Here is a 452,115-nt window from a genome sequence, read left to right as displayed (position 1 = left end):
GGTGTCAGAGGCCTCGCCAGGCGGTGAAGTTCCAACTCACGCAGGCCCTGGCTGCCGAGGCGTGATCCGCCGTCGTCAGCTGCTGGGCAACATCGTACGCTATGCGGTGGAGTGTGCCGGGATTGAGCTCTCTGTCGATGCCCTCAACCGAGGCAGCCGCCATCTGCTGGCCGAGGAGAGCGAGGTGCTGGTGTTTGTCGACCTCGATGAGGTTCAGGAGCTTGAGGAGTGAGTATGTCTTGCAGGGCAATGCGCCTGGCGCTGTTCGATCTGGATGACACCCTGCTCGACGGGGATATCACCGGGTACTGGAACGAGTGGTTGATCGAACAGCGCTGGATCCCGGATGCCGCCGAGTATCGCAGCACCTGGGATCTTCATATGGCCGACTACGCGGCAGACACCCTGGATATGGAGGCGCATCTGGCCTTTCTTCTCGCTCCCTTGGCAGGACGCGAGGTCCAGGAAGTGGCCGAGCAGGTCGAGGTCTTCCTGGATAGTCGCATCATGCCGCGGCTGTTCCCGGGAGGCCTGGCGCAGGTGGCTTGGCATCGCGAGCAGGGGCATACCACCGTCGTCATCTCCGCCTCGACCGCCCAGCTGGTGGTGCCGCTCGCCAGCCGTTTAGGCTGCGATGCGGCACTGGCAACGCAGCTCGAGGAGCAAGCCGGGCGCTATACCGGGCAGGCTCGCGGTACCCGCACCTTCAAGGAAGGCAAGCTTCACGCACTCCGGGAGTGGCTGGGGGAGACGCAGCCGGCGGAAACCTGGGGCTACTCCGATTCACGAAACGACCTGCCGCTTCTCGAAGCAGTGGAGAGACCGCACGCCATCCATCCGGACCCGGTGCTCGCCGGTATCGCGCGTGAGCGGGGCTGGGCGATGCCCTCGTGGCGGTGAGGCTACCGCTCGACGTTTATCCACGCTTCTTGTAGCAATCCCCAGCGTTCACCCCACTTAGCTGTTGATATAAGCTGAGTGCAGAGAAACGAGACCGCCCTCAGGCGGCCGGGGAACTGCAGGGAGCCGCACCATGGAGATCATCGATAACGTCAGCCGGCTACTCGGCGACGATCTGAAAGACACCCTGCGGCCCGGCGCCCGGCTCAAGATCGCGGCCTCCTGCTTCTCGATTTTCGCCTACGAGGCGCTGAAGGAGGAGCTGGAGGCGTTGGACTCGGTCGAGTTCATCTTCACCTCGCCCACCTTCGTCCCGGACCAGGCCAGCGATAAGTTCCGCAAGGAGCACCGCGAGTTCCACATCCCCAAGGCGGAGCGCGAGCGAAGCGTCCACGGCAGCGAGTTCGAGATCCAGCTCAAGAACAAGCTGACCCAGCGGGCCATTGCTCGTGAGTGCGCCGACTGGATGCGCCGCAAGGCCCGCTTTCGCTCCAACCGTGGCCAGGCGGCCATGCAGCCCTTTGCCGGCGTTGCAGCCACAGGCGGCGATACGGTCTATATGCCCCTGCAGGGCTTCACGGCGGTGGATCTGGGCTACCAGCAGGGCAATGCGGTCTCCAATTTCGTCACCCGCTTCAGCGAGCCGGGCCACACCTCTCAGTTCATGGCCCTCTTCGACCAGCTGTGGCAGGACGAAGAGAAGCTCGAGGATGTCACCGAACGGCTGCGCGAGCATATCGCCTCGGTCTACCGGGAGAACCCGCCGGAGCGGATCTACTTCCTAATGCTCTACCACATCTTCCACGAGTTCCTGGAAGACATCAGCGAGGATGTGCTGCCCAACGACCGCACCGGCTACCAGGACAGCGTCATCTGGCAGAAGCTGTTCAACTTCCAGCGTGACGCGGCCACCGGCGTCATCAACAAGCTGGAGGCCTACAACGGCTGTATCCTGGCCGACAGCGTAGGGCTCGGGAAGACCTTTACCGCCCTGGCGGTCATCAAGTACTACGAGCTGCGTAACCGCTCCGTGCTGGTACTGTGCCCGAAGAAGCTCGCCGACAACTGGCTGACCTACAACCGCAACCTGACCACCAACGTGCTGGCCCAGGACCGCCTGAACTATGACGTGCTCTGCCATACCGACCTGCAGCGCACCCGCGGCGAATCCTTCGGCATGCCGTTGGATCGCGTCAACTGGGGCAACTATGACCTGGTGGTGATCGACGAGTCACACAACTTCCGCAACAACGACGTCTACAAGGACCGCGAGACGCGCTACCAGAAGCTGATGAATCAGGTGATCCGTGCCGGGGTGAAGACCAAGGTGCTGATGCTCTCCGCCACGCCTGTCAATAATCGCTTCACCGACCTGAAGAACCAGCTGGCCTTGGCCTACGAGGGCGAGGCCGAGAACCTGACTCGCCATCTCAGCGGCGCCAAGGACATCGAGGGCACCTTCCGCCGCGCCCAGGCCACCTTCAACGAGTGGTCGGCCCTCCCGCCGGAGAAGCGCACCACGGGCGCCATCCTGCAGGCGCTGGATTTCGATTTCTTCGAGCTGCTAGACAGCGTCACCATCGCCCGTTCACGTCGGCATATCGAAACCTTCTACGACACCAGCGATATCGGCAGCTTCCCGGAGCGCCGCAAGCCGCTCTCGTTTCACTGTCCGCTCACTAACCGAACCGATGTGATCGGCTTCAACGAGATCTTCCAGCAGCTCTCCCAGCTCAAGCTCTCCGTCTACGCCCCGATCAGCTACATCCTGCCCAGCCGCCTCAAGAAGTACGAGGAGATGTACGACACCGAAGTGTCCAGTGGGGGCGGTAGCTTCAAGCAGGTGGACCGGGAGAAGAGCCTTCAGGCCCTGATGACGACCAACCTGCTCAAGCGCCTGGAGAGCTCGGTGGCGGCGTTTCGCCTGACCCTGGAAGGACTGAGGGATAGCTACCAGTCCATCTTGGATAAAATCGGGGCCTTCAAGAAGACTGGGCGTTCGGAGAGCTTCGCGGATATCACCGCGTCCTTCGAAGACGCCGACCCCGACGACGACAGCATTCCCATGCCGGGCGATACCACGGTGGGCAAGAAGGTCCAGATCAGCCTGGAGGACATGGACCTGCCGTCCTGGGAGCATGATCTGAGCACCGACCTGGTGTGGATCGAGCTGCTGCTGGAGGAAATGGCCAAGGTCACGCCGTCCGACGATGCCAAGCTGCAGCACCTCAAGACGCAGATCGCCAGCAAGTTGGCCTCGCCGATCAACCCAGGCAACCGCAAGGTGATGATCTTCACCGCCTTCGCGGATACCGCCAAGTACCTCTACGACAATCTGGCGCCTGCCCTGCTGGAGAGCCAAGGAGTGCACACCGGCCTGGTGACCGGCAGCGACGTCCCGAAATCCACCATCGGCGCCATGCCTGGCAGCCGCCAGCACTACGACTTCCAGGGCCTGCTGACGCTGTTCGCCCCGCAGGCCAAGAGCAAGGCCATGGTGTACCCCAATGAATCCCGCGAGCTGGACATCCTGATCGGGACCGACTGCATCTCGGAAGGCCAGAACCTGCAGGACTGCGACTACCTGATCAACTACGACATCCACTGGAACCCGGTGCGCATCATCCAGCGCTTCGGGCGCATCGACCGCATCGGCTCGCCCAACGTCAGCATCCAGCTGGTCAACTACTGGCCGGACATCAGCCTGGACGAGTACATCAACCTCAAGGAGCGCGTCGAGAACCGCATGGTGATCGCCGACGTCACCGCCACCGGCGACGATAACGTCCTCAATGCCCAGTCCAACGACGTCGCCTACCGGCGCGAGCAGCTGCGCCGGCTGCAGGATGAAGTGGTGGAGATGGAAGACCTCAAGTCCGGCGTGTCGATCACCGACCTGGGCCTTAATGAATTCCGTATGGACCTGCTGGGCTACATGAAGGAGAACGGCGACCTGAGCCGTATCCCCAACGGCCTGCATACCGTGGTGCCGGCCCGGCCCGAGAAGGGCCTGCAGCCCGGGGTCATCTTCACCCTGCGCAATCTCAATCAGCGGGTAGGTCACCAAGGCAGTGGCCTGCAGCAGTCGAACCGCCTGCACCCCTTCTACCTGGTCTATATCAGCCATACCGGCGAAGTGATCAGCGACTACACCGAGGTTAAGCGCCTGCTCGACCTGGCTCGCACCGCATGCAAGGGACTGAGCGAGCCCGTCGAGGCCGTCTATCGCCCCTTCAACGAGGAAACCCACGATGGCCGAGAGATGCACGCCTATTCGGCGCTGCTGGATCAGGCCATTCGCTCGATGATCGAGGTGAAGGAGGACAAGGACATCGACAGCCTGTTCAGCGGCGGCGAGACCACGGCGCTGGTCGATACCATCGAAGGGCTAAACGACTTCGAGCTGATCACCTTCGTCGTCATTCGTGACGCGGGCTCGACCATAAACACAGGCTCGGGCACGGAGCGCCATGCGGTCAGCAGGGAAATCGAGAGTAAAGCACCATGACGGTACCGCTCTACCAGTACCCTGCCAAGGCGCTGCTCGGTCGAGTGGTGGCCAAGCAGCGCATCCTGGCGCACGTGAGGGCCACCGCCACCCTCAGGGAACGCCTGCGGGATGAGGTCGGCCAGATCACCTGGCATGCCAAGCTCGCCCATAGCACGCTCAACCTGCCAGGCACCGACGAGGTGCCGGAGCTGCAGGTCTTCGTGATCACCCTCAAGGGCGAGGACCTGCACCGAGACGTGCTGCGGGCCATCGACCGCGCCATTCCCTTTCCGATCCTGTTCGAGCTCCACGGCGCCCGCGGCATCCGTGTCACCGCCGCCTACAAGCGGCCCAGCCAGGCCGACCCCAGCAAATGGGTGCTGGATGACCACTACGCCAGCAGCGACTGGCTGCCGGCCGAGACGCCTCGGCTGCCGCTGCCCACGGCCATCGACCTGAAGCAGCTCTACCAGCAACTGCTGCGCAGCTTGCTTCCCGCACCGGCGCGTCAGGGCGAAGCCTTACCGGATCAGCTGGAGCGCTTGAGGGCCCTGGAAGCCCTCAAGAAAGACGCGGCTGCCCTCGAGAAGCGCCTGCGCAACACGAAACAGTTCAACCGCAAGGTCGAGATCAACGCCGAATTGCGCTCGATCCGCGAGAAAATTGCCGACTATGACACCTGATCACGACCACCGAGGTCCGGAGACACGCGACACCATGGACAAGCTGAAGATGCACTCGCCCAACCTGACCGAGGACAGTATCGCCAAGCTGGCCGAGCTGTTCCCAAGCTGCGTCACCGAAGTGCGGGATGAACAGGGGCGGATGAAACAAGCCATCGACTTCGACCAGCTGCGCCAGGAGCTCTGCGATCATATCGTCGACGGGCCAAAGGAGCGCTACCACCTCAACTGGCCCGGTAAGCGGGAAGCCCTGCTGGCGGCCAACGCGCCGATTGCTAAGACGCTGCGTCCGTGCCGGGAAGAGAGCGTGGACTTCGATACCACCAAGAATCTTTTTATTGAGGGGGATAACCTTGAAGCCCTGAAACTTCTTCAGGAAACTTACTTGGGCAAGGTCAAGCTGATTTATATCGATCCGCCCTACAACACAGGGCGTGAATTTATCTATGACGATGACTATCGCGAGTCCTTTGAAGACTATCTAGATTCATCAGGGCAGCGCGATGATCAAGGTAGTCGATTAGTTGCCAATACCGAGTCCAACGGCCGGTTCCACTCGGACTGGCTGTCCATGATGTACCCGCGGCTGCGGCTGGCAAAGAACCTTTTATGTGATAATGGCGTGATCTTCATTTCCATTGATGATCATGAGGTAGACAACCTTAGAAAGTTGTGTGATGAAGTTTTTGGCGGTGAGAATTTTATTGCACAAATCATCTGGCAAAAGGTTTACGCACCGAAGAATTCAGCTTACTGGTTCTCAGAGGACCACGACTATATTCTAGTCTATGCCAAAGATAGGGTCTCATGGAGGCCAAACAAGCTGCCGAGAACGGCAGAGATGGAAGCGCGTTACAAAAACCCAGACAGCGACCCACGTGGCCCGTGGAAAGCTGAGAACATGTCTGCAAGGAATCGCTATGATGCAGGCATCTATCCAATTACGTGTCCTTCGGGGAGAGTTATTGACGGGCCGCCCAGAGGGGCCTACTGGCGTTATAGTGAGAAGAAATTCAAAGAGCTGAAGGAAGACAATAGAATCTGGTGGGGTGAAGATGGAAATAATAGCCCGGCGGTAAAACGCTTTTTGAATGAAGTTTCTTCTGGCCGAACACCTCAAACAATCTGGCCTTACAAAGAAGTGGGGCACACTCAGGATGCCAAAAAAACGCTATTGAAGTATGTTGATTTCCAAGAGACGGAAAATGTCCTCAACTCGGTCAAGCCAGTTGAGCTGATACAGAGGATATTGCAGCTATCCACATCGCCAGATGGTGGCGATATTGTGCTTGACTTCTTTAGTGGAAGCGCATCGACAGCCCATGCAGTGCTAAAGCAAAATTATGACGATGGGGGAGCCCGCCGCTTTATCGGAGTGCAAATTCCCGAGCCGCTTCCCAAGCCTGAGCCCGAGCTTGGCTCAATCTTTGAAATGGGGGCTATGCGTATTAAAAACTACGCTAAAGAGCTCTCATCAGAAGTAGATAACCAGAAGGCAAGCTCTCTTGATCTTGGCTTTCGCGTCATGAAGATTGACTCGTCAAATATGCGCGATATCCACTATTCGCCGGACGCACTTAGCCAGGACCTGATCTCGGAGAATATCGATAATATCCGTGAGGGCCGGAGTTCAGAAGACCTGCTCTTCCAGGTCCTGCTTGACTGGGGCGTAGACCTGTCGCTTCCCATCTCCCGCCAGGAGCTTGATGGAAAAACCGTCTTCTTTGTCGATGGAGACGAGAAGCATATGGCCCTGGCCGCCTGCTTCGACCTCGATATCGACGAGGTATTCGTCAAGCAGCTCGCCGAATACGAGCCGCTGCGCGTGGTATTCCGCGATGCCGGCTTTGCCAGCGACAGCGTCAAGATCAACGTCGAGCAGATCTTCGCCCAGAAGTCGCCCAACACCGAGGTGAAGGTGCTATGAGCCAGGATAAGCGCCCACAAGAAGGTAGCCAACTGATTCGCAACAGCACGGCGGAGTTTCTCATCTTCACTGGGCAGAGTGGTGAGCAAAGCATCGAGGCCCGCTACGAGGATGGCACCATCTGGCTCTCGCAGAAGCTTATCGGCGAGCTCTTTGATGTCACCAAATCGACCATCAGCGAGCATCTCAAGAATATTTATGCCGACGGTGAGCTCGACCGAGAGGCAACTGTTAGGAAATTCCGAACAGTTCAGCAGGAAGGTCAGCGCGAGGTCTCCCGTTCGGTGGAGCACTACAACCTGGATGCCATCATTTCTGTAGGCTATCGAGTCAATTCGATCCGCGCCACGCAGTTCCGACAGTGGGCAACTCAGGTGCTCAAAAAGTTCGCTGTGAGGGGCTATGTCATTGACAAGCAGCGGATGGAGAACGGCAGCTTTCTGGGAGCAGACTACTTCGAGCACCTGCTGGCCGAGATTCGCGAGATCCGGCTCAGTGAGCGCCGTTTCTATCAAAAGATCACCGATATCTATGCGACCAGCGTGGATTACAATTCCGCAGCGCCTACCACCAAAGAGTTCTTTGCCAAAGTACAGAACAAGCTCCACTTCGCCATCCACGGCCATACTGCTGCCGAGCTGATCAAGGCCAGGGCGGATAGCAGCAAACCTCATATGGGGCTTACATCGTGGGGCAACGCTCCAGATGGGAAGGTTGTCAAAACGGATGTGGCTGTTGCCAAGAATTACCTGACGCAGCAGGAGCTGGAGTCGCTGGGTCGAATCGTCAACGCCTATTTGGACCTTGCTGAAGAACGCGCTCGCCGTGAGATCCCCATGACCATGGAGGATTGGGCCAAGCGCCTGGATATGTTCCTGGAGTTCGATGATCGCGAGGTGCTTCAGGATAGCGGCAAGGTAACCGCAAAACTCGCCAAGGCATTTGCGGAAAGCGAATTTGAGAAGTTCCGTATTCTGCAGGATCGCCTATTCGAAAGCGATTTTGACCGCATTCTCAAGGGCGGTGATACGGAACAAGGCGGGGAGGATGAAACATCATGAAGCTCAAGTTCAAGACTCAGGAGTACCAGACGCGGGCTGTCGAGGCGCTGGTGGACTGCTTTGCTGGCCAGCCCTTCAGTAGCGGTATCCGCTACCGCATCGATCCGGGCGAGGCCGCGCCCCTGGCGCAGCCGATGCAGCGGGATATGTATGCTTCGCCAGACCCTGACGACGCCGGCTTCAAGAACGCTGCGCTGGAGCTGTCTGAGGTTGAGATTCTAAGCAATATCAAGGCGGTGCAGCGTCGCCAGAATCTGCCGCTCTCTGATGGCCTGAAGAAGGATGACAAGACCGGCTGCTCGATCAATCTAGACGTGGAGATGGAGACCGGCACCGGCAAGACCTACGTCTACCTGAAGAGCATGTTCGAGCTGAAGCAGCGCTACGGCTGGAGCAAGTTCATCGTGGTGGTACCCAGCATCGCCATCCGCGAGGGGGTCTACAAATCGCTGCAGATAACCGCCGACCACTTCCTGGAGAGCTACGGGGAGAAGGCGCGCTTCTTTATCTACAACTCGAAGCAGCTGCACAATGTAGAGAATTTTTCCTCGGATGCCGGCATTAGTGTGATGGTCATCAATGTTCAGGCTTTCAATTCTCGCAGTGCCGATAACCTCCGCATCTATGATGAGCTGGATGACTTTCAGTCGCGGCGACCGATCGATGTCATCAAGGCTAACCGACCTATTGTGATCGTCGATGAGCCCCAGAAAATGGGGACCGATACTGCATTGAAGTCATTGGGAAAATTCAACCCGCTTTTCATCGCGCGCTACTCAGCCACCCACAAGACGACCTACAACAAGATCCACCGCCTTGATGCCCTGGACGCCTACAACCAGAAGCTGGTGAAGAAGATCTCGGTGCATGGTGTCACCACCAAGGGCCTCACCGGCACCGATGCCTACCTCTACCTGGAAAATATCGAGACGGCGAAGAACAAGCCTCCTGTGGCCTGGGTCGAGTACGAGGAGAAGTCGGTCAGCGGCGTGAAGCGCAAGCGCCGCAAGCTGGGCAAGGGCGACAACCTGCATGAGTTGTCGGATGGGCTGGACCAGTACAAGGGCTTCGTCGTCTCGGATATTGATGCCAGGATCGATCAGCTCAGCTTCACCAACGGCGTCGAGCTCACCGCTGGAGAGGTCACCGTCGATGTCACCGAGAAGGCGCTGCGCCAGATCCAGATCCGCGAGGCGGTCAAGGCCCATTTCAAGAAGGAGCAGCTGCTATTCTCCCAGGGGGTCAAGGTGCTCACACTGTTCTTCATCGATGAGGTGGCCAAATACCGCCAGTACGATGAGAGCGGTGAGGTGCTGGGTGAGTACGCCCGGATCTTCGAGGAAGAGTACAACCACCAGCTCAACCAGGTGCTGACCCTGGAGGACAGCGAGTACAACCGCTACCTGAAGGGCATCAGCGCCTCGGACACCCACAATGGCTACTTCTCCATCGACAAGAAGTCCAAGCGCCTCGTCGACCCCAAGACCAAGGCTCGCTCGACCGAGACGGACGATGTCGATGCCTACGACCTGATCTTGAAGGACAAGGAGCGCCTGCTCTCCTTCGATGAGCCCACGCGCTTCATCTTCTCCCACTCCGCACTGCGTGAGGGCTGGGACAACCCCAACGTGTTCGTCATCTGCACGCTGAAGCACAGCGACAACACCATCTCCCGGCGCCAGGAGGTCGGGCGTGGCCTGCGCCTGGCGGTCAATCAGCTGGGGGACCGCATGGACGATCCCATGACGGTGCACGACATCAACGAGCTGACGGTGGTCGCCAGCGAGAGTTACAAGGATTTTGTCACCGCCTTGCAGCGCGATATCAGCAATGACCTCTCCGAGCGCCCGCGGGTCGCCGATGAGGCCTACTTCACCGGCAAGCTGCTCGTGTCGGAGGAGGGTGAGGTTGAGGTCACGCCCGCCATGGCCAAGGAGATCTACCGCTACCTGCTCAAGCACGACTACACGGATAACGCCGACCACATCACCGAGGCTTACCACCAAGCCAAGGAGGACGGCACCCTGGCCGAGCTGCCGGAGGCGCTGCAGCCCCATGCACAGCAGGTCTTCCAGCTGATCGACAGCGTCTTCAGCAACGCCCAGCTGCCGCACATCGAGGACGGCCGCAAGGCCAAGCTGAACCCGCTCAACGACAACTTCCACAAGAAGGAATTTCAAGAGCTCTGGGAGCGCATCAACCGCAAGGCGGCCTACTCGGTCAGCTTCGACTCGAACGAGCTGATCAAGAAATGCGTGGGCTATCTGGAACTGAAGCTCAGCGTGAAGCGCCTGGAGTATCAGGTGGAGCGTGGTACGCAGAAGGCCGAAGCCAGTTACCAGGACATGACTAGCGGGCAGGCCTTCACCGTCAACGAGAGCGAGCGGGTCAAGCATGATGGCTCGCTTCACTCGGCGGTCCAGTACGACCTGATCGGCCGCCTGGCCGAGGCCACGCAGCTGACGCGGCGTACCGTGGCGGCGATTCTCTCCAAGGTTCAGCCGAAGACCTTCAAGCAGTACCAGATGAACCCCGAGGACTTCATGGCCCAGGCTGCCAGGCTGATCAACGAGCAGAAGGCCAGCATGGTAGTCGAGCACATCAGCTACGACCCCATCAACGAGCAGCACAGCCGGGAAATCTTCACCATCGAGAAGCCTGAGAACCAGCTGAATCGAGCCTACAAGGCCAACCGCCACGTCTACGACTACGTGGTGACCGATTCCAAGATCGAGCAGGACTTCGTCGAAGAACTCGACACTGGCAAGGAGGTGGTGGTCTACGCCAAGCTGCCGAAGAGCTTCTTCATCCCGACGCCGGTGGGCAACTACAACCCCGACTGGGCCATCGCCTTCAACGAGAATGATGTCAAACACGTCTACTTCGTGGCCGAGACCAAGGGCAGTATGTCATCGCTGGAGCTGCGTGAAATCGAGCAGGCCAAGATCAAGTGCGCCACGGAATTCTTCGACACCATCGCTACGGCGAAGGTGAAGTATGACGTTGTGGACTCGTATGATAAGTTGATGAATTTGGTGAGGTAGCTGTTGATAACGAAATGCAGACTTCCAGGTTGGGAGTCTGCATTTCAAGAGGAACAATGTGGTGGCGCTACTGTACAATGGTTAAGGATGGGCGCCTAAATCTCGTATACCATTCTTGAGAGAGCTCATTGTCTGGGATTTCGGGCAGCACATTTGCCAGAAGCTCTGGCTGTACGCCTATTTCCGCAGCAAGGTCGATCAGGTTCATTCCGAAATGCTCATGCAAAACTTTGAATGACTTTATCAGTAGCTCTGCTTGCTCTTTCTTTACAAGGTGATCCTCATTTTCTCTCTTGCTTTGCCCGCTGTTTTTTAGGTAAATCACTCCGCCTTTATAGGTTTGCTCGGTGAGCATTCCTAGAGACTTGGCTCTATATAAAATAGCTGCTTTAGAGGCTCCGAACTGCATTTTGATTTCAGTTATGCATTGCCAGTCCAAGCGCCTTCCTTTCAAGCGAAATACTTTAGCAAACGTAGCCCTTGGGAGGAGAAAAGCCGATGCAAAGCGGTTTGCTTCGGTTTCGGTTGCTCTATCTCCCGTAATTATTCCTTCGTGTAATATTAGATGTGCCATCTCATGGGCAATGTCGAAACGCTGCCTGAAGGGGCTTTCTTTAGCATCGTTTCTAACAATTATGGGCCTTGATGCTGGGATTGATAGGGCATCAATTTCCGTTGAGGCGTCACGAAAAAATGTCACTAATGCCCCTGCATGCTCAACGACGCTTACCATATTGTCGATTGGGCCTAATCCTAATCCCCAATAGCTTCTGGTGCGCTCGGCGGCACGCTCAATTTCTTCAAAACTCACCGCTCCAGAGAAATCCGGAAAGTCTACATGAGGCAAAGCGACGCGCCTATCAATATAGTTGGCAAGATGGCCGAAAATGGTCCCCCTGGCTAGCACCTTCAATCGTGTGCTTACCTTGGTAGAGGATAGCCGGCGGAAGTGCGCCTGATCCTCAGAGGGGCCGGGTGGAGTTTGCTTGTAAAAAAACTCAGGTGTTACTTTAAGGCACTTGCTGATTAGCTCAACCGTATCGCTGCTAATGTTTTTCCCTGCTTTTCCATTCTCAATTTGAGAGATGTACTGTCTCGTTTTTCCGATCTCTTCAGCAATTTCGCTTAACGTTTTCCCCCAGTAGTGGCGAGCAAGGCGAAGCTGGCTTCCTTCAAACTGTGCCATCGTGTGACTTCTGGATTTCATGGGTTTCATCTTCGACTAAAATATCTCGGCGAGGCTCGAGGTTGATCGGCGGAAGCTTGGCAGCAGCAGGTATTTCTTCACTTGAAGAAACAAAGGTTTTTATGGCTTTGTTAAATTGCCATTTTGCGATTGCTTGCTTTAGTCCAGGTTTGTATTTTACGCAAAAAACTTCATGCTCGTCATCCTCTTCAATTGCCTTTCTGATCATGAAGCGCCAGAGTCCGTCAGGTTCCTCTTCTTCATGCGCATCTTCAAATAAAGGCAAAGTGATATTTGAGGATTCTGCTTCGGTTGGCGTTAGCGCGAATTTCTTTTTTGGGCTTTCGGGGTCATCGCAAAAGAAGCGGAATACTGTGGTATCGCCTATTCTAAACTGGATGTCGTTACCTCGGTGAACAATTCTTAACCAAGAGAAGCGGGTTTCATTTTCTAGAATTGCTTTTCTCACCCAAGCCCAACCTCTAGAGCCTTGAGTATAGGCATCATCGTATTTGTGCTGTGTGCTGGAAATTGCCTCGGAGTAGACGTCTAGAATGAGCCGTGCAAAATCATGTAGGCGATCTTCAGTCAGCTCTGGGTCAAGTGCAGAGGGGTGGGCTGCTTGCGGCATGTGAATATTCCATTAGGTCACTTTGTAAAGAGCATGATTGTTCCTTTTCTGAGATTTGTCAAGCATCCGGATCAGCCGTCGGTGGTGTACCCTGATGCCATCGCTTCTGCCACGCCGAGCCACTCATGAGCCAGTCCACCTATCGCCACTATCCCAGCTTCACCCGCCGCTATGTGCGCTCGGTGATGAAGATGATGGGCTTGCCCAAGAAGCCCAAGGTCGAGGCCGAGGTCTTCGCCAGCATGCTGCAGGATCAGGAGCTTGCGCTCTCCATCAACGGCGAGGTGCTGATGCTCGAGTGGCACCACGCCCGCGAGGGCAGGGTGGTGGTGCCGGAACCGACCCTGTCGCAGTGGCTGCAGACGGTGAAGCTCAGCCAGGTGCAGGGCGATGCCTGGTCGTGGCCCTGGGAGTTCTGCACCCTCTCGTTCCCGACGAGCCAGACGTTCCATGGCCACCCGGTGGACGGTGCTCTGGTCACCTGGGTGGACTCCACCACGCTGCCCGGACGCTACGAGAGCTTCCTGGGCGCCCATGGCAATCCCAACGGCGTCGATATGCTCGGCATCGGCGAGCCGTGGCTGATGGTGGCGATCCACAATCCGCTGGACACCCAGCCGAGCGTCAACCCGACCATGCTGCGCGGGGCTTTCTCGCCTCATCAGATCAGTGACTTCATCAACCGCGAGGCGATCGAGCATGCTGGCGGTCGCGCCGCCCCGCTGGCGGACGAAGAGGGCATGATCCTGCGCGAGGTGGTGCGCTATGTGCTTTCGCTGGGTATGTATCTCTCGGCCTATCCCGAGGCGCAGTCCAGCGGCGTGCCGTCCTGGATGAAGAACAAGCATCCGGAGGGGAAGAAAGGCGTTCCGTTCGCTCAGGTCGGTGTCGACCGCGAGGATCGCGAGCTCTCCCTGGCGATGACCGCTCCGCGCTCGGTATCGCCCTACTGGCGACAGCTGCGCGACGAACGTTTCTATCGCGGCAAGTGGGCCGATCACCGGCGCGGCAGCCGCTACGTGCTGGTCAGTGGCTACGAGGTGGGGGCGGAGAAGACGGTGGGGGTGGAGTCGGTAGATCCATGACCGTGACAGAGTCGCACTCACGTTGGGAAGGCTGCCTGTTGGGCCTGGCGGTGGGGGATGCCCTGGGGGCTCCGCTGGAGTTCCATCGCCGTGAGCGCATCACCCGATCACTGGAATGATCGAGGGCGGCAAATTCCGTATGCGTCGGGTTGAGTGAAAGAAAAGGTTTTGTTCATTCTCCGCGCTCAACGATGGCCCTGGCAGTCTCATAAATCTCGGCCCGCCAGGCCTCAGGTTCAAGGATCTCCACGTTGGCGCCCATGCCCATCAGCCACCACAGGGTCTGCTGGTCGTCGGGTACCTTCGCCTCCAGCCGTTGCCAATCGCTGCCGGGTAGCGGCGTAAGCCGTTGTTCCTCGGACAGTGGTGTCTCGCTGAGCAGCCAGGCCACCTGGGGTGCGACATTGGCTACCAGCGTTACGGGTAACTTGCTCTGCAAATAGCCGAAGGCGCCGCCCGCGATGTAGTCGTCCAGGTCGAAGTCCCCGGCGTCATGCCAGGCAGCCTCGCTGAGGCGTGCCTCCTCGATGCGGTGCAGGGCGAATTGGCGTACATCCGTGTAGTCGTTCACCGTGGCCAGCAGGTAGGTCACGCTGTGGCGGCTGACCAGCCCCTGCGGGTGCAGGGTGAAGTGCTTTTCTTCCTCGGCACTACGCGACAGGTAGGTGACATCGATGGCGCGCTGGCTCAGCAAGGCCTCGGACACTGTCTGCCACGTCGCCGCGCTGAGCGGTGCCGGAATCAGTGCCTTGCCGTTGGGTATGGCACGCACCCGCCGGGCCCACTGGCTCAACCCGTTCTGATCTAGGTCATCCAGTAGCTGGCGGGCGTCGCGAAACTGCGGGGCCAGCTGGTCGACCACCACCGGCGGCAGCAGGCCTTTCAGGTACTCCTCGGCCAGCACCAGGGTGAGGGCGCTGGGGATGTCCAGGGCCGGCAGGCTGCAATGGAAGTCGCGATCGAAATACCAGCGGTAGGGCTTCTGGCTGTCGTCACACACCAGCGGGAAGTGCAGCGAGAGGCGGTCGCGCAGGTCGCGCTGCAGCGAGCGGGTATCGATCTGGAACCCTCGCTCCTGGAGCTTCTCCAGCAGCACCGGCGTGCTGATGCGGCCCGGGCTGCGCGGGATCAGCTGCAGCATGGCCAGGTAGCGGAACAGGGTATCGCGAATCTCGGACATGGACGTTCCTTGTCGGGGTGCTGGACTCACTCTGCCAGCCTAAGGGAAGTGAAGCGACAAATCACACGCGCGTGAGGAGCCACGCGGCCACATCGTCCGACAGCCAGCGTGTGCCCAGGTAGTGCTTCACTGCTGCCCGGAGATGCCGCTGCCATTCGACCCTGAGCTTCTCGAGGTCGTGGAGTGCCGGGGCGGCGTCGATCTGGCCGTATAGCTGATCCGCGGGATGCTCGGCCTCTGGCCAGGGATGGTCAGCCAGCCAGGCGTAGACCTCTTCACGCCCCAAGGTAATCGCGGCCGGGAACAGCACTGCTTCTGCAGGCAGGGGCGCCCCCAGCTGCAACAACTGGGCATTGATGGCGTGATCACAGGCCAGATGCCAGCGGTGGGGCGACTCATGGTGAGAGGGCCGGTAGTCACCGGCGGCCGCATGCCACACCAGGTGCTCCTGAATCTGGCGACGCTGCGGTTCCTCGAGGCCCGTGCTCCAGGCAGGCTGAAACAGCAAGCGTCGGCCATCGGTGGTGGCCGTAGTGAGCCACGGCTCGTCCACGGCCACGTTCTCCAGCGGCTCCGCCAGTGCCGCGCTGATCGGCCGCTGTTCTGCCCACGCCTGACGATCCTGCCGCCAGGCCGCCACCTGTTCGGCGGCCATGGCCGCCATCACTCCGTGACTCGTAGCGAGTCTCTCGTCCCGTCGCATGTCTCTCCCTCCTGGCTCGACCTGGCTCATGCTCGCCCGGTAAAGCGACATGCCGTGTCGCATGCCTAGGTCACCCTGGATGTATCACGCTGAACAGGAGGTCGAGGCGATGCAGACACCCCCTATAAATCCGGCACGTCGGGATGCCCTCGCGGAGCGCATCTCCCGCTGGCTCTTCACCCAGGATCCGATGCACACCTGCTGTGTCGAGAACGATGCCGTCGATGAGTACGACGCCGTGGCGCGCTACCTGGTCGATCGGCTGACACAAGGTGACGCCCCCGCCGTGGCGCTCCATACCACGCTGGCCGTGTGGTTCGGTGACGAGCTGGTGGACCAGGCACGCCTAAGGCCCCTGGTGCGCTCGCTGGGTGAGCTGCTGGATGCCGAGCCTCTCGATGGAGGAGACACCCATGAGTGATTTGCCGCAGCAGATCAAGCAACGCGCGAAGTTCCGAGCGGAGGATGACCTGCTTCGCCAGATGGGCTACGCCAAGCCAGGCCGTCGTCACCGTGAGCGCCTCGCCATGGTGCTGGCGGATCCGGCGCTGGGGCTGGGGACGCCCATGTATGATTTCGTTCATGGCCGCCGTGACTTCCTGCGTGCCCTGTGCCGCGCCTTGCGCATCCCCGAGCACAGCTGCCGGGCATTCATCGCCGAGCGTGATGCGCTCGAGAAGGCCGAACGCCAGGCCTACCCGCCGTGGCTGTTCGTCGATACCGGCTTCAAGCGCGCGGATCGCCCGGGGATGCCAATCTTCATCCTGGCCATGATCGAGTCGAAACGCCGACTCCCTCTACCCCCGGATACCTTCCGGCTGCCCTGGGAGGAGCAACTGCAGACTGCCCAGCAGACGGTACGTCAGCACATAGCTGATACCGGAGGCGAGTTGAAAATTTGGGGACGCATCCAGCGCTACCTCTTCTGTTACGCTGAGGATCACCAGCTGGAGATCGCACCGAGCGGCGAGGTGCGGGGGGAGGCCTCGGGAAGGGGGCTGTCTCAAGCCAGTATGACCCTCAAGGGCAAGCCAGTCTCCCTGCTGAGTGATGACAAGGATGATGCGACATGAAGTGTCGTATCAGGCCGTCAGACTGAAGGCATCGGGCCTTCGCGGTCCCTCGAAACGACAAGGAGCCAGTCCATGCCTGCCATGCCGACCCTGCAGGAACGTTTCACCGGCTGTCTGCTCGGGGGCGCCGTCGGCGATGCCCTGGGCGCGCCGGTCGAGTTCATGAGCCGCCAGCGAATCCACCAGCAATTTGGCCCGCAGGGCATTGCTGACTATGCACCGGCCTTCGGCGGGCTCGGTGTGATCACCGACGACACCCAGATGACGCTGTTCACCGCCGAAGGGCTATTACGTGCCGATGTGCGCGGCAGCATGCGCGGCATGTGTCATCCGCCCTCCGTCATCGCCCACGCCTACCTGCGCTGGCTGGTGACCCAAGGGAGCGAGCCGACCCCGGAAATCCGCGAAGGGCTGCTGAAGCACAGCCTGGAAGAGGCGCCAGGGTGGCTGATCCAGCATCGCGAACTGCACCACAGGCGTGCCCCGGGGAATACCTGCCTCTCGGCGCTGCAATCCATGACGCTCCTCGGTGACAAGGCCATCAACAACAGCAAGGGCTGCGGCGGAGTGATGCGGGTCGCCCCGGTGGGGCTCTACCTCTGGCCCAGCCACGATATCTGGCCCGCCTTCGAGCTGGCGTGTGAATCGGCCGCGATCACCCATGCTCATCCTTCGGGAATCCTGCCGGCCGGCGTCCTGGCGGCACTGATCCTGCAGCTGCTGCATGGCAACACCTTGCGCGGTGCCCTCGAGCTGGCCATGGAGGAGCTGAAGACGCACGCTGACCATGAAGAGACATCGCAGTTTCTGATCACCGCCATCGAGCTGGCCGACTCGACGCTTTCCCCCGAGCAGGCCATTGGCTTTCTCGGCGAGGGCTGGGTGGCCGAGGAGGCGCTGGCCATTGCCGTCTACTGCGCGCTCGTCGCCGAGGGTTTTCGCCATGGCGTGATGTTGTCCGTCAATCACGACGGCGACTCCGACTCCACCGGTGCCATCGCCGGCAATCTTCTCGGCGTGATGTATGGGGTCAACGCCATCCCCAGCGCCTGGCTGGAGCCCCTGGAGCTTCGCGAGGTGATCACCGAGGTGGCCCAGGACCTGCTGGCTGTGAACGATTGGGATGTGGATGAGATGGGCGGCAAGGATAACGACTGGGTATGGGAGAAATACCCGGGGTTCTGAGCGCACACGCATTGTCAGTAACGGGCACAGGAGGCCTGCATGTATGACCTGATTGGCGATATCCATGGGTATGCCGAGCCACTCAAGCGACTGCTCGACACCTTGGGCTACCGGGAAACCGACGGTGTCTGGTCACATCCCGAGCAGCGACGGGTGATCTTCCTCGGTGACTTCGTCGACCGTGGCCCACACCAGGTCGAGACGGTGCAGATCGCCCGCGCCATGGTCGAGGCCGGCACGGCACTGGCCGTGATGGGGAATCATGAGTTCAATGCCGTGGCCTGGGCCACGCCGGACCCTGAGCACCCCGGCGAGCACCTGCGCACGCACAACGACAAGAACCGCGGCCAGCACCAGGACTACCTGGAGCAGGTTGGTGAGGGCAGTGAGCTGCATCGCGAGCATATCGCCTGGTTCAAGACGCTGCCGCTCTATCTCGACCTGGAGGAGCTGCGCGTGGTGCATGCCTGCTGGCACCTCCCGTCCATCGACACCCTCGAGGGCTTTGTCGATTCACAGCAGCGCATCCTGCCGGATGCCTGGCCCGATCTGGCCCGCAAGGACGGGGCAGGCTTCGAGGCCCTGGAAACCCTGCTCAAGGGGCTGGAGGTGCCTCTCCCCACCGGATACGAGTTCTCCGACAAGGATGGCAACCCGCGCCACCACATCCGCACCCGCTGGTGGGAGCTGGAGCGCCTGACCTATCGCGACCTGGCCATGGTGCCGGCGGAAGCCATCAATGACATCCCGCATAAGCCGATTCCCGAGGATGTGCTGCCCGGCTATGCCGGTGACAAGCCGCTGTTTGTCGGCCACTACTGGCTGACCGGCACGCCCGAGCCGCTCAATCGCTATATCGCCTGCCTGGATTACAGCATCGCCGGTGGCCATCACCGCAGCGACGACCCGAACAAGCTGTGCGCCTACCGCTGGAATGGCGAGAGTGAGCTGACGGCAGACAACATGGCCTGGGTATGCAGCACTAACACCTGACACTTCTTCAAATGCAACACAAAACCAGGGAAGACATAATGACGATCGAAAAGATTGAAGCTTGCAGCGCAATCATGCTCGAAAAAGGCTGGGCTACTGATCAGTCCACGATCTCTCCTTCCATGCTGAAGGATCTCAGCGAGGAAGAGGCGACCACGCTCGCTGGGAAGAAAATGACGCTGCCGCTCGACTGGCGCAAGTTCAAGAGCAGCTTTGTCGAGTCGCAAGCCGAACTCGGATTTGAGTGGAACGCCGGGCAAGGACATGGAGGACCTTTGGAGCTCAACGAGGTTCGCTTCCCGGAAGCAGTAGGCGTTGAGCTTGCTACCGGTCTGATGAAACGAAAAATTACAACTGGGACTCTTGCCAAGGCAGTGTCAGATATCCTCCCCAAAACTCAGGAGTTTGTTGAAAAATCCGGCGCGCAGCTTGAGCTTGGGGACCTGAGGAAAGGCTTCAAGGACCATGATGCCTCTGGTTACAGCTACAGATTTTCACCGGGAAGAGGAAGTCGTCGCTTTACTTTGTCATTGGATATTTACAAGTACCAAGGAGGTAGTAGAAGCTCGCGAAAGCGTGAAGAGGAATTCGGAGAAGCCATCGAGGAGCATGTAAAGTCGCTCTTTGATCTTGACGAAAAAGATCACGCACAGCGGAAGCGGAAAGGAAGGCGTTACGAGAATGCTGATATTGTCGGGTTCCGGATATCCCGGAGAATGGAGGGTGATAAATTCATCATGTACAGTTTTGAGGTGAAGCCTGCTAATGACATTGGCAGCATCTCTCAAGCCATCAGCCAGGCAGTGAATTACCGTTCTCGTGCCAACTACACTTATATCGTGATCCCACAGATGGATTACAGCAGTTTTCACGACAACGACCGCCTAGCAGACCTGCTGAGCATGTGCCGAGACAATGCCATTGGTGCTTTGTCGGTAAACATGGATACCGACACACATGAAGTATTGGATGTTGTTGAAGTGCAGTCTGCTATTGATACCGGTTTGGACGACACAGAATGGCTTTCCAGCCTAGTAGACGCTTCAGATTTCGAGCACTGTCCATTGTGCAGAAAAGTTGTGAACAAGAATACCCGGACTTATTGTGGATGGAGTTTTTACAAAGATATACAAAGCAAAGGCAGCAAGGATGATGGTGAGAAAGTTTGTATGAAACTGGCGATGGAGAGTCAGGTAAGAAACAGCTAATCTATAGTCCATGCACTCTGTCTCACGGTAAACAATCCGGTGAGCCAGTTCACCGGATTTATAAAACCAAACCAGAGTTACCTGCACCGTTGACCGCTTCAAGCTTCAATGGGTGATTAGCGACGGCAGATTATGACCCCTTCAGGAGGAAATCGCAAGGAACCCAAGCGTCTACAGGATATTCCGCCGTGGCTACCGCCGGATCAGAAATAGAGCAGCTTTGGTGGGTCGGTGAGTCCTCGGGCGAGTGAATCCAGACGCCCTCTATTTCGACTGTTTTCCCTACGAAGCGACAACGCCGACGAGCTGTTCTTCGTTAATGACACCGATGAAACCCTTGCGCACGTTGCCGCTTTTACGGGGGGCTTCATCACAGCGGATGACGATGCCTTGTCGCTCGAGGGGGCCAACCTCGTCTATCACGATGTTTGTCCTGGCGAAGGGGTCAAGGTCGAGGCGTTCGATGGCTACTACGACCTCGACTATGTCTTTCAGCTCAGCTTCGAGGTCGCTTGTGGTCAGGGAACTTGGCGCATCCTCACTCGAGCTCAGAAGGGGAGCATTGCCGCACAGGAATTGCTGTGGGATGACGGGAGCCCGGGTAGGCATGTCAACGCCAGCCTGCGTTCCGGATAACTCCTAGAATCGGTACGTGGCATTACGCAAGACACCAGGAGGTCTGCCACCATCACTGCAGGGGTGCGCCTTAGGGGCCATACTCTCGTGACACCCACAATCTCAAGGAGGAGACCGTCATGTGGATGACCCACTCGCATCTAAAGGCTCGCCAGCGGGCCGAGCGCCATCAGCACGCCGAAGGCATCGGCCTGCGTATCCATCGGGCACTGAGCTGGCTGCTGCGCTCGGAGTTGTGCGATGACGACGACGGCCGCTTCATCTTCCTGTGGATCGCCTTCAACGCCGCGTATGCCAACGACCTGGGTGAGATGCGCGTGCCCGAGAGCCGCCTGCTGGGAGAGTTCCTGCAGCGCCTGAGCCAGCTGGACCACCACGACTACCTCTACCAGCTGGTGTGGAGCCGCTACCCCGGGGCGATCCGCGTGCTGCTCGACAACCGCTACGTCTTCCAGCCCTACTGGGACCATCAGAATGGCCTCCCCGGCAGCGAGGACTGGGAGGAGCGCTTCGCCTCGGCGCGTCAGGCGGCCCATGCGGCGCTGGCCAATCACGACACCGGCACCGTGTTGAGCATCGTCTTCCAGCGGCTCTACACCCTGCGCAACCAGCTGATCCACGGCGGCGCCACCTGGGGCAGCTCGGTCAACCGCGAGCAGCTGCGCGACGCCAACAACATCATGGGCGAGGTGGTGCCGGCCATCATCGCCATCCTGCTGGACAATGCCCACCGCCACTGGGGCGATGCGTGCTATCCGGTGCGCTGACGGAGAAGAGGAGGTCACATGCAAGCCAGTGCCTGGCGAGGTGGATCCAGCGCAAGACCCGTCTACGGCATCCGCGTGGGCCGCCCCAACCGTGACGCCCACTTCGACCGTGCTTGGTCGTCGATTGAGGTGGAGATGGATGGCCGATGGGAAACCTTCCAGCTGACCCCGGGCTTCTGGAATCAGTGCACCGAGTTTCGCGACAGAGGCTCACCGCGCATTCGGGAATGGCTCGAGCGGCATTTCACCACCGATTGGCCCAAGGGCTGTCCGCCAAAGTTTCGTCTGGAGGTGCTGGGTGGTGGACGGTTCCGGCTACGGTCTGATGTGTGAGGAGGGTGGCGTGCCATCGGTCATCGACGACGACTTCATGGTCTGCACCGACTGCCTGATGATCATCGCCAACGACGATACCAGCGGGCTGGACTATTCGCTGGGTGAGGAGGAAGCCGAGGCCCGGGAGCGGGAGATTCGCGAGGCCATCGCCGAGATCCAGCGTGAGGAGGGGCAGATCGCGGTAGGCGATAGCGACAGGGACGAGGAGTTCTCCTCGAGCCCCTGCGCCTGCTGCGGCACACGCCTGGCGGGGGGGCGACACCACTGTGTGATCCTGGGAAACAACCGGGAGCGGTAAGCTCCCGGCCGGGGAGGGAGCGTCTTACTTGCCTGCCATGGTCTTGGCGGCGTCGTACTCGGCATCGAGACCGGACTGGGTGTCCAGCGACGGATCGATCTGCTTCAGGCCGACATGCATCATCGACAGCAGCTGCAGGCCGGAGAAGTCGCCGTCCAGGCTCTTGAGCGTGTAGCGCTTGTCCGGGTCGTTGATGGAGAGCCCGCTCTCGCCCAGCTTGGCGATCTCGAAGACCACCTTCGCCAGCTCCTGCTGTTCCATGTTCGCGAAGGTCTCGAAGGCGCCAGTCATGTACATCACCGCGTCCATGCGCAGGCCACCATCGGCCTTCTCCTTCATGGAGCCCTGGGCCAGGCGGCTCAGTGCCTTCTTGGCCTCGGTGGCGATCGGTGAGTTCGGCTCCAGCTCGATGATGCGCTGGTAGATACCGATGGCCTGCTCGTGATTCTGCGGGCCGAGCTCCTCCAGGTTCAGCGCCAGGCCGTACAGGGTGGCGACATCCTTGGGGTTGGCCGCCAAGGCACGCTCGAAGTAGGGCTTGGCGTCTTCATGCTTGCCGCGCTTGGCCAGCAGGCCTGCCAGATTGCGGTTGATCCACAGGTCGTCGGGCAGCTTATCGGCGGCATTGCGCAGGGTGGCTTCTGCCTTGTCCAGCTCACCGAGCTTCACGTAGGAGAAGCCCAGGGCCGCGTGGGCATGGGCATACTCAGGTTCCGCCTTGGTGCAGGCCTTGAGCGGCGCCACCGACTCTTCTGCACGTCCCATCTCCGACAGACAGACGCCGTAGTTGTAGAGGATCTCGGGGTCGTCGGTCATCTCGGCCATGACCTCGAGTGCCGGCAGTGCGTCCTCCAGGAAGCGATGCTCGAGCAGGCCCAGAATGTACTGCTTGGGCTCGACACCCTCCTGCGCGCCACCCCCAGCACATGCCCATCCTGGACGACGATCGCCGCGGTGTAGCCCTTGGCGGCGTACTGCAGCGTGATTGTCTGCAGGACAGCATCCTCGAAGCCCGGGTCATCTCGCGGCGGCAGGCCATCGAGCTTGAGGTCGTCGAGGCTGCGTTTGAAGATCTCGGGGGCTTGCGGCATTGCGTCACCTGCGGGCGTCGATTGAGTGTTGTCGGCAATGGTATCAAGGAATGTGGCGGGCGTTGGAGAAGATGGCGAGTCTCCACACGGGGCCGCTCACTTGGCCAGGCCCTGCCACTCCGCCAGTTGCTGGTTGGCCTTGAGTCGCTGACGCTGCAGCAGCACGCTGTCGTATAGCTGGGTCAGGTCCGCACCGCTGGGCAGGAGCGGCAGAGAAGCCTGCGCTTCGTCGCGGAACTGGCTGGCGAGGGTAGGTTCTGCGTCCAGGATCTCCCACCAGGCCAGGATGTCCTGCCTGGCATACTCCATTAGTGCAGCAGCGGGCAGGCGGTCGGACTTAGCGGCGTTGGCCCGCTCGGTGGCTGGCAGCAGATTCCAGAGATCGTTGTTCTGCCAGCGTGACCACGGAAAGCAGTGGTCCACCGCGTAATGGTGGCGGTGCAGATCCTGGTGGGACCACACGCAGTGCAGCGGTGCCGGCCGGATCAGGTGCCTGGCGATCAGTCGGCGAACCTTGTGCGTTTCACGCCGGCTCTCCGGCCAGGTTAGCGCCCGGTGTAGCAGACCTACATCGGCCTGCGGGTTGTAGTCCTGCATCAGCTGCACCCACTCATGCGTGATCGCGGGCTCCAGCCAGCAGGCATAGCGGCTCATGTAGTCCCACAGCGCAGTGGGCACCCGGTACTCGCCGAACGCGGCCAGCATTTGGGTATCCAGCCGGACGGGCCGGCCGCTGATCCTGATTCCCCGGCGCTGACCGGCAGAGATCAGACCTACACTTCTTGGGCAGATAGTATATTATTTGGTTTTGGGCGCACCCAATGAATTGGGATACATCAACAATCTTTAAAAAATATTGAGGTGTGTTGGACTCAAAGAATTTGTGTTGTAAGGTGCGATATAAATAAACTATTCCATAAAGGTGTGTCCCCTATTGATTTTTCAATTTTTATGGACTGGTTTCTGTCTGACTGCTGCGGATATTGCAAGGCGATAATGAATTAATCGGAAGAGGGCGTTATTCTTTTGGCAAAGGATGTTCAATAAAGCAGTTTAATGAACATGGTGTGCGGTTTTTTTACATGGAAAGTATTTTTTATTAAGGTGTGATAAATGTTGAATTTGCGGCAAATCGAAGCTTTTCGTGCACTAATGATATATCGGACCGTTACTCAAGCAGCCAAAGCAATGCATATTTCGCAGCCTGCCGCAAGCAGGCTTATATCAGATTTGGAATATAATGTTGGTTTTTCTTTATTCCATAGAGATAAAGGCAGGCTGCTTCCAACTCCAGAAGCAATGGCCTTTTTTGATGATGTGGAAAAAGTTTTTACTGGTCTTGATAAAATTGCCGAATCAGCAAAGGAGATTAAGGATTTTAGAACTGGGAGATTGTTTGTTGTTGGGATGCCTGCAATAGCTCATTGTTTGCTCCCCGAAGCGGTGAACAAGTTTTCAGTAAAAAATGATGGCATTACAATAACACTCCAGTCTCACAGCTCTCAGAAAGTTTTAGACTGGATGGCAACACAGCAATGTGATATTGGTTTTATAGGCCTTAAGATTGAAGACCCATCAGTAAAAGTTATACATTTAAAGTCTAGTCCTATGAAAGTTGTCATGCCAAAGAATCATTGGATGGCAATGAAAGATACTGTAAGCATAGATGATTTTGAGGGAGAGAATTATATTTCTTTTGGGCAGAATCAAGACTCTCGCCCATTTGTTGACAAGATTTTTTCAGATAACAAAGTGCAGCGTAAAATAAGGCTGGACACACAACTTTCTAGTGTCGCGTGCGAGATGGTGTTGAACGGTGGTGGGGTTTCTATAGTGGACCCTTTGACAGCCAATTTATATGGTGAAAGAGGGTTGGTAGCAAAACCATTAAGTGAAGTAATCGAATTTCACTATAGTGCAGTGTTGCCGGGTTATAGGCCACCGTCAATGCTAGCTACTAGCTTTCTCGACCTTGTGACAGCGATGTTAAATGAAGAGCTGGATTAATGCATTCGGATTTTCGGATGTTATCGTGAAATAGGCAGCCCGGGATATTTATGAGGCAGACCTGGAAATGGAGATGGCGAATAGTTTTATCTTGGAATCAAGAGGTTGTATGAACTTGGTTCAAGAGGACTGCTCGCCATTGTTGAGTCCCTAACGACTTGGTCGCCCTCGTGCAGCGGCTCTGGGTGTGTCCATCGGAACGGTCAGTGTACGACCAGCGACAGTGGTGCCTTGCTGCTGCGTGAAGCCTTATACAACAACGGCGAGGTCGAGAGGCTCGAAGACAATCTTGTCAACCCACACCACTCGCAGCTTATTCGCCACGTGCTGGTCAGTAAGGTGCGTTATCTGGTGCTGTAGTGGGCGATGGATTGGATTGATCACAGAGATACCGCCATGTTGCGCCGTGTCTCGCTCTGGCAGCTGGTCTGCAGTGATGTAGAGACGTTTCCCCCGGCCCAGGAGCGGCCGTCTCAAGCCATGATGTCGCGGCTGCTGACATGACTGGCCGTAATGACAAGACAGCTGCCTTGCACGAAGGCCTGCTGCGGCTGATGGTCCGGTGCTGCCGTCGCTGAAGAACGGAAAGTCACCCAAGCAACGGATGCTAGACATCGACTACGTGCCGATCGAGGTCCACGGCCATCAGGGCGGTTCGGCCTTCCTCGGCTATGTCAGTACACGGATCTACTCACCACTGGTCGGCTCGTTTGCCGAAACCGGCGACATGGTCGGCGATCTATTGTGCGAGGGCAACCCCGGCTCTGCCAAGAATGCCGACACCAGGATTCCACATCTGGTGCTGTTGCTTAACGAGAGCACTGGCGTCAGGGGCCGAATGCGTGATTAAGAAACCACTGACCAGTCACTTCAGGGGGGCTAATCAAGGTTCTTCGTCGTTTCATGTGGATTTGGCCTGATCGAACAGACGGCCCACCGGGCTGCCAATCAGGTAGATCATGGCGATGAAGTTGGCCTCGTTCCGGTAACCCCGTGCGCGTGACCTCGCCGCCTGAAACAGGCCGTTCATGCCTTCCAGACGTGCGTTTGTCAGTCCCGAGATCCACCTCCTGACCACCGCATCGGCATGGCGCTCCAGCGTCGCCAGCGCTTTTCCCATCGGCTGTTAGCAGTGGCTTCACCGCGACCGCCGCCTTCATGACCTTGAGGTAGTTCGTGATGCGCCACCGAGCCGCGCGTGGCGTCGGCGCCTTCTGGATCCAGCGCAGCTTCTCCTTGATCACCCAGGCATCGGACGTGGCGCTCTGGTCAGCCACCAGCTCCTGGAGCGCCGCCAGCTGCTTGGGCGTCAGGTTCTCGTTGTCCAGGCTCTTCAGCAGGGCCCAGCGCAGCGACTTGGGGTGTTCCTGCTCGCGGCGCTCCTTCTTGCGCACCTCGTCTAGCCGCTTGGTGAAGGTCTGCACGATATGGAACCAGTCGACTGTGACCTCGGCCGTGGGAAGGTGCTCGGCCACGCCGCTCAGGAAGGCGTGTGACATGTCGCAGACGACCTCGACCACGTTGTCCGGATCGCCGCCATGGGCCGCCAGGAAGGCGCTGAAGGCCTTGATAGCGTCCTTGCCGTGGCCGGGGACGGCGAAGATCACCGGCTCCTGCTTGCGCTGCATATCGAGGAACACCGTCACATAGCGCTGACCGCGCCGAGAGGCGGTTTCATCAACACCGACGGTGGCCACGTTGCTCAGATCCAGCTCCCCCAGCATCCGGCCGACGTAGTGGGGCACGATGCGCCACAGCCGCTTGTCAGAGATTTCCAGCTGCCGGGAGACGGCCAGCACTGGCATCTCCTTGACCAGCGACATGGCGGCTTGCTCGAACAGCAGGGTGAAGTCGCTGCCCGGCCGCGCCCAGGGCACCTCGATGCGCTTGATGCCATGCTCGGGGCACTTGGTGCGAGGCACGCGGGCATGCAGGTAGCAGTGATGCTGGAAGAAGTTCAGGTGCCGCCACGTCTTGTCAGCGAAGTCATGAGCCGGACAGGCCTCGCCGCACTCAGGACAGGGGTAGAGGCTGCCACGCTCGGCCTCGACATAGAGATCGAGGCGGTGGGGCGACACGGAGGTATCCAGGTGCTGGTCCTTGAGGATCCAGGGCGCTTCCAGGCCCAGGCCGAGGGTCAGAATCTGGGTGCCGTCCATGCCATGCCTCCTGTCGTCGTGGAGGTCATATCCTGGCCCAGCTCAGGGGGCGAATTCCACACCCAACGACGAAGAGCCCTAATCAAGGCCCTCTTGAATGAGGCGGGTCAAACACTAGCAGCCCAGTGGTTTCCGCGAGATGGGGCCTCCTTGCGGCGTAGCTCTCTGGAGCTTCTGGTTCTCCTTTTGGTTTTCAGTTGATTCTAGATGACATCAATCCGGTCGTTGGTTCCTTCGCAGATTGCGCGCTAGCGCTGGATCCCCTCAGGACAGAGGCCGCACTACCTCAATACTCTGCATACACAGCCTCACTTATGACCGCCGATCCAGTACGGCCTGGAATTTGGCCTGCAAGCTCCGGCCCTCGGGAGCATGACTCTGTTGAGGCAGGAGAATGCTCGCTTGCCGAGCCTTCTTATACCTGTTGTACAGCGTCGCTGCGGAGATCCCCTTCTTCCTGGGGCATCTCCGCTACCGTGCAATTATGCGACGGGCGATGCTTATTGAGAATGGCGATATTACATTCTGCAGGGTAAAGCACGTTGATCACCTATCAATCCGTTCAAGTGACAATTCCTTTGATGCATAGGGGGGCATCCAGGTGGCTAGATTTTAACCCATAGCAGACTGCTCTCTTTGATTAGATTATTGTTATAACTCACTTAATTTTACAAGAGGATGCCATCTGGTTCTTCGTTTCAAGGAGGTACTCATGTATAATTTTTACTCAATGCCGTAAAAAGCAACTCTATTTAGCCTATAAAATATTTAGTCTTTCTTTTTATTTTTTCATATTTGGTTATTAGTTATTATATTTAATATTCCAGTTAAGCAAGTAGAAAAAGAGGTGAGTGATTCGTAGAAGAGGTATAATGTTGGCGCATAGGCTCTGCATCAAACCGTATTGGACCAATGTAGCGTAGCAATGCTAGCTTTAAATTTGTTAATAATAAATTTAGGAAAAATGCGATGTATAAGTTGAAGCTAAAAAAAGTCCAAAACTTCATGATGAGGCTCTGATGAATACCGCAGCAAAGATAATATTGACTTCACTATTAGTAGCTGTTGCTGGGCTGCAGTTTTCTCAAGTAATCACCAGGTATGTCTTAGGAATTTCATTCATGGGGATGCAGGATATGTTGATGTATCCTGTTTTATGGCTATATATATTGGGCAGTGTAAATGCATCTCGAGAAGACCAACAAATAAGAGCGAACGTTTTGGAGATATTTCTCAAAAGCGATTGGGCAAAAAAGGTCCAGCTAATTATATCTGATGTGGTCAGTTTGGCAATAGCTTCATGGCTTACTTTTTGGGCTTGGGATTTCTTTATGTACTCTCTAAAAACGGAGAAGATGAGCCCCGTTCTGTATTGGCCAACAATTTACTCAGATGCGGCACTATTCTTAGGGCTTCTTGCAATGAGCTTGTTTACGGCGATTAATATAGTGACGCGCTTTGTTAGCTTGAATGAAAAGAAAGGGGCGCTTAACAATGCTTGAGTCAGCAGCAGTTGCACTTGGTGTGCTTGTATTCCTGTTAACTATTGGGGTGCCTCTACCCTATTGCTTTGCTGGCGGTATGCTGGCCATGGTGCTGATGGGCGATGCTGTGATGAACGGCGTTATGCTTTGGGGCTATGCACAGATTTCTTCACCTGTTCTGCTTGCAATACCTCTGTTTGTTTTTGCTGGCACCATAATGAGTGTGAGTGGAATTGCTGAAGCTCTGCTAAAATTAGTTAACGAATTTGTTGGAAGAATTAAAGGTGGTTTGGGTGTTGTTGCCACAGTCAGCTGTGGCATTATTGGCGCAATTTCTGGGAGTGGTTTGACTGGAGTAGCTGCTGTCGGACCTGTGCTTATTCCAGAAATGGAAAAGCGAGGTTACCCTAGGTCTTTTGCTGCGGCTCTCATAGCTAATTCATCCGTTCTAGGGCTTTTGATCCCCCCGAGTGTTACCATGATAATATTCGGCTGGGTGACAGAGACATCTATACTTGCAGCCTTCTTGGCAACATTAGGCCCTGGTCTGTTGGTCGCCTTTCTTTTATCTGTTGTTAATATTGTTATGTCGCGTAAGTTTGATCTTATTCTTGATGATCCGTTGCCACTTAAGGAAAAGGTTAGTTCTGTAGCTAAGAGAAGTTTTTCAGCTACGCCTGCTCTTTTAATGCCGGTGATTATACTGGGTGGGATTTATGGCGGAATAATGACTCCTACAGAGGCTGCTGCTGTTGCAGTGATATATGCCATGCCGGTTGGCTGGCTCATTTATAAAGGATTAAGCTTCAAAAGCTTGCTTTCGGCAGGGAAAGAGGCAGGTACATCTGTTGGCGCCATACTTATCATGATTTTCTTTAGCTTGATTCTTAGTCAGATGTTTGTCATGAATGGTGTGCCGCAGGAATTAGTAGATGCTGTTTTTTCAATATCCGAAAACAAGTATATCTTGTTGCTGTTAATTTGTTTGATGTTGTTCGCGCTGGGCATGGTTGTTAACGATATTACTGCAATTATCCTCGTCGCTCCGCTGCTTATGCCATTAATGCAAGCTATGGAAGTGAGTCCTATTCAGTTTGCGGCGATAATTGGTGTTAGTACAGCAATGGGCGGTGTTACGCCTCCATATGCAAGCATTCTTTACTTGGCTGCCAGGGTTGGTAATACTAAGTTTTCTGAAATTATCAAGCCTGCAATGATTATGCTGTTTTTTGCCTACATACCGGTAGCGCTTCTAACAGCATATTGGCCCGGTTTGTCAATGGCCATTCCGGGCCTATTCGGCTACTGAGTAGTAGCTAAATTCCGGTGTTGAATAATTAAAAACCAGGGGTAACTCATGAAACTTAAAACAACTTCCGCAATTTTTTTGGGTGCTATTGTTTCTCTCGACGTAACTAGTGCTATGGCTAGCACGCTAAAAATATCTCACATTAGACCGCAAGGTACTGAGCATGATCAGAATGTGAAAGCTTTAGCGGAGTCTGTTACATCTAAAACTGATGATGTGGACTTTAGGGTTTTTGCTGCAAGCTCTTTGGGTGATTACACCACAGTTCAGGAGAGGGTGTCTGTAGGGGCCGTGGAAATGGCACTTCAACCAATTTCCAGCAGTGCTGATAAAAAGCTACAAATTGGGCTTCTGCCCTATCTCGCATCTGATTGGGATCAAGCAAAGGAAGTATATGGCTCAGGTTCCCCTATCCGCGAGGCAGTTGCTGAGCGTTATGATGAGCAAAATATAAAAGTATTGGCAGGCTATCCTGTCTATTTTGGTGGGATCTCTTTGAATAGGGAGCCTGTCGAAGTGGAAAGTGTTAGTGACAAAGGTGGGGTGAAACTCAGGGTGCCCCCATTTAAAACATTCTCCCTTCTAGGTGAGGCATTGGGTTATATTAGTTCTCCGCTCCCATTCTCTGAAGCATTTACTTCTATTCAAACTGGTGTTGTTGATGGAGCTATAGGTGCCGGTGCCGAGGGGTATTATAACTCATTGAGGGATGTTACTCAGTATTACATTCCTCAGAATACTCATTTCGAGTTCTGGTACCTGTTGGTCAATGAAGACACATTTGACAACCTTAGTAGCGAGGCTCAGTCAGCTCTTCTGAGTGCTGCGGAAAATTTTGAGTCACAACGTTGGGAGCAGGCCGAGTCTTCACAAGAGTTTAATGAAAAGCGCCTGTCTGAGTCCGGGACAGAGGTTGTTGAAGTTTCTAACGAATTGCTTGAAAAAAGTGCAGAGGTAGCAAGAAGTCAGGTATGGCCTGAGATAATTTCTGATATGGGGGAAGACTGGGCTACACCAATTTTGGAAGAAGCTGTAGGGTACTCTGCTAAGTAATTTTCGAATCACCCTGGGGCGTTATTTCTTTAACGCCCCAGGCTTTTCAGTATTTCCATATTGATAACTCTATTATGAAAAAAAAGAACGTCGTAGTAATTGGTGCTGGGATAGTCGGTAGCTGTTGTGCACTGCGGATGGCCTGTGAAGGTTACTCTGTTACCTTGTTGGATAAACTTAAGCCAGGCAATGGTTGTTCATTTGGTAATGCGGGTGGTATTAGCTCTGCTTCCATAATCCCAATGGCCATACCGGGTATTTGGAAAAAAGTTCCTGCTTGGTTGTTTGATAGTGATGGTCCACTATCTGTTCGCTGGAGGCACTTGCTTAAAGTTTCTCCGTGGCTGTTAAGGTGGATAATGGAGTCAGGTGAAGAGCGCTCTACATATTCATCTAAAGCGCTTAAAGATTTAAGTCACGATGTTTTAAGCCAGTATAAAAAAATGCTTGGAACAGTAAATTTTAATAATCTTATTAGGACTACTGGACATCTTCATGTTTTCAAGCAAAAGCCCAGCTCTAAAGGGGATTTTTTTGTTAAACGAATTCGCGAGGAGGCAGGGATTTGTTTTGAGGAGTTTTTTGATAGAGATGTTAATGTTGTCGAGCCATCTCTTTCTAAAGAAGTAAAATATGCGATTTTGATAAATGATGCTAGCTACACTGTGAGCCCTCATCGCCTTGTCAATACCTTGGTTGAAGCTTTTGAAGAGATGGGTGGCAACTTTGTTCAGGATCATGCTAAAGAAGTAGTCGCTTCAGAGTATGGAGTTAAAGTAAATACAAGGTTGAGCGCGTTAGAAGCTGACTACGTGGTCATTTGTGCGGGAGCTTTGTCTAAAGAGTTAATGAAAAAAGACCTGAGCAAGGTTAAGCTTGAAAATGAAAGAGGCTACCATGTTAATTTGGTGTCGCCAAACTTTATGCCTAATTTTCCTATAGTCTCAGGGGATTATAAGTTCTTTTCTACCCCTATGGAAGATGGCCTTAGGCTAGCAGGGACAGTGGAAATTTCTGGGCTTAGAGCTCTCCCTGACTGGTCAAGGGCAGATATATTGTTGAGGAATGCTAAGCGAATTTTTCCTGATCTTTCTGCATCTGGATCTGAAGTTTGGTTTGGCGATAGGCCATCTTTTCCTAGCAGTATTCCGTTAATTGACGTATCTCCTGTTCATGAAAATATCTTTTATGCATTCGGTCATGGACATTATGGGATGTCAGGTGCTCCAGGTACTGCTGAAATAATTACCAACATGATTAAGGGGAAGCCGCAAAAAGTTGATATTTCACCATTCTCTTACTCTAAGCATATCTAACCCCTGAACCATTGAAATCGGCCCCTCAAATGCTTCTAACTGTAGGGTCCTACTGGTTGTTCCGAGTAGTGAGTAATCTGCGCTTTGGTGTGCGAGGTGATGAGCTCGCTTGACTCTCCATGCTCGTGTCGTAAGCTCAATGATGCCAGCGCTGCCGTTGGCAGCCCGGTGGTCTCGACCGGCACCAACCGAGGCACCCCGGCACCCAGGCGTTTCAAGGGTGCGCCGCTTGGCGGTACGCCATCTCCCAAGGCCTCGCGCATCCCGAGACGAGGCCGCCCGTCAGGGCTGGATGCAGCATTTCTTCCTCGGCACCCATGTGCCACCACCCACCAGGGGATCCACATTCCCCGGTGGGGAAAGTGTGTCCCCTGTGTGCACTACCGCAGGAGATCCACCATGAAAACCTACGACATGACGTCTCTGGCTCGTGAGCAAGGTTTTGTGGGCAAGGTCCGCATCAGCGAACGAGTTATGGATGACTGGATATACGTCGCAGCGCAGGTGGTATCGGACTATGGGATCACTCCCATCGAACGATTACAGCTGCTGCTTCAGGACGTAGCCTATCAGCTGAGCCAGTACCCCGGAGGAACGCAGGCGGTACGGCTGACCCACTTTCGTATCCCGCCTAGCGGGAGCCCTAATCAGCCTCTGGCACTCGAGCTTGAGGTGTTGATCGTGCAAGGCGACCGTCAGCATGGTGACTATCTGCTGGTGGCTCGGCACGACGAGCTGAACCACGCGCTGCTCGCCGCGGCGTAACCCTTCCTCACTACCCACCCCGACCGGGACATCGCTCCCGGAGGGGGCGGTCTCGGTCATGTCCGGAGGTTCTGGTCATGACACACCCTTCAGCAGCTGCCCTCCCGGCAGACTCTCGCTACTCCCCATCCAACGCGCCTCAGCTGTTCGTGCGCGACAGCGACGGCAACTACCTGGCGGCCCCCGATGACCGCGTCATCGATGCAGCACGGCAGGTGGTGGAGCGCTCCGTTTCCAAGGGCATGAAGCTCAACACGCCCAATCGGGTGCGTGAGTTCCTGTGGCTCAAGCTGGCTGGCTACGACCATGAGGTGTTCGGTGCCATCTTCCTGGACACCCAGCACCGGGTGATCGAGTTCAGCGAGCTGTTCCACGGCACTCTCGACTCCGCCTCGGTCTATCCGCGGGAGGTGGTGAAGGCGGCGCTGCACCACAACGCCGGTGCGGTGATCTTCACCCACAACCACCCCAGCGGGGAGCCCGACCCGAGTGATGCGGACCGACGCATCACCCAGCGCCTCCAGGAGGCGCTGGGTCTGATCGAGGTTCGCGTGCTCGACCACATCGTGGTGGGCGGTTCGGACTCGGTCTCCTTCGCGGAGCGGGGTTATCTCTGACACCTCGGGCGCTTGCCCGTGACTTCTTGGACGGGTGCCGGCGCTGCCGGCCCCGTCCGCTCTTTTTGCATCCTGTCGAACAGGAGTCTGGTGATGATCAAGATCCCCGGGCGGCTTACCGTCCGCACCATTCATGGGCGCAACGGCCCCTTCAACGTCGGCCGGCTGGCGGCCTCGATCGGCGAGTTCGTCATCAAGGACCCTCAGCTGGACCAGTTCAGCGAAGGGATGTTTGAGGGAGAGTTTCTGCTGCTCGAGATCCGCCCGGCGAGCTACTTCGCCGGTGGCCGGTTGGTCGTGGAGGTCCGCGCCAAGGTCGGCGAGATGCTGCTGACCGAGGACGGCATGCTGGTGACCCAGCATGGGCCTCGCTTCGACTCCGCGGAGATGGATCCGCTGGAGGAGGAGGCTACTCCTGCACCTTCCGAGCCACCACCACCATCCACGCCTGGGCCGGGAGAGCCGATGGCTCCGCCTGCGCGGCCACCTCAGGGTGAAGCCGGCGAGGCGCCAGGGCTCCAAGCCCCGGATGCCTATGCCTCTGGCCAGGAAGCCAATCCCGACGCCGAGCTCTTCGGCCTGCTCTGGCCCCTGGGGCAGAGCGTCAAGCTCGATCCCACCGTGGACCGAGCGCTGTTCCGCCGTCAGGTGAGTCGACTGAAGGAATTGGGCTACCGATTCCAGGCGCCGACCCAGACCTGGCAAGCCGCTGCCTGAGGCAGCCATTCCCCACCGGGGCATCTCGATGCCCTGGGCTCGGGATGTCCCCATCGCTCTTCGCTAACCGATGGAGGCCATCATGCCCGAGCTCTACACCCTCGATGAGTGCCTGGACCTGTACGCCGATGCGTTCTGCATTGGCCGGCAGCGCGAGTGCCTGTTCCTCTCCCTGTGGGGACGGGATACGGCGCTACAGGAGCTGCTGGCCAGGCTGACGCTGCCAACGGCAGACAACGGTCTGAATGCCCTGCATCTCTGCCAGGGCGACACTCGTCACGCCATGGTCTTTGGCGACATGGACCGCTACTCCCGGCGCTCCGCCCGGCTGCGCCAGACGCGCTTCGGCACCCTGGTGCACGTGTGGATCTTCGATCAGCGCTGCATCACGCCGGATCGCGCCAATCTTCACAGCATCGTCCTGCTCAACGACGAGGAGGGTGCCTGCCCGGTGGATGACCAGCTGTGGCCTCGCGTGCAGGAGCTCTGCCCGCTGCCTCTGCTGGATCACTGGCAGGCGCCGGTGATGACGCTTCTGCATGCCCAGCAGGCGGTTCTGCCGGCCTCGTTTTCGCAGGGGCCGATTCAGGCCTGGGAGATCTCACTCGATGAGAACGCCCTGGCCCCGGGCCTCAGCGGCATGATCCTCGCCGGCGTACTCACCACCGAGCCCTGAGCTCTCGCTCCACCGAGGTGCGGCCGTTCTGGCCGCACCTACCATACCCAACCGACTGGAGGTGTCGCATGGCACTGATGTTTCAGCGCATTGCGCGCAACTTCGCCAGGAATGGCTACTTCCCCACGGACGAGGCGTCGATCGAGCGTGTGCTTCAGGCGCTCAGCCCGGCGAGCGCCGGCCGGATGCGAGTGCTCGATCCCTGTGCGGGGGAGGGCGCTACCATCTCCGAGCTGGCCCATCACCTGGGGCGCGAACGCGTTCAGGCCTGCGGCGTGGAATATCACGCCGAGCGGGCCGCCTCGATGCATGGCTTGGTGGATAGGGGCCTGCAGGGCGACCTGATGGATACGGTGATCGCACCGCGCAGCATGGGCTGCCTGTGGCTCAACCCGCCCTATGGCGATCTGCTGGCCGACCACGCCGGCTATGAGCGCTATCAGGGCAAGGGGCGCAGGCGCCTGGAGAAACTGTTCTACCAGCGCACCATCGGCACCCTGCAGGTCGGGGGCGTGATGGTGTTGATCGTTCCCGACTACGCCCTGGACAAGGAGCTGACCGGCTGGCTGGTCAACCACTTCACCGAGCTGCGGGTCTTCCGCGCTGCCGTGGATGACTTCCAGCAGGTCGTGATCCTGGGCCGCCGGGTGCGACGCCGTGAGGTGGAGCGCAGCCAGGAGGCCAAGGCCATGCGCGCCCAGCTGCTGCGCGTGGGGAGCAAGGAGGTCACGCCCGAGGTGATCCCGGCGGTGTGGCCCTTTGAGCCCTACGTGGTGCCGGCGGCTCAGGGCGAGCTGCGCCACTTCTATCGCGTGTCGCTCGATGCCGAGCTGCTGGCCGATGAGGTCGGGCGGCTGCAGGGGCTCTGGCCCGAAGTGGGCAGCGTGTTCGGGAAGACCGGCCTGGCGCCGCGTCCCCCGGTGCGCCGGCTCTCCTCCTGGCATCTGGCCTTGTCGCTGGCGGCCGGGGCGATCTCCGGCGTGGTGACCGCGCCCAACGGCCGCTGCCTGGTGGTCAAGGGCAACACCCACAAGGATAAGGTCGCCAAGACCGAGTTCACCGAGCGGGAGGATGGTTCCATCACCGAGACCCGCGTGCTCACCGACCGCTTCGTGCCGGTGATCCGCGCCTGGGAGATGACGCCAGACTCGCCGCACTGTGGGCAGTTGCTGACCATTACCTCGACGCAGGCGGCCAATGATGGCGAGCCGGAAGAGGGTGATCAGACGGCCGATGCTGAGGCAGGCGATGCGCCTGCACCGCTCAACCGGGTCGCCGAACGTGCCGCGAGGCCGGATCTACGCCGCTTCGACGTAGGACGTGTGGTGATGACTCGGGCCGTGAACGAGCTGGTGGAGCGAGGCGAGGTCTCGCCCATGCCGCTGCTCCGACGACACGTCACCGGCGACTGGGGTGACGTGCCCGAGGAGGACCGCCAGAGCAACGAGCAGGCCCTGATTCACGGTGACAGGCTGCTCTCTTCCTACCGGATTGGTGAGTCGCTCACGGTCTGGATCATCACCGAGGCGGATCGCAGCGCCACCACGCTGCTGCTGCCAGAGGAGTACTGACCGGCGCCCCGGGCGCCATTCCCCACGGCGGGCCTTTCCAACCCGCCAGGGGAGGGGAGTGTCCGCCGTTTTCTTGTGCACAAGGAGACGGACATGAACGACATCACTCAACTGCCGGCGCCGGCCGGCATGGCGCAGTCTGGCGAGGTCTTCGGGCCTCAGGTGGACCTCAAAGCCTTCGTGGAGGAGTTTGGTGATGGCCTGCTGGCCTCGCTTAACCGCTCCCATCCCCCGGTCTATGACGGCGAGGCCAACCCTCGTCGCCAGGCCGTCATGGCGGCCCTCAAGCGGGTGCCTTTCCCCGAGCAGGCCGAGGTGGTCCAGGCCATCTCGGCGCTGCTGCTCGACCGGCACGAGCCGGCGGGCATCATCAACGCTGAGATGGGCACCGGCAAGACGATGATGGCTATCGCTACCGCAGCGGTCTGTCACGGTGAAGGCTATCGGCGCTTCCTGGTGATTGCGCCGCCCCACCTGGTCTACAAATGGCGGCGGGAGATCCTGGAGACCGTCGAGCAGGCCAGGGTATGGGTGCTGAACGGCCCGGATACCCTGGTCAAGCTGCTCAAGCTCCGTGAGGCCCTGGGCCAGCCGTCCGATGGGCGGCCGGAGTTCTTCATCCTGGGGCGTGTGCGCATGCGCATGGGCTTCCACTGGCGTCCCGCCGCGGCGCGCAAGCGCGTGCCGGGCGGTGAGCTGGCGGCCTGCCCCCAGTGCGGTGGCACGGTGGTCGACTGCGACAACGAGGTGGTATCGCTGTCGCAGTTTCTCCGTGAGGAGCGGCGCCACAAGTGCCGGCACTGTCACAGCCCTCTCTGGACGCTGATGCGGCCGCAGCGGGCGACGGGCAGCCTGCAGCGCGACCTGGTGCTCAAGGCGCTGCGCAAGCTGCCCACCATCGGCAAGGTCTCCTCGGAGCGCCTGGTGCAGCAGTTTGGCGAGGAGTTCCTGGCCACGCTGCTGGGCGACAACATCCACGAGTTCATCAACCTCATGGATGAGAACGGCGAGCTGGTGTTCTCCGACCGGCAGGCGGCCCGCATGGAGCGCGCCATGGCCACGATGGAGTTCGGCTTCGGTGAAGGCGGCTATCAGCCGAGCGAGTTCATCAAGCGGCAGCTGCCGGATCACACCTTCGATCTGCTGATCGTGGACGAGGGCCATGAGTACAAGAACGCCGGGTCGGCCCAGGGCCAGGCCATGGGCGTGCTGGCAGCCAAGGCGCGCAAGTCGCTGCTGCTGACCGGCACCCTGATGGGCGGCTATGCCGACGACCTGTTCCACCTGCTGTTCCGCATCCTCACGCCGAAGATGCTCGAAGACGGCTATCGCCCCAACGGGCGCGGATCGATGGGGCCTGCGGCCATGTCGTTCCTGCGTGACCACGGGGTGTTGAAGGACATCTACACCGAGCGCGATGGCGATTCGCACAAGACAGCGCGAGGCAAGAAGCTGTCGGTGCGCACCGTCAAGGCCCCGGGCTTCGGCCCCAAGGGGATCATGCGCTACGTGCTGCCCTTCACCGTCTTCCTCAAGCTCAAGGACATCGGTGGCAACGTGTTGCCGCCCTACGATGAAGACTTCATCGAGGTGCCGATGGACGACGAGCAGGCCTTTGCCTACCGGCGGCTCGAGGGTCAACTGACCGCCGAGCTCAGACAGGCGCTGGCACGCAAGGACACCACCCTGCTGGGCGTGGTGCTCAATGCGCTGCTGGCCTGGCCGGACTGCTGCTTCCGACCGGAGACGGTCAAGCACCCGCGCTCGGGCAGCCTGCTGGCGTTCGTGAAGAGCCTCTATGGCGAGCAGCAGCCGATGCCCAAGGAGCGCGAGCTGGTGGCGATCTGCCGGCGAGAGAAGGCCGAGGGTCGCAAGGTGCTGGTCTACACGACCTACACCGGCAAACGCGATACCAGCAGCCGACTCAAGGCGATGCTCACCCAGGCCGGCTTCAAGGTCGCGGTGCTGCGCTCCAGCGTGGAGACCCAGCGGCGCGAGGACTGGATTGCCGATCAGGTCGACCGCGGTGTCGACTTGCTGATCACCAATCCGGACCTGGTGAAGACCGGGCTCGACCTGCTGGACTTCCCCACCATCGTCTTCATGCAGACGGGCTGGAACGTCTACACCCTGCAGCAGGCCGCCCGCCGCTCCTGGCGGATCGGCCAGCAGCAGCCGGTGAAGGTGCTTTACCTCGGCTATGCGGGATCGTCACAGATCGCCTGCCTGTCGCTGATGGCCAAGAAGATTGCCGTGGCCCAGAGCACGTCGGGAGACGTGCCTGAGTCTGGTCTGGATGCCCTCAACACGGATGGAGACTCCGTGGAGATGGCCTTGGCCAGGCAGCTGGTCAGCTGACCGCTACCCAACCTATGCCCCCTCTTCGGAGGGGGCTTTTTGTCACTGTGGCAGGAGACTGCTTGCTGGATGAGGCTTTGGTTGTAAGCCTGCTGAGACGGTAAGTTAATACATCGCTTATAAATAATATGGGCATAATCTGGATGAGATTGATTGCCCGATAATTATAATCGTGCGCGCTTGGGTCGCATCCCACGGCTATTGCACCAGGGCAAGGAGTGCCCCGGAGTAAACCTCTCTCATCGCATTTAACGTTTCTGCTGGTGCCCGTCAGGGCCCAGCGTTGTGATGCACGGACTGCATCCAGAGGAGCGAAAATTGCGGATTCTCAATATTCTACGCGGCCGCCGCAGCGCGACCGACAGCGTCCAGGATGACGCAGGCTGGGAAAGCCCGCGCACCGGCGCTGAGCTTCTGGCCACGCCCTATCGGCAGCAGTTGCTCCGGGCAATACAGGAAAGCACCTCGCTGACGGCGCCGGTGTTCGAGGCCTACGTCAAGGAGCCGCTGCAGCGATACGCCGAGCGTGTCCAGCTGCTGCCAGCCTCGGAATCTCACCACCATAGCTACCCGGGTGGCATGCTGGACCATGGCCTCGAAACCTGTGTGTTTGGCCTCAGGCTCCGACGACAGCACCTGCTCCCTCCGAAGGAGTCGCCCGAAAAGCAGTCCTCTGCCGGAGAGCTGTGGAGTGTGGCGGTCATCTATGCCTGCCTGTTGCACGATATCGCCAAGGTGCTCGTCGACGTCGATATACACCTGAGATCTGGCCGCAGGTGGTGCTTGTGGGAGGGCATCATTCCCGACCAGTATCGCGTTCGCTATATCAAGGGGCGAGACTACTTCCTTCACGCTGCGGCCAACCCCCTCTTGTGTAAGGAGGTGATTGGCAATCCCGGGCTCGAGTGGTTGAGAAGCCAGCCGGAGCTGTTTGGCCTGGTGATGTATACGATCAGTGGCCACACGGAGCGCTCCGGGGTTGTCGGTGAGATTGTCAGTCAGGCTGACAGGGCCAGCGTGGCCAAGTCGCTGGGTGGCAAGGTCTCCAATATCGACAAGGCGCCCCGGGAATCCCTACAGAGCAAGCTCAAAGGCGCTATTTGCCACATCGTGACAGAAAGGATCCGCCTGAATGAAAAAGGCGCTCAGGGGTTTGTCACTCCCGAGGCGCTCTGGCTGGTGACGCCGCTGGTGCCACGAGAGATCAAGAGCTACCTGCTTTCCCATGGCATAGAGGGTGTGCCATCCAATGAGTCTCGCCTCTATGACGAAATGCAGTCCCATGGCCTGATTATAGAGAATCCAGAGGGGCGTTCGGTCTGGAAGTGTAGGGTCCAGATGGGGGAATGGCGAACCGATCTCTCCATGCTCAAGGTTCATAAGTCGCTCGTTTGGAGCGGTGATGAGGAGCCTGAGATTTTCTCGGGGAGTGTCGAGTCCCTTGACGTTGGTGAGAGTGGTGAAGGTAGTCAGCCAGCTAGGCAACATCGTAAAGATCAGGAGCCTGGTGACAAGCCTGCAACTACAGAAATTTCAAGGGAGCGTACTGAATCGAGTCGCACCGAGAAAATCCATGATGATCTGGAAGCCTCCATTCTTGATATCGCCACAGGCGGCGATGAGAAAGCAGCGCCAGGTTTGGAGCGGCAGCCACGTAACCCTGATACGGGTGCCGAGAAGCTTGCGGAGCAGGCATCGCTCGGACAGTCATCACCCGGGGAAGAGTTTCTCTCCTGGCTGCGAGACGGGCTGAAGACTCACAAGGTATTGATGAACGACTCCAAGGCCCTGGTGCATGCCGTGGATGGAATGCTGATGGTGGTCAGCCCCAAGGTGTTCAAGCGCTATTGTCAGGAGGTTAGCGGAGAAGAGAAAGGCTGGAAAGAAGTTCAGGATTCATTCCAGAAGCTTAAGCTGCACAAGAAAAACAAGGATGGCGGAAGTTTTCACAAGGTAAAGGTGGTCGGCCCAAATAAGAAATCGAGCACGCTTTCTGGGTATCTTGTGGGTAAATATGACCTGATGGAGGGGGGTAAGGAGGTGTTTGATAACCCCTTTATTGACCTGATTGATGGGAAGCCTGAAGAATGAAAACATTTACCTTTGACGACTTGCTGCAATCCTATTTTTCCGAGCGCTGGCTGACCGAAAGAAGCCGTATTTCCTACAGCGTGCCGGTGAAGCTGTTTCGGCGATTCGCGGGGCAGGATAAGCTGCCTGAAGAAGTGACCCGTGACGATGTCAGAGAGTGGAGAGAGTTCTGCTTTTCGGAGGCGGGGCGAAACTTGGCACATTCAAGCTGGAACAACTACTGCAGGCATAACCGGATCCTCTTCAAGCATGCGATTGACCATGCGCTGATCGATACCTCCTTCAACCCCTTCGCTAAGATGGAGGTTAGCTCCCCCAAAAAACGCAAAAAGACGCTAAGCAAGCGGCAGGTCGATATGGCACGCGAGGCCATCAGCCTGTATAAAAGGATAGAGGTTCACCAAGGAAAGCCCTCCATGCTGCATCCCGTCTGGTTCTGGGAAGCCGTGTTTGAAACGTTCTACCATACCGGTATTCGACTGACTCAACTGCTGCTGATGAAGCCCGAGGATGTCAACCTAAAGAGCCGCGTTCTCACCGCTACCTGGCAGGGCGCAAAGAATAACCGGGAGCACTTTGTTCCCATCTCCAATGCCCTCTATCCGCATTTGGAAAACCTGCTGAATTCTGCCAGAGCGGTGGGTATCCAGCGGGGCGAGCAGCTCTTTAACGTGAACCGATTCAGCGTTCGCCACCGAATGGAGACGATGGATTCCTGGCAGGTAGAGGGCTTCTATCAGAAGTTGTCCAAGATCTGTGGCTACCAGATGAGCCCGCACCGATTCCGCCATACCCTGGGCACCGAGCTGATGAAGGAGCCGGATCGTAATCTGCACATCGTCAAGGCGCTGCTCGGCCACAGTAATATCAGCACAACGCTCGAGTACGTCGAGGTCGATATCGGCAGCCTGCGCAGTGCCATTGAGGGGCGCCTCTAAACTCGGGCGCCATTAGGCAATCCCGGTCACGACCCAAGCGGTGCCGGGCTGATGAGTCAGCCCGGCACCGCTTTTTGCTTCTCTTGAGAGCCCTTCCGCGCCCACCTGCATCATACGATTGTCTGAATTAGCCCGACCTGATGCAGGTTGACACTTGCAGCCTCATCCTCTTCAATAGCTACTCGATGATGCCGTGTGATGCTGGTGATAATTCCTGATCTCCCAGGCTGTCCCTATACGCATTTCACGAGGCCTTGCGCTAGGCGTAATGCACTGATTTTTCTACTGTTTTTGGTGGTGTGACTTGTAATCAGTAGGTCCCGGGTTCGACTCCTGGTGTCGGCACCATTTAAAGCATGATATTTCAATCGCCTAGCGCGATTCCCCAACCGCCCGAGAGGCGGTTTTTTGTTGTCCGCGTAAAATTCCTGCTCGCTTTCCCTGCCAGCGCTTCCTGGGCCTCTCCTGTCGACCCTTGTGACGCGCCCAGAGGAGGCCGCTCGGTCGCAGCACGTGGTTACCGAAACGAAGCCAACTTCATCGTCATGATCTACCCGATTGGCTCCTCGGTGAGGCGCCTTTTCGATCAGGCCAGGTCCACATGAAACGACGAAGAACCCAAAAAACCGCTTCCTTTAAGTGGGAAGCGGTTGCTTCTTAACTACTACGTGGATGTCGGATTACAGGGTCATGAAGGGGGTGGCCTCCCCGTCGCGGAATTGGTAGACGTTCCAGTCCTCCTGCTTTGGTCCCGGCATGCCGGGGGTGCCGATGGGCATGCCGGCCAGGCCGATGCCATCGGTGTCGGGGCGCTCCTCGAAGAGTTTCTCCATGGCCGCGAAGGGAACATGCCCCTCGATCACGTAATCACCCATCTCGATGGTGTGGCAGGCACCGAGCCCGTAGGGCAGGCCGACGCGCTCCTTGACCTTGCCCAGCTCCACGTCGTCGACGATGGTGACGCTGACCCCGCGCTCCTCGAGCTGGCGTGCGTACTCGTCGCAGCAGCCGCACTGGGGGTTCTTGTAGAGGGTGGCCTCGGTTGGCGAGGCAGCCTGAGCGGTGCCAGCGCCTACCAGCAGGGCGGAGGAAAAGAGCAGCGTAGAGGCGAAGCGGTTCATGAGCGATCCTCCCGGGAACGATGGGGCATGAAGAGATACTTGGCGAGGGCGAGGATGCCGAGGCCCAGTAGCAGCAGGAAGGTCAGCGGCATCAGCCATCCCATCCAGCCCATTGAGCCCATCAGAGCGAAGCATTGATTACTGAACATGGTAAGACTCCTGATGATGATGATTCATACAGCCGATCGATGGCCGGTGTGTCGGCGTCATCGCGATAGCGGGGAAGGAGTCAGGGCCTTGGAGGTTCGCGAGGTGGTGGGGCGATGAATTCGACCACGGCCGCGCCGTCGGTGTCGGCCAGGGTATCCGGAGGGGGCGGGAAGATGAGAGGGAGCGCCGGCATGGCCACACAGCCGGCGCAGTCAGAGGCAGCGAAATCGAACATCTCGACCTCGGCCGTGCTGCAGTCAGCAGCGCAGCTATCCATGGCCGCCTGGGCGACCAGGCCGGACACCGACAGCAGTACCGCGAGCAGCAACGCCAGTAGGCGTCCTCCTCTTGCACGGTGCTGCGATCCGGCCGATATGGTCATGGTGGTTCCCTTGTCTTCCTTGCGCCATTCTGTGCTCGTCATGCGATCAATCACATTGACCCAGCGCAATGTCGAGCGAGATGGCATGGAGCATGCCCGCCGGGTGGCGATTTGCCTTACCAGGCCCGGGCAGGCAATCATGGTTTCAGTTATGAGCTTACAACCTATGGGTAGCACCGAGGTCAAGGTGTGAAGAGGTTTACAGCATTTTTCTTTCGCTGAGTTCAGCCTGTTTTCAGGTTTGTGCGTTACAAATGAATCTCACCCAACGCAACTCAACGAGGTAATATCATGCGCAAGACATTGCTGGCCCTGGCTCTGGGCCTGACCACGAGCACGGCATTCGCTGCCGGTGAGCACGGCGGCTCTCACGAAAAGGTGAGTGGTGCCGATATCGATCGCACCATTCGCTTCGAGGCGGGCGACATGTGGTTCAACCCCGGGAGCCTCGATATCGCACCGGGTGAAACCATCAAGTTCGAGATCGTCAACACCGGTAATCTCGAGCATGAGTTCGTCATCGGCGACGCCGAGGCTCAGGAATCCCACCGAGAGATGATGCAGGAGATGGGGGGGAGCCATGGCAACGGTGGTCACGGTAGTCACGGAGGCCATGGCATGGCCGAGGGCGAGCATGGTGGCAGCATGCCATCCGTGACCATTGCCCCGGGCGAGACGGCAGAACTCGTATGGACTGCCCCCCGGAATGTCGACGTCCTGGAGTACGCCTGTAACATACCGGGCCATTACGAGTCGGGCATGTTCGGGAATATTGATTTCCAAGGGTGAATCTATCACATGAAACTGTTGCTTCTTGAAGATGACGATCTGCTCGCCGATAGCCTGGCCGAGAGTCTCAAGGACAACGGTTATCGGGTCGATCTGGCCGCTTCGCTCAAAGTGGCCAGGTATCTGATGGCAACCGAGCATTATGAACTGGCAATCCTCGATCTCGGCCTTCCAGACGGTTCAGGCCTGGATTTGCTCAAGAAGTGGCGTAAAGCGGGACACAGCTTTCCTGTTCTGATTTTGACTGCACGAGATACCTGGGAAGATAAGGTCGTGGGCCTTGAGGGGGGGGCTGATGATTACCTGACGAAGCCCTTTCATGAGCCCGAGCTCATCGCCAGAATCAGGGCACTACTGCGCAGGAAATCTGGCAGCATGTCCCATGAGCTTGCTCTCAATGGTATTACGTTGGATGAGGCCAGCAGATGTGTCAGCGTTAACGGGGATGCTTGGCAGTCCCTGACCGGCACCGAATTCGCGTTAATGCGATATTTTATGCATCATCCGGACCAAGTCCTTTCTAAGGAGCGTCTCCTCCAGCAACTTTATGCATTGGATCAAGATGCGGCGTCGCCTAATATTATTGAAGTATATATTTCCAGACTGCGACGGCACGTAGGAAAGTCTGTCATTCAGACTCGCCGTGGGCAGGGATATGTCTTTGTTACGCATTGACCGACGAAGCCTGCGAATCCGCTTGCTAGGCTGGCTCTCTGGTATTGCCATCATCGTGACCGGGGCTACATGGCTGTTGCATGGTATCTTGCTTCAAGACCTGGCGCGAGATTTTCTCGGAGAGCGCCTGAAGCGTGAGGCCGAGCATGCAATCGAGCAAGTCAAGCAGGATGATATTTCAGCCCCTGACGTGCTGGATTCCGCGAGCCACGGTTTTCAGGCCTTTCACCACCTGTACGTTCTTCGCTTAGGAAACGATACCTCATCTTCAGACCCCCGCTGGGTGGAGGCGCTAGACTTCTTACTGGATGATACCAGAGATGATCTCGTGGAAGTCAGGGATGGAGAGCAACACTTATTGGTATATCGACGGCCTTTCTCTTTAGAGGAAGAGCGTGGGGTGTTGCTGGTTGGTGAAGATTTTTCTCAGCTAGATGCGGGGCTGCATGAGCTTCACTGGTGGGTAGCGGCTATTGCGGCAGTTCTGTTATTACTCCTGGTGATGCTGAATATTCTGGCGGTCAATCGTGGTTTGATACCTCTCTCACGACTCCGAGATCAGCTTGGAGAACTTCGGACTGGAGATCGAGATCGCCTATCCTTGGAAGTTCCTTCTGAGCTTGATAGCTTGGTTATCCAGCTCAATCGATTCATGGATGAAATTGATAGTCGCTTGCAACGTTCCCGTGACTCGGTGGCGAACTTGTCTCACGCACTCAAGACGCCGCTCGCGGCGGTAACCCAGGTGTTGCAAGGGGCGCGACCTATTGACGATGTTCGGCGTAAAAAACTGGTTCAGCGACTTGAAGAAATACATGCTCAACTGGATGCAGAGCTTAGGCGGTCAAGGATTGCGGGCCCGAATGCAGGGCGTATGTCTGACCTCCATCGTGATTGCACAAGATTGATCGATATGTTTCGAGGTCTTTACCCAAATATTGATTTCACGATGAGGCTTCCGGAGGAGATCGAAAAACGAGTGCCCATTGAATCTCAGGATTTTTCAGAGATGCTGGGGATTGTGCTTGACAATGCCGGTAAGTGGGCCAGCAGCAGAGTGGATTGTCGAATTGTGATCGATGATGGCCTCAGGATTACCGTCGAGGACGATGGCCCTGGCATTGCAGCAGATGACCTGCCTCGCCTTGGTCAACGTGGCCGGCGATTGGATGAACGTCATCCCGGGTATGGTCTTGGCCTGTCTATTCTGGGGCAGCTCATGACGCGCTATACCGGAGAGGTGAGCTACCGAGTTAGCGCATTGGGTGGCTTGTGTGTAGAGATGGAGGTTCCCATCAAGGAATCCCCCACCTGATGGTGAAATTTTCAGGCCTGTTTCAGGTTCGTGCTTCACACTGGCCCGCGACAAACATTGACGGGAGTCACACATGGCAAACTCGCGCGTCATCACGCACCCGCTTTCACGTCGTCAGATCCTGAAAGGCGGGGCTGCGCTTGGTCTTGGATCGGCAGCGGCCCTGAGCCTGCGTCCTAGCTGGGCCAACCCCTGGGGCCGGACCAATGCCTACTCCAAGGGAGTCGAGGAGGGCCCCGAGGTATCGCTGGCCATCCGGCGGGAGTCGATCCTGATCGACGGCAAGGAGGCGCGGCCAATCAGCATCAACGGTACCAGCCCTGGTCCGATGATCCGTCTCAAGGAAGGTCAGGATGCGGTACTCAAGGTCACCAACCTGCTCGATGAGCCCACGTCCATCCACTGGCATGGCCTGCTCCTGCCGCCCGAGATGGACGGCGTGCCGGGGGTAAGCTTCCCCGGCATCGCCCCGGGCGAGACCTTCACCTACCGCTTCCCGGTGCGCCAGAACGGCACCTACTGGTATCACAGCCACTCCGGCCTCCAGGAGCAGCTTGGCCATGCCGGCCCGCTGGTCATCGACGCCGCCGAGCGTGAGCCGTTCCGCTACGACCGCGAACACGTGCTGCTGCTCACCGACTGGACCTATGAGGACCCGATGTCGGTGTTCCGCAACCTCAAGACCGCCGAGGGCTACTACAACTTCCAGGAGCGCACCATCGCCGACTTCTTCGCCGACGTGCGTGAGAAGGGCTTCGCCGCCACCGCCGAGATGCGCGGCATGTGGGCGCAGATGCGCATGAGCTCTCGCGATATCGCCGACGTCACCGGCAGCACCTATACCTACCTGCTCAATGGCCAGTCGCCCGAGGAGAACTGGACGGCGCTGTTCCAGGCCGGTGAACGGGTTCGCCTGCGGGTAATCAACGGCTCGGCCATGTCCTACTTCGACGTGCGCATCCCGGGGCTCAAGATGACCGTGGTAGCCGCAGACGGCCAGCCGGTGCAGCCGGTGCCTGTCGACGAGTTTCGCATCGGCGTGGCCGAGACCTATGACGTCCTGGTCACCCCCAAGGACGACACCGCCTACACGATCTTCGCCGAGGCCATGGATCGCAGCGGCTACGCCCGGGCCACTCTGGCGCCCCGCGAGGGCATGGCCGCGGAGATTCCTGAACGTCGCCAGATCGCCGACCGTGGCATGGAGGCCATGGGGGCCCACGGCATGGAGGGCATGGACCACTCCGGGATGGGCGGCTCAGACATGCAGGGTATGGATCATTCCAGCATGAACGGCTCGGACATGCGGGGCATGGACCACAGCAACATGCAGGGCATGGATCATTCCAGCATGAACGGCTCGGACATGCGGGGCATGGACCACAGCAACATGCAGGGCATGGATCATTCCAGCATGAACGGCTCGGACATGCAGGGCATGGACCACGCCAACATGCAGGGCTTGTCAGGTGAACAGAACAGGATGAACGCCAATGGCATGCTGGCGGCAGGGGCGGCGCAGCCTGGCTCTCGCTATGACCAGGCCGGTATCGGCATCGATCCCGACACGCGCCGGGTGCTGGTCTATCGCGACCTCAAGGCCTTCACCCCCTGGCCGGATCGCCGCGAACCGCAGCGTGAGCTGGAGCTTCATCTCACCGGCAACATGGAGCGCTACATGTGGTCGTTCGACGGCAAGAAGTTCAGCGAGGTAACGGGCCCCATCCACTTCGAGAAGGACGAGCGCCTGCGCCTGATCCTGATCAACGACACCATGATGGAACACCCTATCCACCTCCACGGCATGTGGATGGAGCTGGAAAACGGCCACGGTGAGCTGATTCCCCGCAAGCACACCCTCAACGTCAAGCCGGGCGAGCGCGTCTCCGCGCTGATTACCGCCGATGCCGAGGGCAGCTGGGCCTTCCACTGCCATCTGCTCTACCACATGGATGCTGGCATGTTCCGGGTCGTCAAGGTTTCGTAAGGAGAAGGCATGAATAACAGAACCCCACTGACCGCCGTAGGTGTCCTACTGGCCACGACCACGTTTTCCGTTGCCCAGGCCAAGGATGGCTACGATGCGCCGGCTGGCTGGCCGTCACCGATTGTGGAGCACAACATGGGCATGGCATTGTTCGACAGGCTCGAGTATGCCGTGCCCGACAAGGGGGAAGAGGCCGTGGTTTGGGACTTCCAGGCCTGGTACGGCAGTGACGTCAATCGGGTCTACCTGAAGTCCGAGGGCGATAACGTCCAGGGCGACGGCGAGGATGCCGAGTTCGAGTCCCTGGAACTGCTCTATAGCCGGCTCGTCGCCGACTTCTGGGAGCTCCAGGGCGGCGTCGGCTACCAAGGCGGCGTCTTCTCCGACGACCACGCCGAGCGCACTTATGGCGTGCTTGGCCTGCAGGGCGTCATGCCCTACGGCATCGAGACCGACGTGGCGTTACAGGTTAGCGACGAAGGCGACGTCTCGGCCAGTTTCGAGGGCGAGTACGACCTGCGCCTGACGCAACGCCTTTATCTGCAGCCGCGCACCGAGATTGCCGTGGCCGCCAGCGAGGTTGAAGAGTTTGGCGTCGGTGAGGGGCTCAACTCGGTGCGCGTCGGCATGCGTTTGGGTTACGAGGTGACCCGGCGGTTCGCTCCTTACGTGGGTGGCTACTGGGAGAAGAAATATGGCGATACCGCCGACCTCTCGCGTGCTGGCGGTGATGCCACGGAAGATACCGGTGTTGTGGCCGGAGTCAGGTTGATGTTCTGACGTTAATTGTGTTTTTTTTCGATGCTTGCGCCACCGGAAGGTGGCGTTTTTTTCATGATTTCCGACGGGATTTTCAGTTTCATTTCAAGTTCCCCACCTATCATGAGGATGTCACCAATAAGGAGGGACCTCTGATGAAACTTAAAGCAATCACATTTGGAGTGGTAGTGACGAGTGCACTCTCAATGCCCGTTCTGGCCGATGTAGGGCACGGTGCCCAAGGGTTGCCGGTTCTGGAAAGAGGGACATCCGATACGCAAATCCTGACAAATGGAGTTCCGGACCGCTTCCAGATCAATATTGATCATCCCACCACGCTGAGAGTGAGTAGCATGCATTTCTCGGGAGTATCGAGCCAGGGAGTCAATATCAAAGCGACATTGTATGACGATAATGGCAACCCTGTGGCGGAGGATTCCAGCCCGCAAGGCCACTTCCAGCTCACTCGACAGCTGGAGCCTGGCAATTACCAGCTAGAGGTCTCGGGAACTTCAGCGGGTTCGGGCCACGAAAATACTAGTAACCGGTACGACCTACACGTCTCCTATTAAAGAAGTAAAGCGAGAACTTGGTTGGATAGAAAGGGCCAGCGTAAAGCTGGCCTTTTTATTTGAGACGCATTTCGAGGCGTAGTGTTCAGCGTAGGTTCAGAAACCGATGCTAGTCTAAAAAAGTCGTAGCATACGACATTAAGTACAATATAGTCTGCACTGAGATGTCATTATGTGGAATAACAAAAAGTCCTCCCTAGGAAGCTTGGCGGCTATGGCCTTGGCAACGGGGGCGACTTCTACGCAGGCCTTGGAAACCCAAGTGGGAGAGACCACGGTAGGGCTTTATGGTTACGCCAGGCTGAACATGACCTATAATTTCGATCGGGATGCCGGATCGGCTAACGAAGGTTACTTTGCTGAAGTCGCAGGGTCAGATGACGAGGATGTCGGAGATCAGTTGCAAGTATCAGCTACCCAGAGCCGTATCGGCTTTCGGACCAGTACACCTGTCGAGGGAAGTACGCTTGACACCGTCATCGAAGGGGACTTCTGGTCCTATAACGATGATAATGCGCGCTTTAGGTTACGACATGCCTATGGTTCCTGGAATGATATTCTTGCTGGACAGACCTGGTCGAATTACAACACCTTCGTCGCCGCCACGCCCACATTGGATTTCTTCAGCACAGCGGGAAGCTATGGTGGCTATGGAACACGTCTTGCCCAGTTGCGCTACACCATGGGAGCATTCTCGATAGCTGCGGAGGATCCAAAGGCACAGCTGGCGGAGAATATCGACGGCTCTATGCCTGAAGACGCCTCGTTGCCAGATAATGACGATGCCGTATCATCGATGCCGGCATTCAGCCTGCGCTACGAAGACAACTCCGGAGACTTTTCCTATTCAATCGCCGGCATCGCCCGACAGCTGAAGTACGATACCGGCAGCGAGAAGGATACGGAAATGGGCTATGGGGCCTTCGCCGCAGGTGCCTATCAAGCTGGACCGGTGACTTTGAGAGCGATCGTGAGCGCCAGCGAGGGGGCGAACAGTTACCTCTATCTGGCTGGTGATTACTTCAACGGTGCCGATGCCTACGTTGATACTAACGGCAAGTTGAAAACGTTATCTGGCGATGGCGGGGCCATTGGTTTTTCTTATCAAATGTCGCCACAATATTCACTGAACGCGTCTCATGGCTATACCGATGTCGGTTTAGGTGAGACTACCGTGGGGGGGAATGCTGGTAGAAAGAACAAGAATACTTTTCTGAATTTAATGTGGACTCCCAGCGAGCGTTTGATGTATGGAGTTGAGTATGGATATTTCGCAACGGAGTTGGCCAATGGTCGTGAAGAAGATGCGAGCCGTGTGATGGTGGCTGCCCAGTATGAATTCTAGAATGAATTAGTAGTATAGCAAAGAAGCTGTTTTGATCGATTGCTTGGGCGACTGCCCAAGCTTTTTATGCGTACTAGTCAAGGCGTACAAGTAAGTGGCCTAGGCCATTTTTTGCGTATTTTTTAGGCGCGAACTGACGACTATTTACGTGAAATAAAATAATGGCCTGGATCATGTTTTACAAGCTGGTTGTTAAGGGTGAGTTCAGGTAGGAATCGTATCCTGATCCTGTTACCAAACAGGAAGAGAGGGTTGACATGAAAATCAAATTCGCACTTGCCGCCGCCATCATTAGCATAGTTGCTACGCCCGCACTTGCCAGTTTTGGTCATACTGAATCCCAGGGCAGGCAGCTGACGGAAGGGATCAATCCTGGTGGGATTTTGACCAGCGGCTTTCCACATGAATATGTACTATCGTTAAGCGAAAGTTCAGAGGTTAAAATCGCCAGTGACCACTTTCCAGGATCATCAAGTATTACACTTAGGATGAGGGCAAAGTTGATGAGTGATTCAGGGAAAGTCATTGCGGAAGCAGATTCACAAAACGGAGACTTCACGATTGATGAGATGCTTGATCAAGGCGAATATCGCCTGATAGTTTCAGGGGATAGTGGTGGGCTTGGTGACAGCGATATGCATCAATACAGCCTACATGTAGATATTCAATGATTCAGAGTTGGCCAGCCAATGCTGGCCAACGCTTATTCCAATGTTTTTTTAAGATGTCATAAGTGGTGAATAGGTGTGGTTCGCTGATTGATGATTTATGTTGCTGAAGCCGCTGTGTTTTGCTGAGCGCAACCCTTTTTCTTGGGAAGCCGCTGTGATCAAGACGGCATTGTTACTTACCGGTGTCTTGGGTGTCGCCTGGATGCCAGCGATTGCTGTTGCTGGAAATGAAACGGATTGAAGCACCCCGGCTTTCTCGGAGACTCGCTGGTTGAGTCAGGCCGTCTTCTTGGCCTGACCCTGTTGCTCATAATACAGGGCTTCTCGCTCGGCCTGCCGGTCCCAACTGCGCAACGTCCCCGGAGTGCAGCCGATCTTGGGGGCAATGGCATCGATGGCCGCCCACTGCGAGGGATAGTCAGCCTCGTGTTCAAAGACCATGAGGACCGCCCGCTGACGGACCTCAGGGGTATATCGCTTGGTGGTGTTCATGGCTCCATCCTCTCAAGGTTTGGAGCCTCCGGGAATCCCGGGACGGTTCAGTGCTGTGATCTTTATTGACGCTTTTGGTATTGCCTTGTGTCTACTATCTGTGGAAATGCAGTCGTGTGAGCCATTTCTAACTAACAGTATCGGCGAGGCTGGGTGGCACATGAGAGATGCTCGAATGCGATACTTGAGGGCACCCAGCCTAACACGAGCGGTTATTCGTATTATTGATGTAAGGATTGCCAGTGACGGAGCCTAGCGCCAGATTGATTTGCGATTTGTGAGCCCATATTCAGCTTGCGTTCAGGCCTTGGGGTTATGCTGGGCATAAGGGATCACGCTTGACGATGCAGCCAACCCGCTGGTGTAACGTCGAACGGTTCGTAGAGGCTTGAAGTCGCGAGGAAATCGCCATGATTGCGTACCCACAAATCGATCCAGTGGCATTCTCCCTCGGACCGGTACAGCTTCACTGGTATGGCCTGATGTACGTGGTGGGGCTGACGACTGCATGGTGGCTGGGGCGGCGGCGAGCAAACCGCCTCGGCCTGACCCACGATGATATCGGTGATCTGATCTTCTACGGCGCTCTGGGCGTCATCATCGGGGGCCGACTGGGCTTTGTGCTGTTCTATGGTCTCGATCAGCTGCTGACCAACCCCTTGTGGCTGTTCAAGGTCTGGGAAGGAGGCATGAGTTTCCATGGGGGCCTTGTCGGTGTTCTGATAGCCGCGTGGCTGTTCGCTCGACGTCACCGCCTGGCCTACCTTCAGCTGACCGATTTCATCGCTCCGCTGGTGCCGATCGGTCTGGGTGCCGGGCGTCTGGGCAACTTCATCACTCACGAGTTGCCGGGGAGGGCCAGCGAAGTGCCTTGGGCGATGGTCTTTCCGCCCATGTTGGGTTTGGGTTCCGAGCCGCGCCACCCATCAGCACTCTACGAGTTTGCCCTGGAGGGAGTGGTGCTGTTTGCCGTGCTGTGGTGGCTGTCACGGAAACCGCAATCGCAAGGACTTATCTCGGGGCTATTCTTGCTCCTATACGGCATCTTCCGCTTCATCGTGGAGTTTGTGCGCCTGCCCGATCCTCAGCTGGGTTTCATCGCCTTTGGTTGGTTCACCATGGGGCAGCTGTTGACGTTGCCAATGTTGGCAGCAGGAGCGTTTCTGGTCATTGCTGCACATCGTCGCGAACAACAAATGGTCGCCTCATGATGAATTCGATGCACGAGCACCATGCTGGACATGGCGATAGCATTGCCAAAGGCTGAAATGCCAACGACATTGAACTTTAAGGGGGTTGTCATGAAACAACATCGAGAACACCGGTTAGGAGTATCTGAAGTCAATCTAGTGACTCGTCACTTGAAGCTCTATTCCAGCGACCTGAATGCGGTTCACGCGGCTGTAGTGGATATCGATGGGCTATACGGGCTCGACAGTGTTTCGTTCGATGAGAAGAAACGAAAGCTTCACCTGGCCTATGATGCCACACGTCTCTGCCTCGACTGCGTTGAAGATATCCTTGACAAACATGCGGTCGAAATGAGTCGTGACTGGTGGAACCGCTTCAAGGAGGAGCATTATCGGTTTGTCGATCAGAATGTGAAGGACAATGCCAATAAGGAGCCTTGGAGCTGTCATTGAATGGCAGTCATGACCTTGCACGGGCTAGCCTTAGGGTGAACGCTGCATGAAGCTACGCTCATTCCGTTCGGCCCCGGAGCCTCATGTTGCGCTTTTTGCCTTTCTGCTGAATCTGCCTTGGGAGTTTCTACAGGTTCCGTTGTATGCGGGCATGCCTGCGATGCCACATTGGGAAGCCGTGCAGACTTGTACCCAGGCGGCGCTTGGCGATGTGGTAATTGCGTTGATGGCGTATTGGTCGGTGGCTGTATGGCGTCGACGTCGTGACTGGCTTCGGGGCTATGGGGCCAAGGAGTGCTTGGGCTTCGTGCTGCTGGGTGTCGGGATCACGGTGGCGATGGAGTGGTACGCGACGCTGGTCAGTCAACGCTGGGAGTATGCACCGCTAATGCCCCGCGTGCCGTGGTTGGGCACGGGCCTCTCGCCGTTGCTCCAATGGTTGATCTTGCCGCCGCTGATGTTGTGGATGTCGCGCCGTCATCGGCTAGGAGCTGAAACTGTATCCAAACAGAGGATTTGACTATCGGGTGGCACATAGGTTCTACACTTCGATCCTATATCTGCCAATGCAAACTCTACTCTTCGTCAGCGTGAGAGTGTCGGAATGTCAAGAGGGCGCTGAGTAGGGTCCGGTTTCATGATCCCAAGGAGAGAGATGATGGAGTCACTGGATAGAACCCCACAGTATGAGCAGAATAGCCTTTCTCTGATTGGTGCGATTGCCTTAGGTACCGGGGTCATGATTGGCGCTGGTATTTTTGCCTTGACGGGACAGATGGCCGAGATGACGGGAGAACTTTTCCCATTAGCCTTCTTGTCAGCGGCACTCATCGTCTCCTTCAGTGCTTATTCCTATGTGAAACTGTCCAATGCCTACCCGTCAGCTGGTGGTATTGGCATGTACCTCCAAAAAGCCTATGGGCCGACGCTGACCACCGCTTTTCATGCGCTTCTAATGTATTTTTCCATGGTGATAGCGCAAAGCTTCTTAGCGAGAACCTTCGGGTCCTACACGCTAGAGCTTTTCGATGTGAGGGATAGGTCGCTGCTTGTTCCCCTATTGGGTGTTGCGTTGCTGATATCCGCTTTTTTACTTAACCTCTCTGCCAACAAGATGATCCAGGGGGTTGCGTCAGTACTCGGGTTCATAAAAATTGGTGGGATCATCTTGTTTGGGGTCGTTGGTGTCATAATTGCCGACTCGGTCGGCATGGAAACCTCGGTGTCGGCGCCCGAGGGGTCTCTTGCAGGCTTTCTGGGAGCAACCGCGTTGGGAATCCTGGCCTTCAAGGGATTTACAACGATCACCAACAGTGGTTCAGAGATAAAAGATCCCCACCGCAACGTCGGCAGGGCGATCATGATATCTATCGGTCTTTGCGTCGTGATCTATGCGCTGGTGGGGTTGGCCGTTGCGAGTAACCTGTCCCTCTCGGAAATCATCGAAACTAAAGATTATTCACTTGCGGCTGCAGCGCGGCCGGCTCTTGGAGAGGCCGCCGTTTGGTTCACCGTCATCCTCGCCATGCTTGCTACCGCGGGGGGCATCATTGCCAGTATATTTGCGGTCTCTCGCATGTTGGCGATGCTGACGGAGATGAAGCTAGTGCCACATCGCCACTTTCATATGCCAGGCAGTATCCAGAAGCATACCTTGGTCTATACAGTTGTGCTTGGCTTGATCTTGACGGCATTCTTTGATCTTAGTCGTATCGCTGCGCTTGGCATCATTTTCTATTTAATTATGGATATAGGTATCCATTGGGGAGTGTTGCGTCATCTGCGTAAGGAAATTGAAGCAAGCGCAACCGTGATAGTGATTGCAATACTTCTGGATATGGTCGTGTTGGCAGGTTTTCTGTGGGTAAAGGCTACGACAGATTATTTGGTATTAATTGTTGCTCTTGTCGTGATGGCGGCTATCTTGCTTGCCGAGCGATTCTTTCTGTCTCGTACAGGGGATTCTGTTTCAAACGAGAAGACTCATTCTCATTGAAGTTTCAGGTTTGCCTGTCTCGGCTCCGTCTCATGACTGGAGGCCAAAAGTCTCCCGGTATGCCACAAGACGGGGCAACACTACCAAGGCGCCTGGCGGCCCCAATCGCGATGCAGAGCATCCCTTCTACAACCTGAATCACTGTAATGTGCGAAGAATCTCTATTTCGCCAGGGCAGCCTCTGCGCCGAGAGGGCGCGAGGGGCCACCAGGTTCAGCGAGGAACCGGGCGGGTGATGCGCTTGGTCTCGAGATATGCCTCCAGGCCCTCCTGGCCCAGCTCCCGGCCGATGCCGCTGCGCTTCATGCCTCCCCAGTTGCCCTGGGGAGGCGCCAGCTGGTCGCTGTTGCACCAGATATTGCCCGCCTCCAGTCGCCGAGCGATGGTGTCGGCGCGGTCCGGATCTCCCGATACCACGGTGGCTGCAAGGCCGTAGTCGCTGTCATTGGCCAGCGAGACCGCCTCCTCGTCGCTGGCAACCCGGCGCGCGCAGAGCACGGGGCCGAATATCTCCTCCCGCCACAGCTGGCTGGTCGTGGGAACATCCCGATATAGCCGAGGCGATACGAAGCATCCGCGCTCGGGCATGGGCGGCGTGGGTGTCTCGCTGTGAAGCCCCTCCGCCTCGGCCTGGGCCAGATAGCGGTTGACCCGCTCCTGCTGGCTGGCATTGACCAGGGGCCCCAGGGTGGTTTCTTCTGCGAGGGGGTCCCCCGGCTGAAGCTCCGCCATGGCGGCATCGACGGCAGCGTAGAGCCGGTCTGCCAGGCGCTCGTGGACGATCAGGCGGCTGGTGGCCGAGCACATCTGGCCGGCGTTGTAACAGATGCCGGCGATCACCAGGTCACGGGCGAGGGTCAGGTCGGCATCCTCGGTGACCACGATCGGCGACTTGCCGCCGAGCTCCAGCGAGACCGGCCGCACGCCGCTGGCGGCGGCCCGCATCACGGCTTCGCCCACCGGATTGCTGCCGGTAAAGGAGAGCTTGTCGATGCCGGGGTGCTGACTCAGGGGCGCGCCGATCCCCTGGCCATCGCCATTCAGCAGGTTGAACACCCCGGGTGGCAGGCCGGCCTCCAGCACGATCTTGCACAGTACCTGCTCCGGCAGGGGCACTACTTCCGTGGGCTTGAACACCACCGTGCAGCCGGCAGCGAGTGCCGGCGCCAGCTTCCAGGCACTGCTGACCAGGGGAAAGTTCCAGGGCGTGATAAGGCCGGCGACCCCGACCGGCTCCCAGTAGCGATAGGCCGCCAGTCCCGGCTGGCCGACATCCTCGCGGCGGCCCTGGCGCTCGCCCAGGGCCGCCGCCGCTTCCGCGTAGTAGCGATAGCAGTCGATGGCATCGTCGAGGTCCTGGCGTGCCTCGCTCAGCGGCTTGCCGTTGTTGCGGCTCGATAGCGTGGCCAGCGTTTCGCGACGCCGCTCGAGCCCCGCGGCGATGGCCGCGAGCCGCTCGCCGCGCCGGGCCGCCGGCGTGGCACGCCAGCCGGGAAGGGCCCGCCGAGCGGCGGCTACGGCGGCGTCCACATCGGCCGGGTCGCCGCCTGTTATCTCGCCCAGCGGTGTCTCGTGATAGGGGTCGACGATCGTCAGCCGGGTGCCGCCGCGGCTGGGAACCCATTGGTTATCGATAAACTGCTCGTTCAGGCGTTGCATCAGTGGACTCCTGTTCCGTGCGTGGTCAGCCAGCGTCGACGAGTCGGCTGCATGCCGGGAAAGTTAAGCTCGACCAGGCGAAGCATCAGCGTCAGCACCACGGTGGTGGCGAGATAGATACCCGCGATCAGCATCAGTGGCTCGTAGACCAGGAAGGTCTCGTCGCGAATGATATTGGCGGCCTGCAGCAGGTCCATCAGGGCGATAGTGGAGACCAGCGGGATCGACTTGAGCAGCAGGATCATCTCCCCGGTGAGCGTGGGCAGACAGAGCTGTAGGGCCCGGGGGAGCCATAGCCGAACGAGAACCTGGAAGGGCGACAGCCCGAAGGCGCGGCCAGCCTCCAGCTCACCACGCGGCACGCTCTGCATGGCGCCGCGGATGACCTCGCCGGAGTAGGCGCCGACGCTCAGGATGAAGGTCAGCGCGCCGAAGAAGAAGGGGTCACGTAGCAGCGGCCACAGCACGCTCTCGCGGATGCCGGGCACACCCTCCAGCAGGCGCCCTACGCCGTAATAGAAGAAGAACAGTTGCACCAGCAGCGGGGTGCCGCGGATCACGGTAGTAAATAGCGAGGTTAGCCAGGCCAGGGGGCGCGGGCCGCGCAGTCGGGCCAGAGCGACTCCCACGGCGAGCAGCAGGCCACCTACCGCTGACACCAGCAGTAGCCATAGCGTATTGACGAAGCCTTCCCACAGATAGCCTTGATAGAAGGGATCGCTCAGCCAGGAAAAGTCCATACTCAGGCCTCCGTGGGTTGGCCGCGGCGCACGTAGCGCTCGAGGCGAGCGAACAGCGCTGTCGAGCTTACCGTCATCAATAGATAGATGACGCCGGCGGCGGCATAGAAGAGGAAGTAGGCGCGGCTGCTGGCGGCGGCCTGTTGCACCGTGAAGAACAGCTCATTGAAGCCGATCACGCTGATCAGGGCGGTGTCCTTGATCAGTATCAGCCACAGGTTGGACATGCCGGGCAGGGCATTGGGCAGCATGCTCGGCAGCACGATGCGGTGGAAACGATCCCAGCGCGAGAAGCCGAAGGCATCGGCGGCCTCCAGCTGGCCCCGCGGAATGGCCAGGATGGCACCGCGGAACACTTCGGTCATGTAGGCGCCCTGAACGAAGGCCAGCACGCCGACGGCGGTGGCGAAGCCGGTTATCTGAACGGCGCCCTCCATGCCCAGGCGGGCCAGCAGGCCGTCCAGTGCCTGAGCCCCGGCGTAGTAGAGCAGGATGATCAGCAGCAGTTCGGGAATCGCCCGAATCAGGGTGGAGTAGGCGGTGGCCAGAGCGCGCAGGGGCGGCCAGGGGCTAAGCTTGGCGCCGGCGCCCAGCAGGCCCAGCAGCAGGCCGATGGCGTAGGCCAGCACGGCGATCTGTACCGTGGTCAGAGCCCCGCTCAGGATGGGGCCGGCCCAGTCGACCAGCCCCTCCGGTGTCATCGAAGTCATGGTCGAGGTTTTCCTTGGTCACGCAACAAGAGTGCCCCGGCGCTGCCGGCGCCGGGGGAAGGACAGCGGCATCGGTGGCTCAGTCGTAGACGCAGACGTCGGTGCCCAGGTACTGCTCGGAGAGGCTGGCGCAGGTGCCGTCCTCTATCACCGCGGCGATGGCCTGGTTGAGGGCCACCTCAAGCTCGTCGTCTTCCTGGCGCAGGCCGATGCCGACGCCCTCGCCGTAGGCCGCGTGGTGAGGTGCGGTGGCTTTCATTTCGAACTCCTCGGCCTCGTCGCGGGCCAGGAACTGGGCCATGGCGATCTGGTCGGCGAGGATCACGTCCAGGCGACCGGAGAGCAGGTCGTTGTTGACCTGCTCCGCCTGGTCATAGAGGCGGATATCGACGCCGTTGTCGCGCAGTGCGCGACGCGCATAGGTGGCGTTGGTGGTGGCGGACTGCACGCCCATTACCAGGCCGTCGAGATCGTCGGGGGGTGTCAGCGAAAGGTCGCTGGCGGCGACATAGGCACCCGGCGTGAAGTAGTAGGGGCGGGTGAAGTCGATGACCCGCTGGCGCTTCTCGGTGATCGACATCGAGTTCATGATCATGTCGATGCGCCCGGCCTTGAGCGAGGGGATGATGCCGCTCCAGCCCGTCGGTGTGATCTCGCACTGCCGATCCATGGCGTCACAGATCTCGCGGGCCAGCTCCACCTCGAAGCCGCTCCAGTCGCCGCTGGCGGCCTTGAAGCTGAAGGGCGGATAGGGTTCGCCGGAGATGCCGATCTTGAGCGGGTCGGCGGCCTGGGTGGCCTGGGCGAGGCCGAAGGCGGTCGCGGCGGTTGCTATCATCATCGAGACTTTCATGGGGGTCTCCTGTCGTTATTGTGGGAACGCCATCAGGCGGCGGGGGCGACGAACTGACTGCAGCGCGGATCCTCGAATACGGCTTCCGGCGTACCCGAAGCCGCGATGCGGCCCTGGTCGAGGTAGACCAGCTGGTCCGACACCTCGCGGGCGAAGTGCATCTCGTGGGTGACCAGCAGCATGGTGCGGCCCTCGTCGGCGAGGCCGCGGATCACGCCGAGCACCTCGTTGACCCGCTCGGGGTCCAGTGCCGAGGTGGGCTCGTCGAACAGCAGCAGGCGCGGCTCCATGGCCAGGGCCCGGGCGATGGCGACTCGCTGCTGCTGGCCCCCGGAGAGGAAGGCGGGGTAGGCATCGCGGCGGTCGGCCATGCCGACCCGCTCGAGATAGTGTTCACCCAGCGCGGTGGCTCGCCGGCGGGAGAGTCCCTTGACCCGCATGGGGGCCTCGATGACGTTGCCGAGTACGGTCAGGTGGGGCCAGAGGTTGAACTGCTGGAAGACCATGGTGACCTTGGCCCGCAGCCGCTGGAGCTGTTGGCGATCGAGCCCGGTGATATCGCCCTCGGGGTTGCGGGTGAAGCGAATCGCCTCGTCGGCGATGGCCAGTTCGCCCTGGTCGGGGCGCTCGAGCAGGTTCATGCAGCGCAGCAGGGTGCTCTTGCCCGAGCCACTGGCGCCGATGATGGAGGTGACGGTGCCTTCGGCCACCTCGAGGGAGACGCCCTTGAGCACCTCCAGCTCGCCGAAATGCTTGATCAGTTGATGGGCCGCCACCGCCGGGGCGGTGGTGGTGCGGTCAGGGAAAGCGGCATTGAGCGATGATGTCATAGGCAATCGGCCTCCGTGGCCGGGGTCGGTGGCAGGGCATGCGGATCGCGCTCGCACAGGGCGCGTTCCGCGAAGGAGGCCAGCCGTCGGCTGGCGGCGGCGAGACGCTCGGCGTCCACCGTCAGGCCGAGGCGCACGAAGCCGGCTGCCGAGGGGCCGAACGCCTCGCCGGAAAGCACCGAGATGCCCTCTTCATCGAGCAGACGGTCGGCGAATGCCTGGGAGGAGAGGCCGGTGGCGCGGATATCCACCATCAGGAACATGCCCGCCGGGGGGCGAACCGCGGTGACCGCCGGGCACTCGGCCAGGGCCTCGCAGACGACATCGCGGCGAGTCCGGTAGGTCTCGCGCATCTCCGCCAGCTCATGGGGAGGCGTCTTCAGGGCATCGCAGGCGGCGTCCTGAATGAAGTCGGGGCAGCCGTAGAGCATGCACAGGGCCAGATGACTCAGATGCTGGATCAGCGCTTCCGGCCCCAGCACCCAGCCCAGGCGCCAGCCGGTCATGGCGTGGGACTTGGACAGGCTGCTGACCACCACGCTGCGTTCCGCCATGCCGGGCAGTCCGGCGGGACAGAGGTGCTCGCCCTCGAAGATCAGCTCGGCGTAGACCTCATCGGAGATCAGCCACAGGTCGTGGCGGCGGCATAGCTCAGCGATGGCGGCCCAGGTGTCGGCGTCGATCAGCTGCCCGCTGGGGTTGTGGGGGCTGTTGAGCAGCAGGGCCCGGGTACGCGGGGTGATCGCCGCCTCCAGCGCGGCGGGATCGAGGCGGAAGCCCGCCTCGCCATCCATTGGCACCTGTACCATCTCGGCGCCGGTGGCGCGCAGCACCGCCTCGTAGGTGACGTAGCAGGGCTCGGGGACCAGCACCTCGTCGCCGGGATCCAGCAGGCACTGGGCGGCGGCGTAGAGGCCGCACTGGGCACCGGCCGTGACGATGAGGTTGTCGGGGCCGACCTCTAGCCCCTGGCGGCGGTAGTCATCGGCGATGGCCTGACGCAGTGCCAGCTTGCCTTGCACATCCGAGTAGTGGGTGGCGCCACCGCGCAGGCTGGTCACCGCGCTCTCGACGATCGCACCCGGGGTAGCGAAGTCCGGGTCGCCCACCGAGAGGATGGTGATATCGTCGCCATTGGCCTGACGCGCCAGGGCGCGGTAGTGGATGTCCCAGGCCGCGGCGCCTTCGCCGGCGATTCGGTCGGTCAGTTGTGAGTAGCGCATTTCGGTCTCGTTATTGTCGGTCGGGCTAGAGGGTCTGCAGGTCTGCTGGTGTGTGGTCGGCGAGCCGTCGGCACTCGGCCTGCCAGGCGCGGCCGAGGCCTGCGGGGCTATCGGCCCAGGCCTCGTACTGGCGGGCGACATGCTCGGCCATCGCTGAGGAGGCCATCCGCAGCGGTCGGCCGGTGGCCTGGGCGGCCAGCTGGGCCTGGCAGCTGCGCTCCAGGTCACGCATCACTAGGAAGGCCTCGCCGACGCTGCGCCCGCAGGTCAGCAGGCCGTGCTGGCGCAGGATCATCGCGCGGTGGGGACCGAGGTCGGCGGCCAGGCGCTCGCGCTCGTCGAGGTCCAGGGCGATGCCCTCATAGTCGTGATAGGCCAGCCGGTCGTGGAACTGCAGCGCCCACTGGTTGAGCGGCAGCAGACCCTCCTCCAGGCACGACAGGGCGACGCCGGCGACGGTATGGGTATGCAGCACACAGACGACCTCGGGGCGGGCGTCGTGGAGCGCGCTATGGATGGTGAAGCCGGCCGGGTTGATGCCCAGCCCGGTGGGGTCGTCGAGCACCTCGCCATCGCCACTCACCGTGACCAGGTTGTCCTCTCGCACCTCCTCGAAGCGCAGCCCGAAGGCGTTGAGCAGGAAGCGGTCGTCGCTCAGGCGTGCGGAGACATGGGTGGAGATGCCATCGTCCATGCCGTCCAGCGCGATCAGCCGGTAGGCGGCGGCCAGGTCGCGGCGGATGGCGAGTTCGTCCATTTGGTGGCCGCTCACAGGCTCTGCTCCACGGCACTCAGGGCGCTGTCGCCGTCGCGGGTGGTCACGCCCTCCAGGAAGGTGGCGACGCGCTCGGGGTGGTTGACCAGCCAGTCGTGAGCCACCTCCTCGAGGTCGCCGTTTTCCAGGCTGTAGGCGCGAATGAACTCGCTCTGCTCGTCGGCCGAGAGCACGAACTGATCGAGCAGCCTGAGCATGTTGGGGTTGGCCTCCGCGTAGGTCTTGGAGACGATGGTCTTGACGTCGCTGCTGCCGTTGTCGTCGCCGTAGACCCCCTCTGAGTCGTCGAGGATACGGGTATCGTACTCCGGCACCATCCAGTGAGGCGTCCAGCCGTAGAAAAGGATCCAGCGCTCCTCCTGTACGGCCCCCTTCACCTCGCTGAGCATGCCGGGCGTCGAGGAGGGCTTGCCCTCCCAGTCCCCCAGCCCGTGAACGTCGGCGTCGATGGCAGCATTGAGCATGTCGGTGACCGTGGAGCCGTTCTCGATGCTGTAGACGCGGTAGTCGAAGCGCTCGGCGATCTCCGGATCGGCCAGCTGCTCGGCATTGGTGATACCGGCATCGGCGACGTAGCCGGGTACCGCGAAGCCCATGCGCGCGCCGTTGACGTTATTGCCCAGGTCGACGATGGCGCCATTCTCCATGGCGGCGTCGTAGCTCTCCTGCTGGGCGGGCAACCAGCCGGCCAGGAAGGCGTCGGCCTCGCCACTCTGCAGGACCTGGTAACCGACCGTGGAGCTGACCTCCAGGGCGTCGACCCGGTACCCCAGGGGCTCGGCGAGCTGTGCGAAGATTTCTGACTTGACCGTGATGCCGGGCCAGGGTGGCGCGACCAGACGCAACTCCTCGTTGACGTCCTGTGTCGCCTGGGCCGACAGAGGTAGCAGACCGGCGAAAGCCAGGCTGGTGACTAGGGTCGTGTTACGCATGTCAGGTCTCCTCAAGTGTTATTGGGTAGCGTCTCGGGTTACAGGGCGGCGACCCAGGCCGTGGCATCCACCTCGATCAGCAGGGGTGAATCATCCGCGCCGAGCTCTGCCAGGGCCTGCCCCAGGGCGGCGGGGTCACCCACGCTCCGGTAGCGGCACGCGTAGCCGGAGGCCAGCGCCTCGAAGTCCGGGGCGGCCAGGTCGACCCCGAGATGGGGTACCTCGCTCATCGACATGTAGCGCCGAATCTCGTCATAACCGTCGTTGTTCCAGATCACCACGGCCACGGCGCGACCGAGGTCGCGGGCGGTGCCGAGCTCGCCGAGCACGAACTGGAGCCCGCCGTCGCCGATCAGTGCCACCACCGGGTGTTGCGGCTGGGCCAGGGCGGCTCCCAGGGCGGCGGGCAGACCGTAGCCGAGGGTGCCGAAGCCGGTGGCGGCATTGAACCAGCGTCGCGGGGCCGGCAGCGAGGCCAGGAAGTTGCCGGCATAGACCGGGCCGGTGGAGTCGCCGACCACGATGGCCTCGGGAAGCACCTCGCGCAGAGTGGCGTAGAGCGGCACATAGGGGGCGAGTTCCGGGTCGTCGGCGAGTGCCAGCTCGTGGCGTACGGCGGCGGCCCGGGCTGCACCGTCGCGGCGGGTGGCTGCCGGCAGATGCTCGAGCAGTCCGTTCATCGCCTGGCCGGCCTCGGCCAGGATGGCCAGGTCGGCGGCCTGGTTACGGCCCAGTTGCTGGGGGTCGATATCGATGCGAATCAGCCGGCCATCGAGCCGGAAGCCCTCATCGGTGTACATGTCGTAATCGGTTTCGCCCAGCTCGGTACCGATCGCCACGACCACGTCGGCCTGGGAGGCCAGTCGGCGCGCGGCGGGCAGGCTCGCGGTAGCCCCCAGATCGAGAGGGTGGTCGAGGCCCAGCACACCCTTGGCGTTGATGGTGGTAAGGGCCGGGGCATCGAGGTGCTCGACCAGTCGACGGGCGGCCTTCGGCGAGGCGGCGGTGCCGCCCCCGAGAAGCAGCAGCGGACGCTGCGCGGTAGCCAGCCACTCGGCGGCCATCTCCAGCGCGGCGGGGGCCGGGGCCGGCGGGAAGGTCCGTGCCGGAACGGCAGCTGTCTGCGGCGCCGGGGCGGTCATCACATCCAGCGGAATCTCGATATGCACCGGGCCCGGCCGTGCGGAGGCGAAGATCGCGAAGGCGCGGTTCAGGACCTCGGGCAGCGCTGCCGGGTCGAGGAGGGTGTGGCTGAAGAGGCTGACGCCGGCCAGGGTCTGACTCTGGTGTGGCATCTCGTGCAGCCGCCCCTGGCCGCGACCCAGGGTATGGCGCTGATTGACGCTGGAGATCACCAGCATCGGCACCGAATCGGCCAGGGCCTGGCCCATGGCGGTGGCGATATTGGTCATGCCCGGGCCGGTGATGATGAAGCAGGCCGCCGGCTTGCCGCTGGCCCGGGCATAGCCGTCGGCCATGAAGCCGGCCCCCTGCTCATGGCGCGGAGTGACATGCTGGATCCGGCCTTGGCCCAGCGCACGGTAGAACTCGACGGTGTGTACCCCGGGGATGCCGAAGGCGGTGTCGACACCATGCGCCTCGAGAAGGCTCAAGAGCTGCTGAGCACAGGTCTGGCTCATTGCGGCGTCTCCTCGGGCAGTGACTCCTCGGGCAGTGGCTCGGGAAGCCCGCCGTGGGGGACTCGGCCGAGTACTCTCTCCACCATCGGAATGAAGTATTCCAGGGGCAGGGTGTCGTAGTCGGGGTCGAAGCTGGCCTGGTCCCACTCGTCACAGAAACGCACGGTTCGCTCATAGGCCGGGTGGTCGCGGTACTGCTCTCGCGCGTGACGGTCCTGCCCGAAGAAGTGCCGGTAGTGATAGCCCTGAAAGAGTTCGTGGTGGCGGATCATCCACGCATTGAGCGGATCGATAAAGGGCTCGAGGATGGCCGCCGCGATATCGGCATGGTTGGCCGGTGCCAGATCGTCACCGATATCGTGGAGCAGGGCGCAGACCACCATCTCCTCATCGGCACCGTCGCGCAGTGCACGCGTTGCGGTCTGCAGGCAGTGTTCGTAGCGATCCACCGGGTAACCGTGGTGGTCGCCCGCGAGGTTGTGCAGATGGGCCAGCACCCGGCGCGGGGCATCGTCGATGTAGTCGCGAAAACGGGCGTCGATCAGGGCCCACTCGTCGCGCTGGGCCTCACCGAAGTTTCGAAAGCGAGCTTGTTTCATGCGGGCTCTCCCTTGGCCTGTGAAGTGGCGAGATGCTCTCGCAGGGTGCGGCGTCGGCTGGCGGTGCTGTCCCGGTCCACGTACCCCTGGCGCATATGGCGTACGCCGCCAGCGAGCTGAAAGGCGCTACGCCCATGGAGCAGGCGGTAGTTGTCCATGATCAACATCTGGCCGGGGTCGAGCTTGAGGTGCAGGGTCAGCTCCTCGCCGGTGATCAGCCGGTAGAAGGCCTGGCGTGCGGCGTAATAGGCCTCGAGCTCCTCGGGGGGAAGTGCAGGCACCTGCTCGGTGCGGTTGGAGTAGCGTACCCGTACCGGAGTGCCGTGGCTGTCCAGCTCGATCAACGGCCCTTCGCTCTCCAGATGGGTGTCGTCATCGTGATAACGGAAGCCGGGCGTGACCCGGGTCAGCGTGGCGTAGGCCTCGGGGTCGCGCTCGCGCAGCAGGCGAGCCGCCATGAAACCGTCGGCCAGGGTGCTGTCGCCACCATCGGCGGCATTGGTCAGACAGTGCAGCCAGATGTAGCCGGGGATGGGGTCACGATAGGGGTTGTCCGTGTGGGGCTCCAGGCCGCGCTGCGTCATGGTCAGGTCATAGGCATTGGCCACGGACTTGACGTCGGCGATGCCATCCCAGTTGGTACGGCGCAGCGGGCCGATGCGGTCGATCAGGGACTGCATCCCATCGGCCTGCGCCGGCACCCCGGAGACGATCACGAAGCCATCGCGATGGAGGGCTTCCAGCATCTCCAGAAGGGCCGAGTCATCCTCGCGGGCCGCGTCAAAGTCGGCCTGGGGAAGCGGGGCGCCGGCGGCATCCCACAGCCTTCTGGGAGGATCGCTGGGCATATCCCTGAGCAGCGTGTCGAGATCGAAGGCCGTGCGATGACCATCGCTGAAGCACAGCTGGAGCCGGTTATCGGTTACCTCCGCGGACTCGATCGACAGCGATAACGGCAGCTCCGCCGCCTCGATCAGGCGTTGGCCGGTACGTGGGTCCAGGGTGTCGGCGTCGGGGCTGCGCTCGCGCAGCCATAGGGCGGCAAACTGGCGCTGGTGTCCGTCATGCTCGATCGCCAGATGGCGGCGATTGGCAAGAGGCGTGACGTGAGTCATGGCGGTATCTCCACGGGCTGTGCTAGAGGTCGCCCTCTACCCTAAGCCTCTCTGCGGCATGCGACTTGATTAAATTGGCCATAAAGTTGACCATGTTGGCCATGTTGGATGCTGTCGAAGAGCTGTGGCCCTACCCGCGCCCCGACTCCCCTCCCTTGCTGACCCCGGAGCAGGCCGAGCACACGCTCAATGTATGGCTGGTGCCGCGCTTCTCCATGCTGACCCTGTTCTGTCTGCTGGAGCCGCTTCGGGTGGCCAATCGCTTTGGCCGCGACCTCTTTGCCTGGCGGCTGCTCTCGTCGGATGGCGAGGCGGTCGTGGCGAGCAATGGCGTGCGTATCGACGTGGATGACACCATCGCCTCCCTGGACGATGCGGCGAGGCTGATGGTGGTGTCGTCGTATGATGCAGAAGCAACGGTCAGCTTCCAGGATCGCGCCATATTGCGGCGCATTGCGGCCCATGGCGGATGGCTGGGCGGCCTGGACACGGCCCCCTTTATCCTGGCCCGGGCGGGAGTGCTCTCCGGGCATCGGGTGGCGCTTCACTGGGAGAGTGTCGCGGCCTTCCGCCGAGAATTTCCCGACCTCGAGGTCAGTCCGGGCAGCTATGAAATGGATGACACGCGCCTCACCGGGTCGGGGGGTGCCGCCGGTATCGACATGATGCTGACCTGGATCGAGCAGGCCTATGGGCCGGCGCTGGCGGATGCTGTCGGACTTCAGCTGATCCACCAGAGGCCCCGTGGGGAGGGGGAGAAACCCCAGTTGCGCTACGGTGAACTGCCGCGTGGGGTGGTCCGTGCCCTGGCGGTTATGGAGGCCAATCTCGCCAAGGCGCTGTCGATTCCCGAACTCTGTCGGCTGGTGGGACAGTCCCAGCGTCAGCTGGGACGCCTGTTCCGGCACCATTTCGGCGAAACGCCACAGCAGAGCTACCTGGGCATGCGCCTGGATCGCGCCCGCCAGCTGCTCACCGATAGCCAGTGCCTGGTGACGGAGGCGGCGCTGGCCACCGGCTTTACCCAGCCGGCACACTTCACACGAGCCTATCGTCGCCGGTTCGGCGAGGCCCCCAGTGTGACGGCAGAGCGCAGGCAGGGATGAAAGCCGACCCTGCAAGGGCGTAGCCCGCCGGCTGTGCTACGGTGTCATTGTGGCTGGAGCGCCATCACAGGTGATCAAGGGACGGAGGCTGTGATCAGTGCAGAGTCAGATGGATTCAGGGCAGGCAGGCGCCGAGGCCATTCCCGATTCGGTGCGTTGGCGTATTCTGGTGGTGCTGTTGGCCGCGATCGCCATGTCACTGATCAGTGTCAGCATCGTCAACGTCGCACTGCCTTCCATCCAGCAGGGGCTGGAAGCCAGTCAGTCCGACCTGCAGTGGGTGCTCTCCGGCTATGCGCTGACCTTCGGCGTGGTACTGGTGCCGGCCGGCCGCGCCGGCGACATCATGGGCCGTGGCGGCATCTTCATTATCGGCGTTGCGGTATTCACGGCGGCGTCCATTGCCGCGGGGCTGGCCTCGGATGCCACCTGGCTCAACGTCGCCCGCTTTGTTCAGGGCGTCGGCTCAGGGCTGCTGAACCCCCAGGGGGTGGGCATGATTCAGCAGTACTTCCGTGGCGCCGAGCGTGCCAAGGCATTCGGCTACTTCGGCAGTGCGGTGGGGGTATCGGTAGGCATCGGCCCCGTGATTGGAGGCCTGCTGATCATGCTTGGCGGCGCTGACCTGGGCTGGCGGCTGACGTTTCTGATCAACGTGCTTATCGGTATTGCCACCCTCATCATGGCCTTTGCCTGGTTTCCAAAGCCACTGTTCAATCGCGTCCCGGGGAGGACGGCAAGCGCCTCGCAGCGTGCCCTGCGCACCAGCCTGTATATGGCCCGCAAGCTGGACCCCGTTGGCTCCCTGTTGCTGGGGCTCGCCGTCTTCGCCGTGCTGTTTCCATTTATGGAGGCGCGCGCTTCGGCGCTTACCTGGCTGCTGCTGCCGCTGGGACTCATGCTTGTCGCGGCCTGGGTGCGCTGGGAGCGCTACTATGCCCGCCTGGGGCGTAGCCCCATGGTGGATCTGAATATCTTCTCCACTCACAGCTTCACCAACGGTGCGCTCATCATGACGCTCTATTTCACGGGCATGACCAGCATCTGGGTGCTGGTGGCGCTGTATCTGCAGCAGGGCCTCGGCAAGTCTGCACTCGAGGCCGGCCTGGTCGGTGTGCCGTCGGCGTTCATTTCCGCCTATGCGGCACGCTGGGCCGGTCGCCGGGTGATGAGGTACGGCCGCAGGGTGGTCATTGGCGGGCTGTTTTTTGCCATTGCCGGCCTTGCGGCGAGTATTGCGGTCATCCTGCTGCATCAAGGTGGCTATCTCAGCGTGTGGTGGTTGGTGCTGTCGCTATCGCTGATCGGGGTGGCGCAGGGCTCCGTGATCAGTCCGAACCAGACGCTGACCCTGGCAGAAGTCCCCCTGCAATATGCGGGAAGCTCCGGTGCCATCATGCAGACCGGCCAGCGTATCGGCACCTCGATCGGAATCGCCGTGATCACGGCGGCGGTATTCATGGCGCTTGGCGCGACCTCCTGGTCGATCGCCGTATCCATTGGATTTGGCTTGATCGGGCTGGTCATGTTCGGCGCCCTCGCGGTCGCGTTCAAGGATCAGCGTGACCGAGCGAGAGCCCGGTAGACCACCCATCGTAGCTAGGCATCCGGTGAGAGCACCTCGTTGACGCTAACACCCAGCAGGCCTTGAAAGTCCTCGAGGTCATCCCAAGGTGGTCTCACACGGCCTCTTTCCGAGGTCGGCCATGGCGGTTTCGCCGTGGCAGCGCGTTTTGCTGAAATTGATCACGGATTCACAGGAGGTGATTGAATGTCAGTCAAGACATCCGAGCGCATGCTTCAGGAGAGCGCCAACCCGCATCATGTCGTCGATTCACCGGACCCCCAGAGCCGCGTAAGGAGCGCGCCGTGCCCGGGGGATGACCCCTATCCCACGCGCCTCGCCGAGCCCTTCGACATGCCCTGGTTGAACCGCCGTGAAGCGGTGGTGAAGGGCAGTGCCGAAGATGGTCCCTTGAGCCGGCAGCAGCTCGACGAGTTCGACCGCAAGGGGTTTCTGTTCGAACCCAACTTCATCGCCGGCGAGGAGCTCGAGGAGCTGCGTCGAGAGCTGGCGGTGCTGCTGGAGAACCCCAACTACCGCAATCGCGACTTCAGCATCACCGAGCCCTCCGGCAAGGAGATTCGCTCGCTGTTCGCGATGCACTTCCTCTCCGAATGCTTCGCCCGACTGGCCCAGGACGAGCGCCTGGTGGGCCGTGCCCGCCAGATCATCGGCGGAGAGCCCTATGTGCACCAGTCGCGCATCAACTACAAGCCGGGCTTCGAAGGCAAGGGCTTCAACTGGCATTCGGATTTCGAGACCTGGCACGCCGAGGATGGCATGCCGGCCATGCATGCGGTCAGCGCCTCCATCGTGTTGACCGACAACCACCACTTCAATGGCCCGCTGATGCTGATTCCCGGCTCCCACCGGGTGTTCATTCCCTGTCTCGGGGAGACGCCGGCCGCCAACCACCAGCAGTCGCTGAAACAGCAGGAGCTTGGGGTGCCGAGCCGAGAGGCGCTCTCCCGGCTGGTCGAGCGTCACGGTATCGAGGCGCCCACCGGTGCCGCCGGCGGTCTGCTGCTGTTCGACTGCAACGTGCTGCACGGCTCCAATGCCAATATGTCGCCAGACCCGCGCAGCAACGCCTTCTTCGTCTACAACCGCCGCGACAACCGTTGTGTGGCGCCCTTCGCGGCACCCGGACGGCGACCGGGCTTTCTGGCCCATGAGCCCGACGAGGTATGGTCACCGGAACAGCCTTGAGCGGTGCTGCCATCTGCGATAGTGCTGCCGGCTCCGGTGTGGCGTGTGCCGCCGTCTGCGCTAAACTGTGCGCCTGTCGCGTTCGCGGCACACCCAGAGAAGGAGAAGATGCGCCATGCGCTTTGTGCCCCACTTCATCGATGGCCAGGCCTATGCCGAGCGACTCGGCAAGATCGTCTGCGTCGGTCGCAACTACGCCGAGCATGCCCGAGAGCTCGACAACCCGGTGCCCAGTGAGCCGCTGCTGTTCATCAAGCCGGCCACCAGTGCCGTGCCGCTGGAGTCGCCCATCGCGGCGCCTAACACACACGGTGAGGTCCATTACGAGACGGAGCTGGCACTGCTGATCGGTGAGGAGCTCAGCCACGTGACCGCCGGGGAGGCGGAGCGCGCCGTGGTGGGTATCGGGCTGGCCCTCGACCTGACCCTGCGCGATGTCCAGTCGCGGCTCAAGGAGAAGGGACACCCCTGGGAGATCGCCAAGGCCTTCGACGGCGCCTGCCCGCTGTCATCCTTCCTGCCGCTCTCCCAGGTGCCCAACTGGAGCGCGCTCTCCTTTACCCTGGAGATCGATGGCGAGCCTCGTCAGCAGGGCGAAGGGGCCGATATGCTCTTCCCGGTGCCGACCCTGCTGGCCGATATGAGCCGTCACTTCACCCTGCAGCCGGGTGATGTGGTGCTGACCGGCACGCCGGCCGGGGTAGGCCCGCTGGTCAGCGGTGCCGAGCTGCGCTTCACCCTTACCGGCGGCCTGGAGGTCACCACTCGGGTGGAGTAGGGGCACGCCATCAGTTGTGAGAGCGCAGAGAAAAGCGCCCGCCGTGAATATCAACGGCAGGGCGCTTTTTCTGTCTCAGGAAGGCGGTGGGCTACTCCAGATAGGTATAGCCGGAGAGCCCCTCGGAGAGATCGTCGAGGAAACGCTGCTGCTCGGCCTCTTCCAGGCCGCTGGCGGCGAGCTGTTCGGCCAGATGGCGGCGCAGCACCTCGGCGTCGAAGTTGACGTAGCTCAGCACGTCGGCCACCCGATCGCCCTGCTGGATATGGCTCAGGCTCCAGCTGCCATCCTCGTTGAGGGTGGCATCCACCGAGTCGGTGTCGCCGAACAGGTTGTGCAGGTCGCCGAGGATCTCCTGGTAGGCGCCCACCATGAAGAAGCCCAGCAGGCGTTCGTCATCCTCCTGCCACTCCGGCAGCGGCAGGGTGGTCTCCACACCCTGGCCATCCACGTAGCCGTCGATGCGGCCATCGCTGTCGCAGGTAATGTCCTGGATGACCCCGCGGCGTACCGGCTCCTGGTCGAGTCCGGTGAGCGGCATCACCGGGAAGATCTGCTGGATGCCCCAGACATCGGGTACCGACTGGAACAGCGAGAAGTTGACGAACAGCTTGTCGGCGAGCTTCTCGGCCAGCTCATCACCGATCTCGCGATGCACGCGATTGCGCGTATCCAGGCGTGCGCGCAGCCGGGCGCAGGCCGCGAAGTAGACCGCCTCGCCCTCGGCCCGGGCGGTGATATGGGTCAGCCCCATGACGAAGCGCTCATGCAGGTCGCCCATGGCCTGGGCAAGGTCATGCCAGGCCTCGACCAGACCGCGCTGGTCGGGGGAGGCGCCGAGCAGGTCGTGGACCCGCCACAGCTCGTCGACCTGGGAGTCGCCTTCGACCCGGCGCTCGGGAGAGGCATCGCTGACCCGTTCCTCGCCGATCACGTTGGTGATGAGGACGGCGTGGTGGGCGGTCAGCGCGCGCCCCGATTCGCTGATCAGGTGGGGCTGGGGCAGGTCATTCTCCTGGCAGGCCAGGCGGAAGGCATAGACCACGTTACGGGCGTACTCGAGCATCGAGTAGTTGGCCGAGCAGAAGCTGCGCGAGCGGGTGCCTTCGTAGTCGACGCCCAGGCCGCCGCCCACATCCACGGTATCCACCGGAGCGCCCAGCTCCACCAGGCTCTGGTAGAAGCGCGCACACTCGCGCAGGCCGCGCTGGATATCACGGATATTGGCGATCTGCGAGCCCAGGTGGAAGTGCACCAGCTGCAGACTCGCCAGGGCGTCGGCCTCGCGCAGCCGCTCCACCACCTCGAGAATCTGGCTGGCGGTGAGGCCGAACTTGGACTTCTCGCCGCCGGTATTCTGCCAGCGCCCGCGGCCCACGGAGGCCAGCCTGGCGCGTAGTCCGATGCGTGGCGTGACGCCGAGCGCCGCGGCTTCCTCGAGGATCAGCGGCAGTTCCGAGAGCTTCTCCACCACCAGGTAGACGCGATGGCCGAGCTTCTCGCCCATCAGCGCCAGGCGCACATACTCGCGGTCCTTGTAGCCGTTGCAGACGATCAGCGAGTGGCCATCGCCGGAGAGCGCCAGCACGGCGAGCAGTTCCGGCTTGCTGCCGGCCTCGAGCCCCACCCGGTCGCGGCCGCGCTCGGGGGTGGCGAGGATCTCCTCCACCACCCGGCGCTGCTGGTTGACCTTGATCGGGTAGACCGCCGTATAGCCGCCGCCGAAGGACTCCTCCTGCATGGCGGTATCGAAGGCGTGACAGAGCTGCTCGACCCGGTCGTGGAGGATGTCGATAAAGCGTACCAGCACCGGCAGGCGGAGACCGGCGGCCTTGAGCTCGCTCACCAGGTCGTTCAGCGGCAGGGTCGGGCCCTCGGTCTCGCTGCCCAAGGGACGCACCAGGGCATGGCCGGCATCATCCACATCGAAGTAGCCGCTGCCCCACTGGTCGATGTTCCAGACGCGCCGAGCGCGCCGGGCGGGGCCGCTGGCGCTGGCCATGGAGAGGCTCATGAGCCTGCCTCCGGCACGGGCAGGGCAGGCTGCTCGATGCGCGCCTTAAGAATGGTGCGGAAGCGTTCGGGATCGTGAGGCGTCAGATCGTGGGCCGGCGGGTCCACATAGACCACCAGCAGGCGCGAGAGCCAGTAGCGCAGCGCGGTCATGCGCAGCATCATCGGCCAGACATCGCGCTCGGCCGCCGTCAGCGGGCGGTGCGCCTGATAGGCGGCGAGGATGGCGTCATGGCGCTCGGCGTTCAGGCTGCCGTCCGCGTCGCAGGCCCAGTCATTGATGACGATGGCCAGGTCGAACAGCAGGTCGCCGGTGCAGCCGTTGTAGAAGTCGATGATGCCACCCAGGCGATCACCAACGAACAGGGTGTTGTCGCGGAACAGGTCGCCGTGGAGTGCCCCCTGGGGTAGCTCGGGACCGCTGCTGAAGATGTCTTCATAGGTCTCCACCTCATCCTTCATCAGAGTCTGGTCGGCCGCGGAGAGGTAGCCATGCACCTTGGGGTGCAGGGCCACCAGCCAGTGGAGGTCGCGTGGATTGGGGCGATGGCCGGTGAAGTGCTGCGAGATGGCGTGCAGGCGCCCCAGCACGCTGCCCAGCTCACGGCACTGGGCCAGATTCGGTTCGAGCGGGTGCTTGCCGGGCAGCCTCGGGAACAGCAGGGCCGGCTTGTCGGCCAGGCTATGCAGGGCCACGCCCTCACGGTCGTGCAGGGGGCCGGGCACCGGCAGGCGATGCTCGTCGAGGTAATCGAGCAGCTCGACAAAAAACGGCAGCTCCTCGTGCTCACCCTGCTCGAACAGGGTCAGCACCAGCTCTCGCTGGTCGGTGGTGACGAAGAAGGTACTGTTCTCGGTACCAGCGGGAACGCCCTCCAGGGAGACCAGTGAGCCGGCGTCGAAGCGGCTCAGGAAGGCCTCGACCTGGGACTCGGTCAGCGGTGTGAATACGGCCATGTGTCTCTTACCCGGGTATGCCAAGCCGCCTATTGTAGCGACTTGCGAGTGTGATGCACGCTTCGCCTGGCCGTCAGGAGATTGAACCGCTCGAGGCTTGTCCCCGATGCCTCTCGCGTTACCGGCGATAGCGGCTTTCATCATTCAGAAGGTCTGCAGAACCCATTCGGGCACGGCGATGCGATCGCCCTGCTGGCGTTCGAAGTTGCCGTCGCCGTCGCGGTCGACCAGATAGTAGGAGGGGCCGCTGGAGGGGCGGATCTCGATGGCGTAGAGCTCCCCATTGACCCGGTACTCGCGGATGATGCGCTCCTCTTCCTGACGGATGGTGATGTCCGGTGCCAGTTCGTCATTGGGCTGGGCCAGGGCCGGCACGGCAGCGGCGAGCGACAGGCCCATGGCCAGCAGCGCGGCGGTAAGCGAGGGAAGTGTGTTCATGATGATCTCCAGTCCGCCGGGGCGGTGAGATGGTGTGTGTCCCCAGTGTAAGGGGTCGTCGCCTTCGCGCCCACCGGTCGCGGCAAAACGGCCGCGCTATGCGTATCATGGTTGATCAGAATCACTCTCCGCTCAGCTTCAATGGATGCCTCCATGGCCGATAGTCCCATCGTTCTCGTCGACGGTTCCTCCTACCTGTACCGCGCCTTCCACGCCCTGCCGCCGCTGACCACCTCAGAAGGCCTGCCCACCGGGGCGATCAAGGGCGTGCTCAACATGCTCAAGCGGCTGATCAAGGACTACCCGAACAGTCCCATGGCGGTGGTCTTCGATGCCCCGGGCAAGACCTTTCGCGATGAGCTGTTCGAGGAGTACAAGGCCCAGCGGCCGCCGATGCCGGATGAACTGCGCGATCAGGTCCAGCCGCTGCACGACTGCGTGAAGGCATTGGGCCTGCCGCTGCTGTGCATCGAGGGGGTCGAGGCCGATGATGTCATTGGTACCCTGGCCCGCCAGGCCACCGAGGCGGGCCGCGATGCGGTGATCTCCACCGGTGACAAGGACATGGCCCAGCTGGTCAATGCCCATATCACCCTGGTCAACACCATGAAGGATGAGACCCTGGACGTCGAAGGCGTCAAGGAGAAGTTCGGCCTGCCCCCGGAGCTGATCATCGACTTCCTGGCCCTGATGGGGGACAAGGTGGACAACATTCCCGGTGTCCCCGGGGTGGGCGAGAAGACGGCGCTGGGGCTGCTGCAAGGCATGCAGGGCGGGCTCGATACCATCTATGCCGACCTGGACGCGGTCAAGGCGCTTGGTTTCCGTGGCGCCAAGACCCTGCCTAAGAAGCTCGAGGAGCACCGCGACAAGGCCTTCCTCTCCTATCGGCTGGCGACCATCAAGACCGACTGCGAACTGCCGGTGGGGCTCGATGACCTGGAGCTCGCGCACCCGGACCGCGAGACGCTGCTCGAGCTCTATCGCCGTTTCGAATTCAAGGCCTGGCTGTCCGAGCTGCTGGAGGGCCGGGACGAGGGTGTCGACGACGTCGCCGGTGGCACCACGACCCCGGAGGTCGCCGAGGAGGGCTCCGCCGGCGGCGCACCACGCGAGGATCATGTCATTGTCGGGCAGGCCGAGCTGGACGCCTGGATCGAGCGGCTGCAGAGCGCCGAGGCTTTCTGCTTCGACCTGGAGACCACCAGCCTGAACTACATGGAGGCACAGATCGTCGGCATCGGGCTGTCGCTGGAGGCGGGGGAGGCCGCCTATATTCCCCTGGCCCACGACTACCTCGACGCCCCCGGGCAGCTCGATCGTGACGCCGTGCTCGCCGCCCTCAAGCCGCTGCTGGAGGATGACGGCAGAACCAAGATCGGGCAGAACCTCAAGTACGATATCTCGGTGCTGGCCGGTTATGGCATTCGGGTGGCCGGACCGCTCGAGGACACCATGCTCGAGTCCTATGTGCTCGACTCCACCGCCACCCGTCATGATATGGACTCCCTGGCGCTCAAGTACCTGGGCGAGAAGACCACCCCCTTCGAGGAGATCGCCGGCAAGGGGGCCAAGCAGCTCACCTTCAACCAGGTCGCCCTGGAGCAGGCGGCGCCCTATGCCTGTGAGGATGTCGATATCACCCTGCGCCTGCACCACGAGCTGCGCCCACGGCTCGAGCAGCAGGGGCGTCTGCGCCAGGTGCTCGAGACGGTCGAGCTGCCGCTGATCCCGGTGCTGTCGCAGATGGAGCTGACCGGCGTGGCCCTGGATCCGCAGCGCCTGCACGCTCAGAGCCGGGAGCTCGAGGCGAGAATCAACGAGCTGGAGGCCCGTGCCCATGAGCTGGCCGGCCGCGAGTTCAACCTCGGCTCTCCCAAGCAGCTGGGCCAGATCCTCTTCGAGGAGCAGAAGATCCCGGTGCTCAAGAAGACCCCCAAGGGGGCGCCGTCCACCGCCGAGGCGGTGCTCGAGGAGCTGGCCCTGGACTATCCGTTGCCCAAGGTGATCATGGAGCACCGCGGCCTGGCCAAGCTGAAGTCCACCTACACCGACAAGCTGCCGCGCCTGGTCAACAAGACCACCGGGCGGCTGCATACCAGCTATCACCAGGCGGTCACCGCCACCGGGCGACTCTCCTCGAGCGACCCCAACCTGCAGAACATCCCGATCCGGAACGAGGAGGGGCGCAAGATCCGCCAGGCCTTTATCGCCCGGCCCGGCTATCGCATCGTCGCCGCCGACTACTCCCAGATCGAGCTGCGCATCATGGCCCACCTCTCGGGGGACAAGGGACTGCTGGCGGCCTTTGCCGAGGGGCGTGACATCCATGCCGCCACCGCCGCCGAGGTGTTCGGCGTGGCCCTCGACAAGGTGACGGCAGACCAGCGGCGCAGCGCCAAGGCGATCAACTTCGGGCTGATCTACGGCATGAGCGCCTGGGGCCTGTCGCGGCAGCTGCATACCGAACAGAGCCAGGCCAAGGTCTATATCGACCGCTATTTCGACCGCTATCCCGGGGTGGCGAACTATATGGAGCGCATCCGCGCCCAGGCCGCCGAGGATGGCTTCGTCGAGACAGTGTTCGGTCGGCGCCTCCATCTGCCCGAGATCCGCTCCCAGAATCGTGCCCGCCGTCAGGGCGCCGAGCGTACCGCCATCAATGCTCCCATGCAGGGCACGGCCGCGGATATCATCAAGCGTGCCATGATCGAGGTGGCCGCCTGGCTGCAGGAGGGGGAGATGGATGCCTGGATGGTGATGCAGGTCCATGACGAACTGGTGTTCGAGGTGGCCGAGGCGCGGGTAGAGGAGTTCATCGAGCAGGTGAAGGCGCGCATGCAGGCCGCCGCCGAGCTCGACGTGCCGTTGATCGTCGAGGCCGGGAGTGGAGCTAACTGGGACGAGGCGCACTGACGCGATCCCAACCCAAACAGCAAGGCCCGCGGCGGATGCCGTGGGCCTTGCCGTTTAACACGGTGTGTCAGCGAGGAGCGCCGGGGGTAGTCGTAGAGAAGGCCCTACCGCCGGATCAGCTCCGAGCGCTGGATCAGCGCCAGCCGACGCGATCGAAGATCTTGATCGCTTCGGGGTTGTTCTCCCCCAGCTTGCTGATGTTGAGGCCATCCTTCTTGAAGTCGCCCCAGGACTCGAGCACCGGGTTCTTCTTCACGCCCTCGACCACCGGGAACTCGTAGTTGCCGTTGGCGAAGATCTCCTGGGCGGTATCGGAGGCCAGGAACTCGAGGAAGCGCACGGCGTTCTCGCGGTTGGGAGCCCCTTCGACTACACCGGCGCCGCCCACGTTGACATGGGTGCCGCGGCCATCCTGGTTGGGGAAGATCACGCCGACACGGCGGGCGACCTCACGATCCGCCTCGTCGTCGGAGTGCAGCAGGCGCACATAGTAGTAGTGGTTCGCCACCGCCAGGGAGCACTCGCCGCTGGCCACGCCCTTGATCTGGTCGGTGTCGCCACCCTCGGGGTCGCGTGCCATGTTGGCCACCACGCCCTGGGCCCACTCCTCGGCGCCCTCGGCGCCATGGTGCTCGACCAGTGAGGCGAGCAGCGACTGGTTGTAGATATTGTTCGAGGAACGGATGCACACCTGGCCCTCGAACTTCGGATCGGCGAGCTCCTCGTAGCTGCCGATCTGGCTCGGGTCGAAGTTCTCGCGGTCATAGAAGATGGCGCGGGCGCGCTGACTGAAGCCGAACCACAGCCCCTCGGGGTGACGCATGGCCTCCGGCAGGCGCTCGTTCAGCATCTCGGAGTCGACGCTCTGGAAGATATCCTCCTGCTCGGCGCGCCACAGGCGGCCGGCGTCCACGGTGATCATCACGTCGGCGGGGCTGGCCACGCCCTCGCGGGTGATGCGCTCGATCAGCTGGTCCGAATCGCCCTCCAGCAGGTTCACTTCGATGCCGGTCTCCTCGGTGAAGGCCTCGTAGAGCGCCTCGTCGGAGTCGTAGTGGCGTGCCGAGTAGATGTTCAGCTCGTCGGCAGAGACGGCGGTAGCGAAGGCGGAGCCGGCCAGCGCGACGGCGATGGGGGCGGCGAGACGAGCGTTCTTGATCATCATGACCTCTTGGTTTTCTGGCAGAGCCGCTAGGTTTCTGGCAGAGCAGCGATAGTGGAATGATAATACGTTGCATTAATGGCCCGCTTATTGAAGCCCCGTACATCGGTGGCGTCAAGGGGGAGGGCGGCGATTCCTTGCGTTGAAGCAGAGAAATGTTGAATGCGAGTCGCTTTCAAACGCATTAGCGCTCGTGATCGGTTATGATGGGGAGACCTCCACCGACACGACGTCGAGGGCCCCAATGAACCTGAATCTGCAACAGTCGCACGCCATTTCCGCTCCGGTACTCTCCATGCAGGGCATTCACCACGCCTTCGGCAAGCACGAGGTGGTGAAGGGCATCGATCTGGACATACAGCCGGGTGAGGTGGTCTGCCTGCTGGGCCCCTCGGGGTGTGGCAAGACCACCCTGCTGCGCATCGCCGCGGGCCTCGAGAAGCTACAGCACGGTCGCGTGGTCCTGGAGGGCGATGAGGTAGCCCGCCCTGGCGGGCGTCACCTCCCCCCCGAGAAGCGCAGCGTCGGCCTGGCCTTTCAGGACTCCGCGCTCTTCCCCCACCTTTCCGTGCTGGAAAACGTGACCTTCGGGCTCAAGCATCTGTCGGCAGGCGAGCGCCGTCGGCGTGCCCTGAGGCTGCTCGAGCAGCTGGGGATGGGCGCCCGGGCCGAGGGCTATCCCCACATGCTCTCCGGGGGCCAGCAGCAGCGCGTGGCACTGGCTCGTGCGCTGGCGCCGGAGCCGCACCTGATGCTGCTCGACGAGCCCTTCTCCAGCCTCGATGCGCGGCTTCGCGACCAGATTCGCGATGACACCCTGCACGTGCTCAAGGAGGTCGGGGCCGCCACCCTGCTGGTGACTCACGACCCGGAAGAGGCGATGTTCATGGCCGACCGCATCGCCCTGATGCGTGATGGCCATATCGTTCAGGTCGGTACGCCACGCGAGCTCTACTGCAACCCCAGCGACCCCTTCGTGGTGACCTTCTTCGGTGAGGTGAACGAACTCTCCGGGGTGGTTCGCGACGGCAAGGTGCTGACACCGGTGGGCATCGTGGATGCCGGCTGGCTGGCCGAGGGCAGTGAGGTACGCGTGCTGGTGCGACCGGAGGCGTTGCAGGTGGCGAGGCTGGATGTGTCGGCCGAAGCGCACAGCCACAGCCATATCGTCATGGCCAAGTTGCTGGGGCGCAGCAGCCTGCTGCATATCTGTGCCCACGACTCCGACGGCGATGAAGCCCATATCCATGCGCGGGTGCCAGGGGTCTTCTTGCCCGCCGAGGGCCAGCCCGTGACACTGCGGCTGGACCCCTCCCAGGTATTTGTCTTTCCCTCGCGTTCCTCGTCACTTTCCGCCGCCGGGGCGCGAGCGGCGCATGGCGAGGCTGAGCAGGATCACCGGGACTATGCCTACCACCACGATGGCCAGTGAGGCCGTCGAGGCCTCGGCGAGACGCTCGTCTGCCGCCAGGTTGTGAGCGCGTACCGCCAGGGTATCGAAGTTGAAGGGGCGCAGGATGATGGTCGCCGGTAGCTCCTTCATCACATCCACGAAGACCAGGATGCAGGCCGCCAGCAGGCTGCCGCGCATGATCGGAGTGTGCACCCGCTTCAGTGTGCCGGTGGCGGTCTGGCCCAGGGTGCGAGAGGCGGCATCCATGCTCGGTGTCACCTTGCCCAGGCTGGCCTCCACGGCGTTGAACGAAACCGCCAGGAAGCGCACCACGTAGGCGTAGATCAGGATAAACGCCGAACCGCTGAAGATCAGTCCGATAACCTCGCCACCGCGCGACAGCAGCCAGGTATTGAGGGTGTTGTCCAGCCAGGCGAAGGGGATCAGGATGCCTACCGCGACCACCGACCCCGGAATCGCATAGCCCATGGCCGAGATACGCGTGGCGGTTCGGGTCAGTCGAGTATTGTTGAGGCGCACCCCGTAGCTGAGCACTACCGCCAGGGTGACCGCCACCAGCGCGGCGATTGAGGCCAGCAGCAGACTGTTGCGGGCATAGCCGATAAAGCTCTTGCCGAAGAGCGAGTCACCCTGCTGGATGGCCAGCTCGGCGAGGATGCCGCTGGGGATCAGGAAGCCGCCCAGGATCGGCAGCAGGCAGGCCAGAAAGGCGCCTGCCGAGGCCCAGCCGCCGAGGTGGAACTCCGGCAGCTGTTGATAGCGGCTGGAGGTGTGGAAGTAGCGCCGCTTGCCCCGCGACCAGCGCTCCAGCAGCACCAGGGCGATCACGAAGGTCAGCAGGCAGGCGGCGAGCTGGGCGGCGGCGGCCTGCTCGCCGAGGCCGAACCAGGTGCGGTAGATGCCGGTGGTGAAGGTGTCCACGCCGAAGTACTGCACCGCGCCGAACTCGTTCAGCGTTTCCATCAGGGCCAGTGATACGCCGCCCACCAGTGCCGGACGCGAGAGCGGAATCGCCACGCTCCAGAACAGCTGCCAGGGGCCGCGGCCCAGGGTGCGACCCACATCCAGCATGCACACCGACTGCTCCATGAAGGAGGCGCGTGCGAGCATGTAGACGTAGGGGTAGAGCACCAGGCTGATCAGCGCTGCCGCCCCGCCCAGCGAGCGCACCTCGGGGAACCAGTAGTCCCCGAAGCCCCACCCGAACAGGTCGCGCAGCCACCCCTGCAGGGGGCCCGAGAACTGCAGGAAGTCGGTATAGGCGTAGGCGATCACATAGGTCGGCACGGCCAGCGGCAGCAGCAGCGCCCACTCGAACAGCCGTCGCCCCGGGAAGCGGCACATCACCACCAGCCAGGCGGTACCGGTACCGATCACCAGGGTGCCGATGCCCACCGTAATGACCAGGAACAGGGTGTTGGCCAGGTAGCGGGGCAGCACCGTGCTGGCCAGGTGCTGCCAGACGCCACCGGTGGGTACCAGGATATGCGCCAGTACCGCCAGCACCGGCAGTGCCACGACCAGCGCGACCCCGAGCAGCAGAGCGGTCCATGGAGTGAAGGAAGGGATCAGTCGGCGTGAGAGAGTGGGCAGGTCGCCGCTGGCAGTTCGAGACAAGGGAGGCTCCTTGCGGGCGCAGGATGGTAAATGCGAGACATTGACGCCGACAAATAGTATCAGTTGCGCTTGGCTGCTGCAGCCAGCATCGGTTGACCACCGTCAAACGACGACGCCCGCCGTCGGCTGACGGCGGGCGTCGTTACGCTTTCACGGGTCAGTAGCCGAGCAGCATCGATGGCAGGCCGGTGATAAGGGCCGGGAAGAAGGCCATCAGCACACAGGCCAGCACGATCAGGGCCACGAAGGGAATGACCGCGCGGTAGAGATCGACGATCTCCACCCCGGGCGGCGCCACCCCCTTCAGATAGAAGAGCGCATAGCCGAACGGCGGGGTCAGGAAGGAGGTCTGCAGCACCACGGCCACCATCACCACGAACCACAGCATATCCACGCCCATGCTGTCGACGATGGGCAGCATGATCGGGAAGCTGAACAGCACGATGCCGGTCCAGTCCAGGAACATGCCCAGCAGGAACACCAGGAACAGCATCAGGATCAGGGCCCCGATGGTGCCGCCGGGCATCGCCGTCACCACGTTATGGATGACGTCCATGCCGCCACCGATGGAGAACACCCCGGTGAAGGCGGTCGCCCCCACCACCACCAGCATCACCATGGTGGTGGTCTTGCTGGCCTCGATCAGGGTGCGATAGCAGGTCGATGCCTTGCGATCACCGAAGATCAGGAACAGCAGAAAGGCGATGGCCACGCCGATGGCCGAGGCCTCGGTGGCCGTGGCGATCCCCAGGAACAGCGAGCCCAGCACGCCGAGAATCAGCGACATGGGCGGCAGCACATACTTGCCGAGCATGATCAGCAGCTGGCCGGTCGAGGTCTCGGCGCGCTCCTCGGCGGGAACGGCTGGCCCGTAGTGCGGCTTGACGAAACAGATCACCAGCACATAGAGCGCATACATGGTGCCGAGCATCACCCCCGGTACCAGGGCACCGGCGAACAGCGCACCCACCGAGACCGGCGAGTAGCTGGCCATCAGGATCAGCATGATGCTGGGGGGAATCAGGATGCCCAGGCAGCCGCTGGCCATGATGACGCCGGCGCTAAGCTCCTTGTTGTAGGAGTACTTGAGCATCGGGACCAGGGCGATCATGCCCATCACCGCGATGGAGGCGCCGACGATGCCAGTGGTGGCGGCCAGCAGTACCGAGACGATGACCACGGTCAGGGCCAGGCCGCCACGCAGGTTGGCGAGCAGCAGGCGCATGGTGTCGAACATCTTCTCGGTGACGCCGGAGTCGTTCAGGAAACGCGCCATCAGCACGAACAGGGGAATGGCGACCAGGACATAGTTGTCCATGGAGTTGCCATAGATGTTGTTGATCAGGATGCCCAGCGTATTGGCGCCGGGACCGAGCCAGGCGCCGAGCACGGCGACGCCGCCGAGCACGAAGGCCAGCGGGTGGCCCATGAACAGCCCGATCAGCAGGCCGCTGAACATGAAGAGAGTGAGCATCTCGGGGCTCATGCGGCACCCTCCTTGCGCAGTTCACCGCAGGCGCGGATCACGATGGCGATGGCCTGCAGCAGCAGGAGCAGGGCGGCCACGACGATCACCCCCTTCACCGGGTAGACCGGGATGGACATCATGCCGTAGGTGGTTTCTCCGCGGCTGAAGGAGCGCTCGAAGAAGGCCCAGCCGAAGGTAAGCAGCATCCAGATGAAGGGCACGAAGAAGAGCAGGTAGCCGAGCAGTTCGAGGGCGGCCTGCTTGCGGCGGGTTAGCAGACGCTTGAGCACGTCGACCTCGACGTGGGCGTGATGGCGCAGGCCGTAGGCGGCCATCAGCATGAAATGGGCGCCGAACAGCATCTTGGTGACATCGAAGGCCCAGTCGCTGGGGCGGCCGATAAAGAAGCGTGCGGCAATATCATAGATCACGATCAGCGTGATCACGGCAAGGAGTGGGGCGATCAGGCGTCCGAACCCCTCGTTGAGGGCATCGATGGCCCTGGCAATGGTGTTCATGGTGAGGCTCTCGGAGTCGGGCTAATCAAGCGAACACAGGAGGTAAAGCGACCGGATAGGGCCGAGCCCCGTAGGGCCCGGCCCGGTCCGCTTACTGGTTCATGCAGCTCTCGAGCTCCTCGAGGGACGGCAGGTTGTCCATGCTACGGCTCATGTTGAAGGGCACGGTCACGTCACGCCAGTTGGCGTAATGATCCAGGTAGCTGACCATGGAGTGGTAGACCTTGGCATGCATCGGATCCTCGCAGGCGCCCTGCAGGATCACCTCGTTGGTGACATCCTGGATACGCGCCAGGTCCTCTTCGGGCAGCTGATTGATGGTCATGCCCTCGTCCTTGAACTTGACCGTCGCCTCGGTGGACTGCCGCTCGGACCAGGCCAGTGACCAGGTCATGGTGGCTTCGGCGGCGATCTTCAGCTTCTCCTGGGTCTCCTCGGAGAGGGCGTCCCACGCCTCCTTGTTGATCATCACACCGAAGACGCTGGCGGACTGGTGCCAGCCCGGGGTGGACCAGTAGTCGGCCACCTCGCCGAAGCCGGCCTTGTAGTCGACCCCCGGGGTGGAGAACTCGCCGGCGTCGATCACGCCGCGCTCGATGGCCTGGTAGACCTCGCCGCCGGCCAGGGTGACCTGGGAGCCGCCGAGCTTCTCCAGCACGCGGCCCTGGTCGCGGCCGGAGAGGCGCAGACGCTTGCCTTCCAGGTCGGCGATGCTCTCGATGGGGGTGCCGCCCATGAAGCCGGACTCGTTGTTGGTGATGCCGTAGGGCAGGTAGACCATGTCATACTCGCCGTAGACCTCCTGGTACAGCTCGAAGCCGCCCCACTGGTTGATCCAGTTGAGGTAGTCCACGCCGTTGAACAGGCTGGTGGTGGTGGCCAGCGGCGAGAAGGCCGGGCTCAGGCCCGCCCAGTAGCCCGGCCAGTCGGCGGCGGCCTGGATGGCGCCGGTCTGGGTGGCATCGAACACCTCGCTGCCCGGCATCAGGGTGCCACCGGCACGGAAGTTGATGGTGAGTTCATCGCCGGCCAGCTTGTTGACCAGCTCGACCCAGTGGCGGTCCATCTGGATCAGGTCCAGGTTGTCCGGCCAGGTGGTGGTCATGGTCCACGTTTCCTTGGCCTGGGCGGTGGTGCTCAGGGCGGCCAGGGCCACGCCGGCGGCCAGGCCGGTGAGCGTGAAGCTGCGCAGTGTCTTCATATTGTTCTCCCTACGGGGCTGGACAGAGGGTGGCGCCCTTGTGGCGCCAACCGGATAAGGCTGGGTTGCGGCCGCCGGCATCGGAATGCATTGGTGAATCCGCAACTAGGCTTCAAACTAACACCCTATTGGCGTACAGAACGATCATGGTCCTGCGACGCTGTCGCCCCCCGTGGGCGGGGGGCAGACAGCGCCACCGTGACCGCGATACGTTAAGTTACTGTTTGATAATTCAATACTATCAGGTATTTAATAAATGTTTACGTTAACGTCAACGTAGCATGTTGATCGGTAACTAGCGTTGAAAACTGCACCGATGTAAGACCAAAGTGCTAGGTGAAGCGGCGAAACCGGGGGAGTGACAATGAGCGGGAGAGAGGAGGCGCATGGCCTGTCGACTCGGGCGCTGCTGGTTCATGTCTCACGGCTCGCCCGCCGTCGCTGGCGGGGCCTGGCGTGGCTGCAGGGGGCTCCCCAGGCGTGCTGTGATGCGGCCGACGAGCTATGGCGAGCCGGCGTCTGGCACTGCCCGCTCTGGGTGGCGCCGGCGTTACCACCGCGGGTCGATGCGGCGCACTGGCTGGCACCTGCCCGTGCCCGGGCTCGCCTGGGGGGTGAGCATGATCTACTGGTGATCGACGCCGTCTCCGATGGGGCGGGCTTCGACCCTGACGCCGTGGCGGCCTTGGCCGGCACCCTGAAGGCGGGTGGCCTGCTGGTGCTGATGACCCCGGAGGAGTGGGGCAGCCGACCCGATGCCGACTATGCGCGGCTGGCCGAACACCCCTGGCGACCCGAGGCGCTGAGCAGCCGCTACCTGGCCCGGTTGGCGCGTCTGCTGAGTGACGCCGACCAGGTGATTCGCTGGCGGGCCGGTGAAACGCCTCGTTTACCCGGGCTTCCCATCCGTAAGGCGCCTGCCGAGCGGCCGGTGACCGATGGAGACTGCCTGACCGGCGACCAGGCCCAGGCGGTGGCTCGCCTGGCGCGGTTGCGTCGCCGTCGTCCGTTGGTGATCACCGCCGACCGTGGGCGCGGCAAGAGTGCGGCCCTGGGCATCGCCTGCGCCCGCTGGCTGGCCACGGGAGAGCAGGAGGTGCTGGTGACCGCACCGCGCCCGGCAGCGGTGGAGAGCCTCTTCGAGCGCCTTGCGGCGCTCTGCCCCCAGGGTGAGCGACGCGGGCATCTCTTCGCTACCGACCAGGGTGAAGTTCGCTTCGTGGCCCCGGATGCCCTCGCCGAGCTGGCCCGGCAGGGCGAGGCCGGCGGTGCCGGCCGGTTGCTGGTGGTGGATGAGGCGGCGGCGATTCCCGCCGGGCTGCTCGGCGAGTGGCTCGACGCCTTCCCACGGATCGCCTTTGCCACCACGGTGCACGGCTACGAGGGCTCCGGTCGCGGTTTTGCCCTGCGTTTCCGCGAGCGTCTCGAACGCACCACCCCGGAGTGGCGAGGGCTGCATCTGGCCGAGCCGATCCGCTGGGCGAATGATGACCCCCTCGAGCCGCTGATCCATCGCCTGCTGATGCTGGATGCCGACCCGCCCGAGCCATCCTCTCGGCCGGCCGGTGAGGTGTGGCAACTGTCGCGGGATACACTGGCCAGTGACGAGAGTGGCCTGCGGGGCCTGTTCGGCCTGCTGGTGCAGGCCCACTACCGCACCACGCCCAGCGATCTACGACTGCTGCTGGATGGCCCGGGCCTCACCGTTGGCAGAGTGACGGCCGGTGATGTGCCGCTCGGGGTGGTGATGAGCGCGGATGAAGGGGGCTTCGAGGCGGACCTGGCCGAGCGGGTCGCCCGTGGCGAGCGGCGTCCTCGTGGCCACCTCATGGCCCAGTCCCTGGCCGCCCATGCCGGTTCCCGGGAGGCCCTTACCGGGCATCTGCGTCGGGTGGTACGCATTGCGGTATCACCCCGGCGTCGTCGCGAGGGGCTGGGAAGACGGCTGATCGAGGCGGAGCTTGAGCGAGCGCGTCGTGATGGCTGCGATCTGCTGGGGGCGAGCTTCGGCGCCGAATCGGCGCTGATGGCCTTCTGGCGGGAGCAGGGGTTTCACGCACTGCGCCTCGGGCTGACCCGTGAGACCGCCACGGGTGAGCACGCCCTGATGGTGGCCCGGGCCACCAGCAAGCGCGGTGAGGCGCTGCTGACCTCGCTCGCCGCGCGCTTTCAGCGAGCCCTGCCCGGCCTGCTGGCCTTCGAGCTGCGTGATCTGGCGCCGTCAGTGGCCGCCGCCCTGCTGGCGGAGGGCGGTGGGGCGAACCTCGCAGACGACGACCGCCGCGATGCCGAGGATGTCGCCGCCGGTCATCGCGAGCCGGCGCTGGCCCGGCCCGCGCTGCAGGCCCTGGTTCGTCATGCCCTGGCCCGCGGCATCCCCCTCGCCGATCCCGAACTTCTGCTGCTGGTGGCCTGGGGATTTCAGGGGCTGAGTGGTGAGGCTCTGCCCCGGTATCTCGGTGTATCGGGCCGGCGGCAGGCCACCGCCCGCCTGCGCCAGGCGACGGCCATGCTGCTGTCCATCTCTTCCCCTTCAGCAACGGGCTGAGTAAGGTAGGTCGGTTACTCAGGAAGGGATCATCATGAACGAACATCTCGATCGGCTCTCGCCACAGCCGCTCTGGCGCCATTTCCGCACCCTTTGCGAGACTCCGCGCCCCTCCGGCCATGAGGCCGCCCTGGCGGCACGCCTCGAAGCCTGGGCCGACGCACAGGGGCTGGCGCATGAGCGTGATGCCTTCGGCAACCTGCTGATTCGCAAGCCGGCCTCTCCCGGTCATGAGCAGGCTCCCGGCGTGATCTTCCAGGGTCACCTGGATATGGTCCCCCAGGCCAACAGCGACCACCCCCACGACTTTACCCGCGACCCCATCGAGACCTACCTCGACGATGACGGCTGGCTGCGGGCCCGCAATACCACCCTGGGTGCCGATAACGGCCTCGGCGTGGCTGCCGCCCTGGCCATCCTCGAGGATGACGACCTCATCCACGGCCCGCTGGAAGCGATCTTTACCCTGGAGGAGGAGTCCGGCATGGGCGGGGCGCTCAACCTCGCCGAAGGGTGGCTGCAAGGACATTACCTGCTCAACCTCGACTCCGAGGATCGTGGCGAGGTGTTTATCGGCTGCGCCGGAGGCACCGATGTGGTGGTGGAGGCGCAGCTGCCCACCGCGGCGCTGGCCGACGATGAGGTGACGCTTCGCCTGTCGCTGACCGGGCTGCGCGGCGGTCACTCCGGGATCGATATCGACAAGGGGCGGGGTAACGCCAATCGACTGCTGGTGCGGGTGATGCGTGTCCTGGAGCGCCTCGATGTCAGGCTGGCAAGCTACCAGGGGGGTACCCTGCGCAATGCGCTGCCTCGCGAGGCCTTTGCGACCCTGGCGCTGCCCGAGGAGGAGCTCGAGGCCGCCAGGGCTGAGGTGGCGACCCTGCAGGCCATCCTGCGCAAGGAGTTTGCCGGTGTCGATGATGCACTGACGTTGACCCTCGAGCCGGTCGAGGTGCCCGCCGATGAGCCGCTCACCGGTCAGGCGACACATCTACTGCTGGCCGCCATTCATGCCGCGCCCTGTGGCGTCGAGCGCATGAGTCAGGAGGTGCCGGGCGTGGTGGAGACCTCCAACAACCTGGGGGTCGTGAGCCTCGCGGCGGGGCGGTTCCATCTCGGTGCCCTGGTGCGCTCGCTGCACGACAGCGCGGCCCAGGACCTGGCCGATCGGCTGCGTGCCGTGTTCGAGCTGACCGGTGCCAAGGTGCGTCTCGAGAATGGCTATCCGGGGTGGACTCCCCAGCGAGACAGCGAGCTGCTGACGCGCTTTCAGCGTGTGCACCGCGAGCAGCTGGGCAGCGAGCCGGCGGTCAAGGTCATCCATGCCGGGCTCGAGTGCGGCATTCTGGGCGGCAAGTACCCGGCGCTTGAGATGATCTCCTTCGGTCCGCTGATTCGCGGTGCTCATTCGCCGGATGAGCGCGTCGAGGTCGCCTCGGTGGAGGAGTTCTGGACGCTGCTGCGCGCCCTGGTGGAGGATCTGACGCGCTGACATTCATGGGGTCTGAGCGAAGTCGTCGGACACAATAACGCCGGGCCCAAGGCCCGGCGTTATTGTGACATGACCCGTGATGCCTGATCGGGTCGGGTCCTGAATCAGGCCAGGTAGCTGGCCAGCATCCACACGGTCTTCTCCTGCTCGCGGATATAGTCGCCGGCCTGGGCGGCGGTGCCCTCGTCGTCGGCATCCGAGGCCAGGGAGAGAATCTCGCGCTGCAGCTCGATTAGTACCTGGTAGCCCGCCAGCACGCCCTCGACGCAGGCCTTGCCGTCCGAGACGTTCTTGTCCTCGGTGATGCGCGAGACCTCCACATAATCGCTGTAGGCATGCAGCGGCTGGTGGCCCAGGGTAAGCACGCGCTCGGCGACCTCATCGACCTTGGTCAGCAGGTCGGTATAGAGCTCCTCGAACTTCTCGTGGAGCTGGAAGAACTGCGGCCCCTTCACGTTCCAGTGGTAGCCGCGCACGTTCATGTAGAAGACCTGGTAGTTGGCCAGCAGCTCGTTGAGTTTCTCGGCGAGCTGGCTGGCGCTGGCCTCGTGCAGGCCGATGCGGTTGGTATCGCTCATGCGAATGCCTCCTTGGTGGTGTTGGGTTACATGATCCATGTATCGCCCGCTGGCGGACAGTGAATCCTGACCATGAGCATCATAGCCATGATGAATGACATCTTGGCGGAGGGAGCCGACTTCAAGGGGGCTGCGTCATCCAGACGCGTCGAACGTCGGGGTCGGGTGCCGCCGTCTTGCAATATTCCCTCGTCACGGCCTCCTGCCTACACTGAAGTCGTCCAACCTCGGGAGAGAGACCATGCGTCCCTGGCCGTTGCTTGTCCTGCTGGTGCTGGCCGGCTGCCAGTCCGTTCCTGCCACCCTGCCGGTGGCGGAGCCGTCCCCCGCGGCGGCCTGTCTCTGGTCGGGCGCGGGTGTGCCGGTCACCGAGACGCTGCGGCGGGCGGTGGTTGCCCTGGAGGATGACGGCTTTCTAATCCGTCATACCGCGAGCGCTCCGGCACTGGTAAGCGCAGAGCGTACCCGCATCCTGCCCGGCTACGGCGACCGCCATGGCGACTGGGGGCGTCGCGGTGTGTTCGGCGGTATCGGCCTCGGCGGTGGTCGTGGTGGTTTCGGTGGTGGAGTGATGATCGGTTTCGGTGGAGTGGGCAGCCTGACCCGCGATGCCACCGAGCTGGAGCGTGTCTCGTTGCTGGTCAGTGACGGGGAGGTGCGGGTCAGTCGCGATCTTCAGGTCATCGACTGGCGAGGTGAGCTCGCGGAGTCGCGCAGCGCCAGCACCGGGGCGTTCTGTGGCGGCCTGCGCCGGGCCATGGATGTCGGAGGTGAGCCATGACTCGTCTGGCTGGCATGATACTGGTGGTAGGGCTGCTGACCGGCTGTGCGACCCCTCCATCATCGGTGCCGCCGGTGATGCTCTCCTCACAGGCCTCCCCCTGTGCCCTGGAGGTCACCGCCGAGGCACTGATGTCGCGCGGTTATGTGGTGCGCCATGCCGATGCGTCGCTGGGACGCCTGGTGGCGGTGTTCTCGCGCTGGCCGGGCTACCGGGTGCTGGTGGCAGTCGAGTCGCCTGGCACCGATGGCCGCCTTGCCTTGACGGCCCTCCGCGGCGGGCGCCCCATGCCGCGCACTACCCTGGAGCGGCTTGCGTCCGATATCGCCCTGCGCCTCGCGGAGTGCGAGGCTGAACGCTAGCCTCCGGAGGCTAGCGTTCAGCCTCGGGTTGCAGGTCGAGCCCCTCGAGCATGGCCAGCACCCGGTCTCGCATGGCGGCCAGGGTGTCGAGGTCGTAGGGTGTCGCCTCCCCCTGCCCCCAGACCGGTCCCGGCCAGAGGTCATCGTCCGTGCGGCGCAGCACCAGATGCACATGCAGCTGCGCCACCACGTTGCCGAGGCTTGCCACATTGAGCTTGTCGGCCCCCATCAGTGCCTTGAAGGCCTGGCCGATGCGGCTTGTCTCGTGCCACAGCTGCCGCTGCTCGGCCTCGTCCAGCTCGAAGAGCTCGCTGATGCCATGCCGCCGCGGAATCAGCAGCAACCAGGGAAAACGGCTATCGTTCATCAGCCGCAGCTGGCATAGCGGCAGCTCGGTGATCGGGTAGCTGTCCTCCACCAGGCGGGGGTCTGGCTCGAAATGATCCATCAGGGCTCTCCGGGGTAGTCAGCGAGTGGTATCGGCTGTCCGGCATCATGCCACAGAACCGTGGGGAGTTTTCCCCGTTTGCCCGGGCGGCTAAGCTGTGCGGCTCTTTCCTGAAAGGACTCTTCCATGACCCTGCTCGAAGCGCTGGCCATGCTGCTGATCGGTGCGCTGGCCGGCTTTATCAACGTGCTCTCCGCCGGCGGCTCCATGCTTACCCTGCCGCTGTTGATGTTCCTGGGCCTGCCACCCCAGGAGGCCAACGGTACCAACCGTGTCTCCATCACCCTGCAGAGCGTCTCGGCGGTATACAACTTCTTTCGTGCCGGGGCGCGCCATCTGGGGCTCTCGCTGCGGCTCTCCGTGCCGGCGGTGGTGGGGTCGCTGCTCGGGGCCTGGTTGGCCCTGCGAACCGGCGACGCCCTGTTCGAGGCGATCCTGATCGTGGTGATGGCGGGCTCGGCGCTGCTGATGCTGCTGCCCCAGCCACGCCTGGATACCCGGCCGTTGACCCCCGAGCGGCTGACGCCGGCGGTCTACCTGGCGATGTTTGTCATCGGCCTCTATGGCGGCTTTATCCAGGTGGGTGTGGGTATCCTCTTTATCGTGGTGCTCTACCGCATGCTCAAGATCGACCTGGCCCAGGTGAACGTCTTCAAGGTGTTGATCGTGCTGGTCTATACCCTGCCGGCGTTGGCCATCTTTGTGGTCAATGATCAGGTGCGCTGGAGCTATGGTCTGGTGCTGGCGGCGGGCAGCATGTCGGGCGCCTGGCTGGCGGTAAGGGTCAATGTCAGTCCACGTGGGGCCTTTGTGGTCAAGTGGCTCACGGTGGCGGTGATTGCGGCGATTATCCTCAGGCTGCTGCTGGGGTAAGGCGCAGCTCGCCGTGAGCTGCTAAATTACGGGTGCAACATTCCCAACTCACAAGGAGGTTCATCATGAAGCGTACTCTGATGATGCTGGTGGCGGCACTGTTCGCCGTTTCTCTGCTCTCCGGCTGCAATACCGTTCGCGGTGCCGGCCAGGATATCGAGCAGGGTGGCGAGGCCGTTCAGGACGCCGCTTCCTGAGCCGAGCCCCGGAACGGCCAGTCCGCACCGGTATTCTGAGCCGAGCCCCGGAACGGCCAGTCCGCATCGGCATTCTGAGCCGAGCCCCGGATCGGCCAGTCCGCACCGGCATTCTGAGCCGAGCCATGGTGAGTCAACTGCCGGATCGGCCAGGCCGTTCCGGCATTGTTGGTATAGATCAAGCTTGGACCCGACAAGGAAGCCCAGATGGTTGTAACGAGACTCTCACCGCTACTCTTCGGCCTGCTGCTGGCGGGCTGCAGTAGCATGAGTTCGGCGCCGGAGCCCGAACCCGCTCCGCTGCCGCCTCGCGTGGAAACTGGCGGGGAGTGTGGTGCCCAGCGCGTTCAGGACCGTATCGGTCGTACCTACAGCGTGTCCCTGGGCAAGGCGATGCACGCCGAGAGTGAAGCATCGGCCATTCGTGTGATTCGCCCCGGTACGGCGGTGACTCTCGATCATCGGCCAGATCGTCTCAATGTCCACCTGGACGAAACGGACATCATCCTCAGCCTGGACTGTGGCTAGTCGTCATCTTCTCTGGCGCCGTGCTCGGCCTGGGTACGGCGCTGCTCCTCTTCGGCCTGCTTGCGAAGCTTCTTGCGCAGGGCCGCCTTCTCGAAACGTAGCTTCTGCACCTTCGTGTCAAGCGCCAGTGGAGGCACCGGCGCCGGCTTGCCATCGCCATCCACCGCCACCATGGTCAGGTAGCAGCTGTTGGTGTGGCGGATCAGCTTGTTCTGGATATCCTCGGCCACCACCTTGACGCCGATCTCCATGGAGGAGCGGCCCACATGGTTGACGCAGGCCAGGAAGGTCACCAGCTCCCCCACATGGATCGGCTGCTTGAACAGCACCTGGTCCACCGAGAGGGTAACCACATAGTGGCCCGAGTAGCGGCTGGCGCAGGCGTAGGCCACCTCGTCTAGCTTCTTGAGGATGGCGCCCCCATGCACCTTGCCGCTGAAGTTGGCCATGTCGGGGGTCATCAACACGGTCATCGACAGCTCGTGTTGGCCGGGCAGGGCGCCGGACAGATCGTTGTCGTCCATTGGATCTCCTTGTGTGTTATCCACAGCCGGACGCCCCGCCCGCCTGGGGACAGGGCGCCTTGCTGGAGGGTCAGAACCAGGTCAGGCCGATGGAGATCAGCACCCCGGTGATCAGCAGCTGGATCAGGCAGAAGCCCATGATGTCCTTGGCCTTGAGCCCGGCGATGCCGAGTACCGGCAGGGCCCAGAAGGGCTGCAGCAGGTTGGTCCAGGCATCACCCCAGGCCACGGCCATGGCCATCCGGGGAATATCCACCCCCAGTGCCTGGGCGGCCGGAATCATCACCGGTGCCTGCACCGCCCACTGGCCGCCGCCGGAGGGCACGAAGAGGTTGACGATGCCCGCACTGATAAAGGTCCAGACCGGCAGGGTGGTGTCGGTGGCAAAGGAGACCAGCGCCTCGGACATGCTGGTCGCCAGACCGGACTGCACCATGATCGCCATGATCCCGGCGTAGAACGGGAACTGGATGACGATGCCGGCACCGCCCTTGATCGCTTCGTGCAGGCTCTCCAGCAGGCTGCGCGGGGTGCGATGCAGCACGATGGCCAGGAACAGGAACATGAAGTTGACCACGTTCAGGTTGAGGCCGCCGCCGCGCAGGAAGAAGTGATCGGCCAGGAAGATCAGCCCGGGAATGCCCACCAGCCAGGCCAGCACCACGCTGTTCTCCATGCGCTCGGCGGGGCGGGTGATACGCACCTGGTGCGCCTCGTCGTCGCCGAGCAGCTTGGGATCGACGAACACGCTGTCCTTTTCGTCGGGCAGCATCATGCGGTTGACCAGCGGTACCGCGATAAACAGCATCACCACGATGGCCAGGTTGAAGAAGGAGAAGATGGTCGAGCCGGTGCCGATCACGCCGATCTGGTCGGCGCTGAAGTGGCCATCGGTGGCCACGGTCAGCGGTACCGAGCCGGCCAGGCCGCCGTGCCAGACGATAAAGCCGGAGTAGGCGCTGGCCACCAGCAGGCGATAGTCGACCCGGACCAGGCGCGCGAGCTCCTTGGCGAAGAGCGCCCCCACGACCAGGCCGAAGCCCCAGTTGATCCAGCTGGCGGCCAGCGACACATAGGTGACCAGCAGGATGGCGCCACCGGGCCCCTTGGCCAGGGCAGCGAGTCGCTGCAGCAGCCTTTTCACCGGGGGGGAGCTGGCCAGCATGAAGCCGGTCACCAGCACCAGCAGCATCTGCATCAAGAAGGTCAGCAGGTTCCAGAAACCATCCCCCCACATGCGCATCACCGCGAGTGGCGTCTGGCGTTCCACGGCAATGGCCGCCACGGCGGCGATGATGGTCAACAGCAGCACGAAGATATAGGGGTCGGGCAGGTAGCGTTCGACCAGCTTGACCGCCGGTCTGGAGAGGGCCTTGAGCATGGCGTTCCCTTACTGTTTTGAGTGTTATTGGTGTTTCATTGCATAAAATAGCGCAGCATCAGTATCTTGCGCTATTCGGACGCCAATGGTCCAGGCGCCTCACACCAGTCGCTGCGGCGCCGTTGATGGTAGTAGGCGATCAGCGTCGCCGAGCGCGTCAGCATGAACAGCGTGAAGGCGAGCCACAGACCGTGGTTGATGAGCGCCTCGGGAAGAAGGGCCTGGCCCAGCCACCAGGCGGGCAGATAGACGGCGAGCCCGGCAAAGATGCTGTTGCGCATCTCCCGAATCGCCGTGGCACCGATAAAGACGCCGTCCAGCAGGTAGCCCCATACCGCGATCAGCGGCATGACGACCATCCACGGCAGGTAGGTGGCGGCGGTCTCTCGCACCTCGGGCAGGCCGGTAAGCAGGGCGATCAGCGCCTCGCCCCCCAGGGCGAAGGCCAGGGCGGCGGTGCCGGCCGTCAGCAGTGAGAACCAGGCGGCACTCCGTACCGACTGGGCGAACTCCGCCCAGCGCCTTGCCCCCACCGAGCGTCCGGTCAGCGCCTCGGCGGCGTGGGCGAAGCCATCCAGGGCGTAGCTGGTGAGCATGATGAACTGCAGCAGCACGGCATTGGCGGCGAGTACGGTATCGCCCTGGGCCGCCCCTCGCGAGGTAAAGAAGGCCATGACGAAGAGCAGCCCCAGGGTGCGCACGAAGAGGTTGGCATTGACCGAGAAGAGCTCGCCATAGGCTGAAACGGCGAGGAGCCGATGGCGCAGGAAGCGGCCCGACAGCCATCTGAGTTGTCGCGAGATCAGCCACAGGCCGAAGGCCAGGGCGGTGTAGTCGGCGATCACCGTGGCCCAGGCCACGCCATCGCTGGTCATGCCGAGGCCGACGACAAAGAGCAGGTCGAGGAGGATATTGACCCCGTTGGTGAGCACCAGGATCGCCAGGGTCACTCGCGAGTTCTGCTGTCCCAGGAACCAGCCCAGGATGGCGTAGTTGGCGAGCACCGCCGGCGCCGAGAGGATGCGGATCTCGGCGTACTCGGCGGCCAGTGCCGTGGCGACGTCACTGCCATCGAGGAGCCATAGGCCCAGCCTGATCAGCGGCCTCGAGAACAGGATCAGTGCCGCACCGATGCCCGCCGCGATCAGCAGCGATTGCCCCAGCAGGTTACGTACGTCCGTGTCGTTCTCGCGGCCCACCGCCTGGGAGGTGAGCCCCGTGGTACCCATGCGCAGGAAGCCGAAGCCCCAGTACAGGAAGCTGAACAGGGTGGCGCCGAGGGTGACCGCCGCCAGATAGCGCGAGTCCGGCAGATGGCCGACCACGGCGGTGTCCACCAGCCCCAGCAGCGGCACGGTGATATTGGAGAGGATGATTGGCCAGGCCAGCGCCAGGATGCGCCGGCGCGCGGCCCCGGGTGACGAGGACTCCGAACGACTCACAGGGGGCTCCCGAGATTGACGAGCCGGGCAGCATGGCCGGCGGCGGGGCATAACGCAACCGCCCCGCACAAGGGCGGGGCGGCGGTGGCAGCGAAGCGCGATTATCGCCTAGAAGCGGTAGCCGATGCTGGCGGAGATCAGATCGATCTCGAAGTCCTCGCCATCTTCGCTGATATCGTAGCGTTCGAACTCGGCGCGCATCAGGATGCGCTCAACTTCATACTCGGCGCCGATGCCAAAGAGAGGGTCGGAGCCGTCTCGGCCGTAGCTGGACGATCCAGTATTATCACTTTCATTGAGGTCAGCGTCCCAGGCAATCATGCCCAACTTGCCAAAGATGCTAAAACCATTCTGGATCGGAAGTTTACCGACGAGTGCGGCGCTGAAACCATCCACGCTAAGCTTGGCCTTGGCGCTACCACCATTTTCATTGGCAGTGAACTCACCAAAATCTACGTAGCCCGCTTCAATAGCGAAGTTGGGGTTGAACTGGTAACCCACAAACAGTTTATAGCCGGTATCGCTGTCATCGGTGTTGGTGTTTGGGTAACCACGGTCCCGGTAATAGCCGCTAATATCAAAGTCGGTCTCTGAATGCCCCAGTCCAGCACCGATATAAGGCCCCTCATTAGAGTCATACTGATAGCTCTGGGCGAAGGCGGGGCTGGCGACCAGGGTGGCCAGGGCAGCGGTGGCGATAAGACGCTTCATCATGCTCTCCTTTGCATGGTGAGGGAGCAGGCGGGGCCTGTCCTGGGGCGGGCAAGCGGTAAAAGCCGCCTACCCTGATGTAAGATCCCGTGAGAGGATGTAACCTTAGCGATTCTAAGACCTCATGATGACTAACACCATACTCGATTCGCCACAGGCGAGCGTCGGGTGGTGACGACGCAGCATAGATGGCAGGGAGCACGGGGAGTGCAAGCGATGAGCAAGCGGATCATGACCTTCTTTACACTGGCGCTGGTGGCGCTGATGGCAACCTCTCCGGCGATCGCTCAGGAGCAGCGCGTGGGGGTTCAGCCGAGTGGCGGGGCGATGATTGCCGATGCGGTAATCGCGCGACCGCTGCTGGCGGCGGCCACGGTGGGCGGTACTGCCGTGTTTCTGGTGACACTGCCCTTTACCGCCCTGGGCGGCGGGGTGGATACCGCGGCCGAGACGCTGATCAAGACCCCGGCCAAAGCGGCCTTTCGCCGTTGCCTCGGGTGCACGGTCAGCAAGCGGGCCGACGAGCTATAGCCAAAGGTGACGGTGCCACACAACGCGAAACGCCCCGCACTTGGCGGGGCGTTTCGAGATGGGGTGACGTACCTGCCAGCCATCAGGCCGCGGTGATGCGCTCGTACTTGGACATCAACTCCTCGCGGCTCTCCTCGCGCTCCGGGTCCAGCGGGATACAGTCCACCGGACACACCTGCTGGCACTGGGGCTCGTCATAGTGACCGACACACTCGGTGCACAGCGCCGGGTCGATGATATAGATCTCTTCGCCTGGCGAGATGGCCCCGTTGGGGCATTCCGGCTCGCAGACGTCGCAGTTGATGCACTCGTCGGTGATCATCAGGGCCATGGGGTACCTCACGGAAGTCGCTGGCCGCGGTCATCGGGATCTGCTCGGCACAATCCCGAGCCTTGTGGTCAGGTATTGTAATGGCTCTTCAGCGTCGCGGCGACCCCGGGATGCACATGCTGCGAGACATCGCCGCCCAGCTTGGCAATTTCGCGCACCAGGGTGGAGGAGATATAGGAGTTCTCCACCGCCGGGGTCAGGAAGACGGTCTCCAGCTCCGGCATCTGGGCGCGATTCATGTTGGCCAGTTGCAGCTCGTACTCGAAATCCGAGACCGCGCGAAGCCCTCGCAGCAGCACGCGTGCCTGCTGCTGTTTCATGAATTCGGTCATCAGGCCCGAGAAGCCGGTCACCTCGACGTTGTCCAGCGCCGAGACCACCTCCCGGGCCAGGGCGATTCGAGTGTCGAGATCCAGCGCCGGGCCCTTGCCGGGACTGGTGGCGATGGCCAACACCACCTTGTCGAACAGCCGGGAGGCACGTTCGATCAGGTCGAAGTGGCCGTTGGTGATGGGGTCGAAGGTGCCGGGGTAGACCGCGATATTCATTGCCGTCACTCCTCGAGTTTGCCGAAGGGGTTGTGGACCGCCAGGGAGACCGGGCGGGCGTAGCCGGGGATATGGATCTCGGCGTCGCTGATCGAGAGCTCGGGGCCCTCCAGCACACCCTCACCGAAGCGGTAGCGGGGGGAGAAGCGTCCCCGGTCAGCCTGTTGGCGGTAAGCGGCGGCGGCCTCGCGAGTCGCCTCGCGGCGCACCTGCCAGGCGGCCACGGCGGCCTCACCGTGACGCTGCACCAGCAGGCGTTCGGTGACGTCCGGAGAGAGCAGCACCCCGGTGGCGTTGTTGCCCCCGAATCCCTTGGCGTTGAGCAGTGCGGCGTCGGCCTCGAATGGCCGCGTCTCCCGGGAGAGCCCCAGGCGCCCGGCATAAACGTCATCGGCCACGGCGTCGAGGTTGGCGATACCCGGCAGCAGACCGTGGGCGAAGCTGCCCAGGGCACTGGTCAGCTGGTCACCGGCGGCGCTGCCCTGGGAGTGGCCCACATAGGACTTCACCGCCACCACGGGCCAGGCCTCGATACCGTAGGCCTCGGCCACCCGGTCGAGGACGTGGGACTCGGTGACGCGGTTCTTGGGCGTGCTGGTGGCATGGGCGTGGACGAACGAGCGCTGGCGCAGGGCCTGCTCGCCGAGCATCTCGCGCACCAGGGAGGCGGCCTTGCCCAGGGTGATGTAGTTGCCGATGCCGGGGGCGGAGATGGAGCGCTTCCAGCCGTCGGCATTGACGAAGACCTCCGGCACGCTGCCGAGAAGCTCGGCGCCTACCTCCATGGCCAGGGCGTCATCCATCAGCATCACGAACTGGCTGGATTCGGCGATGGTGAAGCCACAGTTGCGGGCGAAGGGGCGACAGGTCTTCTGGTAGTCGGCGTCGGTCAGCAGCTCCAGGGCGTCCAGGGCACGCAGGCTGTCGTCGTCGGCCAGGGCACCCATGGCACGGAAGCCTTCGATGATCTCGGGGGTGACCGGCGCATCGGCGGTGCCGACCATCACCACTCGGCAACGGCCGGCACGGATATCCTCCACGCCCAGGCGCAGGTTGTAGAGAAAGCTGGCACAGGCCCCCATGGCCGCGCCGGTGCTGCCTACGCTGCCCAGCACATAGGCATTCAGGAAGTCGGCCGGCATCTGCCCGTAGCCCAGCGGCATCTGCTTGGAGGTGGCACGCTTGCCGGAGACGAAACTCTTGAGCAGACCGCCCCAGCCCTCCTCGTCGAGCTGGCCGATGGAGTTGCCGGCGTAGACGGCGATCTCGTCGGGATCGAGGCGATCACGCAGGGTATCCCAGTCGAGTCCGCTGTCTCCCAGGCAGTCGCTGGCGGCGAAGATCGCCATCGAGAGTCCGCGGGGGTGGTGCACGCTGCGGTAGAGCTGGCTGGGTTCGAAGCCGCTGGGCAGCTGGCCGGCAGCGCGCACCTGGGCGGGGCGGTGCTCGGGCAGCATGACGTCCATTTCGCCGGCGGGTACCGTCACCTCGATCAGCTTGCGATCGAGTTCGCGCACCTGCCAGGTGTCCGGCAGATCCTGAGGCAGCTGACGGCGACGGACGCGGAAGGTGAGCGGTGCCTCCAGCGCCAGGCTGGCCCGACGGTTGGCGGGCAGGCCCGGATCATTGAAGTGCGGGTCCTCGATGCGGCGAATCAGGGTATGGTCGAGGACCTGCTGGCGGGTTTGCTCGACAAGGGCGGCGGGTTCCAGGGGGCGCCCATCCGCATCCTGCCAGGTGCCGTCCTCCTGGCCGCTGGCCAGACGCATCATGGCGGCCAGACCCAGCAGGGTACGGGTCTGCTCCTCCACGGGCAGGGTGTCGAGCACGGTACGGCGAAACGCCTGGTGGCCCGAGGTTCTGCCGGCAGGGTTCACGCCGCCCATGCCGACGATCACCGGTAAGTGTGACAAGCCGGATTCCTCGTTGTGCTGTTGGTGTCTACGCGTATGTATGATGATGGATCATAGCACCCGGCCAGCCGCGGCGTCATGCGGTGGCAGAGGGTGTGACAGGAGCCGGTTGCCGGGAGCGGCTCTGCGCAGGGTGTCGATAAAACGTATGTTTGAAGTTGCTGCATGGCTCGGCTAGCATGTCCCTGCTGTTTGAGTCATACGAGTGCTTATATGGGCGCCCCTCTTCGGAGGGCGCCTTTTTTCGATTTATACGGCAGCGGGACGCGCCGCCGGCCAACTCTTGCTCAAGCATGATCCGGAGTGACACCCTGGGTGGAAACAGGCCGGCATGAGCGCTAGCTTGTTCTTGGTAGATACGGCTGTTTGTCACTTTTTTGTGTTTCACAGGAGGGAAGCATCATGCAGCGCACCATGACACGGAAGCTTTTTTTTGCCCTGCTGGCCGGCCTGCTGGCACTAGGACTGGCCGGTTGCGAGGACGACCAGGGGCCCGCCGAGGAGGCCGGTCAGGAGATGGATCAGGCAGTTGAAGAGGCGGGTGAGGGTGTCGAGGAGATGGGTGACACCATCGAGGATGCCAGCGAGGGTAATTGACGCCGTCAGCAGCCAGGTTTAACAACTGCGCTCAACCACACTGCTCAACAACCACGCTTAACACCCATGCGTAACGCAACAGGCCGGGCTGCTGTCAGCCCGGCCTGTTGCGTTTCAGGGGCGGAGGGGAGCGTTAACCGTTCTGCTCGATGCCCTGCACATACCAGGGGGCGCCGTCGCGCAGCTCCCGCACCAGGTGCCAGGTCTCGTTGAACTCGTTGTGCTCGCCATTCTCGTCGAGGATGCCGTGGAAGATCACGCTGGCCTCGGCCTGCTGGCCCACTTCCTGAACCATGCCCAGCTCGGCGAACAGGCGAACGACCTCGGTGCGGTTATTGGCCGGATGCTGCTTGCGCTCCTCGCGCAGCAGGTTGTAGAGCTCCGGGGTGACGTACTCCTGAATGCCGCTGAGGTCGTTGTTGTCCCAGGCACGCTGCAGGGTCATAAAGTGCTCCTTGGCACCGCCGAGGAAGCGCTCGCGGTCGAACCATTCGGGCTCGCTGGCGAAGGCGCCACCGGCCGGAGCGGCGCTGGCCTGGAAGGACTGGGCGGCGGTTTCACGGGGCTCCTGCGCGGCTGGCGAGGGGCCACCTGCCACGGCCGGCCGGCGGCGTGCCAGCAGCCGGAAGAGCAGGAAGGCGATGCCGGCCACCAGCAGGATGTCCATCAGCCGCAGCTCATCGAAGGCGCCGCCGAAGAACAGCGCGGCGAGCAGCCCACCGGCGAGCAGGCCGCCCAGCATGCCGGGCATTTTCGACCCGGCTCGCCCCTGGGTGGCGCGGGTGCCGGAGGCCTGGTTCTGGGTGGCAGAAGGTTGCTGCTGCACGCTGCGTGATTGAGAGCCGAAGCTCTTGCCGCCGCCGAGGCGGCGGGCTTCGGCGTCTTGCATGGCCGGGCCCAGGGTCAGCAGTCCCGCCACCAGCATGATCAGCAGGTGGCGTATCAGGGAGGTCTCGCGGTGTGTCGAAGTCATGGCGGTATCGTCGTCAGTGGGGGTTAATGGGTGGTGAGTCGTGAACGGTGAGGGGTAAGTCGAGTTGGTTGATTCTACCGGCTATGCTGGTGGGCTCCACTACCATTCCACAATGCCGGGGAGTTGAACACCATGCGCCTGAAACGAGAAGAGAGCCTGTTGCTGGTTGTCGATCTGCAGGCGGGACTGTTGCCGGTGATCGAACATGCCGACCAGGCGGTGAACGAGGCGGCCTGGCTGGGCGGCCTGGCCGCCTCCCTGGAGGTGCCGGTATGGGTCACCGAGCAGTATCCCGAGGGGCTGGGTGGCAGCGAGCCGCGCCTGCTGGAGGCGCTCCCGGGACATCGGCTATGGCAGAAGCTGACCTTCGATGCCTGTGCGAACCCCGAGTTCATCGCGGCACTCGAGCAGAGCGGCAGGCGTCAGGTGGTGCTGTGCGGCAGCGAGGCGCATATCTGTGTCATGCAGACCGGCCTGGGGCTGCTGGCGGCGGGATACGAGGTCTACTGGCTCAGCGAGGCCTGCGTCAGTCGGCGCGCCGCGGAGGCACGCCTGGCCCGGGAGCGGCTGGTGCAGGCCGGGGCGGTGGCGGTAAGCGCGGACATGGTGGCCTACGAATGGCTGCAGCGTTGCGACGACGAACGCTTCAAGCAGGCCCACCGCCGCTTCCTCAAGGGCCGCTCCGCGCGCCCGCTGGTATTTGACTAGACCCCAAGCCATCTAATTTCGTAGGAGCGCGATTTATCGCGCGATGAGGCGCGCTGGCGATACAGCCATCGCCGGATAAATCCGGCTCCTACGATTCTGTGCCATGGTGATGGGGGGCAGGAGCAGCCCCGCTCGGGATCAGGCGCCTTCGGGGCGGGTAAAGACCAGGGTGTCACCCTCGCTCATGGCGGCGTTGAAGCGGTAGCCGGCCACGTCGAACTCCTTCAGGCCCTCCGGGTCGTCGAGGCGTTCGCGGATCATCCAGGCCGTCATCAGGCCACGGGCCTTCTTGGCGTAGAAGCTGATGATCTTGAGCTTGCCATTCTTCTCGTCCTTGAACACCGGGGTGATCACCCGGGCCTCGAGCCGCCTGGTATCGATGGCCTTGAAGTACTCGTTGGAGGCGAGGTTGATCAGTACCGGGCTGCCGCTGGCCGCCACGGCACGGTCGAGCTCGGCGGTGAGGGTCTCCTTCCAGAAGGCATAGAGGTCCTTGCCCGCAGGGTTCTCGAGCCGCGTCCCCATCTCCAGGCGGTAGGGCTGGATCAGGTCCAGCGGGCGCAGAAGCCCGTAGAGCCCCGAGAGAATGCGCAGATGCCGCTGGGCGAAGGCGTTCTCGTCATCCGTGAAGGTGTCGGCCTCGAGCCCCACGTAGACGTCGCCCTGGAAGGCCTGGACTGCTGGCTTGGCGTTCTGCGCAGTAAAGGGTGTGTGCCATTCGGCGTAGCGGGCGGCATTGAGGGCGGCCAGCTTGTCGCTGATGCCCATCAGCTCGGAGAGCCGTTGTGGCGAGTAGTCGCGCAGGATCTCGATCAACTCCTGGCTCTGTTCCAGGAATTGCGGCTGGGTATGGCGGGCCGTGGTGGCCGGGGTCTCGAAATCCAGCTTCTTGGCGGGCGAGATCACGCTCAGCATGGGGCGCTCCAGATCCGATGAAGTGAGCATGGAGTATACCAAGCACGCCCAGGCTCAGGGGCTATCGGGTCGATAGCCCCGGGGGCGGTGGGCCTCGGCCTCGCTGTTCTGTTCACCGAAGGTCATGGTGCCAGGACAGAGGCGGCTGACCTCGATGCCGGTATCGCCCAGCGGTCGCGTCTGCACCCTGACGCCCTCGTCGATCGGGAAATGGAACCGGCATGGTAGCCAGGCCCTGCCAGGGCGGCAAATGACCAGGGTTGAGTCGGCGCAAAGGCGGGCGTATGCTGGCCGCCCGTTGCGCCCCGTGGACCGGGGCTGGGCAGACTTCAGACGCCGCGCACAGGGTGGTGCGGAGTGTCTTTTTCTTGTGATACAGGATCCGGTAGAAGGCCATGACGCAGGCATCATCACTGTTCACCCGGCTCGAGTACCGCCTTGCGGAGCAGCTCTTCCATACCCGCTGGCTGCCTCGTTCGCCGCGCACCCAGCGCCTGACCATGCACCTCTTCCAGCGCTGTGCCGATGCCGGCCATCCGGCGGCGCTCTCCCTTTATGGTCATATGCTGTTTCACCGCGGCATGTCGCCCCAGGACAAGGCGCGCGGTGCGCGCTACGTGCTGGAAGCGGCCAATGCCGGCGACTCCCGTGCCCAGTATCAGGCGGGACAAATCTACGAGCATGGCTGTGCGCTCTATCCACGCCGCGACGACCATGCCGTGACCTGGTTTGCCCGTGCCGGCGAGGCGGGGCATCCACTGGCCGCCGAACGTCTGGCGCGCGCCTATCGCGAGGGGCAGCTGGGGCTGGCGGTGGATGCCGAGCGTGCCGCCCACTGGCAGAGGCTGGCCGACCACGCCGCCGGTTTCGGTGAGGGGCTGGACAGCGCGGAAACCGAAACGCGACACTAGCGAGGAGGCGCCAGCGAGATGGCGCCCCTTCCTGTTTTCCGCCGCAAGGACTCCTGCCCACCGTGACGCTACCGACCCTGCTCGATATCGAGGCGTCTGGATTCGGACGCGGCAGCTACCCCATCGAGGTGGGGTTGGCCCGACCGGATGGCAGCAGCTGCGCCTTCCTGATTCAGCCCCTTGCCGAATGGACCCACTGGGACCCCAAGGCCGAGCTGCTCCACGGCATCAGCCGTGCCCGGCTGCAGCGCGAGGGGTACCCCCTGCGTCAGGTCGCGCAGTGGCTCAATGACGAGCTCGGTGAGCTCAAGATCTGCTACAGCGACAGCTGGGGTTACGACAACACCTGGCTATCGCTGCTCTTCCACCATGCCGGCATGTTGCCGGCCTTCCGCCTGGAGGCGCTGCGCAAGCTGCTCAGCGAGGAGCAGCTTGTGCTGTGGAAGCCCACCAAGGAGGCGTTGATCGAGGAGCTGGGCATCCTGCGACATCGGGCCGGTGAGGATGCCCGGCTGCTGCAGCTCACCTATCAGCGTACACGTGAACTGGCTGGCGAGGCCTGACTCAGCGCGGGCGAGCCAGCTGTGCCTCCAGGATATCCAGCAGTTCGAGAGGGTCGGTCGCGTCGAGCACCTCGGCCCGGGTACGGGCATTGAGGAAGCCCTGTTCCACGGTATTGTCGAGGAAGCTCAACAAGGGGGCGTAGAAGCCTTCGCTGTCGAGGACGCCGATGGGCTTGTCGTGAAGCCCCAGGTAGTGCCAGGTCCAGGCCTCGAAGAACTCCTCCAGGGTGCCGATACCCCCGGGCAGCATGATAAAGGCATCGGCATGGGCCGCCATGCTGGCCTTGCGCTCGTGCATGTTGCGCACGCGAATCAGCTCGGTCAGCCCGAGGTGAGCCTGCTCGCGATCCACCAGATGGTCCGGCATGACACCGATGACCTCGCCGCCGGCCGCCAGGGTCGAGTCGGCCAGGGCCCCCATCATGCCGATGCGAGCCCCGCCATAGACCAGGTTGTGGCCACGCCTGGCCAGTGCCTCGCCCAGCCGCCGCGCATCGGCCAGGTACTGCGGGTCTCGGCCTTCCCGTGAACCCAGAAAAACGCAGAATCTCGCCATGCTCTTCTCCTCGATGATAATGCCCATACTGGCGGGCTCGGACTTGCCCTGCAATATCTTGACGTCTAACGAAAAAGGGCGCCGTCAGGCGCCCTTGTCATTCGCAGAGGTCTCGCTTAGCGGGCGGCGTCGGCGTCACGCTTAATGGCATCGCGCAGCAGCTTGACGCCGGCAACGGAGATGCCGACCAGGCTGGCGACCAGGGCGAGGCTTGCTACGACATGAATATCGAAATACATCATGGGCTCCTTTGTTGAGCGGTCTAGGGTCAGGGGGCTCAGGGCAGGCAGTCGACAACGCCGTACTCGGTATCCATCCAGCGGCCGATGACGTTGTCACCGCACAGATGGTGGGCGTACTGGGTGTGCAGGCAGCGCACCTGGTCCCAGTTGGCGATACCGCCGATGCCTCGCTCCGTCAGCACGCCATCATAGCCCAGTTGCATTACCTCTGCCTTTTGTGGCGCGCTCATGTGGCGCCAGCGGGCGGCGACATAGTCGCGATGGCTGGTGTGGTAGGCGGCGAGCAGCTCGGGCTCTGCCTGCAGGCGTGCCTCGAGACGCTTGATGGCGCCATCCGCCTCGATACGCGAGATGACCACCTTGAGACGCTCGCAGCTCAGCCAGTAGAGGGTCGGAAAGGGTTTGCCATCGACGATCGGTGCCATGCGCAGCACCAGTGGGGTGCCTTCGCCATCGACGGCTGCCACGGCCTCGATGCCGCGAGGGGCGCGGCCTAGCTGCTCGCCGATGATCGCCAGCTGGCGAGGGTCTGGCGGGTTATCGGTGCGTATCACCATCGTCGGGCTCTCGTAGAAACTTGTTGGACTCGCCAACGGCCAGGAAGAAGGCCCGATTGAGCTGCTCTGGGGTGGGCACGTAACGCCACTCCCGCTCGCAGTACTCCGCGGCCCGCGCCATCAGAACATCATGGAGTCGATTGAACGGCGCATCATAATCGTAGGGGTCGGCACCGAACAAGCGGATATGGGGGTAGTCGGCGAAGCGCTCGAGAAAGTAGTGCCGCAGCTGCGCCTCCATGGCGCGGTGGCGCTCGGTGTCCTCCGGGTCCAGCCAGAGGGTGTAGCGGATGGCCATGGCGGGCTCCTGTGAGTGCATGGCCCGGGCTTGCCCGGACATGGTGGGGCGGCCAGATGGTGTCCTAGCCGCGGGCGAGCGCTGCCAGGCGTCCGCCGGTCAGCCTGAGTAGATCGGCAGGTGCCAGGCAGATCTCCAGGCCACGGCGACCACCGCTGACATGCATCGATGCCAGGGCCTCGGCACTGGCGTCGAGGAAGGTCGGCAGGCGCCGCTTCTGGCCCAGGGGGCTGATGCCGCCCAGCACGTAACCGGTGGCCCTCTGGGCCTCCTCGCCCTCGGCCATCTGCGCCTTGCGGGCGCCGGCGGCGCGGGCCAGCGCCTTGAGGTCGAGCTGGCTCGAGACCGGCACGATGGCTACCGCCAGGCGGCCATCATCGAGCCTGGCCAGCAGCGTCTTGAAGACCTCATCGACCGAGAGCCCCAGCGCCCGGGCGGCCTCCTCGCCATAGGCGGGGCTGCGTGGGTCATGGGGATACTCGGCCAGCGTGAAGGCGATGCCGGCCTTCTCCAGCTGCTTGACGGCGGGGGTCATGCCTCGGCGGGCTCCTCGTGTAGATGCGCCTCCAGGGACTCGCGTAGCGCGCCCTCGATGGGAATGGATTTCTTGGTGGTGTGGTCGAAATGCACCATCACGGTATGGCCCAGGTTGGTGAGCTGACCCTCCTGCCGCGCTTCCTGGCTGACGGTAAAGGAGCTGTTGCCGAGCCGTGAGATATAGGTGCGAATCTCGATCTCCTGGCCATACTGTAGCTCGGCGCGATAGTCGACCTCTATGCGGGCCATGATCAGTCGCCACTTGCGCGGGTCCAGGTCCGGGGTGAACAGGCGGAAGAGGTCGTTGCGCGCCAGCTCGAACCAGGCCGGCAGTCGCGTGTTGTTGATGTGGCCCAGGGCGTCGGTGTCGTAGAAGGCGGGCTCGATCTTGCGGATAAACATCTGGCGTTTCCTTGTGGTTATCGCTCCAAGTCGAATAGCGTTGCGCCTGGCTGGCGCCTGGTCAAGTCCTCGCGACTCGTCGCGCTCCCAGCCACCCCTGGAAGCGGGTCCAGGCGATCAGCCAGAGGGTGGCCACGGCGAAGCCGGCCAGGGTGCCCAGCGTCAGGCCCAGGGTGGGGTAGGTGAAGGAGACGCACAGTGCATAGCTGAGCAGTGAGCCGAGTCCCATCGGGTAGTGCTTGATCACCGTGGCCACCGGGCCGGGACCATGGGTCAGATGCAGGATCACCAGGAAGGGGTACATGGTGACCGGAAAGGCAGCCATCACGCCGGCCCAGGCCGCCGGCAGCACATGGGCCATGCCGGTGATGACGAAGATGATCACGGCGGCGAGCAGGGCGCGCACCATCAGGGCGCTCCAGGAGAAGCGCCCGGCGGGTCGCGCCACGCTCTCGGGCACATGGCGATAGAGCCAGGTAAACAGTGCAATGGCGGCCAGGGTGATCAGGGTGCCGGTGACGCGGTCGAACTCCACACGAGTGAGCACCAGGCTTACCACCAGGAAGGCGGCCAGCCCCGCGGCGGTGCCCGCCAGCACGCCGGGAAGCCCGGGGCGGCGACCGGCCAGCAGGTAGCCGCCGCCCAGCGCCAGCGTCGCCGTGAAACCGGCGAGGGTGTGCACGGCACTCTCGGCGGCGAAGCCCGGGGAGAGCTCGAGGCCGATGAAGAACAGCGCGATGGCGGTGCCCAACGGGTAGCCCGCCAGCAGGCCGGCAACGCGCGGGCTGACGCGCACGGCGATGGCGCCGAGCCCCAGCACCATGCCGATCGAGACCACCAGCTTGGCCAGCTGCCAGCTCAGGGGAACGTCCATATCGCTTTCCTTATCCGTGTGAAAGGGTCGTTGCCATTAATGTGTTGCTCAGGCCCGGGATGCGTGCCGTGCGGCGCTAGGCTGTGGCTGAAAAGTCGGCGAGCGAAGGTTAGACAAGGCAAAAATCGGCGAAAAGACGGACCGGGCTCGCGCACGAGTTTACGGAGTGTAAATGAGTACTTTGAGCCGTTTTTTAACGCCGTATAGCCGAGCGTAGCCAGTTTTCGGACAGAGCCTAGACGAGGCGCAGACCGCAGCGGTCCTGCCAGGCGGCGGGCAGGGCGTCTGCCAGCGGGTCATGCAGGTGCATCGGGAGTGCCGACTCGGCCGCCTCCAACGAGGCGAAGTCATGATTGCGCAGCCAGCAGTAGGCCCAGGCACAGGCCTCGTCGGTGTCATGGGGAAGTGGTCGAGCTGGCATCTGCGCCAGCAGGAAGGTAGCAGTTCGTGCCGCCCACAGCGGGACCTCCTCGCCATTTGCGGCCTCGCTCCAGGCCCTCAGGGTGGTGGCATCGGGCGTGGTTTCCGGCAGGCCGATGCGCGTCACTCGGGCGGTCTCGGCGAGCAGCAGGGCCAGCCGCTCCGGAGTGTCCTGCCCCAGCTCGAGCCACTGGGCGATCAGCTGCGGCATGCCGCGGCGCATCTTGGCATAGAAGTCATCCTGGGGCATGGTCGTGTGCATGAGGTCATCCTGGTCTTCGAGTCAGAGGAGTGAGTGTGCATGGGGTTCGATTTTGCCACGCCGGTTGAGCGTCGGCATCCGTCCGGCAACTGGCCGTCACAGAAATGGCATCGCCATGGCGAGCAGGTGCTGCCCCTGTGGGTGGCCGACATGGACTTTGTCTCGCCCCCGGCGGTCATCGAGGCACTGCGTGCGCGGGTCGATCACGGTGTCTATGGCTATGGTCTGGTGCCGGACTCGCTGCGTGAGACGCTGTGCGCCTGGAGCTCGGCGCACTATGGCTGGACCATCGCGCCGGAGTGGCAGCACTGGCTGCCCGGGGTGGTGCCGGCGCTGCATCTTGCCAGCCTGGCACTGACCGAACCGGGCGACGGGGTGCTGACGGTCACACCGATCTATCCGCCCTTCCTCAAGGTGGCGGAGCATACCGGGCGTCTGCCTCAGCAGGCCACCATGCGCGAGCCGTCCTCTCCGGGTGAGTCCTGGCGCCTCGATCTCGAGGCGCTGGAGGCGGCGATTACCCCTCGCACTCGCTTGCTGTTGTGGTGTCATCCCCATAACCCGACCGGGCGGGTGTGGCGCCATGAAGAGTTGGCCGGCCTGGCCGAGCTGGTGGAGCGCCATGACCTCCATGTGGTCTCCGACGAGCTGCACTGTGACCTGCTGCTGGAGGCCGGCGCCTGCCATCAGCCGCTGGCGGCGGCCTTTCCGGCACTGGCGGCCCGCACCATCACGCTCTGGGCGCCCTCCAAGACCTTCAATCTGGCCGGACTGACAGCCGCCTGCGCGGTGATTCCCGACTCGCGGCTGCGCCAGCGCTTCGCCGCGGCGGCGAGGGGGATGATGCCGGATGGCAATGTGCTGGGGCTGGTGGCCGCCGAGGCCGCCTATGCTCGGGGGGAGCCCTGGCGACAGGCGTTGCTCGAGGTGCTGCGTGGTCACCGACAGATGCTGACGGAGAGGGTGGCACACTGGCCCGGGGTCGGCATGGCGCCGCCGCAGTCTACCTATCTGGCCTGGCTCGATCTGCGTCAGGCGGGGCTGGGTGAGTCACCCCAGCGAGCCTTGCTGGAGCGCGCCGGGGTGGCGCTCTCCGATGGTGCCGACTTCGGCTGGCCTGGCTTTGTTCGGCTCAACTTCGGTACCACCGCCACACAGCTGGAAGCGGCGCTCTCCCGGCTCGACCGTGTTCTCAAGGGCTGAGGCCAACCCATCAATAAACGCGGCCGCGGTATCGAATCGTAGGGGCGGATTTATCGACATATAAGCGATGGCGGCGCCGGTGTGTAACCGGCGCCGCCTGGGTCAATGACTCATCAATCGCGCGACCAATCGCGCTCCTACGGGTTGGCCGCGGCGAACCGGAGCCGTGGGATCAGTAAAGCATCGTGAACAGCTTGCGGCGGTAGCTGACCGTCAGCGGGTGGTCGGCGCCCAGGGCATCGAAGACCCGCAGCAGGGTCTTGCGTGCGGCATCGTCGCCATAGCTGCGGTCGGCCTTCATCAAGGCCAGTAGTCCCTCGAGGCCCGTCTCGTAGTCGCCGTCGGCGACTCGGCGCAGGGCGCGCAGATACTGGGCTTCGCTGTCATCGCGCTCACCGAGGGCGGCAAACTCTTCGGCGGAGGGGGCCTCCTCGCCGAACTCGATGCTGGCCCGCACGCCTCGGGCCGGGGCGGCATCGCGCTCTTCCGGCGGCAGATTGTCGAGCACGCTGCGGGCCTCATCGGCGCGCCCCTCGGCCACCAGGGTTCGCGCCAGCTCGATCTGATAGGGGATATGCTCAGGATACTGCTGGACCAGCTCCTGGTAAATGGCGCGGGCACCGGCGGCATCACCGGCGGCCAGTGCCTCGGCGGCCAGGTCTTCGGGGCTCGCCGGGACATTTTCCGGCGCCGGGAAGTAACGCCCCAGCCACTCGCGGATCTCCTTCTCGGGCAGTGCGCCCTGGAAGTGATCGACCAGGCCTCCCTGGCTGACGAGCTTGACGTCGGGCACCGAGCGCACCCCCAGCTGGGCGGCGATCTCCTGATTCTCGTCGATATTGAGCTTGGCCAGGAGGAAGGCGCCCTGGTATTCGTGGGCCAGCTTCTCCAGCACCGGCATCAGGTTCTTGCAGGGGCCACACCAAGGTGCCCAGCAATCGAGCAGTACCGGCACCTGCATGGAAAGCTCCAGCACCTGCTGAATATTGCTGGCATCGACGTCGATGATGACCTCGGGCGCCTCGCCCGCCTCCGGCTGGGAGGGCTGTGGCTGGGCTTCCTGCGGGGCACTGGTATCGGCGGTGAGCGGCTCACCGGTACGCGGATCGACGATGGACATGGTTGGATTCCCGGAAACGAGTGTGTTTGCTCAGGATATGCGGGTGAGGACGGCTGGATTCAAGGGGAAGGGAGAGAGGGAGCCGATGACCTTGGGCCGTGGGCACGAAAAAATCCGACTCGCAGTGGAATCGGCTTTCTCGATACTTGGTAGCGGGGACCGCTGACGCTGAAACGAGAGGGAATCGATGACCTTGGGTCATGGGCACAAAAAAGCCGACCCCCAATGGAATCGGCTTATTCGGTATTTGGTAGCGGGGACCGGATTTGAACCGATGACCTTCGGGTTATGAGCCCGACGAGCTACCAAACTGCTCCACCCCGCATCAACGTGAGGCGTATTCTACACGGGATTCACCTTTAGTCAAGCACTGTCCTCAAACGCTCGTCCCTCTCGCCTTCCTTGGGCCATACTGTCCTCGGCTTGTCATCAAGATGACAGCTTGACCAAGAACAATGTGCAGTCCGGCCGGGGTGGCCGGTGTACAGTGTCATTATCATCAGGGAGATATATATGGCCAATTCATCACGCGTCGCTTGGGTTACCGGTGGTACCGGCGGCATCGGCAGTGCAATTTGCCGCTCACTGGCCGCCGAGGGCTACAAGGTAGTGGCCGGTTACCATAACCCGGAGAAGGCCAAGGCCTGGCTCGAGGAGCAGAAGGCCGCCGGCTTCGACAACATCGACATCGCCGGAATCGACCTGGTCGACTACGATGCTTGCGTGAAGGGTGTCAAGGAGATCGAGGAGAAGCACGGTCCCGTTGACGTGCTGGTCAACTGTGCCGGCATCACCCGCGATGGCACCATGAAGAAGATGAGCCCCGCGCAGTGGCACGAGGTCATCGATACCAACCTGAACAGTGTCTTCAATACCTGCCGCAGCGTGGTCGAGAGCATGCTCGAGCGGCAGTATGGCCGAATCATCAACATCTCCTCGATCAATGGCCGCAAGGGGCAGTTCGGCCAGGTCAACTACGCCGCCGCCAAGGCGGGGATGCATGGCCTGACCATGTCTCTGGCCCAGGAGACCGCTACCAAGGGCATCACCGTCAACACCGTGTCTCCGGGCTATATCGCGACCGACATGATCATGAATATCCCCGAAAAGGTGCGCGAATCGATCCGTGAGACGATCCCGGTGAAGCGCTATGGCAAGCCCGAGGAGATCGGTCGCCTGGTGGCCTACCTGGCCGATGAGGAGTCCGGCTTTATCACCGGCGCCAATATCGATATCAACGGCGGCCAGTTCATGGGCTGATGCCGGCTTCCTCCCGTCTCGTTACGGGCAGGATCACACAGGAGCGCGGGGGAAGCCTCGCGCTCCTGTATCGTTCAGGGGGCGGGAAAAGTGCTCAGGGAGGGGGCAGGCTCGACAGTCGCTCCAGCATATGGTCCAGCTCGCCGACGTTATGCTCCCAGAGTGCAGGGGGAACCGGCCCGATGGCGAGCAGCTCGACCAGTACGCTGCGTACCTCTTCGGCTCGGGAGGGTTCGCGGTCCAGGTTGTCATTGAGGCGCTCGACCTGAATCGCCAGGCGCAGTGGCTCATCACGCTGGCTGACGCTGCCCTCGGCCAGCAGTGCAAGGTGCACCCTGGTGCGTGCAAGGCGCTCCTCGACCGTATCGGTGGCGGTGCCCTCACGGCGCGCGGCGTTGCGGCGGAAGTGGGCGTTGCGCAGGTCCTCGGCAAGTATCTGGCCCTCCGGCAGGGGGACATCGCCGGGGTCGTTGCCCGCCAGGTCCTCGGCATCTGCCTGCAAATGGGCATCGAGCAGCGGGCGTACCTCCCGCCAGCCGGTTACCTGCTCGCTCACCGCCAGCCTCTCCAGCCGCTGGCGCCGTGCCCGAACGATGCCCGACCAGCGTCGGCGCATCCCCTCGCTGCGTCGACCGCCGGGAAGGGGCTCCAGTGCGGCAGCCTCGGCGATGGCCTGGGTCAATACCGCCTCGTCGGTCGATCGGGCGGGCTGCCAGCCGTGCAGGCGGTTGATCAGCGCCTGCATGGCATCCAGTCGCTCTTCGGCGCGGCGGAGCCGGTCGTCCCGGGCCGCCTCACGGCTGGCGAAAATGGTATCGCACAGGCTACGGAATTCACGCCACAGGGCCTGCTCTTCGCCCTTGGGGGCTCGGCCCAGCGCTCGCCAGCGGCGCTGCAGCTCCTTGGCCCGCTCGGCCCGCCTGGCCGCCGGCATCTGCTCCTCCTCCGATAGCTGCCGGGCCTCATCGACAAGCTCGCGCTTGGCCTCGGCGATCTCCCGGGCGCGCTGGTCGATCAGCGCCTGAAGCCGGTGGCGAATGGCACCGAAGCGCCGACCGATGGCCTCCGCCTTCTCGCGTGGGACCGGTGAGGCTCGACGCCACTGGTCTCGAGCGCGGTCGCGTATCTCACGCAGGGCATCTGGGTCGGCCTCATGGGCGGGGTGGTCCAGAAGTGTCTCGAGCTGTTCGCAGAGCGTGATACGTGTCGCCAGGTTGTTGTCTCGCTCGGACTCCAGGCGTGCCCGCCATGGCGCTAGGCGCTGATGAATGCGGTCCGAAGCGGTGCGGAAGCGTGTCGACTGCTCACGATTGGCAGCGGCGTCGCCCAGCGATTTCCACTCTCTCACCAGCTGACGGTGGCGCCGGTCCAGGGCGGTCTCCACGCTGGCCTCGTCATCGGCCAGTGCCTCGATGCTGGCAACCAGTTGCTCGCGCTTGGGGCCGGCCACGAACCCGCGCCAGTCGCGCAGTTCGGCCAGCCTCGCGCCGAGGCGCCTGGCGCGCGCCTCCAGAGGGCGGAGGGTGGCGGGGTCGGCGCTCTCGGTGAGCTGGCGCAGTTGCTGATGCAAGCGGCTGGCAGGCTTGAAGGCGCCGCGTTCCAGCAGGCGCTCGAGCTCATCGAGCTGGGTCTCGATGTGCTCAGCCGATACGCCGGCAGGCGTGGCATGCTGCTCGAGGCGTTGGCGGCAGGTGTGGAGCAGTGAGGTGGGGGGCAGGCTGTCGGGCCAGTCGATGGCCGTGAGCAGCGTCTTCAAACGCTCCCTGTCATCCTCTTCGAGGGCCCGCTCCAGATCGCCGGCCCGCTGGTCGAGGCGAGCCCAGGCGCTGCCGATCTTCTCGATCCGTCCCAGGGCGGTGTCGTAACGCCGGCGCAGCGCTTCATCGGTGACATGCTGGTCGGCCAGCTCCTGCCAGCGATGGGCCAGCAGACGCTTCTGGGAGCGCAGGCTGGCGATATCCTGAGCGCCCAGTGTTTCACTGCGCTCGAGTGCCTCGAGACTCTCCTCCAGCGCTTCCACCAGGCTTGCGCTGGCCTGCTGGACATCTTCGCGATGTCGATGGACCGCGGCGTTGGCACGCTGCTGGGCTTCATGATCCTCGATCACCTTGCGACAGCGCAGGCAGGCATCGTGATAGCGTCGCTCAAGGCTTGGGTCGGGTGTGTCCTCGAGCTGCTGCCACTCGCGCATCAGGTGGCGCATGCGGCCGGCGTAGAGTGGCTCCCAGGGGGCGCTCGCATGGCGCTCCAGTGCGCTGACCAGTGCCTCGCGGTGCTCCCTGGCGGCGGCCAGCTGAGCGGCATCGGCACGCCGCCGGTTGAGCCGCTCGCGAGCCTGACGCATCACCTGGCGGTCGCGCCTTGCCTCACGCACCAGGCGTGACAGGCCGGCGTCGCTGTCGACCCTTGCCGCTGCCGCATGGCGCACGGCGGCAATGCCGTTGTCGCAGGCCTGGCGTACCAGGGCGCCCTCGTCATGGATACGCTCGATCGCTGCCAGGCGCAGCTGCTGGTTGTCACCCTCCAGGGCGACGGTTTCGAGCAGCTCGGTTTCACTCAGGCGGGCCACCATGACGACTCGTGTGGAGAGTTCGAGTCGTCCCTCCTTGCCGCAGATCAACCGCGTCAGGCGCCGCGTGAGCTCCGGCGAGCGTGTTGTCTCGTCGAGCAGGGCGATCAGGGCCTCGGGGTCCTCGAGCCGGGCCAGTGCCGCGGTACGCACGCCCGGGTCGGCGTCCACTGCCAGTCGCTCCAGGGCATGGCGCTGGTCGTGGCGGTTGGGGTCGAGGCGCTCGATGGCCTGGCGGCGCACGCCGGGATCGGGGTGCTGCCAGCGGGGAGCAAAGAGGCGGCGAAGGAGTCCGGACATTGGCTATCCTGGCGAGAGGGGTGGCGTGCCGAGGCACATCCGCTCATATCATTGTTGATCGGTTGGGCAAGGGCTATCTAAGCATGCGGCGCGTCTGGGGAAAAGTCCGTGCCCCGGGCGTCTGTGGCCATATCGCGACACTGACAGCCAGGGGGTGTCGGGCGTATGATGAGAGTTGCAGGGGAGATAGGAGTCGCTTAGCTTTGACTCTACTCCCATCACAGCGACCTGGAGTTCGGCAATGAGCCTCAAACTGGACAGGGAAAGCACGGCCTTCACCTTCAAGGGAGGCATGCTGCCGATGACGGTCATGGAGCTGGCCAGTGCGGACCCCGAGCTGATCCGCGATCAGCTCGCCGGCAAGCTCAGCCAGTCGCCGGCCTTCTTTCAGCATACGCCGGTGGTGCTCAGTGTCGAGAAGCTCGACGAGCCTCATCTCGCCCTGGAGCGCATCTGCGCCGTCTGCCGGGCTCACAAGCTGCTTCCCGTGGCGGTGCGCGGGGGAGCCGATCCGATCAAGCAGTCGGCCTGGGCCCTGGGGCTGGGCTGGTTTCCGCCCCAGGAGGTTGGCAGGGCTCGCCCTCTGGAGAGCGTTGCCGCCGACGAAGAGGCGCCGGCCGAGCTGGCGGTGCCACCGGATAACATCGGTGGCGGACGCATCTTTCGTGGCACGGTGCGCTCCGGGCAGCAGGTCACCTCCCCTAGCGGTGATCTGGTGGTGATCGGTGCGGTCAATGCCGGCGCCGAGGTGCTCGCTGCGGGCAGCGTGCACGTTTACGGCGCACTGCGTGGTCGTGCCCTGGCCGGCATCCATGGTGATGCCCTGGCCGGCATCTTCTGCCGAGAGCTCCACGCCGAGCTGCTCTCGGTGGCCGGGAACTACAAGCGCCTCGAGGACATCGACCGGCGGCTGCTGGGCACCCCGGTACAGGTTCGCCTCGACGGAGATCAGCTGGGCATCACCTCGCTCACCTGAGCGGTCTCTCCGTCGGTGGCCCGCTCCATTTCAACAACACGACAGGAAGTGACTCTTGGCCAAGATCATCGTTGTGACCTCCGGCAAGGGAGGCGTCGGCAAGACAACCAGCGCGGCAGCCATTGCCACTGGCCTGGCACTGCGCGGTAACAAGACCGTGGTCATCGACTTCGATGTCGGGCTGCGCAACCTGGACCTGATCATGGGCTGCGAGCGGCGTGTGGTCTACGACCTGGTCAATGTCATTCAGGGGGAGGCGGGGCTGAGCCAGGCCCTGATCCGCGACAAGCGTGTGGAAAACCTACACATCCTTCCCGCCTCCCAGACGCGTGACAAGGAGGCCTTGACGCGGGAAGGGGTCGAGAAGGTACTCGAGACCCTGAGCAAGGACTTCGACTACATTCTCTGCGACTCGCCCGCCGGCATCGAAGGGGGAGCCCAGCTGGCCATGTACTTCGCCGATGAGGCGATCGTGGTCACCAACCCCGAGATCTCCTCGGTGCGCGACTCCGACCGTATTCTCGGTCTGCTGGCCTCCAAGACACGACGTGCAGAGCGTGGCGAGGACGCCATCAAGGAACACCTGCTGATCACTCGCTACAACCCGCTGCGGGTCGATACCGGCGACATGCTCAACCTCGAGGATATCCGCGAGATCCTGGCGATCGACCTGATCGGCCTGATTCCGGAGTCGGAGGCGGTGCTGCGCGCCTCCAACCAGGGGGTGCCGGTAACCCACGACGCTTCCAGCGATGCCGGCCAGGCCTATACCGATACCGTGTCGCGGCTGATCGGCGAGGACGTGCCGCTGCGTTTCCACGAGTATCAGAAGAAGAGTCTGCTCAGTCGCATGTTTGGAGGAGGTCGTCGGTGAAGCTGCTTGAATTCCTGAAACGGGAGCGCAAGAAGTCCGCGCCAGTCGCCAAGGAGCGGCTACAGATCATCGTCGCTCACCAGCGCAGCCAGCGCGGCCAGCCGGACTACATGCCGATGCTGGAGCGGGAGCTGCTGGAGGTGATTCGCCGCTATGTGCAGGTGGATGATGACGCCATCAACATCAGCCTCGACAGTGAGGACAACTGTTCGGTACTCGAGCTCAATGTGACCCTGCCCAAGGGGGCGCCGGGCTGAGTCTGTCTGGCTGAACCTGTCTGGCTGAGTGAGTCGTTGGGCTGTGCTAGGCTGTTGCCTCCATGCTGAATCGCCGGAGAGACCTTGATGGCGCCGCCTGACGCCCCGCAGACCTTCCTGTGGCACGACTACGAGACCTTCGGTGCCGATCCGCGTCGCGACCGCCCGTCTCAGTTCGCCGCGATCCGTACCGATGCCGAATTCAACGAGATTGGTGAGCCGGTCACCTGGTACTGCCGGCCGGCAGATGACTTCCTGCCGCACCCCCAGGCCTGTCTGGTCACCGGTATCACGCCCCAGCAGGCGCGTCGCCGCGGGCTGTCCGAGGCGCAGTTTGCCGGGCAGATCGAGGCGCTGATGAGCGTCCCGGGCACCTGCTCGGTGGGTTACAACAGCGTGCGTTTCGACGACGAGGTCAGTCGTCACCTCTTCTATCGCAATCTGCTCGACCCCTATGCTCGAGAATGGCAGAACGGCAACTCGCGCTGGGACCTGATCGATGTGGTGCGGGCCTATCACGCCCTGCGCCCCGAGGGGCTTGAGTGGCCGCGTCGCGAGGACGGGGCGCCCAGCTTCCGGCTCGAGGATCTCACCGCCGCCAATGGCATCGAGCATGCCGGGGCCCACGATGCCCTGGCCGACGTGCGGGCGACCATCGCCCTGGCCAGGCGCCTGCGTGAGGCCAATGCCAATCTCTTCGACTTTCTGCTCAAGCTGCGCGGCAAGCGCGCCGTGGGCAAGCTGCTCGATGTGCCTGGACGCAAGCCACTGCTGCATATCTCGCGGCGTTACCCGGCCAGTCGCGGCTGTGCCGCCCTGGTGGTGCCCCTCGCGGAGCATCCCAGCAACCCCAACGGGGTCGTCGTCTATGATCTGTCGGTGGACCCCACGCCACTCTTCGAGCTCTCTGCCGAACAGATACGCCAGCGGGTCTTCGTCAGCAACGACGACCTTGCCGAGGGTGCCGAGCGCATCCCGCTCAAGGTGATCCATATCAACAAGTGCCCGGTGCTGTTCCCCGCCAGCGCCCTCAAGGACGTGGCGGGTCCGCGGCGCGGGGAGCATGGCGATATCGTCGAGCGCCTGGGGCTGGATATGGCGACCTGTCGCGAGCACTGGAAGCGTCTGGCTGGGCATCCGGAGGTGGCCGCCCGTGCCGCCGAGATGTTCGCCGAGCCACCCCCGGCGGGGTCGGGTGATCCCGACCTGATGCTCTACTCGGGAGGATTCTTCTCGCCGGCGGATCGCCGTCAGATGCAGCAGGTGCGCGAAATGGCGCCCTGGGACCTGGTGGGGGCCAGCTTCGCCTTCCAGGACCCGCGCCTGGAGGAGATGCTGTTTCGCTATCGCGCGCGCAGCTTCCCCGAGACGCTTGAAGGCGATGAACTGGCCCAGTGGGAGGCCTATCGCTGGGCACGCATGAATGACGCCGAGGTGGCCAGCCTGACCCTCAAGGGCTTCGCCCGGGAGATCGAACGGCTAAACCAGGTTGAGCTGACAGACCGCGATCGCCAGGTCCTCGAGGAGTTGGTGATGCATGTCGAGGCCATCCTGCCTCCCCAGGCATTCGACGCGGACTGACGCACTGCCTTCCCGTTCGCAGCAGCTTCTGCCTGGCCTGCCATCGTCAGGGCCACATCACTCTTGATGTGGCCCTCTTCAGGCTTATAGCTTACGGCTTATCGTTCCGGCGCAGCCGGGGTTCACTCCTCGCCCCTCACTCTTTACCTTCGGGCAATGGCTCGAGGTCAGCCGTGAATGCCAGCACGTCGGTGGGCGCATCGCCCGGGTCATGGGCGACTCGCACCTCGGGGCTGGCAAGCAGGGCCGTCCAGGCCGCGCGCAGCTCGTCGGCGGTAACCGCCAGGACCCGCTCGGCGAGCTTTTCGCGTCGCTCGAACTCGGTATCGCCGTAGGCCAGGGCGCGCCACAGGCGATTGGTCCGGCCGGAAAGGCTGGTATCGCGCCGGGTCAGTTCGGCATGCACCGCCTGGCGGTAAGGGGCGAGTGCTTCCTCGTCCAGCGTTTCCAGGGTGGCGTCGAAACTCTCCAGAAAACGATCCATATGGTCGGCGATCGACTCGCTATCGGTCTCCGGTGACTGCACCAGCAGGGCGAGACCCGGGGCATCCAGCATCGGCGAGTAGCCGGCGTGAACCACATAGCCGAGCTGCTGTTCGGTGCGCAGACGCTGGTAGAAGGGAGTGTCGATCAGCTGGCCGAGCAGTGCCAGGCGTGCCTGGCTCTCCAGAGAGCGGTCCGGGCCCTGGAGATAGCGCAGCAGGATCGACTCCTCGCGACCTGTCTGCGGGGTCAGGGCGGGAAGATCCGCGGAGGCAGCCAGCGGGACCAGGTCGGGAATCGCTGCCGCCGTCAGGCTCGGCGCCAGGGTGTCGGCCATCTGCCGTGCAATCCCGTCGGCTTGCTCGGCGTCGATATTGCCCACCGCCATGGCCTCCAGGTGCAGCTCGTCGAGGAAGGCCTCGCGGAATTCGCTCAGGCCCCCCGGCGTCATGCCTTCGCTGGCCTCAAGCAGTGCGCTGGTGGGCCACTGGGGGCGCACCAGGGCCTCGGCCAGGGTGCGATTGGCCTGTCGATGGAGCGGGTCCTGGGGCGCATTGCGCCACTCCCGCTGCAGGCGGTGGCGTACCCGTTCGAAGGCGTCGGATTCGATGGCCCCCTGCTGAAGCTGCTCGACCACACGCTCCATCACCACCGTCTGACGATCGCGCCAGCCCGAGAAGGCCAGGGTAATGCCCCGGGCGTGGGCGTAGGCCTCGACTCCCTGGCCGGCCAGCCGCGCGGGATAGAGCACTTCGTTGAGGCTGTCCTCCAGCCAGCCGGCGAGCAGCCGGGCCAGTGCCGCTTCGCGGGGCGCCTCGGCGGCACGTGGGTGTTGCAGGCTGAAGCGCCACTCCACCTTGGGCGTGTCGAAGCTGGCGTCGGCCATGTGCCAGAAGGTGAAGGTGGGTTCATCGATACGCTGCCGAGGGCGCTCGTCCTGGGCGTCCAGCAGCGCGAGATCCTCGGCGATATAGGGGTTGGGGGCGGGTAGCTTCAGCCCGTCGCGAGGCGTGCCATCGGTGGTATAGGCGTCGTCACCCCAGGGGGCGTTGAACCAGGGCGAGGTCCGCTCGCCCTCGACGTCCGGGGCGCTATAGAGCCGAATCAGGTTGTCGGGCGTCAGTGCGGCCAGGTAGTCGCGGGTACGCTCACGGTCGAAGCCATCCATGCGATAGTCGGCATATTGCACATCCTCCACCGGGTAGCGTGCCAGGTTCATGGCCAGGCGCATGGCGTCCTGCTGGGCCGAGCCGTGCTGCTGAAACTGGAAGCTCTGTTCGGCCAGGCGCGCCTGCTCGGCATAGCGCCACGCCTCGGGGCCGGCCTCGCGAACCGTCTCGATGGCAGCGAACAGGCTGGCCTCGATGGCATCGCGATGCTCTGCCCCCTGGGGGGTCAGGCTGATGCCGATGGTGAACAGGGCGTGGTGGCCGTCTCCCCGCGAGATGCCGGCGGAGAGCCCGTCGGCCCAGCCCGCCTCGCGCAGGGTCGCAAGCAGGCTACCCTCGCCCTCATGCCCGAGCAGGTGGGCAATCAGGTCGGCAGGCTTGTGGCGGTACTCGGCGATGGGATCGTCCACCGGAAAGAGGAAGCGCAGCTGATGGCTGTCACGCAGGGACTTCACGGCGACTCGTCTGGGAAGTGTCTCCGGCAGGGCCAGCGGGTCGCTGATCTCCGGTCGCACCAGGCCTCGGTCGGGCACCGCGGCGAAGCGCTCGGCGACCAGCCGTTCCAGTTCGTCGAGGGGCTGAGGGGCGACGACCGCCAGGTGCATGACATTGGCACCGTAGTGCGATGCGTAGAAGTCGATGACCCGTTCGCGCAGACTCGGCTCGTCGCTTGGACGGTCGGCCAGGGTCGTGCGGCTGCCGACCGAAAAGCCGGTGAAGGGGTGCTCGGGGTTCAGCAGGCGGTCGAGCACGTCATTGATCCGCCGGCCCTCGTCACGGATGCGCGCCATATATTCGGAGTGCACCACGTTGCGCTCGCTCTCCAGGCGGTCGGCGTTGAACAGCGGCGCGATAAAGAACTGGCTGAAGCGATCCAGGGCGCCCTCGAGAGCGTCGGGCTCGATGGTGAAGAAGTAGTTGGTGTCCTGTGGCGCGGTAAAGGCGTTGTGGCTGCCGCCATGGCGGGTGAGATAGCCCTGATAGGCGTCCGCCTCGGGGTAGGGCTCGGTGCCCAGAAACAGCATGTGCTCGAGGAAGTGGGCGAGCCCCGACAGGTCTGCCGGATCCTGGGCACTGCCGACCGAGACATTGAGGGAGGCCGCGGCCTTGTCGGCATCGGGGTCGCTGACCAGCAGGGCGGTGAAGCCATTTTCCAGCTTCAGCACGCGATAGTCGCGCTCGTCGTGAGGGCTGACCCTGGGTGTGGTGCTTTCCTCGACGGCCGCGGTGGGGGTGGTTGCCGTCTGGGTGGCCAGGGCCTGGGAGGCGAGGCCCTGTGAGGCCAGGCCCAGCAGGACAAGCAGCGGTGGCAACAGTCGCCCGCAGCGGGCGACGGACAGGATAGGCAACATTCTCACTCCTTGTGCAGGGATGTCGGCTCAGGCCTCGTGGCGCAGCATGGGGCCGACCGGGTGGGCGCAGGCCGGGTCCTGGTTCGCCGGATTGTTCACACGTCTTGATACCGGAAAAGCGCCCAACAGTTCCCTGGGCGCCGGCGCCAGCATGGCCTGGGCCGCCTCACTCGGTGTCTGCGGATCGAGCCAGCGCCGTGCCTCGGCAGGCGGTATTGCCGCCGGGAGGCGATCGCTGAGCGGTGCCAGCAGGCCGTTGGTCGGCACGGTGATCAGTGCCATGGAGTCGGTGTGTTCGGCCAGGCTGGTGTGGAAGCGACACCAGAGCGCGGCCAGCAGCAGCGGGCCGCGGTCCACTCGTGTGACCAGGAAGGGCTGCTTGAAGCGTGGCTGGGGCTTCCATACGTAGATGCCGGTGGCCGGGATCAGGCAGCGCCTGGCGTGGAAGGCCTCGCGGAACATGCGGCGCGACGCCAGGGATTCGGCGCGGGCGCAGTGGGGCGCGTGGTCCAGCACCTCCAGCCAGGGGGGCGTCAGCCCCCAGAACAGTTGACCCAGGCGCGGCCGTCCCGCTTCCAGGCGAATGCCCGAGAGCATGCGCCGGGGGGCCAGGTTGGCACCGGTCAAGAGGGGCGTCTCCATCACCAGGTCGGGCACGAGCTGGCTGATGTCGATCGGGGCGATATGCAGTCGGCCGGCCATGGGATCTCCGGGTCTATGTAATGTCAGGGTAACATGACTATCGAAAACAGTGTTCGATGTGCGCTATCCTTGGGGTCCTTCACGCAACTGCCTGCTTCGGCACGCGAGGAACTCGATGGCTCGTCCCAGACAACATGCCCCCGAGGCGCTTCATGCCCAGGTAATGGCGGCCTGTGATGCCTGGTTGCAGAACAACTCGGTACACGGCCTCTCGCTGCGTGCGCTGGCCCGTGAGGTGGGGTGCGCGCCCAGTACCCTGCTCAAGCTCTATGGCAGCTTTCATAACCTCCTGCAGCACGTCAATATCGAGACCCTTGGGCATCTGCGCGAGGTGGTCGAGCCGCTGGCCGGCCAGTCAGCACCGGAGGAGCGGCTGCGCGCCCTGGCGCGTGCCTACTGGCAGTTTGCCCAGCGCGAAGCGTATCGCTGGCAGCTGCTGTTCGACTTCCCGCTGGCCCAGGAGGGAGAGCTGGATCAGCGCCAGAACGAGATGATCGAGGCACTCTTCCTGCGTGTCGAAGCCACCCTCAAGGAGTACCAGCCGGCCCTGGATGATCTCGAGGCGCGCCGGCTGGGGCGCACCCTCTGGGGCAGCGTGCATGGCCTGGTACAGCTGGGCCTGAACGAGCGGCTGGGCTACTGGCAGGGCCAGCAGCTGGAAGTGGGGGAGCTGCTCGACCAGCTGCTCGACACCATCCTCGCCGGCCTGAGGGCCAGGTAGGTGTCGACGTGACGGCGTTTAGCTGGTTCCTGATCGCCTGTGTGGCGCTGTGTATCGTCTGGTGGGTCATGCAGGCGCCGCGCCCGGCGGTGCGCCTGCTGGTCTATCTGCTGGTTCGCCTGATCTATCGGCTGCGCCTGACGGGGCTCGAGCACCTTCCCGAGCGTGGGGCGGCCCTGGTGGTGTGCAACCACGTCAGTTTCATGGATGCCCTGGTGCTAGGTGGCGCGAGCCCGCGACCGCTGCGCTTCCTGATGGACAAGCCGATCTATGACTCACCCTGGCTCAACTGGCTGTTTCGGCTGGTGGGGGCGATTCCCGTTGAGTCGGAGCGCCGCGATCCAGGTGGTCTACGCCGGGCGATGGAGGAGGTGAGTCGAGCGCTGTGCGATGGCGAGGTAGTGATGCTGTTTCCGGAGGGGCGTCTGACAGCGAATGGCGAGGTGCAGGAGTTTCGCCGCGGCCTGGAGCTGATCCTCGCCCGTGACCCGGTGCCGGTGATCCCGGCGAGTCTCTCCGGGCTCTGGGGCTCATGGACCTCTCACTGCCACGGCCGTGCGCTGAGTCAGCGACCGCGGCGTTTCCGCGCCCGAGTGGTGCTGCAGCTCGGCGAGCCGCTCTCACCCGGGGCGGCGACTCGTTGCCAGCTGGAGGCACGGGTTCGGGAGCTCAAGTGCGTGGGGGATGCCTCGATCCAGCCGGCGGTCGAACACCAGATCCAGAGTCGCTAGGGGCATGTGCCTGGCGTCGCGCTTACCGCGGGGCCAGCCAGCAGCGTGCCGCGGTGATCAGGTTGTCACGCACCGCCTGGATCTCCATGCGCACGTCGCCCACCTGTAGCGAGGTGGGGCCCTCCGGAAACCCCTCCAGGTGTTCGAGGATCAGGCCATTGAGCGTCTTAGGGCCGTCGGTAGGCAGCTGCCAGCCCAGCGACTTGTTGATGTCGCGGATATTGGCGGTGCCCTCTATCACCACGCTACCGTCCTCCTGGTGCCGGATATCCTCCTGCATGCCTGCCACACCGGTGGTGAACTCGCCGACGATCTCCTCGAGAATATCCTCCAGGGTCACCAGGCCCTCCACGTCCCCATACTCGTCCACCACGATGCCGATACGCCGCTTCTGCTGCTGAAAGTGGAGCAGCTGGGTGTGCAGCGGATTGGACTCGGGGATGAAGTAGGGCTCCCGAGCCTCCTGGACGATGGCGGCCTTGGTCACTTCGCCCCGGGAGAGGAAGCGTGCCGCATTGCGCAGGTGCAGCAGACCGATGATGTTGTTGATGTCGCCCTTGTAGACCGGCAGCCGGGTGTGCTGGCTGGTGCGGATCTGGGTGAGGATATCATCGAGGTCATCGTCCAGGTTGATGCCGATCACCTCGTGGCGCGGCACCATGATGTCGTTCACGGTGACGTTCTCGAGATCGAGAATGGAGAGCAGCATCGCCTGGTGGCGATGAGGAATGAGGGTGCCCGCCTCGTGAACCACGGTGCGCAGCTCGTCGCGGGTCAGGTTGTCGCCATCCCCATCGATGCTGCGCACCCCGATCAGCCGCAGCAGACCATTGGAGATCACGTTGACCAGCCAGACCAGCGGGTAGAGCAGCTTGAGCAGTGGCTCGAGCACCAGCGAGGCGGGGAAGGCGATGCGGTCCGGTTTCACCGCCGCATAGGTCTTGGGCGTGACCTCGGCGAAGATCAGGATGGTGATGGTCAGCGCGGCGGTGGCGACGGCCGGGCCGGTGACGTCGCCGAGAAAATGGATGGCGATGATGGTGGCGATGGAGGCCGCCAGGTTGTTGACGAAGTTGTTGCCGATCAGGATGACGCCGATCAGCCGGTCGGGGCGAGCCAGTAGTCTGGCGACACGCTGGGCCCGTGCCTCCCCGCTGCTGACCCGGTGGCTGAGGCGGTAGCGGTTGATCGACATCATGCCGGTCTCTGAGCTCGAGAAGAAGGCAGACAAGCAGACAAGCAGGAACAGCAGGCCGAACAGCAATCCCAATGGGAAGTCGTCGCTCAAGTCGAAGAGTCCTCGGTCGCGGGTCAGGCTCGATTTGACGGGAGGTGGGCGCGCGGTGTCAAGGTGTCAGGAGGGCCGCTCAGCCGCGGTTGAGCAGCACTTCCAGCACGAAGAGGCTACCGAAGTAGGCTGCCAGCAGGACGGCGCAGCCGCCAAGGGTCCAGCGCACGGCACGCATGCCGCGCCAGCCCAGGCGGTGGTGGCTGAACAGCAGGATGGCGAAGATTACCCAGGCGGCCAGCGAGAGGATCGTCTTGTGGGCCAGGTGCTGGGCAAACATGTTGTCGAGAAACACGAAGCCGCTGAGGATCGCCAGGGTCAGCAGTGCCATGCCGGCCCAGATCAGCTCGAACAGCAGCCGCTCCATGGAGGTGAGCGGGGGCAGGGCCTGAACGATCCCGCGGATATGGTGGTGGCGCAGGGCGCGGTTCTGCAGACCCAGCAGAATGGCCTGCACGGCGGCGATGGCCAGCACCGCGAATCCCAGCAGGGAGCTGATGGCGTGGAGGGCGATGCCGGGAGAGAGTGCCTCGGCCGGGGGGGATGCCGGTACCGTGACAGCCAGCAACAGCGCGAAGCCCGCCAGCGGCAGGACGCCGACGGCGGCACCCAGTACCGGCTTGAACAGGCTGACACCCAGCAGTACCGCCACCGCCATGGCGCTGATCAGGACCATGCTGGTGTAGAGCCCCGGCAGTACCTGAGCCTCATGACCGAACAGGCTGACGACCAGTGGCAGGTGGCAGAGCAGGCCAAGCAGCGACAGGCCGCGTACCAGCATCGGCTGTGGCGCTACCCGGCGAACCAGGGTAAGTCCCTGCCAGGAGGCGGCGGCGAGATAGAAGAGAGAGGCCATTACGGCCAGGGCGAGCGCCTGCATGGGTTGCGATCCGTGCGCCTGTGGAAGTGGTCAGCATAAGGGTGGCATCTGTGCGGTTACTATACCCAATCACCCGGCTGGCGCACAGGCCTTGGAGCCTGGGTCAGGACGGGGTGCATGGAGACTCGCGGCCACAGCGCGTATAATCGCCCCCAACCTTCAGGCCATCGCACATGTGGAGAGGCCAATGTTTCAGAATCTCAGCGAGCGCCTGTCGCAGACGCTCAAGTCGATCAAGGGTCAGGCTCGCCTGACCGAGGACAATGTCAAGGACACCCTGCGCGAGGTGCGCCGTGCGCTGCTCGAGGCGGATGTCGCCCTGCCGGTGGTCAAGGACTTTATCGACCGCGTGCGCGAACGCGCCGTGGGCCAGGAAGTCTCCAAGAGCCTCTCGCCCGGTCAACAGTTCGTCAAGATCGTCCAGCAGGAGCTGGAGGCGACCATGGGCGAGGCCAACGAGGGGCTGACCCTCAAGGGCTCGCCGGCGGTAGTGCTGATGGCCGGCCTGCAGGGGGCGGGCAAGACCACCTCGGTGGCCAAGCTGGCGCGCTATCTGCGCGAGCGCGAGAAGAGGAAGGTGCTGGTGGTCTCTGCCGACGTTTACCGTCCGGCGGCCATCGACCAGCTCGAGACCCTGGCGAAGGAGGTCGAAGTCGACTTCTTCCCGTCGCGCTCCGACCAGCAGCCCGTCGCTATCGCCGAGGCGGCGATCAAGCATGCCAAGATCCAGTTCCACGATGTGGTGCTGGTGGATACCGCCGGTCGCCTGGCCATCGACGAGGCGATGATGGCCGAGATCCAGGCGCTGCATAAGGCGGTCTCGCCTCAGGAGACGCTGTTCGTCGTCGACGCCATGACCGGCCAGGACGCCGCCAATACCGCCAAGGCCTTCCATGAGGCGCTGCCGCTGACCGGGGTGATCCTGACCAAGGCCGACGGCGATGCCCGTGGCGGTGCGGCGCTCTCGGTGCGTCATATCACCGGCAAGCCGATCAAGTTCATGGGCGTTGGCGAGAAGGTTGACGCCCTCGAGCCCTTCCACCCGGATCGCGTGGCGTCGCGCATCCTCGGTATGGGCGACGTGTTGTCGTTGATCGAGGAGGCCGAGCGCAGCGTCGACAAGGGCAAGGCCGAGAAACTGGCCAAGAAGGTCAAGAAGGGCCAGGGCTTCGATCTCGAGGACTTCCGCGACCAGCTCCAACAGCTCAAGAAGATGGGCGGCATGGGCGGCCTGCTGGGCAAGCTGCCCGGTATGGGCCAGATGGCCGAGATGGCCCAGGGGCCCGGCCCCGAGAAGGAGATGGGCAAGCTCGAGGCGCTGATCAACTCCATGACGCCCCAGGAGCGTCGTAAGCCCGAGATCATCAACGGCTCGCGCAAGCGGCGCATCGCCGCCGGTGCCGGCCTGCAGGTGCCCGATCTGAATCGTCTGCTCAAGCAGCACAAGCAGATGCAGAAGATGATGAAGAAGGCGGGCAAGAAGGGCGGCATGCAGAACATGATGCGCGGCATGTCCGGCATGATGGGCGGCGGTGGCCCCGGCGGCATGGGTGGCATGGGGGGAATGGGCGGCCCCGGTGGCAAGCCCTGGCGATAAGCCCCGAGGCTTACGCAGTTACCGACAGGGTGATAGCGAAAGGCGCAGGGGACAACCCGGAGAGGGGGTCCGAGGACCAGGGGTGAGGAGTACTGCTCCGAACGGGCTGGCCAGGGATGGCCGAGGTAGCCCACAAGGAAGTACTCGTAGCGCCCCCTCAACGGCCTGTCGCCGGAACAGCCTTGAGCGGGACTGCCATCTGCGATAAGCCCGAAAAAGGTTCCCAAGCGGGACTGTTTTCCGTAGAATGCTGCGTCTTGACTGACAGGACCGCGAGTGTCGCGGTCATCGTCGTGACCGAATCCCAATCAACCGAAGGACTTAATAGGCCATGGTTACCATTCGTCTGGCTCGTGGTGGCGCCAAGAAGCGTCCCTTCTACCACCTGACCGTTACCGATTCCCGCAACGCCCGTGACGGCCGTTTCATCGAGCGTCTCGGCTTCTTCAACCCGGTTGCCCGTGGTCAGGAAGAGCGTCTGCGTGTCGATCTCGACCGTATCACCCACTGGCAGAGCCAGGGTGCCCAGCTCTCCGGCCGTGTTGCCGAGCTGGTCAAGGAAGCTCGCAAGCAGGCCTGAGGTCTGATGCGATGATTGTCTCGGTTCCGAGGTCGTCGATGAGCGAATCTGCAGAGGCTCAGCCCGCCGACGATCATGTGGTGCTGGGAAAGTTGACCAGCCCCTATGGCGTGAAGGGCTGGCTCAAGGTGTATTCGTACACCAGCCCCATGGAGGGCATCCTCGACTACCCCGAGTGGGTGGTGCGTCAGGGCGAGACGCTGAAGCGTTGTCGACTGGTGCAGGGGCGTCGCCACGGCAAGGGTCTGGTGGCCCGGCTCGAAGGCTGCGACTCCCGCGAGGCCGCCGAAGCGCTGGCCGGCGCAGAGATCGTGCTGCCCAAGGCAGAACTGCCCGAGCTCAGCGGCGACGATTTCTACTGGCACGAGCTGGAAGGCCTGCGGGTCGTGACCCGTGATGGCAGCGTGCTGGGCCGTATCGACCATCTCTTCGAGACCGGCGCCAATGACGTCATGGTCGTTAAGGGAAGTCTCGAGACGGATGCCATCGATGCCCGTGAGCGGCTGCTGCCGTTCCTGCCCGACGAGGTGATCCTCGAGGTGGATCTCGAAGATGGCGTGATGCACGTCGACTGGGATCCCGAATTTTGAAGGAATCCGGTGTGATGACGGCTGACTCTTCGCTATCCGAACGGGTGGCCGATATGTGGGTCGGGGTCGTCTCGCTGTTTCCGGAGATGTTCGAGGCGATCACCCGCTATGGCGTTACCGGTCGAGCAGTCGAGAAGGGGCATGTTGCGCTGGAGGTCTGGAATCCTCGCGACTTCGCCACCGACAGACATCGCACCGTGGATGACCGCCCCTATGGTGGCGGGCCAGGGATGCTGATGAAGGTCGATACCCTGCGTGCGGCGATTCATGCGGCCAGAGCCAGGGCCGAGCAGGTCACCGGGCAGCGTCCCAGGGTGGTCTACCTGTCGCCCCAGGGGCGACGGCTCGATCAGGCCGGGGCTCGGGAGCTGGCGGCCGGGCCGCCACTGGTCGTGGTGGCGGGGCGTTATGAAGGCATCGATGAGCGCGTGGTGGAGAGCGACATCGATGAAGAGTGGTCGATCGGTGATTATGTGTTGAGCGGCGGCGAGCTGCCGGCCATGGTGCTGATCGATGCCGCGGCAAGGCTGGTGCCCGGAGTGCTGGGTCATCAGGATTCCGCGGTCGAGGACTCCTTCAACGAAGGACTGCTGGACTGCCCGCACTACACTCGCCCCGAGGTGATCGACGGGCGTCAGGTGCCGGAGGTCCTGCTCAGCGGCAATCACGGTGCCATTCGGCGCTGGCGGCTGAAGCAGTCTCTTGGGCGTACCTGGCAGCGACGCCCCGACCTGCTCGAGGGTAGGGAGTTGAACAAGGAGCAGCGCAGGCTGTTGCAGGAGTTCCTCGAGGAGCACGCACTGCCCGCCAGATAGGGCAGGCGGAGGTGCGGGAGCGCTGAGCGATCGAGCTCACAGCCCCGCGTCACCCATTATCTCCCGCGCTCTCGAGAGCATTCGAGCGCCGGGATCACGACTCATCGGCAACCCAGGCGATCGATGAGTCAACGTTATCAAGGAGTCATTGTCATGAGCAGCAAGAACAAGGTGATCCAGGCGCTCGAAGCCGAGCAGATGAGCAAGGAGATCCCGACCTTTGCCCCCGGCGACACCGTTATCGTCCAGGTCAAGGTCAAGGAAGGCAGCCGTGAGCGTCTCCAGGCCTTCGAAGGCGTGGTGATCGGCAAGCGTAACCGCGGCCTGAACTCCGCCTTCACCGTGCGCAAGATCTCCCACGGTGTGGGTGTCGAGCGTACCTTCCAGACCTACAGCCCGCTGGTCGACTCCATCAGCGTCAAGCGTCGCGGTGACGTGCGCAAGGCCAAGCTCTACTACCTCCGTGAGCGCAGCGGCAAGTCTGCACGCATCAAGGAAAAGCTGGCCTGAGGCCAAGGCCTCCGAGCCCTCGGGTCGGGGCGCTGCCCCGGCTCGATCGAAAACCCCGTCACCGCTCTCGCGGGGCGGGGTTTCCTTTTATATGGCATGCCCAGCCGGAGAGTCTCATGAGTGAGGCCGACGAGACAGCCGTTATCGATACCTTTCTCGATGCCCTGTGGCTGGAGCAGGGGGGCAGCGAGCATACGCTGGCTGCCTACCGCCGCGACCTGACCGCCTGGGCGGCGCACCTTGCCGAGCTTGGCGAGGGGTTGCTCTCGCCAGGCGCCGGGAGCCTGCCGGCCTGGCTCGATGCGCGGCGTGCGGCCGGCTATCGGCTGCGCAGCAATGCGCGCCTGCTCTCCAGCCTGCGTCGCTTCTATCGTTGGGCGCTGGAGGCGGGGCGCATCGAGCATGACCCGCTGGCCGAGGTCAGGCTGCCCCGGGTGCAACCCAGTCTGCCCGAGACCCTTGAGGAGGCCGAGGTGGAGCGGTTGATCGCGGCACCGGATGTGATGACGGATCTGGGGCTTCGAGACCGCACCATGCTGGAAGTGCTCTATGGCACGGGGCTGCGCGTCTCGGAGCTAGTGGGACTGACCACCGATGCCGTGAATCTGCGCCAGGGAGTGGTCAGGGTGCGCGGTAAGGGGGACAAGGACCGCCTGGTGCCTCTGGGAGAGGAGGCCGTCCACTGGGTCACGCGCTACCTGCGCACCGCGCGTGGTGCCTTGATGCATGATGTCATGCGGCCGGCGCTCTTCCCGGGGCGTGATGACCGCCCGCTGACCCGGCAGGCCTTCTGGTACCGGATCAAGCATCATGCCAGGGTGGCCGGCATCGAGCGTTCGCTGTCGCCCCATACCCTGCGCCATGCATTCGCCACTCACTTGTTGAATCATGGTGCCAATCTGCGTGTCGTACAGTTGCTGCTCGGTCACAGTGACCTTTCCACTACCCAGATCTATACCCATGTGGCCCAGGCGCGCCTGGAGCGCCTGCATGCCGATCACCACCCACGAGGATGAATCATGACGACCCTTTCCCGGCTCCTTCTTATCGGGCTGTCCGCCGCGCCCATGGCCATGCTGCTCTCGGCACCAGCCCAGGCCCAGCAGGGTGAGGCCGAGCGACTTGCCGAACGGCTGTCGGTCAGCGGCCAGGCGATGCCGGTGCGTAGCGTCCGCGAGGCGCCGATGGAGGGGCTCTTCGAGGTGCGCCTGGAGACCGGCGAGCGCTTCTACAGCGACGCCGAAGGTGAACACTTTCTGGTGGGCGACCTCTACCGCAATGGCGAGCAGGGGCTGGTCAACCTGAGCGAGGAGAGTCGCAACGCCGAGCGTGCCGAGCGTCTGAGCCAGGTACCGGAATCCGAGCGGGTGATCTTCCGCGGAGCCCAGAGCCGCGCCAGGGTGATGGTATTCACCGATACCACCTGCCCCTACTGCCAGCAGCTTCACGAAGAGGTGCCGCGGCTCAACAAGCTGGGTATCGAGGTGCACTACCTGGCCTTCCCGCGTAGCGGCATGAGCGGCCAGGGCGCGCGTACCATGCAGCAGGTGTGGTGTGCCGACAATTCCGCCGAGGCGATGAGTGCCGCCAAGCGGGGGGATTCGCTTTCGACCCCCGCGGACTGCGACAATCCGGTCGAGTCACAGTATCATCTGGGACTCGAGCTTGGCGTTCAGGGGACGCCGGCCATTGTGCTGCCCGACGGTCGCCTGGTACCGGGCTATGTGCCCGCCGAGCGTCTGGCCGCCATGCTGGGTCTCGACGAGTAGGGCATCCCGCTCTGTCCGCACGCCTGCAGGCCAGGCGCTGGTGGCCGAGCGCCCTGGCCCGCCCTGGTGGCGGGCCGCCGAGCCATCTGGACACGACACGCTATATAACGAACTCGGACACACGAGCAGGAGTAATACATTGAAACCGGTGAGAGTAGGAATCTGTGGGCTGGGGACCGTCGGTGGCGGAACCTTCAACGTGCTGACACGCAACGCCGACGATATTACCCGGCGGGCCGGGCGACCGATTGCCATCGAGCAGGTCGCCTATCGCACCCCCAACCCCGAGTGTGATCTCACCGGCATCGACACGACCGCCGATATCTTCGAGGTGGCCAGCAACCCCAACGTCGACGTGGTGGTGGAGCTGATCGGTGGCTACGACGTGGCGCGTGAGCTGGTGCTTGCCGCCATCGAGAATGGCAAGCATGTGGTGACCGCCAACAAGGCGCTGATCGCGGTGCATGGCAACGAGATCTTCGCGGCCGCACACGAGAAGGGCGTGATCGTGGCCTTCGAGGCCGCGGTGGCCGGCGGCATCCCGGTGATCAAGTCGCTGCGCGAGGGGCTTGGCGCCAATCGCATCGAGTGGGTGGCGGGGATCATCAACGGTACCGGCAACTATATCCTGACCCATATGCGCGATGATGGGCGGGCCTTCGATGATGTTCTCGCCGAGGCCCAGGCGCTCGGCTATGCGGAAGCCGATCCGACCTTCGATGTCGAGGGCATCGATGCCGCCCACAAGCTGACCATCCTCGCCTCCATCGCCTATGGGGTGCCGCTGCAGTTCGAGAAGGCCTATACCGAGGGCATCTCCCGGGTCACCGCCGAGGATGTGGAGCAGGCCGACAACCTGGGCTACGTGATCAAGCACCTGGGGATCTCCAAGCGGACCGAGCAGGGCCTGGAGCTGCGTGTGCACCCCACGCTGATCCCCAAGGAGCGCCTGCTGGCCAACGTGCATGGCGTCAAGAATGCCATCGCCGTGATGGGCGATGCCGTGGGGCCGACCCTCTACTACGGCGCCGGTGCCGGGGCCGAGCCCACCGCCTCCGCGGTGGTGGCCGACCTGCTCGACGTGGCCCGTGATATCGCCACCGACCATCACTACCGGGTGCCCTACCTGGCCTTCAGTGGCATCAGCGAGGACGTCAGTCAGCTGCCGATCATGCCCATGGAGGAGATCACCACCGCCTACTACCTGCGGCTGCTGGCGGTGGATCGCCCCGGCGTACTGGCGCGGGTGGCGACCATTCTCTCCGAGCAGGGCATCTCCATCGAGGCGCTGATCCAGAAGGAGGCCACCGAGGGTGAACTGGTGCCGATCATTCTGCTGACTCACCGCACCCCCGAGAAGAGCATGAACGAGGCGATTCGCCAGATCGAGTCCATGTCCGATGTCGCCGGACCGGTGACCCGGATTCGTGTCGAATCCCTGGACGAGCAGGAATAACCCATGCGCTATATCAGTACCCGCGGGCAGGCGCCCGCACTCTCCTTCGAGGAGGTCGTGCTTACCGGCATGGCCAACGATGGTGGCCTCTACGTGCCAGAGCATGTGCCCGAGCTCTCCCAGGATGAGCTGGCGGCCATGGCCGGTCTCTCCTATGCCGAGATCGCCTTCCGGGTGATGAAGCCCTTCGTCAATGGCGAGATCGATGACGAGACATTCCGCGGGATCGTGAAGGAGGCGTATGCCACCTTCAGCCATGATGCCGTGGTGCCGCTCAATCAGCTCGACGCCAACCACTTTCTGCTCGAGCTGTTCCACGGCCCGACCCTGGCCTTCAAGGATGTCGCCCTGCAGCTGCTGGGTCGCATCCTCGACCACTTCCTCAAGAAGCGTGGCGAGCGGGCGGTGATCATGGGGGCGACCTCCGGCGATACCGGCTCGGCGGCCATCGAGGGCTGCCGCCACTGCGACAACCTCGATATCTTTATTCTCCATCCGTACAACCGGGTGTCGGAGGTGCAGCGTCGTCAGATGACCACGGTGCTGGCGGACAACGTCTTCAACGTCGCCATCGAGGGCAACTTCGACGACGCCCAGGCGATGGTCAAGGCGAGCTTCGCCGACCAGAACTTCCTGAACGGAACCCGGCTGGTGGCGGTAAACTCCATCAACTGGGCGCGCATCATGGCCCAGATCGTCTACTACGTGGCCTCCGCCGTGGCCCTGGGGGCGCCCCGGCGCAAGGTGAGCTTCTGTGTGCCATCGGCCAACTTCGGCAACGTCTTCGCCGGCTACATGGCCTATCGCATGGGCCTGCCGGTCGAGCGTTTCGTGATCGCCACCAACGCCAACGACATCCTGCACCGCACCCTGGCCGCCAACGACTTCTCGAAGAAGGAACTGGTGGCCACGCTCGCGCCCTCCATGGATATCGTGGTCTCCTCGAACTTCGAGCGCCTGCTGTTCGAGGCGTATGATCGCGACGGCAAGGCCGTGGATGCCCTGCTCGAGCGCTTCCAGGCCGAGCCCACGGCCCTGGCCGAGGCGCCGCTATCGCGCCTGCGTGAGCGCTTCGCCAGCCACAGCGTCGATGACAGCACCATCCTGGAGGTGATCCGCGAGGCGCACCATCGCACCCAGGAGATCCTCGACCCGCACACCGCCACCGGCTACCGCGCCGCCGAGCGCGAACGGGGTGACGAGAGCGTACCGATTATCACCTTGGCCACCGCCCACCCGGCCAAGTTCGCCGAGGCGGTGGTCAAGGCCGGTTTCCCGGGGGTGCCGCTGCCGCCGCATATGGACGACCTGCTGGAGCGTGAGGAGCGCTTCAGCGTGCTGCCGGCGGAGCTTTCTGCGGTGCAGAAATTCGTCGCCGAGAATCGCCGCTGAGGTCACCAGTGGCTATCAGCCTCGAGCCTGTATGCCGCTCGGGGCTGATCCGGCGACAGGCCTGCGAGGGGGCGCTGTGAACCCCTCCCTGGGCGCTACCGATGCCATCCCTGGCATAGGACCCCCTCTTCGGCCTATCCCCGGCGCCCCTCGCTGGGTCAGCGGCCTACAGTCACAGACTTGAACCAGAGGTGCTTGGCTTGAACGCCATACGCGACCCCAACGATCTGAACGAGCGCCTGAGGCCGCGCATACTGCCGCGGCCTCGGGATGCCGCGCTCTACGCCCGCGCCCAGCGCGAAGGGCTCAGCGAGCTTCAGGCTCGGGTGCTGGCCGGGCGTCTGCCGGGCTATCGGGGGGAGCTTGATCCGCTGGTCTCGCCCAGCCTGCGACACCTGGCCCACCCCGAGAAGCTGGCCGATGGCCGGCGTGCCGCCGAGCGCATCGCTCAGGCGGTGGTCGACGGCGAGCATATCGGCATCCTGACCGACTACGATGTCGACGGCATCACCTCCCATGTGGTGATCCGGCGCACCCTGCACGAGCTGTTCGGCGTGCCGGAGGCGAAGCTGCACAGCCTGATCGGTCATCGTATCCATGACGGCTACGGCATCAGTCTGCCCCTGGTGGAGCGAACCCTGGCCCTCAAGCCGCGGCCCAGCCTGGTGATTACCGCCGACTGTGGCAGCAGCGACGAGCCGCGTATCGCACGCCTGGCGGCCCAGGGCATCGAGGTGGTGGTCAGCGACCACCACGCGCTGCCGGTGGAGGGGCCGCCACCCTCGGCGCATGCCGTGGTCAACCCGACTCGCGACGACTGCGACTACCCCGACCCAACCATCGCCGGCTGCATGGTGGCCTGGCTGGTCATGTCGCTGACCCGCAGCGTGTTGATCGAGTGGGGTGTGCTGGCCCAGGCGACGCCCAAGCTCTCGCCCTGGCTCTCCTATGTGGCGCTGGGCACCGTGGCGGACTGTGTCTCCCTGGGCGGCAGCCCCGCCAACCGCGCGGTGGTGACCCACGGTCTGGCGCTGATCAACCGCATGGAGGCGGCTTGCTGGCGCGCCATGGCGCAACGGCTGGGCGCCGATAGCGTGCCCTTCGACGCCGAGACCCTGGGCTTCCAGATGGGGCCGCGGATCAACGCTCGCTCGCGCCTCGATGACCCCTATGCCGCCTTGCACTTCATGCTGGCGGCGGACGATGTCTCGGCGGCGCGGCATCTGGAGACGCTGGATCAGGACAACCAGTCGCGCAAGGCGATCGAGGCTGACATGGACGAGGAGGCGCGAGCGCTGGCGATGCCGGCGCTGAGCGCCGACGAGCCGGCCGTCGTGGTCTTTCTGGAGGATGGGCATGCGGGGGTGCAGGGCATCGTCGCCTCCCGGCTGGTGCAGGCCTACGGGCGCCCGGCGCTGGTGCTCACGCCGGCGGCCGCCCCCGGCATGCTGACCGGTTCGGGACGCTCCATCGAGGGACTGCATCTGCGCGATGCCCTGCAGCGCACCTTCGAGCTGGCCCCCGAGGCGTTGCCGCGTTTCGGAGGGCATCGTGGGGCGGCCGGCGTCGGGGTGCCCGCCGAGCGGCTCGATGCCTTCAAGGCCGCCTTTCTAACGGCGGTGGCCGAACAGCTGGGCGAGGCCGAGCTCTATCCCAGGATCCTGACCGATGGTGACCTGGCCCCCGAGCAGCTGAGCCTCGCGACCCTCGAGGAGCTGCAGGCGGTAGGGCCCTTCGGCCGCGAGTTCGATCCGCCGCTGTTTCAGGGCGAGTTTGTCGTCGAGCGCCTCCGCCCGGTGGGCGCCGACGGCACTCACCTGATGCTGGAGCTATCGCTGGGGGCGGTGACCCATCGGGCGATCTGGTTCCGGGCGCTGACGCCCGGCGAGGTGCCGGCCTTCGGGGTCGGTGACCGGCTGCGCTGTGCCTACAAGCTCAACCGCAATCGCTGGCGAGGCCGCGATAACCTGCAGCTGATGGTCGAGCACGCCGAGCAGGCCTGAGACAGCGGTTCAGCCCTTGCCCCAGAACCACCACACGATCAGGCCGATCAGTCCCAGCCCGGCCAGATTGACGATCAGCGTAACGAGCGTGCTCATGAGCGTGCCTCCTGCTGTTCTGATACCTGTGGCTGCGAAGCCTCGGCGGCGGAAGCGTTCTTGTCGGCGCCGCTGGCCGTGAACAGGCGCAGCCGGTTGGCGTTGCTGACCACGGTGATCGACGACAGCGACATGGCGGCCCCGGCGATCATCGGCGACAGCAGCATGCCGGTGAACGGATACAGCACGCCGGCGGCAATCGGGATGCAGACGATGTTGTAGCCGAAGGCGCCGGCCAGGTTCTGCTTGATGTTGGTGAGCGTGGCCCGGCTGATCTCGATGGCATCGGCGATGCCGTGCAGCGAGCCGCGAATCAACGTGATGCCGGCGCTCTCGATGGCCACATCGGTGCCCTGGCCGATGGCGAAGCCCACGTTGGCCCGGGCCAGCGCCGGGGCGTCGTTGATGCCGTCGCCGACCATGCCGACCACCTCGCCTTCACCCTGCAGGCGCTCGATCTCGGCGTGCTTGTCCTCGGGCAGCAGGCCGGCGCGGAACTCATCGATGCCCACGGCGCGGGCAATGGCCCGGGCGGTGTGCTCGTTATCGCCGGTCAGCATGACGATGGTCAGACCGTCGTCATGCAGGCGCTTCACCGCCGCCACGGTGTCGTGGCGCAGCGGGTCGCTGACGCCGAAGATGGCGGCCAGCTCGCCGGCCACGGCCAGATACACCACGGTACGGGCGTCGTCCTCGAGCCGGCTGGCGAAGTCGCGTCCCGTCGCCAGGTTCACGTCGTTTTCTTCCATCAGCTTGGCGTTGCCCAGCAGCAGGGTTTTTCCCTCGCCCCCGCCGTCGCCGGTTGTTGTCACGGACCGGGCCGTGACACCGCGGCCGGTGATGCTGTCAAAGTCGCTGACCTGGCTGTCGGCCGCATCGCGCTCTTCCGCGTAGGCAAGCATGGCGGTCGCCAGCGGGTGTTCGGAGCCGCGCTCCAGCGCCGCCACTAGCCCCAATACCTCCTGCTCATCGCCGGAGAGAATCTCTGCCTCGGTGACCCGCGGCTTGCCCTCGGTGAGGGTGCCGGTCTTGTCCACCACCAGGGTGGATAGCTTGCTGGCCGTCTGCAGCGCCTCGCCGTTTCTCACCAGCACGCCGTGCTCGGCGGCCTTGCCCACCCCGATCATGGTGGAGATCGGCGTCGCCAGCCCCATCGCGCAGGGGCAGGCGATGATCAGCACCGTGGTGGCGGTGACCAGCATATGAATGACCCGCGGCTCGGCGCCGAAGTTGAACCAGGCAAGCGCGGTGAGCACGGCGAAGATCATCACCGCGGGCACGAAGACGCTGGAGACCTTGTCGACCAGATCGCCAATCGGCGGGCGCGAGTTCTGGGCGCTGGCCACCTGCTCGGTGATCTGCCCCAGGCGGGTATCGCTGCCCACCCGGGTGGCGCGATAGACCAGGCCGCCGCGACCGTTGACGGTGCCGGCGCTGACCTCGTCGCCCTGGCCCTTGACCACCGGCAGCGGCTCGCCGGTGAGCATCGACTCGTCGATATGGCTCTGGCCCTCGGTCACCTCGCCATCCACCGGCAGGCGCTCGCCGGGGCGCACGCGGATATGGTCGCCCTGGCGCACGTCGTCGATATCGACCTCGCGCTCCTCACCGTCGCGAATGACCCGGGCGGTCTTGCTCTGCAGGTCGAGCAGGCGCTTGAGCGCATCGCTGGTGCGGCCCCGGGCCTTGAGCTCCACGGCGTTGCCCAGCAGGATCAGGCCGATGACCATGGCCGAGGCCTCGAAATAGATGCCCCGGGCGGCCTCGGGCAGCCAGCCGCCGAGAAACACCACCGCCATGGAGTAGAGCCAGGCGGTGCCGGTGCCTATGGCCACCAGGGTGTCCATGTTGGCCTGGTGATGGCGGGCGTTTTTCCAGGCGTTGATGAAGAAGTGCCGGCCGGGAAAGGCCATGATCAAAAGCGTCAGCAGGCCGATCACGCCCCAGTAGAGGCGACCGGCGCCAACGGCCTCGGGGTGATAGAAGAACATGCTGGCCATCAGCGGCACCGCCAGCGCCAGCGACCAGAAGCTGCCGTGCAGGCGCTTTCTATACAGGCGCTGCTCCTTGTCGGCGCGGCTGGCCTCGGCCTCGCGCATGTCGACGATGGGCTCGGCGCCGTAGCCGACGTCCTCTATCGCGGCGATCAGCGCGTCTTCGTCGGCGCTGCCGTGAACCTGGGCGGTGTGGGTGCCGAAGTTGACCGACGCCGTGGCCACGCCCGGCGTCTTTTCCAGCGCCTGCTGCACGCTCTTGACGCAGCTGGCGCAGGTCATGCCGCTGATCGCCAACCGCTGGGTGGCGGTGCGCTCACTATCGGCCGCCTCTGGCTTGGCCGCTGCCTCGTCGACAGGTGCCTCACCCTGTTCGGCAGAGGGTGCCGCGTCACTCTCCGCTGCCGCCTCGCCCGTCGGATAGCCGGCCTCGCTCAACACGCGGTCCAGTGTCTGGCCATCCAGTCGGGTTACCACGTCAAGGCGCTTCTCCGCCGGCTCACCGACCACCTCGGCGTCCGGGTCCTCGGCCTGGATCGCCTCACGCATGCGTTTGACGCAGCCCTGACAGCTCATGCCGGGCACCTGGCGCTCGTGCTGCAGTGGACGGTCCGCCGGAGGGTAGCCGGCCGCTTGAAGGGCGTGGTCGAGCTGCTCATCGTCGAGGCGGGTGGTGACCGAGAGGCGCTGCTCATCCGGCTCACCGACCACCTCGGCACTCGGGTCCTCGGCTTGAATCGCCTCGCGCATGCGCTTGACGCAGCCCTGGCAGCTCATGCCGGGGATCTGGCGTTCGAGGGTAGCGTTCATGGCTCCTCCTTTGGGGCGTGCTCGTCGGCGCGACGCTTTGCATCGCCCCGCAGCGGTTCGGGAAAGCTCTCGATCAGCCGGCACAGGCTGTGGCCGTCCGGGGTGCCATCGGGCATGCCGGCCCAGGTCTCCAGCGCCTGCTCCATGCGCTCGGCCAGCGCCTGCAGCTCGGCGATGCGCGCATGGATCTGTGGCAGGCGACTGGCCAGCAGGTCGCGCACCATGGGGCAGGGCGAGTCGCCGTGATCGGCGTGATCGAGGATCTCGCGTATCTCGGCCACACCGAAGCCCAGGGTGCGGGCGCGCTGAATAAAGCGCAGCCGCTCCAGGTCGACCTGGGTGAATAGCTGGTAGCCGTTGTCGGGGTGGCGCTCGGGGTGCAGAAGCCCCTCGCGCACATAGTGGCGCACGGTCTCGGCGGTAACGCCGGCCCCCTTCGCCAGTTCACTGACCTTCATGACGGTATCTCTCGAGAGTGGCATACTTGCAGTGTAAAACCTTTGGGTAACACAAGGGTCAAGCCGTCGTAGTACAGGGCACGCGTCGTTGCGGCATATGTTGCGAGGTGTTGTGTAACCCACTGAAAGTTCACAATATCAAACAGCTGTGCGACCAAAGTATTAGCGGATTCGGCATTAAAACGGTCGTTTGGGGTTGAAACGAGCGTTGGCATACGCGAAAAGGGGAGGGCACGCGCCCGCCTCCGGGGAGAGGCAATGCCAGCGCCAACGTAACAACAGCACCGCAAGGGATGGATCTCATGAAGAACAAGTTCAATCGCCTGACCCTCGCCGCCGCCGTGACGGCCGCCGCCTTCACCAGCCAGGCCCAGGCCGGTGGCTTCCAGCTTAACGAACAGAGCGTCAGCGGCCAGGGCTATGGCCATGCCGGGCGTAGCTCCAACGTTCAGGATGCCACCATCGTCTTCGGCAACCCGGCGGGGATGTCATTTCTGGATCGTGCCCAGCTCTCTGCCGGTGCCACCTATCTGGTCGTCAATAACGATATCAGCAATGTCACCGCCACACGCAACGTCGATTCTGGCGTTGCCATGGGTGGCATGCCGAATGGCACTCAGGTGCCGGCAGGGCCCATACCGGGCGGTAACGAGGGCGATATGGTCGGCAACAAGGCGATTCCCTTCGCCTTCTATGCCCATCCGGTCAATGACAGGCTGGCTTTCGGCTTCGGGGTCTACGCGCCCTTCGGCTCCAAGACCGACTACGAGGATGACTTCCAGGGTCGCTACTTTGGCAACTACACCGAGGTCACGGTGGTCAGCGCGCAACCGACGGTCTCCTATCGCTTCAATGAGCAGTGGTCGATCGGCGCCGGCATCACCTACAACCAGGTGGAAGGCGAGCTGCGCCGTCAGATCCCCAGTGTTCAAAGCTATGACCCAGCGGGCGATGTCGATGCACGTGTCGACGGCGACGACGAGGCCTGGGGATACAATATCGGCGTGATGTACCAGCCGGTGCCGGAGACCACCCTGGGGCTGACCTACCGCTCTGAGGTCGAATATGAGCTTGAGGGTGACTTCAAGGCCACTGACCCGATGGGTAATGTTGTCAGGTCCGACAACGCCTATCTCGATCTCACCACGCCTGAGACCGTCAACTTCTCCGTGACCCAGCAGATGACCGACAGGCTCAAGCTGATGTTCGGTGCCTCCTGGTCGCGCTGGAGCAAGTTCCAGGAGATTCGTGTTACCGGTGATACCATTCCAGAGATTACCAATGAGACCCAGAACTACAGCAATGCCTGGGCCTTCGCGGTGGGGGGCGAGTACCAGCTGAATCCCCAGTGGGTGCTGCGGGCCGGCCTGTCGCTGGATGAGACCCCGAGCAATGATGAGCACCGCAGCGTGCGGATTCCCTCGGATGATCGCCGCATCTTCTCGCTGGGAGCCGGCTGGACACCGACTGAGGCGCTGACCATCGACTTCGCCTATTCCTACCTTACCGAGCACACCACTCGTATTGAGCAGACCCGTGCTGACCACCTGGCAAGTCCAGCAACCGGTGGTGTGCCGGTTGGAGGTGCCACGTACGCCGCCGACTACAAGAACGAGGCCCATGGCTTCGGCGCTCAGCTGACCTACCGCTTCTAAGCGATAATCCGCCAGGCGCATGACAGAGACCCCGGCCCTGGCCGGGGTCTTGACGTCTGGGGTGGGCTCAGGCGGCCGCCTCCTCCAGGAAGGCCGCCCGCATCAGCTCCCGGGTGTAGGGCTCGCGGGGCGCCTGGAACAGTGCCTCGGTGTCGCCCTGCTCGACCACCGTACCGTCTTTCATCACCAGTACGCTGTCGGCCAGGGCCCGCACCACCGCCAGGTCGTGGCTGATAAACAGGTAGGTGAGGCCGTGTTTCGCCTGCAGATCGCGCAGCAGCGCGATCACCGTGGCCTGCACCGATCGGTCCAGGGCCGAGGTGGGCTCGTCGAGCAGCAGGAACTCGGGCTTGAGCACCAGCGCGCGGGCGATGGCGATGCGCTGGCGCTGGCCGCCCGAGAACTCGTGGGGATAGCGGTGGCGCATCGCCGGGTCGAGGGCGACATCGTCGAGCGCCTCCCGCACCCGCGCGTCTCGCTCGCGCCGGCCGAGCTCCGGGGCGTGTACCCGCAGGCCCTCGCCGACGATCTCGCCTACCGTCATGCGCGGCGACAGCGAGCCGAAGGGATCCTGGAAGACCACCTGCATGCGTGAGCGCAGCGGGCGCATGCCACTACTGTCGAGGCCCTCCAGGGCGGTGTCGCCGAAGCGGATCTCGCCCCGACTCTCGAGCAGGCGTAGCAGGGCGCGACCCAGGGTCGACTTGCCGGAGCCGGACTCGCCGACGATGCCCACCGTCTGCCCCCGGCGGATGGCGAGATCGATGCCGCGCACCGCCTCGAAGTAGTCATCGTGTCCGAAGAGTCGCTTCCTGAGCGGGAAGCGCACCCGCAGATCGTGGGCCTCGAGCAGCATGGGGGAGTCGGCCGGTACCGGCGCCTTGCGCCCGTGGGGCTCGGCGTCGATCAGCATGCGCGTATAGGCGTGGCGAGGGGCCTTGAACAGGGCGGCGGTCTCGCCGCTCTCCACCCGCTCGCCGCGACGCATCACACAGACCCGGTCGGCGAAGTGGCGCACGATGCCGAGATCGTGGGTGATAAACAGGATCGCCATGCCGTAGCGGCGCTGCAGCTCCTTGAGCAGGGTGAGGATCTGCGCCTGGACGGTGACGTCCAGCGCCGTGGTCGGCTCGTCGGCGATCAACAGCTTCGGCTCGCAGGCCAGCGCCATGGCGATCATCACCCGCTGGCGCTGGCCGCCGGAGAGCTCGTGGGGGTAGCTCGCCAGCCGCCGCTCGGGCTCGGGGAGGCCCACCTGCTCGAGGAGCTCGAGGGCACGGGCCCGGGCGGCACGGCCGCGCAGCGTGGTGTGCTTGGCGAGCACCTCGATGATCTGGCGGCCCACTCGATGCAGCGGGTTCAGCGAGGTCATGGGCTCCTGGAAGATCATCGATATCTCGTTGCCGCGGATCTGGCGAAGGCGCTTCGGCGCCACTTTCAGCAGGTCCTCGCTGCCCGCCCCGCCGTGCCAGCGGATGGCCCCGGTGGGGCGGGCGAGCGTCGGCAGCAGCCCCAGGGTGGCGGTGGAGGAGACCGACTTGCCGGAGCCGGACTCGCCGACCAGCGCCAGGGTCTCGCCCTCGTGAACGGTGAAACTCAGATCCTTGACGGCGGCGACGCTGCCGTCCGGCAGGTCGAACTCGACCCGCAGGCGATCGATCTCGAGCAGTGGCTGTGACATGAGGCCTCCTCGCGGGTCGTTATCGTGTTTTCGGGTCTAGGGCATCGCGTAGCCCGTCGCCCAGGAAGTTGAGACACAGAAGGGTCGTCGCCAGGAAGGCGGAGGGCACCAGCAGCATCCAGGGGGCCGTCTCCATCATGTCCTTGCCCTCGCTGATCAGTACGCCCCAGCTGGTCAGCGGTTCCTGCACGCCGAGCCCCAGGAAGGAGAGGAAACTCTCCAGCAGGATCACCTTGGGCACGGTCAGGGTGACGTAGACGACCACCGGGCCCAGGGCATTGGGAATCAGGTGGCGGGTGACGATGGTATGGCGGCGTACCCCCAGTGCCTGGGCGGCCTCGACGAACTCGCGGCGCTTCAGCGCCAGCACCTGGCCGCGCACGATGCGCGACATGTCGAGCCACTCCACGGCGCCGATGGCGGCGTAGATCAGCAGGATGTTGCGGCCGAACACCACCATCAACAGGATCACGAGGAACATGAAGGGCAGCGAATACATGATGTCGACGAAGCGCATCATCAGGGTGTCGACGCGCCCGCCCAAGTAGCCGGCGACGGCGCCGTAGAGCACGCCGATCACCAGCGAGACGAAGGTGGCCACCAGCGCCACGGAGAGCGACACGCGGCCGCCGTGGAGCACCCGGGTCAGCAGGTCGCGGCCGTTGGCGTCGGTGCCGGCGCAGTGGCCGCCTTCGAGGCTCGGGGCGGCGAGAAAGGCGTTCCAGTCCACCTCGTCCAGTGTCCAGGGGGTCAGCCAGGGGCCGGCGATGCAGGCCAGGGTGACCAGGGCCAGCAGCGCCAGGCTGGCGGTGGCGGCGCGGTTCTGCTTGAGCCGGCGCCAGGCCTCGCGGGCCAGGCTGTCGCCGGCGATATCGGGGGTCGAGAGGGTGGTATCAGTCGTCATAGCGAATCTGCGGGTCCAGGGCCGAGTAGAGCAGGTCGACGAGCAGGTTGAGCAGCACGATTAGCGCGCCATAGAACACCACCGTGCCCATCACCAGGGTGTAGTCGCGGTTGAGGGCGGCCTGCACGAAGTAGCGGCCGATGCCCGGAATGCCGAAGATCTGCTCGATCACCACCGAGCCGGTGATGATGCCGGCGATGGCGGGGCCCAGGTAGGAGACCACCGGCAGCATTGCCGGGCGCAGGGCGTGGCGCCAGATCACCTCGGTCTCCGTCAGCCCCTTGGCGCGGGCGGTGCGGATGAAGTGGCTGCCGAGGATCTCGATCATGCTGGCGCGCATCATCCGCGCGATGTAGGCGATCTGCTGGATCGACAGCGCCACCACCGGCAGCACCAGGTTGGACCAGGCGCCGTCGTTCCAGCCGCCCACCGGCAGCCAGCCGAGGAACACGCCGAACACCAGCGCCAGCAGCGGGGCGATCACGAAGTTGGGCACCGCCACGCCGGCAAGCGCCGTGCCCATCACCAGGTAGTCGATTGTGGAGTTGCGCCGGAGCGCGGCGATCACCCCCAGCGGCAGGCCGATCAGCAGTGCCAGGCCGATGGCCCAGAGGCCGAGCTCCAGGCTTACCGGAAAGCCCTGGGCGACCAGTTCGGTGACGGTGAAGTCCTTGTACTTGAAGGAGGGACCGAGATCGCCCTGCAGCAGGTTGCCCATGTAGATCAGGTACTGCCGCCACACCGGCTCGTCCAGGTGATAGGTGGCCAGCAGGTTGGCCTCGATCTCCGGCGGCAGCTGGCGCTCGCCGTCGAAGGGGCCGCCCGGGGCCAGGTGCATCAGGAAGAACGACAGGGTGATGACGATCCAGAGCGTCGGAATTGCCTGCAGCAGGCGCGTCAGGGTATAGCGGAGCATGATGGGGCCTCGCTTCCCGGGGCTCGGGCCCCGGGAAAGGTCGCAACATTAGGGGAAGGCGCTTTCGCCATTCGGTCGAAGAGATGAGCTTTCCGGCGACAAGCCTGCACGAGGGCGCTGTAAACCCCTCCCTGGGCGCTACTTTTGACGTCCATGGTCAAAAGACCCTCGTTCCGCCTTGTCCCCGGCGCTCATCCTGCCCACATCTTGGAGTGAGCGCTTAATCCTCGAAGTCGATCCAGCGCGAGCGGTGGATGTCCTCGATATTGGTCTGCCAGCCGCTCAGCGCCGGGCTCACCAGGTTGCGCGAGACGTAGTAGTAGAGCGGCAGTGTGGCGTTGTCGGCCAGTGCCAGGGTCTCGGCCTCGGCCATCAGCTCGGCGCGGGCATCGGTGTCCTGGGTCTCGGCGGCCTGGTCCATCAGGGCGTCGAACGCGTCGTTCTGGTAGGCGCCATAGTTGTTGGCGACGCCACCCTCGAGCAGGCTCAGGAAGTTCTGGGCGTCGTTGTAGTCGCCGATCCAGCCGGCCCTTGCCACGTCGAAGTCGCCCTGGCGGATGTCGGCATAGTGGACGGCCACCTCGGCGTTGTAGAGCTCCACCTCCACGCCCAGCGGCTTCCACATGGCGGCCAGGGCGATGGCGACCTTGCGGTGATCCTCGCTGGTGTTGTAGCGCAGCAACAGTTCGAGAGGGTTGTCCGGGCCGTAACCGGCCTCTTCCATCAGCGTGCGGGCGCGGGTGAGGCGCTCCTCCTGGCTCAGGTCGGCGAAGTCGAGCTCGGCTCCCTCGTAGTGGGCCACGTTCGGCGGCACGAAGCCGTAGGCGGGCTCTTCACCGGTGCCCAGGATCTGGTCGGTGATCACCTCGCGGCGCACCGCCAGGCTCAGCGCCTCGCGCACGCGGGGGTCGGCGGTGGCGCGGTCGTCCCGGGTGTTGAAGGCGTAATAGTAGATGCCCAGGTAGGGGGCCACCTGCACCGCCTCCGGCAGGTTCTCCTGAAGCCAGGTGTACTGCTGGGTGGGGAACTCCCGGGCGATGTCGATCTCGCCGGCGCGGAAGCGGTTCAGGGCGGTATTGCGCTCCTCGATGGGGAAGTAGATCACCTCGTCCAGGGCGACATTCTCGGCGTCGTGGAAGTGCGGATTGCGGGTGGCCTCGATGCGGGTCTGGGACCGCCACTCCTGCAGGGCGAAGGCGCCGTTGGAGACCATGTGCTCGGGGCTGGGCCAGTCGTCGCCGTGCGCTTCCACCACGTGCCGGGGCACCGGGTAGGCGGTGTAGTGGGCCAGCTGGTCGAGGAAGTAGGGGGTCGAGCGCTCCAGGGTGATCTCGAGGGTGTGGGCATCCAGGGCCTCGATGCCCAGCGCGCCCGGCTCGGCGTCGCCGTTGAAGACCGCCTCGGCGTTCTTCACCGGGTAGAGCAGGTAGGCGTAGCTGGCGGCGGTGGCCGGGTCGAGGATGCGCCGGAAGGCGAAGACGAAGTCGTCGGCGGTCACCGGGGTGCCGTCCGACCAGGCGGCGTCCTCGCGCAGGCTGAAGGTGTAGGTCGTGCCGTCCTCGGTGACTTCCCAGGACTCGGCGACGCCGGGGATGCGCGAGCCGTCGGCGGCCTCGGTGACCAGCCCCTCGAAGAGATCGCCGACCACGTCGTTCTCCCAGGTGCCGCTGACCTTGTGGGGGTCCAGGGAGGCGGGCTCGCCCATGATGGCGAGGCGCAGGGTATCGGCACTGACGGGCAGGGCGAGGCAGGTGGCGGCCAGCAGCAGCGAGCCGGCGGCAAGGCGGGGCGTGATCATGGTGCACTCCGTTGCTTGTGGTTGTGTGGAGTTCCGGCCATTTGGCCATGACTTGACCCTATCCAAGCCCGCTGACGCGGTCTATTTGAAATTCCGCATGGCTTCATCCATGAATTCGATACTGTCCAGCCCCGAGGGCCGGGTAGGATGGTCGCTGTGGTCGGGGTTCGCTACAATAGTCCCCTTTTCCGCGCCGCCGCGGCGGCCATCTTTCCACTGCAGATTCAGGCGAGACGCCCCATGCTGGAAACCAACCCGATTCACTACCTCATCAAGGACCTGTCTGAGCGGACAGACGTCCTGAGGGGGTATCTTTGACTATGCCGAAAAGAAGGATCGGCTAGAGGAAGTTACCCGCGAGCTGGAAGACCCCAATGTCTGGAACGATCCGGACTATGCCCAGAAGCTGGGCAAGGAGCGCGCTTCCCTCGAGACCATCGTGGCCACCATCGACGAGCTGGACCAGGGGCTGGGCGATAGTCGCGACCTGCTGGAGCTGGCCGAGATGGAGGATGACGAGGCCACCGTCGCCGAGGTGGAGAAGGAGCTCCAGGGCTTCCATGCCAGCCTCGAGAAGCTCGAGTTCCGGCGGATGTTCTCCGGCGAGATGGACGAGAACAACGCCTATCTCGATATCCAGGCCGGTTCCGGCGGGACCGAGGCCCAGGACTGGGCGAACATCCTGCTGCGCATGTATCTGCGCTGGGCCGAGCATCATGGCTTCAAGGCCGATATCACCGAGCTCTCCGCCGGCGATGTGGCGGGCATCAAGTCGGCTACCCTGCATATTCAGGGTGATCATGCCTTCGGCTGGCTGCGCACCGAGACCGGCGTGCACCGCCTGGTCCGCAAGAGTCCCTTCGACTCCGGCGGTCGCCGCCATACCTCGTTCGCGTCGGTGTTCCTCTCCCCGGAGATCGATGACAGCTTCGAGGTCGATATCAATCCCTCGGACCTGCGCGTCGACACCTACCGCTCCAGCGGCGCCGGCGGTCAGCACGTCAACACCACCGACTCGGCGGTGCGCATCACCCATGAGCCCACCGGTATCGTGGTGGCCTGTCAGAGCCAGCGTAGCCAGCATGCCAACCGCGACTTCGCCATGAAACAGCTCAAGGCGAGGCTGTGGGAGCATGAGATGGAGAAGCGCAACGCTGCCAAGCAGGAGGCCGAGGACTCCAAGTCCGATATCGGCTGGGGCAGCCAGATCCGCTCCTACGTGCTGGATGATCAGCGCATCAAGGACCTGCGTACCGGTGTACAGACCAGCAACTGCGACAAGGTGCTGGACGGCGATCTGGATCAGTTTATCGTCGCCAGCCTCAAACAGGGTCTATAGCCTGCTGCGCTCGCCGACGCGCCCCCGCCCCTCTGCTCGAGATGTCCATCGACCCGAGTCGATGCCGCTCTCCGCAGAGGGGCGGCTTGTATCGGCGTCGCTTGCACGGCTCTAGATGCGTCTCAGCTTTCGTATTCGAGATTTTCGAGATTTCCAACAGGTAGCGATATGGCCAACGAGAGTCCCTCAGCGGAAAGCCCGCAGAACGAAGAGAACCGCCTGATCGCCGAGCGCCGCGCCAAGCTGGCGGCACGCCGCGAGCGGGCCGCCGCCCAGGGCGAGAGCGCCTTCCCCAACCATTTTCGTCGCGACAGCCAGGCCGCCGAACTCGAGGCGGCACTGGGTGACAAGGACAAGGCCGAACTCGAGGCGCTGGGCCACCAGGCCAGCGTGGCGGGCCGTATCATGCGCAAGCGTGGTCCCTTTATCGTTATCCAGGATGTCAGCGGCCAGATTCAGCTCTACGTCGACAAGAAGGGGCTGCCGGCCGAGCTGCTCGAGGAGATCAAGGGCTGGGACATCGGCGATATCGTCGCCGGGCGTGGCCCGGTGCACAAGTCGGGCAAGGGTGACCTCTATGTGATGATGGAGGAGGCGGTGCTGCTCACCAAGAGCCTGCGGCCGCTGCCCGACAAGTTCCACGGCCTCACCGATATGGAGGCGCGTTACCGTCAGCGCTATGTGGACCTGATCATGAACCCCGACTCGCGCCAGGTGTTCGAGACCCGTGCCGGGGTCATCAGTGCCATGCGTCGCTTCTTCGAGGCGCGCGGCTTCATGGAGGTGGAGACCCCCATGCTGCAGGCGATCCCCGGTGGTGCCACGGCACGCCCCTTCGTGACCCACCACAATGCGCTGGACCAGGACATGTACCTGCGCATCGCGCCGGAGCTCTACCTCAAGCGCCTGGTGGTGGGGGGCTTCGAGAAGGTCTTCGAGATCAACCGCAACTTCCGTAACGAGGGGCTCTCCACGCGCCACAACCCCGAGTTCACCATGATCGAGTTCTATCAGGCCTATGCGGATTACCATGACCTGATGGATCTGACCGAGGAGATGTTGCGTACCCTGACCCAGGAGGTGCTGGGCAGCACCACCGTGGTCAACACCGTGCGCAATCGCGATGGCGAGGTGCTGGAAACCTTCGAGTACGATTTCGGCCAGCCGCTGCGTCGCCTGAGCGTGTTCGACGCGATTCTCGAGTTCAACCCCGATATCCATGCCGATTCGCTGGCCGACGAGACCGCGGCGCGCCAGATCGCCGAACGCCTGGATATCGACGTCAAGGATGGCTGGGGGCTGGGCAAGATCCAGATCGAGATCTTCGAGAAGACCGTGGAGCATCGTCTGCAGCAGCCCACCTTTATCACCGAATATCCCACCGAGGTGAGTCCCCTGGCGCGGCGCAAGGATGCCAACCCCTTCGTCACCGAGCGCTTCGAGTTCTTCGTCGGGGGGCGCGAGATCGCCAACGGCTTCTCCGAGCTCAACGACGCCGAGGATCAGGCCGAGCGTTTCCGCGAGCAGGTGGCCGAGAAGGAGGCCGGGGACGACGAGGCGATGTACTTCGACGCCGATTATGTGCGGGCTCTCGAATATGGTCTGCCGCCCACCGCCGGCGAGGGCATCGGCATCGACCGGCTGGTGATGCTGCTGACCGATAGCGCCTCGATCCGCGATGTGCTGCTGTTCCCTGCCATGAGGCCGGAAGTCGAGTAGAGGAGCGGTTCGGGAAGCATTGGTAAACGCCGCGGGTAGCGCCCATAATGGTCAGCGTTTCGACGTCGAGGAGACCGCCATGAAACTGCTCAACCGCTCTGCCCTGAGCGTCCGCCCGACCCAGCACTTCGTGGATTGGATCAACGGGCTCGAGCCCACCCTCGGCAACGAGGATCTGACGCTGGCCGACGTCGAGCACGAGAGCACCATCTACCTGATCCCGGAGATGGATACCCCGGAGGCCCTGCAGGGCTTCGTGCGTGAGCGCTACCTCGAGATCCTCGAGACCGAGCTTCGCGCCTGGGAAGAGGATCAGCGGCAGTGGCCCGAGGTCCTCGACTGGCCGCTGTTTCAGCGCTTCCTGCAGCTCGAGCACAGCTACCTCGCCATCGACCTGGATGATGAGGCGGCGCTGGAGATCTCCGAGATCGACGATAGCCTGCTGCTGGAGACCGACCAGGACTGACGCCTGATCGGAGATTCGCGAGAGAAACCGGCTTCGGCCGGTTTCTTCGTTAACGGACCCTGATGCGGAACATGGAATGAGCCGACTCTTCGAGACGCGCCCCGGTGATGATGGCCTGCCGGGGCCCGAGCGACGCCTGGCGGTGCTGGCGCTGATCCTCGGTACCCTGATGGCGGTGGTGGATACCACCATGGTCAATATCGCGCTGCCCTCCATCGCCACCGGCCTCGAGGTGTCGGCGTCGCGGGTGGTATGGGTCACCAACCTCTTCCAGGTCAGCTCGGCCGCCTTCCTGCTGGTCTTCGCCGCCCTGAGCGAGCTGCTGAGCCGGCGCCGGCTCTATGTGGCGGGGGTGGCGGTATTCACCCTGGCGGCGCTGGGCAGCGCCCTCTCGACCACCCTCGAGAGCCTGCTGGTCTTTCGTGCCCTTCAGGGGCTGGGCGCGGCGGCGACGCTCTCCATCGGCCCCTCGATCTATCGCCAGGTCTTTCCGACGCGGCTGCTGGGGAGCGCCCTGGGGCTCTCGGCCATGGTCGTGGCGGGGGGCTATGCTGCCGGCCCGGCGATCGGTGGGGCCCTGCTCTCGGTGGCCGACTGGCCATGGCTGTTTGCGCTGCACCTGCCGCTGGGTGCGGTAGCGGTGGTGCTGGCCTGGAGGGCACTGCCGCGTGAAGCGGCGCGCCCCGGTGGCTTCGACTGGCAGGGGGCGCTGCTCTCGATCACCATGCTCGGCGGCCTCTTCGTCGCCATGGATGGCCTCGGCCATGGCATGGCGGCCTGGGCCCTGGCGGCCTGGCTGGGCACCAGTCTGGTGGCGGCACTGCTGTTCGTGCGTCGCCAGCGACGCGCCACTCACCCGTTGCTGCCGCTGGCGATCTTTGCCGAGCGGCGCTTCAGCCTGGCGCTGGCCGCTCAGGGGAGTGCCTTTATCGGGCAGGGGCTCGCCTTCGTGGCGCTCTCCTTCCTGTTCCAGCAGCAGATGGGGTTCTCTCCCCTCGAGACCGCCTGGCTCTTCACCCCCTGGCCGCTGGCGATCATGCTGGTGGGGCCGCTGGCGGGCCGGCTGGCCGACCGGGTGAACCCCTCCCTGCTGGCGTCGCTGGGCCTGCTGCTGCTGATGGGCGGCCTGTCTGCCCTGGCCTGGCTCGATGCCGAGGCCGGGGTGGTCGAGGTGCTGTGGCCCATGGCGCTGTGCGGTATGGGCTTCGGGCTCTTTCAGCCGCCCAACAACCGCGAGCTGATCGGCAGCGTGCCGCTGTCGCGCAGCGCCAATGCGTCCGGGGCCATGAGCACGTCGCGTACCGTGGGGCAGTCGCTGGGGGTGGCCCTGGTCGGCGCCTTCCTGGCCGCCGGCGTGGCGGTGCAGGCCACGCTGTGGCTCGGTGCCCTGACGACCCTGGCCGCCCTGCTGTTCAGCCTGCTGCGGATCCCGCTTGCCGCAGCCGCCCGGCGAGGATAGAGCCGCTGGGTCGCGGTGCATCGTTAGCCTTGCCTATAGCGAGTACAATGGGCGTTTCACTTCACCATTTTGGGAAGCCGCCATGAGCATCCAGTCAAGCATCGAAGAGAAGCTCCAGGCCCTCGAGCCCGCCTTTCTGCAGGTGGAGAACGAGAGCCATCGGCACGCCGTGCCGCCCAACTCCGAAACCCACTTCAAGGTGACGCTGGTCAGCGAGCGCTTCGAGGGTCTGATGCCGGTCAAGCGCCATCAGCAGCTCTACGCCCTGCTGGCCGATGAGCTGGCCGGGCCGGTGCATGCCCTGGCTCTGCACCTCTATACGCCCCAGGAGTGGCAGGCCAGCGGCCAGGCGCGCCCCGACTCGCCGGACTGCCGGGGCGGCGGCCGGTGACCAGCGAGCCACAGCGCCTCCAGTATCTGGAGGCGATGGGTCTGACCGCCTGGGTGGCGCGCTATGCGCTGCCCAATGCGCACCCCACGCCGGCCTGTGAGTGGGAGCTGCCCGAGCAGCCCCCCGAGGTCGGGCATGGTCAGCGCCTGCAGGCGCTGCTGGATGAGGCGCGGGAGCAACCGGCGGCCCCGCCGGCCGAGAGCCCGGCCCAGGAGCGCAGCGAGCGAGTGCCGCGTCCTGGCAAGGCGCGGGCGGCCCTGCTGGGCGATATGGCGCCTCCCGAGGAGGTCAGTGCCGAGACCGAGGCGTCGAGCGCGCTGGCCGAGGAGGCGCCCCGGGAAGCCCTGCGCTTCGCCTTTCAGGTGGCCTGCCTGGAGGGGCGCTGGTTGCTGGTGCTGCCGGGCGACCAGGCACCGGGGCGTCCTCAGCTGATGTTGCTCGCCAATATCCTGCGGGCCGCAGGTATCGAGTCGCCGCCCCCGGTGTTTCAGGATTTTCGCTGGCCACTGCAGGAGGGACTTCCGGTACAGGAGCCCCTGGTGGAGGCCCGGGAGGGCCTGAAGGCCTTTGTCGCCGGGGCCAGCCGGCGCGGCTGGGTGCCTGAGCGGTTACTGGTGTTCGGCCGGGACGAGGTGCTGGAGCGAGTGCTGTCGCTCGAGGGAGAGCGCTGTCCGCTGTTCGGGCTGCCCGCCTGGCAGGGGCCTTCGCTGGCCGGGCTCGCCAATGGCGCCGACGCCAAGCGCGCCCTGCTGCCCCGGTTGCTGGCCCTGGGCGAGGCATGGCGCGAGACGCAGGGGGGAGCACCGAGTGGGCAGTGAGGTGTCTGGCGACCGGCCGGTGCTGACGTCCCTGGACGAGGCCGCGCTGGAATCGCTGACGGCCCTGGAAGCCGCCCATGGGTGGGCTACCGCCGGCTCGGCGAGCCAGCTGGCGGCGACCCTGCGCTCATCGACGATATGGGTGGTTGGCCAGGTGGTCGATGATGTCGTGGTGGGGTATGCCGCGCTGGAGCGGCAGCCCTTCGAGGCCGATCTGCAGGCGATTCTGGTGGATGCTCGCTGGCGAGGGCGCGGAGTGGCGCGTCGGCTCCTGGCGGAGGTGGTCGAGCAGGCCCGAGCCTGGGGCAGCGAGCGCCTGTTGCTGGAGGTACGGGCTGGCAATGCCTCGGCCATCGCGCTCTATCGCGCGGCTGGCTTCGCGGAGGATGGCGTTCGCCGCGGATACTATCCGCCCCGGCAGGCCGGGGCGGTCAGGGAAGATGCGTTGCTGATGTCACTGGCGCTGGCGTGAGACCGGCGCGGTGGTGGCTCAGCTCTGGCTGCTGGTATCCAGCTCGTCCAGCTTGCCGAGCACGGCGGACAGACGGCTCTCCCACTCCTCGCGCTCCTGCTTCAGGCGGCTGTTTTCCTCGCGCAGCTCTTCGGCTTCCATCTTCAGCAGTTCCAGGGCCTCCACGGCGCTGGTGACCTTCTGTTCGAGCCGGTTGAAGAGTTCGATGCTCATCCTGTTCTCCTGAGGTGTCGTTCCGGGTGGTCCTGGTGGCCGAGCCGGCGCCCGCAGCGGGCGTTCCAGTCCCGCAGCGTAACGCCGAGCCCCTGGCTCAGCAAGCGTCGTCGGCCGGCGACAGGGCGGTCGCGTCGCGTCGATAGAGTCGACCATGGCTGTCGCCGGCGTGAACCTCGCGGTGCAGCCGCCAGCTGGGAGGCACCTGCGGGTCGAGCCCGGCTTCGGTTTCCAGGTAGATGAAGGCCTCGTCGGTCAGCCAGCCCGATTCCAGCGCGGCACAGCACGGCTCGGCCAGCCCCTGGCGGAAGGGGGGGTCGAGAAAGACCAGAGTGGCCGGAGAGGGCGCATCGCTCAGGAAGCGGGCGACATCGGCGTTGATGACGCGCCCCCGCGATGCGGCCCCCAGGGTGTCGAGGTTCCTGCCCAGCTGGTCGGCCACCCGGGCGTCGCGCTCCACGAAGATGGTCTCGCGGGCGCCGCGCGACAGCGCTTCCAGGCCGAGGGAGCCGGTGCCGGCGAAGAGGTCGAGCACCCGGGCGCCGGGCAGGGTGGCGGCAAGCCAGTTGAACAGCGTCTCGCGCACCCGGTCAGGCGTGGGACGCAGGCCGGGGCTGTCGAGTACCGGCAGCAGCCGGCGGCGGTAGTCGCCGCCGATGATGCGCAGGCGGCCCGCAGGGCGTCGGTCGGTGCTTCGGCGGCCGGTGGTCGTGGGCTTGCCTGAGCGGCGGGGGCGTGGGGAGCGTCGAGTCATGACGGGATTGTAACCGGCGGCTTGTCCACAGTCATGGTGGGCAGTGGTAGGATGTGACGATTCGTTCATCCGCGAGGCTGATGCTGTCCATGTTCGGTTTTTTCAAGCGCAAGAAGAAGCAGGAGCAAGAAGCGATCCGGGAGGAGCAGGAGCTCCAGGACGAGGTCGCTCCGCCCTCCGACGAGGAGGAGGGCTCCGGCCAGGGGGAGAGCTCCGATCAGGGTGAGCGCCCCGTCGACGAAGAGCGCCCCAACGAAGAAGGGCGCGTCGCCGAGACGCAGGCACGGCCCGAGTCGCACCCCGTCGAATCGTCGCCTGCCGAGGTGACAGAGGCGTCGAGCGAGGACACGGCCGCCGCCTCGGCGAGCATTGCCCCTGACCCCATCAGGCAGCAGCCTGCACCCGAGCCCGAGCCCGAGCCCGAGCCCGAACCAGCACCAGAACCCACCGTGTTGCAGGAGAAGCCTGCCGCCGGCGAGAAGAAGGGCTGGTTCGCGCGCATTCGTTCGGGGCTCGGCAAGACCCGCGCCAACCTGACCGACGGTCTGGCCGATCTGTTTCTGGGCAAGAAGCAGATCGATGATGATCTGATGGAGGATCTCGAGACCCAGCTGCTGATGGCGGATGTGGGGATCGAGGCCACCACCGCGATCATCGACCGCCTGGCCGAGCGCGTCTCGCGCAAGGAGCTCAAGGACAGCGAGGCGCTCTATCGCGCCCTCCAGGAGGAGCTGGCCCTCATGCTCGAGTCGGTGAGCACGCCCCTGGAACTGCCACCCAAGGGGGAGGGTCCCTTCGTGATCCTGGTGGTCGGGGTCAACGGGGTGGGCAAGACCACCACCATCGGCAAGCTGACCCAGCGTTTCCAGCGCGAGGGGCGCAGCGTGATGCTGGCCGCCGGCGATACCTTCCGTGCCGCCGCGGTGGAGCAGCTCAAGGTGTGGGGCGAGCGCAACCGGGTGCCGGTGATCGCCCAGCATACCGGTGCCGACAGCGCCTCGGTGGTCTATGACGCGGTGGCGGCCGCCAAGGCGCGCGGCGTCGATGTACTGATCGCCGATACCGCCGGGCGTCTGCACAACAAGGCGCACCTGATGGAGGAGCTCAAGAAGGTCCACCGGGTGATGGGCAAGCTCGATGCCAGCGCACCCCATGAGGTGATGCTGGTGCTCGATGCCGGTACCGGGCAGAACGCTCTCTCCCAGGCCAGCACCTTCAACGAGGCCGTGCCGATCACCGGGGTGACGCTGACCAAGCTGGATGGCACCGCCAAGGGGGGCATCATCTTCGCCCTGGCCAAGCAGCTGGGCACCCCGATTCGCTTTATCGGTGTCGGCGAGTCGCTGGACGACCTGCGCCCCTTCGTGGCCGGCGAGTTCGTCGATGCGCTGTTCGACCGCGAGAGGAACGACGCCCAGGGATGATCGTCTTCGAGCACGTCGGCAAGCGCTACGGTGGGCGCTTCGAGGCCCTCGCCAACCTCGACTTCCGCGTGCATCGCGGCGAAATGCTGTTCCTGACCGGCCACTCGGGGGCCGGCAAGAGCTCCCTGTTGCGCCTGATCATGCGCCTTGAGCGCCCCACCCGGGGGCGCATTCTGGTCGCCGGCCACGATATCGACCGGCTCCACCCCAGCCAGGTGCCGTTCTATCGCCGCCAGATCGGCGTGGTCTTTCAGGATCACCAGCTGCTCCATGACCGCTCGATCTTCCATAACGTGGCGCTCCCCCTGACGATCCAGGGCGTCGAGCCCCGCGAATCGGCGCGTCGGGTGCGCGCCGCACTGGACAAGGTCGGGCTGCTGCACCGTGAGAAGGCACTGCCGATCGAGCTCTCCGGTGGTGAGCAGCAGCGTGTGGGCATCGCCCGTGCCGTGGTCAACAAGCCGGCGCTGCTGCTCGCCGACGAGCCGACCGGCAACCTCGACCCCCAGCTCTCTGCCGACATCATGGCGCTGTTCGAGGACTTCAATCGCATCGGCACCACGGTGATGATCGCCAGCCACGACCTGGCGCTGATCGCGCGGTTGCAGCATCGCACCCTGCGCCTGCGCGAGGGTCGCCTGGTGGGCGACCGGGAGGCCGCATGAGTCGTCGCCCCGCGCCCTCCCCACGGGGTGCCCGCACCCACCGCACACGCTCCTCGAGCCGCCTCCGCGGCTGGTTGCGCCACCATCGGGCGATGTGTCTGGACAGTGCCTGGCGGCTGCTGCGAACGCCCGTCGCCAGCCTGGTGACCATGCTGGCCATCGCTATCGCCATGGTCCTGCCCGCGGGGCTGTGGCTGACCCTGGACAGCGCGCGACTGCTCGATGCCGAACTGACCGAGAGCGCGACCCTCACCGCCTACCTCGCGCCGGGGGTCGGCGATGGAGAGGCGGCACGCATCGACGAGGCCCTGGGCGCTCAGCCCGGCGTGGCCCGCACCCGGTTGATCACCGCGGCCGAGGGCATGGCGGAGTTTCAGCAGGCGCTGGGGCTGGAGGATGCCCTGGGGCGCCTCGATGACAATCCTCTGCCGGCCAGCGTGGTCGTCACACCCGAGGCCCCGGCACCGGAGGCCGTTCGCGCGCTGGCCGAGTCGCTGGCGGCGGTCCCCGGGGTGGAGGAGGTGCGCCTGGATCTGGCCTGGATCGAACGGCTGCGCAGCCTGGCCGAGCTCGGCCAGCGCGTGACGTTGGCGCTGGCGGTGCTGTTCGGGGGCGGTGTGCTGCTGGTGGTAGGCAATACCATCCGCCTGGCGGTGGAGAGCCGTCGCAAGGAGATCGAGGTGGTCACCCTGATCGGCGCCACCCATGGCTTCGTGCGCCGCCCCTTCCTCTACAGCGGGGCCTGGTATGGCCTGGGGGGTGGCCTGCTGGCCTGGGGGCTGCTGACCCTGGGAGGGGAGTGGCTGGCGACACCGGTCTCGGCCCTGGCGGCCAGCTACGGTGCCAGTTTCAGCCTGCCGAGGCTGGGGGTGGGCGGTTCCGCTTCTCTGGTGGGGTGTAGTATGCTACTGGGCTGATTGGGTGCCTGGATGGCGGTCAGCCGCCACCTCGCCGAGGTGAAGCCGCGCTGATGCCTGGGTGCCGTGTTGATCGACCCGTCGGGTAGACGGGGCTTGAAATTTCGCGGAACCTTACACTGTTTCTGGTGTCTTAGGTGCCGCATGCATAACGTACAATGCGTAGACACGCACGAATGGGCTGATTGAGGAGACATCCTGCACATGAGCAACAGTCTTCTTCCGGTGGGCCAACTCTCCCCGGGGCACGACCTCAACGGATATATCCGGGCGGTGACCGGCATTCCGATGCTGACCCCCGATGAAGAGAGGGAGCTGGCCTTCCAGCTGCATGACGAGGGCGATCTGGAGGCGGCGCGCCGCCTGGTGCTGTCGCACCTGCGCTTCGTCGTGCACATCGCCCGCAGCTATTCCGGCTATGGCCTGCCCCAGGCGGACCTGATTCAGGAGGGCAATGTCGGCCTGATGAAGGCGGTCAAGCGCTTCGACCCCAATCAGGGGGTGCGGCTGGTCTCCTTCGCCGTGCACTGGATCAAGGCGGAGATTCACGAGTTCGTATTGCGCAACTGGCGTATCGTGAAGATCGCCACCACCAAGGCCCAGCGCAAGCTGTTCTTCAACCTGCGCAGCGCCAAGAAGCGCCTGGCCTGGCTCAACAGCGATGAGGTCGAGGCGATCGCCAAGGATCTCGACGTCAAGCCCGAGGTGGTGCGCGAGATGGAGGGCCGCCTGGCCTCCCATGATGCCGGTTTCGATGCGGCGCCCGGCGAGGACGACGAGAGCAGCTGGCAGGCGCCGGTGCACTATCTCGATGACGCCTCCGCCGACCCGGCCGTTCAGCTCGAGGCGAGCGACTGGGAGGGGGATTCCACCCGTCGCCTGCAGCAGGCGATGGAAGGGCTGGACGAGCGTTCGCGCGACATCCTGCGGCGTCGCTGGCTCACCGAGCCCAAGGCCACCCTGCATGACCTGGCCGATATCTATGGCGTCTCCGCCGAGCGTATCCGTCAGCTCGAGAAGAATGCCATGAAGAAGATCAAGCAGCAGATCGGTGATGCCCTGGTGGCCTGACGCCCCATGGCGACACGCCTGACGTTGCCGCCGAGTCCCGCACAGAGCCCCCGCCGGAGTGTATCCGACGGGGGCTCTGGCGTTTCTGGCGGGGGCTGAGCCTACGCCGGCTGCGGGCTTTCCCTGAGCAGCTGGCTGGAGAGCAGCATCCACTGCTCCTTCCAGTGCTCGGTGGGGCGGCGCTTGAAGTCACTTCTCACGTACTGACTGATGCGCCCCTCGGCGGTGGCCAGCAGCAGGTTGGCGGCGGCGGAGGCGGGCAGAGTGGTGCGACGCCCCTCGCGCAGTTCGGCCTCGCGCAGGATCTGCTTGAGCTGGGTCTCGAGCCGTTCGAAGAGCTGATGGATACGGACTCGCAGGCGGGCGGTCTCGCCGGTGAGCACCCCGCCGTCGAGCAGTCGCGAGAGGCCGGGGTTCTTCTCGGCGAACCCCAGCAGCAGGGCAAGCAGGGCGGCGCAGCGGGGCAGCGCCTCGTGCTCCTCTTCCAGGATACGCCCGATGCGGGCAAACAGGGTCTCCTCGATAAACTCGATGAGGCTCTCGAACATGCGGGCCTTGCTGGGGAAGTGGCGATAGAGGGCGGCCTCGGTGACGCCGACCTGCTTCGCCAGGGCAGACACGGTGATGCGCTTGCCGCTGTCCTCCTCCAGCATCATGGCCAGCGCCTGGAGAATCTGATCGCGACGACTGGGGGTTGCCTGGTGCATGGTGTGATCAGCCTTCGTCGGTGATCAGGGTGCCGACCCCGGCGTTGGTGAAGATCTCCAGCAGGGTGGCGTGGGGGACCCGGCCGTCGATGATATGGGCGCTCTTCACGCCGCCCTTCACCGCCTCCAGGGCGCAGCGAATCTTCGGCAGCATGCCGCCATGGATGGTGCCGTCACTGATCAGTTCATCCACCTGAGTGGTGGTCAGGCCGGTCAGTACCTCGCCGGCGCTGTTCATCAGGCCGGCCACATTGGTCAGCAGCATCAGCTTCTCGGCGCCGAGTGCCTCGGCGACCTTGCCCGCCACCAGGTCGGCGTTGATGTTGTAGCTGTGGCCCGCCTCGTCCACGCCGATGGGGGCGATGACCGGGATGAAGTCGCGGTTGGCGAGCATGTCGATCAGGTCGGTAGAGATATGCTCCACCTCGCCTACATGACCGATATCGATGATCTCGGGGGCGGTCATCTCGGGGGACTGATGCTCCACCTTGAGCTGGCGGGCACGGATCTGGGCACCATCCTTGCCGGTCAGGCCGATCGCCTTGCCGCCGCACTGGTTGATCAGGTTGACGATGCCCTTGTTGACCAGCCCGCCGAGCACCATCTCCACCACATCCATGGTCTCGGCGTCGGTGACCCGCATGCCATTGACGAAGCGTGACTCGATATTGAGCTTGCCGAGCAGTTCGCCGATCTGCGGGCCGCCGCCGTGGACCACCACCGGATTGATGCCCACCTCCTTCATCAGCACGATATCGCGGGCGAAGGAGTCGATCAGGGTGTCCTCGGTCATGGCGTTGCCGCCGTACTTGACGACCACGGTCTTGCCGGAGAAGCGCTGGATGTAGGGCAGTGCCTCGGAGAGGACCTCCACCACCAGGCGCGGGTCACGGGTCTGTTCGGTCATTGCGGGTTCCTTGTTCATGCTTGGAGCGCCAGATCCAGCTCGGGGGCCACCTGGGCCAGGGCATCGGCGAAGCGCGCCTTGATGCGCTCGAGCGCCGAGTCACTCTTGCCCTCGAAGCGCAGCACCAGCACCGGGGTGGTGTTGGAGGCGCGGCACAGTCCCCAGCCGTCGGGGTAGTCGACACGGATGCCGTCCAGGGTGGTCTTCACGCCCTCCTCGCCGAAGTCGCCCTCCCGGGCCAGGCGTGCCACCAGATCGAACTTGGTCTCGTCGGTGACGGTGATATTGATCTCCGGGGTGCCCTTGTCCTGAGGGTAGCGGTCAAAGAAGGCGTCCGCGTCCTGTTCCTGGCGAGCGAGGATCTCCAGCAGGCGGGCGGCGGCGTAGAGGCCGTCATCGAAGCCGTACCAGCGCTCCTTGAAGAAGATGTGTCCGCTCATCTCGCCGGCGAGCAGGGCGCCCGTCTCCTTCATGCGTGCCTTGATCAGGGAGTGGCCGGTGCGCCACATCTCGGGCTCGCCACCGGCCTCATCGATCACCCGGGCCAGGTTGCCCGTGCACTTGACGTCGTAGATCACCTTGCCGCCCGGGTTGCGTTCGAGCATGTCCTCGGCGAAGGCCATCATCAGATGGTCCGGATAGATCAGTCGGCCGGAGGGCGTGATCACCCCCAGGCGGTCGCCATCGCCGTCGAAGGCCAGGCCGATGTCGGCGCCGCTCTCCTGCACCGCCTGAATCAGATCGCGAAGGTTCTCGGGCTTGCCCGGGTCCGGGTGGTGGTTGGGGAAGGTGCCATCGATCTCGGCGAACAGCGGCAGGGTCTCGACGCCGAGTCTCTCCACCAGCTGCGGGCCGAGCTCGCCGGCCACGCCATTGCCGCAGTCGACCACCGCCTTGAGCGGACGGGTCAGGCGCACGTCGGCCAGGATGCGTGCCAGATAGGCGTCACGCACGTCCACCTCACGCAGGCTGCCCTGGCCCTCGCTCAGGTCGTGCGTGGCGATACGCTCGTGCAGGGCGGTGATCGCCTCGCCCGAGAGGGTCTCGCCGCCCAGCACGATCTTGAAGCCGTTGTAGTCGGGCGGATTGTGGCTGCCGGTGACCATCACCCCGGAGGTGGCGCCGTCCAGCACGTGGGTGGCGAAGTAGAGAACCGGGGTGGGCACCATGCCGATGTCGATGATGTCGCGGCCGGTAGCGGTCAGGCCCCGCACCAGGGCGGCCTTGAGGCGCTCGCCGGAGAGCCGGCCGTCGCGGGCAACCACCACGCTGGATTCGCCGCGGGCGGCGGCCTCGCTGCCGATGGCGCGGCCGATCAGCTCGACGGCGGGCTCGGTGAGGGTGTCGTCGACGATGCCGCGAATATCGTAGGCACGGAAGATGGAGGCGGGTACGGTCTGGCTGTGTTGGGTCATGAAGCGTGCGTTCCTGTGAGCGGTGACTGGAGGCGCTGGCTGGGTCAGTGGCGGCCGGAGCTGCCGAAGCCGCCGGTGCCACGCTGGCCATTACTGTCCTGGGGGCTGCTGCTCTGGCCGGTAGCGAAGTCGTCTACCAGCTCGAGCTCGGCCTGTACCACCGGCACCAGCACGTACTGGGCCAGGCGCTCGAAGGGCTCCAGGGTGAAGTCGGCCTGACCCCGGTTCCAGACCGAGATCAACAGCTCGCCCTGGTAGTCCGAGTCGATCAGCCCCACCAGATTGCCGAGCACGATGCCGTGCTTGTGGCCCAGCCCCGAGCGGGGCAGGACCAGGCCGGCGAGGGCCGGGTCGGCGATATGAATGGCCAGCCCAGTGCGTACCAGCTCGCACTGGCCCGGGCTCAGGGTCAGGGGGTCGTCGAGCAGGGCGCGCAGGTCCATGCCGGCAGAGCCCCGGGTGGCGTAGTGGGGCAGGTAGTCGCGCAGGCGTTCGTCGAGCAGCTTGACGGCCAGGCGGGGCTTGGCATCGGGTTGGGACATCGGATGTTCCTGATACGGTTCGGGATCGTGGATCGGTTGGTGGCTCAGCCGGGAGTGGTCCGCCGCCGTGTGCTCAGCCGTCGGCTCGCTCGGCCAGGCAGGCCAGGGCACGACGCATGATCGCCTGGGCCATCTCGCGCTTCGGCTGGGGAGCGAGACTCTCCCGCTCCTCCCCCGCGGCGCCGCGCCAGAGCAGCAGGGCGGCGTTGTGATCGCTGCCGAAGCCGAGCCCCTCGCGAGAGACATCGTTGGCGACGATCATGTCGAGCCCCTTGCGAGCCAGCTTGTCGCGGGCATAGCTCGCGACGTCCCGGGTCTCGGCGGCGAAGCCGACCACCAGCGGACGCTGCGGCACCGGCAGTGTGGCCACCGAGGCGATGATGTCGGGGTTCTTGACCAGGCGCAGGGTCAGGGCATCCTCGCCCTCGACCTTCTTGATCTTGTGCTCGGCGGCCGCTTCGGCGCGGTAGTCGGCGACCGCGGCGCAGCCGATAAAGATATCGCTCTGCGGGGCGAGTCGCGCCGTCGCCTCATGCATCTCGAGCGCCGTCTCCACCGCGATCCTCTCCACCCCGGCGGGACAGGGCAGGGTCACCGGGCCGCTGATCAGCTTGACCCGGGCGCCCAGGGCCGCGGCAGCCGTGGCCAGGGCGTAGCCCATCTTGCCGGAGCTGTGGTTGGAGAGGTAGCGCACCGGGTCCAGGGGCTCCCGGGTCGAGCCGGCGGTAATGGTGACGGTCAGGCCGGAGGCCGGCGCGTGATCGGCGGCCTGCGATGAGAGCAGTGACCCGAGGATCGTCTCGGGCTCCAGCATGCGGCCGGGGCCGGTATCGCCGCAGGCCTGATCGCCGCTGTCCGGCCCCAGCAGGCGCCAGCCATCCTCGTCGAGACGGGCGGCATTGCGCCGGGTCGCGGGCTGGCGCCACATGGCCTGGTTCATGGCGGGCGCCATGACCTTCTCGGCATCACTGGCCAGGCACAGGGTGGTGAGCAGGTCGTCGGCCATGCCCGCGGCCAGGCGTGCCATCAGGTCGGCGGTGGCCGGAGCGATCAGAATGGTGTCGGCCCACTTCGCCAGCTCGATATGCCCCATGCCGGCCTCGGCCTCGGGGTCCAGCAACGAGGTGCGTACGGGCTCGCCGGTCAGGGCCTGCAGGGTCAGCGGCGTGATAAAGGCCTGGGCCCCCTCGGTCATGACGACGCGAACCTCGCAGCCCGCCTGCTTGAGCAGACGAGCGAGCAGGGCGCTCTTGTAGGCGGCGATACCGGCACTGATGCCGAGCAGAATGCGGCGGCCTGTGAGTCCGGTTCCGGATGGCGATGACATGGACAGGTTCCCGGCGAGTATCTCAGCCGCCTACCTTACCACTGGCGCCCCACCTTGCGTAGCCGAGCCGATCTCAGGGCTATCGCGGTAACGACAGGGTGGTAGTGAAAGGCGCCGGGGATAGGTCGGAGAGGGGGTCCGAGGACCAGGGGTGAGGAGCACTGCTCCGAACGGGCTGGCCATGGTTGGCCAGCACCGGACCTGCAAGCGGAGCGGGACGCGAGAGCGCCGCAGGGCCGAGGTAGCCTGCAAGGAGGTACTCGTAGCGCCCTCTCGACGGTCCGGCGCTCCGGGACCTGTCGCCGGAACAGTCTTGAGCGGTGCTGTCAGCTGCGATAGTTCTGGAGCCGCCGGCCCGGCAGGGAAGAGTGACTACACTGAGGGCCAGGCTGAGGGGGAGGGGCGAGCGATGTCGATCAAGGACTGGCCGGAGGGGGAGCGCCCCAGGGAGAAGCTGCTGGCGCTGGGTGCCGAGGTGCTCTCGGATGCCGAGCTGTTGGCGATCTTTCTGCGGGTCGGCGTGCAGGGCCGTTCGGCGGTTGACCTGGCCCGCGACCTGCTGCTGGAGTTCGGCGGCCTGCGCCAGCTGCTGGAGGCCGAGCGCGAGTGCTTCTGTGCGGCGCGGGGCATGGGGGATGCCAAGTATGTCCAGCTTCAGGCCACCCTCGAGCTGTCGCGGCGGCACCTGGCTCGAGGCGAGGCGCTCACCTCGCCGACCCTGGTGCGCGCCTACCTCTCCAGCCAGCTGCGCCACCTGGGGCATGAAGAGTTTGCCGCGCTATTCCTCGATACCCAGCACCGCGTGATCCGCTACGAATCACTGTTCCGCGGCACCCTGGACAGCGCCTCCGTCTATCCACGCGAGGTGGCGCGGCGTGCCCTGGAGCTGGGCGCCGGGGCGCTTATCCTCGCGCATAACCACCCATCGGGGGTGGCCGAACCCTCTGATGCCGACCGGCGCATCACCGACCGTCTGCGCGAGGCGCTCGGACTGTTCGAGATCCGCGTGCTGGACCACTTCGTGGTCGGGGATGGCGAGGTCGTCTCCTTCGCCGAGCGAGGGTGGCTCTAGGACATGACGCGGGGCGCGACTTGCTCTATAATGTTGCCTCGGCTGCGCATGGCCCCGAGAGACTTGAGTGAAGAGTACGGGGGCTGCCTGCCAAGCACCTGCCCACCGTCAGTCGCCTTTTGTGTCGTACTCGCCGTCGCGGGACAGATCTGTCCTTGCGCTCCGGGCTTGTCCGGTGAGGCGGTCTCTGGTATAAAGTGCAGCCTTTGAATTCCCTTGGGTCAAATGTCACGGGATCTCCCGGTTTGCCCGACAGGTTTTGAACACAACAGGTGATTGACACCTGGCCAGTGGTTGGAGGCTCCCATGTCCAAAGTATGTCAGGTTACCGGCAAGCGCCCGGTGACTGGTAACAACGTTTCACACTCCCAGCGCAAGACCCGCCGCCGGTTCCTGCCGAACCTGCACTCCCACCGTTTCTGGGTGGAGTCCGAGAACCGTTTCGTCAAGCTGCGCGTCTCTTCCAAGGGCATGCGTATCATCGACAAGAAGGGTATCGATGCGGTTCTGGGCGATATCCGCAAGCGCGGCGAAGCCGTCTAAGCGATTCGCTTCTAGCGATCCATACAAGGGGAGCAAGTAGTCATGCGTGACAAGATCAGAATGGTGTCCAGCGCCGGTACCGGCCACTTCTACACCACCGACAAGAACAAGCGGAACACTCCGGACAAGCTGGAGATGAAGAAGTACGATCCGGTTGTTCGCAAGCACGTGATGTACAAGGAAGCCAAGATCAAGTAAGTCTTGATCCTCTTCCGCAGGTGTTCAAGCCTGTTGATCTGAACCCGGCTGATCCCTCAGCCGGGTTCAGGCGTTTCTGAGGAAGCCGTAGAGCCTGTCGCCGATGCCAGAACTTCCCGAAGTCGAGACCACCCGCCGTGGCATCGCCCCGCATGTCGAGGGGCGTGAGATCGGTGAAGTGGTCGTGCGCCAGTCCCGTCTGCGAGTGCCGGTACCGGCCGACCTGGCCGAGCGACTGGTAGGCGCTCGCATCGGCTCGCTGGCCCGTCGTGCCAAGTACCTGCTGCTCCCGCTTGCCGGAGGAGACTCCGCCGGGGCGACCCTGCTATGGCATCTGGGCATGTCGGGCAGTCTGCGCATCGTGCGTCTCGGCGAGCTGCCCAGAAAGCATGACCACCTCGACCTGGTGCTCGATGATGGTGCCATCCTGCGCTATCACGACCCGCGGCGCTTCGGCTTCGTCGATTGGCTGGCCGGCAGCGTTGAAGCGGATTCGCGCCTGAGGCGACTGGGACCGGAGCCGCTTTCGGAGGCCTTCGACGGTGAGCGGCTCTACCGTCTCTCGCGAGGGCGGCGTGTCGCGGTCAAGCCCTTCCTGATGGACAACGCCGTGGTGGTGGGGGTCGGCAATATCTACGCTTCCGAGGCGCTGTTCATGGCCGGCATCGATCCGCGTAGCGCCGCCGGGCGGATTTCGGCGGAGCGCTATGCGCGTCTGGCCGCCGCGGCCAAGGAGGTGCTGGCCGCCGCCATTACCCAGGGGGGCACGACCCTGCGAGACTTCGTCGGAGGCACCGGCGAGCCCGGCTACTTCAAGCAGCGGCTCAATGTCTATGGCCGCCATGGCGAGCCCTGCCGGCGCTGTGGCGCCGAGCTGCGCCTTATCACCCTCGGGCAGCGGGCCAGTGTCTACTGTCCCCGTTGCCAGACCTGACTTCCCGGAGAGACCCAGCATGACCCTGTCCTCACTTCGCCTGAAGAAGAACGCCGACCGCCGCCTGAAGGCCGGCCACCTGTGGCTCTACTCCAACGAGATCGATACCGCGGCGACACCGCTCAAGGGCCTGGAGCCGGGCCAGCAGGTGGTGGTGGAGGCGGCCAATGGCAAGGCCATGGGCGTGGCCTACGTCAACCCCAACTCGCTGATCTGCGCGCGTCTGGTCTCCCGGGATCCACAGCAGAGTCTCGACCGCTCGCTGCTGGTGCATCGCCTCAACCAGGCCCTGGCGCTTCGCCAGCAGCTGTTCGCCGTCCCCTACTACCGCCTCGTGCACGGCGAGGGCGACCTGCTGCCTGGGCTGGTGATCGACCGCTTCGGCGATACGCTGGTGGTGCAGCTCAATACCGCCGGCATGCAGGCGGTGCTGCCCGAGCTCCTCGACGCCCTGGACAAGGTGCTTTCACCCGCGAACGTGGTGCTGCGCAACGACACCTCGGGACGCCGTCAGGAGGGCCTGGAGCGCTCCGTGGAGGTGGTCAAGGGCGACGTGGGCGACCCCGTGCCGCTGGAGGAGAATGGCGTGCGCTTCTCGGCTCCGGTGCTAGATGGCCAGAAGACCGGCTGGTTCTATGACCACCGCGTCAACCGCGCCTGGCTCAATCAGTTCGTGGCCGGCAAGCGGGTGCTGGACCTGTTCAGCTATGTTGGCGGCTGGGGCGTACAGGCCGCGGCTCATGGTGCCCGGGAGGTGCTCTGCGTGGATGCCTCGGCCCCGGCGCTGGAGCGGGTGGCCGACAATGCCGCGCTCAATGGCCTGCACGAGCAGGTGTCGGTGGGAGAGGGGGATGCCTTCGACGTTCTGGCGGCTCTCAAGGCGGAGGGCGAGCAGTTCGATGTGGTGATCCTCGACCCGCCTGCCTTCATCAAGAAGCGCAAGGATATCCCCAACGGCGAGCGCGCCTACGGCAAGCTCAATCGTGAGGCGATGCGCCTGCTGGGCCGCGATGGCCTGCTGCTCTCGGCATCGTGCTCCATGCACCTGGCCCCGGAGCGGCTGGTCGACGTGGTGCGTGGAGCGGTGCGTCATCAGGATCGTCATGGCCAGATTCTCTTCCAGGGCCATCAGGGACCGGATCATCCGGTGCATCCGGCGATTCCCGAGACCAGCTACCTGAAGGCGCTGGGGGTGCGGGTCTTCCGTGACTGACAGGATGGGCGAGTCGGTGCGTGTCTTTGCCCACAGCAATGCGCTGCTGGTCAGCCATGTGTATAACCTGCTCGAAGCGGCGGGCATCCCCGCGGAGTTGCGCAATATGACCCTGGGTGGCGGCGCCGGTGAGCTGCCGCTCGGGGAGTGCGAGCCCGAGGTGTGGGTGAAGTCGCATAATCGCGAGCGTGCCGACGCCCTGATAGGCGATGCCCTGGCGGGCAGGAGCGATGCCGCGGCCTGGCACTGCCCGGGCTGTGGCGAGCCCCTGGAAGGGGTCTTCGAGGCCTGCTGGAAGTGTGGAGCAGGGCGCCTCTGAGGGCGAAGGTGCGAGGGCGGGCCCAGAGCCTGGTCGAGCCCTTTGCCACACGCTGCCGCTTATGCCCTCGGCTATCGGTCATCGGTCATCGGGGATAGGGGATAGGGGCGGCGTCTGACCCTGGTCGCCTTGTGGGGGCCTGCGCGTTACCATAGCGACCATTTACGAACCGCAGAGTCCGCTTTCCATGAGTGCAGCTTCCGAGAAGATCCGCGTCCTTACCGGCATTACCACCACCGGTACCCCCCACCTGGGTAACTATGTCGGTGCCATCAAGCCCGCCATCGAGGCGAGCCAGGACCCGGGTGTCCAGTCCTACTACTTCCTGGCCGACCTGCATGCATTGATCAAGTGTCAGGATCCGCGTCGGGTGCAGGAGTCGCGCCTGGAGATCGCCGCCACCTGGATGGCGCTCGGCCTGGACACCGATAACGCCATCTTCTACCGGCAGTCGGACATTCCCGAGATCCCCGAGCTGACCTGGATGCTCACCTGTGTCTGTGCCAAGGGGCTGATGAATCGTGCCCATGCCTACAAGGCGGCGGTAGCCGAGAACGAGGCGGCCGGCAACCAGGACCCCGACAAGGGCATCACCATGGGCCTGTTCGGGTACCCGGTGCTGATGGCCGCCGATATCCTGATGTTCAACGCCAACCGGGTGCCGGTGGGGCGTGATCAGATCCAGCATATCGAGATGGCCCGTGATATGGCGGGTCGCTTCAACCATCTCTACAAGGGACAGTACTTCACCCTGCCCGAGGCGGTGGTGGACCAGAAGGTCGAGGTGCTGGGTGGTCTGGACGGACGCAAGATGTCCAAGAGCTACAACAACACCATTCCGCTGTTCGTTTCCGAGAAGAAGCTGCAGAAGCTGGTGCGCAAGATCAAGACCAACTCGCTGGAGCCCGGCGAGCCCAAGGATCCGGATACCTGCACCCTGTTCCAGATCTACTCCGCGTTCGCCACGGCCGAGGAGACGGCGGCCATGCGCGAGGAGTATGCCGGTGGCATCGGCTGGGGCGAGGCCAAGAACCGTGTCTTCGAATACCTCAACGACCATCTGCGCGAGCCTCGCGAGCGCTACCAGGCGTTGCTGGAGGATCCGGGGCATATCGAGCAGGTGCTGCTGAAGGGGGCCGAGCGCGCTCGGGCCGAGGCGGCGCCTCTGATGGACCGCCTGCGGCAGGCGGCAGGACTGGGTCGCTTCGTCTGATGCCGCCTCGGCTGCGGTGATAGGACGGGCGCCTGATGGCGCCCGTCATTCGTTCGAGCCTTTAATTACTTTTTGGTATCAATTTCTTCTTTTAAATACTTTTACGCGATTTAAGGGGCCCGTTATCCTGACGGGTTTGCGGGCACCCTGTCCCGTGATGTCCATCTCCCCGTGATGCTCCTCTGCCTCCGAGTGAACCTGCCATGAGTGAATTCGCCTTGACCCGACCCAAGCGACTCTCCCTTCCCGCCGTGGCGGCCGGGGCCCTGCTGCTGGGGGCCCTGGTCGTGGGCACCCTCTTCGGCGCGCGCCTGGGGGGGCTGATGGTGGTTGGCGGCCTGCTGGGCATGGTGCTCTACCATGCGGCCTTCGGCTTTACCGCCGCCTGGCGGGTCTTTATCACCGAGCGGCGAGGCCGTGGCCTGCGCGCGCAGATGGTGATGCTGGCCATCGCGGTGTTGCTGTTCTTCCCGGCACTGGGGGCCGGCAGCCTGTTGGGTCAGCCGGTCTATGGCTTCGTGGCACCCATCGGCGTATCGGTGGTGTTCGGGGCCTTTCTCTTTGGTGTGGGCATGCAGCTGGGGGGTGGCTGTGCCTCCGGCACCCTGTTTACCGCCGGGGGCGGCAATGCGCGCATGATGATCACCCTGGTGTTCTTCATTATCGGCTCGCTGATCGGTACCGCCCACTTCGGCTGGTGGCAGAGTCTGCCGGCACTCCAGCCGGTGTCGCTGGTCAAGACCGCGGGCACCGGGGGGGGAATGGCGATCAGCCTGGCGCTGTTTGCGGCCATCGCCGCCTTTACGGTGGTGATGGAGAAGCGCCGGCACGGGCAGCTCGAGCGGGCAGCGAAGATCGATGTCGGCAATCGACGCTGGCTTCTCGGTCCCTGGCCACTGCTGGCGGGGGCCGTGGCCCTGGCGCTGCTGAACTTCGCCACCCTGGCCCTGGCCGGCCGCCCCTGGGGCATCACCTCCGCCTTCGCCCTGTGGGGCGCCAAGGGCTTCACGGCACTGGGGGGAGATGTCAGCCAGTGGGGCTACTGGCAGTCCTCGTGGAATGCCGCCGCCCTGGAGGCCACGATCTGGCGTGATATCACCAGCGTCATGAACATCGGCCTGATGCTCGGTGCCTTGATCGCCGCCTCGCTGGCCGGCCGTTTCGCCCCCAGCTTTCGCATTCCCCTGCGCTCGGTGCTGGCTGCCGTGATCGGTGGCATCATGCTCGGCTATGGTGCTCGTCTGGCCTTCGGCTGCAATATCGGCGCCTACTTCAGCGGTATCGCCTCCGGCAGCCTGCACGGCTGGGTGTGGCTGGTGGCGGCCTTCGCCGGCAACATGCTCGGGGTGAAGCTGCGGCCGTTCTTCTTCAAGGCATCGGCCTCATCCATCGCGCCGGTCAAGGGAAGCTGACGGCACCGCAGGCACTTTCGGGGTGGGTTCCATGGGAGGGGGCGGTGGTTGCGTCATGGTGGGCCTCTCTCATCACGTGTGGTGGCCCGAATGGAGTTGGCACTCTGTCATGAGTGTGATTATTCTAAATTAACAATAATGACTCCCGTGGCTAGCGCGCCACTCCAATGAAAGGAACCGACGATGTCGATTCAACGCTGGCTACTGGCTCTCTTCCTGATCCTGTTCGCGGTGACCGCGCAGGCGCGGGACTACTATGTCGATATCACCAATGACACCGGCTACACCATCTACTACCTCTATGTCAGCCCCGGGAAGTCGACCTCCTGGGAGGAGGATGTGCTGAGAGACGAGGTCATGCTCGATGGCGCCTCGCGTCGGGTCACGCTGACCGGGTACAAGAGCCCTGTCTTCGACATCAAGCTGGTCGACTCGGACGGCGACTCCTATACCTTCTGGGGTGTCGATGTATCGCGTCGCGACCTGGTGGTAACCCTCGACGACCTCGACTGAGGCTCAGTCTGGTCGCCAGGGTTTAGCAACCCGGCATTGAGCGCCCCGGTCTTGGCCGGGGCGCTGCCGTTTCGTGCATGGTAGAGTATTCGAGGGGTGCCGACAGGGTGCCCCAGGCCTGTTCCCGTCAACCGATCGAGAGCTGAGATGACCACCGAATCCAAGCGCCCCTTGTATATTCCCTATGCCGGCCCGCCGCTGCTGGAGATGCCGCTGCTCAACAAGGGCAGCGCCTTCAGTCAGGAAGAGCGCATCGAGTTCAACCTGATCGGCCTGTTGCCGCAGTGTGTGGAGTCCATCGAGGAGCAGCTGGAGCGGGCCTACCGACAGTACCAACAGTGCCAGACCGATCTCGACAAGCATATCTACCTGCGCGCCATCCAGGATGACAACGAGACCCTCTATTATCGACTGGTCTCGGAGCACCTCGAGGAGATGCTGCCCATCATCTATACGCCCACGGTGGGCAAGGCGTGTCAGGAGTTCTCCAATATCTATCGCAACCACCGGGGGCTGTTCATCAGCTATCCCGATCGTGACCGGATGGATGACATCCTGCGCTCCGCCACCAAGGAGAAGGTCAAGGTGATCGTGGTCACCGATGGCGAGCGCATTCTTGGCCTGGGGGATCAGGGTATCGGTGGCATGGGGATTCCGATCGGCAAGCTGTCGCTGTATACCGCCTGTGGAGGCATCAGCCCCGCCTATACCTTGCCGATCATGCTCGATGTGGGGACCAACAACCAGGCGCTGCTCGATGACCCGATGTACATGGGGTGGCGCCACCCGCGGATCTCCCAGGAGGAGTATGACGCCTTCATCGAAGCGTTCATCGTGGCGGTGAAGCGGCGCTGGCCGGGGGTGCTGTTGCAGTTCGAGGACTTTGCCCAGGCCAATGCCGTGCCGCTGCTGACGCGCTACCGCGATGAGCTGTGCTGCTTCAACGACGATGTCCAGGGGACCGCCGCGGTGGTGGTAGGCACCCTGATGGCGGCCTGCAAGGCCCGTGGTGAGGGGATCACCCAGCAGCGTGTGGTGTTCGTGGGAGCGGGCTCCGCCGGCTGCGGCATCGCCGAACAGGTGGTGGTGGCCATGCAGGCGGAGGGGCTCTCCGAACGGGAGGCTCGCGACCGTATCTACATGGTCGACCGGGAGGGGCTGGTCACCGACGACCAGGACTGGTTGCGCGATTTCCAGAGCCGTCTGGCCCACGGTGCGGCCCTCACCGAGGGCTGGAGTGGCCAGGATCTGGTCGAGACGGTGCGACGGGTCAAGCCGACGGTGCTGATCGGGGTGTGCGGGCGGCCGGGCATCTTTACCGAGGAGGTGGTGCGTACCATGCACGCCTGCTGCGAGACGCCGGTCATCATGCCACTCTCCAACCCCACCTCCCAGGCCGAAGCCTTGCCCGAGGATGTGATTCGCTGGACCGATGGGGCGGCGCTGGTCGCGACCGGCAGTCCCTTCGCCCCGGTGGAGTACGAGGGGCGCACCATTCCCATCGCCCAGTGCAACAATGCCTATATCTTCCCGGGGATCGGCCTTGGGGTGATCGCCGCCGAGGCTCGGCGAGTGACCGACGACATGTTGATGGCAGCCTCGCGAGCGCTGGCGCGCGAGGCGCCTATCGTCAAGGAGGGCAGGGGCGCGCTGCTGCCACCGCTGAGCACGATTCGCGAGCTCTCCAAGGCGATCGCCTTCGATGTGGCCGGTCAGGCCCAGGGCGAGGGCATGGCGCTGAAGACCAACGGCATCAAGCTGCGCGAGGCCATCGAGCGCAACAGCTGGACCCCGGAGTATCGGCGCTATCGTCGCCGCTCCTTCTAGGCCAGCAGCGCCGACTCAAGCGCTCTGAGCCAAGAGGTTGTTCGACATCTGACGCTCGAAACCAATAAGCCCCGCCGGATATTCCGGCGGGGCTTATTGAAGTCTGTTTCAACTGGGGAAGCTCAAGGCTAATTCGGCGACAGGCCCCGGGGCGCCGGACCGTCGAGGGGGCGCTGTGAACCCGTCCCTGGGCGCTACCGATGCCCTCCCTGGCATAGGACCCCCTCTATGGCCTGTCCCCGACGCCTCTCGCCTAAGTGCTATCAGGCCGAACCGATCATCTTGCGCAGCACATAGTGCAGGATGCCGCCATGGCGGTAGTACTCCAGCTCGTTGGCGGTATCGATGCGGCACAGCGCCTCGATGTGCTTCTCGCCCTTGTCGCTCTTGATGGTCACCTTGACGCTGCTGCCCGGGGTGAGCTCGGAGAGCCCTGCGATGGAGATCTGCTCATCGCCGGTGAGCCCCAGCGACTGGCGACTCTCGCCCTCGGGGAACTGCAGCGGCACCACGCCCATGCCGATCAGGTTGGAGCGGTGGATACGCTCGTAGGACTCGGCCAGTACCGCGCGGACGCCAAGCAGGCGCGTCCCCTTGGCGGCCCAGTCACGACTGGAGCCGGTGCCGTACTCCTTGCCAGCCACCACCACCAGCGGAGTTTTCTCCTGCTGGTACTTCATGGCGGCGTCATAGATCGCCATCTGTTCGCCGGAGGGCACATGGCGTGTCTCGCCGCCCACCACGCCGTCGAGCATCTCGTTCTGGATGCGGACGTTGGCGAAGGTGCCACGCATCATCACTTCATGGTTGCCGCGCCGTGAACCGTAGGAGTTGAAGTCCACCGGCTTGACCCCGTGCTCCTGCAAGTAGCGACCGGCGGGACTGTCGGGCTTGATGGCGCCGGCCGGCGAGATATGGTCGGTAGTCACCGAGTCACCCAGCATGGCCAGGATACGGGCGTCCTTGACGTCCTCCACGACATCGGGCTCTCGCTGCATGCCGTCGAAGAAGGGCGGATGCTGGATATAGGTGGAGTCCGTCGACCACTGGTAGACCTTGCTCTGGGGCACCTCGATGGCCTTCCAGACCTCGTCGCCGTCGAAGACCTCGGCATACTGCTTGCGGAACATCTCGGTGTTGACCCGCTCCACCGCTTCGGCGATTTCCGCCTGGCTGGGCCAGATATCCTTGAGGTAGATCGGCTCACCGTCCTTGCCGGTGCCCAGCGGTTCGCGGGTCAGGTCGAGCTGGACGTTGCCGGCCAGGGCATAGGCCACGACCAGGGGCGGTGAAGCCAGCCAGTTGGTCTTGACCAGCGGGTGCACGCGACCCTCGAAGTTGCGGTTACCGGAGAGGACCGAGGCCACGGTGAGGTCGGCCGTATTGATGGCCTGCTCAATGGGCTCCGCCAGGGGACCGGAGTTACCGATGCAGGTGGTGCAGCCATAGCCCACCAGGTTGAAGCCGAGGGCGTCGAGGTCCTCCTGCACGCCACCGGCGGCCAGGTAGTCGGTGACCACCTTGGAACCCGGCGCCAGCGAGGTCTTGACCCAGGGTTTGGTGGCTAGCCCCTGCTCGCGGGCCTTGCGGGCCAGCAGGCCGGCAGCCATCATCACGCTGGGGTTGGAGGTGTTGGTACAGGAGGTGATGGCGGCGATCACCACATCGCCCGGGTTGAGCTTGAACTGCTCCCCGTCGAGGTCGACGTCCTGGCTGTCGGCATGCTCGAAGCTGCGCTCCACGCCCACCGCGGTCTGCCCGCCTTCGGAGAACAGGCGGCCCTTCTCCACGGATGCGGCCTGCTTGACGCCCGGCTCGGTGGTTCTGGCCTCCGTGTCGTCCTCGAGCAGCGCCTCGAAGGTCGACTTCATGTCGGAGAGGGCCACGCGATCCTGCGGGCGCTTGGGGCCGGCCAGGCTGGCTTCGACCTCGGTCATGTCCAGCGCCAGGGTGTCGCTGAACACCGGCTCCTCGCCGGGCTCGCGCCACAGACCCTGGGCCTTGCTGTAGGCCTCCACCAGGGCGATCTGAGCATCGTCGCGGCCGGTGAGGCGCATATAGGTCAGCGTCTCGTCGTCTACCGGGAAGAAGCCACAGGTGGCGCCATACTCCGGTGCCATGTTGGCGATGGTGGCGCGGTCGGCCAGTGGCAGGTCCTTGAGGCCGTCACCGTAGAACTCCACGAACTTGCCCACCACGCCGTGATTGCGCAGCATCTGGGTCACCGTGAGCACCAGGTCGGTGGCGGTGATCCCCTCGCGCAGCTTGCCGGTCAACTTGAAACCGACCACCTCGGGAATCAGCATCGAGACCGGCTGGCCCAGCATGGCGGCTTCGGCCTCGATACCCCCCACGCCCCAGCCAAGTACGCCGAGGCCGTTGATCATGGTGGTGTGAGAGTCGGTACCCACCAGGGTGTCGGGGTAGGCGAGGGTCTTGCCGTCCTGCTCCCTGGTCCACACCGTTCTGCCCAGGTACTCGAGGTTGACCTGGTGACAGATGCCGGTGCCCGGTGGCACCACACGGAAGTTGTCGAAGGCCTCCTGGCCCCAGCGCAGGAACTCGTAGCGTTCGCGGTTGCGCTCCATCTCGATGGCCACGTTATCCTTGAACGCGGAGGGGTTGCCGAACTTGTCCACCATCACCGAATGGTCGATGACCAGGTCCACCGGGGAGAGCGGGTTGATCCGTGCCGGATCCTCGCCCAGGCGCTCGACGGCCGCACGCATGGAGGCGAGGTCGACCACCCCCGGCACGCCGGTGAAGTCCTGCATCAACACACGGGCCGGCCGGTAGCCGATTTCGCGGTCGGAGCGTCCCTCCTGCTGCCAGTCCACCAGTGCCTGCATGTCCTCCCGGGACACGCTCTCGTCATCGGCAAAGCGCAACTGGTTCTCGAACAGGATCTTGAGGGTCTTGGGCAGGCGCTCGACGCTTCCCAGCGCCTCGGCTGCCTTGGACAGGCTGTAGTAGTGGTAGGTCCGGCCTGCGGCCTCGAGGCTCTGCAGAGTATCGGAAAAAGAGTCGGTGCTCATCGAAATCCTCCCGTCGGAGTGTGAACGAACCTTCCTGGTACGCCTTAATGTATATGGTCATGATAGGCAGGCTTTTCAACTGCTGCCCGGAGGTGCTTGAAATGTTCGCCGGGTGTCGCCATCTCATTTCATCTGTGTCAGCGTTGCGCAAGCGCCGGAAAGTCATGCGCCAACCCTTGCTTTCATGACAGGCCGAGCACGGCCGGGGAGTTCCCATGCATGAAGAGGCACTGACCCCGCGGCGGGTGCGTTGTCCCTACTGCGATGCCCCCTTCGATCTGCTGCTGGATGCCTCCCAGGGCAGCCAGATCACCTGGGAGGATTGCCACGTCTGCTGTGCGCCTATCCAGGTACGCATCGAGGCCGACCCCGGCGATCCCGAGGTGCTGACGGTGGTGCTGGGCCGCGACGACGAGGTGCTCTAGCGACGCGCGACAGGGCTGCCTCGATCGGGGCACACCGACCCTAGAAGGCGGCGTGGCTGTTACAATGGCGCCACTCTATTTCGAACGTTACTGCACGAGGTCTTTCCATGAGCGATGTGCGTCATGAGCGCCTGATCATTCTCGGTTCCGGTCCGGCGGGGTATACCGCCGCCGTCTATGCGGCCCGCGCCAACCTCAAGCCGCTGCTGATCACCGGCATGCAGACGGGTGGGCAGCTGACCACCACCACCGATGTGGACAACTGGCCCGGCGATGATGCCGGCGTACAGGGACCCGAGCTGATGGAGCGCATGAAGCGCCACGCCGAACGCTTCGATACCGAGGTGCTGTTCGACCATATCCACGAGGTGGAGCTGCGTGAGCGCCCCTTCACCCTGAAGGGCGACAACGGCACCTATACCTGCGATGCACTGATCATCGCCACCGGCGCCAGCGCCCGCTATCTGGGGCTGGAGTCCGAGCAGAAGCTGATGGGCCAGGGCGTGTCGGCCTGTGCGACCTGCGATGGCTTCTTCTACCGCAACCAGGAGGTGGTCGTGGTCGGTGGCGGCAATACCGCCGTGGAGGAGGCCCTGTATCTGGCCAATATCGCCTCGAAGGTTACCCTGGTGCACCGTCGTGACAGCCTGCGTGCCGAGAAGATCCTGCAGGACAAGCTGTTCCAGAAGGCCGAGGAGGGCAAGGTGGTGCTGGAGTGGAACCACACCCTGGAGGAGGTGCTGGGCGACAACAGCGGCGTGACCGGTGTGCGTCTGGCCTCCACCACGACCGGCGAGACCAAGGAGCTCGCGGCACCGGGCGTGTTTATCGCCATCGGCCACAGCCCCAACACCGGCATCTTCGAGGGGCAGCTGGAGATGAATGGTGGTTATATTCGGGTCCGCTCGGGCCTCGACGGCAACGCCACCGCCACCAGTGTGCCGGGCGTGTTCGCCGCCGGCGACGTGATGGACCATGTCTACCGCCAGGCGGTCACCTCCGCCGGCAGCGGCTGCATGGCCGCCCTGGATGCCGAGCGCTACCTCGACGAATTAAGTTAGTAGCCGGAAGAGCGTCGCTTCGCTACTGGAAGCTGCAAGAAAAGGCTTATCCCAGTGCTGGTGGAGGCATGCTGTTTTCCAGCTTCCAGCTTCCAGCTTCCAGCTTCCAGCTTCCAGCTTCCAGCTTCCAGCTTATGGCTTAGCGCGAAGCGGCCTGGTGGTACGGCGTCGCGGCTTTCCCGGTGACAGGCCGGTTCGGGGGCGCTGTGCCCCCCTCCCTGGGCGCTACCTCGGCCGTCCATGGTCCTCGGACCCCCTTCCGGCCTGCCCCCGGCGCCGCTCACCCTGTGGTGGCGCTACGCTTTCCTTGCCCCTTGCCCCTTGCCCCTTGCCCCTTGCCCTTTGCCCTTTGCCCCTTGAGGCTAATAGTGAGGCGGTAGCTCGTCCTCGGCGCTTGGTGCCGCCGCATCTCCCTCCTGCAGTGCCTGCTGCTGCTCGCGAATCTTCCGCTGCATCAAGTCATTGATGCGCTCCAGCCTGGTCAGGCGTGTCTCCTGGGCGGCGACCGCCTGGTCCAGGGTGTCCAGCCAGTGTTCCTGGTAGGCGATACGGCTCTCCAGTGCGGTGAGGCGCTCGTCAAGGGTGTCGGACGTGTGGGTCGTGCTCATGCTAGAATCCTTGCGCTGCGTGCCACCGTTCATCGTGGCACCTTCCTCGTGGTTATCAATATCGTTCATTGCCAACTAGAGAGTCATTCGAGCCCATGAATCGCAAGCTCATGTTTCGCTGTAGTCTGATCAGTCTGCTGCTCGCTGCCCCGGCGCCGTTGCTGACCGCCCTGTTTATTCACCTGGCCGGCGGCGCCTTGTCCGAGGCGCTGTTCGACAGCCTCCGGCTAGGCGGCGTCGCGGTGGTCTATGCTGCCTCGGCCCTGGCGGTTTTCCTGGTGCTGCTGGTCGCCACCCTGGCAGTCAATGCCCTCAGTCCCCAGCTGGTCAACCTGGCCGAGATCGAGAGCGATGACCGTGAGCTCGGTGAGGTGAAGTGGTTCAACGTCAACAAGGGGTATGGCTTTATCACTCGCGACAGCGGCGAGGATGTCTTCGTTCACTTCCGGGCCATTCGTGGCCGCGGTCACCGCACCCTGGCCGAGGGCCAGAAGGTCCGCTATTACGTGGTGGAGAACGAAAAGGGGTTACAGGCCGACGATGTCACGGTGATTACCTGAATCGCAGCGCCACCGGCCGGCTCCGGGGCGCCCTGCACTCACACCTGTAGTACTCAGGCCCTTGGTGCTTACGCCTTTGAATATCGCCCCGCAGCCGCGGGGCGATGTCGTTTCGGGCTACCGGCCGGAGTCGGGCCAGTGGATCTCTGCTTCACGCCCGTCGGGGAGCACCTGCAGGAAGCGGTCGGGCTCGTCGCCGAGTTGCCAGCCGCCCAGCGAGCAGCGCACCTCGCCGCCCAGGTGGCGGGCGGTGGAGCGCGCGCAGGCCGCGTCATTCGACCAGGGAGTCTGGGCGCTATCGAACCAGAGACTGGCGAAGCCGTCGGCGGCACGCTCCACCAGCAGCACCGGGATCTCGTTGCCGGCGAGCTGGCCACGGGTGCGCCACTTGCCCTTGCCGGCCGGGGCCAGAGGATCGGCTCCGATGGCCTCGCCCAGCCACGCATTCAGTGCCTCCACGGGGGCCTTGGCCAGGTAGATCTCGATATCGGGATAACGGGGTTCGCTGTCAGCTGTCATGCAAGCCTCAGGGTCGGGCACTGCCGTTGATGAACAGGTGCTTCATGATCGCTTCATAGATGCGGCTCAGCTCGTCCAGGTCGCTGGCCCGCACCCGCTCGTTGACCTGATGGATGGTGGCATTGAGGGGGCCCAGCTCCACCACCTGGCTGCCCAGGGTAGCGATAAAGCGTCCATCCGAGGTGCCACCGCTGGTGGAGAGCTCGGGGGTCTGGCCGGTGATCTCCTCGACGCCGCGTACGCTGGCTTCCACGAGTTCGCCCTCGGCGGTGAGGAAGGGCTCGCCGTTGAGGGTCCAGTCCAGTTCGTAGTCCAGGCCGTGGGCGTCGAGAATCGCCGCGGTGCGCGACTTGAGCTGCCCGTGGGTCACCTCGGTGGAGAAGCGGAAGTTGAACACCACCTCCACCTCGCCGGGGATAACGTTGGTGGCGCCGGTACCCGAGCGAAGGTTGGAGATCTGGAAGCTGGTCGCGGGGAAGAAGTCGTTGCCGTCGTCCCAGTGCTCCCGGGTCAGCGCATCCAGCGCAGGCATGGCCTGATGGATGGGGTTGCGCGCCAGGTGAGGGTAGGCCACATGGCCTTGCACTCCCTTGATATGCAGCACGCCGCCCAGGGAGCCACGGCGACCGTTCTTGACCACGTCCCCCAGGCGAGCGGTGGAGGAGGGCTCGCCGACGATACAGTAGTCGAGCCGCTCGTGGCGTTCGCGAAGATGCTCCACCACGGCGCGCGTCCCGTCCTTGGCCGGGCCCTCCTCATCGGAGGTGATCAAAAACCCCAGTCGGCCGTGGTGATCGGGGTGGTCGGCGATAAAGCGCTCCACCGCGGTGATCATGGCCGCCAGGCTGCCTTTCATGTCGGCGGCGCCTCGGCCTCGCAGCATGCCGTCGTCATCGATGCATGGCGTGAAGGGGGGGGTGTCCCAGTGGGTGTGAGGGCCGCTGGGCACCACATCGGTGTGGCCGGCGAAGGCCAGCAATGGACCGTGGTGACCACGGGTGGCCCAGAAGTTCTCGACATCGCCGTAGGGGAGGTGTTCGATATGGAAACCGAGCGCCGCGAGGCGCTCGATCATCAGTTCCTGACACCCCAGGTCGTCCGGCGTCACCGATGGGCGTGCCAGCAGGTCGAAGGCGAGCCGCAGGGTGGGCGAGAGGCCGGCAGGATCAGTTATGGGCATGCAGTGCCTCGTTGAGCGCGATGGCGCTCTTGTTGGTCAGGCACTCGATGCGGCCGTTCTGGGAGTTGCGTCGCAGCAGCAGGTCGTCCTGGTTGGCCAGCTCACGGGCGGCCACGGTACCGGCCTCCTGGCCCTGGTCGTCGAGCAGGGTGACCTTGGCACCGGCGGTCAGGTAGAGACCCGCCTCCACGGTGCAGCGGTCCCCCAGCGGGATGCCGATGCCGGCATTGGCACCGATCAGGCAGCCTTCGCCGACCTTGATCACGATATTGCCGCCTCCCGAGAGCGTGCCCATGGTGGAGCAGCCGCCGCCGAGGTCGGAGCCCTTGCCGACCATGACCCCGGCCGAGATCCGGCCCTCGATCATGCCCGGTCCTTCGGTGCCGGCGTTGAAGTTGACGAAGCCCTCGTGCATCACGGTGGTGCCCTCGCCGAGGTAGGCACCCAGGCGAACCCGGGCGGTGTCGCCGATACGCACGCCGCCGGGAACCACGTAGTCGGTCATCTTGGGGAACTTGTCGACACAGTCGACGGAGAGGGCTCGGCCCTCCAGGCGCGCCTTGAGACGGCGGGCGGGCAGCTCCTGGACGTCGATGGCGCCCTCGTTGGTCCAGGCGATATTGCGCAGCAGGCCGAACATGCCGGTAAGGTCGAGGCCGTGGGGCTTGACCAGGCGATGAGACAGCAGGTGCAGCTTGAGGTAGACCTCGGGGACGCTCTGCGGGGGCAGGTCCTCGGCGATAAACATCGCCACCAGCGGGCGAGTGGCCGCGGCGAGGGTCTCGGCCAGCTGTGCCTGCTCGGCGTGACCGGCGGCCTTGAGGGCGCCGGCCAGCTCGCCACACTGCTCGGGCAGGAAGCTGACCGCAGCGTTACCCTCCGGGACGTCCAGCACCTGCTTGACCGCCGCGACCAGGTCGGCATCGGGCTCGAGGAGGGGGGCGGGGTAGTAGATCTCCAGCCAGTCGCCCTGGGTGTTCTGGGTGCCGGTTCCGAGTGCAAAGCTCAGCATATCGAGAGTCCTTGTAGAGTCGAGTCGTGTGTTCAGAGGGGCCGCTTAGCCCTGGAGGTCGTCGTAGTCGCCGTCGCGATAGCCCACGCGGATGTCATCGCCGGTATCCAGCAGGGGGCGCTTGAGCAGGGTGGGGTGGGCGAGCAGCAGCTCGCGGGCGCTGTTGGCATCCACCTCCCGCTTCTCCTCGTCGGACAGATTGCGCCAGGTGGTGCTGCGCTTGTTGAGCGCCGTCAGCACCGGCACCCTGTCGAGAATATGTTCGAGCAGTGGCGCGGAGAGGCCATCCTCGCGCAGGTCGTGGAACTGGTAGGGAGCGCCGGAACTGTCCAGCGCCTTGCGCGCACGGCGACAGGTGTCGCAGTTCTTGATGCCGTACAGGGTAAACATCACAGCCTCCTCTCGATGAAGTCGCGGATGCGGCGCGCCGCCTCGGCGGTGGCCTGGGGCTCGGCGACCAGCGCCAGCCGCAGGCGGCCGCTGCCGGGGTTGATGCCAGCGTTGGGGCCGTCGGGTGCGGGGCGGCCCATATAGCTGCCGGGCAGTACGCTCACGTTGGCATGGCGCAGCAGCTCCCGGGTAAAGCCCTCGTCGTCACCGCCGGGGACCGCCGGCCACAGGTAGAAGCTTGCCTCCGGGGTGGGGAACGCCAGCACCGGGGCGAGAATGCGGGTCACGGCGTCGAACTTCTCGCGGTAGGCGTCGCGATTGGCGCGCACATGGCTCTCGTCGCGCCAGGCGGCGATCGAGGCGTGCTGCACCGGCAGTGCCATGGCGCAGCCGTGGTAGGTGCGATAGCGCCTGAAGGGGGCGATCAGCCCGGCGTCGCCGGCCACGAAACCCGAGCGCAGCCCGGGCAGGTTGGAGCGTTTCGAGAGGGAGTGGAAGACCAGGCAGCGTCGATAGTCGTGACGCCCGAGGGCCGCGCAGGCCTCGAGCAGCCCGGGGGGTGGGGAGGTCTCGTCCAGATAGAGTTCCGAGTAACACTCGTCCGAGGCGATAAGGAAGTCGTGTTCGTCGGCGAGCTCGATCAGTCGCTGGAACTCGGCCAGCGGCGTGACCGCCCCCGTCGGGTTGCCGGGCGAGCAGAGAAAGACGATCTGTACCTGGCGCCAGACGTCGGCGGGTACGGCCTCGATGTCGGGGCGAAAGCCGCTTTCGGCGTTGCAGTCGAGGTAGTAGGGCTCGCCACCGGCGAGCAGAGTGGCGCCCTCGTAGATCTGGTAGAAGGGGTTGGGCATGGCCACCTTCGCCGGACGGCTGCGGTCCAGCGCCGCCTGAACGAAGGCAAACAGCGCCTCGCGGGTACCGTTGACCGGCAGCACCTGGGTGTCGGGGTCGAGGCCGTCAAGGCCGAAACGGTGCCTGGCCCAGTCGGCGATGGCCTGGCGAAGCTCGGCGCTGCCGGCGGTGGCCGGGTAGCGAGCGAAGTCGGCCTGACTCGCCTGCAGCGCCTCGAGGGCGCCGGCATAGGGGGCGTGCTGGGGCTCGCCGATGGTCAGCGGGATAGGCGCGAGCTCCGCGGGAGGCATCACGCCGGCCCTGAGGGCGGCCAGCCGCTCGAAGGGGTAGGGCTTGAGGGCGTCGAGATCAGGGTTCATGGGTGTCCAGGCGCGCCTCTTGGGCCGTGGCCGCAGGCGTCGTCGTTATGATGTGTCGTGGGGTGAACGCAAGAGGCTCGATTATAGGGAAGGCCAGGGAAGGCCTCAAACGCGCCTAGCCTGAGACATCCAGCACCTCCACCAGGCGTTCGCGCAGGCGCGCCTGGCGCTCGGGGTCGGTGAGGGGGCGGCCGGTCTTGTCGGTGATGAAGAAGACGTCCTCCACCTTCTCGCCCAGGGTGGCGATCTTGGCCGCCGAGAGGGCGATATCCTGCTCCATGAAGATGCGGCCGACCCTGGCCAGCAGGCCGGGGCGGTCCGGGGCGATCAACTCCAGCAGGGTGCGCTCGTTGGCCGGGTCCTGCTCGATGATTACCTGGGTAGGGACCTTGAAGTGCCTGAGCTGGCGCGGGGTGTGACGGGTGACGATCTGCGGGTAGTCGTCGGGATCGTCGAGCTCCTCGACCAGGTGGGCGCGGATCTCCTCCAGGCGGACCGGGTCGCGGATGGGGCGCCCCTGGTCGTCGAGCACGATAAAGGTGTTAAGCGTCCAGTCGTTGCTGGAGGTGGCGATCCGCGCGTCGTGGATGGAGAGGCCCAGCTGGTCGAGGGCGGCGGCGGTGGCGGCGAAGAGGTCATCCACCGAGCGGGTGTGGATAAACACCTTGGTGCCGCCCTCGACCATCCCCTCGGCCGGGGCGCTGAGCAGGATCAGCGGCAGCAGGCTCGCCCCGTGGGCGAGGATGCCCTGGGTCTGCCAGGCGATCTCGCTGGGGGCATACTGCAGGAAGTACTCCTCGCCCAGAGATTCCCACAGTCGCTGCACCCGCTCCATGTCGGCGCCGACCGCGGCGAGCAGCGAGAGGGCCTCGTCGCGGGTCTCGTTGACCCAGTCGTTGCGCTCCAGTGGGTTCTCCAGGCCGCGGCGCAGGGCGCGCTTGGTCTCGGCATGAAGCTGGCGCAGCAGCGAGGCGCGCCAGCCGTTCCACAGGCTGGGGTTGGTGGCATTGATGTCGGCAACGGTCAGCACGTACAGGTAGTCGAGACGCGTCTCGTCGCCGACCAGGCGGGCGAAGTCGGCGATCACGTCCGGGTCGGTGATATCGCGCTTCTGGGCCACCATCGACATGGTCAGATGCTGCTCCACCAGCCAGCTCACCAGGCGGGTATCCCGGGGGGAGAGGCCATGGCGTTCGGCGAAGGCCTCCACGTCCCGGGCGCCGAGGAGCGAGTGGTCGCCGCCACGGCCCTTGCCGATATCGTGGTAGAGCCCGGCGATCCACAGCAGCTCCAGCTTGGGCAGCTGGTGGATGATATTGGCGGCCACCGGGAAGGTCTCGCGGGCCTCGGGCTTGCGGAAGCCGTGGATGAACTTCAGCAGGTGCAGGGTGTGGGCGTCCACGGTGTAGATATGGAACAGATCATGCTGCATCAGGCCGATGGCACGGCCGAACTCCGGCAGGTACTTGCCCAGCACGCCGTAACGGTTCATGCGCCGTAGCTGACGCGCCACGTTGCCACCGGAGCGCAGCAGCTCCATGAACAGGCTCTGGTGGCGCACGTCATCGCGGTAGAGATCGTCGATCAGGTGGCGGTGATCGCGGATCTGGCGGATGGTGTCGGCACGTACCCCTTCGATGCCCGGGTGCTCGGCCATCAGCAGGAAGAGCTCGAGCAGGGCCGAGGGGCGGTCGCGGAAGACGGTTCGCGAGCGCGCCTGAATAAAGCCATCCTTGACCTCGAAGCGTTCATTGAGAGGTTCGACCGGCAGCACCTCGCCGGCATGCAGGATCGCCTCGTCGAAATGCTGCAGCAGCATGTCGTTGAGGCCCGCCAGGGCCGTGATATGGCGGTAGTAGCGCTTCATGAACTGCTCGACGGCGAGACGCTCCGGCGTGTCACGAAAGCCGAACAGTTCGGCGATGGTACGCTGATGGTCGAACAGCAGGCGGTCCTCGGCCCGGCCGGCAAGCATGTGCAGGGCGTAGCGAACCTGCCACAGGAAGGCCTGACCCTGGCTCAGGATGCGCAGCTCGGCGTCGTTCATGAAGCCGGCGGCCACCAGGTCGCTGTAGCGCTCGCTGCCGAAGTGACGCTTTGCGACCCAGCCGATCATCTGGATATCGCGCAGCCCGCCGGGCGCGCTCTTGATATTGGGCTCCAGATGGTACTCGGAGTTGTTGTGGCGCTGGTGGCGGTTGATCTGCTCCTGCCACTTGGCCTCGAAGAAGTGCTTCGCCGGCCATACGCGATCGGCGGCCAGGCGTGCCTTCATCGACTCGCGCAGCCGTTCGGGGCCGGCGACGGTGCGGCTCTCGAGCAGGTTGGTGATGACCGTGAGGTCGGCCCTGGCCTCGCGTTCGCAGTCGGCCAGCGAGCGCACGCTGTGCCCGATCTCCAGGCCGATGTCCCACAGGAAGGTGATAAAGGCCGTCAGCGGCTCGCGATAGGGCGCGTCGTCGTCGTGCTGGAGCAGCAGCAGGAGGTCGACATCGGAGTAGGGGTGCAGCTCGCCGCGGCCATAGCCACCCACGGCGAGCAGGGCCACGCCGTCATCGGGCCAGGCGTGGTGCTCCCAGGCCACCGCCAGCAGCCGATCCAGGCACCAGGCGCGACCATGGACGAGGTCGCGAATATCGGCTCCGGCGCGAAACCGCTCGTCGAGGCGCGCCTGGATCTCGCGCAGAGCGGCCTTGAAGGGCGCGATCAGCGAGTGACTGGCGGAGAGCTCCGCCCGGAAACCGTCGACGTCGAACAGAGACTCGTCCGGCGTGAAGCGGTAGTGGTGGAGCAGCATCGGCTCAGGGCTCGAGGAAGGAGAGGTCTTCGTCGCTGCGCGCGGTGAGCACCTCGACGCCGGACTCGGTGACCAGCAGGGTGTGCTCCCACTGGGCGGAGAGGCTGCGGTCGCGGGTCACGGCGGTCCAGCCATCGCGCAACACCTTGGTGCGGTAGCCTCCCACGTTGATCATCGGCTCGACGGTCAGGCACATGCCGGCGGCGAGTTCGATATCGGCCTCGGGGGCATAGCCATCGTAGTGCAGCACCTGCGGGTCCTCGTGGAAGCTGGCGCCGATGCCGTGGCCGCAGAAGTCGCGCACCACGGAGTAGCCGTTGGCTTCGGCATGCTTCTGGATGGCGCGGGCAAGCTCGGAGAGGCGCACGCCGGGGCGCATCAGCGCCATGCTCTTGTAGAGGCACTCCTGGGTGATGCGGCACAGGCGCTCGCCCTGGATATTCTCGCCGACCACGTACATCACGCTGGAGTCGCCATGGTAGCCATCGGCGGTCTTCACGGTGATGTCCAGGTTCATGATGTCGCCGTTCTTGAGCTTCTTGGCGTCGTCGGGGATGCCGTGACACACCACGTGGTTGATCGAGGTGCACACCGACTTGGGGAAGCCATGGTAATCGAGAGGGGCTGGGGTCGAGCCCAGCTCCTCGACGATAAAGTCGTGACACAGGCGGTCGATCTCGCCGGTGGAGATGCCGGCCTTGATATGGGGGGTGATCATCTCGATCACACGGGCAGCCTGGCGGCCCGCCTCACGCATCTTCTCGATCTCGTCGGGCGTCTTGATGGGTACGTTCATGGGGTCTCGGATTTGGGGGTGGAGGGCGTCCGCGATAGCCGTTCACGCGCGCGGACTGCTTCATCTCGGGCTTATTCCATGGTATAAAGCTGCGCGCCTTCCTGCAATCGTCGAGCCTTCGTGGCAGCGTGTCGTGTGATCCTCGGGTCGCCCAGCCGTGCCGGAAGCCTTCGATAGCGAGGGTGCCAATCAACATAACGCCTTGAAAACACACATGCACCGGCACATGGTCCCGGGTGCCGCAGCGTCTCCTCCTGGAGGGGTAGCGGTCGGATCCATGGGGTGCATGGAGGCCTAACCCGATATTTCAGGAGTCATCCATGGCACACGTCAATATGCGTGACCTGCTCAAGGCAGGTGCCCACTTCGGTCACCAGACCAAGTACTGGAACCCGAAGATGAGCAAGTTCATCTTCGGTGCACGCAACAAGATCCACATCATCAACCTCGAGCACACTCTGCCGGCCCTCAACGAGGCCATCGATGTGGTCGAGAAGATGGCGGCGGCGAACAACAAGATCCTGTTCGTTGGCACCAAGCGCAGCGCGAGCAAGATCATCAAGGAAGAGGCCACTCGCGCCGGCCAGCCGTTCGTCAACCATCGCTGGCTTGGCGGCATGCTGACCAACTACAAGACCATTCGCGTCTCCATCAAGCGTCTGCGTGACCTCGAGGCCATGCACGAGGACGGCACCTTCGACAAGCTGACCAAGAAGGAAGTGCTGATGGCGACCCGCGAGCAGGAGAAGCTCGAGCGGTCCGTGGGTGGTATCAAGGAGATGGGTGGTCTGCCCGACGCCCTGTTCGTGATCGATGTCGACCATGAGCGCATCGCCATCAACGAGGCGAACAAGCTGGGCATCCCGGTCATCGGTGTGGTGGATACCAACTCCGATCCGGATGGCGTCGACTATGTGATCCCCGGCAACGATGACTCCATCCGCGCCATCCAGATCTACGTCAAGTCCATCGCCGATGCCTGCGCGCGTGCCAAGGAAGGTCGTCCCGACGAGTTCGTCGAGGTGACCGAAGAGGCCGCCGCTCAGGAAAGCGACAGCGCCGCCGAGTGATCGCGGCCCGTCTGATCGACGGCGGCCGTCGGCCAGTCATGCTGCTGACAACGCTGTTGGTTGGACGAGAAGGGGGCCGCGGCCCCCTTTCTTCTCCGAGTTTTCGAAATCTCCGCCCCGGGGGTTTCGGCCCACTACCCGAGATATTCAGAGGTGACACCCATGGCAGCTATCAGCGCCTCACAGGTCAAGGAACTGCGCGAGCGTACCGGGCTCGGCATGATGGAGTGCAAGAAGGCCCTCACCGAGACCGGCGGTGATATCGAGCAGGCGATCGAGAACCTGCGCAAGAACTCAGGCCTCAAGGCCGCCAAGAAGGCCGACCGCACCGCCGCCGAAGGCGTCGTGGTGACTCGCGTGGCCGAAGACGGCAGCTACGGCGTTATGATCGAGATCAACTCCGAGACCGACTTCGTCGCTCGTGACGACAACTTCACGGCCTTCGCCGCGAAGATCGCCGACGCCTTCTTCGCCGCCAAGAGCGAGGACGTGGCCGCCGTGATGGCAGGCGACCTGGAGACCGCACGCGAGCAGCTGGTCCAGAAGATCGGTGAAAACATCGATGTGCGTCGCAGCGTGGTGGTCGAGGCCGGCGACGGCAACCTGGTCGGTGAGTACGTCCACGGTGGCCGTATCGGCGTGCTGACCAAGCTCAAGGGCGGCAGCGCCGAGGCGGCCAAGGACGTTGCCATGCACGTCGCCGCCATCAACCCGGCCGTGGCACGCCCCGAGGACATGCCCCAGGAGCAGCTGGACGCCGAGAAGGCGATCATCCTGGCGCAGCCCGATATGGCCGGCAAGCCCGAGCAGATCGCCGAGAAGATGGTCCAGGGTCGCCTCAAGAAGTACCTGGCCGAGAACAGCCTGACCGAGCAGCCCTTCGTCAAGAACCCGGATCAGTCCGTGGCCGAGTTCGTCAAGGCCGCCGGCGGCGAGGTGATCGGCTTTACCCGCTTCGAGGTGGGTGAGGGCATCGAGAAGGAGGAGGTCGACTTCGCCAAGGAAGTGATGGAACAGGCCAAGCGCAGCTGAGGTCAGAAGTTCCGCTACCGTGATGGCGTGCGCGCGAGCGCACGCCTTCGCGTATCCGGCCGGTCGAACCGGCCGCCCCGTCATGCCACCCCAGATGCCAGGAGATGTTGCCATGTCCACCGCCGAACACCTCGAAGCCCCCGCCAAGCCACGCTCTCAGAAGTCGAAGTACAAGCGTATTCTGCTCAAGCTCTCCGGTGAGGCGCTGACCGGGGATGCCGAGTTCGGCATCGATCCCAAGGTACTCGACCGCATGGCGCTGGAGATCGGGCAGCTGGTCGGCATCGGCGTCCAGGTGGGCATCGTGGTCGGAGGTGGCAACCTGTTCCGGGGTGCCGCCCTGCACGAGGCCGGCATGGAGCGAGTCACCGGTGACCATATGGGCATGTTGGCCACGGTGATGAATGCCCTGGCCATGCGTGACGCCCTGGAGCGTTCCAATATCCGTTCGCGGGTGATGTCGGCGATTCCCATGAGCGGCGTGGTGGAGCACTATGATCGGCGTACCGCCATTCGCTACCTGACCTCCGGCGACGTGGTGCTGTTCTCCGCGGGGACGGGCAATCCGTTCTTCACCACCGATTCGGCGGCCTGCCTGCGCGGCATCGAGATCGATGCCGACGTGGTGGTCAAGGCCACCAAGGTGGACGGGGTGTATGACAAGGACCCGGTCAAGTATTCGGACGCGGTGAAGTATGACCAGCTCAGCTACGATGATGCGCTGGACCAGAAGCTCGGTGTCATGGATTTGACCGCCATCTGCCTGGTGCGGGACCATGACATGCCGGTACGCGTCTTCAACATGAACAAGCCTGGCGCCCTGCTCAACCTGGTGGTGGGCGGCGAGGAAGGCACGCTGATAGACAGAGGCTGATATCGTGATCAATGACATCAAGAAGGACGCAGAGAGCCGCATGAAGAAGAGCGTCGAGGCGCTCCACGGCAACCTGAACAAGATTCGTACCGGGCGGGCCCACGCCAGCATCCTGGATTCGGTCACCGTCGAGTACTACGGCAGCCAGGTGCCCCTGAACCAGGTGGCGAACATCAATATCGAAGATGCTCGTACCCTCTCGGTCGTGCCCTGGGAGCAGAGCATGGTGCCCAAGGTCGAGAAGGCGATCATGACCTCCGATCTGGGGCTGAACCCGTCGACCGCCGGCACCAATATCCGCGTGCCGCTGCCCATGCTGACCGAGGAGACCCGCAAGGGCTACATCAAGCAGGCGCGCCACGAGGCCGAGAACTCCCGGGTGGCCGTGCGCAACGTGCGGCGTGATGCCAACGGTGATATCAAGTCCCTGCTCAAGGAGAAGGAGATCAGCGAGGACGAGCAGCGCCAGGCCGAGGAGGCGATCCAGAAGCTGACCGACAAGTACATCGCCGAGATCGACAAGACCCTGGAGTCCAAGGAACGCGACCTGATGCAGGTCTGAGGACATCCGCCCGGCCCGCTCGCGGCCGGGCGTGGCGACACACCCAAAGCGAGACCCCATGACGTCACCGCTCCCCCCCAGCGCCGGCACCTCTGTCGGCACTTCCACCGCCACCGAGCCCGGTCTGCCGCGCCACGTGGCGATCATCATGGATGGCAACAACCGCTGGGCGAAGGCTCGTGGCCTCTCCGGCGTACGCGGCCATCACGCCGGCGTCGAGGCCGTGCGGGCCACGATTCGACGTGCCGCCGAGCGTGGGATCGAGGTCCTCACCCTGTTTGCCTTCTCCAGCGAGAACTGGAAGCGCCCCAAGGCCGAGGTGAGCGCGTTGATGGAGCTGTTCCTGCTGGCGCTCAAGCGCGAGGTGAACAAGCTCCATGCCAACGGCATCCGCCTTACGGTCATCGGTGATCGCAGCGGTTTCTCCGAGACGATTCAGGCGCACATCGCCCGCGCCGAGGCCAAGACCCGCGACAACACTCGCCTGCACCTGGTGATCGCCGCCAACTATGGCGGTCAGTGGGACCTCGCCCAGGCGGCACGCCGCCTGGGCGAGCGGGTCGCCGCCGGCGAGCTCGCCCCGGATGCCATCGACGAGGCGGCCCTGGCCTCAGAGCTGAACCTCGCCGGCGTGACGCCGGTGGATCTCTGCATCCGTACCAGTGGTGAGCAGCGCATCTCCAACTTCGTGCTCTGGGAGCTGGCCTATGCCGAGCTCCACTTCACGCAGCGCCTGTGGCCCGATTTCGACGCCGATGCCTTCGATGCCGCGCTGGAGGACTTCCGGCGGCGCAAGCGGCGCTTCGGCATGACCGATGACCAGATCGACGAGGCCCAGGGTGCTTAGACAGCGCATCATTACCGCCGCCTGGCTGGCACCGCTGATGCTGGCCGGCCTGTTCGGCCTCTCGGGGGGCGCCTTCGCGGGCTTCACCGCGGCCATCGTGCTGCTGGGAGGCTGGGAGTGGACCAACCTGGCCGGTATCGCCGGGCGTGCTCGGCGGCTGGGCGTGGTCGGGCTTCTGGCCCTGGCCATGGCGCTGCTGTGGAGCAGTGGCGGCACCCAGGCCGCCTGGCCGCTCTGGCTGGGCCTGGCCGGCTGGGGGCTCAATCTCTACTGGGTCACCCACTATCCCGATCGTACGCGTCAGTGGGCCTCGTCTGCTCGGCGGCTGGCCATGGGCCTGTGGGTGCTGCTGCCGGCCTGGGTGGGGCTCAATGTGCTGCGCGAGACCGGTGGCATCTGGCTGCTGTTCGTCATGCTGCTGGTGTGGAGTGCGGATATCGGTGCCTACTTCGCCGGCCGCGCCTTCGGCCGACAGAAGCTGGCGCCACGGGTCAGCCCCGGCAAGAGCTGGGAGGGCGTGCTGGGGGGCATGGCGGCCACGCTGGTGCTGGCCCTGATATTCGCCTTCGCTCAGGCGCTGGCGCCGGTCGACGCCGTCCTGCTGGTGCTGACCACCCTGGCGGTGACGCTTGTCTCGGTGCTGGGAGACCTGCTCGAGAGCATGCTCAAGCGCCAGCGTGGCATCAAGGATTCCAGCGCGCTGCTGCCCGGCCACGGTGGCGTGCTCGACCGTATCGACAGCCTGACCGCGGCCCTGCCGTTGTTCGCCCTTCTTGCACCGGGGGTGATCTAGCATGGGCAGCGACACCCGCCAGCGTCGCCAGGGGGTTACCGTGCTGGGCGCCACCGGCTCCATCGGCACCAGCACCCTGGATGTGATCGCGAGGCACCCGGAGCGATACCGGGTCCATGCTCTGACCGCCCACCGTTCCCGGGAGCCGATGCTGGCGCTATGCCGGCACCATCGGCCGGCGGTGGCGGTGCTCGAACGCGAAAGCGATGCCTGCTGGCTCCGCGAGCGCCTGGCCGAGGCGGGCCTCTCCACCGAGGTGCGCAGCGGACCCGAAGCCCTGGTGGAGGTCGCCGAAGCCGGCGAGGCTGACGTGGTGATGTCGGCCATCGTCGGCGCCGCGGGTCTGCTGCCGACGCTCGCCGCGGTGCGGTCCGGAAAGCGGGTGCTGCTGGCCAACAAGGAGGCCCTGGTGATGTCCGGGGCGCTGTTCATGGAGGCGGTAGCGCAGCATGGCGCCACTCTGCTGCCCATCGATTCCGAACATAATGCCATCTACCAGTGTCTACCTCAGGAGCATCGCGGCGGCCTGTCTCGTCATGGGGTGACTCAGCTGCTGCTGACCGCCTCCGGAGGCCCCTTTCGGGGGTGGGCGGCCGAGGCCCTGGCCGAGGTCACCCCGGCCCAGGCCTGTGCTCACCCCAACTGGAGCATGGGGCAGAAGATCTCGGTGGACAGCGCCACCCTGATGAACAAGGGGCTCGAGCTGATCGAGGCGTGCTGGCTGTTCGATGCCTCCCCCGACCAGGTTCAGGTGGTGGTGCATCCGCAGAGCGTGATCCACTCCATGGCAGCCTACAGCGATGGCTCGGTCATCGCCCAGCTCGGCAACCCCGATATGCGCACGCCCATCGCCTATGGGCTGGCCTGGCCCGAGCGCATCGATGCCGGCGTCCAGTCGCTGGACCTGTTCTCCGTGGCGCGACTCGATTTCGAGCCGCCCGACGAGGCGGCCTTTCCCTGCCTGCGCCTGGCGCGTGACGCCATGGCGGCGGGAGGGACGGCGCCGGCGGTGCTCAATGCCGCCAACGAAATGGCGGTGGCGGCCTTTCTGGCCGGCAGGCTGCCCTTCACCGGCATCGCCGAGCTGGTGGCGAGGGTGCGCGATGCCGAACCGGTGCAGCCGGCCACCGAGCTTGAAACGATTCTCGCGGCCGATGCCCAGGCGCGGCGTGCCGCCGAGAGGCATCTGGCACGCCTGTGAGGCGAGGCCGTAACGTCATGGCGTCTACGATGTCAGGAGGAGAGTGACTTGGGCGTGATCCAGAATATCTTGGCCGTGGTCGTGGTGCTGGGTCTGCTGGTGACCTTTCACGAGTTCGGCCACTTCTGGGTGGCACGGCGCTGTGGTGTGAAGGTGCTGCGTTTTTCGGTGGGCTTCGGCACGCCGATCTGGTCGTGGCATGATCGCCACGGCACCGAGTACGCCATCGCCGCCATCCCGCTGGGTGGCTACGTCAAGATGCTCGACGAGCGCGAGGGCGATGTGCCCCCCGACGAGCTCGACCGTGCCTTCAATCGCAAGAGTGTCTGGCAGCGTATCGCCATCGTGGCCGCCGGGCCGCTGGCCAACTTCCTGCTGGCCCTGGTGGCGTACTGGATGCTGTTCGTTGCCGGCACGGTAACGGTGGCGCCGGTGATCGGCGAGGTGGCGCCCGGCTCACCCGCCGAGCGGGGCGGGTTGAGGGTCGACCATGAGATCACCGCCGTTCAGGGCGAGGCCGTGCGCTCCTGGGAGGAGATCAATCTCAAGCTGGTGGCGGCCATCGGCGAGCCCGAGGCACTCTCCATCGCCACCCGGGCGAATGCCACCGCCGAGCCGCGCGAGCACCGGGTGCCGGTAGACAACTGGCTGGTGCGACAGGACCCGCCTCAGCCGCTGGCCACGCTTGGCGTGACACCCTGGCGGCCGCCGATACCGGCGGTGCTGGACCAGGTGGTTGCGGGCGAGGCCGCGGCGCTGGCGGGCCTCGAGGCGGGGGACGAGATCCTCCGTGTGGACGGCCAGCCGGTGGATGGCTGGCGCGACTTCGTCGAGAGCGTGCGCGCCCACCCCGGTGAGCCGCTCGAGCTCGAGGTGAGTCGGGAGGGGCGGCGGCTGACGCTGACCGTCACGCCGGGCCGCCGCGAGCTGGATGGGGGCGTCAGCATCGGCTATGTCGGTGCCGGGGCGGTGCCGGTGGAGTGGCCCGAGGAGTACCGTCGCGAGATCCGCTACGGACCGGTGGCCGCGGTGGGCGAGGCCTTCTCGCGCACCGGCGAGATGATCCTGCTCACCTTCGATGCGGTGCGCAAGATGCTGGTGGGGCTGATCTCACCCTCCAACCTCTCGGGGCCGATCACCATCGCCCAGATCTCCGGCGACTCGGCGCGTGCCGGCCTGGAGAGCTTCGTCAGCTTCCTGGCCTACCTGTCGATCAGCCTGGGGGTGCTCAATCTGTTGCCGATTCCGGTGCTGGATGGCGGCCACCTGCTCTACTATGCCATGGAACTGGTGCGCGGCCGGCCGGTCTCGGAGCGCACTCAGGCCATTGGGCTGCGCATCGGCCTGGCCCTGGTGGGTGGCCTGATGCTGATGGCGATCTATTTCGATCTGATGCGGCTCTGGTAGGCACTCCCTCGCCTTGTCAGTAGACTGCACAAATGTATAAGGTGCCTGTCTGGACAGGTTTGGCAGATCAACGCGAGCGAATCGATTGCATGAAAATCAAGACCATCGGACTGGCGGCGCTGCTGCTCGCCGGGGCCAGCGTGGCCCAGGCGGAACCTTTCGACGTTGCCGACATTCGGGTAGAGGGTCTGCAGCGCATCTCTGCCGCCTCCGTCTTCAACGCCTTTCCTGTCACCGCCCGTGATCGCGTCGACGAGAGTGAACTCGCCGAGGCCGCTCGTGAACTCTTCGCCACCGGCCTGTTCGAGGATGTCAGGTTGGCGCGCGAGGGTGATGTCCTGATCATTCAGGTGGTCGAGCGCCCCACCATCAGCCGCCTCAACATCGACGGCAACCGCCAGCTCGACGATGACCAGCTACGCCAGGGCCTGCGCGAGGCGGGCCTCGACGAGGGTCAGGTCCTGCAGCTCTCCACCCTGGAGGAGATCGAGCGTGAGCTCGAGGGCGTCTATCAGGCCCAGGGCCGCTACAGCGCCAGTATCGAGACCAGCGTGCGCGAGGTCGACGAGGGGCGGGTGCAGGTCGATATCGAGATCAATGAAGGGGCGGTGGCCAAGATCCGCCAGATCAATATCGTCGGCAATCGGGCCTTCGATGACGCGACCCTGCGTGAGGTGTTCGAGCTCAACGATCGCCCCGGTCGCATCTTCGGCTGGTTCTCCAAGGATGAGTATTCGTGGGAGGCCCTGGCCGGTGACCTCGAGCGCCTGCGCTCGTTCTATCTGGATCGCGGCTATGTCAACTTCAACATTGAGTCGACCCAGGTCTCGATCAGCCCCGACAAGTCCGAGATCTTCGTCACCATCAATGTCGACGAAGGCGCCGAGTACCGCCTGGGCGACGTGCGCTTCGTGGGCGACCTGACGATCAGCGAGCGTGAGGCGCGTGAGCTGCTGAAGGTCACGCCCGGGGAGACCTTCTCGCGCAGCGACGTGACCGCCTCCAGCGAGGCGCTGCGTGCACGCCTGGGCGCAGACGGCTTCGCCTTCGCCAGCGTCGATGGCATTCCCGAGACAGGCGCCGACGGCGAGACCGTCGACCTGGTGTTCCGGGTCGACCCGGGCCGTCGCGCCTATGTGCGGCGCATCGAGTTCGTCGGCAATACCACCACCATGGATGAGGTGCTGCGCCGCGAGATGGTCCAGATGGAGGGGGCGCCGGCCTCCACCGAGGCGATCAGCCAGTCCCAGCAGCGCCTCGAGCGCCTGGGCTTCTTCAAGCAGGTCGAGGTCGAGACCCAGCCGGTGGCCGGCGAGCCCGACAAGCTCGACGTTACCTACAGCGTCGAGGAGCAGCCCTCCGGGTCGATCTCGGCGAGCATCGGCTTCTCCCAGAGTGCCGGGGTGATCTACGGTGTGGGCCTCTCCCAGAGCAACTTCCTGGGTACCGGCAACCGGGTGAATATCGGCGCCCAGCGCAGTGATACCTTCACCAGCCTCAACTTCGGCTTCACCGACCCCTACTGGACCATGGATGGCATCTCCCGGGGCTATAACCTCTACTATCGCGAGTCCGACTACGAGGACTCCGATATCTCGACCTACTCCACCGACGCCTACGGGGCGGGGATCAACTTCGGTTATCCGATCAACGAGATCACACGCCTGAACTTCGGCACCGCAGTGGAAGACCTGAGCATCAAGACCTACAACGACACGGCGTCCGAGATCAAGCGCTACGTCGATGATCAGGGGCGCGATGCCCAGGCGCTGAAGCTGACCGCCAGCTGGACCCGCAACAACCTCAACCGCGGCATCATGCCCACCGACGGCAGCTACCAGCGCCTGTCGCTGGAGACCGCGGTGCCGGGCAGCGATGCGGAGTATGCCAAGGTGCGCGCCCAGGCTCGCCAGCTCTTCGCGCTGGATGACAACCATGACTGGGCACTGAAGTTCGCCGGCGAGCTGGGCTATGCCGATACCCTGGGGGGCAGCGACCCCTATCCCTTCTACGAGAACTTCTACGCCGGCGGCCTGGGCTCGGTGCGCGGCTTCACCGGCAATACCCTGGGCCAGCCCACCACGCCGTCGGGCAATTCCACTCGTGATCGCACCCTGGGGGGGAACGTGCTGGTTCAGGGCAGCGCCGAGCTGATCTTCCCGACCCCCTTCGTGAGCGATCAACGCTCGGTGCAGAGCTCGCTGTTCATCGACGGCGGCAATACCTTCCTGACCGACTGCTACCCCGTGGAGGCGGGCGTCACCTCCAGCTGCAACTCGGGGGTCGACCTCGGTGATCTGCGCTACAGCGTCGGCCTGGGCCTCTCCTGGCTGACCCCGGTGGGCCCCTTGACCTTCAGTGTCGCCGAACCGCTCAACGACAAGAGCGGTGATGATACCCAGTTCTTCCAGTTCTCCCTCGGGCAGACCTTCTGATCCGGAGACATACTCCCTTTACCCCTGGCCGCCATCGGCGGCCCCAACAGGAGTCCACCATGCGCAAGTTGACCATTGCCCTCATCCTGCTGCTGTCCACCGCTGCCCTGCCGGCCCTGGCCGACGACGTGGCGGTGCTGGACTGGCGTCGAGCCTTGATGGAAACCGACGCGGCCCAGCGCTCCATGAGCGACCTGGAGAGTCGTGTCGGCAGCCAGCAGCAGCAGGCCCAGGCGCTCGAGCAGGAGCTCAATCAGCTGCAGCAGCGCGCCGACAGCCTGACTGAGAGCGAGCGCCAGCAGGCCAACCAGAAGGTCGCCGAGCTCAACCGTCTGATGGGTGAGGTCATGCAGGCGCGTCAGGAGTCGGAGCAGGCTTTGCTGCAGCGTGTTGAGCCCAAGCTGCAGCAGGCGGTGGAGCAGATCATCGCCCGCCACAGCATTCAGGTGCTGGTGGAGCCCCAGGGAGTGCTGCATGCCGAGAGCGACCTGCAGAACGTCACCGCCGAGGTGACCGAGATCCTTAACAGCATGCTGTAACCGCGGCGGAACCTTGCCATGACGCGAAGCGCTACCCCCAAGATGACCCTGGGCGATCTGGCCGAACGACTCGGGGCGCGCCTGGTCGGCGATGCCGGACGCCAGGTCAGTGGCCTGGCGACGCTCAACGCCGCCGGGCCGGGGCAGGTGGCCTTTCTGGCCAACCGAGCCTATCTCAAGGACCTTCCCGGCACGCGCGCCGCGGCGGTGCTGTTGCACCCCCAGCATGGCGAGAACTGCCCGGTGGATCGTCTCGAGCTCGACAACCCCTACCTGGGCTATGCCGCGGCGTCGCGGCTGTTCGACCCGCTGGTCGGCCGTGAACCGGCCGGTATCCACCCCTCGGCGGTGGTGGATCCCACGGCCACCCTGGGCGCCCGGGTCGAGATCGGGCCGCTGGCGGTGGTCGAGGCCGGCGCCTGCCTGGGCGACGATGTCATCGTCGGCCCCGGCTCGGTGGTGGGAGCCGACACCACCATCGGTGCCGAGTCCCGCCTGCATGCCAATGTCACGGTCTATCACGGCGTGGTGATCGGTCGGCGTGCGGTCCTGCACAGTGGTTGCGTGGTAGGCGGCGACGGCTTTGGCTTCGCCCACGATGGCAGTCGCTGGCACAAGATCGCTCAGCTCGGCGGGGTGGTGCTGGGAGACGACGTCGAGGTAGGTAGTGGCTCGAGCATCGATCGTGGCGCGCTGGGCGACACCCTGATCGGCGATGACGTCAAGATCGATAGCCAGGTACAGATCGCCCACAACGTGAAGATCGGCGAGCATAGTGCGCTGGCCGGTTGCGTGGGCATCGCGGGCTCCACGAAGGTGGGACGCCACTGCATGCTGGGAGGTGGCGTGGGGCTGGCCGGTCACCTGACCCTCTGCGATGGGGTCCAGGTGACGGGCATGAGCCTGGTCACCAACTCGATTCATGAGCCGGGGGTCTACTCCTCGGGCACTGGCGCCATGAGCAATGCTCAGTGGCGCAAGAACGCTGTGCGTTTCAAGCACCTGGATGATATGGCCAAGCGGCTCGCCCGGCTCGAGAAGGGGCGTGGCGCTTGAGGGCTCCGCGAGGGGCGCTATAATCCCCGCCTGACCGGCATGATCGCCGGCTCTCGCCTGCCGGGACGGCAGGCACCCCGAGACTTCAGAGGTTGTGACGATGGTAATGGACATCAACGAGATCCGTGAGTATCTGCCCCACCGGTATCCTTTTCTGCTGGTGGACCGGGTCACCGAGCTGGCCCTGGGCGAGACCATCGTTGCCTACAAGAATGTCAGCATCAATGAGCCCTTCTTCAATGGCCATTTTCCCCACCATCCGATCATGCCGGGAGTGCTGGTGATCGAGGCGCTGGCCCAGGCGTGTGGCATCCTCGGCTTCAAGACCGTCAACAAGCTGCCGGCCGATGGCTATGTCTACTACCTGGTGGGCAGTGACAACGTGCGCTTCAAGCGCCCGGTCATGCCCGGAGACAAGCTCGATCTGCGTGCCGATGTGGTGCGCGAGAAGCGCGGGATCTGGAAGTTTGCCTGCAAGGCCAGCGTGGCCGGTGAACTGGCCTGCGAGGCCGATATCATCTGCGCCGAGAGGAAGGTTGCTTGATTCATCCCACCGCCCTTATTGACCCCGCCGCCAGGCTGGCCGATGACGTCGAGATCGGCCCCTTCACGGTGGTCGGTCCCGATGTCGAGATCGGGCCGGGCTCGCGCATCGGCCCCCATGTCGTGATCAAGGGGCCGACGGTACTCGGCGCACGCACGCGTATCTTCCAGTTCGCCTCGGTGGGCGAGGATTGCCAGGACAAGAAATATAACGGTGAGCCGACACGCCTGGTGATGGGCGATGACAATGTGGTCCGCGAGGGCGTCACCCTGCATCGCGGCACCATTCAGGATCGTGGCGAGACGACCATCGGTTCGCGCAACCTGTTCATGGCCTATGTGCATGTGGGCCACGACTGCGTGATCGGCAGCGACTGCATCCTGGCCAACCAGGTGACCCTGGCCGGCCACGTCAAGATAGGCGACTTCGCGATCATCGGCGGGCTCTCCGCGGTGCACCAGTTCTGCCACTTCGGCACTCACGCCATGGCCGGCGGCGGCTCCATCATCACCAAGGACACCCCGGCCTACGTGATGATCAACGGCAACCCCGCCCAGGTGCACGGCCTCAACCTGGTCGGGCTCAAGCGCCGCGGCTTCTCCCGTGACGCCCTCAAGGCGCTGGGTGAGGCCTACAAGCTGGTCTATCGCCAGGGGCTCACCGTCGATCAGGCGCTGGTCGAGATTCGTCGCCGCTTTCAGGCTGTCGAGACCGAGGCCTTCGCCGCCTCCATCGAGGTCTCGACCCGCGGCATCGTCCGCTAGTCATGGACGGCGACGAGAGGGCCGCCGTGCAGCGTATCTACCTGGTGGCCGGCGAGCTCTCAGGCGATATCCTCGGTGCCGGCCTGATGCGTGCCCTCAAGGCGCGTCATCCCGATGTCGAGTTCCGCGGTATCGGCGGGCCGCGCATGATCAAGGAGGGCATCGATAGCCGCTTTCCCCTCGAGACCCTGTCGGTGATGGGGCTGGTGGAGGTGCTCAGGCACCTGCCTCGACTGGTCGGTGTGCGCCGCGAGCTCATGCGCGATGCCCTGGCCTGGCAGCCCGATATCATGATCGGCATCGATGCCCCCGACTTCAATCTGGGCCTGGAGCGTCAGCTGCGCGAGGCCGGGGTGACTACCGCTCACTATGTCAGTCCCTCCGTGTGGGCGTGGCGCCAGGGGCGAGTCAAGGGGATCGCGCGCTCCGTCGACGCCATGCTCACCTTCCTGCCCTTCGAGGCCGCCTTCTACGCCCGCCATCGCGTCCCGGTGGCCTTCGTCGGCCACCCGCTGGCCGACGAGCTGCCGCTGGAGAATGATCGCGCCGCCGCTCGCGCGGCACTCGAGGTGTCGGCCACCGCCCCGGTGCTCGCCGTGCTGCCCGGCTCCCGGGCGAGCGAGATTCGCTTCCTGGGCGAGACCTTCCTCGCCGCCGCCGAACGGCTATGTGCCGCGCGGCCCGAGCTGCGCGTGGTGATCCCGGCCGCGACCCCCCAGCGCCGCGATGAACTCGAGGCTCTGCTCACCGCCTATCCCGCCCTCGCCGGGCGCCTGACGCTGCTCGACGGCAAGGCCCGGGACGCCATGGTGGCCGCGGATGCCGTGCTGCTGGCCTCGGGTACCGCGGCCCTGGAGGCGATGCTCTGCCACCGACCGATGCTGGTGGCCTACCGCATGGCACCGGCCACTCACTGGCTGGCCAGAAAATTGGTCAAGACTGAGTGGATCTCGCTGCCCAACCTGATTGCCCGGGAGAGCCTGGTGCCGGAGCTGATCCAGGAGGCGGCGAACCCGGAGACGATCGCCGAGCGGTTAGGCGAGATGCTCGACGACGCACCGGGGCGTGCAGCCCTGGAGGCGCGCTTCGCCGCGATGCATGCCGGCCTGCAGCGCGATGCCAGCCGCCGTGTCGCGGAGACCATCGAGGCGCTGGTGGCGGGGAAGCCGTTGCCGGCCAGTGTCGCTCCCGCACGCGGCGATGAGGTGGCGTCTTGACCCGCTCGAAAGCGGCGAGTGCCAGGCCGAAGAGTGACCTGCCACCGCTGGTGGTCGACTACCGCGGGGAGCGGCTGGCCGGGGTCGATGAGGTAGGCCGTGGCCCCCTGGTCGGCAGCGTCGTGGCCGCCGCGGTGATCCTCGATCCGGCACGGCCAATCAAGGGGCTGACCGACTCCAAGGCGCTGACGGCGAAACGCCGGGAGGCGCTGGACGCCGAGGTTCGCGAGCAGGCCCTGGCCTTCGCGGTGGCAGAGGCTTCCGCCACCGAAGTGGATGAACTCAATATCTACCACGCCACTCATCTGGCCATGCGCCGTGCCATCGATGCCCTGGCTCCGGCGGCCGAATATCTGCTGGTGGACGGCAATCGTCTGCCCGGGCATCATGTGCCTGGCCAGGCGGTGGTCAAGGGCGACGCCCGTCATCCGGCGATCGGCGCGGCCTCGATACTGGCCAAGGTCGCGCGCGACGCCCAGATGTTGGCCCTCGATACCCGCCACCCCGACTACGGCTTCGCCCGCCACAAGGGCTATCCGACCCGCGAGCACCTGGCCGCCCTGGAGCGCCTGGGGCCGCTGCCCGAGCACCGCCGCTCCTTTGGCCCGGTCAAGCGCCAGCTGGCGTTGTTCTAGGCCTTTCAAGCAACACCACGAGAGGCGCCGGGAGCAGGTCGTAGAGGAGGTCCTATGCCATGGATGGCATCGGTAGCGCCCAGGGAGGGGTTCACAGCGCCTCCTCATCGACCTGCTGCCGGGATTAGCCTCGAGCTTCCTGTATTGACTATTCACCGCCAAGCCCGAGCCCCCTATGACCACGCCCTTTGTTCATCTGCGCGTCCATACCGAATACTCCCTGGTCGACGGCCTGTTGCGCCTCAAGCCGCTGGTCAAGCAGGCGGCCGGGCTGGGCATGCCGGCACTGGCCGTTACCGATGAGGCCAACCTCTTCGGGCTGGTCAAGTTCTATACGGCCGCCCAGGGTGCCGGTCTCAAGCCGATCATCGGGGCCGACCTGTGGCTGACCAACCCTCATGATGACGCTCACCCCTATCGGGTGACCCTGCTGGCCATGAACGAGGTGGGCTACCGGCATCTGACCGAGCTGATCTCCCGGGGCTGGATGGAGGGGCAGCGGCTGGGCCAGGCGCTGCTCCAGCGTGACTGGGTGCTGGAGCGCAGCGAGGGACTGATCGCGCTCTCCGGTGGGCGAGAGGGGGAGGTGGGACGCCACCTGCTCAGCGACCATCCCGATGAGGCTCGAGAGATCCTGGCGCAGTGGAATGAGGCCTTCCCCGGTCGCTTCTATCTGGAGTTGATGCGCACCGGTCGCCCGGGTGAAGAGGAGTGTCTGCACCTTTCGGTGGCGCTGGCCGCCGAGACCGGTACCCCGGTGGTCGCCACCAATGACGTGCGCTTCCTCGAGAAGGAGGACTTCTGGGCCCACGAGACACGCGTGGCCATCGGCGAAGGCAAGGCGCTGGATGACCGGCGTCGCGAGAAGAAATACACCGAGGAGCAGTACCTGAAGAGCCCCGAGGAGATGGCGGCGCTGTTTGCCGACGTCCCCGAGGCGCTGACCAACAGCGTGATGATCGCTGCCCGCTGCAGTGTCGAGGTGCGCCTGGGCGAGATCTTCCTGCCCGAGTTCGAGATCCCCGACGGGCTGACCCAGGACGACTATTTCCGCAAGGTCTCCCACGACGGCCTCACCGAGCGCCTGGACTTCCTCTTTCCACCCGAGCAGTACCCACGGGAGGGTGCCGAGTACGCCGAGATCGATGCCCGCTATCGCCAGCGGCTCGACTTCGAGCTCGAGATCATCATTCAGATGGGCTTCCCCGGCTACTTCCTGATCGTGATGGACTTCATCCAGTGGGCCAAGGACAACGACGTGCCGGTGGGCCCCGGACGCGGCTCCGGTGCCGGCTCGCTGGTCGCCTACGCCCAGAAGATCACCGATCTCGACCCCATCGGTTACGATCTTCTCTTCGAGCGCTTCCTCAATCCCGAGCGGGTCTCGATGCCCGACTTCGACGTCGACTTCTGCATGGAGAAGCGCGACCGGGTGATCGACTATGTGGCGGATCGTTACGGGCGCGACGCCGTCTCCCAGATCGTCACCTTCGGCACCATGGCGGCCAAGGCGGTGGTGCGTGATGTGGCGCGTGCCCAGGGCAAGCCCTACTCGCTGGGCGACAAGCTCTCCAAGCTGATCCCCTTCGAGGTCGGCATGACGCTGGCCAAGGCGATCGAGGCCGAGCCGGCGCTCAAGGAGTTCCTCGACAACGACGAGGAAGCCGCCGAGATCTGGGAGATGGCCCTCAAGCTGGAGGGCATCACCCGGGGCACCGGCAAGCATGCCGGTGGCGTGGTGATCGCACCGACCAAGCTTACCGACTTCTCGCCACTGCTCTGCGACGAGGACGGCTCCGGCCTGGTGGTGCAGTTCGACAAGAACGACATCGAGGATGCCGGCCTGGTCAAGTTCGACTTTCTCGGCCTGCGTACCCTGACCATCATCGACTGGGCGCTGGACATGGTCGACAAGGTGCGGGCCGTCGAGGGGCAGGGACCGCTGAACATCGACACCATTCCGCTGGACGACGCGCCTACCTTCGAGATGCTCAAGCGTGCCGAGACCACGGCGGTGTTCCAGCTCGAATCCCGCGGCATGAAGGAGCTGATCAAGCGCCTGCTGCCTGACTCCCTCGAGGACATGATCGCCCTGGTGGCGCTGTTCCGTCCGGGGCCCCTGCAGTCCGGCATGGTCGACGACTTCATCAACCGCAAGCATGGCCGGGCCGAGATCTCCTACCCTCACCCGGACTACCAGCATGAACTGCTCGAGCCGGTGCTTGCCCCCACCTACGGCATCATCCTCTACCAGGAGCAGGTGATGCAGATCGCCCAGGTGATGGCCGGCTACAGCCTGGGGCAGGCCGACATGCTGCGCCGGGCCATGGGCAAGAAGAAGCCCGAGGAGATGGCCAAGCAGCGCGCCGGTTTCATGGAGGGGTGCGAAGCCAACGGTATCGATGCGGACCTTGCCGGCAATATCTTCGACCTGGTGGAGAAGTTTGCCGGTTATGGCTTCAACAAGTCTCACTCGGCGGCTTACGCACTGGTCTCCTACCAGACGGCGTGGCTGAAGGCGCACTATCCCGGCCCCTTCATGGCGGCGGTGATCTCCACCGAGATGGATAATCTCGACAAGGTGGTGCCGCTGATCGAGGAGTGTCGCAACCTCGGGCTGACCGTGACGCCACCGGACGTCAATGTCGGCAGCTACAAGTTCAGCGTCGATGAACAGGCGCGGGTGATCTACGGCCTGGGAGCGATTCGCGGTGTGGGCGAGGGGCCCATCGGCGCCATCGTCGAGGCTCGCGAGGCTGGCGGCCCCTTCACTGACCTCTTCGACTTCTGCCGCCGTATCGATCCCAAGCGCATGAACAAGCGCACGCTCGAGGCGCTGATTCGCTCAGGCGCCCTGGATACCCTGGGGCCCAACCGTGCGGTGCTCACCGCCGCCCTGGACGATGCCCTCAAGGCCGCGGCCCAGACCCAGACCAACCAGAGCCTGGGGATGATCGACATGTTCGGGGAGGCCTTTGCCGAGCCCACCGAGGAGGGTGACGCCTACGCGGAGTATCGTGGAGTGCGCGAATGGAGCGACAAGCAGCGCCTCTCCGGTGAGAAGGACACGCTGGGTCTCTACCTGACCGGCCACCCCATCGATGAGTACGAAAAGGAGCTGGAGCGCTTCGTCTCCACCCGTATCGCCGACCTCAAGCCCTCCCGGGAGCCCCAGCGCGTCGCGGGGCTGGTCGTGGGGGTGAGGACCATGAAGTCCAAGCGTGGCGACACCATGGCCTTCCTGACCCTGGACGATCGCACCGGCCGCATCGAGGCGTCGCTGTTCGGCGAACTCTTCGACCAGATGCGTGGCCAGCTCGAGACCGACCAGGTGCTGATCGTCGAGGGTGAGGTCTCCAGTGACGACTACTCGGGAGGACTTCGCCTGCGTGGCAAGGAGGTCACCCCCATGGTCGCCGCACGGACCCGTTACGGCCAGGCGGTGGAGCTCTCCCTGGACGGCTCGGCGGTCAACGGGCGACTGGTCGACTCGCTGCGTGCGAGCCTCGACCCTCATCGCGATGCCGAGGGGCTGCCGGTTCGGCTACGCTATCGCAATGCCCAGGCCACCGGCTGGCTGGAGCTGGCCGAGGAGTGGAGGGTGGCACCGACCGATGAGCTGTTGATCGGCCTGCGCGAGGTCCAGGGCCAGGATGGGGTGCGGCTGAAGTATCGCTGACGCCGCAAGGTGCCGGGCTCGCAGCTATCCACGGCGCTTCTCGCTCCTGTTCCCGCCGCCTTGCGTGTCGCGTTGAGGGTGCGATAATGCCTGTCACTTTCCTTTATACGTGCCGGTCGTGCCGCTTGTGGCGGCCGGCAGAACACCATAAGGCCAGCCGCCAATGAACCCCAACTATCTCGACTTCGAACAGCCCATCGCCGAGCTCCAGGCCAAGATCGAGGAGCTCAGGCTGGTCGGCAACGACAGCCAGGTCAGCCTCAGTGACGAGATCGAGCGCCTCGAGGAGAAGAGCCGCAAGCTCACCGAGTCGATCTTCAAGGACCTCACCCCGTGGCAGGTCTCGCAGCTCTCTCGGCATCCCCAGCGTCCCTACACCCTGGACTACCTGGAGCACGTCTTCAGCGATTTCGACGAGCTTCACGGCGATCGCCGTTTCGCCGATGATGCCGCCATCGTCGGCGGGGTGGCACGCCTCGACGACCGCCCGGTCATGGTGATCGGCCACCAGAAGGGGCGTGATGTCCACGAGAAGGTACGCCGCAACTTCGGGATGCCGCGTCCCGAGGGTTACCGCAAGGCGTGTCGACTGATGGAGATGGCCGAGCGCTTCGGCATGCCGGTGCTGACCTTTATCGACACCCCCGGCGCCTACCCCGGCATCGACGCCGAGGAGCGGGGCCAGTCGGAGGCCATCGCCTACAACCTTGGCGTTATGTCGCGCCTGCGCACACCGGTGCTGGCCACCGTGGTGGGCGAGGGTGGCTCCGGCGGGGCGCTTGCCATCGGCGTCTGCGACGAGCTGGCCATGCTGCAGTACTCCACCTACTCGGTGATCTCCCCCGAGGGCTGCGCCTCGATCCTGTGGAAGAGCGCCGACAAGGCGTCCGATGCGGCCCAGGCCATGGGGATCACCGCCGAGCGCCTCAAGGAGCTGGGACTGGTCGATACCCTGATCCCCGAGCCCCTGGGCGGCGCCCATCGCCAGCCGGAAGCCACCGCCGAGCGCGTCAAGGAGGCCTTGCTGGCCAGCCTGGAGCGTCTCGATGCGATGGATACCGATGCCCTGCTGGAGCGTCGCTATCAGCGCCTGATGAGTTATGGGGCGCCGGCGTAACGGCATGGACTCGGCGACGCTCATGGAATCAGTCCCCTGCGGTGCCACCCGGTCGTGCTGCGTGCTTCCAGCGCGCTGCCTTGCCGACGCCGGGGTCTGACCCCATGGGGCTGCCTCTCCAGGCCGTCATCGACAACGCCCTGGCGCAGACTGCGCCGGGGTGTTGTGTATGGGTAGCCCTCTCCGGTGGCCTGGACTCCTCCCTGTTGCTGATCCTGGCCGCCGATGCCTGTCGGCGTCATCCCCGTCCCCTTCGCGCGATTCATGTTCACCATGGCCTGCAGGCCGCCGCCGATGACTTCGAGACCCACTGTCGGGGGCTATGCGAGCGTCTCGAGGTGCCGCTTAGCGTGGCGCGGGTCGATGTCGACCTTGCCACCGGCCAGGGGCTCGAAGGCGCCGCCCGAGAGGCGCGCTACGCGGCCTTCCATCGGCATGTGGCGCCAGGCGAGAGCCTGATGCTGGCCCAGCATCGCGATGATCAGGCGGAAACGCTTCTGCTCGCCGCCCTGCGCGGGAGCGGGGTTCGCGGCCTGGCCGGCATGCCTGCCGAGCGAGACTGGCGGGGTCGGCGTCTGCTGCGCCCGTTGCTGGAGATCTCCCGAGCGCGGCTCGAGGCCGAGGCGGCACGCCGTGGTCTCGCCTGGACGGAAGATCCCAGCAACGCGGTTAGCGATCAGGATCGCAACTATCTGCGCCATGCCATCCTGCCGCGTCTCGCCGAGCGCTGGCCCCAGGCCACTCGATCGCTGGGGCGCAGCGCAGCGCTCTGTGCCGAGGCCGATGGCTTGTTGGGGGAGCTGGCGGAGCTTGATCTGGTCTCCCTGAGCGGCGATCCGGGCTGTCTGCCCCTCGATGGCCTGGCCCGGTTGTCGTCGCCGCGTCGTCGCCTGCTGGTGCGTCACTGTTGTGGGCGGTTGGGGCTGGTGCTACCGCCGGCGCGTCGCCTGGAGAGCCTGCTGGCGCAGCTGCATGCGCGCCGGGACGCCGAGACGCGAATCAACTGGCCTGGCGGCGAGGCGCGAATGTGGCGAGGCCATCTGTATCTGATGGCGCCGATGCCCCCTCTCTCGACGTTATGGCAGATGGAGTGGGATGGCACCTCGCCGCTCGTCACCCCCTACGGTCACTGTGAGGTCGCGTTGGCGGGGCCGGAGGGGGGCGGGCAGCGGTTGAGGGTCATGCCGCGCCGCGGTGGCGAGCGTTTGCGCCTGGCCGGGCGTGGACGGCGCGATCTCAAGCGGCTGCTTCAGGAGCTTGGGGTCCCGCCCTGGGTGCGCGAGCGGCTGGTGGTGATCCTGGCGGGGGAAACGCCGGTGGCGGTCCTCGTACCGGACACCGGGCGCTGGCTGGCGCTGGCCGAGGGGTGGCAGGCGGCCGCGCCCTAGTCGTGTAGCCCCACCAGGTCGTAGAGCACACCTTCGCGCAGGGCGCCATCGGTGTAGTCCATCTGCTCGAGCCCGAAGGCCTCGAAGATGGCACCAAGTATCGCCATGCCCGCCGGGAAGACTCGTGCACGATCGGGCTTCAGCCCTTCCAGCGAGACCCTGTCCAGGTGCTTGCACTCGACCAGCCGGCGGCGCAGTTCGGTCAAGCCTCCACGGGTGATCTGCCCCTCCCGGCAGTCACCACTCTTCGCCAGCACCGCGGCGGCGGCCTGGAGGGTGCCACTGGTGCCAATCGCCTGCTGCCACCCCAGTTCTCGATAGGCTGGACAGATCGCGGCCAGCTCGGAGAGGGCGGCCAGCTCGGCCCGACGCATGCGCTGCTCGGTGATCTCGCCGTCGGCGAAGAAGCGGCGAGAAAAGGTCACGCAGCCCATGCTCAGACTCTCCAGCGCCAGTGGCGCGAAGCCTTCGCCGATGATGACCTCGGTGGATCCGCCACCGATGTCGGTGACCAGTCGTCTGTTGGCTGGTCCGAGAGCCTGGTCGGCGAGGGCATGGGCGGCGCCCAGATAGATCAGACGTGCCTCCTCGCGGCCGGAGATGATCTCGACCCGGTGCCCCAGGCGGGTCCTGGCAAGCTCGATAAAGGCCCCGCTGTTGGTGGCCTCGCGCAGGGCGCTGGTACCCACGATGCGCAGGTGGCGCGGCGTGACACCCTCCAGCAGGGGGGCAAAGTGTTCCAGGCACCGCAGGCCTCTTGCCATGCTGGCGTCGTCGAGGGTGCCGCTATCGTCGAGACCCGCGGCGAGCTGCACCTTCTCGCCGAGGCGCGAGATAATCTGCAGGCGGTGGTTCCGGTAGTCGGCCACCAGCAGATGAAAGCTGTTGGAGCCCAGGTCGATGGCGGCCAGGCGGGGGGCGCTGGTGCCATCCTGGGCGAGAGGAGCCGGGTCCTGTGGCGAGTTCATGAATCTTCCTTCGACGGGTCTCGAAAAAGGGTGCTGCCAAGCCGCGGCGCTGTCAATCGCCACGAATGGCAGGGCTTGCGTTCATCGGCGGGCTTGTCTAGTATCGAGGCGTTCGCCTGTTCCAAATGCTTTCCGACCGAACCGGCGATTCGTCTCGGTCACTTCCAAGTCGTCAGACAGCCCACTGCATCAGATCGTGTTCCCGGCCTAGCGGCCCCGAACCCCTGATCAGGCGAAATGAACCTGCTTCCTCGCTCTCGCTATCGGTTCGGCAGCCCCGTGCGGTCGACCGCCCATGGCCATACGACACATCATGTCCAGAGGTAGCCTGTCCGGGCTCTGAACGCACCTACAGGGCGTCTTCTTCTCGCCTCCTGTCGCTTTTCCTCACGGCGCATGCCGCCCGGCTTACCAAGAGCAACGTCTGAACACACCGATGAATCTTACCGAACTCAAGCAAAAGCCCGTGCCGGAACTGCTGGAGATGGCCCGCGAGATGGGCATCGACAACCTGGCACGTTCTCGCAAGCAGGACATCATCTTTGCCATCCTCAAGAAGCACGCCAAGAGCGGCGAGCCGATCTATGGCGATGGCGTGCTGGAGATCCTTCAGGATGGCTTCGGCTTCCTGCGCAGCGCCGACAGCTCCTACCTGGCCGGGCCCGATGACATCTATGTCTCGCCGTCACAGATTCGCCGCTTCAACCTGCGCAAGGGCGACTCCATCTCCGGCAAGATTCGCCCGCCCAAGGAGGGAGAGCGCTACTTCGCTCTGCTCAAGGTCAGCCAGATCAACTTCGATCGGCCGGAGAACGCCAAGCACAAGATCCTGTTCGAGAACCTCACGCCGCTGTTCCCTCAGGAGCGGCTGCGCACGGAGATCGGCAACGGCTCCACCGAGGACCTCACGGCGCGGATCATCGATCTGGTGGCCCCCATCGGCAAGGGGCAGCGCGGCCTGCTGGTCTCTCCGCCCAAGGCGGGCAAGACGCTGATGCTGCAGAATATCGCCACCTCGATCACCCGCAACAACCCCGAGTGTCACCTGATCGTGCTGCTGATCGACGAGCGCCCGGAGGAGGTGACCGAGATGTCACGCACCGTGCGCGGCGAGGTGGTGGCCTCGACCTTCGATGAGCCACCGGCACGCCATGTGCAGGTCGCCGAGATGGTGATCGAGAAGGCCAAGCGCCTGGTGGAGCACAAGAAGGACGTGGTGATCCTGCTCGACTCCATCACCCGTCTGGCGCGTGCCTACAATACCGTGGTGCCGAGTTCCGGCAAGGTGCTCACCGGTGGTGTCGATGCCCACGCCCTGGAGAAGCCCAAGCGCTTCTTCGGTGCGGCGCGCAATATCGAGGAGGGCGGCAGCCTGACCATCATCGCCACCGCGCTGGTCGACACCGGCTCCAAGATGGACGAGGTGATCTTCGAGGAGTTCAAGGGCACCGGCAACATGGAGGCGCACCTCGATCGCAAGCTGGCCGAGCGTCGCGTCTATCCGGCGATCAATATCCGCCGTTCCGGCACCCGTCGCGAGGATCTGCTGGCCTCCGAGGACGAGATGCAGCGCATGTGGATCCTGCGCAAGCTGCTCAATCCCATGGAGGATACCGCGGCCACCGAGTTTCTGATCGACCGCCTCAAGGATACCAAGACCAACATCGAGTTCTTCGAGGCGATGAAGCGTCGCTGACCATCTGGCCATGGCGCGGCTAACCCGGCGACAGGCCTGCGAGGGGGCGCTGTAAACCCCTCCCTGGGCGCTACCGATGCCGTCCCTGGCATAGGACCCCCTCTTCGACCTGTCCCCGGCGCCGCTTACACTGGCAACTCATCAGACCTATTCAAGGGGCATGCTATGCTGCCCCTTTCGTCATTCTGGGATCGGGAAGTCCGAATGAAGTACAAGGATCTGCGCGAGTTTATCGCTGCCCTGGAGGCCCAGGGAGAGCTCAAGCGCATCAGCGCCGAGGTGGACCCCTACCTCGAGATCACCGAGATCTGCGACCGCACCCTGCGCGCGGGGGGGCCGGCCCTGCTGTTCGAGAACGTCAAGGGCCATGATATGCCGCTGCTGGGCAACCTCTTCGGCACGCCGCGCCGGGTGGCCCTGGGCATGGGCCAGGACTCGGTGGCCGCCCTGCGTGAGGTGGGTGAGCTGCTCGCCTTCCTCAAGGAGCCGGAGCCTCCCAAGGGCTTTCGTGATGCCTGGGACAAGCTGCCGATCTTCAAGCAGGTGATGAGCATGGGGCCCAAGAGCGTGCGCTCGGCCCCGGTGCAGGCGCTGGTCTACGAGGGAGAGGAGGTCGATCTCGACCGCCTGCCGATCCAGCACTGCTGGCCCGGTGATGCCGCACCACTGGTCACCTGGCCGCTGGTGATCACCCGGGGGCCCCACAAGAAGCGCCAGAACCTGGGCATCTATCGGCAGCAGAAGCTCGGCCGGAACCGGCTGATCATGCGCTGGCTCTCCCATCGTGGCGGGGCGCTGGACTTCCAGGAGTTCCAGCAGGCACACCCCGGCGAGCCCTTCCCGGTGGCAGTGGCGCTGGGGGCCGACCCGGCCACCATCCTGGGTGCGGTGACCCCGGTGCCCGACTCGCTCTCCGAATACGCCTTCGCCGGGTTGCTGCGCGGCTCACGCACCGAGCTGGTCAAGTGTGGCCATGTCGATCTGGAGGTGCCGGCCTCGGCGGAGATCATCCTCGAGGGCTTCATCTACCCCGATGACATGGCGCCGGAAGGCCCCTATGGCGACCATACCGGCTACTACAACGAGGTCGACAACTTCCCGGTATTCACGGTGACGCGCATGACCATGCGCGAGAATGCCATCTATCACTCCACCTATACCGGACGCCCCCCCGATGAGCCGGCGATCCTGGGCCTGGCGCTGAACGAGGTGTTCGTGCCGATCCTGCGTCGACAGTTCCCCGAGATCGTCGACTTCTATCTGCCGCCGGAGGGGTGCTCCTACCGCATGGCCGTGGTGACCATGAAGAAGCAGTATCCCGGACACGCCAAGCGGGTGATGATGGGTGTCTGGAGCTTCCTGCGCCAGTTCATGTACACCAAGTTCGTGGTGGTGCTCGATGACGACGTCGATGCCCGGGACTGGAAGGATGTGATCTGGGCCATCACCACGCGCATGGACCCGGCCCGCGATACCGTGATGGTGGAGAACACGCCCATCGACTATCTGGACTTCGCCTCGCCCGTCTCGGGCCTGGGCTCCAAGATGGGCCTGGATGCTACCAGCAAGTGGCCCGGCGAAACCGACCGCGAGTGGGGCGAGCCCATCGTCATGGACGAGGCCGTCAAGGCCCGCGTCAGCGAGCGCTGGAACGAGCTGGGCATCGAACTCCCCGACAACACGACCCCCTGACATGCGTACGAGGATTTCATGACCCCAAGGATCCTGACCTGCCCGGTCACCGAGGTCGAGGACCTCAGCCAGGACGTCTTCCGCGTCCGACTCGACGGACGCGCCGAGGCGGCCGCCCACGACCCCGGCCAATATCTGGAGCTCAAGCTCGCCGAAGAGGTCTGGGTGCCGTTCTCCATCGCCAATGCCTGGCGTGGCGACGGCGAGATCGAGCTGCATATCCAGCACTGGCCGGAGCGCGGCAACTCCGTGCGGCTGCGCGAGCTGGTCAAGGTGGCCAACCACCTGACCCTGCGCCTGCCTGGCGGTGACTGCGTGCTCGACCCCGACAGTCGGCGGCCGTTGCTGCTGATCGCCGCCGGTACCGGCTTCGCCCAGATGAAGGCGCTGGTCGAGGGGGCGCTGGCCGCCGACCCCGAGCGCGAGATCGCCCTGTGGTGGGCGGCGCGGGAGGAGCGCGATCTCTATCTGGAGAGCCTGCCCCGGGAGTGGGCCGAGTCGCATCGCCACTTCCACTTCCACCCGGTCACCGAGGTGGCCCCGGCGCTGCCCTGGTCCGGAGAGCGGGTGGTTGGGCATCACGGCCGCATCGACCAGGCGCTGGCCAATGGGCTCGAGGATGTCTCGGAGCAGGATGTCTACCTCTCCGGCTCACCGGGCATGGTCTACGCCTGCGTCGATGTGCTGGCCTCGTTGGGCCTGTCGCCCTCGCGGGTGTTCTCCGACGTGTTCGCCTATGCGCCCCGCGACCCCATCGTGCCCACCGCGGGTAGCCTGCGGCATGAGGCCGGTGCATGAGCGCCTCGCCGATCCTGATCACCGGCGGCGCTCAGCGGCTGGGTCGCCACTGCGCCGAGCAGCTGATCAACGACGGCCATCCGGTGATCATCAGCTATCGTCGCGAGCGACCCGAGCTCGAGGCGCTGCGCGAGCGAGGCATCATCACCCTGGAGGCCGACTTCGCCAGCGAGGCGGGTATTCTCGACTTCTTGGCGCGGCTCAAGCGCGAGACGGCGTCGCTGCGTGCCATCGTGCATAACGCCAGCGACTGGGCGCCCGACTCCTGTGGGGAGGAGGCGGGGGCGACCTTCGAGCGGCTGTTCCGGGTGCATATGCAGGCCCCCTATCTGATCAACCTGCACGCCCGGGGGTTGCTCGAGGCATGCAGCGAGCCCCAGCGCGATATCGTGCATATGACCGACTACGTGGTGCAGAAGGGCTCCCGGAAGCACGCCGCCTACGCCGCCAGCAAGGCGGGGCTCGATAACCTGACCCTCTCGTTCGCCGCCATGTACGCCCCCGATATTCAGGTCAACGCCATCGCCCCGGCGCTGATCATGCTGGGTGAGGATGACGACGAGGCCTATGCCGAGAAGGCGCGCGCCAAGTCGGTGATGCAGAAGGTGCCCGGCCCCGGGGTCATCTACCAGACCCTGCGCTACCTGCTCGACAACCGCTATGTCACCGGCGCTACCCTGCCGGTGGATGGCGGTCGCCATCTGCGCTGAGCCTGCAAAAAGATCAGCAGAGTGCGACCATCGGCGCCGTGCCGGGGGACGTCATCTTCGCTAGAATAGTGCCTTACCCTGATCCAATATCCTGACGCAATCGAAGGAGCGACACATGGCGGGACATGACGAGAATTTCAGCGACAACAGCGGCCTGCTGTCCATCATCATGGGCCTGATCGTGCTGGTGGCCATGAGCTGCCTGCCGGCCACCATCGGCTGGTACCAGCTGTTCGCCGGCTGAACCATTCGGCCTTTAGCGTGATGGGCCTTGTCAGCCCTGCCGCGATGCGGCACGATAAAGCGACTGCACAGGAGAGACCCATGACCGCATCCGCCACCCACTGCATTCACCATCACGCCGCCAGCGAGCGTGTGGGAACGCTGTGCGCGGCTACGGGCGGTTACTGGTATGGCTATTTTATGACCGGTGTGCCGGCGGCCATGTCCTGAACGCGCAAGAGACGACATCGCCGGAGGCACACCCCCCAGGGCCGCCTCCACCAGAACCCCCGGACGGCAGCCCCGCCCGGGGGTTCTGCGTTCCAGGCCACCCGACACCATCACGGCCACGTCGCCCGACAGCACAGTAGACATCGAGGAGAGAACCATGACCGCATCCATCGCCATCCGCCAGACCCTCTGCTGCGTGGGCTATTACGGCTACTGGCGATTTAGCGAGCTGCGGTCGGCTCACTCCGCCACATCCGACCGTAGCGAGATCGGTGGCATCCGACAAACACGATGTATGACCGCTACCCGGAGTTGATGACGCCATGAATGCGACCCTTGCCGCCGCCCCCCTGAACGATTCCCTGCGCCCCGCCGTCCATCCCGCTCGAGTGTTGCCCACGCCCGGCGATCTGTGCCGTGAGCTACCGCTCGCCGCTGGTCTGAAGCGCCGCGTCGAGAGCCAGCGCCAGGCCGTGCACAATATTCTTGCCGGCCACGATGATCGCCTGCTGGTGGTGGTCGGCCCCTGCTCCATCCACGACCCCCGGGCAGCCCTGGAGTATGCCCAGCGGCTGGCAGAGCTATCGGCACGAGTGGAAGACCGCCTGCTGCTTGTGATGCGGGTCTATGTCGAGAAGCCGCGCACTACCGTGGGATGGAAGGGGCTGGCCTATGACCCCGGCCTCGACGGCACGGGGGACATGGCTCGCGGCCTCGAGGTCTCGCGCCGGCTGATGCTCGATGTGACGGCACTGGGCCTGCCGGTGGCCACCGAACTTCTGCAGCCGATGCTGGCGCCCTATCTGGAGGATCTGCTCTCCTGGGTGGCGATCGGCGCCCGTACCACCGAGTCCCAGCTGCACCGTGAGCTTGCCAGTGGTCTCGCGGCGGCGGTGGGCTTCAAGAATGCCACCGGCGGTGATATCGGCGTGGCCCTAGATGCCATGCGTGCCGCGGCTCATCCCCATAGTCATTTCGGCATGGATAGCGAGGGGCGGCCGGTGATCCGCGATACCGCGGGCAATCCTTACACCCAGCTGGTGCTGCGCGGCGGTCACGGCGAGCCCAACTACCAGGCGCACCATGTTCAGGCGGCTCGTCGCGCCCTGGAAGAGGGTGGCCTCTCCCCGCGGCTGATGGTGGACTGCAGCCACGCCAACGCCCGCAAGGATCATCGCCGCCAGAGCGAGGTGCTGCTCGACGTGCTGGCACAGCGCCAGGCCGGCGAGACGGCGATCACCGGAGTGATGCTGGAGAGCCATCTTCACGAGGGCAAGCAGGCGCTGGAGCCGGGGCGCTTGCGCCACGGGGTGTCGGTCACCGACGCCTGCATCGGCTGGGAGACCACCGAGCATCTGCTGCTCTCCGTCGCCGAGCGCTTGAGGTAGCACACGAGGGTGATCCGGCGACAGGCCCCGGGGTGCCGGACCATCGAGGGGGCGCTGTAAACCCATCCCTGGGCGCTACCGATGCCCTGCTTCGCTCTCGCGTCCTGCTCCGCTTGCAGGACCTGTGCTGACCATCCATGGCCAGCCCGTTCGAAGCAGTGCTTCTCACCCCTGGCATAGGACCCCCTCTTCGGCCTGTCCCCCGGCGCCTCTCACCTGTAGTGGCACTGCGTGGTGGTACATCGTCCGCACTGTACCCTGGGTGGCGATGCCGGGATAATGCGCCCGATTCCCGACTCGTTACCCAGGAGAGCGCCATGTCGTTTCACTTCGAGGAGCACGACCCCGAAACCTACCGCCGCAAGGGTCGCCTGATCAGCCTGGCCATGGCGGCCCAGCTGGTGGTCTTCGGACTGCTGTTTTCCCAGTTGCTGCAGGCCGCCTTCGACGGCGGCTTCTGGCTCAATGTGCTGGGGGTGGTGCTGGGCCTGATATCGACCAGCCTGGTATTTGCCGTGGTGCGTGAGCGCCCCTGGATGGCGGAAGTGCGCTATGCGTGGCAGCTCAAGCATCACCTCGCGCGGGTCAGCGGCTACCTGCCGGGGCTGCGGCGTGCCTCCGAGGAGGGCAATGATACCGCCCTGGACCTGCTCGCGTTCTACCACCAGGGCATGCTGCAGCTCGCCGACCTCAACGGTCGCACCCTGGATGATGATGGCGAAGCCGTTGCCGAGCGCCTGAGGGTGCGTCAGGCCCGGGAGGAGCGGGGCCTGCCCGAGCGTGTCGAGGGGTTCGACCCCCACGACCTCGCGGCCTTCCGCAAGGGATAGCTCGAGCGTGGCCGCCTGACAGGCGGCCAGGGTGTCGCCTCCCTTCCGGTGGTTCATCGTACTGTCACCTCTCTCGCCTAGCCTGACCTCGTTAGCTGGAAGCGTCTGACGCTTCCCCCACCCGACGAGGAGAGCAGCATGAGCAAGGAAATTGAGGATCACCGTGTCCTGAATCCCGGCACCAACGAGCCCTTCGCCTCCGTTCTCGAGCGTCATGTCTCGCGGCGCAGCGTGATGCGTGGCGGCCTGGGGCTGGCGGCCGCCTCGATGCTGGGTTTCGGTGGGACCGCTCGGGTGCTGGCTTCGAGTGTCGACCAGAAGACGCCACTGGCCCTGGCCTTCGAATCGGTACGCGGCTCGCGTACCGACGCCGTGGTGGTGCCGCCGGGCTATACCGCCCAGGTGCTGGTGCCCTGGGGCACATCGCTCGCCGAAGAGACCCAGGGGTGGCATGACGGGCTGCCCATGACCGCGGAGCGTCAGGCCACCAGCGTGGGTATGCACCATGATGGCATGCATGGCTTTGCGCTGGATGAGTCGACGGCCTCCCGGCGCTTCGTGCTGGCGCTGAATAACGAGTATATCGACCAGCAGGCGCTGTGGGCGCCTGAGGGAGGCCCCACCAATGCCGAGGAGGGTGTCCGCCCCGCCGAGGAGTCGCGCACCGAGATCAATGCCCACGGGGTGACACTGGTGGAGGTGGAGGCGTCCGCCGATGGCCACTGGCGCCATGTGCCAGGCTCCCCCTATAACCGTCGGCTTACCAGTGCTTCCGTGATGGATGTCGCCGGACCGGTCGCCGGCAGCGACTATGTGCGCACGCGCTTCTCGCCGGAGGGCAGTCTTGCCCGCGGCACCAACAACAATTGCGGCAACGGCTTCACTCCCTGGGGCACCTACCTGGCCTGCGAGGAGAACTGGCCGAATATCTTCGTCAATACCGGCGAGCGCTTTCGGGACGATGCTCGCATCGGGGTCCCCACCCGGCGTTCCCGCTATGGCTGGGAGACCTCGGCCGGTGACCCCACCGAGCGGAACGACGAGTTCGCCCGCTTCGATATCACCCCGCGGGGCGCCGGTGCCCGCGAGGACTATCGCAACGAGGCGCGCACCTTCGGTTACCAGGTGGAAGTCGATCCCTACGACGGCTCTCGCCGAGCCGTGAAGCGCACCGCGCTGGGGCGCTTTCGTCACGAGGGCTGCTGGCTCGGCAAGCTTGAGCCGGGCAGGCCGGTGGTCTTCTACTCCGGGCACGACGCCCGCAACGAGTATATCTACAAGTTCGTCTCCGCCGCCGCCTGGGAGCCGGCCGATGCCAACCGCCCCGGGGAGGCCTACGACCGGCTGGCCATCGGGGCCAAGTATCTGGATCACGGCGTGCTGTATGCCGCGCGCTTCGATGCCGACGGTCGAGGGGAGTGGTTGCCACTGACCCCGGAGGCGAAGACCGTTGACGGTCGCCGCCTCCACCAGGCCCTGGGGCTGGCCGCCGACGATCTGGCAGGCATCATCATCAATACCTGCGACGCCGCCGATCTGATGGGGGCCACGCCCATGGATCGTCCCGAGTGGGCCAGCGTGGATCCCGCCTCCGGCGAGGTCTATATCACTCTGACCAACAACAGCCAGCGCACCGGGGAGGGGAGCGAGGCGACCTTCACCAATGGCGGCGGTGCCGTCGAGGAGCCCGGTGCGGGGTTTGCCACCGCCCCGACCAACCCCGCCAACCCGCGACCCGACAACGGTGCGGGACATATCATCCGTTGGCGGGAGGGCGATGGAGTGACTCGTTTCGCATGGGAAGTGTTCGTCTTCGGGGCGGCAGCCGCCGATAGCGACAATCCCTCAGGGCTGACCGAGATGAATCAGTTCGCCAGCCCCGATGGCCTCTGGTACGACGACCGTGGTGATGGGCAGGGGATCCTGTGGATCCAGACCGATAACGGCTACGCGGGGGTCGCCGAGCACACCAATGATCAGCTGCTGGCGGTGGTGCCGGGGGCCCTGGGGGCGGGCGGCGAGCAGGCCGTGGTGACTGCCGATAACCAGCAGCACCTCAAGCGCTTCGCGGTGGGGCCCAATGGCTGTGAGGTCACCGGGATCTTCGCCACCCCGGACAGGACGGCGCTGTTTATCAATATCCAGCACCCGGGCAACTGGCCGGCCTCGGAGGATGCCACCGAGGAGGCCCGGGGCAGTGTGCGGCCCCGGGCGTCTACCGTGGTGATTCAGAGGCAGGATGGCGGCCAGATCGCGGTGTAGCGCGAGTCGGCAGGTCATCGGCGTCGGCCGGGGGCGCCTGTTGCCTGGAGGCCGACGCCTGACGCCGCTACTGCTCGGCGAGCAGTCGTGCGGCCCGCTTGGCGAAGTAGGTCAGCACGCCGTCGGCGCCGGCGCGCTTGAAGCACAGCAGGGATTCGAGGATCACGCTGTCGGCATCCAGCCAGCCGTTCTCGAAGGCCGCCATATGCATGGCGTACTCACCGCTGACCTGATAGGCATAGGTGGGTACCTTCAGCTCATCCTTCACCCGGCGCACCACGTCGAGGTAGGGCATGCCGGGCTTGATCATCACCATGTCGGCACCCTCGCTCAGGTCCATGGCCACCTCATGCAGCGCCTCGTCGCCGTTGGCCGGGTCCATCTGGTAGGTGCTCTTGTCGGCCTTGCCCAGGTTGGCGGCGGAGCCCACCGCGTCGCGGAAGGGGCCGTAATAGCGCGAGGCATACTTGGCGCTGTAGGCCATGATGCGGGTATTGACCCGCTGTTCCTGCTCGAGCACCTGACGAATCTCGCCGATGCGGCCATCCATCATGTCCGAGGGTGCCACCACGTCGGCACCGGCCTCGGCGTGGGAGAGCGCCTGCCTGAGCAGCGTCTCCACGGTGCGGTCATTCTGCACATAGCCCTGCTCGTCGAGGATGCCGTCCTGGCCGTGGCTGGTGTAGGGGTCCAGGGCCACATCGGTGATGATGCCCAGCTCCGGGAGGGCCTCCTTGAGGGCCCGCACGCTGCGTTGCACCAGGCCATCGGGGCTGTAGGAGGCCTCGGCCAGTTCGCTCTTCAGCGAGGCATCCACGACCGGGAACAGGGCCAGGGCGGGAATGCCCAGCTCGAGTGCTTCCCGGGCCTCCTCGATCAGCAGGTCCACCGAGAGTCGCTCGACCCCCGGCATGGAGGGCACCGGTTCGCGCTGGCCCTCGCCCTCCAGGACGAAGACCGGCCAGATCAGGTCGGCCGGCGTCAGCACGTTCTCGCTCATCAGGCGGCGCGAGAAGGCATCGCGGCGCATGCGGCGCATGCGAGTGGCGGGAAAGTGGCGTGGGGTCGTGAAGCTCAAGATCGTCTCTCCGGCTCTGGCGCCACCGACGGAAGTCCGGCGCTCTTTGATGACTTGGATGGGAATGGACGGCCCATGAGTATATCAGTGTGGCCTGGTGCCGAAAGGCTCGCCTTGTCGCACCCGGGGGATGGCTCTAGAGTGTCATATTCGATTATTGGTCCTGTCGCTCGTTGGCAGGCGACTTCTGCAAGGAGATAGGCATGAGCAAACAGGTGGCGGTGATCCTCTCGGGCTGTGGTGTCCATGATGGCGCCGAGATCTACGAGACCACCCTGACACTGCTGCGGCTCGACCAGCTGGGTCTCGGCTATCGCTGTTTTGCCCCGGATATTCCCCAGCATCACGTCATCGATCATCGAAGCGGTGAGGAGGTGGAAGGGGAGACGCGCAGTGTGCTCAGTGAGTCGGCTCGCCTGGCGCGGGGTGATATCCAGGCACTGGACGAACTGGACGCCGACGAGTTCGATGCGGTGATTCTGCCCGGTGGTTTCGGTGCCGCCAAGAACCTCTCCAGCTTCGCCGTGGATGGCGCCGAGATGCGGGTACTCGACGAGCTCAAGGAGACGCTGCAGGGCTTCCATGAGGCGCGCAAGCCCATCGGGCTGATGTGCATCAGCCCGGTGATGGTGCCCAAGCTGCTCGGTACAGGCATCGCCGTCACCATCGGTCAGGACCCCGGGGTGTCGGGTGCCATCAGCGCCATGGGGGGCCTGCACCGCAGCTGCGGCGTCGAGGATATCGTGGTCGACTTCGAGCACCGGGTGGTCACCACACCGGCCTACATGCTCGCCACCCGCATCAGCGAGGCCACCACCGGCATCTTCAAGCTGGTCGACCGGGTCGATGAGCTGATGGATCTCTGACCCGGCGTGCCGGGAGCCGTAAGCTTGTAGAGCGGCGCTTCGCGCCTGGAAGCTGGAAGAAAAGTCGCCCCCATGGCGTTGCCATGGGGGCGATCTGTTCCAGGCTGCGAACCAGCTTCCAGCTTACGAGTCGTCCTCCAGCTCGCGGCGCTCCTTCTTGCGTCGGGCCAGGCGGCCGAACAGCAGCCCCACCTCGTAGAGCAGATACATGGGGATCGCCAGCAGACTCTGGGAGATCACATCCGGCGGGGTGAGCAGCATGCCGACCACGAAGCAGCCAAGCACCATGTAGGGACGCTTCCTGGACAGGCTCTCCACCGTGGTGGCACCCGAGGCGATCAGCAGGAAGGTGGCGATGGGAATCTCGAAGGCCATGCCGAAGGCGAAGAACAGCTTCAGAACGAAGTTGAGGTAGGCGTTGATATCGGTCATCACCGTCACGTTCTCCGGCCCGGTCTGGGTGAAGAACTCGAACAGCAGCGGGAAGACCGCGTAATAGGCGAAGGCCGCACCGGCGTAGAACAGCAGCACGCTGGAGGCCAGGATCGGGATGGCCAGGGCCTTCTCGTTGTCGTAGAGGCCCGGGGCCACGAAGGCCCATGCCTGATGCAGGACATAGGGCACGGCGATAAACACGGCCGCCACCAGGGTCAGCTTGAAGGGGGCCAGGAAGGGCGATGCGACTTCGGTCGCGATCATCTGTGACCCTTCCGGCAGCAGCGCCATCAGCGGCTGGGCCACGAAGAGATAGATGTCGTTGGCGAAGGCGTAGAGGCCGAGGAAGATCACCAGCACCGCCACCACCGCGCGCAACAGACGCGAGCGCAGCTCGATCAGGTGCTCGATCAGCGGGGCCTGGTGCTGTTCCGGGCCGTCACCGGGGTTGCTCATCGTTGTGGGGCGTCCTTGTCGACGGAGGAGGGCTGGGGGGCGGCGTCAGCGTCGGCGGCACCCTCACGAGCGCGTGCCAGGGCATCATCCAGGCGCTGCTCCGGGGATGCTGCGGGCCCCTGTCGAGGGGGCTTCTCGGCATCGTGGGTCCCACCCTCGGGCTTGGCGAGGCCCTCGACGCCGTGTTTCACCCGGGAGACGCTGTCGTCCAGCTTCTTCTGCTGCTCGTCGAGCTTCTGGCGCAGCTCCTCTGCCTCCAGCTGGGCGCTGATCTCGCGCTGCATGCCGGAAACGGTTCGCTTGATCTTGCCGATCCACAGGCCCAGGGTGCGCGCCGCCTTGGGCAGCCGCTCCGGTCCCAGCACCAGCAGGCCTACCACGCCGAGCAGCAGGAGTTCGAGAAAGCCGATATCGAACATGGCAGTTTATTTGCGCTCTTCTTGTTCCTCGGGCTTTCGCTCGGCCTGAACATCGTAGGTGTTGGGTTCTTCCTTGTGGTCGACGCGGGCCTGCGCTTCGCTCTCGGCGCCATTCTTCTCGTCCTGCTCGCCCTTCTCATCCTCGCTCATCGCCTTCTTGAAGCCCTTCACGGCGCCACCCAGGTCGGTGCCGACGTTGCGCAGCTTCTTGGTGCCGAAGATCAGGATGATGATGCCGAGTACGATTAGCAGCTGCCAGATACTGATGCCACCTAACATTAGTGCTTCCTCTTGTTGGGGGTTCCGGCTCACCCGGAACGGCCAGTGATGTCGTGTTCAGCGGGTTATGGCTTGCGTGCGGCCTTCTCGTCGTGGCCCGAGATGCCGAAGCGACGCGCCAGTTCGTCGAGTAGTGCACCATGCTCGAGCCCGAGATGCGACAGCATCACCAGGCTATGAAACCACAGGTCGGCCGTTTCGGCGATCAATGCCTGACGTTCGGCATCACCGCCGGCCTCGGCGTCCTTCGCCGCGAGCAGGGTCTCGGTAGCCTCTTCGCCGACCTTCTCGAGTATCTTGTTCAAGCCCTTGTGATGCAAGGCAGCGACGTAGGAGTCTGCCGGATTGGCCTCGCGGCGTTGATCCAGGACATCCTGAAGCCGCTCAAGAATATCGCTCATCGATGACGTCTCCATGAAAAAAGGGCGAGCGTGAAACGGGGGTCAGTACCAGGCCAGCAGCAACAGCCCGATGACGGTGGCGACCAGCGCCGGCCAGGGTTGGCCATCGGCCCATTCGACCAGAGGCTGCCAGGCCATGGCCAGCGCTACCAGCAGCAGGCCCAGTCGCAACCGGCGATGGCGCCGCCCCTGGCGTTCCAGCTGGTACTGGATGCCCCCCAGTGCCTCGCCCTGGCGCCGGCGCTGGCGCTTTTCCAGCTCGGCCTGAGCCAGCGCCTGGTGGGCCAGGGTTGGCAGCTCGGGCAACTGGTGGCTGAGTTCGGGGGCGTGGCGCTTGAGAGAGGCCCACAGCCCCTTTACCCCGGCGCGCTCCTCCATCCAGCGCTCCAGGTAGGGCTTGGCGGTCTGCCACAGGTCCAGCTCGGGATAGAGCTGACGCCCCAGGCCCTCGATATTGAGCAGGGTCTTCTGCAGCAGGACCAGCTGGGGCTGTACCTCCATGTCGAAGCGACGGGCGGTCTGGAACAGGCCCAGCAGCACCTGGCCGAAGGAGATGTCCTTGAGCGGCTTCTCGAGGATCGGCTCGCACACGGTGCGAATCGCCGCGGCAAACTCGTTGGCGCGGGTGTGCTCACCGACCCAGCCCGACTCGATATGCAGCGCCGCCACCTCGTAGTAGTCCTGGTGGAAGAAGGCCAGCAGGTTGCGGGCGAGGTAGTCCTGATCCTCGCGGGTCAGGCTGCCGACGATGCCGCAGTCGATCGCGATGTACTGGGGGTCGTGGGGATGCTTGCGGGAGACGAAGATATTCCCCGGATGCATGTCGGCGTGGAAGAAGTTGTCACGGAACACCTGGGTGAAGAAGATCTCCACGCCGCGCTCGGCAAGTTTCCTGAGGTCGGTGCCCTGGGCTTCGAGCGCGTCGGTATCGGCGACCGGCACGCCATAGATACGTTCCTGGACCATGACCCGCTGGCGGGTCAGCTCCCAGTGAATGGCGGGCACATAGAGCAGTGGAGAGTCCTTGAAGTTGCGCTTGAGCTGGGAGGTGTTGGCGGCCTCCTTGTGCAGGTCGAGCTCGTCGAACAGGGTGGTCTCGTAGTCGCGTACCACCTCCACCGGACGCAGGCGTCGTGCCTCGGGCACGCAGCTCAGCAGTCGCGCGAAACGGTAGAGCAGGGCCATGTCCTGGCGCATCACCCGTTCGATGCCGGGCCGGATGATCTTGACGACGACCTCCTCGCCGCCGTGCAGCCGGGCACCGTGTACCTGGGCGATCGAGGCCGAGGCCAGCGGCTCGGTGTCGAAGCGGGCGAAGGCCTCGGTCACCGGCAGCCCGAGCTCCGCTTCCACCACCTCGCGAGCCTGTTGGCCGGGGAAGGGGGGAACCTGGTCCTGCAGCCGCTTGAGCTCGTCGGCCACGTCCTCGGGCAGCAGGTCGCGGCGGGTGGAGAGTACCTGGCCGAACTTGACGAAGATGGGACCCAGCGACTCCAGTGCCAGGCGTAGGCGCTCTCCGCGGGAGCGCTCGCCGATGGGGACCAGCCGCAGTGGCGAAAGCCTGAGCAGCATCCGCAGCGGCCAGGGGAGGCGCTCGAGGGGCAGCAGGGTGTCGAGACGGTAGCGGGTGATCACCCACAGGATGCGCAGCAGACGCAGCAGGATCATGCCGTCACCCTGTCCGCCAGGCGACGGTGCAGGCGGGCCAGGCGTGCCTCGAGGCGGTCGGAGGCCACCTCGAGCTCGGTAAGGTGGTCGCGCAGTACCTCGAGCTGGGGGCGGCCCGGCAGCAGGCGCGCCTCCTCGACCAGGTACTCCGAGAGGTCGGCATAGAACTCGTCGCGGGAGCGCAGCCCGAAGCGGCCCAGGCGACGCAGACCCTCGGCCAGGCTGTGGGCCGGGATATCGCCGAGCCAGCGGGCCAGCTCCCCCTCCCAGTCCAGGTCGAGGTCCAGCAGCAGGTCGCGGGTAGCTTCCAGCAGCGGGATGCGGCCACGCACCGCCAGCCGCCCCTGGAACATCAGGCGTTCCATGGAGGCGCCACCGAGCAGGGCACCGAGGCTCTCGGCGTCAAGCTCGACCACGGCATCATGGTCCTCCTCGGCGCCGCCTTCGGCGCGCAGCAGGTCCAGGCCACCGGGATGGAAGTGGATGGCGAGTGCCAGCTCGGGGTTCTCGAGGCGCAGCAGCAGGCGCTGGCCCGCGAGTCGGGCGAGGCGTGAGGGGGCAGCCGGGTCACGGGCCAGCAGGGCGTTCAGGGTTCTCTCGGCGGCGGCGAGCAGCAGGGTCGGGGTCACGGCCATGCCCACCTCAGAGCTTTATGCCGCGGTGCAGGGCAACGATGCCCCCGGTCATGTTGGTGTACTCCACCCGCTCGAGGCCGGCCGCTTCCATCATCGACTTGAGCGTCTCCTGGTCGGGATGCATGCGGATCGACTCGGCCAGGTAGCGGTAGCTGTCGGCATCGCTGGCCACCACCTGCCCGATCCTCGGCAGCAGACGAAAGGAGTACTCGTCATAGGCACGGGTCAGCAGGGGGTTGCGTGGCTTGGAGAACTCCAGCACCAGCAGTCGGCCGCCGGGCTTGAGTACCCGGGTCATCGAGCGCAGGGCGGCATCCTTGTCGGTCACGTTGCGCAGGCCGAAGGCAATGGTGATGCAGTCGAAGGTATTGTCCGGAAAGGGCAGGCACTCGGCATTGGCCTGGACATACTCGACATTGCCGCCCACGCCGTGGTCGAGCAGCTTGTCGCGGCCGACGCGGAGCATCGACTCGTTGATATCGGCCAGGACGACACGCCCGCGTGGCCCCACGGTGCGCGAGAACTTCAGTGTCAGGTCGCCGGTGCCGCCGGCGATGTCGAGCACACTGTGCCCCGGACGCACGCCGGCACGCTCGATGGTCAGGCGCTTCCAGAGGCGGTGGATGCCGAACGACATCAGGTCGTTCATGACGTCGTAGCGAGCCGCCACGGAGTGAAATACATCGGCGACCCGCGAGGCCTTCTCGTCGAGAGGCACTTCCTGGTAGCCGAAATCGGTGGTCTGCTGGTCCCTGGAGCTGGAGTTGGCGCTCATGCGATGGGGCTCCCGAATCGCTGCATGGGAGAGGTCAAGGCCTCGGATGGGCGCCATTGTAGCCTTCTGCAGCGGCGGTTGTCTTGACGCGGGTTACAGCTGCTTGATTTCTATACCCAGTGGCGCGCGGCTGGCGCCGGCCGCCTCCAGACGCTGGAGATAGTCGGCCCAGTTGGCCTCGCGGTGGTTGATCAGCCACCACAGGTAGTCCCAGCTGAACAGGCCACTGTCGTGACCATCATCGAAGTGCAGCTTGAGGGCGTAGCGGCCGGCAGGCGTGATGTCCTTGAGGCCGACGAACTGCTTGCCAGTCTGCAGGGTCTCCTGGCCGCGGCCATGGCCGCGGACCTCGGCGGAGGGGGAGAAGACCCTGAGGTACTCGATGGCGAGCCGGTAACTCTGGCCATCGGCATAGCCGAGCTCCAGCTCGCGGGCCTGCTTGTGGTAGTGCACTCGGGTCGGGATTGGGGCGGTCATGGCATGCCTCGGCTTCTGACGTGGTGGAAGAGCGGCTACTCCAGCGACAGGCCTGCGAGGGGGCGCTGTGAATCCGTCCCTGGACGCTAGATGCCCTGCTTCGCTCTCGCGTCCTGCTCCGCTTGCAGGACCGGTGCTGGCCATCCATGGCCAGCCCGTTCGAAGCAGTGCTTCTCACCCCTGGCATAGGACCCCCTCTACGGCCTGTCCCTGACGCCGCGCAGCCCGCTGCCTCAAGGCTTATCGCTTAAAGCTTACGGCTGGGTTTACAGGATATACCGCGAGAGGTCCTCGTCCATCGCCAGCTCGCCGAGCTGGGAGTCGACGTAGGCGGCGTCGATGGTCAGCGGGGTGCCGATATCGCTGCCCTGGAAGGAGGCCTCCTCCAGCAGTCGCTCCATCACGGTGTGCAGGCGGCGCGCGCCGATGTTCTCGGTGCCCTCGTTGACCTTCCAGGCGATCTCGGCGATGCGCTCGATACCGTCATCGGTGAAGGCGACCTCCAGCCCCTCGGTGGCCAGCAGCGCCTGGTACTGCTTGGTCAGCGCCGCGGAGGGCTCGGTGAGGATGCGCTTGAAGTCATCCGGGGAGAGGGCGTTGAGCTCGACGCGGATCGGCAGGCGACCCTGCAGCTCCGGAATCAGGTCCGAGGGGCGCGACAGATGGAAGGCGCCGGATGCGATAAACAGCACATGGTCGGTCTTCACGATGCCGTACTTGGTCGAGACCGAGGAGCCCTCGATCAGCGGCAGCAGGTCACGTTGCACCCCCTCGCGGGAGACCTCCCCACCGCTGGACTGGCCGCCGCCCTTGCAGACCTTGTCGATCTCGTCGAGGAAGACGATGCCATTCTGCTCCACCGACTCGATGGCGCGGGCCTTGATCTCCTCCTCGTTGACCAGCTTGCCGGCCTCCTCGTCGCGCAGCACGGCGAAGGCATCCTTCACCGCGATGCGGCGCGTCTCGGTCTTCTGCTTGCCCATGCCCGAGAAGAGGCTCTGCAGCTGGTTGGTCATCTCCTCCATGCCCGGCGGGGTCATGATGTCGACATTGGGGCCCTGCTGGGAGACCTCGATATCGATCTCCTTGTCGTCGAGCTGCCCTTCGCGAAGCTTCTTGCGGAAGATCTGGCGGGTGGAGCTGTCCTGACGGGGCTCATCCTCCTGGCCACGGGGCGGTGGCAGCAGGGCATCGAGGATGCGCTCTTCGGCGGCATCCTCGGCGCGGTGCGCGACCTCCTCCTTGGCCTGTTCGCGAACCAGCTTGATGGCCGCCTCGGTCAGGTCGCGCACGATCGATTCCACGTCGCGGCCCACGTAACCCACCTCGGTGAACTTGGTGGCCTCGACCTTGATGAAGGGGGCGCGGGCCAGCTTGGCCAGGCGGCGGGCGATCTCGGTCTTGCCGACGCCGGTGGGACCGATCATCAGGATGTTCTTGGGCGTCACTTCCTGGCGCAGGTCGCCGTCGAGCTGCATGCGCCGCCAGCGGTTGCGCAGCGCGATGGCCACGGCGCGCTTGGCATCCTGCTGGCCGATGATGAACTGGTCCAGGGCGTGGACGATCTCGCGGGGGGTCATCTGGGTCATGGTGTCGGCCTTAGCCCGCCTTGGCAGGCAGCTCCTCGAGGGTGACGTTGTGGTTGGTGAACACGCAGATGTCGCCGGCGATCTCGAGCGACTTCTCGGTGATCTCGCGGGCCCCGAGGTCGGTGTTCTCGATCAGGGCACGCGCCGCGGCCAGGGCGAAATTGCCACCGGAGCCGATGGCGATGATGCCGCCCTCGGGCTCCAGCACATCGCCGTTGCCGGTGATGATCAGCGAGGCGTCCTTGTTGGCCACGGCGAGCAGCGCCTCCAGGCGGCGCAGGGCGCGGTCGGTGCGCCACTCCTTGGCCAGCTCCACGGCGGCCTTGACCAGATTGCCCTGGTACTTTTCCAGCTGAGCTTCGAAGCGCTCGAAGAGGGTGAAGGCATCGGCGGTGCCGCCGGCGAAACCGGCCAGCACCTCGCCGCGATAGAGGCGCCGCACCTTGCTGGCGTTGCCCTTCATCACGGTGTTGCCCAGCGATACCTGGCCGTCGCCGGCCAGCGCCACCTGGTCACCGCGGCGCACGGATACGATCGTGGTCATGGAGGGGGACTCCTTGGGGGAGCGGGTCAACGGCTCCCGATGACTTTCGGCGCACTTGGGCGCCGTAACGAATCTGTCTGGTGGGAGTAGGTGTGGGCGTGGCGCCCGAAATTCAAGCGGTCAGCGTGCAGATGCGGCGTGCCGGCTCAGTTGTTGAGCTGGATAAGCAGTGGTTCGATGCCCTGGGTGGTCATCAGGTCCTGGGCACGCGACAGCTCGCGACGGTCCTCATAGGGTCCCACCTGAACGCGGTGCCAGGTCTGGCCGCCGCCTGCCTTGACCTCGCTGACCTGCGCCAGCAGGCCGAAGTCCCGGAGTCGGCTGCGCAACTGTCGGGCGTCGCCGGCCTCGCGGAAGGAGGCGGCCTGCAGCATATAGCGCTGCCCCGAGGCGCTGGTGGCGGCCGTGGCCTGCTGAGTCGACCGCTCCGTCGCCTGGCGGTCACTGGCCATGCGGTCGTTGGATAGGTTGGCGGCGATCACCTCGGCGATCGGGTCGTCCGCGGGAGCCGAGTCAGCGTCGGCTGCGACCTCCTCCGCCGGTGGCGGAGTCGCCGTGGAGGCGGGCATCTCACCGCCGGGGGCGATCACCTCGGACTCCGGCAGCAGGGTATAGAACTCGAAGGTCGGCATCGGCGGCTCGCTGGGCTCCGCGGGTGCTGCCGGTGCGCTTTCGGGCGAGGCACTACGCGGCAGTACCGTGGCCAGCGGTGAGTCCTCGACCTGCCAGGGTGCCACGCCGTGCTGATGCTGGGAGAGCAGGAAGCCGGCCACCAGACCGGCCAGGCCCCATACCCAGCCGGGAAGGCGCCATTCGCGGCGGGGCTTCTTGCTGGGCTGGCGCCGGCTGTTGGTGGCACCGCGCTTCTTCGCAGGCTGCTTGCGAGTCGCCATGGGTTACATTTCCTCCGGGGCGCCGACTCCCATCAGCTCCAGGCCGTTGCGCAGCACCTGGCGGGTGGCCAGGCCCAAGGCCAGGCGGGCGTTGCGCAGGGCGTCATCCTCGACCATGACCTTCACCGCGTTGTAGCAGGTGTGGAAATCGGCGGCCAGATCGAGGAGGTACTGGGCGATCTGCTGAGGCTCGCGGGCGGCGGCCGCGTGTGACACCGCCTCGGGGAAGCGGGCCAGGCGGTTCAGCAGTGCCTTCTCCTGGTCCTCCTCCAGACGGCCCAGATGGTCCATGGCCAGGGCATGGTCGAAGGGCAGGCCGTCATTCGCTGCGCGACGCTCGACGCTGCACACCCGGGCGTGGGCGTACTGCACGTAGTAGACCGGGTTGTCGTTGGACTGCGAGCGGGCCAGGTCGATATCGAAGGTGAGCTGGGAGTCGGCCCGTCGCGCGGCCAGGAAGAAGCGGGTGGCATCGCGCCCCACCTCGTCGATCAGATCGCGGACGGTCACGTAGCTGCCGGCACGCTTGGAGAGCTTCACCTCCACGCCGGAGCGGGTCACCATCACCATCTGATGCAGCACGTAGTCGGGCCAGCCCTGAGGGATGCCGGCTTCCAGGGCCTGCAGGCCGGCGCGCACCCGGGTCACGGTGGAGTGGTGGTCGGCCCCCTGTTCGTTGATTACGGTGGTGAAGCCACGCTGCCACTTGTCGAGGTGATAGGCCACGTCGGGCAGGAAATAGGTGTACTGCCCGTCGGTCTTGCGCATCACCCGGTCCTTGTCGTCACCGAAATCGGTGGTGCGCAGCCACAGGGCGCCATCCTGCTCGTAGGTGTGGCCATTCTCGACCAGGCGCTCGACGGTCGCCTCCACCTTGCCGTCGCGGTAGAGCGAGGACTCGAGGAAGTAGACGTCGAAGTTCACGCCGAAGGCCTTGAGGTCGAGGTCCTGCTCGCGGCGCAGATAGGCCACGGCAAACTCCTGGATCGCCGCCAGGTCGTCCGGGTCGGCCTTGGCGGTAACGTGGCGGTCGTCGGCGTGCACGGTCTCGCCACCCAGGTAGGCATTGGCCACATCGATGATATAGCCACCGCGGTAACCATCCGCCGGCCAGCCTTCATCCTCGGGGCCAAGCCCCTTGACGCGGGCCTGTACCGAGAGCGCCAGGTTGGTGATCTGGGCGCCCGCGTCGTTGTAGTAGAACTCGCGGGTCACATCGAAGCCGGTGGCTTCGAGCAGGCGACAGACGCAGTCGCCGATGGCCGCCCCGCGACCGTGGCCGACATGCAGCGGCCCGGTGGGATTGGCGGAGACGAACTCCACCTGCACCTTCTGCCCCTGGCCGGCGAGGCTGCGTCCATAGGCATCGCCCGAATCGAGCACCTGGCGGACCACCTGGGCGGCGGCGTCGGTGGCGGCGAAGAAGTTGACGAAGCCGGGGCCGGCGATTTCGACCCGACTGACCGCCGCGCTCTCGGGCAGGGCGGCCACCAGGGTGTCGGCCAGCTCGCGGGGCTTGCGGCCGGCCGGCTTGGCCAGCATCAGCGCCAGGTTGGTGGCGTAATCGCCATGCGCCTTGTCTCGGGTAGGGTCGACCTTGATGGTCGGGGCGAGGTCGGCGGGCAGCACACCCTGCTGCTTGAGGGAGTCGAGGGCGTCCTCGAGCAGCGCAACGATGGTCTCTTTCATGGGGCGTTGGTGTCCTGTGGCGTCGGGGTAAGCGGCCGATGAACCGGCGATAAAGAGGCGCTCGGCCCGGCGTGGGCATGGAAACGGGCCCTGATCGGGCATGGCCGGCCATTATCGGCAATTGCGCGCTGGCTTTAAAGGGCGGGGCTCCAAGCCTGGCGAGTCAATCGCTGCGGGCTCGCTCGAAGCTTGCCCGGCGACAGGTCCTGGAGCGCCGGCTCCCTCTTCGTCCTGCCCCCGGCGCTTCTTGCTGCGTATGGCGGCAATGGCCATGTTCAACTCAGCGTCTGCGGGTCGATATCCAGCGACCAGCGCACTCGACGCGCCTCGGGAGTGGCCTCCAGCCAGGCGGTGAGCCAGGCGCTGGCTTCGTGAAGGGCGCTACGCTTTTCGGCGCCGAGCATCAGCTGCAGGTGATAGCGGCCCTGGCGCCGCTCCATGGGGGCCGGCACCGGGCCCAGGCAGTCCACCGCCAGCTGGCGTTCGGCCAGCCAGGCCCGCAGTGCGGTGGCGGTGCGGCGGCTCAATTCACCGGCCGCCTCTTCCCTCGCGCTCTCCAGGCGCAGGAGGGCCAGGAAGCGGAATGGTGGCAGCGCGGCGGCGCGTCGCTCTTCCAGGAGGCGCTCGGCGAGGGCGGCATAGCCACGCTCGGCCAGCAGGCGCAGGTGAGGATCGTCGGGATGCATGGTCTGGACCAGCACTCGCCCGGGGTGGGCGGCACGACCGGCGCGGCCGGCTACCTGCACCAGCAGCTGGGCCCCCTGCTCCAGGGCGCGGAAGTCACTGGCATAGAGGCCGGCATCGGCATTGACCACCACGACCAGTGTGACATGAGGCAGATGGTGCCCCTTGGCGAGCATCTGGGTGCCCACCAGCAGGCAGGGATCGCCGCGGCGAACCTCGGTCAGGGTCTGCTCGAAGGCGTCGCGACGGCGAGTGCTGTCGCGGTCGATGCGGTGCACCGGTACCCTGGGGAAGCGCTCGGCGAGCGTCTCCTCGGTGCGCTCGGTGCCGCTGCCCAGCGGCCGCAGGTCGATGCTCTGGCACTCGGGGCAGGCGTCGGGCAGGACGCGGCGGCGATCGCAGTGGTGGCAGGCCAGCAGCGGCGGCTGGCGGTGGAGGGTCATGCGGGCGTCGCAGGCGTCGCATTCGGCCAGCCAGCCGCAGGCATGGCAGGCCAGGGTGGGAGCGAAGCCGCGGCGATTGATGAAGACCAGTACCTGGTGGCCCGCGTCGAGGGTCTCCGAGATCGCCTCCAGCGCCGGTGGGGCCAGGCCACCCAGGCGAGGACGACCCCGCAGGTCGAGAAGTTCCAGGCGCGCGGGGGCATGGCGGGTGGCGCGCCGGGTCAAGGGCAGGTGGCGCCACTCACCGCGGTGCGCCCGGGCCAGGCTCTCCAGCGAGGGCGTGGCGCTGCCCAGCAGTAGCGGGATGCGGTGGTGATGGGCACGAGCCACGGCGAGGTCCCGGGCATGGTAGCGCAGCCCATCCTGCTGCTTGTAGGAGGCGTCATGCTCCTCGTCGACGATAAGCGCGCCGGGGCGGGCCAGCGGGGTGAAGATCGCCGAACGGGTGCCGACCACGATGGGAGCCCGGCCGCTGGCGGCGGCCTCCCAGGCATCCAGCCGCTCATGCTCGGTGAGTCCCGAGTGCAGGGCGACCACCGGGACTCGGAAGCGCTTGCGGAAGCGTGACAGGGTCTGGGGGGTGAGGCCGATCTCCGGTACCAGTATCAGCGCCTGGCGGCCGCGTCCCACGGTCGCCTCGATCAACTGCAGGTAGACCTCGGTCTTGCCGCTGCCGGTGACTCCCTCCAGCAGGCAGGGGTGGTAGCCATCGAGCCGCTCGTGGAGGGCCGAAAGGGCGTGGGCCTGCTCGCGGTTGAGCGGCAGCGCTGGGCTGGCCAGCAGATGGTCAGGGTCGGGGAGAGGCGCGGCGGTGAGGGGCTCCTCGTGGCGCTCGACCAACCCCTTGGCGGTGAGCGCCTTGAGCTGATCGCGGCTGAATGACTGGGCGAGGATCGCCTGGCTGGCCAGACCGTGGGGGTGCTGGCGTAGCATCTCCAGCAATGCCGCCTGGCGTGGGGCGCGGGGCAGGGCATCGCTCCCCGAGGCGTGCCCCGCGGGGGTAAGCACCCAGCGCTCGCGTGTGCGGGGGGTTAGCGCACGTCCCTGGCGCAGCAGGACCGGCAGCGCCTGGTGCAGGGTGTCGCCCAGCGGGTGCTGATAGTAGCGTGCGGTAAAGCGGCACAGCCATAGCCAGTCCGGGGGGAGCGGGGCGTCGTCCAGGCAGGCAGTGACTCGCTTGAGGGCGGTCAGCGGCAGGTCACTCTGCTCGCGACACTCCACCACGATGCCGACCACCTCGCGGCGACCGAAGGGCGCACGCACTCGTAGCCCCGGCTGCCAGCCGCAGGCCGGCACGTCGTGGGCCGGGCGGTAGTCGAACAGGCGATGCAGCGGCGAGGGAATGGCGACGCGTAGCACTCGCGGAATCGGTGAATCTGGCAATTGGCCTCCGGCGGCGACTCTGGTAGTATGCGGCGCTCCCCGGCGCCCGGTCGGCGACTCGGGGTTCCGGTGATCCCATGATTGTTTGGCAATCGATAGTGTTGCTCGTCAATCGATAGACAACCGTGTGCGGTGCCTGGCAGCGGATCAGGTGGCGGCATACAGCGCAACGAGGCTCAAGATGAAACAAGGTATCCACCCCGAATACAAGACGATCAGCGCGACCTGTTCCTGCGGCGCCACCTTCGAGGTCGGCTCCACCGCCGGTCGCGATCTGGAGCTGGACGTCTGCTCGCAGTGCCACCCTTTCTATACCGGCAAGCAGAAGCAGGCCACCACCGGTGGTCGCGTCGAGCGCTTCAACAAGCGCTTTGGCGCCGCGCTCAAGCGCTGATCGCGACCGATATCGGTCAGCCGTCACGAGAACCCGCCTTTCCGGCGGGTTCTCGCGTTTTGGCGGCAAGTTGCCGGCCGGCAACGGCCTCAATGAGCGTCCTGCAGGCGCTCCGTGGGGCGCTGTTCAGTAGTGGAATAATTTTCTATACTTGTTTGACAAGTCACCCTTCCTGATGGACTTCGAGCATGACTGACGCAAGACAGGCGGCGCTGGACTACCACGCGAAACCCATTCCCGGAAAACTCTCCATCGAGCTCACCAAGCCCACCGCCACTGCCAAGGACCTGGCACTGGCTTACAGCCCCGGTGTGGCCGAGCCGGTGCGCGAGATCGCCCGGGACCCTGAAAATGCCTACCGTTACACCGGCAAGGGTAACCTGGTAGCCGTGATCTCCGATGGTACTGCCATCCTTGGCCTGGGTAATCTCGGGGCGTTGGCCAGCAAGCCGGTCATGGAAGGGAAGGGGGTGCTGTTCAAGCGCTTTGCCGGTATCAACTCCGTTGACATCGAGGTCAATGCCGAGAGCCCACAGGCCTTTATCGATACCGTGGCGCGCATCGCCGATACCTGGGGGGGAATCAATCTCGAGGACATCAAGGCCCCCGAGTGCTTCGAGATCGAGCGTACGCTCATCGAACAGTGCAGCATCCCGGTGTTCCATGATGACCAGCACGGCACCGCCATCGTCACCGCTGCCGGCATGCTCAATGCCCTGGATATTGCCGGCAAGAGTCTGTCCGAGGCGAAAATTGTCTGCATGGGGGCGGGTGCGGCGGCCATCGCCTGCATGAAGCTGCTCGTCTCCTGTGGAGCACGTGCCGAGAATATCGTGATGCTCGATCGCAAGGGCGTGATCCACAACGGGCGTGAGGATCTTAATCAGTACAAGGCGATGTTTGCCGTGGAGACCGACAAGCGCACCCTCGATGATGCCATCGATGGCGCCGACGTCTTCGTGGGGCTCTCCGGTCCCGGGCTGATGAGTGCCGACCATCTGCTCAAGATGGCTTCCAATCCGGTGGTATTTGCGTGCACCAACCCGGACCCGGAAATCCATCCGGATGTCGCTCACGAGACCCGTGATGACGTGATCATGGCCACTGGTCGCTCCGACTACCCCAATCAGGTCAACAATGTACTGGGTTTCCCGTTCATCTTCCGCGGCGCCCTGGATGTTCGGGCCACGCGCATCAACGAGGAGATGAAGGTGGCGGCGGTGCATGCGCTCAAGGACCTGGCGCGGGAGCCGGTGCCCGGTGATGTGCTCGAGGCCTATGGCAAGGAGAGCATGAGTTTCGGTCGCGACTACATCATTCCCACGCCGGTCGATGTACGCCTGCTGGACCGAGTGACCTCCGCCGTCGCCCAGGCGGCCGTGGATTCCGGTGTGGCGCGCCGCCCCTACCCCTCGCACTACCCACTCAAGACCGTGGACGATGTCTACGGAGCATGAGCCCCTGTGTGCTAGACGCTACCCATGATGACGCCGGCCCTCGAGCCGGCGTCAGTCTATGGGTGCTGCTGGTTTACCAGTCGTAGAGAATGGAAGCGCTGGTGGTATGGTCGGTGCGCGCCTCAGCGTCTGCCGGCGGTCGGGAGGTATCCTTGATCTCGTGTGACAGCTTCAATGCCAGATGTGAGTTGAGTCGGGCGGTGAGTGACGAAAGTGAGCGCGAGGTGGTGTTGTCGTCGGTGGCCTCCACCGAAAGCTCTTGTTCCAGGCTGGCGGCCTTCGAGAAAGCCCACTCGTAGGCCATCGCGCCGTATGCCACGCCGAGCGAGGCGTTCTCCTTCCCTTCGATGCGGTCGTAGCGGTAACCCGGGCCCGCCTCCAGTGAAAGTCGGTGACACTCGTCGTCGAGCAGGTCTCGCCCATAGCCGGCTATGGTGGTGAATTGTCGGTCATAGCCGCTGAAGCGGTCTCTCTCTCCGCGGGCGAAACCAAAGAGGTAGTGGGGGCCTTCGAGATTAAAGCGCTCGCGGCCGGCGACGAGGTACTGCTCGGCGCTGGTGTCACCGTCACGACTGACATGGCGGACCTCGCCGCGCAGGGTATGAGTCCAGCTGTCGGTCAACCAGGTGAGTCGGCCTTTTGCGATCAGGGTCTGGCTGTCGGTGTTACCGGACATATGGGTGTAGCCCAGCTCGGTGCTGCCGCTGAAGGCCTCGTCGTCCTCGGTGGGTAAGGGCGGGGCATAGAAGGGGGTGGAGTGCACCTTGCCCGCGATTGCTAACAGGCCGAAAAGCACCAGCCATACAGCTGTGCAGGGCCGAATCGCAGAATACGGCATGGTCGATCTCTCGGATTGCCAGGTGTCGTGATGGGTGAGCGGCGTGTAAGGCAGTAAAGGGATGGGAGCCTTCACGCCGCTTCCAGCTAGTGCCGGGGTTGGTCGAAGCGCTAGAAGATCGCCTCATAGACCCCCGTGCCCTGGGAGCCGCTCTGTTGCTCCACCTCGCGCTCCACGCGGCGTGGCTGTTGCTCAGGCAGATGCTCGGGATGGAAGAGCTCGCTGATGCCGCCGCGCGATACGCGTCGCCCGGTCTCGGGGTCGACACGTGCGGTGACCAGCTCGCCAGGCGCCTCCGGCATTGCCGAGGGCTTGCCGTCGAGGGCCTGGCCCATGAACGCTATCCAGATTGGCAGGGCAGCATTGGCGCCATATTCGGCGGTGGTGGTGTTGTCATCCTTGCCCAGCCAGACCGTGGCCACCAGGTTGCTGTTGAAGCCGGCGAACCAGGTGTCGCGCTGGCCGTTGGTGGTGCCGGTCTTGCCGACGATATCTTCGCGGCCCAGCTCCAGGGCACGGCGACCGGTGCCGTTCTCGATCACGTCACGCAGCATGTCGCGCAGGATATAGAGGTTGATGGGATCGACCACGCGCTCGGCGACGACATGGCGTTCACCGTCGAACGTTACCTCCTCCTGATCGGCACTGCACTCGCGGCATGCCACGGCCGCCTGCGTCTCTTCAACAAGCGTTTCGCCTCTGGTGACGCGCTCGATAAACCAGGGCGAGACCTTGAAGCCGCCATTGGCCAGAATCGCGTAGGCGCTGGTCATCTCCAGCGGGGTCAGGCTGGCGCTGCCCAGTGCCAGCGAGAGGCCGTGGGGCAGGCGCGCCTCGTCGAAACCGAACCCCTTGAGGAACTCGATGGTCTCGTTGAGGCCTACTTCGCGAAGCACACGGATGGTCACCAGGTTGCGAGAGCGCGCCAGGGCATTGCGCAGGCGCATCGGGCCGAGGAAGTCTCCGCTGGAGTTGACCGGACGCCACATCTCGTTGCTGCCGTCGTCGATCACCACCGGGGCGTCGTTGACGACGCTGGCGGCGGTCATCATGCCGCTCTCGAGTGCCGCCAGATAGATGAAGGGCTTGAAGATGGAGCCCGACTGGCGCTGGGCCTGTACGGCACGATTGAACTTGCTGGCGTTGAAGTCGAACCCGCCCTGCAGGGCGAGAATGGCTCCGGTGTCGGGGTGCATTACCACCAAGGAGCCTTCCGCATCGGGGCGCTGGGCCAGGCGCAGGCTGCCATCTTCACGCTCCATCACGCGCACCAGGTCGCCACGGCCGGCGATCTCGGCCGCCGAGCCCGGCTCGGGGCCGCGGTACCGCGCGCTCTTGTACTCGCGGGCCCAGGAGAGGCCGTCCCACTCGATGGTCCGCAGCTTGCCTTCGCGCATCAGCACGCGCATCTGGCGGCCTTCACTCTCTACCACGATGGCGGGGTGAAGAAGGCCATAGCGCGGAGTGCGCTCCAGCACCTGAACCCAGTTGCTGACGTCACCGTCGATTCCCTCGACACGGGTCTCGCTGCGCTCGGCGGCGCGCCGGGCGGTCTCCAGCACTTCGGGGGACTCCTCGAGCTCCTCCTCCAGGCCGCTGCGCTCGGTGCGATCCTGAGCCTCTGCCAGACTCGGCGGCAGTTGCTTCTCCTCCGGGCCACGCCAGCCGTGACGGGTGTCGTAATCGATCAGGCCACGAGCCAGGGCGCGGCGCGCCATGGGCTGGAGCTCGCTGTCCAGGCTGGTGGTGATCTTGTATCCACCGGTGTAGACCTCACTCTCGCCGAAGCGCTCCACGGCATACTGGCGGGCCATCTCGGCGACGTAATCGGCATCGACTTCCGCCTGGGCGATATTGCGTTCGGCGGTGATGGGGGCCTGCACCGCTTCATCATAGGTGGCCTGGTCGATATGCCCCAGCTCCCGCATGCGGAACAGGATCCAGTTGCGGCGAATCAGCGCGCGCTCCGGGTTGGTCAACGGATTGAAGCTGGAGGGGGCCTTGGGCAGGCCGGCAATCATCGCCTTCTCGGCCAGGGTCAGCTCTGCCAGCGGGCGGTTGTAGTAGATTTCGGCGGCGGCGGCGATGCCGTAGGCACGGTGACCCAGGAAGATCTTGTTGACGTAGAGCTCGAGGATCTCCTCCTTGCTGAGTACCTGCTCCATCTGCAGGGCGAGCAGGATCTCGCGAATCTTGCGGGTAAAGGTACGATCCAGGGTCAGCAGGTAGTTACGCGCTACCTGCATGGTAATGGTGGAGCCGCCGGACTGGATTTCACCGCCACTGACCACCAGTTCGCCGGCCGCCCGCAGCAGGCCCTTGGGGTCGACGCCACGATGTTCGAAGAAGGCGTCATCCTCGGCGGCCAGCAGTGCCTGGATAAACTCCACGGGAATTTCATCATGGTCGATCGGAAGGCGGCGCTCCTCGCCATATTCGCCGATCAGCTTGTCGTCGCGGGTATAGATGCGCAGCGGTGAGTGCAGCTCGAAGTCCTGGAGCTGGCGTACGTCGGGGAGCCCGGGGGCAAAGTAGAGGGCGGCGCCCACCACGCCCAGACCGGCCGCGGCAATCAGCGAGAGGGTCAGCCAGACCAGGGAAAAGAGCAGGGTTCTGATAAACGTCATGAAGTGGCGGTGTCCATGCAGGGAACTGGAGCGGATGTGAAGCGATGACGATGCATAGGTTGCGACCTTGGTTGCGGGGCCATTATAGAAAGCCCGGGCGAGGGTCACCAGCGTTGACGATGCTAGCCCAAGGTTTACCGTGTTAGTAATGGCAAGATCATGTAACCTCATGCGACAAGACTGAGGTGAATAATCCAGACCTGCCGCCGTGTAATAAGGCAGGCACCATGTCAAGGCGAGCAAGCCGCAGACTCAGCAAGGGCAGGACAGAGATGCGACTGATGGCATCAAGCAAGGGACTGATCGGCGTCGATATCACCTCGGCCACGGTCAAGCTCGTGGAGCTCAGGCGAGCCGGGTCCACGTATCAAGTGGAGAGCTATGCAGTCAGGCCGCTGCGCGAGGGCGCCGTGATCGAGCGTCGCATCCAGGATATGGACGAAGTGGTTGACGCCCTTGGCCGAGCCGTTCATCAGGCGAAGCCGCATACCCGCCAGGCAGTGGTGGCAGTGCCTGCCAGCGCGGCGATCACCAAGACGCTGACGCTGCCCGCATCGCTCAGCAGTGACGAGATCGAGTCACGCATCGAGTTTGAGTCAGACAAGCATATTCCCTTTCCGTTCAGTGATGTCGCCTACGATTTCCAGCGCCTGGGGCTCAATGCCCGCTATGCCGACCAGCAGGACATCCTGCTGGTGGCCTGCCGGCAGCAGGAGGTCAGCCAGTTGACCGATGCCGTGATACAGGCAGGCCTGACGCCGGCGGCCGTGGATGTCGAGACCTTTGCCATGGAGCGAGCCTTCACCGAGTTGCGCCGCCAGCTGCCGGCGGATATCGGGGAGGAGGACAGCGTGGCGCTGGTGGATATCGGGGCCAACATGAATACCTTCCATGTATTGCGTCAGGGGCGCATCGTCTACAGCCGTGACACCGTGTTCGGTGGCCGTCAGCTGACCGAGGAGATCCGTAATCGTTACGGCCTGAGCTATGACGAGGCGGGGCTGGCCAAGAAGCGTGGTGGCCTGCCGGAAGACTATCAGCACAGTGTCCTCACCCCCTTCATCGACACCCTGGCCCAGCAGGTCGGGCGCTCGCTGCAGCTCTACTATACCGCCGGCCGCAAGCAGGAGGTGCGTCATATGGTGCTGGCCGGAGGCGCCAGCGTGTTGCCGGGGCTGGCCGAGCGCCTGGCCCGGGAGAGCGGCATGGAGGTCTCCATCGCCAATCCGTTGGCGCGCATGAAGGTCCACAGCCGCATCGACGTGCAGACCCTTTCCGGAGAGGCGCCGGCCATGCTGACGGCCTGTGGACTGGCATTGAGGGCGCGCTCATGACGATCGAGATCAATCTGCTGCCGTGGCGAGAGGAAAAACGGGCGCGGCGCAGCAAGCATTTCTATATGGCGCTGGGGGTGGCGGCTCTGCTGGGAGTAGCCGGAGGCTACGCCATGACCTGGTACTACCAGCAGCAGGCCGAGGTCCAGCGCCAGCGCAATGCCTATATCGAGACTCAGACTCGCCAGTTCGACTCGTTGATCGGTGGAGTCAGCGATCTGGAGAAGATTCGTGATCAGGTGGTCGAGAAGGTTGGGGTCTTTACCGAGCTGCAGAACGGACGCAGCCAGACGGTTCATGTGATGAGCGACCTGATCACCAGTCTCGAGGAGGGAGTGCATTACACCCAGTTCAGCCGGCAGGGTGATAGCCTGCGTCTCTCGGGGCGAGCCGAGGATAATGGCCAGGTGTCCGATCAGCTGCGACGCCTGGGAGCGGCGGCATCCTTTACTGAGCCCGTGCTCTCGGGAGTCGAGGCCGAGGGCGGCGGGGAGCGTAGAAGCTTCAGTCTCAGCATGAGCCAGCGCATGCCCGCAACGCACGCGGAAACGTCATCCGGCGGAACCGAGGAGGAGAGGCCATGAACCTCAATGCCGAGATGCGTCGGCTGCGCGAGCTCGACTGGCGCGAGCTCGATATCAAGGAGGCCGGGGTATGGCCCTGGTCTCTGCAGCTACTGCTCTGCTTGCTGACGCTGGGCGTGACCCTGTTCGCCATGCACTGGTATCTGGCCGCGCCCGCCAAGGAGCGGCTCGAGCAGCTCAAGGCCGAAGAGCCACAGCTGATTCGCGCCTACCGAAACAAAGCGGCGCTGGCCTCAAGGCTCGACCCCTTGCGTGAGCAAGTGGAGGCCCTCGAGGCGCGGATGGAGGCCTTGCGCGAGATGCTGCCCAGTGGCGCCGAGATACCGGCTCTGCTCGACAATATCACCGAGACCGCCCTCGACAACCAGCTGGCGATCGACTACATCCGACTGCGTGGCACGGCGGCCCGGGAGCACTACGTCGAGCAGCCCTTCGATATCCAGGTGCGTGGCGATTATCACCGTATCGCCGCCTTCCTGGCCGGGGTCGCGGGCCTGCCCCGTATCGTTACCCTGCATGACATGACGCTGGCGCCGGAGGAGGGTGACGGGCAGAACCTGCGGCTTACCTTGGTGGCGCGAACCTACAGTTATCGGCAGGACGTGGAGAGCGGTTCATGAGGGGCTGGCTGAGGGGAGTTGCAGGGGGGGCAGGCCTGTTGCTGATCGCCGGTTGCGCCGATCCGCAGTTGACCAGCCTCGATCGTGAGCTGGCCGAGATTCGCAACAGCCCGGCTCCGGTGCCGACGATCGAGCTGCCGGAGATACCCGACTACGAGACGTTGCCCTACGATCATGCCGATCTGCGTAGCCCCTTCGTGCCGCGTTTGCCCGAGGTGGAGGAGCCGACCGAGGTAGCCACCGACCTGGCGCCCGATCTGGATCGTGAACGGGAAGCGCTGGAGGCCTACAACCTCAGTGAGCTACGCCTGGTAGGTACCCTGACCGAGGGCGGCCAGCCCTCCGCGCTGGTGCGTGCACCGGACGGCCAGGTTCACCGGCTGCGGGTGGGCAACCATATGGGCAGCGATTTCGGCCGTATCGTCAGTATCACCTCGTCAACGGTACAGTTGATCGAAATCGTGCCAACCGGGCGTGGGGGTTGGGTCGAGCGCACCACGCGGCTCGAGCTCAATGGCCAGCAGGGTGGCTAGCTCAGAAGGCTCGGCAGTCAACAACAAGCGTGAACAGCGCTGCAGTCTATTATCGCTCCCGGGGAGCGGCGTCAAGCAGGGGGAAGGGAACCAACCATGCAAGCACACATTATCAAGCGTACCGTGGCGCTGCTCGCCATGCTGGCGGTGTCAGGAGCCGCCTTGGCGGCCTCGACGCTCGAAGAGCTCGATTTTCGGCAAGGGGCCAGCGGCGAGCTTGAGGTCGATCTTGAGTTCTCCGGCCTGGTTCCCGAGGTGCGTGGTTATCGCATCGACGACCCCGCACGGCTGACCATCGACCTGATGGAGACCGACAACCGTCTCGCGCGCCGCAGCTACACCCTGGGCATCGGCGGGGTCCAGCGGGTCACCGCCCTGGAGGCCGGCTCACGGACCCGCCTGGTGTTCGACCTCGATGGGCCGCTGCCCTACAACACCCGAGAGCAGGGTAGCCGCTTGCGTCTGGCCATCGGCGGCGGCGCCGCCGATACCGGCGTGGCGTCGGCTGCCGACGCCACGCCGGCTGAACCCGAATCGGCGCTATCCCAGCCGGCCAGCCGTGGCCCCAACATCGAGGATATCGACTTTCGCCGTGGCAGCGATGGTGCCGGCCGACTGGTTGTCACCTTCGATCGTGCCGGCATCGATGCCCGGGTGCGCGAGACCGGCCGCAACCGGATCACCGCCGAGCTGGTGGGGGTCGACCTGCCCGCCTCGCTGGATCAGGTCTATGATGTCAGCGACTTCGACACCCCGCTGCAGCGGGTGACGCCACAGGTAGGGCGCAACGGTGTGGTCCTGAATATTCAGGGAAGTGGAGACTATGCCATGGTCTCCACCCAGAGCGGTCGCCAGCTGACCATCGAGGCTCAGCCGGTCACCCGCCAGCAGCAGGAGCAGCGGGTGCGCGAGCAGTTTGCCTACACCGGCAAGCGGATCACCCTCAATTTCCAGGATATCGAGGTGCGTTCGGTGCTGGCGATCATCGCCGACTTCACCGGTCTCAACCTGGTGGCCAGCGACAGCGTGCAGGGTCGCGTGACCCTCAATCTCGAGGATGTGCCCTGGGATCAGGCGCTGGACCTGGTGCTCAAGAGCCATGGCCTGTCCAGCCGCCAGGACGGCAACGTGATCGTGGTGGCTCCGGCCGCCGAGCTGGCCCAGCGCGAGCAACTGGAGCTCGAGACCCGCGAGCAGCTGGAGGTCCTGGCGCCACTGGAGACCGAATATATCGAAGTGAAGTACGCCAAGGCGAGTGATATCGCCGCTCTGCTGCGCGGTGGGGGGCAGGCAGGTTTCGGCCTGTTGACCGAGCGCGGCAAGGTGGCGGTGGATCCGCGTACCAATACCCTGCTGATTCAGGATACCGCCGAGCAGATCGACAGCGTCATGGATACCCTGGAACGTCTCGATGTGGCGGTACGCCAGGTACAGATCGAGGCGCGTATCGTCATCGCCGGACAGACTGCATCCCGTGAGCTTGGTGTGAACTGGGGGGTCTCGGGAAGTGGTGGCCGGTTCGACCTGGGAGGCGCCTCCGATGGCGAGCCAGTTTCGGGGCTGGGTGGTCTGGCAGTAGACTTTGGCCCTGTCGATCGTGGCGCCGGTGGCATGACAAGCTTCGGTTTCGGCTATCTCTCCGGAGATGTGTTGCTCGACCTCGAGTTGCGCGCCATGGAGAGCGATGGCAAGAGCTATACGATCTCCCAGCCGCGGGTAATCACCGCCAATCAGACCACCGCGGTGATCAAGCAGGGTCAGGAGCGCGCCTACCGCGAGGCGGCGGCCAGTGGCGCCTCGGCGGTGGAGTTCAAGGAGGCGGTGCTGTCCCTGGAGGTGACGCCCCAGATCACTCCGGATAACCGCATCATCATGGACGTGGCGATCACCAACGATACCTTCGGCGAGTTCAACCCCGGCGAGGAGCCCCCTGTCAACAAGAACGAGATCGAGACCCAGGTGCTGGTGGATAATGGCCAGACCGTGGTGCTGGGCGGGATCCTGCAGACCGAGGAGTTGGAAAACCTGGTCAAGACGCCCTTCCTGGGAGACCTTCCGGTGCTTGGCAATCTCTTTCGCTATACCCAGGAGAGTAACGACAAGGTAGAGTTGCTGGTATTCATTACCCCACGAATCCTCGATGACGGTGTGGCCCTTCGCTGATGCTGGCACTACCCAACCTAATACTGATCGGCCCCATGGGGGCCGGCAAGAGCACCATCGGCCGCCTCCTGGCGGCCGAGCTTTCTCGCGACTTCCTGGATACCGACCACGAGATCCAGGACCGCTGCGGTGCCGATATCCCGTGGATCTTCGACGTCGAAGGCGAGGGCGGCTTTCGCGACCGCGAGACCCTGATGATCGACGAGTTGACCCATCGCGAGGGCGTGGTGATCGCCACCGGCGGTGGTGCGGTGCTGCGCGAGGAGAATCGTCGCATGCTGCGTGAGCGTGGCACCGTTATCTATCTCTTCACCACCGTAGAGCAGCAGCTCAGGCGAACCGCCAAGGATCGCAATCGCCCGCTGCTGCAGCGCCCCGACAAGGAGGCGGTGCTGCGCGAGATGTTCGGCGAGCGCGACCCGCTCTACCGTGCCACCGCCGACCTTACGGTGCGTACCGACCGGCGCGGTCCGCGCTCGGTGGTCAACGATATCGTCCGCCGCGTAACGCGGCTGGTCGACCCCCTGCAAGCCAAGGCCTGAACCATGACCCAGACCCCTTCCGGCCCGCACACCCTCGAGGTGGCGCTGGGCAGTCGCAGCTACCCCATTCATATCGGTCCCGGCCTGCTCGCCGAGCCCGGTGTCCTGGCCCCCTGGCTGGCCGGTCATCAGGTGATGATCGTCACCAACGAGACGGTGGCGCCACTCTATCTCGAGCGCTGTCGCGACGCCCTGCCCGAGGGTGTGGAGGTGCGCGAGCTGGTGCTGCCGGATGGCGAGGCTACCAAGAACCTCGAGCATGTCTCGCGCATCTGGGATGCGCTGCTCGAGGCGGGCTTCAACCGGCGCTGCACCCTGGTGGCCCTGGGCGGAGGGGTGATCGGTGATATGGTGGGCTTCGCCGCGGCCTGCTATCAGCGTGGCGTGGCCTTTATTCAGGTGCCGACCACCCTGCTGGCCCAGGTGGACTCGTCGGTGGGTGGCAAGACCGGAGTCAACCATCCATTGGGCAAGAACATGGTCGGTGCCTTCTGGCAGCCGCGAGGGGTGCTGATCGATACCGATACCCTGGACACCCTGCCGCCCCGCGAGCTTTCCGCCGGTCTGGCCGAGGTGATCAAGTATGGCCTGATTCGTGATGCGGACTTCCTCGCCTGGCTGGAGCGGGAGCTGCCCGCCTTGCGCGAGCTGGATCCGGACGCCCTGGCCGGCGCCATCCAGCGCAGCTGTGCGCTCAAGGCGGAGATCGTCGCCGAGGATGAGACCGAGCAGGGGGTGCGGGCGCTGCTCAACCTTGGGCATACCTTCGGTCACGCCATCGAGGCGCATCAGGGCTATGGCGATTGGCTGCACGGCGAAGCGGTGGGTGCCGGGATGCTGATGGCCGCTGAGCTTTCGGCGCGACTGGGCTGGCTCTCGGAGCGTGATGTCGAACGGTTGCGGGTGATTCTGCGGGTGGCGGGGGTGCCGCTGGATGCCCCGACCGGGATGGGCGCCGATGACTTCCTGTCACGCATGCGTCTCGACAAGAAGAACGTCGACAGTCGCCTGCGCCTGGTGCTGCTGCGTGCCATGGGCGATGCCTGTGTGTATGACGCCACCCCGGAAGCGCTCCTGGTGGAGGTGCTGGAGCAGTTCCCTCGCGGCTGACCTCGTTTTTCTCTATTGTTCGGTACCTCTTTTTGATCGGAACGCCCGCGCAACCTTGGTGCGGGCGTTCCTCGTCTATGCTGCTGAGTAGGCGGCTCCGGAGGAGGCGGTAGCCATTGATCGGCATGGAGTATGCGCTATTGGCATGGGCGATATGGCTCTTTTTAGCCAAAAGTCTAATGCGGGGCTCGTTTCGTTTGTTTTCCGTTTATGGTGATTGCAAGTGACTGAGCGGTGGGGTTTTTTTTAGCGAGCCTGAAAGGCAACCCACGGATTTGTCGGTGATTTTTGGGTAGGGAGGAGTCGCCGGTATTGCGCTGCAGTGTGGCGGCTGGCTATTCTGGGCGCACCTTTTCCGCGCAGTTCGGTGCGAGGCACTCGTCTGGCATCATAAGAGAAAAACCCTTGAATATAGCATGGGGTTGCTGCGAGAAAAACCCATTTCATCGAGGCGCGCCTATGAACAGCGGTCTATATCAGCCCGGCGAGTTCCGCGACAACTGCGGGTTCGGCCTGATCGCCCATATGGAGGGGCGTGCCAGCCATGAGCTGCTGCGCACCGCCATTGAATCCCTCACCTGCATGACGCATCGCGGTGGTATTGCCGCCGACGGCAAGACCGGCGACGGTTGCGGCCTGCTGCTGCAGTTGCCCGACACCTTCATGCGTGAAGTGGCCGAGGAGGCGCTGGGCGCCACCCTGGGCGAGCGTTATGCGGTGGGTGTGGTGTTCCTGCCCGACGACGACGCCCGTGCCGCTCGGGCCGCCGAGGTGCTCGAGGGTGAACTGCGCGCCCGCGGCCTGGTGATTCGTGGCTGGCGTGAGGTGCCGGTGGATGCTTCGGTGTGTGGCCCCATGGCACTGGAGTGTCTGCCGCGTATTCGCCATCTGTTCGTGGAGCCAGGCAGAAACGGCAGCGCCGAGCGTTTCGAGGTCGACCTGTTCATGGCTCGCCGCCTGGCCGAGCAGTCGCTGCGCCAGGAGGAGGCGTTCTATGTCAGCTCGCTCTCCGAGAGGGTGATCTCCTACAAGGGCCTGGTGATGCCGGTGGACCTGCCGGCCTTCTATCGGGACCTGGATGACGAGCGCCTGGAGACCGCCATCTGCGTCTTCCATCAGCGCTTCTCCACCAATACCGCGCCACGCTGGCCGCTGGCGCAGCCGTTTCGCCTGCTGGCCCATAACGGCGAGATCAATACCATCGAGGCCAATCGCGGCTGGGCCAATTCGCGCAAGGAGAATTTCGTCTGCGAGCGGCTTCCCGACATTGCCGAGCTCGACGAGATCGTCAACACCGTGGGCTCCGACTCCTCGAGCATGGACAACATGCTCGAGGTGCTGCTGATGGGGGGCATGGGGCTGCACCGTGCGGTGCGCATGATGGTGCCGCCGGCCTGGCAGAACGTCGAGCTGATGGATCCCGAGCTGCGCGCCTTCTATGAATACAATTCCATGCATGTGGAGCCCTGGGATGGCCCCGCCGGCGTGGTGATGACCGACGGGCGTCAGGCACTCTGCATGCTCGACCGCAACGGCCTGAGGCCGGCGCGCTGGGTGATCACCAAGAACGGCTTTATCACCCTGGCCTCGGAGATCGGCACCTACGACTATGCGCCGGAGGACGTGGTGGCCAAGGGGCGCGTGGGGCCGGGGCAGGTGCTGGCCGTGGACACCGTGACCGGCGAGGTGCTGCATACCGAGGATATCGATGCCCGGCTGAAGTCGGCCTATCCCTACAAGCGCTGGCTCAAGGAAGAGGCGCAATATCTGGAGTCGTCGCTCACCGAGCTGGCCAGCTTCCATAACATGGATGCCGATGGCCTGTCCGTGGCCCAGAAGATGTTCCAGGTCAGTTTCGAGGAACGGGACCTCCTGTTGCGTCCGCTGGGCGAGAGCGGCCAGGAGGCGGTAGGCTCCATGGGTGACGATACCCCCATGGCGGTGCTTTCCGCCAGGCCGCGCCTGCTCAGCGACTATTTTCGCCAGAAGTTCGCTCAGGTCACCAATCCGGCCATCGACCCGCTGCGCGAGGCGATCGTGATGTCGCTGGAGACCTGTATCGGTGCCGAGCGCAACGTCTTCAAGGCGACCCCCGAGCATGCCCATCGCATCATCCTGACGACGCCAATCCTCTCGCCGCGCAAGTTCACCGCCCTGGTGGAGCAGGAGGATGCGGCCTATGCCAGCCATCGGCTGCGCATGGCCTATGACCCCGAGCGCCACGGCCTGCAGGCCGCCCTGGGTGAGCTGTGCCGTCAGGCCACGGAGGCGGTCAAGGCCGGCAAGGTGATCCTGGTGCTTACCGATGCCGGCCTCGAGAAGGGCGAGCTGCCGATCCATGCGGCCCTGGCCGTTGGTGCCGTGCACCACCATCTGGGGCGGCTGTCGCTGCGCCCGCGCTGCAACATCGTGGTAGAGACCGGGTATGCCCGCGACGCCCATCAGATGGCGGTGCTGTTCGGGGTGGGGGCCACCGCCGTCTTCCCCTGGCTCGCCTACCAGGTAATGGCCGACATGCACCGCACCGGTGAGCTGGTCGGTAACCCCGCCGATGCCCGTGAGAACTACCGCAAGGGTTTGCAGAAGGGGCTGTTCAAGATTCTCTCCAAGATGGGGATCTCGACCCTCGCCTCCTATCGCGGCTCCCAGCTGTTCGAGGCGGTTGGCCTCGACGATGAGGTGATGGCGCTATGCTTTCCGGGCATGGCCTCGCGCATTCGGGGCGCCGGTTTTGCCGAGCTGCAGCTCCAGCAGGAGCTGCTTGCCCGCGATGCCTGGGTTCCGCGCAAGGGCATCAGCCAGGGGGGGCAGTTCAGGTATGTGCACGGTCACGAATATCACGCCTTCAATCCCGACGTGGTCAAGTCACTTCAGGAGGCGGTGCAGGAGGGGAGTTACGCCAAGTGGAAGCGCTTCGCCGCACTGGTCAACGAGCGCTCTCCTGCCACTCTGCGCGACCTGCTCAGGCTGAAGCCGGTGGCCGAGCCGCTGCCGCTCTCAGAGGTCGAGCCGGTCGAGGCACTGCTGCCGCGTTTCGACAGCGCCGGCATGTCGCTGGGGGCGCTCTCGCCCGAAGCCCACGAGGCGTTGGCCCAGGCCATGAACGAGTCCGGCGGGCGCTCCAACTCCGGCGAGGGGGGCGAGGATCCGGCGCGCTACGGCACGATTCGTTCCTCCAAGATCAAGCAGATCGCTTCGGGGCGTTTCGGCGTCACCCCGGCCTACCTGGTCAACGCCGAGGTGCTGCAGATCAAGGTGGCCCAGGGCGCCAAGCCCGGCGAGGGCGGCCAGCTGCCTGGCGGCAAGGTCAACGAACTGATCGCACGGCTGCGTTATGCGGTGCCCGGGGTGACCCTGATCTCGCCCCCGCCGCATCACGATATCTACTCGATCGAGGACCTGGCGCAGCTGATATTCGACCTCAAGCAGGTCAACCCCGATGCCCAGGTATCGGTGAAGCTGGTTTCCGAGCCCGGTATCGGCACCATCGCCACGGGGGTTGCCAAGGCCTATGCCGACCTGATCACGGTCTCGGGCTATGACGGCGGGACGGCGGCGAGCCCGATTACCTCCATCAAGCACGCCGGCTCCCCCTGGGAGCTGGGGCTGCCCGAGGTGCATCAGGCGCTGCGTATCAACGGCCTGCGCGACAAGATTCGCCTGCAGACCGACGGCGGCCTCAAGACCGGCCTCGATGTGGTGAAGGCGGCGATCCTCGGTGCCGAGAGCTTCGGGTTCGGTACCGCGCCCATGGTGGCGCTGGGTTGCAAGTACCTGCGTATCTGTCATCTCAACAACTGCGCCACCGGCGTTGCCACCCAGGACGACTATCTGCGTGACGAGCACTTCCGCGGCACCGTGGACATGGTCAAGCACTACTTCCGCTTTATCGCCGAGGAGGTGCGCGAGCTGATGGCCATGCTGGGCGTGGCCAGGCTCACCGACCTGATCGGTCGTACCGATCTTCTCGAGGTGATCGAGGGCGCGACCGCCTCCCAGCGCAAGCTGGATCTGACACCGCTGCTTGGCAACGATCATGTGCCGGCGGATGCGCCGCAGTTCTGCAAGGTGAGTCGCAACGTGCCTCACGACCCGGGTGCCAAGAACCAGGAGGTATTGACGGCACTGGAGGAGGCCATCGAGCAGGGCAGTGGTGGCGAGTTCACCTTCACCATTACCAACTGCGATCGCAGCGTGGGGGCGCTTGCCTCGGGGGTGATCGCCAAGCGCTACGGCGAGGCGGGCCTCGCCGAGGCACCGGTCACCGCACGCTTTACCGGGGTGGCGGGCCAGAGCTTCGGCGTATGGAATGCCCGTGGACTCAACCTCTATCTGGAAGGCGATGCCAACGACTACGTCGGCAAGGGCATGAACGGTGGCAAGGTGGTGATCACACCGCCTCGTGGCAGTCGCTTCGAGAGCCACAGGACGGCCATCATCGGCAATACCTGCCTGTATGGTGCTACCGGCGGCAAGTTGTTTGCGGCGGGCACCGCCGGTGAACGCTTCGCCGTGCGCAACTCCGGTGTCCATGCGGTGGTCGAGGGGGTCGGCGACCACGGCTGTGAATACATGACCGGCGGACTGGTGGCCGTGCTCGGCGAGAGCGGGGACAACTTCGGCGCCGGCATGACCGGTGGCTTCGCCTATGTGCTCGACGAGGACCGCAGCTTCGTCGACAAGGTCAACCATGAGCTGGTGGAGATTCACCGAATCAATACCGAGGCCATGGAAGCCCACCGGCGCCACCTGCGCGAGGTCATCGAGGAGTTTGTCACCGAGACCGGTTCGGCCCGCGGTCGCGCCATTCTCGAGGACTTCAGCGACTTTGTCCGCAACTTCTGGCTGGTGAAGCCCAAGGCGGCGAGCCTGAAGAGCCTGTTGGCCCAGTCCCGGCGTCAGCCGGAATAAGAGGCGGCGTCAGCCGGAGTAGAGAGCCGGCATCAGCCTTCACCGTCAGGGTGACCAGTGCCCGCCGAGCCAAGAGCGCGTCGGGCGGCCGACAGGAATTCCAGGAGTAGAACGCATGGCTAACCGTTTGAGCAACGACTTCCAGTTCATCGAGGTGGGTCGACAGGACCCGGACAAGAAGGATGCCCGTACCCGCTCGCGGGAGTTTGCCGAGATCTATGAGCCCTTCAGGCCCCAGGAGGCGGCGGGTCAGTCGCATCGCTGCCTGCACTGTGGCAACCCCTATTGCGAGTGGAAGTGCCCGGTGCACAACTACATACCGAACTGGCTGCAGCTGGTCAGCGAGGGCAACATCCTCGAGGCGGTCGAACTCTGTCACAAGACCAACTCGCTGCCCGAGGTGTGCGGCCGGGTGTGCCCTCAGGATCGTCTCTGCGAGGGGGTCTGTACCCTCAATGACGGCTTCGGTGCCGTGACCATCGGCTCGGTCGAGAAGTACATCACCGACACCGCCTTCGCCATGGGCTGGCGCCCGGACCTGTCTCGGGTCACCTGGACCGACCGCAGGGTGGCGGTGATCGGTGCGGGTCCCGCGGGGCTGGGGTGCGCCGATATCCTGGTGCGCAACGGCGTCAAGCCGGTGGTGTTCGATCGCAACCCGGAGATCGGTGGCCTGCTGACCTTCGGCATCCCCGAGTTCAAGCTCGAGAAGAACGTCATGGAGCGTCGGCGTGCGGTGTTCGAGGAGATGGGGGTCGAGTTCCGCCTGGGGGTCGAGATCGGCCGCGATATCACCATCGACACCCTGCTCGAGGAGTACGATGCGCTGTTTTTGGGCATGGGGACCTACAAGTCCATGCAGGGGGGCTTCCCCGGCGAGAACCTGCCCGGCGTTCACAAGGCGCTCGACTTTCTGATCGCCAACGTCAATCACTGCCTGGGCTTCGAGAAGGATCCTGGCGAGTACATCAGCTTCAAGGGGCAGCGGGTGGTGGTGCTGGGTGGCGGCGACACCGCCATGGACTGCAATCGCACCTCGGTTCGACAGGGCGCCACCAGCGTCACCTGCGCCTACCGCCGTGACGAGGAGAATATGCCTGGCTCACGCAAGGAGGTGGCCAACGCCCGGGAAGAGGGCGTTGAGTTCCTGTTCAATCGCCAGCCCGTCGCCGTGGTGGGCGAAGGGAAGGTCGAGGGGGTCAAGGTGGTGCGCACCCGCATGGGCGAACCGGATGAGAACGGCCGCCGCCGCCCCGAGGTGGTGCCGGGCTCCGAGGAGGTGATTCCCGCCGATGCCGTGGTCATCGCCTTCGGCTTTCAGCCCGACCCGCCGGCCTGGCTCACCGAGACCGGCGTGGAGGTCGATGAACGAGACCGGGTCAAGGCCGCGGAGCAGGGCGAGTTCGCCTTCCGGACCACCCACGAGAAGATCTTCGCCGGCGGCGATATGGTGCGCGGCTCCGACCTGGTGGTCACCGCCATCCACGAGGGGCGCCAGGCCGCCGAGGGCATCCTGGACTACCTGGGGGTGTAAGCATGGGGAGAGATCAGTAGGAGGGCAGCTCCGCTGCGTGACTGGCGCCGGCAGGCGCCCGCTGGTGCCGTCGTCATGGAGTTAGCGCCGGGAGGCCTGTGGCCTTGAGTCGCGAGGCAGACTCTCCCACCTGCAATGGCTCAGTCTGCCGCGTCTTCAGGTCGGGCAGGGCGTCGTCCAAAATTGAGCCAAAGGTAGTATTCTGCTAATCTGTCATCCCATCCTGGCGCGGCTTCCTGCCGTGCCTACCGATCACGCTTCGACAGGTTCCTCATGACACGATACATCTTCGTGACCGGCGGCGTTGTGTCCTCTTTGGGCAAGGGCATCGCGTCGGCCTCGCTTGCGGCGATTCTCGAGGCCCGCGGCCTCAAGGTCACCATGCTCAAGCTCGACCCGTATATCAACGTGGATCCGGGCACCATGAGCCCCTTCCAGCACGGCGAGGTGTTCGTTACCGAGGATGGTGCCGAGACCGATCTCGACCTGGGCCACTATGAGCGCTTCATCCGCACCAAGATGACCCAGGGCAACAACTTCACCACCGGGCGCGTCTACGAGCACGTGCTGCGCAAGGAGCGCCGCGGCGACTACCTGGGCGGTACCGTGCAGGTGATTCCGCACATCACCGACGAGATCAAGCGTCGCGTCTATGAAGGCGGCGAGGGTTTCGACGTGGCGCTGGTGGAGATCGGTGGCACCGTGGGCGATATCGAGTCTCTGCCCTTCCTCGAGGCGACCCGTCAGGTCCGGAGCGAGCTCGGTGCGAGCCGCGCGATCTTTATGCACCTTACGTTAGTGCCTTATATAAAAACGGCGGGGGAAACCAAGACCAAGCCGACCCAGCACAGCGTCAAGGAGCTGCGCTCCATCGGTATCCAGCCGGATATCCTGATCTGCCGCAGCGAGGTGGAGCTCGAGGAGAGCGAGCGTCGCAAGATCGCCCTGTTCACCAATGTGGAGGAGCGCGCGGTCATCCCCCTGCAGGACGCCGATACCATCTACCGTATCCCGTTGATGCTCCACGAGCAGGGGCTCGACGAGATCGTCTGCGACAAGCTCCGCCTGACGGCCGACGAGGCCGACCTGGGCGAGTGGGTGCATGTACTCGATGCCAAGCTCAACCCGCTCAAATCGATCAATATCGCCATGGTCGGCAAGTACATGGAGCTGCTCGATGCCTACAAGTCGCTCAACGAGGCGCTGATCCACGCCGGTATCCAGACCCGCGTGAAGGTCAATGTCGACTATATCGACTCCGAGGATATCGAGCGCCACGGCACCGAACGTCTGGCCGGCAAGGATGCGATCCTGGTGCCTGGCGGCTTCGGTGAGCGTGGTGTGGAGGGCAAGATCGCCACGGCGCGCTATGCCCGTGAGAGCGGCATTCCCTACCTCGGCATCTGCCTCGGCATGCAGGTGGCGGTGATCGAGTTTGCCCGCAACGTCGCCGGCTGGGAGGACGCCAACTCCACCGAGTTCACCCACGACACCCAGCACCCGGTAGTTGGCCTGATCACCGAGTGGTTGAGCCCCGAGGGCAAGATCGAGCTGCGAGATGCGGCCTCTGATCTGGGCGGTACCATGCGCCTTGGCGGCCAGGTCTGCCAGCTCAAGGCCGGCAGCAAGGCTCGAGAGGCCTATGCCGCCGATGAGATCGTCGAGCGTCACCGTCACCGCTTCGAGGTCAACGAGCAGTTCGTCGAGCAGCTCGAGCAGGCGGGCCTGGTCGTCTCGGGCAAGAGTGTGGACAACTCCCTGGTCGAGGTGGTCGAGCTTCCCGATCACCCCTGGTACGTGGCCTGCCAGTTCCACCCGGAATTCACCTCCACCCCCCGTGACGGTCACCCGCTGTTCACCGGCTTCGTCAACGCGGCGCTGGAGCACAAGACAGCACGCGGCCGCGCCCAGTCCTCCTACCAGGAGTGAGTCGGATGAGTGCTCCCGAAAGAACCATCGAGATTGCCGGCCTGAAGGCCGGCAATTCATTGCCGCTGATGCTGTTTGGCGGCATGAACGTGCTGGAGTCCCGCGAGCTTGCCCTGGAGGTGGCCGCGGCCTATGTCGAGGTAACCGACAGGCTCGGCATGCCCTATGTGTTCAAGGCCAGCTTCGACAAGGCCAACCGCAGCTCCATCCACTCCTTCCGTGGCCCCGGCCTGGAGAAGGGGGTCGAGATCCTGGCCGAGGTGAAAGAGCGCTTCGGCGTGCCGATCATCACCGATGTTCACGAGCCCTGGCAGGCCGAGCCGGTGGCCGAAGTGGCCGATGTGATCCAGCTACCGGCCTTCCTGGCCCGCCAGACCGATCTGGTGGTGGCGATGGCCAGGACCGGGGCGGTGATCAATATCAAGAAGCCCCAGTTCCTGGCGCCCCACGAGATGCGTCATATCGTCCGCAAGTGCGAGGAGGCCGGCAATGACCGGGTGATCCTCTGCGAGCGAGGCTCGAGCTTCGGCTACAACAACCTGGTGGTCGACATGCTCGGCTTCGGCGAGATGAAGCAGAGCGGCCTGCCACTGTTCTTCGATGTGACCCACTCGCTGCAGCGCCCGGGGGGGCGCGCCGACAGTGCCGATGGCCGCCGGGCACAGGTGGCGGAGCTGGCGCGTGCCGGTGTCGCCGTGGGGCTGGCCGGTCTCTTCCTGGAGGCCCATCCGGACCCCGATAACGCCAAGTGCGATGGCCCTTGCGCCTTGCCGCTGGACCGGCTCGAGCCGTTCCTGACCCAGCTCAAGGCCCTCGATGACCTGGTGAAGGGCTTCGCGCCGCTCGAAATCTCATAACTCTCCAACGCTGACACGACTGAGGAAGATTCGCATGACCAAGATCGTCGATATTCGTGCCCTCGAGGTACTCGACTCCCGCGGCAACCCCACCGTCCAGGCCGAAGTGCGCCTTGAAAGCGGTGCCGTGGGTGTGGCCTGTGCCCCCAGCGGTGCCTCTACCGGCTCCCGCGAGGCCCTCGAACTGCGCGACGGCGACAAGGCCCGTTACCTCGGCAAGGGCGTGCTGAAGGCCGTCGAGGCCGTCAATGGCGACATTCGTGCCAGGCTCGTCGGCATGGATGCGCGTGATCAGCGTGGCCTCGACGACGCCATGCTGGCGCTCGATGACACCGACAACAAGGCCAAGCTTGGCGCCAACGCCATCCTGGCCGTGTCGCTGGCCGCCGCCAGGGCGGCAGCCAACGCCAAGGGCGTGCCACTCTATGCCCATATCGCAGAGCTCTATGGTCAGCCGGGCCGGTACACCATGCCGGTGCCGATGATGAATATCCTCAATGGTGGAGAGCATGCCGACAACAACGTCGACATCCAGGAGTTCATGGTGCAGCCGGTGGGGGCCCCGAGCTTCCGCGAAGGCCTGCGCATGGGTGCCGAGATCTTCCATGCATTGAAGAAGGTGCTGTCGTCGCGTGGCCTGTCCACCTCGGTCGGTGACGAGGGCGGTTTCGCGCCCAACCTGGCGTCCAACGCCGAGGCGCTGGCGGTGATCAAGCAGGCGGTGGAAGACGCCGGCTACAAGCTTGGCAGCGATGTGACCCTGGCGCTGGACTGCGCCTCCTCCGAATTCTTCAAGGATGGCCAGTACGACCTCTCCGGCGAGGGCAAGCAGTATGATGCCGCGGGCTTCGCCGATTACCTGGCCGGCCTGTGCGATGAGTATCCCATCGTCTCCATCGAGGATGGCATGGATGAGTCCGACTGGGAGGGCTGGAAGGCGCTGACCGACAAGCTCGGCGACCGGGTGCAGCTGGTGGGGGATGATCTCTTCGTGACCAATACCCGCATCCTCAAGCGTGGAATCGACGAGCAGATTGGCAACTCCATCCTGATCAAGTTCAACCAGATCGGTTCCCTCTCCGAGACTCTGGATGCCATTCGCATGGCCCAGGATGCCGGTTTCACCGCGGTGATCTCCCATCGCAGCGGCGAGACCGAGGACACCACCATCGCCGACCTGGCCGTGGGTACCTGCGCCGGCCAGATCAAGACCGGCTCGCTGTGTCGCTCCGATCGTGTCGCCAAGTACAACCGACTGCTGGTCATCGAGAGTGAGCTGGGCGACGGGGCGACCTACCCCGGGCTGTCGGCCGTCAAGGGGCAGTAATGGTGTGTAGGAGATTGCTGACAAGGTGGTGTCGTGATTGACGCCATTCGAGTGTGGAGGCCGGCACCCAGGGTGCCGGCCTTTTTTTTATCTTGTTGAAAATAAAAAGATAAGCTTCCTTTCTGCATGACGGTCGAGCGTGCAGGAGATAGAGGTCTCGCCGTGTGTGTCAGATTGTGCCGTGGCGCAATTCTGAGACAATCAGCCACGCAGCACAGGGGGCTCATGGGATGTAGCCTCGGCAGGATGCAATGGGATGTAGTCAGGTGATGCGCTCGGTACGGCAGGATGTTGTTTCCGGGCAGGGATGTCATCACGGGAATCTGGGCGAAAGGAATCGCTCGTGGAACGGCTTGGAGCTGGCGGCCCCTGGGCCGCCTTTTTCTTGCGTGGTGTTCTCGTTGTCTCGCCACTCGCCGGCTAGATACAGCAGCGCCGACCGCCTTGTGACGGTCGGCGCTGCTGTATCCGGTGTCTCGCTGATCGCTTCCTGCCGAGCGAAATCACGGCAGGAAGCGAGTGTTGCTCAGCGCTCCAGCTGCTCCAGCTTGCCCGGCTTGCCATCCCACTCCTCGGCGTCGGGCAGCGGGTCCTTCTTCTCGCTGATATTGGGCCATACCTCGGCCAGCTCGGCATTGAGCTCGATGAACGCCTCCTGGCCGTCGGGTAGCTCATCCTCCGAGAAGATCGCCTCGGCGGGACACTCCGGCTCGCACAGGGCGCAGTCGATGCACTCGTCGGGGTGAATCACCAGGAAGTTGGGGCCCTCGTAGAAGCAGTCCACCGGACACACCTCGACGCAGTCTGTGTATTTGCACTTGATGCAGTTCTCGGTGACGACGAATGTCATGCCGCTTTTCCCTCCCTCATGGCCTGGCTCGCGCTGTCGTGGCGGGTCCCGACCTATGTAAATATTAAAAAGTAATAAAAACCAGGTCTCTTATTCTAAGGAGTCCGGGGATTCGTCCATTCTAGTCGCCGCTGCCTGACCGTCGCAAGCAAAGGTCCAGACGATACGGAGGTGGCACCCCGGCGTTCGATAGCGCCGCCGGCATCGGCGAGGACCTCATCGTGTCTCGCGCCAGCGGTAGAGCATCTCGAGCGCCTGGCGTGGCGTCAGGTCATCGAGGGCAAGCCCGTCGAGCTCTTCGACCATCGGGTGTGGCGGGCTGGCGAAGAGGTCGCTCTGCAGCGGTGTCGGGGTATCGTCAGCGCCAGCCAGTCGAGTCCGACTGCCCTGGTCGACCTCCTGCTGCTCGAGCTGGGCAAGCTTCTCTCGAGCCCGGGCGATCACCCCCTGGGGGACACCGGCCAGCTGAGCCACCTGCAGGCCGTAGCTCTGACTGGCGGGGCCTTCCTCAACCCGGTGCATGAAGACGATGCCATCCCTGTGTTCCGCCGCGGTCAGGTGCACGTTGGCCACCCCCTCGGCCTGCTCGGCCAGGGCGGTCATCTCGAAATAGTGGGTGGCGAACAGTGTAAAGGCTCGGGTGCGGGTCAGGTGCTCGGCGCTGGCCCAGGCCAGGGAGAGGCCGTCGAAGGTGCTGGTGCCGCGGCCGATCTCATCCATCAGCACCAGGCTGTGATCGGTGGCGTTGTGCAGGATGCTGGCGGTTTCGGTCATCTCCACCATAAAGGTGGAGCGGCCGCCGGCCAGGTCGTCCGATGAACCGATGCGGGTGAAGATGCGGTCCACCGGGCCGATCTCGGCCGCGCTGGCAGGCACGAAACTGCCGGTATGGGCGAGCAGCACGATCAGCGCGGCCTGGCGCATATAGGTCGACTTGCCGCCCATGTTGGGGCCGGTGATCACCAGCATGCGGCGATCCTCTCCCATGATCAGGTCATTGGGCACGAAGGGAGCGTCGCTGACCCGCTCCACCACCGGGTGACGGCCGCCATGAATGGCGATGCCCGGGGCCTCGGCAAGGCGTGGGCGCACGAACTCCAGGGCATGGGCGCGCTCGGCGAAGGCGCACAGCACATCAAGCGTCGCCAGGGCCCGGGCACTGGTCTGAAGGGCCTCGAGTTCGCTGTTCAGGGTCTCGAGCAACCCCTCGTAGAGCAGTTTCTCGCGTGCCAGGGCGCGGGACTTCGCCGACAGGGCCTTGTCCTCGAACTCCTTGAGCTCGGGGATGATAAAGCGCTCGGCATTCTTCAGGGTCTGGCGACGGATATAGTCCGCCGGGGCCTCCTTGGCTTGTGCCCTGGGGATCTCGATGAAATAGCCGTGCACTCGGTTGTAGCCGACCTTGAGGCCGGGGAGGCCGGTGCGCTCGCGCTCCCGGGTCTCCAGTTTCACCAGGTAATCGCCGGCGTGTTCGGCGAGTCCGCGATGCTCGTCGAGCTCGGCATCGAAGCCCTCGGCGATCACCCCGCCGTCGCGGATCACCACCGGGGGGTTCTCCACCAGAGCACGATTCAGGGTGTCGGCGAGCTCGGGGTAGGGGCGGATATGGCGCTTCAGCTCGTCCAGGGTGGAGCCCTCGGGGAAGTCGGCGAGCCGGGCCTCGAGGTCGGGCAGGGCATTGAAGGCGTCACGTAGCCGGGCCAGATCACGCGGGCGGGCGCTGAAGAGGGCCACCCGGGCCAGGATGCGCTCCACATCGCCGATCGCCTTTAGCGAGTCGCCGAGTGCCACGAAGCCATCCGCCTCCAGCAGCAGCGTCACGGCGGACTGGCGAGCCTGGACGTGCTCGCGGTCACGCAGTGGACGGTTGAGCCAGCGCTTGAGCAGGCGTGAGCCCATGGCGGTGGCGGTGGTGTCGAGCACGCTGGCCAGGGTGTTGTCGCCGCTGCCGGCCAGGTTGGTGTCGATCTCCAGGTTGCGACGGCTGGCGGCGTCGATGACCACGGCGTCGTCGCGGCTCTCCACGCCGATGGCGGTGACATGGGGCAGGCGCGAGCGTTGGGTATCCCGGGCGTACTCCACCAGCACGCCGGCGGCGGTGATGGCGGCGGAGAGGTGCGCGCAGCCGAAGCCACGTAGATCCTGGACGCCGAACTGGTCGCAGAGCAGGCGGGTCGCGCTCTCCGGGTCGAACAACCAGTCGCTCTGGCGACGCAGCCCCCGACGCCCCTCCAGGGCCGGCGGCAGATTCAGGCCCTCGGCCACCAGCAGTTCGGCCGGGTCGAGGCGCTGGAGCTCGGCGAGCAGTTCGCTCTCACCCTCCACCTCCAGCACGCTGAAGCGACCACTGGAGAGCTCCAGCCAGGCCAGGCCGATACGCTCGGCGGTGACATGCACGGCCACCAGCAGGTTGTCGCGGCGAGCATCGAGCAGCGCCTCGTCATACAGGGTGCCGGGGGTGACGATGCGTACCACGCGACGCTCTACCGGCCCCTTGCTGGTGGCGGGGTCGCCGATCTGCTCGCAGATCGCCACCGATTCGCCGGCGGCCACCAGACGCGCCAGGTAGCCCTCGGCGCTATGGTAGGGGATCCCGGCCATGGGAATCGGCTGGCCGGCGGACTGGCCGCGCTGGGTCAGGGTAATGTCGAGCAGTGCCGCGGCGCGCCTGGCATCGTCGAAGAAGAGCTCGTAGAAGTCACCCATGCGATAGAAGAGCAGCACCTCGGGATGCTCGCGCTTGATCTTCAGGTACTGGGCCATCATCGGCGTATGCTGGGTGCTGGCCTGGGACATGGCGATTGCTGGGCTCCTGGTCTTGTAGATGGTCTCGTTGAGCGGTCGGCAGAGACGCACACGGAGTGGCGGTGCCTGCAACCCCGCGGCAAAGGCAGTATTCTACGCAGATGGCCTCGCCTCGTCAGGCTTGCCTTCGATCCACCGAGCAGGAGTCTTCAGCATGTCCCACTCAGCCGCGAGCCTTGCCAATCTCGACCTCGCCACCCTGGCCGAGCGCCTGGGTCGACTGTGTCGCGAAAAGGGGGTCACCCTCACCTGTGCCGAGTCCTGCACCGGTGGTGGCGTGGCCAGCGTGGTCACCTCGGTCGCCGGCAGCTCCGACTACTTCGAGACCGGCTATGTGACCTACTCCAATGCCGCCAAGGTCCGTCTTCTCGGGGTGCCCGAGGCGCTGCTCGACCAGCACGGTGCCGTGAGCCGTGAGACGGTGGCGGCGATGGTGACGGGAGCCTGCCGTGACAGCGGTGCCGATCTCGGCGTGGCGGTCAGTGGCGTGGCCGGGCCGGGCGGTGGCAGCGCCGACAAGCCGGTAGGTACCGTATGGCTGGCCTGGGGCGATGGCGAGGGGGCCGAGGCCGAATGCTACCGCTATCCTGGCGATCGCCGAGCCGTTCGCGAGCAGGCGGTGCGCGAGGCGCTGGTCGGCGTGGTGCAACGCCTCGAGGAGCGCTGAATCCAGGGGCGCCCGGGAAAACTTTCGCTGGCCGAGCGCGCCATTTTTCCCCATAATACTGTTCAATCATCCAGTATAAAGAGACCCAGATTGAGGAGATCCGTGATGGCTCAGGAAGACAATCGCTCCAAGGCGCTGGACGCCGCCCTATCCCAGATCGACCGCCAGTTCGGCAAGGGGACCGTGATGCGCCTGGGCGATGCGCCGCGGGTGGTGATGCCCTCGGTCTCCACCGGCTCGCTGGGCCTGGATATCGCGCTGGGCATCGGCGGTCTGCCGCTGGGTCGGGTTGTCGAGATCTTCGGCCCGGAGTCCTCGGGCAAGACCACCCTGACGCTCTCGGTGATCGCCCAGGCACAGAAGCAGGGCAAGACCTGCGCCTTTATCGACGCCGAGCACGCCCTTGACCCCAGCTATGCCGAAAAGCTGGGCGTCAACCTGGATGACCTGCTGGTTTCCCAGCCCGATACCGGCGAGCAGGCCCTTGAAATCTGCGACATGCTGGTGCGCTCCGGTGGTGTCGACGTGATCATCATCGACTCGGTGGCGGCGCTGACCCCGCGCGCCGAGATCGAGGGCGAGATGGGCGACTCCCATGTCGGTCTGCAGGCGCGCCTGATGTCCCAGGCGCTGCGCAAGATCACCGGCAATATCAAGAACGCCAACTGCATGGTGGTGTTCATCAACCAGATCCGCATGAAGATCGGCGTGATGTTCGGTAGCCCCGAGACCACCACCGGCGGCAATGCGCTCAAGTTCTACTCCAGTGTGCGTCTGGATATCCGGCGTACCGGCTCGGTCAAGCAGGGCGACGAGGTGACCGGCAACGAGACTCGGGTCAAGGTGGTCAAGAACAAGGTGGCGCCCCCGTTCCGCCAGGCCGAGTTCCAGATCCTCTATGGCAAGGGGATCTACCATGCCGGAGAGGTGGTCGATCTCGGCGTGCAGTGCAAGCTGGTCGACAAGGCCGGTGCCTGGTACAGCTACCAGGGCAACAAGATTGGCCAGGGCAAGGCCAATGCCGCCCAGTTCCTCGAGGATAACCCGGCGGTGATGGAGGAGATCGAGAGCCAGATTCGTGCTCAACTGCTTGCCACGGCAGAGCCCGCCAAGGAGGAGGGCGATGAGGTCGCCTTGCCGGCCGATGGCGATCAGGGCAGCGATCGGCTGTAAGCCATGTTCGAGCGCAGCGTTGGTGACTCCACGCCTCGAGACGATGCGCTCCGCCTGCTGGCTCGCCGCGAACACTCTCGCGCCGAGCTGGCAGAGCGGTTGGCGGCCAGGGGGCATGCGCCGGCAGACATCGACGAGTGTCTCGACCAGCTTGCCGCGCAGGGGTTGCAGTCGGACACCCGTTTCGCCGAGAGCTTCCTGCGTTCGCGCCTCTTCCGTGGGCAGGGCCCCGTGAAGATCCGTCTGGAGATGGAGCGTCGAGGCCTCGGCCCGGAGGAGGTGCGAGAGGCCTTCGCGGCGGGTGAGGTGGACTGGCAGGCCCTGGCCTGTGAGACGCTCTCACGGCGCTTCCCCGGTCCCGGTGACTCCCCCCGGGAGCGCGCCCGCCGCGAGCGCTTTCTGGCGGGACGCGGCTTCGACTTCGACCAGGTGCGCCACGCCCTGGCACACGCCTGGAGCGCCGACCCTGACGATGCCTAGCTCAGGCTCGCTGTGCACCCGCTCCTTCGCCGCCGACGCGGCTGCCCCTTCAGTCCCTTGACGACTGCGCTATAATGACCCCCTTTGCGAACGCCCCGGGTGGCATCCCGTGGTAGTGCGATGTGCCCCGTTCAGGCACATCGCGGTGCCCGTCTCGAGCCAGCGTCGCCCGCCGGGTCCTCCCGTTCATCGCCACGGATACCCCATGAAAAGCGCAGACATCAGACAGGCCTTTCTGAGTTACTTCGAGGCGCACGGCCACAGCGTCGTGCCTTCCAGCTCTCTGGTTCCCGGCAACGACCCGACCCTGCTGTTCACCAATGCGGGCATGGTGCCCTTCAAGGACGTCTTCCTGGGTCGCGATCCGCGCCCCTATGTGCGCGCGACATCCTCCCAGCGCTGTGTGCGTGCCGGGGGCAAGCACAACGATCTCGATAACGTCGGCTATACCGCTCGCCATCACACCTTCTTCGAGATGCTGGGCAACTTCAGCTTCGGCGACTACTTCAAGCGCGATGCCATCCGCTTCGCCTGGGAGTTCCTGACCGAGACTCTGGGGCTGCCGAAGGAGAAGCTGTGGGTCACGGTGCACGTCAGCGATGACGAGGCCGAGCGCATCTGGAAGGAGGAGGTCGGCATCGACCCTGAGCGCTTCTCCAGGCTCGATGAGGACAACTTCTGGCAGATGGGTGACACCGGCCCCTGTGGGCCGAGCTCCGAGATCTTCTTCGATCACGGTCCCGAGGTGTGGGGTGGCCCTCCCGGTAGCCCCGAGGAGGATGGCGATCGCTATATCGAGATCTGGAACCTGGTGTTCATGCAGTTCGACCGCGATGCCGAGGGCAACATGCACCCGCTGCCCAAGCCCTCCATCGATACCGGCATGGGGCTGGAGCGCATCGCCGCGGTGATGCAGGGAGTGCACTCCAACTACGAGATCGACCTGTTCCAGAACCTGCTGGCGGCGGCGGCGCGACATACCGGGCATGCGGATACCCGCAACCCCTCGCTGCGGGTAATCGCCGATCATATCCGCTCCTGCGCCTTCCTGATCGCCGACGGCGTGCTGCCCTCCAACGAGGGGCGGGGCTATGTGCTGCGCCGTATCATTCGGCGCGCCATCCGCCACGGCCACAAGCTGGGCGCCCAGGGCAACTTCTTCCACCGGCTGGTGGGGGCGCTGGATGCCGAGATGGGCGAGGCCTATCCCGAGCTGCGCGAGGCGCGCCCCCAGATCGAACGGGTGCTGCTCAAGGAGGAGGAGCAGTTCGCCCGCACACTGGAGCATGGCATGGGCCTGCTCGAGGAGGCGCTGGCCGGCCTCGACGGCGAGGTGCTGCCCGGCGAGACGGTATTCAAGCTGTATGACACCTATGGCTTCCCCTTCGATCTGACCGCCGATGTCTGCCGCGAGCGTGGCGTGACCCTCGATGAGGTTGGGTTCGAGCGTGCGCTTACGGCCCAGCGCGAGCGTGCCCGAGCGGCCAGCCAGTTCGGCGCCGACTATGGCGGCACCCTGGAACTGGAGGGCGAGACCGCCTTTACCGGTTACGAGCGTCTCGAGGATCACGCCACCGTCAGCGCGCTGGCCGACCGCGAGGGCAATGCCCTGGAGCGGCTCACCCCGGAGCACAAGGCGGTGGTGGTGCTGGATCGTACCCCCTTCTATGGCGAGTCCGGTGGCCAGGTGGGCGATACCGGCTATCTGCATCTCGACGGCGGTGGTCGCTTCCTGGTGGAGGATACCCAGAAGCAGGGTGATCACCATCTGCACCACGGCGTGCTGCTCGAGGGCGCGCTGGCCCTGGGGGACAGGGTGCGCCCGGTGGTGGATGCCGGCCTGCGCACCGCCACGGTGCGTAACCACTCCGCCACCCACCTGATGCACAAGGCGCTGCGCATGGTGCTGGGCGATCATGTGGCCCAGAAGGGGTCGCTGGTCACCCCGGAGCGCCTGCGCTTCGATTTCAGCCATTTCGAGCCGATGACCGCCGACCAGCTTGCCGAGGTGGAGCGCCTGGTCAACGAGCAGGTCCTGGCCAATGCCCCGACCCGCGTCGAACAGATGACCCTTGACGAGGCCAAGGCCAGGGGAGCGGCGGCACTCTTCGAGGCCAAGTACGCCGACAGCGTACGGGTGCTGACCATCGGTGCCGACGACTTCTCCATCGAGCTGTGCGGTGGCACCCATGTGGCGCGCAGCGGCGATATCGGCTGCTTCCATATCGTCAGTGAGCAGGGCATCGCCTCCGGCGTGCGCCGCATCGAGGCGATCACCGGCGAAGGGGCACTGGCCTGGTTCCATGAGCAGGAGGCCCGGCTCCACCGCATCGGCGAACGTCTCAAGGCCAAGCCCGAGCAGGTCGAGGAGCGCGTGGCGTCACTGGTGGAGCGCAATCGCGGCCTGGAGAAGGAGCTCGAGCGGCTCAAGGCCAAGCTGGCCAGCGCCGCCGGCAGCGACCTGATGGCCGAGGCGAGCGAGGTGGCCGGGGTCAAGGTCCTGGCCAGGTCCCTCGAGGGCGTCTCCGGCAAGGAGCTGCGTGGCATGCTCGACCAGCTCAAGAACAAGCTCGGTTCCGGCATCATCGTGCTGGGAGTGGGCGATGAGGCCGCCGGCAAGGTGAGCCTGATCGCCGGGGTCACCGACGACCTCACCGGTCGCATCAAGGCCGGGGAGCTGGTCAATCACGTGGCCGGCCAGGTGGGCGGCAAGGGCGGTGGGCGAGCCGATATGGCCCAGGCGGGCGGCAGCGACGTCGCTGCCCTGTCGGGGGCCCTGGAGGATGTTCCCGCCTGGGTCGAAGAGCGCCTGAAATAGGATATGACAGGGCCGGTTGCCGTGAGGCGCCGGCCCTGTTTGCAAGGAGTCACCTTTCACTCACCCGGGCGCCCGCGCCCGACGCACGAGGGAAAATTGCAGATGGCACTATACGTACAGAAATTCGGCGGTACCTCGGTGGGCTCCGTGGAGCGCATCAAGGCCGTGGCCGAGAAGGTCAAAGGCTTCCGTGACAACGGCCACCAGGTCGTGGTGGTGGTGTCGGCGATGAGTGGCGAGACCAATCGCCTGATCGGCATGGCCAACGAGATCAATGACGAGCCCACTCCACGAGAGATGGACATGCTGGTCTCCACCGGTGAGCAGGTCACCATCTCGCTGCTGGCCATGGCCCTGCACAAGCTGGGGGTGCCGGCGACCTCCTATACCGGTTCTCAGGTGGGCATCCAGACCGATAGCGCCCACACCAAGGCGCGGATCCAGCGCATCGAGACCGATGAGCTGCAGGCCGATCTGGATGATGGTCAGGTGGTCGTGGTAGCGGGCTTCCAGGGCGTCGACGAGGAGGGCAATATCACCACCCTCGGTCGCGGCGGCTCCGACACCACCGGTGTGGCCCTGGCCGCGGCGCTGAAGGCCGATGAGTGCCAGATCTATACCGATGTCGACGGTGTCTACACCACCGACCCCCGCGTCTGCAGCAAGGCCCAGCGCCTCGAGCGCATCACCGTCGAGGAGATGCTGGAGCTGGCCAGCCTCGGCTCCAAGGTGCTGCAGATTCGCGCCGTCGAATTCGCCGGCAAGTACAATGTTCCGCTGCGCGTGCTGTCCAGTTTCCAGGACGGCCCCGGCACCCTGATCGTTGCAGACTCCGACCAAGAAGAGGACTCCATGGAAGAACCGCTGATCTCCGGTATCGCCTTCACTGCCAGCGAGGCCAAGCTGACGCTGCTCAACACCCCGGACGTGCTGGGCGTGGCATCGCGCATCCTCGGGCCCATCGCCGGCGCCAATATCGAAGTCGACATGATCGTGCAGAACGTGGCCCCGGCCGGCGACTACACCGACTTTACCTTTACCGTGGCCAAGGGGGACTACAAGCAGACCCTCAAGATCCTCAACGAGCAGGTGCTGCCCGACCTGGGTGAGGGCGAGGTCAAGAGTGACGACAATATCGCCAAGGTCTCGCTGGTGGGCGTTGGCATGCGCTCCCATGCCGGTGTGGCCTCCAAGATGTTCCGCGTGCTTGCCGAGGAGAGCATCAATATCCGCATGGTCTCGACCTCCGAGATCAAGATCTCCGTGGTGATCGACGAGAAGCAGATGGAGCTCGCCGTCCGTGCCCTGCACAAGGCCTTCGGCCTCGACAAGGCCGATATCGAGAACGAGGAATAAGCCGACCCCCTCGGGGGGTAGATTACCTTCTACGCTGGTAGGGAGCCCCGCTGCATCTCGCGGTGGGGTTCCCTTCAACGGGGGCTTGGTGTTTCATGGGCCGCCGTGTTGGTCATGGAAGGCGTTCTGCCACATACTGAGACGGTGTGATGCCGTCGGCCAGCACCCCGTTGCCAGCCAGAGAACAAGTCTGAGAAGGAGATCAGCCATGCTCATCCTGACCCGCCGTGTCGGCGAGACCCTGATGATCGGTGATGACATCACCGTGACGGTGCTGGGCGTGAAGGGTAACCAGGTCCGTATCGGTGTGAATGCACCCAAGGATGTGGCAGTCCATCGCGAGGAGATCTACCAGCGCATTCAGCGTGAGAGGAGCGACGAGGAAGGCTCTGACCACGAGGTGTAGTGCGCAGGGGGCGGTTAATAAAAAAACCGCCGGGGTGCTGGACAAACCCCTTCGGAAACGGTAAGATATGCGCCGTGTCGTTAGGGAGAGGTGGCCGAGTGGCTGAAGGCGCTCCCCTGCTAAGGGAGTAAGGGGTTTATAGCCTCTTCGAGGGTTCGAATCCCTCCCTCTCCGCCATAACGATACCGTGAAGCATCAGCGCCCGTAGCTCAGCTGGATAGAGTACCTGACTACGAATCAGGTGGTCGGAGGTTCGAATCCTCCCGGGCGCGCCAGCTTTACACGCAGCAGGTGATGGCGGTCACCGTGACAACACCGCACGAAGCGCCCGTAGCTCAGCTGGATAGAGTACCTGACTACGAATCAGGTGGTCGGAGGTTCGAATCCTCCCGGGCGCGCCAGATACCGACCCGTCCTCTCGCAGGGCGGGTCTTCTGTTTTGTTTATGATGTTTTCTCGCTAGCCGGACCGGCCGTACCCACGATGGGCGCCGGCTCCGCGATCGTTTGAGGCGCCGTCGCCATTGCGACGTGCGCCTCTTTTTTTGCCTGCCTCAGCGTCTTTCTTTCCTGCAATAGTGCCTTTGTTTCCTCGGTTAATGCCTTTGTTTCCTCGGTTAATGCCTTTCTTTCCTGAGATAGTGTCTGTCTATCCTGCAGTGGCGTCAGCTTGCCCCGCCGCCGCGCCTGCCAGGCCTGGAGCAGGGTTGGCTGGCTCCGCACCGTCTGCCCGCAGCCCCTTGAGCAGCTCGTCGAGCAGGGTGAGTCGCTTGACTCGCTGGAAACGGCGAGCCGCCTCGGCGTCTGCCCGGCGCATATGATTGAGCCACTGCTTGATCAGCGAGGCCACGATGCGTTCGGGAAGGGTCTTGCGCTTGAGGGTCGCGAACTCGTGCAGGATCTCTGCGCGTGCCGCCCAGGGCGTGACTGCCAGCCGCTCACCGGTGAGGTGCCAGTGGCGAATGCGGGCCGCCAGCCAGGGATCGGCCAGGGCACCACGGCCTAGCATGACATGTCGACAGCCGGAGAGCGTGCGAGCCTTCCAGTAGTCTTCGAGAGTCCAGATATCACCGTTGGCGATCACCGGAATGGTGAGGTCGCGTCGTATGCGACCGATCCACTCCCAGTGGGCCGGTGGGCGATAGCCCTCTTCGCGGGTGCGGCCGTGCACCACCAGGTGCCGGGCGCCACCGGCCTGGGCGGCGCGGCCACAGGCCAGCGCCAGACGGCGGTCGGCGAACCCCAGGCGAATCTTGGCGGTCACCGGGATGCGGTGGCCCACCGCCTCGTGGACGGCGGCAACCGCGGCATGCACTCGCCGCGGGTCGCGCAGCAGCGAGGCGCCGCCATCATGACGATTGACGAGCTTGGCCGGGCAGCCGAAGTTGAGATCGACGCCGATGGCGCCGAGGCGCAATGCCTGGGCGGCGTTGGCGGCCAGGGCCGCGGGGTCGGAGCCGAGCAGCTGCAGCTGGACCGGTACGCCCGAGGGAGTCGTCCTGGAGGAGTGCTGAAGTTCGGGGCAGTGCTTGTAGAAGACCCGCGGCGGCAGGCGGGCATCGACCACGCGGACAAACTCGGTGACCACCCAGTCGAAGCCCGGCTGCCGGGTCAGCAGGGCTCGGGTATCGGCGTCGATGACGCCCTCCATGGGGGCCAGGCCGAGGCGCCCGGGAGTATCTTGTAGTAAATTAACAACGCTGACTTCCACCATGACCCCATTGCAATTTGTCGACAACCTGGCAGGTTATACCATTGCAGATTCTACGCAAGCCACCCAGCATGGCGTGACAGCGCCGGTGGTGGCGGACCATTCACAAGGGAGGCGCCCAATGCAGGATATGCAGCTTCTGGAGGAGGGACTTTCCCTCATGGCCCTGGGCATGGGCTTTGTTTTTGTTTTTCTTACCTTGCTGGTCATTGTGACCACCCTGATGTCGAAGTTTATCGGTCGCTTCTTCCCCGAGCCCGTGACGCCGGCGGTGCCGTCGACACGCGGCCGCGCAGCCTCACAGGCGAGTCAGGACGAGGATGTCATGGTGGCGATTTCCGCCGCGGTGCATCGCTATCGCCGCCGCCATCGTCGCTGACCCCTCCATCTCCGGTTTCTTTCCTACCACCATCCACAACGCCAAGGTCACCCCATGACTGACAACGCTCGCCCGCTGGGCATTACCGATGTCGTCCTGCGCGACGCCCACCAGTCGCTGTTTGCTACCCGCATGCGCCTGGATGACATGCTTCCCATCGCCGAGAAGCTCGACCGTGTCGGCTTCTGGTCGCTGGAATCCTGGGGCGGTGCCACCTTCGACGCCTGTATCCGCTACCTCGGCGAGGATCCGTGGGAGCGGATACGGGCGTTGAAGGCCGCCATGCCCAATACTCCCCAGCAGATGCTGCTGCGTGGCCAGAACCTGCTTGGCTATCGCCATTACGCCGACGATGTGGTGGACCGCTTCGTCGAGCGGGCCAGGACCAATGGCGTCGATGTCTTCCGGGTCTTCGATGCCATGAATGACCCGCGCAACCTGGAGCGTGCCATTCAGGCGGTGCGCAGGGTCGAGGGTCACGCCCAGGGCACGCTCTCCTATACCGTGAGCCCGGTACACACCCTGGATGGCTGGGTGGAGCTCGGCAGGACCATCGCCGACATGGGGGCCGACTCACTCTGCATCAAGGACATGGCGGGACTGCTCAAGCCCTACGATGCCTATGAGCTGGTCTCCAGGCTCAAGAAGGCCGTGGATCTCCCCATCCACATGCAGTGTCATGCCACCACCGGCATGTCCACCGCTACCGCCATCAAGGCCGCCGAGGCGGGCATCGACAACGTCGATACCGCCATCTCCTCGATGTCCATGACCTACGGCCACAGCCCCACCGAATCCGTGGTGGCCATTCTCCAGGGCAGCGAGCGCGACACCGGCCTGGACCTCGAGCTGCTCGAGGAGATCGCCGCCTATTTCCGCGAGGTGCGCAAGAAATACGCCGCCTTCGAGGGCTCGCTGAAGGGCATCGATTCACGCATCCTGATCGCCCAGGTGCCGGGCGGCATGCTGACCAACATGGAGGGGCAGCTCAAGGAGCAGGGGGCCGGCGACAAGCTCGATGACGTTCTCAAGGAGATACCGCGTGTGCGCGAGGACCTGGGCTTTATCCCGCTGGTGACGCCCACCTCCCAGATCGTCGGCACCCAGGCGGTGATGAACGTGATGATGGGGGAGCGCTACAAGTCGATCTCCAAGGAGGTCCAGGCGCTGCTCAAGGGCGAGTATGGTGCCGCCCCGGCGCCGTTCGACAAGGAGCTGCAGGCACGCGTGCTGGAAGGGGGCGAGCCGATCACCTGTCGTCCGGCCGACAACCTGAGCCCCGAGATGGACAGGCTGGCCGCCGAGCTCAAGGAGAAGGCCAGGGCCGACGGTATCCGCCTGGCCGAAGGCGAGCGCGAGATCGACGACGTGCTGACCTATGCGCTCTTCCCCCAGATCGGCCTGAAGTTCCTCGCCAACCGTGATAACCCCGGCGCCTTCGAGCCGGCCCCCCAGGCGCCAGGCAGTGAGAGCCCCGATGCCGGCGCCAAGCTGCCGGCCGCTTCACGGAAGGGCGGGGCAGAGGCCAAGGCGCCGGCCGCCGGTCCCGAGACCTACACCGTCAAGGTCAACGGCAAGGCCTACGTGGTCGAGGTCGCCGAAGGCGGCGAGGTCGGCGCCATTCAGGAGCAGACCGCACCGGCTGCCGCCGCCCCTGCCCCTGCCGCGAGCGGCGAAGCGTCGCCCGGCGAAGCGTCGCCCGGCGAGACGATCAGTGCCCCCCTGGCCGGCAATATCTTCAAGGTCAACGTGCGTGAGGGTGACAGCGTCGCCGAGGGAGATGTGGTGATCATCCTCGAGGCGATGAAGATGGAGACCGAGGTGCGTGCCTCAATCGCCGGCACCGTTTCCGCCGTCAAGGTCGGCGAGGGCGACAGCGTCGCCGTCGGTGACGTGCTGATCGAGCTCTAAGGGTCCTGTCATGGAGAAACTACTGACACTCTGGTACGGCTCGGGGGTCTATAACCTGACCCCGGGCCAGGCCGTGATGATTCTGGTCGGCATGTTGCTGCTCTATCTGGCCATCGCCAAGAAGTTCGAGCCGCTGCTGCTGGTACCGATCGGCTTCGGTGGCATTCTGGCCAATATTCCCGAGGCGGGCCTGGCGCTGTCGGCGCTGGACCAGGCCATCGAGGTGGCCAAGCCGGCGGTGCTGGAGCGGATCGCCGGGGCCCTCGGGGTGGCCCTCGACTCTCAGGCCAGCGCCGAGGCGTGGCGCGAACTCCTCAAGGGGGTGGTCGAGGAAGAGGCAACGGCGGATGCGCTGCGTGCGGGGCGCGATGTGGCAGCCAGTGTCGGCTACGGTGACGGCATGCTCTACAGCTTCTACAGGGTCGCCATCGCCTCCGGTATCGCTCCGCTGATCATCTTCATGGGCGTGGGGGCGATGACCGACTTCGGGCCGCTGCTGGCCAATCCGCGTACCCTGTTTCTGGGGGCGGCCGCGCAGTTCGGCATCTTCGCCACCCTGTTCGGGGCGGTGGGGCTCTCATCGCTGGGGGTGATGGACTTCTCGCTCAACCAGGCCGCCGCCATCGGCATCATCGGTGGCGCCGACGGCCCCACCTCGATCTATGTGTCGAGCGTGCTGGCCCCGGAGCTGCTGGGGGCGATCGCCGTGGCGGCCTACGCCTATATGGCACTGGTGCCGCTGATCCAGCCACCGATCATGCGGCTGCTGACCAGCCAGAAGGAGCGCGAGATCACCATGACCCAGCTGCGGCCGGTGTCGAAGCGCGAGAAGATAGCCTTCCCCATCGCCATCCTGCTGCTGGTCGCCTTCTTCCTGCCCGATGCGGCGCCGCTGCTGGGGATGTTCTGCTTCGGTAACCTGATGCGCGAGTGCGGGGTGGTGGAGCGCCTCTCCGATACGGCACAGAATGCCCTGATCAATATCGTCACCATCATCCTGGGCCTCTCGGTGGGCTCCAAGCTGATGGCCGACAGCTTCCTGGCCGTGGAGACCCTCGGGATCCTGGCCCTGGGCATCGTGGCCTTCGGAATCGGCACCTGCGCCGGCGTGCTGATGGCCAAGCTGCTGAACGCGGTCAGTCGTGTTCCGATCAACCCGCTGATCGGCTCGGCGGGTGTCTCGGCGGTGCCGATGGCGGCCCGGGTCTCCAACAAGGTGGGGCTCGAGGCGAACCCGCACAACTTCCTGCTGATGCATGCCATGGGGCCCAATGTGGCCGGTGTCATCGGCTCGGCGGTGGCCGCGGGGGTGATGATCAAGTACCTCGGCTGATGATGGCATCGGCCATGCGAGTGAAAGGCGCCTGCGGGCGCCTTTCTTTTTTCTCGAATGCCTTTCCGAACACCTGCCCGACTGTTTTTTCGAGCTCGGGTCAATCGTCGGCGAGAATCTCGAGGTTACCTCGCAGCCGCGAGGACAGCGGGCTCAAGTCAACGTCGACATCACTCGGCCAGCCGACGGTCAGCCAGACACCGTCGGCGGCGTAATCGGCCTCTTCCACCGGAATAGTGCGCTCGGCTAGCCAGCCACGCGCCTCGGCTTCGCCCGAGAAGTCGACCCGGAGCCTCAGGGGTGTACGCTCGACCACTTCGCGACGGGGCAGTGCCTCCAGTGCCTGGGAGACCGCCTGGGCGTAGGCTCGGGCCAGTCCGCCGGTGCCTAGCTTGGTGCCGCCGAAGTAGCGGATGACCACGCAGCCTGTCTGGCCCAGCCCGGAGCCCTCGAGTACCTGAAACATGGGGCGCCCGGCGGTTCCGCCCGGTTCGCCATCATCGGAGAAGCCAATGGCCGCCTGCTCGCCGGGAGGTCCGGCGATAAAGGCGGTGCAGTGGTGGCTGGCGCCGGGATGGCGTTCGCGCGCCAGTGCCAGCAGCGCTTCGAAGTCGGCGATGGTCGGGGCATGGCAGAGCCAGGTGATAAAGCGGCTCCTCTCCACCTCCAGTTCGCTCTCCTGCCATTCGCCGGGGGGCAGATCGGGTACCGGGTAACGCATCAGGCGGCCAGCTCGCCCTGACGTACCACGCCCATCACCATGCCCAGCACCTGGATATCGCTGTTCTTCAGGAAGATGGGGGCCATCTGCCGGTTGGCGGGCTGCAGGCGCACGCCGGACTTTTCGATATAGAGCTTCTTCAGGGTGACCTCCTGGTCATTGATCATTACCACCGCGGTCTCGCCATTCTCGGCACTCTCGCACTGTTCGATAATGATGACATCCCCGTCGAAGATATTGCACTCCACCATGGAGTCTCCGCGTACGCGCAGGGCGTAGGTATTGCGACGTACCATGCGACGAGGAACGCGAATATGGCTGACGCTGGGGCAGGCCTCGATGGGCATCCCCGCCGCGACGCTACCCAGCAGGGGGATATCGACCATTGCCTGGTTCTCGTCCTGGGAGTCACCGGTAAGGGGGCAAGGCGACCACGCCTCGGCGAGGCGCCGGTTGGGGCGACGTATCATGTACCGCGTGCTGGCCTCGAACATGGTATATCTCCTGTTGAAACATACAGTGCCTAGGGAGCATAGCAGGGACGCTGAATCTGGCAAGGTGGGGGTTCGACGATGCGCTTGATGCACGTCAACTGCGACCGGCTGCCGCGGTGCCCCTCTCTGGCAGGAAATGGGCTTTACGTGTAGAGTCTCGGGCCAAACTACCCATCCACCGGAGTGTGTCTTGACCCTGCGCCTGCAAGCTAGTGACCTGGCCTGTGAACGGGATGACCGGTGGCTGTTCGAGGGTCTCGACCTCGATATTCGAGGGGGCGAGATCGTGCGCGTGGAGGGCCCCAACGGCAGCGGCAAGACCACCCTGCTCAAGATCCTCTCCGGGCAGCTCGCCGACTATCAGGGAGAGCTGTTCTGGAACGAGCGTCCGATGCGCCAGGCGCGCCAGGCCTTTCTCGAGAACCTGCTCTACCTGGGGCATGCCCCGGGCGTGAAGGCGGCCCTGACGCCGCTCGAGAACCTCGCCTGGTACCAGGCGCTGGCCGGTGAGCCGGTTCAGGAGGCGGCACGGCTGGCGGCCCTGGAAGCGGTGGGGCTGGCCGGCTTCGAGGATCTACCCGCCGGCCAGCTCTCCGCCGGGCAACAGCGCCGGGTGGCGCTGGCCCGGCTGGAGCTGACGCCGCGGCCGTTCTGGGTACTCGATGAACCCTTTACCGCCATCGACCGAGAAGGCGTTGCGGCGCTCGAGGCTCGTCTCGTGGCACATGCCCGCTCGGGCGGGTGTGTGCTGGTGACCACCCATCATGAGCTCAAGGCGTCGCAGCAGCTGCGGCATATTCGTCTCGGCCGGGGAGGACAGGATGCCGAGCATTGACACGCGTATGAGCGAGGGTCGGCAGGGCAGCGACGGGGAACCTCGCGGCGGTCTGCTGGTCGCAGTCTGGGCGACACTCAAGCGCGACCTGACCCTGCTGATGCGCCGGCGCAGCGAGGTGCTCAACCCACTGGTGTTCTTCGCCCTGGTGATCACCCTGTTCCCGATCGGCATCTCGCCGGACCCGGAGCTGCTGGCGACCATCGCCCCTGGGCTGCTGTGGGTGGCGGCGCTGCTGGCGGCACTGCTGTCTCTGGACAGCCTGTTTCGCAGCGACTATGAAGATGGCTCCCTCGAGCAGCTGCTGCTGACCCCGCAACCGCTGGCCATGCTGGGGCTCGCCAAGGTGGCGGTACACTGGCTGCTGACCGGCCTGCCCCTGGCGCTGATGGCGCCGCTGCTGGGCATCATGCTGGCACTGCCGTCGGGGAGCTACCTGACCCTGGCATTTTCCCTGGCTCTGGGCACCGCCAGCCTGAGTCTGATCGGCGCCATCGGCGCGGCACTCACTGTCGGGCTGTCACGCGGTGGGGTGCTGCTGTCGTTGCTGGTGCTGCCACTCTATATCCCGGTGCTGATCTTCGGCGCCGGGGCCGTGCAGGCGGCGATCATGGGGGATGGCGCCGCGGCGCACCTGGCGATCCTCGGGGCCCTGCTGGCCCTGTCACTGATGCTGGCCCCCTGGGCGATCGCGGCCTCGCTGCGCATCAGCATCAACGGTTGAATGTTCAAGCGAGAGGCGCAATGGGCAAGATCTGGTCCTTTATTCACAAGCTTGGTTCGCCCAAATGGTTCTACGGTATCAGCGCACGCCTGATGCCGTGGTTCTGGACCGCCGCCGTGGTGCTGATCCTGGCGGGCAGCGTCTGGGGACTGGCCTTCGCTCCGCAGGATTATCAGCAGGGCAACAGCTTCCGCATCATCTACGTACACGTGCCGGCGGCCTTTCTGGCCCAGTCGATCTTCGTCAGCATGGCGGTGGCGGGGCTGATCTTCATGGTCTGGAAGATCAAGGTCGCCGACATGGCGGCGGCGATGATGGCGCCGCTGGGCGCCGCCATGACCTTTATCGCGCTGTTCTCCGGGGCGGTGTGGGGCGTGCCCACCTGGGGGACCTGGTGGATGTGGGATGCACGCCTGACCTCGATGCTGATCCTGCTGTTCCTCTACCTGGGCGTCATCGCCCTGCGTGGCGCCTTCTCCAGTCGTGACAGCGGCTCGCGGGCGGCCTCGGTGCTGGCCATGGTCGGGGTGATCAATATCCCGATCATCAAGTACTCGGTGGACTGGTGGTACACCCTGCACCAGCCGGCCACCTTCAGCGTGACCTCGCGCCCGGCGATGCCGATGGAGATGTGGGCGCCGCTGTTGATCATGGTGCTGGGTTTCTACTGTTTCTTTATCGCCGTCACCCTGATGCGCACGCGCAGCGAGATCCTGCGCCGTGAATCGAACAAGCGCTGGGTGCGCGACATCGCCGGAGAGCAGGGCTGATGGCTTTCGACTCCTTCCAGGACTTTCTCGCCATGGGGGGGCATGCCCCCTATGTATGGGCCAGCTGGGGCGTGACCGGCGCCCTGCTGATCGGCATCGTGTTGCATGCCAGGGCGGAGCGCCGTCGATTGCTGCGTATGCTCCAGCGTCGCCATCGCCGCCAGGCCGCTACAAACCAGACTTCACATCGTACGGGGGGAGAACGCCATGAGGCCTAAACGCAGGCAGAAGCTCTATCTGTCGCTGGGGTTGATCGCACTGGCGGCAATCGCCGTGGGGCTGACCCTCTATGCCCTGCGCAGCAATATCAACCTGTTCTTCAGCCCGGTCCAGATCGCCGCCGGAGACGCGCCTCTCGAGCGCCAGATCCGGGCCGGCGGGATGGTCAAGGAGGGCACCGTGGCCCGGGACCCGGAGAGTCTCGACGTCGAGTTCATGGTGACCGACTACGTCGATGATCTCGAGGTCCGTTACAGCGGCATTCTTCCCGACTTGTTCCGCGAGGGACAGGGGGTGGTGGTGGTCGGTGAACTGCAACCCGAAGGATGGTTACGCGCCGACCAGGTGCTGGCGCGCCACGACGAGAACTATATGCCCCCCGAGGTGGCCCAGGCCCTGGAGGAAGCCGGCTACGCGCCGGAGGACTACCAGGCCAAGGCCGCCGAAGTGGGCGCACGAATCGACGCCAAGCAGCAAGGCGCCAGCCAGTAACGAGCGGAGACCCCATGCAGATCCTGATGATCCCCGAGATCGGCCACTATGCCCTGGTGATCGCCATGCTGATGGCCACCGTGCAGGGTGTGCTGCCATTGGCCGGAGCGGCCACCCGCCGCCCGATGTGGATGGCCTACGCTCGCCCCATGGCGGCCGGGCAGCTGTTGTTCGTGGCCATCGCCTACGCCTGCCTGACGGCCAGCTACATGCTGGACGACTTCAGCGTGGCCAACGTGGCCAACAACTCCAACTCCATGCTGCCCTGGTACTACAAGCTCAGTGCCGTATGGGGTAACCACGAGGGCTCGGTGCTGCTGTGGAGCCTGCTGCTGGCGGCCTGGGGCTATTTCGCCGCACGCTTCTCCCGCGAGCTGCCTCGCGACATGGTGGCGCGGGTGCTGGGAGTGCTGGGCCTGGTCGGCATGGGCTTCCTGGCCTTCGTGCTGATCACCTCGAACCCCTTCGAGCGCCTGCTGCCCAACGTGCCGGGCGATGGCGCCGACCTCAACCCGCTGCTCCAGGACATCGGTCTGATCATGCACCCGCCGATGCTCTATATGGGCTATGTGGGCTTCTCGGTGGTCTTCGCCTTCGCCATTGCCGCCCTGCTGGGGGGGCGCCTGGATGCCGCCTGGGCGCGCTGGGCCCGCCCCTGGACCAACCTCGCCTGGGCCTTTCTGACCGTGGGCATCGCCCTAGGCAGCTGGTGGGCCTACTACGAGCTGGGCTGGGGCGGCTGGTGGTTCTGGGACCCGGTGGAGAACGCCTCGCTGCTGCCCTGGCTGACCGGCACGGCGCTGATGCACTCCCTGGCGGTGACCGAGAAGCGTGGCGCCTTCAAGAGCTGGACGCTGCTGCTGGCGATCTTCACCTTCTCGCTGTCGCTGCTGGGCACCTTCCTGGTGCGCTCCGGGGTGCTCACCTCGGTGCACGCCTTCGCCAATGACCCCACCCGCGGCCAGTTCATCCTGATGCTGCTGGGCATCACCGTGGGCCTGTCACTGCTGGTGTTCGCGCTGCGTGCGCCGCGAGTCAACCACAAGGTGGGCTTCACCTGGCTCTCCCGGGATGCCCTGCTGCTGATCAACAACATCCTGCTGGTGATCATGACGATCACCGTGCTGATGGGCACCGTCTATCCGCTGCTGCTCGACGCCCTGGATCTGGGCAAGATCAGCGTCGGCCCTCCCTACTTCAACGCACTCTTCGTGCCGCTGACGCTGGTGCTGGCGCTGTTTATGGGGCTGGGGCCGGTGGCGCGTTGGAAGCAGACGCCGGTTCGCCTGCTGGTCAGTCGGCTATGGCTCGCCGCCGTGGGGGCCGTTGTGCTGGGAGGCACGCTGCCGCTGCTGTTTGCCGAGCGGTGGAGCCCGGCGGTCGCCCTGGGCCTGGTGGCGGCGCTGTGGATCGTGCTGCCGATGCTGCGTGATCTGTTCGAGAAGACCCGCAATGCAAGCTCCGTGGGGGCCGGGCTGAAGAAGCTCTCACTGGCCTACTGGGGCATGCAGTTTGGCCATCTGGGGGTCGCGGTGACCATCGTCGGTGTGGCGGTGGTCTCCAACTACAGCACCGAGCAGAACGTGCGCATGGCCCCTGGCGACAGCGTCGAGGTGGCGGGCTACACCTTCACCATGAACGAGCTCTCCCATCGTGAGGGAGCCAACTTCGTGGCCGACCGGGCGAATATCTCGGTACAGCGGGAGGGTAGCCGGCGCAGCTTCATGATGAATCCCGAGAAGCGCCTCTATCTGGCGACGCGCATGCCGATGTCCCAGGTGGCGCTGCGCCCCGGTTTCCTGCGTGACCTCTACGTGGCCATGGGCGAGGACCTGGGAGACGGCAGCTGGGCGCTGAGGGTGCAGTACAAGCCCTTTGTTCGCTGGCTGTGGCTGGGAGGGCTGCTGATGGCCTTCGGGGGTGTGCTGGCGGTGGCCGACAAGCGCTATCGCCGACTGGCTACCGCGCCCGACCCCGAGTCCCGGGCGCTCGACACGATCAGACGGGAGGCCAAGGCATGAATCGTCGACTGCTTCTGCTGCTGCCGCTCGCCGGCTTCCTGGCCCTGGCGGTGTTCCTCTATCAGGGACTCTCCCTGAACCCCTTCCATCGCGAGTCGGCGTTGATGGCGCGTGACTTTCCCGAGTTCGATCTGGCGACCCTCAAGGCGCCCGAGCGCCGGGTCGACCGCGACCTATTGACCACCGGCGAACTGACCCTGGTCAACGTCTGGGGCGAGTGGTGTCCCGAGTGCAAGCGTGAGATGCCACAGCTGCTCGACCTCGCCGAGCGCCATGGCATACGCCTGGTCGGCGTCAACTGGAAGGATACCCGAGAGAAGGCGCTGGGCTTTCTCGAGGAGTTCGGGGATCCCTTCGAAGTCAATATCTTCGATCCCGATAACGAGCTGGCCTTCGAGCTTGGAGTCTACGGTGCCCCCGAGACCTTCCTGGTGGATGGCGACGGGGTGATTCGCTATCACCACACCGGCTACATCGCGCCCAACGATGTTGCCGAGGCGGTCCTTCCGGAGGTGGAACAATGGCGTTGATGCGAGGTTCGTTGATCCTGGCGACAACCCTGGCCTTGCTGCTGGTGGCCGGGCTGGTACAGGCCGCCGCCATCGAGGTGCGCGAGTTTAATGACCCGGTGCTCGAGGAGCGCTATCGCGATATCACCGCCTCTCTGCGCTGCCCGACCTGCCAGAACCAGGCGATCAATGACTCCGATGCCCCCGTTGCCGGGGATATGCGCGACCGCGTCTATCAGCTGCTGATGGATGGGCGGGCCGATTTCGAGATTCGGAGCTATATGGTGGAGCGCTTCGGTGACTATGTGCTCTATAACCCGCGCCTCGAGGGGCGCACCTTCCTGTTATGGGGCCTGCCCGCGGTCCTGGGCCTGCTTGGCCTGGTACTGGTGGGCCTGCTGGTGCGCGCCCGTCGCAACGCCTCCAATAGGGCGCTCTCCGCCGAGGAGCGCGCCCGTCTGGATGCCCTGATCAACCGCGAGAGAATCGAATGACCCTGCTGTGGATCGCCTTCGCCCTACTGTTGCTGCCGGCCCTGTGGCTGCTGGTGGCGCCGCTCAAGCGAGCTCGCGCGCTGCACGATGCCCAGCGCGATCATGAGGTCAATGACCGCTCGGCCGAGCAGAACGTGGCCATCTACCAGCGCCGCCTCGCCTCCCTGGAGGCGGCCCTCGAACGTGGCGATACCGACGAGGCGAGCTACGAGGAGGATCGCCTGGCACTCGAGCGTGGCCTGCTCGAGGATACCGAGCGCCTCAAGCGCGCCCCACTCAAGCCGTCGGCCGCCGGTCGCCTGGCGGTACCGCTGGTGATGCTTGGGGTCGTGGTGGCCAGTGTGCTGTGGTATCAGCAGGAGGGGGCCGAGGGCGACCTGGCGCTGCTTGCGGTGCAGAGGGAGGTCATGACCCATCCCGAGGGCTCGGCGCAGATGCTGGTCGAGCGTCTCGAGGAGCAGGCCGCCCGCCAGCCGAACAACCCCAATGTCTGGGGCATGCTGTTCCCCCTCTATCGCGACGGCGGCCAGAGCCGGCAGGCCATCGACGCCCTGGAACGGCTGATCGAGATCGAGGGCCGGCAGCCCGCGTTGCTGGCACAGCTGGCCCAGATCGAGTTCTTCGTCGCCGGCCGCCGGCTGACCGACCGAGTCCAGTCGCTGGTCGACGAGACCCTGGAGAAGAACTCGAGCGAACCCACGGTGCTCGGCATGCTGGGCATCGAGGCCTTCGACCGCGGTGCCTACCAGGAAGCCATCGACAACTGGCGGCGCGCCATCGCCGGCATGAACGATCCCGCTACCGGCGAGGCCCTGCGCCAGGGTATTCAGATCGCCCAGCAGCGCCTCGGTCAGACGCCCGAGGGTGCCCCGCTGGCCGACGCCGAGCCCCAGGGCCCGGGCATCCTCGCCCGAGTGCGCCTGGATGATGAGCTCGTCGGTCGTCTCGACGACACGACCGCGGTGTTCGTGGTGGCCCGGGACATGGCCGGCGAACTGCCGCCACTGGCCGTGGCACGCCTGACGCTGGGTGATCTGCCGGCCGAGCTGGTGCTCGATCGTCGCCATGCCATGTCGCCCCAGGCCAGTCTTGCACAGGTGGATGAAGCGCGGCTGGTGGTTCGTGTCTCGTCGAGCGGGCAGGCCACGCCTCAGGCCGGGGACATGTTCGGCGAGCGTACCGGCGTGGCCGTGGAGGAGATCGACGGCGAGCCGGTCGAGGTCGTGATCGATCGCGTCGTCGAATGAGTCGGTGGGGTAGCCGCCGATGCGTCTGACATCGATACGCCTGGTGGGCTTCAAGTCCTTCGTCGATCCGGTCACGGTCCCCTTCGACAGCAACATGACCGCCATCGTCGGGCCCAATGGCTGCGGCAAGTCCAATATCATCGACGCCGTGCGCTGGGTGATGGGCGAGTCGTCGGCCAAGACCCTGCGTGGCGAGTCCATGGCCGATGTCATCTTCAATGGCTCCACCGGCCGCAAGCCGGTGGGACAGGCCGCCATCGAGCTGCACTTCGACAACCGTGACGGGGCCATGGGAGGCCCCTATGCCCAGTATGCCGAGATCGCGGTTAGGCGCCAGGTGACCCGCGAAGGGCAGTCGAGCTACTTCTTCAACGGCCAGAAGTGCCGGCGCCGGGATATTGCCGACCTCTTCCTGGGGACCGGGCTCGGCCCACGCTCCTACGCGATCATCGGCCAGGGCATGATTTCACGGCTGATCGAGGCGCGCCCCGAGGAGCTGCGCGCCACCCTCGAGGAAGCGGCGGGCATCTCCAAGTACAAGGAGCGGCGCCGCGAGACCGAGAACCGCATGCGGCGCACCCAGGAGAACCTCGAGCGTCTCGAGGATATCCGGGAGGAGCTCGACAAGCAGCTCGAGCGCCTGAAGCGTCAGGCCGAGGCGGCGCGCCGCTACCAGCAGCTCAAGAATGACGAGCATCGTGTCAAGGGCGAGCTGGCCCTGCTGCGCGCACGGGCCCTGCGGGCCAGCCAGGGCGAGGAGGAGAGCCGCGTCGCCGAGCTCGAGACCGCCGTGGAGCGCGAGGTGCTGGGGCTGCGCCAGTGCGAGACCCGCCTGGAAGAGGCACGGGCCGACCACGATCGCCTCGCTTCCGAACTCGACGCCGAACAGTCGCGATTCTTCGAGACCACCACCGCCATTGCCCGCCTGGAGCAGGATCTGGAGCATGGCCGTACCCGTGATGCTCAGCTGGCCCGTGACCTCGAGGCGGCGCGCCGTGAGCTCGCCGACCTCGACCGCCTCGGCGAGAACGATGGCGAGCGTCTGGTCAGCCTGGATGAGCGCCTGGCGAGTCTTGCTCCCGAGCGGGAAGAGCTCGCCGAGCGTCTCGAGGAGCTCGAAGCCGCCCTGGAGGAGGCCGAGCCCGAGGCCCAGGAGGCCGACGCTGCCTGGGAGGCGTTCGGCGATCGCTGGCGCGAACAGAGTCGGGACGCCGAGCGCTGCCAGGATCGACTGCGCGAGCTGGAGTCGCGTCTGGAGGGGCTCGATGCCGACCTGGCGCGGCGCCGCCAGCAGCAGCAGGAGCTGCCCGATCTCCAGGCGTTGACCGCCCAGCGCGATGAGCTCGCCGAACAGCTGGCCGAAATCGAGCTCGAGCGCGAGGCTCTCGAGGGGCGTCGCGAGGCCCTCGCCGATGCCCGTGAGGTGGCCCGTGAGGCATCGCGCGCCGCAGAAGACAGTCGCGAGGAGGAGCGCCAGGCGCGCAGCGAGCTGGCCGGTGAGCTGGCCTCGCTGGAGGCGCTGATCGAGGCGGGGCTCGCCGACCATGATGATGCCCTGGAGGCGTATCTCGCCGAACATGGCCTTGGAGAGGCGCCGCGCCTCGGCGAGTGCCTCACGGTGGCCCCCGGCTGGGAGGCGGTCGCCTCCTGGGTATTGGCCCCCTGGCTGCGCGCCCGGGTCGCCTCCCTCGAGGGGCGCCTCGAGGCCCTGGTGGCCACACCGGGGGAGCTGGGGTTGATCGACGCGAACGAGCCCCGGGTCGCACCAGAGAGCCTGGCCGCCAAGGTGGAGGGTGCCGGGGCCGCCGCCCAGTGGCTGGCGGCGGTGCGCTGTGTCGAAAGCCGCGATGAGGCCTGGAGGCGGCGTGATGAGCTGGGGCCAGGGGAGAGCCTGATCACCGCCGATGGCCTGTGGCTGGGTCGTGGCTGGGCGCGTCAGCGTGTCGGCGGCGATGGCCCGGATGCCCTGCTGGTGAGCCGGCGTCGACAGGGAGAGGTCCGCGAGGCGCTCGACCGGGTCGAGGCACGCCTGGCCGATCATGAGGCAAGCCTGACATCGGCCAATGAGCGCGCCGAGCGAGCCGAGGCCGATCTCGAGGCGTGTCGCCAGGCGGAGCGCGACCTCGAACGACGCTATCAGCAGCTCGCCGTCCAGGATAGTGGCCTGAGCAGTCGGCTGGAGCATCTGCAGGGGCGCTCCGCAGAGCTGGCGGAGGAGCTCGCCGGCCTGGAGGAGTCACGCGAAGAGGCCCGCCTGGCCATCGACGAGGTGCGCGAGCAGTGGCAGGCCGCCATGGAGCGCCTGGAGGCTGGCGCCGATCACCGTGAGCGGCTGGAGAGAGAGCGCCAGGCGGCACGCGAGCGGTTGGCTAGCCTGCGCGCGCAGCAGCGCCCCCTGGCCGAACAGTTGCAGCGCCTGGCACTGGAGCAGGAACGCCTGGTGGCCGAGCGAGCCGGCCTGGCCGAGCAACGGGAGCGTGCCGGCGAGAGCCGTCAACGACTCCAGGAGCGCCTCGCGGAGCTGGAAGAGGAGCGCGAGATGCTCAGCGAGCCGGAGGAGGAGCGTCGTGAGCGCCTGGAGGAGCTGCTCGACCGGCGTGAGCGTGAGGAGCGTAGTCTCAATGCGGTGCGCGCGCGTGCCGCCGAGCTGGTCGAGAGGCTGCGCGAGGACGAGCAGGCGCGCCAGTCCCACGAGCGGGCCCTGGAGGGTATCCGCGAGCGCCTGCAGGAGTCGCGTATGCAGGTTCAGGCGCTGCATCTCAAGGCCGAGGGGCAGGATGAGCAGCTGCGGGAGCTGGGGCATGACGAGCGCCAGCTGGCCGAGACGCTGGATCCCGCCGCCACCGAGTCCGCCTGGCAGGCACGCCTGGAGCAGCTCGCCGAGCGCATTCGTCGCCTGGGTGCCATCAATCTGGCGGCCATCGAGGAGTATGACCAGCAGGCCGAGCGCCGCGACTATCTGGAGGCGCAGCACGCCGAGCTGAACGAGGCGCTGGAGACCCTCGATCGCGCCATTCGCCGCATCGATCAGGAAACCCGCAGCCGATTCCGCGACACCTTCGAGCGAGTCAATACCGGGCTGCAGTCGCTTTTTCCCAGAGTCTTCGGTGGCGGGACCGCGTGGTTGACGCTGACCGGTGAGGATTTGCTGGAGACGGGGGTGGCGATCATGGCGCGGCCCCCGGGCAAGAAGAACAGCACCATTCATCTGCTGTCGGGGGGGGAAAAGGCGTTGACGGCCCTGTCGCTGGTATTCGCCATCTTCCAGCTCAACCCGGCCCCCTTCTGCATGCTCGACGAGGTGGATGCACCCCTGGACGATGCCAATGTGGGGCGCTATGCCCGGCTGGTGAAGGAGATGTCCGAGAGCGTGCAGTTCATCTACATCACCCACAACAAGATCGCCATGGAGGCCGGCGAGAGATTGATGGGAGTGACGATGCAGGAGCCGGGGGTTTCACGACTGGTCGCGGTGGATGTCGAGGAGGCCGCGGCGCTGGCCGAAGCTTGAGCGCTTGAAGGAAGCGCCGAAAAGGGGTAACAAGGAAGCATCACATGTTGCAGTGCATGGAAGCAGGGAAATCATCGAAAGGCGATTGCGTGGGGCCAGTCAAGCTTGTCTTGATATATCACCGATGCTTGACAAATAAAAAAAGTAGCCCCTTTTTCGGCAATCGCGCTATGCTGGTGACGAACAAACACTTGGCATGGCGCCCTAGCGAAAGGCTGACGATCCATGGAACTTAGAGAGTGGCTGATCATCCTGGGGTTGGCGCTGGTAACCCTTATCGTGGTGGATGGAGCGCGACGCCTGCAGCGTCAGCGACGAACCCCACGCCTCGATGAGGTGGCGGAGGACGCCCTCGGCACCGACCCCGACGAAGCGGCCCGCAAGGCCGAAATCAACTGGGAACTGCCCAATGGAGGGGCGCGAGTCGTCAGGCCCGCGGACTACGGTCATGTGCAGCCCAAACCCAAGCTGGAGCGCCAGGAGCATCCTGGCCCGTCGCGTGTGCTTTCCAGCTGGAAGGCTGCTGCCTCTCATGAGTCTGCCTCTCATGAGAGAGAGTCCGAGGCGGAGATTGCCGAGCCGAGGGCGACGGCAGCCGGCAGTATCGGCACACAGGGTGACTATGAGACGGAGGAGCGTCTTGAGCCGACGCTTTCCGCGCTGGATGAGACCTCCCAGGGTGCTTCCGCTACCGAAGAGGGGCGGGCGGATGCCGGCCCCGCTGCCCCCGCCCCGCGTTCCAGAGAGCCTCTGGCTGCCGACCCACAGGATCATGCCGGTGCCGATGATGACGAGCACTATCGCCTGGTGGATTTCGACGGCATGGGGGACTCCCTGAAGAGCGGCTCGAAGCGCATGGGAGTCTCGGTGCAGCGCTTCGGTGCCTCGCTGCAGAAGAACCTGGCCGAGCGCCGCGAGCAGAAGCGTGCGGAGAGGTCGCGACGCGAGGAGGAGCGCAAGGAAGAGCAGGCTCGCAAGGACAAGGAAGCGCAGGCTCGCAAGGAAGAGAAGGCACGCAAGCTGGCCGATGATGCCGAGCACAGGCGTCAGGCCCAGGCAGAAGCGGAGTCTGCCCGTGATGCCGAGCGCCGTCGCCTTGAGGCCGAAGCGAACGATGCGGCGGTGGTATCCGCCGAGGAGGAGGCGTTCGAGGCATCCCGTCACAGCGACAAGGTGCGTGTCCATCCGGTGCTGGAGAAGGCGCTGCGCCACGATGTGAGTGCGGAGCATGCCCGACTGATGCTCAGCCAGGCCGAGGAGATCATCGTCATCTCGGTCATGGCCCGAGAGGAGGAGGGATTCTCCGGTACCGCCCTGCTCGACCTGATGCTTGCCTGTGGCCTGCGCTACGATCGCGAGATGGGCATCTTCCATCGCTTCGAGACCGAGGACCCCGAGAGCCGTCTGCAGTTTTCCATGGTCAATGTGGTCAAGCCCGGAACCTTCCCCATCGAGGCGATCGATGATTTCCGTACGCCCGGCATCACGCTGCTGATGCCGCTGCCGGGAGCCGAGGATAGCGGTGCCGCCTTCGAGGCGACGGTCGAGACCGCCATGGTCATCGTGCGCCACCTGGGCGGCGAGCTGAAGGACGAGCACCAGAGCGTGATGACCGCCCAGACGGTGGAGTTCGCTCGACAGCGCGTTCAGGACTTCGTGCGTCGCAACCGCCTGCACCGTTATCAGGTGAATTAACGCCGTGAGGCGCTCGCCGCATGACCGACAACCCTCGTGAGGCAGCCCCCACGAGGGTTGTTGCTTTGGTAAGCTAGGCGATCATCTCCGCCTCGCGCGCCGAGGCCCCCGCGATAGACCCAGACACGGAATTCCATGACCCAGCTTGACTCGAAGCTACGCGAAGAGGTCGAGCGGCTGCGCGCCGAACTCGACGATGCCAACTATCGCTACTATGTCCTCGATGACCCTCGCCTGACCGATGCCGATTACGACCGTCGCCTGCGTCGCTTGCAGCAGATCGAGAGCGAGCATCCCGAGCTGGTGACGGCGGACTCGCCGACCCAGCGGGTGGGCGCCCCCCCGGAAGCAGGGTTTCCCGAGGTCGAGCATGCGGTGCCCATGCTGTCGCTGGACAACGCCTTCGACGAACAGGAGCTGGAGGCCTTCGTCAGGCGAGTGGCCGAGCGCCTGGAGCGCGATGCCGCCTCGATCGCCTTCTGCTGTGAGCCCAAGCTGGACGGTGCGGCGGTATCCCTGGTCTATGCCTCGGGGGAGCTGGTCAGCGGGGCCACCCGCGGCGATGGCCGTACCGGCGAGGGGGTCACCTCCAATCTGCGCACCCTGCGCTCGGTACCGTTGCGGCTGCGGGGTGACACACCGCCAGCCCTGCTCGAGGTGCGCGGCGAGGTGATCATCTCCCATGCCGACTTCGAGGCGATGAATGAGCGCGCCCGGGCGGATGACGCCAAGGTCTTCGCCAACCCACGCAATGCCGCCGCCGGCAGCCTGCGCCAGCTCGACCCCAAGGTGACCGCCACCCGCCCGCTGACCTTCAGCGCCTATCAGGTGGCCCGCGTCGAGCCCGACCCGGGTGACGCCACCCATAGCGGCCTGATGGCCCATCTGGGCGACTTCGGCTTCCGCACCAGCAGCGAGCTCGAGGTGGTCCAGGGCGCCGCGGGGGTGGTCGACTACTGTCGCCGGCTCGGCGAGAAGCGTGACTCGCTCGGTTACGACATCGACGGCGTGGTGATCAAGGTCGATGCGCTGCGTCTGCAGCGTGAGCTGGGATTCGTGGCCCGGGCGCCACGCTGGGCGATCGCCTTCAAGTTTCCGGCCCAGGAGCAGACCACGCGGCTCAACGATGTCGAGTTTCAGGTCGGGCGCACCGGGGCCATCACCCCGGTGGCCCGCCTGGAGCCGGTCTCGGTGGCGGGAGTTACCGTCTCCAACGCCACCCTGCACAACGCCGACGAGATCGCCAGGCTCGGGGTGATGATCGGCGATACCGTCGTTATTCGGCGTGCCGGTGATGTCATCCCGCAGGTGGCACGGGTGATCGAGGAGAAGCGACCGGCGGATGCCAGGACAATTGTCTTCCCCGAGCGCTGCCCGGTGTGCGATGCGCAGATCGAACGCCTGGAGAACGAGGCGGTAGCGCGCTGTTCCGGCGGGCTCTACTGCCCCGCCCAGCGCAAGGAGGCCCTCAAGCATTTTGCCTCACGCCGGGCGCTGGATATCGACGGTCTTGGGGAGAAGCTGATCGATGGCCTGGTCGAGCGGGACTGGGTCGCCACCCCGGCGGACCTCTTTCGCCTGCGGGCCGAGACGCTGGCCACGCTGCCGCGCATGGGCAAGAAGTCCTCCGAGAACCTGGTCGCGGCCCTGGAGAGGGCCAAGGCGACGACCCTGGCTCGCTTTATCTACGCCCTGGGCATCCGCGAGGTGGGGGAAGCCACCGCGGCCAGCCTCGCGCGGCACTTCGGCACCCTGGAGGCACTGATGGCGGCTGAGCGCGAGGCCCTGGAGGGAGTCGAGGATGTCGGGCCCATCGTTGCCGCTCACGTCCACACCTTCTTTCGCCAGCCGCATAACCGCGCGACCATCGATGACCTGATCGCCTGTGGCCTGCACTGGCAGGAGGAGGCCGTCGTCGAACGTCCTCGGCCCCTGGTCGGGCAGACCTGGGTGCTGACCGGCACCCTGGAGAGCATGACCCGCGATCAGGGCAAGGAGCGCCTGCAGGCGCTGGGGGCCAAGGTGGCGGGCAGCGTCTCGAGGAAGACCGACGGCCTGGTGGCCGGCGAGGCCGCCGGCAGCAAGCTCGACAAGGCGCTGCAGCTCGGGGTGCCGGTACTGGATGAGGCGGCCTTCCTGGCGCAGCTGGCCGTCTGGGAAGCCGGCGATGTCGCCACGGACGAGAACGAGGAGGGTGAGGCATGAGCGGCGACCGCTTTATCGAGGTGCCCTACCGGATGCTGCCGGCGGAGACCCTGGATGCCCTGCTGGAGGCCTTCGTCACTCGCCAGGGCTACGACACCACCGACACCGGCGAGGGCATGCGTGGCTGGGTGGCCGAACTCAAGCGCCAGCTGGAGCGCAGCGAGCTGATCATCGCCCATGACCTCAGGACGGAGAGCACCGAGGTGATGACCCTGGCCCAGTGGCGGGCCTTCGGGCGAGATCTGGCCGATGACGAGGAGGGGTAGTCTCCGACATCTGGGCGATGTGTTGCCTTCCATCGGCGAGAGCCCTGTGACGCCCCGGCGTTCAAGAGGATGGGCGATCACTTTCCACGAATCAGGTCGCGTATCAGGCGCCGGCCGGGATGCAGGTGGTCCGCCAGGGGCTGCTCCAGGGGCAGCGGCTCGTCGCAGATCCGCGAGGCCAGTAGCTCGGCACATAGCGGAGCACTGGCCAGGCCGCGGGAGCCGTGGGCGGTGCTGACCCAGAGCCCCGCATGGTGCCGCCCGAGTGCCTCGGGAATGCGGGTGGCGTCCTTGGCCAGCACGGCATACTCCTCCCGCCAGGCAGCGGCGTCGGGCATGGGCCCGCAGTAGGGGGACTTGTCGGGGCTCGCCGCACGCACCCCCACCAGGGCACGGAACCGCTCCGGGGAGAGGTCGGTGCCGGCGTCGCGCAGGGCGGCGGCGAAGTGGGGCAGGCCACGCTCCAGCTCCTCCAGGTTGGCGCGATGGTCGCCCTCGCGAGGGGTCGTGTCGGTATCGCCGGGGGCGAAGGTGGCGCCGATGTTGAGCACACCCTCCGCCGCCGGTGGCACATAGCCTCCGGCGCAGACCACGCGCCCCAGCCGGGGTGCCCCCGGGGGCAGCTGGAGCTGGCTGAGTTGCCCGCGAACCGGCTGCAGGGGAAGAGAAGCGGTCTGCTCGAAGGCGGCGGTTTCCGCGGCGCCGGCGACGATGACCTGCTCGGCCTCGATGGGCTCGCCGTCGTGCATCTTCAGTCTCCAGCCGGTTTCCAGTCGCCGCAGCGCCGCGACCTCTCCCCGGCGGAAAGTAATGCCTGGCGTTTCCGCCAGGCGTATGCAGAGCTCCATGGGTCTGACCCAGGCGGCACCGGGGTAGTCCAGGGCCGGGGCATCGACCCTGACGCCAGCGGCGGCGCTGGCTCCCGCGGCGTCCACCCCTCTCACCACGCTCTCCGGGAGGGGATGGTTGGCCAGGAAGCGCGTCTGGCGCGCCTGCTCCTTGTCGTTCAGGGCCAGCTGCAGCACGCCGCTCGCCCGCCATAGCGACTGCTGCGGGTCGAGCCAGGCCAGCCAGCGGCGGCTATGCAGCAGCCCGGCCAGATAGGTACGGCTCTGTCGATTGGTGTCGGCGGACAGTTTGACGTAGAGCGCGCCCTGCAGATGCGTGGCTTTCAGTTCGGCACGCTCGAGGCGGTCGATCAGGGTCACGGCGATGCCGCGCCTGGCCAGGGCGGCGGCGGCACTGGCGCCGGCGATGCCGGCACCGATGACCGCGACCCGGCGAGGTGGCCGGGGCGCCGGTGGGGTGAACCAGGGAGTCTGTCGCCGGCGTTCATCGCGGGGGGGCTCGGCGATCTCGCCGCACAGCATCTCTCGCTTGCGCCCGAAGCCCGGTGCCTTGTGCCAGGTGAAGCCGGCCGCCGCCAGGCCGCGCTTGACCACGCCGGCGCAGCTAAAGGTGGCGAAGGTGGCCCCCGGTCGGGAGCGAGCCGCCATCGCCTGGAACAGTGCCGGCTGCCACATCTCGGGGTTCTTCGCCGGGGCGAAGCCATCCAGGAACCAGGCGTCGACCCGGCCGTCGAGCAGTGACAGCCGCTCGGCGGCATCGCCCAGATGCAGGTCGAGGGTGACGCGCTCATCGAGCCATAGCCGGTGCACGCCGGCCACCGGCTCGGGCCACTGCGCCACCAGCCTCTCGCTGCGCTTCGCCAGATCGGGCCAGGCGGCCAGCGCCCGGGCCAGGTCGGCGCGGTCGAGCGGGAACTTCTCGGTGGACACCAGATGCAGTCGAGCCGCCGGCGCCGCGTGGGCCTCGAAGCAGGCCCAGGCACACAGCATGTTGAGCCCGGTCCCGAAGCCGGTTTCGCCAATCACGAAGGGGCGCGGCTCCCGCCACTCCCTGAAGCGCTCCGGCAGGCGGTTGCCGGCGACGAAGACATGTTCGGTCTCGGCGCGACCATCATGGCGAGAGAAGTAGACATCGTCGAAGGTGGGAGAGTGGGGGGCTGCCTCGCCGCTTGCATCGTTGCGCCAGTCGAGACGGGCGTTATCGAGGGCGGCGAGAGGCGGCAGGCCATCGGGGGCGGCAGTCACGGGAAGCTCCGGAGACGTGTTCAATATTTGATCGATTGCGCTGCGGAGCCAGTATCAGGGGGCTGGCGACAGGCATCCGCGGCGTTTCAACAGGGTTGTCCACAGTGGCTGTGCAAAAACCGGCTGTTGATAAGCTGGCTGGTTGAGTGAACCTTCTTCAGGGGAGAACCTTCTTGAAGGGCTTCACCGCCACCCTGGCGTAGACGCCGGCGATCACGTACGGGTCGGCATCGGCCCAGGCCTGGGCCGCCTTGAGGCTGTCGAACTCGGCGACCACCAGGCTGCCGGAGAAGCCGGCATCGCCCGGGGCTTCGCTGTCGATCGCCGGGTGGGGACCCGCCAGGACCAGGCGACCCTCGTCGCGTAGCGCCTCCAGGCGCGCTAGGTGATCGGGGCGAGCGGCGAGACGGCGCTCCAGGCTGTTGTCCACATCTTCACTGATGATCGCGTAGAGCATTGGCTGGCATCCTTCTATGGGGGCGACAGGGTCGGGGGAGTGGCGCCATTGACCGGCATTGGCCGGAGGCGCACCATGATAGACCATTCTGACAAAGTCGCCGATCGGCGTCATGCCAATGCCTCCACTTCCCCCGCGCTTCGAGGGCGACCCCGAGCCGCTCCGCATCGACCTGCATATGCACTCCACCGCCTCGGATGGTGCCCTGTCTCCCATGGACCTGGTGGCGCTCTGTGCCGCCCAGGGCCTGACGCATATGGCGCTGACCGACCATGACACCCTGGACGGAGTGGCCGAGGCGGCCGAGGCGGCCAGGCGCGAGGGCCTCGTGCTGGTTCCCGGTACCGAGCTCTCCACCCAGTGGCGCGGCATCGGCATCCATGTGGTGGGGCTGCTGCCCGAGGGCGTGAAGGGGGCGCTGGTCGAGGGACTCGAGGCCCAGGCCGTGGCTCGCGTGAAGCGCGCCAGAACCATCGCCTCGCGCATGGAAAGGATTGGCCTCGATGATGCCCTGGCCCGGGCCCGGGAGCAGGCCGGCAGCGAGCGCCCCCTGGGCCGCCCCGACTTCGCCCGCGCACTGGTCGCGGCGGGGGTGGTGCCCGATGTCGCGACCGCCTTCAAGAAGTACCTGGGGGCCGGCAAGCCGGGTGACGTCAAGGCGCTGTGGCCGGATATGGCCGAGGCGGTGGGCTGGGTGCTTTCGGCGGGGGGCGTGGCGGTGCTGGCGCATCCGCTTCGCTACTCCCTGACGCGACGCAAGCGTGGCCTGCTGCTCGATGACTTCAGTGCCGCCGGCGGCCAGGCCGCCGAGCTGGTCAGTGGCTTCCAGAATCCCGATGTGACCCGCGACCTGTCGCGTCAGCTCCAGGAGCGCGGGCTCTATGCCTCGCTGGGCAGCGACTTTCACTTCACCGGCGGCCACCTGGCGCCGGGCAGCATGAGCCCGGTGCCGCGCACCGCCACGCTGCCGGTATGGACCCATCCGCGGCTGGCGCCGCGGTTCAATTCAGGAGCGTGACCATGAGCCAGTTCTTCCAGATTCACCCCGAGAACCCCCAGAAGCGTCTGATCGAACAGGCGATCGGCATCATTCGCTCCGGTGGGGTGGTGGCCTATCCCACCGATTCGGGCTACGCCCTGGGCTGCCACCTGGGCGAGAAGAAGGCCATCGACAGGATCAAGCGGCTGCGTGCCCTGGATGACAAGCACAACTTTACCCTGGTGTGTTCCGACCTCTCCGAGATCGGCACCTATGCGAAGGTGGACAACGCCGTCTTTCGCCTGCTCAAGGCTCACACGCCCGGTGCCTACACCTTTATCCTCAATGCGACCACCGAGGTGCCGCGACTGCTGCTGCACCCCAAGCGTCGCTCCATCGGGGTTCGCGTACCGAACCATGCCATTACCTACGCCCTGCTCGAGGCGCTCGGCGAGCCGCTGATGAGCGTGACCCTGATCCCGGTGGGCGAGGAGCTGCCGATGACCGATGCCGAAGAGATCCGTGAGCGCTTCAGCGCCGACCTCGACCTGATCATCGACGGCGGCGCCTGCCATCTGGAGCCCACCAGCGTGGTGGATCTGCGCGAGCTTCCGCCGGTGGTCCTGCGCGAGGGCCGCGGCGACGTCGCTCCCTTCCGCGAGTAATCCCCACACCCGTGGCGGCTAGGCGTCGTTGCCCTTGCCGCCATGCTCCTCCCACCAGGCCTCCTGCTTCTCCTCGGAGAGCTGTGGGTCGGGGGTGTCCTCGTCGAGCCAGGTACTGCACAGCAGGCAGTACTTGGCGCGCTGCTCGTGGCGGTCATGGCCGCACCCCGGACAGGCCTCGTCGGAGTAGCGATCGGCGCGGATCGAGCGGATCACCTCGGCGGAGAAGACCCCGGTGGGTACGGCGATGATCGAGTAGCCGATCAGCATCACCATCACCGAGATCGCCTGACCCAGCGGGGTCACCGGCACGATATCGCCGTAGCCCACCGTGGTCAGGGTGACGATGGCCCAGTAGATCGACGTGGGAATGCTGGTGAAGCCGGCCTCGGCGGGCTCGATCAGGTAGACGATCGAGGCGAAGATCGAAACCAGCATGAAGACGGTGAACAGGAACAGGAAGATCTGATGGCTGCTGCGCTTCAGGGCCCCGATCAGCAGGCGTCCCTCGCCGACGAACTCCATCAGCCGCAGCACCCGGAAGATGCGCAGGGTGCGCAGCAGGCGCACCATCACCAGGGTCTGGACCCCGGGCACGATCAGCGCCAGCCAGGTGGGCAGGATGGCGATCAGGTCGACCACCCCGTAGAAGCTCCTCAGATACTGCAGGGGGCGCTCCAGGCAGTAGAGACGTACCGCCAGCTCGAACGTAAAGGCGATGGTGAACCCCCACTCCAGCCACAGGAACAGGGTGCCGTAGTCGCTGCGCAGACTCTCGATGCTCTCCAGCATCACCACCAGCACGCTGGTGAGTATCGCCACGATCAGGACGATATCGAAGGCCTTGGCAGGGCGCGTGTCGGACTCGAAGATGATCTGGAAGACGCGTTTGCGCAGGCCTTCGTCGGCGGGGCTGGGTAGATGGTTCACGGGCGGTTTCCTTGTGGTGAGTTCAGGCCAGGGGGAGCTGCCCCGACAGGCGGTGTGCCAGCCACAACAGCTGACGGCCGTTATGGGGCGTCAGCCAGGCATCGCTCGCCAGGGCCTTCCCGAGGGAGCCCGCCGCCGCTGCCTCTCTCGTCGTCGTGTCGCCCTGGGCCGCGAGTCGACGCAGGGCGTCGGCCGCCGCTTCCCGCCAGTCGCCATGGCTGCTGTCGGCGTTGGCATCCAGCGCCACCACGGCGCGGTGTAGCCAGCAGGCCGGCGAGCCGCCCGGGGGAAGTCGCCACTCGCCCGAGAGCAGGGCCCCGCCCCGGGCCGCCTTGCTGGTATCCGAGGGGCGTAGGGCCACATGCTCGGCCAGGGCGTCGGCCAGTGACCATAGCGCCGCCGGCTCGCCCTCCACGAGCTCCAGCTCCAGTTCGCGAATCTCGACATGACGACCCGCCGCGGAAATGTCGCCCTCATCCAGGGCCAGCTCGATACGAGCTCCGCGATGCTCGAGGTGCCAGGTTTCGCGGCGGAAGTCCGTGGTAAAGCGTGCCTCCAGTCGCCTCAGCACGTCCTCGCCCAGCTCGGCCGGTGGCAGCCCCTCGAGGCCAGCCAGGTCGAGCCCCGGCCCCGGGACCCGCCACTCCCACTCGCCGCGTCGCGACAGGCCGCCGCCGCCCTCGCCGCGGGTCTTTACCGTCTGCAGCAAACGACCGTCGACCCGGCGCAGGCGAAGCGCCATGCGCGCCGCTTCCAGCTCCCCCCCGGCGGTGTCGAAGTAGGTGTTGCCGAGGCGGGTGGCGCTCGGGGAGGACTCGTTCAGCAGGGGGTGGCGACGCAGGGCGTCGGGGCCCTCGGGGCCCAGGGCGAGCTTCAGTTCGATCTCTTGACTCATGCGTCGACAGCCTCGATCAGGTGGGGATTCTCAAATCGGATGAATAGTTCATGACGATGGCGACAGGGGTCACTATACTGTCGCCGCCATTTTCAAGGTTTCGAGATGCCCCATGGTGACATCCAATCCCTTCTCCGCGATGTTCGGTCGTTCGCCATTCGAGCCGTTGCTGACCCATATCGTCAAGACGAGCGAATGTGCCGACCAGCTGCTGCCCTTCTTCGAGGCGACCCTCATGGGTGACTGGGAGTCGGCCGCGGCCCACCGCGAAACGGTGACTCGCCTCGAGCACGAGGCCGATGAGCTCAAGACCGAGCTGCGCCTCAACCTTCCCAACACGATGTTCCTGCCGGTATCGCGCTCGGATCTGCTCGACCTGATCAGCGTACAGGACAAGATCGCCAACAAGGTGCGCGATATCACCGGCATCATGCTCGGCAGGCGCATGCAGGTGCCCGAGGAGCTGGCCCAGCCGATGCGTGACTACATGCAGACGGCCGTGGCCTGTGTGGCCCAGGCGCGCCACGCCCTGGAAGAGCTCAGGGACCTGCTCGACTCCGGCTTCGGGCGCAATGTCAGCGACGTGATGCAGAAGCTGATCCGGGAGCTGGATCGCCTGGAGCATCAGGCCGATGCCCAGCAGGTCGCCATCCGCCGCCAGCTGTTCGGCCTCGAGGATCGTCTGCCGCCGGTCGATGTCATGTTCCTCTACACGATCATCGACTGGGTAGGGCAGCTCTCCGACCGCGCCGAGCGGGTGGGAAGCCGTCTGCAGATCATGACTGCCAATTGAGTGCCACGGCTCCGACAATCTCGGGGCCGTTGTAAGCACACCATCAAACGACCGCAACGAGGGGACGTATCCTCATGTCGATCATTGCGCAGCACGGCGAGATCTTCATTATCCTGGCCTGCCTGTTCGGCTTCTTCATGGCCTGGGGAGTGGGGGCCAACGATGTCGCCAACGCCATGGGCACGTCGGTGGGCTCCCGCGCCATCACCATCAAGCAGGCGATCCTGATCGCCGTCATCTTCGAGTTTCTCGGCGCCTGGCTGGCCGGCGGCGAAGTGACCAACACCATTCGCAAGGGGATCATCGACCCCGAGCTTCTCCAGGAAGACCCGCAGCTGCTGGTCTACGGCATGCTGGCCGCGCTGCTGGCGGCCGCTACCTGGCTATTGGTTGCCTCCATGAAGGGCTGGCCGGTCTCCACGACACACTCCATCGTCGGTGCCATCGTCGGCTTCTCCGTGGCTGGCCTCGGAGCCGCGGCGGTGGACTGGGCCAGTGTCGGCAAGATCGCCGCCAGCTGGATCGTCTCGCCGCTGCTCGCCGGTACCATCGCCTTTACCCTGTTCAAGTCGGTACAGCACCTGATCTTCGAGGCCCGTGACCCCTTCGCCGCCGCCAAGCGCTACGTGCCGATGTATGTCTTCCTGGTGGGCTTTGCGGTCACCATGGTGACCCTGACCAAGGGGCTCAAGCACGTTGGGCTGGACCTCGATTTTGGCACCAGTCTGCTGCTGGCGATGCTCGCCGGCCTGTTGTTTGCCGCCATGGGTGTTCTCATGGAGCGGCGAGTGCAGGCCAGTAGTCGCAAGACCGACCACTTCGGCTTCAGCGGGGTCGAGCGGGTGTTTGGCGTGTTGATGATCTTCACCGCCTGCGCCATGGCCTTCGCTCACGGCTCCAATGATGTGGCCAACGCGGTGGGGCCCCTGGCGGCGGTGATCGGCGTGGTGAATAGTGGAGGCGAGATCGATGGGGCCGCCCTGGTGCCCTGGTGGGTGCTGGTGCTCGGTGGTGGCGGTATCGTTGTCGGCCTGGTCACCTATGGCCACAGGGTGATTGCCACCGTGGGTACCGGCATCACCGAGCTTACGCCCAGTCGTGGCTTCGCGGCCACCCTGGCCGCCGCGGTCACCGTGGTGCTGGCGTCGGGCACCGGCCTGCCGATCTCCACGACCCATACCCTGGTGGGGGCCGTGCTGGGCGTGGGCCTGGCCCGCGGTATGGCGGCCCTCAACCTGCGCGTGATCGGCACCATCGCCATGTCGTGGCTGATCACCCTGCCTGCCGGTGCGGGGCTGGCCATCCTGTTCTTCTTCATGTTCAAGGGCATGTTCGGCTAACGCATACGAGGGGCCGGGGGGCACGAGCCCCAGGCCATCGTCTGCACGGAGCCCCGGGCGGCGGTACCACGTTAGTGGTGCCGCCGTTTCCGTTGCTCTGCTATAGTCGTGGACCCCCCTTTTCGATCACCCGCAGCCGGAGAGCGGCTCTTGGATAAACGCTTCCCCTTCGTCGACTGGTTTCGCAACTCCTCGCCCTATATCAATGCTCATCGCGGACGAACCTTCGTCATTCTGATCGAAGGCGAGGCGATGGCGCGGGGGCGTGGCGAGCAGTTGATCCAGGATCTGGCGCTACTGCATACCCTGGGGGTACGGCTGGTAGTGGTGTTCGGCATTCGGCCTCAGGTACGCCAGGCCCTGGATGCGGCAGGGATCACGCCAGGGCAGCATCAGGGGCGCTGGGTTGCCGATGGAGAGGTGATGGCCTGCATCGAGCGAGTGGCCGCCGAGCAGCTGCTGTGGCTGGAGGCGCGCTTCTCGCTGGGCCTGCCCAATACGCCGATGCATGGTGTGGAACTCTCCGCGATCTCGGGCAATCTGGTGATGGCCAAGCCGCTCGGGGTGCGGGAGGGAGTCGACTTCGATCATAGCGGGGAGGTGCGCCGGGTGCGTACCCAGGCCATCGAGGGGCTGCTGGAGCAGGGCGCTCTGGTGGTGCTGCCACCACTGGGCTTCTCCAGCACCGGAGAGGTCTTCGACCTCGACGCCTCGGATGTGGCCCAGCATGCCGCCATGGCGCTGTCGGCCGACAAGCTGATCCTGCTCGGCGAGGCCAGCGGCCTCTGCGATGCCAGTGGCCAGCTGCAGCGTCAGCTGACGCCCGCCGAGGCCGGGCCGCTGCTGAATCAGGCAACCCCCGGCAGCGAGCTCGCCCGTCATCTGGAGGCCGCCTGTCAGGCCGCCCGCCACGGGGTGGCGCGTACCCACCTGCTCTCTTGGCACGACCATGACGCCCTGCTTGGCGAGCTCTTCACCCGCGACGGGGTCGGCACCATGATCACCCGGCATCGTTACGAGCAGCTGCGTTCGGCGGAGCTGGCGGATATCGGTGGCTTGCTGGAGCTGCTCGAACCGCTGGAGCAGCGCCGCATGCTGGTGCCCCGCTCCCGGGAGCGGCTGGAGCACGAGATCGACGATTATCTGGTGATCGAGCGCGACGGCATGATCATCGGTTGTGCCGCCCTGCATCGGTTCGATGATGCCGAGATGGGCGAGCTGGCCTGCGTGGCGGTTCACGATGACTATCGTGGCGGTGCTCGCGGCGAGCTGCTGCTGGCCGAGCTCGAGCGGCGTGCCAGGCGGCAGGGCCTGTCGGCGCTGTTTGCCCTCAGCACCCACACCACCCACTGGTTCTTCGAGCACGGCTTTCGTCTGGCCGATCTCGAGGCGCTGCCTCCGCTGCGCCGGGACACCTATAACCACGCCCGGAAGTCCAAGGTGCTGGTCAAGTCTCTCGGCTGAGCATGCCGACGTGTTATCGCAACGATCTCGCCTGCCATTCGATATGATGTGGCAAGCCATGCCCTGTCGCCGGGAGCTGTCATCGCCTGTGCAGCTGTCGCGACTTGGCGACTCTCTAAGCTATTGATAAGAATGGTTGTTTAGAGATCTTCTCCGCCTGTGTCTTTTTCTTGCGACATAACTCCGGTTGCAAGCCACCCCGTCACCCGGATTGGAGCACATCTTGAGTACAGGGTGGCTTGTAAGTAGTTGAGTTAATGGTATTTATTTATTTCTGGCACGCTGTTCGCAATATGTCTCAGTGAGCGACGGGAGTGGTTCATTACGGCTCGAACCATTTCGATCGTGACGGAGGCGGAACGACACTGCCCTGTGCCTCGCCTCCAAAGCGATCAGCGTCTGCTCCTAGCGATGTGTGACTTAGGTTGCGATGAGACGGGTACCGACATGCTCAGGGATGCGTACCCAAGGGCAAGGATGCCCCGGCATGGATGCCTCTCTCCCCCCTTGCGGGGGATGGAATTGCGCGGTGGCGCCATGGCACGAATGGTTTCGACCAGGCCGGGCGACACTGCCAGAAACGAGGCGGGATGGTTGGTCTTCGACGACCTGCCGTCCACATGAGGAGGGCCAGCCCCTGGTGGCAGATGGCTCGCTCATGGCTTCGAGGGCCTTCCCCGGCCCGTTTGGAAGGGTGGGCGTTGGCTGGACCAGGCCGCCATCGGTGATCCTTCCAGACCCTTCAGTTCCCTGCGTATTGGGCCGGCTCTGCCGGCCTTTTTTTTATCACTGCATGTCGCGATCGTGAGGGCACGGCGCCCAGGCAAACTCTGGTATCCTGAAGGTTCGACATGATGGCAACCCCATCCGCCACCCCGCCCCCTGGTTATCTGCGAAGAACGCTGGACATGGTCACCCGAGTCGCCCGTCGCTGGCGCCCCCGCTCCCTGCTGCAGCTCGTGCTGATCGCCTTCGTGGTGGTGATGCTGCCGTTGGGCGTGCTGATGTTCCAGGCGGGCCAGGCCCTCTCCGAGCTTACCCGGCTGGCCGACGTCAGCGCCCGCCAGGCGGTGGAGGAGACGCGGCGCGCCCGGACCCTGGGGGTGTTGGCCCTGGAGATGGAGCGTAGTGCACGGCAGTATGCCGTCCTGGAGCAGGAGAGCCTGCTGGAGATCTATGCCGCCCGGCTCGAGGAGTATCGCCAACTGCTGGGTCGGCAGCGAGAGCTGCTGCCGGAGGCTCCTGCCGTGGAGGCGCTGGAGGCGCTTCTCGAACGCCTGAGCGATCTGCCCGGCCTGGAGCTGGCGGCGTTCAAGGAGCGGCTCGACGCCTTCCCGGCACTCGCCGAGCATACCGAAGCGCTGCGCCAGGCCACCAATCAGCGCATCGATACGCGCATCGATGCCATCCGTGAGGGGGCACGAGGGGTGCAGAGGCAGTTGTGGTGGCAGACCGGGGCCCTGGTGTCGGCCAGCCTGGTGCTGATGTTGTTGTTCTCATGGCTGATCATTCGTCCGGTGCGTCAGCTGGAACGCCGTATCCTGGGTATCGGCAGTGGCTCCCGCGAGGCACCACCCCGCCCGGTACAGGGGCCCGCCGAGTTGATTCAGCTGGATGAGCGCCTCGACTGGCTCGCCTCGCGTCTCGATGAGGTGGAGGTCGAGAAGCAGCGCTTCCTGCGCCATATGTCCCACGAGCTCAAGACCCCGCTGGCCAGCGTGCGTGAAGGGTCGGCGCTGCTGGGCGACGGGGTGGCCGGCGAGCTGACCCCGCAGCAGCAGGAGATTCTCGAGCTGATCGATGGCAGCGGCCGCGAGCTGCAGCGGTTGATCGAGCAGCTGCTCGACTACAACCTGCTGCAGCAGAACCGCCGGGTGAAGGTCGAGCTGATCGACGTTGCCACCCTGCTGCACGAGGTGCTGGCCAAGCATCGTCTGGCGTTGTCCAACAAGGGAATGCGGGTCGAGGGCTTCGATGGCCCGGTGGTGTGGCCACTGGATCGTGCCGCGACCGGGCATATCCTCGATAACCTGGTCTCCAACGCCATCGCCTATGGTGAGGAGGGAGGGGTGCTGGAGATCCGTGCTCGGCAGCGCCGAGATCGCCTTGAGCTGGAGGTGGCCAACAGCGGCGAACCCATTGCCGAGGCGGATCGCCCGCGGTTGTTCGAGGCCTTCTATCAGGGCAGCACGCGTCGCAAGGGGCCGCTCAAGGGTTCCGGCATCGGGCTCTCGGTAGCGGCGGACTGCGCCCGCCTGCAGCAGGGCGAGCTGGCCCTGGTGACAGATCCCCGCCTGGCGGTCTGCTTCCGCCTGACGCTGCCGCACACGGCCCCCTCGAGGGTTGAAACTACTGACATGCCTGCCGAGTTGGCAGACCCGCAAGCAAGGAGCTGATGTGATGACGCTGCGTCCCCTGTTGGCCAGTCTACTGGCCATCTGGCTGGTCGGTTGCGAGATTCTGCCGCGGGGGCTGATGGAGCACTCCACCGAGCCGGCCAGCGTCGTGGAGTCTGTTGCCCACTGCGGGGCCGAACTGCCGAGCTTCACCGATGAGGCGTGCCTGCTGCGGGAGTGGGTCGACTTCGGGCTGGCGTCGCAGCGCGGTGATCGCGCCTGGCGTGATGCCATGCTCAAGCGCCTGGAAGGGGAGGAGGCGGAGCGACGCCTGGCTCGCGCCGTGGCACTCTCATGGGGGAACCACCGGCAGTGGGGGCTCGCCTCGGAGCTTTACAAGGCCGACCTGAGTGCCGCGCCTGTGACCCTGCAGCCGCTGCTGCGCTACTGGCTCAACGAGCTGGAGCGTCGCCGCGCCATGCTCGGGCGACTGAATGCCGCGCGCTCCTCCCAGGTGGATAGCGAGGCCCGTATCACCGCCCTGGAGGGGGAGAAGGCCGCCCTGACGGAGAAGCTCGAGGCGCTGACCGCCATCGAGCGAAGTATCAACCTGCGACAGCAGAACGAAGAGTGATGGAGGCCTCGATGTGAAGACCCTGCCCCCCCTGCAAACGCGTGCTGAATCGACCCGGATGGCGGCCGCCGGGAGTGCCGGGCGTCGGCAGCCTGCCCATATCCTGCTGGTGGATGACGACGTCAGCCTGCTCAGGCTGCTGGGCATGCGACTGGAGAGTCGCGGCTACCGGCTGACCACCGCGGAGAGCGGCCGCGAGGCGCTCAGGTCGCTGGAGGTCAACCGTCCCGACCTGGTGATTACCGACCTGCGCATGGATGAGATGGACGGCCTGATGTTGTTCCGCGAGGTGCAGCGGGCGGCGCCGGGGCTGCCGGTCATCCTGCTTACCGCCCACGGCTCGATACCCGATGCGGTCGCGGCGACTCGCGAGGGCGTATTCAGTTTCCTGACCAAGCCGGTGGATCGTGACGAGCTGTTCGCTGCCATCGAGGATGCCCTGGCCCAGGCACCGGGCGGGGTGACGGATGGCGATGAAGCCTGGCGGGCCGAGATCATCACTCATAGCCCCGAGATGGAGCGCCTGCTGGAGCAGGCGCGCATGGTCGCCGCCTCCGATGTCAGCGTGCTGGTCAGTGGCCCCTCCGGCTCGGGCAAGGAGCTGATGGCCAGAGCCATTCATCGTGCAAGCCCCCGAGCCGAGAAGCCCTTCGTGGCGATCAACTGTGGTGCCCTGCCCGAACAGCTGCTGGAGAGTGAGCTGTTCGGGCACGCCAAGGGAGCCTTTACCGGGGCGATCAGCGAACATCGTGGCCTGTTCCAGGCCGCCGACGGCGGCACCCTGTTTCTCGACGAGATCGGCGACATGCCGCTGCCGCTTCAGGTCAAGCTGCTGCGTGCCCTCCAGGAGCGTCACGTTCGCCCGCTGGGTTCCACTGCTCAGGTGCCGGTGGACGTGCGAATCATCTCGGCGACCCATCGCGACCTCGATCGCGCCATGGGCGAGGGGGAGTTTCGCGAGGATCTCTACTACCGCCTCAATGTGGTCAACCTGCGTCTGCCATCGCTCAAGGAGCGCCCCGAGGATGTGCCGTTGCTGGCCAAGCATCTGGTGGTCCAGGCCGCCGAGCGTCACAAGCCCTTCGTCAAGGGCTTCTCGCCGGAGGCCCTGAAGCTGCTGGCGGCCAGTGCCTGGCCGGGTAACGTGCGTCAGCTGGTCAATGTGGTCGAGCAGTGTGTGGCCTTGACCGGGACCGCGATCATTCCCGAGGCGCTGGTGGCCCAGGCGCTGGCGGCCGAAGAGAGTGTGTTGCCGACGTTCAACGATGCCCGGGCGGCCTTCGAGCGTCGTTACCTGATCAAGGTGCTGAAGCTCACCGCCGGCAACGTGACCCAGGCGGCGCGTATCGCGGGGCGCAACCGCACCGACTTCTACAAGCTGCTGGGGCGTCACGACCTGGAGCCGGCCACCTTCAAGCCTGAGCGCTGAGGCCTCCCGAAACGACTGGCCCCCGCCATGGGGCGGGGGCCAGGGTTCGCATCGTGCTCCGCTTACTGCTGGGGAAGCTTGGTGCGACGCAGGTAGGGGAAGACGGTCTCGAACTCGCCGAACTTGGCCTTGGCATCCTCGTCGGAGACCGTCGGGGGAATGATCACGTCTTCGCCCACGGTCCAGTCCGCCGGGGTGGCCACACCCTTGCCGTTGGCGGTCTGCAGGGCATCCAGGGCACGCAGTACCTCGGCGAAGTTGCGACCGACGTTCATCGGGTAGGTCATGGAGAGCTTGAGCTGCTTGTCCGGACCGATGATGAACACCGAGCGGACCGTGGCGCTGTCGGCGGGAGTCCGGCCATCGGGCAGGTAGGCCTCGGCGGGCAGCATGTCGAACAGCTTGGCGACCTTGAGGTCCTCGTCGGCGATGATCGGGAAGCCGACATCGCTGCTGGCCAAGCTCTCGATGTCCTTGATCCAGCCCTTGTGGTCCTCCACGTCATCCACCGAGATGCCGATCACCTTGGTATCGCGCTTCTTCCACTCATCGCTGAGCTTGGCCACGGCGCTGAACTCGGTGGTGCAGACCGGGGTGAAGTCCTTGGGGTGGGAGAACAGGATGGCCCACTTGCCGTCCAGCCACTCGTGGAAGCGGATGGCACCCTGGCTGGTGTCGGCCTCGAAGTCCGGTACGAGGTCATTGATGCGCAGAGACATGTGTGACTCCTTGATACATGGTGATGGAATCCCGCCCATGGCGGAAGTGTCGCAAGAACAGTCGACGAAACGGCATCTGGCCCGGAACGTCAAGACGACTTGCGACTAAGCTTAGATAGCACAGGGGGTTGTGAGCTCCCTGCGCTATTGGTTCGACCACTTGGCGGCCGGAATATCGGCGTCATCAGGAAGTACCTCGAGCGTCAGGCGTCCATCCCCCAGGCGGGCGGTCAGGCGGTCGCCGGGGGCGGCGTCATCGGCTCGTCGTACCACGCGCGCCTGCCTATCCTCGAGTATCGCATAGCCACGGCCCAGCACCGCCAGGGGGCTAACGGCATGCAGCTCCCTGGCGACCGCTGTCAGACGCTCGCGATGACGCACCAGCGACCGCGGCGCCGCTATGCTCAGGCGCTGGCTTGCCGCCTCGAGGCGACGTTCGGCCAGCGCCAGTTGGCGGCCGGGCGGGTGTGCCGTCAGGCGGCGCTTCAGCTGGGCCTGGTGTCGGCTTGCCTCGGTCAGGCGCGCCTGGAGGGCTCGTGTCAGTCGTCCGGCCAGCTGCGCCAGCGCCTGGCGGCGGTGCTCCAGCTTCTCGCCAGGGTGACGCAGGCGCGCCCGCTGGTGATCCAGGCGCTGACCCTCGGCATCGAGCCGAGACTGGATCGCGCGCATCAGGCGTGCCTGGAGCATCTCCAGACGATGGGTGAGGTCATGGCGATCCGGCACCAGTCGCGCCGCTCCCGCAGAGGGGGTGGGGGCGCGTGCATCGGCGGCGAAGTCGGCAAGGGTCGCATCCACCTCGTGGCCCACCGCCGACATGATCGGCAGTCGCGAATGGAAGATCGCCCGGGCCAGATGCTCGTCGTTGAAGGCCCACAGGTCCTCCAGGCTGCCGCCGCCCCGGGTGAGGAGGATGGCGTCGCGGTCCGGGTCGAGGTTCGCCTGGCGATTGAGCAACCCCAGCGCCGAGATCATTGCCGGCACTGCCTCGCGTCCCTGGACCGCCACCGGAATCAGCGTCACGTTCACCATGGGCCAGCGGGCGGCGAGTACCGCCAGTACGTCGCGAATCGCCGCGCCGGTGGGTGAGGTGATGATAAGCAGGTGGCGTGGTGGGCAGGCCAGAGGACGGGCATTGGCGAACACGCCTTCGCTGTCGAGGCGTGACTTGAGCCGTTCGTAGGCCGCCAGCAGTTCGCCCAGACCCGCGGCCTGCACCGCTTCCGCGATCAGCTGATAGTCGCCTCTGGGCTCGAAGACCGACAGCCGCCCGCGTACCTTGACCCGGTCCCCGTCGCGCATCGGCGCCCCCACGAAGCGTGCACGGCTCCGAAACAGGGCGCCGCGCAGCTGGGCATGCTCATCCTTGAGGGTAAAGTAGACATGGCCGGAACTGGGACGCGACACCCCGGAGAGCTCGCCCTCGACCCAGATATCGCCGAAGCGTCCCTCCAGCAGCTGTCGGGCGCTGCGGTTGAGCTCGCTGACGGAGAGGGGCATGTCGGTGGGTAAGGGCATGGCCGGTGCGCAAGTTGAAGCGATGGCGCCACTCTAGCATGGGTGGGCACCTACAGTATGGCTCGACACATGATGCGGGGCAGTGGACTTTGTCCATGCTGGCATCATGCGTGCGCCGGGAGAATCCGGCACACGCATGATGGGGGGTGGTGCAATCGGGACTGGCGATATCACTTTTCCTCGGCAGCGTTATCCTTGCTCATGCTGCCACCCGCGACACCGCCGGCATGCCAGGCGCTCCTTCCCTCACGGTTCGTGCGGCGCGCCTCGGACTCCTGATCGAACCACTCCTTCTCGTACTCGGGGAACTCTTCGAGATCTTCCGATTGGGCATCGATGGTGACGCGGTGGGTGACATAGCCATCGCCCCATGTGCCGCCATCGTCGCGCTTGCTCTCTACGCTGATCTTCTTGATGTCCGCCACTATCTCACGGCCACCCATGCCGAGAACCTCGCCGGTCTCGATCACCAGGGCGCTGATCTTCTGGTCATCGTCGAGCAGGATATCCTCGACTTCGCCGACGTTTTCCTCAGGGTCGTCGCGCAGGTAGACATCGGCATCCATCAGGTCGTCGGCCGAGTAGAGGCCCTGTGCCTGCATGGAGGCATGGCTCTGCTGCTGGCCTTCCTCCTTGTTTTCGTGTTTGTCGGCAGATGCCTGGCCACCGAGGGCCAGACTACCGGCAACGGCGGTTACGGCGATGGTGAGTAGACGCTTGTGCATGATCGTTCTCCTTTCCTGCGGTTGCTGATCGTGCTCGCTCATCTCCAGCACTCGTTACAACCCGCGAGCCCAGTCGTCGGCCTGGCGTTCTGCCTCTTCGCGCTCCAGGCCATAGCGCTGCTGCAGCTTGCCTACCAGTTGGTCACGCTTGCCGGCCACCTGATCGAGTTCATCGTCACTCAACTCTCCCCAGCTGGCACGCGCCTTGCCTTTGTACTCTTTCCACTTGCCTTCGATCTGGTCCCAGTTCATGGCATGGTTCCTTATCCGTGGGTTACGCGATCTTCAATCTAGATCAGCGTCTCGATGCCGTGAGGAGATATTTGTTTCTTGTTGTGTTAATTCGTAATGCGGTGTCGAGCGCAGGGCCCGCATTGCTCGTGCCTCGGGCCGGGCGCTATAATAGGCGATTAACCTTACTCCCTCCCCACCAGTCCATGGGTGTCGCCGCATATGCTACGTATGGCCCAAGAAGCTCTGACCTTCGATGATGTTCTCCTCGTGCCTGGCTACTCAGACGTTCTGCCCAAGGACGTCAGCCTGCGGACCCGACTGACCCGGGATCTCTACCTGAACATTCCGCTCCTCTCCGCCGCCATGGATACCGTGACCGAGGCGCGACTGGCCATCGCCATGGCCCAGGAGGGTGGCATCGGCATCATCCACAAGAACATGACCATCGCGCAGCAGGCCGCCGAAGTGCGCAAGGTCAAGAAGCACGAGAGCGTGATCGTCAACGACCCGGTTACCGTGGGGCCCAAGGCCAAGCTGGCGGATCTGCTGGCCATGGCCGAGGAGCATGGCTTCTCGGGCTTTCCGGTGGTGGAGGGCGAGTCTCTGGTCGGCCTGGTCACCGAGCGCGACATGCGCTTCCAGCCCAACCATGGCGATAGCGTGGCGGACATCATGACGCCTCGCGAGCGCCTGGTCACCGTGCCGGAGGGCACCTCCCTGGACGTGATCAAGGGCAAGATGCAGGAGTACCGCATCGAGAAGATGCTGGTCGTGGATGATGCCTTCCGCCTGCGGGGTCTGGTCACCTTCCAGGATATCGAGAAGGCGCGCACCTTCCCCAACGCCGCCAAGGATGCGGATGGCCGTCTGCTGGTCGGTGCCGCCGTGGGGACGGGGCCCGAGACCGCCGATCGCGTGGCGGCACTCGCCGAGGCCGGTGTCGACGTGATCATCATCGATACCGCCCATGGCCACTCCAAGGGCGTGATCGATCGGGTGCGCTGGGCCAAGGAAAACTTCCCCCAGATCCAGGTCGTAGGCGGCAATATCGCCACGGCCGAAGCGGCGAAGGACCTGGCCGAGGCCGGTGCCGATGGCGTCAAGGTGGGCATCGGCCCCGGCTCCATCTGCACCACCCGCGTGGTGGCCGGCGTGGGGGTGCCCCAGATTACCGCCGTCTCCAGCGTGGCCGAGGCGCTCGAGCCCTATGACATCCCGCTGATCGCCGATGGTGGCGTACGCTTCTCCGGCGATCTGGCCAAGGCGGTCGCCGCCGGAGCCAGCGCGGTGATGGTGGGTGGCCTGCTGGCCGGCACCGAGGAGGCGCCCGGCGAGATCGAGCTCTACCAGGGCCGCACCTACAAGGCCTATCGTGGCATGGGGTCGATGGGTGCCATGGCCCAGAGTCAGGGCAGCGCCGACCGCTATTTCCAGGACAAGGATGCCGGTGCCGAGAAGCTGGTGCCCGAAGGCATCGAAGGTCGCGTGCCCTACAAGGGCATGATGGGGGCCATCGTCCATCAGTTGATGGGCGGGCTGCGCGCCTCCATGGGTTACACCGGCTGCCGCGACATCCAGGAGATGCGCACCAAGCCGCAGTTCGTGAAGATCACCGGGGCCGGCTTCAACGAGTCCCATGTGCACGATGTGCAAATTACCAAGGAAGCCCCCAACTACCGGGCTGGTTAAAAAGCGCCGCTGGAATGGCGCCATGCGTTGTTTAAAACGGCCTCGTGCGCGAGTCCGATCGGCATGCTCATTGACAGACTCGTCAACTCCGCTGCCTCGGCCGTTTTCGCCTAGCCTGACGCTCATCCAGCAACGCTCGCAGGATTTTCCACGTATTTTCAGCCTTGGCCTAGATGCCCTAGCGGATGCTTTCATGACCGATATTCACGCCCACAAGATCTTGATCCTCGACTTCGGCTCCCAGTACACCCAGCTGATCGCCCGCCGCGTGCGCGAGATCGGCGTCTACTCCGAGGTTCGCGCCTTCGATATCAGCGAGGCCGAGATTCGTGAGTACGCCCCCAACGGCATCATCCTCGCCGGCGGCCCCGAGTCGGTCACCGAGCTGGATTCGCCCCGCGCCCCCCAGTGCGTGTTCGAGATGGGTCTGCCGGTGCTCGGCATCTGCTACGGCATGCAGACCATGGCCGAGCAGCTCGGTGGTGCCGTCGAGGGCTCCCATGTGCATGAGTTCGGCTATGCGCAGATTCGTCTCGACGCCGAGACGGCGCTGTTTCGCGATATCTCCGACCATATTGATGCCGAGACGGGCAAGAACCTGCTCGATGTCTGGATGAGCCACGGTGACAAGGTCTCTCGGGTGCCCGACGAGTTCACCGTGACCGCCTCGACCCCGAGCTGCCCGATCGCCGCCATGGCCTGGGAGGAGAAGCGTTTCTTCGGGGTGCAGTTCCACCCCGAGGTGACCCACACCCTGCAGGGGCAGCGCATCCTCGAGCACTTCGTGGTCGATATCTGCCAGAGCGCGCGCAACTGGACCCCGGCCCAGATCATCGAAGACCAGATCGCTCGGGTGCGCGACCAGGTGGGCGACCGCCACGTGCTGCTCGGCCTCTCCGGCGGCGTCGACTCCTCGGTGGTCGCGGCCCTGCTGCACAAGGCCATCGGCGACCAGCTGACCTGCGTGTTCGTCGACAATGGCCTGCTGCGCAAGGCCGAGGGTGACCAGGTGATGAAGACCTTCGCCCGCCATATGGGGGTCAAGGTGATTCGCGTGGACGCCGAGGATCAGTTCCTCGACAAGCTGAAGGGCGAGGCCGACCCCGAGGCCAAGCGCAAGATCATCGGCAACACCTTCATCGATGTCTTCGACGCCGAGGCCGCCAAGATCGAGGGAGTCGACTTCCTGGCCCAGGGCACCATCTACCCGGATGTGATCGAGTCCGCCGCCGCCAAGACCGGCAAGGCGCACGTGATCAAGTCGCACCACAACGTGGGTGGCCTGCCCGAGACCATGAAGCTCAAGCTGGTCGAGCCGCTGCGCGAGCTGTTCAAGGATGAGGTGCGCAAGCTCGGTGTCGAGCTCGGTCTGCCCTACGACATGGTCTACCGCCACCCCTTCCCGGGGCCGGGCCTGGGCGTGCGCATCCTCGGCGAGGTGAAGAAGGAGTACGCCGATATCCTGCGCGAGGCCGATGCCATCTTTATCGAGGAGCTGCACAAGGCCGACTGGTATCACAAGACCAGCCAGGCCTTCGCGGTCTTCCTGCCGGTGAAGTCGGTCGGCGTGGTCGGCGACGCCCGCCGCTACGAGTGGGTGATCGCCCTGCGCGCCGTGGAGACCATCGACTTCATGACCGCCCGCTGGGCGCACCTGCCTTACGAGCTGCTGGAGACCGTCTCCAATCGCATCATCAACGAGATCACCGGCGTCTCCCGCGTGACCTACGACGTGAGCAGCAAGCCGCCGGCGACGATCGAGTGGGAGTGATCCCAGCTATCTGAGCTTTTCGTAAAACTCTCTCAAGGATCCCGTCTTGTTGGCGGGATTTTTTTTGAGCTCAGAGCCTAAGTTAGCTGTCTCTACAGTAGTGGTAGCCACCCGACATGAGGCGCCAAGGGATAGGCCTTTATTGTTGCCTTCTTGTAGCATTTCGTCACGGATAAGCCTTTCCGGCCACCTGGCCACCGCACCACGTCTTGATGGAGTGGCTACACTGAGAGCTACAGTGATAGCCGGGAGGACGCCATGAGCAATCGCCTGTTACGTGGGTTGATGGCCGGATTCACGGCCACCCTCGTCATCTCGCTGATCCTGGTGCTGCGCCTGGCGGCGGGCATCATTCCTTGGTACAACCCCATCGAGGTCATGAACCTGGCCGCCCAGGACCTGCTCGGCACGCCAGACAGCCGCCTGTTGGCCTGGGGCATCCACTTCGCCGTGGGCACGCTGATCTGGGGGCTGCTGTTCGCGCTGCTGGTGCCCTATCTTCCCGGCCGCACGCCTACCCGCCGCGGCCTGGAGTTTGGCGTGGCGAGCTGGCTGGTGGTGATGCTCACGGTCTTTCCCCTGGCGGGCTCCGGCCTCTTCGGTCTCGGCCTCGGGCTGGTGGCGCCGCTCTCGATGCTGATCGCCCATCTGGTCTTCGGGGCGGTGATCGGCGCCGTCTACGGCTGGGGGAGGGGCGTGGTCCAGCGGTGATCCCTCGGCAGGCCGTTCATTCGGCGCCTGCCCGGGCATCGGCGCTGCGCCATTCCCGCGGCGAGCAGCCGGTATGCCGGCGGAACACCTTGGCCAGCGCCGATGGGCTGCTGTAGCCCACCCGGCCGGCGATGGCGTCCAGCGGCGCGCCGGCTCGCAGCAGACTCTTGGCGAGCCCCAGCCGGTACTGGGCCAGATACTCGGCGGGGGGCTGGCCGATGGTATCGCGAAACAGGTCGGCGAAGCGGGCCCGGGACATGCCCGCCTCGCGGGCCAGCCCGTTCAGTGTCCAGTCGGCCTCCGGCCGATCATGCAGGGCGCTCAGCGCCTTGACCAGCTGGGGATGGGCCATCCCCGCCAGCAGCCCCGATTCCACTTCGCCGGCATCCATCAGATAGCGCAGCAGCTGGATCACCAGCAGTTCACACAGCCGATCCAGGGCGGCCTGCCGGCCGCAGCGCTCCTCCCGCATCTCCGCCAGCATCAGCTCCAGCAGGCCGGCCATGCCGCTCAGCCGATCCAGCGGCGTCACCAGCATCGAGGGCAGGGCGCGATAGATCGGGCAGATATTGCCGGCGCCGAAGCGGAACGAGCCGCACAGGGTGTCCGCGCCCTCCGGCCCCGGCCCGAGGTGGTGCGCGTCGCCGGCGGCCAGCAGGATCAGCACCGGGGCGTCGAAGCGGCGTGGCTGGCCGTCCGCCAGCGTCAGGTACAGCGTGCCGCGGGTCAGGATATGGATGAAGCCGGTGCCTTCCTGGGGCGGGTAGCGGGCGCTGTAGCACAGCGGGCCGGCATTGAGCACGCTGGCGGCGAGATGAAAATGGTCGAGCAGGGTGGCGAGTCGATCCATCTTGAGACTCCTGGACGTATATCGAAGACCCTTGGAATCCAATCGTCCAGCGTGCCGCCTACACTGTCAATTGCCGGCAACCGTTCCGGCAACCGAACAGGAGGAGCGGACCATGACAACAACCAATGCCCTTGGCCTGGCGGCGCTGCTGGCGCTGACCGGCCTTCCCGCCTTCGCCGCCGATCTGGCAACGACGACCTACAGTGAACACGTGGACGGCGAGGGCAACATCTCGCTGCCGGCAGAGGTCCGCGAACACTGGGTCCACCTCGGCTCCTGGGTGGTCAATGACGACGAGGCCCCGGGGGCCGGCTTCCACGACGTCTATACCCAGCCCGAGGCCGCGCGGGCCTATCGGGAGAGCGGCGAGTTCGCCGATGGCACCGTCCTGGTCAAGGAGATCCGCGGCGTCGAGGCCGGTGAAAAGACCACTGGTCCCGCGCTGTGGGCCGGCGAGCCGCAGATCTGGTTCGTGATGGTCAAGGATACTCAAGAGCGCTTTGATGGTCCCCACTGGGGCGAAGGCTGGGGCTGGGCGCTGTTCAAGGCCGATGCGCCGGAGCAGAACGTGTCCGAGAGCTTCGAGGGCACCTGCAAGGGCTGTCATGTGCCGGCGCAGCAGACCGACTGGGTGTTCGTCGAGGGCTACCCGACGCTGCGCTGAGCTGTCGGGGCGAAGGTGGTCGCGCAGGGAGGCACCAGCGTCCACCTGCCGGTCCAAGCTGGAAGCGGGGGCCGCGAGCAGCGCAGATCACCCACCCGACCCTCACGCCGGCCCGAAAGGACGGCGAGGCCGTGCCCGGGCTCCCGGAGGCTCGGCGGGACGCTGCGCCACCGATCTCGATAGTGCCGAGCCCATTGCCGATCTGTTGGCGATGACGCCGCATCTGCACCGCGATAGTCTCTAGGGGTGCAGACAAGGCGAAGAACGTTATAAGCTATTAACTTTCAAGTCTTTGCGCGCCGGGGGCTGTGTGTCTATGGTCCGCGGCGTTCTTCCTTATATTGACGAGGTCCTCATGTCGACGCTCCTGACACCCCTCTGGCACGGCTATCGCGATGCCTCGCTGATCCTGCGCGTGAGCATCGCCCTGGTGTTGGGCGTGGTGGTCGGCCTGGTCGGCGGGCCTGTCGTGGCCGAATGGCTGGCCCCACTGGGCGAGCTGCTGATGCGGCTGCTGAAGTTCATCATCCTGCCCATCGTCCTGTTCACCCTGATGTCGGGAGTCAATCAGGGCGCCGCCGGTAGCCTCGGGCGGATCGGCCGCAAGGTGTTTCTCTACTATCTGGCCACCTCGGCCCTGGCCATCGTCGTGGGGTTAACCGTGGCGACCCTGCTGTCGCCGGGAGAGGGCATGTCGCTGCAGGGGGCCGGCACCGTCTCGGTGCCTGACAATCCCGGCATCCTCTCGGTGGTGCTCGGCATCGTGCCGAACAATATCGTTGCCGCCTTCGCCGAACAGGATCTGTTGGGCATCATCTTCACCGCGCTGGTCTTTGGCCTGGCCGTGTCGAAGATGCGTCAGTCCGAATCCCAGGCGGAGCTGGGGGAGCGGCTCTATGGCCTGATCGAGGCGCTTAACACCGCCACGCTCAGGGTGATGGATGGCATTCTTCACGTCGTCCCGGTCGGGGTCTTCGCCATCGTGACCAATACCGTCGCCGATCAGGGGCTCGCGACCCTGCTGTCGCTGGGCGATATGGTGGTGGTGCTCTATCTGGCGCTGGGGGCGCAGCTACTGGTCTACCTCGGCCTGCTCAAGGGCTTCGGTGTGTCGGCTCGCGGCTTCTTCCGCGAGGCGCGAACGCCCATGGCCACCGCCTTCGCCACCCAGAGCAGCGCCGGCACCCTGCCGCTGACGCTGGGTGCCGCGAGTCGCCTGGGCCTGCCGCGTAGCCTCTACGGCTTCAGCCTGCCGCTCGGTGCGACGCTGAACATGGACGGAGCAGCGATTCGCATCGCCATCTCGGCGGTCTTCGCCGCCAACGTGATGGGCGTGCCGCTTGACTGGACAAGCATGCTGCAGATCGTGGTGGTAGGCACGCTGATCTCGGTGGGGACCGCCGGGGTGCCCGGTGCCGGTATCGTGATGATCGCGACGGTGTTCTCTCAGGTGGGCTTGCCTATCGAGGCGGTGGCGCTGCTGACGGCCATCGATGCCCTGGTGGGCATGGGCGCTACCGCGCTCAATGTGACCGGCGATCTCGTTGGCACGGCGGTCATCGACCGCAGTGAGCGTAGACGGAGCGCCTCGCAGACGTCCGGCACAGCCGAGCCCGCCCGGTATCGCTAGCTTCTGTCCGAGCCAGGGGCGGCGGTAACCGCGGCGGTGTCACGGTCTCGTTAGTGAGTTGGACAGCTTGAGGCTGGGTTGTTATACCTCCTACAGGCGCTGGAAGCTGGTGGCGCCACTCGCGTCACCATGGGCGCGCATCCAAGAGGAGGGTTGACCGTGACGACTGATAACCGCAAGCCGACGACGACCGATGCCGGAATCCCGGTCGCCAGCGACGAGCACTCGCTGTCCGTCGGCCCCGACGGCCCCATCGTGCTCCACGATCACTACCTGATCGAGCAGATGGCCAACTTCAATCGCGAGCGGATCCCCGAGCGTCAGCCCCACGCCAAGGGCAGTGGGGCATTCGGGCGTTTCGAGGTGACAGAAGACGTCAGCGCCTATACACGGGCCGCGGTATTTCAGCCGGGAACACGCACGGAGGTGCTGATTCGCTTCTCCACCGTGGCCGGCGAGCGGGGTAGCCCGGATACCTGGCGCGACCCGCGCGGGTTTTCCATCAAGTTCTATACCAGCGAAGGCAACTACGACATGGTGGGGAACAACACGCCGGTGTTCTTCCTCCGTGACCCGCTGAAGTTCCAGCATTTCATTCGTTCCCAGAAGCGCCGTGCGGATACCAATCTGCGTGACCACGATATGCAGTGGGACTTCTGGACGCTATCACCGGAAAGTGCCCACCAGGTCACCTGGCTGATGGGCGACAGGGGAATTCCCAGGACCTGGCGGCACATGAATGGCTACTCCAGCCACACCTACATGTGGGTGAACGCCCAGGGCGAGAAGTTCTGGGTCAAGTATCACTTCAAGACCGACCAGGGGGTCGAGTGCCTGACGCAGGAGGAGGCCGACCGGCTGGCGGGCGCGGATGGCGATTATCATACTCGCGATCTCTATCAGGCGATCGAGGCCGGCGAGTATCCGAGCTGGACGCTCTATATGCAGATCATGCCGTTCAAGGAGGCCGAAACCTATCGTTTCAACCCCTTCGACCTGACCAAGATATGGCCCCATGCGGACTATCCGCTGGTCAAGGTCGGCAAGCTGACGCTCGACCGCAACCCCACGGATCATCACACCGAGATCGAGCAGGCGGCCTTCGAGCCCAATAACCTGGTGCCCGGCATCGGCATCAGCCCCGACAAGATGTTGCTGGGGCGTGTGTTTGCCTACGCGGATGCGCATCGCCACCGGTTGGGCGTCAACTACAAGCAGATTCCGGTCAATGCCCCCAGGGCACCGGTCCACAGCTACAGCAAGGATGGCGCCATGCGGGTGCAGAATGTGGCGGACCCGGTCTATGCCCCCAACTCCAAGGGGGGGCCGGCGGCCGATGGCGAGCGTTATCCCGAGGACTCCAGCTGGGAGACCGGAGGGGAGATGGTGCGTGCCGCCTATACACTGCGCCAGGACGATGATGACTTCGGGCAGGCCAATACCCTGGTCAATCAGGTCATGGACGATGCCGCCCGTGAACGCCTGGTGGCCAATGTGGTGGGCCACCTCTCCGATGGTGTTTCCGCCCCGGTGCTCGAGCGGGCCTTCGACTACTGGCGAAAGGTCGACCCGGAGCTCGGTGAGCGGATCGCCAAGGGGGTCCAGGCCAATACTGGCTGAGGCCTTAATACTGGCTGAGGGCTTGTCCTGAGTGCTTCGGAAGCCCGTCGGTGTGATGCCGGCGGGCTTTCTGGCACCCGGGGGCGGGTCGAGAACGGGGAGCAGGAGGTCATCAGTCTGGAAGGGGCTATATCAGCCTGGAAATACTTTGAAGCAGGCAACTGAAGCAGGCAACAACGAAACAGGGCCCGCCGAAGCGAGCCCTGTTTCACGAACCCTGAGGTTCGTGCGCGTTCATGATCCGGGGATCAGAGCGGCTTGATGTTAGAGGCCTGGAGGCCCTTCTTGCCCTGGGTCACGTCGAAGGAGACGCTCTGACCTTCCTGCAGGGACTTGAAGCCTTCAGCCTGAATCTCGGAGAAGTGGGCGAAGACGTCATCACCGCCGTCAGACGGAGAGATGAAGCCAAAACCCTTGGAGTCGTTGAACCACTTTACGGTACCAGTTGTCATAATAAATCCTTTCGCGCTTAGCGCCTTGCAAAGTTCCTGGTGTCACCCAGATGTATAGCGGGTAAAACAAGAATGATCTTACAGGCGGTCGAAAGAATTCGAATGCTGCTGAAACCATGCTGCTTGCCAACCAACTGGCGCTACGGTCTCATTGTTGTGGCTCCGGGTCAAAGACTTTCGTGATTTATTTTTGGTGGGCTCGTCGAGGGTGCCGGCCCAGCCGGCCCAGCCGGCTCCGCGGCCGTTGAGGGCGCGGCGCGGATGGCGACATCACCGCGCGGGCCGTGGGCAGCCTCAAGGCGCTGTTTCCATGGGTACGCTCTTGCTAGACTGCGCCGTTGATCCTGCGTCCTCGGAGAGGCACGACGCGTGAGTGCTACCCCCGATACCCCCAGCCTCGAACAGACCGCCGCCGGCCAGGCCGAGGTGCTCGGCAGGCTGTTCGATGAGCCGATTACCGAGCTGCCGGAGGACCTTTATATCCCGCCGGAGGCGCTACGGGTCTTTCTCGAGGCCTTCGAGGGGCCGCTCGACCTGCTGCTTTACCTGATTCGCCGACAGAACCTGGATATTCTGGCCATCGATGTGGCCGCCATCACCCGGCAGTACATCGAGTACGTCGAGCTGATGAAGGCCATGGAGATCGAGCTGGCGGGCGAATACCTGCTGATGGCGGCGATGCTTGCCGAGATCAAGTCGCGCACCCTGCTGCCACGTCCACCCAGGGAGGGGGGTGACGACGAGGAGGAGGATCCGCGCGCCGAGCTGATTCGCCGCCTGCAGGAGTATGAGCGGTTAAAGAGTGCCGCCGAGTCGCTGGCCGAACTGCCTCGGCTGGGGCGCGACTGGTTCCCGGCTCGGGCGGCACTGCCGCCGCTGGAGAGTCGGGTGATCCACCCGGATGTCGGACTGGACCAGTTGCTGGGTGCCCTGGCGGGTATCCTGCGGCGTGCCGAGCTCAACCAGACCCACCAGATCAGCCGCGAGGTGCTGTCGACCCGCGAGCGCATGCTGGCGATCATGGAACGGCTCGAGGGCGGTCGCTTCGTGCCCTTCGAGGCGCTGTTCGCGCTGGAGGAGGGGCGTGCCGGTGTCGTGGTGACCTTCATGGCGATTCTCGAGCTGGCCAAGGAGTCGATGATCGAGGTCGTGCAGAACGCACCGCTGACGCCCCTTCATGTCCGCGCCCGAGTCGCCCCGGCCGAGGGTGTCGAGCAGGATGATCCCGAAGATGGGGGAGAGAGTCCCTTCGAGGAGGAAGACGGGGAGGTTGGGCCATGATGGCCGAGGAAGTACCCGGTGTGCTGGATGAGATCCTCGAGGCGGCGCTGCTGGCCGCGGGAGAGCCATTGGCGGTGGAGCGCCTGGAGGCCCTGTTTGACGACCATGAGCGGCCGCCGCGGCGCGCCCTGCGCGAGGCGCTGGAGCGCCTGCATGGCCGCCATGAACGGGGTGCCATGGAGCTGATCGAGACGGCCTCGGGCTATCAATTGCGCATCCGCCCACGGCTCTCCCCCTGGGTGTCGCGACTCTGGGATGAGCGTCCCCAGCGCTATTCGAGGGCGCTGCTCGAGACCCTGGCGCTGATTGCCTACCGTCAGCCGGTTACCCGTGGCGATATCGAGGAGGTGCGCGGGGTCTCGGTGAGCGGCTCGATCATGCGCACCCTGCTCGAGCGTGGCTGGGTTCGCGTGGTGGGCCATCGTGACGTGCCGGGGCGACCCGCGGTCTATGCGACCACTCGCAGCTTTCTCGACGACTTCGGTCTCAAGACGCTCGATGAGCTACCCCCCATGCATGAGCTCAAGGCGTTCGAGGGGGCGAAGCAGATGGACGCCTTCGATGAAGAGGGGTCGCCGCCCGACCAGACCGATATTCTCGCCCAGGCGGATATGGTGCAAGATGAGGGTGCCGGTGAGGCATCCGAGGGCGCTACACTATCCGAATCCGAGGCGTCGGCGGCGGCCGATGCCTCCAACGAGCCCGCCGAAGAGGGCGGTCTTGATCACGCCGAGAAGGCGTCCGAGCGGGCAGACCTGAGCTTCGCCGATCTCGAGGCGCGTCTGTCCGAACGTGCCCGAAGCCGCGTCGATGATGACGCTGCTCCGGGGGCGGAATACACATCCAGTGAGAACGAAGATTCATGAGCAATACCAGCGAAAAACTGCAGAAGGTCCTGGCGCGAGCCGGGCTTGGCTCGCGCCGCGAGATGGAGGCTGCCATCGCCGCCGGTCGCGTCCAGGTCAATGGCCAGGTGGCGACCCTGGGCGATCGTATCGAGACCCGCGACAGGGTGCTCTTCGATAATCGGCCGGTAACTCTGCGTGCCGCCGAGGAGGTGCCGCGGCGAGTGATCATGTACAACAAGCCCGAGGGTGAGTTGTGTACTCGCAAGGATCCCGAGGGTCGTCGCACCGTGTTCGACCGGCTGCCGCGCCTCAAGGGCGAGCGCTGGATCGCCATCGGTCGCCTGGATATCAACACCAGCGGCCTGCTGCTGTTTACCACCGATGGTGAGCTCGCCAACCGCCTGATGCACCCCTCCACTCAGGTGGAGCGGGAGTATGCGGTGCGGGTGATGGGAGAGGTGACCCAGGAGCATGTGGTGGCCATGGTCGAAGGCGTGATGCTCGATGACGGCCCGGCGCGCTTTACCGACGTTCAGGAGTTCGGCGGCGAGGGCATCAACACCTGGTTTCACGTGGTGATCATGGAGGGGCGCAATCGCGAGGTGCGTCGGCTCTGGGAGTCGCAAGGCCTGACCGTCAGTCGGCTCAAGCGGGTGCGCTACGGCAATATCTTTCTCGACAAGCGCGCCAAGGCCGGTGAGTGGGTGGAGCTCTCTCAGGAGGAAGTCGATGACCTGGCCGAGCTGGCAAGCCTGCCGGTACGCAAGGTGCCGGAGCTGACGCCGGACGAGAAGAATCGCTGGAGCCGCGACAAGCACAAGCGCAAGCCGGTACAGGCGATGCGCAAGCCGAGAGCGCGTCGCTGACCGCGGACTCAGCTAAAGGAAATCAAAAAAAGGCTTGCCAGGCCCCAGGTGTATCAGTATTATCTGCCCCCGTTCGGAAGGGTCGTTAGCTCAGTTGGTAGAGCAGTTGGCTTTTAACCAATTGGTCGTAGGTTCGAATCCTACACGACCCACCACACCGGACACTGGCTTGCTTGCAAGCTCGGGTCGTTAGCTCAGTTGGTAGAGCAGTTGGCTTTTAACCAATTGGTCGTAGGTTCGAATCCTACACGACCCACCAATTCAGACGCCCCGGTCTCCTCGAGATCGGGGCGTCTTCGTATTGGTGCCGAGGGGTATTGATGCCGAGAGGCTGGCCAGAGGTTTTCGGCCGGCGCTGGTCAATACACCGGCGATATGGTCTAGAATAGAGGGCGAGCCGGCAGGCGACAGACGCAGCCGAGCTCATTGGCGCATCTCGCCACGCGGAGCGCGTGGATGAGATGCTCCCATCCTCTGCAGGGGGAGCCCCTGCCGGTCACAGTGGTAGACACGATGACGATCATGACTTCCCGTGCCGAGGTGCGTGAGCACCTGGCCCGCACCTATTGCCCCACCCGTATCCCCGCCCAGGATCAGGCGCGCATCGAGGAGATCAAGCGGCTTCTCGAGGCCAATAACGCCGTTCTGGTGGCCCATTACTACACCGATGATGCCATCCAGCAGCTGGCCGAGGAGACCGGGGGCTGCGTGGCCGACTCCCTGGAGATGGCTCGCTTCGGCGCCCGGCATCCGGCCGATACCCTGGTGGTGGCCGGTGTACGCTTCATGGGAGAGACCGCCAAGATCCTCTCCCCGGAGAAGCGAGTACTGATGCCGACCCTGGAGGCGACCTGTTCGCTCGATCTGGGCTGTCCGGCCGATGAGTTCAGCGCCTTCTGCGACCAGCACCCCGACCGCACCGTGGTGGTCTACGCCAACACCTCGGCGGCGGTAAAGGCGCGTGCCGACTGGGTGGTGACCTCCTCCATCGCCGTGGAGGTGATCGAGCACCTCCAGGCCCGCGGCGAAAAGATCCTGTGGGCGCCGGACAAGCACCTGGGGGGCTATATCCAGAAGCAGACCGGTGCCGACATGCTGCTGTGGGACGGTGCCTGCATCGTCCACGAAGAGTTCAAGTCCAAGGGGGTCGAGGACCTCAAGGCGCTCTATCCGGAGGCCGCGGTGCTGGTGCACCCGGAGTCGCCGGCGGCGGTGGTGGAGCTGGCCGATGTGGCGGGCTCGACGTCCCAGCTGATCCAGGCGGCCAAGGAGCTGCCCAACGACAAGCTGATCGTGGCCACCGATCGTGGCATCTTCTTCAAGATGCAGCAGGCGGTGCCGGAAAAGACGCTGTTCGAGGCGCCTACGGCTGGCGATGGTGCCACTTGCAAGAGCTGTGCTCACTGCCCCTGGATGGCGATGAACGAGCTGGATAACCTGGCCGATGCCCTGCGTCATGGGCATGGTGAGATCCAGGTCGATACAGAGCTTCGCCATGCGGCGCTGAAGCCGCTGGAGCGGATGCTCAACTTCAAGCGCTAGGCTACCGAAACTTCTCGAGCGTTTCTCGGTAGCCGAGGAACGCCTCGTAACGCTGCTCGATACGCGCGGCCGCGGTAGCGTTGCCTTCCTGCTCGGCTACTCGGCGAGCCACGCCCAGCTGGCGGATGGCGTCGGTGATGCGTCCGGTAAGCTGCTGATGTTCGGCACGGGCCAGGTGCCCCAAGGCCTCGCGGCCGCTGCGTCCCGCCGCCTCGGCGAGCAGTGCAAACACGCGATGGTCCTCGGGGCGCCGGTCTGCCAGGTCGCGCAGAAGGCGCCATGCCGTCTCGGGATCACGCTGGAGCTGGGCTTCGGCGAGGGTGAGGCTGGTCGGGACATGTCCCGGAACCAGGCGCAGCAGGCGCCGGCTGCGCTCGATGGCGTCATCGGTGCGTCCGGCGGCGAAGGCCGTTTCGGCCGCCGTGGCGGGGATCAGGGTGAGATCGGGCTGCTCTCGCGCCAGGGCGTCGAGCCGGCGCAGCGCCTCATCCGTATCGCCCCGTTCGGCGCTGATCAAGGCCGCCAGATAACGCTCCGCCTGCCGGGGGGCATCGCCCTGAATCAGCCGGGTCCTCGCCCGGTCGGGGTCTGTCCGGTGAATCGCCAGCAGTGCACGGGCGCGCACCAGGTGGTACTGCAGGCCATCTCGTTGCCCCTGCATCGAGAGCTTGGCGGCGCGTGATGCGGTATCACTGATGCGCGACTCGGTAAGCGGGTGGGTGAGCAGAAACTCGGGAGGGGTGCCGCCCTGCAGGCTGGTCAGCCGCTGCATGGCGCGAAACATCGAGACCATGGACTCGGGGTCGTAGCCCGCCTCCGCCATGACCTGCAGCCCCAGGCGATCGGCCTCCTGCTCATAGCGGCGCGAGTAGCTCAGCTGATCCTGGATAAAGGCGGCCTGGGAGCCCATGGCGACGCCGATGCCTGCATCGCCCCCTCCGGCGGCGGCGATCAGCATGCCAGCCAGCATGGCGGCCATGGCGGGGACCTGGGTCTGCTCGGCGCGAGCCTGGCCGCGCGAGTAGTGGCGTTGGGCCAGGTGGCCGAGCTCATGGGCAAGCACCGAGACCAGCTCCGCCTCCTGGTCGGCGAAGGCGAACAGCCCGGCGTTGATGCCAACCACGCCGCCGGGTACCGCGAAGGCGTTGAGGCGATGGCTGTCGACCAGGGTCACGAGCAGCTCGCTGGCGTCGACTCCGGCATGGGAGGCGAGTCGAGCGAGCAGTGCCTCGACATAGGCCTGGGCGATGGGGTCCTGCCATTCGGGGGCCCGGGCGCGAAACTGGCGCAGCCAGGCACGCCCCAGACGATACTCTTCGCTGGTGGCGGCCCGATGACCCGTGGCCGACAGGCTGGGCAGGTCGGCGCTGCTCTCCCAGGCGGGTTCGGTCCACTGGCCGACGGCAGGCAGTGCCAGGCACAGCCCCAGCAGCAGGGCAGCAGCACGAGGGAGGGGGCGTGACGGCATGGACGAGCTCTCCTTGGGGCGAGGCGGGCCCACACTCTGACATTGATTCGCCTCGCAAAGTGCCTTTAAATCCTAGGGCTTCCCGCCGCTGGCCAAGCCAGGTGGCGATATTCCGCATTCTTCAGGGAGTCTACATGTCTCTGCAACCCGACCAAGTACTCGATGTCTGCGGACTGCCTTGCCCGCTTCCCCTGCTCAAGGCCAAACAGGCGCTCTCCCGGCTCGAGGTTGGTCAGCTTCTCGAGGTGAAGGCCACCGATGCCGGCTCTTGGGGGGACTTTGCCACCTATATCGAACAGAGCCCTCACGAAATGTCGGCCAGGGAGGAGCGCGACAGCATCTATCACTACTGGATCCGCAAGGGCGAGGGGCGCGCTTCATGACCTTGCGTACCGTGCTCAGGGGGTGGGTCGATCGCTATCTGTCCGACGAGGAGGCGGTGATCCTGCTGTTGGTCCTGGTGCTCGGCATCGCGGTGGTGGTCTTTCTGGGGCGCATGCTGGCCCCCTTTCTGACGGCGCTGGTGATCGCCTTTCTGCTTCAGGGGGCGGTGAGCTGGCTCGAGCGGCGACATGTCCCCCATCTGCTGGCCGTGATCCTGGTGTTCCTCTTCTTCCTGGGACTGTTGCTGGCGATGGCTCTTATCCTGATGCCGCTGATCTGGAACCAGCTGGTGGCGCTGGTACAGGAGACCCCGCGGATGTTTGCCAGTGGCCAGCAGCTGCTCGATGATCTGCAGGAGCGCTATCCACAGCTGGTCACTCCGGACCAGATCCAGAACTGGATCGCCGTGGCGGGGCGTGAGATGACCCAGTTCGGACAGCGGGCGCTTACCCTCTCCCTGGCTTCGCTGGGTAATGTTCTGGCGCTGATCATCTATCTGGTGCTGGTGCCGATCCTGGTGTTCTTCCTGCTCAAGGATCGTGAGCGCCTGGTGGACTTCATCCTGTCGCTGCTCCCTCGCAAGCGCACCCTGATGACCCGTATCTGGCATGAGATGGACAGCCAGATCGCCAACTATGTGCGTGGCAAGTTTATCGAGATCATGATCGTGGGTACGGCGGCATTCCTGACCTTTGCCTTCTTCGGGTTGCCGTATACCGCGCTGCTGGCGGTGCTGGTGGGGTTCTCGGTGCTGGTGCCGTACATCGGCGCCGCGGTGGCGACGCTACCGGTGGCCGCCGTGGCGGGCTTCCACTTCGGCATGAGCGATCAGTTCCTCTATGTGCTGGTCGCCTATGGGGTGATTCAGGCACTGGATGGCAATGTGCTGGTGCCGGTGCTGTTCTCCGAAGCGGTCAACCTGCATCCGGTATCGATCATCGTGGCGGTGCTGTTCTTCGGCGGCATCTGGGGGTTCTGGGGCATCTTTTTCGCCATCCCGCTGGCGACCCTGATCAAGGCGCTGGTCTACGCCTGGCCCCGGGGGGTCAAGCGTCATCGCCAGAGCGAGGGCGGCGAGGTGGTGGCAGGGGAGTGAGGCCGCCTCCGGCGGCCCCGCCGGCTGTTACTCGGTGTCGCCGGAGCCCTCGTTCAGGGACTGAGCCCTCTCCAGGACTTCCTGGGCGTGGCCCTTGACCTTGACCCCGCGCCACTCGTGGGCCAGCCTGCCCTCGCTGTCGATCAGGAAGGTGCTGCGCTCGATGCCAAGGTGCTCCTTGCCGTACATCTTCTTGAGCTTGATCACGTCGAACAGCCGGCAGAGTGTCTCCTCCTTGTCGGAGATAAGGGCGAAGTTGAACGCCTGCTTTGCCTTGAAGTTCTCCTGGGCCCGAATACCGTCCCGGGAGGCGCCAAGCACCACGGTATTGGCAGCCTCGAACTCCGCCTTGCGATCGCGGAAGTCTCCGCCTTCGGTGGTACAGCCGGGGGTGCTGGCCCTGGGGTAGAAGAAGATCACGACCTGGCGCCCCTTGAACTCGGACAGGGTAACGCTGGTGTCGCCGGTGGCGAGGGCTGTGAAGTCGGGTACCGGCTGGCCGATGCTGACACTCATGGGAGTCTCCTGGGTGAGTGGGTCACGAGGCGTCGATTACACGCAACCCCCGCCCGGCTGTCAAAGAGGGTGGTGGAATCTGGTCGCGTCGCTGTACAGGCCTGGGCCGCCTGAGTACCATTTGGGCCTTGGGGGCAGCGACCTGCCCCGTCTGGGCGCCGCTAGGGCCGGGGCGCCGAGCGGCAATCGAGCCGGCAGCAGTCGAACCGAGAGGATAGAGAGGATGGTCACGGGAAGCATCGTCGCCCTGGCGACGCCGATGAAGGTCAATGGCGATATCGATTGGGAGGCGCTGCGTCGCCTGGTGAACTTCCATCTCGACCATGGCACCGATGGCATCGTCGCCGCCGGTACCACCGGCGAGCCCACCACCATGTCATTTGCCGAGCACTTCGATGTGATTCGGACGGTGGTGGAGGAGGTTGACGGACGGATTCCGGTGATTGCCGGTACCGGCGCCAACGCCACTTCCGAGGCCGTGGAGCTGGCTCGCTATGCCAGCGAGGTAGGCGCCGACTACTGCCTGTCGGTCTGCCCCTACTACAACAAGCCGACCCAGGAGGGGCTCTATCGCCACTTCAAGGCGGTCGCCGAGGGTAGCGAGCTGCCGGTGATCCTCTACAATGTGCCCGGCCGCACCTGCTCCGACCTCTACAACGAGACCGTGCTGCGCCTCGCCGAGGTGGACAATATCATCGGGCTCAAGGACGCCACCGGTAACCTGGAGCGTGCCGAGGACCTGATCGGTCGCCTCGCGGGCAGTGGCTTCATGCTCTACTCGGGGGATGATGGCACCGCCTGTGACTTCATGCTGATGGGCGGTCATGGGGATATCTCGGTAACGGCCAACGTGGCGCCTCAGGCCATGCACGAGCTGTGTGCCGCCGCGGTCGCCGGTGATGCCGAGCGTGCGCATCAGCTCAATACGCGCCTGATGCCGCTGCATACCAATCTCGGCATCGAGGCCAACCCGATCCCGGTCAAGTGGTCACTCAATCGCATGGGACTGATCGAGCCGGGCATCCGCCTGCCGCTCACCTGGCTGTCGGAGAAGTACCACTCCACCATCAGCGAAGCCCTGCAACTGGCCGGCCTGATCGACGACTGATCGCCGCCGCGCCGGCCCCTGGACAACTGGAAGCAAGGTAGACCCATGAACTCAGCGCTGAAATGGCTGCCGCTGGCGATGCTCGTCGCCCTGGCCGGCTGTGCCCGTGATGATGGCTATTATCACGATCGTAATATCGACTATGCCGATGCCCGCCAGGCGGCGCCTCTGGTGCTGCCCGAGGGGCGTTCCGCCGAGCGCTATCGTGACGCCATGCCGGTGCCCGAGACGGCCGCCGACTTTCGCGGCTCCGCGGGTGACTTCGAGGCACCGGCACCGCAACCGCTGGGTGCCGGTCAACTTCAGCGTGAGTTCGTCGAGTCCCGCCGAGTGGGCGACGACGCCTGGCTGGTGGTGGGAGCCGCCCCGGACAGCGTCTGGCCACAGCTGGAGAGCTTCGCGCGCAGCCGCGGCCTGGAGGTGGTCGCCAGCGATTCGAGTCGCGGGGTGGTCGAGACACGCCAGGGGCGCCTGAGCGTCCGCCAGGGGCTGCGTGCCGGTGACAGCGAGGTGCGTTGCGATCAAGCCGGGCGCCCGGAGAGTGCCTGCCTCGGTGCCCTGGAGCAGTATCTCGCTGCGCGCAGCGCCACGGCGTCGAAAACCGCCTCGCTGCAGGCCCAGCGCCTGGCCGGTGGGGAGCGTCTGCACCTCGTTCAACGGGGCGATGAGTGGGCGGTCGAGGTGCCGCTGGATATTGACCGCACCTGGGCCGAGCTCGACTACCAGCTCAAGCAGGAGTTCACCGTGGAGGAGCGTCGCGAGCTGCTGGAGGGCACTCCGACGGACTACTCCCATCGCATTCGCTACCTGCCGCTTTCCGAGCGCAGTGTCGGGTTCTGGAAAGGACTGGTGACCTCCGAGTCGCCGCGAGAGATTCGCCTGGAGCTGGAGCGCGAGGGCCCCGACCGCACCCTGTTGCGGGCGGTGAATCTCAGCGAGCGCGGCTTCAGTGCCGAGGACCGACGCGAGCTGCTGGAGCGAGTGGCGAGCCTGCTGCGCTGATGACGGAGGCCGGCAACACCATCGCGCGGCAAGGCGGGCGTCTGCACTTTGCATCGCTGGGCAGCGGCAGCAAGGGTAACGCGACCCTGGTAAGCGACGGCGAGACTCATCTGCTGGTGGACTGCGGTTTCACGCTGCGCGAAGCCGAGCGTCGCCTGGCCCGTCTGGGGCTGCACCCGCGGCAGCTCGATGCCTTGCTGGTGACCCATGAGCATGGCGACCATATTCGTGGGGTAGGCCCCCTGGCTCGTCGCTACGGGGTGCCGGTGTGGCTGACTCCGGGTACCTGGGGGAGTGGTCGGCTGGGTGAGCTGCCCGAACGCCACTGGATCACCCCCCAGGCGCGCTTCGCCGTGAAGGGACTCCATATCGACCCGGTGACCGTGCCACATGATGCCCGCGAGCCGGTGCAGTTCCGTATTCAGGGCGGTGAGCGACACCTGGGGCTGCTCACCGACCTCGGACACCCCACCGAGCACGTTGCCCAGGCCTTTGCCGGCTGCGATGCCCTGGTGCTTGAGTGCAACCATGATGTCCGGATGCTTGCCGAGGGCCCCTATCCACCCCGCCTCAAGCGGCGAGTGGGGGGTGACTGGGGGCATCTGGCCAATACCCAGGCGGCGACACTGCTGACCCGGCTCGGCCTCGACCGCCTGCAGCGAATCGCCTGTTCGCATCTATCTGAACACAACAATCGCCCCGAGCTGGCGCTGGAGGCTTTGACGCCACTGCTCGACGGTGACACATCGCGGTTGATGGTAGCCTGCCAGGACGATGGTCTGGCATGGCAAGCCATCGCCTGAGCTGCAACCTTCCAACTGACCAAGCCCTCCGGAGGCTTCCATGGAAAAGCGTCAAGAACTCTACGCCGGCAAGGCCAAGTCGGTCTTCACCACCGATGACCCGGATCGCGTAATACTGCAATTCCGCGATGACACCAGCGCCTTCGACGGCGAGCGCATGGAGTCGCTGGACCGCAAGGGGATGGTCAACAACCGCTTCAACGCCTTCATCATGGAGACGTTGTCCGCAGCGGGGGTGCCCACCCACTTCGAGAAGCGCCTCTCCGACACCGAAAGCCTGGTCAAGACGCTGGAGATGATTCCGGTCGAGTGCGTGGTGCGCAATATCGCCGCGGGCAGCCTGGTCAAGCGGCTGGGCGTGACCGAGGGGGAGGCGCTCTCGCCGCCCACCTTCGAGCTGTTTCTCAAGAATGATGCCCTGCACGACCCCATGATCAACGAGTCGTTGGCCGAAACCTTCGGCTGGGCGACCGCCGACCAGCTGGCCGAGATGAAGGCGCTGACCTTCAAGGTCAATGCGGTGCTCAAGCAGCTGTTTGCCGATGGCGGCCTGCTGCTGGTGGACTACAAGCTGGAGTTCGGCCTGTTCAAGGGGCAGCTTGTCCTGGGCGACGAGTTCTCCCCGGACGGTTGCCGTCTGTGGGACGCCGAGACGCGCGAGAAGCTCGACAAGGATCGCTTCCGTCAGGGTCTCGGTGGCGTGATCGAGGCCTACGAGGAGGTCGGGCGTCGAATCGGGGTCAGCTTCGACTGAGGCCGAGGCTTCAGGTTGGCATCACCAGGGGCCCTGCGGGGCCCCTGGTCGTTTATGCAGGCACGATCTCCAGCACTTCCAGGAGGCGAGTGCCGCGGGATGCCGCCACGACACGAAAGCGTATATCCAGCTCGCGCAGGCGAACGCCATAACGGCGAGTCTCATCGTCGTCGCGATAGGCCGGCCTAGGGTCCTGGCTCAGCACCTCCTCGATCAGTGAGCGCAGCGAGGCGGCATCATCACGGCCGACAAGCGTCGCTTCGGCGGCCTGGGTGAAGCATACCGGGAGTCGGGGAGGGGCCTCGGGAGCGAAGCCGGCGCTGGCCTCGGGCCTGGCTTCTGCCCAGGGCAGGTAGGGCTTGATATCGAGCACCGGGGTGCCGTTCACCAGGTCGGCACCGGCGAGCCGTAGCCTGACGCCGGCCCGAGTGTCGACCTCGATCAGCTCGACCAGCGACAGGCCCAGGCGGTTGGGTCGGTGGGTGCTGCGGCTGGCGAAGACCCCGACCCGGCGATTGCCGCCGAGGCGTGGCGGTCGCACCAGTGGTGTCCAGCGTTCGGGACTCTGGTGAAAGAGAAAGGTGAGCCACAGGTGGCTGAAGGTCTCCAGTCCCCTGACCGTCAGCGGGTCATCGTAGGGGGGGAGTAGCCGGAGGAGGGCACGAGCCGAGGGGGCCAGGCCGGGCTGGCGGGGCACGCCGAACTTGTCGGGGAAGTCGCTCTCGATCAGGCCGATGGGCGACAGGGTGATGGCCGGGGGGGAGGAGTGAACGCTCATGGGGGCATTATGCCTGGCCCCGCTCAGGCCGGCGACCGCGGTTGGCCTGTCGGCGTGGGGTTGTGTAGTCTCTCGGCATTCATCAATGTTGCGAGACATCCCATGGGTGAGAGTGCTGCAATGCCGAAGAGGGAGGCCCCGCGCTGCCCCGCACCGCGAATTCGCTACCGCGAGGCCCTGGCGCGAGACGCCGGCGACCAGGCCGAGGTCTTTCATCATGCGGTGATGCAGGGGGCCTCTACACACTACACCAGGCCCCAGCGTGATGCCTGGGTCTCGGCGCTGCCGCGAGATGCGAGTGCCTGGGCGGCGCGACAGGCTCTCTATACCACCCTGGTGGCGGAGTGTGATGGCCGCTGCGTCGGTTTTCTCGAGCTGGAGCCCCACGCCGGACGCATCGTGACGCTCTATGTATGGCCTTCGTTGGCGCGTCGCGGCATCGGTTCGACGCTCTTGATTCACGCCGAGCGACTGCTGATCGAGCGCGGGGTGTCCCGTGCCAGCATCGAGGCGAGCCTGATGCTGGCCATGGGGCTGGAGCGGCGCGGCTGGCGCGACCTCGGCCATGAGTATGTGGAGCGCAACGGTGAGCGGCTGTCTCGCCATCGGCTGGAGAAGTCGCTGGTCGCGCTGCAGACCTAGTCTTCCAGGCGCATGGAGAGGTCGATCGCCTTGACATCCTTGGTCAGGGCGCCGCTGGAGATGCAGTCGACCCCGGTGTCGGCGATGGCGCGCAGCGTGCTCCTGTCGACGTTGCCGGAGGCCTCCAGGGTCGCCTTGCCGGCGTTGCGGCGTACGGCCTCCCGCAGCTCGTCGAGGCTGAAATTGTCGAGCATGATGATGTCGGCATCGGCCGCCAGGGCCTGGTCAAGCTCGTCGAGGCTCTCCACCTCCACCTCTACCGGCAGGTCGCTCGCGATGCGGCGGGCCTCGCTCACCGCCGCCTCGATACCACCACAGGCGGCGATATGGTTCTCCTTGATCAGGAAGGCATCCCATAGCCCGATGCGATGGTTGTGCCCTCCACCGCAGGCCACCGCATACTTCTGCGCCAGACGCAGGCCCGGTAGGGTCTTGCGGGTGTCGAGCAGGCGCACGCCGGTGTCGGCGATCAGGTCGACATAGTGGCGGGTGTGAGTGGCGGTAGCCGATAGCGTCTGCAACAGGTTGAGCGCCGCGCGCTCGCCGGTCAGCAGGCTGCGCGCCGCCCCCTCCAGCTCGAGGAAGCACTGGCCGGCCGTCAGGGTGTCTCCGTCGGCGGCCAGCCAGCGCAGGGTCACCGTGGCATCTAGGCGGCGGAACAGCTCATCGACCCAGGCCACCCCGCACAGCACGCAGTCATCGCGGGTGATGACGCGAGCCCTGGCGAACTGCTCGGCAGGAATCAGTCGGGCGGTGATATCGCCCGGGCCAACGTCCTCGGCCAGCAGGCGGGCGGCGGCATCGCGAATCTCTTCGACGAGCTTGTTGTGGTAGGGCTGGGTGTCCTGAAAGTCCATGCGGGTCACTCGTGGGGTTGGTGCCGGCGTGGGGTGGCCGGAGTGGTCAAGGAGGTCCATTATAGGGAATCCCTACCGGTGACGTCAGGGGAGAGACGCATGGCGATTGAACAGGGCTGGCTTGCCGGGGCGCGGCGTGTGCCGTCCCCCAACTGTGACGAACGACCGCACGGTGAGGTGTCGCTGCTGGTGTTGCACTCCATCAGCCTGCCGCCGGGTGAATATGGTGGAGCGCATATCGAGAATCTGTTCACCAACCGGCTGGACCCCGAGGCCCACCCCTTCTTCGCCTCCCTTCAGGGCCTGCGTGTCTCGGCTCACCTGCTGATTCGCCGCAATGGCGAGTGTGTGCAGTTCGTGCCTTTCCAGCGCCGGGCCTGGCACGCCGGGCGCTCCCGCTGGCGCGACGGCGAGCGCTGGCGTACCGCCCTCAACGACTTTGCCATCGGCATCGAGCTGGAGGGCAACGAGGTCTCCGCCTATACCGGTGCCCAATATGAGCGACTGGTGGAGGTGACTCTCGACCTTGTCGCCGCCTACCCCGAGCTTGAGGCATCGCGCGTGGCCGGCCATGCGCAGGTGGCTCCGCTGCGCAAGAGTGACCCCGGACCCGCCTTCGACTGGGCCTACTTTCGTCAGCGACTGGACGAGTGCCACGCGGCCGGGTGAGTCATCTACCGGGTGTGATGGTCAGGGCGCTCGCTTGCTTCATACGGTAGTTTAATTACATCTCCTTGACTTTCGTCGAATTTCTGCCCTGTTGGAGTGATAACTCTTTGTGTTGCGGTGCAGTATCAAATGTTTGGAAATCAATTCCATGCAAGGTTGCTTTGGCAGGTGGCGAGGTTTACTGTATCTTTCGCGAAGAAACGGCGGTTTTTTTGCGTCGTGACGTAATAAAATTACACAAAATCCCGGGGTGTAATGCCTCTCTGGCAGCAGAACGCCCTGCTTTCCGCGCAGCAGCGGGCATGCAACATCCATCGTCATTCGGAGAGACGTCTATGAGTCTGGAGGCAAGAGAGGATCTCGACCCGGTCGAGACCGCAGAGTGGTTGGAAGCCCTCGAATCAGTCCTGGAGTACGAGGGCGAGGAGCGTGCCCGGCATCTGCTGACCCGCCTGGCCGACCGCCTGCGCCGTGACGGTACCCAGCCCCCTTTCTCGGCAACTACGCCCCATCGCAACACGATTCCCGTGCATCGCGAGGCACCGATGCCGGGGGATCTCTTCATGGAGCGCAAGATCCGCTCGATGATCCGCTGGAACATGGCGGCGATGGTTACCCGGGCGAACCGCAAGCACAAGGGCATCGGTGGCCACCTGGCCAGCTACATGTCCAGCGCGACTCTCTATGAAGTGGGGTTCAACCACTTCTTCCGCGCTGCCAACGGCGATTTCAAGGGTGACCTGGTCTTCATTCAGGGCCACAGCTCCCCGGGTATCTATGCCCGTGCCTTCCTCGAAGGCCGCCTCACCGAGGAGCAGATGGATCGCTATCGCCAGGAGGTTGACGGCAATGGCCTCTCCTCCTACCCGCACCCCTGGCTGATGCCCGACTTCTGGCAGCTGCCCACCGTTTCCATGGGCCTGGGCCCGATCATGGCCATCTATCAGGCCCACGTGATGAAATACCTGGATCAGCGTGGCCTGCAACCGATGCAGGATCGCAAGATCTGGTGCTTCCTGGGTGATGGCGAGTGCGACGAGCCGGAGTCCCTGGGGGCGATCCACCTGGCCAGCCGTGAAAAGCTCGATAACCTGATCTTCGTGGTCAACTGCAACCTGCAGCGTCTCGATGGTCCGGTACGGGGTAACTCGCGGATCATGGATGAGCTCGAGGGCGTGTTCCGGGGGGCCGGATGGAACGTGCTCAAGGTGGTCTGGGGGCGCCTGTGGGATCCGCTCTTCGAGAAGGACAAGAAGGGTGTGTTGCAGAAGGTCATGGATGAGACCGTCGACGGCGAATACCAGAACTGCAAGGCCATGGGGGGCGGCTATACCCGGGAGCACTTCTTCGGCAAGTACCCCGAGACCGCCGAGATGGTCGAGGGGATGTCCGATGACGACATCTGGAAGCTTAACCGTGGTGGCCATGACCCGTTCAAGGTCTATGCGGCCTACCATGAAGCGGTGAACAACGCCAAGGGGCGCCCCACCGTGGTGCTGGCGCATACCGTCAAGGGGTACGGCCTGGGGGCCGATGGCGGCGAGGCGGACAACGAGGCGCACCAGGTCAAGTCCATCGACGACCCCGAGGTGCTCAAGCGCTTCCGCGATCGCTTCGGCATTCCCGTCTCCGACGAAGCGATCGAGCACGAGATCCCCTATTACAAGCCGGCCGACGACACCCCGGAGATGAAGTACATGCATCTCCAGCGTGAACGCCTCGGCGGCTACCTGCCGGCGCGCCAGTACGACTTCGAGCCGCTCGATATCCCCGGCCTGGACGACAAGATCTTCGCCAGCCAGCTGGGCGGCTCGAAGGGGCGCGAGGTCTCTACCACCATGACCTTCGTGCGGATTCTCAATGGTCTGGTGAAGCACAAGTCGTTCGGCAAGCAGGTGGTGCCGATCGTGCCCGACGAGGCCCGCACCTTCGGCATGGAGGGCATGTTCCGCCAGCTGGGTATCTACAGCCCCGGCGGCCAGAAGTATGAGCCCATGGACAAGGGCCAGCTGATGTTCTATCGCGAGGACAAGGCCGGCCAGGTCCTCGAGGAGGGCATCAACGAGGCGGGCGCCATGTCCTCGTGGATCGCCGCGGCAACTTCCTACGCCAACAATGGCCTGCCGCTGTTGCCGTTCTATATCTACTACTCGATGTTCGGTTTCCAGCGTATCGGGGACCTGGCCTGGGCCGCCGGCGACATGCAGGCACGCGGCTTCATGGTGGGGGGAACCGCCGGGCGCACCACGCTCAATGGCGAGGGGCTGCAGCACCAGGATGGTCACAGTCACCTGCAGGCGGCGATGATCCCCAACTGCCGCAGCTACGACCCGACCTATGCCCATGAGCTGGCGGTCATCGTGCAGGATGGCCTGAAGCGCATGTTCGTCGACAAGGAGAACTGCTTCTACTACCTGACGGTGATGAACGAGAACTACGAGCACCCCGAAATGGAGGAGGTGCCCGCCGAGGACATCATCAAGGGCATGTACCTGCTGCGCGAGACCCAGGGGGACAAGGCCCGGGTCCAGCTGATGGGCTCCGGCACCATCATGCGCGAGGTGGAGGCCGCCGCCGAGCTGCTGCGCGACGACTGGGGCGTGGGTGCCGATATCTGGAGTGTGCCCAGCTTCAACGAACTGCGCCGCGAGGCGCTGGCACTGGACCGCCAGGCCTTCCTCGACCCCGAAGCGGAGCCGGCCAAGCCCCATGTGACGCGCTGTCTCGAGGGTCGCCAGGGGCCGGCCATCGCCTCTACCGACTACATGCGCCTGTTCGCCGATCAGGTGCGTGCCTGGGTGCCCACCGACTTCCATGTGCTGGGTACCGATGGCTTCGGGCGTTCGGACACTCGGGAGAAGCTCCGCGAGTTCTTCGAGGTTGACCGTCACTTCGTGGTGGTGGCGGCGCTCAAGGCGCTGGCCGAGCGCGGCGAGCTCGATCGCAAGGTGATCGGCGAGGCGCTGAGCAAGTACAACATCGATCCGGCCAAGCCGAATCCGCTGACCGACTGATCCGGTGGGGCGGGCGGATGCCCGCCCCTTCCAGGCACGATTTGGAAGGAGCGCGACCTTGAGTAGCGAAATCATCAAAGTACCGGACATCGGCGGCGATACCGATGTGGAGATCATCGAGATCGCGGTGTCGGAAGGCGACGTCATCGAGGCCGAAGACACCCTGATCACCCTGGAGTCCGACAAGGCCAGCATGGATGTGCCGTCGCCCAAGGGCGGCAAGGTGGCCAAGGTGCTGGTCAAGGAGGGCGATACCGTCTCCGAGGGAGACGCTATTGTCGAGCTGGAGCTCGAGGGTGGCGGCGAGACGGAGTCGGCCGCCGAGAGCGAGAAGCAGAGCGACCCGGCGCCCGACGAGAGCGACCAGGCGCCCGAGAAGGAGGCTGCCGCCGAGAAGCCGTCGGCCAGCGGCGGTGGCAAGCGCACCGTGGACATCACCGTGCCCGATCTGGGAGGTGACAGCGACGTCGAGGTGATCGATGTCGCCGTGGCCGAGGGCGACGAGATCGACCTGGAGGCACCGCTGATCACCCTGGAGTCCGATAAGGCCTCCATGGATGTGCCTAGCCCGCACCAGGGCAAGGTGGTGACCCTGACCGTCAAGGAGGGGGATACCGTCTCGGAAGGCGATGTCATCGGCACCATGGAGATCGCCGGCGAGGAGGGCGATGAGGCAGCGGACGCCCCCGGGAATGCCACCCCGACGGCCGCGGCTAGCGAGACTGAGGATGAGCCGGAGGAGTCGGAAGAGCCGGAAGAGTCGACCTCCTCGGGAGAGCCCGAACGTCAGGAGGTCCGCGTTCCGGATCTGGGCGGCGCCAGCGACGTGCCGATCATCGAGGTGGCCGTGGCCGCCGGTGATGAGGTGGAGGAAGAGACGCCACTGATCACCCTGGAGTCCGACAAGGCCTCCATGGATGTGCCGAGCCCGTTCAAGGGCAAGCTGGTGGAGCTCGTGGTCAAGGAGGGCGACAGCGTCTCCGAGGGCGACCTGATCGGCTATATCGAGACTGCCGCCGCCAAGCCGGCAGCCGATAAGCCAGGCAAGAAGCAGCCCGAGACGCCGCGGGCCGAACCGCCCCGGGACGAGAAGCCCGCGACGACGGCGCCAGGCACGCCGAGCCCGGAAGCCGAGATGGCGGCTCACCAGCCCCGCGATGGCAAGCTGGTACACGCCGGTCCCGCGGTGCGCATGCTGGCCCGCGAGCTGGGCGTCGACCTCGCCTTGGTCAAGCCCAGTGGGCCCAAGAGCCGGGTTCTCAAGGAGGATGTCCACGCCTACGTCAAGCAGGTGATGGCCAACCAGGGCAAGGCCGAGGCAGGCAGCGCCGCCCAGGCGGCTGGCTCGGGCATTCCGCCGATTCCCGATCAGGACTTCAGCCAGTTCGGCGAGGTGGAAGAGAAGCCCATGGGGCGCCTCATGAAGATGGGTGCCACCAACCTCCACCGCAGCTGGGTCAATCTGCCCCACGTCACCCAGTTCGACGAGGCGGATATCACCGAGCTGGAGGCCTTCCGCAAGTCGATGAAGGCCGAGGCGGAGGCCCAGGGGGCCAAGCTCACGCCGCTGCCCTTCCTGATCAAGGCGTGCGCCTTCGCGCTGCGCCAGTACCCGCAGTTCAACGTCAGCCTGAAGAGCGACGGCGAGACCCTGGTGCACAAGAAGTACGTGCATATCGGCATCGCCGTGGACACGCCCGATGGCCTGATGGTGCCGGTGATTCGCGATGCCGACCAGAAGTCGCTGATCGACCTGGCCAAGGAGTCGGTGGAGCTGGCGGGAAAGGCGCAGTCGAAGAAGCTCAAGCGCGAGGAGATGACCGGTGGCTGCTTCACCATCTCCAGCCTGGGTTCCATCGGCGGCACCGCCTTTACCCCCATCGTCAACGCGCCGGAGGTGGCTATCCTGGGAGTCTCCAAGGCGTCGATGAAGCCGGTATGGGATGGCGCAAGCTTCCAGCCGCGACTGATGATGCCGCTGAGCCTCTCCTATGACCATCGGGCCGTCAACGGTGCCGATGCGGCGCGCTTTACCGCACTGCTGGGGCAGCTGCTGACCGATATCCGTCGGCTACTGCTGTAGGGCGGGGCTCCCACCCGCCACACGACGGCGCCTGCGGGCGCCGTCGTCATTTCCGGCCTCTGCAGGAATGCCAAGACCAAAGTGCAATTCGAGCCGATACCCTTGAAACAAAAGGCGCTTTCCAGTCGCGGAGGGAGTTCGGCAATGTCCGACGCTTGTGCTGACCGTGGGCCGCGGTTATCGTTCCTCCCCCCACTATTTCTTCAAATCTGACAACCACTTGAACACGAGGACACTAACATGCGTTTGATCCTGTTGGGCGCCCCCGGTGCCGGCAAGGGCACCCAGGCCCAGTTCATCTGCGAACGCTTCAAGATTCCGCAGATCTCGACCGGTGACATGCTGCGTACCGCCGTCAAGGAGGGCAGCGAGCTGGGCATCAAGGTCAAGGAGATCATGAACAGCGGCGGTCTGGTATCCGACGATATCATCATCGCCCTGGTCAAGGAGCGCATCGCTCAGCCGGACTGCGCCAACGGCTTTTTGTTCGACGGCTTCCCGCGCACCATCCCCCAGGCCGACGCCATGAAGGAGGCCCGGGTGAAGCTCGATCACGTGCTCGAGATCGCCGTGGATGACGAGGAGATCGTCAGCCGCATGGCCGGTCGTCGTGTGCACCCGGGCTCGGGGCGCGTCTACCATGTCGACCATAACCCGCCCAGGGAAGAGGGCAAGGATGACGTGACCGGCGAGGCGCTCATCCAGCGTGAGGATGACCGCGAGTCTACTGTACGCAACCGTCTGGCGGTCTACCATGAGCAGACCGCGCCGCTGGTCGACTACTACCAGGCCTGGGCCGAGCAGGATCCCGAGAGCGCGCCGACCTACCATCGGGTGGAGGGCGTCGGCAGCGTCGACGAGATCAAGGCGCAGGTGATCAAGGCACTCGAGGGCTGAACCTCGAGGGGGAAAACAGAAAGCCCTTCGGTGGTAGCGGGGCGTCGGGGAAAGGTCTGGAGGGAGTCCTACGCCAGGGAAGGCGTCGGTAGCGCCCAGGGAGGGGTTCACAGCGCCCCCGAACAGGCCTTTCGCCGGAACAGCCCCGCGCCCGCGTTTTCTGGCCGGACCTGGCAGCCAAGGTGGCCCGCGTAAAGCGGGCCATCGTCGTCTGGGGCCCGGCCGCGTATAATGGCGGCCCGTTTACCCGAGATGGTGGTGCCATGTCGATCCTGCTGGCCCTGGATGCTTCCTCGAGCGCCTGCTCCGCTGCGCTGTTGCGGCGGCGCTCCGGTGCCGATGACGAGCTGATTTCCCGTTTCGCCCTGACCCCCCGAGAGCACACCCGGCGTCTGTTGCCCATGGTCGACGAGGTGCTGGCCGAGGCGGGGGTGCGTCCCGCCGAGCTCGACGCCGTGGCCTATGGCCACGGTCCTGGCTCCTTTACCGGCCTGCGCATTGCCGCAGGCGCCGCCCAGGGGCTCGCCTACGGCCTCGACCGCCCGCTGATCGGGGTCTCGACCCTGGCGGCCCTGGCGCTGGGCGCTCATCGTCGCTACCAGTTTCGCCGAATGGTGACCGCCCTGGATGCGCGCATGGGCGAGATCTACGTGGCCGCCTGGCAGTGCGTCGAGGGGCTGCCGGAGCCGCTTCTCGACGAGGCAGTGATGGCCCCCGAGCGGCTCTGCTTGCCGGTGATGGAAGATGACCATGGCTGGGTCGGCGTGGGATCCGGTTGGAGCCTGAGCGAACGGATGCCTGCCCGGGTGCAGGCAGGCGTCAGTCGGCAGCTGCCCGAGATGGAGGCGGACGCCGCCGATATGGCGCTGTTGGCCCTGCGGGAGCTGGAGGCGGGGAGGGGGCAGCCGGCCCACCTCGCCCAGCCGGTCTACCTGCGCAACGAGGTGGCCTGGAAGAAGATGGATGCAGGCGCGGCGAAATGAGTGAGCGCTTGCCGGTGGCGGTAAGTGACCCGGCGCTGGCAACGCTGGCCGAGCGTCTGGGCCTTCCCTTCGCCCAGGATGCCGAACTCCTGCTGGCGCGGCGAGAGGCGCGCCTGGTCCTGGAGGGCGATCCCGGGCGCTTCGGCCAGCCGCTGGCGGTCGACTTTACCGCCGGGCGCGCCGCCCATCGGCGACGCTTCGGCGGTGGGCGCGGACAGCTGATCGCCCGCGCCTGCGGGTTCACCCAGGGCGTGACGCCGGCGGTGGTGGATGCCACCGCCGGCCTGGGCCGTGATGCCTTCGTGCTGGCAAGCCTGGGCGCCCGGGTGCTGATGATGGAGCGAGTCGCGGCGATCTTCGCCCTGCTCGAGGATGGCCTGGCCAGGGCCCTGGCCGATGCCGAAACCGCCGAGATCGCCATGCGGATGCAGCTGGTGCATGGCGATGCCGGCCGTGATCTCGAGGCCCGGGTAGCCGAATCGGGCTTCGCGCCTCAGGTCATCCATCTGGATCCGATGTTTCCCCATCGCGAGAAGTCGGCGCTGGTCAAGAAGGAGATGCGCCTGTTCCGCACCCTGGCGGGCGACGATGCGGATGCGCCGCGTCTGCTGGAGGCGGCGCTGGATGTCGCTACCCACCGGGTGGTGGTCAAGCGGCCCAGGAAGGCACCGGCGATCGAGGGGCCCGCCCCGCGCCATGTGATCGAGGGCAAGACCAGTCGCTATGACCTCTATGTGCATCGCAGCCTGAAGACAGGATGATCACTCTCCACGGCGGGTGATCAGCTGCAGGCGGCGGCGCAGGGCCGGGTCGAACAGCTTGCTTGAGCGCCTGGCAGCGTCGCGCAGTCGATCATCGAAGATGAGTCGGTCTTCGGCGTCGCGCCACAGCCAGCCCTCCAGCTCCAGGCTCTCCACCAGGCTGACGAACAGCCGGGTGTCGAAGAACTCCGGTGCGTCGAGCCCCGAGAGCACCGCCAGTCGTTCGGCAAGCAGCCGGCCGTGCTCGGCCAGCGACTCGGCCGTCAGATGGCCCGAGCCCGCGTGGATCAGCACCGCCAGCAGCAGGTAGCCCCGCTCCAGTGATGGCTGCATCAGTTGACCCAGCAGGTCGAGGCTTTCGCCCGCCTCCAGGCGGTCCTCGAAACGCCGCCAGCCCCCCTCGCCATCCGGCTCCAGCAGTTCCTGTTCGACCAGCACCTCGAGCATCGCCGCCAGCGCCTCGCGCAGGTCGAGGGGCGGGGTCACCATCAGCTCGCGAGCGAGAATCGGCCAGCCGGGGGCCAGCAGGGCCGAGAGCTCATCGAGGGAGTGTCTCGGCTGGTGGCGAAAGGCGAAGGCGGTGAGCCCGGCTAGGGCGAAGAGGTGCAGCACGTTGTTGCGATACCAGCCCAGCTGGCTGGCCTGGTGGGTGTCGGCAAGCAGGATGTCGCCGAGGGACTGATCACGGCGCTGGATCATGCCCAGCGCCAGTGCCTGGGCGATCCAGGCCTCGGGGTCGCCCTCCGGCAGGCTGGCCCGTGTGGGAGCCGGCATGCGCCGCTGCAGCGCCGCCAGCAGTGAAAGCTGGCGCACCAGCAGGCGCTCCTCGATGGCATGGTGAGGAGTGGCCAGTAGCACCAGGGCCACCATATTGACCGGATTGAGGGCGGCGGCGGCATTGATGCGTCGATTGAGGGTTTCCCCCAGCCGGGGTACCAGGTCGTTGAGCCACGCCGGCTGGGAGCCGGGCTCATTCCGCCACTGCCTGCCCAGCTCATGATCCAGGTAGTCGGCCAGTCGCAGTGGCTCGCCGATGTTGAGGCTCACGCGACCGAAGGGCTGACGTAGCTTGCCAAGGACCCGAAGCAGGGAGAGCGGGGTCTCCTTGCGCTTCCTGCCGCCGTGCAGCTCGCGCTGGTAGCTGGCACTTTCGATCACCCGCTCGTAGCCGATATAGACCGGAATGAAGGCCAGCGGCTGGGCCTGGCCGGCGGCGTGGCTGCGCAGGAAGGAGCGCAGCGTCATGGCCAGCATGCCGGGACGCGCGGGCAGCATGCGACCGCTGCGGGAGCGACCGCCCTCCATGAAATACTCCAGCGGATGCCCCCGGGCGATCAGGCGATGCAGGTATTCATTGAAGACCGCGCCATAGAGCCGATTGTCGCGGAAACTGCGGCGCAGGAAGAAGGCGCCGCCACGCCGCAGCAGTGGTCCGACCAGGGGCATGTCCAGGTTGCGTCCGGCGGCGATATGCGGCGGCATCAGGCCCTCCTGATAGAGCACGTAGGAGAGCAGGAGGTAGTCGATATGGCTGCGGTGGCACGGCACATAGACGAGGGTGTGGTCCTCGGCCAGTGGCTTGATCGCCTCCAGGCCGCGCACGTCGACACCGTCATAGAGGCGGTTCCACAGCCGGCGCAGCAAGCCATCCATGAACCGCAGCACCGGATAGGTCATGTTGGAGGCGATCTCGCGACCGTAGCGGCGGGCGCGACGCTCCAGGCGAGGCCGCGACTGGCGCCCTTCGCCGGCGAGCTCATCGATCACCCGGCCTACGTGGGGGCTCGATGCCACGCCTTCGATCAGGGTGCGGCGGTGGGAGAGGTCCGGGCCAAGCACCCGGCTGCGTACGCGGCGAAAGTGCACACGCAACAGCCTCGCCGCCTTGCGATTGGTGAGGGCCGGGTCGCGGCCGTCACAGAGGTCGCGCAGCATCAGCGGGGCGCCGAAGTGGATCTCCACGCTGCGGCGATTGACCAGTACCGCCAGCAGCCGGCGCAGGCGCCCGGTCAGCTGCCAGCTGTCGGCGGCGACCATGCGCCAGAATCCGAATCGCTTGCCGGGAGCACGCCCCCAGAAGATGCTGACCGGCACCAGCTGTACCGCCAGCGCCGGATCGGCCTCGAGGCGTTCGATCAGCGCCTCGAAGGGGGGCGCGTGGCCCGCGGTATGACGCTGGCGTCGGCGTGGCAGCGCCAGGCAGCCAGGGAGGCTCAGGCCCGCGAAGCGGCGGCGGCTGTCGGCGGCGGGCAGGCCATGACGGGAGGTGAGGGAGCCGAGCAGCCAGGTATCGCTCCAGGCGGTGCGAGGCAGTACATAGAGGACCGGCAGCTCGGCGGCGATCCCCAGTTCGGCGGGAGACGGCTCGATCAGGCGCGGCCGGACCCAGGCGGCGATCATGCGGGTCATCACCACGCGCAGGGGAGTGGTCAAGGTGTGCAGCAAGGCCATCCGTTTGCCTCGGACGCAGGAAAGAAGAAGGAAAGGCCAGTATAGTCGTCGCGAGGCTTCGGGTCAGTGGCGACTCGGTGCCACGGCACCCGTATCAGGGGGGATGCAGTGACGCGGACAGGGATATGGCCATGCACGGGAACTGGCGAGACGGCAATCACTTCGAACTGCTGCCGGAGGCGAGCCGCTTCCTTCCGGCCATGTTCGAGGCCATCGAGCAGGCGCAAGCCTCGATACTGATCGAGCTCTACTTGATGGAGTCGGGACGGCTGGCCACGGCCCTGATCGATGCGCTGGTCAGTAGCGCCCAGCGCGGTGTGACGGTACTTCTACTGCTCGATGGCTATGGCGCCATGGGCCTTTCCCGTCATGACCGCGAGCGCCTGCAGGAGGGCGGGGTTGCGCTGCGCTTCTTCAATCCGCTGGGGCTGCACTCCCTGACTCGAAACCTGACTCGCGACCACCGCAAGCTGGTGGTCGTCGATGGTCGGATCGCCTTTACCGGCGGCTTCGGGGCCGTGGACGAGTTTCTCGACGCCTGGTACGAGGTGGCGGTGCGTATCCAGGGGCCCGTGGTGGCCGACTGGGTACGTCTGTTCTGCCGCCTGTGGGACTCCCCCCTCACACGAGGCCGGGGGCCCTCGTCGCTGGTGCGCGGACTCTCCACCGCGGCTCAGGCGGAGAGCGGTTATCGCGGCATGCGCGGTCGGGCGATCTGGGGCCAGGGCTACCGCTACCAGGCGATTCGCCACTCGCTGCATGAGCGCGTGGCATCCGCTCGTCAGCGCATCTGGATCTGCACTCCCTACTTCGCGCCCACCTTCAGCCTGCGCCTGCGTCTGGCACGGGCGGCGCGTCGGGGCGTCGAGGTACGCCTGCTGTTGCCCGGCAAGCGCCATGACCACCCTGGGGTACGCTATGCAGGGCAGCGTTTCTACGGTCGTCTGCTCAAGGCCGGGGTGCATATCCATGAATTCCAGCCGACCTTTATCCACGCCAAGTTCTCGCTGGTCGATGACTGGGTCAGCCTGGGGTCCTGCAACTTCGACCACTGGAGCCTGCACTGGAACCTGGAGGCCAACCAGGAGGTGAGTGATCGGCGTTTCGCCGGCGAGGTGGCGCTGCTGTTCGAGCAGCACTTCGCCGATAGTCACGAGATCGAGCCTCGGATGTGGTCACGGCGCCCCCTTCTGCAGCGCCTCAAGGAGTGGCTGTTCGGCACCCTCGACGGCATGCTGACCCGGCTTAGATAACTTGGATAAGCTGCAGGAGCCTGAGTGCGTCTTCAGGGGACAGGCCCCGGCCAAGTCGCCCCGGCTCGCCTTGGTGCACCTTGCTTACGGTGTCCCTTCCGCCGGGGCCTGTCCCCAGGGGCTTCTCGCTACCGCTTGCCGCCTTTTCTGCGCCCGGCGGGCTTCTTCTTGCGCGGCATCGGCTTGGGGGTTTCCGGGGGGACGCGATAGTGAAGGTAGAGGTCCAGCACCAGTTCCGGCAGCTGGCGGACGAGCCCCTCTAGCCGGGCGGTATCGGTCGTGAACTCGGCCATGTCCGGCTCATCATCGAACAGCCCCGAGAGCGCCATAAAGGGCAGCAACAGGGTGGCGGCGGCCTCCTCGTCCTCCTCGAACCAGCCAGGCTCATCGAGGAATACCCCCTCCATGAAGCCGGCACACCAGTCGCCGATGGGAGTCTCCTCCGGCGGGATATCGTCCAGAGTCAGCTCGAAGGGCAGCTCCGGCAGCAGACCCTGCTCCAGGGCGGCGATGGCGTTATGACGCAATTGCTCCAATAGCCCGAGGATCGTCTCGCGCTCGCCGTCGTCGGTGAAGGATGGCTCCCCCTGAAACAGCTCCGCCACCCAGGTCGCCGGCGGCACTTCTCGAGGGCTGACGGCCAGGGCGACCAGAAAGCCATGGGTACCGATCAGGTCCAGGGCATCCTCGGAAACACGCTCCGAGGCCAGGAAGTCGTCGAGACGGTCGAGCTGGTCATCGTCGAGCAGGGGTTCGGGCAGTGGGGTGTCGGACATCGTGGCTCTCTCACGCTGATTCACGGGCTTAGGCAGGTGCCAGGGGCTTTACGCTCCGGGGACAAGGCGCCATTCTATCACTCATGACGCATGCCGCCTTGCCCCACCCCGACCCCGAAACCTTGGCCTCCCTAGCTGGGCCTGATCTCGCGTGCGCCCTGAGGGAGCGGGTCGAGGAGGCCTATTCGCTGTGCCGCGAGGTCCACCCCGATTTGCCCAGGCCCCGGGTGTGGCTCGATCTGCGCGGCAGGAGTGCGGGCCAGGCGCACTTCGGTCGCGGTGGGCTTCGCTTCAACCCGGTGCTGTATGCCGAGAATCGTGTCGAGTTTCTGGTCGAGGTGGTACCCCACGAGATGGCCCACTGGCTGGTTCATCACCTGAAGGATGGTCGACGGGCACGGCCTCACGGCCGGGAGTGGCAGATGGTGATGCGTCGCCTCTTCGGTCTCGAACCGCGCACCACCCATCGCTTCGATACCGGACGGTCGAGCCCCGCCCCCTATCGCTATGCCTGTGCTTGTCGCGAGCATCGCTTCACGCCTCGGCGTCACGCCCTGGTACGTGGCGGACGGGTATATCGCTGCTGCCACTGTGCTCAGACGTTGGTCTATCTTTCGAGTGATTCGCCCGAATTGTTTGCTTAAGTTAGTGTAATTAAAGGAGTTTTTATTTCTACCAAGGTCTAAATGGAAGGCCGTGCCGAGACCTATATGCTGAAAGTGGTTTTCATGGAGCCGGCACGCCCAACTCGCATTCGATTGGAAACGGTTTGCCCGACTCTCTCCCTGATCAAGAGGTCTTTTGTATGACGGAGCTGCACAAGAACACCTACCCGGTTCCCGAGGCGCTGGCGAAGAAAGCCTGGATCGACAAGGCGAAATATGAGGCGCTCTATCGCCAGTCGATCGAGGATCCCGAGGGCTACTGGGCGGAGCAGGCCAAGCGCCTCGACTGGATCAAGGCGCCGACCAAGATCAAGCACTCCTCTCTGGATCCCAAGAACGTCGATATTCGCTGGTTCGAGGACGGGACCCTCAATGCCAGCGCCAACTGTCTCGATCGCCATCTGGAAACCCGAGGGGATCAGACCGCCATCATCTGGGAGGGTGACGATCCCAACGAATCCCAGCACATCACCTATCGTGAACTGCATGCCAGAACCTGCCAGCTGGCCAATGCCCTCAAGGCGCTCGGCATCGGCAAGGGGGATGTGGTCACGCTCTACATGCCGATGATCCCCGAGGCAGCCGTGGCCATGCTGGCCTGTGCCCGCATCGGGGCGGTGCACTCGGTGGTGTTCGGCGGCTTCTCTCCGGATGCCGTGGCCCAGCGTGTGATCGGGGCGCAGTCCAAGCTGATCATCACCGCCGATGAGTCCGTGCGAGGCGGCAAGCAGGTGCCGCTCAAGGACAATGTCGATGCGGCCCTGACCCGTCAGGGCGCCGAGGTTTGCGAGAAGGTGCTGGTGGTCAAGCGCACCGGGGGCGACATCGACTGGCACGAGGGACGCGATCTCTGGTATCACGAGCAGGTCGACGGCCAGCCCACCGAGTGTGCCGCCGAGGAGATGGGAGCCGAGGATCCGCTGTTCATCCTCTATACCTCCGGCTCCACCGGTGCCCCCAAGGGCATGAAGCACACCACCGGCGGCTACCTGACCTTTGTTTCCCTGACCCACCAGTATGTCTTCGACTATCACGACGGCGATATCTACTGGTGCACCGCCGATGTGGGCTGGGTCACCGGGCACAGTTATATCGTCTACGGGCCGCTTGCCAATGGTGGCACCACCCTGATGTTCGAGGGGGTGCCCAACTATCCGACACCCGGCCGGATGGGGGAGATCGTCGACAAGCACCAGGTCAATATCCTCTATACCGCCCCCACCGCGATTCGTGCCCTGCGCGCCCATGGCGATGATGTCATGGCCTCGAGCACTCGGGAGAGCCTGCGTCTGCTCGGCTCGGTGGGTGAGCCCATCAACCCCGAGGCATGGGAGTGGTACTACCGCGTGATCGGGAACTCCAGGTGTCCGGTCGTCGATACCTGGTGGCAGACCGAAAATGGCGGCATCCTGATCGCGCCGCTGCCCGGAGCCACCGCCCTCAAGCCCGGCTCCGCCACGCTTCCGCTATTCGGTGTACGGCCGGGGATCGTCGATAACGATGGCAACCTGCTGGAGGGCGCGGCCGAGGGCAACCTGGTGATTCTCGACTCCTGGCCGGGCATCGCGCGCTCCATCTGGGGGGATCACGAGCGCTTTACCCAGACCTACTTCTCCACCTACCCGGGAATGTACTTCACCGGGGATGGCTGCCGTCGCGACGAGGATGGCTACTACTGGATCACCGGTCGTGTCGATGATGTGCTCAACGTCTCCGGTCACCGCATGGGGACCGCCGAGATCGAATCGGCGCTGGTGGCCCATGATGCCGTCGCCGAAGCGGCGGTGGTCGGCTTCCCCCACGATATCAAGGGGCAGGGGATCTATATCTACGTGACCCTCACCGAGGGGCACGAGCCCAGCGAAGCGCTGCAGAAGGAGCTCGTCAAGTGGATCCGCACCGAGATCGGCCCCATCGCGTCTCCCGACGTCATTCAGTGGGCCGCCGATCTGCCCAAGACCCGCTCAGGCAAGATCATGCGGCGTATCCTGCGCAAGATCGCGGCCAACGAGACCGATGGCCTGGGTGACACCAGCACCCTGGCGGATCCGAGTGTTGTCGATGAGCTGATCGAGCATCGCGCCAACCGCTGAGGCGGTGAGACCCGGCTGATGCCGTATGATCCACCGAGCCGGCCCCGAGGGGCCGGCTTCTTTTCGTGCCGGGGAAGAGTTGTCGACAATAATCGTATGGTGCTTGGGGAACCCCGCTACCATGGGGTAACATGCGTTGAAACGCAGATGAGCCCGAGTGGCGGTCCTTGACCCGCTGCCAGAGGAACCGGAGGAGAATCCATGGCCTTTGCCCAGAAATTCATCGTTGCCGATGACCATCCGCTGTTCCGTGCAGCCCTGACCCAGGCACTGCGGCAGCTGGCGCCCCAGGCCGAGATCGTCGAGTCCGATACCATGGAGGCAACGGCCGAGGTGGTGACCCGCCACCCCGACGCCGACCTGATCCTGCTCGACCTGCATATGCCGGGGGCCCACGGCTTCTCGGGGCTTATCCAGCTGCGTGGCCAGACCCCGGATATCCCGGTGGCGGTGGTCTCGGGCAGTGATGAGCCTCATGTGGTTCGTCGCGCTATCGACTACGGCGCCTCGGGATTCATCCCCAAGTCCTCCTCGCTTCAGCTGATTGCCGAGGCGGTAGGCGAGATTCTCGACGGAGAAGTGTGGCTGCCGGCGGAGCTGGCCGATGTCATTGGCGATGCCGACGAGGAGGAGACCCGCTTCGCCGAGGCCATCGCCTCGCTGACGCCCCAGCAGTTCCGGGTGCTCAATATGCTGACCGAGGGGCTGCTCAACAAGCAGATCGCCTACGAGCTCAATGTCTCAGAGGCGACCATCAAGGCGCACGTCACCGCCATTCTGCGCAAGCTCGGTGTGCACTCCCGCACCCAGGCGGTGATCGCCGCCCAGAAGCTCGAGGTCGAGCCGCCCAAGGTCCACTCCTGAGCCGGCTCAGGAGCTGTAAGCCTTAAGCTGTAAGCTATAAGAATAAAGCCCCACGGATCATACGATCGTGGGGCTTTGCTATTCATGTCATGACCTCATGCTGTGTTGCTTACGGCTTACGGCTTACGGCTTACGGCTTACGGCTTACGGCTTACGGCTTACGGCTTACGGCTTACGGCTTACGGCTTACGGCTTACGGCTTACGGCTTACGGCTTCCAGCTAACCGCCAGGCGCGCGGCTGGCCTGCAGGGTACGGGTGAGCAGGGCGCGCAGGGCGGCGGGTCGTACCGGCTTGAGCAGCAGCTGGTAGCCGGTGCGTCTGACCTCCTCGGCCACCTCCTCGGTGCGATCGGCGGTGATCACGATGCCGGGCACCGCTCCCTCGAGCCGCTCGCCGAGGGCCTCCAGGGCCATCAGCCCGGTGACTTCGTTGTCCAGATGATAGTCGGCGAGAATCGCGTCCGGGTCGCCGTCGAGATGGCGGAGCACCGACTTGGCACCGCCGATGCTGGTGGCCGTGAATACCTCACAGCCCCAGCCGGTGAGCATCGCCTTCATGCCTTCGAGAATCAGGGTCTCATTGTCGATGCAGAGTATTCGCGTGCCGGCCAGCTTGTTGCCGGCACGGCGCGGTGGCGTCGGCTCCTCGCCCTGCTGGGCCGGCGTCTGGGCGGCGACCAGCGGCACGCTGACCGCGAACATGGTGCCGTACCCCTCCCGGGAGCGCACCGTGATGGGGTGGTCGAGCACCCGGCTCATGCGGTCGGCGATGGATAGCCCCAGGCCGAGCCCCTTTTCGCTCTCCTTGTGACGCGAGGCCTGGTCGAGGCGGCGGAACTCCTGGAAGATTTCGGCCTGCTTGGAGGCGGGAATGCCGGGGCCGGAGTCCCACACCTGGAGGGAGAGTCGGCCGGCATGCCGTCGACAGCCCAGCAGCACCCGACCCTCCTGGGTGTAACGAATGGCGTTGGAGAGGAAGTTCTGCACGATACGGCGCAGCATCTGAGGGTCGCTGTCGACCCAGGCGGCGGTCGGCACCACCATCAGGTCGAGGCCACGATTCTCGGCCATCACCTCGAACTCGGCACGCAGCGGCCGGATGATATCGGCCAGGGCGAAGTGGCTGCGTCTTGGGGTGAGGGCGCCGGCATCCAGCTTGGAGATATCGAGCAGGGTGCCGAGCAGCTCTTCGGCGGCCTGCAGCGAGCCATCGATATGGCCGATGGTGCGCTTCATGTCCGTGGCGTCCATCTCCTGGGCGAGGGCCGAGGTGAACAGGCGAGCGGCGTTGAGTGGCTGCAGCAGGTCGTGGCTGGCGGCGGCCAGGAAGCGTGTCTTGGAGGCGTTGGCATCCTCGGCCACCTGCTTGGCCTGGCGCAGGGCCTGCTCCGCCTCGGCGCGTACCCGGTTCTCCTGGCGCAGTGCCGCGTTGGCCTCGGAGAGGGCCTGGGTGCGCTCGCGAACGCGCTCCTCCAGGGTCTCGTTGGTCTCCTTCAGGGCGATCTCCGCCAGGCGCCGCTCGGTGATGTCCTGATAGAGGGCGAAGAACCCGAGGATCGCACTGCTGTCGCCGAAGTGGGGGGTGTAGGTCACCAGCATGTAGCGCCGCCCCTCGGGTAGCCTGAACGAGACCTCGAAGCTGACCCGCTCGCCGGCCAGGGCGAGCTCGATCCACTGTTTCCGTTCCTGACTCATCTCGGGCGAGATGACCTCGTGGATTCGCTTGCCGATCACCGCGTTGCGATCGATACCGAAGGCCTGTTCGTAGGCGCGGTTGGTGAAGAGGTAGCGGCACTCCTTGTCGAAGTAGGCGATCAGCGCGGGCACGTTATCCGTATAGATGCGGATATTGTTCTCCGAGCGGATCAGCGCCTCCTCGATGCGCTTCTGCTGGGTGATGTCCTGATAGGTGTAGACGAAGCCGCCGCCCGGCATGGGGTTGCCCTGCACCTCCAGGACGCTGCCATCCTGGCGATAGCGGACGTAGCGGTGGGGTTGTCCCTGGCGGATATTGTCGAGCAGCAACTGGACATGCTCTTCGGGATCGCCGGGGCCGTACTCACCGTTATGGGCGTTGTAGCGGAAGATCTTGTCGATCGGCGCGCCTACCCGGATCAGGTGGTCGGGGAAGCGGAACAGCTCAAGATAGCGCTGATTCCATACCACCAGGCGCAGGTTCTGGTCGACCACGCTGATGCCCTGGTTGATGTTCTCGATGGTGGCCTGGAGCAGGGCGCGGTTGAACTCCAGCACCTGGGAGGCCTCGTCGACGATGGAGATGACATCGGAGATCCCGATGCCGCGCCCCTGCAGCGCCGAGTTGACCACGATGCGTGCCGAGGAGGCGCCGAGCACCGAGGCCAGGAAGCGCTCGGTGAACTGGATGACGTCGATGGAGGCGCGGGTGCCGTCCTCCAGCGGCTTGCCGCTGCGCCGGGCATAGTCGTCGAAGGCTCGGCTGACCTGGCTGGCGCCCAGGAAGCGTTCGCACAGCACCTTGAGATCGCCCACGGTGGTGGCGCCGGTCCAGGGCCGGTTCACCGAAGTCTGGCGGGTCTCGACGCTGTCGACGAACAGCGAGGCCTGGATGCGCTCCACCACCCGCTGGGAGGTGACCTGGGAGACGAAGATGTAGCAGAACAGGTTGACCCCCAGCGAGAGCATCACGCCGTGGGTGAAGCCGTCGCCGACATTGAGGCCGAACAGCGAGGTGGGGGAGAGCCAGGCGACGCCGAAGGGGCCGCCGGTCAGCCAGTCGGCGGGCAGTACGTTGGCACCGATCATGGCCGGCATCAGCAGGCTGTAGGCCCAGATGGCAAAGCCCGCGTTCATGCCGACGATCACGCCGAGACGGTTGCCCCGTTTCCAGTAGAGCCCGCCGATCAGCGCCGGGGCGAACTGGGCCGCGGCGGCAAAGGAGAGCATGCCGATGGAGGCGAGCGAGGCGAATTCGCCAATCAGATGATAGAACCCGTAGGCCATGGCCAGTACGGCAGCGATGGTGATGCGACGCGCGCGCAGCACCAGGCGTCCGTAGTCGCGGGCCTTGGTATCGAACCAGCGTAGCCGGAACAGCGCCGGAATCACGATCTCGTTGGAGATCATGATCGAGACCGCCACGGCGGCCACGATCACCATGCCGGTCGCCGCCGAGAAGCCACCGATAAAGGTCAGCAGCGTCAGCCAGGCGCTGTCGGCTGCCATGGGGAGCGCCAGCACGAAGTTGTCGGGCGCCACCTGGCTGTCGGCGAACAGGGTCAGGCTGGCGGCCGCCAGTGGCACCACGAAGAAGGCGAAGGCCAGCAGGTAGAGCGGAAAAAGCCAGCGTGCCGTGCGGGCGTCATCGCGATGGGTGTTCTCCACCACCGCCACGTGGAACTGGCGTGGCAGGCAGAGGATCGCCAGCATCGCCAGCAGGGTCTGGGCCCAGAAGCTCTGGCCGAAGTCCTGCTGAGCCAGCTGCTGCTGGAGCTCCAGCTGGCTCTCGGCGCGTACCAGCAGATCCCCCAGCCCGTCGAACATCCCCCAGGTGACGTAGGCCCCCAGCACGAGGAAGGCGACCAGCTTGATCAGTGACTCGAAGGCCACGGCATGGATCATCCCCTCGTGGTGCTCGGTGGCATCGGTATGACGGGTGCCGAAGAGGATGGCGAAGGCCGCCATCACCAGCGCCACATAGAAGGCGGTGTCGGCGAAGAGGGGCGCCCGCGTGATGTCGCTGTCGACGGTCAGCAGGCTGAAGGAGGTGGACACGGCCTTCAGCTGCAGGGCGATATAGGGCAGGGTGCCGATCAGGGCCACCAGGCTGGCGAAGGCCGCCAGCGACTGGGTCTTGCCGTAGCGTGAAGCGATGAAGTCGGCGATGGAGGTGACGTTCTGGTGCTTGGCGACGCGGATCATCTTGGCCAGCACCGGCCAGAACAGCAGGAAGGTCAGGATCGGCCCGACGAAGATGCTGGCGAAGGACCAGCCGCCATTGGCGGCCTGGCCCACCGCGCCATGGAAGGTCCAGGAGGTGCAGTAGATGGCCAGCGCCAGGGAGTAGATGATCGGCCGTCGCTGGCTGGCGCCGTGGCGTCGGGCATGGCGGTCACCACGCCAGGCGATGCCGAACAGTATGGCGATGTAGAGCAGCGATGCGGCGACCAGCAGCCAGCCTGAGAACATGGACTTCCTCCCTCGGTGTCGCCGCCCATTCTAGGGCAATGGCGCGCCCGAGGGCAGGCTCATGGCCTGTCAGGTCTCGGTGCAGACCGCGCGGTAGAGCGGCGCCTCCGATGTCAGCCGACGCATGGCGTCCAGTCTCGGCCGGCGCTCCTCCCCCTCCAGTGGCAGGGTCTCGCGGGTGGCGCAGTTCATCAGCCAGGTCTGATGGCTGACGTTGTCCTGAAGCTGCTTATCGAAGCGGTAGAGCAGGAACTCGACCTGCTTCTCGCCCGCCTGCTCACGGGTCGTCATGCCCTGCTTATCGACCACGCTGAAGGCGGTCGTCATCGGGAAGAGATAGGTCCAGGGGCGCCAGAACATGGCGTCCTCCTCTACCTGGACGATACGGGCGGTCTCCGGCAGCAGCGAGCGCTTGTGCTCGTACCAGCTGTACTCGACGTTGATCTGGTAGCCGAGCATCCCCAGGCCGCCCAGGACCGGGATGATCCAGCGCGGCAGTCGCTTGCCACTGAGCGTGCGCAGCAGAAGCCCGATGCCCGCCGCACCGAGGCCGGCAAAGATCGCCGCAATCAGGTGCCAAATCATGATTCACCCCTGTAAGACATCTTGTAAATAAATCGGTGGCAAAGCGATCGGGCTTCCCTGAGGAAGCCCGATCGGTAGGAAGTTGCCTGGCCCGGCGAACCGGGCCAGGGGGCCATTATGACCCAGAATGGCCCGGGGATCAGTGGCCGGTCGCCACGCCAGCGCCCTTGGGATAGCGGACGCTCTCCACCAGGTCCTGGATCTCCTGCGGGGGCTCCTCGGTGGCACTGGAAACCAGGTAGGCCACCGTGAAGTTGCAGATCGCCCCCAGCGCGCCGAAGGAGAGCGGCGAGATGCCCAGGATCCAGTTATCCGGCGTGTTGGGCAGCATGTTGGTGCCGGGAATGAAGAACCAGCCCAGGTAGGTGAAGATATAGAGCAGGGTAGCGACCAGACCGGTCAGCATGCCGGCGACCGCGCCCTTGTTGTTCACCCGCTTGGAGAAGATCCCCATCATCAGCGCCGGGAACAGCGAGGCACCGGCGATGCCGAAGGCCAGGGCCACCGTCTGGGCGGCGAAGCCCGGCGGATTGAGGCCCAGGTAGGTCGCCAGCAGGATGGCGCCGGCCATGGAGATCCGCGCCGCCAGCATCTCGCCCTTCTCGGTGATGTTGGGGTTGATCATGTTGCGGATCAGGTCATGGCTGATCGCCGAGGAGATGGCCAGCAACAGACCGGCGGCGGTGGAGAGTGCCGCGGCGATACCGCCGGCCGCGATCAGGCCGATGACCCAGGGTGGCAGGTTGGCGATCTCGGGATTGGCGAGTACCAGGATATCGTTGTTGACGGTCAGCTCGCTGCCTTCCCAGCCATGGGATTCGGCGACCTCGGTGTACTCGGGATTGTTGTCGTTATAGAGCTGGATGCGACCATCATCGTTCTTGTCCTCGAAGGTGATCAGACCGGTCTCTTCCCAGGTGCGGATCCAGCCCGGGCGCTCCTCGTAGAGGATTGGGTTGTTCAGCTCGTCGGTATAGTCTTCCACCTCACCGGCCATCTCGGGGTAGACGGTGGTCATCAGATTGAGCCGCGCCATGGAGCCAACGGCCGGTGCGGTGAGATAGAGCAGGGCGATGAAGACCAGGGCCCAGCCGGCAGACCAGCGGGCGTCGGCCACCTTGGGCACGGTGAAGAAGCGGATGATGACGTGGGGCAGGCCCGCGGTACCCACCATCAGCGACAGGGTGAACAGCACCATGTTGAGCTTGTTGTCCACATCGGCGGTGTAATCGCGGAAGCCCAGGGCGTTGACCACACTGTCCAGCTTGGCCAGCAGCGGCACACCGGACTCGGTGTGGGTGCTGAACATGCCGAACATGGGGATCGGGTTGCCGGTCAGCTGCAGGGCGATGAATACCGCGGGGATGGTGTAGGCGACAATCAGCACGATGTACTGGGCCACCTGGGTATAGGTAATGCCCTTCATGCCGCCGAATACCGCGTAGAGGAACACGATAAAGGCCGCGATCCAGATGCCCCAGGTGTTGGAGACCTCGAGGAAGCGCGAGAAGGCCACGCCGGCGCCGGTCATCTGGCCGATGACGTAGGTCACCGAGGCGACGATCAGGCAGACGACGGCAACCAGGCGAGCGGTATTGCTGTAGAAACGCTCACCGATGAAGTCGGGCACCGTGAACTTGCCGAACTTGCGCAAGTAAGGAGCCAGCAGCATGGCCAGGATGACATAGCCGCCGGTCCAGCCCATCAGGAAGGTCGAGTTGGCGTAGCCCCCGGAGGCCAGCAGGCCGGCCATGGAGATGAACGACGCGGCGGACATCCAGTCGGCGGCGGTGGCCATGCCGTTGGTGACCGGGTGGACGCCCCCGCCCGCCACATAGAAGTCCTTGGTCGAGCCGGCACGGGCCCAGATTGCTATGCCGATGTAGAGGGCGAATGACGCCCCTACAAATAGCAGGTTGATGGCAAATTGGCTCATTCTTGGTTACTCCCCGAGGCCGAATTTCTTGTCGAGCTTGTTCATGCGCCAGGCGTAGAAGAAGATCAGGCAAATGAAGGTCAGGATCGACCCTTGTTGGGCGAACCAGAAGCCAAGATCGGTCCCGCCGACCGGGATGGGGATGCCGGCGAGCAGAGGCCGGAACAGGATGGCGCAGCCGTAGGAGACAAAGGCCCAGACGGCCAGGCAGCCAACGATCAGGCGTACGTTGGCCTTCCAGTACTCGGTAGTGTCGACTCTCTCTTCTGCCATGTCGTGTTCTCCACTTGTTGTTGAGATAGGGAACTTGTGCAGTCGTTGATGGTGAAATCATCAGGACAATCGCATGTCTCCGGGCGGGAAGACGCCATGGTGGCGTGCGATTGCCCTGCATGATGCAGATGAATAGTGGTCAATGAGTGCAAGAAATGAATCCCAGACTTTCGTATCATGAGAATAAAGCGATTCAGTGTTGTTGGTAAAAAATATTTAAAATCAATGATTTGTTATATATTGTTCTGTGGAATGCCAGGAGAAAAGTCGGCTGGTTAACACCATGGTATATCTCGTTCATCTTGGACCTTTGTCTAGTAATAAGGCGTCGGATAGGACCATGGTCTAAGCGGCCCTGGATCGATACGTTCGTCTAGCTTATCGGCGAGGCATGGTCGTTGTTATGCTCCACAGGAGCACCGATGTGTCGTCGGCTTTGTCGCCTGCCGATCACGCCTGCGGAAATCAATAACAATGCCTTCGCCGAAGGCGTCCCCCTGAGACCGACGAGCCACTTCGGTGCCGGGGCGCTCCTTCAAGCGGGGGTGATCCGTGAGGTCCAGCCATGATCGATCTCGATCTTTCTCAGCCACCGTTCACGCTGCTCGACGGGCCCGGTCGCGAGCGGGTGCGCCAGGGCGTCGATCTGGCCTACTTCGATCGTGACGAGATCATCCTCGAGGCTGGTCAGCCCGGCGAGTATGTCTTTCTGATTCACAAGGGCGAGGTGGCGGAGATCGATGCCACCCAGCCGGCAGCCAGGGAGCGCATCGGGCATTACACCCAGGGGGACCTGTTCGGGGCGATCAGCATTCTCAACGGCAAGAGTCGCTATCGCTTTCGTGCCGAGCAGGAGAGCCTCTGCTACCTGATGCCCAGGGCACTTTTCCTGGAGCTGTGCGACGCCTATCTCCCCTTTGCCGAGTTCTTCCGCCAGAGCCTGGCCCACAAGGCCCGCCTGCTGACCGAGCAGCGCGCCGAGGGCGGAGTGACCATGGCCGGTTTCATGCTGGCGATGGTGAAGGAGTGCATGCGTGAGCCCCTGGTGGTGCCGGCTGCCACCACCATCGCCGAGGCGGTGGTCACCATCAACGAGCGGCGTGCCGACTCGCTGCTGGTGAAGCGCAGTGGTTGTCACGGCATGATCACCAAGACCGACCTGCTCAATGCCCTGGTGGTAGACGAACGTGGCCGAGACACTCCGCTCGAGGAGCTGGGGCATGCCGAGCTGATCACCGTGACACCGGAAAAGTACCTCTTCGAGGCGCTGGTGATCATGACCCGCCACAAGGTGGAGCGGGTCGTGGTGATGGACCAGCACCAACCGGTGGGGGTGGTGGAGCTGACCGATGTGCTCAGTTACTTCTCCAGTCGCAGCTACGTGGTCAGCCTGCAGGTCGAACAGGCCGACAGCCTCGAAGCTCTCGCCGCCGCCAGCCGCCGCACTCCCGAGCTGGTCAGTGCGCTGATGGCCCAGGGGGTCAAGCTGCGCTTCTCCATGGGCCTGCTGGCGGCCCTCAACGGCCGGATCATCAACAAGGCCTGGGGGTTTCTGATCGACGAGCGTTACCATGCCGATAGCTGCCTGATGGTGATGGGCAGCGAAGGGCGTGGTGAGCAGATCCTCAAGACCGATCAGGACAACGGCCTGATCCTGGCCGATGATCTCGAGTGGCCCGACTGCGCCGAGCGGATGCAGTGCCTGACCGAGACCCTGGTGGAGCTGGGTTATCCACTCTGCCCGGGCAATATCATGGTCTCCAACCCGGAGTGGGTGGGCACGGTCACCCAGTGGAAGCGGCGCATGGCGCGCTGGGTCGAGGCCCGGGATGGCGACAGCCTGATGAAGCTGGCGATCATGCTCGACTCCCACGCGGTGGCGGGCAACCCGGCGCTGCTCGACCGGGTGCGTGACGACCTCTTTGCCCAGTGCAGCGGAAACGATCTGCTGCTCTCCTACTTCGCCCGCACCATTCTGCGCTTCTCCACACCGCTGACCCTGTTTGGCTCACTCAAGCGACCTCAGCACGGCATCGATATCAAGAAGGGGGGGATCTTTCCCATCGTGCATGGCGTGCGGGTGATGGCACTGGAGCGGGGCATACGGCCTACCTCGACTCTGGAGCGTCTGGAGGCCCTGGCTGCCGATGGCCGGCTGGAGCCACGCTTCGCCGAGGACCTGGCCGAGGCGCTGGCGCTGTTCACCGAGCTGCGCCTCAAGCAGCAGCTGGCAAGGCGTGAGGACGAGGAGGGGGGCGAGCCGCACAGCCCTGATCGTGTGGTGGTGCAGGAGCTCTCGTCGCTGGAGCGCGACCTGCTGCGCGAGGCGCTGCATATCGTCAAGGACTTCAAGCAGCGCCTCTCCCACCGCTTTCATCTGGAATACTCATGAATCGACGGAACGACAACGACACAAGGAGCCCGTCATGCTCAAGATGCTGAGACGCGTCGCGGATCAGCGGCGCCATGCCAACGGCGAGTACGCCTGGCTGTTTCGCCCCTATACCGGTGACGAGATGGTGGTGATCGACACCGAGACCACCGGCCTGGATACCCGCAGCGCCGAGCTGGTGTCGATCGCCGCGGTGCGGGTGCGTGGTGATCATATCCTCACCAGTGACTCTTTGGATCTGCGCCTTCGCCGCCCCGACTCGCTGACCGGTGATTCCATCCGCATCCATGGCCTGCGTGGCATGGACCTCGACAATGGCGAGAGCATCGACAGCGCCCTGGCGCGGCTGCTCGACTTCGTCGGCAATCGCCCACTCGTGGGCTGGCATCTGGGCTTTGACCTGGCGATTCTCAACCGTGAGCTGCGTCCGCGTTTCGGCTTCGAGCTACCCAACGCCACCGTGGATGTGGCCCAGCTGTGGCGGCGCCGACTGCGGCGTCGGCACCCGGAAATCGATAACCTGCCACGCTTCGAGAGTGCCGCCGAGCGCCTGGGAGTGCCGGTCATGGGGCGCAATACCGCCCTGGGGGATGCGGTGACCACCGCGCTGATGTTCCTGCGCCTGGAGCGTACTGTCGCCGCCGGGAGTTAGCCGGCACGAGTGGTAGGGCTATCGCAGATGACAGTACCACTCAAGGCTATTCCGGTGACAGGCCGTCGAGGGGGCGCTACGAGTACTTCCTTGTAGGCTACCTCGGCCATCCCTGGTCCTCGGACCCCCTTTCCGACCTGTCCCCGGCGCCTTTCACTATCACCCTGTTGGTAGCTGCGATAGCCCTGGCGCGAGTGGCGTCTGGCGTCGCCTGGCGCGGTCGCCGGTGGTAGGATGGGCGCCTTTCATTTTTGCCCGCACTGGCAGCGCCAAGACCTATGCAAGACGCCGTGACCTTCGACCCCCGCGAACGCGATAGCGCGCCCTTCACCCACTCCGGGCCAGCCACGCCCCAGCCCGGTACTCAGGAGAAGCGTGAATTCAACAAGCTGCAGAAGCGGCTGCGGCGCCAGGTGGGCAATGCCATCATCGACTATGGCATGATTCATGAGGGAGATCGGGTGATGGTGTGCCTGTCCGGCGGCAAGGACAGCTACACCCTGCTCGAGATCCTGCGCAATCTGCAGCGCAACGCCCCGGTCGACTTCTCGCTGGTGGCGGTGAATCTCGACCAGAAGCAGCCCGGCTTTCCCGAGCATGTGCTGCCCGAGTACCTGCAGGGTATCGGGGTCGACTATCATATCCTCGAGCGCGACACCTACTCGGTGGTCAAGGAGAAGACCCCGGAAGGCAAGACCACCTGTGCGCTCTGCTCGCGACTGCGCCGCGGCTCCCTGTATGGGTTCGCCGAGGAGATCGGTGCCAACAAGATCGCCCTGGGCCACCACCGCGAGGATATCCTCGAGACCCTGTTCCTCAACATGTTCTTCGGCGGCAGCCTCAAGTCGATGCCGCCGAAGTTGCTGTCCGACGATGGCCGAAACATGGTGATTCGACCGCTGGCCTATTGCCGGGAGGCGGACATTGCCGAGTTTGCTCGGCAGATGGCGTTTCCGATCATCCCCTGCAATCTGTGTGGCTCTCAGCCCAACCTGCAGCGTCAGGTGGTCAAGGAGATGCTGGCGGAGTGGGAGGCGAAGCACCCCGGGCGGCTGGAGAGCATGTTCAAGGCGGTGACCAACGTGGCGCCTTCACAGCTGGCCGATCGTGAGCTGTTTGACTTCGCCGGGCTGGAGGAGAAGCAGGCCAGGATGCAGGCCAGCCGGATCGATATCCAGCAAGAGCTCTAAGTTTGAAGAGCGGCGCTTCACGCCTGGAAGCTGGAAGAAAAACCTTGACCCCAGAATTATCGGGTCCATGCCAGCTTCCAGCTTTAGTGCGCGCCCTCCTCCTCGGCCAGGTGGGTGAGCGCCGGCAGATCGAGGATATTCACCTCGCGCCCCGAGACGGCGACCAGGCCCTGGGTCTGGAAGCGGCCGAGGATACGGCTTACCGTCTCCACCGCCAGGCCCAGATAGTTGCCGATATCGGCCCGCGCCATGGAGAGGCGGAAGCTGTAGGGCGAATAGCCGCGGCGGCGGAAACGTTCGGAGAGGCTGGTGAAGAAGCTGGCCAGGCGCTGGTCGGCGGTCTTGCGCGAGAGCAGGCGCATCATGCGGCGGTCATCGCGCAGCTCCTTGCTCATGCTGCGGTAGAGTTGTCCGCGCAGCTCCGGCATCGACTCCGCGAGGTGGTCCAGGCGGTCGAAGGGAATCTCGCAGACGGTGGTGGTCTCCAGGGCCACCACGGTACCGGGGTAGCATTGTTCGTCGATGCCGTCGAGGCCCACCAGCTCGCTGGGCAGATAGAAGTTGGTCAGCTGGTCTTCGCCACTGCCCTCGGTGGTGACCTGCTTGAGGCTGCCGGAGCGAACCGCGAAGACGCTGGAGAAGGGAGTGTCCTGGCGGAATAGCGCCTCGCCCTTCTTGAGTGGTGCGCGACGCCGGATGATGGCGTCGAACTGGTCCATGTCGTCCACCTCGAGTGCCAGAGGCAGGCAGAGCGAGCTGAGACTGCATGTCTGACAGCGCGTCTCCTGTAGTACGGATCGCCGCCGACCGGTGAGAGTACCCGCCATGGCCCTTCCCTTCTTGATCGTGTTCATGGCCCCATTATGGAGCAAAGTGCAGGCGGGGCAAACTATGCGGGGCTCGGCGGCTAGGGGAGGGCGAGGGCCTCGAGGATGTAGGGCAGCCGCCAGTGTCCCTCGGCGGTCAGCGATACCCCCTCAGTCGTCATCTCGATCACTCCCTCCGCGTGAAGCCTCTCGAGGTGTGGGCTCGGCGGCAGGCCTGCAGGGTCGATGCCACGGCCACACAGCAGGGTCTCGCGGTGGCGTCGTTCATCGGCCGTCAGCCGGGTGCCGCGTGCGGTTGGCAGGCGGCTGTTATCGAGTGCCGATTCGTATGCCGCCAGCGTATCGGCGTTGCGAACCCAGAGGTCGCCGATACGGCTGATGGCATTCACGCCGAGTCCCAGCAGGTCACCCGCTTGCCCCCGGGTAAAGCCAAGCGGGCCATGGCCCAGGGCGCCGCTGGCCCGGGCCTGTGCCAGGGGGTCGTTGCGACGCGTGTAGAGGCCCAGACCGATATGGACATAGCCGGCGGCGTCGAGCCGGACGCGAGCCTCGGCCAGCAGTTGTTGGCGGGTCGCCGCGTCGGGTAACCAGCCATGGTGGATGGCACGCTGGGCAGGGTGGTGTGCCGGGCGATGCCGATAGCGGTAGAGGCGGATGCGTGCCGGGACCATGCCGATGACCTGCTCGAGGGTGTCGACGAGGCCTTGGGGTGTCTGGAAGGGGAGCCCCAGCATCAGCGACATCGTCAACTCCCGGAAGCCCAGGCGGTCGGCTTCGTCGACCAGCGACTCGGTCAGGGCCCTCGGCTGTACGCGGTTGATGGCCTGCTGGACGCGTGGATCCAGCTCCTGCACACCCAGGTTCAGGCGGTTGAAGCCCAGCGCCTGCAGATGTCGCAGGGTCAGCATATCGGCCTCTCGTGGGTCGAGGTCGATGCTGAAGTCCCGCTCTCGGTCGCCGGAGAGGCCGAGGCGTGCGTCCAGGCGATCGAAGAGGTCGCTCATCTGCTCCAGCGTGAGAAAGGCCGGGGGGGTGCCGCCCCAGTGCAGTCGAGATACCGGCGGCAGGCCGTCGAGCCGGCGCCGGACCAGTACCATTTCGCGGTCGAGACGTGTCAGGTAGGAATCGGCCTGGCGACTGCTGCGAACGGAAACGCACTGGCTGGCGCAGAAGCGGCAGGCATGACGGCAGAAGGGCAGGCGTACCTGGATCGCCAGGGGGGCCTCGGCCGGGCGCGCAGAGAGGGCCACTTCCAGGGCCTGGACGCCGATGTCGTCGCGATAGTGGTGCGGGGCGGGGTAGGCGACCTCCGCGGCCGTTACCAGGTCGCCCGCGCCGGGCAGCGGCTCTCGAGCAGGACTCGAGGCTCCGGCGGGGACGGTGTGCTTGGCGGGAACGGGCATGGGGCGACTCCGCTGATGGCTCTATCCCCATGCTAGGGGGTGGGGCCGAGAGCGGCGTTGAGCTGCGTCAATCCCGTGTGGAATAGTGCTCAGCCGGTATGGGTGGCGCCTCCCCCGGGAACCAGCAGCCATAGCTGCCAGAGCGCGAAGGCGATGATGGAGAGTGCGGCAAGGGTGCGGGTGCCCCGGTGGCGGATCAATCGGCTCAGCTGACGCGCGGCGAAGCCGGTGGCCAGCAGGGCCGGGAGTGTGCCTAGCCCGAAGGCGCCCATCAGCAAGGCGCCGCGCAGCGGGTCAGCCATGGCCAGGCTCCAGGTCAGCATGGAGTAGACCAGCCCACAGGGCAGCCAGCCCCATACCGCCCCCAGCGCCACTGCCTGGGGGAGTTTGACCACCGGCATCAGCCGGCGCCCCAGTGGCTCGAGATATCGCCACAGGCGCCTGCCCAGGGCCTCGATCCCGAGCAACCCCTTCCACCAGTCGGCGATATAGAGCGCCATCAGGATCAGCATCAGGGCGGCGAGCCCCTGCAGGATGAAGCGCGCGGGGGCGGTCAGCGAGAGCAGGGTGCCGAGAGATGCCGCCAGGAGGCCGGCGATCATGTAGCTGGTGATGCGGCCCAGGTTGTAGCCCAGCAGCAGGCCCGAGAGGCGCGTCGGGGAACGCATGCTGGGTGGCACCGCGAAGGAGAGTGCGCTCATGATGCCGCCGCACATGCCGATGCAGTGGGCACCGCCGAGCAGGCCGAAGACGAAGGCGGCGGCGAAAGGCGGCAGGTCCAGCCCGGTCGGGTCCATCAGCGCGTCTCGTCCGATGGGTCGGAGGTCGACGATGGGGTGTCGTCATCCTTGCCGCCGCTCCTGCGCTCCTCCGGGGGACGGTCATTGTCGTCCTCATCGAAGAGAATGCGGTAGGCGGGTCCTTCCAGATCCTCGAACTGGTCGTGCTTCACCGCCCAGAAGAAGGCCCACAAGGCCAGGCCAAGCAGAATCAGGGTCAGTGGTATCAGCAGGTAGAGAATAGTCATACGGTGCGGGGTTCCGAAGGTGTAGCCACCTCCTGTGGCAGCGGGGTGTGGCGAGTCAGGCGCAGAGCGTTGCCGACCACCACCAGCGAGCTTGCCGACATGCCGATGGCCGCAATCCAGGGCGTGACGAAGCCCATCATGGCCAGCGGCAGGGCGCCGATATTATAAACCAGCGCCCATCCGAGGTTCTGCTTGATGATGCGGCGCGTGGCGCGGCTGACGGCGACGGCCTCGACGATACGCATCAGGCGCGGGCCCAGCAACACGGCATCGGCGCGGGTGCGAGCCAGATCCGTGGCGCCGTTCATGGCGATGGCCACATCGGCACCCGCCAGCACCGGTACATCGTTGATGCCGTCGCCGACCATGGCGACGCGCTCACCCGCGGCCTGCAGCTGGCGCAGGCGCGCAAGCTTGCCTTCCGGGCTGACGCCGCCGCGCCACTGCGCGATACCCAGCCGGTCGGCCATGCGGGCGGTGGCGTCGGCGGTATCGCCCGAGAGCAGCTCCACCTTCAATCCCAGCGACCTCAGTGCGGCGATGGTGTCGACGGCATCCTCTCGCAGGCGGTCGCTCAGGCTGAACCAGGCCCGGGGCCGCCCGGCTTCGCTCAGCAACAGCCACTGGCCCTCGCCCGGGGGCGTCAGGGGCTGGTCGGGGGCGGCGAACTCCGGCTTGCCGAGCCGCCACCGACGGTCGTGAAGGGTGCCCTCCAGTCCCAGTCCCGGGCGGTTGACGATCGCCTCGGCGCCCAGGCGGTGATCACGATAGGGGCCGAAGGCCCGCGCGATGGGGTGCTCGGACTGGGTTTCCAGGGCCGCGGCGATGCGGGTCAGCGCCTCCTCGTCATGCTGGCTGCCGCCGAGGCCTTCGCTTTCCCCGGCTAGCCGGACCTCCACAAGGGTCATCTCACCGGCGGTGAGGGTGCCGGTCTTGTCGAAAACCACCCGGTCGAGATTCGACAGCGTCTCCAGGGCGTCGGCGCGGGTGATCAGTACGCCGCGTCGACGCAGCTGGCCATGGGCCGCCGTCAGTGCGGTGGGGGTGGCCAGGGCCAGTGCACAGGGGCAGGTGATCACCAGCACCGAGAGCGTCACCCAGAAGGCGCGCTGAGGATCGACAAACCACCACACGGTGCCGACCACCACGGAGAGAATCAGCACCTGAAGCACGAAGTGGTGGGCGAGGCGGGCGGTGTGCTCCGCGATTTTGGGGCGATGGGCGAAGGCGCGGTCGGTCAGGTCGACGATGCTGGCGGCCCTGGCGTCCTTGCCCGCGCGGGTCACACGGATGGTCAGCGGGCTGGTGATGTTCTGGCTGCCACCGGTCACGCTGTCGCCGAGCGTGCGGCTGACCGGCAGGGTCTCGCCGGTCAGCATGGACTCATCGAGACTGGACTCGCCATCCTCGATGATGCCGTCGGCAGGCACCCCGTGGCCGGGCTTGACCAGTACGCGGTCGCCCTCTTGCAGGTCGCTGGCGGGCACGATGCGCGCCTGGCCGTCATCCTCCAGCCGCGTCGCCGAAAGCGGCAGCACCTGAGCCAGGGCATTGCCGATGCGGCCGCTGTGCCGGCGTGCGCGCATCTCCACATAGCGGCCAAACAGCAGGAAGAAGGTGAACATCACCACCGAGTCGAAGTAGATATCGCCGCCGAAGAGTACCCCCCAGGCGCTGGCGATATAGGCCGAGCCGATGGCCAGCGATACCGGAACATCCATGCCCAGCTGGCGGCTGCGTATATCGCGCAGCGCGCCAGTGAAAAAGGGCTGCGCCGAAAACAGCACCACCGGTGTGGTCAGGGCGAAGGCCAGCCACAGGAAGAGGGCGTTGAAGTCGGCGCTGATCTCCCCCTCGCCGGCGAAGTAGTGGGGGATCGAGAACATCATCACCTGCATCATGCCGGCCGCGGCGACGATCAGGCGTCGGATGCTCATGCGCTCCTCGCGCTGAAGGCGAAGCTGGGCGGCATCCGGCTCATAGGGCTGGGAGGGGTAACCGATGGCCGCCAGTTCGGCCAGGATGCGAGACAGGAGAAGCCGTTCGGGGTCCCAGGTCACGCGCAGCCGGTGATGGCTGAGGTTGACCGCGGTGGCGGTGATACCCGCCAGGGCGTTGAGGCGGTGCTCGATCAGCCAGGCGCAGGCGGCGCAGGTGATGCCATCCACCGCCAGGGTGACATGCACCTGGCCGCTGCCGTCCTGTTCGGAGTGGACGAACTGCTGCTGCAGCCCGGGGTCATCGAAGACCGTCCAGGTATCGGCATCGGCCGCGCCGCGCTCATCGGGTCGCTCCGGCAGCTCGGTGCGGAAGCGGTAGTAGCTGGCCAGCCCGCCGTCGACGATGGCGTGGGCCACCGCCTCGCAGCCGGGGCAGCAGAGCGGGTGGCGGGTGTCATCCAGGGTGATCGACCAGCTGGCGCCGGTGGGTACCGGGTTGCCGCAGTGATAGCAGGTGGTGTCCAGGGTCTCGGCGGTGTCGGTCATGTCGGGGCGCCGGGCTAGAGGCCCGGCTTCAGGGTGACGGGGGCATCGTTCGGGAAGCTGATCTCGCCGGTGAGTCGCCACTCGGCCTGCTCACCTGCCTCGGGCTGCAGCTGCAGGTACCAGCGGTAGCGCAATGGCTCCTCCAGGGTGGTGAGATAGCGACCCTCATGTACATGCTCCAGGGTCAGCTCGCGATCGAAGTCGCTGTCGGTGGGGAAGATCAGTGCCAGGGCAAGGCTCTCCGGGCGACTCTCTCCCACCAGGTCCACCACGACGTCACCGGTGCGGTTATCGAACAGCACCTGGGCCTCGAGCCCCAGCGCCCGGGCATGCTCCTGTTTGGCCAGCTGCTCGTTAATGGCCAGGCCGCGCTTGTAGTAGTCGCCGCCAACCGAGCCATCGTAGTAGCGAATCGAGACGGCCAGGTAGATGAGGCTGAAGGTGATCGATGACATCAGGAGCCCGATCAGAAACCAGGGCCAGAACTGCTTGTACCAGGGCTTGAGGTCTTCGCGCATGTTATCTCCGCAGTTCGCCGAGGAAGCGTGCCTCGCGCTCCAGGCTGATATCGGGGGACCGCTCGGCGGTCAGTCGCAGGGTAATGGCATGGCTGGGCTGTTCGATCACCTCTCCCGGCACGGTGATGGTGACCACCCGCTGGCGTGAGTCACTGGCCGGGACTCGGATGCTCTCGGTATCCAGTGTCAGCCCGGGCAGGCCCGAAGCCTCCAGGCGATAGACGTGGGCCTCGCCATCCATGTTGCGTACCGTGATGGTGTAGCTGTTGCTGATGTTGCCCTGGGCGGTGGTCTGGAACAGCCGGTTGCGGTCGCGCTCCACGTCGAAGGAGAGCGGCGTGCGATCGCTGACGGTCCAGGCGAACAGCCCGATCATCGCCAGCAGGGCGGCGAGATAGCCTATCAGGCGTGGCCGCAGGATATGGGTGGGCTTGCCCTCAAGCGCGTTCTCGGTGGTGTAACGGATCAGACCACGGGGGTAGCCCATCTTGTCCATCACGCTGTCGCAGGCATCGATGCAGGCCGCACAGGAGATGCACTCCACCTGCAGGCCGTCGCGGATGTCGATGCCGGTGGGACAGACCTGCACGCACAGGTCGCAGTCGATGCAGTCGCCATGACCGGCCTCGCGGGCCTGCTCATGGGAGAGGCTCTTCTTGCGATGACCGCGGGGTTCGCCGCGGGCGGCGTCGTAGGAGACGATCAGGGTGTCGCGGTCGAACATCACCGACTGGAAGCGGGCGTAGGGGCACATGTAGATGCACACCTGTTCACGCAGCCAGCCGGCATTGAGGTAGGTAAAGACCAGGAAGAAGCCGACCCAGAAGTAGGACCAGCCGTGGGCCTCCAGGGTCGGCAGCTCGACCACCAGGTCACGGATGGGGGTGAAGTAGCCCACGAAGGTGATGCCGGTGGCCAGGGCAATGATCAGCCAGATGGCGTGCTTGGCTCCCTTGCGCCACAGCTTGTCGGCGTTCATGGGCTGCTTGTCGAGCTTGATGCGACGGTTGCGCGAACCCTCCAGGCGGTGCTCGACCCAGATGAACAGGAAGGTCCAGACGCTCTGGGGGCAGGTGTAGCCACACCAGACGCGGCCGGCAAACACGGTAATGAAGAACAGTCCGAAGGCGCAGATGATCAGCAGCCAGGAGAGCAGCATGAACTCCTGGGGGTAGAAGGTGGCCGAGAAGATATGGAACTCGCGACCGGGCAGATTGAACCAGATGGCGGGGCGGTCGCCCCAGGGCACCCAGGGCAGCAGGAAGAAGGCCAGCATCAGCAACCAGTTGGAGGCGCGGCGCAGGCGCTGGAAGACGCCCTTTATCTCACGCACATAGATATGGCGCCGACTGGCATACATCTCCTGGGTGACCGCTTCCGTGGGCGTATGGTGCTGCACGGATGGCGGTGTGACATCGCGAGTAGGAATCTTGTCGCTCATGGCTGGCTCACGGCAGGAGGGAGGACCCGGGTCGCTTCGGGGCGGGATGGGACTATTGTATCGATGCGCCGCATAAACGAGAAAGGGTGCGACCTGAGGTCGCACCCTTTCAGCCTTGCCGGGATCGGCTGTCTCAGTCCTGGTCGCGCAGGCTGTAGACGTAGGCGGCCACCAGGTGGACACGCTCTTCGCCGATATAGGCGGCCTGGGCCGGCATATGGCCGTTGCGGCCGTTACGCAGGGTCTGGCGCACGGCGTCGGCCACACTCTGGCCGGGCTGCTGATAGAGCCAGATGTCGTTGGTCAGGTTGGGCGAGCCGAGTGCCTGGTTGCCGGTGCCGTCGGGCATGTGGCAGGCGGCACATACCGAGGCGAAGGTCGCCGCACCGCTCTCGGCGCGCTCGGCATCATGCTCGTTGCCGGAGAGCGCGAGGACATGCTGGGTAACGTTCTCGATGTTCTCCTCGCCCAGCTGCTGCCAGGAGGGCATCAGGCCGTTGCGGCCGTTGTTGAGGGTCGCCAGGATATTCTCCGGCTCGCCGCCATACAGCCAGTCGTCGTCGGTCAGGTTGGGGAAACCGTAGCCGCCCTGAGCGCCTGAACCGTGACACACCGCACAGTTGTTGAGGAAGATGCGTTCGGCGACCTGCATGGCCTCCGCGTCCTGGGCCAGCTCGGGAATCGGCACCTCCTCGTACTGGGCGAAGATCGGTGTGAAGCGCTCCTCGGCTCGCGCCACTTCCTGCTCCCATTGACCCTCCTGGCTCCAGCCCAGCAGGCCGGCAAAGTTGCCCAGGCCCGGGTAGAGTACCAGGTAGCCCAGCGCGAAGATCACGGTGCCGACGTAGAGCTGGAACCACCAGCGCGGTAGCGGGTTGTCGTACTCCTCGATGCCGTCGGCAGCATGGCCGGTGGTATCGACATTGCCCTCGGCATCGGGGGTCTTGTCGGTCTTGCGGTTGGCATAGAGAAGCCAGAAGGCAAGACCGATGGAGCCCAGCGTGATGACGATGATCCAGGCGCTCCAGAACCCGGAAAGGGAGTCACCCCAGAGATTATTCATGTGTTCCTGTCTCCCTTGCTCTTGCAAGAATCGCTCTTGCGGGAATCGACCCCGTTCGGCGAGGCGCTCGTGTCATGGTTCGGTGTCTCGTCATCGTCGCTGAAGGGCAGATTGGCCGCTTCATCGAAGTCCGGCTTGCGCCGCTTCGAGTAGGCCCACACCGTGATGCCGATGAAGGTCACGATCAGGATGCCGGTAACGATGCCGCTTACGGTGCCGCTGTCCATGATCAGTTATCCTTGAGAACGGTGCCTAGCTGCTGCAGATAGGCGATCAGAGCGGTGATCTCCTGCTCGCCACGTACCTCGCTGGTGGCGTTTTCGATCTGCTCGTCGGTATAGGGCACGCCGAGGGCACGCAGGGCGCGCATCTTCTTGGGCGTGGCCTCGCCGTCGACGGTGTTCTCGAACAGCCATGGGTAGGCGGGCATCACCGACTCGGGCACCACGTCACGCGGGTTGTACATGTGCGCGCGGTGCCAGTCGTCGCTGTAGCGGCCGCCTACGCGGGCGAGGTCGGGCCCGGTACGCTTGGAGCCCCACAGGAAGTTGTGGTCGTAGACCGTTTCACCGGCCACGGTGTAGGGGCCATAGCGCTCGGTTTCTGCGCGGAAGGGGCGCACCATCTGCGAGTGGCAGCCGACGCAACCCTCGCGGCGATAGATGTCGCGTCCTTCGAGCTCCAGGGCCGACAGTGGCTTGAGCCCCTCTACCGGCTGCGTGGTCTGCTTCTGGAAGAACAGTGGCACCACCTCGGCCAGGCCGCCGAAGCTGATTACCACCAGAATCAGCACGGCGAGCAGGCCGACGTTCTTTTCGACGATCTCGTGTCTCATTGGAAGTCTCGTTCCCTGTAGGCTCAGGCGGTCTGCGGAAGCGGCTGATGGGCCTCTTCGCCGCGCTTGATGGTCCGGCTGACGTTATAGGCCATGATCAGCATGCCGGTGACCCAGCACAGGCCGCCGATCAGGCGCACGATGTAACCGGGGCCACTGGCCTCGACGGCCTCGACGAAGGTGTACATCAGGGTGCCGTCCGGGTTGATCGCACGCCACATCAGGCCCTGCAGGATGCCGTTGACCCACATGGAGGCGATGTAGAGCACGGTGCCGATGGTCGCCAGCCAGAAGTGCACGGCGATCAGGTTGACCGAGTACATCTCGGTGCGGCCGAACAGGCGCGGAATCAGGTGATACATGGAGCCGATGGTGATCATCGCCACCCAGCCCAGGGCGCCAGCATGGACGTGGCCGATGGTCCAGTCGGTATAGTGGGAGAGGGCGTTGACGGTCTTCACCGCCATCATCGGACCCTCGAAGGTGGACATGCCGTAGAACGAGAGGGCGACCACCAGGAAGCGCAGGGTGGGGTCGGTACGCAGCTTATGCCAGGCGCCGGAGAGCGTCATCATGCCGTTGATCATGCCGCCCCAGGAGGGTGCGAGCAGGATGATCGACAGCACCATGCCCAGCGACTGGGTCCAGTTGGGCAGGGCGGTATAGTGAAGATGGTGCGGGCCGGCCCACATGTAGACCATGATCAGCGCCCAGAAGTGGACGATGGAGAGGCGATAGGAGTAGACCGGACGCTCGGCCTGTTTGGGCACGAAGTAGTACATCATGCCCAGGAAGCCGGCGGTCAGGAAGAAGCCTACCGCGTTGTGGCCGTACCACCACTGCACCATGGCGTCGATGGCGCCGGCGTAGATGGAGGTGGAGTACCAGGCGGTGACAGGGATCGCCGCGTTGTTGACGATATGGAGCACGGCGATGGTGAGGATAAACGCAGCATAGAACCAGTTGGCCACATAGATGTGCGACACCTTGCGGCGCTTGATGGTCATCAGGAAGACGATCGCATAGGCGATCCAGACCACTGCCAGCAGGATGTTGATCGGCCACTCCAGCTCGGCGTACTCCTTGGTGGTGGTGTAGCCCAGCGGCAGGGTCACCACGGCGAGTAGGATCACCGCCTGGTAGCCCCAGAAGGTGAAGGCGGCGAGCCGGTCGGAGAACAGTCTCACCTGACAGGTCCGCTGTACCACGTAGTAGGAGGTGGCAATCAGTGCCGAGCCGCCAAAGGCGAAAATCACGGCGTTGGTATGCAGCGGGCGCAGGCGTCCGAAGCTGGTCCAGGGTAGATCGAGGTTCAGTTGCGGCCAGACCAGCTGGGCGGCGAGGGTGACACCGAGTGTCATGCCCACGATGCCCCAGACCACGGTCATGATCGCGAACTGCCGAACTACCTTGTAGTTGTAGGTCGGGTGTTCAAATGCTGTGCTCATGTCGGGTTCCCATCGAACGCGGTAGGAGATAAAGCTGCGTCAGTGTGTCACGGACGCGGCCTCCCTGAGGATGATGCAGGTCAATTCGCGGGGGATTCTACCCCAGCCGGGCAATATCCTGAACACGCCCAAGTGTGTATTTGGAGAACTTGTAAAGGAGATCTCGTGTCAGAGTTCATCCACCAGCAGGCCGGGGCGATGGCTTCGTCCGAGTGTCGCGAGCGTCTGCTGAGAGGCGAGTGCGGCCTGTGGCAGCTGCCGGAGGGGCCGCTGGAGGTGCGGGGTGAGGCGCGCATCGGTCGTCTGCTGATGGCCCATGGGGCCGGCGCGGGCCAGGATTCCACGTTCCTACAACGGCTGCGCGACGATCTCGCCGTGGCCGGTGTCCAGACCCTGGCCATCGAGTTCGGCTACCTTCAGCGAATGCGTCGCGAAGGGCGTCGTCGTCCGCCACCGGGGGTGAACACCCTGGTGGAGGAGATGGCGGTCTGGTGCGACCTTCTGTCACACCCCGAGCTGCCACCGCTGTGGTTGGGTGGCAAGTCCATGGGGGGGCGGGTAGCCAGCCTGCTCGCCGCCCGCGATGGCGCCCCGGGGCTGGTACTCTGCGGTTACCCCTTCCACCGGCCCGGCAGACCCGAGCGGCTGCGCCTCGATCACTGGCCGCAACTCGCCTGCCCTACCCTGGTGGTGCAGGGCAGTCGTGACCCCTTCGGCACCCGTGAGGAGGTGGCAGGCTATGTACTGCCCGAGGCGGCATGCCTGCACTGGCTGGAGGATGGCGACCACGACTGGAAGCCACGGCGCGCCAGCGGCACGACCCAGGTGAGGTTGATCGAGGCGGGCGCCGCCGCCATCGCCGGCTTTATGGGTGAGCATGGTGGAGTCGACGCCGTTCGATAAAAGGCGTTGACATTCGGGCCGGCACCTGTAGAATGCAGCGCCACGTACCGGGGGTGGTTAGCTCAGTTGGGAGAGCACCAGCCTTACAAGCTGGGGGTCACTGGTTCGAACCCAGTACCACCCACCACTGCCTAGGCAGTCCCGATTACGTAGGCAACACGCAGCGGACCGGTAGTTCAGTTGGTTAGAATGCCGGCCTGTCACGCCGGAGGTCGCGGGTTCGAGTCCCGTCCGGTCCGCCAACGTGTTTCCAGTCAGTCAGCCCTGTTGCGGACCGGTAGTTCAGTTGGTTAGAATGCCGGCCTGTCACGCCGGAGGTCGCGGGTTCGAGTCCCGTCCGGTCCGCCATCAAGGCTCGACAGTCTCAAGCAAGTGCAGTATCCAGTGCGATTTACGTGGGTGATTAGCTCAGTTGGTTAGAGCACCAGCCTCACATGCTGGGGGTCACTGGTTCGAATCCGGTATCACCCACCACGCGGACCGGTAGTTCAGTTGGTTAGAATGCCGGCCTGTCACGCCGGAGGTCGCGGGTTCGAGTCCCGTCCGGTCCGCCATTATCGCCACGAATTCAGAAGCCCCGAGCCCAGTGCTCGGGGCTTCGTCGTTTTAGCCCACCATAGCTTCACTTCAGAACTTCACTTCGGCAACTTCGCTTCAGCCGCCATCTGCAGTTCCCCTGTCCGCGCCTTCCTCTCGAGTCTCAACTGTCATACAGTTGTTTGAATTCGCCCGCTGCGCTCGGGCCCCGCTTGTCGCGGGTGCTCCCGATGCAGTGTCACGCCAACAACAAGGCGTTATGCCAATAATAAGGTGTATGTCAACAACAGAGGAGTGCCGCCGTGGCCGCTTATCCCCACCTCTTTCGGTCCCTGCGGCTGGGTCACCTGACCTTGCCGAACCGGGTACTGATGGGTTCCATGCACACCAATCTGGAAGAGAGGCCAAACGGCTTCGAGCGCCTGGCGACCTTCTATGCCGAGCGCGCCCGAGAGGGTGTCGGACTGATCGTGACCGGAGGCATCGCCCCGAATCCCGAGGGCGCCGTCTTTCAGGGGGCGGCGACCCTTGAGCATGAGGCGCAGCTGGACGATCACCGTCGGGTGATAGAGGCGGTGCACGGCGAGGGGGGGCGGATCTGCATGCAGATCCTGCATGCCGGACGCTATGCCTATACGCCGGAGCTGGTGGCGCCTTCGGCGATCCAGGCGCCCATCAACCCCTTTGCCCCCCGAGCGCTGGGCAGCGATGAGGTGGAGCGCCAGATCGACGACTATGTCCGCTGTGCCACCCTCGCCAGACAGGCGGGGTACGATGGCGTGGAGGTGATGGGCTCGGAGGGCTACCTGATCAACCAGTTTATCTGCCGGCGAACCAATCATCGCGACGATGAGTGGGGGGGCGCCTTCGAGAACCGGATTCGCTTCCCGCTTGAGATCATGCGGCGCATTCGCGCGGCGGTGGGGGCGGATTTCGCGGTCATCTTCCGGCTCTCCATGATCGACCTGGTCGAGGAGGGCAGCACCCATGACGAGGTGGTGGCCCTGGCCAGGGCGCTCGAGACCGCCGGTGCCGACGCCCTCAACACCGGCATCGGCTGGCATGAGGCCAGGGTGCCGACCATCGTCACCAGCGTGCCCCGGGCGGCGTTCACCGAGGTGACCCGACGGCTGAGGGGCGCGGTCTCCCTGCCCTTGATCACCACCAACCGCATCAATATGCCCGAGGTCGCCGAACGGGTGCTGGCCGAAGACCATGCCGACATGGTCAGCATGGCGCGACCCTTTCTCGCCGATCCGGCCTGGGTCAGCAAGGCGGCGGCGGGGCGCAGCGACGAGATCAATACCTGCATTGCCTGCAACCAGGCCTGCCTGGATCATACCTTCGAGGGCAAGCCGACCTCCTGCCTGGTCAATCCGCGGGCCGGCCATGAGACCGAGCTGGTCATCGAGCCGGCGACCACGCCGCGGCGCATCGGCGTGGTCGGCGGCGGGCCGGCGGGTCTGGCAGCGGCGCTGACCGCGGCCCAGCGAGGCCACCGGGTGACGCTCTTCGAGCGAAGCCCCGAGCTGGGCGGTCAGTTTCACTATGCCCGCCAGATTCCCGGCAAGGAGGAGTTCGACGAGACCCTGCGCTACTTTCGGGTGATGCTGGACAAGCACGGCGTGCAGCTGCGGCTCAACTGTGAGGCGGATGTGGCAGCGCTGCGCGACTTCGATGCGGTGGTGATGGCCAGCGGTGTGCGCCCGCGCCGCCTTGAGCTGCCGGGCAGCGAGCACCCCAGTGTGATGAGTTATCCCGAGGCGATCCTGCACCCCGAGCGGGTCGGGCCGCGAGTCGCGATCATCGGCGCGGGGGGGATCGGCTTCGACGTGGCGGAGCTGTTGACCCATGTTGGACAGCCCTCCCTGGATCGTGACGCCTGGTGCAGGGAGTGGGGCGTGGATCTCTCCGTCTCGTCGCCGGGCGGACTCAGGGCCCCGGAGCGTCCCGAGGTGCCGCGCCAGGTCTTCCTGCTCCAGCGCAAGCGCTCCAAGCCGGGCAAGGGGCTCGGCAAGACCACCGGCTGGGTGCATCGGGCATCGCTGCGACAGCGAGGCGTGGAGAGCCTGGCTGGCTGCGAGTATCTGCACATCGATGATGCCGGACTGCATATCCGGCATGAGGACCAGTCGCGCCTGCTGGCGGTCGATACGGTGGTGGTCTGCGCCGGCCAGGAGCCGGTGCGTGATCTCTATGCGCCGCTGCGCGATGCCGGGGTGGTGGTGCATCTGGTCGGTGGCGCCTTCGAGCCCGGCGAGCTCGATGCCAAGCGCGCCATCGACCAGGGCACGCGGGTGGCCGCCGAACTCTGAGAGCCGCCTGGCTGCCCCTTCTCGGGCCTGTCGTCACCGGGGCGACAGGCCCGCTGCGTTGAATGACATGACGCCACGCCATCGAACCCTCCGCACCCCCTAGCGTTCATAAGAGTAAGCGGAACGTTGACTCACTATCCGTTGTGTCGAAACCCGCCTGTCTACGCTGTGAGTGACCCAGTTCTCGAGCGCCAAAGAGTCGGCGCCGAGCCATCGGGCTTAAGGAGGCATCGATGAGCATCTTTGACCATGTGCAGAATCGTTTCGCCCGCGTCCAGCAGGAAGAGATGAACCTGCAGGAGTATCTGGAGCTATGCCGCGATGATCCGCTGGCCTATGCCTCGTCCGCCGAGCGCATGCTCCAGGCGATCGGCGAGCCGGAGGTCATCGACACGGCGAAGGATCCGCGGTTGTCACGCATCTTCTCCAACAAGGTGATTCGCCGCTATCCGGCCTTCGCCGAGTTCTACGGCATGGAGGAGGCCATCGAGCAGATCGTCGCCTACTTTCGTCATGCCGCCCAGGGGCTGGAGGAGCGCAAGCAGATCCTCTATCTGCTGGGCCCGGTGGGCGGGGGCAAGTCATCGCTGGCCGAGCGGCTCAAGCTGCTGATGGAGAAGGTGCCCTTCTATGCCATCAAGGGTTCGCCGGTCTACGAGTCGCCGCTGGGGCTGTTCTCGCCGGAGGAGGATGGCGAGCTGCTGGAGAAGGAGTATGGCGTTCCCCGTCGCTATCTGAAGAGCGTGATGTCGCCCTGGGCGGCCAAGCGGCTCAGGGAGTATGGCGGTGATATCAGCCAGTTCAGGGTGGTGCGGCTCTACCCGTCGCGGCTCAACCAGATCGCCATCTCCAAGACCGAGCCCGGTGACGAGAACAACCAGGACATCTCCTCGCTGGTGGGCAAGGTGGATATCCGCCAGCTCGAGCTTTACTCCCAGGATGACCCGGATGCCTACAGCTTCTCCGGGGGGCTGTGTCGAGCCAACCAGGGGCTGATGGAGTTCGTCGAGATGTTCAAGGCGCCGATCAAGGTGCTGCATCCGCTACTGACCGCCACCCAGGAGAGCAACTACAACCCGACCGAAGGCATGGGGGCGATCCCCTTCGAGGGGGTGGTGCTGGCCCACTCCAACGAGAGCGAGTGGCAGACCTTCCGCAATAACCGCAACAACGAGGCCTTCCTGGATCGGGTCTATATCGTCAAGGTCCCTTACTGCCTGCGGGTCTCCGAGGAGATCAGCATCTACAGGAAACTGCTGGAGCACTCGTCACTGGCCGAGGCGCCCTGTGCGCCGGACACCCTGCGCATGCTGGCGCAGTTCTCGGTGCTGTCACGGCTCAAGGAGCCGGAGAACTCCAGCATCTACTCCAAGATGCGGGTCTACGATGGCGAGAACCTCAAGGACACCGACCCCAAGGCCAAGTCGATCCAGGAGTATCGCGACAGCGCCGGCGTCGACGAGGGGATGGATGGACTCTCGACCCGTTTCGCCTTCAAGATCCTCTCCAAGGTGTTCAACTTCGATACCCTGGAGGTGGCGGCCAACCCGGTGCACCTGCTCTACGTGCTGGAGCAGCGCCTGGAGCAGGAGCAGCTGCCGAGCGAGACCTTCCAGCGCTACCTGCGCTTCATCAAGGAGTTCCTGGCACCTCGCTACGTGGACTTCATCGGCAAGGAGATCCAGACCGCCTACCTCGAGTCCTACTCCGAGTATGGTCAGAACATCTTCGACCGCTATGTGACCTATGCCGACTTCTGGATCCAGGATCAGGAGTACCGCGACCCCGAGACCGGTGAGTTCCTCGATCGCCAGGCCCTCAACGAGGAGCTGGAGAAGATCGAGAAGCCGGCGGGGATCTCCAATCCCAAGGACTTCCGTCACGAGGTGGTCAACTTCGTGCTGCGGGCGCGTGCCCAGAACAATGGCATGAACCCCAGCTGGCAGTCCTACGAGAAGCTGCGCGGGGTGATCGAGCACAAGATGTTCGCCAATACCGAAGAGCTGCTGCCGGTGATCTCCTTCAACGCCAAGGCCTCCAGCGCCGACCAGAAGAAGCATGAGGACTTCGTGGCGCGCATGGTGGAGCGTGGCTATACCGAAAAGCAGGTGCGCCTGCTGTCAGAGTGGTATCTGCGGGTGCGCAAGTCCCAGTAGCCCGACGCCGCGTCGTGGGGCGGGTCCCCGCGGCGCGCAGGAGAGTTGCCATGAGCTACTTCATCGACCGGCGGGCGAATGCCAAGCACAAGAGTGCGGTCAATCGGCAGCGCTTCCTCGACCGTTATCGCACGCATATCAAGCGCTCGGTGGAGGAGGCGGTCAATCGGCGTTCGATCACCGACATGGAGCGCGGCGAGAAGGTCTCGATTCCCGCGCGTGATATCTCGGAGCCGGTATTCCAGCACGGCTCCGGTGGCAAGCGGCGCATCATCGCCCCCGGCAACAAGGAGTTTGTGGAGGGGGATCGCCTGCAACGCCCGGGAGGCGGCGGTGGCGGTGATGGAGCCGGTGAGGGCGGTGCCTCGAACCAGGGCGAGGGCGTGGACGAGTTCGCCTTTACCCTCTCCCGGGATGAGTTCCTCGACTTCGTCTTCGACGGCCTGGAGCTGCCCCACCTGGAGCGCAAGGCGCTGGTGGACCTCGACGAGGTGCGCCCGGTGCGCGCGGGAGTCTCCAAGGAGGGGGTGCCCGCACGGATCAATATCGTGCGCTCCATGCGCGAGGCCCACGCCCGGCGCATCGCCATGCGCGCACCGATTCGTCGTGCCCTGCGTGAAGCCCGTGAGGCGCTGGAGATCGAGGAGCGAAAGGATCCGGTGATGCGCAATCCGGTGCGCATCGCCGAGCTGAAGGCTGAGGTGGAGCGCCTCGAGAAACGCCTCGAGGCGGTACCCTTCATCGACACCTATGACCTTCGCTACAACCACCTGGTCAACCAGCCCCAGCCCTCCAGCAAGGCCGTCATGTTCTGCGTCATGGATGTCTCCGGCTCCATGACCCAGTCCCACAAGGATATTGCCAAGCGCTTCTTCCTGTTGCTCTATCTGTTTCTCGAGCGCAACTACGAGAAGGTCGAGCTGGTCTTCGTACGCCACCACACCGCCGCCAGGGAGGTCGACGAGGAGGAGTTCTTCTACTCGCGGGAGACCGGCGGCACCATCGTTTCCAGTGCATTGACGCTGGTGGACGAGGTCATCGCCGAGCGTTACCCGCCGGGGCAGTGGAACCTCTACGTGGCCCAGGCCTCGGATGGGGATAACTGGGACGATGACTCGGTGGCCTGCCGTGACCTGCTGGTCAAGAAGCTGATGCCGCGCCTGCAGTACTTCACCTATGTGGAGATCACCCCCCACGCGCACCAGGCGCTGTGGGAGGAGTACGAGAGCGTGGCGGCCGAATTCCCGGCGCGTTTCGCCATGCGCCAGATCGTCGAGGCCGGAGATATCTACCCGGTGTTCCGCGAGCTGTTCAAGCGCCGCGTCGCCGGCGGCTGAGGAGGCAAGATGACCCGACGCAAGCCCATCGCCACGGGGTCCGACTGGAACTTCGAGATACTCGCCGAATTCGAGCGGGAGATCGCACGGCTGGCGGACGAGTATCGTCTCGACACCTATCCCAACCAGATCGAGGTCATCACCTCCGAGCAGATGATGGATGCCTACGCCAGCGTGGGCATGCCGGTGGGCTATCACCACTGGTCCTTCGGCAAGCAGTTCCTGGCCGTGGAGCAGGCCTACCGCCGTGGTCAGATGGGCCTTGCCTACGAGCTGGTGATCAATTCCGATCCCTGCATCGCCTATCTGATGGAGGAGAACACTCTGATGATGCAGGTGTTGGTGATGGCCCACGCCTGCTATGGCCACAACTCCTTCTTCAAGGGCAACTACCTGTTTCGTACCTGGACCGACGCCGCCTCGATCATCGACTACCTGGTGTTCGCCCGCAAGTATGTCGCCGAGTGCGAGGAGCGCCACGGCGTGGCGGCGGTGGAGCAGCTGCTGGATGCCTGCCACGCCCTGCAGAACTACGGGGTCGATCGCTACAAGCGGCCCTCGCCGATCTCCGCCGAGGAGGAGGTGCGTCGTCAGAAGGAGCGCGAGGAGCTTCTGCAGGCCCAGGTCAACACCCTGTGGCGCACCATCCCCGGGCGCGCCGAGGAGGATCGCCTGCCGGGGATGATGGATGACCAGGAGGACCCGCTCGGTCTGCATGCCGGCGGTCGCTACCCATCCGAGCCTCAGGAGAATCTGCTCTACTTCATCGAGAAGAACGCGCCGCTGCTGGCGCCGTGGCAGCGGGAGGTGGTGCGTATCGTGCGCAAGCTGGCGCAGTACTTCTATCCCCAGCGCCAGACCCAGGTGATGAACGAGGGCTGGGCCACCTTCTGGCACTACACCCTGATGAACCGACTCTTTGACGAAGGCGCGGTGGATGAGGGGCTGATGCTCGAGTTTCTGCAGTCGCATACGGCGGTGGTTCAGCAGCCCCCCTTCGATGCCCCCTGGTACAACGGCATCAATCCCTATGCCCTGGGCTTTGCCATGTTCAGCGATCTTCGGCGCCTCTGCGAGGCACCCACCGAGGAGGACCGTCGCTGGTTCCCCGATATCGCCGGCAGCGACTGGCGGGAAACCCTGGAGTTCGCCATGCAGAACTTCAAGGACGAATCCTTTATCCAGCAGTTCCTGTCGCCCAAGGTGATTCGCGACCTCAAGCTGTTCATGGTGATCGACGACGATCAGGAGGAGATGCTAGAGGTGGCGGCGATCCACGACGAGCGTGGCTATCAGCGCATCCGCGACGCGCTGGCGGCCCACTATGCACTGGCGGTACGCGAGCCCAATATCCAGGTCTACTCCGCGGATATTCGTGGCGACCGCTCGTTGACCCTGCATCATGTCCAGGATGATCGCCGGCCGCTGGCGCGCAGCGTCTACCCGGTGATCCGTCATCTGCATCAGCTGTGGGGCTTCCCGGTGCGCCTCGAGTCGGTTCAGGACGAGCGAGTGGTGCGGCGTTATCAATGGCCACTGGCGGATGAGGAGGGCGGCAACGGGGAGGGCTGATGGCCGGTCATGGTGCTGGCATGTGGCACGCTGATGGGCGGCAGGTAGCCCGGCATAGGCAAGCTATATGCAGCTTATATATAACAGGACCCGCGCCGTGGCGCGGGTCCTCGTTCTATTGCCAGGTGACGGCGTTTGCCGCCCCGGACATCAGCTCTGGGCGGTCCAGGACTGGCACCAGCCCGCCGGCTCGACGCTGTTCTGGGGGAACAGCTGACAGCCCTGGCTGTCGGCCTGGAAGAACATGCAGTTACTGCACTTTTCGCCTTCCTCATAGGCCGGATGGTCGGCAGCCTCGCTGGCGTCCTTGACGTAGTTGAGCGCCTGTGCCTGCTCGCTGGAGGGGTCCAGCGGCGGCAGGTCCTGGGCAAAGGCGCGGCTGGAGAGGATGCCGGCTCCCAGGGGGAGGGCGGCCATGCCCATCAGGCTATGGCGCATGAAGTCACGACGGCTGTGGTTAGCCATGGAATCTCCTTATATCACGTTGCCAGACACGGACGGGCCTGAGCCCGCTATTCTCGGGTGGTGTTCCACCTCTAGTCGTCCGACAGTCGACTGTCGGCAGGGTTCGCTTCGTTATCATAGTCAAGGCGCCCCCGGTATGCGAACGGTGCGCTGCGACGACTTGTCGCGTCGCCAGGAGCGCCAATCAGAGGGTGATGCTTCACGCTCTCCGGCGCTGGTATACTCGATCCGAGAACCCGGGCAGTCTCGACGGCTGCCCGCCGCCCATCTCCGCCCGTGGGGCGACATCCGGAGAGAGCCCGATGCAGAATGCCGTGATCCTGATCAACACCGAGAAGGGGCAGGTCAAGTCGGTGGCCGAGCGCCTGGCCGACGTCGAGGGGGTCAGTGAGGTCTACTCCACCTGTGGCCGCTATGATCTGGTGGCCATCGCGCGCACGCGTGACTTCGAGAGCCTGGCCGAGCTGGTGACCGGGCGCCTCAATGCCGTGGAGGGGATCCGTGAGACGGAGACGCTCAACGCCATGCAGGTACACTCCCGTCACGACCTGGAGACCATGTTCTCGCTGGGCTGGTAGTCACCGGGGGTCAGTGGTGGATCTGGCGACAAGCCCCGGAACGCCGGACCGACGAGGGTGCGCTATGAACCCCTCCCAGGGCGTTACCGACGCCTTCCCTGGCGTAGGATCCCCTCTTTGGCTTATCCCCAGCGCCCCTTGGTTCGGTAATTGCGATAGCCCTGCGTCACTCACTTCATCAACGGGGAAGCCTTTCACGGATGAGTCGTTTCGGTCTGTTGCGCCGTGGCCGCCCGCTGCGGCGTTTTGCCGTCAGTCTGCTGTTTGTAGTCGTGGGGGGCGGTCTGTGGCACCTCCAGGAGCGTGAGTTACGCGACTCGCTGGTGTGGATGGGGGTGCCCGAGTGGCAGGAGCCGTCACTCACCGGCTTTCATCGCGTGCTGCGCAACGATGGCTTCCTGGTCGGCTGGTCCGACCTGCGAGTCAACCCGCTGTGGGTCAGCTATCGGCTTCAGGCGGTCGAGAGCCCCGAGTCGGGGCCGCGTCCGGCATTTCGCCGAGACTGGCGTACCCTGTGGCCGATCGGCACCGACCACTACGCCGGCAGCGGCTTCGATCGTGGGCACCTGGCACCCAACTACGCGATTGCCGCGGTGCATGGTCGCGATGCCCAGCACGACACCTTCTACATGAGCAACATGACGCCCCAGCGGCCCGATCTCAACCGCCGGCTCTGGCAGCGACTGGAAGAGGTGGTGATGGATCATTTCGTGCCGCGATTCGGTGCGGTACAGGTCATTACCGGGCCGATCTTCCCCGAACGCTTCCTCGACAACGTGCTCAATCGAGTCGGCTTCGTGGAGATCCCCGCGGCCTTCTACAAGATTGTCGTGGTACCCGGCGAAAGGCCCCGGGCCCTGGCCTTCGTGATGCCCCAGGGAGTGCGCGGCGACGAGTCATTGAGCGACTATCTGGTAAGCATTGACGCCATCGAGGCGCGTACCGGGCTCGACTTCTTTCCCAGGCTTCCCGAGTCGTCAGCGGAAGTGCTGGAGGGGCGGGTCGATGCCCGTGGCTGGGGGCTGGAGGAGGTGGCAAACCGCCCCGGGCGCTTCGAATAGCGTGTTATATAGATACAAAAAAACCGCGATCCAGTGTCGCGGTTTCTCGATGATCCTGCCTGCTCTAACCTGCATGATGCGAAGTGAATGGTGCCCAGGAGAGGACTTGAACCTCCACATCCGTAAGGATACTAGCACCTGAAGCTAGCGCGTCTACCAATTCCGCCACCTGGGCGCATCATGCATCTCGTCGTGTTCGGGCTTCCCGAAGGATGGTGCCCAGGAGAGGACTTGAACCTCCACGTCCGTAAGGACACTAGCACCTGAAGCTAGCGCGTCTACCAATTCCGCCACCTGGGCGAACACGAGCGAGTCGAACTGTATAAAGAGCAATGGTGCCCAGAAGAGGACTTGAACCTCCACGTCCGTAAGGACACTAGCACCTGAAGCTAGCGCGTCTACCAATTCCGCCATCTGGGCAAGCGACGCGTATGTTACCCGAATTGTGCCGGTTTGCAAGAGGAACGAGGGGGCCTGTGGCAATTTTTTCCCACACAGCCCGATTCTTCAAGGTTGGGTGACCGCGCCTGCGGCGCTATACTGCGGCCATGATCAATGAACCCCCAAGCAATACCCCGTTCCCGCGGCGCCCGAGCGCCAGCTTACTCATGTCGTCCCCGACCCTGCCAAGAATGCACCGCGCATGACTCACTGGACGCTCAGCGACGATCCGCATGCGGAACGTGAAGCCCACAAGTATGACAAGCCAGCCCCCAGCCGCGAGTATCTGCTCGCCCGCCTGGAGGAGGCCGGCAAGCCGCTTACCCACGAGAAGATGAGCCAGCTGCTCGGCCTCGAGGATGAGGAGCTGCAGGAGGCGGTACGCCGCCGGCTGGCGGCCATGGAGCGCGATGGCCAGGTGCTGCGCAACCGGGCGCGAGCCTACGCGCTGATCGACAAGCTCGACCTGATCAAGGGCAAGGTGCTGGGTCACCGCGACGGCTTCGGCTTCGTGCTGCGTGACGACGGCAAGAAACCCGACCTGATGCTGCCGCCGCGGCAGATGCGCCGAGTCTTCCACGGCGATCAGGTGCTGGTGCGCATCAGCGGCCGCGATCGGCGCGGTCGCGACGAGGCCACCATCGCCGAGGTGCTGGCCCGCAATACCCAGTCCATCGTCGGTGTCTACCGCGAGAACACCCCCGAGTTCGGCGTGTTGATCCCCGAGAATCCGCGTATCACCCAGGAGGTGATCATCCCGCACAGCGCCTGCGGCGGGGCGAAGGATGGTCAGGTGGTGTCGGCGCATATCGTCAAGCAGCCCGAGACGCGGGTGCAGCCGGTCGGTGAGGTGGTCGAGGTGCTGGGTGAGCGCATGGATCCCGGCATGGAGATCGATATCGCCATTCGCAGCTACGAGATTCCCGCCGAATTTCCGCCGGAGGTCCACGACCAGATCGCCAGCATGTCCGCCGAGGTTGCCGAGGAGGACAAGCAGAGCCGTATCGATCTGCGTGACGTGCCGCTGGTGACCATCGATGACGAGACCGCCAAGGACTTCGATGACGCCGTCTGCGCCTGGAAGACCAAGTCCGGCAGCTGGAAGCTGCTGGTGGCCATCGCCGACGTCTCCCACTATGTGCGCCCAGGCAGTGCCCTGGACCAGGAGGCGATCCGCCGCGGCAACTCGGTCTACTTCCCGGGGCAGGTCGTGCCGATGCTGCCGGAGCTGCTCTCCAACGGTCTCTGTTCGCTCAACCCCGCGGTCGACCGCCTCGCCCTGGTCTGCGAGATGAATATCTCCCAGAGTGGCGCCATCAGTCGTTACCGATTCTACGAGGCGGTGTTCCAGTCCCATGCGCGCCTGACCTACAACAAGGTGGCGGCGATCCTCGATGATGAGGGGCAGGAGGGTGAGGCCCTGCGCGAGGAGTATCGCGAGCTGGTGCCGTCGCTGAAGAACCTGCATGCCCTCTACCGGCTGCTGCGCGAGGCGCGGGTGGAGCGAGGGGCCATCGACTTCGAGACCACAGAGACGGCCATCGTCTTCAATGACGAGCGCAAGATCGAGAAGATCGTGCCGCGCTCGCGCAACGATGCCCACAAGATCATCGAGGAGTGCATGCTGGCGGCCAACGTGGCCACGGCGCGCTTCCTCGACAAGCATGATCTGCCGGCCCTCTATCGTATCCACGAGCAGCCCTCGCCGGAGCGTCTCGACAAGCTGCGCCTGTTTCTCAGCGAGCTTGGCCTGACCCTGGGCGGCGGCGATGACCCGAGCCCGCAGGACTACCGAGACCTGGCCGAGGCCATCAAGGGTCGCCCCGACGCCGATGTCATCCAGACGGTGATGCTGCGCTCCATGAGCCGGGCGATCTACTCACCCCAGAACGATGGGCACTTCGGCCTGGCCTATCCGGCCTATGCTCACTTCACCTCGCCGATCCGTCGCTACCCGGACCTGATCGTGCACCGTGCCATTCGCTCGGTGATCCGCGGGCCGCGCCAGACCAACACCGTGCTGCGGGCCGAGGGGGCCCCGGTGGAACCGCCCAGCAAGTGGGCGCCCTATACCTTCGAGCAGATGCTCGAGCTCGGCGAGCACTGCTCGATGACCGAGCGTCGTGCCGATGACGCCACACGCGACGTCGAGGACTGGCTCAAGTGCGAGTTCATGTCCGACAAGCTCGGCGAGATCTTCGATGGCACCATCGCGTCGGTGACCCAGTTCGGCATCTTCGTGCGGCTCGATGAGGTCTATGTCGAGGGGCTGGTGCATGTCACCTCGCTGCCTTCGGACTACTACCGCTACGAGCCTGAGAAGCACCGTCTCAAGGGCGAGCGCAGTGGCATGAGCTACCGTCTCGGCGACGGTGTCACCGTGCAGGTGGCTCGCGTCGACCTGGATGATCGCAAGATCGATTTCGCCCTGGCCGATGAGCAGCCGCGTCCCAAGCGGGCGCCGCGCCGTCGCCGTGCGGTAGACGATGCCCCCGCCAAGGGTCGCGCCAGCGCCGGCGGCAAGCCACCGAAGGCCGAGGCCTCGCCTGGCGAGACCACCGGCAAGGGTGGCGAATCCGCCAGAAGCGACAGGTCCGACAAGGGCGATGGCCGCAAGCGCAGCGGCAACCGTCGGCGCCGTTCGCGGCGCTGAATCCCGTGGCGGACCTTCGGGTCCGCCGTGTGACCCGCAATGAAGCGAGAGACATGAAGCAGAAGCGATCCCAGCGGCCCGCCGCTGGCAAGCCGGCGACGCCCGGTGGCCTGGAGGCGGTATTCGGCGTGCATGCCGTGCGTGCGCTGATCGAGCGTGGTGAAATACCCCGCGAGCTATGGGTGCAGCAGGGCGGCGCGGAGGCGCGCCTCGCCGAGCTGGTAGAGACCGCTCGGCGTGGCGGTGCCCGCATCCAGTCACGTCCGCGTGACGAGCTGGACCGCCTGGCCCAGGGGGCCGCCCATCAGGGCGTCGTGGCCTTCACCACGCCGCTGGCGTTCGAGGCCGAGAATGCGCTGTGGTTCCGCCTGGAGGCGTGGCCCCATGCGACGCCCCCGCTGCTGCTGGTGCTCGATGGCATCACCGATGTGCACAACTTCGGCGCCTGCCTGCGCAGCGCCGATGCCGCCGGGGTGCATGGGGTGATCGTGCCCAAGGACAAGGCCGCACCGCTCAATGCCACGGTGCGCAAGGTAGCCTGTGGAGCCGCCGAGAGCGTGCCGGTCTACCAGGTCACCAATCTCGCCCGCGCCCTGGCCAGGCTCAAGTCGCTGGGCGTCTGGGTGACCGGTACCGCCGGTGAGGCGGAGTCGCTGGTATTCGAGGTCGACCTGACCGGGGCCACGGCACTGGTCATGGGAGCCGAGGGCAAGGGCATGCGCCGCCTGACGCGCGAGGCCTGCGACCAGCTGGTCAAGCTGCCCATGGCCGGCACGGTATCCAGTCTCAATGTCTCGGTTGCCACCGGAATCAGTCTCTTCGAGGTGGTTCGCCAGCGCCGCCAGGCTGCGCCTGGAGCTTGAAGAGCGGCGCTTCGCGCCTGGAAGCTTGATGCCGGAAGAAACCCCTTGACGCTATCTCTGGAGGCGACATGCTGCGTTCCAGCTTCCAGCTTCCAGCTTCCAGCTTCCAGCTTCCAGCTTCCAGCTTCCAGCTTCCAGCTTCCAGCTTCCAGCTTCCAGCTTCCAGCTTCCAGCTTCCAGCTTGCGCGCAAGGCGCGTACTCTTTAGAATGCCTGCGCCCGTTCGTCCATCGAGCGGGCATTCGTGTTTTTCTATCACCTCCTTGCTTCCCCGGAGCCAAGACCTCCCGAGGAAGCTGCCAAACCGCAAGGAGATCCCATGCGTCATTATGAAATCGTGTTCATGGTCCATCCGGACCAGAGCGAGCAGGTTCCGGCCATGGTCGAGCGCTACACCGGCCTCGTTACCGAGAACGGCGGCACCGTGCATCGCCTGGAGGATTGGGGCCGTCGTCACCTGGCCTACCCGATCAACAAGATCCACAAGGCTCACTACGTGCTGATGAACGTCGAGTGCAGCGGCGAGACCCTCGACGAGATCGAGAACATCTTCCGCTTCAACGACGCCATCATCCGTAGCCTGGTGGTGCGCTGCAACGAAGCCATCACCGAGGCCTCGCCGATGATGAAGCCGGTGGAAGAGAAGCGCGCTCGCCGCGACGAAAAGCCTCGCGACGAGAAGCCTCGCGCCGAGTCCGCCTGATACCCCCATCGCACGTCTGAAGGAGTCTTTACATGGCACGCTTTTTCCGTCGCCGCAAGTTCTGCCGTTTCACCGCCGAGGGCGTGAAGCAGATCGACTACAAGGATCTGGACACCCTCAAGGCCTACATCACCGAGACCGGCAAGATCGTTCCCAGCCGCATCACCGGTACCAAGGCCCGCTACCAGCGTCAGCTGGCGACCGCCGTCAAGCGCTCGCGCTACCTGGCACTGCTGCCCTACTCCGATAGCCACCAGTAAGCCAGCGGCAAGATGCTGACGATCGCCCGCTGGGTGATGCGCGGCACGCCCCACGCCATCGGCGGGGCCGTCGTGGCCACCCTGATTCCCTGGCTGTTCTGGCTGGGGGCCGCCATCGCGGCCCTGGTCACCCTGCGTCGAGGCCTCTCCCCGGCGCTACCGGTGATCGTGGCTGCCGCCGTGCCTTCGGGCTGGTGGTGGGTGCAGGGGGATGTCATCCCCCTGGCCAGCGTGCTGCTGGTGACCCTGATGGCGGTGGTGCTGCGCTCTCGCCTGCGCTGGAGCGAGGCGCTGATCGCCGGTGCCCTGGCTGGCGCGGTGATGATCCAGCTGGGGATCTTCCTGCCGCCCGGTGGCACCGGGGAGCTGCTCGACCAGCTGCGTCAGGCCTCTCCCGAGGTGGGACGCCTGCTCAACGAGCTGGGCAGTCAGGGGCTCGATACCGAGCAGCTGGCGGGATTGCTGATCGGTGGCGTCACCGGGCTTATCGTGCTGATCGCCGCCGTGGGCTGCCTGGCCCTGGCGCGTAGCTGGCAGGCGGGGCTCTACAACCCCGGTGGATTCCGCGAGGAGTTCCACGCCCTGCGCCTGAGGCCCGCCGAACTGGCTATGTTGGTGGCGCTCGGCGTGATCGGTGCCGTGCTGGGGCTGCCCGGCCTGGGTATGCTGCTGTGGGTACCGCTGCTGATCGCCGGCATCGCCCTGGTGCATGGATTTATCGGATTTAAAGGGATGAACGGGCTGTGGCTGGTCGTCTTCTACCTGCTGCTGATCACTACATGGCCCATGATTCTGATCGTGCTGCTGCTGGCCGCTATCGACGTCTTCGCGGACATTCGCGGGCGCCTGGCCAGCCGTAACTGACAAGAGGTTTACGAGATGGAAGTCATTCTGCTCGACAACATTGGCAAGCTGGGCGGCCTGGGTGACCAGGTGACCGTCAAGCCCGGCTACGGCCGCAACTACCTGGTGCCCTACGGTCTCGCCGTGCCGGCCACCAAGGACAACATCGAGGCCTTCGAGGCCCAGCGTGCCGAGCTCGAGGCCCAGGCCGCCGAGCGCAAGGCCGAGGCCGAAGAGCGCGCCGCTCAGCTCAACGAGATCGAACTCTCCCTGGTCGCCAAGTCCGGCGATGAAGGCAAGCTGTTCGGCTCCATCGGCCCCCGCGACCTGGCCGACGCCATCGCGTCTGCCGGCATCGATGTGGCCAAGAGCGAAGTGCGCATGCCGGAAGGTCCGATCCGTGCCGTCGGCGAGTACGACATTCAGCTGCGCCTGCATGCCGAAGTCGAAGCCACCGTGCGCGTGGTGGTAGTGGCCGAGTAAGTTCAGACGGCCGCCACCGACGAGGGGCGCGAGGAGAGATCCTCGCGCCCCTCGTCGCGTTGGGGGGAAGAGTCATGGGGCGCGCCGCCTGTCTGGGGTAGAATGGCGTCCCCGCAATGCCCAGGGTGAAGACCGCCATGTCAGAGATGCTCGAGCACGATCAGGAAACCGCCGCCCTCAAGGTGCCGCCCCACTCGCTGGAGGCGGAGCAGTCGGTGCTGGGCGGGCTGATGCTCGATAACCAGGCCTGGGACAATGTCGCCGACCGTCTGGTGGCCGACGACTTCTACCGTTACGAACATCGACTGATCTTCAATGTCATGGCCGAGCTGGCCGAGTCGGCGCGGCCGCTGGACGTGGTGACGCTCTCCGAGGCGCTGGAGGGGCGCGACCAGCTCGATACCGTGGGCGGCCTGGCGACGCTGGCGGAGCTGGCCCGCAACACGCCATCGGCCAGCAATATCCGCGCCTATGCCGATATCGTTCGCGAGCGGGCCACCCTGCGCAAGTTGATCCGTGCCGCCAGCCAGATCGCCGATGGCGCCTTCAGCCCCCAGGGGAGACCGGCGAATGAGCTGGTCGACGAGGCCGAGCGCCTGGTCTTCCAGATCAGCGAGGAGCGGCCCAAGTCGGGTGGCCCCATCGGCATGAGCGAGCTGCTCGCCAAGGCGGTGGACCGCATCGACGAGCTGTTCAACATGCAGGGCGAGATGACCGGACTCTCCACCGGCTTCCGTGACCTCGACGAGATGACCTCGGGCCTGCAGCCCTCGGACCTGGTGATCATTGCCGGGCGCCCCTCCATGGGCAAGACGACCTTCGCCATGAACCTGGTGGAGCATGCGGTCATCTCCAGCGAGAAGCCGGTGATGGTGTTCTCCATGGAGATGCCCGCCGATGCCCTGATGCTGCGCATGCTCTCCTCGCTGGGGCGCATCGACCAAACTCGGGTGCGGACGGGCCAGCTGGAGGACGAGGACTGGCCGCGCCTGACCTCGGCGGTCAACCTGCTCAAGGACAAGCAGCTGTTCATCGATGATACCGCGGCGCTGTCACCCAACGAGATGCGTTCGCGTATTCGGCGTGTGGTCCGGGAGCATGGCAATGTCGGGCTGGTGATGATCGACTATCTGCAGTTGATGCAGATCCCCGGCTTCTCCGAGAACCGCACCGGCGAGATCTCCGAGATCTCCCGCTCGCTCAAGGGGCTGGCCAAGGAGTTCGGCTGCCCGGTGGTGGCCCTCTCCCAGCTCAACCGCTCCCTCGAGCAGCGACCCAACAAGCGCCCGGTGATGTCGGACCTTCGCGAGAGTGGCGCCATCGAGCAGGATGCCGACGTGATCGCCTTCGTCTACCGCGACGAGGTCTATAATCCTGACAACCCCGACAATCAGGGTCTCGCCGAGTTGATCATCGGCAAGCAGCGTAATGGTCCCATCGGCACGGTACATATGGCATTTATCGGCCGCTATACCCGCTTCGAGGACCTGGCGCCGGACAGCTATGGCGATGGCTTCGGCGAGTAGGCGTCGCCTCTCGACTTGAGCCGGAACGAGGGGCCCGTATAATGCCCACCCTTTCAGTTAGCATAGCCAGGAGGCAGCATGGCAGGCGGATTTCGGCGCGGTAATCGACAGCGTGCACCCAAGCTGGAGGCGCGCGGCGAGCTTCAGTCCGTGGAGCGCGAAGGCCCGTTCAAGGAGTGGCTGGGCATGCCCGACCTCTACCGCTACCAGCTGGTAGTGGAGGGCGAGACCTACAGCTACCAGACCGAGGATGCCGAGCTTCCGGTGGTCGTCGGTGATAGAGTGGTATTTCGCTACAAGGAGACCAAGGCCGGAAAGTGGGTCGACCGAAACTCCCTGGGCAAGGCGATTGATCCCTCAGATTATCAATAGCTTGCGGAACTCGCCAGGGATGCCGGTGTCATATCTTTGACATGCGGTCGTCACCCCGGTGTCATCCGTGGGTGTCAGGCTGCCAGGAACTTCAACGATAAAATACCTGGAGGGATCCATGGAATTTCACGAGTTAAAGGCCTTCGCGGCCCATCACGACAACTACGAGATTCGCGTCATCGGCCATGCCGGCAGCCGCTTCTACCAAGTGGAGCTGGAGGATATCGAGGGGCAGCGTCATATGCTGACCCGTAAGGGCAAGCCGGTGCTCTTCCGCTCGCTGGAAGATGTCTACGTGGAGCTCAAGCGTGCCGGTATCCACCGCGCCCACCTGGTGCAGCAGGTGCCCCACGATGAGGTGATCGGTCGCGAGACTCACTATCAGGAGCCGCTGACCTCACGCATGCCGCTGGTGTTCTGAGCCGCCCTCGCAAGCAGGGCCACGCGTCACTCCTTCTCCCGCCGTTCCAGCCAGCGCCCCAGATGCAGGCGGCGGCGGGCAAACCAGTAGTACCCCGCATCCATCAGCCCGCCGATCCCTGGCAGGGTGCTTATCCAGACCCGCCGTCGATAGCCCAGCACCGCGTAGAGGGCACGGCTGGCGTCCATTCCCACGAACCAGCGACCGTTAGCGTCGCGCAGGTGCAGTCGGCCCATCATCGCGGCAACACTGCGGCCGAGCGGGGCGGCATCGAAATTTGCGGCCTGGATATCCACCAGCCTGACGCGCTCGCGGCGCGGGTGACGCGCCAGCCAGGCGACCTCCCGCTGGCACAGCGGGCAGTGGCCATCATGGAAGAGGGTCACCGGGGCGCGGGCAGCGAGGGTGGCGTGTCGGGTCATCTCGGAGTCTCCTCGACGCCAGCATAGCCCGCCCGGTGTTCGCCCTGACCATGGTCGTGTGAATAGGCGGGCGCGGCATCGAGCTGCTCGAGGAAGGCGCCGGCCTGATCGCGCATGGCGTTGCGCTTCTCCTCGCTCATGCGCGACAGGTTGCCGTAGATCAGCTTCATGCGCGGATTGGTGCTCAGGGTCTCGGCGTGGCGCTCCAGAAAGTCCCAGTAGAGGCTGTTGAACGGGCAGGCGTCGGGACCCGTCGCCCGTTTGGGGTCGAAACGACAGTGCCGGCAGTGATCCGACATGCGATCGATATACTTGCCCGAGGCGCAGTAGGGCTTCGAGCCCATCAGCCCGCCATCGGCGTGCAGCACCATGCCCAGGGTGTTGGGCAGCTCCACCCACTCGCAGGCGTCGGCGTAGACCGCCAGATACCAGTCGCAGAGCGCCTCGGGTGCCACATCGCAGAGCAGGGCGAAGTTGCCCGTCACCATCAACCGCTGGATATGGTGGGCATAGGCGTTGTCGCGGGTCATCTCGATGGCGCGGCGCAGGCAGCGCATCTCGGTCTCGCCGTCCCAGAAGAAGCTCGGCAGGCCACGCCGGGCGCTCAAGGCGTTGCCGCGCTTGTAGTCGGGCATGCGGGTCCAGTAGAGCCCGCGGACATATTCGCGCCAGCCCAGCACCTGGCGGATGAAGCCCTCCACCGAGTTGAGTGGCGCTCGCCCCTCGTGGTATTCGCGCTCGGCGGCTTCGCACACCTCCCGGGGAGAGAGCAGCCCCAGGTTGAGCGCCGCCGAGAGTCGCGAATGGAACAGGAAGGGCTCACTGTCGCTGATGGCATCCTGGTAGCGACCGAAGGCGGGCAGCAGGTGCTCGATGAAATGGCGCAGGTCGACCAGCGCCTGGCGCCGCGTCACCGGCCAGTGGAAGCCCTCGAGGCTGCCGAAGTGGTCGCCGAAGTGTTCCGCCACCAGGGCGATCACCGCGCGAGTGGTGGCGTCATGGCGATGACGGGGCGGCGCGGGCACCGAGAGCCCAGCCGGCAGCGGCTCGCGGTTGTCGTGGTCGAGGTTCCAGCGGCCGCCGGCGGGCCCGTCGCCCTCCATCAGCAGGCCGCTGCGGCGCCGTTGCTCCCGGTAGAAGTACTCCATGCGCAGCGACTCGCGGCCGCCTGCCCAGGCCGCGAAGTCATCCGGGGTGGTATAGAAGCGGTCGTCCTCGAGGAGTCGCCAGGGCAGAGCGGCGCGCTCACGCTCGCGCATCGCCTGCCACAGCCGCCACTCCCCGGGGCGCACGACCCGGATCTCGTCGCAGGCGTGGAGTGCGGCCAGACGCTGTGCCTCCGTCATCAGCTCCTGGGTATTGTCGGGGTCATCCAGGGCGCTGTAGTGCACCCGGTAGCCGCGCTTGCGCAGTGCCGCGGCGAAGTGGCGCATGGCGGCGAGGATCAGCGCGATCTTCTGGGGGTGGTGTGGCACATAGCGCCCCTCGGCGGAGACCTCGCAGAGCGCCACCACCGCGTTGACGGGCAAGTCGCGGAGACTGGGAAGCGCCAGGCTGAGCTGGTCGCCGAGCACGAGCACCAGGGGACGGGACATGGCTTGATCTCAGGTTGTACAAATCAGGCTGATAGTACAACCTGATCGCCGCCGCCGCGAGGGGCCTGATACACTAGCCCCGTCTTCATCCACCGTGCGTATCGACCAAGGAGTCACCCCATGACCACCACGATCCAGGATTCGGCCAATCCCGGCATGGACCATCCCGGCTGCGGGCGCCTGGCCCATGCACCGGAGGATCATCCGCCGATTCCTCAGGCCCGGGTCGGGGTGGTGCTGGTCAACCTGGGCACTCCGGATGCCACCGACTACCGGTCCATGCGTCGCTACCTCAACGAATTCCTCTCCGACAAGCGAGTGGTGGACTACCCCAGCTGGAAGTGGCAGCCACTGCTGCAGCTGATCATCCTCTCGCGCCGCCCCTTCAAGTCCGGCGAGGCCTATCGCGGTATCTGGAACACCGAGAAAGATGAGAGCCCGCTGCTGACCATTACCCGGGAGCAGACCCGCAAGGTGGCCGAGGGGCTCGAGGCGCGCCATGGCGACCGGGTGATGGTCGACTTCGCCATGCGCTACGGCAACCCCTCCACCGACAGCGTACTCAGGCGTCTGCAGGCGGCGGGCTGCGAGCGGATTCTATTCTTTCCGCTCTATCCGCAGTACGCCTCGCCGACCACCGCCACCGCCAATGATCATGCCTTCCGCACCCTGATGAAGCTCAAGTGGCAACCGGCGATTCGCACCGTGCCGGCCTACTTCGAGCACCCGCAGTATATCGAAGCCCTGGCCAACAGCGTGCGCGAGGCCTATGACGCCGCCGAGACGGCACCCGAGGTGCTGGTGGCCTCCTATCATGGCGTGCCCAAGCGTTTCCTGATGGAGGGGGATCCCTACCACTGCCAGTGTCAGAAGACCACGCGGCTGCTGCGCGAGGCGCTAGGCTGGGAGGAAGGGGCCATCCAGACCGCCTTCCAGTCGCAGTTCGGTCCCGAAGAGTGGGTGGGGCCGGCCACCGTGGAGCATGTCGCCGAGCTGGCGCGCCAGGGCAGGAAGCATATTGCCGTGGTGTCGCCGGCCTTCTCCGCCGACTGTGTCGAGACCCTGGAGGAGATCGAGGAGGAGATTCGCGATGCCTTCCTCGAGGCCGGTGGCGAGACCTTCACCTATGTGCCCTGCCTCAACGAACGTGACGACCATATCGCGGCCCTGCTGTCGATCATCGACAACGAGCTGGGAGGCTGGGTCTAGGCCCGCCACCGGCGGGCCGGGGGGAGGCGTTAGTCGTAGCCGCGGTCCGGGTGGGGGACCGGCTTCTCGCCGACCTCCTCGCGGCGCAGCTCGGCCGGCCGGCCGGCGGTCTTGTCCACGTGCTTGAGCTTCTGATGAAGCCCGGTCTTGGCCAGCAGGTGGGCGCTGACCGGCGCGGTGATAAACAGGAAGATGGTGATCAGCACCTCCTGAATCTCCGGTTTCCCCTCGCTCGCCCAGAAGTAGATCATCGAGGCGCCCAGCATGCAGCCGATGCCCAGGGTGGTGGCCTTGGTGGGACCGTGCAGTCGCATGTAGAAGTCGCGCAGATGGGTCATGCCCAACGAGCCGATAAAGATGAAGGCGCCGCCGGCCACCAGCAGAAAGGAAGCGACTCCCTCGATAAGTAAGTGCAGCGTCATGATGTCTCCCTATTCGATGATGTCGCCGCGCAGCAGGTACTTGCACACCGCCACGGTACTGATGAAGCCAAGCATGGCGATCAGCAGCGCCGCCTCGAAGTAGGTCTTGGTATCCAGCCAGAGTCCCAGCAGCACGATCAGGGCGATGGAGTTGATATACATGGTGTCCAGCGCCAGCAGGCGGTCGGGCATGTCCGGGCCGATGGTCAGTCGGTAGACATTCAGCGCCATGGCTGCCACGACCAGGGCCAGGCTGGTCCAGAGTGCAACCTCAATCATTCGTAGATCTCCTTCAGCGGCCGCTCGTAGCGCTCGCGAATGGTCTCGATCAATGCATCATCGTCCTCCACGTCGAGGGCATGAATCAGCAGCGACTTGCCATCCAGGCGCAGATTGGCCGAGACCGTGCCCGGTGTCAGGCTGATGGTGTTGGCGAGCAGGGTGATGGTGAAGCGGTTCTCCAGCATCAACGGGTACTCGATGAAGTGAGGCCGCATTCGCCGCCACGGGTTGAGAATCAACCAGGCGACCTGAAGGTTGGCGGTCACGATATCGCCGAGTACACGCAGCGCGAAGCGCAGCAGCAGGGCCGGCTTCTTGATACTGGGCTGCGTGTCCCAGAAGCGGTGGGTTGCCAGGGGGATCGCCACCGCCAGGGCACCGCCCAGCAGGATATGGCCGAAGGCGACACTGCGTACCATCAGCAACCAGACGATCAGCAGCAGAATCGACAGCAGCGGTGTCGGCAGCCAGGAGCGAGGCTGGATCATGGAGCATCTCCCTCGTTGTTCAGCAGGGCGCCTGTCAGAGCCTCGGGGTGGGCCAGCTGCTCGGCGGTGGCGTCGGTGTAGTCGACCAGCGGGCCGGCCAGGGCCACCATCAGCGGGGCGGCACCGATCAGCCAGGCGACGCCGAACCACTGACGGCGGGGCAGGCGCTGGCCATCGGCCGAGCCGGTGCTGCGCCAGAACAGCGTGGAGCCCGCCCGCGACAGCGCAATGATGGCGGCGAGGCCACTGAGCAGCAGGATCGGCCATAGCCAGGCACGCTGAGCCCCCTCGGCGGTAGCCATCAGCAGGGTCTTGCCGATCGCGCCCGAGAGTGGCGGCATGCCAGCCACGGCGACGGCGCCAGCGAAGAACAGCACGGCGAGTCGTCCACTCTGGCGTAGCGGCTGACCCTTGACCAGGCGAGTGCCCGCCTTGCCGCGCTGGGTACCGATCATTTCGGCGAGCAGGAAGAGGCCGCCGGTGACCAGGGTGGTGTGGATCAGGTAGTAGAGCAGGGCGGAGACAGCCGCGGGAGTGCCGATGCCGATCCCCGCCAGCAGGGTACCCACCGAGACCAGCACCAGATAGGCCACCAGCAGGCGCAGGTCCCGGGCGGCCAGGGCGCCGATGGTGGCCACCGTCAGGGTGCCCAGCGAGAGCCACCATACCCAGCCCTGTTCAAGGTCGGCCAGGGGGCCGGCGGCCTCACCGAAGACCAGCGAGTAGACCCGCAGAATGGCGTAGATCCCCACCTTGGTCATGATGGCGAATAGTGCCGCAACCGGTGCGGGGGCCGCGGCATAGGCCTTGGGCAGCCAGAAGTAGAGCGGCAGGATGGCCGCCTTGAGGCCAAACACGACCAGCAGCATCAGGGCGCCCGCTACCACCAGTCCCTCATGCTCGGCAGGCAGTTCGCTCAGGCGAACGGCCATGTCGGCCATGTTGAGGGTGCCGGTGGCCCCGTAGAGGATGCCGACACTGATCAGGAACAGCGAGGACCCAGCCAGGTTGAGCACCACATAGTGCACCCCGGACATGATCCTCTCCTTGCCGCCACCGTGGAGCAGCAGCGCATAGGAGGCGAGCAGCAGGACCTCGAAGAACACGAACAGGTTGAACAGGTCGCCGGTCAGGAAGGCACCATTGATCCCCATCAACTGCCACTGGAAGAGACCGTGGAAGTTGCTGCCGCGCTCGTCGTCGCCGGCACAGGCGAACACCACGGCACCCAGTGCGAGGATGGAGGTGAGCAGCACCATCATGGCCGATAGACGGTCGAGTACCAGCACGATGCCGAACGGAGGCTGCCAGTCGCCCAGGGCGTAGTAGGTCACCTCGCCGCCGGCGGCTCGGGCCACCAGGGCGATGCTTATCAGCAGCAGGGCCAGGGTGGCGGCGACCCCGACCAGGCGCTTCAGCCGCACGCTGCCCTGGCGCTGGAAGAGCAGCAGGATGCCCACCACCAGTGGTACTACCACCGGCAGCACGATCAGATGAGTGCTCATCGGCGCCCCTCCCCGACTTCATGCTTGCGGCCATCCACATGGTCGTTGCCCGCCTCGCTGCGCGCGCGCATCGCCAGGATCACCACGAAGGCGGTCATGGCGAAGCCGATCACGATGGCGGTCAATACCAGCGCCTGGGGCAGCGGGTCGGCGTACTCCTTGACCCCGTTGATCAGTGCGGCGCCATCGGTGGTCAGGCCGCCCATGGAGAACAGAAACAGGTTCACCGCGTAGGAGAGCAGGGTCAGTCCCACCACGACGGGGAAGGTGCGTGAACGCAGGACCAGGTAGAGTCCGCAGGCGGTAAGTACGCCGGTGGTGATGGCGTAGAGGCTTTCCATCAGGGGGTCTCCTTGCGGGGGCGCTGGGATGATGCATCGTTCTCGGGCCTGGGCTCCTTGGCCGGGCGGTGGACCGTGGTCACCTTGCCCAGGTTGGCCAGAATCATCAGGGTGGCGCCGACCACGGCGAGATAGACCCCGAGGTCGAACAGCATCGCAGTGGCCAGCTCGAACTTGCCGATCAGCGGCAGGTGGAAGTAACCGAATGACGAGGTCAGGAAGGGGTAACCGAACAGCCAGCTGCCCAGGCCCGTGAGAGTGGCGATGCCGACCCCGGCCACGGCTACCGGCTGGTAGGGGAAGTCGAGGCGCTCCTGGCTCCACTCCACCCCGCGCGCCATATAGAGCAGAATCAGCGCCACGGCGGTGACCAGGCCGGCGATAAAGCCGCCCCCCGGTTCGTTGTGTCCGCGCAGGAAGATGAAGGCCGAGACGAGCAGTGCCAGCGGCAGCAGCGCCATGGAGATGGAGGTAAGAACCGCCGGGTAGCGGTCCGGCGACCAGAGGCGTCCCTCGCTGTCGCTGTGGGGCATGAACAGCCGCAGGCGATTGAGCAGCTTGAAGATCGCAAGCCCGGCCAGCGCCAGCACGGTGATTTCACCCAGGGTATCGAAGCCGCGGAAGTCCACCAGGATGACGTTGACCACGTTGTGGCCGCCACCGCCGGGTATGCTGTTCTCCAGAAAGAAGCCGGAGATGGGCGAGTTGCCACGCGTCAGCACCGCATAGTTGAGGCTGGCGACCACCAGCCCCAGGCTGCTGGCCAGCACCACATCGCGCAGGTTGCGGCGGTTGGAGGACTCCGTGGGCGTCTTCTGAGGGAGGAAGAAGAGCGCCAGCATCAGCAGAATCATGGTGACCACCTCGACCGACAGCTGGGTCAGGGCGAGGTCCGGTGCCGAGAAGCGGGCGAAGGTCAGCGCGACGACCAGCCCCACCACCGAGAGCATGATCAGCGAGATCAGGCGGAAGCGGTGGGTCACCGCGGTGGCGATCCCGCCGAATACCAGCAGGGCGGCGCCGAGCAGCACCACGCCGTCGATGGGCTGGTTACCCTGGGGGCCGGTCAGACCGCTGATGCGTGCCAGGCCCAGGCTGCCCATCAGCAGCGAGGCGAACAGCAGCCAGCTCATGTAGCGCTGCAGGGAGCCTCCCTCGAAGCGTCTCAGGCTGTGTTCGGACCAGCGACCGAGGCACTGCAGCGCGGCCTCGAACACCAGGCGCGCATCCACCGGGCCGAAGCCGCGGTGGAAGTGGCGCAGGTCGGCGTGACGCCAGTAGGCCGTGATCCCGGCCACCAGGGCCAGGGCACTCATCGCCAGCGGCAGGTTCAGGCCGTGCCAGATCGCCAGGTGGAAGTCGAGGGGGGCGCCCAGCACCGCCTCCACGGCCAGGCCCAGCAGCCCCTCGGCCAGTACCGGCGCCAGGCCGACGATCACGCATACTACCACCAGCAGTTCCACCGGCGCGCGCATCAGCCAGGGCGGCTCGTGGGGCGTATGGGGCGGGGCCTCCTTGGCGGGCTTGAAGAAGACCGCGTGTACCAGTCGCAGCGAATAGGCGACCGAGAGGATGCCGCCCAGGGCGGCGAGTACTGGCAGCACCCAGCTCAGTCCGGCCAGCACCGGCGTCTCCAGGGTCTCGGTGAAGAACATCTCCTTGGAGATAAAGCCGTTGAGCAGTGGCACCCCGGCCATGGCCGCCCCCGCCACGCTGGTCAGCAGGGCGGTGACCGGCATCGCCTTGCGCAGGCCGCCGAGGCGGCCGAGTTCGCGGGTGCCGGCCTCGTGATCGATGATCCCGGCGCTCATGAACAGCGCCGCCTTGAAGCTGGCGTGGTTGAGGATATGGAACAGCGCGGCCAGCACCGCCATGGGGCTGCCGATGCCCAGCAGGACCGTGATCAGCCCCAGATGGCTGACCGTGGAGAAGGCCAGGATGCCCTTGAGGTCGGTCTTGAGCAGCGCAAACCAGGCTCCGTAGAGCATGGTCGCCATGCCGATCAGGGAGACGACCACCGACCACAGTTCACTGCCGGCGATGGCGGGATGCAGCCGCGCCATCAGGAAGATGCCCGCCTTGACCATGGTGGCCGAGTGCAGGTAGGCCGAGACCGGCGTGGGCGCCGCCATGGCGTGAGGCAGCCAGAACTGGAAGGGGAGCTGGGCCGACTTGGTGAAGGCGCCCAGCAGTACCAGTACCAGCATGATCGGGTAGCGTGGGTCGGCGAGTACCGCCTCGCCACCGGCCAGCACATCGTCCATGGCGTAGCTGCCGACCATGTCGCCCAGCAGCAGCAGGCCGGCGAGCAGTGCCAGGCCGCCTGCGCCGGTCACGGTAAGTGCCATGCGTGCGCCCTTGCGGGCATCGCTGCGGTGCGACCAGAAGCCGATCAGCAGGAAGGAGGAGAGGCTGGTCAGTTCCCAGTAGAGCCAGAGCAGGATCAGGTTGTCGGCCATCACGATGCCGACCATCGAGGCCATGAACAGGATCAGATAGGCGTAGAAGTGCCCGAAGGGCTCCTCCGCCGCGAGGTAGAAGTGGGCATAGAGCAGGATCAGCAGGCCGATGCCCAGGATCAGCAGGTTGAAGAGCACCGACAGCCCATCCAGGCGGAAGGCCAGCTCGAGCCCCAGGCTGGGTATCCAGGCCACGGAGGCGCGCAGTGCCTCGCCGCTGGAGAGGGCCGGCAACTGTGCCAGCATCAGCAGCAGGGCCAGGGCCGGGAGGACGGCAGTGGCGAGGGAACAGGTACGCCGTCCGTGGCTGGCGGTGACCATCGGCACCAGCATGCCCACCAGCGGCAGCAGGGCTATCCACATCAATGTCATCGATCGCTCATCCTGCGAATTATGAAGTGAGGGGGAGGGGCGCAGGATGCCTGCTGGGACGGAGGATGCAAGCGACACCGGGTCGCATCCCGTCCCTGGCGCGCTGGCCCGTCCACGGCGTTATGCCGTTTATCCTAACGCAAAGCACTATGTTGCGCGCGAGCCTTGTGTTTCAACACCTTGTGGGAATAAGGTGATTCGGTCGACCAACGGGAGGGCACTGGATGCAACTCGCCGTGCTGGGAGGGTTCTGGGTGGCAGCCATGGCGCCGCTGCTCCATCGCTGGTTCGGTTCGCGAGCGGCAGGCGTGATGGCGCTGCTGCCGGCGGCCATTGCCGCCTGGCTGATGGCCCAGTGGCCCACCATCGCCGGCGGCGAGACGCTATGGCTGGAGTGGGCCTGGGCGCCGGGCCTCGATATTACCCTCACCTTCATGATCGATGGGCTGGCGTGGCTGTTCGCCATGCTGATCACGGTGATCGGTACCCTGGTGCTGATCTATTCCGGGGAGTACCTTCACGGTCACCGTGATCTGCCGCGTTTCCTGGTGGTGATCACCGCCTTCATGATGTCGATGCTCGGCCTGGTGCTGGCCGATAACCTGGTTGCCCTGTTCGTGTTCTGGGAGCTCACCAGCATCACCTCCTACCTGCTGATCGGCTTCAACCATACCGATCTCGCCGCACGCAAGTCGGCCCAGCAGGGGTTGTTCGTCACCGTGGGTGGCGGGCTGGCGCTGCTCGCCGGTTTCGTCATGCTGGCCCTGGCCGGCGACAGCTGGTCGCTGGCCGAGCTCAACGCTCGGGATGATCAGCTCAAGACGCATGCACTCTATCTGCCGCTGCTGGTCTGCGTGCTGCTGGGCGCCTTCACCAAGTCGGCCCAGTTTCCCTTCCATTTCTGGCTGCCCAACGCCATGGCGGCGCCCACGCCGGTCTCGGCCTACCTGCACTCGGCCACCATGGTCAAGGCGGGGGTCTACCTGCTGGCGCGGTTGCACCCGGCGCTGGGTGGCACCGAGTCCTGGGTGGTCACCCTGTCGCTGGTGGGGGCGCTGACCATGGCCAGCGGCGCCTTTCTGGCGGTCCAGCACACCAATGTCAAGAAGCTGCTGGCCTACTCCACGGTGATGGCGCTGGGTACCCTGACGATGCTGCTGGGTATCGGCACCGAGACGGCACTCACCGCCTTCGTGGTCTTTCTGCTCGCCCACTCTCTCTACAAGGGGGCGCTGTTCATGGTCGCCGGCATCCTCGACCACGAGACCGGCACCAAGGATGTCACCGCCATGGGCGGGCTGCGCCATGTGATGCCGCGTACCGCCCTGGTGACGGCGGTGGCGGCGCTGTCGCTGGCGGGCTTGCCGCCGCTGCTGGGCTTTCTCGGCAAGGAGCTGATGCTGGAGTCGGTGCTGGAGGCCGAGGCCTGGCGCGGAGTGATCCTGCCGCTGGCCTTCCTCGCGGCCTTCCTGACCCTGGCGGTGGCGGCGGTCGTCGCCATTCGTCCCTTCTTCGGCCCGCGACGGGAGACGCCAAGAGCACCCCACGAGGCCCCCTTCGGCATGCTCGCAGGTCCCGCCCTGCTCGCCACGCTGTCGCTGCTGTTCGGCTTGGTCCCGGGGCTGCTCGATCCGCTGGTGAGGGCCGTGATCGGGGGGATCGGGGCGGGGCAGGCCCAGGTACACCTGGCGCTCTGGCACGGCCTCAACCTGCCGCTTGTTCTGTCGCTGGCCAGTCTAATGCTCGGTGCGCTGGTGTTCCGCCGATGGGATCGCCTGCGCTCGAGGCTGGCGCGTCTCGAGCCGCTGATGGCCCGTGGCCCCGAGGCGGGCTATGAGGCACTGCTCAGGGGGCTTGTGCATGTGGCCGAGTGGCAGACCCGCTTCCTGCAGAGCGGCTATCTTCGCAACTATCTGGTGATGACCCTGCTGGTGCTGCTGGGGCTTGTGGGGCATGCGCTGCTGGTGCGGCATACGCCCAGCCTCGCCTTTGCGCCGGATGTCTACCTCCATGAGGCGGTGGTGGCGGGGCTGATGATCGCCGGGGCGGTGGCGGCCTGCGTGATGCGCTCGCGCCTGGCGGCAGTGGCCGCCGTGGGGGTGATGGGCTACTCCATCGCCCTGACCTTCGTGCTGTTCAGTGCGCCGGATCTGGCCATCACCCAGCTGCTGGTGGAGACCCTGACCGTCATCCTGCTGGTGCTGGTGCTGTTTCGTCTGCCACGCTTCTCCACTCTCTCCACCCCGGTCGAGCGGCTGCGTGACCTGGTCGTGGCGGGGCTTGTCGGTGGCATGATCACCCTGTTGATGCTGACCGTGCTCTCCGGCGAGCGCCTACCGCGCATCTCCGACTATATGGTGGCCAACAGCCAACCGCTGGGCCACGGTCACAATATCGTCAACGTCATTCTGGTGGACTTCCGCGCCCTGGACACCCTCGGGGAGATATTCGTGCTGGCGCTGGCGGCCATCGGTGTCTATGCCATGCTGCGCTTCCACGCCGAGGCGTACGAGGCCAGAAATGCCCGGCGGACACGGAGGGGAGACGATGGTTAGGTCGGGCACGCTGATCCTCAGGGTGGCAGCGCGGCTGCTGTTGCCGCTGCAGCTGATGTTCTCGCTGTTCCTGCTGCTGCGTGGCCACGATGAGCCCGGTGGGGGCTTTATCGCGGGGCTGGTGGCGGCAGGGGGCTTTGCGCTCTATCTGTTTGCCTGCGGGCAGGGCGCCCTGTACGCGATGCTCAGGGTCTCGCCCCGGGACCTGGTGGGGTTGGGGCTCCTTCTGGGGGTGGCCTCGACACTGCCCGCCTGGTGGAGCGGGCAGCCCCTCTTTACCGCCCAGTGGTGGACCCTCCCGATCATCGACTTCAAGGCCTCGACGCCGCTGATCTTCGATATCGGCGTCTACCTGGTGGTGCTCGGCTCGGTGCTGACCGCCATCACCGCCCTGATCCAGACCGACGAGAACGCCTGACGCGAGGAGCCCCCATGGAACCCTTGATGGCCATCACCATCGGAACCCTGTTCGCCGCCGCCCTCTACATGATGCTGCGTCGCTCCATCGTCAAGCTGGTGATCGGACTGATGCTGCTCTCCAATGCCGCCAACCTGCTGATCTTCGCCACCGCCGGCATGACGCGTGGCGCGCCGCCACTGGTGCCGGAGGGGCTCTCCGCCCCCGAAGGTGTGGTGGCCGACCCGCTGCCCCAGGCGCTGGTGCTGACCGCCATCGTCATCGCCTTCGGCGTGCTGTCGTTTGCCGTGGTGCTGGTGCGGCGCGCCTGGGAGGTCGTGCGTGCCGATGACATGGACCGGATGAAGGATACCGACAGGTGACCCCCGAGGTTGCGCTGCCGATCCTGATCCCGCTGATGGCGGGTGCCGTGTCGCTGGTCTTCTGGCGCTCGCGCCTGATGCAGCGGCTGATCGCCGTGGGGGGCACCGCCGGGCTGCTGGTCTCCGGCCTGTGGCTGCTCGCCTCGGTAAGCCATGAGGGGATCGTGGTGGTTCAGGTGGGTGGCTGGGCCGCGCCCTTCGGCATCAGCCTGGTGGCCGACCTGCTGGGGGCCATCATGGTGGTACTCACCGGCATCATCGGATTCGCCGTGGCGATCTACTCCCTGGCCACCGCCGGCCGGGGGCACGAGGCCCATGGCTACTTCCCGCTGATGCACCTGCTGCTGGCCGGGGTCGCCGGTGCCTTCCTCACCGGTGACATCTTCAATCTCTATGTCTGGTTCGAGGTGATGCTGGTGGCCTCCTTCGCGCTGCTGATCCTGGGAGGCGAGAAGGCGCAGATGGAGGGGGCGATCAAGTATGTGGCGCTCAACCTGCTCTCCTCGGTGATCTTCCTGGTCGCCGTGGGGCTGCTCTACGGCATGGTGGGGACCCTCAACATGGCCGATATCGCCAGGCGGCTGGTCATGGTCGAGGAGCAGGCCATGGTCGATGCCCTGGCGATGATGTTCATGGTGGCGTTCGGCATCAAGGCGGCGGCCTTCCCGCTGTTCTTCTGGCTACCGGCCTCCTACCACACCCCTCCGGTCGCGGTGTCGGCACTGTTTGCGGGGCTGCTGACCAAGGTCGGGGTCTATGCGCTGTTCCGCGTCTTTACCCTGATCTTTCATCACAGTCCGGGTTACACCCACGAGATCCTGCTATGGGGGGCGGGGCTGACCATGCTCTCCGGGGTGCTGGGGGCGGCGGCCCAGTTCGAGTTCCGGCGCATCCTGTCGTTTCATATCGTCAGCCAGATCGGCTACATGATCCTCGGCCTGGCGCTCTTCACGCCGCTGGCGGTTGTCGGCGGGGTCTTCTATATCATCCACCATATCATCGTGAAGACGAACCTGTTCCTGGTCAGCGGCATCGTCCATCGGCTGCGTGGTAGCTACCGGCTCGAGCGACTGGGTGGCTTCTACCGCAGCCATCCCTGGCTGGCGGTGCTGTTCCTGATTCCCGCCCTGTCGCTTGCCGGCATTCCGCCGCTGTCAGGGTTCTTCGCCAAGTTCATCGTGATCCGCGCCGGCATCGAGGCCGAGGCCTATGGGGTCACCGCCATCGCCCTGCTGGTGGGGCTGCTCACGCTCTACTCGATGATCAAGATCTGGGCCGAGGTGTTCTGGAAGTCGGTGCCGCCGGAGGGCGACGTCGACCCCTTCCCGGAGGTGCGCCAGCGGGAGCTGTGGCTGATGGCCGCCCCGGTGGCGGGGCTGGCGCTCTGTACCCTGCTGATCGGTCTCTACCCGGGGCCTCTTCATGCCCTGGCCGAAGCCTCAGCCGACCAGCTGTTGGATCCCCAGGGCTATATCCGCGCGGTGCTGGGCGAGCAGGGGGAGGTGATGCCATGATCGGTGCGGCCTGGAACCTGCTGCTGGGCGGCGCCTGGGTGGTGCTCACCGGCGACTTCAACGGCCGCAATCTGGCCGCCGGTCTGGCCTTCGGCTATCTGGTGCTGGCGCTGATCCAGCCCCAGGTGCCGGCGCTTTCCGGCTATGCCCAGCGCCTGCCGCGGCTGGTGCGTTTCATCGCCTTCTTCATCAAGGAGCTGGCCATGGCCAACCTCAAGGTGGCCTACGATATCGTCACCCCGCCCTGGTACATGAAGCCCGGTGTGATCGCCATGCCGCTTCAGGCACGCAGCGAGTTCGAGATCGCCTTCGTCGCCAACCTGATCTCGTTGACGCCGGGCACCCTGAGCCTGGATGTCTCCGATGACCGCCGGGTGCTCTATATCCATGCCATGTTTCTGGACGACGAGGAGGCGCTGCGTGCCAATCTGGCAGAGCTTGAGCGCCGTGCGCTGACGCTGTTTCGCTGACAGCCATTAGCCATTAGCCATTAGCCATTAGCCATTAGCCATTAGCCATTAGCCATGCCGAGCCGAGCCGTGAAGGAGATTGCCGATGTCGCCCATCATCCTGTTGAGCCTGGCGCTGATGTCGCTGGCGCTGTGTCTCGCCTTCGTGCGTCTGTTTCGGGGGCCGAGCCTGCCCGACCGGGTGGTGGCGCTGGAGCTCTTCTCGTCGATCCTGGTCGGCATGATCGGGGTGGTGGCCATCGCCACCGATGTGGCCAGCCTGCTCGATGTCGCCATCGTCATGGCGCTGATGGCCTTTATGGCCGCCATCGGCTTCGCGAGATTCCTGGAACGAGGAGGGCCGCGGGATGACTGATATCGTCGGCGAAGGACTGGTACTGGTCGGGGCACTGTTCATGCTGCTGGCGGCACTGGGCGTGGTGCGCCTGCCCGACCTGCTGACCCGCATGCATGCCACCACCAAGGCGGCTACTCTGGGAGTTTCTCTGGTCATGCTGGCGGTGGCGCTGCACTTTGCCCAGGTGGCGGTGGTGGCACGGGCCTTCGCCGTGATTCTGTTTATCATGATGACGGCCCCCGTCGCCGCCCATGTGATCGGGCGGGCCGGCTACTTCGTGGGCACCAAGTTATGGGAGGGCACGCTCAAGGACGAGCTCAAGCCCAACTATGACCCCTTGACCCACGAATTGAGGAGTGGCCTGGAGACCGAGCGCAATGCCCGGTGCGACAGCGGGGAGAGCGATGACCGCTGATGGCGAAAAGCGTGCCGGGCCGCTACCCGAGGCTGTTCGTCGGTGGGGCTCTCAACGGCTCCCTTGCGGCTTGGCACTGGCTGAGACATGCAAACTGCGCGATGATTCTCGCCTTCTGCCCACGCCAAGGAGAGCTTCATGCGACGGATAACAGTGACCGGCTGCCTGGCCCTTGCCCTGCTGGCCGGTTGCCAGAGTGGCCCGGTCCACGAGGCGCGAGCCGCCAATGATGCCGCCGAATCATCCACCGGTGAGACCCGCGAGGTGTCCACTCCCCGGGGTGAGGCGTCGGCGGACGCCGAGAGCTTCGAGGCCTGGCTGGCTCGCTTCCGTCGCGAGGCACGCGCCGAGGGCATCTCCGAGGCAACCCTGGAACGGGCCCTCGCCTCACTGCGCTATCGCCCCCGGGTAATCGAGCTCGACCGTTCCCAGCCGGAGTTCGTACGCCCCATCTGGCAATACCTGGATACCGCGGTCTCCGCTCAGCGAGTCACCACCGGGCGGGCCCGCCTGGCCGAGCACCGCGACACGGCACGCCGCATGGAGCAGCGTTACGGGGTGCCGGCCGAGGTGATCGTGGCGATCTGGGGCATCGAGAGCAACTATGGCGGGAACTTCGGTGACTTCTCGACCCTGGAGGCGCTGGCAACCCTGGCCTATGACGGGCGCCGCCGAGACTTTGCGCGTGGCGAGCTGCTCGCCGCCCTGCGCATCATCGACGCCGGGGATATCGCCCCCGGGCGCATGCTGGGCTCCTGGGCCGGGGCCATGGGGCATACCCAGTTCATTCCCTCGAGCTTCGAGGCCTACGCCCGGGACGGAGACGGCGAGGGGCGTCGCGATATCTGGGGCAGCATCCCCGACGTCATGGCCTCTACCGCCAACTACCTGGAGCGTGCCGGCTGGCGTGAAGGGGAGCCCTGGGGAGTCGAGGTGATCCTGCCGGAGGGGTTCGACTATGCCCAGGCCGAGCCGGCCAATCGACGCTCCTCCGCGGCCTGGTCCGCCCAGGGCGTGCGCCCCGTGGGGGGTGGCGCCTTGCCGGCCTTCGAGGAGGCCGCGGTGATCGTGCCCGCGGGGGCGAGGGGCCCCGCCTTCCTGGTGGGCCCCAACTTCCGTGTCATCCTGCGCTACAACAACGCCACCAGTTATGCGTTGGCCGTCGGCAATCTCGCCGACGAGATCGCGGGGCGTGACGGGGTCATCGGCGGTTGGCCACGCGACGAGCAGCCGCTGGCGCGCGCCGAGATCCGCGAGATGCAGGAGGCCCTCAATGCGCGCGGGTTCGCCGTGGGGGCGCCCGATGGCATTCTGGGGCCCAATACCCGGCGTGGCCTGCGTGAGTACCAGGCGTCCATCGGTGAGATACCGGATGGCTTCGCGACCCGGCGGCTGCTGGAGCGCCTGGTCCGCTGACTCGGCCATGAACCCTACCCACCAGAGGAGAAAGAGGATGCGCATCAAACCAATGCTGACGGCTGCCCTGGGGGCGGCCTTGCTGGCCTCTTCGGTTCAGGCCGACGACAAGGTCTTCGGTTGGGTCGAGAAGGCCACCGTCGAGCCGTGGGGAGTGGAGGTAAAGGCCAAGCTCGACAGCGGCGCCCTGACCTCATCACTGGATGCTCGCGAGATCGAGAGCTTCGAGAAGGACGGCGAGACGTGGGTGCGCTTTCGTCTCAAGCTGGAGGATGAGGAGAGTGGCGAGCTGTTCAGCGAGCGCATGGAGCTGCCCCTCTATCGAGACCTCAAGGTGCGCGGCGCCGGGGGGCGTGACGAGCGACCGGTGGTGCTGATGAAGGTCTGTCTGGGCGATACGGTCTACGAGGAGCAGTTCGGCCTGCGCGATCGCGGGGAAATGCACTATCCGCTGCTGCTGGGGCGGCGCACCATCAGCCACCTGGGCCTGCTCGACGTGCGCGATACCTTCCTTACCGAGCCGCGCTGCGACGATGACTCTCGGGTCGTGGAGCATGACCCGGCAGAGGACGACGACTAACTAGAAGAGCCGTGCCAGCAGGGCCGTTACCGCGGTCTCCACACGCAGGATGCGCTGACCCAGATGGATGCCCTCGCAGCCCGTCTCGAGCAGCCTCTCCACCTCCCAGGGGATGAAGCCGCCCTCCGGGCCCACCAGCAGCAGGGTGGGAGCCTCGACCCCCCGCGGGCAGGCGCTGGGCATGCCGGGGTGGGCCAGCAGGCCGCGCCGGCCCTCCAGCAGGGCTGGCAGTCTATCCTCCACGAAGGGGCGAAAGCCCCGCTCCAGGGAGACCTCGGGCAGCAGGGTGTCCCGGGCCTGCTCCAGGCCAAGCACCAGGTGATGGTGAATCTTCTCCGGGGTGAGTTCGGGTGACATCCAGTAGCTCTTCTCCACGCGGCGGGTATGCAGCAGGGTGATCTGCTTGACCCCGAGCGCGGTGACATGCTCCAGGGTGCGCGCCAGCATGCGGGGGCGCGGCAGTGCCAGCACCAGATGGACCGGCAGCGGGGGGGGGGGCGTCTGGTCGAGAGGCGACAGGGCAAAGGTCGCCTCCTGCTCGCCGAGGGTGAGCAGTTCGCCCTGGCCGATATGACCACCGGCCACGCCCAGGGTGAGGCGATCCCCCGGGGTGGCGCGATGCACCTCACGCAGGTGTCGCAGCCGTCGCGGGTCACGCACCCGAGCCAGGCGGTCGTTCTCGATATCGTCGTGGGTCAGCAGGATCAGGTTCATGGGGCCTCGCGTTGGCGGCTTTGTCTTGCATGGTGGGTGTCGCGGTGCACAATGGTCCTGCAGGGGCAGCCGCCCCACCCATGCCGAATGAGGAGTAGCGCCGTGCGCGTGATTCGCAAGTATGCCAACCGCAGGCTCTATGATACCGAACAGAGCCGCTATGTGACCCTCGAGGATCTGCGAGGGCTGATCCTCGATGAAGTGCCGTTCCGCGTCGAGGATGCCAAGAGCGGTGAGGACCTGACCCGCACCATCCTGCTCTCGATCATCATCGAGCAGGAGCAGGCCGATGGCGATGCCCAGGTGTTCTCCAATGACCTGCTGGCCCAGTTCATTCGCGTCTACGACATGGCCCAGCCGCTGCCGCTGTCACGCTACCTGGAGCAGGGGACCAAGCTGATGCTGGAGCAGCAGCAGCGCATGCAGGATCAGTGGCAGCAGGCCATGCGCCACTCCCCCATGGATCTGATGCGCGACATGGCCGAGGAGAACATGCGCTTCTGGCAGAAGACCATCGGCCAGGCCACGGGCAATGGCAACAAGGGTGGCAAGGGTGACGATGGCGAGCCGTAGGCGCGTATCGTCACGCAGGCGCCCCGACTTTCTGACATAATGCCGCCTCGATTTCCAATGCCGCACAGTCGGCCAGCAGCATGAAGGTGGATAGGATGAAGGTGCTGATCATCGGCGGCGGTGGCCGCGAACACGCCCTGGCCTGGAAGGTCGCTCAGTCACCCAAGGTGGCAATGACCTATGTGGCACCGGGCAATGCCGGCAGCGCCAGGGAGCCCGGGCTGACCAACGTGGCCATCGCGGCGGATGACCTGGAGGGGCTGCTGCTCTTCGCCCGGGATACCGGCATCGACCTGACCATCGTCGGCCCCGAGGCGCCGCTGGTGGCCGGCGTGGTGGACCGCTTCCGCGAGGCGGGCCTGGCGATCTTCGGCCCCACCGCCGGTGCCGCCCAGCTCGAGGGCTCCAAGGCCTTCACCAAGGACTTCCTGGCGCGCCACGCGATTCCCACCGCCGAGTACCGCACCTTCACCGCGGTGGCGCCGGCGCTGGACTATCTGCGTGAACAGGGCGCCCCCATCGTGATCAAGGCCGACGGGCTGGCCGCGGGCAAGGGCGTTATCGTCGCCATGAGCCTCGAGGAGGCCGAGGCGGCGGTGCGTGACATGCTCGAGGACAATGCCTTCGGTGATGCCGGCGCCCGCGTGGTGATCGAGGAGTTCCTCGACGGCGAAGAGGCCAGCTTTATCGTCATGGTCGATGGCGAGACCGTACTGCCCATGGCCACCAGCCAGGACCACAAGCGGGTCGGCGAAGGCGACAGCGGGCCCAACACCGGCGGCATGGGGGCCTATTCGCCGGCCCCGGTGGTCACCGCCGAGGTGCACGAGCGCATCATGGAGCGGGTGGTGCTGCCGACGGTGCATGGCATGGCCGAAGAGGGTCACTCCTACACCGGCTTCCTCTACGCCGGCCTGATGATCGATGCCGCGGGCAACCCCAAGGTGATCGAGTACAACTGCCGCTTCGGCGACCCCGAGACCCAGCCGATCATGCTGCGCCTGCGCTCCGACCTCGCCGAGCTCTGCCTGGCGGGCGCGCGGGGCGAGCTCTCCGGCATGGCCTGCGAGTGGGACGAGCGCGCCTCGGTAGGCGTGGTGCTCGCCGCCGGCGGCTATCCGGGCAGCTATCGCAAGGGGGATGTCATCGAGGGGCTAGAGGATGCCGAGGCCGCCGGCTGCAAGGTGTTTCATGCCGGCACCGCCGAGCGGGATGGCCACCTGGTGACCTCCGGTGGGCGTGTGCTCTGTGTCACCGCCCTGGGTGAGGGCGTGGCGGCCGCCGCCGAGAATGCCTATCGGGGGGTCGATGCCATCCGCTGGGAGGGGGCCTTCTGTCGCCGTGATATCGCCCATCGGGCCATTGCCCGGGAGCGTGGCGAGCGCTGAGTCGTCGATCGTTTCATAACAAGATCAACAGTAGGAGGCGAGCATGGAGCGCGTCAGGCTTGAGTTTCCCGAGGCCGCCATCATCCATCGTCAGCCGCTGACGGTGCGAGTGACCGACATGAACTATGGCCGCCACCTGGGGCATGATGCCCTGGTGTCGCTGCTCCACGAGGCACGCATCCAGGCGCTGGCCGCACGAGGGTTGACCGAGTGGGATCTGGGCGGCTACCCGAGTGTGGTGGCCGACCTCGCCGTGCAGTACCAGTCCGAGGCGCGCTGGCCCGATGCCCTGGTGGTGGAGACGGCGATCCCCACCCCGCGCGGCAAGGCGCTCACCGTCTTTCAGCGGGTGTGTCATGCCGAGGGGGGGAGGCCGGTGGCCACGGCGCGCCTCAACCTGCTGCTGGTGGACCCCGAGACCGGCCGCCCGGTGACGGTGCCCGAGGCGGTGAAGGCGGCTTTCGCCGGGACAGGAGGGTCCTGATGTCCCGTGAATACCCGATCATTGCCGTGACCGGCTCCTCGGGGGCCGGCACCACCACCGTCAGGCGCACCTTCGAGCGCATGTTCGGCCGGGAGGATGTGCATGCCGCCTTCGTCGATGGCGACGCCTTCCACCGCTATACCCGTGAAGAGCTGGCGCGGACCTTCCGCGAGGCGCCCGACAAGGGGGAGCTTTCCCACTTCGCGGTGGAGGCCAATCTGCTCGAGGAGCTCGAGACGCTGTTCCAGGAGTATGGCGACAGCGGGAGCGGTACCTATCGTCAGTACATCCACGCCGAAGACAAGCAGATGATCGAGGCGGGGTACCAGATCGGCACCTTCACCGAGTGGCAACCCCTGCCCTATGGTACCGATCTGCTGTTCTACGAGGGGCTGCATGGCGGCCTGGTCACGCCCGAGCACGATATCGCTCGCCACGTCGACCTGTTGGTGGGCGTGGCGCCGACCATGAACCTGGAGTGGATCCAGAAGATCGATCGCGACACCAAGCTGCGCGGCTACTCACAGGAGGCGGTGATCGACACCATCCTGGGGCGCATGGACGACTATGTGCGCTATATCCAGCCGCAGTTCTCGCGTACCCATATCAACTTCCAGCGGGTGCCGACGGTGGATACCTCCAACCCCTTCGAGGTGCAGGATATCCCCTCGGATGCCGAGTCCTTCGCGGTGATTCGTTTCCGCGAGCCGTCCACGGTGGATTTCCCCTATCTGCTGGCGATGATCCCGGATGCCTTCATGAGCCGCCCGCATACCCTGGTGGTGCCCGGTGCACGGGTCTCCCTGGCCATGGAGCTGATCCTGGGACCGCTGGTGCGTCACCTGCTGGCCCAGCGCCGTTCGCGCTGAGGCCGAACACCCTGTCGAGGAGGAGGCCTGCAAGATGTCGTGCCTGTTCTGCAAGATCATCAATCGCGAGATTCCCGCCGAGATCGTCTTCGAGGATGATCAGGTCGTGGCCTTCGAGGATATCAACCCCCAGGCACCGACCCATCTGCTGATCATTCCCAGGAAGCATATCGCGACCCTCAACGATATCGAGGAGGGCGATCTGGCGCTGGTGGGGCGTCTGCAGTTCACCGCCGCCCGTCTGGCGCAGGCGCGTGGCTTCGCCGAGGAGGGCTATCGAGTGGTGATGAACTGCAATGACCAGGGCGGCCAGACGGTCTATCATATTCACATGCACCTGATGGGCGGCCGACGCTTTACTTGGCCGGCTGGGTAGCCGGCGCTCCTGCGGGCAACCGCGCGATCCAGGGTGTTCGGCGCATCAGGTGCATTCCGGGTGTCTCAGCCCTCGACACCATCTTCGGTTACGCCGTCTTCGATAATGGTATAGGAGTGGGACATCTCGACCCCGCCCTTGGCCAGCATGATCGAGGCGCTGCAGTACTTCTCGGCGGAGAGCTCCACGGCTCGTGCCACCTGCTTCTCCTTCAGCCCCTTGCCGGTCACGGTAAAGTGGACGTGAATCGACGTGAACACGCTGGGCGTGGCGTCGGCGCGTTCGGCCTCGATGCCGGCCACGCAGTCACTGACATCGGCACGGGCCTTCTCGAGGATATTGAGAACATCGAAGGAGGCGCAGGCCCCCATGCCCATCAGCAGCATCTCCATGGGGCGTGGGCCGGTGTTGCGACCGCCATGGTCGGGCGGGCCGTCGATGACCACGCTATGGCCGCTTCCCGATTCGGCGACGAACTGGCGACCGTCGGTCCATTTCACTGTGGCTTTCATGTCTCGAGTTTCCTTGTGAGTCGCTTGCAGAGTCGTCGGGGCTACTCCGGCGCCCCTGGCTGTGAGGTTGTTGAAGCTGTGGTGGAAAAGGCGATCAGCATACCAGCAGTATCGAGTGAGCTCAGCTTTTCCTTCTCCTGATCCATAGATAGCGAGCTCGCCTGCGGCGACCTTCGGGAGGTAAATCACCCGATTGTCGTGATCGAGCGGCTCTATTGTTTCCTATCCGGGGGTGGGACCTCTGGCTTGGTTCTTATTGCTTTTTTGTCTATGTTAATAAGTGGATGTCGCTGATAGGGCCCTCAAATCTCTTCAGGAGCGCGCATGAACTTCACCATCGGCACTCTACTGGCTTTCAGTTTCGCTGCCTCCCTGATCGCCGTCGCGGCGCTGATCTGGGCCATATCGACCCGGCAGTTCAAGATCACCGAAAGTGACGCCCGGGCAGTATTCGACGAGGACGAAGGCGGCAAACTGGATGATCCTACCTCTTCTCATAGTGACAGGTCGCCAAGCGCCCAGCAGCCGGGAATGAGCGGAGAGTGGCGACGTTTATTGATCGTCATGTTCGTGACGAGCACTGCCTGGCTGGTATTCGGCTCAATATTCGGCGTCATCGCCTCATTGAAGCTGCATATCCCGGACTGGTTGACCGGCAGCGCACCGCTCACCTTTGGCCGCATGCGTACCTTGCACTTGAACTCGGTCATCTATGGTTTTCTTTCTCTGGGGGGAGTGGGCACTGCGTTCTGGTTGGTGCCCACCCTGTTCAAGGTCTCTTTGCAGAAAGTCCGCTTCGCCATGTCGGGCGCGGTGGTATGGAATCTGGCATTGCTTGCCGGGGTCGTCGTCATCGCCATGGGCTGGAACGACGGCCAGGAGTGGCTCGAAATTCCCTGGCAAATCGATATTTTCCTGGCCGTTGGCGGTGCTTGCTTCGCCATCCCTCTGCTCTATACCACCGCGGCCCGCAGGGTAAATCATATCTACGTGACCGGCTGGTATTACATGGCGGCACTCTTCTGGTTTCCGGCGCTGTTCATTCTCGCCAACCTGCCCGGGGTTCATAGTGGCGCCCAGCAGGCCACCGCCAACTGGTGGTTTGCTCACAATGTGCTGGGCCTGTGGTTGACGCCGCTGGGTCTGGGCGCCGCCTACTATTTCATTCCCAAGATCATCGGCAAGCCGATCTACTCCTACCGGCTGTCGCTGCTGGGGTTCTGGGCGCTGGCACTGTTTTACAGCCAGGTGGGCATGCACCACCTGATCGGCGGCCCGGTACCTACCTGGGTGGTGTCGCTCTCCGTGGTGCAGTCGGTAATGATGGTGATTTCAGTCATTGCCGTGGCCATCAATCAGCATACGCTGAGCCTGGGAAATCTATGGGCCTGGAAGGAGAGTCTGCCGCTTCGTTTCGTTGCCCTCGGCGCGATCATGTACACCCTTGCTTCGCTGCAGGGCTCGCTTGAAGCGGTGCGCGCCTTCAATACCGTCACTCACTTCACCCACTACACCGTGGCTCATGCCCACCTGGGCGTTTACGGTTTCGTGGCCATGGTCTTGTTCGGTGGTATCTATTACATGCTGCCACGTATCACCGGCCGTGCCTGGCCCATGCCCTGGGCGATCAGTCTGCACTTCTGGCTGGTGGTCGCGGGATTTGCCATCTACTTCATCGCGTTAACCATAGGCGGCTGGCTGCAGGGCATGGCAATGCTCGACGCCAGCAGGGACTGGCTGGAGAGCATGGAAGTGACCATTCCCTACTTGGCCGGTCGCTCCCTGGGCGGCACCTTGATGACCATCGGGCACCTGGTATTCGCCGCTAACCTGGCCGTGCTGTTTCTTGGCCGTACCCGCCGATTCGTAGAAGACGCGGGCGATACTGATGCCTCGGTCGCCACCCCGAGTTCGGGAGCCTGATGCTATGAATCGTGCCTTACCCTTGATTGTCGTTAGCCTGGCGCTCCTGGCCCTTGCCACCCTGTTCCTGGTGGCGGGGCCGGCGATGCAGATTCGTACCATCGACGCTCCGGAGGGGCTCGAGCCCTACACCCAGGCCCAGCTAAATGGACGCGCAGAATATATAAGCCAAGGCTGTGTCTATTGCCACTCCCAGCAGCCGCGCTCTCCCGAGCAGGCACCGGATGGGCTGCGCGGCTGGGGGCGCCCCTCGACGCCGGCGGACTATGTCTATGATCAGCCGCATCTACTGGGCACCATGCGCACCGGGCCGGACCTGCTTAACGTGGGGGCGCGCCTGCCCTCCCAGGCCTGGCATTTGACCCACCTGTATCAGCCACGGGCCATCGTGCCGCAAAGCATCATGCCGGCCTACCCCTATCTGTTCGAAGCCAAGGAGCAGGCGGGGGGAGATGATGTGGTCGTTCCAGTGCCGGCGCGCTATCGCCCCGAGGGAAAGGTCATCGTCGCCAGGCAGGCGGCCCTCGACCTGGTTGACTATCTGCTCAGCCTCGACCGTACCTACCCCGCAGAGCGAGTTGATCTTCGAGATAATGGCTTCGCGGCCAAGGAGGAGTCATGACCTGGAGGCATGATCCAAGGCCCAGCCGGAAGCCTAAAAAACAGAGTCGAATAAAGAACGTAGCCGGTATCAGCGACACCGGATTCGACCCCCACGAGCCGCCAAACCCTATTCCTTGGCAGGTGTTCGCCATCGCTTTCGCCCTGGCGATCTGGGGCATCGTCACTCTGATCACGACAAGCGAGATGGCGGAAACGAAGCCGGAGGCTATCCAGGGCCCCATCGGAGCAGATGAACCCCAGGCCTCCGCCGTCGCGCCTTCCACGCAGAATGGGCGCCAGCTATTTATCGCCAATTGCTCCACCTGCCATCAGAACAATGGTGCAGGCATCGCCAAGGCGGTGCCACCGTTGGTGGGATCCCGTTACGTGATGGCAGCGCCGGAGGTGCCGGTAAACATTCTGCTGTTCGGCATCCAGGGGGAAATCTCCGTGGCTGGCGATACCTACAATGGCCGCATGCCTACCTTTGGTCATGACCTGGACAACGAGCAGATCGCCGCCGTGGTGAACCATGTGCGCAACAGCTGGGGCAACCAGGCCTCAAGCATCGACGCGAGTTTTGTCGATGAGCAGCGTCAGCGCTTTATCGGTCGTCGTACCCCCTGGGCGGGCGGCAGGGAACTCGCCGAGACCTTCGGTATTCCTGCATCGCTATCGAGGAGTCATACCCAGGCGGCTGCGACCACAGCTTCGCGGGAGGAGGTCAAATGATGAGCTCATTCAAGACGACTGGCAGGCTGGTGACCTGCGCGGCGTTACTCATCCTGGGCAGCGGATTGGCAGCGACTTCCTGGAGCCAGGGTCAAGACGATGATGCTGGAGAACGTACCGACTCAGAACCACTGACCACAAGCGCGGATTCTCTCGAAGAGCCGTTGGCGGCACTGCACTACGGGCGTATTGCCGCCAACGCCGATGCCGAAGGCATCGAAACGCTGATCGGCAAGGGCACCGACAAGGTCTGGGCCTGCGCCTCCTGCCATGGTGATCAGGGGCAAGGAGCGGAAACCGTGCCACGACTGGCCGGATTGCCGGCGGGCTACCTCACCAAACAGCTGCACGACTATGCCAATCAGCGCCGCCTGAACGCCAACATGCAGTATGTGGTGGAAGGCCTGACCGATGAGCAGATGGCGGCGCTTGGCAAGTATTACGCCCAGCTGGAAAGCCCCGGCAGTGCCAAGCCAAGTCTCAGCGGCGACCTGGATCGCGGTCGTGAACTCGTGCTGCGGGGCGACTGGAGCATCGATGTGCCGGCTTGCTACAGCTGCCACGGCTCCTCCGGTTGGGGCGTAGGGCAGGCGTTTCCTGCCCTCGCCGCTCAACACCCAAGCTATACTTATATCCAGCTCGCCAGCTGGAAGAACGGTCGGCGAGCCAACTCGCCGGTCAATCTGATGCACAACGTCGCCACGGCGCTTTCTGAGAATGATATGCGCTCCGTAGCGGACTATCTCGCCTCGTTGCCTGCACCGCCGGCGCAGAAAATCGGGCTCGATACGCCGCCCCCGGAAGCATTATCGACATCGACAGACACCGCCGATCGTTCACAGGACCGTCAACAGGGGAGCGACGAGCATGACTGATCACAGGAATTCGCGGATGGGGCGCTCGAGCAGGCGCCGCTTCGCCTATGCCGGCGTGGGTGCGGTCGTGCTGCTCGCCGCAGGCGTGCTCATCGCCAACTATAACCTGCTTCCCTATGTCACCGGCCCTGAGGAACAGCCAAGCCAGGCAGAAGAGAACGCCCAGATTGCTCGCAAGGCGCGCCAGGATCTCGCAGAGCAGCGCAAGGCCTGGCAGGAAGATCCCAGGGCGGACGCCCCCAGGCCACCCAAGGATGCCGCAGGCTACTTTCAGCCATCGCTTGATCACGAAATTCCCGATAATGAGTTCGGCGAGTCGGTACGGCGTGGCCGTGAAATCTTCTTGAACACCGGCACCAACGCCCGGCAGTTCGCCGGCAATGAACTTGCCTGTGCCAACTGTCACCTGGATGGTGGGCGCAAGGCGCACTCGGCGCCAATGTGGGCGGCGATCAACAACTACCCGGCCTATCGCGGCAAGAACAAGATGATCAACACCATGGAAGACCGCATCAACGGCTGCTTCACCTACTCCATGAATGCCCAGGACTCCCCCAGCGGGGGGCCGCCGCCCTCGGGACACCAGGTCTACAAGGACTTGCAGAGCTATTTCTACTGGCTGGGCGATGGCGCACCCATCAACGAGGACATGCCGGGTCGCGGCTACCCAAGCCTGGAAAAAACCGATCTCGGCTATGACCGGCAGCGTGGAGAGGAGGTTTTCGTCAACAACTGCGCGGTATGTCACGGGCTGGATGGCCAGGGGCAGAAGGATCTCAATGGTCGTTATATCTTTCCGCCGCTATGGGGGCCACACGCCTACAACTGGGGGGCGGGCATGCATCGCGTCAACACCGCTGCGGGCTTCATCAAGGCCAATATGCCCCTGGGCAAGCCCTATAGCCTGAGCGATCAGCAAGCTTGGGACGTGGCGGCCTATATCAACAGTTTCCCGCGCCCGGCGGACCCTCGCCAGCTGGAGGAAGGCATCAGCCTCGAAAGGGCCCAGGAGAAGTACCACCAGCACATGGGCTACTACAACCAGCAGGCCCATGGGGTTAGCTTGGGTGAAGGCGCCACACCGGAACGCTGGGAGCGCTTCGTGAAGTCTCGGCGAACCGCCGGCATGTCCACCATGAACCAACAGCTGCAGTAACTCGGTGGGCAGGCGACGAAAGGGTAGCGAATGCCCTGAACTCGAGGCGCTACAGGGTAGCGGCCACGCGCTGCTGTCGATCGACGGGCTCTGGTGCCCGAGCTGCGCCGCCGCCACGGAGCAGGTGATCCAGCGTACCCCCGGAGTCAGCGAAGTCGGTGTCAGCTTCGCCACTTCCACTGCCCTGATACGCTGGGACCCAACGCGGCTGCAGCTGCGAGACCTGGCTCGCCGAGTCCGCCGGCTGGGCTACCGCCTGGGCCCGTCCATGAGCGCGGAGGAAACCCTCTCGCGCATCGACCGTCAGGTCGAGGGGCTCGGCATTCGTCTGGCGGTCGCGGCCTTCTTCGGCATGTGGACCATGCTGCCGTCGCTGCTGCTTTATCTCGACAGCGGCGACATCGCCACCTCACCAACCGGTTGGTGGATCGCCTTCGCCGCGGGTATCGCGTCGCTCCCGGTGCTGGCCTTTACCGGCGGCCCGATCCTGCTGGCGGGCTGGCGCACCCTGCGCACCGGGGTGCCGGGCATGGATACCCTGGTCGGCATCGGCGCCACTGCCGCCCTGGCCCTGTCGCTCTGGCAGCTCTACCGAGGCCAGGCCCACGTCTATTTCGATACCGCGGTGATGCTGGTCACCCTACTGACCCTGGGCCGCTTCATCGAGACCCGTACCCTGCGCCATGCGGCCCAGGCCATCGACGCCCTGCAGGATACCCTGCCGGAAACCGCGGACTGGCTGCAGGACGACGGCAAGTTCCAGCGAGTCGATGCGACGGGGGTTCCGCCGGGCGCCTTGATCCAGGTGCCCGCCGGCCAGCGAGTGCCGCTGGATGGCTGCCTGGTGGAAGGCCGGACCCAGCTGGACCGGGCGGTGCTGACCGGGGAATCCCTGCCGGTGGCCGCCGCCCCCGGAGACGCTATCGAGGCTGGCTGCGTCAACCTGGTCAGCCCTATCCTGGTGAGAGTCGAGGCCGGAGTGGGGCAGCGGCATATCGACCGTATCGGTGCGCGCATCGCCGAGGCGGCGGGAGCCAAGGGCGACACCCAGCGCCTGGCAGACGGCGTGGCCCGCTGGGTGGTGCCGGTAGCGCTGACCCTTGCCTTCTTGACCGGCCTGATGAGCGCGCTGCTCGGCCTGCCCGCGCAGGAAGCGGTGCTGCGGGCGGTCTCGGTGCTGGTGGTGGCCTGCCCCTGCGCGGTGGGTATCGCCGTGCCGGTGGCCTACGTGACCGCCGCCAGCCAGGCGGCTCGCCAGGGCATCCTGTTTCGCCACCCCGCGGCCCTCGAGACCATGGCCCGGATCGACCGGATACTCTTCGACAAGACCGGCACCCTCACCGAGGGACGGCTTGGCTTGCTGCGTGTCGAACGGCGCAGCGACAGCGCCCTCGACGACGCCGCCCTGATTGCCCTGGCCGCCTACGCTGAACAGGGCGTCGATCATCCCATCGCTCAGGCACTGCAAGACGCCACCGGTGAAAACCCTTCGATGGTGTCGGCGGCGCCCGTTCGGCGCCACCAGCGCGGGGTCAGCCGGGAGGACTCCCATTGGGGCCGTATTCTGGTGGGCAGCCGCGCCTTCCTGAGCCAGCAGGGTGTTGCCTGTAACGACGCGGATGACCACGAGGTGACAAGCCCCGATATTCAGCTACGGGTCGAGCTGGCGGTAGCCGGACGGTGGCTGGCGACCCTGGTGCTGGAGGATCGTTTGCGGGAGGATGCCCCGGCGGCGATACGACGCCTGCATGATCAAGGGATCGAATGCGCCATCGTTACCGGCGACGCCCGAGCTCCAGCCGATCGGATAGCCGAGCGTCTTGGTATCTCGAAGCAGCGGGTCCATGCGGACTGCACCCCGGAAGCCAAGGCTCTGATCGTCAAGCATACTCGAGGCAGCGTTGCCTTCGCCGGTGACGGCATCAATGATGGCCCAGCCCTGGCCCAGGCAGCGATCGGCCTGTCCGTGGCGGACGCCAGCAGCACCGCCACCGCGGCGGCCGGTGTGGCCATTGCCGAGGGCGGCGTCGGTCGAGTCGCCGATGCCCGGGCGTTCGCCCGGCATGCCTATGGCGTCATGCGCCAGAACCTGGCGTTCGCGCTGATCTATAATGCCCTGGGCTTGAGCCTTGCTGCCTTCGGCGCTATTCCGCCGGTGGTCGCCGTTATTGCCATGGCGATGAGCTCGCTGACCGTGGTGGCTAACGCCACGCGACTGGCGGCACAGTAGCCGGCGAAGGCGACATCAGATGCCCGGATGACACGGTAATCCTCGCCCTCGAGCCCGCGGGTGGCGACACTCGGGAGACCAATCATCCGGTTGCCGTGGCCGAACGGTTCTATTAGTTCGGCAACCCAAGAGGTCATCCTGACCGCCTTGATTATCGCCAGCGCAACACAGGCGCCGATGCAGGAATCTGCTCCCGCTTAGTGTCGGGGGCGTCTTGGCACCAGCTCCTCGTCCAGCATTCGGAGTCTCTCCGGCGTGCCCACATCGACCCATTGACCGCGGTGGTGGTGGCCGGCCACTCGGTCTGCGGCCATGGCGCGGCGCAGCAGTGGCGCCAGGGCGAAGGCGCCGGGAGGCTCGTCGGCCACCAGCGCCGGGTCGAGCAGGCTGATGCCCGAGAAGGTGAGCCGCGGCTCACCCTGGGGGAGCACTCGGCCATCGGCGTCGAGGTGGAAATCGCCGCCCGGGTGATGCGCGGGGTTGTCCACCAGCACCAGCCGCGCCAGGTCGCCGTCGCCGAGCCCGGGCAGTGTGGTCGGGTCGAGATCGCACCAGACATCCCCGTTGACCAGCAGGAAGGGCGTGTTACCAAGCAGCGGCAGCGCCCGCTGGATGCCACCGCCGGTTTCCAGGGGCGTCACCTCCCGGCTCCAGGCGATGGAAACCCCGCAAGAGCTGCCATCCCCGAGCGCCTCGATGATCTGTTCGGCGCGATAGCTGACGTTGATCACGACCTCACGGATGCCCGCCGCGCGCAGCCGTTCGAGGTGGTGAACGATCAGTGGCTTGCTGCCCACCCGCAGCAGTGGCTTGGGGCAGTGGTCGGTGAGCGGTCGCATGCGGGTGCCGAGGCCGGCGGCCAGGATCATCGCCTTCATGTGCTCGCCTCCAGCCGGGTGACCAGGGCCGGCCGGAAGGTGTCGGACAGCCAGGTCTTGAAGGCGTCGTGTCCCTCCAGGCCCGCCAGGCTGTCCTCGAGATGATCGAGGAAGTGGGGCAGGCGCTCGAGATAACCCGACTTCTGGTCGCGCAGGGTCAGGCGGCAGAAGATGCCGAGGACCTTGAGCGAGCGCTGGGCGGCCATGGCGTTGGCCTGGGCCAGGAAGTCGGCCTCCGTGGTGCGGGAGGGGAGGCGACCGTCGGCGATCGCGCGGTGTCGGAAGGCCTCGACCCAGGCGGCGAAGCGCGGCGCGTCGAAGCGGCAGTAGCGGCCGCGCAGCAGCGAGACCAGATCGTAGTTGAGTGGGCCGGCGACGGCATCCTGGAAATCGATCAACACCAGGGCGTCATCGCGAACCATCAGGTTCATGGCATCGAAGTCGCGATGCACGTTGACCATCGGCTGGGCCAGCGCCGACTCCACCAGGGCCCGGCGTAGTGCCGTCCAGCTCGTGGGGGGCTCCAGGCCAAGCCATTCGCCCAGGCACCACTCGGGGAAGAGGTCCAGCTCACGCTCGAGCAGGGCGGCATCGAAGCGTGGCAAGGTCCCGGGTCCGGCGCGATTCTGGAGATCATGGAGCAGCGCCATGGCGCGCTCGTGCCAGGTCGCCGTCTCGGCGTCATCGTCGAAGCAGTGCTGCAGCGGCGTATCCCCGAGGTCCTCCAGTTCGATGAATCCCGCCTCCAGGTCGACCGAGTAGAGGTGCGGCACCGGGAGCCCGGCGGCCTCCCAGCGACGGGCGATGGCCACGAAGGGGCCGCTATCCTCCTGGTCGGGCGGGGCATCCATCAGGATGCGGGTGGTGCCATCGGGCAGGGCAAGACGGTAGTAGCGGCGGAAGCTGGCGTCACCGGCGGCCAGGCGCAGCTCGAAGGCATCGGGCGCCAGGGCATGGCGCTCGGCGGCCCAGCGGGTGAGCCGTTCGTGGCGCGAGGCGTCGGAGGCGGCGTCGGTCATTGAGGAGGCTCCAGTCGGTATGTCCGGTTGACGGTCGTGGGCAGGCACCGCATGCTGGGCGCTGCGCCGTCACCGCCGGCAGGACAGGCCGACGGCGGCCTGTATAATAGCGTTTCACCCCGCCAAGGACATCGACCAACATGGGCAAACGACTCTCATGGACAGCCCTCGCGGGCCTGGCGACCGCGGCGTTTGCCGGAGGTCCGCTGCAGGCGGCTCCCCCGGAGTCGTTGCCTGCCGAACAGCTGGACTTTCAGGCCTGGGGCGACGAGCGCCCCGCGGATGCCCGATGTCGCGGGCGATATGTGATGCCCGGCTATCGCCTGCCGCCGCCGGAGCCCGGCAAGGTGGCCAGCGAATCGACGAGCGCCCACTACGGCGAGGATGGCGAGACCCTGCTGCGGGGCGAGGTCGTGCTGCGCCGCGATACCGCCCAGCTCGAGACCCCCGAGGTGCGCGTGCCCCCCAGCCGAGAACGCGCCTACGCCGAGGGCCCCATGGCATTGCGCGACCAGGGGCTGCTGGTGCGGGGCAGTGCCGCCGAGCTCTCGCTGGTCAACGATGCGGCGAGCATCGACGAGGCCCACTATGTGGTTCACGACCAGCGCCTGCGTGGGGATGCCGAGCGCCTGGCACGCCTCGAGGATGGCCGCTATCGGCTCTCCTCGGCGAGCTTCACCACCTGCGACCCGGGCGACAATCTATGGCGCCTGGTGGGCGGTGATGTGGTGCTCGACCGGGAGAGCGGCTTCGGCACCGCCCGCCATGCCCGGCTGGAGGTGAAGGATATACCGGTCTTCTACTGGCCCTGGGTGCGCTTTCCCATCGATGATCGCCGGCATACCGGCTTCCTGTGGCCGACGGTGGGCTTCTCCAGCGACTCGCTGGACTATGCCCAGCCCTTCTACTGGAATATCGCCCCGGACCAGGACGCCACCATCACGCCGCGCTGGATCAGCGACAGCGGGCTGCTGCTGGGTGGCCAGTACCGCTATCTGTTCCCTTCCGCGGCCGGTCAGGTCGAGGGCGCCTGGCTGGGCAGCGACGCTGCCGGCAGCAGCGACAACCCCAATGACCCACCGCGCCGCTTCGAGGGCGAGGAGCGCTGGTACCTCGACTATCGCCATGCCGGCACCCTGGACCCCCGCACCCGCTATCGGCTGCGCTACGGGGCGGCCAGCGACGGTCGCTACTTCGATGATTTCGGCAGCGACTTCGCCGAGCAGAATACCTCGGCGATGCCGCGGCTGGCCCAGATCGATTACCGCGGTGACACCTGGCGCCTCGATGCTCGCGCCCAGGGGTTCCAGAAGCTCGACGACCCGCTGCTGGAGCAGGACAAGCCCTTCTACCGCCTGCCCAGCCTCAGCGCCTCTGCCCGCTGGCGTCAGGAGAGCGGCTTCTATCAGCAGTGGCGAAGCAACTACAGCTACTTCTGGCGCGACGTCGAGGAAAGCGAGATTCCTCAGGTGCGGGAGGCGGCCACCGGCTCCCGGCTGCATCTGTCGCCGGCCCTGGGCTGGCGCTTCGACGCGAGCTGGGGCCACCTCGAGCCGCGCCTCGAGTGGCTGGGTACCGCCTATGAGCTGGACTACGGTAACCGTGACGTCGGCGATCGCGATACCAGCCTGACCCGCAGCGTGCCGGTCACCTCCGTGGATGCCGGCCTGGTCTTCGAGCGTGAACTCGACCTGGGCGGCCGTGGCTATCGCCAGACCCTGGAGCCCAGGGCCAACTACGCCTATGTGCCGGCCCGTGACCAGAGCGACTTCCCCGACTTCGATACCAGCGAGCGCGCCTTCTCCTGGGGGCAGCTGTGGTCGCCCCACCGCTTCTCGGGCAGCGATCGCGTCGGTGACCTCAACCGCCTCTCCCTGGGCGTGGCGTCGCGCCTGCTGGAGGATGGCAGCGGCCGCCAGCGCCTCTCCCTGGGGCTGGGGCAGGCGCTCTACTTCGAGGATCGCACGATCGACATGGCGGGCAACCCCGACGAGCTGCCGGCCAATGGTGCCGATCGCTATCGCGCCACCCGGGATCGCTCGCCGCTGGTGGCGAATGCCGACTGGCAGGTCACCGAACGCTGGCGTACCCGCTGGCAGTGGCTCTATGACGACGACCGGGAGCGTACCGAGCGTACCGGGGTCGACCTGCAGTATCGCTCGCCCCAGGGCCATGCATTGAACCTCGGCTATCACTGGGAGCTCGAAGGCTTCGACCCCTCGCTGGATCGGGGCGACGATGACTTCCGTGACTACGATCGCGAGGAGTATGACGTCTCGTTTGCGTGGCAGGCCGGCCGGAGCCTCGACCTGATCGGCCGCCTGCTCTACGACAATACCAACGACCGCTCCCTGGAGCAGCTGGCCGGGGTGCAGTGGAACGACTGCTGCTACGGCGTGCAGCTGGTGTGGCGCGAGTGGATCGATGACAACGACACCGGCGCCGTGACCGATGACTTCACCGACCGCGGGATCTTCCTGCGCTTCGTGTTCAAGGGGCTCGGCGGCGTGGGCCGCGAGGCCGACAGCTACTTCGAGGAGGCCATTCCCGGCTACCGCAGCACCGCCTTCTAGGCCGGAATGGTCCGTTAGAGAGGAATGATGAAAGGACAGCACACCATGCGTAGTCGCCGCACCCCCCTCCTGGCCGCCGGCCTGGCGATGGCGCTGGGCCTCGCCGTGGTGCCGTTCGGCACCCAGGCCCAGGAATTCACCTCCAGCCAGCGCCAGGCCCTGGATCATATCGTGGCGGTGGTCAACGAGGGAGCGATCATGCATAGCCAGCTCGAGGAGCGTATCGCCCAGGTACGCAGCCAGATGAGCGCCCAGCAGCAGGAGCTTCCCCCGGAAAGGGTGCTGCGCGAGCAGATCCTGGAGCAGATGATCCTCGAGGAGATCCAGTGGCAGATGGCCGAGGAGTCCGGCCTCACGGTGGACGACACCGAGCTCAATCGTCAGGTGCGTGGCATCGCCGAGCGCAATGGCATGAGCCTGGAGCAGTTTGCCGACGCCCTGGAGGCCGATGGCCTGACGCTGGCCAGCGTGCGGGAGGAGATACGTCGCGAAATTACGCTGCGCCAGCTTCAGCAGCGTCGTGTCGGCAGCCGAGTCAGTCTCTCCGAGCGGGAGGTGGAGCGTTTCATGGCGCAGCAGGACGTCACCCGCGAGCAGGCCCAGCAGGCCCTCTTCCAGCGCAAGGCCAACGCCGAGCTCGAGGCCTGGCTACAGGAGATCCGCTCCCAGGCCTTCGTCGACAATCGCCTCGACGCGCGCTGATGACGACGCCAGGCATGCCGCTGTTGGCGCTGACGACCGGCGAGCCGGCCGGAATCGGCCCGGATCTCGTCCTGAGACTGGCCGCAGAGGGGGTGGAAGATGCGCGGCTGGTGGCCGTGGGGGATCCGGCGCTGCTTGCCGAGCGCGCCTCCCGGCTGGGGCTCGCCATCGAGCTGCTCCAGACGGCACCCGGCGAGGAGGTGCCACCGGTGGCTCCGGGCCGGCTTCCGGTATGGCCCGTGGCGCTGCGTGAGCCGGCCCGACCGGGAGTGCTGGCGCCACACAACGCGGCCTATGTGCTCGAGACCCTGGATGTGGCCATCGACGCCTGTCGGGCGGGGCATGCTCAGGGCATGGTTACCGCGCCGCTGCACAAGGGTGTGATTCTCGATGCGGGGCATGCCGGGTTTACCGGCCACACCGAGTATCTCCGCGATGCCTGCGGCGTCGAGGAGGTGGTGATGATGCTTGCCACCGACGCCGCCCTGCATGCCGAGCGGCCCGACTGGGTGGAGGGGCCGTCACTGCGAGTGGCGCTGGCCACCACCCACCTGCCGTTGCGCGACGTGGCCGAAGCCATCACTGCGGAGCGTCTGACACGGGTGCTGCGCATTCTCGACGCCGATCTGAGGCGCTGGTTCGGGGTGGTCACTCCGCGCATCGCGGTGTGCGGGCTCAACCCCCATGCCGGGGAGGGGGGGCATCTGGGGCGCGAGGAGATCGAGGTGATCGAACCGGCGCTTGCGGCACTGCGCGACGAGGGGCTGACCCTCGATGGCCCGCTGCCCGCCGATACCCTGTTTACCCCGCGCCACCTGGCGGGCGTCGATGCGGTGCTGGCCATGTATCATGACCAGGGCCTGCCGGTACTCAAGTATGCAGGGTTCGGCCGGGCCGCCAATATCACCCTGGGGCTGCCGCTGGTGCGTACCTCGGTGGATCACGGCACCGCCCTGGATCTGGCCGGCACGGGCCGCGCCGACCCGGGTAGCCTGCGGGTCGCCGTGGCCCTGGCCGCGGAGATGGCCGGCCGCGGTGCGTGAAGCTTAACGAAAACGAGTGGCGCTCGAGGGGCGACGGGGACAGGTCGAAGCGGAGGTCCGATTCCAGGGAAGGAATCGGTAGCGTACAGGGAGGTATTCACAGCGCCTCCGCGAAGGGCCTGTCGCCGGATCAGCCCCGAGAAAGCGGCACTGCGATACTTGGACTATTTAGTGATAGAAGGACACTCCTGAATGGCATCTCGCCCCCCGGTTCATCAGGCCCGCAAGCGCTTCGGACAGAACTTTCTGCGCGACCGAGGCATCATCTCGCGCATCGTGCGGGCCATCGGGCCGCGCCCCGGCCAGCGCATCGTGGAGATCGGCCCCGGCCAGGGGGCGCTCACCGAGCCGTTGCTGGAGGCCGCCGGCGGGCGCCTGGAGGTGATCGAGCTCGACCGCGATCTGATTCCCGGCTTGCGCGTTCAGTTCTTCAACTATCCCGACTTCGTGATCCATGAGGGCGACGCCCTCAAGGTCGATTTTCGCGCCCTGCGCGGTGAGGGCGAGCCGCTGCGGGTGGTCGGCAACCTGCCCTACAATATCTCGACCCCGCTGATTGCCCATCTGCTCCAGGCCGGCGATGCCGTCGCCGACATGCACTTCATGCTGCAGAAGGAAGTGGTGGAGCGCCTCGCCGCCGAGCCAGGCGGTGCCGACTGGGGGCGGCTCTCGGTGATGGCCCAGTATCGCTGTCGGGTGGAGTCACTGTTCGTGGTCCCGCCGGAAGCCTTCGTGCCGCGGCCCAAGGTGGATTCCGCCATCGTGCGGTTGACGCCCCATGCCGAGCTGCCCCATCCGGCCCGCGATGAAGCGCTGCTGGCCACGATCGTCAAGGAGGCGTTCGGCCAGCGTCGCAAGACCCTGCGCAACAACCTCAAGGGGCGCATCACCGCCGACGAGCTCGAGGCGCTGGGGATCGACCCCGGGAGGCGCCCCCAGACCCTGAGCGTGGAGGAGTTCGTGTCGATTGCCGATTACCTGACCCAGGCCACCGAGGAGGCGCGCCCATGAGCGATCGAGCCTCAGGCGATGATCCCGTGATGACCGAGGGGGTGGCCGTCAGCGTCGAGGTCCAGCCGGAGTTTCGCCCCGAGGAGTCCGCTCCCGAGGAGGAGCGCTATGTGTTCAGCTACACCGTGACGGTGCACAACGCCTCGCGTCATAGCATCCAGCTGATGGCGCGTCACTGGACCATCACCCAGGGCAGCGGCAAGGTCCAGGACGTGCGAGGCAAGGGAGTGGTGGGGCAACAGCCGATGATCGCCCCCGGCCAGCACTTTCGCTATACCAGTCGCGCCATCCTCGATGGACCGGTGGGGGTGATGCAGGGCGAGTACACCTGCGTCGATACCGCCACCCAGCGCCCCTTCGAGGTGCCCATCGCCGCCTTCCGGCTGGCCGGGCCCAACCAGGTCCACTGAGTTCGCGGCAGCCGAGCCACAAGCTGCATCCGAATCATCAACAGGGAGCGTCCATGACGACCTATGCCATCGGCGACCTTCAGGGGTGTCACGCAGAGTTCGTCGAGCTGCTCGAGACCCTCGACTTCGATCCGCGTCGCGACCGGCTGTGGCTGGCCGGCGATCTGGTCAACCGGGGTCCGGGGTCACTGGCCTGCCTGCGCGAGGTCGAGGCCCTGGGGGACGCCGCCCTGACGGTGCTCGGCAATCATGACCTCCATCTGCTGGCGGTGGCCCGAGGGGGCGCCACGCTCAATCGCAAGGATACCCTCGACGCCATCCTCAACGCCCCGGATCGCGAGCGACTGCTCGACTGGCTTCAGTCACGCCCGCTGCTGGTGCGCGAGACGCTGGGTGGTGAGGATACCCTGATGACCCATGCCGGCCTGCTGCCCCGATGGTCGCCGGACCAGGCCGAGAGGCTCGCCGCCGAGGTGGAAGTGATGCTCACCGGTGAACGGGCCGGGGGCTTTCTCGAGCGCATGTATGGCAACACCCCGGATCGCTGGCGCGATGATCTCGAGGGCATCGATCGGCTGCGTGCCATCGTCAACGTGCTCACCCGCATGCGCTTCATCGATGCCGAGGGTCGGCTGGACTTCGCCGCCAAGGAGGGGCTCGACAGTGTCCCGGCGGGCTTCGCTCCCTGGTTCCGCTATCCGCGTGGCGACGCTACTCGGCTCGTCTTCGGTCACTGGGCGGCGCTCCAGGGCGAGACACCGGGCAGCCGTGTCAATGCCTGCGCGCTGGACACCGGCTGCGTATGGGGTGGCTCCCTGACGGCCCTGGACCTCGAACGCGGCGAGCGCATCAGCGTGCCCAGCCGGCGGCGATAAGCGCGGCGGCACCGTTTCTATCCTGACCCCTCACAAGCCGTTTATCCTGAACCGCTCACAACCCCGACATGAGGCGCGCCATGAGCTTCCAGCATCTCGATACCCCCACTCTCAAGGCCTGGCTCGATGAGGGCCGGGAGACGGCGCTGGTGGATATCCGCGACGCCCTGAGCTTCGCCCAGGGCCATATTCCCGGCAGTCGCCGGCTCGACAACGAGTCGGTGGGCGAGTTCGTCGAGGCGACGCCCACGGAGCGGCCGGTGGTGGTGGTCTGTTACCACGGCCACTCCAGCCAGCAGGCGGCGGCCTGGCTGGCCGGCCAGGGCTTTGCCGAGGTCTACAGTCTCGATGGCGGCTTTACCGACTGGCAGCTGCGCCATCCCGATCGAGTGGAGGCCTGAGCGTGGCGCGCTCGTGTGATCCGGCCGTGGCAGGGCTAAGGGTCTATCGGGTGGGGGGGGCGGTGCGCGATGCCCGCCTCGGCTGGCCGGTCACCGATACCGACTGGGTGGTGGTCGGGGCCACCCCGGAGGCCCTGCGTCGGCGCGGTTTCAGGCCCGTGGGACGTGACTTTCCGGTCTTTCTCCATCCCCGAACCCACGAGGAGTACGCCCTGGCGCGCACCGAGCGCAAGGCCGGCCATGGCTATACCGGCTTCGAGGTGCACGCCAGCCCCGAGGTGACCCTGGAGGAGGACCTGGCGCGCCGCGACCTGACCATCAACGCCATGGCCGAGACCCTGGAGGGGGAGCTGGTGGACCCCTATGCCGGCCTCGCCGACCTGGAGGCGCGGGTGTTGCGCCATGTCTCGCCGGCCTTCGTGGAGGATCCGCTGCGGGTGTTGCGTACCGCACGTTTCCTGGCCCGCTATGCGGGCCTCGGCTTCACCATCGCCGAGGAGACTCGGGAGCTGATGTGCCAGCTGGCGCAGAGCGGAGAGCTTGCCCATCTGGTGGCCGAGCGGGTGTGGGTCGAGACCGAGAAGGCGCTGGCCGAGCCCTGGCCCGAGGTCTACTTCCAGGCACTCGATGAGTGCGGCGCCCTGGCGGAGCTGATGCCGGCGCTGGTGGCCGACCGCGAAGCGCTGGACGCGGCACTGGGCCGACTGCATCGCCTACCCGAGGAGGGGGAGGGCGAGGCGCTGGCCCGTTGGCGCTGGGCGCGCCTGGTGGAGCATCTGGGCGAGGCGGAGCGAGCCGAGTTGGCCGAACGCCTGCGACAGCCCAGGGCCTTTGCCGACCTGGCTCGCCAGGTGGCGCAGACTCGGGCGCTGGTCGCGGCGTCGCGTCAGGAGCCTGCGACGGGTGACGAGATCCTCGCCTGGCTGGATCGCATCGATGCCTGGCGACGTGGCGAACGGGTGATGCCGTTGATCAGCCTGGTAAGCCTGGAGGCGCCGGTGCTGGCCGAGGAGCTGGCCCTGGGCTGGCGGCTGGCCGCCCAGGTGCTGCCGAAGGCGCTGGTGGAGGAGGGCTTCAAGGGCCGCGAGCTGGGCCTGGAGCTAGCCCGTCGACGCCGTGAGGTGATCGATGCCGCCCTGGGCAGTGAATAAGCTCGCCGCCGGCCGGCGGCCGGCGGGCTAGACTCTGTCCGAAAACTGGCTGCGCTCGGCTATACAGCGTTAAAAATCGACTCAAAGTACTCATTTACACTCCGTAAACTCCGTCTTTTCGCCGATTTTTGCCTTGTCTAACCTTCGCTCGCCGACTTTTCAGACAAAGCCTAGTCGGTCGCCCGGTCCGGACTCGATATCCTGCGCCCGGCCCAGGTGAAGGATACCGGCCAGAGCCGCTGGTCACCCGCGTCGAAGCGGTGCCAGAGGGAGGCGTAGGTCTCTTGGCTCACGGGATGTCGCGCCTCGGGCAGCAGCTCGGCGAGGGGCTGCAGGACGAAGGCGTGGTGGGTGATCTCGCCGCGTGGCAGGCTGACCCCGCCGTGTTCGCCGCTTAGCTCGCCCACGGTGAGCAGGTCCACATCCAGGGTGCGGGGGCTGAACTTGGGGCTCTCCTCGCGCCGGCCATTGGCGAACTCCAGGCGCTTGCACCAGGCCTGCAGCTCTGCAACCGAGGCGTCGCTTTCGAAGGCCGCCACCAGGTTGTAGAAGTTTCGCCCATCCTCGAAGCCTACCGGTTCACTCTCGAACACGCGCGAGACACGGAGGTTCTCGAAGGAGGCCGCTAGGGCGTCCAGGCAGACGCGCACATGGTGGTCGCGCTCGATATTGCTGCCGATGCTGACCGTGACCAGTGCCATCACGACACTCCCGGGCGCACGCCGCGCTCGATGCTGACGCCCACCGCGGCGGCGGCCGCCACGGCGCCGGGCTTGCGCACGACCAGGCGCAGCCAGGCGATGCCGAACTCCTCGCGCAGGGTCGCTGCCAGCCGCTCGGCGAAGGTCTCCACCAGGGCGAAGTCGTGGCCGGCAGCGAAGGCCTGGATGCGCTCGCTGATGGCGGCGTAGTCGAGGGTCTGGGCGATATCGTCGTCCGCCGCGGCGGGACGAATATCGGTGGCCAGCTCGAGGTCGAGTACCAGGCGCTGGGTGATGTTGCGTTCCCAGTCGTAGACGCCGATCACGGTGTCGACGGCGAGGGACTCTATCAGCACTAGATCCATGGTGGCTTCCGGGCGGGTGCAGGGGGATGGGGCGAGATTGTACGCGAGCCGCGCCGTGTGGAATACCTCGGTCGCTGGGCAGTCCGGGGCGGGACTGTCAGAATGGCCGAGTTCCCGTTGCAGGAGGGGCGGCCGTGGAGGCGCCACTGATCTCGCTATTGCCGCTGGTGGTGCTGGGCTACCTCAGCGGCAGCTGGCTCGGCGCGCTTACCGTCTGCCGGCTGGCGCGCGTGGGCGACCCGCGCCTGGCGGGCTCCTTCAACCCGGGCTTCTCCAATGTGCTGCGCCTGCATGGGCGCTGGCTGGCACTGGCGACCCTGCTGGTGGATGCCGTCAAGGGCATGCCGGTACTGGTGGGGGCGATCCTGCTGGGGTTGCCGCCCTGGGCCCAGGGGGTGGTGGGCCTCGCCGTGCTGCTGGGCCATAGCTACCCGGCCTGGCATCGCCTGCGCGGCGGCAAGGCGGTGGCCAGCGCCTTTGGTGTGATGCTGGTGCTGACCCCGGGAGTGGCGCTGGTGTGTGCCACGCTATGGGGGCTGCTCGCCTGGCGGGTGCGTACCGCCGCGGTAGCGTCGCTGGCCAGTGCCGCCGCCGCCCCTCTGGCCAGCCTGTGGCTGGCGCCGGACTATGTGGGCGTGGTGATCGCCTTTACCCTGCTGGTGCTGGGCCGCCATATTCTCAATATCCAGCGCCTCGGCCGCGGCGATGAGCCGCCTCTCTAATCGGCTTACGGTTTGTTCAGGGAGTCCATCGGCCAGCGCGGCACGGCCTGCATCGCGCCAGGTTCGTCGTGTTCGCCCGCCAGCAGGCGTTGTGCGCTGTGACATAAAGAGCGCGATCATGGCGGCGTTCAGCCACCGGCAGGAGGTTCCAGGGTATCCATCGGCCAGCGCGGCACGGCCTGCATCGCGCCAGGCTCGTCGTGTTCGCCCGCCAGCAGGCGTTGTGCGCTGTGACATAAAGAGCGCGATCATGGGGGCGTTCAGCCACCGGCAGGAGGTTCCAGGGTATCCATCGGCCAGCGCGGCACGGCCTGCATCGCGCCAGGCTCGTCGTGTTCGCCCGCCAGCAGGCGCTGTGCGCCCACATACGCGATCATCGCCCCGTTGTCGGTGCAGAAGCGTCCGCGGGGATAGAAGGCGCGAGCGTCGCGTTTTTCACACTCGCGCTCCAGGCGTTCACGCAGCCGCGTATTGGCGCTGACGCCGCCGGCCACCACCAGCCGCTTGAGGCCGGTCTGGTCCAGGGCGCGGCGACACTTGATGACCAGGGTGTCGACCACCGCCTCTTCGAAGGCGCGCGCCACATCGGCGCGGGCCTGGTCGTCGAGCTCGCCGGCCGCCTCGAGCCTGCGAATGGCGGTGAGCGTATGGGTCTTGAGGCCCGAGAAGCTGAAGTCGAGTCCCGGACGGTCGGTCATCGGCCGCGGGAAGCGCAGGCGGCCGGGGTCGCCCCGCTCGGCCAGGCGTGCCACCTGAGGGCCACCGGGGTAGGCCAGACCCAGCATCTTGGCGGCCTTGTCGAAGGCTTCGCCGGCGGCGTCGTCCACGGACTCGCCGAGCAGGCTGTAGTCACCCAGCCCGCGCACCTCGACCAGCTGGGTATGGCCGCCGGAGACCAGCAGGGCCGCGAAGGGGAACGCGGGGCGGTCCTCCTCCAGCATGGGGGCCAGTAGGTGCCCCTCCATATGGTGGACGCCGAGCACCGGAATGTTCAGCGCCCTGGCCATGCCGTGGGCGGTGGCGGCCCCCACCATCAGCGCCCCCACCAGGCCGGGGCCCGCGGTATAGGCGATGGCGTCGAGCTCCTGACGGGCCAGGCCCGCCTCGTCGAGCACCTGCTGGATCAGCGGCAGCAGGCGGCGCGTGTGGTCTCGAGAGGCGAGCTCGGGTACCACGCCGCCATATTCGGCGTGCATGGCGATCTGGCTGTAGAGGGCGTCGGCCAGCAGGCCGCGCTCGGTGTCGAAGAGGGCGACGCCGGTTTCGTCGCAGGAGGTCTCGATGCCCAGTACGCGCATGGTGTCGGCTCGTTTACTCGGAAAAGGCCGCCATTCTACGCGTTATAGGCACGGAAAGCATTTGCAAGAACCCGGTGTGGGGTCTAGAATGTCGTGCGCTGCAAGACTGGGTCGTGCACCCAGGTGGCGAAAACCGCGATCGATACCCTCGTTTTCCGGCGCGCTCAGGCGTTCCGGGCGTTTGTTCTTCGCGAAACGTGCCACCCACAGGGGTGTGCGTACTAACCGAACTCTAGTTACCTAAGGTAGGTGAGTGCTTAATGCCTTCTGTTAAAGTACGTGATAACGAGCCGTTTGACGTCGCGCTGCGTCGCTTCAAGCGTTCCTGCGAAAAAGCCGGTGTTCTCTCCGAGGTGCGCCGTCGCGAGCACTACGAGAAGCCGACCGCGGAGCGCAAGCGCAAGGCGGCAGCTGCCGTCAAGCGTCACGCCAAGAAGCTCCAGCGTGAGCGCAAGCGCTTCGAACGGCTCTATTGATCCGTACTGGAGACGTCGGGCCCTAGGGTCGGGCGGTCTCAGGAGGACGCCAAGCGGCCGCCATCCGGTGGCCGCTTGTTTTTTCCGGGTCGATGGTGACTGCCGTCGACCCAGGGTGATCACACCGCAGTCGTCGAGGTGATTCGACTTCATGGCCGGACAGATTCCCCAGCGCTTCATCGATGACCTGCTGGCTCGCGTCGACGTGGTCGAGGTGGTGGGCGAGCGGGTCAAGCTCAAGAAGGCCGGACGCAACTACTCGGGCCTGTGCCCCTTTCATCAGGAAAAGTCGCCGTCATTCACCGTGAGTGCCGACAAGCAGTTCTATCACTGCTTCGGCTGTGGCGTCCACGGCAATGCCCTGCGCTTCCTGATGGAGTACGACAAGCTGCGCTTCCCCGAGGCGGTGGAGCAGCTGGCGGGGCGGCTGGGCATAGACGTGCCCCGCGAGGGCGCCGATGACCCCCGTGCCCAGGCGCGAGAGCGCAAGCGCAAGGAGGGGGTCAACCTGCTGGAGCTCTCGGCCGCCTATTTTCGCGAGCGCCTGAAGATGCCCGAGGGGCAGGGCGCCCGGGACTACCTGGAGCGTCGCGGCCTGGCGCCGGAGGTGCTCGAGACCTTCGGTGTCGGCTATGCGCCGGATGGCTGGGAAGGCCTCAAGCGGCACCTGGGTGAGCGCGGCATCGGCGAGCCGGTGCAGGTGGAGTATGGCCTGCTGGTGCATCGCGAGGAGAGTGGTCGCACCTACGATCGTTTCCGCGACCGGGTCATGTTCCCGATTCGGGATATCAAGGGGCGCACCATCGGCTTCGGAGGCCGGGTGCTGGGCGATGCCAAGCCCAAGTACCTCAACTCGCCGGAGACTCCGGTGTTCCACAAGGGGCGCGAGCTGTATGGCCTCTACGAGGCGCGCCAGGCCGATCATCGCCTGGAGCGGGTGGTGATCGTCGAGGGCTACATGGACGTGGTGGCCCTGGCGCAGTTCGGCATCCGCAATGCGGTCGCCACCCTGGGCACCTCCACCAGCGAGGAGCATCTCGGCCGCCTGTTCCGGATGGTCAACGAGGTGGTGTTCTGCTTCGATGGCGACCGAGCCGGGCGCCAGGCGGCGACGCGTGCGCTGGAGACGGCGCTGCCGCTGATGATCGACGGGCGCCAGGCGCGCTTTCTGTTCCTGCCCGAGGGGGAGGACCCGGACACCCTGGTGCGCCGGGAGGGCACCGAGGCCTTCCAGGACCGCATCACCTGCGCCAGCCCCTTGTCGGAGTTCCTCTTCGATCAGGCGGCGGCGGGGCGGGATCTGGCCCATATCGAGGAGCGCGAGCGTTACGCCAGCCAGGTGCTGAAGGCGATCGGACGGCTGCCGGAGGGCGTGCTCAAGTCGCTGATGCTGACCGAGCTGTCGCGTCGCACCGGGGTCGAGGCGGCGAACTTCTCGGCCTTGCTGGCAAGGGATGAGGCCATCGTGGGCCGGGAGGCGCGTGGCGGTGAGTCGCCGCCGGCCATGGAGGCAGGTGGCACCCCGGCGCCACCGCCTCCTCGGGAGCAGGGAGGGGGCCCCTTCCCGCAGCGCTCCGGCGGCGCCTTGAGCCTTGTCGCGCGGGCCCTGCAGCTGCTGCTGCACGAGCCGGAGCTGGTCGCGCAGCTGCCCGCCGAGGATGACTGGTGCCCCGATGAGGAGCCGGACGGCCTGCTGTGCCGCGAGGTGATTCGCCTGCTGAGGGCGGGTGGCTACCGCAGTCCCCAGGTGCTGCTGGCGCACTTTCATGGCAGTCCCGAGGGGGAGCGTCTGGCGGCGCTGGCGCGGCGCGAGCTGCTGATTCCGAAGGCGGCGCGAGGTGCCGAGCTGGAGGGCCTGGTGGGGCACTTTCGAAGGCATCGGCGCAGGCGTTCGCCTCAGGAGGAGTTCGACGCACTGCTGGCCAGGGAGAAGGTGGGGGAGCGGCTGTCACGGGAGGAGAGGCAGCGCCTGATGGCGTTGATCACCGAACTGCACCGCTGACCGGAAGGTCAAAAAGACATTCTGTAGACACTCCGGACTGGCCGTACGGTTGATTTCTCTCCTAACATCCCCACATAGGAGAGAGCGCTCGGCACCGGCGTAACCTGACAACCTAACACACCTGAGTAACCGCGCAAATAGATTGAACTGGCAGAAAGGTGCTTTCTGCCGCTATACTGTTCGGCTTTGTGAGTTTTCTCCACCCAGCGCTTCAGGTGTTTCATTCTTCTTCGTCGAGATAGGGTTTCTATGGCTGGAAATGCGCAGCAACAGTCGCGTCTGAAGGAGTTGATCGCGCGCGGCAAGGAACAGGGCTACCTGACCTATGCCGAGGTCAACGACCACCTTCCCGAGGATATCGCCGACCCGGATCAGGTGGAAGATATCATCGGCATGATCAACGACATGGGCATCAGCGTCGTCGAGGTAGCCCCCGATGAAGATACCCTGATGATGTCGGACCACTCCACCGACGAGTCGGCGGCCGAAGAAGCCGTGGCGGCCCTGGCGGCGGTGGAGAGCGACGTGGGTCGCACCACCGATCCCGTGCGCATGTACATGCGCGAGATGGGGACGGTGGAGCTGCTGACCCGCGAGGGTGAGATCGAGATCGCCAAGCGCATCGAGGAGGGCACCCGCGAGGTCATGTCGGCGCTGGCCTACCTGCCTGGCGCGGTGGACTCCATTCTCGATGCCTACGACGCCACCCAGGACGAGGAAGCGCCGGGTCGCCTCTCCGACCTCTTTTCCGGCTTCATCGATCCCGACGAGGGCATCCCCGGGGTAGCCGAGGCGGAGGTGCCCGAAGAGGAGCCTCGTGTCGGCGGCGAAGATGACGAGGACGAGGAGGCCGAGGAGGAGAGTGTCGGCGGCCCCGATCCCGAAGAGTCACGCGCCCGCTTCGAGCAGATCCGCGAGAAGAACGCCGCCGCCAAGGCCGCCATCGAGGCCGAGGGGCGCAACTCCAAGGCGGCCCAGGATGCCCTGGCGCGTCTGGCCGAGCTGTTCTCGCCGATAAAGCTGGTGCCCAAGCATTTCGAGCGTCTGGTCAACCAGGTGCGGATCAGTGTCGAGCAGGTGCGCGCCCAGGAAAAGGCGATCATGCAGCTGTGTGTCAAGAAGGCACGCATTCCGCGCAAGACCTTTATCAAGGCCTTTCCGGGCAACGAGTCCGACCCCGAGTGGCTGGAGGCCTTCTCCGCCGAGCACCCCAAGTATGCCGAGCGCCTGAAGCCGCTGAGCGGGGATATTCAGCGCGCCCAGCGCAAGATCGCCTTCGAGGAGGCGATGGTCTGCCTGCAGGTACAGGAGATCAAGGAGGTCAACCGTCGTCTCTCCATCGGTGAGGCCAAGGCGCGCCGCGCCAAGAAGGAGATGGTCGAGGCCAACCTGCGCCTGGTGATCTCCATCGCCAAGAAGTACACCAATCGCGGCCTGCAGTTCCTGGACCTGATCCAGGAGGGCAATATCGGCCTGATGAAGGCGGTGGACAAGTTCGAGTATCGTCGCGGCTACAAGTTCTCCACCTACGCCACCTGGTGGATCCGCCAGGCGATCACCCGCTCCATCGCCGACCAGGCACGCACCATCCGTATCCCGGTGCATATGATCGAGACCATCAACAAGCTCAACCGGGTCTCCCGGCAGATGCTTCAGGAGATGGGGCGTGAGCCGACTCCCGAGGAGCTGGGCGAGCGTCTCGAGATGCCCGAGGACAAGGTGCGCAAGGTGCTCAAGATCGCCAAGGAGCCGATCTCCATGGAGACGCCGATCGGTGACGATGACGACTCGCACCTGGGCGACTTCATCGAGGACAGCTCCATGGTGCTGCCCATCGACTCCGCCACCGGTGAGGGGCTGATCGAGGCGACACGCAACGTGCTCGGCGGGCTTACCGCGCGCGAAGCCAAGGTGCTGCGCATGCGTTTCGGCATTGACATGAACACCGACCATACCCTCGAGGAGGTCGGCAAGCAGTTCGATGTCACCCGCGAGCGGATTCGCCAGATCGAGGCCAAGGCGCTGCGCAAGCTGCGTCACCCCAGCCGCTCGGAGCCGCTGCGCTCCTTCCTGGACGAGTAACGCCGGGCGCCGAGTGCGCCGACCATGAAGAAGGCCCCACCGCTCAACGAGCGGTGGGGCCTTCTTGTTGGCGGCTTTCTCGTTGGGGCCTTCTTGTTGGGGCTTGCTTGCCCCTGCCTGGCTGTCAGAGTCCTCTTGTGGGCGTGCGCGGCGAGCCGAGCTCAGCCGTGCTGTCGTGCCAGGGCCCAGCGACGGGCGAGCAGGACCAGCTCGATGACCGCGATCAGCAGCACGGCATAGCCAAACAGCTCCACGACCTCCTCGGCGGCGCTCTTGAAGTCGCGAACATAGCTCTCCTGCAGGATCGCCTGCCAGAAGTCACCACGTCCGTAGAGCCGCGAGAAGACATAGGTGGTCAGGAAGCCCGCCGCGAAGAGTCCGAAGGAGAAGCTGTTGGCATAGGCGGCGAACTCGGCCAGGAAGCGCTGCCGCTTGCGGATGACTACGAACAGGATCGGCAGCACGGTGAGGCCGACCAGCAGCTGCCAGGCACCATCGAAGAGGTAGGTGTCGAGCAGGGCGTCCTGCTCGCGGATCAGCGAGGCAAACAGAAACCCGAACATCAGCAGGCTGATGTAGGGCAGGGTGCGGATCACCAGGTGGCTATAGAGCAGCAGGCCGGCAGCGGCGGCCAGCAGGGCGGACTGGGCCAGCTCGGTGAAGCCACGTTCGGAGAAGCGTGCATCGGGAAGATAGAGGGACTCATAGAAGACCCCCTGGGCGATACCCGCCACCAGCAGGATATAGAGTGTCGCGCGCAGGCAGGTGGCGCGGAAGCTGATGGGCCAGGAGGGGGGAGGCAGAGACTTATGTGGCATGGCGGAATTCGTGTCTGAGGGTAACGTTGAAGGACATCTTACCCGGTCCGCCGAGGGGGAGCTAACTTCGCCGGCGACTTGTTTGCAAACTATTGAATTTCAGGGGCCTACACCATTAGTCGCGTTTTTATGCCGAGCCTATTGCCGAGCGGTAACACATCCTCTAGCTTACGTTAACGTAAAGCCTGGCAACAACGATAACAGTACCACGGCGGGTCGCGTCGCGACCCCAAGAGGAAGGCACATGACCCAGGAGTTCATACTGGAAACTCGCGGGTTGACCAAGGAGTTTCGCGGCTTCACCGCCGTGGACGACGTCAACCTCAAGGTCCAGGAAGGGCACATCCACGCCCTGATCGGCCCCAACGGGGCCGGCAAGACCACCGTCTTCAATCTGCTCACCAAGTTTCTGCCGCCGACCCGCGGCGAGATTCTCTATCGCGGCAAGCCCATCACGCGGATGAAGGCCAACGAGATCGCCCGTCTCGGGCTGGTGCGCTCCTTCCAGATCTCCGCGGTGTTCGGCCATATGACCGCCCTGGAGAACGTGCGGGTGGCCCTTCAGCGCAAGCTGGGCACCTCCTTTCACTTCTGGAAATCCGAGCGCAGCCTCGATCATCTCAACGACCGTGCCATGGAGCTGCTCGATGAGGTCGGCCTGGCCGAGTATGCCGATGTGCTGACCGTGGAGATGCCCTATGGCCGCAAGCGCGCCCTGGAGGTCGCCACCACCCTGGCCCTCGAGCCGACGATGATGCTGCTCGACGAGCCGACCCAGGGCATGGGGGCCGAGGACGTCGACCGCATCGTCGAGCTGATTCGGCGGGTCTCGGCGGGGCGCACCGTGCTGATGGTGGAGCATAACCTCAGCGTGGTCAGCCGCCTGTGCGACCGCATCACCGTGCTGGCCCGTGGCGCCGTGCTGGCCGAGGGCGACTATCAGGAGGTGTCGCGCAATCCCCAGGTGCGCGAGGCCTACATGGGCAGCGAGGCGGCGGCAGAGGAGGCCAGCGCATGAGCCAGTCAGCCGAAGCGGTACAGGACCCGGTGCACCAGTACCAGGACCAGGAGGGCGCCGAGATGCTGCGGGTCAGTGACCTGCACGCCTTCTACGGCGAGTCGCACATTCTCCACGGCGTCGACTTCGATGTGAAGCGCGGTGAGCTGGTGACCCTGCTGGGGCGCAATGGCGCCGGTCGCAGCACCACTCTCAAGGCGATCATGAACATGGTGGGTCGACGCACCGGCTCGATCATGATCAATGGCAACGAGGCGATGGGCATGAAGTCCCATCATATCCCGCGGCTGGGGATCGGTTACTGCCCCGAGGAGCGCGGGATCTTCTCAAGCCTCGACGTCGAGGAGAACCTGCTGCTGCCACCGACGGTGCGCTCGGGAGGCATGTCCATCGACGAGATCTACACGATGTTCCCCAACCTCTATGAGCGTCGGCGTAGCCAGGGCACCCGGCTCTCCGGGGGCGAGCAGCAGATGCTGGCCATGGCGCGAATCCTGCGCACCGGGGCGCGACTGCTGCTGCTCGACGAGATCACCGAGGGGCTGGCACCGGTCATCGTCCAGGCGCTCGGCGAGGTGCTGATCAAGCTCAAGGAGCGCGGCATGACCATCGTGCTGGTGGAGCAGAACTTCCGCTTCGCCGCGCCCCTGGCCGACCGTCACTTCGTGATGGAGCACGGCCGTATCATCGAGGAGATCACCGCCGCCGAGCTGCCCTCGCGTCGCGATCACCTCAACAGCCTGCTGGGCGTGTGACGGCGCGTTGGCCGTCCGGCAGTTTTCCTAGCGTCAACCGTATCGACAACAACAAACCGCCCCGCGTGGGCCACGGAGTCAACCATGACCTTCAATCGCAAGATTCTCGCCTCCAGCGTAGCCCTAGCCGCCGCGACCCTGATGGCGACCGGTGCCCAGGCCAGCATGAGCGACGATGCCGTGCGCATCGGCTATCTCGCCGACATGTCCGGCACCTATCGTGATCTCGCCGGCCCGGGTGGCCTCGAGGCCCTGAAGATGGCCGTCGAGGACTTCGGCGGCGAGGTCAACGGCGTGCCCATCGAGGTGTTCAGTGCCGACGACCGCAACAGCGCCGACGTGGGCGCCAACACGGTGCGCGAGTGGTTCGACACGAAGAATGTCGACCTGGTGGCGGGGCTGGTGGCCTCCTCGGTTTCCATTGCCGCCACCAAGGTGATCGAGGAGAACGACGGCCTGGGTATCGTCTCCGGTTCCGCCGCGTCCAGCATTACCAACGAGCACTGCACCCCCAACCATATTCACTGGGTCTATGACACCTACCCGCTCGCCAACGGGACCGCCAAGGCGGTGGTGGAGCAGGGTGGCGACAGCTGGTTCATGCTCACCGCCGACTACGCCTTCGGTCATGCCCTGGAGGGCGACGTGACCAGGGTGGTGGAGGAGAATGGCGGTGAGATCGTCGGCGGGGTGCGCCATCCCTTCCCCACCAGCGACTTCTCCTCCTATATCCTCCAGGCCCAGGGCTCCGGTGCCAAGATCGTCGGTCTGGCCAATGCCGGCGCCGACACCGTCAATGCCATCACCACCGCCAGCCAGTTCGGCCTGACCCAGTCCGGCCAGCAGCTCGCCGGTCTGCTGATCTTCCTCAACGACGTCCACTCCATGGGCCTCGAGGCGATCCAGAACCTGCTGCTCACCACCGGCTGGTACTGGGACATGGATGAACAGGCGCGCGAGTGGGCCGATCGCTACTTCGAGCGGACCGGCAAGCGCCCGACCATGGTCCAGGCCGGCATCTACTCCAGCACCGCGCACTACCTGGAGACCGTGGCCGAGGCGGGTACCGACAATCCCGAGCAGATCCGGGCGGCCATGGCCGAGCGCCCCGTGGAGGACTTCTTCTCTCGCAACGGTTACATCCGTGAGGATGGGCGCATGGTCCACGACATGTACCTGGCGCAGGTGAAGACCCCCGCGGAGTCCGAGAACGAGTGGGATGTCTACGAGGTCCTCTCCACGATTCCCGCCGAAGAGGCCTTCCGTCCGCTTTCCGAAAGCCAGTGTGATCTGGTCAACAACTGAGCGGATGCAGAACCGGCGGCGGCGTCTGCCGCCGCCATCTGAGGGGAGGTTCATCGCATGACAATGATTTTCGGTGTGCCGTTGATGGTATTCATGGGCCAGCTGATGCTGGGCCTGATCAACGGCGCCTTCTATGCCCTGCTCAGCCTCGGGCTGGCGGTGATCTTCGGCCTGCTGAAGATCGTCAACTTCGCCCACGGTGCCATGTACATGCTCGGCGCCTTCACGGCGCTGCTGGGGCTGCAGTATCTGGGGCTCAACTACTGGGCGGCCCTGCTGGTGGTGCCACTGGTGGTGGGCGGACTGGGCATGTTGATCGAGCGCTTCATCCTGCGCCGCATCGCTCACCTCGACCACCTCTACGGACTGCTGCTGACCTTCGGCCTGGCGCTGATCTTCGAGGGGTCACTGATCAACTTCTTCGGGGTCTCGGGGTCCAGCTATCCCACCCCCGCCGCCCTGCAGGGCGGTGTCAATCTGGGCTTCATGTTCCTGCCCATCTATCGTGGCTGGGTGCTGGTTGCCGCTCTTGCGGTCTGCCTGGCGACCTGGTTCATCATCGAGCGGACTCGCCTGGGGGCCTATCTGCGCGCCGGTACCGAGAATCCGGCCCTGATGCAGGCCTTCGGCGTCAACGTCCCCCAGCTGATCACCCTGACCTACGGCTTCGGCGTGGCACTCGCCGCCTTTGCCGGGGTGCTGGCCGCACCGCTCTATCCGGTCTCGCCCACCATGGGCTCGAGCCTGCTGATCGTGGTGTTTGCCGTGGTGGTGATCGGTGGCATGGGCTCGATCATCGGTGCCGTCATCACCGGCCTGGCCATGGGGCTGATCGAGGGCCTGACCAAGGTCTACTATCCCGAGGCCGCCAACACCGTGATCTTCGTGGTGATGGTGGTGGTCCTTATGCTGCGTCCCGCGGGACTCTTCGGCAAGGAGGCTTGACACCATGTCGGCAACCCAGACCCTGACGCCTGCCATGAAACTTCGCCGCAAGGCCAAGGTGCGTCGCAACTTCCTGTACCTGGCGCTGGTCGCCATCGCCCTGGTGGCCCCCTTCGTGGCCTACCCGGTCTTCCTGATGAAGGTGCTCTGTTTCGCGCTGTTCGCCTGCGCCTTCAACCTGCTGCTCGGCTATGCCGGCCTGCTCTCCTTCGGACACGCCGCCTTCCTGGCCACCGGTGGCTACTTTACCGGCATCATGCTGGCCAGCTATCCAGGGCTGACGCCGGAGCTTGGCATCGTGATCGGTACCTTCGCCGCCGTGGTGCTGGGCACGCTGTTCGGCGCCCTGGCGATCCGCCGGCAGGGCATCTACTTCGCCATGGTGACGCTGGCGCTGGCGCAGATGATGTTCTTCTTCTTCGTCCAGGCGCCCTTCACCGGCGGCGAGGATGGCCTGCACGGAGTGCCGCGTGGCGAGTTGTTCGGGGTGATCAGCCTCGAGAGCAACCTCAACATGTACTACTTCGTGCTGGCGGTGTTCCTGATCGGCTTCGCGATCATCCAGCGTGCCGTGCACTCGCCTTATGGTCAGGTGCTTCGGGCGATCCGCGAGAACGAGCCCCGTGCCGTGTCACTCGGTTACAACGTCGATGCCTACAAGCTGGTGGCCTTCGTGCTCTCCGCCGGTCTGGCGGGCCTGGCGGGATCGACCAAGACCGTGGTCTTCCAGCTCGCCTCGCTGACCGATGCCCACTGGCACATGTCCGGCGAGGTGATCCTGATGACCCTGCTGGGCGGTGTGGGCACGCTGTTTGGCCCCCTGGTGGGTGCCGGCGTGGTGGTCAGCCTGCAGACCCAGCTGGCGCAGTCGCCGCTCGGCAACTGGGTCAGCGTGATCCTCGGCGCCATCTTCGTGATCTGTGTGCTGAGCTTCCGCAGCGGCATCGTCGGCGAGATCCAGAAGATGGTGCGCAAGAACTTCAAGTGAACCCCGGTTCCTGCGATGAGCTTATACGATGACTTACGGCGCCTCGCGGGGCGCCTTTTCAATGCGCGCTGGACAGGCGTTGCGGCAGGTAGGCCACCAGGTGGTCGAGAAAGCGCTGCAGCTTGGGCGAGCGCTGGCGGTGGCGGGGGAAGACCGCCCAGACCGCCGTGTCGTCGTGGCGATAGGCGTCGAGCACCGAGATCAGGGCGCCGCTCGCCAGATGCTCCTCCACGTAGTAGTCGGGCAGCTGGGCCAGCCCCAGTCCCTTAAGGGCGGCATCGAGCAGCGCAGGCCCCGAGTTGGCTCGCCACGAGCCACTGACGCGCACCTCGCGACGCACGCCATCCACCGCGAAGCGCCAATGGTCACGACTGCCGACCAGGCAGCGGTGGCGGGAAAGCTCGGCCAGGGCATGGGGCTGGGAGATATGCTCGAAGTAGGTCGGGGCGCCGACCACATACTCGCGGCGCTCGCACAGTCGCCTGGCCACCAGGCTCGAGTCCTCCAGGCGGCCCATGCGGATCGCCACATCGAACCCCTCGTCGATGATATCCACCTGGCGGTTGGTGAAGTGCATGCGCACCTCCAGCTGAGGGTGTTCGAGCAGGAAGTCGTTGACCAGCGGGGCGAGAAAGCGCTCGCCGAAGGTGGTGGCGGAGGTCAGGGAGAGTCGCCCCTGGGGGCGGTCCTGGAGGTCATCGATCGCCGCTTCGGCCTCGCGGAAGCCGTCGAACAGATGGCGACAGTGGCGATAGTAGAGCGCCCCGGCGTCGGTCAGGTTGATCTGGCGCGTGGTGCGATAGAGCAGGGCGGTGCCCAGTTGTTGCTCGAGCTGGCTGACCAGCCGACTGACGTGGGAGTTGGAGACCGACAGCTCCCGCGCGGCCGCCGCAAAGGTGCCCAGCCGCACCACCTCGACGAAGGCTTCGATACGATCCCAGCGCTGCATGGACTCTCCTGAAGAATGCAAGATTGTTGCTGTGTGGCAATAATGTAATGCCTTTGGTGCGGTTTATACCGGTTCGGTTTATAGCCTAGACTGTATCTGAACTTTCCCAAGCGAGGAGAACGAATATGAAATCACGCGCCGCCGTTGCCCTGGAAGTGGGCAAGCCCCTGGAGCTGGTCGAGATCGATGTCGAGGGCCCCAAGGCCGGTGAGGTGCTGGTGCGCATGGCCGCCACCAGCGTCTGTCACACCGATGCCTTTACCCTCTCGGGTGCCGACCCCGAGGGTCTGTTCCCCTCGGTGCTGGGCCATGAGGGCGCCGGCATCGTCGAGGAGGTGGGCGAGGGCGTCACCAGCGTGCGCCCCGGGGACCATGTCATCCCGCTGTATACCGCCGAGTGCGGCAAGTGCAAGTTCTGTCTCTCCGGCAAGACCAACCTGTGCAGCTCGGTACGCGCCACCCAAGGCCAGGGCCTGATGCCCGATGGCACGTCACGCTTCTCGCTGGACGGCAAGTCGCTGCACCATTATATGGGCTGCTCCACCTTCAGTGAGTATACCGTGGTTCCCGAGGTGTCCCTGGCGGTGGTCTCCAAGGAGGCGCCGCTGGACAAGATCTGCCTGCTGGGCTGTGGCGTGACCACAGGTATCGGCGCGGTGATGAATACCGCCAAGGTCGAGCCGGGCTCCACCGTTGCCGTATTCGGCATGGGCGCCATCGGCCTGGCGGTGATCCAGGGCGCAGTAATGGCCAAGGCCAGCCGCATCATCGCCATCGACGTCAACCCCGAGAAGTTCAAGCTAGCCGAGCAGTTCGGCGCCACGGACTTCGTCAATCCCAAGGATCACTCTTCCAGTATTCAGGAGGTGATCGTCGACATGACCGATGGCGGCGTCGACTACTCCTTCGAGTGCATCGGCAACGTGAACGTTATGCGCTCGGCGCTGGAGTGCTGTCACAAGGGCTGGGGCGAGTCGGTGATCATCGGCGTGGCCGGTGCCGGCGAGGAGATCAGCACCCGTCCGTTCCAGCTGGTGACCGGCCGGGTCTGGAAGGGCTCCGCCTTCGGCGGCGTGAAGGGCCGCTCGGAGCTGCCGGGCTACGTGGAGCAGTACATGAACGGCGAGATCAATATCGACGACTTCATCACCCACGACATGCCGTTCGAAAAGATCAACGAGGCCTTCGATCTGCTGCACAAGGGCGAGAGCATTCGCACCGTGCTGCACTATTGATTGGTACGCGCCCGTAGCCCGCGTGTAGCTGATTGATACGCGCCCGTAGCCCGCGCGTAGTTGATTGATACGCGCTCGTTGCCGCGCGTGGTGATTGATAGGCGTCCGATGCTGAGGCATCGGGCGCCACCCTGTCGATCGGCGGCCGGAAGTTCCCGGCCGACAAGGAGAGTGAATTCATGACCATGACCGAAAACCTCGAGCTGGTATCGGCCAACAAGAGTTTCGGCGGCTGGCACAAGCGCTACCGCCATCGCTCCCGGGCGCTGGATTGCGAGATGATCTTCGCCATCTACCTGCCGCCCCAGGCCGAGACCGAGCGAGTGCCGCTGCTGTGGTGGCTCTCCGGACTGACCTGCAACGACGAGAACTTCATGCAGAAGGCCGGCGCGCACCGGGCTGCCGCCGAGCTCGGTGTCGCGATCATCTGTCCGGACACCAGCCCGCGTGGCACCGACCTGCCCGGCGAGCATGACAGCTATGACTTCGGCTCCGGCGCCGGCTTCTATGTCAACGCCACCCAGGAGCCCTGGAAGCGTCACTACCGCATGTATGACTATGTGACCGAAGAGCTGCCCTCGGTGGTGCGCCAGCACTTCCCGGTCAACGGTCGCGAATCGATCAGCGGCCACTCCATGGGCGGTCACGGCGCACTGGTGGCGGCGCTGCGTCGGCCGGGACACTATCGCTCGGTGTCCGCCTTCGCGCCGGTCGTCAACCCCTCCGAGTGCCCCTGGGGGCAGAAGGCCTTCTCGAGCTATCTCGGCGATGACCGCGGCAAGTGGACCCAGTACGACGCCTGTGAACTGGTAGCCCGTGGCGCCTCCAGCCAGCCGCTGTTCATCGACCAGGGCGAGGCGGATGACTTCCTCGAGGAGCAGCTCAAGCCCGAGCGTCTCGAGGCGGTGTGTGCCGAGCACGACCATCCGCTGACCCTGCGCCGACAGCCGGGATACGATCACAGCTACTACTTCATCGCCTCCTTTATCGAGGATCACCTGCGCTACCACGCCGAGCACCTGCACAAGAAGTGATGCGTCGCCCAGGGGCCTAGATCTCCCGTGTGTGTGACGTGCCGGGCCCGTATACTGCCTGCTACTACTGGCAAGCGGGCCTGGCACGAGGGGCATAAGTGGAGAGAGACGCGATGCGACGAGGGCAGCCATGATCAGGGCGCTGCTTCGTAGGGTAACGGGGTGGCTATGGCGTGCCGCGCTGGGCTTTGTGGTGCTGTCGGTGCTGCTGGTACTGTTGTTCCGCCAGGCGCCGGTATTCGGCTCCATGGTGATGGTGGAGCGCAAGGTACACTCCTGGCTGGTCCGTGAACCCATCGATCTCCAGCATCGCTGGCGGCCCTGGGAGTCCCTCTCCGATCACGCCAAGCTGGCGGTCATCGCCGCCGAGGATCAGCGTTTTCTCGACCACCACGGCTTCGACCTGGTGGAGATTCGGCGTGCCTGGCAGGCGAGTCGCAACGGGGGCCGGCTGCGCGGTGCCAGCACCCTGAGTCAGCAGACCGCCAAGAACCTCTTCCTGTGGAGCGGGCGCAGCTGGGTACGCAAGGGCCTAGAGGCCTGGTTTACCCTGCTGATCGAACTGGTCTGGCCCAAGCAGCGCATCCTCGAGGTCTACCTGAATATCGCCGAATGGGACAGCGGCGTCTTCGGCCTGGAAGCCGCGGCCCAGCACTACTTCGGCGTCTCTGCCGAGCGGCTCGGGCCGCATCAGGCCAGCCGCCTGGCGGCGATCCTGCCCGACCCGCGCGGCCGCGATGCCGCACGCCCCTCGGCCGAGGTGGTCCAGCGCAGCGCCTGGATTCGCCGACAGATGCGCAATCTCGGCGGGACGGCCTACCTCGATCGACTGTGACGGCTTGCCTGTTCCCCGAGGTGCTCCATCAGATGCTGCCGCATCGCCGCCGCCGCCGGTGACAGGCTGACATCGACCCGGCAGATCAGCCCGATCTGACGCTCCACGTACGGTTCCGACAGCGGTACGAAGCGCAGTCGTGCGTACTCCTCGGGAAATGCCAGTCGCGGCAGGGTGGTGATGCCGATGCCCGCCTCCAGCATGGCATTCAGCGAGATCATGTTGGAGATATCGAAAGCGCTCTGCGCCAGCAGAGGCTCGGCATCGGTTCCCGCGAGGAGCCGCGAGGTGCCGTTGCGGATCAACACCTCCCCCTGCAGCTCCTGCCAGTTCAGCGCCAGGCGGTCGGCGAAGCGGTGGTCCTCGCGGCATACCACCCCGATGGCATCGCGCATCAAGGGGTGGAAATCCAGCTCGGCGTCCGCCTGCCACAGGCTAGAGATGCCGAGATCCACCTCACCGCTGGCCACCATCCGGCCCACGAAGTCGGCGTTGCCGTCGTGCAGGCTGACCCTGAGATCCGGGTAGCGCTGGATGAAGTCACTGAGCAGGCGTGGCATCAGCCGGCTGGCCACCGAGGGCACGGCCGCCATGTCGATATGCCCGGCGCGCTTCTCCACCCGGGCGACCAGATCCCGGCTGACGCGATCGTGCTGAGTCACGAGTTCACGGAAGCGCGGCAGGCAGTAGGCCCCGAAGGGGGTGAGAGTCGCCTTGCCCCCCTTCTCGAACAGTGGCTCGCCCAGCCGCTGCTCGAGCTCACGTACCGCCATGGAGAGCGCCGGCTGGGTGCGGTGCAGATGACGGGCGGCGGCATGAAAGCCGCCCTCGTCGACGATGGCCAGCACATAACGGAGGGGCTGTATCTTGAGCTCGGGATGCATGGCGACCTCGGCGGGGCAGGGTAATAAGAAGACCTTATCATTTTATCTTTATTTTTGATTACCTCTTATCTTCGGGCATCGCCTAGGATGGCCTTGATCATATTCAGGAGGTTTCCATGTCCCACGTTCACTCTCTCTACATCAATGGCACCTGGGTCGAGGGTCAGGGCAGCATCGCCAACGTCAACCCCTCGGACACCAGTGATATCGTCGGCGACTATGCCCAGGCCAGCGTCGCTCAGGTGGGGGAGGCCATCAGCGCCGCCAGGCAGGGCCAGAAGCAGTGGGCCAGGACCGGCCTCGAGCATCGCTATGGCGTGCTGATGGCCATCGGCGATGAACTGATCGCGCGCAAGGCCGAGCTGGGTGAACTGCTCGCCCGTGAAGAGGGCAAGACGCTGGCCGAGGGCATGGGCGAAGTCCACCGCTCGGGGCAGTTCTTCCACTACTACGGTGCCGAGGTGCTGCGCCAGATCGACGAGCGCGCCGAGTCGGTGCGGCCGGGCGTGGAGGTCGATATTCGTCGCGAGCCGGTAGGGGTGGTCGGCATCATCAGCCCCTGGAACTTCCCCATGGCCACGGCGGTGTGGAAGATCGCCCCGGCACTGGCCTTCGGCAACGCGGTAGTGTTCAAGCCCGCCAACCTGGTACCGGCCAGCGCCTGGGCCCTGACCGAGATCATCAGCCGCCAGGAGCTGCCCGCCGGTACCTTCAACCTGATCATGGGCTCCGGCGGCTCGGTGGGCGATGCGCTGATCTCGAGCCCCGAGATCCATGCCGTGAGCTTCACCGGCTCGCTGGAGGTCGGTCGCCGCGTGGCCGCCGCCACCGCCGCCAACCTGGTCAAGTGCCAGCTGGAGATGGGGTCCAAGAACGCCCTGATCGTGGCCGACGACGCCGACCTGGACCTGGCCGTGGAGGCCGCCTTCAACGGGGCCTACTCCGGCACCGGCCAGAAGTGCACCGCGTCCTCGCGACTGATCGTCACCGAGAAGGTCCATGACGCCTTCGTCGAGAAGCTGATCAAGCGGCTCGAGCAGGTCAAGGTCGGTCATGCCCTGGAAGAGGGCGTGAGCTTCGGTCCGGCCGCCGATGCCCGGCAGCTGGAGTCGAACCTGGCCTGGGTCGAGCGCGCCCAGCGTGAAGGCGCCAGGCTGGCTTTCGGCGGCGAGCGCCTCGAGCGCGACACCGACGGCTACTTCATGGCGCCGACACTGTTCGTCGACACCACCAACGACATGCCGATCAACCGCGAAGAGGTCTTCGGGCCCATCGCCTGCGTGATCAAGGTGGCCGACGCCGATGAGGCCATCGAGGTGCTCAACGACACCCACTTCGGCCTGACCGCCGGCATCATCACCGACTCCCTGGCGCTTGCCAGCGAGTTCAAGGCCCGCGCCGAAACCGGCTGCGTCATGGTCAACCTGGCCACCGCCGGCACCGACTACCATGTGCCCTTCGGCGGTCGCAAGAACTCGAGCTTCGGCCCGCGTGAGCAAGGCCGCTACGCCCGCGAGTTCTACACCGTGGTCAAGACCTGCTACGTCAAGGCCAACTGAGCCAGGGCCCGAGAGAGGAGTCGAGCTGATGTCCAAGCAGATGCTGACGGTCGATGGTCTGCAGTACTCCAACTGGTCGAGGGAGATCTTCGAGCAGATGCGCGAGGGCGGCGTCGATGCCGTCCACGCTACCCTGGTCTACCATGAAACCACCCGCGAGACGCTCTCGCGGATGGGCGAGTGGAACCGTCGCTTCGAGGAGCACGCCGACCTGATCATGCCGGTGCGCCAGGCGAGCGATATCGAACGCGCGCGTCAGGCCGGCAAGGTGGGAATCTTCCTGGGTGCCCAGAACTGCTCGCCCATCGAAGACGACGTCGACATGGTGGAGGTGATGCGCGATCTGGGGCTGCTGATCATGCAGCTCACCTACAACAACCAGAGCCTGCTGGCCTGTGGTTGCTACGAGGCCGAGGACAGCGGGATCACCCGTTTCGGACGCCAGGTGATTCGCGAGATGAACCGGGTCGGCATGGTCATCGACATGTCACACAGCGGCGAGCGCTCGACCCTGGACGCCATCGAGCTCTCCAGCCGTCCGGTGATCATCTCTCACGCCAATCCGGCGAGCTTCCATCCGGCCAAGCGCAACAAGTCCGACACGGTACTCAAGGCCATCGCCGAGTGTGACGGGTTGCTGGGGTTCTCCGCCTACCCGTTCCATCTGAGGAACGGCTCGGACTGCACCCTGACCGAGTACTGCGAAATGATCGCCCGCACCGCCGACCTGATGGGGGTGGAGCATCTGGGGATCGGTACCGACCTGTGCCAGAACCAGCCCACCTCGATCCTCGACTGGATGCGCAATGGTCGCTGGTCGAAGGAGATGGACTACGGCGAAGGCAGTGCCGCCAACGCCGGCTGGCCCAAGCCACTGGCCTGGCTGCGTGACAGCCGCGACTTCCCCAATCTGATCGAGGGTCTGCGGGGGGTCGGCTTCGCGGAGCAGGAGGTCGCCGGGATCATGGGTCGGAACTGGGTGGCACTGCTGGAGCGTGCCGCCACGCCCGAGCAGGGCCTGAACCGGGTCGCCTGAAGGGAAGAACTCAACGGTCACAAACATAAAAATCACAACAGCGGCCCCGCTCCTCGAGGGGCCCTGCGCCAGAGGCCACTCTGATGTCGTCAACCAAGACCAACACCAATACCTACATCGATAACAGCATCGATAACAACAGCGACACTCCCGAAGCCTCGCTGCCTGCCGGTCAGCATCGACTGGGCGATCCTGTCGTGCTGACCCTGAGCATCGGCTTCATCGTGTTGTTCGTGGGCCTGTCACTCTATGATATCAACGGCGTCGCCGATGCCATTGGCGCAGGCTTCGCCTGGACGGCCAAGGCCCTCGGCGCCTACTTCCAGCTGCTGCTGCTGCTGACCTTTCTGGTCGCCATCGGCCTGACCTGTACGCCCATGGCCGGCGCACGCATCGGCAATACCTTTACCCCGGAGCTCTCCACCTTCAAGTGGGTGTCGATCATCATGTGCACCCTGCTGGCCGGTGGCGGGGTCTTCTTCGCAGCTGGTGAGCCGATCTACCACTTCGTGACGACGCCGCCGTCATTCGACACCGAGGCGGGCACTGTCGACGCCATCGCGCCGGCACTGGCCCAGTCGTTCATGCACTGGGGCTTTCTGGCCTGGGCGGTACTGGGCAGCCTGACCTCCATCGTGCTGGCCCACGCCCACTACGACAAGGGCCAGCCGCTGCAGCCGCGGACCCTGCTCTACCCGCTGTTCGGCGAGCGCATCATGAGCGGCATGTTCGGCGGTGTGGTCGATGCGCTCTGCGTTATCGCCGTGGTCGCCGGTACCGTGGGTCCCATCGGCTTTCTCGCCACCCAGGTGAGCTTCGGCCTGCATGAGCTGCTCGGTGTGGTCAACAACTACACCACCCAGCTGATCATCCTGGTCTGCCTCGGTGCCATCTATGTCACCTCGGCGATCACCGGCATCGACAAGGGCATCCAGCTGCTGAGCCGCTTGAATGTCTTCCTGGCGCTGGGCATCGCGGCGGTGATCTTCCTGTTCGGCCCCACGCTGTTTCTGGTCAACGCCTTTACCCAGGGCTTCGGCGAATACCTGACCAACTTCTTCACCATGTCGACCATGACCGCCCAGAGCGCACCGGACTGGTGGATGCAGTGGTGGACGGTGTTCTTCTTCGCCTGGTTCATTGGCTATGGTCCGCTGATGGCGATCTTCGTCGCGCGCATCTCCAGGGGACGCACGATCCGCCAGATGATCCTGACCGTCGCCGTGCTGGCGCCCATCGCCACCACGATCTGGTTCACCCTGCTGGGCGGCTCGGGCATCTTCTTTCAGTTCACCGGGGTGATCGACCTGAGCGAGGCACTGACCAACTTCCAGTTCGACGTGGCCACCCTCACCGTGGCTCAGGCACTGCCCGGTGGCACCTTCATGGCGCTGGCGATCCTGGTGCTCACCACCATCTTCGTTGCCACCACCGGCGACTCGATGAGCTATGCCATCGCCGTGGTCGGCGCCGGCCACGACAGGCCCAGCTCGCTGATCCGTGCCTTCTGGGGCATCACCATGTCACTGATGGCGGCAATCCTGCTGTACATGGGTGCCGGACAGATCAGCGCCCTGCAGCAGTTCATCGTGCTCACCGCCATTCCGGTGTCGCTGGTGCTGCTGCCGTCACTGTGGACCGGCCCCCAGGCCGCCATCGCCATGGCCCGCAATCAGGGGTTGGTCTCCCGGGACCTGCGGCCGATCGCGGTCCAGCCAGCCTCGTCAACACCGCCGGCACAGCCAGGCTCGACGCCCTCTCAGGAGCAGTAACATGATCGATCGCGTTTCTCCGCTCGAGGAGAGCCTGCGCCTGCGTGCCCCGGAGCGGGTCATGGACCTGGAGCGCCTGGGCAGCCTGCACCCCAGCCGTCTGAGCTTCGTGCGCAGCCTGATACGCCAGATGGCGCGTCAGCGCTGGCAGATCAGCACGACGCGTTTCGATCTCGACGACGACGGTCACGGCACGGCCATCTATCGTCTGCAGACGCCGCGGGGGCGCTATCACGGGGTGATCTTCTCCCAGCCGCTGCCCGATGATGCCCGTTCGGATCGCGTCATCGCCGAGGCCTGGGACGTGACCTTCGGTGTGGTCGAAGGGGATGTGGACGACGCCCTGCTCGAGCAGATGGCGGCCAACGTGCCGCTTCAGGAAGCCGGCCGCCAGCACCCGCGCCTGCTGGTGCTCTCCCGGGCCAATCGCAGCCTGCGCAACTTCGCCGCCTTTACCGAGGCGCTCAGCGCCGGCCAGCAGCCCGACCCCAGGTGGATCACCCGGGTCGGCTACCTGTATCGCACCACGGCCGTCTACGGCAACGGCAAGTTCGGCATCGCCGACTTCGACCGCCTGCGCGACAACCCGGACTTCCAGCGGCCCTTCTCGGCCCAGATGCTGGGGGTCTATCTACTGCGCCACTTCTCCATCGAGCAGATCGAGCACATCGCCAGGCGCCAGGCGCCGGCGACTGGCGTCGGGCTTGCCACCCCGCTGCGGCGCTATCTGGGGATCGGCAACTCGACCGGGCTGGGCATGGCGCCGTTTCTGATCAACCACCCGCAGCTGATCGAGCAGTGGGTCGAGAGCCGGGAACAGGCGCTGGCCCGGATCAGTGCCCAGCAGCCCGACGAGGAGCAGCGTGCCGCGCTGATCGCACTGGTCAGCCGTGCCCAGCGCCATCTGGAGCAGACCGTCACCGAGGATATCGAACAGAGCGCGCGCAATGTCGAGACCGCGGCGGCCCTGCCCGAGGTGCGTGCCTGGCTCGAGCAGGTGCCGCTGACCGACGATCTCTGGCAGGAGCTGATCGAGTGGGGTCACCGGACCCTGTCGCTGGAGACCCAGGAGCTGATCAACACCCTGCTGCTGGAGATCTACCCGGACATCGTCGAGCCCTTCGAGGACCGCATGGGCGTCGATGAGCGCATGGAACTGACGCCGGAAATGCCGCTGGTACGCCTGAAGCAGCTGATCGAGACCCACTACGACTGGGCGCTCTCCTATGACTTCGACGACCCCGACAATCGCTACTGGTTCTGGTATCGCTCCGTCGAGAAGGAGGAGCCACGGCTTGGGGTGCGCGACAGCGAACCCGGTGCCGACCGCGAGCTCAAGCTGGCCATCGCGCCGCGGGTAGCGGATACCCATCGCGTCATCAGCGACTATCTGGGCGACCACCCCCGCGCCTCGGTGGTCGACTTTCTGATCCAGCACTCGCGTCACAAGGACATCGTGCGCCGCATTCAGACCATGGTCGAAACGCCTTTCGGCGAGATTCGGGCCAACCTCTGGGCTCGCGACATGAAGCCCATGCATCTGCTGCGCACCAAGCTATCG

The 452,115-nt window shown here is 64.8% G+C and carries 416 protein-coding genes, 14 tRNA genes and 5 pseudogenes (2 of these 435 running past the window's edge); 280 read left to right on the top strand and 155 right to left on the bottom strand.

What is annotated here, in order from left to right:
• The 7 genes from RM463_RS09720 to RM463_RS09690 all read left to right on the top strand — a co-directional run.
• Positions 1–232, top strand: the 3' portion of a protein-coding gene (locus tag RM463_RS09720; protein WP_311429870.1) for an ABC transporter ATP-binding protein. It extends 920 nt beyond the left edge of the window; only the last 232 of its 1,152 coding nucleotides appear in the window; the start codon falls outside the window, past its left edge; its stop codon occupies positions 230–232.
• A gap of 2 nt (positions 233–234) precedes the next feature.
• Positions 235–900, top strand: coding sequence for an HAD family hydrolase (locus RM463_RS09715; protein ID WP_311429869.1), 666 nt, complete (start codon positions 235–237; stop codon positions 898–900).
• A gap of 133 nt (positions 901–1,033) precedes the next feature.
• Positions 1,034–4,408, top strand: coding sequence for a helicase-related protein (locus RM463_RS09710; protein WP_311429868.1), 3,375 nt, complete (start codon positions 1,034–1,036; stop codon positions 4,406–4,408).
• A complete protein-coding gene (locus RM463_RS09705) occupies positions 4,405–5,073 on the top strand; it encodes a DUF4391 domain-containing protein (protein WP_311429867.1) in 669 nt (222 codons plus the stop codon). The genes RM463_RS09710 and RM463_RS09705 overlap by 4 nt, the downstream gene beginning before the upstream one ends.
• A gap of 34 nt (positions 5,074–5,107) precedes the next feature.
• Positions 5,108–7,000 (top strand): site-specific DNA-methyltransferase, encoded by a 1,893-nt coding sequence (locus RM463_RS09700; protein WP_311429866.1) that lies wholly within the window; start codon positions 5,108–5,110, stop codon positions 6,998–7,000.
• Complete coding sequence (locus RM463_RS09695) at positions 6,997–8,061, top strand: virulence RhuM family protein (RefSeq protein WP_311429865.1); 1,065 nt, start codon at positions 6,997–6,999, stop codon at positions 8,059–8,061. The genes RM463_RS09700 and RM463_RS09695 overlap by 4 nt, the downstream gene beginning before the upstream one ends.
• Positions 8,058–11,105 (top strand): DEAD/DEAH box helicase family protein, encoded by a 3,048-nt coding sequence (locus RM463_RS09690; RefSeq protein WP_311429864.1) that lies wholly within the window; start codon positions 8,058–8,060, stop codon positions 11,103–11,105. Before RM463_RS09695 ends, RM463_RS09690 begins: the two co-directional genes overlap by 4 nt.
• Before the next feature lie 67 nt (positions 11,106–11,172).
• On the opposite strand, the gene RM463_RS09685 is transcribed toward RM463_RS09690, so the two are convergent.
• The gene (locus tag RM463_RS09685; RefSeq protein WP_161629681.1) at positions 11,173–12,291 is read right to left on the bottom strand and encodes an XRE family transcriptional regulator; all 1,119 of its coding nucleotides are present in this window, start codon (positions 12,289–12,291) and stop codon (positions 11,173–11,175) included.
• Positions 12,278–12,922: a hypothetical protein gene (locus tag RM463_RS09680; protein ID WP_152527138.1), complete on the bottom strand. Its 645-nt coding sequence runs from the start codon at positions 12,920–12,922 to the stop codon at positions 12,278–12,280. Before RM463_RS09680 ends, RM463_RS09685 begins: the two co-directional genes overlap by 14 nt.
• 125 nt (positions 12,923–13,047) lie before the next feature.
• Between RM463_RS09680 and RM463_RS09675 the strand changes: the two genes are divergently transcribed.
• Entirely contained in the window at positions 13,048–14,007 is a 960-nt protein-coding gene (locus tag RM463_RS09675; RefSeq protein ID WP_311429863.1) for a hypothetical protein, read from the top strand.
• Positions 14,004–14,126 carry an ADP-ribosylglycohydrolase family protein gene (locus RM463_RS09670; RefSeq protein WP_311429862.1) on the top strand — a complete coding sequence of 41 codons (123 nt, stop codon included), beginning with the start codon at positions 14,004–14,006 and terminating at the stop codon, positions 14,124–14,126. The genes RM463_RS09675 and RM463_RS09670 overlap by 4 nt, the downstream gene beginning before the upstream one ends.
• Before the next feature lie 53 nt (positions 14,127–14,179).
• Here the strand turns inward: RM463_RS09670 and RM463_RS09665 are convergent, their stop codons facing one another.
• The gene (locus RM463_RS09665) at positions 14,180–15,187 is read right to left on the bottom strand and encodes a WYL domain-containing protein (protein ID WP_311429861.1); all 1,008 of its coding nucleotides are present in this window, start codon (positions 15,185–15,187) and stop codon (positions 14,180–14,182) included.
• A gap of 61 nt (positions 15,188–15,248) precedes the next feature.
• Entirely contained in the window at positions 15,249–15,890 is a 642-nt protein-coding gene (locus RM463_RS09660; RefSeq protein WP_311429860.1) for a DUF2201 family putative metallopeptidase, read from the bottom strand.
• 79 nt (positions 15,891–15,969) lie between these two features.
• Between RM463_RS09660 and RM463_RS09655 the strand changes: the two genes are divergently transcribed.
• From RM463_RS09655 to RM463_RS09615, 9 genes are all read left to right on the top strand, one after another.
• Positions 15,970–16,311, top strand: coding sequence for a hypothetical protein (locus RM463_RS09655; RefSeq protein ID WP_311429859.1), 342 nt, complete (start codon positions 15,970–15,972; stop codon positions 16,309–16,311).
• Complete coding sequence (locus RM463_RS09650) at positions 16,304–16,963, top strand: hypothetical protein (protein WP_311429858.1); 660 nt, start codon at positions 16,304–16,306, stop codon at positions 16,961–16,963. Before RM463_RS09655 ends, RM463_RS09650 begins: the two co-directional genes overlap by 8 nt.
• Positions 16,964–17,035: 72 nt before the next feature.
• The gene (locus RM463_RS09645; RefSeq protein WP_311429857.1) at positions 17,036–18,148 is read left to right on the top strand and encodes an ADP-ribosylglycohydrolase family protein; all 1,113 of its coding nucleotides are present in this window, start codon (positions 17,036–17,038) and stop codon (positions 18,146–18,148) included.
• A 39-nt stretch (positions 18,149–18,187) separates the two neighbouring features.
• Positions 18,188–19,141: a metallophosphoesterase gene (locus RM463_RS09640; protein ID WP_311429856.1), complete on the top strand. Its 954-nt coding sequence runs from the start codon at positions 18,188–18,190 to the stop codon at positions 19,139–19,141.
• A 38-nt stretch (positions 19,142–19,179) separates the two neighbouring features.
• Positions 19,180–20,349: a hypothetical protein gene (locus RM463_RS09635; RefSeq protein ID WP_311429855.1), complete on the top strand. Its 1,170-nt coding sequence runs from the start codon at positions 19,180–19,182 to the stop codon at positions 20,347–20,349.
• Positions 20,350–20,580: 231 nt separating this feature from the next.
• Complete coding sequence (locus RM463_RS09630; RefSeq protein WP_311429854.1) at positions 20,581–20,985, top strand: hypothetical protein; 405 nt, start codon at positions 20,581–20,583, stop codon at positions 20,983–20,985.
• A 119-nt stretch (positions 20,986–21,104) separates the two neighbouring features.
• Positions 21,105–21,752, top strand: coding sequence for a HEPN domain-containing protein (locus tag RM463_RS09625; protein WP_311429853.1), 648 nt, complete (start codon positions 21,105–21,107; stop codon positions 21,750–21,752).
• Positions 21,753–21,770: 18 nt separating this feature from the next.
• The gene (locus tag RM463_RS09620; RefSeq protein WP_311429852.1) at positions 21,771–22,085 is read left to right on the top strand and encodes a hypothetical protein; all 315 of its coding nucleotides are present in this window, start codon (positions 21,771–21,773) and stop codon (positions 22,083–22,085) included.
• Positions 22,051–22,386: a hypothetical protein gene (locus RM463_RS09615; protein WP_311429851.1), complete on the top strand. Its 336-nt coding sequence runs from the start codon at positions 22,051–22,053 to the stop codon at positions 22,384–22,386. The genes RM463_RS09620 and RM463_RS09615 overlap by 35 nt, the downstream gene beginning before the upstream one ends.
• A gap of 24 nt (positions 22,387–22,410) precedes the next feature.
• Here the strand turns inward: RM463_RS09615 and RM463_RS09610 are convergent, their stop codons facing one another.
• The 3 genes from RM463_RS09610 to RM463_RS09600 form a co-directional block, all read right to left on the bottom strand.
• The gene (locus RM463_RS09610; protein ID WP_311429850.1) at positions 22,411–23,211 is read right to left on the bottom strand and encodes a tetratricopeptide repeat protein; all 801 of its coding nucleotides are present in this window, start codon (positions 23,209–23,211) and stop codon (positions 22,411–22,413) included.
• On the bottom strand, positions 23,199–23,477 hold the full coding sequence (locus RM463_RS09605; protein WP_311429849.1) for a hypothetical protein: 279 nt from the start codon (positions 23,475–23,477) through the stop codon (positions 23,199–23,201). The genes RM463_RS09610 and RM463_RS09605 overlap by 13 nt, the downstream gene beginning before the upstream one ends.
• Positions 23,478–23,573: 96 nt before the next feature.
• A complete protein-coding gene (locus RM463_RS09600) occupies positions 23,574–24,182 on the bottom strand; it encodes an HNH endonuclease domain-containing protein (RefSeq protein ID WP_311429848.1) in 609 nt (202 codons plus the stop codon).
• A 408-nt stretch (positions 24,183–24,590) separates the two neighbouring features.
• Between RM463_RS09600 and RM463_RS09595 the strand changes: the two genes are divergently transcribed.
• Together RM463_RS09595 and RM463_RS09590 are read left to right on the top strand one after the other, a co-directional pair.
• Positions 24,591–25,484 (top strand): LysR substrate-binding domain-containing protein, encoded by an 894-nt coding sequence (locus RM463_RS09595; protein WP_311429847.1) that lies wholly within the window; start codon positions 24,591–24,593, stop codon positions 25,482–25,484.
• Between the two features lie 105 nt (positions 25,485–25,589).
• Positions 25,590–26,328: pseudogene (locus RM463_RS09590) on the top strand (transposase); the annotation flags it as partial.
• Positions 26,329–26,385: 57 nt separating this feature from the next.
• On the opposite strand, the pseudogene RM463_RS09585 reads toward RM463_RS09590, so the two are convergent.
• Positions 26,386–27,643 (bottom strand): annotated as a pseudogene (locus RM463_RS09585) (ISL3 family transposase).
• A gap of 1,019 nt (positions 27,644–28,662) precedes the next feature.
• Here RM463_RS09585 and RM463_RS09580 point away from each other — a divergent pair.
• The 13 genes and pseudogenes from RM463_RS09580 to RM463_RS09520 all read left to right on the top strand — a co-directional run bounded on the left by RM463_RS09580 (position 28,663) and on the right by RM463_RS09520 (position 42,538).
• On the top strand, positions 28,663–29,145 hold the full coding sequence (locus tag RM463_RS09580; protein WP_311429846.1) for a TRAP transporter small permease subunit: 483 nt from the start codon (positions 28,663–28,665) through the stop codon (positions 29,143–29,145).
• Positions 29,138–30,436: a TRAP transporter large permease gene (locus RM463_RS09575; protein WP_311429845.1), complete on the top strand. Its 1,299-nt coding sequence runs from the start codon at positions 29,138–29,140 to the stop codon at positions 30,434–30,436. The genes RM463_RS09580 and RM463_RS09575 overlap by 8 nt, the downstream gene beginning before the upstream one ends.
• Before the next feature lie 48 nt (positions 30,437–30,484).
• Positions 30,485–31,489 carry a TRAP transporter substrate-binding protein DctP gene (gene dctP / locus RM463_RS09570; protein WP_311429844.1) on the top strand — a complete coding sequence of 335 codons (1,005 nt, stop codon included), beginning with the start codon at positions 30,485–30,487 and terminating at the stop codon, positions 31,487–31,489.
• Positions 31,490–31,563: 74 nt separating this feature from the next.
• Positions 31,564–32,805 (top strand): FAD-dependent oxidoreductase, encoded by a 1,242-nt coding sequence (locus RM463_RS09565; RefSeq protein WP_311429843.1) that lies wholly within the window; start codon positions 31,564–31,566, stop codon positions 32,803–32,805.
• A gap of 399 nt (positions 32,806–33,204) precedes the next feature.
• A complete protein-coding gene (locus tag RM463_RS09560; protein ID WP_311429842.1) occupies positions 33,205–33,570 on the top strand; it encodes a hypothetical protein in 366 nt (121 codons plus the stop codon).
• A gap of 77 nt (positions 33,571–33,647) precedes the next feature.
• On the top strand, positions 33,648–34,187 hold the full coding sequence (gene radC / locus RM463_RS09555) for a RadC family protein (protein ID WP_311429841.1): 540 nt from the start codon (positions 33,648–33,650) through the stop codon (positions 34,185–34,187).
• A gap of 93 nt (positions 34,188–34,280) precedes the next feature.
• Entirely contained in the window at positions 34,281–34,904 is a 624-nt protein-coding gene (locus RM463_RS09550) for a DUF3275 family protein (RefSeq protein ID WP_311429840.1), read from the top strand.
• Between the two features lie 82 nt (positions 34,905–34,986).
• The gene (locus tag RM463_RS09545; RefSeq protein ID WP_311429839.1) at positions 34,987–35,580 is read left to right on the top strand and encodes a hypothetical protein; all 594 of its coding nucleotides are present in this window, start codon (positions 34,987–34,989) and stop codon (positions 35,578–35,580) included.
• A gap of 68 nt (positions 35,581–35,648) precedes the next feature.
• A pseudogene (locus tag RM463_RS09540) lies at positions 35,649–36,758 on the top strand (DUF6094 domain-containing protein); the annotation flags it as partial.
• Between the two features lie 150 nt (positions 36,759–36,908).
• The gene (locus RM463_RS09535; RefSeq protein ID WP_311429951.1) at positions 36,909–37,151 is read left to right on the top strand and encodes a plasmid related protein; all 243 of its coding nucleotides are present in this window, start codon (positions 36,909–36,911) and stop codon (positions 37,149–37,151) included.
• A 129-nt stretch (positions 37,152–37,280) separates the two neighbouring features.
• Positions 37,281–39,509 carry a DEAD/DEAH box helicase gene (locus RM463_RS09530; protein WP_311429950.1) on the top strand — a complete coding sequence of 743 codons (2,229 nt, stop codon included), beginning with the start codon at positions 37,281–37,283 and terminating at the stop codon, positions 39,507–39,509.
• A gap of 318 nt (positions 39,510–39,827) precedes the next feature.
• The gene (mobH, locus tag RM463_RS09525; protein WP_311429838.1) at positions 39,828–41,600 is read left to right on the top strand and encodes a MobH family relaxase; all 1,773 of its coding nucleotides are present in this window, start codon (positions 39,828–39,830) and stop codon (positions 41,598–41,600) included.
• Positions 41,597–42,538 carry a tyrosine-type recombinase/integrase gene (locus RM463_RS09520; RefSeq protein WP_311429837.1) on the top strand — a complete coding sequence of 314 codons (942 nt, stop codon included), beginning with the start codon at positions 41,597–41,599 and terminating at the stop codon, positions 42,536–42,538. The genes mobH and RM463_RS09520 overlap by 4 nt, the downstream gene beginning before the upstream one ends.
• A gap of 680 nt (positions 42,539–43,218) precedes the next feature.
• Here RM463_RS09520 and RM463_RS09515 read toward each other — a convergent pair.
• From RM463_RS09515 to RM463_RS09505, 3 genes are all read right to left on the bottom strand, one after another.
• On the bottom strand, positions 43,219–43,659 hold the full coding sequence (locus tag RM463_RS09515) for a DUF411 domain-containing protein (RefSeq protein ID WP_195687045.1): 441 nt from the start codon (positions 43,657–43,659) through the stop codon (positions 43,219–43,221).
• A complete protein-coding gene (locus tag RM463_RS09510; protein WP_195687046.1) occupies positions 43,656–43,808 on the bottom strand; it encodes a hypothetical protein in 153 nt (50 codons plus the stop codon). The genes RM463_RS09515 and RM463_RS09510 overlap by 4 nt, the downstream gene beginning before the upstream one ends.
• A gap of 80 nt (positions 43,809–43,888) precedes the next feature.
• Positions 43,889–44,233 (bottom strand): hypothetical protein, encoded by a 345-nt coding sequence (locus RM463_RS09505; protein WP_311429836.1) that lies wholly within the window; start codon positions 44,231–44,233, stop codon positions 43,889–43,891.
• A gap of 249 nt (positions 44,234–44,482) precedes the next feature.
• Between RM463_RS09505 and RM463_RS09500 the strand changes: the two genes are divergently transcribed.
• The 9 genes from RM463_RS09500 to RM463_RS09460 all read left to right on the top strand — a co-directional run bounded on the left by RM463_RS09500 (position 44,483) and on the right by RM463_RS09460 (position 52,545).
• On the top strand, positions 44,483–44,980 hold the full coding sequence (locus RM463_RS09500) for a plastocyanin/azurin family copper-binding protein (RefSeq protein ID WP_195687048.1): 498 nt from the start codon (positions 44,483–44,485) through the stop codon (positions 44,978–44,980).
• Between the two features lie 9 nt (positions 44,981–44,989).
• The gene (locus RM463_RS09495; protein WP_195687049.1) at positions 44,990–45,655 is read left to right on the top strand and encodes a response regulator transcription factor; all 666 of its coding nucleotides are present in this window, start codon (positions 44,990–44,992) and stop codon (positions 45,653–45,655) included.
• Positions 45,636–46,970, top strand: coding sequence for a sensor histidine kinase (locus RM463_RS09490; RefSeq protein WP_195687050.1), 1,335 nt, complete (start codon positions 45,636–45,638; stop codon positions 46,968–46,970). The genes RM463_RS09495 and RM463_RS09490 overlap by 20 nt, the downstream gene beginning before the upstream one ends.
• Positions 46,971–47,043: 73 nt before the next feature.
• Positions 47,044–48,957, top strand: a complete 1,914-nt coding sequence (locus RM463_RS09485; protein ID WP_311429835.1) for a copper resistance system multicopper oxidase — start codon at positions 47,044–47,046, stop codon at positions 48,955–48,957.
• A gap of 9 nt (positions 48,958–48,966) precedes the next feature.
• Entirely contained in the window at positions 48,967–49,737 is a 771-nt protein-coding gene (locus RM463_RS09480; RefSeq protein ID WP_311429834.1) for a copper resistance protein B, read from the top strand.
• Positions 49,738–49,871: 134 nt separating this feature from the next.
• Positions 49,872–50,288, top strand: a complete 417-nt coding sequence (locus RM463_RS09475; RefSeq protein WP_195687053.1) for a hypothetical protein — start codon at positions 49,872–49,874, stop codon at positions 50,286–50,288.
• Between the two features lie 172 nt (positions 50,289–50,460).
• Positions 50,461–51,633 carry a DcaP family trimeric outer membrane transporter gene (locus RM463_RS09470; protein ID WP_311429833.1) on the top strand — a complete coding sequence of 391 codons (1,173 nt, stop codon included), beginning with the start codon at positions 50,461–50,463 and terminating at the stop codon, positions 51,631–51,633.
• A gap of 257 nt (positions 51,634–51,890) precedes the next feature.
• Positions 51,891–52,304 carry a hypothetical protein gene (locus RM463_RS09465; RefSeq protein ID WP_195687055.1) on the top strand — a complete coding sequence of 138 codons (414 nt, stop codon included), beginning with the start codon at positions 51,891–51,893 and terminating at the stop codon, positions 52,302–52,304.
• Between the two features lie 97 nt (positions 52,305–52,401).
• On the top strand, positions 52,402–52,545 hold the full coding sequence (locus tag RM463_RS09460) for a hypothetical protein (RefSeq protein ID WP_195687056.1): 144 nt from the start codon (positions 52,402–52,404) through the stop codon (positions 52,543–52,545).
• 77 nt (positions 52,546–52,622) lie between these two features.
• Here RM463_RS09460 and RM463_RS09455 read toward each other — a convergent pair.
• Positions 52,623–52,796 (bottom strand): annotated as a pseudogene (locus RM463_RS09455) (IS3 family transposase); the annotation flags it as partial.
• A gap of 410 nt (positions 52,797–53,206) precedes the next feature.
• Here RM463_RS09455 and lgt point away from each other — a divergent pair.
• The 4 genes from lgt to RM463_RS09435 all read left to right on the top strand — a co-directional run bounded on the left by lgt (position 53,207) and on the right by RM463_RS09435 (position 56,435).
• Positions 53,207–54,007 (top strand): prolipoprotein diacylglyceryl transferase, encoded by an 801-nt coding sequence (gene lgt, locus RM463_RS09450; RefSeq protein WP_195687057.1) that lies wholly within the window; start codon positions 53,207–53,209, stop codon positions 54,005–54,007.
• Between the two features lie 21 nt (positions 54,008–54,028).
• Positions 54,029–54,439, top strand: coding sequence for a cation transporter (locus tag RM463_RS09445; protein WP_229332848.1), 411 nt, complete (start codon positions 54,029–54,031; stop codon positions 54,437–54,439).
• A gap of 46 nt (positions 54,440–54,485) precedes the next feature.
• Positions 54,486–54,959, top strand: a complete 474-nt coding sequence (locus tag RM463_RS09440) for a hypothetical protein (RefSeq protein WP_195687058.1) — start codon at positions 54,486–54,488, stop codon at positions 54,957–54,959.
• Positions 54,960–55,094: 135 nt separating this feature from the next.
• Positions 55,095–56,435, top strand: coding sequence for an APC family permease (locus tag RM463_RS09435; RefSeq protein WP_311429832.1), 1,341 nt, complete (start codon positions 55,095–55,097; stop codon positions 56,433–56,435).
• A 213-nt stretch (positions 56,436–56,648) separates the two neighbouring features.
• Here the strand turns inward: RM463_RS09435 and RM463_RS09430 are convergent, their stop codons facing one another.
• The 11 genes from RM463_RS09430 to RM463_RS09380 all read right to left on the bottom strand — a co-directional run bounded on the left by RM463_RS09430 (position 56,649) and on the right by RM463_RS09380 (position 67,511).
• Positions 56,649–58,094 (bottom strand): aldehyde dehydrogenase family protein, encoded by a 1,446-nt coding sequence (locus tag RM463_RS09430; protein WP_311429831.1) that lies wholly within the window; start codon positions 58,092–58,094, stop codon positions 56,649–56,651.
• Positions 58,094–58,834, bottom strand: coding sequence for an ABC transporter permease subunit (locus RM463_RS09425; protein WP_311429830.1), 741 nt, complete (start codon positions 58,832–58,834; stop codon positions 58,094–58,096). The genes RM463_RS09430 and RM463_RS09425 overlap by 1 nt, the downstream gene beginning before the upstream one ends.
• Before the next feature lie 2 nt (positions 58,835–58,836).
• On the bottom strand, positions 58,837–59,544 hold the full coding sequence (locus RM463_RS09420; protein ID WP_195687351.1) for an ABC transporter permease: 708 nt from the start codon (positions 59,542–59,544) through the stop codon (positions 58,837–58,839).
• Positions 59,545–59,623: 79 nt separating this feature from the next.
• Entirely contained in the window at positions 59,624–60,397 is a 774-nt protein-coding gene (locus tag RM463_RS09415) for a transporter substrate-binding domain-containing protein (protein ID WP_229332882.1), read from the bottom strand.
• 32 nt (positions 60,398–60,429) lie between these two features.
• A complete protein-coding gene (locus RM463_RS09410; RefSeq protein WP_229332881.1) occupies positions 60,430–61,227 on the bottom strand; it encodes an amino acid ABC transporter ATP-binding protein in 798 nt (265 codons plus the stop codon).
• Positions 61,224–62,450 (bottom strand): pyridoxal phosphate-dependent aminotransferase, encoded by a 1,227-nt coding sequence (locus RM463_RS09405; RefSeq protein ID WP_195687350.1) that lies wholly within the window; start codon positions 62,448–62,450, stop codon positions 61,224–61,226. The genes RM463_RS09410 and RM463_RS09405 overlap by 4 nt, the downstream gene beginning before the upstream one ends.
• Before the next feature lie 25 nt (positions 62,451–62,475).
• Complete coding sequence (locus RM463_RS09400) at positions 62,476–63,207, bottom strand: class II aldolase/adducin family protein (protein WP_195687360.1); 732 nt, start codon at positions 63,205–63,207, stop codon at positions 62,476–62,478.
• Between the two features lie 11 nt (positions 63,208–63,218).
• On the bottom strand, positions 63,219–64,157 hold the full coding sequence (locus tag RM463_RS09395) for a glycine betaine ABC transporter substrate-binding protein (protein ID WP_195687349.1): 939 nt from the start codon (positions 64,155–64,157) through the stop codon (positions 63,219–63,221).
• 38 nt (positions 64,158–64,195) lie between these two features.
• On the bottom strand, positions 64,196–65,797 hold the full coding sequence (locus tag RM463_RS09390; protein WP_311429829.1) for a 5-guanidino-2-oxopentanoate decarboxylase: 1,602 nt from the start codon (positions 65,795–65,797) through the stop codon (positions 64,196–64,198).
• A complete protein-coding gene (locus RM463_RS09385) occupies positions 65,794–66,396 on the bottom strand; it encodes an HD domain-containing protein (protein ID WP_195687347.1) in 603 nt (200 codons plus the stop codon). The genes RM463_RS09390 and RM463_RS09385 overlap by 4 nt, the downstream gene beginning before the upstream one ends.
• The gene (locus RM463_RS09380) at positions 66,393–67,511 is read right to left on the bottom strand and encodes a TauD/TfdA family dioxygenase (protein ID WP_311429828.1); all 1,119 of its coding nucleotides are present in this window, start codon (positions 67,509–67,511) and stop codon (positions 66,393–66,395) included. The genes RM463_RS09385 and RM463_RS09380 overlap by 4 nt, the downstream gene beginning before the upstream one ends.
• 101 nt (positions 67,512–67,612) lie before the next feature.
• Between RM463_RS09380 and RM463_RS09375 the strand changes: the two genes are divergently transcribed.
• The 4 genes from RM463_RS09375 (at position 67,613) to RM463_RS09360 (ending at position 72,168) form a co-directional block, all read left to right on the top strand.
• Entirely contained in the window at positions 67,613–68,617 is a 1,005-nt protein-coding gene (locus tag RM463_RS09375; protein WP_195687345.1) for a GlxA family transcriptional regulator, read from the top strand.
• 97 nt (positions 68,618–68,714) lie between these two features.
• Complete coding sequence (locus tag RM463_RS09370; RefSeq protein WP_311429827.1) at positions 68,715–70,202, top strand: MFS transporter; 1,488 nt, start codon at positions 68,715–68,717, stop codon at positions 70,200–70,202.
• A 186-nt stretch (positions 70,203–70,388) separates the two neighbouring features.
• Positions 70,389–71,390: an ectoine hydroxylase gene (gene thpD, locus RM463_RS09365; protein ID WP_311429826.1), complete on the top strand. Its 1,002-nt coding sequence runs from the start codon at positions 70,389–70,391 to the stop codon at positions 71,388–71,390.
• 115 nt (positions 71,391–71,505) lie between these two features.
• The gene (locus RM463_RS09360; protein ID WP_311429825.1) at positions 71,506–72,168 is read left to right on the top strand and encodes a fumarylacetoacetate hydrolase family protein; all 663 of its coding nucleotides are present in this window, start codon (positions 71,506–71,508) and stop codon (positions 72,166–72,168) included.
• A 91-nt stretch (positions 72,169–72,259) separates the two neighbouring features.
• Here RM463_RS09360 and speA read toward each other — a convergent pair whose 3' ends face one another.
• From speA to RM463_RS09345, 3 genes are all read right to left on the bottom strand, one after another.
• Positions 72,260–74,170, bottom strand: coding sequence for a biosynthetic arginine decarboxylase (speA, locus tag RM463_RS09355; RefSeq protein WP_409228551.1), 1,911 nt, complete (start codon positions 74,168–74,170; stop codon positions 72,260–72,262).
• A gap of 8 nt (positions 74,171–74,178) precedes the next feature.
• The gene (locus tag RM463_RS09350; RefSeq protein WP_311429824.1) at positions 74,179–75,138 is read right to left on the bottom strand and encodes a homoserine kinase; all 960 of its coding nucleotides are present in this window, start codon (positions 75,136–75,138) and stop codon (positions 74,179–74,181) included.
• A gap of 144 nt (positions 75,139–75,282) precedes the next feature.
• Positions 75,283–75,576, bottom strand: a complete 294-nt coding sequence (locus tag RM463_RS09345) for a DUF2782 domain-containing protein (protein WP_311429823.1) — start codon at positions 75,574–75,576, stop codon at positions 75,283–75,285.
• 153 nt (positions 75,577–75,729) lie between these two features.
• Here RM463_RS09345 and polA point away from each other — a divergent pair, with 153 nt between their 5' ends.
• Positions 75,730–78,492 (top strand): DNA polymerase I, encoded by a 2,763-nt coding sequence (gene polA / locus RM463_RS09340; protein WP_311429822.1) that lies wholly within the window; start codon positions 75,730–75,732, stop codon positions 78,490–78,492.
• Positions 78,493–78,625: 133 nt separating this feature from the next.
• Here the strand turns inward: polA and RM463_RS09335 are convergent, their stop codons facing one another.
• Complete coding sequence (locus RM463_RS09335; RefSeq protein WP_195687358.1) at positions 78,626–79,654, bottom strand: Fe(3+) ABC transporter substrate-binding protein; 1,029 nt, start codon at positions 79,652–79,654, stop codon at positions 78,626–78,628.
• 244 nt (positions 79,655–79,898) lie between these two features.
• Between RM463_RS09335 and RM463_RS09330 the strand changes: the two genes are divergently transcribed.
• On the top strand, positions 79,899–81,086 hold the full coding sequence (locus tag RM463_RS09330) for an ABC transporter ATP-binding protein (protein WP_311429821.1): 1,188 nt from the start codon (positions 79,899–79,901) through the stop codon (positions 81,084–81,086).
• On the opposite strand, the gene RM463_RS09325 is transcribed toward RM463_RS09330, so the two are convergent.
• The 4 genes from RM463_RS09325 to dctP (RM463_RS09310) all read right to left on the bottom strand — a co-directional run bounded on the left by RM463_RS09325 (position 81,000) and on the right by dctP (RM463_RS09310) (position 85,872).
• Complete coding sequence (locus RM463_RS09325; protein ID WP_409228499.1) at positions 81,000–82,685, bottom strand: ABC transporter permease; 1,686 nt, start codon at positions 82,683–82,685, stop codon at positions 81,000–81,002. The genes RM463_RS09330 and RM463_RS09325 overlap by 87 nt on opposite strands.
• Positions 82,686–82,842: 157 nt before the next feature.
• Positions 82,843–84,171, bottom strand: a complete 1,329-nt coding sequence (locus RM463_RS09320; RefSeq protein WP_311429820.1) for a TRAP transporter large permease subunit — start codon at positions 84,169–84,171, stop codon at positions 82,843–82,845.
• The gene (locus RM463_RS09315) at positions 84,168–84,671 is read right to left on the bottom strand and encodes a TRAP transporter small permease subunit (protein WP_132044611.1); all 504 of its coding nucleotides are present in this window, start codon (positions 84,669–84,671) and stop codon (positions 84,168–84,170) included. Before RM463_RS09315 ends, RM463_RS09320 begins: the two co-directional genes overlap by 4 nt.
• Before the next feature lie 91 nt (positions 84,672–84,762).
• On the bottom strand, positions 84,763–85,872 hold the full coding sequence (gene dctP, locus RM463_RS09310; protein ID WP_195687337.1) for a TRAP transporter substrate-binding protein DctP: 1,110 nt from the start codon (positions 85,870–85,872) through the stop codon (positions 84,763–84,765).
• Positions 85,873–86,236: 364 nt separating this feature from the next.
• Between dctP (RM463_RS09310) and RM463_RS09305 the strand changes: the two genes are divergently transcribed.
• Both RM463_RS09305 and RM463_RS09300 read left to right on the top strand, forming a co-directional pair.
• Positions 86,237–88,420, top strand: a complete 2,184-nt coding sequence (locus tag RM463_RS09305) for a GNAT family N-acetyltransferase (protein WP_311429819.1) — start codon at positions 86,237–86,239, stop codon at positions 88,418–88,420.
• A gap of 34 nt (positions 88,421–88,454) precedes the next feature.
• A complete protein-coding gene (locus RM463_RS09300) occupies positions 88,455–89,915 on the top strand; it encodes an aminoacyl-histidine dipeptidase (RefSeq protein ID WP_195687335.1) in 1,461 nt (486 codons plus the stop codon).
• A gap of 104 nt (positions 89,916–90,019) precedes the next feature.
• Here RM463_RS09300 and RM463_RS09295 read toward each other — a convergent pair whose 3' ends face one another.
• The gene (locus RM463_RS09295) at positions 90,020–90,493 is read right to left on the bottom strand and encodes a Dps family protein (protein WP_195687334.1); all 474 of its coding nucleotides are present in this window, start codon (positions 90,491–90,493) and stop codon (positions 90,020–90,022) included.
• 241 nt (positions 90,494–90,734) lie between these two features.
• On the opposite strand from RM463_RS09295, the gene RM463_RS09290 reads away from it, so the two are divergent.
• On the top strand, positions 90,735–91,274 hold the full coding sequence (locus RM463_RS09290) for a hypothetical protein (protein ID WP_311429818.1): 540 nt from the start codon (positions 90,735–90,737) through the stop codon (positions 91,272–91,274).
• Entirely contained in the window at positions 91,271–91,636 is a 366-nt protein-coding gene (locus RM463_RS09285) for a hypothetical protein (RefSeq protein WP_195687332.1), read from the top strand. The genes RM463_RS09290 and RM463_RS09285 overlap by 4 nt, the downstream gene beginning before the upstream one ends.
• Before the next feature lie 10 nt (positions 91,637–91,646).
• Here the strand turns inward: RM463_RS09285 and RM463_RS09280 are convergent, their stop codons facing one another.
• The gene (locus tag RM463_RS09280) at positions 91,647–92,084 is read right to left on the bottom strand and encodes an HIT family protein (RefSeq protein WP_195687331.1); all 438 of its coding nucleotides are present in this window, start codon (positions 92,082–92,084) and stop codon (positions 91,647–91,649) included.
• Positions 92,085–92,210: 126 nt separating this feature from the next.
• Here RM463_RS09280 and RM463_RS09275 point away from each other — a divergent pair, with 126 nt between their 5' ends.
• The 3 genes from RM463_RS09275 to RM463_RS09265 all read left to right on the top strand — a co-directional run bounded on the left by RM463_RS09275 (position 92,211) and on the right by RM463_RS09265 (position 93,682).
• Positions 92,211–92,957 (top strand): sulfite exporter TauE/SafE family protein, encoded by a 747-nt coding sequence (locus RM463_RS09275; protein ID WP_195687330.1) that lies wholly within the window; start codon positions 92,211–92,213, stop codon positions 92,955–92,957.
• A gap of 65 nt (positions 92,958–93,022) precedes the next feature.
• Positions 93,023–93,154 (top strand): entericidin A/B family lipoprotein, encoded by a 132-nt coding sequence (locus tag RM463_RS09270; protein WP_027960436.1) that lies wholly within the window; start codon positions 93,023–93,025, stop codon positions 93,152–93,154.
• A gap of 207 nt (positions 93,155–93,361) precedes the next feature.
• Positions 93,362–93,682 carry an I78 family peptidase inhibitor gene (locus RM463_RS09265; RefSeq protein ID WP_229332879.1) on the top strand — a complete coding sequence of 107 codons (321 nt, stop codon included), beginning with the start codon at positions 93,362–93,364 and terminating at the stop codon, positions 93,680–93,682.
• Here RM463_RS09265 and RM463_RS09260 read toward each other — a convergent pair.
• The 4 genes from RM463_RS09260 to RM463_RS09245 all read right to left on the bottom strand — a co-directional run bounded on the left by RM463_RS09260 (position 93,679) and on the right by RM463_RS09245 (position 97,740).
• Positions 93,679–94,206 (bottom strand): acyl-CoA thioesterase, encoded by a 528-nt coding sequence (locus RM463_RS09260; RefSeq protein ID WP_132044589.1) that lies wholly within the window; start codon positions 94,204–94,206, stop codon positions 93,679–93,681. The genes RM463_RS09265 and RM463_RS09260 overlap by 4 nt on opposite strands.
• A gap of 70 nt (positions 94,207–94,276) precedes the next feature.
• Positions 94,277–95,587 (bottom strand): short-chain fatty acid transporter, encoded by a 1,311-nt coding sequence (locus tag RM463_RS09255; protein ID WP_311429817.1) that lies wholly within the window; start codon positions 95,585–95,587, stop codon positions 94,277–94,279.
• A gap of 71 nt (positions 95,588–95,658) precedes the next feature.
• Positions 95,659–97,029 (bottom strand): MATE family efflux transporter, encoded by a 1,371-nt coding sequence (locus tag RM463_RS09250; protein ID WP_311429816.1) that lies wholly within the window; start codon positions 97,027–97,029, stop codon positions 95,659–95,661.
• 108 nt (positions 97,030–97,137) lie between these two features.
• Complete coding sequence (locus RM463_RS09245; RefSeq protein WP_195687327.1) at positions 97,138–97,740, bottom strand: outer membrane beta-barrel protein; 603 nt, start codon at positions 97,738–97,740, stop codon at positions 97,138–97,140.
• Between the two features lie 216 nt (positions 97,741–97,956).
• Between RM463_RS09245 and RM463_RS09240 the strand changes: the two genes are divergently transcribed.
• On the top strand, positions 97,957–98,271 hold the full coding sequence (locus RM463_RS09240) for a hypothetical protein (protein WP_195687326.1): 315 nt from the start codon (positions 97,957–97,959) through the stop codon (positions 98,269–98,271).
• 82 nt (positions 98,272–98,353) lie between these two features.
• Here the strand turns inward: RM463_RS09240 and RM463_RS09235 are convergent, their stop codons facing one another.
• From RM463_RS09235 to RM463_RS09225, 3 genes are all read right to left on the bottom strand, one after another.
• Entirely contained in the window at positions 98,354–98,602 is a 249-nt protein-coding gene (locus RM463_RS09235; protein WP_195687325.1) for a YfhL family 4Fe-4S dicluster ferredoxin, read from the bottom strand.
• A gap of 68 nt (positions 98,603–98,670) precedes the next feature.
• Positions 98,671–99,150: a pantetheine-phosphate adenylyltransferase gene (gene coaD / locus RM463_RS09230; protein WP_195687324.1), complete on the bottom strand. Its 480-nt coding sequence runs from the start codon at positions 99,148–99,150 to the stop codon at positions 98,671–98,673.
• A gap of 5 nt (positions 99,151–99,155) precedes the next feature.
• Positions 99,156–101,036, bottom strand: coding sequence for a beta-ketoacyl synthase (locus RM463_RS09225; protein ID WP_195687355.1), 1,881 nt, complete (start codon positions 101,034–101,036; stop codon positions 99,156–99,158).
• Positions 101,037–101,465: 429 nt separating this feature from the next.
• On the opposite strand from RM463_RS09225, the gene RM463_RS09220 reads away from it, so the two are divergent.
• Positions 101,466–101,660, top strand: coding sequence for a hypothetical protein (locus RM463_RS09220; protein ID WP_195687323.1), 195 nt, complete (start codon positions 101,466–101,468; stop codon positions 101,658–101,660).
• Positions 101,661–101,793: 133 nt separating this feature from the next.
• Here the strand turns inward: RM463_RS09220 and RM463_RS09215 are convergent, their stop codons facing one another.
• Positions 101,794–102,633 (bottom strand): Tim44 domain-containing protein, encoded by an 840-nt coding sequence (locus RM463_RS09215; protein ID WP_229332878.1) that lies wholly within the window; start codon positions 102,631–102,633, stop codon positions 101,794–101,796.
• A gap of 132 nt (positions 102,634–102,765) precedes the next feature.
• Between RM463_RS09215 and RM463_RS09210 the strand changes: the two genes are divergently transcribed.
• Positions 102,766–103,341: an isochorismatase family protein gene (locus tag RM463_RS09210; RefSeq protein WP_195687322.1), complete on the top strand. Its 576-nt coding sequence runs from the start codon at positions 102,766–102,768 to the stop codon at positions 103,339–103,341.
• Positions 103,342–103,479: 138 nt separating this feature from the next.
• Here RM463_RS09210 and yaaA read toward each other — a convergent pair whose 3' ends face one another.
• Together yaaA and RM463_RS09200 are read right to left on the bottom strand one after the other, a co-directional pair.
• The gene (yaaA, locus tag RM463_RS09205) at positions 103,480–104,256 is read right to left on the bottom strand and encodes a peroxide stress protein YaaA (protein ID WP_195687353.1); all 777 of its coding nucleotides are present in this window, start codon (positions 104,254–104,256) and stop codon (positions 103,480–103,482) included.
• Between the two features lie 54 nt (positions 104,257–104,310).
• The gene (locus tag RM463_RS09200) at positions 104,311–104,442 is read right to left on the bottom strand and encodes a hypothetical protein (protein ID WP_267491269.1); all 132 of its coding nucleotides are present in this window, start codon (positions 104,440–104,442) and stop codon (positions 104,311–104,313) included.
• A gap of 209 nt (positions 104,443–104,651) precedes the next feature.
• On the opposite strand from RM463_RS09200, the gene RM463_RS09195 reads away from it, so the two are divergent.
• On the top strand, positions 104,652–105,167 hold the full coding sequence (locus RM463_RS09195) for a tetratricopeptide repeat protein (RefSeq protein ID WP_195687321.1): 516 nt from the start codon (positions 104,652–104,654) through the stop codon (positions 105,165–105,167).
• Between the two features lie 62 nt (positions 105,168–105,229).
• Complete coding sequence (locus tag RM463_RS09190) at positions 105,230–105,730, top strand: hypothetical protein (protein WP_195687320.1); 501 nt, start codon at positions 105,230–105,232, stop codon at positions 105,728–105,730.
• 1 nt (position 105,731) lies between these two features.
• Here RM463_RS09190 and RM463_RS09185 read toward each other — a convergent pair whose 3' ends face one another.
• The 8 genes from RM463_RS09185 to RM463_RS09150 all read right to left on the bottom strand — a co-directional run bounded on the left by RM463_RS09185 (position 105,732) and on the right by RM463_RS09150 (position 109,866).
• Positions 105,732–106,286 carry a TIGR00730 family Rossman fold protein gene (locus RM463_RS09185; protein ID WP_195687319.1) on the bottom strand — a complete coding sequence of 185 codons (555 nt, stop codon included), beginning with the start codon at positions 106,284–106,286 and terminating at the stop codon, positions 105,732–105,734.
• Between the two features lie 116 nt (positions 106,287–106,402).
• Positions 106,403–106,525 carry a hypothetical protein gene (locus RM463_RS09180; protein WP_267491268.1) on the bottom strand — a complete coding sequence of 41 codons (123 nt, stop codon included), beginning with the start codon at positions 106,523–106,525 and terminating at the stop codon, positions 106,403–106,405.
• Positions 106,526–106,563: 38 nt separating this feature from the next.
• Positions 106,564–107,085 (bottom strand): DUF501 domain-containing protein, encoded by a 522-nt coding sequence (locus RM463_RS09175; protein WP_195687318.1) that lies wholly within the window; start codon positions 107,083–107,085, stop codon positions 106,564–106,566.
• Positions 107,066–107,383 (bottom strand): hypothetical protein, encoded by a 318-nt coding sequence (locus RM463_RS09170; protein ID WP_161423950.1) that lies wholly within the window; start codon positions 107,381–107,383, stop codon positions 107,066–107,068. The genes RM463_RS09175 and RM463_RS09170 overlap by 20 nt, the downstream gene beginning before the upstream one ends.
• A gap of 64 nt (positions 107,384–107,447) precedes the next feature.
• Entirely contained in the window at positions 107,448–107,918 is a 471-nt protein-coding gene (gene ybaK, locus RM463_RS09165; RefSeq protein ID WP_195687317.1) for a Cys-tRNA(Pro) deacylase, read from the bottom strand.
• Positions 107,915–108,322, bottom strand: coding sequence for a thioesterase family protein (locus tag RM463_RS09160; protein WP_195687316.1), 408 nt, complete (start codon positions 108,320–108,322; stop codon positions 107,915–107,917). The genes ybaK and RM463_RS09160 overlap by 4 nt, the downstream gene beginning before the upstream one ends.
• Positions 108,323–108,383: 61 nt before the next feature.
• Positions 108,384–109,196 carry a hypothetical protein gene (locus tag RM463_RS09155; RefSeq protein ID WP_195687315.1) on the bottom strand — a complete coding sequence of 271 codons (813 nt, stop codon included), beginning with the start codon at positions 109,194–109,196 and terminating at the stop codon, positions 108,384–108,386.
• A gap of 235 nt (positions 109,197–109,431) precedes the next feature.
• A complete protein-coding gene (locus RM463_RS09150; protein ID WP_132044623.1) occupies positions 109,432–109,866 on the bottom strand; it encodes a hypothetical protein in 435 nt (144 codons plus the stop codon).
• Between the two features lie 51 nt (positions 109,867–109,917).
• On the opposite strand from RM463_RS09150, the gene RM463_RS09145 reads away from it, so the two are divergent.
• Complete coding sequence (locus RM463_RS09145) at positions 109,918–111,081, top strand: MalY/PatB family protein (RefSeq protein ID WP_195687314.1); 1,164 nt, start codon at positions 109,918–109,920, stop codon at positions 111,079–111,081.
• Between the two features lie 172 nt (positions 111,082–111,253).
• Here RM463_RS09145 and RM463_RS09140 read toward each other — a convergent pair whose 3' ends face one another.
• Complete coding sequence (locus RM463_RS09140; protein WP_311429814.1) at positions 111,254–112,201, bottom strand: tetratricopeptide repeat protein; 948 nt, start codon at positions 112,199–112,201, stop codon at positions 111,254–111,256.
• Between the two features lie 248 nt (positions 112,202–112,449).
• Positions 112,450–112,526: transfer RNA gene (locus RM463_RS09135), tRNA-Met, on the bottom strand.
• Between the two features lie 188 nt (positions 112,527–112,714).
• Here RM463_RS09135 and phbB point away from each other — a divergent pair.
• The gene (gene phbB, locus RM463_RS09130; RefSeq protein ID WP_195687889.1) at positions 112,715–113,461 is read left to right on the top strand and encodes an acetoacetyl-CoA reductase; all 747 of its coding nucleotides are present in this window, start codon (positions 112,715–112,717) and stop codon (positions 113,459–113,461) included.
• A 94-nt stretch (positions 113,462–113,555) separates the two neighbouring features.
• Here the strand turns inward: phbB and RM463_RS09125 are convergent, their stop codons facing one another.
• Positions 113,556–116,330 (bottom strand): DUF349 domain-containing protein, encoded by a 2,775-nt coding sequence (locus tag RM463_RS09125; RefSeq protein ID WP_195687888.1) that lies wholly within the window; start codon positions 116,328–116,330, stop codon positions 113,556–113,558.
• A gap of 241 nt (positions 116,331–116,571) precedes the next feature.
• Between RM463_RS09125 and minC the strand changes: the two genes are divergently transcribed.
• From minC to sbcB, 4 genes are all read left to right on the top strand, one after another.
• On the top strand, positions 116,572–117,306 hold the full coding sequence (minC, locus tag RM463_RS09120) for a septum site-determining protein MinC (RefSeq protein WP_195687887.1): 735 nt from the start codon (positions 116,572–116,574) through the stop codon (positions 117,304–117,306).
• Between the two features lie 55 nt (positions 117,307–117,361).
• Positions 117,362–118,180, top strand: coding sequence for a septum site-determining protein MinD (gene minD / locus RM463_RS09115; protein ID WP_195687886.1), 819 nt, complete (start codon positions 117,362–117,364; stop codon positions 118,178–118,180).
• A complete protein-coding gene (gene minE / locus RM463_RS09110) occupies positions 118,177–118,437 on the top strand; it encodes a cell division topological specificity factor MinE (RefSeq protein WP_132044546.1) in 261 nt (86 codons plus the stop codon). The genes minD and minE overlap by 4 nt, the downstream gene beginning before the upstream one ends.
• 87 nt (positions 118,438–118,524) lie before the next feature.
• Positions 118,525–120,018 carry an exodeoxyribonuclease I gene (gene sbcB / locus RM463_RS09105; RefSeq protein ID WP_311429813.1) on the top strand — a complete coding sequence of 498 codons (1,494 nt, stop codon included), beginning with the start codon at positions 118,525–118,527 and terminating at the stop codon, positions 120,016–120,018.
• Positions 120,019–120,154: 136 nt separating this feature from the next.
• Here the strand turns inward: sbcB and RM463_RS09100 are convergent, their stop codons facing one another.
• A complete protein-coding gene (locus tag RM463_RS09100) occupies positions 120,155–123,022 on the bottom strand; it encodes an insulinase family protein (protein ID WP_195687883.1) in 2,868 nt (955 codons plus the stop codon).
• Between the two features lie 27 nt (positions 123,023–123,049).
• Complete coding sequence (locus RM463_RS09095; RefSeq protein ID WP_195687882.1) at positions 123,050–123,724, bottom strand: SOS response-associated peptidase; 675 nt, start codon at positions 123,722–123,724, stop codon at positions 123,050–123,052.
• A 115-nt stretch (positions 123,725–123,839) separates the two neighbouring features.
• On the opposite strand from RM463_RS09095, the gene RM463_RS09090 reads away from it, so the two are divergent.
• Together RM463_RS09090 and RM463_RS09085 are read left to right on the top strand one after the other, a co-directional pair.
• Positions 123,840–124,445, top strand: a complete 606-nt coding sequence (locus RM463_RS09090) for a TetR/AcrR family transcriptional regulator (protein ID WP_195687881.1) — start codon at positions 123,840–123,842, stop codon at positions 124,443–124,445.
• Positions 124,446–124,513: 68 nt separating this feature from the next.
• Positions 124,514–125,176, top strand: coding sequence for a 1-acyl-sn-glycerol-3-phosphate acyltransferase (locus tag RM463_RS09085; RefSeq protein ID WP_195687895.1), 663 nt, complete (start codon positions 124,514–124,516; stop codon positions 125,174–125,176).
• A gap of 22 nt (positions 125,177–125,198) precedes the next feature.
• Here the strand turns inward: RM463_RS09085 and RM463_RS09080 are convergent, their stop codons facing one another.
• A complete protein-coding gene (locus RM463_RS09080; protein WP_195687880.1) occupies positions 125,199–126,464 on the bottom strand; it encodes an HlyC/CorC family transporter in 1,266 nt (421 codons plus the stop codon).
• Between the two features lie 79 nt (positions 126,465–126,543).
• A complete protein-coding gene (locus tag RM463_RS09075; RefSeq protein WP_195687879.1) occupies positions 126,544–127,344 on the bottom strand; it encodes an inner membrane protein YpjD in 801 nt (266 codons plus the stop codon).
• Between the two features lie 187 nt (positions 127,345–127,531).
• On the opposite strand from RM463_RS09075, the gene ffh reads away from it, so the two are divergent.
• The 10 genes from ffh to RM463_RS09025 all read left to right on the top strand — a co-directional run bounded on the left by ffh (position 127,532) and on the right by RM463_RS09025 (position 138,056).
• Positions 127,532–128,941 carry a signal recognition particle protein gene (gene ffh, locus RM463_RS09070; protein ID WP_195687878.1) on the top strand — a complete coding sequence of 470 codons (1,410 nt, stop codon included), beginning with the start codon at positions 127,532–127,534 and terminating at the stop codon, positions 128,939–128,941.
• Positions 128,942–129,272: 331 nt separating this feature from the next.
• Positions 129,273–129,521, top strand: coding sequence for a 30S ribosomal protein S16 (gene rpsP, locus RM463_RS09065; protein ID WP_195687877.1), 249 nt, complete (start codon positions 129,273–129,275; stop codon positions 129,519–129,521).
• A gap of 38 nt (positions 129,522–129,559) precedes the next feature.
• Positions 129,560–130,111: a ribosome maturation factor RimM gene (rimM, locus tag RM463_RS09060; RefSeq protein ID WP_195687876.1), complete on the top strand. Its 552-nt coding sequence runs from the start codon at positions 129,560–129,562 to the stop codon at positions 130,109–130,111.
• A gap of 53 nt (positions 130,112–130,164) precedes the next feature.
• The gene (gene trmD / locus RM463_RS09055) at positions 130,165–130,926 is read left to right on the top strand and encodes a tRNA (guanosine(37)-N1)-methyltransferase TrmD (RefSeq protein ID WP_195687894.1); all 762 of its coding nucleotides are present in this window, start codon (positions 130,165–130,167) and stop codon (positions 130,924–130,926) included.
• A 153-nt stretch (positions 130,927–131,079) separates the two neighbouring features.
• On the top strand, positions 131,080–131,436 hold the full coding sequence (gene rplS, locus RM463_RS09050; protein ID WP_195687875.1) for a 50S ribosomal protein L19: 357 nt from the start codon (positions 131,080–131,082) through the stop codon (positions 131,434–131,436).
• A 116-nt stretch (positions 131,437–131,552) separates the two neighbouring features.
• Entirely contained in the window at positions 131,553–132,452 is a 900-nt protein-coding gene (gene xerD / locus RM463_RS09045; protein ID WP_195687874.1) for a site-specific tyrosine recombinase XerD, read from the top strand.
• A gap of 3 nt (positions 132,453–132,455) precedes the next feature.
• Positions 132,456–133,205, top strand: a complete 750-nt coding sequence (locus tag RM463_RS09040) for a DsbC family protein (RefSeq protein ID WP_229332948.1) — start codon at positions 132,456–132,458, stop codon at positions 133,203–133,205.
• A 139-nt stretch (positions 133,206–133,344) separates the two neighbouring features.
• The gene (locus RM463_RS09035) at positions 133,345–134,661 is read left to right on the top strand and encodes a homoserine dehydrogenase (protein WP_195687873.1); all 1,317 of its coding nucleotides are present in this window, start codon (positions 133,345–133,347) and stop codon (positions 134,659–134,661) included.
• Positions 134,662–134,664: 3 nt separating this feature from the next.
• A complete protein-coding gene (gene thrC, locus RM463_RS09030; RefSeq protein WP_195687872.1) occupies positions 134,665–136,053 on the top strand; it encodes a threonine synthase in 1,389 nt (462 codons plus the stop codon).
• Between the two features lie 209 nt (positions 136,054–136,262).
• Positions 136,263–138,056: a single-stranded-DNA-specific exonuclease RecJ gene (locus RM463_RS09025; RefSeq protein ID WP_409228554.1), complete on the top strand. Its 1,794-nt coding sequence runs from the start codon at positions 136,263–136,265 to the stop codon at positions 138,054–138,056.
• 92 nt (positions 138,057–138,148) lie between these two features.
• Here RM463_RS09025 and RM463_RS09020 read toward each other — a convergent pair whose 3' ends face one another.
• Both RM463_RS09020 and RM463_RS09015 read right to left on the bottom strand, forming a co-directional pair.
• Entirely contained in the window at positions 138,149–140,956 is a 2,808-nt protein-coding gene (locus tag RM463_RS09020) for a heavy metal translocating P-type ATPase (protein ID WP_409230096.1), read from the bottom strand.
• Positions 140,953–141,414, bottom strand: coding sequence for a MerR family transcriptional regulator (locus RM463_RS09015; RefSeq protein WP_195687870.1), 462 nt, complete (start codon positions 141,412–141,414; stop codon positions 140,953–140,955). Before RM463_RS09015 ends, RM463_RS09020 begins: the two co-directional genes overlap by 4 nt.
• A gap of 302 nt (positions 141,415–141,716) precedes the next feature.
• On the opposite strand from RM463_RS09015, the gene RM463_RS09010 reads away from it, so the two are divergent.
• Positions 141,717–143,069: an OmpP1/FadL family transporter gene (locus RM463_RS09010; RefSeq protein WP_195687869.1), complete on the top strand. Its 1,353-nt coding sequence runs from the start codon at positions 141,717–141,719 to the stop codon at positions 143,067–143,069.
• Positions 143,070–143,136: 67 nt separating this feature from the next.
• Here RM463_RS09010 and RM463_RS09005 read toward each other — a convergent pair whose 3' ends face one another.
• The 4 genes from RM463_RS09005 to RM463_RS08990 all read right to left on the bottom strand — a co-directional run bounded on the left by RM463_RS09005 (position 143,137) and on the right by RM463_RS08990 (position 148,368).
• Positions 143,137–144,750 (bottom strand): ABC transporter ATP-binding protein, encoded by a 1,614-nt coding sequence (locus RM463_RS09005; protein ID WP_195687868.1) that lies wholly within the window; start codon positions 144,748–144,750, stop codon positions 143,137–143,139.
• Positions 144,751–144,769: 19 nt separating this feature from the next.
• Positions 144,770–145,654, bottom strand: a complete 885-nt coding sequence (locus tag RM463_RS09000) for an ABC transporter permease subunit (RefSeq protein ID WP_311429812.1) — start codon at positions 145,652–145,654, stop codon at positions 144,770–144,772.
• A complete protein-coding gene (gene oppB, locus RM463_RS08995; protein ID WP_195687866.1) occupies positions 145,644–146,570 on the bottom strand; it encodes an oligopeptide ABC transporter permease OppB in 927 nt (308 codons plus the stop codon). The genes RM463_RS09000 and oppB overlap by 11 nt, the downstream gene beginning before the upstream one ends.
• A gap of 220 nt (positions 146,571–146,790) precedes the next feature.
• Complete coding sequence (locus RM463_RS08990) at positions 146,791–148,368, bottom strand: peptide ABC transporter substrate-binding protein (RefSeq protein WP_195687865.1); 1,578 nt, start codon at positions 148,366–148,368, stop codon at positions 146,791–146,793.
• A gap of 243 nt (positions 148,369–148,611) precedes the next feature.
• Here RM463_RS08990 and prfB point away from each other — a divergent pair.
• From prfB to RM463_RS08955, 7 genes are all read left to right on the top strand, one after another.
• A protein-coding gene (gene prfB / locus RM463_RS08985; protein ID WP_229332951.1) for a peptide chain release factor 2 occupies positions 148,612–149,707 on the top strand; the annotation gives its coding sequence in 2 pieces (ribosomal slippage) (positions 148,612–148,683 and positions 148,685–149,707; 1,095 coding nt in all).
• Positions 149,708–149,875: 168 nt separating this feature from the next.
• On the top strand, positions 149,876–151,426 hold the full coding sequence (gene lysS, locus RM463_RS08980) for a lysine--tRNA ligase (RefSeq protein WP_195687863.1): 1,551 nt from the start codon (positions 149,876–149,878) through the stop codon (positions 151,424–151,426).
• A gap of 79 nt (positions 151,427–151,505) precedes the next feature.
• The gene (locus RM463_RS08975) at positions 151,506–151,892 is read left to right on the top strand and encodes a hypothetical protein (RefSeq protein ID WP_132044510.1); all 387 of its coding nucleotides are present in this window, start codon (positions 151,506–151,508) and stop codon (positions 151,890–151,892) included.
• A gap of 76 nt (positions 151,893–151,968) precedes the next feature.
• Complete coding sequence (locus tag RM463_RS08970; RefSeq protein ID WP_195687862.1) at positions 151,969–153,351, top strand: MFS transporter; 1,383 nt, start codon at positions 151,969–151,971, stop codon at positions 153,349–153,351.
• Positions 153,352–153,433: 82 nt separating this feature from the next.
• The gene (locus RM463_RS08965; RefSeq protein ID WP_161423927.1) at positions 153,434–153,742 is read left to right on the top strand and encodes a BolA family transcriptional regulator; all 309 of its coding nucleotides are present in this window, start codon (positions 153,434–153,436) and stop codon (positions 153,740–153,742) included.
• A complete protein-coding gene (locus tag RM463_RS08960; RefSeq protein WP_195687861.1) occupies positions 153,739–154,560 on the top strand; it encodes a hypothetical protein in 822 nt (273 codons plus the stop codon). Before RM463_RS08965 ends, RM463_RS08960 begins: the two co-directional genes overlap by 4 nt.
• Before the next feature lie 19 nt (positions 154,561–154,579).
• On the top strand, positions 154,580–155,032 hold the full coding sequence (locus tag RM463_RS08955) for a GNAT family N-acetyltransferase (protein ID WP_311429811.1): 453 nt from the start codon (positions 154,580–154,582) through the stop codon (positions 155,030–155,032).
• Between the two features lie 18 nt (positions 155,033–155,050).
• On the opposite strand, the gene RM463_RS08950 is transcribed toward RM463_RS08955, so the two are convergent.
• Together RM463_RS08950 and rsmD are read right to left on the bottom strand one after the other, a co-directional pair.
• Positions 155,051–155,245, bottom strand: a complete 195-nt coding sequence (locus RM463_RS08950; RefSeq protein WP_195687859.1) for a cell division protein ZapB — start codon at positions 155,243–155,245, stop codon at positions 155,051–155,053.
• A gap of 97 nt (positions 155,246–155,342) precedes the next feature.
• Positions 155,343–155,999: a 16S rRNA (guanine(966)-N(2))-methyltransferase RsmD gene (gene rsmD / locus RM463_RS08945; RefSeq protein WP_311429810.1), complete on the bottom strand. Its 657-nt coding sequence runs from the start codon at positions 155,997–155,999 to the stop codon at positions 155,343–155,345.
• Positions 156,000–156,088: 89 nt separating this feature from the next.
• Between rsmD and ftsY the strand changes: the two genes are divergently transcribed.
• The 4 genes from ftsY to rpoH all read left to right on the top strand — a co-directional run bounded on the left by ftsY (position 156,089) and on the right by rpoH (position 160,076).
• Complete coding sequence (ftsY, locus tag RM463_RS08940) at positions 156,089–157,423, top strand: signal recognition particle-docking protein FtsY (RefSeq protein WP_311429946.1); 1,335 nt, start codon at positions 156,089–156,091, stop codon at positions 157,421–157,423.
• Entirely contained in the window at positions 157,420–158,088 is a 669-nt protein-coding gene (ftsE, locus tag RM463_RS08935) for a cell division ATP-binding protein FtsE (RefSeq protein ID WP_132042909.1), read from the top strand. The genes ftsY and ftsE overlap by 4 nt, the downstream gene beginning before the upstream one ends.
• On the top strand, positions 158,085–159,005 hold the full coding sequence (gene ftsX, locus RM463_RS08930; protein ID WP_311429809.1) for a permease-like cell division protein FtsX: 921 nt from the start codon (positions 158,085–158,087) through the stop codon (positions 159,003–159,005). The genes ftsE and ftsX overlap by 4 nt, the downstream gene beginning before the upstream one ends.
• 204 nt (positions 159,006–159,209) lie before the next feature.
• Entirely contained in the window at positions 159,210–160,076 is an 867-nt protein-coding gene (gene rpoH, locus RM463_RS08925) for an RNA polymerase sigma factor RpoH (RefSeq protein ID WP_132042906.1), read from the top strand.
• Between the two features lie 101 nt (positions 160,077–160,177).
• Here rpoH and slmA read toward each other — a convergent pair whose 3' ends face one another.
• The 5 genes from slmA to coaBC form a co-directional block, all read right to left on the bottom strand.
• Complete coding sequence (gene slmA / locus RM463_RS08920) at positions 160,178–160,783, bottom strand: nucleoid occlusion factor SlmA (protein ID WP_311429808.1); 606 nt, start codon at positions 160,781–160,783, stop codon at positions 160,178–160,180.
• Between the two features lie 7 nt (positions 160,784–160,790).
• Positions 160,791–161,690 (bottom strand): acetylglutamate kinase, encoded by a 900-nt coding sequence (gene argB / locus RM463_RS08915; RefSeq protein ID WP_195687854.1) that lies wholly within the window; start codon positions 161,688–161,690, stop codon positions 160,791–160,793.
• Between the two features lie 14 nt (positions 161,691–161,704).
• A complete protein-coding gene (locus RM463_RS08910) occupies positions 161,705–163,105 on the bottom strand; it encodes a phosphomannomutase/phosphoglucomutase (RefSeq protein ID WP_311429807.1) in 1,401 nt (466 codons plus the stop codon).
• A 44-nt stretch (positions 163,106–163,149) separates the two neighbouring features.
• Positions 163,150–163,647, bottom strand: coding sequence for a dUTP diphosphatase (dut, locus tag RM463_RS08905; protein WP_311429806.1), 498 nt, complete (start codon positions 163,645–163,647; stop codon positions 163,150–163,152).
• Between the two features lie 73 nt (positions 163,648–163,720).
• Positions 163,721–164,974, bottom strand: a complete 1,254-nt coding sequence (coaBC, locus tag RM463_RS08900; protein ID WP_311429805.1) for a bifunctional phosphopantothenoylcysteine decarboxylase/phosphopantothenate--cysteine ligase CoaBC — start codon at positions 164,972–164,974, stop codon at positions 163,721–163,723.
• A 409-nt stretch (positions 164,975–165,383) separates the two neighbouring features.
• Here coaBC and radC (RM463_RS08895) point away from each other — a divergent pair, with 409 nt between their 5' ends.
• The 10 genes from radC (RM463_RS08895) (at position 165,384) to RM463_RS08850 (ending at position 174,218) form a co-directional block, all read left to right on the top strand.
• Complete coding sequence (radC, locus tag RM463_RS08895) at positions 165,384–166,046, top strand: RadC family protein (protein WP_311429804.1); 663 nt, start codon at positions 165,384–165,386, stop codon at positions 166,044–166,046.
• Between the two features lie 306 nt (positions 166,047–166,352).
• Positions 166,353–166,589, top strand: coding sequence for a 50S ribosomal protein L28 (gene rpmB / locus RM463_RS08890; RefSeq protein WP_132042892.1), 237 nt, complete (start codon positions 166,353–166,355; stop codon positions 166,587–166,589).
• Positions 166,590–166,631: 42 nt separating this feature from the next.
• Positions 166,632–166,787 (top strand): 50S ribosomal protein L33, encoded by a 156-nt coding sequence (rpmG, locus tag RM463_RS08885; protein WP_097790452.1) that lies wholly within the window; start codon positions 166,632–166,634, stop codon positions 166,785–166,787.
• A gap of 103 nt (positions 166,788–166,890) precedes the next feature.
• Complete coding sequence (mutM, locus tag RM463_RS08880) at positions 166,891–167,721, top strand: bifunctional DNA-formamidopyrimidine glycosylase/DNA-(apurinic or apyrimidinic site) lyase (RefSeq protein WP_311429803.1); 831 nt, start codon at positions 166,891–166,893, stop codon at positions 167,719–167,721.
• Between the two features lie 19 nt (positions 167,722–167,740).
• Positions 167,741–168,934 (top strand): class I SAM-dependent rRNA methyltransferase, encoded by a 1,194-nt coding sequence (locus tag RM463_RS08875; RefSeq protein WP_311429802.1) that lies wholly within the window; start codon positions 167,741–167,743, stop codon positions 168,932–168,934.
• Entirely contained in the window at positions 168,927–169,253 is a 327-nt protein-coding gene (locus RM463_RS08870) for a putative signal transducing protein (protein WP_311429801.1), read from the top strand. The genes RM463_RS08875 and RM463_RS08870 overlap by 8 nt, the downstream gene beginning before the upstream one ends.
• 187 nt (positions 169,254–169,440) lie before the next feature.
• Positions 169,441–170,466 (top strand): tryptophan--tRNA ligase, encoded by a 1,026-nt coding sequence (gene trpS, locus RM463_RS08865; RefSeq protein ID WP_195687847.1) that lies wholly within the window; start codon positions 169,441–169,443, stop codon positions 170,464–170,466.
• A gap of 203 nt (positions 170,467–170,669) precedes the next feature.
• Complete coding sequence (locus RM463_RS08860; RefSeq protein ID WP_311429800.1) at positions 170,670–171,878, top strand: YeeE/YedE family protein; 1,209 nt, start codon at positions 170,670–170,672, stop codon at positions 171,876–171,878.
• 183 nt (positions 171,879–172,061) lie between these two features.
• Positions 172,062–172,391 carry a hypothetical protein gene (locus tag RM463_RS08855; RefSeq protein ID WP_311429799.1) on the top strand — a complete coding sequence of 110 codons (330 nt, stop codon included), beginning with the start codon at positions 172,062–172,064 and terminating at the stop codon, positions 172,389–172,391.
• Positions 172,392–172,538: 147 nt separating this feature from the next.
• Positions 172,539–174,218: an NAD-dependent malic enzyme gene (locus RM463_RS08850; protein ID WP_311429798.1), complete on the top strand. Its 1,680-nt coding sequence runs from the start codon at positions 172,539–172,541 to the stop codon at positions 174,216–174,218.
• 263 nt (positions 174,219–174,481) lie between these two features.
• Here RM463_RS08850 and acnA read toward each other — a convergent pair whose 3' ends face one another.
• Positions 174,482–177,253: an aconitate hydratase AcnA gene (gene acnA / locus RM463_RS08845; protein ID WP_311429797.1), complete on the bottom strand. Its 2,772-nt coding sequence runs from the start codon at positions 177,251–177,253 to the stop codon at positions 174,482–174,484.
• A 215-nt stretch (positions 177,254–177,468) separates the two neighbouring features.
• Here acnA and RM463_RS08840 point away from each other — a divergent pair, with 215 nt between their 5' ends.
• Together RM463_RS08840 and trxB are read left to right on the top strand one after the other, a co-directional pair.
• Positions 177,469–177,678, top strand: coding sequence for a CPXCG motif-containing cysteine-rich protein (locus RM463_RS08840; RefSeq protein ID WP_132042877.1), 210 nt, complete (start codon positions 177,469–177,471; stop codon positions 177,676–177,678).
• 107 nt (positions 177,679–177,785) lie between these two features.
• Complete coding sequence (trxB, locus tag RM463_RS08835; RefSeq protein ID WP_311429796.1) at positions 177,786–178,739, top strand: thioredoxin-disulfide reductase; 954 nt, start codon at positions 177,786–177,788, stop codon at positions 178,737–178,739.
• A gap of 362 nt (positions 178,740–179,101) precedes the next feature.
• Here trxB and RM463_RS08830 read toward each other — a convergent pair whose 3' ends face one another.
• Positions 179,102–179,347 carry a SlyX family protein gene (locus tag RM463_RS08830; protein ID WP_229332961.1) on the bottom strand — a complete coding sequence of 82 codons (246 nt, stop codon included), beginning with the start codon at positions 179,345–179,347 and terminating at the stop codon, positions 179,102–179,104.
• Positions 179,348–179,442: 95 nt separating this feature from the next.
• Here RM463_RS08830 and RM463_RS08825 point away from each other — a divergent pair, with 95 nt between their 5' ends.
• On the top strand, positions 179,443–179,907 hold the full coding sequence (locus tag RM463_RS08825) for a cold shock domain-containing protein (protein ID WP_311429795.1): 465 nt from the start codon (positions 179,443–179,445) through the stop codon (positions 179,905–179,907).
• 117 nt (positions 179,908–180,024) lie between these two features.
• On the opposite strand, the gene RM463_RS08820 is transcribed toward RM463_RS08825, so the two are convergent.
• The 7 genes from RM463_RS08820 to map all read right to left on the bottom strand — a co-directional run bounded on the left by RM463_RS08820 (position 180,025) and on the right by map (position 187,812).
• Entirely contained in the window at positions 180,025–180,426 is a 402-nt protein-coding gene (locus RM463_RS08820) for a hypothetical protein (protein WP_311429794.1), read from the bottom strand.
• A 7-nt stretch (positions 180,427–180,433) separates the two neighbouring features.
• Complete coding sequence (gene dapE, locus RM463_RS08815) at positions 180,434–181,606, bottom strand: succinyl-diaminopimelate desuccinylase (protein WP_311429793.1); 1,173 nt, start codon at positions 181,604–181,606, stop codon at positions 180,434–180,436.
• Positions 181,593–182,618, bottom strand: coding sequence for a 2,3,4,5-tetrahydropyridine-2,6-dicarboxylate N-succinyltransferase (gene dapD / locus RM463_RS08810; RefSeq protein ID WP_311429792.1), 1,026 nt, complete (start codon positions 182,616–182,618; stop codon positions 181,593–181,595). Before dapD ends, dapE begins: the two co-directional genes overlap by 14 nt.
• Positions 182,619–182,663: 45 nt before the next feature.
• Complete coding sequence (locus RM463_RS08805) at positions 182,664–183,008, bottom strand: Spx/MgsR family RNA polymerase-binding regulatory protein (RefSeq protein WP_195687949.1); 345 nt, start codon at positions 183,006–183,008, stop codon at positions 182,664–182,666.
• Complete coding sequence (dapC, locus tag RM463_RS08800; protein ID WP_311429791.1) at positions 183,008–184,219, bottom strand: succinyldiaminopimelate transaminase; 1,212 nt, start codon at positions 184,217–184,219, stop codon at positions 183,008–183,010. The genes RM463_RS08805 and dapC overlap by 1 nt, the downstream gene beginning before the upstream one ends.
• A 115-nt stretch (positions 184,220–184,334) precedes the next feature.
• Positions 184,335–187,016 carry a [protein-PII] uridylyltransferase gene (locus RM463_RS08795; protein WP_311429790.1) on the bottom strand — a complete coding sequence of 894 codons (2,682 nt, stop codon included), beginning with the start codon at positions 187,014–187,016 and terminating at the stop codon, positions 184,335–184,337.
• A 4-nt stretch (positions 187,017–187,020) separates the two neighbouring features.
• Positions 187,021–187,812 carry a type I methionyl aminopeptidase gene (gene map / locus RM463_RS08790; protein ID WP_195688726.1) on the bottom strand — a complete coding sequence of 264 codons (792 nt, stop codon included), beginning with the start codon at positions 187,810–187,812 and terminating at the stop codon, positions 187,021–187,023.
• Positions 187,813–188,132: 320 nt separating this feature from the next.
• On the opposite strand from map, the gene rpsB reads away from it, so the two are divergent.
• From rpsB to tilS, 18 genes are all read left to right on the top strand, one after another.
• Entirely contained in the window at positions 188,133–188,882 is a 750-nt protein-coding gene (rpsB, locus tag RM463_RS08785) for a 30S ribosomal protein S2 (protein WP_132042857.1), read from the top strand.
• A gap of 162 nt (positions 188,883–189,044) precedes the next feature.
• On the top strand, positions 189,045–189,914 hold the full coding sequence (tsf, locus tag RM463_RS08780) for a translation elongation factor Ts (RefSeq protein ID WP_132042855.1): 870 nt from the start codon (positions 189,045–189,047) through the stop codon (positions 189,912–189,914).
• A gap of 112 nt (positions 189,915–190,026) precedes the next feature.
• Complete coding sequence (gene pyrH, locus RM463_RS08775; RefSeq protein ID WP_311429789.1) at positions 190,027–190,788, top strand: UMP kinase; 762 nt, start codon at positions 190,027–190,029, stop codon at positions 190,786–190,788.
• A gap of 4 nt (positions 190,789–190,792) precedes the next feature.
• Positions 190,793–191,350 carry a ribosome recycling factor gene (frr, locus tag RM463_RS08770; protein ID WP_311429788.1) on the top strand — a complete coding sequence of 186 codons (558 nt, stop codon included), beginning with the start codon at positions 190,793–190,795 and terminating at the stop codon, positions 191,348–191,350.
• Positions 191,351–191,408: 58 nt separating this feature from the next.
• A complete protein-coding gene (gene uppS, locus RM463_RS08765) occupies positions 191,409–192,197 on the top strand; it encodes a polyprenyl diphosphate synthase (RefSeq protein WP_311429787.1) in 789 nt (262 codons plus the stop codon).
• Positions 192,190–192,990 carry a phosphatidate cytidylyltransferase gene (locus RM463_RS08760; protein WP_195688730.1) on the top strand — a complete coding sequence of 267 codons (801 nt, stop codon included), beginning with the start codon at positions 192,190–192,192 and terminating at the stop codon, positions 192,988–192,990. The genes uppS and RM463_RS08760 overlap by 8 nt, the downstream gene beginning before the upstream one ends.
• Before the next feature lies 1 nt (position 192,991).
• On the top strand, positions 192,992–194,191 hold the full coding sequence (ispC, locus tag RM463_RS08755) for a 1-deoxy-D-xylulose-5-phosphate reductoisomerase (protein WP_195688731.1): 1,200 nt from the start codon (positions 192,992–192,994) through the stop codon (positions 194,189–194,191).
• A 48-nt stretch (positions 194,192–194,239) separates the two neighbouring features.
• Positions 194,240–195,598 (top strand): RIP metalloprotease RseP, encoded by a 1,359-nt coding sequence (gene rseP / locus RM463_RS08750; protein WP_311429786.1) that lies wholly within the window; start codon positions 194,240–194,242, stop codon positions 195,596–195,598.
• 89 nt (positions 195,599–195,687) lie between these two features.
• Positions 195,688–198,033 carry an outer membrane protein assembly factor BamA gene (gene bamA, locus RM463_RS08745; protein WP_311429785.1) on the top strand — a complete coding sequence of 782 codons (2,346 nt, stop codon included), beginning with the start codon at positions 195,688–195,690 and terminating at the stop codon, positions 198,031–198,033.
• Positions 198,034–198,092: 59 nt separating this feature from the next.
• Entirely contained in the window at positions 198,093–198,572 is a 480-nt protein-coding gene (locus tag RM463_RS08740) for an OmpH family outer membrane protein (RefSeq protein WP_311429784.1), read from the top strand.
• Between the two features lie 18 nt (positions 198,573–198,590).
• Positions 198,591–199,628, top strand: coding sequence for a UDP-3-O-(3-hydroxymyristoyl)glucosamine N-acyltransferase (gene lpxD, locus RM463_RS08735; protein ID WP_311429783.1), 1,038 nt, complete (start codon positions 198,591–198,593; stop codon positions 199,626–199,628).
• 100 nt (positions 199,629–199,728) lie between these two features.
• Complete coding sequence (gene fabZ, locus RM463_RS08730; protein ID WP_132042837.1) at positions 199,729–200,172, top strand: 3-hydroxyacyl-ACP dehydratase FabZ; 444 nt, start codon at positions 199,729–199,731, stop codon at positions 200,170–200,172.
• A complete protein-coding gene (lpxA, locus tag RM463_RS08725; protein ID WP_311429782.1) occupies positions 200,169–200,936 on the top strand; it encodes an acyl-ACP--UDP-N-acetylglucosamine O-acyltransferase in 768 nt (255 codons plus the stop codon). Before fabZ ends, lpxA begins: the two co-directional genes overlap by 4 nt.
• A 2-nt stretch (positions 200,937–200,938) precedes the next feature.
• Entirely contained in the window at positions 200,939–202,153 is a 1,215-nt protein-coding gene (lpxB, locus tag RM463_RS08720; RefSeq protein WP_311429781.1) for a lipid-A-disaccharide synthase, read from the top strand.
• Positions 202,150–202,788, top strand: a complete 639-nt coding sequence (gene rnhB, locus RM463_RS08715) for a ribonuclease HII (protein ID WP_311429780.1) — start codon at positions 202,150–202,152, stop codon at positions 202,786–202,788. The genes lpxB and rnhB overlap by 4 nt, the downstream gene beginning before the upstream one ends.
• 175 nt (positions 202,789–202,963) lie before the next feature.
• Complete coding sequence (gene dnaE / locus RM463_RS08710) at positions 202,964–206,467, top strand: DNA polymerase III subunit alpha (protein ID WP_311429779.1); 3,504 nt, start codon at positions 202,964–202,966, stop codon at positions 206,465–206,467.
• 163 nt (positions 206,468–206,630) lie between these two features.
• Positions 206,631–207,584: an acetyl-CoA carboxylase carboxyl transferase subunit alpha gene (accA, locus tag RM463_RS08705; RefSeq protein WP_132042827.1), complete on the top strand. Its 954-nt coding sequence runs from the start codon at positions 206,631–206,633 to the stop codon at positions 207,582–207,584.
• A 104-nt stretch (positions 207,585–207,688) separates the two neighbouring features.
• Entirely contained in the window at positions 207,689–208,972 is a 1,284-nt protein-coding gene (tilS, locus tag RM463_RS08700; RefSeq protein WP_311429778.1) for a tRNA lysidine(34) synthetase TilS, read from the top strand.
• 8 nt (positions 208,973–208,980) lie between these two features.
• Here tilS and ppx read toward each other — a convergent pair.
• A pseudogene (gene ppx, locus RM463_RS08695) lies at positions 208,981–209,940 on the bottom strand (exopolyphosphatase); the annotation flags it as partial.
• 436 nt (positions 209,941–210,376) lie between these two features.
• Here ppx and rho point away from each other — a divergent pair.
• The 9 genes from rho to RM463_RS08650 all read left to right on the top strand — a co-directional run bounded on the left by rho (position 210,377) and on the right by RM463_RS08650 (position 219,769).
• Entirely contained in the window at positions 210,377–211,636 is a 1,260-nt protein-coding gene (gene rho / locus RM463_RS08690; RefSeq protein WP_132042821.1) for a transcription termination factor Rho, read from the top strand.
• 204 nt (positions 211,637–211,840) lie between these two features.
• Entirely contained in the window at positions 211,841–213,328 is a 1,488-nt protein-coding gene (gene ubiD, locus RM463_RS08685) for a 4-hydroxy-3-polyprenylbenzoate decarboxylase (protein ID WP_311429777.1), read from the top strand.
• An 18-nt stretch (positions 213,329–213,346) separates the two neighbouring features.
• Positions 213,347–214,126 carry an NAD(P)H-flavin reductase gene (locus RM463_RS08680; RefSeq protein ID WP_311429776.1) on the top strand — a complete coding sequence of 260 codons (780 nt, stop codon included), beginning with the start codon at positions 213,347–213,349 and terminating at the stop codon, positions 214,124–214,126.
• Complete coding sequence (folM, locus tag RM463_RS08675; protein ID WP_311429775.1) at positions 214,123–214,836, top strand: dihydromonapterin reductase; 714 nt, start codon at positions 214,123–214,125, stop codon at positions 214,834–214,836. The genes RM463_RS08680 and folM overlap by 4 nt, the downstream gene beginning before the upstream one ends.
• Positions 214,837–214,951: 115 nt before the next feature.
• The gene (locus RM463_RS08670; RefSeq protein ID WP_267491292.1) at positions 214,952–215,080 is read left to right on the top strand and encodes a hypothetical protein; all 129 of its coding nucleotides are present in this window, start codon (positions 214,952–214,954) and stop codon (positions 215,078–215,080) included.
• Between the two features lie 80 nt (positions 215,081–215,160).
• The gene (locus RM463_RS08665) at positions 215,161–215,289 is read left to right on the top strand and encodes a hypothetical protein (RefSeq protein WP_311429774.1); all 129 of its coding nucleotides are present in this window, start codon (positions 215,161–215,163) and stop codon (positions 215,287–215,289) included.
• Positions 215,290–215,612: 323 nt separating this feature from the next.
• A complete protein-coding gene (locus RM463_RS08660; protein WP_311429773.1) occupies positions 215,613–216,677 on the top strand; it encodes a 3-deoxy-7-phosphoheptulonate synthase in 1,065 nt (354 codons plus the stop codon).
• A 317-nt stretch (positions 216,678–216,994) separates the two neighbouring features.
• Entirely contained in the window at positions 216,995–217,507 is a 513-nt protein-coding gene (locus RM463_RS08655; protein WP_195688745.1) for a DUF3087 family protein, read from the top strand.
• Positions 217,508–217,645: 138 nt separating this feature from the next.
• The gene (locus tag RM463_RS08650) at positions 217,646–219,769 is read left to right on the top strand and encodes a PhoX family phosphatase (RefSeq protein WP_311429772.1); all 2,124 of its coding nucleotides are present in this window, start codon (positions 217,646–217,648) and stop codon (positions 219,767–219,769) included.
• 67 nt (positions 219,770–219,836) lie between these two features.
• Here RM463_RS08650 and hemB read toward each other — a convergent pair whose 3' ends face one another.
• The gene (hemB, locus tag RM463_RS08645) at positions 219,837–220,847 is read right to left on the bottom strand and encodes a porphobilinogen synthase (RefSeq protein ID WP_195688747.1); all 1,011 of its coding nucleotides are present in this window, start codon (positions 220,845–220,847) and stop codon (positions 219,837–219,839) included.
• A 203-nt stretch (positions 220,848–221,050) separates the two neighbouring features.
• Between hemB and elbB the strand changes: the two genes are divergently transcribed.
• Positions 221,051–221,713, top strand: coding sequence for an isoprenoid biosynthesis glyoxalase ElbB (elbB, locus tag RM463_RS08640; protein ID WP_311429771.1), 663 nt, complete (start codon positions 221,051–221,053; stop codon positions 221,711–221,713).
• Between the two features lie 123 nt (positions 221,714–221,836).
• Here the strand turns inward: elbB and tatC are convergent, their stop codons facing one another.
• The 13 genes from tatC to RM463_RS08575 all read right to left on the bottom strand — a co-directional run bounded on the left by tatC (position 221,837) and on the right by RM463_RS08575 (position 234,483).
• Complete coding sequence (tatC, locus tag RM463_RS08635) at positions 221,837–222,604, bottom strand: twin-arginine translocase subunit TatC (protein WP_195688749.1); 768 nt, start codon at positions 222,602–222,604, stop codon at positions 221,837–221,839.
• Positions 222,601–223,023 carry a Sec-independent protein translocase protein TatB gene (gene tatB / locus RM463_RS08630; protein ID WP_311429770.1) on the bottom strand — a complete coding sequence of 141 codons (423 nt, stop codon included), beginning with the start codon at positions 223,021–223,023 and terminating at the stop codon, positions 222,601–222,603. The genes tatC and tatB overlap by 4 nt, the downstream gene beginning before the upstream one ends.
• 6 nt (positions 223,024–223,029) lie before the next feature.
• Positions 223,030–223,302, bottom strand: a complete 273-nt coding sequence (gene tatA / locus RM463_RS08625) for a Sec-independent protein translocase subunit TatA (protein WP_195688751.1) — start codon at positions 223,300–223,302, stop codon at positions 223,030–223,032.
• Positions 223,303–223,367: 65 nt separating this feature from the next.
• Positions 223,368–223,703: a phosphoribosyl-ATP diphosphatase gene (locus RM463_RS08620; RefSeq protein ID WP_311429769.1), complete on the bottom strand. Its 336-nt coding sequence runs from the start codon at positions 223,701–223,703 to the stop codon at positions 223,368–223,370.
• Between the two features lie 42 nt (positions 223,704–223,745).
• Complete coding sequence (ubiB, locus tag RM463_RS08615; RefSeq protein ID WP_311429945.1) at positions 223,746–225,368, bottom strand: ubiquinone biosynthesis regulatory protein kinase UbiB; 1,623 nt, start codon at positions 225,366–225,368, stop codon at positions 223,746–223,748.
• Positions 225,368–226,006, bottom strand: coding sequence for an SCP2 domain-containing protein (locus RM463_RS08610; RefSeq protein WP_161423880.1), 639 nt, complete (start codon positions 226,004–226,006; stop codon positions 225,368–225,370). Before RM463_RS08610 ends, ubiB begins: the two co-directional genes overlap by 1 nt.
• Positions 226,007–226,013: 7 nt before the next feature.
• On the bottom strand, positions 226,014–226,781 hold the full coding sequence (gene ubiE / locus RM463_RS08605) for a bifunctional demethylmenaquinone methyltransferase/2-methoxy-6-polyprenyl-1,4-benzoquinol methylase UbiE (protein WP_161423879.1): 768 nt from the start codon (positions 226,779–226,781) through the stop codon (positions 226,014–226,016).
• A 93-nt stretch (positions 226,782–226,874) separates the two neighbouring features.
• On the bottom strand, positions 226,875–227,258 hold the full coding sequence (locus RM463_RS08600) for a DUF971 domain-containing protein (RefSeq protein WP_311429768.1): 384 nt from the start codon (positions 227,256–227,258) through the stop codon (positions 226,875–226,877).
• A 266-nt stretch (positions 227,259–227,524) separates the two neighbouring features.
• Positions 227,525–228,847 carry an ATP-dependent protease ATPase subunit HslU gene (gene hslU, locus RM463_RS08595; protein ID WP_311429767.1) on the bottom strand — a complete coding sequence of 441 codons (1,323 nt, stop codon included), beginning with the start codon at positions 228,845–228,847 and terminating at the stop codon, positions 227,525–227,527.
• 10 nt (positions 228,848–228,857) lie between these two features.
• Positions 228,858–229,391, bottom strand: a complete 534-nt coding sequence (hslV, locus tag RM463_RS08590) for an ATP-dependent protease subunit HslV (RefSeq protein ID WP_311429766.1) — start codon at positions 229,389–229,391, stop codon at positions 228,858–228,860.
• A gap of 146 nt (positions 229,392–229,537) precedes the next feature.
• Positions 229,538–230,284 carry an SPOR domain-containing protein gene (locus tag RM463_RS08585; RefSeq protein ID WP_311429765.1) on the bottom strand — a complete coding sequence of 249 codons (747 nt, stop codon included), beginning with the start codon at positions 230,282–230,284 and terminating at the stop codon, positions 229,538–229,540.
• A 3-nt stretch (positions 230,285–230,287) separates the two neighbouring features.
• Complete coding sequence (gene argS, locus RM463_RS08580; RefSeq protein ID WP_311429764.1) at positions 230,288–231,973, bottom strand: arginine--tRNA ligase; 1,686 nt, start codon at positions 231,971–231,973, stop codon at positions 230,288–230,290.
• Positions 231,974–232,248: 275 nt separating this feature from the next.
• Positions 232,249–234,483 (bottom strand): primosomal protein N', encoded by a 2,235-nt coding sequence (locus RM463_RS08575; protein WP_311429763.1) that lies wholly within the window; start codon positions 234,481–234,483, stop codon positions 232,249–232,251.
• Positions 234,484–234,664: 181 nt separating this feature from the next.
• Between RM463_RS08575 and rpmE the strand changes: the two genes are divergently transcribed.
• A complete protein-coding gene (gene rpmE / locus RM463_RS08570; protein ID WP_132042781.1) occupies positions 234,665–234,877 on the top strand; it encodes a 50S ribosomal protein L31 in 213 nt (70 codons plus the stop codon).
• A 188-nt stretch (positions 234,878–235,065) separates the two neighbouring features.
• Complete coding sequence (locus tag RM463_RS08565) at positions 235,066–236,334, top strand: malic enzyme-like NAD(P)-binding protein (protein WP_195688761.1); 1,269 nt, start codon at positions 235,066–235,068, stop codon at positions 236,332–236,334.
• A gap of 73 nt (positions 236,335–236,407) precedes the next feature.
• On the opposite strand, the gene RM463_RS08560 is transcribed toward RM463_RS08565, so the two are convergent.
• Both RM463_RS08560 and RM463_RS08555 read right to left on the bottom strand, forming a co-directional pair.
• Positions 236,408–237,172 carry a YdiY family protein gene (locus RM463_RS08560; protein WP_409229302.1) on the bottom strand — a complete coding sequence of 255 codons (765 nt, stop codon included), beginning with the start codon at positions 237,170–237,172 and terminating at the stop codon, positions 236,408–236,410.
• A 110-nt stretch (positions 237,173–237,282) separates the two neighbouring features.
• Positions 237,283–239,799: a penicillin-binding protein 1A gene (locus RM463_RS08555; protein WP_311429761.1), complete on the bottom strand. Its 2,517-nt coding sequence runs from the start codon at positions 239,797–239,799 to the stop codon at positions 237,283–237,285.
• Between the two features lie 272 nt (positions 239,800–240,071).
• Here RM463_RS08555 and pilM point away from each other — a divergent pair, with 272 nt between their 5' ends.
• The 12 genes from pilM to eno all read left to right on the top strand — a co-directional run bounded on the left by pilM (position 240,072) and on the right by eno (position 257,243).
• Positions 240,072–241,133, top strand: coding sequence for a type IV pilus assembly protein PilM (gene pilM / locus RM463_RS08550; protein ID WP_311429760.1), 1,062 nt, complete (start codon positions 240,072–240,074; stop codon positions 241,131–241,133).
• Positions 241,130–241,717, top strand: a complete 588-nt coding sequence (locus tag RM463_RS08545; RefSeq protein ID WP_195688764.1) for a PilN domain-containing protein — start codon at positions 241,130–241,132, stop codon at positions 241,715–241,717. Before pilM ends, RM463_RS08545 begins: the two co-directional genes overlap by 4 nt.
• Positions 241,714–242,337: a type 4a pilus biogenesis protein PilO gene (locus RM463_RS08540; RefSeq protein WP_311429759.1), complete on the top strand. Its 624-nt coding sequence runs from the start codon at positions 241,714–241,716 to the stop codon at positions 242,335–242,337. Before RM463_RS08545 ends, RM463_RS08540 begins: the two co-directional genes overlap by 4 nt.
• Positions 242,334–242,870, top strand: a complete 537-nt coding sequence (locus RM463_RS08535) for a pilus assembly protein PilP (RefSeq protein WP_195688766.1) — start codon at positions 242,334–242,336, stop codon at positions 242,868–242,870. Before RM463_RS08540 ends, RM463_RS08535 begins: the two co-directional genes overlap by 4 nt.
• Before the next feature lie 96 nt (positions 242,871–242,966).
• Entirely contained in the window at positions 242,967–245,033 is a 2,067-nt protein-coding gene (pilQ, locus tag RM463_RS08530) for a type IV pilus secretin PilQ (RefSeq protein WP_311429758.1), read from the top strand.
• Entirely contained in the window at positions 245,033–245,575 is a 543-nt protein-coding gene (gene aroK / locus RM463_RS08525; RefSeq protein WP_311429757.1) for a shikimate kinase AroK, read from the top strand. Before pilQ ends, aroK begins: the two co-directional genes overlap by 1 nt.
• A 3-nt stretch (positions 245,576–245,578) precedes the next feature.
• Positions 245,579–246,685: a 3-dehydroquinate synthase gene (gene aroB, locus RM463_RS08520; protein ID WP_311429756.1), complete on the top strand. Its 1,107-nt coding sequence runs from the start codon at positions 245,579–245,581 to the stop codon at positions 246,683–246,685.
• Between the two features lie 459 nt (positions 246,686–247,144).
• Positions 247,145–251,596, top strand: coding sequence for a glutamate synthase large subunit (gene gltB / locus RM463_RS08515; RefSeq protein WP_311429755.1), 4,452 nt, complete (start codon positions 247,145–247,147; stop codon positions 251,594–251,596).
• A 115-nt stretch (positions 251,597–251,711) separates the two neighbouring features.
• Positions 251,712–253,130: an FAD-dependent oxidoreductase gene (locus RM463_RS08510; protein ID WP_311429754.1), complete on the top strand. Its 1,419-nt coding sequence runs from the start codon at positions 251,712–251,714 to the stop codon at positions 253,128–253,130.
• Positions 253,131–253,403: 273 nt separating this feature from the next.
• On the top strand, positions 253,404–255,059 hold the full coding sequence (locus tag RM463_RS08505) for a CTP synthase (RefSeq protein WP_195688772.1): 1,656 nt from the start codon (positions 253,404–253,406) through the stop codon (positions 255,057–255,059).
• 5 nt (positions 255,060–255,064) lie between these two features.
• On the top strand, positions 255,065–255,916 hold the full coding sequence (gene kdsA / locus RM463_RS08500; RefSeq protein ID WP_311429753.1) for a 3-deoxy-8-phosphooctulonate synthase: 852 nt from the start codon (positions 255,065–255,067) through the stop codon (positions 255,914–255,916).
• Between the two features lie 34 nt (positions 255,917–255,950).
• Entirely contained in the window at positions 255,951–257,243 is a 1,293-nt protein-coding gene (eno, locus tag RM463_RS08495; RefSeq protein ID WP_311429752.1) for a phosphopyruvate hydratase, read from the top strand.
• A gap of 526 nt (positions 257,244–257,769) precedes the next feature.
• Here eno and fdxA read toward each other — a convergent pair.
• Both fdxA and mutS read right to left on the bottom strand, forming a co-directional pair.
• Entirely contained in the window at positions 257,770–258,093 is a 324-nt protein-coding gene (gene fdxA, locus RM463_RS08490) for a ferredoxin FdxA (RefSeq protein WP_195688775.1), read from the bottom strand.
• A gap of 216 nt (positions 258,094–258,309) precedes the next feature.
• Positions 258,310–260,889 (bottom strand): DNA mismatch repair protein MutS, encoded by a 2,580-nt coding sequence (gene mutS, locus RM463_RS08485; RefSeq protein WP_311429751.1) that lies wholly within the window; start codon positions 260,887–260,889, stop codon positions 258,310–258,312.
• A 163-nt stretch (positions 260,890–261,052) separates the two neighbouring features.
• Here mutS and RM463_RS08480 point away from each other — a divergent pair, with 163 nt between their 5' ends.
• The 9 genes from RM463_RS08480 (at position 261,053) to RM463_RS08440 (ending at position 268,199) form a co-directional block, all read left to right on the top strand.
• A complete protein-coding gene (locus tag RM463_RS08480) occupies positions 261,053–261,565 on the top strand; it encodes a CinA family protein (RefSeq protein ID WP_311429750.1) in 513 nt (170 codons plus the stop codon).
• 105 nt (positions 261,566–261,670) lie between these two features.
• On the top strand, positions 261,671–262,738 hold the full coding sequence (gene recA, locus RM463_RS08475; protein WP_299232325.1) for a recombinase RecA: 1,068 nt from the start codon (positions 261,671–261,673) through the stop codon (positions 262,736–262,738).
• Between the two features lie 3 nt (positions 262,739–262,741).
• Positions 262,742–263,218 (top strand): regulatory protein RecX, encoded by a 477-nt coding sequence (locus RM463_RS08470; protein WP_311429749.1) that lies wholly within the window; start codon positions 262,742–262,744, stop codon positions 263,216–263,218.
• 205 nt (positions 263,219–263,423) lie between these two features.
• Positions 263,424–266,036: an alanine--tRNA ligase gene (gene alaS, locus RM463_RS08465; RefSeq protein ID WP_311429748.1), complete on the top strand. Its 2,613-nt coding sequence runs from the start codon at positions 263,424–263,426 to the stop codon at positions 266,034–266,036.
• 102 nt (positions 266,037–266,138) lie between these two features.
• On the top strand, positions 266,139–267,392 hold the full coding sequence (locus tag RM463_RS08460; RefSeq protein WP_311429747.1) for an aspartate kinase: 1,254 nt from the start codon (positions 266,139–266,141) through the stop codon (positions 267,390–267,392).
• Positions 267,393–267,600: 208 nt separating this feature from the next.
• Positions 267,601–267,798 carry a carbon storage regulator CsrA gene (gene csrA, locus RM463_RS08455; RefSeq protein WP_195688915.1) on the top strand — a complete coding sequence of 66 codons (198 nt, stop codon included), beginning with the start codon at positions 267,601–267,603 and terminating at the stop codon, positions 267,796–267,798.
• Positions 267,799–267,882: 84 nt separating this feature from the next.
• Positions 267,883–267,975, top strand: a tRNA-Ser gene (locus tag RM463_RS08450).
• 21 nt (positions 267,976–267,996) lie between these two features.
• Positions 267,997–268,073 (top strand) — tRNA-Arg (locus tag RM463_RS08445).
• Between the two features lie 49 nt (positions 268,074–268,122).
• Positions 268,123–268,199, top strand: a tRNA-Arg gene (locus tag RM463_RS08440).
• 247 nt (positions 268,200–268,446) lie between these two features.
• Here RM463_RS08440 and RM463_RS08435 read toward each other — a convergent pair.
• Positions 268,447–269,448 carry a tRNA-dihydrouridine synthase gene (locus RM463_RS08435; RefSeq protein ID WP_311429944.1) on the bottom strand — a complete coding sequence of 334 codons (1,002 nt, stop codon included), beginning with the start codon at positions 269,446–269,448 and terminating at the stop codon, positions 268,447–268,449.
• Between the two features lie 181 nt (positions 269,449–269,629).
• On the opposite strand from RM463_RS08435, the gene RM463_RS08430 reads away from it, so the two are divergent.
• From RM463_RS08430 to RM463_RS08420, 3 genes are read left to right on the top strand one after another with little or no spacing between them, the layout of a single operon-like run.
• The gene (locus RM463_RS08430) at positions 269,630–269,887 is read left to right on the top strand and encodes an OadG family protein (protein WP_311429746.1); all 258 of its coding nucleotides are present in this window, start codon (positions 269,630–269,632) and stop codon (positions 269,885–269,887) included.
• A 54-nt stretch (positions 269,888–269,941) separates the two neighbouring features.
• Positions 269,942–271,798 (top strand): sodium-extruding oxaloacetate decarboxylase subunit alpha, encoded by a 1,857-nt coding sequence (oadA, locus tag RM463_RS08425; RefSeq protein WP_311429745.1) that lies wholly within the window; start codon positions 269,942–269,944, stop codon positions 271,796–271,798.
• A 10-nt stretch (positions 271,799–271,808) separates the two neighbouring features.
• Positions 271,809–273,131, top strand: a complete 1,323-nt coding sequence (locus tag RM463_RS08420; protein ID WP_311429744.1) for a sodium ion-translocating decarboxylase subunit beta — start codon at positions 271,809–271,811, stop codon at positions 273,129–273,131.
• A 100-nt stretch (positions 273,132–273,231) separates the two neighbouring features.
• On the opposite strand, the gene RM463_RS08415 is transcribed toward RM463_RS08420, so the two are convergent.
• Positions 273,232–273,852 carry a YigZ family protein gene (locus RM463_RS08415; RefSeq protein ID WP_311429743.1) on the bottom strand — a complete coding sequence of 207 codons (621 nt, stop codon included), beginning with the start codon at positions 273,850–273,852 and terminating at the stop codon, positions 273,232–273,234.
• Entirely contained in the window at positions 273,852–274,346 is a 495-nt protein-coding gene (lexA, locus tag RM463_RS08410; RefSeq protein ID WP_311429742.1) for a transcriptional repressor LexA, read from the bottom strand. The genes RM463_RS08415 and lexA overlap by 1 nt, the downstream gene beginning before the upstream one ends.
• Before the next feature lie 190 nt (positions 274,347–274,536).
• On the opposite strand from lexA, the gene ccmA reads away from it, so the two are divergent.
• From ccmA to RM463_RS08345, 13 genes are all read left to right on the top strand, one after another.
• Positions 274,537–275,181 carry a cytochrome c biogenesis heme-transporting ATPase CcmA gene (gene ccmA, locus RM463_RS08405; protein WP_311429741.1) on the top strand — a complete coding sequence of 215 codons (645 nt, stop codon included), beginning with the start codon at positions 274,537–274,539 and terminating at the stop codon, positions 275,179–275,181.
• A complete protein-coding gene (ccmB, locus tag RM463_RS08400) occupies positions 275,168–275,905 on the top strand; it encodes a heme exporter protein CcmB (protein WP_409229298.1) in 738 nt (245 codons plus the stop codon). The genes ccmA and ccmB overlap by 14 nt, the downstream gene beginning before the upstream one ends.
• Positions 275,906–275,934: 29 nt before the next feature.
• Entirely contained in the window at positions 275,935–276,675 is a 741-nt protein-coding gene (locus RM463_RS08395) for a heme ABC transporter permease (RefSeq protein WP_132042913.1), read from the top strand.
• The gene (ccmD, locus tag RM463_RS08390) at positions 276,675–276,893 is read left to right on the top strand and encodes a heme exporter protein CcmD (protein WP_195688922.1); all 219 of its coding nucleotides are present in this window, start codon (positions 276,675–276,677) and stop codon (positions 276,891–276,893) included. Before RM463_RS08395 ends, ccmD begins: the two co-directional genes overlap by 1 nt.
• On the top strand, positions 276,883–277,386 hold the full coding sequence (ccmE, locus tag RM463_RS08385; RefSeq protein WP_311429740.1) for a cytochrome c maturation protein CcmE: 504 nt from the start codon (positions 276,883–276,885) through the stop codon (positions 277,384–277,386). The genes ccmD and ccmE overlap by 11 nt, the downstream gene beginning before the upstream one ends.
• 14 nt (positions 277,387–277,400) lie before the next feature.
• Positions 277,401–279,407 (top strand): heme lyase CcmF/NrfE family subunit, encoded by a 2,007-nt coding sequence (locus RM463_RS08380; protein WP_311429739.1) that lies wholly within the window; start codon positions 277,401–277,403, stop codon positions 279,405–279,407.
• On the top strand, positions 279,404–279,937 hold the full coding sequence (locus RM463_RS08375) for a DsbE family thiol:disulfide interchange protein (RefSeq protein ID WP_195688924.1): 534 nt from the start codon (positions 279,404–279,406) through the stop codon (positions 279,935–279,937). Before RM463_RS08380 ends, RM463_RS08375 begins: the two co-directional genes overlap by 4 nt.
• Complete coding sequence (locus tag RM463_RS08370) at positions 279,928–280,410, top strand: cytochrome c-type biogenesis protein (protein WP_195688925.1); 483 nt, start codon at positions 279,928–279,930, stop codon at positions 280,408–280,410. Before RM463_RS08375 ends, RM463_RS08370 begins: the two co-directional genes overlap by 10 nt.
• Positions 280,407–281,657: a c-type cytochrome biogenesis protein CcmI gene (ccmI, locus tag RM463_RS08365; RefSeq protein WP_311429738.1), complete on the top strand. Its 1,251-nt coding sequence runs from the start codon at positions 280,407–280,409 to the stop codon at positions 281,655–281,657. The genes RM463_RS08370 and ccmI overlap by 4 nt, the downstream gene beginning before the upstream one ends.
• 19 nt (positions 281,658–281,676) lie before the next feature.
• Complete coding sequence (gene smc, locus RM463_RS08360; protein ID WP_311429737.1) at positions 281,677–285,168, top strand: chromosome segregation protein SMC; 3,492 nt, start codon at positions 281,677–281,679, stop codon at positions 285,166–285,168.
• A 225-nt stretch (positions 285,169–285,393) separates the two neighbouring features.
• A complete protein-coding gene (gene zipA, locus RM463_RS08355; protein WP_311429736.1) occupies positions 285,394–286,863 on the top strand; it encodes a cell division protein ZipA in 1,470 nt (489 codons plus the stop codon).
• Between the two features lie 135 nt (positions 286,864–286,998).
• Entirely contained in the window at positions 286,999–289,068 is a 2,070-nt protein-coding gene (ligA, locus tag RM463_RS08350) for an NAD-dependent DNA ligase LigA (protein WP_311429735.1), read from the top strand.
• Positions 289,065–289,334 carry a YheU family protein gene (locus tag RM463_RS08345; RefSeq protein ID WP_195688930.1) on the top strand — a complete coding sequence of 90 codons (270 nt, stop codon included), beginning with the start codon at positions 289,065–289,067 and terminating at the stop codon, positions 289,332–289,334. Before ligA ends, RM463_RS08345 begins: the two co-directional genes overlap by 4 nt.
• Positions 289,335–289,411: 77 nt before the next feature.
• Here RM463_RS08345 and mnmC read toward each other — a convergent pair whose 3' ends face one another.
• Positions 289,412–291,427: a bifunctional tRNA (5-methylaminomethyl-2-thiouridine)(34)-methyltransferase MnmD/FAD-dependent 5-carboxymethylaminomethyl-2-thiouridine(34) oxidoreductase MnmC gene (gene mnmC / locus RM463_RS08340; protein WP_311429734.1), complete on the bottom strand. Its 2,016-nt coding sequence runs from the start codon at positions 291,425–291,427 to the stop codon at positions 289,412–289,414.
• A gap of 157 nt (positions 291,428–291,584) precedes the next feature.
• Positions 291,585–291,884, bottom strand: coding sequence for a YciI family protein (locus RM463_RS08335; RefSeq protein ID WP_311429733.1), 300 nt, complete (start codon positions 291,882–291,884; stop codon positions 291,585–291,587).
• Between the two features lie 112 nt (positions 291,885–291,996).
• Between RM463_RS08335 and RM463_RS08330 the strand changes: the two genes are divergently transcribed.
• Complete coding sequence (locus RM463_RS08330; RefSeq protein ID WP_311429732.1) at positions 291,997–292,902, top strand: PHP domain-containing protein; 906 nt, start codon at positions 291,997–291,999, stop codon at positions 292,900–292,902.
• A 2-nt stretch (positions 292,903–292,904) separates the two neighbouring features.
• On the top strand, positions 292,905–293,528 hold the full coding sequence (locus RM463_RS08325; protein ID WP_195688934.1) for an L-threonylcarbamoyladenylate synthase: 624 nt from the start codon (positions 292,905–292,907) through the stop codon (positions 293,526–293,528).
• An 18-nt stretch (positions 293,529–293,546) separates the two neighbouring features.
• Here the strand turns inward: RM463_RS08325 and RM463_RS08320 are convergent, their stop codons facing one another.
• On the bottom strand, positions 293,547–294,458 hold the full coding sequence (locus RM463_RS08320; RefSeq protein ID WP_311429731.1) for an ion transporter: 912 nt from the start codon (positions 294,456–294,458) through the stop codon (positions 293,547–293,549).
• A 22-nt stretch (positions 294,459–294,480) separates the two neighbouring features.
• Positions 294,481–295,353: a CYTH domain-containing protein gene (locus RM463_RS08315; RefSeq protein WP_311429730.1), complete on the bottom strand. Its 873-nt coding sequence runs from the start codon at positions 295,351–295,353 to the stop codon at positions 294,481–294,483.
• Between the two features lie 112 nt (positions 295,354–295,465).
• On the opposite strand from RM463_RS08315, the gene RM463_RS08310 reads away from it, so the two are divergent.
• The 6 genes from RM463_RS08310 to glrR all read left to right on the top strand — a co-directional run bounded on the left by RM463_RS08310 (position 295,466) and on the right by glrR (position 303,349).
• Entirely contained in the window at positions 295,466–296,146 is a 681-nt protein-coding gene (locus tag RM463_RS08310) for a TIGR00153 family protein (RefSeq protein ID WP_195688937.1), read from the top strand.
• 74 nt (positions 296,147–296,220) lie between these two features.
• Positions 296,221–297,486: an inorganic phosphate transporter gene (locus RM463_RS08305; RefSeq protein ID WP_311429729.1), complete on the top strand. Its 1,266-nt coding sequence runs from the start codon at positions 296,221–296,223 to the stop codon at positions 297,484–297,486.
• 150 nt (positions 297,487–297,636) lie between these two features.
• Complete coding sequence (argA, locus tag RM463_RS08300) at positions 297,637–298,950, top strand: amino-acid N-acetyltransferase (RefSeq protein WP_311429728.1); 1,314 nt, start codon at positions 297,637–297,639, stop codon at positions 298,948–298,950.
• An 854-nt stretch (positions 298,951–299,804) separates the two neighbouring features.
• Positions 299,805–301,346, top strand: a complete 1,542-nt coding sequence (locus RM463_RS08295) for a HAMP domain-containing sensor histidine kinase (RefSeq protein WP_311429727.1) — start codon at positions 299,805–299,807, stop codon at positions 301,344–301,346.
• Between the two features lie 4 nt (positions 301,347–301,350).
• Complete coding sequence (locus RM463_RS08290; RefSeq protein ID WP_195688940.1) at positions 301,351–301,920, top strand: hypothetical protein; 570 nt, start codon at positions 301,351–301,353, stop codon at positions 301,918–301,920.
• 58 nt (positions 301,921–301,978) lie between these two features.
• A complete protein-coding gene (gene glrR / locus RM463_RS08285; protein WP_195689130.1) occupies positions 301,979–303,349 on the top strand; it encodes a two-component system response regulator GlrR in 1,371 nt (456 codons plus the stop codon).
• Positions 303,350–303,411: 62 nt separating this feature from the next.
• Here glrR and RM463_RS08280 read toward each other — a convergent pair whose 3' ends face one another.
• From RM463_RS08280 to RM463_RS08265, 4 genes are all read right to left on the bottom strand, one after another.
• Positions 303,412–304,068, bottom strand: coding sequence for a peroxiredoxin (locus RM463_RS08280; RefSeq protein ID WP_311429726.1), 657 nt, complete (start codon positions 304,066–304,068; stop codon positions 303,412–303,414).
• 144 nt (positions 304,069–304,212) lie between these two features.
• On the bottom strand, positions 304,213–305,583 hold the full coding sequence (xseA, locus tag RM463_RS08275) for an exodeoxyribonuclease VII large subunit (protein WP_311429725.1): 1,371 nt from the start codon (positions 305,581–305,583) through the stop codon (positions 304,213–304,215).
• Between the two features lie 170 nt (positions 305,584–305,753).
• Positions 305,754–306,308, bottom strand: a complete 555-nt coding sequence (locus RM463_RS08270; RefSeq protein ID WP_195688943.1) for a PRC-barrel domain-containing protein — start codon at positions 306,306–306,308, stop codon at positions 305,754–305,756.
• A gap of 54 nt (positions 306,309–306,362) precedes the next feature.
• Positions 306,363–306,560: a CsbD family protein gene (locus RM463_RS08265; protein ID WP_195688944.1), complete on the bottom strand. Its 198-nt coding sequence runs from the start codon at positions 306,558–306,560 to the stop codon at positions 306,363–306,365.
• A 201-nt stretch (positions 306,561–306,761) separates the two neighbouring features.
• Here RM463_RS08265 and guaB point away from each other — a divergent pair, with 201 nt between their 5' ends.
• The 3 genes from guaB to RM463_RS08250 all read left to right on the top strand — a co-directional run bounded on the left by guaB (position 306,762) and on the right by RM463_RS08250 (position 310,713).
• Complete coding sequence (gene guaB / locus RM463_RS08260; RefSeq protein WP_195688945.1) at positions 306,762–308,231, top strand: IMP dehydrogenase; 1,470 nt, start codon at positions 306,762–306,764, stop codon at positions 308,229–308,231.
• A gap of 193 nt (positions 308,232–308,424) precedes the next feature.
• A complete protein-coding gene (guaA, locus tag RM463_RS08255) occupies positions 308,425–310,002 on the top strand; it encodes a glutamine-hydrolyzing GMP synthase (RefSeq protein ID WP_195688946.1) in 1,578 nt (525 codons plus the stop codon).
• A 258-nt stretch (positions 310,003–310,260) separates the two neighbouring features.
• Entirely contained in the window at positions 310,261–310,713 is a 453-nt protein-coding gene (locus tag RM463_RS08250; protein WP_311429724.1) for a DUF6789 family protein, read from the top strand.
• Between the two features lie 16 nt (positions 310,714–310,729).
• Here the strand turns inward: RM463_RS08250 and RM463_RS08245 are convergent, their stop codons facing one another.
• Entirely contained in the window at positions 310,730–311,563 is an 834-nt protein-coding gene (locus RM463_RS08245) for an AraC family transcriptional regulator (protein WP_311429723.1), read from the bottom strand.
• Between the two features lie 112 nt (positions 311,564–311,675).
• On the opposite strand from RM463_RS08245, the gene RM463_RS08240 reads away from it, so the two are divergent.
• From RM463_RS08240 to RM463_RS08230, 3 genes are all read left to right on the top strand, one after another.
• Positions 311,676–312,227 carry a cytochrome P460 family protein gene (locus tag RM463_RS08240; RefSeq protein ID WP_311429722.1) on the top strand — a complete coding sequence of 184 codons (552 nt, stop codon included), beginning with the start codon at positions 311,676–311,678 and terminating at the stop codon, positions 312,225–312,227.
• Positions 312,228–312,582: 355 nt separating this feature from the next.
• Complete coding sequence (locus tag RM463_RS08235) at positions 312,583–313,857, top strand: dicarboxylate/amino acid:cation symporter (RefSeq protein ID WP_311429721.1); 1,275 nt, start codon at positions 312,583–312,585, stop codon at positions 313,855–313,857.
• A 159-nt stretch (positions 313,858–314,016) separates the two neighbouring features.
• Positions 314,017–315,477, top strand: a complete 1,461-nt coding sequence (locus tag RM463_RS08230; protein WP_311429720.1) for a catalase — start codon at positions 314,017–314,019, stop codon at positions 315,475–315,477.
• 248 nt (positions 315,478–315,725) lie between these two features.
• On the opposite strand, the gene RM463_RS08225 is transcribed toward RM463_RS08230, so the two are convergent.
• Positions 315,726–315,929, bottom strand: coding sequence for a cold-shock protein (locus tag RM463_RS08225; RefSeq protein ID WP_027960243.1), 204 nt, complete (start codon positions 315,927–315,929; stop codon positions 315,726–315,728).
• Between the two features lie 369 nt (positions 315,930–316,298).
• On the opposite strand from RM463_RS08225, the gene RM463_RS08220 reads away from it, so the two are divergent.
• The 6 genes from RM463_RS08220 (at position 316,299) to nadA (ending at position 320,466) form a co-directional block, all read left to right on the top strand.
• Positions 316,299–317,210 (top strand): ScpA family protein, encoded by a 912-nt coding sequence (locus RM463_RS08220; RefSeq protein ID WP_311429719.1) that lies wholly within the window; start codon positions 316,299–316,301, stop codon positions 317,208–317,210.
• Positions 317,207–318,076, top strand: coding sequence for an SMC-Scp complex subunit ScpB (gene scpB, locus RM463_RS08215; protein WP_311429718.1), 870 nt, complete (start codon positions 317,207–317,209; stop codon positions 318,074–318,076). Before RM463_RS08220 ends, scpB begins: the two co-directional genes overlap by 4 nt.
• Complete coding sequence (gene rluB / locus RM463_RS08210) at positions 318,073–318,924, top strand: 23S rRNA pseudouridine(2605) synthase RluB (protein WP_195688953.1); 852 nt, start codon at positions 318,073–318,075, stop codon at positions 318,922–318,924. Before scpB ends, rluB begins: the two co-directional genes overlap by 4 nt.
• Before the next feature lie 79 nt (positions 318,925–319,003).
• Positions 319,004–319,079: transfer RNA gene (locus RM463_RS08205), tRNA-Lys, on the top strand.
• Positions 319,080–319,107: 28 nt separating this feature from the next.
• Positions 319,108–319,183: transfer RNA gene (locus RM463_RS08200), tRNA-Lys, on the top strand.
• A gap of 254 nt (positions 319,184–319,437) precedes the next feature.
• On the top strand, positions 319,438–320,466 hold the full coding sequence (gene nadA / locus RM463_RS08195) for a quinolinate synthase NadA (RefSeq protein ID WP_311429717.1): 1,029 nt from the start codon (positions 319,438–319,440) through the stop codon (positions 320,464–320,466).
• A gap of 1 nt (position 320,467) precedes the next feature.
• Here the strand turns inward: nadA and RM463_RS08190 are convergent, their stop codons facing one another.
• Positions 320,468–321,934, bottom strand: a complete 1,467-nt coding sequence (locus RM463_RS08190) for a M48 family metalloprotease (RefSeq protein ID WP_311429716.1) — start codon at positions 321,932–321,934, stop codon at positions 320,468–320,470.
• Between the two features lie 134 nt (positions 321,935–322,068).
• Between RM463_RS08190 and RM463_RS08185 the strand changes: the two genes are divergently transcribed.
• Both RM463_RS08185 and RM463_RS08180 read left to right on the top strand, forming a co-directional pair.
• Positions 322,069–322,317: a sulfurtransferase TusA family protein gene (locus tag RM463_RS08185; protein ID WP_311429715.1), complete on the top strand. Its 249-nt coding sequence runs from the start codon at positions 322,069–322,071 to the stop codon at positions 322,315–322,317.
• Positions 322,314–323,414, top strand: coding sequence for an AI-2E family transporter (locus RM463_RS08180; RefSeq protein ID WP_311429714.1), 1,101 nt, complete (start codon positions 322,314–322,316; stop codon positions 323,412–323,414). Before RM463_RS08185 ends, RM463_RS08180 begins: the two co-directional genes overlap by 4 nt.
• Positions 323,415–323,441: 27 nt before the next feature.
• Here RM463_RS08180 and RM463_RS08175 read toward each other — a convergent pair whose 3' ends face one another.
• Positions 323,442–323,930: a peroxiredoxin gene (locus RM463_RS08175; RefSeq protein WP_311429713.1), complete on the bottom strand. Its 489-nt coding sequence runs from the start codon at positions 323,928–323,930 to the stop codon at positions 323,442–323,444.
• Positions 323,931–324,153: 223 nt separating this feature from the next.
• Between RM463_RS08175 and dapA the strand changes: the two genes are divergently transcribed.
• Genes dapA through purC form a run of 4 tightly spaced genes read left to right on the top strand, consistent with a single transcriptional unit; the run spans position 324,154 to position 327,597 of the window.
• Positions 324,154–325,038 (top strand): 4-hydroxy-tetrahydrodipicolinate synthase, encoded by an 885-nt coding sequence (gene dapA / locus RM463_RS08170; RefSeq protein ID WP_195688959.1) that lies wholly within the window; start codon positions 324,154–324,156, stop codon positions 325,036–325,038.
• A gap of 45 nt (positions 325,039–325,083) precedes the next feature.
• On the top strand, positions 325,084–326,040 hold the full coding sequence (locus RM463_RS08165; RefSeq protein WP_311429712.1) for a lipoprotein, NlpB: 957 nt from the start codon (positions 325,084–325,086) through the stop codon (positions 326,038–326,040).
• Entirely contained in the window at positions 326,040–326,843 is an 804-nt protein-coding gene (locus tag RM463_RS08160; RefSeq protein WP_195688961.1) for an MBL fold metallo-hydrolase, read from the top strand. Before RM463_RS08165 ends, RM463_RS08160 begins: the two co-directional genes overlap by 1 nt.
• 40 nt (positions 326,844–326,883) lie before the next feature.
• Positions 326,884–327,597, top strand: a complete 714-nt coding sequence (purC, locus tag RM463_RS08155) for a phosphoribosylaminoimidazolesuccinocarboxamide synthase (RefSeq protein ID WP_195688962.1) — start codon at positions 326,884–326,886, stop codon at positions 327,595–327,597.
• A gap of 52 nt (positions 327,598–327,649) precedes the next feature.
• Here the strand turns inward: purC and tsaA are convergent, their stop codons facing one another.
• Positions 327,650–328,375, bottom strand: coding sequence for a tRNA (N6-threonylcarbamoyladenosine(37)-N6)-methyltransferase TrmO (gene tsaA / locus RM463_RS08150; protein ID WP_311429711.1), 726 nt, complete (start codon positions 328,373–328,375; stop codon positions 327,650–327,652).
• A gap of 120 nt (positions 328,376–328,495) precedes the next feature.
• Between tsaA and RM463_RS08145 the strand changes: the two genes are divergently transcribed.
• Positions 328,496–329,017, top strand: a complete 522-nt coding sequence (locus RM463_RS08145; protein WP_311429710.1) for a GNAT family N-acetyltransferase — start codon at positions 328,496–328,498, stop codon at positions 329,015–329,017.
• Here RM463_RS08145 and nadC read toward each other — a convergent pair.
• Entirely contained in the window at positions 329,014–329,874 is an 861-nt protein-coding gene (nadC, locus tag RM463_RS08140) for a carboxylating nicotinate-nucleotide diphosphorylase (RefSeq protein WP_311429943.1), read from the bottom strand. The two genes, RM463_RS08145 and nadC, sit on opposite strands and share 4 nt — an antisense overlap.
• A gap of 99 nt (positions 329,875–329,973) precedes the next feature.
• On the opposite strand from nadC, the gene ampD reads away from it, so the two are divergent.
• The 6 genes from ampD to RM463_RS08110 all read left to right on the top strand — a co-directional run bounded on the left by ampD (position 329,974) and on the right by RM463_RS08110 (position 338,281).
• A complete protein-coding gene (gene ampD / locus RM463_RS08135; RefSeq protein WP_311429709.1) occupies positions 329,974–330,543 on the top strand; it encodes a 1,6-anhydro-N-acetylmuramyl-L-alanine amidase AmpD in 570 nt (189 codons plus the stop codon).
• Positions 330,544–330,878: 335 nt separating this feature from the next.
• Positions 330,879–333,557 (top strand): pyruvate dehydrogenase (acetyl-transferring), homodimeric type, encoded by a 2,679-nt coding sequence (gene aceE, locus RM463_RS08130; protein ID WP_195688966.1) that lies wholly within the window; start codon positions 330,879–330,881, stop codon positions 333,555–333,557.
• A 58-nt stretch (positions 333,558–333,615) separates the two neighbouring features.
• Entirely contained in the window at positions 333,616–335,640 is a 2,025-nt protein-coding gene (gene aceF, locus RM463_RS08125) for a pyruvate dehydrogenase complex dihydrolipoyllysine-residue acetyltransferase (protein ID WP_311429708.1), read from the top strand.
• Between the two features lie 240 nt (positions 335,641–335,880).
• Positions 335,881–336,537 carry an adenylate kinase gene (gene adk / locus RM463_RS08120; RefSeq protein WP_195688968.1) on the top strand — a complete coding sequence of 219 codons (657 nt, stop codon included), beginning with the start codon at positions 335,881–335,883 and terminating at the stop codon, positions 336,535–336,537.
• A 263-nt stretch (positions 336,538–336,800) separates the two neighbouring features.
• Entirely contained in the window at positions 336,801–337,520 is a 720-nt protein-coding gene (gene tsaB, locus RM463_RS08115; RefSeq protein WP_195688969.1) for a tRNA (adenosine(37)-N6)-threonylcarbamoyltransferase complex dimerization subunit type 1 TsaB, read from the top strand.
• Positions 337,517–338,281 (top strand): class I SAM-dependent methyltransferase, encoded by a 765-nt coding sequence (locus RM463_RS08110; protein ID WP_195688970.1) that lies wholly within the window; start codon positions 337,517–337,519, stop codon positions 338,279–338,281. The genes tsaB and RM463_RS08110 overlap by 4 nt, the downstream gene beginning before the upstream one ends.
• On the opposite strand, the gene plsB is transcribed toward RM463_RS08110, so the two are convergent.
• Positions 338,282–340,732, bottom strand: a complete 2,451-nt coding sequence (plsB, locus tag RM463_RS08105) for a glycerol-3-phosphate 1-O-acyltransferase PlsB (protein WP_311429707.1) — start codon at positions 340,730–340,732, stop codon at positions 338,282–338,284.
• 131 nt (positions 340,733–340,863) lie between these two features.
• Here plsB and RM463_RS08100 point away from each other — a divergent pair, with 131 nt between their 5' ends.
• Positions 340,864–341,985 (top strand): phospholipase D-like domain-containing protein, encoded by a 1,122-nt coding sequence (locus RM463_RS08100; RefSeq protein WP_311429706.1) that lies wholly within the window; start codon positions 340,864–340,866, stop codon positions 341,983–341,985.
• Positions 341,986–342,113: 128 nt separating this feature from the next.
• Here RM463_RS08100 and RM463_RS08095 read toward each other — a convergent pair whose 3' ends face one another.
• Positions 342,114–342,761, bottom strand: coding sequence for a YecA family protein (locus RM463_RS08095; protein WP_195688973.1), 648 nt, complete (start codon positions 342,759–342,761; stop codon positions 342,114–342,116).
• Between the two features lie 83 nt (positions 342,762–342,844).
• Between RM463_RS08095 and RM463_RS08090 the strand changes: the two genes are divergently transcribed.
• From RM463_RS08090 to RM463_RS08080, 3 genes are all read left to right on the top strand, one after another.
• The gene (locus tag RM463_RS08090; RefSeq protein WP_311429705.1) at positions 342,845–343,405 is read left to right on the top strand and encodes a SprT-like domain-containing protein; all 561 of its coding nucleotides are present in this window, start codon (positions 342,845–342,847) and stop codon (positions 343,403–343,405) included.
• A 161-nt stretch (positions 343,406–343,566) separates the two neighbouring features.
• Positions 343,567–345,519, top strand: coding sequence for an acetate--CoA ligase (gene acs, locus RM463_RS08085; protein WP_311429704.1), 1,953 nt, complete (start codon positions 343,567–343,569; stop codon positions 345,517–345,519).
• Positions 345,520–345,720: 201 nt separating this feature from the next.
• Positions 345,721–346,383, top strand: coding sequence for a response regulator transcription factor (locus RM463_RS08080; RefSeq protein ID WP_132044969.1), 663 nt, complete (start codon positions 345,721–345,723; stop codon positions 346,381–346,383).
• Between the two features lie 220 nt (positions 346,384–346,603).
• Here the strand turns inward: RM463_RS08080 and RM463_RS08075 are convergent, their stop codons facing one another.
• From RM463_RS08075 to RM463_RS08060, 4 genes are all read right to left on the bottom strand, one after another.
• Positions 346,604–350,551, bottom strand: coding sequence for a NahK/ErcS family hybrid sensor histidine kinase/response regulator (locus RM463_RS08075; RefSeq protein WP_311429703.1), 3,948 nt, complete (start codon positions 350,549–350,551; stop codon positions 346,604–346,606).
• Between the two features lie 69 nt (positions 350,552–350,620).
• Positions 350,621–351,136 carry a hypothetical protein gene (locus RM463_RS08070; protein WP_311429702.1) on the bottom strand — a complete coding sequence of 172 codons (516 nt, stop codon included), beginning with the start codon at positions 351,134–351,136 and terminating at the stop codon, positions 350,621–350,623.
• A 139-nt stretch (positions 351,137–351,275) separates the two neighbouring features.
• On the bottom strand, positions 351,276–353,072 hold the full coding sequence (locus RM463_RS08065; RefSeq protein ID WP_195688978.1) for a sodium:solute symporter family protein: 1,797 nt from the start codon (positions 353,070–353,072) through the stop codon (positions 351,276–351,278).
• A 6-nt stretch (positions 353,073–353,078) separates the two neighbouring features.
• Positions 353,079–353,345, bottom strand: a complete 267-nt coding sequence (locus RM463_RS08060) for a DUF4212 domain-containing protein (protein ID WP_311429701.1) — start codon at positions 353,343–353,345, stop codon at positions 353,079–353,081.
• A gap of 565 nt (positions 353,346–353,910) precedes the next feature.
• Here RM463_RS08060 and RM463_RS08055 point away from each other — a divergent pair.
• The 3 genes from RM463_RS08055 (at position 353,911) to ttcA (ending at position 357,579) form a co-directional block, all read left to right on the top strand.
• Positions 353,911–355,737: a putative nucleotidyltransferase substrate binding domain-containing protein gene (locus tag RM463_RS08055; protein WP_311429700.1), complete on the top strand. Its 1,827-nt coding sequence runs from the start codon at positions 353,911–353,913 to the stop codon at positions 355,735–355,737.
• A 34-nt stretch (positions 355,738–355,771) separates the two neighbouring features.
• Positions 355,772–356,389 (top strand): 3'-5' exonuclease, encoded by a 618-nt coding sequence (locus tag RM463_RS08050; RefSeq protein WP_195688980.1) that lies wholly within the window; start codon positions 355,772–355,774, stop codon positions 356,387–356,389.
• 278 nt (positions 356,390–356,667) lie between these two features.
• On the top strand, positions 356,668–357,579 hold the full coding sequence (gene ttcA / locus RM463_RS08045) for a tRNA 2-thiocytidine(32) synthetase TtcA (RefSeq protein ID WP_311429699.1): 912 nt from the start codon (positions 356,668–356,670) through the stop codon (positions 357,577–357,579).
• 83 nt (positions 357,580–357,662) lie between these two features.
• On the opposite strand, the gene fnr is transcribed toward ttcA, so the two are convergent.
• The 11 genes from fnr to ccoN all read right to left on the bottom strand — a co-directional run bounded on the left by fnr (position 357,663) and on the right by ccoN (position 368,627).
• Positions 357,663–358,406 carry a fumarate/nitrate reduction transcriptional regulator Fnr gene (fnr, locus tag RM463_RS08040; RefSeq protein ID WP_195688982.1) on the bottom strand — a complete coding sequence of 248 codons (744 nt, stop codon included), beginning with the start codon at positions 358,404–358,406 and terminating at the stop codon, positions 357,663–357,665.
• A gap of 80 nt (positions 358,407–358,486) precedes the next feature.
• On the bottom strand, positions 358,487–359,809 hold the full coding sequence (locus RM463_RS08035; protein ID WP_311429698.1) for a radical SAM protein: 1,323 nt from the start codon (positions 359,807–359,809) through the stop codon (positions 358,487–358,489).
• 89 nt (positions 359,810–359,898) lie between these two features.
• Complete coding sequence (locus tag RM463_RS08030; RefSeq protein ID WP_311429697.1) at positions 359,899–360,606, bottom strand: sulfite exporter TauE/SafE family protein; 708 nt, start codon at positions 360,604–360,606, stop codon at positions 359,899–359,901.
• Entirely contained in the window at positions 360,606–360,836 is a 231-nt protein-coding gene (gene ccoS / locus RM463_RS08025) for a cbb3-type cytochrome oxidase assembly protein CcoS (protein WP_311429696.1), read from the bottom strand. Before ccoS ends, RM463_RS08030 begins: the two co-directional genes overlap by 1 nt.
• The gene (locus RM463_RS08020; protein WP_311429695.1) at positions 360,833–363,322 is read right to left on the bottom strand and encodes a heavy metal translocating P-type ATPase; all 2,490 of its coding nucleotides are present in this window, start codon (positions 363,320–363,322) and stop codon (positions 360,833–360,835) included. Before RM463_RS08020 ends, ccoS begins: the two co-directional genes overlap by 4 nt.
• Positions 363,323–363,336: 14 nt before the next feature.
• On the bottom strand, positions 363,337–363,840 hold the full coding sequence (locus RM463_RS08015; RefSeq protein WP_195688987.1) for a FixH family protein: 504 nt from the start codon (positions 363,838–363,840) through the stop codon (positions 363,337–363,339).
• A gap of 1 nt (position 363,841) precedes the next feature.
• Complete coding sequence (gene ccoG, locus RM463_RS08010) at positions 363,842–365,281, bottom strand: cytochrome c oxidase accessory protein CcoG (protein WP_311429694.1); 1,440 nt, start codon at positions 365,279–365,281, stop codon at positions 363,842–363,844.
• A 133-nt stretch (positions 365,282–365,414) separates the two neighbouring features.
• The gene (gene ccoP / locus RM463_RS08005) at positions 365,415–366,344 is read right to left on the bottom strand and encodes a cytochrome-c oxidase, cbb3-type subunit III (RefSeq protein WP_195688988.1); all 930 of its coding nucleotides are present in this window, start codon (positions 366,342–366,344) and stop codon (positions 365,415–365,417) included.
• On the bottom strand, positions 366,341–366,571 hold the full coding sequence (locus RM463_RS08000; protein WP_195688989.1) for a cbb3-type cytochrome c oxidase subunit 3: 231 nt from the start codon (positions 366,569–366,571) through the stop codon (positions 366,341–366,343). The genes ccoP and RM463_RS08000 overlap by 4 nt, the downstream gene beginning before the upstream one ends.
• Before the next feature lie 2 nt (positions 366,572–366,573).
• Positions 366,574–367,179: a cytochrome-c oxidase, cbb3-type subunit II gene (ccoO, locus tag RM463_RS07995; protein ID WP_132044312.1), complete on the bottom strand. Its 606-nt coding sequence runs from the start codon at positions 367,177–367,179 to the stop codon at positions 366,574–366,576.
• Positions 367,180–367,202: 23 nt separating this feature from the next.
• Positions 367,203–368,627: a cytochrome-c oxidase, cbb3-type subunit I gene (gene ccoN / locus RM463_RS07990; protein ID WP_195688990.1), complete on the bottom strand. Its 1,425-nt coding sequence runs from the start codon at positions 368,625–368,627 to the stop codon at positions 367,203–367,205.
• A gap of 165 nt (positions 368,628–368,792) precedes the next feature.
• On the opposite strand from ccoN, the gene RM463_RS07985 reads away from it, so the two are divergent.
• The 10 genes from RM463_RS07985 (at position 368,793) to RM463_RS07940 (ending at position 377,447) form a co-directional block, all read left to right on the top strand.
• Positions 368,793–369,530 carry an alpha/beta family hydrolase gene (locus RM463_RS07985; protein WP_311429693.1) on the top strand — a complete coding sequence of 246 codons (738 nt, stop codon included), beginning with the start codon at positions 368,793–368,795 and terminating at the stop codon, positions 369,528–369,530.
• A 51-nt stretch (positions 369,531–369,581) separates the two neighbouring features.
• Positions 369,582–369,657: transfer RNA gene (locus tag RM463_RS07980), tRNA-Val, on the top strand.
• A 38-nt stretch (positions 369,658–369,695) separates the two neighbouring features.
• Positions 369,696–369,772 (top strand) — tRNA-Asp (locus tag RM463_RS07975).
• A gap of 29 nt (positions 369,773–369,801) precedes the next feature.
• Positions 369,802–369,878: transfer RNA gene (locus RM463_RS07970), tRNA-Asp, on the top strand.
• Between the two features lie 49 nt (positions 369,879–369,927).
• Positions 369,928–370,004, top strand: a tRNA-Val gene (locus RM463_RS07965).
• Positions 370,005–370,007: 3 nt separating this feature from the next.
• Positions 370,008–370,084 (top strand) — tRNA-Asp (locus RM463_RS07960).
• Positions 370,085–370,369: 285 nt separating this feature from the next.
• Entirely contained in the window at positions 370,370–372,382 is a 2,013-nt protein-coding gene (locus tag RM463_RS07955; protein WP_311429692.1) for an NADPH-dependent 2,4-dienoyl-CoA reductase, read from the top strand.
• Positions 372,383–372,615: 233 nt separating this feature from the next.
• Entirely contained in the window at positions 372,616–374,538 is a 1,923-nt protein-coding gene (locus RM463_RS07950) for a PrkA family serine protein kinase (protein WP_195688992.1), read from the top strand.
• Between the two features lie 50 nt (positions 374,539–374,588).
• A complete protein-coding gene (locus RM463_RS07945) occupies positions 374,589–375,875 on the top strand; it encodes a YeaH/YhbH family protein (protein ID WP_311429691.1) in 1,287 nt (428 codons plus the stop codon).
• 9 nt (positions 375,876–375,884) lie between these two features.
• A complete protein-coding gene (locus RM463_RS07940) occupies positions 375,885–377,447 on the top strand; it encodes a SpoVR family protein (protein WP_195688994.1) in 1,563 nt (520 codons plus the stop codon).
• Between the two features lie 150 nt (positions 377,448–377,597).
• Here RM463_RS07940 and RM463_RS07935 read toward each other — a convergent pair whose 3' ends face one another.
• Complete coding sequence (locus RM463_RS07935) at positions 377,598–377,912, bottom strand: high-potential iron-sulfur protein (RefSeq protein WP_195688995.1); 315 nt, start codon at positions 377,910–377,912, stop codon at positions 377,598–377,600.
• Between the two features lie 302 nt (positions 377,913–378,214).
• Here RM463_RS07935 and RM463_RS07930 point away from each other — a divergent pair, with 302 nt between their 5' ends.
• Both RM463_RS07930 and RM463_RS07925 read left to right on the top strand, forming a co-directional pair.
• Positions 378,215–378,490: an Lrp/AsnC family transcriptional regulator gene (locus RM463_RS07930; RefSeq protein ID WP_132044351.1), complete on the top strand. Its 276-nt coding sequence runs from the start codon at positions 378,215–378,217 to the stop codon at positions 378,488–378,490.
• A 200-nt stretch (positions 378,491–378,690) separates the two neighbouring features.
• Positions 378,691–379,551, top strand: a complete 861-nt coding sequence (locus tag RM463_RS07925) for a DNA/RNA non-specific endonuclease (protein ID WP_311429690.1) — start codon at positions 378,691–378,693, stop codon at positions 379,549–379,551.
• Between the two features lie 88 nt (positions 379,552–379,639).
• Here the strand turns inward: RM463_RS07925 and RM463_RS07920 are convergent.
• The 3 genes from RM463_RS07920 to RM463_RS07910 form a co-directional block, all read right to left on the bottom strand.
• Positions 379,640–379,726, bottom strand: a tRNA-Leu gene (locus RM463_RS07920).
• 38 nt (positions 379,727–379,764) lie between these two features.
• Positions 379,765–379,851 (bottom strand) — tRNA-Leu (locus RM463_RS07915).
• A gap of 33 nt (positions 379,852–379,884) precedes the next feature.
• A tRNA-Leu gene (locus RM463_RS07910) sits at positions 379,885–379,971 on the bottom strand.
• Positions 379,972–380,194: 223 nt separating this feature from the next.
• Between RM463_RS07910 and rnr the strand changes: the two genes are divergently transcribed.
• From rnr to RM463_RS07865, 9 genes are all read left to right on the top strand, one after another.
• Positions 380,195–382,645, top strand: a complete 2,451-nt coding sequence (gene rnr / locus RM463_RS07905) for a ribonuclease R (protein ID WP_195688997.1) — start codon at positions 380,195–380,197, stop codon at positions 382,643–382,645.
• Positions 382,646–382,698: 53 nt separating this feature from the next.
• The gene (rlmB, locus tag RM463_RS07900; RefSeq protein WP_311429689.1) at positions 382,699–383,508 is read left to right on the top strand and encodes a 23S rRNA (guanosine(2251)-2'-O)-methyltransferase RlmB; all 810 of its coding nucleotides are present in this window, start codon (positions 382,699–382,701) and stop codon (positions 383,506–383,508) included.
• Between the two features lie 318 nt (positions 383,509–383,826).
• Positions 383,827–384,210: a 30S ribosomal protein S6 gene (gene rpsF, locus RM463_RS07895; RefSeq protein ID WP_132044296.1), complete on the top strand. Its 384-nt coding sequence runs from the start codon at positions 383,827–383,829 to the stop codon at positions 384,208–384,210.
• Between the two features lie 32 nt (positions 384,211–384,242).
• Positions 384,243–384,470, top strand: a complete 228-nt coding sequence (gene rpsR, locus RM463_RS07890; RefSeq protein WP_027960188.1) for a 30S ribosomal protein S18 — start codon at positions 384,243–384,245, stop codon at positions 384,468–384,470.
• A 12-nt stretch (positions 384,471–384,482) separates the two neighbouring features.
• Positions 384,483–385,334, top strand: a complete 852-nt coding sequence (locus tag RM463_RS07885; protein ID WP_311429688.1) for a hypothetical protein — start codon at positions 384,483–384,485, stop codon at positions 385,332–385,334.
• Between the two features lie 15 nt (positions 385,335–385,349).
• Complete coding sequence (gene rplI / locus RM463_RS07880) at positions 385,350–385,796, top strand: 50S ribosomal protein L9 (protein ID WP_132044292.1); 447 nt, start codon at positions 385,350–385,352, stop codon at positions 385,794–385,796.
• A gap of 137 nt (positions 385,797–385,933) precedes the next feature.
• A complete protein-coding gene (dnaB, locus tag RM463_RS07875; protein WP_161423798.1) occupies positions 385,934–387,322 on the top strand; it encodes a replicative DNA helicase in 1,389 nt (462 codons plus the stop codon).
• Between the two features lie 78 nt (positions 387,323–387,400).
• Positions 387,401–387,694, top strand: a complete 294-nt coding sequence (locus tag RM463_RS07870; RefSeq protein ID WP_132044288.1) for a hypothetical protein — start codon at positions 387,401–387,403, stop codon at positions 387,692–387,694.
• Positions 387,695–387,812: 118 nt separating this feature from the next.
• Positions 387,813–388,115: a DUF6482 family protein gene (locus RM463_RS07865; protein WP_195689001.1), complete on the top strand. Its 303-nt coding sequence runs from the start codon at positions 387,813–387,815 to the stop codon at positions 388,113–388,115.
• Positions 388,116–388,141: 26 nt separating this feature from the next.
• On the opposite strand, the gene RM463_RS07860 is transcribed toward RM463_RS07865, so the two are convergent.
• Both RM463_RS07860 and RM463_RS07855 read right to left on the bottom strand, forming a co-directional pair.
• Positions 388,142–388,537 carry a DUF393 domain-containing protein gene (locus RM463_RS07860; RefSeq protein WP_311429687.1) on the bottom strand — a complete coding sequence of 132 codons (396 nt, stop codon included), beginning with the start codon at positions 388,535–388,537 and terminating at the stop codon, positions 388,142–388,144.
• Entirely contained in the window at positions 388,534–390,132 is a 1,599-nt protein-coding gene (locus RM463_RS07855) for a cryptochrome/photolyase family protein (protein ID WP_311429686.1), read from the bottom strand. Before RM463_RS07855 ends, RM463_RS07860 begins: the two co-directional genes overlap by 4 nt.
• Positions 390,133–390,252: 120 nt before the next feature.
• On the opposite strand from RM463_RS07855, the gene hemH reads away from it, so the two are divergent.
• Positions 390,253–391,341, top strand: coding sequence for a ferrochelatase (gene hemH, locus RM463_RS07850; protein ID WP_311429685.1), 1,089 nt, complete (start codon positions 390,253–390,255; stop codon positions 391,339–391,341).
• Between the two features lie 29 nt (positions 391,342–391,370).
• On the opposite strand, the gene RM463_RS07845 is transcribed toward hemH, so the two are convergent.
• From RM463_RS07845 to RM463_RS07820, 6 genes are read right to left on the bottom strand one after another with little or no spacing between them, the layout of a single operon-like run.
• Positions 391,371–391,763: a Na+/H+ antiporter subunit G gene (locus RM463_RS07845; RefSeq protein ID WP_195689004.1), complete on the bottom strand. Its 393-nt coding sequence runs from the start codon at positions 391,761–391,763 to the stop codon at positions 391,371–391,373.
• Positions 391,764–391,772: 9 nt separating this feature from the next.
• Positions 391,773–392,042, bottom strand: coding sequence for a K+/H+ antiporter subunit F (locus RM463_RS07840; RefSeq protein ID WP_132044280.1), 270 nt, complete (start codon positions 392,040–392,042; stop codon positions 391,773–391,775).
• Positions 392,039–392,533 carry a Na+/H+ antiporter subunit E gene (locus RM463_RS07835; protein WP_195689005.1) on the bottom strand — a complete coding sequence of 165 codons (495 nt, stop codon included), beginning with the start codon at positions 392,531–392,533 and terminating at the stop codon, positions 392,039–392,041. The genes RM463_RS07840 and RM463_RS07835 overlap by 4 nt, the downstream gene beginning before the upstream one ends.
• The gene (locus RM463_RS07830; RefSeq protein WP_311429684.1) at positions 392,530–394,038 is read right to left on the bottom strand and encodes a monovalent cation/H+ antiporter subunit D; all 1,509 of its coding nucleotides are present in this window, start codon (positions 394,036–394,038) and stop codon (positions 392,530–392,532) included. The genes RM463_RS07835 and RM463_RS07830 overlap by 4 nt, the downstream gene beginning before the upstream one ends.
• A complete protein-coding gene (locus tag RM463_RS07825) occupies positions 394,035–394,379 on the bottom strand; it encodes a Na+/H+ antiporter subunit C (RefSeq protein WP_195689007.1) in 345 nt (114 codons plus the stop codon). Before RM463_RS07825 ends, RM463_RS07830 begins: the two co-directional genes overlap by 4 nt.
• Positions 394,379–397,210: a monovalent cation/H+ antiporter subunit A gene (locus tag RM463_RS07820; RefSeq protein ID WP_311429683.1), complete on the bottom strand. Its 2,832-nt coding sequence runs from the start codon at positions 397,208–397,210 to the stop codon at positions 394,379–394,381. The genes RM463_RS07825 and RM463_RS07820 overlap by 1 nt, the downstream gene beginning before the upstream one ends.
• Before the next feature lie 224 nt (positions 397,211–397,434).
• On the opposite strand from RM463_RS07820, the gene RM463_RS07815 reads away from it, so the two are divergent.
• From RM463_RS07815 to RM463_RS07775, 9 genes are all read left to right on the top strand, one after another.
• The gene (locus tag RM463_RS07815; protein WP_311429682.1) at positions 397,435–399,765 is read left to right on the top strand and encodes a putative monovalent cation/H+ antiporter subunit A; all 2,331 of its coding nucleotides are present in this window, start codon (positions 397,435–397,437) and stop codon (positions 399,763–399,765) included.
• Positions 399,758–400,183 carry a Na+/H+ antiporter subunit B gene (locus RM463_RS07810; RefSeq protein WP_195689010.1) on the top strand — a complete coding sequence of 142 codons (426 nt, stop codon included), beginning with the start codon at positions 399,758–399,760 and terminating at the stop codon, positions 400,181–400,183. The genes RM463_RS07815 and RM463_RS07810 overlap by 8 nt, the downstream gene beginning before the upstream one ends.
• A gap of 14 nt (positions 400,184–400,197) precedes the next feature.
• Positions 400,198–400,545 carry a Na+/H+ antiporter subunit C gene (locus RM463_RS07805; RefSeq protein WP_195689011.1) on the top strand — a complete coding sequence of 116 codons (348 nt, stop codon included), beginning with the start codon at positions 400,198–400,200 and terminating at the stop codon, positions 400,543–400,545.
• Positions 400,542–402,059 (top strand): Na+/H+ antiporter subunit D, encoded by a 1,518-nt coding sequence (locus tag RM463_RS07800; RefSeq protein ID WP_311429681.1) that lies wholly within the window; start codon positions 400,542–400,544, stop codon positions 402,057–402,059. Before RM463_RS07805 ends, RM463_RS07800 begins: the two co-directional genes overlap by 4 nt.
• A complete protein-coding gene (locus tag RM463_RS07795) occupies positions 402,056–402,529 on the top strand; it encodes a Na+/H+ antiporter subunit E (RefSeq protein WP_195689013.1) in 474 nt (157 codons plus the stop codon). The genes RM463_RS07800 and RM463_RS07795 overlap by 4 nt, the downstream gene beginning before the upstream one ends.
• Before the next feature lie 85 nt (positions 402,530–402,614).
• On the top strand, positions 402,615–402,884 hold the full coding sequence (locus RM463_RS07790; RefSeq protein WP_195689014.1) for a monovalent cation/H+ antiporter complex subunit F: 270 nt from the start codon (positions 402,615–402,617) through the stop codon (positions 402,882–402,884).
• Positions 402,877–403,281: a monovalent cation/H(+) antiporter subunit G gene (gene mnhG, locus RM463_RS07785; RefSeq protein WP_311429680.1), complete on the top strand. Its 405-nt coding sequence runs from the start codon at positions 402,877–402,879 to the stop codon at positions 403,279–403,281. The genes RM463_RS07790 and mnhG overlap by 8 nt, the downstream gene beginning before the upstream one ends.
• A gap of 138 nt (positions 403,282–403,419) precedes the next feature.
• The gene (locus RM463_RS07780; protein WP_311429679.1) at positions 403,420–404,697 is read left to right on the top strand and encodes a lytic murein transglycosylase; all 1,278 of its coding nucleotides are present in this window, start codon (positions 403,420–403,422) and stop codon (positions 404,695–404,697) included.
• A gap of 37 nt (positions 404,698–404,734) precedes the next feature.
• The gene (locus RM463_RS07775; protein WP_229333102.1) at positions 404,735–405,277 is read left to right on the top strand and encodes an ATP-dependent zinc protease; all 543 of its coding nucleotides are present in this window, start codon (positions 404,735–404,737) and stop codon (positions 405,275–405,277) included.
• Here the strand turns inward: RM463_RS07775 and RM463_RS07770 are convergent, their stop codons facing one another.
• Positions 405,278–405,991 (bottom strand): 16S rRNA (uracil(1498)-N(3))-methyltransferase, encoded by a 714-nt coding sequence (locus tag RM463_RS07770; RefSeq protein ID WP_311429678.1) that lies wholly within the window; start codon positions 405,989–405,991, stop codon positions 405,278–405,280.
• A gap of 102 nt (positions 405,992–406,093) precedes the next feature.
• Between RM463_RS07770 and phaR the strand changes: the two genes are divergently transcribed.
• From phaR to RM463_RS07745, 5 genes are all read left to right on the top strand, one after another.
• On the top strand, positions 406,094–406,564 hold the full coding sequence (gene phaR, locus RM463_RS07765) for a polyhydroxyalkanoate synthesis repressor PhaR (RefSeq protein WP_195689018.1): 471 nt from the start codon (positions 406,094–406,096) through the stop codon (positions 406,562–406,564).
• Between the two features lie 95 nt (positions 406,565–406,659).
• On the top strand, positions 406,660–407,952 hold the full coding sequence (gene purD, locus RM463_RS07760) for a phosphoribosylamine--glycine ligase (protein WP_311429677.1): 1,293 nt from the start codon (positions 406,660–406,662) through the stop codon (positions 407,950–407,952).
• Positions 407,953–407,995: 43 nt separating this feature from the next.
• Positions 407,996–408,436: a thioesterase family protein gene (locus RM463_RS07755; RefSeq protein WP_311429676.1), complete on the top strand. Its 441-nt coding sequence runs from the start codon at positions 407,996–407,998 to the stop codon at positions 408,434–408,436.
• On the top strand, positions 408,436–409,305 hold the full coding sequence (locus RM463_RS07750) for a phosphoribulokinase (protein WP_195689021.1): 870 nt from the start codon (positions 408,436–408,438) through the stop codon (positions 409,303–409,305). The genes RM463_RS07755 and RM463_RS07750 overlap by 1 nt, the downstream gene beginning before the upstream one ends.
• A 34-nt stretch (positions 409,306–409,339) precedes the next feature.
• On the top strand, positions 409,340–409,681 hold the full coding sequence (locus RM463_RS07745) for a histidine triad nucleotide-binding protein (RefSeq protein WP_195689022.1): 342 nt from the start codon (positions 409,340–409,342) through the stop codon (positions 409,679–409,681).
• 65 nt (positions 409,682–409,746) lie between these two features.
• Here the strand turns inward: RM463_RS07745 and RM463_RS07740 are convergent, their stop codons facing one another.
• Positions 409,747–410,193, bottom strand: a complete 447-nt coding sequence (locus RM463_RS07740; RefSeq protein ID WP_195689023.1) for an OsmC family protein — start codon at positions 410,191–410,193, stop codon at positions 409,747–409,749.
• A 324-nt stretch (positions 410,194–410,517) separates the two neighbouring features.
• On the opposite strand from RM463_RS07740, the gene RM463_RS07735 reads away from it, so the two are divergent.
• Genes RM463_RS07735 through RM463_RS07710 form a run of 6 tightly spaced genes read left to right on the top strand, consistent with a single transcriptional unit; the run spans position 410,518 to position 417,712 of the window.
• Positions 410,518–412,116 carry a cbb3-type cytochrome c oxidase subunit I gene (locus tag RM463_RS07735; protein ID WP_311429675.1) on the top strand — a complete coding sequence of 533 codons (1,599 nt, stop codon included), beginning with the start codon at positions 410,518–410,520 and terminating at the stop codon, positions 412,114–412,116.
• Between the two features lie 4 nt (positions 412,117–412,120).
• On the top strand, positions 412,121–412,738 hold the full coding sequence (locus tag RM463_RS07730; protein WP_311429674.1) for a cbb3-type cytochrome c oxidase subunit II: 618 nt from the start codon (positions 412,121–412,123) through the stop codon (positions 412,736–412,738).
• Positions 412,735–413,451 carry a cytochrome c gene (locus RM463_RS07725; RefSeq protein ID WP_311429673.1) on the top strand — a complete coding sequence of 239 codons (717 nt, stop codon included), beginning with the start codon at positions 412,735–412,737 and terminating at the stop codon, positions 413,449–413,451. Before RM463_RS07730 ends, RM463_RS07725 begins: the two co-directional genes overlap by 4 nt.
• Entirely contained in the window at positions 413,451–414,326 is an 876-nt protein-coding gene (locus tag RM463_RS07720) for a c-type cytochrome (RefSeq protein WP_311429672.1), read from the top strand. The genes RM463_RS07725 and RM463_RS07720 overlap by 1 nt, the downstream gene beginning before the upstream one ends.
• Positions 414,319–415,482: a c-type cytochrome gene (locus tag RM463_RS07715; protein ID WP_311429671.1), complete on the top strand. Its 1,164-nt coding sequence runs from the start codon at positions 414,319–414,321 to the stop codon at positions 415,480–415,482. The genes RM463_RS07720 and RM463_RS07715 overlap by 8 nt, the downstream gene beginning before the upstream one ends.
• 4 nt (positions 415,483–415,486) lie before the next feature.
• Positions 415,487–417,712 (top strand): cation-translocating P-type ATPase, encoded by a 2,226-nt coding sequence (locus RM463_RS07710; RefSeq protein ID WP_311429670.1) that lies wholly within the window; start codon positions 415,487–415,489, stop codon positions 417,710–417,712.
• 197 nt (positions 417,713–417,909) lie between these two features.
• Here the strand turns inward: RM463_RS07710 and murU are convergent, their stop codons facing one another.
• Positions 417,910–418,590, bottom strand: a complete 681-nt coding sequence (gene murU, locus RM463_RS07705; RefSeq protein ID WP_311429668.1) for an N-acetylmuramate alpha-1-phosphate uridylyltransferase MurU — start codon at positions 418,588–418,590, stop codon at positions 417,910–417,912.
• The gene (locus RM463_RS07700; protein ID WP_311429667.1) at positions 418,587–419,609 is read right to left on the bottom strand and encodes a phosphotransferase; all 1,023 of its coding nucleotides are present in this window, start codon (positions 419,607–419,609) and stop codon (positions 418,587–418,589) included. Before RM463_RS07700 ends, murU begins: the two co-directional genes overlap by 4 nt.
• A gap of 140 nt (positions 419,610–419,749) precedes the next feature.
• Between RM463_RS07700 and RM463_RS07695 the strand changes: the two genes are divergently transcribed.
• The 8 genes from RM463_RS07695 (at position 419,750) to RM463_RS07660 (ending at position 427,775) form a co-directional block, all read left to right on the top strand.
• Positions 419,750–422,182, top strand: a complete 2,433-nt coding sequence (locus RM463_RS07695; RefSeq protein WP_311429666.1) for an LPS-assembly protein LptD — start codon at positions 419,750–419,752, stop codon at positions 422,180–422,182.
• Between the two features lie 45 nt (positions 422,183–422,227).
• Positions 422,228–422,884 carry a SurA N-terminal domain-containing protein gene (locus RM463_RS07690; protein ID WP_311429665.1) on the top strand — a complete coding sequence of 219 codons (657 nt, stop codon included), beginning with the start codon at positions 422,228–422,230 and terminating at the stop codon, positions 422,882–422,884.
• Entirely contained in the window at positions 422,884–423,927 is a 1,044-nt protein-coding gene (gene pdxA / locus RM463_RS07685; RefSeq protein ID WP_311429664.1) for a 4-hydroxythreonine-4-phosphate dehydrogenase PdxA, read from the top strand. The genes RM463_RS07690 and pdxA overlap by 1 nt, the downstream gene beginning before the upstream one ends.
• 192 nt (positions 423,928–424,119) lie before the next feature.
• The gene (gene rsmA, locus RM463_RS07680; protein WP_311429663.1) at positions 424,120–424,938 is read left to right on the top strand and encodes a 16S rRNA (adenine(1518)-N(6)/adenine(1519)-N(6))-dimethyltransferase RsmA; all 819 of its coding nucleotides are present in this window, start codon (positions 424,120–424,122) and stop codon (positions 424,936–424,938) included.
• Complete coding sequence (gene apaG / locus RM463_RS07675; protein ID WP_409228999.1) at positions 424,935–425,348, top strand: Co2+/Mg2+ efflux protein ApaG; 414 nt, start codon at positions 424,935–424,937, stop codon at positions 425,346–425,348. The genes rsmA and apaG overlap by 4 nt, the downstream gene beginning before the upstream one ends.
• 53 nt (positions 425,349–425,401) lie before the next feature.
• A complete protein-coding gene (locus RM463_RS07670; RefSeq protein ID WP_311429662.1) occupies positions 425,402–426,223 on the top strand; it encodes a symmetrical bis(5'-nucleosyl)-tetraphosphatase in 822 nt (273 codons plus the stop codon).
• 80 nt (positions 426,224–426,303) lie between these two features.
• Positions 426,304–426,624 carry a thiosulfate sulfurtransferase GlpE gene (gene glpE, locus RM463_RS07665; protein WP_195689035.1) on the top strand — a complete coding sequence of 107 codons (321 nt, stop codon included), beginning with the start codon at positions 426,304–426,306 and terminating at the stop codon, positions 426,622–426,624.
• 2 nt (positions 426,625–426,626) lie between these two features.
• Positions 426,627–427,775 carry a polynucleotide adenylyltransferase gene (locus tag RM463_RS07660; protein ID WP_409228996.1) on the top strand — a complete coding sequence of 383 codons (1,149 nt, stop codon included), beginning with the start codon at positions 426,627–426,629 and terminating at the stop codon, positions 427,773–427,775.
• A 170-nt stretch (positions 427,776–427,945) separates the two neighbouring features.
• Here RM463_RS07660 and folK read toward each other — a convergent pair whose 3' ends face one another.
• Together folK and folB are read right to left on the bottom strand one after the other, a co-directional pair.
• Positions 427,946–428,476: a 2-amino-4-hydroxy-6-hydroxymethyldihydropteridine diphosphokinase gene (gene folK, locus RM463_RS07655; protein ID WP_311429661.1), complete on the bottom strand. Its 531-nt coding sequence runs from the start codon at positions 428,474–428,476 to the stop codon at positions 427,946–427,948.
• Positions 428,476–428,841: a dihydroneopterin aldolase gene (gene folB, locus RM463_RS07650; protein ID WP_311429660.1), complete on the bottom strand. Its 366-nt coding sequence runs from the start codon at positions 428,839–428,841 to the stop codon at positions 428,476–428,478. Before folB ends, folK begins: the two co-directional genes overlap by 1 nt.
• Positions 428,842–428,975: 134 nt before the next feature.
• On the opposite strand from folB, the gene RM463_RS07645 reads away from it, so the two are divergent.
• Positions 428,976–429,563 carry a glycerol-3-phosphate acyltransferase gene (locus RM463_RS07645; RefSeq protein ID WP_409228994.1) on the top strand — a complete coding sequence of 196 codons (588 nt, stop codon included), beginning with the start codon at positions 428,976–428,978 and terminating at the stop codon, positions 429,561–429,563.
• A 260-nt stretch (positions 429,564–429,823) separates the two neighbouring features.
• On the opposite strand, the gene tsaD is transcribed toward RM463_RS07645, so the two are convergent.
• The gene (gene tsaD, locus RM463_RS07640) at positions 429,824–430,861 is read right to left on the bottom strand and encodes a tRNA (adenosine(37)-N6)-threonylcarbamoyltransferase complex transferase subunit TsaD (RefSeq protein ID WP_311429659.1); all 1,038 of its coding nucleotides are present in this window, start codon (positions 430,859–430,861) and stop codon (positions 429,824–429,826) included.
• A gap of 260 nt (positions 430,862–431,121) precedes the next feature.
• On the opposite strand from tsaD, the gene rpsU reads away from it, so the two are divergent.
• The 3 genes from rpsU to rpoD all read left to right on the top strand — a co-directional run bounded on the left by rpsU (position 431,122) and on the right by rpoD (position 435,421).
• The gene (gene rpsU / locus RM463_RS07635) at positions 431,122–431,337 is read left to right on the top strand and encodes a 30S ribosomal protein S21 (protein ID WP_016416934.1); all 216 of its coding nucleotides are present in this window, start codon (positions 431,122–431,124) and stop codon (positions 431,335–431,337) included.
• A gap of 151 nt (positions 431,338–431,488) precedes the next feature.
• Entirely contained in the window at positions 431,489–433,339 is a 1,851-nt protein-coding gene (dnaG, locus tag RM463_RS07630; RefSeq protein ID WP_311429658.1) for a DNA primase, read from the top strand.
• A gap of 249 nt (positions 433,340–433,588) precedes the next feature.
• Positions 433,589–435,421 carry an RNA polymerase sigma factor RpoD gene (gene rpoD, locus RM463_RS07625; protein WP_311429657.1) on the top strand — a complete coding sequence of 611 codons (1,833 nt, stop codon included), beginning with the start codon at positions 433,589–433,591 and terminating at the stop codon, positions 435,419–435,421.
• 161 nt (positions 435,422–435,582) lie between these two features.
• Here rpoD and RM463_RS07620 read toward each other — a convergent pair whose 3' ends face one another.
• Positions 435,583–436,239 (bottom strand): hypothetical protein, encoded by a 657-nt coding sequence (locus tag RM463_RS07620; RefSeq protein WP_195689041.1) that lies wholly within the window; start codon positions 436,237–436,239, stop codon positions 435,583–435,585.
• Between the two features lie 244 nt (positions 436,240–436,483).
• On the opposite strand from RM463_RS07620, the gene RM463_RS07615 reads away from it, so the two are divergent.
• The 5 genes from RM463_RS07615 to RM463_RS07595 all read left to right on the top strand — a co-directional run bounded on the left by RM463_RS07615 (position 436,484) and on the right by RM463_RS07595 (position 441,250).
• On the top strand, positions 436,484–437,257 hold the full coding sequence (locus tag RM463_RS07615) for an ABC transporter ATP-binding protein (protein ID WP_195689042.1): 774 nt from the start codon (positions 436,484–436,486) through the stop codon (positions 437,255–437,257).
• Positions 437,254–438,012 (top strand): ABC transporter ATP-binding protein, encoded by a 759-nt coding sequence (locus RM463_RS07610; RefSeq protein WP_409228990.1) that lies wholly within the window; start codon positions 437,254–437,256, stop codon positions 438,010–438,012. Before RM463_RS07615 ends, RM463_RS07610 begins: the two co-directional genes overlap by 4 nt.
• A gap of 84 nt (positions 438,013–438,096) precedes the next feature.
• Positions 438,097–439,317 carry an ABC transporter substrate-binding protein gene (locus RM463_RS07605; protein ID WP_311429656.1) on the top strand — a complete coding sequence of 407 codons (1,221 nt, stop codon included), beginning with the start codon at positions 438,097–438,099 and terminating at the stop codon, positions 439,315–439,317.
• 57 nt (positions 439,318–439,374) lie between these two features.
• The gene (locus tag RM463_RS07600; RefSeq protein WP_311429655.1) at positions 439,375–440,262 is read left to right on the top strand and encodes a branched-chain amino acid ABC transporter permease; all 888 of its coding nucleotides are present in this window, start codon (positions 439,375–439,377) and stop codon (positions 440,260–440,262) included.
• A gap of 4 nt (positions 440,263–440,266) precedes the next feature.
• Positions 440,267–441,250 (top strand): branched-chain amino acid ABC transporter permease, encoded by a 984-nt coding sequence (locus RM463_RS07595; RefSeq protein WP_311429654.1) that lies wholly within the window; start codon positions 440,267–440,269, stop codon positions 441,248–441,250.
• 58 nt (positions 441,251–441,308) lie between these two features.
• On the opposite strand, the gene RM463_RS07590 is transcribed toward RM463_RS07595, so the two are convergent.
• Positions 441,309–442,199: a LysR family transcriptional regulator gene (locus RM463_RS07590; RefSeq protein WP_311429653.1), complete on the bottom strand. Its 891-nt coding sequence runs from the start codon at positions 442,197–442,199 to the stop codon at positions 441,309–441,311.
• Positions 442,200–442,324: 125 nt separating this feature from the next.
• Between RM463_RS07590 and RM463_RS07585 the strand changes: the two genes are divergently transcribed.
• The 3 genes from RM463_RS07585 to mtgA all read left to right on the top strand — a co-directional run bounded on the left by RM463_RS07585 (position 442,325) and on the right by mtgA (position 445,303).
• Positions 442,325–443,434: an S-(hydroxymethyl)glutathione dehydrogenase/class III alcohol dehydrogenase gene (locus tag RM463_RS07585; RefSeq protein ID WP_195689047.1), complete on the top strand. Its 1,110-nt coding sequence runs from the start codon at positions 442,325–442,327 to the stop codon at positions 443,432–443,434.
• Positions 443,435–443,613: 179 nt separating this feature from the next.
• Positions 443,614–444,468 (top strand): S-formylglutathione hydrolase, encoded by an 855-nt coding sequence (gene fghA, locus RM463_RS07580; RefSeq protein ID WP_311429652.1) that lies wholly within the window; start codon positions 443,614–443,616, stop codon positions 444,466–444,468.
• A 130-nt stretch (positions 444,469–444,598) separates the two neighbouring features.
• Positions 444,599–445,303: a monofunctional biosynthetic peptidoglycan transglycosylase gene (mtgA, locus tag RM463_RS07575; RefSeq protein WP_311429651.1), complete on the top strand. Its 705-nt coding sequence runs from the start codon at positions 444,599–444,601 to the stop codon at positions 445,301–445,303.
• Here mtgA and RM463_RS07570 read toward each other — a convergent pair.
• The gene (locus tag RM463_RS07570; protein ID WP_311429650.1) at positions 445,285–446,187 is read right to left on the bottom strand and encodes a LysR substrate-binding domain-containing protein; all 903 of its coding nucleotides are present in this window, start codon (positions 446,185–446,187) and stop codon (positions 445,285–445,287) included. The genes mtgA and RM463_RS07570 overlap by 19 nt on opposite strands.
• 116 nt (positions 446,188–446,303) lie before the next feature.
• Between RM463_RS07570 and RM463_RS07565 the strand changes: the two genes are divergently transcribed.
• The 4 genes from RM463_RS07565 to RM463_RS07550 form a co-directional block, all read left to right on the top strand.
• Positions 446,304–447,746 (top strand): aldehyde dehydrogenase family protein, encoded by a 1,443-nt coding sequence (locus RM463_RS07565; protein WP_311429649.1) that lies wholly within the window; start codon positions 446,304–446,306, stop codon positions 447,744–447,746.
• 28 nt (positions 447,747–447,774) lie between these two features.
• Positions 447,775–448,782: a dipeptidase gene (locus RM463_RS07560; RefSeq protein ID WP_311429648.1), complete on the top strand. Its 1,008-nt coding sequence runs from the start codon at positions 447,775–447,777 to the stop codon at positions 448,780–448,782.
• Positions 448,783–448,865: 83 nt separating this feature from the next.
• On the top strand, positions 448,866–450,554 hold the full coding sequence (locus tag RM463_RS07555) for a BCCT family transporter (protein WP_195689053.1): 1,689 nt from the start codon (positions 448,866–448,868) through the stop codon (positions 450,552–450,554).
• A gap of 1 nt (position 450,555) precedes the next feature.
• Positions 450,556–452,115, top strand: partial view of a hypothetical protein gene (locus tag RM463_RS07550; protein WP_311429647.1) — the 5' portion only. 201 nt of this gene lie beyond the right edge of the window; the window shows 1,560 of its 1,761 coding nt (coding positions 1–1,560); it begins with the start codon at positions 450,556–450,558; the stop codon falls past the right edge of the window.

It is taken from the genome of Halomonas sp. LES1 (assembly GCF_031846005.1).
Lineage (GTDB): Bacteria > Pseudomonadota > Gammaproteobacteria > Pseudomonadales > Halomonadaceae > Halomonas.
Note: the sequence above shows the minus strand (reverse complement) of the source record. Positions and strands in the feature narration are given on the sequence as shown.

What these genes read in the sequence shown, in the direction of transcription:
- tsaA (WP_311429711.1), bottom strand. Translation starts at nt 328,375, where the DNA reads ATGAGCGTTCACTCCTCCCCCCCGGCCATCACCCTGTCGCCCATCGGC.
- RM463_RS09500 (WP_195687048.1), top strand. Translation starts at nt 44,483, where the DNA reads ATGCGCAAGACATTGCTGGCCCTGGCTCTGGGCCTGACCACGAGCACG.
- RM463_RS08370 (WP_195688925.1), top strand. Translation starts at nt 279,928, where the DNA reads ATGGCGTTGATGCGAGGTTCGTTGATCCTGGCGACAACCCTGGCCTTG.
- RM463_RS08420 (WP_311429744.1), top strand. Translation starts at nt 271,809, where the DNA reads ATGGAGAAACTACTGACACTCTGGTACGGCTCGGGGGTCTATAACCTG.
- speA (WP_409228551.1), bottom strand. Translation starts at nt 74,170, where the DNA reads ATGGCCAGCGCCAGCGGCCCCGCCCGGCGCGCTCGGCGCGTCTGGAAC.
- elbB (WP_311429771.1), top strand. Translation starts at nt 221,051, where the DNA reads ATGAGCAAACAGGTGGCGGTGATCCTCTCGGGCTGTGGTGTCCATGAT.
- RM463_RS09235 (WP_195687325.1), bottom strand. Translation starts at nt 98,602, where the DNA reads ATGGCCCTGATGATCACCGACGAGTGCATCAACTGCGACGTCTGCGAG.
- RM463_RS07670 (WP_311429662.1), top strand. Translation starts at nt 425,402, where the DNA reads ATGACGACCTATGCCATCGGCGACCTTCAGGGGTGTCACGCAGAGTTC.
- smc (WP_311429737.1), top strand. Translation starts at nt 281,677, where the DNA reads ATGCGTCTGACATCGATACGCCTGGTGGGCTTCAAGTCCTTCGTCGAT.
- RM463_RS07565 (WP_311429649.1), top strand. Translation starts at nt 446,304, where the DNA reads ATGTCCCACGTTCACTCTCTCTACATCAATGGCACCTGGGTCGAGGGT.
- RM463_RS09465 (WP_195687055.1), top strand. Translation starts at nt 51,891, where the DNA reads ATGAAAATCAAATTCGCACTTGCCGCCGCCATCATTAGCATAGTTGCT.
- RM463_RS07845 (WP_195689004.1), bottom strand. Translation starts at nt 391,763, where the DNA reads ATGACGCTGCACTTACTTATCGAGGGAGTCGCTTCCTTTCTGCTGGTG.
- folK (WP_311429661.1), bottom strand. Translation starts at nt 428,476, where the DNA reads ATGGCACTGGTCACGGTCAGCATCGGCAGCAATATCGAGCGCGACCAC.
- RM463_RS08875 (WP_311429802.1), top strand. Translation starts at nt 167,741, where the DNA reads ATGACCCTGTCCTCACTTCGCCTGAAGAAGAACGCCGACCGCCGCCTG.
- RM463_RS09435 (WP_311429832.1), top strand. Translation starts at nt 55,095, where the DNA reads ATGATGGAGTCACTGGATAGAACCCCACAGTATGAGCAGAATAGCCTT.
- RM463_RS09260 (WP_132044589.1), bottom strand. Translation starts at nt 94,206, where the DNA reads ATGGACGACAACGATCTGTCCGGCGCCCTGCCCGGCCAACACGAGCTG.
- RM463_RS08165 (WP_311429712.1), top strand. Translation starts at nt 325,084, where the DNA reads ATGAACTCAGCGCTGAAATGGCTGCCGCTGGCGATGCTCGTCGCCCTG.
- RM463_RS09660 (WP_311429860.1), bottom strand. Translation starts at nt 15,890, where the DNA reads ATGCGACGGGACGAGAGACTCGCTACGAGTCACGGAGTGATGGCGGCC.
- RM463_RS07560 (WP_311429648.1), top strand. Translation starts at nt 447,775, where the DNA reads ATGTCCAAGCAGATGCTGACGGTCGATGGTCTGCAGTACTCCAACTGG.
- RM463_RS08380 (WP_311429739.1), top strand. Translation starts at nt 277,401, where the DNA reads ATGCAGATCCTGATGATCCCCGAGATCGGCCACTATGCCCTGGTGATC.
- RM463_RS07735 (WP_311429675.1), top strand. Translation starts at nt 410,518, where the DNA reads ATGAACTTCACCATCGGCACTCTACTGGCTTTCAGTTTCGCTGCCTCC.
- rluB (WP_195688953.1), top strand. Translation starts at nt 318,073, where the DNA reads ATGAGCAATACCAGCGAAAAACTGCAGAAGGTCCTGGCGCGAGCCGGG.
- xseA (WP_311429725.1), bottom strand. Translation starts at nt 305,583, where the DNA reads ATGCCCTTACCCACCGACATGCCCCTCTCCGTCAGCGAGCTCAACCGC.
- fdxA (WP_195688775.1), bottom strand. Translation starts at nt 258,093, where the DNA reads ATGACATTCGTCGTCACCGAGAACTGCATCAAGTGCAAATACACAGAC.
- RM463_RS09510 (WP_195687046.1), bottom strand. Translation starts at nt 43,808, where the DNA reads ATGTTCAGTAATCAATGCTTCGCTCTGATGGGCTCAATGGGCTGGATG.
- lpxB (WP_311429781.1), top strand. Translation starts at nt 200,939, where the DNA reads ATGGACGGCGACGAGAGGGCCGCCGTGCAGCGTATCTACCTGGTGGCC.
- RM463_RS08600 (WP_311429768.1), bottom strand. Translation starts at nt 227,258, where the DNA reads ATGACCGCCCCAATCCCGACCCGAGTGCACTACCACAAGCAGGCCCGC.
- rpsR (WP_027960188.1), top strand. Translation starts at nt 384,243, where the DNA reads ATGGCACGCTTTTTCCGTCGCCGCAAGTTCTGCCGTTTCACCGCCGAG.
- ccoG (WP_311429694.1), bottom strand. Translation starts at nt 365,281, where the DNA reads ATGAGCGACAAGATTCCTACTCGCGATGTCACACCGCCATCCGTGCAG.
- aroB (WP_311429756.1), top strand. Translation starts at nt 245,579, where the DNA reads ATGACCCAGACCCCTTCCGGCCCGCACACCCTCGAGGTGGCGCTGGGC.
- RM463_RS08670 (WP_267491292.1), top strand. Translation starts at nt 214,952, where the DNA reads ATGGCGGGACATGACGAGAATTTCAGCGACAACAGCGGCCTGCTGTCC.
- ftsX (WP_311429809.1), top strand. Translation starts at nt 158,085, where the DNA reads ATGAGTCGTCGCCCCGCGCCCTCCCCACGGGGTGCCCGCACCCACCGC.
- RM463_RS08805 (WP_195687949.1), bottom strand. Translation starts at nt 183,008, where the DNA reads ATGTTTACCCTGTACGGCATCAAGAACTGCGACACCTGTCGCCGTGCG.
- RM463_RS08270 (WP_195688943.1), bottom strand. Translation starts at nt 306,308, where the DNA reads ATGCACAAGCGTCTACTCACCATCGCCGTAACCGCCGTTGCCGGTAGT.
- RM463_RS09705 (WP_311429867.1), top strand. Translation starts at nt 4,405, where the DNA reads ATGACGGTACCGCTCTACCAGTACCCTGCCAAGGCGCTGCTCGGTCGA.
- RM463_RS09335 (WP_195687358.1), bottom strand. Translation starts at nt 79,654, where the DNA reads ATGATCAAGAACGCTCGTCTCGCCGCCCCCATCGCCGTCGCGCTGGCC.
- RM463_RS07790 (WP_195689014.1), top strand. Translation starts at nt 402,615, where the DNA reads ATGTCGCCCATCATCCTGTTGAGCCTGGCGCTGATGTCGCTGGCGCTG.
- purC (WP_195688962.1), top strand. Translation starts at nt 326,884, where the DNA reads ATGGAAAAGCGTCAAGAACTCTACGCCGGCAAGGCCAAGTCGGTCTTC.
- RM463_RS09275 (WP_195687330.1), top strand. Translation starts at nt 92,211, where the DNA reads ATGACCCTGCTCGAAGCGCTGGCCATGCTGCTGATCGGTGCGCTGGCC.
- RM463_RS08650 (WP_311429772.1), top strand. Translation starts at nt 217,646, where the DNA reads ATGAGCAAGGAAATTGAGGATCACCGTGTCCTGAATCCCGGCACCAAC.
- polA (WP_311429822.1), top strand. Translation starts at nt 75,730, where the DNA reads ATGGCCGATAGTCCCATCGTTCTCGTCGACGGTTCCTCCTACCTGTAC.
- rpsF (WP_132044296.1), top strand. Translation starts at nt 383,827, where the DNA reads ATGCGTCATTATGAAATCGTGTTCATGGTCCATCCGGACCAGAGCGAG.
- ampD (WP_311429709.1), top strand. Translation starts at nt 329,974, where the DNA reads ATGGCGATTGAACAGGGCTGGCTTGCCGGGGCGCGGCGTGTGCCGTCC.
- RM463_RS08965 (WP_161423927.1), top strand. Translation starts at nt 153,434, where the DNA reads ATGAGCATCCAGTCAAGCATCGAAGAGAAGCTCCAGGCCCTCGAGCCC.
- coaBC (WP_311429805.1), bottom strand. Translation starts at nt 164,974, where the DNA reads ATGTCATCGCCATCCGGAACCGGACTCACAGGCCGCCGCATTCTGCTC.
- tatA (WP_195688751.1), bottom strand. Translation starts at nt 223,302, where the DNA reads ATGTTAGGTGGCATCAGTATCTGGCAGCTGCTAATCGTACTCGGCATC.
- adk (WP_195688968.1), top strand. Translation starts at nt 335,881, where the DNA reads ATGCGTTTGATCCTGTTGGGCGCCCCCGGTGCCGGCAAGGGCACCCAG.
- RM463_RS09290 (WP_311429818.1), top strand. Translation starts at nt 90,735, where the DNA reads ATGCGTCCCTGGCCGTTGCTTGTCCTGCTGGTGCTGGCCGGCTGCCAG.
- scpB (WP_311429718.1), top strand. Translation starts at nt 317,207, where the DNA reads ATGATGGCCGAGGAAGTACCCGGTGTGCTGGATGAGATCCTCGAGGCG.
- thrC (WP_195687872.1), top strand. Translation starts at nt 134,665, where the DNA reads ATGCGCTATATCAGTACCCGCGGGCAGGCGCCCGCACTCTCCTTCGAG.
- RM463_RS09445 (WP_229332848.1), top strand. Translation starts at nt 54,029, where the DNA reads ATGCTGGACATGGCGATAGCATTGCCAAAGGCTGAAATGCCAACGACA.
- RM463_RS07860 (WP_311429687.1), bottom strand. Translation starts at nt 388,537, where the DNA reads ATGACCCGACACGCCACCCTCGCTGCCCGCGCCCCGGTGACCCTCTTC.
- RM463_RS09095 (WP_195687882.1), bottom strand. Translation starts at nt 123,724, where the DNA reads ATGGCCGGCCGACTGCATATCGCCCCGATCGACATCAGCCAGCTCGTG.
- uppS (WP_311429787.1), top strand. Translation starts at nt 191,409, where the DNA reads ATGACGTCACCGCTCCCCCCCAGCGCCGGCACCTCTGTCGGCACTTCC.
- zipA (WP_311429736.1), top strand. Translation starts at nt 285,394, where the DNA reads ATGGAACTTAGAGAGTGGCTGATCATCCTGGGGTTGGCGCTGGTAACC.
- RM463_RS07715 (WP_311429671.1), top strand. Translation starts at nt 414,319, where the DNA reads ATGACTGATCACAGGAATTCGCGGATGGGGCGCTCGAGCAGGCGCCGC.
- rplI (WP_132044292.1), top strand. Translation starts at nt 385,350, where the DNA reads ATGGAAGTCATTCTGCTCGACAACATTGGCAAGCTGGGCGGCCTGGGT.
- apaG (WP_409228999.1), top strand. Translation starts at nt 424,935, where the DNA reads ATGAGCGATCGAGCCTCAGGCGATGATCCCGTGATGACCGAGGGGGTG.
- rplS (WP_195687875.1), top strand. Translation starts at nt 131,080, where the DNA reads ATGAGCAGCAAGAACAAGGTGATCCAGGCGCTCGAAGCCGAGCAGATG.
- tsaB (WP_195688969.1), top strand. Translation starts at nt 336,801, where the DNA reads ATGTCGATCCTGCTGGCCCTGGATGCTTCCTCGAGCGCCTGCTCCGCT.
- dapC (WP_311429791.1), bottom strand. Translation starts at nt 184,219, where the DNA reads ATGAACCCTGATCTCGACGCCCTCAAGCCCTACCCCTTCGAGCGGCTG.
- mutS (WP_311429751.1), bottom strand. Translation starts at nt 260,889, where the DNA reads ATGTCCCAGGCCAGCACCCAGCATACGCCGATGATGGCCCAGTACCTG.
- glrR (WP_195689130.1), top strand. Translation starts at nt 301,979, where the DNA reads ATGGCGGCCGCCGGGAGTGCCGGGCGTCGGCAGCCTGCCCATATCCTG.
- RM463_RS07780 (WP_311429679.1), top strand. Translation starts at nt 403,420, where the DNA reads ATGCGACGGATAACAGTGACCGGCTGCCTGGCCCTTGCCCTGCTGGCC.
- RM463_RS07885 (WP_311429688.1), top strand. Translation starts at nt 384,483, where the DNA reads ATGCTGACGATCGCCCGCTGGGTGATGCGCGGCACGCCCCACGCCATC.
- rlmB (WP_311429689.1), top strand. Translation starts at nt 382,699, where the DNA reads ATGAAGCAGAAGCGATCCCAGCGGCCCGCCGCTGGCAAGCCGGCGACG.
- mutM (WP_311429803.1), top strand. Translation starts at nt 166,891, where the DNA reads ATGCCAGAACTTCCCGAAGTCGAGACCACCCGCCGTGGCATCGCCCCG.
- argS (WP_311429764.1), bottom strand. Translation starts at nt 231,973, where the DNA reads ATGAAAGAGACCATCGTTGCGCTGCTCGAGGACGCCCTCGACTCCCTC.
- mnhG (WP_311429680.1), top strand. Translation starts at nt 402,877, where the DNA reads ATGACTGATATCGTCGGCGAAGGACTGGTACTGGTCGGGGCACTGTTC.
- RM463_RS09295 (WP_195687334.1), bottom strand. Translation starts at nt 90,493, where the DNA reads ATGAGCGATACCAACCGCATCGGCCTGCACGAGGCCAGCGCCAGCCAG.
- RM463_RS08265 (WP_195688944.1), bottom strand. Translation starts at nt 306,560, where the DNA reads ATGAACTGGGACCAGATCGAAGGCAAGTGGAAAGAGTACAAAGGCAAG.
- dnaE (WP_311429779.1), top strand. Translation starts at nt 202,964, where the DNA reads ATGACCACGCCCTTTGTTCATCTGCGCGTCCATACCGAATACTCCCTG.
- RM463_RS08335 (WP_311429733.1), bottom strand. Translation starts at nt 291,884, where the DNA reads ATGCTCTACGCGATCATCAGTGAAGATGTGGACAACAGCCTGGAGCGC.
- ubiD (WP_311429777.1), top strand. Translation starts at nt 211,841, where the DNA reads ATGAAGTACAAGGATCTGCGCGAGTTTATCGCTGCCCTGGAGGCCCAG.
- RM463_RS09495 (WP_195687049.1), top strand. Translation starts at nt 44,990, where the DNA reads ATGAAACTGTTGCTTCTTGAAGATGACGATCTGCTCGCCGATAGCCTG.
- RM463_RS09020 (WP_409230096.1), bottom strand. Translation starts at nt 140,956, where the DNA reads ATGAACGCTACCCTCGAACGCCAGATCCCCGGCATGAGCTGCCAGGGC.
- dnaB (WP_161423798.1), top strand. Translation starts at nt 385,934, where the DNA reads ATGTCAGAGATGCTCGAGCACGATCAGGAAACCGCCGCCCTCAAGGTG.
- RM463_RS07830 (WP_311429684.1), bottom strand. Translation starts at nt 394,038, where the DNA reads ATGAGCACTCATCTGATCGTGCTGCCGGTGGTAGTACCACTGGTGGTG.
- RM463_RS08110 (WP_195688970.1), top strand. Translation starts at nt 337,517, where the DNA reads ATGAGTGAGCGCTTGCCGGTGGCGGTAAGTGACCCGGCGCTGGCAACG.
- accA (WP_132042827.1), top strand. Translation starts at nt 206,631, where the DNA reads ATGAACCCCAACTATCTCGACTTCGAACAGCCCATCGCCGAGCTCCAG.
- RM463_RS09145 (WP_195687314.1), top strand. Translation starts at nt 109,918, where the DNA reads ATGGGGTTCGATTTTGCCACGCCGGTTGAGCGTCGGCATCCGTCCGGC.
- rpoH (WP_132042906.1), top strand. Translation starts at nt 159,210, where the DNA reads ATGAGCAACAGTCTTCTTCCGGTGGGCCAACTCTCCCCGGGGCACGAC.
- RM463_RS09550 (WP_311429840.1), top strand. Translation starts at nt 34,281, where the DNA reads ATGATCAAGATCCCCGGGCGGCTTACCGTCCGCACCATTCATGGGCGC.
- RM463_RS09360 (WP_311429825.1), top strand. Translation starts at nt 71,506, where the DNA reads ATGCGCTTTGTGCCCCACTTCATCGATGGCCAGGCCTATGCCGAGCGA.
- rsmD (WP_311429810.1), bottom strand. Translation starts at nt 155,999, where the DNA reads ATGACTCGACGCTCCCCACGCCCCCGCCGCTCAGGCAAGCCCACGACC.
- RM463_RS07810 (WP_195689010.1), top strand. Translation starts at nt 399,758, where the DNA reads ATGGTTAGGTCGGGCACGCTGATCCTCAGGGTGGCAGCGCGGCTGCTG.
- RM463_RS07805 (WP_195689011.1), top strand. Translation starts at nt 400,198, where the DNA reads ATGGAACCCTTGATGGCCATCACCATCGGAACCCTGTTCGCCGCCGCC.
- recA (WP_299232325.1), top strand. Translation starts at nt 261,671, where the DNA reads ATGGCTCAGGAAGACAATCGCTCCAAGGCGCTGGACGCCGCCCTATCC.
- yaaA (WP_195687353.1), bottom strand. Translation starts at nt 104,256, where the DNA reads ATGCTGAGCGTGATCTCGCCCGCCAAGAAGCTGGATTTCGAGACCCCG.
- RM463_RS09610 (WP_311429850.1), bottom strand. Translation starts at nt 23,211, where the DNA reads ATGGCCGAGATGACCGACGACCCCGAGATCCTCTACAACTACGGCGTC.
- ybaK (WP_195687317.1), bottom strand. Translation starts at nt 107,918, where the DNA reads ATGACCCCCGCCGTCAAGCAGCTGGAGAAGGCCGGCATCGCCTTCACG.
- rnr (WP_195688997.1), top strand. Translation starts at nt 380,195, where the DNA reads ATGACTCACTGGACGCTCAGCGACGATCCGCATGCGGAACGTGAAGCC.
- RM463_RS09195 (WP_195687321.1), top strand. Translation starts at nt 104,652, where the DNA reads ATGACGCAGGCATCATCACTGTTCACCCGGCTCGAGTACCGCCTTGCG.
- RM463_RS07600 (WP_311429655.1), top strand. Translation starts at nt 439,375, where the DNA reads ATGACAATGATTTTCGGTGTGCCGTTGATGGTATTCATGGGCCAGCTG.
- RM463_RS09185 (WP_195687319.1), bottom strand. Translation starts at nt 106,286, where the DNA reads ATGGCGAGATTCTGCGTTTTTCTGGGTTCACGGGAAGGCCGAGACCCG.
- RM463_RS09380 (WP_311429828.1), bottom strand. Translation starts at nt 67,511, where the DNA reads ATGACTCACGTCACGCCTCTTGCCAATCGCCGCCATCTGGCGATCGAG.
- ccmI (WP_311429738.1), top strand. Translation starts at nt 280,407, where the DNA reads ATGACCCTGCTGTGGATCGCCTTCGCCCTACTGTTGCTGCCGGCCCTG.
- RM463_RS09090 (WP_195687881.1), top strand. Translation starts at nt 123,840, where the DNA reads ATGGCTCGTCCCAGACAACATGCCCCCGAGGCGCTTCATGCCCAGGTA.
- RM463_RS09085 (WP_195687895.1), top strand. Translation starts at nt 124,514, where the DNA reads ATGCAGGCGCCGCGCCCGGCGGTGCGCCTGCTGGTCTATCTGCTGGTT.
- RM463_RS08160 (WP_195688961.1), top strand. Translation starts at nt 326,040, where the DNA reads ATGACGGAGGCCGGCAACACCATCGCGCGGCAAGGCGGGCGTCTGCAC.
- RM463_RS09565 (WP_311429843.1), top strand. Translation starts at nt 31,564, where the DNA reads ATGAAAAAAAAGAACGTCGTAGTAATTGGTGCTGGGATAGTCGGTAGC.
- hslV (WP_311429766.1), bottom strand. Translation starts at nt 229,391, where the DNA reads ATGACCACGATCGTATCCGTGCGCCGCGGTGACCAGGTGGCGCTGGCC.
- dctP (WP_311429844.1), top strand. Translation starts at nt 30,485, where the DNA reads ATGAAACTTAAAACAACTTCCGCAATTTTTTTGGGTGCTATTGTTTCT.
- minC (WP_195687887.1), top strand. Translation starts at nt 116,572, where the DNA reads ATGAGCCTCAAACTGGACAGGGAAAGCACGGCCTTCACCTTCAAGGGA.
- tatB (WP_311429770.1), bottom strand. Translation starts at nt 223,023, where the DNA reads ATGTTCGATATCGGCTTTCTCGAACTCCTGCTGCTCGGCGTGGTAGGC.
- RM463_RS09605 (WP_311429849.1), bottom strand. Translation starts at nt 23,477, where the DNA reads ATGCCGCAAGCCCCCGAGATCTTCAAACGCAGCCTCGACGACCTCAAG.
- RM463_RS07745 (WP_195689022.1), top strand. Translation starts at nt 409,340, where the DNA reads ATGTCGTGCCTGTTCTGCAAGATCATCAATCGCGAGATTCCCGCCGAG.
- rpmG (WP_097790452.1), top strand. Translation starts at nt 166,632, where the DNA reads ATGCGTGACAAGATCAGAATGGTGTCCAGCGCCGGTACCGGCCACTTC.
- dapD (WP_311429792.1), bottom strand. Translation starts at nt 182,618, where the DNA reads ATGCTGAGCTTTGCACTCGGAACCGGCACCCAGAACACCCAGGGCGAC.
- RM463_RS09410 (WP_229332881.1), bottom strand. Translation starts at nt 61,227, where the DNA reads ATGACATCATCGCTCAATGCCGCTTTCCCTGACCGCACCACCACCGCC.
- RM463_RS07775 (WP_229333102.1), top strand. Translation starts at nt 404,735, where the DNA reads ATGCGCATCAAACCAATGCTGACGGCTGCCCTGGGGGCGGCCTTGCTG.
- RM463_RS08315 (WP_311429730.1), bottom strand. Translation starts at nt 295,353, where the DNA reads ATGAGTCAAGAGATCGAACTGAAGCTCGCCCTGGGCCCCGAGGGCCCC.
- lexA (WP_311429742.1), bottom strand. Translation starts at nt 274,346, where the DNA reads ATGTTCGAGGCCAGCACGCGGTACATGATACGTCGCCCCAACCGGCGC.
- RM463_RS09640 (WP_311429856.1), top strand. Translation starts at nt 18,188, where the DNA reads ATGTATGACCTGATTGGCGATATCCATGGGTATGCCGAGCCACTCAAG.
- rpsU (WP_016416934.1), top strand. Translation starts at nt 431,122, where the DNA reads ATGCCTTCTGTTAAAGTACGTGATAACGAGCCGTTTGACGTCGCGCTG.
- RM463_RS08740 (WP_311429784.1), top strand. Translation starts at nt 198,093, where the DNA reads ATGCGCAAGTTGACCATTGCCCTCATCCTGCTGCTGTCCACCGCTGCC.
- RM463_RS08145 (WP_311429710.1), top strand. Translation starts at nt 328,496, where the DNA reads ATGCCGAAGAGGGAGGCCCCGCGCTGCCCCGCACCGCGAATTCGCTAC.
- RM463_RS09670 (WP_311429862.1), top strand. Translation starts at nt 14,004, where the DNA reads ATGACCGTGACAGAGTCGCACTCACGTTGGGAAGGCTGCCTGTTGGGC.
- lgt (WP_195687057.1), top strand. Translation starts at nt 53,207, where the DNA reads ATGATTGCGTACCCACAAATCGATCCAGTGGCATTCTCCCTCGGACCG.
- radC (WP_311429841.1), top strand. Translation starts at nt 33,648, where the DNA reads ATGACACACCCTTCAGCAGCTGCCCTCCCGGCAGACTCTCGCTACTCC.
- hslU (WP_311429767.1), bottom strand. Translation starts at nt 228,847, where the DNA reads ATGACCCAGATGACCCCCCGCGAGATCGTCCACGCCCTGGACCAGTTC.
- RM463_RS08175 (WP_311429713.1), bottom strand. Translation starts at nt 323,930, where the DNA reads ATGAGTGTCAGCATCGGCCAGCCGGTACCCGACTTCACAGCCCTCGCC.
- RM463_RS09595 (WP_311429847.1), top strand. Translation starts at nt 24,591, where the DNA reads ATGTTGAATTTGCGGCAAATCGAAGCTTTTCGTGCACTAATGATATAT.
- rpoD (WP_311429657.1), top strand. Translation starts at nt 433,589, where the DNA reads ATGGCTGGAAATGCGCAGCAACAGTCGCGTCTGAAGGAGTTGATCGCG.
- RM463_RS09285 (WP_195687332.1), top strand. Translation starts at nt 91,271, where the DNA reads ATGACTCGTCTGGCTGGCATGATACTGGTGGTAGGGCTGCTGACCGGC.
- RM463_RS09175 (WP_195687318.1), bottom strand. Translation starts at nt 107,085, where the DNA reads ATGGTGATACGCACCGATAACCCGCCAGACCCTCGCCAGCTGGCGATC.
- RM463_RS07590 (WP_311429653.1), bottom strand. Translation starts at nt 442,199, where the DNA reads ATGCAGCGCTGGGATCGTATCGAAGCCTTCGTCGAGGTGGTGCGGCTG.
- RM463_RS09225 (WP_195687355.1), bottom strand. Translation starts at nt 101,036, where the DNA reads ATGGGCGGCGTGAACCCTGCCGGCAGAACCTCGGGCCACCAGGCGTTT.
- RM463_RS09700 (WP_311429866.1), top strand. Translation starts at nt 5,108, where the DNA reads ATGGACAAGCTGAAGATGCACTCGCCCAACCTGACCGAGGACAGTATC.
- rho (WP_132042821.1), top strand. Translation starts at nt 210,377, where the DNA reads ATGAATCTTACCGAACTCAAGCAAAAGCCCGTGCCGGAACTGCTGGAG.
- RM463_RS09710 (WP_311429868.1), top strand. Translation starts at nt 1,034, where the DNA reads ATGGAGATCATCGATAACGTCAGCCGGCTACTCGGCGACGATCTGAAA.
- RM463_RS09515 (WP_195687045.1), bottom strand. Translation starts at nt 43,659, where the DNA reads ATGAACCGCTTCGCCTCTACGCTGCTCTTTTCCTCCGCCCTGCTGGTA.
- RM463_RS08910 (WP_311429807.1), bottom strand. Translation starts at nt 163,105, where the DNA reads ATGACCCAACACAGCCAGACCGTACCCGCCTCCATCTTCCGTGCCTAC.
- RM463_RS08345 (WP_195688930.1), top strand. Translation starts at nt 289,065, where the DNA reads ATGAGCGGCGACCGCTTTATCGAGGTGCCCTACCGGATGCTGCCGGCG.
- alaS (WP_311429748.1), top strand. Translation starts at nt 263,424, where the DNA reads ATGAAAAGCGCAGACATCAGACAGGCCTTTCTGAGTTACTTCGAGGCG.
- RM463_RS08860 (WP_311429800.1), top strand. Translation starts at nt 170,670, where the DNA reads ATGAGTGAATTCGCCTTGACCCGACCCAAGCGACTCTCCCTTCCCGCC.
- trmD (WP_195687894.1), top strand. Translation starts at nt 130,165, where the DNA reads ATGTGGGTCGGGGTCGTCTCGCTGTTTCCGGAGATGTTCGAGGCGATC.
- guaB (WP_195688945.1), top strand. Translation starts at nt 306,762, where the DNA reads ATGCTACGTATGGCCCAAGAAGCTCTGACCTTCGATGATGTTCTCCTC.
- RM463_RS09140 (WP_311429814.1), bottom strand. Translation starts at nt 112,201, where the DNA reads ATGTCCATCGTCGATCCGCGTACCGGTGAGCCGCTCACCGCCGATACC.
- guaA (WP_195688946.1), top strand. Translation starts at nt 308,425, where the DNA reads ATGACCGATATTCACGCCCACAAGATCTTGATCCTCGACTTCGGCTCC.
- RM463_RS09490 (WP_195687050.1), top strand. Translation starts at nt 45,636, where the DNA reads ATGTCTTTGTTACGCATTGACCGACGAAGCCTGCGAATCCGCTTGCTA.
- RM463_RS08620 (WP_311429769.1), bottom strand. Translation starts at nt 223,703, where the DNA reads ATGAGCGATATTCTTGAGCGGCTTCAGGATGTCCTGGATCAACGCCGC.
- RM463_RS08970 (WP_195687862.1), top strand. Translation starts at nt 151,969, where the DNA reads ATGAGCCGACTCTTCGAGACGCGCCCCGGTGATGATGGCCTGCCGGGG.
- RM463_RS09645 (WP_311429857.1), top strand. Translation starts at nt 17,036, where the DNA reads ATGCCTGCCATGCCGACCCTGCAGGAACGTTTCACCGGCTGTCTGCTC.
- RM463_RS09690 (WP_311429864.1), top strand. Translation starts at nt 8,058, where the DNA reads ATGAAGCTCAAGTTCAAGACTCAGGAGTACCAGACGCGGGCTGTCGAG.
- ccoP (WP_195688988.1), bottom strand. Translation starts at nt 366,344, where the DNA reads ATGAATAATCTCTGGGGTGACTCCCTTTCCGGGTTCTGGAGCGCCTGG.
- RM463_RS09620 (WP_311429852.1), top strand. Translation starts at nt 21,771, where the DNA reads ATGCAAGCCAGTGCCTGGCGAGGTGGATCCAGCGCAAGACCCGTCTAC.
- RM463_RS09460 (WP_195687056.1), top strand. Translation starts at nt 52,402, where the DNA reads ATGTTGCTGAAGCCGCTGTGTTTTGCTGAGCGCAACCCTTTTTCTTGG.
- dut (WP_311429806.1), bottom strand. Translation starts at nt 163,647, where the DNA reads ATGTCCCAACCCGATGCCAAGCCCCGCCTGGCCGTCAAGCTGCTCGAC.
- RM463_RS09650 (WP_311429858.1), top strand. Translation starts at nt 16,304, where the DNA reads ATGAGTGATTTGCCGCAGCAGATCAAGCAACGCGCGAAGTTCCGAGCG.
- rimM (WP_195687876.1), top strand. Translation starts at nt 129,560, where the DNA reads ATGAGCGAATCTGCAGAGGCTCAGCCCGCCGACGATCATGTGGTGCTG.
- RM463_RS08330 (WP_311429732.1), top strand. Translation starts at nt 291,997, where the DNA reads ATGCCAATGCCTCCACTTCCCCCGCGCTTCGAGGGCGACCCCGAGCCG.
- RM463_RS07720 (WP_311429672.1), top strand. Translation starts at nt 413,451, where the DNA reads ATGAGCTCATTCAAGACGACTGGCAGGCTGGTGACCTGCGCGGCGTTA.
- RM463_RS09560 (WP_311429842.1), top strand. Translation starts at nt 33,205, where the DNA reads ATGAAAACCTACGACATGACGTCTCTGGCTCGTGAGCAAGGTTTTGTG.
- ccmE (WP_311429740.1), top strand. Translation starts at nt 276,883, where the DNA reads ATGAGGCCTAAACGCAGGCAGAAGCTCTATCTGTCGCTGGGGTTGATC.
- folB (WP_311429660.1), bottom strand. Translation starts at nt 428,841, where the DNA reads ATGGATCTAGTGCTGATAGAGTCCCTCGCCGTCGACACCGTGATCGGC.
- RM463_RS08190 (WP_311429716.1), bottom strand. Translation starts at nt 321,934, where the DNA reads ATGCCGTCACGCCCCCTCCCTCGTGCTGCTGCCCTGCTGCTGGGGCTG.
- tsf (WP_132042855.1), top strand. Translation starts at nt 189,045, where the DNA reads ATGGCAGCTATCAGCGCCTCACAGGTCAAGGAACTGCGCGAGCGTACC.
- purD (WP_311429677.1), top strand. Translation starts at nt 406,660, where the DNA reads ATGAAGGTGCTGATCATCGGCGGCGGTGGCCGCGAACACGCCCTGGCC.
- RM463_RS07730 (WP_311429674.1), top strand. Translation starts at nt 412,121, where the DNA reads ATGAATCGTGCCTTACCCTTGATTGTCGTTAGCCTGGCGCTCCTGGCC.
- oadA (WP_311429745.1), top strand. Translation starts at nt 269,942, where the DNA reads ATGACTGACAACGCTCGCCCGCTGGGCATTACCGATGTCGTCCTGCGC.
- RM463_RS09665 (WP_311429861.1), bottom strand. Translation starts at nt 15,187, where the DNA reads ATGTCCGAGATTCGCGATACCCTGTTCCGCTACCTGGCCATGCTGCAG.
- RM463_RS08555 (WP_311429761.1), bottom strand. Translation starts at nt 239,799, where the DNA reads ATGACGTTTATCAGAACCCTGCTCTTTTCCCTGGTCTGGCTGACCCTC.
- RM463_RS09635 (WP_311429855.1), top strand. Translation starts at nt 19,180, where the DNA reads ATGACGATCGAAAAGATTGAAGCTTGCAGCGCAATCATGCTCGAAAAA.
- RM463_RS09600 (WP_311429848.1), bottom strand. Translation starts at nt 24,182, where the DNA reads ATGCTGGCCGCGTTCGGCGAGTACCGGGTGCCCACTGCGCTGTGGGAC.
- RM463_RS07935 (WP_195688995.1), bottom strand. Translation starts at nt 377,912, where the DNA reads ATGGCTAACCACAGCCGTCGTGACTTCATGCGCCATAGCCTGATGGGC.
- ccoO (WP_132044312.1), bottom strand. Translation starts at nt 367,179, where the DNA reads ATGAGACACGAGATCGTCGAAAAGAACGTCGGCCTGCTCGCCGTGCTG.
- tilS (WP_311429778.1), top strand. Translation starts at nt 207,689, where the DNA reads ATGGGGCTGCCTCTCCAGGCCGTCATCGACAACGCCCTGGCGCAGACT.
- RM463_RS09270 (WP_027960436.1), top strand. Translation starts at nt 93,023, where the DNA reads ATGAAGCGTACTCTGATGATGCTGGTGGCGGCACTGTTCGCCGTTTCT.
- ccoN (WP_195688990.1), bottom strand. Translation starts at nt 368,627, where the DNA reads ATGAGCACAGCATTTGAACACCCGACCTACAACTACAAGGTAGTTCGG.
- RM463_RS07750 (WP_195689021.1), top strand. Translation starts at nt 408,436, where the DNA reads ATGTCCCGTGAATACCCGATCATTGCCGTGACCGGCTCCTCGGGGGCC.
- RM463_RS08020 (WP_311429695.1), bottom strand. Translation starts at nt 363,322, where the DNA reads ATGACCGACACCGCCGAGACCCTGGACACCACCTGCTATCACTGCGGC.
- RM463_RS09100 (WP_195687883.1), bottom strand. Translation starts at nt 123,022, where the DNA reads ATGTTGCCTATCCTGTCCGTCGCCCGCTGCGGGCGACTGTTGCCACCG.
- RM463_RS08030 (WP_311429697.1), bottom strand. Translation starts at nt 360,606, where the DNA reads ATGGACCCGACCGGGCTGGACCTGCCGCCTTTCGCCGCCGCCTTCGTC.
- nadC (WP_311429943.1), bottom strand. Translation starts at nt 329,874, where the DNA reads ATGGACTTTCAGGACACCCAGCCCTACCACAACAAGCTCGTCGAAGAG.
- glpE (WP_195689035.1), top strand. Translation starts at nt 426,304, where the DNA reads ATGAGCTTCCAGCATCTCGATACCCCCACTCTCAAGGCCTGGCTCGAT.
- RM463_RS08235 (WP_311429721.1), top strand. Translation starts at nt 312,583, where the DNA reads ATGTCGACGCTCCTGACACCCCTCTGGCACGGCTATCGCGATGCCTCG.
- ligA (WP_311429735.1), top strand. Translation starts at nt 286,999, where the DNA reads ATGACCCAGCTTGACTCGAAGCTACGCGAAGAGGTCGAGCGGCTGCGC.
- RM463_RS09425 (WP_311429830.1), bottom strand. Translation starts at nt 58,834, where the DNA reads ATGGACTTTTCCTGGCTGAGCGATCCCTTCTATCAAGGCTATCTGTGG.
- ispC (WP_195688731.1), top strand. Translation starts at nt 192,992, where the DNA reads ATGGGCAGCGACACCCGCCAGCGTCGCCAGGGGGTTACCGTGCTGGGC.
- ttcA (WP_311429699.1), top strand. Translation starts at nt 356,668, where the DNA reads ATGCAAGACGCCGTGACCTTCGACCCCCGCGAACGCGATAGCGCGCCC.
- RM463_RS09180 (WP_267491268.1), bottom strand. Translation starts at nt 106,525, where the DNA reads ATGTATTTCGATATTCATGTCGTAGCAAGCCTCGCCCTGGTCGCCAGC.
- RM463_RS09015 (WP_195687870.1), bottom strand. Translation starts at nt 141,414, where the DNA reads ATGAAGGTCAGTGAACTGGCGAAGGGGGCCGGCGTTACCGCCGAGACC.
- RM463_RS08090 (WP_311429705.1), top strand. Translation starts at nt 342,845, where the DNA reads ATGACGCATGCCGCCTTGCCCCACCCCGACCCCGAAACCTTGGCCTCC.
- RM463_RS08665 (WP_311429774.1), top strand. Translation starts at nt 215,161, where the DNA reads ATGACCGCATCCGCCACCCACTGCATTCACCATCACGCCGCCAGCGAG.
- coaD (WP_195687324.1), bottom strand. Translation starts at nt 99,150, where the DNA reads ATGAATATCGCGGTCTACCCCGGCACCTTCGACCCCATCACCAACGGC.
- RM463_RS07940 (WP_195688994.1), top strand. Translation starts at nt 375,885, where the DNA reads ATGACCCGACGCAAGCCCATCGCCACGGGGTCCGACTGGAACTTCGAG.
- RM463_RS09405 (WP_195687350.1), bottom strand. Translation starts at nt 62,450, where the DNA reads ATGCGCTACTCACAACTGACCGACCGAATCGCCGGCGAAGGCGCCGCG.
- RM463_RS09680 (WP_152527138.1), bottom strand. Translation starts at nt 12,922, where the DNA reads ATGCCGCAAGCAGCCCACCCCTCTGCACTTGACCCAGAGCTGACTGAA.
- RM463_RS09420 (WP_195687351.1), bottom strand. Translation starts at nt 59,544, where the DNA reads ATGACTTCGATGACACCGGAGGGGCTGGTCGACTGGGCCGGCCCCATC.
- radC (WP_311429804.1), top strand. Translation starts at nt 165,384, where the DNA reads ATGTCGATCAAGGACTGGCCGGAGGGGGAGCGCCCCAGGGAGAAGCTG.
- RM463_RS09415 (WP_229332882.1), bottom strand. Translation starts at nt 60,397, where the DNA reads ATGAAAGTCTCGATGATGATAGCAACCGCCGCGACCGCCTTCGGCCTC.
- dapA (WP_195688959.1), top strand. Translation starts at nt 324,154, where the DNA reads ATGGTCACGGGAAGCATCGTCGCCCTGGCGACGCCGATGAAGGTCAAT.
- RM463_RS08310 (WP_195688937.1), top strand. Translation starts at nt 295,466, where the DNA reads ATGGTGACATCCAATCCCTTCTCCGCGATGTTCGGTCGTTCGCCATTC.
- trxB (WP_311429796.1), top strand. Translation starts at nt 177,786, where the DNA reads ATGAGCGATGTGCGTCATGAGCGCCTGATCATTCTCGGTTCCGGTCCG.
- gltB (WP_311429755.1), top strand. Translation starts at nt 247,145, where the DNA reads ATGAACAGCGGTCTATATCAGCCCGGCGAGTTCCGCGACAACTGCGGG.
- RM463_RS09245 (WP_195687327.1), bottom strand. Translation starts at nt 97,740, where the DNA reads ATGAAGCGTCTTATCGCCACCGCTGCCCTGGCCACCCTGGTCGCCAGC.
- RM463_RS09220 (WP_195687323.1), top strand. Translation starts at nt 101,466, where the DNA reads ATGCAGCGCACCATGACACGGAAGCTTTTTTTTGCCCTGCTGGCCGGC.
- RM463_RS08240 (WP_311429722.1), top strand. Translation starts at nt 311,676, where the DNA reads ATGACAACAACCAATGCCCTTGGCCTGGCGGCGCTGCTGGCGCTGACC.
- kdsA (WP_311429753.1), top strand. Translation starts at nt 255,065, where the DNA reads ATGAGTGCTCCCGAAAGAACCATCGAGATTGCCGGCCTGAAGGCCGGC.
- RM463_RS08225 (WP_027960243.1), bottom strand. Translation starts at nt 315,929, where the DNA reads ATGACAACTGGTACCGTAAAGTGGTTCAACGACTCCAAGGGTTTTGGC.
- RM463_RS08055 (WP_311429700.1), top strand. Translation starts at nt 353,911, where the DNA reads ATGATCGATCTCGATCTTTCTCAGCCACCGTTCACGCTGCTCGACGGG.
- xerD (WP_195687874.1), top strand. Translation starts at nt 131,553, where the DNA reads ATGAGTGAGGCCGACGAGACAGCCGTTATCGATACCTTTCTCGATGCC.
- RM463_RS09535 (WP_311429951.1), top strand. Translation starts at nt 36,909, where the DNA reads ATGACTCGGGCCGTGAACGAGCTGGTGGAGCGAGGCGAGGTCTCGCCC.
- RM463_RS07570 (WP_311429650.1), bottom strand. Translation starts at nt 446,187, where the DNA reads ATGCATCCCGAGCTCAAGATACAGCCCCTCCGTTATGTGCTGGCCATC.
- RM463_RS08290 (WP_195688940.1), top strand. Translation starts at nt 301,351, where the DNA reads ATGACGCTGCGTCCCCTGTTGGCCAGTCTACTGGCCATCTGGCTGGTC.
- RM463_RS07870 (WP_132044288.1), top strand. Translation starts at nt 387,401, where the DNA reads ATGGCAGGCGGATTTCGGCGCGGTAATCGACAGCGTGCACCCAAGCTG.
- csrA (WP_195688915.1), top strand. Translation starts at nt 267,601, where the DNA reads ATGCTCATCCTGACCCGCCGTGTCGGCGAGACCCTGATGATCGGTGAT.
- RM463_RS08470 (WP_311429749.1), top strand. Translation starts at nt 262,742, where the DNA reads ATGTTCGAGCGCAGCGTTGGTGACTCCACGCCTCGAGACGATGCGCTC.
- RM463_RS08480 (WP_311429750.1), top strand. Translation starts at nt 261,053, where the DNA reads ATGTCCCACTCAGCCGCGAGCCTTGCCAATCTCGACCTCGCCACCCTG.
- RM463_RS09125 (WP_195687888.1), bottom strand. Translation starts at nt 116,330, where the DNA reads ATGTCCGGACTCCTTCGCCGCCTCTTTGCTCCCCGCTGGCAGCACCCC.
- RM463_RS08375 (WP_195688924.1), top strand. Translation starts at nt 279,404, where the DNA reads ATGAATCGTCGACTGCTTCTGCTGCTGCCGCTCGCCGGCTTCCTGGCC.
- RM463_RS08795 (WP_311429790.1), bottom strand. Translation starts at nt 187,016, where the DNA reads ATGCTGCTCCACCACTACCGCTTCACGCCGGACGAGTCTCTGTTCGAC.
- RM463_RS08505 (WP_195688772.1), top strand. Translation starts at nt 253,404, where the DNA reads ATGACACGATACATCTTCGTGACCGGCGGCGTTGTGTCCTCTTTGGGC.
- RM463_RS09255 (WP_311429817.1), bottom strand. Translation starts at nt 95,587, where the DNA reads ATGCTCAAGGCCCTCTCCAGACCGGCGGTCAAGCTGGTCGAACGCTAC.
- RM463_RS09215 (WP_229332878.1), bottom strand. Translation starts at nt 102,633, where the DNA reads ATGACTTCGACACACCGCGAGACCTCCCTGATACGCCACCTGCTGATC.
- sbcB (WP_311429813.1), top strand. Translation starts at nt 118,525, where the DNA reads ATGGCGCCGCCTGACGCCCCGCAGACCTTCCTGTGGCACGACTACGAG.
- ccmB (WP_409229298.1), top strand. Translation starts at nt 275,168, where the DNA reads ATGCCGAGCATTGACACGCGTATGAGCGAGGGTCGGCAGGGCAGCGAC.
- RM463_RS08280 (WP_311429726.1), bottom strand. Translation starts at nt 304,068, where the DNA reads ATGTCTCTGCGCATCAATGACCTCGTACCGGACTTCGAGGCCGACACC.
- RM463_RS09315 (WP_132044611.1), bottom strand. Translation starts at nt 84,671, where the DNA reads ATGAACACCATTGCCAGGGCCATCGATGCCCTCAACGAGGGGTTCGGA.
- RM463_RS08830 (WP_229332961.1), bottom strand. Translation starts at nt 179,347, where the DNA reads ATGAGCACGACCCACACGTCCGACACCCTTGACGAGCGCCTCACCGCA.
- ubiE (WP_161423879.1), bottom strand. Translation starts at nt 226,781, where the DNA reads ATGAGCGCCAACTCCAGCTCCAGGGACCAGCAGACCACCGATTTCGGC.
- fghA (WP_311429652.1), top strand. Translation starts at nt 443,614, where the DNA reads ATGACCATGACCGAAAACCTCGAGCTGGTATCGGCCAACAAGAGTTTC.
- RM463_RS09305 (WP_311429819.1), top strand. Translation starts at nt 86,237, where the DNA reads ATGAGCGGGAGAGAGGAGGCGCATGGCCTGTCGACTCGGGCGCTGCTG.
- rpmB (WP_132042892.1), top strand. Translation starts at nt 166,353, where the DNA reads ATGTCCAAAGTATGTCAGGTTACCGGCAAGCGCCCGGTGACTGGTAAC.
- RM463_RS09280 (WP_195687331.1), bottom strand. Translation starts at nt 92,084, where the DNA reads ATGGATCATTTCGAGCCAGACCCCCGCCTGGTGGAGGACAGCTACCCG.
- ffh (WP_195687878.1), top strand. Translation starts at nt 127,532, where the DNA reads ATGTTTCAGAATCTCAGCGAGCGCCTGTCGCAGACGCTCAAGTCGATC.
- RM463_RS07855 (WP_311429686.1), bottom strand. Translation starts at nt 390,132, where the DNA reads ATGTCCCGTCCCCTGGTGCTCGTGCTCGGCGACCAGCTCAGCCTGGCG.
- rpsB (WP_132042857.1), top strand. Translation starts at nt 188,133, where the DNA reads ATGGCACACGTCAATATGCGTGACCTGCTCAAGGCAGGTGCCCACTTC.
- RM463_RS07840 (WP_132044280.1), bottom strand. Translation starts at nt 392,042, where the DNA reads ATGATTGAGGTTGCACTCTGGACCAGCCTGGCCCTGGTCGTGGCAGCC.
- RM463_RS09350 (WP_311429824.1), bottom strand. Translation starts at nt 75,138, where the DNA reads ATGGCCGTATTCACACCGCTGACCGAGTCCCAGGTCGAGGCCTTCCTG.
- RM463_RS07925 (WP_311429690.1), top strand. Translation starts at nt 378,691, where the DNA reads ATGAGTCGTTTCGGTCTGTTGCGCCGTGGCCGCCCGCTGCGGCGTTTT.
- RM463_RS09005 (WP_195687868.1), bottom strand. Translation starts at nt 144,750, where the DNA reads ATGTCACAGCCACTGCTCGAGATCGATCGCCTGCGGGTCGAGTTCGAC.
- RM463_RS08825 (WP_311429795.1), top strand. Translation starts at nt 179,443, where the DNA reads ATGAATCGCAAGCTCATGTTTCGCTGTAGTCTGATCAGTCTGCTGCTC.
- RM463_RS09625 (WP_311429853.1), top strand. Translation starts at nt 21,105, where the DNA reads ATGTGGATGACCCACTCGCATCTAAAGGCTCGCCAGCGGGCCGAGCGC.
- RM463_RS07820 (WP_311429683.1), bottom strand. Translation starts at nt 397,210, where the DNA reads ATGACATTGATGTGGATAGCCCTGCTGCCGCTGGTGGGCATGCTGGTG.
- fnr (WP_195688982.1), bottom strand. Translation starts at nt 358,406, where the DNA reads ATGGCGGGTACTCTCACCGGTCGGCGGCGATCCGTACTACAGGAGACG.
- RM463_RS08075 (WP_311429703.1), bottom strand. Translation starts at nt 350,551, where the DNA reads ATGTTCTCAGGCTGGCTGCTGGTCGCCGCATCGCTGCTCTACATCGCC.
- RM463_RS09575 (WP_311429845.1), top strand. Translation starts at nt 29,138, where the DNA reads ATGCTTGAGTCAGCAGCAGTTGCACTTGGTGTGCTTGTATTCCTGTTA.
- tatC (WP_195688749.1), bottom strand. Translation starts at nt 222,604, where the DNA reads ATGAGCAACCCCGGTGACGGCCCGGAACAGCACCAGGCCCCGCTGATC.
- acnA (WP_311429797.1), bottom strand. Translation starts at nt 177,253, where the DNA reads ATGAGCACCGACTCTTTTTCCGATACTCTGCAGAGCCTCGAGGCCGCA.
- RM463_RS09000 (WP_311429812.1), bottom strand. Translation starts at nt 145,654, where the DNA reads ATGACGACTGATACCACCCTCTCGACCCCCGATATCGCCGGCGACAGC.
- RM463_RS08250 (WP_311429724.1), top strand. Translation starts at nt 310,261, where the DNA reads ATGAGCAATCGCCTGTTACGTGGGTTGATGGCCGGATTCACGGCCACC.
- RM463_RS07815 (WP_311429682.1), top strand. Translation starts at nt 397,435, where the DNA reads ATGCAACTCGCCGTGCTGGGAGGGTTCTGGGTGGCAGCCATGGCGCCG.
- RM463_RS09530 (WP_311429950.1), top strand. Translation starts at nt 37,281, where the DNA reads ATGGCGCAGTCTGGCGAGGTCTTCGGGCCTCAGGTGGACCTCAAAGCC.
- RM463_RS08545 (WP_195688764.1), top strand. Translation starts at nt 241,130, where the DNA reads ATGACGATCGAGATCAATCTGCTGCCGTGGCGAGAGGAAAAACGGGCG.
- RM463_RS08990 (WP_195687865.1), bottom strand. Translation starts at nt 148,368, where the DNA reads ATGATCACGCCCCGCCTTGCCGCCGGCTCGCTGCTGCTGGCCGCCACC.
- RM463_RS08680 (WP_311429776.1), top strand. Translation starts at nt 213,347, where the DNA reads ATGACCCCAAGGATCCTGACCTGCCCGGTCACCGAGGTCGAGGACCTC.
- RM463_RS08950 (WP_195687859.1), bottom strand. Translation starts at nt 155,245, where the DNA reads ATGAGCATCGAACTCTTCAACCGGCTCGAACAGAAGGTCACCAGCGCC.
- RM463_RS09150 (WP_132044623.1), bottom strand. Translation starts at nt 109,866, where the DNA reads ATGCCCCAGGATGACTTCTATGCCAAGATGCGCCGCGGCATGCCGCAG.
- RM463_RS09010 (WP_195687869.1), top strand. Translation starts at nt 141,717, where the DNA reads ATGAAGAACAAGTTCAATCGCCTGACCCTCGCCGCCGCCGTGACGGCC.
- RM463_RS09240 (WP_195687326.1), top strand. Translation starts at nt 97,957, where the DNA reads ATGAGCAAGCGGATCATGACCTTCTTTACACTGGCGCTGGTGGCGCTG.
- pilM (WP_311429760.1), top strand. Translation starts at nt 240,072, where the DNA reads ATGCGACTGATGGCATCAAGCAAGGGACTGATCGGCGTCGATATCACC.
- argB (WP_195687854.1), bottom strand. Translation starts at nt 161,690, where the DNA reads ATGACCGAACAGACCCGTGACCCGCGCCTGGTGGTGGAGGTCCTCTCC.
- RM463_RS08585 (WP_311429765.1), bottom strand. Translation starts at nt 230,284, where the DNA reads ATGGCGACTCGCAAGCAGCCTGCGAAGAAGCGCGGTGCCACCAACAGC.
- RM463_RS09390 (WP_311429829.1), bottom strand. Translation starts at nt 65,797, where the DNA reads ATGAGCCAGACCTGTGCTCAGCAGCTCTTGAGCCTTCTCGAGGCGCAT.
- ftsY (WP_311429946.1), top strand. Translation starts at nt 156,089, where the DNA reads ATGTTCGGTTTTTTCAAGCGCAAGAAGAAGCAGGAGCAAGAAGCGATC.
- bamA (WP_311429785.1), top strand. Translation starts at nt 195,688, where the DNA reads ATGAAAATCAAGACCATCGGACTGGCGGCGCTGCTGCTCGCCGGGGCC.
- RM463_RS08840 (WP_132042877.1), top strand. Translation starts at nt 177,469, where the DNA reads ATGCATGAAGAGGCACTGACCCCGCGGCGGGTGCGTTGTCCCTACTGC.
- RM463_RS09520 (WP_311429837.1), top strand. Translation starts at nt 41,597, where the DNA reads ATGAAAACATTTACCTTTGACGACTTGCTGCAATCCTATTTTTCCGAG.
- RM463_RS07825 (WP_195689007.1), bottom strand. Translation starts at nt 394,379, where the DNA reads ATGGAAAGCCTCTACGCCATCACCACCGGCGTACTTACCGCCTGCGGA.
- RM463_RS09170 (WP_161423950.1), bottom strand. Translation starts at nt 107,383, where the DNA reads ATGGCCATCCGCTACACCCTCTGGCTGGACCCGGAGGACACCGAGCGC.
- rpmE (WP_132042781.1), top strand. Translation starts at nt 234,665, where the DNA reads ATGAAACAAGGTATCCACCCCGAATACAAGACGATCAGCGCGACCTGT.
- folM (WP_311429775.1), top strand. Translation starts at nt 214,123, where the DNA reads ATGAGCGCCTCGCCGATCCTGATCACCGGCGGCGCTCAGCGGCTGGGT.
- mtgA (WP_311429651.1), top strand. Translation starts at nt 444,599, where the DNA reads ATGATCAGGGCGCTGCTTCGTAGGGTAACGGGGTGGCTATGGCGTGCC.
- oppB (WP_195687866.1), bottom strand. Translation starts at nt 146,570, where the DNA reads ATGCTCCGCTATACCCTGACGCGCCTGCTGCAGGCAATTCCGACGCTC.
- RM463_RS08050 (WP_195688980.1), top strand. Translation starts at nt 355,772, where the DNA reads ATGCTCAAGATGCTGAGACGCGTCGCGGATCAGCGGCGCCATGCCAAC.
- RM463_RS09210 (WP_195687322.1), top strand. Translation starts at nt 102,766, where the DNA reads ATGCGCCTGAAACGAGAAGAGAGCCTGTTGCTGGTTGTCGATCTGCAG.
- RM463_RS08850 (WP_311429798.1), top strand. Translation starts at nt 172,539, where the DNA reads ATGACCACCGAATCCAAGCGCCCCTTGTATATTCCCTATGCCGGCCCG.
- RM463_RS07930 (WP_132044351.1), top strand. Translation starts at nt 378,215, where the DNA reads ATGCAGAATGCCGTGATCCTGATCAACACCGAGAAGGGGCAGGTCAAG.
- RM463_RS08065 (WP_195688978.1), bottom strand. Translation starts at nt 353,072, where the DNA reads ATGAGCCAATTTGCCATCAACCTGCTATTTGTAGGGGCGTCATTCGCC.
- RM463_RS09330 (WP_311429821.1), top strand. Translation starts at nt 79,899, where the DNA reads ATGAACCTGAATCTGCAACAGTCGCACGCCATTTCCGCTCCGGTACTC.
- RM463_RS07585 (WP_195689047.1), top strand. Translation starts at nt 442,325, where the DNA reads ATGAAATCACGCGCCGCCGTTGCCCTGGAAGTGGGCAAGCCCCTGGAG.
- RM463_RS09385 (WP_195687347.1), bottom strand. Translation starts at nt 66,396, where the DNA reads ATGAAACAAGCTCGCTTTCGAAACTTCGGTGAGGCCCAGCGCGACGAG.
- RM463_RS09475 (WP_195687053.1), top strand. Translation starts at nt 49,872, where the DNA reads ATGAAACTTAAAGCAATCACATTTGGAGTGGTAGTGACGAGTGCACTC.
- lysS (WP_195687863.1), top strand. Translation starts at nt 149,876, where the DNA reads ATGGCCAACGAGAGTCCCTCAGCGGAAAGCCCGCAGAACGAAGAGAAC.
- RM463_RS07950 (WP_195688992.1), top strand. Translation starts at nt 372,616, where the DNA reads ATGAGCATCTTTGACCATGTGCAGAATCGTTTCGCCCGCGTCCAGCAG.
- RM463_RS08975 (WP_132044510.1), top strand. Translation starts at nt 151,506, where the DNA reads ATGAAACTGCTCAACCGCTCTGCCCTGAGCGTCCGCCCGACCCAGCAC.
- RM463_RS08325 (WP_195688934.1), top strand. Translation starts at nt 292,905, where the DNA reads ATGAGCCAGTTCTTCCAGATTCACCCCGAGAACCCCCAGAAGCGTCTG.
- RM463_RS09485 (WP_311429835.1), top strand. Translation starts at nt 47,044, where the DNA reads ATGGCAAACTCGCGCGTCATCACGCACCCGCTTTCACGTCGTCAGATC.
- RM463_RS07690 (WP_311429665.1), top strand. Translation starts at nt 422,228, where the DNA reads ATGCGTAGTCGCCGCACCCCCCTCCTGGCCGCCGGCCTGGCGATGGCG.
- RM463_RS07865 (WP_195689001.1), top strand. Translation starts at nt 387,813, where the DNA reads ATGGAATTTCACGAGTTAAAGGCCTTCGCGGCCCATCACGACAACTAC.
- RM463_RS07770 (WP_311429678.1), bottom strand. Translation starts at nt 405,991, where the DNA reads ATGAACCTGATCCTGCTGACCCACGACGATATCGAGAACGACCGCCTG.
- dctP (WP_195687337.1), bottom strand. Translation starts at nt 85,872, where the DNA reads ATGAAGACACTGCGCAGCTTCACGCTCACCGGCCTGGCCGCCGGCGTG.
- RM463_RS07945 (WP_311429691.1), top strand. Translation starts at nt 374,589, where the DNA reads ATGAGCTACTTCATCGACCGGCGGGCGAATGCCAAGCACAAGAGTGCG.
- RM463_RS08035 (WP_311429698.1), bottom strand. Translation starts at nt 359,809, where the DNA reads ATGCCCGTTCCCGCCAAGCACACCGTCCCCGCCGGAGCCTCGAGTCCT.
- RM463_RS09265 (WP_229332879.1), top strand. Translation starts at nt 93,362, where the DNA reads ATGGTTGTAACGAGACTCTCACCGCTACTCTTCGGCCTGCTGCTGGCG.
- RM463_RS09480 (WP_311429834.1), top strand. Translation starts at nt 48,967, where the DNA reads ATGAATAACAGAACCCCACTGACCGCCGTAGGTGTCCTACTGGCCACG.
- RM463_RS08460 (WP_311429747.1), top strand. Translation starts at nt 266,139, where the DNA reads ATGGCACTATACGTACAGAAATTCGGCGGTACCTCGGTGGGCTCCGTG.
- RM463_RS09040 (WP_229332948.1), top strand. Translation starts at nt 132,456, where the DNA reads ATGACGACCCTTTCCCGGCTCCTTCTTATCGGGCTGTCCGCCGCGCCC.
- RM463_RS08180 (WP_311429714.1), top strand. Translation starts at nt 322,314, where the DNA reads ATGACCTTGCGTACCGTGCTCAGGGGGTGGGTCGATCGCTATCTGTCC.
- RM463_RS08060 (WP_311429701.1), bottom strand. Translation starts at nt 353,345, where the DNA reads ATGGCAGAAGAGAGAGTCGACACTACCGAGTACTGGAAGGCCAACGTA.
- pilQ (WP_311429758.1), top strand. Translation starts at nt 242,967, where the DNA reads ATGCAAGCACACATTATCAAGCGTACCGTGGCGCTGCTCGCCATGCTG.
- RM463_RS07725 (WP_311429673.1), top strand. Translation starts at nt 412,735, where the DNA reads ATGACCTGGAGGCATGATCCAAGGCCCAGCCGGAAGCCTAAAAAACAG.
- pyrH (WP_311429789.1), top strand. Translation starts at nt 190,027, where the DNA reads ATGTCCACCGCCGAACACCTCGAAGCCCCCGCCAAGCCACGCTCTCAG.
- RM463_RS09715 (WP_311429869.1), top strand. Translation starts at nt 235, where the DNA reads ATGTCTTGCAGGGCAATGCGCCTGGCGCTGTTCGATCTGGATGACACC.
- aceE (WP_195688966.1), top strand. Translation starts at nt 330,879, where the DNA reads ATGAGTCTGGAGGCAAGAGAGGATCTCGACCCGGTCGAGACCGCAGAG.
- ftsE (WP_132042909.1), top strand. Translation starts at nt 157,420, where the DNA reads ATGATCGTCTTCGAGCACGTCGGCAAGCGCTACGGTGGGCGCTTCGAG.
- dapE (WP_311429793.1), bottom strand. Translation starts at nt 181,606, where the DNA reads ATGCCCATAACTGATCCTGCCGGCCTCTCGCCCACCCTGCGGCTCGCC.
- RM463_RS09545 (WP_311429839.1), top strand. Translation starts at nt 34,987, where the DNA reads ATGCCCGAGCTCTACACCCTCGATGAGTGCCTGGACCTGTACGCCGAT.
- murU (WP_311429668.1), bottom strand. Translation starts at nt 418,590, where the DNA reads ATGAAGGCGATGATCCTGGCCGCCGGCCTCGGCACCCGCATGCGACCG.
- dnaG (WP_311429658.1), top strand. Translation starts at nt 431,489, where the DNA reads ATGGCCGGACAGATTCCCCAGCGCTTCATCGATGACCTGCTGGCTCGC.
- RM463_RS08185 (WP_311429715.1), top strand. Translation starts at nt 322,069, where the DNA reads ATGTCTCTGCAACCCGACCAAGTACTCGATGTCTGCGGACTGCCTTGC.
- aroK (WP_311429757.1), top strand. Translation starts at nt 245,033, where the DNA reads ATGCTGGCACTACCCAACCTAATACTGATCGGCCCCATGGGGGCCGGC.
- RM463_RS08820 (WP_311429794.1), bottom strand. Translation starts at nt 180,426, where the DNA reads ATGACAGCTGACAGCGAACCCCGTTATCCCGATATCGAGATCTACCTG.
- hemH (WP_311429685.1), top strand. Translation starts at nt 390,253, where the DNA reads ATGACCACCACGATCCAGGATTCGGCCAATCCCGGCATGGACCATCCC.
- RM463_RS07755 (WP_311429676.1), top strand. Translation starts at nt 407,996, where the DNA reads ATGGAGCGCGTCAGGCTTGAGTTTCCCGAGGCCGCCATCATCCATCGT.
- RM463_RS07835 (WP_195689005.1), bottom strand. Translation starts at nt 392,533, where the DNA reads ATGATCCAGCCTCGCTCCTGGCTGCCGACACCGCTGCTGTCGATTCTG.
- RM463_RS09675 (WP_311429863.1), top strand. Translation starts at nt 13,048, where the DNA reads ATGAGCCAGTCCACCTATCGCCACTATCCCAGCTTCACCCGCCGCTAT.
- slmA (WP_311429808.1), bottom strand. Translation starts at nt 160,783, where the DNA reads ATGCACCAGGCAACCCCCAGTCGTCGCGATCAGATTCTCCAGGCGCTG.
- RM463_RS07795 (WP_195689013.1), top strand. Translation starts at nt 402,056, where the DNA reads ATGATCGGTGCGGCCTGGAACCTGCTGCTGGGCGGCGCCTGGGTGGTG.
- nadA (WP_311429717.1), top strand. Translation starts at nt 319,438, where the DNA reads ATGACGATCATGACTTCCCGTGCCGAGGTGCGTGAGCACCTGGCCCGC.
- eno (WP_311429752.1), top strand. Translation starts at nt 255,951, where the DNA reads ATGACCAAGATCGTCGATATTCGTGCCCTCGAGGTACTCGACTCCCGC.
- RM463_RS07555 (WP_195689053.1), top strand. Translation starts at nt 448,866, where the DNA reads ATGTCGTCAACCAAGACCAACACCAATACCTACATCGATAACAGCATC.
- RM463_RS08435 (WP_311429944.1), bottom strand. Translation starts at nt 269,448, where the DNA reads ATGGAGGGCGTCATCGACGCCGATACCCGAGCCCTGCTGACCCGGCAG.
- acs (WP_311429704.1), top strand. Translation starts at nt 343,567, where the DNA reads ATGACGGAGCTGCACAAGAACACCTACCCGGTTCCCGAGGCGCTGGCG.
- map (WP_195688726.1), bottom strand. Translation starts at nt 187,812, where the DNA reads ATGAACGTACCCATCAAGACGCCCGACGAGATCGAGAAGATGCGTGAG.
- RM463_RS09655 (WP_311429859.1), top strand. Translation starts at nt 15,970, where the DNA reads ATGTATCACGCTGAACAGGAGGTCGAGGCGATGCAGACACCCCCTATA.
- RM463_RS07615 (WP_195689042.1), top strand. Translation starts at nt 436,484, where the DNA reads ATGACCCAGGAGTTCATACTGGAAACTCGCGGGTTGACCAAGGAGTTT.
- rsmA (WP_311429663.1), top strand. Translation starts at nt 424,120, where the DNA reads ATGGCATCTCGCCCCCCGGTTCATCAGGCCCGCAAGCGCTTCGGACAG.
- RM463_RS09160 (WP_195687316.1), bottom strand. Translation starts at nt 108,322, where the DNA reads ATGTTTATCCGCAAGATCGAGCCCGCCTTCTACGACACCGACGCCCTG.
- RM463_RS08660 (WP_311429773.1), top strand. Translation starts at nt 215,613, where the DNA reads ATGAATGCGACCCTTGCCGCCGCCCCCCTGAACGATTCCCTGCGCCCC.
- RM463_RS08415 (WP_311429743.1), bottom strand. Translation starts at nt 273,852, where the DNA reads ATGCGTTACCCGGTACCCGATCTGCCCCCCGGCGAATGGCAGGAGAGC.
- fabZ (WP_132042837.1), top strand. Translation starts at nt 199,729, where the DNA reads ATGGTAATGGACATCAACGAGATCCGTGAGTATCTGCCCCACCGGTAT.
- RM463_RS08540 (WP_311429759.1), top strand. Translation starts at nt 241,714, where the DNA reads ATGAACCTCAATGCCGAGATGCGTCGGCTGCGCGAGCTCGACTGGCGC.
- RM463_RS08095 (WP_195688973.1), bottom strand. Translation starts at nt 342,761, where the DNA reads ATGTCCGACACCCCACTGCCCGAACCCCTGCTCGACGATGACCAGCTC.
- RM463_RS08245 (WP_311429723.1), bottom strand. Translation starts at nt 311,563, where the DNA reads ATGGATCGACTCGCCACCCTGCTCGACCATTTTCATCTCGCCGCCAGC.
- RM463_RS08305 (WP_311429729.1), top strand. Translation starts at nt 296,221, where the DNA reads ATGTCGATCATTGCGCAGCACGGCGAGATCTTCATTATCCTGGCCTGC.
- RM463_RS09470 (WP_311429833.1), top strand. Translation starts at nt 50,461, where the DNA reads ATGTGGAATAACAAAAAGTCCTCCCTAGGAAGCTTGGCGGCTATGGCC.
- RM463_RS09400 (WP_195687360.1), bottom strand. Translation starts at nt 63,207, where the DNA reads ATGGACGAACTCGCCATCCGCCGCGACCTGGCCGCCGCCTACCGGCTG.
- plsB (WP_311429707.1), bottom strand. Translation starts at nt 340,732, where the DNA reads ATGGCCTTGCTGCACACCTTGACCACTCCCCTGCGCGTGGTGATGACC.
- ccmD (WP_195688922.1), top strand. Translation starts at nt 276,675, where the DNA reads ATGGCTTTCGACTCCTTCCAGGACTTTCTCGCCATGGGGGGGCATGCC.
- RM463_RS09345 (WP_311429823.1), bottom strand. Translation starts at nt 75,576, where the DNA reads ATGAACACACTTCCCTCGCTTACCGCCGCGCTGCTGGCCATGGGCCTG.
- RM463_RS08015 (WP_195688987.1), bottom strand. Translation starts at nt 363,840, where the DNA reads ATGCGCGAAGACCTCAAGCCCTGGTACAAGCAGTTCTGGCCCTGGTTT.
- tsaD (WP_311429659.1), bottom strand. Translation starts at nt 430,861, where the DNA reads ATGCGCGTACTGGGCATCGAGACCTCCTGCGACGAAACCGGCGTCGCC.
- RM463_RS08655 (WP_195688745.1), top strand. Translation starts at nt 216,995, where the DNA reads ATGTCGTTTCACTTCGAGGAGCACGACCCCGAAACCTACCGCCGCAAG.
- RM463_RS08295 (WP_311429727.1), top strand. Translation starts at nt 299,805, where the DNA reads ATGGCAACCCCATCCGCCACCCCGCCCCCTGGTTATCTGCGAAGAACG.
- lpxD (WP_311429783.1), top strand. Translation starts at nt 198,591, where the DNA reads ATGACGCGAAGCGCTACCCCCAAGATGACCCTGGGCGATCTGGCCGAA.
- RM463_RS08855 (WP_311429799.1), top strand. Translation starts at nt 172,062, where the DNA reads ATGTCGATTCAACGCTGGCTACTGGCTCTCTTCCTGATCCTGTTCGCG.
- RM463_RS08560 (WP_409229302.1), bottom strand. Translation starts at nt 237,172, where the DNA reads ATGCCGTATTCTGCGATTCGGCCCTGCACAGCTGTATGGCTGGTGCTT.
- RM463_RS09685 (WP_161629681.1), bottom strand. Translation starts at nt 12,291, where the DNA reads ATGGCACAGTTTGAAGGAAGCCAGCTTCGCCTTGCTCGCCACTACTGG.
- RM463_RS09300 (WP_195687335.1), top strand. Translation starts at nt 88,455, where the DNA reads ATGAACGAACATCTCGATCGGCTCTCGCCACAGCCGCTCTGGCGCCAT.
- RM463_RS09505 (WP_311429836.1), bottom strand. Translation starts at nt 44,233, where the DNA reads ATGACGAGCACAGAATGGCGCAAGGAAGACAAGGGAACCACCATGACC.
- RM463_RS09320 (WP_311429820.1), bottom strand. Translation starts at nt 84,171, where the DNA reads ATGAGCCCCGAGATGCTCACTCTCTTCATGTTCAGCGGCCTGCTGATC.
- rpsP (WP_195687877.1), top strand. Translation starts at nt 129,273, where the DNA reads ATGGTTACCATTCGTCTGGCTCGTGGTGGCGCCAAGAAGCGTCCCTTC.
- pdxA (WP_311429664.1), top strand. Translation starts at nt 422,884, where the DNA reads ATGACGACGCCAGGCATGCCGCTGTTGGCGCTGACGACCGGCGAGCCG.
- RM463_RS07595 (WP_311429654.1), top strand. Translation starts at nt 440,267, where the DNA reads ATGTCGGCAACCCAGACCCTGACGCCTGCCATGAAACTTCGCCGCAAG.
- RM463_RS08070 (WP_311429702.1), bottom strand. Translation starts at nt 351,136, where the DNA reads ATGATTTGGCACCTGATTGCGGCGATCTTTGCCGGCCTCGGTGCGGCG.
- RM463_RS09580 (WP_311429846.1), top strand. Translation starts at nt 28,663, where the DNA reads ATGAATACCGCAGCAAAGATAATATTGACTTCACTATTAGTAGCTGTT.
- RM463_RS08535 (WP_195688766.1), top strand. Translation starts at nt 242,334, where the DNA reads ATGAGGGGCTGGCTGAGGGGAGTTGCAGGGGGGGCAGGCCTGTTGCTG.
- RM463_RS09155 (WP_195687315.1), bottom strand. Translation starts at nt 109,196, where the DNA reads ATGGACGTTCCCCTGAGCTGGCAGCTGGCCAAGCTGGTGGTCTCGATC.
- RM463_RS07695 (WP_311429666.1), top strand. Translation starts at nt 419,750, where the DNA reads ATGGGCAAACGACTCTCATGGACAGCCCTCGCGGGCCTGGCGACCGCG.
- RM463_RS07610 (WP_409228990.1), top strand. Translation starts at nt 437,254, where the DNA reads ATGAGCCAGTCAGCCGAAGCGGTACAGGACCCGGTGCACCAGTACCAG.
- RM463_RS07620 (WP_195689041.1), bottom strand. Translation starts at nt 436,239, where the DNA reads ATGCCACATAAGTCTCTGCCTCCCCCCTCCTGGCCCATCAGCTTCCGC.
- RM463_RS09395 (WP_195687349.1), bottom strand. Translation starts at nt 64,157, where the DNA reads ATGCGTAACACGACCCTAGTCACCAGCCTGGCTTTCGCCGGTCTGCTA.
- RM463_RS09375 (WP_195687345.1), top strand. Translation starts at nt 67,613, where the DNA reads ATGTTGGATGCTGTCGAAGAGCTGTGGCCCTACCCGCGCCCCGACTCC.
- RM463_RS08000 (WP_195688989.1), bottom strand. Translation starts at nt 366,571, where the DNA reads ATGGACAGCGGCACCGTAAGCGGCATCGTTACCGGCATCCTGATCGTG.
- trpS (WP_195687847.1), top strand. Translation starts at nt 169,441, where the DNA reads ATGAGTGCAGCTTCCGAGAAGATCCGCGTCCTTACCGGCATTACCACC.
- ccoS (WP_311429696.1), bottom strand. Translation starts at nt 360,836, where the DNA reads ATGACTATTCTCTACCTGCTGATACCACTGACCCTGATTCTGCTTGGC.
- RM463_RS07700 (WP_311429667.1), bottom strand. Translation starts at nt 419,609, where the DNA reads ATGACCGACGCCGCCTCCGACGCCTCGCGCCACGAACGGCTCACCCGC.
- RM463_RS08510 (WP_311429754.1), top strand. Translation starts at nt 251,712, where the DNA reads ATGGCTAACCGTTTGAGCAACGACTTCCAGTTCATCGAGGTGGGTCGA.
- RM463_RS07605 (WP_311429656.1), top strand. Translation starts at nt 438,097, where the DNA reads ATGACCTTCAATCGCAAGATTCTCGCCTCCAGCGTAGCCCTAGCCGCC.
- RM463_RS09440 (WP_195687058.1), top strand. Translation starts at nt 54,486, where the DNA reads ATGAAGCTACGCTCATTCCGTTCGGCCCCGGAGCCTCATGTTGCGCTT.
- RM463_RS08610 (WP_161423880.1), bottom strand. Translation starts at nt 226,006, where the DNA reads ATGGCCGTGACCCCGACCCTGCTGCTCGCCGCCGCCGAGAGAACCCTG.
- RM463_RS08100 (WP_311429706.1), top strand. Translation starts at nt 340,864, where the DNA reads ATGCACGGGAACTGGCGAGACGGCAATCACTTCGAACTGCTGCCGGAG.
- RM463_RS07740 (WP_195689023.1), bottom strand. Translation starts at nt 410,193, where the DNA reads ATGAAAGCCACAGTGAAATGGACCGACGGTCGCCAGTTCGTCGCCGAA.
- RM463_RS09075 (WP_195687879.1), bottom strand. Translation starts at nt 127,344, where the DNA reads ATGCAGGCGCTCGCCCTGGCCGTAATGGCCTCTCTCTTCTATCTCGCC.
- thpD (WP_311429826.1), top strand. Translation starts at nt 70,389, where the DNA reads ATGTCAGTCAAGACATCCGAGCGCATGCTTCAGGAGAGCGCCAACCCG.
- RM463_RS08565 (WP_195688761.1), top strand. Translation starts at nt 235,066, where the DNA reads ATGACTGACGCAAGACAGGCGGCGCTGGACTACCACGCGAAACCCATT.
- RM463_RS08430 (WP_311429746.1), top strand. Translation starts at nt 269,630, where the DNA reads ATGCAGGATATGCAGCTTCTGGAGGAGGGACTTTCCCTCATGGCCCTG.
- RM463_RS09430 (WP_311429831.1), bottom strand. Translation starts at nt 58,094, where the DNA reads ATGCAACGCCTGAACGAGCAGTTTATCGATAACCAATGGGTTCCCAGC.
- RM463_RS08080 (WP_132044969.1), top strand. Translation starts at nt 345,721, where the DNA reads ATGGCCTTTGCCCAGAAATTCATCGTTGCCGATGACCATCCGCTGTTC.
- RM463_RS09695 (WP_311429865.1), top strand. Translation starts at nt 6,997, where the DNA reads ATGAGCCAGGATAAGCGCCCACAAGAAGGTAGCCAACTGATTCGCAAC.
- phbB (WP_195687889.1), top strand. Translation starts at nt 112,715, where the DNA reads ATGGCCAATTCATCACGCGTCGCTTGGGTTACCGGTGGTACCGGCGGC.